The 357,326-nt window shown below is 67.1% G+C and carries 332 protein-coding genes and 15 pseudogenes (1 of these 347 only partly in view); 152 read left to right on the top strand and 195 right to left on the bottom strand.

Annotated features, from left to right (window positions below; all coding sequences use genetic code 11):
• Positions 1-74: 74 nt before the first annotated feature.
• Both AC3WLY_RS09580 and AC3WLY_RS09575 read right to left on the bottom strand, forming a co-directional pair.
• Positions 75-236: pseudogene (locus AC3WLY_RS09580) on the bottom strand (helix-turn-helix domain-containing protein); the annotation flags it as partial.
• A gap of 300 nt (positions 237-536) precedes the next feature.
• Positions 537-1,265: a TetR/AcrR family transcriptional regulator gene (locus tag AC3WLY_RS09575; RefSeq protein WP_492309040.1), complete on the bottom strand. Its 729-nt coding sequence runs from the start codon at positions 1,263-1,265 to the stop codon at positions 537-539.
• Between the two features lie 375 nt (positions 1,266-1,640).
• Here AC3WLY_RS09575 and AC3WLY_RS09570 point away from each other — a divergent pair, with 375 nt between their 5' ends.
• The 8 genes from AC3WLY_RS09570 to AC3WLY_RS09535 all read left to right on the top strand — a co-directional run bounded on the left by AC3WLY_RS09570 (position 1,641) and on the right by AC3WLY_RS09535 (position 12,887).
• Positions 1,641-2,807 carry an efflux RND transporter periplasmic adaptor subunit gene (locus tag AC3WLY_RS09570; RefSeq protein WP_492308966.1) on the top strand — a complete coding sequence of 389 codons (1,167 nt, stop codon included), beginning with the start codon at positions 1,641-1,643 and terminating at the stop codon, positions 2,805-2,807.
• A complete protein-coding gene (locus tag AC3WLY_RS09565) occupies positions 2,804-5,971 on the top strand; it encodes an efflux RND transporter permease subunit (RefSeq protein WP_492308967.1) in 3,168 nt (1,055 codons plus the stop codon). Before AC3WLY_RS09570 ends, AC3WLY_RS09565 begins: the two co-directional genes overlap by 4 nt.
• A complete protein-coding gene (locus AC3WLY_RS09560) occupies positions 5,971-7,437 on the top strand; it encodes an efflux transporter outer membrane subunit (protein WP_492308968.1) in 1,467 nt (488 codons plus the stop codon). Before AC3WLY_RS09565 ends, AC3WLY_RS09560 begins: the two co-directional genes overlap by 1 nt.
• Positions 7,438-7,565: 128 nt before the next feature.
• Positions 7,566-8,900 (top strand): paraquat-inducible protein A, encoded by a 1,335-nt coding sequence (locus AC3WLY_RS09555; protein WP_492308969.1) that lies wholly within the window; start codon positions 7,566-7,568, stop codon positions 8,898-8,900.
• 39 nt (positions 8,901-8,939) lie between these two features.
• Complete coding sequence (locus AC3WLY_RS09550) at positions 8,940-10,535, top strand: PqiB family protein (RefSeq protein WP_492308970.1); 1,596 nt, start codon at positions 8,940-8,942, stop codon at positions 10,533-10,535.
• Entirely contained in the window at positions 10,532-11,230 is a 699-nt protein-coding gene (locus tag AC3WLY_RS09545) for a PqiC family protein (RefSeq protein ID WP_492308971.1), read from the top strand. The genes AC3WLY_RS09550 and AC3WLY_RS09545 overlap by 4 nt, the downstream gene beginning before the upstream one ends.
• On the top strand, positions 11,152-11,958 hold the full coding sequence (locus AC3WLY_RS09540; RefSeq protein WP_492308972.1) for a TetR/AcrR family transcriptional regulator: 807 nt from the start codon (positions 11,152-11,154) through the stop codon (positions 11,956-11,958). Before AC3WLY_RS09545 ends, AC3WLY_RS09540 begins: the two co-directional genes overlap by 79 nt.
• Positions 11,886-12,887, top strand: coding sequence for an ATP-binding protein (locus AC3WLY_RS09535; protein ID WP_492308973.1), 1,002 nt, complete (start codon positions 11,886-11,888; stop codon positions 12,885-12,887). Before AC3WLY_RS09540 ends, AC3WLY_RS09535 begins: the two co-directional genes overlap by 73 nt.
• Before the next feature lie 53 nt (positions 12,888-12,940).
• On the opposite strand, the gene AC3WLY_RS09530 is transcribed toward AC3WLY_RS09535, so the two are convergent.
• Entirely contained in the window at positions 12,941-13,696 is a 756-nt protein-coding gene (locus AC3WLY_RS09530; RefSeq protein WP_310134186.1) for a TetR family transcriptional regulator, read from the bottom strand.
• A gap of 470 nt (positions 13,697-14,166) precedes the next feature.
• Here AC3WLY_RS09530 and AC3WLY_RS09525 point away from each other — a divergent pair, with 470 nt between their 5' ends.
• From AC3WLY_RS09525 to AC3WLY_RS09500, 6 genes are all read left to right on the top strand, one after another.
• Positions 14,167-15,237 (top strand): VOC family protein, encoded by a 1,071-nt coding sequence (locus AC3WLY_RS09525; RefSeq protein ID WP_310134183.1) that lies wholly within the window; start codon positions 14,167-14,169, stop codon positions 15,235-15,237.
• A gap of 36 nt (positions 15,238-15,273) precedes the next feature.
• Positions 15,274-16,230, top strand: a complete 957-nt coding sequence (locus AC3WLY_RS09520; protein WP_492308974.1) for a fumarylacetoacetate hydrolase family protein — start codon at positions 15,274-15,276, stop codon at positions 16,228-16,230.
• Entirely contained in the window at positions 16,227-18,221 is a 1,995-nt protein-coding gene (locus tag AC3WLY_RS09515; protein ID WP_492308975.1) for an acyl-CoA synthetase, read from the top strand. The genes AC3WLY_RS09520 and AC3WLY_RS09515 overlap by 4 nt, the downstream gene beginning before the upstream one ends.
• 115 nt (positions 18,222-18,336) lie before the next feature.
• Positions 18,337-19,074, top strand: a complete 738-nt coding sequence (locus tag AC3WLY_RS09510; RefSeq protein WP_492308976.1) for an OmpW/AlkL family protein — start codon at positions 18,337-18,339, stop codon at positions 19,072-19,074.
• Positions 19,075-19,129: 55 nt separating this feature from the next.
• Positions 19,130-22,108 carry a molybdopterin-dependent oxidoreductase gene (locus AC3WLY_RS09505; protein WP_492308977.1) on the top strand — a complete coding sequence of 993 codons (2,979 nt, stop codon included), beginning with the start codon at positions 19,130-19,132 and terminating at the stop codon, positions 22,106-22,108.
• Positions 22,109-22,118: 10 nt separating this feature from the next.
• Positions 22,119-22,988, top strand: coding sequence for a 4Fe-4S dicluster domain-containing protein (locus AC3WLY_RS09500; RefSeq protein WP_425131124.1), 870 nt, complete (start codon positions 22,119-22,121; stop codon positions 22,986-22,988).
• 351 nt (positions 22,989-23,339) lie between these two features.
• Here the strand turns inward: AC3WLY_RS09500 and AC3WLY_RS09495 are convergent, their stop codons facing one another.
• Positions 23,340-23,804, bottom strand: coding sequence for a GNAT family N-acetyltransferase (locus AC3WLY_RS09495; RefSeq protein WP_425131125.1), 465 nt, complete (start codon positions 23,802-23,804; stop codon positions 23,340-23,342).
• A 150-nt stretch (positions 23,805-23,954) separates the two neighbouring features.
• On the opposite strand from AC3WLY_RS09495, the gene AC3WLY_RS09490 reads away from it, so the two are divergent.
• The 4 genes from AC3WLY_RS09490 (at position 23,955) to AC3WLY_RS09475 (ending at position 27,891) form a co-directional block, all read left to right on the top strand.
• Positions 23,955-24,617 (top strand): GntR family transcriptional regulator, encoded by a 663-nt coding sequence (locus AC3WLY_RS09490; RefSeq protein ID WP_175962923.1) that lies wholly within the window; start codon positions 23,955-23,957, stop codon positions 24,615-24,617.
• Complete coding sequence (locus AC3WLY_RS09485) at positions 24,601-25,839, top strand: dicarboxylate/amino acid:cation symporter (RefSeq protein WP_492308978.1); 1,239 nt, start codon at positions 24,601-24,603, stop codon at positions 25,837-25,839. Before AC3WLY_RS09490 ends, AC3WLY_RS09485 begins: the two co-directional genes overlap by 17 nt.
• A gap of 170 nt (positions 25,840-26,009) precedes the next feature.
• The gene (locus AC3WLY_RS09480) at positions 26,010-26,414 is read left to right on the top strand and encodes a hypothetical protein (RefSeq protein WP_492308979.1); all 405 of its coding nucleotides are present in this window, start codon (positions 26,010-26,012) and stop codon (positions 26,412-26,414) included.
• Positions 26,415-26,967: 553 nt separating this feature from the next.
• The gene (locus tag AC3WLY_RS09475; RefSeq protein ID WP_175963827.1) at positions 26,968-27,891 is read left to right on the top strand and encodes a LysR family transcriptional regulator; all 924 of its coding nucleotides are present in this window, start codon (positions 26,968-26,970) and stop codon (positions 27,889-27,891) included.
• Between the two features lie 51 nt (positions 27,892-27,942).
• Here AC3WLY_RS09475 and AC3WLY_RS09470 read toward each other — a convergent pair whose 3' ends face one another.
• The 5 genes from AC3WLY_RS09470 to AC3WLY_RS09450 all read right to left on the bottom strand — a co-directional run bounded on the left by AC3WLY_RS09470 (position 27,943) and on the right by AC3WLY_RS09450 (position 34,254).
• Positions 27,943-29,205: an MFS transporter gene (locus AC3WLY_RS09470; protein WP_175963828.1), complete on the bottom strand. Its 1,263-nt coding sequence runs from the start codon at positions 29,203-29,205 to the stop codon at positions 27,943-27,945.
• A 274-nt stretch (positions 29,206-29,479) separates the two neighbouring features.
• Complete coding sequence (locus tag AC3WLY_RS09465) at positions 29,480-30,967, bottom strand: MFS transporter (RefSeq protein ID WP_175963829.1); 1,488 nt, start codon at positions 30,965-30,967, stop codon at positions 29,480-29,482.
• An 83-nt stretch (positions 30,968-31,050) separates the two neighbouring features.
• Positions 31,051-32,070 carry a cyclase family protein gene (locus AC3WLY_RS09460; protein WP_175963830.1) on the bottom strand — a complete coding sequence of 340 codons (1,020 nt, stop codon included), beginning with the start codon at positions 32,068-32,070 and terminating at the stop codon, positions 31,051-31,053.
• 66 nt (positions 32,071-32,136) lie between these two features.
• Positions 32,137-33,417 carry a CaiB/BaiF CoA transferase family protein gene (locus AC3WLY_RS09455; protein ID WP_175963831.1) on the bottom strand — a complete coding sequence of 427 codons (1,281 nt, stop codon included), beginning with the start codon at positions 33,415-33,417 and terminating at the stop codon, positions 32,137-32,139.
• A 72-nt stretch (positions 33,418-33,489) separates the two neighbouring features.
• Positions 33,490-34,254 (bottom strand): IclR family transcriptional regulator, encoded by a 765-nt coding sequence (locus AC3WLY_RS09450; RefSeq protein ID WP_034184341.1) that lies wholly within the window; start codon positions 34,252-34,254, stop codon positions 33,490-33,492.
• A 230-nt stretch (positions 34,255-34,484) separates the two neighbouring features.
• Here AC3WLY_RS09450 and AC3WLY_RS09445 point away from each other — a divergent pair, with 230 nt between their 5' ends.
• From AC3WLY_RS09445 to AC3WLY_RS09435, 3 genes are all read left to right on the top strand, one after another.
• Entirely contained in the window at positions 34,485-35,387 is a 903-nt protein-coding gene (locus AC3WLY_RS09445) for an HpcH/HpaI aldolase/citrate lyase family protein (RefSeq protein WP_425132423.1), read from the top strand.
• A gap of 190 nt (positions 35,388-35,577) precedes the next feature.
• Positions 35,578-36,660, top strand: a complete 1,083-nt coding sequence (locus tag AC3WLY_RS09440; protein ID WP_175963833.1) for a porin — start codon at positions 35,578-35,580, stop codon at positions 36,658-36,660.
• A gap of 45 nt (positions 36,661-36,705) precedes the next feature.
• A complete protein-coding gene (locus AC3WLY_RS09435) occupies positions 36,706-38,184 on the top strand; it encodes an MmgE/PrpD family protein (protein ID WP_492308980.1) in 1,479 nt (492 codons plus the stop codon).
• A gap of 21 nt (positions 38,185-38,205) precedes the next feature.
• Here AC3WLY_RS09435 and AC3WLY_RS09430 read toward each other — a convergent pair whose 3' ends face one another.
• The 10 genes from AC3WLY_RS09430 to AC3WLY_RS09385 form a co-directional block, all read right to left on the bottom strand.
• Positions 38,206-39,135: a LysR family transcriptional regulator gene (locus AC3WLY_RS09430; protein WP_492308981.1), complete on the bottom strand. Its 930-nt coding sequence runs from the start codon at positions 39,133-39,135 to the stop codon at positions 38,206-38,208.
• 291 nt (positions 39,136-39,426) lie between these two features.
• Positions 39,427-40,446 carry a cyclase family protein gene (locus AC3WLY_RS09425; protein ID WP_492308982.1) on the bottom strand — a complete coding sequence of 340 codons (1,020 nt, stop codon included), beginning with the start codon at positions 40,444-40,446 and terminating at the stop codon, positions 39,427-39,429.
• Positions 40,443-41,936, bottom strand: coding sequence for an MmgE/PrpD family protein (locus AC3WLY_RS09420; protein ID WP_492308983.1), 1,494 nt, complete (start codon positions 41,934-41,936; stop codon positions 40,443-40,445). The genes AC3WLY_RS09425 and AC3WLY_RS09420 overlap by 4 nt, the downstream gene beginning before the upstream one ends.
• The gene (locus AC3WLY_RS09415; protein ID WP_492308984.1) at positions 41,933-42,805 is read right to left on the bottom strand and encodes an HpcH/HpaI aldolase/citrate lyase family protein; all 873 of its coding nucleotides are present in this window, start codon (positions 42,803-42,805) and stop codon (positions 41,933-41,935) included. The genes AC3WLY_RS09420 and AC3WLY_RS09415 overlap by 4 nt, the downstream gene beginning before the upstream one ends.
• The gene (locus tag AC3WLY_RS09410) at positions 42,802-44,040 is read right to left on the bottom strand and encodes a CaiB/BaiF CoA transferase family protein (protein WP_492308985.1); all 1,239 of its coding nucleotides are present in this window, start codon (positions 44,038-44,040) and stop codon (positions 42,802-42,804) included. The genes AC3WLY_RS09415 and AC3WLY_RS09410 overlap by 4 nt, the downstream gene beginning before the upstream one ends.
• A gap of 102 nt (positions 44,041-44,142) precedes the next feature.
• Positions 44,143-45,306 carry a quinone oxidoreductase family protein gene (locus AC3WLY_RS09405; protein WP_072445218.1) on the bottom strand — a complete coding sequence of 388 codons (1,164 nt, stop codon included), beginning with the start codon at positions 45,304-45,306 and terminating at the stop codon, positions 44,143-44,145.
• Positions 45,307-45,363: 57 nt separating this feature from the next.
• Positions 45,364-45,951, bottom strand: coding sequence for a hydrolase (locus tag AC3WLY_RS09400; RefSeq protein ID WP_204420686.1), 588 nt, complete (start codon positions 45,949-45,951; stop codon positions 45,364-45,366).
• A 9-nt stretch (positions 45,952-45,960) separates the two neighbouring features.
• On the bottom strand, positions 45,961-47,445 hold the full coding sequence (locus AC3WLY_RS09395) for an MFS transporter (RefSeq protein WP_310134116.1): 1,485 nt from the start codon (positions 47,443-47,445) through the stop codon (positions 45,961-45,963).
• A 461-nt stretch (positions 47,446-47,906) separates the two neighbouring features.
• Entirely contained in the window at positions 47,907-48,950 is a 1,044-nt protein-coding gene (locus AC3WLY_RS09390; protein WP_492332662.1) for a lipase secretion chaperone, read from the bottom strand.
• Positions 48,951-48,953: 3 nt separating this feature from the next.
• Positions 48,954-50,045, bottom strand: coding sequence for a triacylglycerol lipase (locus AC3WLY_RS09385; protein ID WP_492308987.1), 1,092 nt, complete (start codon positions 50,043-50,045; stop codon positions 48,954-48,956).
• 506 nt (positions 50,046-50,551) lie between these two features.
• Here AC3WLY_RS09385 and AC3WLY_RS09380 point away from each other — a divergent pair.
• Positions 50,552-50,662 (top strand): annotated as a pseudogene (locus AC3WLY_RS09380) (integrase core domain-containing protein); the annotation flags it as partial.
• 10 nt (positions 50,663-50,672) lie between these two features.
• Here the strand turns inward: AC3WLY_RS09380 and hutC are convergent.
• The 11 genes and pseudogenes from hutC to AC3WLY_RS09325 form a co-directional block, all read right to left on the bottom strand.
• Complete coding sequence (hutC, locus tag AC3WLY_RS09375) at positions 50,673-51,428, bottom strand: histidine utilization transcriptional repressor HutC (RefSeq protein ID WP_072445201.1); 756 nt, start codon at positions 51,426-51,428, stop codon at positions 50,673-50,675.
• Positions 51,429-51,491: 63 nt separating this feature from the next.
• Positions 51,492-52,985: an HAL/PAL/TAL family ammonia-lyase gene (locus tag AC3WLY_RS09370; protein ID WP_034184352.1), complete on the bottom strand. Its 1,494-nt coding sequence runs from the start codon at positions 52,983-52,985 to the stop codon at positions 51,492-51,494.
• Positions 52,986-52,992: 7 nt separating this feature from the next.
• Entirely contained in the window at positions 52,993-53,784 is a 792-nt protein-coding gene (locus tag AC3WLY_RS09365; protein ID WP_310134103.1) for an ATP-binding cassette domain-containing protein, read from the bottom strand.
• A 27-nt stretch (positions 53,785-53,811) separates the two neighbouring features.
• Positions 53,812-54,558 (bottom strand): ABC transporter permease, encoded by a 747-nt coding sequence (locus tag AC3WLY_RS09360; RefSeq protein ID WP_175963845.1) that lies wholly within the window; start codon positions 54,556-54,558, stop codon positions 53,812-53,814.
• A 12-nt stretch (positions 54,559-54,570) separates the two neighbouring features.
• Positions 54,571-55,293 carry an ABC transporter permease gene (locus tag AC3WLY_RS09355; protein ID WP_175963846.1) on the bottom strand — a complete coding sequence of 241 codons (723 nt, stop codon included), beginning with the start codon at positions 55,291-55,293 and terminating at the stop codon, positions 54,571-54,573.
• A 97-nt stretch (positions 55,294-55,390) separates the two neighbouring features.
• The gene (locus AC3WLY_RS09350) at positions 55,391-56,251 is read right to left on the bottom strand and encodes a transporter substrate-binding domain-containing protein (RefSeq protein ID WP_175963904.1); all 861 of its coding nucleotides are present in this window, start codon (positions 56,249-56,251) and stop codon (positions 55,391-55,393) included.
• 418 nt (positions 56,252-56,669) lie between these two features.
• Positions 56,670-57,081: pseudogene (locus AC3WLY_RS09345) on the bottom strand (glyoxalase); the annotation flags it as partial.
• 78 nt (positions 57,082-57,159) lie between these two features.
• Positions 57,160-57,606 carry a DoxX family protein gene (locus tag AC3WLY_RS09340; protein ID WP_492308988.1) on the bottom strand — a complete coding sequence of 149 codons (447 nt, stop codon included), beginning with the start codon at positions 57,604-57,606 and terminating at the stop codon, positions 57,160-57,162.
• A 1-nt stretch (position 57,607) separates the two neighbouring features.
• Positions 57,608-59,497 (bottom strand): amidohydrolase, encoded by a 1,890-nt coding sequence (locus AC3WLY_RS09335; protein ID WP_492308989.1) that lies wholly within the window; start codon positions 59,495-59,497, stop codon positions 57,608-57,610.
• A 19-nt stretch (positions 59,498-59,516) separates the two neighbouring features.
• A complete protein-coding gene (locus tag AC3WLY_RS09330) occupies positions 59,517-59,684 on the bottom strand; it encodes a DUF1427 family protein (RefSeq protein ID WP_034184358.1) in 168 nt (55 codons plus the stop codon).
• A 170-nt stretch (positions 59,685-59,854) separates the two neighbouring features.
• A complete protein-coding gene (locus tag AC3WLY_RS09325) occupies positions 59,855-60,541 on the bottom strand; it encodes an isochorismatase family protein (protein ID WP_310134091.1) in 687 nt (228 codons plus the stop codon).
• Between the two features lie 310 nt (positions 60,542-60,851).
• Between AC3WLY_RS09325 and AC3WLY_RS09320 the strand changes: the two genes are divergently transcribed.
• Both AC3WLY_RS09320 and AC3WLY_RS09315 read left to right on the top strand, forming a co-directional pair.
• Positions 60,852-61,118 carry a XapX domain-containing protein gene (locus AC3WLY_RS09320; protein WP_111021481.1) on the top strand — a complete coding sequence of 89 codons (267 nt, stop codon included), beginning with the start codon at positions 60,852-60,854 and terminating at the stop codon, positions 61,116-61,118.
• A gap of 332 nt (positions 61,119-61,450) precedes the next feature.
• Positions 61,451-62,359: a LysR family transcriptional regulator gene (locus AC3WLY_RS09315; protein WP_175961650.1), complete on the top strand. Its 909-nt coding sequence runs from the start codon at positions 61,451-61,453 to the stop codon at positions 62,357-62,359.
• 64 nt (positions 62,360-62,423) lie between these two features.
• Here AC3WLY_RS09315 and AC3WLY_RS09310 read toward each other — a convergent pair whose 3' ends face one another.
• On the bottom strand, positions 62,424-63,887 hold the full coding sequence (locus tag AC3WLY_RS09310) for a mechanosensitive ion channel family protein (RefSeq protein ID WP_175961651.1): 1,464 nt from the start codon (positions 63,885-63,887) through the stop codon (positions 62,424-62,426).
• Between the two features lie 360 nt (positions 63,888-64,247).
• Positions 64,248-66,041 (bottom strand): ATP-binding protein, encoded by a 1,794-nt coding sequence (locus AC3WLY_RS09305; RefSeq protein WP_492308990.1) that lies wholly within the window; start codon positions 66,039-66,041, stop codon positions 64,248-64,250.
• A 485-nt stretch (positions 66,042-66,526) separates the two neighbouring features.
• Here AC3WLY_RS09305 and AC3WLY_RS09300 point away from each other — a divergent pair, with 485 nt between their 5' ends.
• On the top strand, positions 66,527-67,168 hold the full coding sequence (locus tag AC3WLY_RS09300) for an HD domain-containing protein (protein WP_492308991.1): 642 nt from the start codon (positions 66,527-66,529) through the stop codon (positions 67,166-67,168).
• A gap of 46 nt (positions 67,169-67,214) precedes the next feature.
• Here the strand turns inward: AC3WLY_RS09300 and AC3WLY_RS09295 are convergent, their stop codons facing one another.
• Positions 67,215-68,036, bottom strand: a complete 822-nt coding sequence (locus AC3WLY_RS09295) for an alpha/beta fold hydrolase (RefSeq protein WP_175961654.1) — start codon at positions 68,034-68,036, stop codon at positions 67,215-67,217.
• Positions 68,037-68,106: 70 nt separating this feature from the next.
• Positions 68,107-68,532 (bottom strand): DUF3331 domain-containing protein, encoded by a 426-nt coding sequence (locus AC3WLY_RS09290; RefSeq protein WP_175961655.1) that lies wholly within the window; start codon positions 68,530-68,532, stop codon positions 68,107-68,109.
• A gap of 555 nt (positions 68,533-69,087) precedes the next feature.
• Between AC3WLY_RS09290 and AC3WLY_RS09285 the strand changes: the two genes are divergently transcribed.
• The gene (locus AC3WLY_RS09285; protein WP_492308992.1) at positions 69,088-69,909 is read left to right on the top strand and encodes an alpha/beta fold hydrolase; all 822 of its coding nucleotides are present in this window, start codon (positions 69,088-69,090) and stop codon (positions 69,907-69,909) included.
• 145 nt (positions 69,910-70,054) lie between these two features.
• Here the strand turns inward: AC3WLY_RS09285 and AC3WLY_RS09280 are convergent, their stop codons facing one another.
• Positions 70,055-71,635, bottom strand: coding sequence for an MFS transporter (locus AC3WLY_RS09280; RefSeq protein WP_492308993.1), 1,581 nt, complete (start codon positions 71,633-71,635; stop codon positions 70,055-70,057).
• A 44-nt stretch (positions 71,636-71,679) separates the two neighbouring features.
• On the opposite strand from AC3WLY_RS09280, the gene AC3WLY_RS09275 reads away from it, so the two are divergent.
• The 3 genes from AC3WLY_RS09275 (at position 71,680) to AC3WLY_RS09265 (ending at position 75,289) form a co-directional block, all read left to right on the top strand.
• Positions 71,680-72,747, top strand: coding sequence for an HlyD family secretion protein (locus AC3WLY_RS09275; protein WP_425132138.1), 1,068 nt, complete (start codon positions 71,680-71,682; stop codon positions 72,745-72,747).
• A complete protein-coding gene (locus AC3WLY_RS09270) occupies positions 72,744-74,168 on the top strand; it encodes an efflux transporter outer membrane subunit (protein WP_425132137.1) in 1,425 nt (474 codons plus the stop codon). The genes AC3WLY_RS09275 and AC3WLY_RS09270 overlap by 4 nt, the downstream gene beginning before the upstream one ends.
• Positions 74,169-74,254: 86 nt before the next feature.
• A complete protein-coding gene (locus tag AC3WLY_RS09265) occupies positions 74,255-75,289 on the top strand; it encodes a LysR family transcriptional regulator (protein WP_425132136.1) in 1,035 nt (344 codons plus the stop codon).
• Positions 75,290-75,363: 74 nt separating this feature from the next.
• On the opposite strand, the gene AC3WLY_RS09260 is transcribed toward AC3WLY_RS09265, so the two are convergent.
• From AC3WLY_RS09260 to AC3WLY_RS09250, 3 genes are all read right to left on the bottom strand, one after another.
• On the bottom strand, positions 75,364-76,038 hold the full coding sequence (locus tag AC3WLY_RS09260) for a response regulator transcription factor (protein ID WP_175961661.1): 675 nt from the start codon (positions 76,036-76,038) through the stop codon (positions 75,364-75,366).
• Between the two features lie 106 nt (positions 76,039-76,144).
• A complete protein-coding gene (locus tag AC3WLY_RS09255; protein WP_244130771.1) occupies positions 76,145-76,588 on the bottom strand; it encodes a response regulator transcription factor in 444 nt (147 codons plus the stop codon).
• A 31-nt stretch (positions 76,589-76,619) separates the two neighbouring features.
• Positions 76,620-78,086: an ATP-binding protein gene (locus tag AC3WLY_RS09250; protein WP_492308994.1), complete on the bottom strand. Its 1,467-nt coding sequence runs from the start codon at positions 78,084-78,086 to the stop codon at positions 76,620-76,622.
• Between the two features lie 129 nt (positions 78,087-78,215).
• Here AC3WLY_RS09250 and AC3WLY_RS09245 point away from each other — a divergent pair, with 129 nt between their 5' ends.
• Positions 78,216-83,546 carry a trifunctional serine/threonine-protein kinase/ATP-binding protein/sensor histidine kinase gene (locus AC3WLY_RS09245; RefSeq protein WP_175961663.1) on the top strand — a complete coding sequence of 1,777 codons (5,331 nt, stop codon included), beginning with the start codon at positions 78,216-78,218 and terminating at the stop codon, positions 83,544-83,546.
• 54 nt (positions 83,547-83,600) lie between these two features.
• On the opposite strand, the gene AC3WLY_RS09240 is transcribed toward AC3WLY_RS09245, so the two are convergent.
• The gene (locus AC3WLY_RS09240) at positions 83,601-84,872 is read right to left on the bottom strand and encodes an NAD(P)/FAD-dependent oxidoreductase (protein ID WP_175961664.1); all 1,272 of its coding nucleotides are present in this window, start codon (positions 84,870-84,872) and stop codon (positions 83,601-83,603) included.
• Between the two features lie 217 nt (positions 84,873-85,089).
• Here AC3WLY_RS09240 and AC3WLY_RS09235 point away from each other — a divergent pair, with 217 nt between their 5' ends.
• The 13 genes from AC3WLY_RS09235 to AC3WLY_RS09175 all read left to right on the top strand — a co-directional run bounded on the left by AC3WLY_RS09235 (position 85,090) and on the right by AC3WLY_RS09175 (position 100,139).
• Positions 85,090-85,362, top strand: coding sequence for a ubiquitin carboxyl-terminal hydrolase 14 (locus AC3WLY_RS09235; protein ID WP_492308995.1), 273 nt, complete (start codon positions 85,090-85,092; stop codon positions 85,360-85,362).
• Positions 85,363-85,561: 199 nt separating this feature from the next.
• Positions 85,562-86,044 (top strand): VOC family protein, encoded by a 483-nt coding sequence (locus AC3WLY_RS09230; protein WP_492308996.1) that lies wholly within the window; start codon positions 85,562-85,564, stop codon positions 86,042-86,044.
• A gap of 1 nt (position 86,045) precedes the next feature.
• Positions 86,046-87,272, top strand: coding sequence for an FAD binding domain-containing protein (locus AC3WLY_RS09225; RefSeq protein ID WP_492308997.1), 1,227 nt, complete (start codon positions 86,046-86,048; stop codon positions 87,270-87,272).
• 75 nt (positions 87,273-87,347) lie between these two features.
• Positions 87,348-87,707 carry a DUF485 domain-containing protein gene (locus AC3WLY_RS09220; protein ID WP_175961667.1) on the top strand — a complete coding sequence of 120 codons (360 nt, stop codon included), beginning with the start codon at positions 87,348-87,350 and terminating at the stop codon, positions 87,705-87,707.
• A complete protein-coding gene (locus AC3WLY_RS09215) occupies positions 87,704-89,347 on the top strand; it encodes a cation acetate symporter (RefSeq protein ID WP_492308998.1) in 1,644 nt (547 codons plus the stop codon). Before AC3WLY_RS09220 ends, AC3WLY_RS09215 begins: the two co-directional genes overlap by 4 nt.
• A gap of 41 nt (positions 89,348-89,388) precedes the next feature.
• Complete coding sequence (locus tag AC3WLY_RS09210; protein WP_492308999.1) at positions 89,389-90,522, top strand: amidohydrolase family protein; 1,134 nt, start codon at positions 89,389-89,391, stop codon at positions 90,520-90,522.
• A gap of 169 nt (positions 90,523-90,691) precedes the next feature.
• Positions 90,692-91,816, top strand: a complete 1,125-nt coding sequence (locus AC3WLY_RS09205; RefSeq protein ID WP_310134039.1) for an FAD binding domain-containing protein — start codon at positions 90,692-90,694, stop codon at positions 91,814-91,816.
• Positions 91,817-92,215: 399 nt separating this feature from the next.
• Entirely contained in the window at positions 92,216-93,496 is a 1,281-nt protein-coding gene (locus AC3WLY_RS09200; RefSeq protein WP_425132129.1) for a c-type cytochrome, read from the top strand.
• Positions 93,493-93,993 carry a (2Fe-2S)-binding protein gene (locus tag AC3WLY_RS09195; RefSeq protein WP_105392436.1) on the top strand — a complete coding sequence of 167 codons (501 nt, stop codon included), beginning with the start codon at positions 93,493-93,495 and terminating at the stop codon, positions 93,991-93,993. Before AC3WLY_RS09200 ends, AC3WLY_RS09195 begins: the two co-directional genes overlap by 4 nt.
• On the top strand, positions 93,993-96,254 hold the full coding sequence (locus AC3WLY_RS09190; RefSeq protein ID WP_492309000.1) for a xanthine dehydrogenase family protein molybdopterin-binding subunit: 2,262 nt from the start codon (positions 93,993-93,995) through the stop codon (positions 96,252-96,254). Before AC3WLY_RS09195 ends, AC3WLY_RS09190 begins: the two co-directional genes overlap by 1 nt.
• 70 nt (positions 96,255-96,324) lie before the next feature.
• Positions 96,325-97,242 carry a LysR family transcriptional regulator gene (locus tag AC3WLY_RS09185; protein WP_072437947.1) on the top strand — a complete coding sequence of 306 codons (918 nt, stop codon included), beginning with the start codon at positions 96,325-96,327 and terminating at the stop codon, positions 97,240-97,242.
• A gap of 385 nt (positions 97,243-97,627) precedes the next feature.
• A complete protein-coding gene (locus tag AC3WLY_RS09180) occupies positions 97,628-98,845 on the top strand; it encodes an MFS transporter (RefSeq protein WP_492309001.1) in 1,218 nt (405 codons plus the stop codon).
• Positions 98,846-99,026: 181 nt separating this feature from the next.
• A complete protein-coding gene (locus tag AC3WLY_RS09175) occupies positions 99,027-100,139 on the top strand; it encodes an alkene reductase (protein WP_492309002.1) in 1,113 nt (370 codons plus the stop codon).
• A 78-nt stretch (positions 100,140-100,217) separates the two neighbouring features.
• Here the strand turns inward: AC3WLY_RS09175 and AC3WLY_RS09170 are convergent, their stop codons facing one another.
• From AC3WLY_RS09170 to AC3WLY_RS09160, 3 genes are all read right to left on the bottom strand, one after another.
• The gene (locus AC3WLY_RS09170; RefSeq protein ID WP_492309003.1) at positions 100,218-100,889 is read right to left on the bottom strand and encodes an HD domain-containing protein; all 672 of its coding nucleotides are present in this window, start codon (positions 100,887-100,889) and stop codon (positions 100,218-100,220) included.
• Between the two features lie 95 nt (positions 100,890-100,984).
• Entirely contained in the window at positions 100,985-102,874 is a 1,890-nt protein-coding gene (locus AC3WLY_RS09165) for an amidohydrolase (protein ID WP_492309004.1), read from the bottom strand.
• A gap of 164 nt (positions 102,875-103,038) precedes the next feature.
• Positions 103,039-105,930 (bottom strand): ATP-binding protein, encoded by a 2,892-nt coding sequence (locus tag AC3WLY_RS09160; RefSeq protein ID WP_492309005.1) that lies wholly within the window; start codon positions 105,928-105,930, stop codon positions 103,039-103,041.
• A 397-nt stretch (positions 105,931-106,327) separates the two neighbouring features.
• On the opposite strand from AC3WLY_RS09160, the gene AC3WLY_RS09155 reads away from it, so the two are divergent.
• Positions 106,328-107,236 carry a helix-turn-helix domain-containing protein gene (locus AC3WLY_RS09155; RefSeq protein WP_492309006.1) on the top strand — a complete coding sequence of 303 codons (909 nt, stop codon included), beginning with the start codon at positions 106,328-106,330 and terminating at the stop codon, positions 107,234-107,236.
• Positions 107,237-107,262: 26 nt separating this feature from the next.
• On the opposite strand, the gene AC3WLY_RS09150 is transcribed toward AC3WLY_RS09155, so the two are convergent.
• Positions 107,263-108,249, bottom strand: coding sequence for an MBL fold metallo-hydrolase (locus tag AC3WLY_RS09150; protein WP_310134013.1), 987 nt, complete (start codon positions 108,247-108,249; stop codon positions 107,263-107,265).
• 158 nt (positions 108,250-108,407) lie between these two features.
• Positions 108,408-109,058 carry a DsbA family oxidoreductase gene (locus AC3WLY_RS09145; RefSeq protein ID WP_492309007.1) on the bottom strand — a complete coding sequence of 217 codons (651 nt, stop codon included), beginning with the start codon at positions 109,056-109,058 and terminating at the stop codon, positions 108,408-108,410.
• A gap of 140 nt (positions 109,059-109,198) precedes the next feature.
• Here AC3WLY_RS09145 and AC3WLY_RS09140 point away from each other — a divergent pair, with 140 nt between their 5' ends.
• Positions 109,199-110,104 (top strand): LysR family transcriptional regulator, encoded by a 906-nt coding sequence (locus AC3WLY_RS09140; protein ID WP_425132122.1) that lies wholly within the window; start codon positions 109,199-109,201, stop codon positions 110,102-110,104.
• Between the two features lie 22 nt (positions 110,105-110,126).
• Here AC3WLY_RS09140 and AC3WLY_RS09135 read toward each other — a convergent pair whose 3' ends face one another.
• From AC3WLY_RS09135 to AC3WLY_RS09125, 3 genes are read right to left on the bottom strand one after another with little or no spacing between them, the layout of a single operon-like run.
• On the bottom strand, positions 110,127-111,584 hold the full coding sequence (locus tag AC3WLY_RS09135; RefSeq protein WP_492309008.1) for an alginate export family protein: 1,458 nt from the start codon (positions 111,582-111,584) through the stop codon (positions 110,127-110,129).
• Positions 111,585-111,598: 14 nt separating this feature from the next.
• Positions 111,599-112,540, bottom strand: a complete 942-nt coding sequence (locus tag AC3WLY_RS09130; RefSeq protein ID WP_492309009.1) for a glyoxalase — start codon at positions 112,538-112,540, stop codon at positions 111,599-111,601.
• Positions 112,541-112,588: 48 nt separating this feature from the next.
• Entirely contained in the window at positions 112,589-113,326 is a 738-nt protein-coding gene (locus AC3WLY_RS09125) for a YoaK family protein (RefSeq protein ID WP_175961682.1), read from the bottom strand.
• 366 nt (positions 113,327-113,692) lie between these two features.
• Between AC3WLY_RS09125 and AC3WLY_RS09120 the strand changes: the two genes are divergently transcribed.
• From AC3WLY_RS09120 to AC3WLY_RS09110, 3 genes are all read left to right on the top strand, one after another.
• Positions 113,693-114,412 (top strand): TetR/AcrR family transcriptional regulator, encoded by a 720-nt coding sequence (locus tag AC3WLY_RS09120; protein ID WP_175961683.1) that lies wholly within the window; start codon positions 113,693-113,695, stop codon positions 114,410-114,412.
• Positions 114,413-114,746: 334 nt separating this feature from the next.
• Complete coding sequence (locus tag AC3WLY_RS09115) at positions 114,747-115,622, top strand: alpha/beta fold hydrolase (protein ID WP_072437938.1); 876 nt, start codon at positions 114,747-114,749, stop codon at positions 115,620-115,622.
• Positions 115,623-115,659: 37 nt separating this feature from the next.
• Positions 115,660-116,802, top strand: a complete 1,143-nt coding sequence (locus AC3WLY_RS09110) for an FAD binding domain-containing protein (RefSeq protein ID WP_492309010.1) — start codon at positions 115,660-115,662, stop codon at positions 116,800-116,802.
• A 201-nt stretch (positions 116,803-117,003) separates the two neighbouring features.
• On the opposite strand, the gene AC3WLY_RS09105 is transcribed toward AC3WLY_RS09110, so the two are convergent.
• From AC3WLY_RS09105 to AC3WLY_RS09095, 3 genes are all read right to left on the bottom strand, one after another.
• On the bottom strand, positions 117,004-118,050 hold the full coding sequence (locus AC3WLY_RS09105) for an ABC transporter substrate-binding protein (RefSeq protein WP_492309011.1): 1,047 nt from the start codon (positions 118,048-118,050) through the stop codon (positions 117,004-117,006).
• 53 nt (positions 118,051-118,103) lie between these two features.
• A complete protein-coding gene (locus AC3WLY_RS09100; protein WP_072437935.1) occupies positions 118,104-118,448 on the bottom strand; it encodes a DUF3088 domain-containing protein in 345 nt (114 codons plus the stop codon).
• A gap of 105 nt (positions 118,449-118,553) precedes the next feature.
• Entirely contained in the window at positions 118,554-118,937 is a 384-nt protein-coding gene (locus AC3WLY_RS09095; protein ID WP_492309012.1) for a hypothetical protein, read from the bottom strand.
• Here AC3WLY_RS09095 and AC3WLY_RS09090 point away from each other — a divergent pair.
• The 4 genes from AC3WLY_RS09090 (at position 118,936) to AC3WLY_RS09075 (ending at position 123,338) form a co-directional block, all read left to right on the top strand.
• A complete protein-coding gene (locus AC3WLY_RS09090) occupies positions 118,936-120,120 on the top strand; it encodes a porin (RefSeq protein ID WP_492309013.1) in 1,185 nt (394 codons plus the stop codon). The genes AC3WLY_RS09095 and AC3WLY_RS09090 overlap by 2 nt on opposite strands.
• 132 nt (positions 120,121-120,252) lie before the next feature.
• Positions 120,253-121,518 carry a sulfite dehydrogenase gene (gene soxC, locus AC3WLY_RS09085; RefSeq protein WP_492309014.1) on the top strand — a complete coding sequence of 422 codons (1,266 nt, stop codon included), beginning with the start codon at positions 120,253-120,255 and terminating at the stop codon, positions 121,516-121,518.
• On the top strand, positions 121,511-122,035 hold the full coding sequence (locus AC3WLY_RS09080) for a c-type cytochrome (protein ID WP_492309015.1): 525 nt from the start codon (positions 121,511-121,513) through the stop codon (positions 122,033-122,035). The genes soxC and AC3WLY_RS09080 overlap by 8 nt, the downstream gene beginning before the upstream one ends.
• A gap of 115 nt (positions 122,036-122,150) precedes the next feature.
• Positions 122,151-123,338, top strand: coding sequence for an LLM class flavin-dependent oxidoreductase (locus tag AC3WLY_RS09075; RefSeq protein WP_492309016.1), 1,188 nt, complete (start codon positions 122,151-122,153; stop codon positions 123,336-123,338).
• 35 nt (positions 123,339-123,373) lie between these two features.
• Here AC3WLY_RS09075 and AC3WLY_RS09070 read toward each other — a convergent pair whose 3' ends face one another.
• The 5 genes from AC3WLY_RS09070 to AC3WLY_RS09050 all read right to left on the bottom strand — a co-directional run bounded on the left by AC3WLY_RS09070 (position 123,374) and on the right by AC3WLY_RS09050 (position 128,700).
• Positions 123,374-124,591, bottom strand: a complete 1,218-nt coding sequence (locus tag AC3WLY_RS09070; RefSeq protein ID WP_492309017.1) for an acyl-CoA dehydrogenase family protein — start codon at positions 124,589-124,591, stop codon at positions 123,374-123,376.
• Between the two features lie 172 nt (positions 124,592-124,763).
• Positions 124,764-125,651 (bottom strand): ABC transporter permease, encoded by an 888-nt coding sequence (locus AC3WLY_RS09065; RefSeq protein WP_175961694.1) that lies wholly within the window; start codon positions 125,649-125,651, stop codon positions 124,764-124,766.
• The gene (locus tag AC3WLY_RS09060; protein WP_492309018.1) at positions 125,648-126,625 is read right to left on the bottom strand and encodes an ABC transporter ATP-binding protein; all 978 of its coding nucleotides are present in this window, start codon (positions 126,623-126,625) and stop codon (positions 125,648-125,650) included. Before AC3WLY_RS09060 ends, AC3WLY_RS09065 begins: the two co-directional genes overlap by 4 nt.
• A 67-nt stretch (positions 126,626-126,692) precedes the next feature.
• Positions 126,693-127,724: an ABC transporter substrate-binding protein gene (locus AC3WLY_RS09055; RefSeq protein WP_492309019.1), complete on the bottom strand. Its 1,032-nt coding sequence runs from the start codon at positions 127,722-127,724 to the stop codon at positions 126,693-126,695.
• A 46-nt stretch (positions 127,725-127,770) separates the two neighbouring features.
• Entirely contained in the window at positions 127,771-128,700 is a 930-nt protein-coding gene (locus AC3WLY_RS09050) for a TauD/TfdA dioxygenase family protein (RefSeq protein WP_492309020.1), read from the bottom strand.
• A 593-nt stretch (positions 128,701-129,293) separates the two neighbouring features.
• Between AC3WLY_RS09050 and AC3WLY_RS09045 the strand changes: the two genes are divergently transcribed.
• Positions 129,294-129,578, top strand: coding sequence for a helix-turn-helix domain-containing protein (locus AC3WLY_RS09045; protein WP_175961698.1), 285 nt, complete (start codon positions 129,294-129,296; stop codon positions 129,576-129,578).
• The gene (locus tag AC3WLY_RS09040; protein WP_492309021.1) at positions 129,568-130,872 is read left to right on the top strand and encodes a HipA domain-containing protein; all 1,305 of its coding nucleotides are present in this window, start codon (positions 129,568-129,570) and stop codon (positions 130,870-130,872) included. The genes AC3WLY_RS09045 and AC3WLY_RS09040 overlap by 11 nt, the downstream gene beginning before the upstream one ends.
• A gap of 15 nt (positions 130,873-130,887) precedes the next feature.
• On the opposite strand, the pseudogene AC3WLY_RS09035 reads toward AC3WLY_RS09040, so the two are convergent.
• Positions 130,888-131,013, bottom strand: a pseudogene (locus AC3WLY_RS09035) (Tn3 family transposase); the annotation flags it as partial.
• Here AC3WLY_RS09035 and AC3WLY_RS09030 point away from each other — a divergent pair.
• Positions 130,970-131,230, top strand: a pseudogene (locus AC3WLY_RS09030) (integrase); the annotation flags it as partial. The pseudogenes AC3WLY_RS09035 and AC3WLY_RS09030 overlap by 44 nt on opposite strands.
• Before the next feature lie 183 nt (positions 131,231-131,413).
• On the top strand, positions 131,414-132,919 hold the full coding sequence (locus tag AC3WLY_RS09025; protein ID WP_492309022.1) for a tetratricopeptide repeat protein: 1,506 nt from the start codon (positions 131,414-131,416) through the stop codon (positions 132,917-132,919).
• Between the two features lie 299 nt (positions 132,920-133,218).
• Here the strand turns inward: AC3WLY_RS09025 and AC3WLY_RS09020 are convergent, their stop codons facing one another.
• From AC3WLY_RS09020 to hyfB, 9 genes are all read right to left on the bottom strand, one after another.
• The gene (locus AC3WLY_RS09020; protein ID WP_492309023.1) at positions 133,219-133,551 is read right to left on the bottom strand and encodes a hypothetical protein; all 333 of its coding nucleotides are present in this window, start codon (positions 133,549-133,551) and stop codon (positions 133,219-133,221) included.
• A gap of 687 nt (positions 133,552-134,238) precedes the next feature.
• On the bottom strand, positions 134,239-134,451 hold the full coding sequence (locus AC3WLY_RS09015; protein ID WP_006489184.1) for a twin transmembrane helix small protein: 213 nt from the start codon (positions 134,449-134,451) through the stop codon (positions 134,239-134,241).
• Positions 134,448-134,834 carry a hypothetical protein gene (locus tag AC3WLY_RS09010; protein ID WP_425132107.1) on the bottom strand — a complete coding sequence of 129 codons (387 nt, stop codon included), beginning with the start codon at positions 134,832-134,834 and terminating at the stop codon, positions 134,448-134,450. The genes AC3WLY_RS09015 and AC3WLY_RS09010 overlap by 4 nt, the downstream gene beginning before the upstream one ends.
• 144 nt (positions 134,835-134,978) lie before the next feature.
• Positions 134,979-135,494, bottom strand: a complete 516-nt coding sequence (locus AC3WLY_RS09005) for an NADH-quinone oxidoreductase subunit B family protein (protein ID WP_072437921.1) — start codon at positions 135,492-135,494, stop codon at positions 134,979-134,981.
• Positions 135,494-137,056, bottom strand: a complete 1,563-nt coding sequence (locus AC3WLY_RS09000; RefSeq protein ID WP_492309024.1) for a hydrogenase large subunit — start codon at positions 137,054-137,056, stop codon at positions 135,494-135,496. Before AC3WLY_RS09000 ends, AC3WLY_RS09005 begins: the two co-directional genes overlap by 1 nt.
• A gap of 3 nt (positions 137,057-137,059) precedes the next feature.
• The gene (locus AC3WLY_RS08995) at positions 137,060-138,523 is read right to left on the bottom strand and encodes a hydrogenase 4 subunit F (RefSeq protein WP_175961702.1); all 1,464 of its coding nucleotides are present in this window, start codon (positions 138,521-138,523) and stop codon (positions 137,060-137,062) included.
• Complete coding sequence (locus tag AC3WLY_RS08990) at positions 138,516-139,175, bottom strand: formate hydrogenlyase (RefSeq protein ID WP_492309025.1); 660 nt, start codon at positions 139,173-139,175, stop codon at positions 138,516-138,518. The genes AC3WLY_RS08995 and AC3WLY_RS08990 overlap by 8 nt, the downstream gene beginning before the upstream one ends.
• A complete protein-coding gene (locus AC3WLY_RS08985; RefSeq protein WP_034184415.1) occupies positions 139,176-140,126 on the bottom strand; it encodes a respiratory chain complex I subunit 1 family protein in 951 nt (316 codons plus the stop codon).
• Positions 140,120-142,123, bottom strand: a complete 2,004-nt coding sequence (hyfB, locus tag AC3WLY_RS08980) for a hydrogenase 4 subunit B (RefSeq protein WP_492309026.1) — start codon at positions 142,121-142,123, stop codon at positions 140,120-140,122. Before hyfB ends, AC3WLY_RS08985 begins: the two co-directional genes overlap by 7 nt.
• A gap of 241 nt (positions 142,124-142,364) precedes the next feature.
• Here hyfB and AC3WLY_RS08975 point away from each other — a divergent pair, with 241 nt between their 5' ends.
• Both AC3WLY_RS08975 and AC3WLY_RS08970 read left to right on the top strand, forming a co-directional pair.
• Positions 142,365-143,132 (top strand): YoaK family protein, encoded by a 768-nt coding sequence (locus tag AC3WLY_RS08975; protein WP_492309027.1) that lies wholly within the window; start codon positions 142,365-142,367, stop codon positions 143,130-143,132.
• A 157-nt stretch (positions 143,133-143,289) separates the two neighbouring features.
• Entirely contained in the window at positions 143,290-143,475 is a 186-nt protein-coding gene (locus tag AC3WLY_RS08970; protein ID WP_034184418.1) for a ribbon-helix-helix protein, CopG family, read from the top strand.
• Between the two features lie 7 nt (positions 143,476-143,482).
• Here the strand turns inward: AC3WLY_RS08970 and AC3WLY_RS08965 are convergent, their stop codons facing one another.
• Entirely contained in the window at positions 143,483-144,319 is an 837-nt protein-coding gene (locus AC3WLY_RS08965; protein ID WP_310133927.1) for a fused MFS/spermidine synthase, read from the bottom strand.
• A 97-nt stretch (positions 144,320-144,416) separates the two neighbouring features.
• Positions 144,417-144,761 (bottom strand): zinc ribbon domain-containing protein YjdM, encoded by a 345-nt coding sequence (locus AC3WLY_RS08960; RefSeq protein WP_034184663.1) that lies wholly within the window; start codon positions 144,759-144,761, stop codon positions 144,417-144,419.
• A 162-nt stretch (positions 144,762-144,923) separates the two neighbouring features.
• On the opposite strand from AC3WLY_RS08960, the gene AC3WLY_RS08955 reads away from it, so the two are divergent.
• From AC3WLY_RS08955 to AC3WLY_RS08940, 4 genes are all read left to right on the top strand, one after another.
• Positions 144,924-145,400, top strand: coding sequence for a hypothetical protein (locus AC3WLY_RS08955; RefSeq protein WP_175961707.1), 477 nt, complete (start codon positions 144,924-144,926; stop codon positions 145,398-145,400).
• Between the two features lie 5 nt (positions 145,401-145,405).
• Positions 145,406-145,669 (top strand): HPr family phosphocarrier protein, encoded by a 264-nt coding sequence (locus AC3WLY_RS08950; RefSeq protein ID WP_175961708.1) that lies wholly within the window; start codon positions 145,406-145,408, stop codon positions 145,667-145,669.
• 153 nt (positions 145,670-145,822) lie between these two features.
• Complete coding sequence (locus AC3WLY_RS08945) at positions 145,823-146,044, top strand: hypothetical protein (RefSeq protein ID WP_175961709.1); 222 nt, start codon at positions 145,823-145,825, stop codon at positions 146,042-146,044.
• Positions 146,045-146,134: 90 nt separating this feature from the next.
• A complete protein-coding gene (locus AC3WLY_RS08940; RefSeq protein ID WP_244137334.1) occupies positions 146,135-146,689 on the top strand; it encodes a GNAT family N-acetyltransferase in 555 nt (184 codons plus the stop codon).
• Between the two features lie 67 nt (positions 146,690-146,756).
• Here AC3WLY_RS08940 and AC3WLY_RS08935 read toward each other — a convergent pair whose 3' ends face one another.
• Together AC3WLY_RS08935 and AC3WLY_RS08930 are read right to left on the bottom strand one after the other, a co-directional pair.
• Positions 146,757-146,978, bottom strand: coding sequence for a hypothetical protein (locus tag AC3WLY_RS08935; RefSeq protein WP_175961711.1), 222 nt, complete (start codon positions 146,976-146,978; stop codon positions 146,757-146,759).
• Positions 146,979-147,060: 82 nt separating this feature from the next.
• Complete coding sequence (locus AC3WLY_RS08930; RefSeq protein ID WP_492309028.1) at positions 147,061-147,408, bottom strand: hypothetical protein; 348 nt, start codon at positions 147,406-147,408, stop codon at positions 147,061-147,063.
• A gap of 594 nt (positions 147,409-148,002) precedes the next feature.
• Here AC3WLY_RS08930 and AC3WLY_RS08925 point away from each other — a divergent pair.
• Positions 148,003-148,713: a response regulator gene (locus AC3WLY_RS08925; protein ID WP_492309041.1), complete on the top strand. Its 711-nt coding sequence runs from the start codon at positions 148,003-148,005 to the stop codon at positions 148,711-148,713.
• Between the two features lie 341 nt (positions 148,714-149,054).
• Here AC3WLY_RS08925 and AC3WLY_RS08920 read toward each other — a convergent pair whose 3' ends face one another.
• Together AC3WLY_RS08920 and AC3WLY_RS08915 are read right to left on the bottom strand one after the other, a co-directional pair.
• Entirely contained in the window at positions 149,055-149,549 is a 495-nt protein-coding gene (locus tag AC3WLY_RS08920) for a low affinity iron permease family protein (RefSeq protein ID WP_175961712.1), read from the bottom strand.
• A 230-nt stretch (positions 149,550-149,779) separates the two neighbouring features.
• Positions 149,780-151,240, bottom strand: a complete 1,461-nt coding sequence (locus AC3WLY_RS08915; protein ID WP_492309029.1) for an efflux transporter outer membrane subunit — start codon at positions 151,238-151,240, stop codon at positions 149,780-149,782.
• Positions 151,241-151,318: 78 nt separating this feature from the next.
• Between AC3WLY_RS08915 and AC3WLY_RS08910 the strand changes: the two genes are divergently transcribed.
• The 5 genes from AC3WLY_RS08910 to AC3WLY_RS08890 all read left to right on the top strand — a co-directional run bounded on the left by AC3WLY_RS08910 (position 151,319) and on the right by AC3WLY_RS08890 (position 157,287).
• Positions 151,319-151,936 carry a TetR family transcriptional regulator gene (locus AC3WLY_RS08910; protein WP_310133910.1) on the top strand — a complete coding sequence of 206 codons (618 nt, stop codon included), beginning with the start codon at positions 151,319-151,321 and terminating at the stop codon, positions 151,934-151,936.
• Between the two features lie 82 nt (positions 151,937-152,018).
• Positions 152,019-153,134: an efflux RND transporter periplasmic adaptor subunit gene (locus AC3WLY_RS08905; RefSeq protein WP_175961714.1), complete on the top strand. Its 1,116-nt coding sequence runs from the start codon at positions 152,019-152,021 to the stop codon at positions 153,132-153,134.
• Positions 153,131-156,271: an efflux RND transporter permease subunit gene (locus AC3WLY_RS08900; RefSeq protein ID WP_492309030.1), complete on the top strand. Its 3,141-nt coding sequence runs from the start codon at positions 153,131-153,133 to the stop codon at positions 156,269-156,271. Before AC3WLY_RS08905 ends, AC3WLY_RS08900 begins: the two co-directional genes overlap by 4 nt.
• A 34-nt stretch (positions 156,272-156,305) precedes the next feature.
• The gene (locus tag AC3WLY_RS08895; protein WP_492309042.1) at positions 156,306-157,112 is read left to right on the top strand and encodes an oxidoreductase; all 807 of its coding nucleotides are present in this window, start codon (positions 156,306-156,308) and stop codon (positions 157,110-157,112) included.
• A gap of 22 nt (positions 157,113-157,134) precedes the next feature.
• A complete protein-coding gene (locus tag AC3WLY_RS08890) occupies positions 157,135-157,287 on the top strand; it encodes a limonene-1,2-epoxide hydrolase family protein (RefSeq protein ID WP_256260630.1) in 153 nt (50 codons plus the stop codon).
• A 103-nt stretch (positions 157,288-157,390) separates the two neighbouring features.
• On the opposite strand, the gene AC3WLY_RS08885 is transcribed toward AC3WLY_RS08890, so the two are convergent.
• Together AC3WLY_RS08885 and AC3WLY_RS08880 are read right to left on the bottom strand one after the other, a co-directional pair.
• Positions 157,391-159,022, bottom strand: a complete 1,632-nt coding sequence (locus AC3WLY_RS08885) for a tannase/feruloyl esterase family alpha/beta hydrolase (protein ID WP_492309031.1) — start codon at positions 159,020-159,022, stop codon at positions 157,391-157,393.
• A gap of 406 nt (positions 159,023-159,428) precedes the next feature.
• Entirely contained in the window at positions 159,429-161,084 is a 1,656-nt protein-coding gene (locus tag AC3WLY_RS08880; protein ID WP_492309032.1) for an acyl-CoA synthetase, read from the bottom strand.
• Between the two features lie 242 nt (positions 161,085-161,326).
• On the opposite strand from AC3WLY_RS08880, the gene AC3WLY_RS08875 reads away from it, so the two are divergent.
• Positions 161,327-162,049, top strand: coding sequence for a nitroreductase (locus AC3WLY_RS08875; protein WP_425132093.1), 723 nt, complete (start codon positions 161,327-161,329; stop codon positions 162,047-162,049).
• A 61-nt stretch (positions 162,050-162,110) separates the two neighbouring features.
• Complete coding sequence (locus tag AC3WLY_RS08870; RefSeq protein WP_492309033.1) at positions 162,111-163,478, top strand: MFS transporter; 1,368 nt, start codon at positions 162,111-162,113, stop codon at positions 163,476-163,478.
• A gap of 192 nt (positions 163,479-163,670) precedes the next feature.
• On the opposite strand, the gene AC3WLY_RS08865 is transcribed toward AC3WLY_RS08870, so the two are convergent.
• Complete coding sequence (locus AC3WLY_RS08865) at positions 163,671-164,318, bottom strand: TetR/AcrR family transcriptional regulator (protein WP_175961721.1); 648 nt, start codon at positions 164,316-164,318, stop codon at positions 163,671-163,673.
• Between the two features lie 358 nt (positions 164,319-164,676).
• On the opposite strand from AC3WLY_RS08865, the gene AC3WLY_RS08860 reads away from it, so the two are divergent.
• Positions 164,677-165,477 carry a Crp/Fnr family transcriptional regulator gene (locus AC3WLY_RS08860; RefSeq protein ID WP_175961722.1) on the top strand — a complete coding sequence of 267 codons (801 nt, stop codon included), beginning with the start codon at positions 164,677-164,679 and terminating at the stop codon, positions 165,475-165,477.
• 64 nt (positions 165,478-165,541) lie between these two features.
• Here AC3WLY_RS08860 and AC3WLY_RS08855 read toward each other — a convergent pair whose 3' ends face one another.
• From AC3WLY_RS08855 to AC3WLY_RS08815, 9 genes are all read right to left on the bottom strand, one after another.
• Positions 165,542-165,940, bottom strand: coding sequence for a RidA family protein (locus tag AC3WLY_RS08855; RefSeq protein WP_425132096.1), 399 nt, complete (start codon positions 165,938-165,940; stop codon positions 165,542-165,544).
• A 72-nt stretch (positions 165,941-166,012) separates the two neighbouring features.
• Positions 166,013-166,789 (bottom strand): benzoate diol dehydrogenase BenD, encoded by a 777-nt coding sequence (gene benD, locus AC3WLY_RS08850; RefSeq protein WP_492309034.1) that lies wholly within the window; start codon positions 166,787-166,789, stop codon positions 166,013-166,015.
• Complete coding sequence (gene benC, locus AC3WLY_RS08845) at positions 166,786-167,808, bottom strand: benzoate 1,2-dioxygenase electron transfer component BenC (protein WP_492309035.1); 1,023 nt, start codon at positions 167,806-167,808, stop codon at positions 166,786-166,788. The genes benD and benC overlap by 4 nt, the downstream gene beginning before the upstream one ends.
• A gap of 39 nt (positions 167,809-167,847) precedes the next feature.
• Positions 167,848-168,336, bottom strand: coding sequence for a benzoate 1,2-dioxygenase small subunit (gene benB / locus AC3WLY_RS08840; protein WP_105391530.1), 489 nt, complete (start codon positions 168,334-168,336; stop codon positions 167,848-167,850).
• The gene (locus AC3WLY_RS08835) at positions 168,333-169,691 is read right to left on the bottom strand and encodes a Rieske 2Fe-2S domain-containing protein (protein WP_492309036.1); all 1,359 of its coding nucleotides are present in this window, start codon (positions 169,689-169,691) and stop codon (positions 168,333-168,335) included. The genes benB and AC3WLY_RS08835 overlap by 4 nt, the downstream gene beginning before the upstream one ends.
• Before the next feature lie 114 nt (positions 169,692-169,805).
• Positions 169,806-170,741, bottom strand: a complete 936-nt coding sequence (gene catA, locus AC3WLY_RS08830) for a catechol 1,2-dioxygenase (RefSeq protein WP_175961727.1) — start codon at positions 170,739-170,741, stop codon at positions 169,806-169,808.
• Positions 170,742-170,792: 51 nt separating this feature from the next.
• Positions 170,793-171,929 carry a muconate/chloromuconate family cycloisomerase gene (locus AC3WLY_RS08825; protein ID WP_492309037.1) on the bottom strand — a complete coding sequence of 379 codons (1,137 nt, stop codon included), beginning with the start codon at positions 171,927-171,929 and terminating at the stop codon, positions 170,793-170,795.
• A gap of 367 nt (positions 171,930-172,296) precedes the next feature.
• Positions 172,297-172,785, bottom strand: coding sequence for a hypothetical protein (locus AC3WLY_RS08820; protein WP_492309038.1), 489 nt, complete (start codon positions 172,783-172,785; stop codon positions 172,297-172,299).
• 120 nt (positions 172,786-172,905) lie between these two features.
• Positions 172,906-174,897: an alpha-galactosidase gene (locus tag AC3WLY_RS08815; protein WP_492309039.1), complete on the bottom strand. Its 1,992-nt coding sequence runs from the start codon at positions 174,895-174,897 to the stop codon at positions 172,906-172,908.
• A gap of 70 nt (positions 174,898-174,967) precedes the next feature.
• On the opposite strand from AC3WLY_RS08815, the gene AC3WLY_RS08810 reads away from it, so the two are divergent.
• Complete coding sequence (locus AC3WLY_RS08810; protein WP_208457421.1) at positions 174,968-175,126, top strand: hypothetical protein; 159 nt, start codon at positions 174,968-174,970, stop codon at positions 175,124-175,126.
• A gap of 284 nt (positions 175,127-175,410) precedes the next feature.
• Here AC3WLY_RS08810 and AC3WLY_RS08805 read toward each other — a convergent pair whose 3' ends face one another.
• Entirely contained in the window at positions 175,411-176,313 is a 903-nt protein-coding gene (locus AC3WLY_RS08805; protein WP_492310378.1) for a LysR family transcriptional regulator, read from the bottom strand.
• Positions 176,314-176,471: 158 nt separating this feature from the next.
• Between AC3WLY_RS08805 and AC3WLY_RS08800 the strand changes: the two genes are divergently transcribed.
• Positions 176,472-177,248, top strand: a complete 777-nt coding sequence (locus tag AC3WLY_RS08800; RefSeq protein ID WP_492310342.1) for an SDR family NAD(P)-dependent oxidoreductase — start codon at positions 176,472-176,474, stop codon at positions 177,246-177,248.
• A 140-nt stretch (positions 177,249-177,388) separates the two neighbouring features.
• On the opposite strand, the gene AC3WLY_RS08795 is transcribed toward AC3WLY_RS08800, so the two are convergent.
• Positions 177,389-178,600, bottom strand: a complete 1,212-nt coding sequence (locus AC3WLY_RS08795) for a sugar transporter (RefSeq protein ID WP_425132103.1) — start codon at positions 178,598-178,600, stop codon at positions 177,389-177,391.
• A 213-nt stretch (positions 178,601-178,813) separates the two neighbouring features.
• Between AC3WLY_RS08795 and AC3WLY_RS08790 the strand changes: the two genes are divergently transcribed.
• The gene (locus tag AC3WLY_RS08790; RefSeq protein WP_072437872.1) at positions 178,814-179,488 is read left to right on the top strand and encodes an HAD family hydrolase; all 675 of its coding nucleotides are present in this window, start codon (positions 178,814-178,816) and stop codon (positions 179,486-179,488) included.
• A gap of 193 nt (positions 179,489-179,681) precedes the next feature.
• Here AC3WLY_RS08790 and AC3WLY_RS08785 read toward each other — a convergent pair whose 3' ends face one another.
• Complete coding sequence (locus tag AC3WLY_RS08785; RefSeq protein ID WP_034184441.1) at positions 179,682-179,924, bottom strand: DUF6566 family protein; 243 nt, start codon at positions 179,922-179,924, stop codon at positions 179,682-179,684.
• Between the two features lie 268 nt (positions 179,925-180,192).
• Between AC3WLY_RS08785 and AC3WLY_RS08780 the strand changes: the two are divergent.
• From AC3WLY_RS08780 to treY, 12 genes and pseudogenes are all read left to right on the top strand, one after another.
• Positions 180,193-180,476: pseudogene (locus AC3WLY_RS08780) on the top strand (MgtC/SapB family protein); the annotation flags it as partial.
• Positions 180,473-180,808: a hypothetical protein gene (locus AC3WLY_RS08775; protein ID WP_492310343.1), complete on the top strand. Its 336-nt coding sequence runs from the start codon at positions 180,473-180,475 to the stop codon at positions 180,806-180,808. The pseudogene AC3WLY_RS08780 and the gene AC3WLY_RS08775, both read left to right, overlap by 4 nt.
• Positions 180,805-183,033, top strand: coding sequence for a VTT domain-containing protein (locus tag AC3WLY_RS08770; RefSeq protein WP_492310344.1), 2,229 nt, complete (start codon positions 180,805-180,807; stop codon positions 183,031-183,033). Before AC3WLY_RS08775 ends, AC3WLY_RS08770 begins: the two co-directional genes overlap by 4 nt.
• Positions 183,024-183,818: an endonuclease/exonuclease/phosphatase family protein gene (locus AC3WLY_RS08765; protein WP_492310345.1), complete on the top strand. Its 795-nt coding sequence runs from the start codon at positions 183,024-183,026 to the stop codon at positions 183,816-183,818. Before AC3WLY_RS08770 ends, AC3WLY_RS08765 begins: the two co-directional genes overlap by 10 nt.
• 28 nt (positions 183,819-183,846) lie before the next feature.
• Positions 183,847-184,335: a phage protein NinX family protein gene (locus tag AC3WLY_RS08760; RefSeq protein WP_175961738.1), complete on the top strand. Its 489-nt coding sequence runs from the start codon at positions 183,847-183,849 to the stop codon at positions 184,333-184,335.
• 151 nt (positions 184,336-184,486) lie between these two features.
• Positions 184,487-187,879 carry a maltotransferase domain-containing protein gene (locus AC3WLY_RS08755; RefSeq protein ID WP_492310346.1) on the top strand — a complete coding sequence of 1,131 codons (3,393 nt, stop codon included), beginning with the start codon at positions 184,487-184,489 and terminating at the stop codon, positions 187,877-187,879.
• Entirely contained in the window at positions 187,879-191,298 is a 3,420-nt protein-coding gene (gene treS / locus AC3WLY_RS08750; protein ID WP_492310379.1) for a maltose alpha-D-glucosyltransferase, read from the top strand. Before AC3WLY_RS08755 ends, treS begins: the two co-directional genes overlap by 1 nt.
• Positions 191,295-193,502: a 1,4-alpha-glucan branching protein GlgB gene (gene glgB, locus AC3WLY_RS08745; RefSeq protein WP_492332661.1), complete on the top strand. Its 2,208-nt coding sequence runs from the start codon at positions 191,295-191,297 to the stop codon at positions 193,500-193,502. Before treS ends, glgB begins: the two co-directional genes overlap by 4 nt.
• A gap of 34 nt (positions 193,503-193,536) precedes the next feature.
• Positions 193,537-195,651 (top strand): glycogen debranching protein GlgX, encoded by a 2,115-nt coding sequence (gene glgX / locus AC3WLY_RS08740; RefSeq protein WP_175961741.1) that lies wholly within the window; start codon positions 193,537-193,539, stop codon positions 195,649-195,651.
• Between the two features lie 8 nt (positions 195,652-195,659).
• Positions 195,660-197,525, top strand: a complete 1,866-nt coding sequence (treZ, locus tag AC3WLY_RS08735; RefSeq protein ID WP_175961742.1) for a malto-oligosyltrehalose trehalohydrolase — start codon at positions 195,660-195,662, stop codon at positions 197,523-197,525.
• Positions 197,522-199,750: a 4-alpha-glucanotransferase gene (gene malQ, locus AC3WLY_RS08730; RefSeq protein ID WP_492310349.1), complete on the top strand. Its 2,229-nt coding sequence runs from the start codon at positions 197,522-197,524 to the stop codon at positions 199,748-199,750. The genes treZ and malQ overlap by 4 nt, the downstream gene beginning before the upstream one ends.
• On the top strand, positions 199,747-202,521 hold the full coding sequence (gene treY, locus AC3WLY_RS08725) for a malto-oligosyltrehalose synthase (RefSeq protein ID WP_492310350.1): 2,775 nt from the start codon (positions 199,747-199,749) through the stop codon (positions 202,519-202,521). Before malQ ends, treY begins: the two co-directional genes overlap by 4 nt.
• A gap of 189 nt (positions 202,522-202,710) precedes the next feature.
• Here treY and AC3WLY_RS08720 read toward each other — a convergent pair whose 3' ends face one another.
• Positions 202,711-202,953, bottom strand: a complete 243-nt coding sequence (locus AC3WLY_RS08720) for a hypothetical protein (RefSeq protein ID WP_310133846.1) — start codon at positions 202,951-202,953, stop codon at positions 202,711-202,713.
• 120 nt (positions 202,954-203,073) lie between these two features.
• Here AC3WLY_RS08720 and AC3WLY_RS08715 point away from each other — a divergent pair.
• Positions 203,074-204,326 (top strand): annotated as a pseudogene (locus AC3WLY_RS08715) (phosphatidylserine decarboxylase family protein).
• A 29-nt stretch (positions 204,327-204,355) separates the two neighbouring features.
• Here the strand turns inward: AC3WLY_RS08715 and AC3WLY_RS08710 are convergent.
• From AC3WLY_RS08710 to AC3WLY_RS08695, 4 genes are all read right to left on the bottom strand, one after another.
• The gene (locus AC3WLY_RS08710; protein ID WP_175961747.1) at positions 204,356-204,583 is read right to left on the bottom strand and encodes a hypothetical protein; all 228 of its coding nucleotides are present in this window, start codon (positions 204,581-204,583) and stop codon (positions 204,356-204,358) included.
• Positions 204,584-204,863: 280 nt separating this feature from the next.
• A complete protein-coding gene (locus tag AC3WLY_RS08705; RefSeq protein WP_175961748.1) occupies positions 204,864-205,205 on the bottom strand; it encodes a DUF1488 family protein in 342 nt (113 codons plus the stop codon).
• Between the two features lie 4 nt (positions 205,206-205,209).
• Complete coding sequence (locus tag AC3WLY_RS08700) at positions 205,210-205,758, bottom strand: type 1 glutamine amidotransferase domain-containing protein (RefSeq protein WP_034184452.1); 549 nt, start codon at positions 205,756-205,758, stop codon at positions 205,210-205,212.
• Between the two features lie 174 nt (positions 205,759-205,932).
• Complete coding sequence (locus tag AC3WLY_RS08695) at positions 205,933-206,298, bottom strand: DUF3022 domain-containing protein (RefSeq protein ID WP_310133840.1); 366 nt, start codon at positions 206,296-206,298, stop codon at positions 205,933-205,935.
• A gap of 236 nt (positions 206,299-206,534) precedes the next feature.
• On the opposite strand from AC3WLY_RS08695, the gene AC3WLY_RS08690 reads away from it, so the two are divergent.
• Complete coding sequence (locus AC3WLY_RS08690) at positions 206,535-206,885, top strand: DUF3175 domain-containing protein (RefSeq protein ID WP_310134226.1); 351 nt, start codon at positions 206,535-206,537, stop codon at positions 206,883-206,885.
• Between the two features lie 107 nt (positions 206,886-206,992).
• On the opposite strand, the gene ligD is transcribed toward AC3WLY_RS08690, so the two are convergent.
• The 13 genes from ligD to AC3WLY_RS08625 all read right to left on the bottom strand — a co-directional run bounded on the left by ligD (position 206,993) and on the right by AC3WLY_RS08625 (position 216,041).
• Positions 206,993-209,851: a DNA ligase D gene (gene ligD, locus AC3WLY_RS08685; RefSeq protein ID WP_492310351.1), complete on the bottom strand. Its 2,859-nt coding sequence runs from the start codon at positions 209,849-209,851 to the stop codon at positions 206,993-206,995.
• Between the two features lie 24 nt (positions 209,852-209,875).
• The gene (gene ku / locus AC3WLY_RS08680) at positions 209,876-210,865 is read right to left on the bottom strand and encodes a non-homologous end joining protein Ku (protein WP_204420765.1); all 990 of its coding nucleotides are present in this window, start codon (positions 210,863-210,865) and stop codon (positions 209,876-209,878) included.
• Positions 210,866-210,918: 53 nt separating this feature from the next.
• A complete protein-coding gene (locus AC3WLY_RS08675) occupies positions 210,919-211,422 on the bottom strand; it encodes a DUF421 domain-containing protein (RefSeq protein WP_492310352.1) in 504 nt (167 codons plus the stop codon).
• Between the two features lie 10 nt (positions 211,423-211,432).
• Positions 211,433-211,693: a hypothetical protein gene (locus AC3WLY_RS08670; RefSeq protein WP_492310353.1), complete on the bottom strand. Its 261-nt coding sequence runs from the start codon at positions 211,691-211,693 to the stop codon at positions 211,433-211,435.
• Positions 211,694-211,783: 90 nt separating this feature from the next.
• The gene (locus AC3WLY_RS08665; protein ID WP_175961754.1) at positions 211,784-212,170 is read right to left on the bottom strand and encodes a DUF3022 domain-containing protein; all 387 of its coding nucleotides are present in this window, start codon (positions 212,168-212,170) and stop codon (positions 211,784-211,786) included.
• Positions 212,167-212,328, bottom strand: coding sequence for a DUF1328 domain-containing protein (locus AC3WLY_RS08660; RefSeq protein ID WP_152859985.1), 162 nt, complete (start codon positions 212,326-212,328; stop codon positions 212,167-212,169). Before AC3WLY_RS08660 ends, AC3WLY_RS08665 begins: the two co-directional genes overlap by 4 nt.
• Before the next feature lie 46 nt (positions 212,329-212,374).
• Positions 212,375-212,563: a DUF3008 family protein gene (locus AC3WLY_RS08655; RefSeq protein WP_072437851.1), complete on the bottom strand. Its 189-nt coding sequence runs from the start codon at positions 212,561-212,563 to the stop codon at positions 212,375-212,377.
• Positions 212,564-212,648: 85 nt separating this feature from the next.
• Complete coding sequence (locus AC3WLY_RS08650; protein ID WP_492310354.1) at positions 212,649-214,088, bottom strand: RNA polymerase factor sigma-54; 1,440 nt, start codon at positions 214,086-214,088, stop codon at positions 212,649-212,651.
• 435 nt (positions 214,089-214,523) lie between these two features.
• Positions 214,524-214,832 (bottom strand): hypothetical protein, encoded by a 309-nt coding sequence (locus tag AC3WLY_RS08645; RefSeq protein ID WP_175961757.1) that lies wholly within the window; start codon positions 214,830-214,832, stop codon positions 214,524-214,526.
• A gap of 25 nt (positions 214,833-214,857) precedes the next feature.
• Entirely contained in the window at positions 214,858-215,169 is a 312-nt protein-coding gene (locus tag AC3WLY_RS08640) for a hypothetical protein (RefSeq protein ID WP_072437848.1), read from the bottom strand.
• Positions 215,166-215,393, bottom strand: coding sequence for a hypothetical protein (locus tag AC3WLY_RS08635; RefSeq protein ID WP_492310355.1), 228 nt, complete (start codon positions 215,391-215,393; stop codon positions 215,166-215,168). The genes AC3WLY_RS08640 and AC3WLY_RS08635 overlap by 4 nt, the downstream gene beginning before the upstream one ends.
• Positions 215,394-215,568: 175 nt before the next feature.
• Positions 215,569-215,871 (bottom strand): hypothetical protein, encoded by a 303-nt coding sequence (locus AC3WLY_RS08630; RefSeq protein WP_034184667.1) that lies wholly within the window; start codon positions 215,869-215,871, stop codon positions 215,569-215,571.
• Positions 215,868-216,041, bottom strand: coding sequence for a hypothetical protein (locus AC3WLY_RS08625; protein WP_175961759.1), 174 nt, complete (start codon positions 216,039-216,041; stop codon positions 215,868-215,870). Before AC3WLY_RS08625 ends, AC3WLY_RS08630 begins: the two co-directional genes overlap by 4 nt.
• Between AC3WLY_RS08625 and AC3WLY_RS08620 the strand changes: the two genes are divergently transcribed.
• From AC3WLY_RS08620 to AC3WLY_RS08600, 5 genes are all read left to right on the top strand, one after another.
• Positions 216,040-216,294, top strand: a complete 255-nt coding sequence (locus AC3WLY_RS08620; protein ID WP_492310356.1) for a hypothetical protein — start codon at positions 216,040-216,042, stop codon at positions 216,292-216,294. The genes AC3WLY_RS08625 and AC3WLY_RS08620 overlap by 2 nt on opposite strands.
• A gap of 94 nt (positions 216,295-216,388) precedes the next feature.
• Complete coding sequence (locus tag AC3WLY_RS08615) at positions 216,389-216,820, top strand: CBS domain-containing protein (RefSeq protein ID WP_034184469.1); 432 nt, start codon at positions 216,389-216,391, stop codon at positions 216,818-216,820.
• A gap of 95 nt (positions 216,821-216,915) precedes the next feature.
• Positions 216,916-217,398 carry a PRC-barrel domain-containing protein gene (locus AC3WLY_RS08610; RefSeq protein ID WP_034184470.1) on the top strand — a complete coding sequence of 161 codons (483 nt, stop codon included), beginning with the start codon at positions 216,916-216,918 and terminating at the stop codon, positions 217,396-217,398.
• A 194-nt stretch (positions 217,399-217,592) separates the two neighbouring features.
• Positions 217,593-218,888 carry an MFS transporter gene (locus AC3WLY_RS08605; RefSeq protein WP_175961761.1) on the top strand — a complete coding sequence of 432 codons (1,296 nt, stop codon included), beginning with the start codon at positions 217,593-217,595 and terminating at the stop codon, positions 218,886-218,888.
• Positions 218,889-218,933: 45 nt separating this feature from the next.
• Positions 218,934-219,716, top strand: coding sequence for a substrate-binding domain-containing protein (locus AC3WLY_RS08600; RefSeq protein WP_492310357.1), 783 nt, complete (start codon positions 218,934-218,936; stop codon positions 219,714-219,716).
• 24 nt (positions 219,717-219,740) lie between these two features.
• On the opposite strand, the gene dctA is transcribed toward AC3WLY_RS08600, so the two are convergent.
• From dctA to AC3WLY_RS08585, 3 genes are all read right to left on the bottom strand, one after another.
• Positions 219,741-221,063, bottom strand: a complete 1,323-nt coding sequence (gene dctA / locus AC3WLY_RS08595; protein ID WP_492310358.1) for a C4-dicarboxylate transporter DctA — start codon at positions 221,061-221,063, stop codon at positions 219,741-219,743.
• Positions 221,064-221,106: 43 nt separating this feature from the next.
• Complete coding sequence (locus AC3WLY_RS08590) at positions 221,107-222,030, bottom strand: LysR family transcriptional regulator (protein ID WP_175961764.1); 924 nt, start codon at positions 222,028-222,030, stop codon at positions 221,107-221,109.
• A 114-nt stretch (positions 222,031-222,144) separates the two neighbouring features.
• Positions 222,145-222,312, bottom strand: a complete 168-nt coding sequence (locus tag AC3WLY_RS08585; protein WP_175961765.1) for a hypothetical protein — start codon at positions 222,310-222,312, stop codon at positions 222,145-222,147.
• Between the two features lie 165 nt (positions 222,313-222,477).
• On the opposite strand from AC3WLY_RS08585, the gene AC3WLY_RS08580 reads away from it, so the two are divergent.
• Complete coding sequence (locus AC3WLY_RS08580) at positions 222,478-223,185, top strand: UdgX family uracil-DNA binding protein (RefSeq protein ID WP_492310359.1); 708 nt, start codon at positions 222,478-222,480, stop codon at positions 223,183-223,185.
• Positions 223,130-223,339 (top strand): annotated as a pseudogene (locus tag AC3WLY_RS08575) (hypothetical protein); the annotation flags it as partial. The gene AC3WLY_RS08580 and the pseudogene AC3WLY_RS08575, both read left to right, overlap by 56 nt.
• 108 nt (positions 223,340-223,447) lie before the next feature.
• Here the strand turns inward: AC3WLY_RS08575 and AC3WLY_RS08570 are convergent.
• The 8 genes from AC3WLY_RS08570 to AC3WLY_RS08535 all read right to left on the bottom strand — a co-directional run bounded on the left by AC3WLY_RS08570 (position 223,448) and on the right by AC3WLY_RS08535 (position 231,367).
• A complete protein-coding gene (locus tag AC3WLY_RS08570) occupies positions 223,448-224,056 on the bottom strand; it encodes a DUF892 family protein (protein ID WP_492310360.1) in 609 nt (202 codons plus the stop codon).
• A 54-nt stretch (positions 224,057-224,110) separates the two neighbouring features.
• Positions 224,111-224,716 carry a DUF4142 domain-containing protein gene (locus tag AC3WLY_RS08565; RefSeq protein ID WP_175961767.1) on the bottom strand — a complete coding sequence of 202 codons (606 nt, stop codon included), beginning with the start codon at positions 224,714-224,716 and terminating at the stop codon, positions 224,111-224,113.
• A gap of 142 nt (positions 224,717-224,858) precedes the next feature.
• The gene (locus AC3WLY_RS08560) at positions 224,859-225,428 is read right to left on the bottom strand and encodes a hypothetical protein (protein ID WP_492310361.1); all 570 of its coding nucleotides are present in this window, start codon (positions 225,426-225,428) and stop codon (positions 224,859-224,861) included.
• A 52-nt stretch (positions 225,429-225,480) separates the two neighbouring features.
• Positions 225,481-225,780: a DUF2795 domain-containing protein gene (locus AC3WLY_RS08555; RefSeq protein WP_072437837.1), complete on the bottom strand. Its 300-nt coding sequence runs from the start codon at positions 225,778-225,780 to the stop codon at positions 225,481-225,483.
• Between the two features lie 33 nt (positions 225,781-225,813).
• Positions 225,814-226,839 carry an SDR family oxidoreductase gene (locus AC3WLY_RS08550; RefSeq protein ID WP_492310362.1) on the bottom strand — a complete coding sequence of 342 codons (1,026 nt, stop codon included), beginning with the start codon at positions 226,837-226,839 and terminating at the stop codon, positions 225,814-225,816.
• 27 nt (positions 226,840-226,866) lie between these two features.
• Positions 226,867-227,259, bottom strand: coding sequence for a BON domain-containing protein (locus AC3WLY_RS08545; protein WP_310133816.1), 393 nt, complete (start codon positions 227,257-227,259; stop codon positions 226,867-226,869).
• A 360-nt stretch (positions 227,260-227,619) separates the two neighbouring features.
• Complete coding sequence (locus AC3WLY_RS08540; RefSeq protein ID WP_175961769.1) at positions 227,620-229,923, bottom strand: hybrid sensor histidine kinase/response regulator; 2,304 nt, start codon at positions 229,921-229,923, stop codon at positions 227,620-227,622.
• 76 nt (positions 229,924-229,999) lie between these two features.
• Complete coding sequence (locus AC3WLY_RS08535; protein WP_175961770.1) at positions 230,000-231,367, bottom strand: sigma-54-dependent transcriptional regulator; 1,368 nt, start codon at positions 231,365-231,367, stop codon at positions 230,000-230,002.
• A 347-nt stretch (positions 231,368-231,714) separates the two neighbouring features.
• Between AC3WLY_RS08535 and AC3WLY_RS08530 the strand changes: the two genes are divergently transcribed.
• Positions 231,715-232,773, top strand: a complete 1,059-nt coding sequence (locus AC3WLY_RS08530) for a sigma 54-interacting transcriptional regulator (protein WP_310133811.1) — start codon at positions 231,715-231,717, stop codon at positions 232,771-232,773.
• 16 nt (positions 232,774-232,789) lie between these two features.
• Here the strand turns inward: AC3WLY_RS08530 and AC3WLY_RS08525 are convergent, their stop codons facing one another.
• The 3 genes from AC3WLY_RS08525 to AC3WLY_RS08515 all read right to left on the bottom strand — a co-directional run bounded on the left by AC3WLY_RS08525 (position 232,790) and on the right by AC3WLY_RS08515 (position 234,042).
• A complete protein-coding gene (locus AC3WLY_RS08525) occupies positions 232,790-233,113 on the bottom strand; it encodes a four-helix bundle copper-binding protein (protein WP_425133081.1) in 324 nt (107 codons plus the stop codon).
• A gap of 30 nt (positions 233,114-233,143) precedes the next feature.
• Positions 233,144-233,272: a hypothetical protein gene (locus tag AC3WLY_RS08520; RefSeq protein WP_175961773.1), complete on the bottom strand. Its 129-nt coding sequence runs from the start codon at positions 233,270-233,272 to the stop codon at positions 233,144-233,146.
• A 131-nt stretch (positions 233,273-233,403) separates the two neighbouring features.
• Complete coding sequence (locus AC3WLY_RS08515; RefSeq protein ID WP_175961774.1) at positions 233,404-234,042, bottom strand: MarC family protein; 639 nt, start codon at positions 234,040-234,042, stop codon at positions 233,404-233,406.
• 182 nt (positions 234,043-234,224) lie between these two features.
• Between AC3WLY_RS08515 and AC3WLY_RS08510 the strand changes: the two genes are divergently transcribed.
• The gene (locus AC3WLY_RS08510; protein ID WP_204420781.1) at positions 234,225-234,443 is read left to right on the top strand and encodes a DUF6566 family protein; all 219 of its coding nucleotides are present in this window, start codon (positions 234,225-234,227) and stop codon (positions 234,441-234,443) included.
• Positions 234,444-234,522: 79 nt separating this feature from the next.
• On the opposite strand, the gene AC3WLY_RS08505 is transcribed toward AC3WLY_RS08510, so the two are convergent.
• Positions 234,523-234,900: a DUF5594 family protein gene (locus AC3WLY_RS08505; protein ID WP_310133805.1), complete on the bottom strand. Its 378-nt coding sequence runs from the start codon at positions 234,898-234,900 to the stop codon at positions 234,523-234,525.
• Between the two features lie 37 nt (positions 234,901-234,937).
• On the bottom strand, positions 234,938-236,470 hold the full coding sequence (locus tag AC3WLY_RS08500) for an FAD-dependent oxidoreductase (RefSeq protein WP_492310363.1): 1,533 nt from the start codon (positions 236,468-236,470) through the stop codon (positions 234,938-234,940).
• A gap of 240 nt (positions 236,471-236,710) precedes the next feature.
• Here AC3WLY_RS08500 and AC3WLY_RS08495 point away from each other — a divergent pair, with 240 nt between their 5' ends.
• Positions 236,711-237,871, top strand: coding sequence for an NAD-dependent formate dehydrogenase (locus AC3WLY_RS08495; RefSeq protein ID WP_492310364.1), 1,161 nt, complete (start codon positions 236,711-236,713; stop codon positions 237,869-237,871).
• Positions 237,872-237,921: 50 nt separating this feature from the next.
• Here AC3WLY_RS08495 and AC3WLY_RS08490 read toward each other — a convergent pair whose 3' ends face one another.
• The 5 genes from AC3WLY_RS08490 to AC3WLY_RS08470 all read right to left on the bottom strand — a co-directional run bounded on the left by AC3WLY_RS08490 (position 237,922) and on the right by AC3WLY_RS08470 (position 241,207).
• Positions 237,922-239,346, bottom strand: a complete 1,425-nt coding sequence (locus AC3WLY_RS08490) for an aminotransferase-like domain-containing protein (protein ID WP_204420784.1) — start codon at positions 239,344-239,346, stop codon at positions 237,922-237,924.
• A 360-nt stretch (positions 239,347-239,706) separates the two neighbouring features.
• Entirely contained in the window at positions 239,707-239,955 is a 249-nt protein-coding gene (locus tag AC3WLY_RS08485; RefSeq protein WP_072437826.1) for a hypothetical protein, read from the bottom strand.
• 32 nt (positions 239,956-239,987) lie between these two features.
• Entirely contained in the window at positions 239,988-240,443 is a 456-nt protein-coding gene (locus AC3WLY_RS08480; RefSeq protein WP_492310365.1) for a DUF1269 domain-containing protein, read from the bottom strand.
• Between the two features lie 75 nt (positions 240,444-240,518).
• Positions 240,519-240,716, bottom strand: a complete 198-nt coding sequence (locus tag AC3WLY_RS08475; protein ID WP_492310366.1) for a hypothetical protein — start codon at positions 240,714-240,716, stop codon at positions 240,519-240,521.
• A gap of 41 nt (positions 240,717-240,757) precedes the next feature.
• Positions 240,758-241,207, bottom strand: a complete 450-nt coding sequence (locus tag AC3WLY_RS08470) for a phosphate-starvation-inducible protein PsiE (RefSeq protein ID WP_072437823.1) — start codon at positions 241,205-241,207, stop codon at positions 240,758-240,760.
• A gap of 391 nt (positions 241,208-241,598) precedes the next feature.
• Here AC3WLY_RS08470 and AC3WLY_RS08465 point away from each other — a divergent pair, with 391 nt between their 5' ends.
• The 5 genes from AC3WLY_RS08465 to AC3WLY_RS08445 all read left to right on the top strand — a co-directional run bounded on the left by AC3WLY_RS08465 (position 241,599) and on the right by AC3WLY_RS08445 (position 249,692).
• Positions 241,599-242,666 carry a Dyp-type peroxidase gene (locus AC3WLY_RS08465; RefSeq protein WP_492310367.1) on the top strand — a complete coding sequence of 356 codons (1,068 nt, stop codon included), beginning with the start codon at positions 241,599-241,601 and terminating at the stop codon, positions 242,664-242,666.
• Entirely contained in the window at positions 242,659-243,474 is an 816-nt protein-coding gene (locus AC3WLY_RS08460) for a family 1 encapsulin nanocompartment shell protein (protein ID WP_492310368.1), read from the top strand. The genes AC3WLY_RS08465 and AC3WLY_RS08460 overlap by 8 nt, the downstream gene beginning before the upstream one ends.
• Positions 243,475-243,567: 93 nt before the next feature.
• On the top strand, positions 243,568-243,837 hold the full coding sequence (locus AC3WLY_RS08455; protein WP_425133074.1) for a hypothetical protein: 270 nt from the start codon (positions 243,568-243,570) through the stop codon (positions 243,835-243,837).
• Positions 243,838-244,452: 615 nt separating this feature from the next.
• Positions 244,453-247,287, top strand: a complete 2,835-nt coding sequence (locus AC3WLY_RS08450; RefSeq protein WP_175961784.1) for an ATP-dependent Clp protease ATP-binding subunit — start codon at positions 244,453-244,455, stop codon at positions 247,285-247,287.
• A 125-nt stretch (positions 247,288-247,412) separates the two neighbouring features.
• Complete coding sequence (locus AC3WLY_RS08445; RefSeq protein WP_175961785.1) at positions 247,413-249,692, top strand: FdhF/YdeP family oxidoreductase; 2,280 nt, start codon at positions 247,413-247,415, stop codon at positions 249,690-249,692.
• Positions 249,693-249,824: 132 nt separating this feature from the next.
• Here the strand turns inward: AC3WLY_RS08445 and AC3WLY_RS08440 are convergent, their stop codons facing one another.
• Complete coding sequence (locus AC3WLY_RS08440) at positions 249,825-251,246, bottom strand: purine-cytosine permease family protein (RefSeq protein ID WP_492310369.1); 1,422 nt, start codon at positions 251,244-251,246, stop codon at positions 249,825-249,827.
• 389 nt (positions 251,247-251,635) lie between these two features.
• On the opposite strand from AC3WLY_RS08440, the gene AC3WLY_RS08435 reads away from it, so the two are divergent.
• Complete coding sequence (locus tag AC3WLY_RS08435) at positions 251,636-252,559, top strand: LysR substrate-binding domain-containing protein (protein WP_425131964.1); 924 nt, start codon at positions 251,636-251,638, stop codon at positions 252,557-252,559.
• Between the two features lie 54 nt (positions 252,560-252,613).
• Here the strand turns inward: AC3WLY_RS08435 and argE are convergent, their stop codons facing one another.
• The 8 genes from argE to AC3WLY_RS08395 form a co-directional block, all read right to left on the bottom strand.
• On the bottom strand, positions 252,614-253,777 hold the full coding sequence (argE, locus tag AC3WLY_RS08430) for an acetylornithine deacetylase (RefSeq protein ID WP_492310370.1): 1,164 nt from the start codon (positions 253,775-253,777) through the stop codon (positions 252,614-252,616).
• Entirely contained in the window at positions 253,770-254,447 is a 678-nt protein-coding gene (locus AC3WLY_RS08425) for a DUF1028 domain-containing protein (protein WP_175961789.1), read from the bottom strand. Before AC3WLY_RS08425 ends, argE begins: the two co-directional genes overlap by 8 nt.
• A complete protein-coding gene (locus tag AC3WLY_RS08420) occupies positions 254,444-254,893 on the bottom strand; it encodes a RidA family protein (protein WP_175961790.1) in 450 nt (149 codons plus the stop codon). The genes AC3WLY_RS08425 and AC3WLY_RS08420 overlap by 4 nt, the downstream gene beginning before the upstream one ends.
• Before the next feature lie 76 nt (positions 254,894-254,969).
• Positions 254,970-256,292 carry a flavin-containing monooxygenase gene (locus AC3WLY_RS08415; protein ID WP_492310371.1) on the bottom strand — a complete coding sequence of 441 codons (1,323 nt, stop codon included), beginning with the start codon at positions 256,290-256,292 and terminating at the stop codon, positions 254,970-254,972.
• A gap of 183 nt (positions 256,293-256,475) precedes the next feature.
• Complete coding sequence (locus tag AC3WLY_RS08410; protein ID WP_492310372.1) at positions 256,476-256,922, bottom strand: hypothetical protein; 447 nt, start codon at positions 256,920-256,922, stop codon at positions 256,476-256,478.
• Positions 256,923-257,081: 159 nt separating this feature from the next.
• Positions 257,082-257,705, bottom strand: a complete 624-nt coding sequence (locus AC3WLY_RS08405) for a hypothetical protein (protein WP_492310373.1) — start codon at positions 257,703-257,705, stop codon at positions 257,082-257,084.
• A gap of 29 nt (positions 257,706-257,734) precedes the next feature.
• Positions 257,735-258,028 carry a RebB family R body protein gene (locus AC3WLY_RS08400; protein WP_072437812.1) on the bottom strand — a complete coding sequence of 98 codons (294 nt, stop codon included), beginning with the start codon at positions 258,026-258,028 and terminating at the stop codon, positions 257,735-257,737.
• 113 nt (positions 258,029-258,141) lie between these two features.
• Entirely contained in the window at positions 258,142-258,699 is a 558-nt protein-coding gene (locus tag AC3WLY_RS08395; protein ID WP_492310374.1) for an RNA polymerase sigma factor, read from the bottom strand.
• 273 nt (positions 258,700-258,972) lie between these two features.
• On the opposite strand from AC3WLY_RS08395, the gene AC3WLY_RS08390 reads away from it, so the two are divergent.
• Complete coding sequence (locus tag AC3WLY_RS08390) at positions 258,973-259,782, top strand: Crp/Fnr family transcriptional regulator (protein WP_492310375.1); 810 nt, start codon at positions 258,973-258,975, stop codon at positions 259,780-259,782.
• An 81-nt stretch (positions 259,783-259,863) separates the two neighbouring features.
• On the opposite strand, the gene AC3WLY_RS08385 is transcribed toward AC3WLY_RS08390, so the two are convergent.
• From AC3WLY_RS08385 to AC3WLY_RS08370, 4 genes are all read right to left on the bottom strand, one after another.
• On the bottom strand, positions 259,864-260,187 hold the full coding sequence (locus AC3WLY_RS08385) for a RebB family R body protein (protein ID WP_072437809.1): 324 nt from the start codon (positions 260,185-260,187) through the stop codon (positions 259,864-259,866).
• A 196-nt stretch (positions 260,188-260,383) separates the two neighbouring features.
• The gene (locus AC3WLY_RS08380; protein ID WP_492310376.1) at positions 260,384-260,758 is read right to left on the bottom strand and encodes a RebB family R body protein; all 375 of its coding nucleotides are present in this window, start codon (positions 260,756-260,758) and stop codon (positions 260,384-260,386) included.
• Between the two features lie 185 nt (positions 260,759-260,943).
• Positions 260,944-261,276 (bottom strand): RebB family R body protein, encoded by a 333-nt coding sequence (locus AC3WLY_RS08375; protein WP_072437807.1) that lies wholly within the window; start codon positions 261,274-261,276, stop codon positions 260,944-260,946.
• 94 nt (positions 261,277-261,370) lie between these two features.
• Positions 261,371-262,021, bottom strand: a complete 651-nt coding sequence (locus AC3WLY_RS08370; RefSeq protein WP_492310377.1) for a hypothetical protein — start codon at positions 262,019-262,021, stop codon at positions 261,371-261,373.
• A gap of 233 nt (positions 262,022-262,254) precedes the next feature.
• On the opposite strand from AC3WLY_RS08370, the pseudogene AC3WLY_RS08365 reads away from it, so the two are divergent.
• From AC3WLY_RS08365 to trpS, 3 genes and pseudogenes are all read left to right on the top strand, one after another.
• Positions 262,255-262,665 (top strand): annotated as a pseudogene (locus AC3WLY_RS08365) (HipA N-terminal domain-containing protein); the annotation flags it as partial.
• A gap of 262 nt (positions 262,666-262,927) precedes the next feature.
• Positions 262,928-263,083: a hypothetical protein gene (locus tag AC3WLY_RS08360; RefSeq protein ID WP_425131959.1), complete on the top strand. Its 156-nt coding sequence runs from the start codon at positions 262,928-262,930 to the stop codon at positions 263,081-263,083.
• 209 nt (positions 263,084-263,292) lie between these two features.
• Positions 263,293-264,306 (top strand): tryptophan--tRNA ligase, encoded by a 1,014-nt coding sequence (trpS, locus tag AC3WLY_RS08355; RefSeq protein WP_425131958.1) that lies wholly within the window; start codon positions 263,293-263,295, stop codon positions 264,304-264,306.
• 223 nt (positions 264,307-264,529) lie between these two features.
• Here the strand turns inward: trpS and AC3WLY_RS08350 are convergent, their stop codons facing one another.
• The 4 genes from AC3WLY_RS08350 to AC3WLY_RS08335 form a co-directional block, all read right to left on the bottom strand.
• Entirely contained in the window at positions 264,530-264,916 is a 387-nt protein-coding gene (locus AC3WLY_RS08350; RefSeq protein WP_175961800.1) for a VOC family protein, read from the bottom strand.
• A 209-nt stretch (positions 264,917-265,125) separates the two neighbouring features.
• Complete coding sequence (locus tag AC3WLY_RS08345; RefSeq protein ID WP_492310541.1) at positions 265,126-266,046, bottom strand: bestrophin family protein; 921 nt, start codon at positions 266,044-266,046, stop codon at positions 265,126-265,128.
• Positions 266,047-266,209: 163 nt separating this feature from the next.
• The gene (gene cydB / locus AC3WLY_RS08340) at positions 266,210-267,217 is read right to left on the bottom strand and encodes a cytochrome d ubiquinol oxidase subunit II (protein WP_072437801.1); all 1,008 of its coding nucleotides are present in this window, start codon (positions 267,215-267,217) and stop codon (positions 266,210-266,212) included.
• Between the two features lie 2 nt (positions 267,218-267,219).
• Entirely contained in the window at positions 267,220-268,620 is a 1,401-nt protein-coding gene (locus tag AC3WLY_RS08335) for a cytochrome ubiquinol oxidase subunit I (RefSeq protein ID WP_425131957.1), read from the bottom strand.
• A 422-nt stretch (positions 268,621-269,042) separates the two neighbouring features.
• Here AC3WLY_RS08335 and fdhD point away from each other — a divergent pair, with 422 nt between their 5' ends.
• The 5 genes from fdhD to moaD all read left to right on the top strand — a co-directional run bounded on the left by fdhD (position 269,043) and on the right by moaD (position 273,406).
• Entirely contained in the window at positions 269,043-269,924 is an 882-nt protein-coding gene (fdhD, locus tag AC3WLY_RS08330; RefSeq protein WP_175961803.1) for a formate dehydrogenase accessory sulfurtransferase FdhD, read from the top strand.
• Complete coding sequence (locus AC3WLY_RS08325; protein ID WP_492310542.1) at positions 269,912-271,126, top strand: molybdopterin molybdotransferase MoeA; 1,215 nt, start codon at positions 269,912-269,914, stop codon at positions 271,124-271,126. The genes fdhD and AC3WLY_RS08325 overlap by 13 nt, the downstream gene beginning before the upstream one ends.
• Before the next feature lie 199 nt (positions 271,127-271,325).
• A complete protein-coding gene (moaA, locus tag AC3WLY_RS08320) occupies positions 271,326-272,450 on the top strand; it encodes a GTP 3',8-cyclase MoaA (RefSeq protein WP_175961805.1) in 1,125 nt (374 codons plus the stop codon).
• A gap of 46 nt (positions 272,451-272,496) precedes the next feature.
• Positions 272,497-273,081, top strand: coding sequence for a molybdenum cofactor biosynthesis protein MoaE (locus AC3WLY_RS08315; RefSeq protein WP_492310543.1), 585 nt, complete (start codon positions 272,497-272,499; stop codon positions 273,079-273,081).
• 67 nt (positions 273,082-273,148) lie between these two features.
• Positions 273,149-273,406 carry a molybdopterin converting factor subunit 1 gene (gene moaD / locus AC3WLY_RS08310; protein ID WP_131947243.1) on the top strand — a complete coding sequence of 86 codons (258 nt, stop codon included), beginning with the start codon at positions 273,149-273,151 and terminating at the stop codon, positions 273,404-273,406.
• A gap of 22 nt (positions 273,407-273,428) precedes the next feature.
• Here moaD and AC3WLY_RS08305 read toward each other — a convergent pair whose 3' ends face one another.
• The 4 genes from AC3WLY_RS08305 to AC3WLY_RS08290 all read right to left on the bottom strand — a co-directional run bounded on the left by AC3WLY_RS08305 (position 273,429) and on the right by AC3WLY_RS08290 (position 275,797).
• Entirely contained in the window at positions 273,429-273,557 is a 129-nt protein-coding gene (locus AC3WLY_RS08305) for a hypothetical protein (protein ID WP_492310544.1), read from the bottom strand.
• 97 nt (positions 273,558-273,654) lie between these two features.
• A complete protein-coding gene (locus tag AC3WLY_RS08300) occupies positions 273,655-274,254 on the bottom strand; it encodes an NADPH-dependent F420 reductase (RefSeq protein ID WP_175961807.1) in 600 nt (199 codons plus the stop codon).
• Positions 274,255-274,282: 28 nt separating this feature from the next.
• A complete protein-coding gene (locus AC3WLY_RS08295; RefSeq protein ID WP_204420804.1) occupies positions 274,283-275,050 on the bottom strand; it encodes an SDR family NAD(P)-dependent oxidoreductase in 768 nt (255 codons plus the stop codon).
• A gap of 12 nt (positions 275,051-275,062) precedes the next feature.
• Complete coding sequence (locus tag AC3WLY_RS08290; protein WP_425131953.1) at positions 275,063-275,797, bottom strand: SDR family NAD(P)-dependent oxidoreductase; 735 nt, start codon at positions 275,795-275,797, stop codon at positions 275,063-275,065.
• A gap of 105 nt (positions 275,798-275,902) precedes the next feature.
• Here AC3WLY_RS08290 and AC3WLY_RS08285 point away from each other — a divergent pair, with 105 nt between their 5' ends.
• Complete coding sequence (locus AC3WLY_RS08285; RefSeq protein WP_492310545.1) at positions 275,903-276,916, top strand: LysR family transcriptional regulator; 1,014 nt, start codon at positions 275,903-275,905, stop codon at positions 276,914-276,916.
• Positions 276,917-277,193: 277 nt separating this feature from the next.
• Here the strand turns inward: AC3WLY_RS08285 and AC3WLY_RS08280 are convergent, their stop codons facing one another.
• Entirely contained in the window at positions 277,194-277,421 is a 228-nt protein-coding gene (locus AC3WLY_RS08280; RefSeq protein WP_175961811.1) for a hypothetical protein, read from the bottom strand.
• Positions 277,418-277,816 (bottom strand): hypothetical protein, encoded by a 399-nt coding sequence (locus AC3WLY_RS08275; RefSeq protein WP_175961812.1) that lies wholly within the window; start codon positions 277,814-277,816, stop codon positions 277,418-277,420. Before AC3WLY_RS08275 ends, AC3WLY_RS08280 begins: the two co-directional genes overlap by 4 nt.
• 759 nt (positions 277,817-278,575) lie before the next feature.
• On the opposite strand from AC3WLY_RS08275, the gene AC3WLY_RS08270 reads away from it, so the two are divergent.
• Positions 278,576-279,598, top strand: coding sequence for an extracellular catalytic domain type 2 short-chain-length polyhydroxyalkanoate depolymerase (locus tag AC3WLY_RS08270; RefSeq protein WP_175961813.1), 1,023 nt, complete (start codon positions 278,576-278,578; stop codon positions 279,596-279,598).
• Positions 279,599-280,210: 612 nt separating this feature from the next.
• On the opposite strand, the gene AC3WLY_RS08265 is transcribed toward AC3WLY_RS08270, so the two are convergent.
• The 3 genes from AC3WLY_RS08265 to AC3WLY_RS08255 all read right to left on the bottom strand — a co-directional run bounded on the left by AC3WLY_RS08265 (position 280,211) and on the right by AC3WLY_RS08255 (position 282,096).
• Positions 280,211-280,684: a methyltransferase family protein gene (locus AC3WLY_RS08265; RefSeq protein ID WP_175961814.1), complete on the bottom strand. Its 474-nt coding sequence runs from the start codon at positions 280,682-280,684 to the stop codon at positions 280,211-280,213.
• Between the two features lie 83 nt (positions 280,685-280,767).
• The gene (locus tag AC3WLY_RS08260) at positions 280,768-281,145 is read right to left on the bottom strand and encodes an antibiotic biosynthesis monooxygenase family protein (RefSeq protein WP_175961815.1); all 378 of its coding nucleotides are present in this window, start codon (positions 281,143-281,145) and stop codon (positions 280,768-280,770) included.
• Positions 281,146-281,202: 57 nt separating this feature from the next.
• Positions 281,203-282,096 carry an NAD(P)/FAD-dependent oxidoreductase gene (locus AC3WLY_RS08255; protein WP_310133705.1) on the bottom strand — a complete coding sequence of 298 codons (894 nt, stop codon included), beginning with the start codon at positions 282,094-282,096 and terminating at the stop codon, positions 281,203-281,205.
• 282 nt (positions 282,097-282,378) lie between these two features.
• On the opposite strand from AC3WLY_RS08255, the gene AC3WLY_RS08250 reads away from it, so the two are divergent.
• Entirely contained in the window at positions 282,379-283,011 is a 633-nt protein-coding gene (locus AC3WLY_RS08250) for a TetR/AcrR family transcriptional regulator (protein ID WP_492310546.1), read from the top strand.
• A pseudogene (locus tag AC3WLY_RS08245) lies at positions 283,005-283,120 on the top strand (IS5/IS1182 family transposase); the annotation flags it as partial. The gene AC3WLY_RS08250 and the pseudogene AC3WLY_RS08245, both read left to right, overlap by 7 nt.
• 393 nt (positions 283,121-283,513) lie before the next feature.
• Here AC3WLY_RS08245 and AC3WLY_RS08240 read toward each other — a convergent pair.
• On the bottom strand, positions 283,514-284,938 hold the full coding sequence (locus tag AC3WLY_RS08240) for an aminotransferase-like domain-containing protein (protein ID WP_492310547.1): 1,425 nt from the start codon (positions 284,936-284,938) through the stop codon (positions 283,514-283,516).
• A gap of 435 nt (positions 284,939-285,373) precedes the next feature.
• Here AC3WLY_RS08240 and AC3WLY_RS08235 point away from each other — a divergent pair, with 435 nt between their 5' ends.
• Positions 285,374-285,682 carry a helix-turn-helix domain-containing protein gene (locus tag AC3WLY_RS08235; RefSeq protein ID WP_492310548.1) on the top strand — a complete coding sequence of 103 codons (309 nt, stop codon included), beginning with the start codon at positions 285,374-285,376 and terminating at the stop codon, positions 285,680-285,682.
• 30 nt (positions 285,683-285,712) lie between these two features.
• Complete coding sequence (locus AC3WLY_RS08230) at positions 285,713-286,084, top strand: hypothetical protein (RefSeq protein ID WP_492310549.1); 372 nt, start codon at positions 285,713-285,715, stop codon at positions 286,082-286,084.
• A gap of 10 nt (positions 286,085-286,094) precedes the next feature.
• On the opposite strand, the gene AC3WLY_RS08225 is transcribed toward AC3WLY_RS08230, so the two are convergent.
• Positions 286,095-287,507, bottom strand: a complete 1,413-nt coding sequence (locus AC3WLY_RS08225) for an aminotransferase-like domain-containing protein (RefSeq protein ID WP_492310550.1) — start codon at positions 287,505-287,507, stop codon at positions 286,095-286,097.
• A gap of 231 nt (positions 287,508-287,738) precedes the next feature.
• Between AC3WLY_RS08225 and AC3WLY_RS08220 the strand changes: the two genes are divergently transcribed.
• Positions 287,739-288,968, top strand: coding sequence for an NAD(P)/FAD-dependent oxidoreductase (locus AC3WLY_RS08220; protein ID WP_492310551.1), 1,230 nt, complete (start codon positions 287,739-287,741; stop codon positions 288,966-288,968).
• Between the two features lie 40 nt (positions 288,969-289,008).
• Positions 289,009-290,160, top strand: coding sequence for a branched-chain amino acid ABC transporter substrate-binding protein (locus tag AC3WLY_RS08215; protein ID WP_492310552.1), 1,152 nt, complete (start codon positions 289,009-289,011; stop codon positions 290,158-290,160).
• Positions 290,161-290,185: 25 nt separating this feature from the next.
• Here the strand turns inward: AC3WLY_RS08215 and AC3WLY_RS08210 are convergent, their stop codons facing one another.
• The 4 genes from AC3WLY_RS08210 to AC3WLY_RS08195 all read right to left on the bottom strand — a co-directional run bounded on the left by AC3WLY_RS08210 (position 290,186) and on the right by AC3WLY_RS08195 (position 293,768).
• A complete protein-coding gene (locus AC3WLY_RS08210; RefSeq protein ID WP_175961822.1) occupies positions 290,186-291,106 on the bottom strand; it encodes a hypothetical protein in 921 nt (306 codons plus the stop codon).
• Between the two features lie 94 nt (positions 291,107-291,200).
• A complete protein-coding gene (locus tag AC3WLY_RS08205) occupies positions 291,201-291,524 on the bottom strand; it encodes a TfoX/Sxy family protein (protein WP_425131943.1) in 324 nt (107 codons plus the stop codon).
• 164 nt (positions 291,525-291,688) lie between these two features.
• Positions 291,689-293,410, bottom strand: coding sequence for a site-specific integrase (locus AC3WLY_RS08200; RefSeq protein WP_492310553.1), 1,722 nt, complete (start codon positions 293,408-293,410; stop codon positions 291,689-291,691).
• Between the two features lie 148 nt (positions 293,411-293,558).
• Positions 293,559-293,768, bottom strand: coding sequence for a hypothetical protein (locus AC3WLY_RS08195; RefSeq protein ID WP_425131941.1), 210 nt, complete (start codon positions 293,766-293,768; stop codon positions 293,559-293,561).
• Between AC3WLY_RS08195 and AC3WLY_RS08190 the strand changes: the two genes are divergently transcribed.
• On the top strand, positions 293,767-294,960 hold the full coding sequence (locus AC3WLY_RS08190) for a tetratricopeptide repeat protein (protein ID WP_492310554.1): 1,194 nt from the start codon (positions 293,767-293,769) through the stop codon (positions 294,958-294,960). The two genes, AC3WLY_RS08195 and AC3WLY_RS08190, sit on opposite strands and share 2 nt — an antisense overlap.
• A gap of 133 nt (positions 294,961-295,093) precedes the next feature.
• Here the strand turns inward: AC3WLY_RS08190 and AC3WLY_RS08185 are convergent, their stop codons facing one another.
• Both AC3WLY_RS08185 and AC3WLY_RS08180 read right to left on the bottom strand, forming a co-directional pair.
• Positions 295,094-295,285: a DUF2964 family protein gene (locus AC3WLY_RS08185; protein WP_175961826.1), complete on the bottom strand. Its 192-nt coding sequence runs from the start codon at positions 295,283-295,285 to the stop codon at positions 295,094-295,096.
• 15 nt (positions 295,286-295,300) lie between these two features.
• Positions 295,301-295,777, bottom strand: a complete 477-nt coding sequence (locus AC3WLY_RS08180) for a universal stress protein (RefSeq protein WP_492310555.1) — start codon at positions 295,775-295,777, stop codon at positions 295,301-295,303.
• 425 nt (positions 295,778-296,202) lie between these two features.
• Here AC3WLY_RS08180 and AC3WLY_RS08175 point away from each other — a divergent pair, with 425 nt between their 5' ends.
• Together AC3WLY_RS08175 and AC3WLY_RS08170 are read left to right on the top strand one after the other, a co-directional pair.
• The gene (locus AC3WLY_RS08175) at positions 296,203-296,964 is read left to right on the top strand and encodes a 2-keto-4-pentenoate hydratase (RefSeq protein ID WP_175961828.1); all 762 of its coding nucleotides are present in this window, start codon (positions 296,203-296,205) and stop codon (positions 296,962-296,964) included.
• A gap of 99 nt (positions 296,965-297,063) precedes the next feature.
• On the top strand, positions 297,064-298,476 hold the full coding sequence (locus tag AC3WLY_RS08170; RefSeq protein ID WP_492310556.1) for a 3-deoxy-D-arabino-heptulosonate 7-phosphate synthase: 1,413 nt from the start codon (positions 297,064-297,066) through the stop codon (positions 298,474-298,476).
• Between the two features lie 42 nt (positions 298,477-298,518).
• On the opposite strand, the gene AC3WLY_RS08165 is transcribed toward AC3WLY_RS08170, so the two are convergent.
• From AC3WLY_RS08165 to AC3WLY_RS08155, 3 genes are all read right to left on the bottom strand, one after another.
• Entirely contained in the window at positions 298,519-299,571 is a 1,053-nt protein-coding gene (locus AC3WLY_RS08165) for a helix-turn-helix domain-containing protein (protein ID WP_310133665.1), read from the bottom strand.
• Between the two features lie 148 nt (positions 299,572-299,719).
• Positions 299,720-300,046: a hypothetical protein gene (locus AC3WLY_RS08160; protein WP_175961831.1), complete on the bottom strand. Its 327-nt coding sequence runs from the start codon at positions 300,044-300,046 to the stop codon at positions 299,720-299,722.
• A 32-nt stretch (positions 300,047-300,078) separates the two neighbouring features.
• Positions 300,079-301,584, bottom strand: coding sequence for a hypothetical protein (locus AC3WLY_RS08155; RefSeq protein WP_175961832.1), 1,506 nt, complete (start codon positions 301,582-301,584; stop codon positions 300,079-300,081).
• Between AC3WLY_RS08155 and AC3WLY_RS08150 the strand changes: the two genes are divergently transcribed.
• From AC3WLY_RS08150 to AC3WLY_RS08140, 3 genes are all read left to right on the top strand, one after another.
• Positions 301,559-301,834 carry a hypothetical protein gene (locus tag AC3WLY_RS08150; protein ID WP_175961833.1) on the top strand — a complete coding sequence of 92 codons (276 nt, stop codon included), beginning with the start codon at positions 301,559-301,561 and terminating at the stop codon, positions 301,832-301,834. The genes AC3WLY_RS08155 and AC3WLY_RS08150 overlap by 26 nt on opposite strands.
• 206 nt (positions 301,835-302,040) lie before the next feature.
• Entirely contained in the window at positions 302,041-304,212 is a 2,172-nt protein-coding gene (locus tag AC3WLY_RS08145) for a PA5441 family protein (protein ID WP_492310557.1), read from the top strand.
• A 7-nt stretch (positions 304,213-304,219) separates the two neighbouring features.
• Positions 304,220-304,927 carry a DUF3142 domain-containing protein gene (locus tag AC3WLY_RS08140; RefSeq protein WP_492310558.1) on the top strand — a complete coding sequence of 236 codons (708 nt, stop codon included), beginning with the start codon at positions 304,220-304,222 and terminating at the stop codon, positions 304,925-304,927.
• Between the two features lie 45 nt (positions 304,928-304,972).
• Here AC3WLY_RS08140 and AC3WLY_RS08135 read toward each other — a convergent pair whose 3' ends face one another.
• The 10 genes from AC3WLY_RS08135 to AC3WLY_RS08090 all read right to left on the bottom strand — a co-directional run bounded on the left by AC3WLY_RS08135 (position 304,973) and on the right by AC3WLY_RS08090 (position 313,412).
• Positions 304,973-305,866, bottom strand: coding sequence for an amidohydrolase family protein (locus tag AC3WLY_RS08135; protein WP_310133648.1), 894 nt, complete (start codon positions 305,864-305,866; stop codon positions 304,973-304,975).
• 15 nt (positions 305,867-305,881) lie between these two features.
• Entirely contained in the window at positions 305,882-306,196 is a 315-nt protein-coding gene (gene rhaM, locus AC3WLY_RS08130; protein ID WP_072437770.1) for an L-rhamnose mutarotase, read from the bottom strand.
• A gap of 11 nt (positions 306,197-306,207) precedes the next feature.
• Complete coding sequence (gene lra1 / locus AC3WLY_RS08125; protein WP_492310559.1) at positions 306,208-306,993, bottom strand: L-rhamnose 1-dehydrogenase Lra1; 786 nt, start codon at positions 306,991-306,993, stop codon at positions 306,208-306,210.
• A gap of 9 nt (positions 306,994-307,002) precedes the next feature.
• A complete protein-coding gene (gene rhmD, locus AC3WLY_RS08120) occupies positions 307,003-308,181 on the bottom strand; it encodes an L-rhamnonate dehydratase (protein WP_006756437.1) in 1,179 nt (392 codons plus the stop codon).
• Positions 308,182-308,222: 41 nt separating this feature from the next.
• The gene (locus AC3WLY_RS08115) at positions 308,223-309,158 is read right to left on the bottom strand and encodes a dihydrodipicolinate synthase family protein (RefSeq protein WP_425132201.1); all 936 of its coding nucleotides are present in this window, start codon (positions 309,156-309,158) and stop codon (positions 308,223-308,225) included.
• Positions 309,159-309,228: 70 nt separating this feature from the next.
• Positions 309,229-310,113: a glycosyltransferase family 2 protein gene (locus AC3WLY_RS08110; protein ID WP_105392800.1), complete on the bottom strand. Its 885-nt coding sequence runs from the start codon at positions 310,111-310,113 to the stop codon at positions 309,229-309,231.
• 122 nt (positions 310,114-310,235) lie between these two features.
• Complete coding sequence (locus tag AC3WLY_RS08105) at positions 310,236-310,940, bottom strand: GntR family transcriptional regulator (RefSeq protein WP_175961840.1); 705 nt, start codon at positions 310,938-310,940, stop codon at positions 310,236-310,238.
• A gap of 79 nt (positions 310,941-311,019) precedes the next feature.
• Positions 311,020-311,811 carry a maleate cis-trans isomerase family protein gene (locus AC3WLY_RS08100; protein WP_175961841.1) on the bottom strand — a complete coding sequence of 264 codons (792 nt, stop codon included), beginning with the start codon at positions 311,809-311,811 and terminating at the stop codon, positions 311,020-311,022.
• Positions 311,808-313,052: a D-amino acid dehydrogenase gene (locus AC3WLY_RS08095; RefSeq protein WP_492310560.1), complete on the bottom strand. Its 1,245-nt coding sequence runs from the start codon at positions 313,050-313,052 to the stop codon at positions 311,808-311,810. The genes AC3WLY_RS08100 and AC3WLY_RS08095 overlap by 4 nt, the downstream gene beginning before the upstream one ends.
• Positions 313,053-313,064: 12 nt before the next feature.
• The gene (locus tag AC3WLY_RS08090; RefSeq protein ID WP_492310561.1) at positions 313,065-313,412 is read right to left on the bottom strand and encodes a RidA family protein; all 348 of its coding nucleotides are present in this window, start codon (positions 313,410-313,412) and stop codon (positions 313,065-313,067) included.
• Positions 313,413-313,718: 306 nt separating this feature from the next.
• Between AC3WLY_RS08090 and AC3WLY_RS08085 the strand changes: the two genes are divergently transcribed.
• From AC3WLY_RS08085 to AC3WLY_RS08030, 12 genes are all read left to right on the top strand, one after another.
• On the top strand, positions 313,719-314,813 hold the full coding sequence (locus AC3WLY_RS08085; RefSeq protein ID WP_492310562.1) for an ABC transporter substrate-binding protein: 1,095 nt from the start codon (positions 313,719-313,721) through the stop codon (positions 314,811-314,813).
• A gap of 17 nt (positions 314,814-314,830) precedes the next feature.
• Positions 314,831-315,724, top strand: coding sequence for a branched-chain amino acid ABC transporter permease (locus tag AC3WLY_RS08080; protein ID WP_034184555.1), 894 nt, complete (start codon positions 314,831-314,833; stop codon positions 315,722-315,724).
• Positions 315,717-316,604 (top strand): ABC transporter permease subunit, encoded by an 888-nt coding sequence (locus tag AC3WLY_RS08075; protein ID WP_310133608.1) that lies wholly within the window; start codon positions 315,717-315,719, stop codon positions 316,602-316,604. The genes AC3WLY_RS08080 and AC3WLY_RS08075 overlap by 8 nt, the downstream gene beginning before the upstream one ends.
• Positions 316,601-317,383, top strand: a complete 783-nt coding sequence (locus tag AC3WLY_RS08070; protein WP_072437761.1) for an ABC transporter ATP-binding protein — start codon at positions 316,601-316,603, stop codon at positions 317,381-317,383. Before AC3WLY_RS08075 ends, AC3WLY_RS08070 begins: the two co-directional genes overlap by 4 nt.
• Positions 317,380-318,099 (top strand): ABC transporter ATP-binding protein, encoded by a 720-nt coding sequence (locus tag AC3WLY_RS08065; RefSeq protein ID WP_492310563.1) that lies wholly within the window; start codon positions 317,380-317,382, stop codon positions 318,097-318,099. The genes AC3WLY_RS08070 and AC3WLY_RS08065 overlap by 4 nt, the downstream gene beginning before the upstream one ends.
• A complete protein-coding gene (locus AC3WLY_RS08060; protein ID WP_492310564.1) occupies positions 318,096-319,475 on the top strand; it encodes an MFS transporter in 1,380 nt (459 codons plus the stop codon). The genes AC3WLY_RS08065 and AC3WLY_RS08060 overlap by 4 nt, the downstream gene beginning before the upstream one ends.
• A 41-nt stretch (positions 319,476-319,516) precedes the next feature.
• Positions 319,517-320,413: a glucose-1-phosphate thymidylyltransferase RfbA gene (gene rfbA / locus AC3WLY_RS08055; protein WP_072437758.1), complete on the top strand. Its 897-nt coding sequence runs from the start codon at positions 319,517-319,519 to the stop codon at positions 320,411-320,413.
• Positions 320,410-320,982, top strand: a complete 573-nt coding sequence (gene rfbC, locus AC3WLY_RS08050; RefSeq protein WP_310133591.1) for a dTDP-4-dehydrorhamnose 3,5-epimerase — start codon at positions 320,410-320,412, stop codon at positions 320,980-320,982. The genes rfbA and rfbC overlap by 4 nt, the downstream gene beginning before the upstream one ends.
• Entirely contained in the window at positions 320,979-321,863 is an 885-nt protein-coding gene (rfbD, locus tag AC3WLY_RS08045; protein WP_310133588.1) for a dTDP-4-dehydrorhamnose reductase, read from the top strand. The genes rfbC and rfbD overlap by 4 nt, the downstream gene beginning before the upstream one ends.
• Positions 321,860-322,864, top strand: a complete 1,005-nt coding sequence (gene rfbB, locus AC3WLY_RS08040) for a dTDP-glucose 4,6-dehydratase (protein ID WP_492310565.1) — start codon at positions 321,860-321,862, stop codon at positions 322,862-322,864. Before rfbD ends, rfbB begins: the two co-directional genes overlap by 4 nt.
• Positions 322,865-323,218: 354 nt before the next feature.
• Positions 323,219-323,872 (top strand): YitT family protein, encoded by a 654-nt coding sequence (locus tag AC3WLY_RS08035; protein ID WP_175961849.1) that lies wholly within the window; start codon positions 323,219-323,221, stop codon positions 323,870-323,872.
• Between the two features lie 585 nt (positions 323,873-324,457).
• Positions 324,458-324,730: a hypothetical protein gene (locus AC3WLY_RS08030; protein WP_175964103.1), complete on the top strand. Its 273-nt coding sequence runs from the start codon at positions 324,458-324,460 to the stop codon at positions 324,728-324,730.
• A 300-nt stretch (positions 324,731-325,030) separates the two neighbouring features.
• On the opposite strand, the gene AC3WLY_RS08025 is transcribed toward AC3WLY_RS08030, so the two are convergent.
• Together AC3WLY_RS08025 and AC3WLY_RS08020 are read right to left on the bottom strand one after the other, a co-directional pair.
• Entirely contained in the window at positions 325,031-325,867 is an 837-nt protein-coding gene (locus tag AC3WLY_RS08025; RefSeq protein ID WP_175964102.1) for an alpha/beta fold hydrolase, read from the bottom strand.
• A 160-nt stretch (positions 325,868-326,027) separates the two neighbouring features.
• Entirely contained in the window at positions 326,028-326,861 is an 834-nt protein-coding gene (locus AC3WLY_RS08020; protein WP_492309743.1) for an oxidoreductase, read from the bottom strand.
• A gap of 94 nt (positions 326,862-326,955) precedes the next feature.
• Between AC3WLY_RS08020 and AC3WLY_RS08015 the strand changes: the two genes are divergently transcribed.
• Complete coding sequence (locus AC3WLY_RS08015) at positions 326,956-327,933, top strand: AraC family transcriptional regulator (RefSeq protein WP_492309742.1); 978 nt, start codon at positions 326,956-326,958, stop codon at positions 327,931-327,933.
• 69 nt (positions 327,934-328,002) lie between these two features.
• Here the strand turns inward: AC3WLY_RS08015 and AC3WLY_RS08010 are convergent, their stop codons facing one another.
• From AC3WLY_RS08010 to AC3WLY_RS07990, 5 genes are all read right to left on the bottom strand, one after another.
• Positions 328,003-328,752: an amino acid ABC transporter ATP-binding protein gene (locus tag AC3WLY_RS08010; protein WP_492309741.1), complete on the bottom strand. Its 750-nt coding sequence runs from the start codon at positions 328,750-328,752 to the stop codon at positions 328,003-328,005.
• Positions 328,739-329,389 (bottom strand): amino acid ABC transporter permease, encoded by a 651-nt coding sequence (locus AC3WLY_RS08005; RefSeq protein ID WP_175964098.1) that lies wholly within the window; start codon positions 329,387-329,389, stop codon positions 328,739-328,741. Before AC3WLY_RS08005 ends, AC3WLY_RS08010 begins: the two co-directional genes overlap by 14 nt.
• Positions 329,386-330,072 carry an amino acid ABC transporter permease gene (locus AC3WLY_RS08000; protein WP_175964097.1) on the bottom strand — a complete coding sequence of 229 codons (687 nt, stop codon included), beginning with the start codon at positions 330,070-330,072 and terminating at the stop codon, positions 329,386-329,388. Before AC3WLY_RS08000 ends, AC3WLY_RS08005 begins: the two co-directional genes overlap by 4 nt.
• 65 nt (positions 330,073-330,137) lie before the next feature.
• Complete coding sequence (locus AC3WLY_RS07995) at positions 330,138-330,944, bottom strand: transporter substrate-binding domain-containing protein (RefSeq protein WP_175964096.1); 807 nt, start codon at positions 330,942-330,944, stop codon at positions 330,138-330,140.
• A 423-nt stretch (positions 330,945-331,367) separates the two neighbouring features.
• The gene (locus AC3WLY_RS07990) at positions 331,368-331,607 is read right to left on the bottom strand and encodes a hypothetical protein (RefSeq protein ID WP_492309740.1); all 240 of its coding nucleotides are present in this window, start codon (positions 331,605-331,607) and stop codon (positions 331,368-331,370) included.
• A gap of 273 nt (positions 331,608-331,880) precedes the next feature.
• Here AC3WLY_RS07990 and AC3WLY_RS07985 point away from each other — a divergent pair, with 273 nt between their 5' ends.
• Positions 331,881-332,960: an extracellular catalytic domain type 1 short-chain-length polyhydroxyalkanoate depolymerase gene (locus AC3WLY_RS07985; RefSeq protein WP_492309739.1), complete on the top strand. Its 1,080-nt coding sequence runs from the start codon at positions 331,881-331,883 to the stop codon at positions 332,958-332,960.
• Positions 332,961-333,119: 159 nt separating this feature from the next.
• Here AC3WLY_RS07985 and AC3WLY_RS07980 read toward each other — a convergent pair whose 3' ends face one another.
• The 3 genes from AC3WLY_RS07980 to AC3WLY_RS07970 all read right to left on the bottom strand — a co-directional run bounded on the left by AC3WLY_RS07980 (position 333,120) and on the right by AC3WLY_RS07970 (position 334,882).
• A complete protein-coding gene (locus tag AC3WLY_RS07980) occupies positions 333,120-333,683 on the bottom strand; it encodes an Hsp20/alpha crystallin family protein (RefSeq protein WP_310134220.1) in 564 nt (187 codons plus the stop codon).
• A gap of 335 nt (positions 333,684-334,018) precedes the next feature.
• On the bottom strand, positions 334,019-334,426 hold the full coding sequence (locus AC3WLY_RS07975) for an Hsp20/alpha crystallin family protein (RefSeq protein ID WP_425132215.1): 408 nt from the start codon (positions 334,424-334,426) through the stop codon (positions 334,019-334,021).
• Positions 334,427-334,441: 15 nt separating this feature from the next.
• Entirely contained in the window at positions 334,442-334,882 is a 441-nt protein-coding gene (locus AC3WLY_RS07970) for an Hsp20/alpha crystallin family protein (RefSeq protein ID WP_310133550.1), read from the bottom strand.
• 249 nt (positions 334,883-335,131) lie between these two features.
• Here AC3WLY_RS07970 and AC3WLY_RS07965 point away from each other — a divergent pair, with 249 nt between their 5' ends.
• A complete protein-coding gene (locus AC3WLY_RS07965) occupies positions 335,132-335,515 on the top strand; it encodes a hypothetical protein (RefSeq protein WP_310133546.1) in 384 nt (127 codons plus the stop codon).
• A gap of 273 nt (positions 335,516-335,788) precedes the next feature.
• Here AC3WLY_RS07965 and AC3WLY_RS07960 read toward each other — a convergent pair whose 3' ends face one another.
• The 8 genes and pseudogenes from AC3WLY_RS07960 to AC3WLY_RS07925 form a co-directional block, all read right to left on the bottom strand.
• Complete coding sequence (locus AC3WLY_RS07960; RefSeq protein ID WP_425132216.1) at positions 335,789-336,019, bottom strand: RES domain-containing protein; 231 nt, start codon at positions 336,017-336,019, stop codon at positions 335,789-335,791.
• Positions 336,016-336,234 (bottom strand): annotated as a pseudogene (locus AC3WLY_RS07955) (DUF2384 domain-containing protein); the annotation flags it as partial. The gene AC3WLY_RS07960 and the pseudogene AC3WLY_RS07955, both read right to left, overlap by 4 nt.
• Before the next feature lie 71 nt (positions 336,235-336,305).
• Positions 336,306-336,506 (bottom strand): annotated as a pseudogene (locus AC3WLY_RS07950) (DDE-type integrase/transposase/recombinase); the annotation flags it as partial.
• A 215-nt stretch (positions 336,507-336,721) separates the two neighbouring features.
• Positions 336,722-337,591, bottom strand: coding sequence for a S66 peptidase family protein (locus AC3WLY_RS07945; protein ID WP_310133542.1), 870 nt, complete (start codon positions 337,589-337,591; stop codon positions 336,722-336,724).
• 61 nt (positions 337,592-337,652) lie between these two features.
• Positions 337,653-339,014 carry a hypothetical protein gene (locus AC3WLY_RS07940; protein ID WP_492309751.1) on the bottom strand — a complete coding sequence of 454 codons (1,362 nt, stop codon included), beginning with the start codon at positions 339,012-339,014 and terminating at the stop codon, positions 337,653-337,655.
• 51 nt (positions 339,015-339,065) lie between these two features.
• A pseudogene (locus AC3WLY_RS07935) lies at positions 339,066-339,518 on the bottom strand (IS256 family transposase); the annotation flags it as partial.
• Positions 339,519-339,722: 204 nt separating this feature from the next.
• Positions 339,723-340,838 (bottom strand): PDDEXK nuclease domain-containing protein, encoded by a 1,116-nt coding sequence (locus AC3WLY_RS07930; RefSeq protein WP_492309749.1) that lies wholly within the window; start codon positions 340,836-340,838, stop codon positions 339,723-339,725.
• Between the two features lie 34 nt (positions 340,839-340,872).
• The gene (locus AC3WLY_RS07925) at positions 340,873-341,151 is read right to left on the bottom strand and encodes an HU family DNA-binding protein (RefSeq protein WP_425132217.1); all 279 of its coding nucleotides are present in this window, start codon (positions 341,149-341,151) and stop codon (positions 340,873-340,875) included.
• A gap of 890 nt (positions 341,152-342,041) precedes the next feature.
• Here AC3WLY_RS07925 and rbsK point away from each other — a divergent pair.
• Genes rbsK through AC3WLY_RS07910 form a run of 3 tightly spaced genes read left to right on the top strand, consistent with a single transcriptional unit; the run spans position 342,042 to position 345,438 of the window.
• Positions 342,042-342,968, top strand: coding sequence for a ribokinase (gene rbsK, locus AC3WLY_RS07920; RefSeq protein ID WP_175964070.1), 927 nt, complete (start codon positions 342,042-342,044; stop codon positions 342,966-342,968).
• Between the two features lie 41 nt (positions 342,969-343,009).
• A complete protein-coding gene (gene fucP / locus AC3WLY_RS07915; protein ID WP_175964069.1) occupies positions 343,010-344,383 on the top strand; it encodes an L-fucose:H+ symporter permease in 1,374 nt (457 codons plus the stop codon).
• 2 nt (positions 344,384-344,385) lie between these two features.
• The gene (locus tag AC3WLY_RS07910; RefSeq protein WP_492309737.1) at positions 344,386-345,438 is read left to right on the top strand and encodes an aldose 1-epimerase family protein; all 1,053 of its coding nucleotides are present in this window, start codon (positions 344,386-344,388) and stop codon (positions 345,436-345,438) included.
• Between the two features lie 22 nt (positions 345,439-345,460).
• Here AC3WLY_RS07910 and deoR read toward each other — a convergent pair whose 3' ends face one another.
• Positions 345,461-346,231 carry a DNA-binding transcriptional repressor DeoR gene (deoR, locus tag AC3WLY_RS07905; RefSeq protein WP_492309736.1) on the bottom strand — a complete coding sequence of 257 codons (771 nt, stop codon included), beginning with the start codon at positions 346,229-346,231 and terminating at the stop codon, positions 345,461-345,463.
• Positions 346,232-346,377: 146 nt separating this feature from the next.
• Here deoR and deoC point away from each other — a divergent pair, with 146 nt between their 5' ends.
• Positions 346,378-347,058, top strand: coding sequence for a deoxyribose-phosphate aldolase (gene deoC, locus AC3WLY_RS07900; RefSeq protein ID WP_492309735.1), 681 nt, complete (start codon positions 346,378-346,380; stop codon positions 347,056-347,058).
• Between the two features lie 246 nt (positions 347,059-347,304).
• On the opposite strand, the gene AC3WLY_RS07895 is transcribed toward deoC, so the two are convergent.
• The gene (locus AC3WLY_RS07895) at positions 347,305-348,543 is read right to left on the bottom strand and encodes an SfnB family sulfur acquisition oxidoreductase (RefSeq protein ID WP_492309734.1); all 1,239 of its coding nucleotides are present in this window, start codon (positions 348,541-348,543) and stop codon (positions 347,305-347,307) included.
• A 294-nt stretch (positions 348,544-348,837) separates the two neighbouring features.
• Here AC3WLY_RS07895 and AC3WLY_RS07890 point away from each other — a divergent pair, with 294 nt between their 5' ends.
• Entirely contained in the window at positions 348,838-350,097 is a 1,260-nt protein-coding gene (locus tag AC3WLY_RS07890; protein ID WP_492309733.1) for an acyl-CoA dehydrogenase family protein, read from the top strand.
• Entirely contained in the window at positions 350,094-351,494 is a 1,401-nt protein-coding gene (locus tag AC3WLY_RS07885; protein ID WP_492309732.1) for an LLM class flavin-dependent oxidoreductase, read from the top strand. The genes AC3WLY_RS07890 and AC3WLY_RS07885 overlap by 4 nt, the downstream gene beginning before the upstream one ends.
• 121 nt (positions 351,495-351,615) lie before the next feature.
• Here AC3WLY_RS07885 and AC3WLY_RS07880 read toward each other — a convergent pair.
• Positions 351,616-351,819, bottom strand: a pseudogene (locus tag AC3WLY_RS07880) (MFS transporter); the annotation flags it as partial.
• Here AC3WLY_RS07880 and AC3WLY_RS07875 point away from each other — a divergent pair.
• Positions 351,804-352,070: pseudogene (locus AC3WLY_RS07875) on the top strand (ABC transporter ATP-binding protein); the annotation flags it as partial. The pseudogenes AC3WLY_RS07880 and AC3WLY_RS07875 overlap by 16 nt on opposite strands.
• Before the next feature lie 50 nt (positions 352,071-352,120).
• Here the strand turns inward: AC3WLY_RS07875 and AC3WLY_RS07870 are convergent.
• Both AC3WLY_RS07870 and AC3WLY_RS07865 read right to left on the bottom strand, forming a co-directional pair.
• On the bottom strand, positions 352,121-352,651 hold the full coding sequence (locus AC3WLY_RS07870; protein WP_175964064.1) for an OsmC family protein: 531 nt from the start codon (positions 352,649-352,651) through the stop codon (positions 352,121-352,123).
• Positions 352,652-352,723: 72 nt separating this feature from the next.
• Entirely contained in the window at positions 352,724-353,800 is a 1,077-nt protein-coding gene (locus AC3WLY_RS07865; RefSeq protein ID WP_492309731.1) for a substrate-binding domain-containing protein, read from the bottom strand.
• A 252-nt stretch (positions 353,801-354,052) separates the two neighbouring features.
• On the opposite strand from AC3WLY_RS07865, the gene AC3WLY_RS07860 reads away from it, so the two are divergent.
• The 3 genes in view from AC3WLY_RS07860 to AC3WLY_RS07850 are tightly spaced (each overlapping or abutting the next) and all read left to right on the top strand, a layout consistent with a single transcriptional unit that may run on beyond the window.
• On the top strand, positions 354,053-355,063 hold the full coding sequence (locus AC3WLY_RS07860; RefSeq protein ID WP_492309730.1) for a sugar ABC transporter substrate-binding protein: 1,011 nt from the start codon (positions 354,053-354,055) through the stop codon (positions 355,061-355,063).
• On the top strand, positions 355,060-356,619 hold the full coding sequence (locus tag AC3WLY_RS07855) for a sugar ABC transporter ATP-binding protein (RefSeq protein ID WP_492309729.1): 1,560 nt from the start codon (positions 355,060-355,062) through the stop codon (positions 356,617-356,619). The genes AC3WLY_RS07860 and AC3WLY_RS07855 overlap by 4 nt, the downstream gene beginning before the upstream one ends.
• On the top strand, positions 356,616-357,326 hold the 5' portion of the coding sequence (locus AC3WLY_RS07850) for an ABC transporter permease (RefSeq protein WP_175964060.1). 327 nt of this gene lie beyond the right edge of the window; 711 of the gene's 1,038 nt are visible here — the first part of the coding sequence; its start codon is at positions 356,616-356,618; its stop codon lies beyond the right edge, outside the window. Before AC3WLY_RS07855 ends, AC3WLY_RS07850 begins: the two co-directional genes overlap by 4 nt.

The following is a 357,326-nucleotide window of genomic DNA, read 5'->3' as shown; positions in this document are numbered from 1 at the left end:
CTTTTCTTCTTCATTGGCATATCCATGACCTTTACACCTCATGATATGCCCCGCCCACGAAATCACGGATAGGTCCGCGAAATCAGCCCGACCGGGCCAGCAGCGCGATATCGGGCGACCAGCCGCTCAATCTGCCGTCGACTGATCCCAAGCCGCTCCGCGGCTCGCCAAGGCATCAGACGCTGCTCGATCACGGCTTCCACGACCTTCAGACGATCCAGCTCCCGCATGCTCATGGTGATTAGTCCAGGTTGGCCCACGATGCGCTCCGGCAGTTCGAACCGCTGCCAGCATGCGCCGAAACCCTCGAACTACGACATTTCAACTTTGCTCAGATGCGACATTACAACTTTGCTCTTAGACCATGGAATTCGATAACTCTCATTATGTCAAATACCGTGACTTCCATACTTGACAGACATCCCGCGACTGCGGATTAAGTTGAGTCTGCCTGTGCGCTCACTACCGGACATGAAAGTGGTATCGGCTTCGTTGCTAGATGGATCGGCCGGACCTGCGTCGGCGGCAACCGCCGGTCAATCGCTCTCCGCAGCGGCGAAGTCGCCGGGCGGCAACGGTCGGTTCGCCACGTCAAGTGCTTCGGCGCACGTCAGGCCGAGCGCCTGCAATACCACCGCCGCGGCCCGCTCGGGGAGCCGGCTGTCGTCCCCGGCCCGCTTCGCGGCGCCGCCCGCGGCCGCGTCGGCCGCGTAGGACTCGGCCGCGATCGCCGCGAGGATCGTGCCCGTCATCGCGAGCACACTCATGAACGGATCGCCGACCACGAAGCGGCGTGCCGCGATTCCGCGCTCGCTGTCGCGCCGCAAACGCTGGCCCAGCCCGTGGTCGAGCGCGCGCGCCGAAAAGCCCTCCCGCATCAGGAACCGGCCCCAGAGCCGCTCGCGGCGCGCGCGCATCAGCGTGTGACGCACGCAGACGGAAACGACCTCGGCCGGATCCGACAATCCGCTCGCCAGCCGCTCGAGCCCGTCCGCGAAATCGTCGAACACCCACTCCGTCAGCGCGGCGAAGATGCCGTCCTTCGATTCGAAGTGGTAGTAAAACGAGCCGAACCCCACATCCGCCGCCTCGGTGATCTCGCTGATCGCCACGTTGTCCCTGCCCTTTTCCGCCATCAGGCTGAACGCCGCCTGCAGCAGGCGCATACGCGTCACCTGCTTGCGCCGTGCGCCGCGCGGCTGACGCTGTTCCGCTTCGGCCACTGACGCGTTCGCGCTGCCGCGCCGGGCCGGTGTGTCGTCCATGAGCGCGCCTCGGTTGTCCGAAAGATTCTTCTGCATGGCGCAATTCTAGATTATTGGCTCATACTTGACAATGTTATCAGTTATGAGTCTAATCTCGAAAATCGCAGAACCGGTTCCGGTCCGGGCAATGCGTCCGACTCCCGCCGGCGAGCGTCGGCGACGTGCGGACGGCCGCGTCGGCGCACGTACGGCCATCGCAGGGCGCGAACGCGCCATGTCGGCAAGCGGAATGGTCTGCACCACGAACATCGGAGTACTGACTGATCGTGAGGCGCACCGTCGCGGAGACGCTCGCGCGCGCCTGCATGAACCGGGGCGACCCGCCGTGGTCGCCGAACCCTTTTTAGTTTGACCCTCACTTGTCTTGGAAACATCGTGAAATCACCCGGTCTTGACGCGCGGACATCAACGCGCCCGTTTCTGACACGCATCGCATCGCCGGTACGGCGAGCCCCGATCGCGTTCGCGTGCTGTGCGATTCTTCTCACGGCCTGCCACTCGCACGAGGCCGCTGCGCCCGAGCCGCAACCGGTGGTCGCGCTGGCCGTTCATGCGGCCGACGGCGCGATGCAACGCGTGCTGCCCGCGCAGGTTCAGGCGCGATATTCGACGCCGCTGTCGTTTCGGGTCGGCGGCAAGATCGTCGAGCGGCGCGTGCGGATCGGCGACACCGTCAAGGCCGGCCAGACCGTCGCGATGCTCGATCCGGCGGATCTGCACAACACGCTGCTGAACGCGCGCGCCCAGCTCGATGCCGCCGAGCATCGCGTTGCCTATGCGAAGCAGCAGCTGGATCGCGACCGCGCCCAGGCTCAGGCCAACCTGATCGCACCCGCGCAGCTCGAGACGACGCAGGACGCGTATGCATCGGCGGTCGCGCAACGCGATTCCTCACTCGCGCAAATGGCGCTCGCGAGCGATCAGCTGCGCTACGCGACGCTGGTCGCGGATCACGATGGCGTCATCACGTCGGAGGATGCCGATACCGGGCAGAACGTGCAGCCCGGCCAGGCGGTGTTTCATCTGGACTGGAGCGGCGACCTCGACATCGTCTGCGACGTCGCGGAGCGGGACCTGCGCGATCTCGCGGTCGGCCGCACCGCGCACGTCAGCCTGACGGCACTGCCCGGCAAGGTGCTCGACACACGTGTGCGCGAAGTCGCGGCGGCTGCCGATTCGCAGAGCCGCACCTGGCGCGTGAAGCTGACGCTGCTCGCGCCGGGGCCGGACGTGCGCTCCGGGATGACCGCCAGCATCACGTTCGACGGCGCCGCCGACACCGCCGCGGACCACGCGGTCACGCTCCCGGCCACCGCGCTCTTTCATCGCGGCGACGCGCCGGCCGTATGGGTCGTCCGCAAGGGCAGCGACACGCTGGAGCTGCGCCCGGTGTCGGTCGGGCACTACGGCGAACGCACGATCACCGTCACGTCGGGCCTCGCGGACGACGAGCGTGTCGTGATGCAAGGCGTTCATACGGTCAGCGCCGGCCAGCACGTGCGCGTCGTGCCGCCGCTGCATGCGGAGGACTTCGCGTCATGAATGCTCCAGAACACCGGCACTCGACAGACGGCGGGCGCGGCGCACAAACCGGTGCGTCGCACGACGATGACCGTTTCAATCTCTCCGCATGGGCGCTGAAGCATCAGCAACTGGTGATCTTCCTGATCGGCCTCGCGACGATCTTCGGCGTGATCGGCTATACGCGCCTCGCGCAATCGGAGGATCCGCCGTTCACGTTCCGCACCATGGTGATCCAGACTTACTGGCCGGGCGCCACGGCGCGCGAAGTGCAAGAACAGGTTACTGACCGGATCGGCCGTCAGCTCCAGGCCGCGCCTTACGTCGACAACATCAAGAGCTATTCACGCCCCGGCGAGTCGATGATCTTCTTCGCGATGAAGGATTCGGCGCCGGTCGACCAGGTGCCGGAGACCTGGTACCAGGTACGCAAGAAGGTCGGTGACATCCGCGCGACGCTGCCGAAGGGAATCGCCGGCCCGTTCTTCAACGACGAATTCGGTGACGTCTATACCAACATCTACGCGCTCGAAGGCGACGGCTACTCACCCGCGCAACTGCACGATTACGCGGACAAGCTACGCACCGTGCTGTTGCGCGTGCCGGGTGTCGCGAAGGTCGACTACTTCGGCGACCCCGTCCAGCACGTGTTCGTCGAGATCTCGAATGCGCAGCTGACGCGGCTCGCGATCACGCCGCAGCAGCTCGCGCAGGCGATCGATGCACAAAACGCGGTCGCGCCGGTCGGCACGATCACGACGGCGGACGATCGCGTATTCGTGCGCCCGAGCGGCGCGTTCAAGGACACGCAGGCGCTCGCCGACATGCTGATCACGGTGAACGGCCGGACGTTCCGGCTCGGCGACGTCGCGAAGGTCACGCGCGGCTACGACGATCCGCCGGCCACGCAGATGCGGACGAACGGTCACGCGGTGCTCGGCATCGGCGTCACGATGCAAAAAGGCGGTGACGTGATCGATCTCGGCAAGGCGCTCGACGCGAAGGCAGCCGAGCTGCAGGCCGGCTTGCCGGCCGGTCTGAAGCTGGCCGCGGTGTCCAGCATGCCGCATGCCGTGAAGCACTCGGTGGACGACTTCGTCGAAGCGGTCGGAGAAGCCGTCGCGATCGTGCTCGTCGTCAGCCTCGTGTCGCTCGGCCTGCGCACCGGCATGGTCGTCGTCATCACGATTCCGATCGTGCTCGCCGTGACGGCACTGTGCATGCACGCGTTCGGTATCGGTCTCGACAAGGTGTCGCTCGGCACGCTCGTACTCGCGCTCGGGCTGCTGGTGGACGATGCGATCATCGCGGTCGAGATGATGGCGGTGAAGCTCGAGCAGGGGTGGAGCCGGGCGAGCGCCGCCGCATTCGCGTACACGAGCACGGCGTTCCCGATGCTGACGGGCACGCTCGTCACCGTGTCGGGCTTCCTGCCGATCGCGCTCGCGAAATCAAGCACCGGCGAATACACGCGCTCGATCTTCGAGGTATCGGCGATCTCGCTGATCGTGTCGTGGTTCGCGGCCGTCGTGCTGGTGCCGCTGCTCGGCTACCACATGCTGCCCGAGCACGCGCATCGCGACGGTCACGCGCATGGCGACGAAGTGTACGACACGGGCTTCTACCGCCGGCTGTCCGGGTGGATCTCGGCCTGCATCGAGCGCCGCTGGGTCGTGCTCGGCGTCACCGCCGTGCTGTTCGCGATCGCGATGGTCGCATTCACGCGCGTGCCGCAGCAGTTCTTCCCGAATTCCGAGCGGCCCGAACTGCTCGTCGACATGCGCTTGCCGGAAGGCGCGTCGTTCGACGCGACGCTGCGCGAGGCGAAGCGGCTCGAAAAGGCGCTCGACGGTCGGCCTGAAATCGATCATGTCGTCGACTTCGTCGGCACCGGTGCGCCGCGCTTCTATCTGCCGCTCGATCAACAGCTTCAGCAGCCGAACTTCGCGCAATTCGTGATCACGGCCAAGGACGTCGAGACGCGCGACCGCCTGTCGCACTGGCTCGAGTCGACGCTCGCAAGCCGCTTCCCGACCGTGCGCACGCGCGTCGCACGGCTCGAAAACGGGCCGCCCGTCGGCTTCCCGATCAAGTTCCGCGTCAGCGGCGACGACATCGCGACCGTGCGCGGCATCGCCGAGAAAGTGGCGGACAAGGTCCGCGCCGACGCCCGCACGCGCAACGTGCAGTTCGACTGGGACGAACCGGCCGAGCGGTCGGTCTCGTTCGAGATCGACCAGCTCAAGGCACGCCAGCTCGGCGTGACGTCGGAAGACGTGTCGGGTTTTCTCGCGATGACGCTGTCCGGCTACACGGTTACGCAGTATCGCGAGCGCGACAAGCTGATCGACGTCGACCTGCGCGCGCCGAAGAGCGAACGCATCGACCCGTCGAAGCTCGCCGGCCTGGCGATCCCGACGCCGCACGGCCCGGTGCCGCTCGGCACGATCGGCCACGTGCGCGACACGCTCGAGTACGGCGTGATCTGGGAACGCGACCGCCAGCCGACCGTCACCGTGCAGGCCGACGTGCGCGGCGAAGCGCCGAGCATCGGCGTGACGCGCGACATCGACAGCGCGCTCGCGACGGTGCGCGCGACGCTGCCGGCCGGTTACCGGATCGAGATCGGCGGTGCGGCCGAGGAGAGCGTGAAGGGCCAGACGTCGATCAATGCGCAGATGCCGCTCATGATCATCGCGGTGCTGACGCTGCTGATGATCCAGCTCAAGCGCTTCTCACGCACCTTCATCGTCGTGCTGACGGCGCCGCTCGGCCTGATCGGCGTGGTCGCCGCGTTGCTGCTGTTCGGCAAGCCGTTCGGCTTCGTCGCATTGCTCGGCGTGATCGCGATGTTCGGGATCATCATGCGCAACTCCGTGATCCTGGTCGATCAGATCGACCAGGACATCGCGGCCGGGCAGCCGCGCTTCGCCGCGATCGTCGGCGCGACCGTGCGCCGCTTCCGGCCGATCATGCTGACCGCTGCCGCCGCCGTGTTCGCGCTGATCCCGCTGTTGCGTTCCGGCTTCTTCGGGCCGATGGCGACCGCGCTGATGGGCGGCATCACGATCGCGACGGTACTGACCATCTTCTTCCTGCCGGCCCTGTATGCGACGTGCTTCAAGGTGCGCCGCGACGAGAGCGAGCCGCGCGCAATGGACGTCGCGTCCTCGGAGACATGCTGATGAAATTCCCTCTTCTCACATCGGTGCTTGCCGTGAGCGCGGCGCTGGACTTGAGCGGCTGTGCAATGGCACCGAGCGGCACGCCGCCCGCGATGCCGTCGCCCGCGCACTACGGCGCAACGCCCCAGGCGCCGCGCACCGTCGAAGCGGCGGGCGTCGCGCAGCAATTCGACGTCGGCGCCGCACCCGTTCCGCAATGGTGGCGCCTGTATCGCTCCAGCGCGCTCGACGCACTGGTCGACGAAGGCCTGCGCGCGAACCCGACGCTCGCCGCGACTGAGAAAACGCTCGCCGCCGCGCAGCAGGAACTGCGCGCGCAGATCGGTGCATCGACCCTGCCGTCGCTCGATGCGAACGCGCAGGTTGCCCGCACCCGCACACCGGACATCTCCGGCGCCGGCACGCAAAACCTGCGCTACAACGTATTCGTCGGACAGCTGCAGGCGCATTACACCTTCGACCTGTTCGGCGCCACGCGGTATGCGAATGCGGCGAGCGCCGCGCGTGTCGACGTGCGCGGTTGCGAGCTCGAAGCGGCTCGGCGCGCGCTGGCGGCCAACATCGTTGGCACCGCGATCGGCGCAGCGGCGCTCGACCGCCAGATCATGCTGACCGAGCGCCTGATCGCAGTCGCCGAAGCGTCAGCGCTCGACGACCAGCAGCGCTACGCGCTCGGCGCGATGTCCCACGTGCAGGCGCTGGCGTCGACGCAAGGTGCCGCGTCGCTTGCCGCGTCGCTGCCGCCGCTGCGCCAGCAACGCGCGAGCGCCGTTCACGCGCTCGCGATCCTGCTCGGCCGCACGCCCGACGCGCCGCCGCCGATCCCGGCTTTCGCCGGGCTGTCGCTGCCGGAACACGTGCCCGTGGCCGTGCCGTCCGACCTGCTGAAGGCGCGCCCCGACATCCGCGCGGCCGAGGCCGCCGTGAAGGCCGCGGCGGCGGACGTCGGCGAGGCGACCGCGCAGTTGTTCCCGAGCCTGTCGCTCACCGCGACGATGGGGCGCGGCGGCTTCAGCTGGCCCGCGCTGCTGTCGGGCGCGGGCGGGCTGTGGGCGGTCGGCGCGGGGCTGTCGCAGCCGCTGTTCCACGGCGGCGCGCTGCTGGCTCACCGACGCGCGTCGCGCGATCTGTACGACGCGGCGGTGCTGCAGTACAAGGCGGCGGTGCTGTCTGCGTTCGGCGACGTCGCCGATTCGCTCGCGGCGCTGGACAACGATGCGCAAGCGCTGGCGGCGAACGAACTCGCGGCGCGCGCGGCGGGCGCGGCTTTCGACGAGACGGTGCAACGCCGCACGCTGGGCGCCGTGCCGATGTCCGCGCAACAGGCGAGCGAGCAGCGGTATCTGAGCGCGGAACTGGAGGCGGTCCGTGCCGCGAGCCGCCGGATGACGGACACGGCCGCGCTGCTGCAGGCCATGGGCGAACTGCCGCCCGACACCCACACGACGATCGCAGCTCGGCAATAGCCGGTGCGTGTCCAGATGCGCCCGGTCGCGCGCCTTCGGGCCGCCCCGGGCGAATTCCGAGTTCCGAAGCCCGATGCGCGGCGTGTCGCGCGCGCCGAGCTTCCGTTACGCCGCATGACGGATTCCCGATGAAACCCGACAACCTGATCGCCTGCCACGAATGCGATCTGCTGCTTCAGCGTCCGCCGCGCCTGCGCGCGCTGGTTCCACACTGCCCGCGATGCGGCGCTCGCGTGAGCGGCGCGGCGCACGGCCACGCGACGCTCGACCGGATGTGCGCAACGACGCTCGCCGCGCTACTGACGTATTGCGTCGCGCAGGCCTTTCCGATCGTCGCGCTCGACGCGGCCGGCATCGCGTCGCACGCGACGCTGGGCGACACCGTGCGTGCGCTATGGTCGAACGGTCAGCCGGTGGTGGCCACGCTCGTGTTCTGCACGACGATGCTGTTCCCGCTGCTGGAGCTGGCCGCATGGCTGTACCTGCTCGCGCCGTTGCGCGCCGGCCGCGTACCGCGGCACTTTGCTCCAGTCCTGCACGGCGTTCAGCGATTGCGGCCGTGGAGCATGGTGGAAGTGCTGATGCTCGGCGTGCTGGTCACGATCGTCAAGATGACGAGCCTCGCGCACGTGATCGCCGGGCCCGCGCTGTTCGCGTTCGCCGGCCTCGCCGTGATGCTCGGCTTCCTGTCGTCGATCGAGCCGGCCGGCCTGTGGGACGCGCGCGACGAACTCGTCGCGCTGCAGCCGGCCGGCGCAGATCACCCGAGGCCGTCCGGAGCCGGCATGACGCTACCCGCCGCGCTCCAGTCACGCGGCGGCAGCGAATCGCCGGGCATGACGGCCCGCGCCGCGGGATTGATCGCCTGTCACCATTGCGCGCGCGTGCAGCCCGCGCCCGCGCGCGGCCAGCGCTGCACGCGTTGCGGTTCGCCGCTGCACGCGCGGCGCCCGCGCAGCGTCGCTCGCACCGGCGCGCTGGTCGCTGCCGCCGCCCTGCTCTACATCCCGGCGAACCTGCTGCCCGTCATGCACGCGACGTCGCTCGGCCGGGCCGAGGACGACACGATCCTCGGCGGCGTCGCGTACTTCTGGACGTCGGGCGACTGGGCGCTCGCCGTCGTCGTGTTCGTCGCCAGCGTGCTAGTGCCGATGCTCAAGCTCGCGATCCTCGCGTTGCAGGCAATGGCCGCGCATCGCGGCGCGCAATGGCGCCCGCTCGAACGGGCGCGGCTCCACCGGTTGGTCGAGCGCGTGGGCCGCTGGTCGATGCTGGACGTGTTCGTCGTCGCGCTGACGATCGCGCTCGTGCATTTCGGCACGTTCGCCGACATCACACCCGGCCCCGGTGCGCTCGCGTTCGGCGCCGTGGTCGTGCTCACCATGTGCGCGTCGATGCAGTTCGATCCGCGGCTCATCTGGGACGGCGCGGCGCGCCCGGCCGCCGCCCGTCGTCCGTCCTGAATGGGTGCAAGCCCGCCGATTATTTCGAATTCCAAAACGATGCCTCCGTTCGATTTTCCTCAACCCGAGATCCGGCCGCGCAGCCGCTGGATTCCGTCCCTCGTCTGGATCGTGCCGCTCGTGTGCGCGCTGATCGGGCTGTCGCTCGTGATCCGGACCGTCGCCGCGACCGGCCCGACGATCTCGGTCACGTTCGCCAATGCCGAAGGCCTCGAAGCCGGCAAGACCAAGGTCCGCTACAAGGATGTCGATATCGGCTCCGTCCAGACCATTACGCTTACTCCCGACTTCAAGCGCGTAGTCGTCAGCATTCAACTGACGCGCGACGCCGCACGGTTCGCGAACCGCGGTACGCGCTTCTGGGTCGTGCGGCCGCGCGTCGGCGCCACCGGGATTTCCGGGCTCGGCACACTGCTCTCCGGCGCGTACATCGGCGCGGATCTCGGCCGCTCGCCGCAGGAGCAGACCGACTTCACCGGTCTCGAGACGCCGCCCGCCGTCACCGCGGACCAACAGGGCCACAGCTATCTGCTGCATGGCGACTCGCTCGGATCGATCGACATCGGTTCGCCGGTGTTCTACCGGCATCTGCAGGTCGGTCAGGTTGTCGGTTTCTCGCTCGACAAGGACGGTACCGGCGTCGACGTACAGGCGTTCGTTAAGGCCCCCTACGACAAGTACGTCGGCACCAACACGCGCTGGTGGCACGCAAGCGGCGTGGATCTGCGGCTCGACTCGAGCGGCCTGAAACTCAACACGCAGTCGCTCGCGACGGTGGTCGTCGGCGGTCTCGCGTTTCAGTCGCCGCCCGGGCAGCCGGAGGCGCCGCAGGCGGCCGACAACGCGTCGTTCCGGCTCGCGTCCGACGAAGCCGACGCGATGCGCGACCCCGACGGCACGCCGCTGATGGTCGTGATGCGCTTCGACCAGTCGCTGCGCGGGCTGTCGGTCGGCGCGCCGGTCGATCTTCGAGGCATCGCTCTCGGCCAGGTCACGAACATCGGCATCGAGTACGACGAGCACACGCGCAGTTTCAGCATGAAGGTCACGATGGCGCTGTATCCGGCACGACTGAGTCGGCACAGCGATACGGCGCTGCCCGCGCCCGATACGGCCGGCGGCCATGAACTGCTCGAACACCTGGTGCTCCAGGGTCTGCGCGGGCAGTTGCGCACCGGCAGCCTGCTGACTGGCCAGCTCTACGTGGCGCTCGACATGTTCCCGAAGGCACCGCGCGCGAGCGTGAACGTGCACCGCACACCGGTCGAGCTTCCGACCGTCCCGAACACGCTCGACGAACTGCAGGTGCAGATCGCCGATATCGCGCGCAAGCTCGACCAGGTTCCGTTCGACCGAATCGGCAACAGTCTGAACGGTGCACTGGAGCATGCGAACCAGTTGTTCGGCCACCTCGACGAGCAGGTCGTGCCGCAGGCGCGCGATACGCTGGCCGCCGCGCAGCGCACGTTCAACACCGCCGAGTCGACGTTGCGGCAGGATTCGCCGATGCAGTCGGACGTGCATGACGCGATGCAGTCGCTCACGCATACGCTCCAGTCGTTGAACGCGCTCACCGACTATCTGGAACGTCATCCCGAAGCCCTGCTGTTCGGCAAGAAGGGAGATCGGCAATGAACGCGCGCCCGTTTCGCCTCCTTCGCATGACGGCGCGCATCGCGACGTGCATCGCGCTGGCCGTGCTGAGCGCCTGCGCGTCGCCGCCCGTGCGCTTCCATACCCTGGCGGCGCCGGCCAGTGCTGGCGGCGACCCCACCACGCATCCCGCATGGCTGATCGACATCCAGGCCGTGCACGTCGTGGCGCCAGCGGACGGCAGCCGGTTCGTCGTGCAGCGTGGCCCCGAGCGGGCCGACATCCTGGAGCAGGAACGCTGGGCCGCGCCGCTCGGTGACGAAATACGCGACGGGCTGTCGACGCGCGTCGCGTCCGCGCTGGGCACGATCGACGTTCACCGTGTCGCTTACCCGGACGGCACGCCCGTCTACCGGGTCGCGGTGGACGTCCAGCGAATCGAATCGTGGCCGGCGTCGCACGTGCTGCTCGACGCGACCTGGAGTGTCAGCGCCGGGGCAGGACAACGGGCACTGACGTGCCGCAGCATCGTTCGGGCCGGTGCGTCGGCGGGCTACGACGCGCTCGTCGACGCGCATCGCCATGCGCTCGACACGCTCGCGCTCGGAATCGTTGGCGGCATTCGCGCGGCGGCGACGCACGCGCCGCCGCCCGCCGGATGCCGCGCGGGAACACCCGACCGACAGATCGCGCCATCCGCCGTCGAGCGCGGCGCGCGGGATCCGCTCGTCGATTGAATCGGACCGCGAAGACGCACCCGGTCGGGTCGGGCGGCCGGCCTCGCGCCGATCCCCTTGCACGATCGAGCGACATCGTCAGACGGAATCGTCCCGATGAAAAACGAATCGCCGCACCGCCGTTCCCGCATCGATCCGACGTTTCGCGCGGCGCGGTATCGCGCCGCTTCAATCATTTCCACCTGCATGGACTATCCAGGATGAAACCCGTCCGCCTCACGCGAGAGCAACGCAGGCTCGACACACGCGAACGACTCGTCGCTACCGCTCGCGCGCTGTTCATCGCGAAAGGCTTCGCCCATACGAGCGTCGAACATATCGCCGAGGGCGCCGGGTACACGCGCGGCGCGTTCTATGCGCACTTCGAACACAAACGCGAACTGTTGGTCGAGATCCTTCGCCGCGACCATGATCGAATGATCACGAAAGTTCGGCTGGCGGCGCCGAAGAGCGGCGGCTCCTGCACCGCAGCCGACTATGCGGACATTGCCGCCGGCTGGGAATGTTTCCCGCTGTGGGTCGAGGTCCATCTGTACGCGCTGCGCGATGCCGGGTTTCGGCACATCGTCGACTGCCTGCACACCGAACCGGCTGCGCTGCCGGACGCGGCAAGCGGTGCGGCAGGCGCCGCCGAACGGATGCCGTCCGCGGCCGGGTGGGCGGCCGCGCTCGGCGTTGCGCTGCTGAGCGTCGGCGCGCGGTATGCCCGGCGCGACGATCCGGCGTAGCAGGCAGCCCCGTTCGAACCGTCGCCCCGGCTACAATTTCAACCGTTCCCCGACGAGTATCCGCACAATATCTGCATCAGGTCGTGATGAACCCGTGCAGCAACGCGATCCATGCAATGCCGTCAGGCGGCACAGTGCACGTCGAACTCGACCTGGTCTGCATCGAGACGCCGCGCTCGCTGTCGCACGGCGCGGTGAGCGCAGGCCGTTTCGTGCGTCTCGCGGTTGCGGACGACGGCAACGGCATTCCGGCCGATATCCTCGAGAGAATCTTCAATCCGTTCTTCACGACGCGCGCCGCCGGCGAGGGAACCGGTCTCGGCCTGTCGCTCGTCGACGGCATCGTCCCCGAACACGGCGGGGCCGTCGACGTCCACTCCATACCCGGCGAAGGCGCGCGTTTCGACGTTTATCTGCCCGCCGCGGACGTGCGCCCGGCCCGGCAAGCCGAGACGATCCAGGTGCCTCGCGGTGGCGGGCAGGTAGTGCTGCTGATCGACGACGAGGACGCGCTCGTCCGGCTCGGGGAAGACGTGCTGGCCGATCTCGGCTTCGAACCGGTCGGATTTTCATCGAGCGAGGCCGCATGGGCTGCGTTGGACGCTGATCCGGCCCGCTTCGACGTCTTCGTGACCAACCGTACGATGCCGGATCTGACAGGCCTGCAGCTCGCGGCGCGCATCGCGCAGCGGCGCAACGACCTTCCGGTCATCCTGTGCAGCGGTTTCAGCACACCGGCGCTCGCCACGGTAGAACTGTCGGGCGTCGAGATGCCGGCCGATGCGACCGCGCGCGCCGTTCGCGATTCGCGCGCGCGTCGCTTTATCACGTTCAGAACCGATCTGGCACGATCAGCAGCCCGAAGCGATCCAACGCAACGCTCGCGCTCGTTCGGCGTGGCCGTTGGCGGTATTCCACCAGCGGACTGATATCGCGGGCGCGCCACGGGCGCGCTGGCCGGAAGCTGCGGCTCCCCGTTGCGTCACTGGGCCGCCTCGGCCGCCTCCACGACCGGCAGCGGCCGGCTAGCGATCTTCTCGGCTTCCGCGCGCTTGAGCCCCAGCGTATGCAGCAGCGTTGCCGCCGTGCGTTCCGGAAAATGCTCTCCGCTGAAGCCGAGTTCCTTCAGCACACCGGCCGCCGGCGCGCCCGGCGCGACGAAGTTGAGTTCGGCGGCAATGGCGGTCAGCACCGTACCGCCGACCGAAAGAAAGCCGATGAACGGATCGGCGACCACGAAGCGTTTCTCGGCAATGCCGCGCTCGATGTCCCGCAGCAGGCGCTGACCCAGGCCACGCGTCAGGACGCGCGCCGAAAAACCCTCGCGTATCAGGAAGTGTCCCCACACCGGCTCGCGCCGCGCGCGCATCAGCGTATGCCGCACCGACACGGAAATGATTTCCGCCGGATCGGACAAGCCGCTGGCCACGCGGTCGAGCGAATCCGCGAATTCATCGAATACCGATTCCACGAGGGTGGCGTAGATCGCCTCCTTCGATTCGAAGTGGTTGTAGAACGAGCCGAAGCCGACGTCGGCGGCCTCGGTAATTTCATTGATGGCGACGCCTTCCATGCCCTTCTCGGCCATCAGCCTGAGCGCGGCGTCCAGCAGGCGGGCACGGGTCTCCCGCTTGCGGCGCGCGCCGCGCGGCTCGCGCTCTTCGGCGACCGCGACCACGGGCTTGGGCGCGTCCGGAGCGGAGCGCTTTGGGGTCCGGCGATTCGGTGTGTTCGGCATGACGTTTCCGATTCTTGTTCGTGCCCAAGTATAGATTCAAATGTCTACATTGACAAAATCATCATCTATGATTTTAATGTCACCAAAGGCAGCGAAACAAGGCCTCGAGAACCGATCGACAGACGAATGGAGAAACGGTGGAGACACATCTGCACACGGACGCCAGCGCGTCCATTCACGACAACCCGCCCTCGTCGCCCGAGCGCGGATTGCGTTCGACGCTCGGCGTACCGATCCCGGGATCCGGGCCGGCCGGCGCCGTAGCGGACGATTTTCCGGGTAGTCGCCGCCCCCACGACGACGCGCGCCGCCTACATGCGCAATCGACGAGCGACGCCGCGACATTCATGGGCCGGCCAGTCATGTCATGCGACGGTGCGCTTGCATGCGTGCCGTCGCGCGGACAGCCCCTCGATGCGACGGCGCCTGCCTTCGCGATTGCCATTCGACCTGCCTGATCGTCATCCGCGATGAAACTGACTACTCCACAGCCGGCGCGACACCCCCACCCCACAACGAAGGCATCGGCGCTCGCGTATCTGATCTTCGATCGTCCGGACCTCGACGAGGCCGAGCACTTTCTCAACGACTTCGGTCTTCGCACCGTGCTGCGGGACGACACGCAATTGCTGCTGCGCGGAACGGGCGCCGCACACTTCTGTTATGTCGTTCGCCACGCGCCGAAGGCTCGCTTCGTCGGCTTTGGCTTGCGGGTCGACAGCCGGACCGATCTGGAGGCGCTCGCCGGCGTCCCCGGCGCGTCGAAGGTCGAGGCATCGGATTGGCCCGGCGGCGGCCACCGGGTGCGTCTCACCGATCCTTCCGGCTTTCGGGTCGACGCAATTGCGGGCCAGGCACCGGCCGACACACTGCCGCATCGCGCTCCGCTCCCGTTCAACTCGGTCGACACGCCCGTGCGAATCAACGACACGCAGCGGCCGCCGGCGAGCGCACCCGAGGTCATCCGGCTCGGGCACGTCGTGCTCGAACTCGCCGACTACCAGGAAACCTGCGCGTGGTACACGCAGCACTTCGGGTTCATCCCCAGCGATGTCCAGGTACTGCCGGACGGCTCCCCAGCGGTTGCATTCATGCGGCTCGATCTGGGCGACGAGCCGGCCGATCACCATACGCTCGCGCTCGCCCAAGGGTTCGTGCCGACTTATAGCCATAGCGCGTACGAACTGGTCGACGCCGACGCAGTCGGCATGGGCCAGCGCATGCTCCGCGACAACGGGTGGACCCATGCATGGGGCATCGGCCGACACATTCTCGGCAGCCAGATCTTCGACTACTGGCAGGACCCGTGGGGCGACAAGCACGAACACTATTGCGACGGCGACCTGTTCACGGCCGACGAACCGACGGGCGTGCACGCGGTCAGCCGCGAAGCGATGGCGCAGTGGGGCCCGACGATGCCGCGCAGCTTCACGAAGCCCCGGTTCACGCCGTCGAGCGTCGCGGCGCTGTTGCGCAACCTGCGCCGCAGCCCCGATCTGACGCTCAGCAAGTTGCTGACCCTGGCGAAGCTGTTCGCCTGACCCCGACCGCCTGTTCGACTCACGAGAGATCCATTCATGTCACTGCTCGTCCTGCACTTCCGGCACAACGGCCGCGCCCAATGGGGCGTCGTTGCCAATAGCGCCGTCACGCCGATTCCCGGCGACTTCGACACGACCGCGAGCTTTCTGGCGGCAAACCCGGTTGAACGGCTCGTCACGCTCGACGGACCGACGATTCCGGAGACGGACGTGGAATGGCTGCCCCCCGTCACGGCCAACCAGCAGTTCGTTTGCCAGGGCGCGAACTATCGCCAGCACATGATCGAATCCGGCATGGATCCGGACGCGAAGAAGTTCAACATGATCTTCACCAAGGCGACGAGTTGCATCGTCGCCGCCGACTCGCCGGTCGTGAAACCGCGGCACGTCCGGTTTCTCGACTACGAAATCGAGCTCGGCCTCGTTCTCAAACGCGACATCACGTCTCACTGCCAGATCACGGACGCGAATCTGCACGACTACGTCGCCGGCACCGTGATCGTCAACGACTATTCCGCGCGCGATGTCCAGATCCCGCAGATGCAGTTCTACAAGGGCAAGAGTTTCCGGACGTTCGGCCCGGTAGGCCCGTATCTGTGCCTGCTCGAGCGGCGTGACTTCCCGAAGCTGAAGGCGCTCGACCTGACGTTGACCGTCAACGGCGCGGTGCGCCAGCAGGACTCGACATCGAACCTCGTCTATGGTCCGGCAGAAACGTTGACCGAGTTGTCGGGCGTGCACGACCTTCGCGCCGGCGACCTGCTCGCGACCGGCACGCCGGCCGGCTGCGCACTCAGCATCCCGTCGCCGCTCAAGCAGCGGGCCGTCGCGCTGTTTCCCGAATCCGTCAAGTGGAAGATGTTCATGAAGGTGCAGGCGGGGCGCCCGCAGTACCTGAAGGCCGGAGACATCGTCGAAGCCCGGATCGCGAGCCGCGACGGAACGATCGATCTGGGCGTGCAACGTAACGAGATCGAGGACGAAGCAGCATGAACGGCATCGCGACCCAGGACGACGTGCTGGCGATCGAAGCGCAGGGCTTTCCGCCGGACCTCCCTGCCAGCACGTACGAGATGATTTGCGCCGGTGCGGCCATCGATCCGTCCGCGCCCGCGCTCTCCTTTTTTGCGACCGCCGATGCGCACCGCGACGCCGAGTGCTGGACCTATCGCGAGCTGGTGCGCGACATCACGCGTACGGCGAACATGTTCACACGCATCGGCGTGCGCTCGAGTTCGGTGATCGCCTATGTCCTGCCCAATCTTCCCGAAACGCATTTCGTGATCTGGGGCGGGCAGGCGGCCGGCATCGTCTGCGCGATCAATCCGCTGCTCGAAGGTGAAGCGATAGGCAATCTGCTCAAAGCGGCCGGTGCCTGCGTACTCGTGACGCTCGCGCCATTTCCCGGAACCGATCTCTGGCAGAAAGTCGCGGAGATCCTTCCCCAGGTCGAGCCGCTGCGGCATCTCGTGCTGGTCAATCCGGCCGATCGCGTGCGGGGCACGGCGCAATCAGCAGCCCGAACGCTCCAGCGTGACGCGTGCATGAAGCTGCACGGCGATGGTGGTTTGCGCGGCGCGGTACCCGCGCATATCCAGATTCACGACTTCGGTACGGCAATCGTGCGGGAATCGGGTGCGGCGCTCGACAACGTGCGTCGCTTTCAACCCGGCGATATGTCGTCGTTCTTCTGCACCGGCGGCACCACCGGGTTGCCGAAAATCGCGATGCGCAGCCAGGGCAACGAAGTAGCCAATGCATGGAGCGCCGGCCGGTTCTTCGGCGACAGCATCGGTCCCGGCAAGACGACTTTCTGCGGATTGCCGCTCTTTCACGTCAATGCCGCGATGGTGACCGGCCTGCTGCCTTTCTCGCGCGGCGCCCATGTCGTGCTCGGCACACCGCAGGGTTACCGGGGGGACGGCGTCGTCAAGCGTTTCTGGGAAATCGTCGAACATCATCGCATCAATTTCTTCAGTGGCGTCCCGACGCTTTATGCGTCGCTGCTCGACGTTCCCGTCAACGATCACGCCATCGATTCGCTCGAATACGGCCTGTGCGGGGCGGCACCGATGCCGGTCGGCGTGCTCAAAGCGTTCCAGGAAAAAACGGGCATCCGGATTCTCGAAGGCTACGGCCTGACCGAAGGAACGTGCGTGAGCAGCGTCAACCCGACGACCGGCGAGCGCCGGCTGGGATCGATCGGGCTGCGCATCCCCTTTCAGGCGATGAAAGCAGTCGTCGTGGACGATGCGGGACGGTATCTGCGCGATTGCGCGGCTAACGAAGAGGGGCTGCTCGTCATTTCCGGGCCGAACGTCTTCACCGGCTACACGCGTCCCGACCAGAACAACGCCCTGTGGCTCGATCTCGGCGACGGCAAGCGCTGGCTCAACACCGGCGACCTGGGCCGCTGCGACGTCGACGGTTACTTTTGGCTGACCGGCCGCAAGAAGGATTTGATCATCCGCGGCGGACACAATATCGACCCGGCGACGATCGAGGAACCGCTGCATCGACACCCGGCGGTCCAGATCGCCGCGGCAATCGGGCGTCCCGATGCATATGCCGGTGAGTTGCCGGTGGCGTATGTTCAGCTCAAGCCGGGTATGACCGCTACCGAGCACGATCTGGAAGTGTTCATGCAGCAGGAGATCGCTGAACGCGCTGCCCTGCCCAAGCACGTCCGAATCGTCGAAGCGATCCCGCTCACTGGCGTCGGCAAGATATTCAAACCGGAACTCAAGCGCCGCGAGACGAGCGACGCGCTGCGCGCGGCATTGGACCAGGGCGGAGCCCCTGGCGCATCAGTCGACGTCACGACCAACGATTCAAGCGGAATGTCGGTCCTGGTCGAGCTGAGCGATCCCGGGCTCGAGACTGCGGCGCGCTTCGTGCTGGGGCGATTTCCGTTTGCGTTTTCGATTTCGATCGCCGCGAGGCCGATACGATCGCCCGGACCGACAGCGACGGATCTGCAGTGACGGTGGAGAGCGACTAGCCGCGATAACACAAGCTCCGAAAGCGGCTCGTCATGATCAATAAGGTATCCAAATCAATTGTTATTCGTGAATCGGATCGAGACAGAGGAGACAAAAAATGAATTTCACGCGAACGATGCATTTTGCAGGCGTGGCGGTTTGTATCTGCATGGCTGCACTTGCCGGCAATGCAGACGCACAGACGGCCGGAAGCATCACCACATCGGTGGGATGGCTGCACATATCGCCACAGGGCGACGCAACACCGCTGACCGTGCAAAGTGTTGGCGGCGTGACGGTGAATCAGCAACTGGCCGGTACCGGGGCGCATGCCAGCTCGACGGATACGATGGGAATCACCACCGAGTACTACGTCACCGACAACGTTGGTGTCGCCATGCTGTTTGGACTGCCACTGAAAGTAGATCTGATCGGCGACGGGACGTTGCAGAAGTATGGCACCCTCGGCACGACAAGGCCGATGCCGCCCGCCATCGAACTTCGATATCACCTGTTTTCGGCCGCATCGAAATTCCGGCCATACGCAGGACTCGGCGTGAACTATACGTGGTTCACTCAGGTTCGGGCGACCAATCGCCAGTTTGTCTCCGATAGCTTTGGGCCGGGCGGCTCGGCGCGCGCGACACTCAGTTCATCGTGGAACCCTGTGTTCGAGCTGGGGGCGCGTTACGCGATTACAAAACACTGGTCCGTCGGCACCTCCGTCAACTACATGCCGGTGAAGACCCACCTCACGTTATACGGACAGACCGCGACCGGGACGCAGATCGTTTCCAGATCGACGCTCCGACTCAACCCCCTCAGCGTTTTCTTGAACGTCGCTTATACGTTCTAACGGATGTGCCCGGATGCCAGTGCCCCCGCATAGAAGCAACACTCTGGATCGAACGATGAAACGACAGGCTCTCAAGACCATTCTTTTTGCATTGCCCAAGGTTCTGGACCTGACGGCGCGCCGCTTCCCCGCCTATCGTGATCGCCTAAAGGAGCGCAATCTCGTCGCGTGGATCGGGCTCATGGATCAAAGCATCGGTCGCGCCATCGAGTTCAAGAATGGCCGTATTCGGTCGCGTGCCGGCAAGCATCCGCGGCCCGACGTGCGCATGGCCTTCAAGGATGTCGCCACTGCCCTGAAGTTCCTCTCTCCCAGCCCCGACCAGGGCGAAATCGTCCACGCCGCCAAGAACTTCAAGGTGGTCACCGAGGGCGAGGACGAACTGTTGGTCTGGCTCATGCAAACCCTGAGCATGATGCGCACCGTCGGCCTGCCGATGGGCACACCCATGCGCGACGGCACCCGACGCTACACCACCTGTACCAATGGCGGGCCCCTGTTCGTCTACGTCAAGGATGGCCGCATCGTCCGCGTGACCCCCATCGAGCTGGACGATACGGATGCGGCGAGTTGGGTGATCGAGGCACGGGGACGCCGCTTCAGCCCGCCACGGCGTGGATTGGTCGCGCCCCACGCGTTGACGCTCAAGTCGCTGGTCTACTCCGACAAGCGCATCCTCCACCCGATGAAACGGGTCGACTTCGACCCCGATGGCGAGCGCAATCCCCAGAACCGCGGCAAGTCCGGCTATGTGCGTATCAGCTGGGACGAGGCCCTGGACATCGTCGCCAAGGAGATCAATCGGCAGAAGCGCGTTCACGGCCCCGGTTCCATCACTTTCCCGATGTCGTCCCACCACCAGTGGGGCAACGTGGGCTACTACCTCAGCGCGCTGACGCGCTTCGCCAACCTGATCGGCTTTACCCGGGTCGCCGCGAATCCGGACAGTTGGGAAGGCTGGTACTGGGGCGCCATGCATCATTTCGGCAACTCGATGCGCGTCGGCGTGCCCTCCGGCTACGGCGGCCTCGAGGATGGTCTGAAGGAAGCCGAAATGATCGTCTTCTGGTCCTGCGACCCCGAAAGTACCAACGGGGCCTACGCAGGATTCGAGGGAACACCGCGCCGCCTGTGGGCCAAGGAACTCGGGATCGAGTTCGTTCACATCGACCCGCACTGCAATCCGACCGCACAGCTGCTGGGCGGCCGCTGGATCCCGATCCGGCCGCAAACCGATGCCGCCCTGGCGACCGCCATCATGTATGTATGGACCGTCGAGGACCTGTACGACAAGGATTACGTCGCGACGCGCACGACCGGTTTCGACGATTGGAAAGCCTACCTTCTGGGCGAAACCGACGGTACCCCCAAGACTCCCGAGTGGCAGGAGAGCGAGACCGGCGTGCCGGCCAAGGACGCCCGTGCGCTTGCGCGCCTATGGGGAAAGAAAAAAGTTCATCTCGCCGTCGGGATGACCGGCGCGGGATTCGGTGGCGCGGGCCGCGGGGCGACCGGAGCGCAATGGGCGCGCTGCATGATCATGATGATGTCCATGCAGGGCTGGGGCAAGCCGGGAGTGAATTTCGGCTGCCTCGAAATCGGCGTCCCGCACGATCTCCAGTTCTACTTCCCTGGCTACGCGGACGGCGGCATCTCGGGCGATCTGGCGTGGACCGCCAATGCGGTGGACAACTACCAGCGCATGCCGCACATCCTGACCATGAATCCCGTCAAGCAGATGGTGCCGCGACAGCAGATGCCCGATGCGATCCTCAACGGTCAAGCCACCGGTTATCTCTGGGACGGCATGTCCCAGGAAGCCCAGTTTGCGCCGTTCACCTACCCGATGCCCGGCTATTCGCCGATCCACATGATCTATCGCTACGGCGGATCCGCGTTCAGTACCGTGACGAATTCCGGACGGTGGACGCAGGCCTACCGGCACTCGAGCATCGAGTTCGTCGTCAATCAGTCGATCTGGATGGAAGGCGAAGCCCAGTTCGCCGACATCATCCTGCCCGCGTGCACTTCGCTGGAGCGTTGGGACATCGGAGAATGGGCGAATTCGGGCGGCTACGCCCACCATGGGTATGGCACGGTCAACCATCGCATGCTGACGCTGCAGCACAAGTGCATCGAGCCTTTGGGCGAGTCCCGCTCCGACTACGACATTTTCACCGCCATCCTGACCCGGTTGGGCCTGGGTGGCGTTTTCACCGAAGGCTGCGGCGATCTTGACTGGGTCAAGCGCGTCTTCGACTCGTCGGATCTGCCCGATCACATTTCGTGGCGCGAATTCTGCCGCAAGGGCTACTTCGTCGTGCCGCCCGAAAAGCCCGAGCTTCGCCATCCCGTGGACATGCGCTGGTATGCGGAAGACAGGAGGAAGGACCTGCCGGAACCTCATCCGCTGCCGTCGCAGTTCCCGGAAAAGTTCGGCAGGGGCCTGCAGACGCCGAGCGGCAAGCTGGAGTTCGTGCCCGAGTTGCTGAAGCGGCACACTGCGGACAATCCCGAGCGGCCACCGCTCAACCGATATATCCCCTCCTGGGAGGGCCTGCGCTCGGACCTGTCTCGGCGCTACCCGCTGCAATTGATCGCCACCCACAGCCGCTACAGCTTTCATACCCATTGCGACGGCAAGAATTCTGCGGTGAACAGCGTCGACGATCATCGTGCCCTGATCGCGGGGCACCGGTTCTGGCTGCTGAGGCTCAATCCGGCTGACGCCGCCATTCGACGCATTGCCCATCGCGATCTTGTCAAAGTTCACAACGACCGAGGCGCAGTGATCTGTGCGGCCGATGTCTCACCCCTGGTAAACGCTGGAGTGGTGAAATCCTACGAGGCGAGCGCCGAATTTCAGCTGATCGAAATCGACGGCGAGCAAGTCGAGATCGGCGGGTGCATGAACATGCTTACCCCTGACCGGCCGCAGACCGCCGGCACCAGCAGCATGAGCCCGAATTCCTGCCTGGTGCAGGTCGAGAAATGGCGCGGTGCCGAGGCGTTCATGCTCGGCCGCGCAGCGTGAGGAATTTCAAATGAGCAAGTGGAACCTGATTATCAAAGTCGGGCATTGCGAGAACTGCCAGAACTGCGTGATCGCCGCGCGGGACGAGCACGTCGGCAACGACTTCCCCGGTTACGCTGCGCCCGCCGCGGCCAACGCCGAGAGCCCCATTCGCATCCTGCGTCGCGTCCAGGGCGCCTCGCATATGGTCGAGACTACTTATCTGCCGGTCATGTGCAACCACTGCGACGACGCGCCCTGCATGCGTGTGGGCGGCAGCGCCATTCGCAAGCGTGCCGACGGCATCGTCATCATCGATCCGGACAAGGCGCGCGGCCGAAAGGACATCGTCAAGGCCTGCCCTTATAAGGCGATCGTCTGGAACGAGGAGTTGCAACTGCCCCAGATCTGGATCTTCGATGCTCATTTGCTTGACCAGGGTTGGTCCCGCCCGCGTTGTCAGCAGTCGTGCCCCACCGATGTCTTCGAGACGGTCAAGCTCGATGACACGGCGATGGCCGAGAAGGCCCGGCGCGAGGGACTCCAGGTATTGCGACCCAACCTGGGCACGAAGCCCCGCGTGTGGTACAGGGGCCTTGAGCGTTGGGAAACGTGCTTCGTCGGCGGAAGTGTCAGTGTCCAGGCGGGAGACGTGGTCGAGTGTGTTACGGATGCGGCCGTCGCCTTGTACGTCGGTAATCGGCAGGTAGCCGAAACCGTCTCGGACGGCTTCGGCGATTTCCGGTTCGACGGCCTGGCCAAGGGCAGCGGTTCCTACAGAGTCAAAATCCGACATGCCCTCGGCAACGCTTGGCGCGAGTGCGAATTGGGCGACAGCGCCTACCTGGGCGAGATCAGGCTCAGTCGGTCGACAGACGCCGTGGCGATCGAGTGCTCATGATCCGGGCAAGGCTGGACGCTGCGGTACTCGCACCCATCTCCGTGGCACAGCCTTCTCGCTTCATCAGACCTTCGCCGACCACAACCAGACGGCCCACATCATCATGGGCTCCGCAATCTCGGGAGCCTGCCTCCATCTGGTCACCACGAGGTATGGCGCCTCAACTTCGATGCACGCCGTCTCCTGTGGCCGCGACCGAACTTCATTGACCCGGGAGTATCAGGATCACACTACTGCATGTCGATTCCAGCATCCTTGGCGATCAATCAGTGCCGACTGCTCACGGCTTCGATCGTCGCATCGCCTGATATCGGCCCCCGATTGCGACCGAACGTCGGTAGCAGACGAAGATCAGCACTCGATCTGGCGCTGCATTAGATAGAACCTCATGTCGTCGCGATCGTGCATTGAAATCGGTATCGGATTGCGATTAAAGCCGAGCATTTCATAGAATTGATATGCTGATTCACGCGCCGTGCACCAGAGCAGAATTCCGCGCTGTTCGCGGACATAGCGAATGGATAGATTGACCAGCAGGCGTCCGAATCCCAGACCACGTACCGATGGATGGACGGCCATGCCGCGAAGGCGCCAGGCTTCAGAGTTCGAAACGCCGGATTGTCCTTCTTTACACACTGTCGCCACAGCAACAATATTGTCGTTGTCACGAACGGCAAAGTGCATTGTCGTCGGGGCAAGGTCTCCGTGTAGAGCGCTCCGCTCCTCGTCTCCTGCCATCAAGATGGCGGCCCTGAGGGGATAGGTTTCTTCCGCACGGACGCCGCAGATGGTAAAGCGCACATCTTGTGAAGTCATTTAATGATCAGCTCTCGTCGTGACGCAGATTTTCTTCCGGTTCTCTTTCTGCATACCCACTAGCAAAATTAGCAGTTGCGGGGCGTTACCGGTAAGGATAATTTCCTGGCAGCCATCTCTTTTCCAATCATACGCTAACTGCGATCACAGATGACGTCGAAAGTCTCGACAGATGCAGAGCTTGCCTACGACGAGATCCGATCGAGGATCTTTGACGGCCGCCTTGCGCCTGGGCAGAAAGTATCCCACCGAGGCCTCTCGGACGAACTTGGCTTCGGCCAAATGCCCGTGCGCAGCGCATTGCATTTGCTTGAGTCAGAAGGGTTGGTCGTCGTGATCGAAAAGAGTGGGACCTATGTCGCATCGCCGACTACGAGCGATCTCCGCGAAATTTTTGAAATGCGGCTGGCCCTAGAGAGTACAGCAGCGTTTCTTGCAGCTAGGTCGGGAGTAACGGTAGGCCTTCGCGAGGCGGCAGAGAAAATGCAGGAGTTGGTTGACCGAGACGTCGCGGACATCATGCTCGAGCAACGTGTCGGTTGGGTGTTTCATCAAGAGTTGTTTGCCGCCGCAAGGAACGCGCGAATCTCATCGGCGTATGGTCTATTGCGGGCCCAAACCTTAGCCCTAAACGAACTCCCGCGTGGCGACGCTGAAACCGTTCGGCGCGGCACGATCGAGCACCTGCATATCTTTCACGCAATCGAAGCGAACAACGGCGAGCTTGCGCGTCAGCATATGTGGAATCACATCATTGACGGTACTCCGGCACGGATAAAACTGCTAAAGGCGCAGCATGAACACGAAAAATAAGGGGTCTTTCCTCCCGATGCAAATGCTTGGCGGACTTGTCCTAGGCGCCGCTTGCGGCGTGTTTGCTCCCGGCTTTGCCGCGAAGCTAGGCTTTTTAAGCACGATGTTTGGCCACGCGATCAAGATGGTCGTCATGCCGTTGATCTTCCTGTCGGTCACGGTCGGTGTCTTTCGTGCGGGCAGACTTCGCGAGCGGCTTGGAAAGGTCGCACTGTCCAGTATCGGCTTCTTCGTTTCCATGACTGGCTTGGCTGCATCGCTCGGCCTGCTGCTCAACTTTGTATTTCGACCGGGTCTCGGTGCGAGCGTGATTCACTCTGGATCGATGCCCACGGCTCTCGTGTCCAGCATCGACTGGACGAAATTTCTCGTTGATTTGATCCCCGCAAACATCGTCGCTGCGCTCTCTGCAGGGAATTCTCTCCCAGTGCTCGTTTTCGGAGTAATTTTCGGCGCTGCATTGGCGGCTGCCCCGGAGCGTGCTGAGCCTGCGATTGCCGTTTTCGAGGCGCTGCTGTCGGGACTATTCAAGATGACCCAGTGGGTGATCGCATGGTCGCCGCTCGCGATCTTCGCCGCGATCGCGCAGCTGTTGTCAGCTAAGGGCTTTACCGGTGCGCACTCGCTTATCGAGCTTCTGGGCGTGGCATATCTCGGCATGGCGGTTCTGGCGGTTGTACTCACCACCGTCATTCGCCTCGCCGGCCAGTCGCCTCTCGCAGTTCTCAGGAAGGTGAAGGAACCACTGATCCTTGGTTTCACGACGCGTTCGTCTGAAATTACATACCCGTTGCACCTGAAGAAGTTGGTTGAATTGGGCGTTCCCTACGGCGTGGCGTCCACGATTTTGCCTCTGGCATATATTTTCAATCGCGACGGCGCGGTCCTCTACACGGCCCTTGCGGTCGGCTATCTGGCCGACGCATATCACCTTGTCTGGTCTTGGCCGCTGGCGATTTCGATTTTGATTTTGACGATCGTCACCATCGACGGAGCAGCCAATGTGCCCTCCGGGGCGATCGTAGCCATCACCATCGTTCTAACGTCGATAGGGTTACCGGCCGATGCGGTGCTGCTGCTTTTGGGCGTTGATGCCTTTTTCGACATGGGGAGAACCGCCCTCAACGTCTACGGGAGCACGGCGGCAACTGCTGTTGCGATGAGACTTTCCGGTTCGGACAGCATCTCCGCAGAAACCGTGACTCGTCAGGCAAGCGTGTAGGTGCTTCGGAAGCTACGGGTGCTGGGCGTTTCAATGTTGCGCCCGCCCGTTGCAAGGCGCTGGGGTACGTCCACTCAAGCATCCAGGCACGGCGAGGAGAACAGGATTGAATGAGCATGCGTATTTATTAAATTTCAGTTAGTAGAGCGACGTATTGTTGCAGGAGAAACATGATGGTTGGTTCAGAATCCGCAGATTTTTTTATGCTGCGCTTAGGCACGCCGCATCCGCCGTGGACATTAACTGATGACAGCAACATGATTGGCATTGGCGATTGCGATGGGGTGGTGAGTGCCATGTTCGAGTTGGATCGCAATCAGGTCGCACAGATTAGAGGATTGGGTCAATCGGTGGAGAAAATCAGGTGTACTTACGACCGCGCGGGCCGGGAGCTGCACTTTTATCTCCATGGCAGGCAGGTATCTCGAGGAGTGTGGGCCGGGGTCGCGTCGGCCGATCCTGACTATCTTCCGAATGACGCGATGATCGCAAAATGGGACGTACCGAAGCCCGACGATGCCTTCACGTTTCCGGGCGTAAGTGCACACCTCGCCGCATCCGCTAGCCTGGCCTAAACTGCGATCACAGATTGTTGCGGGGGCTCGAGCCGGAAAGGCCCCGATTTTCGGGATAGATCGTTTGAGATGCCCGTCTGTCTGCAGGCATACGCCGTTCAAGGCCTGTGGTTCTGGCACACTTCAACCTCGGATCGCCAGGACTATTTTGCTGGCCAGTTCACCGGCCAGCACTTTTTATTCATTGAGCCGATCGCATCGGTTCCCTTCCTGTTGCCGATGTCCGGTGCCGAATTGACATCGTTGCTTTGCAAACAGAAATGCTGCCGATTTGCGAAAGTCGTTAGGTAGTGACGTGGCGCCCCAGCTGTTCAGCGTCTCAATTGCCGCACACGACGCGCCAGATCGACCGCCTCCGGCATTTATGAATTTCCTATGCATCAAAAGTCCCAGCTTAAGTTGACAGGATTGGGTATAGTTTCGCATCCGCCCCACGTAACGAGATCGCAACATTCAAAATGAGCTCTATCGCTCGCCGCCGGTCGGAAAACAACGGACGAACCTGTTTTTTCGTCTTCCGGAATAACTAAATTCTTCCGATTATCGAGGGACTATGGATTTGCTGGCGGCCATGCGAATATTCGTGCGGGTTGTCGAGCGCGGCAATTTATCGAGGGCCGCGAAAGATCTCGGCCTGGGCCAACCTACCGTTAGCGACCGCGTCGATCGGCTCGAACGGTTTCTCGGCGTCAAATTGCTGCTCCGGAACACGCGTGCGGTGTCGTGCACCGATGAAGGCATTCTGTTCTATCAGCGAAGCAAGATCGTGCTCGACGCGGCCGACGAGGCGCGGGCCGTCGTCACGCTCGGCAACAAGATCGTGCGTGGGCGCATTCGCATTGCCGCGCCGCATGGGTTTGGCGAAGTCGTGCTGCCGGAAATCCTCGCGGTAATCCGCGAACATAATCCGCAGCTCTATATCGATCTCGTCCTGAATGACGAAATCACCGACCCCGTCACCGAGGGCGTCGATATTTCATTGCGGCTCGGCCAGATCGGCGATGGCAATTTCGTCGCGCGTCGGTTGGGTTACGTACGACGCGTACTGGTCGCGTCGCCGCTTTATATCGAAAAGCACGGGCTGCCAGAGGAACCGACCGACATCGTCGGGCACCCATTCATTCGCGTCACGGGGCTCTTCAACGACGGCCAGCTTCGCCTGATGAGCCCGTCGAAATCGGTGCGGCCGACGCCGATCAACGTCGTCATCAGCACCAGCCACTGGCGGCCGGTCTACGAGCTGCTGCTGAACGGCGCGGGTATCGGCGTGCTTCAGGAACACGTCTGCATCGACGCCCTGGAATCCGGCCGGCTCGTCAGGCTGCTGCCGGATTACACGGTACCGGGATTCGACCTGCATGCGCTGCTGCCGGTCACGCGGCCCGTCCCTTCGAAGACACAGGTCGTCGTGAAGATCATCGAGGAGTATCTGCCAAAGGCGATGGCGCGGGCTGCGAACGGCGCGCTCGACATGTAGCGCGCCGCGCCGGAACGATCGGCAGCGATGCGCGCGCCGGGAGAAGACACATCAGTCGTAGGCGCGCGAGCCGACGGACACGGTCGGCACGGACCACTTTCGGCCATACGCCAGCATCATCACGAAGCTGAGGACGAAACTCAGGCCGCCGACCATCAGCAGGCCGAGCTCGCCGAGCACGGGCAACAGGTTGGTGAGGAAGCCCGTCACGACCCAGGCGATCGCCATCACGGAGCCGGCGACGCCGAGCGCCCAGCCCTGGCGGTCCTCGGTCACCGCGTCCGAATACGCGGTGTACATGGTGGTGTATGCAACCATGTCGAAGCAGCCGACCACCATGCCGAGCACCCAGAGCGTGTTTTCGTGCGGAAACAGCGCCGACAGCACTTGCCCGACGCCCGCGATCAGCAGGCCCGTCTTCGCGATGTCGACCACGTTCCAGATTTTCAGCATCAGCCGCACGATCACCATCAGCCCGAACACGAAGGACATGCCGATCAGGCCGCTGAACAGGCCGAGCTGCGAGCTCGTGTACTGGAATTTCGTCTGCAGCACCAGCATGATCGTCTGCAGATACAGCCCGTAGCCGACCTGCATCAGGAAGAACACGATCGACAGGAACGCGATGCGGCGGTGCGTGCCGGCCTGGTAGATGATCCGCAGCGGCATCAGCAGGTCCACACGCGTGTTGCCGGTCGGCGCGACCGCGTTGCGATATGACCAGAACGTCCAGAGCCCGCAGACGACCGACAGCGCGGCGACCAGCAGGAACGGCGTGCCGTAGTTGAAGAACGGTGCGATCGTGCGGTCCGACGTGACGCCGCCGAGCACGGGGCCGACGATGACGCCCGCGCTGAACGCGATCGACATGATGCTCATGTTGTACGCCTTGGTTTCCGGCGTGCTCATGTCCGTGATCGCGGCCTGCGCGATCCCTTGGCAACCGGCCATCAGGCCGCTCAGGCCGCGTCCGATCAGCAACAGCGCGATACTCGGCAGCAGCGCGCCGAGCGCCATCAGCAAGTAGCTGAGAGCCAGCCCGAACACGCACAGCAGCATGATCTTCCGCCGGCCGTAGCCGTCGGACAGCTCACCCATCAGCGAGGAGCCGAAGAACATGCAGAACGGATAGACGCCGTACCCGAGCCCCAGGTAGAAATTGCGGAGTTGCGGACTCGTATCGGCGCCGATGATGCCGGATTGGGGATCGGAGAAGATCGCCGCCATGATCGGGTACACGAGCCCGAACCCCATCGCGTCGATCGCAATGGCGAGCAGGCATGGACCCAGTAGTTTGAGATTGAGTTTGGACATGTATGGCCTCGGTAGTAACGTGACGGCTACAGTAGTCGAAGGCCGGTTTTGCGAGTAGAGACGTATCTGCAATAGAAATTATCGTAGTTACCGATAACCAATGACTTCCTTTCGGAAATGCGGGGAAAGGCTGATGGTCGCGGGTTTGCGGCCCGATGAGTTTTTAAACCGGACAATCTTGTCGCGACGCGACGACGCTCGATCGACTGCGCGACGGCGCCTGCCGTCTTGAAGCCGTTCGAATCCGCGTCCTACCCCGTTGCTGCCGGCGCCATTACACCGCCCCATCCCCGGCTCCTTTATGCCGCCCATCGACACGCCGAGTCGGCAATGCGGCGAGCCCGCGCACCGCCGCCGCGTTCTCGGCGCCATCCTCGCTGCTGTCCGTGATCTCGTCCAGCGCCCGGTTGTTGGTGTACGGCCCGAACACTCCTATCGACACCATCACGATCAGCATGCTGCCGCCGATCAGCACGAACACCGCGGACACCCCGGCGCGTTCGAGCAGCAGCGCGACGATGAAGCTGCTCGCGATTCCCGTCAGGCGGCCGATCGAATGCACGAAACCGAGCGCGCGCCCGCGGATCTCGGTCGGAAACACTTCCGACTGATACGCGGTGCCGTTGCTCGCGAGCACCGTGTTGGAGAGCGTGACGAGCAGGCCGAACGCGATCACGAACGGCGCCTGCGCCGACATCGCGAACGCGGTGCCGAACAGCGCGACGCCAAACGCCGACGCGACGATCAGCCACTTGCGCTCGATCCGGTCGGCGAGCAGGCCGGCGACGAACGGCGACACCGGATACGCGAACGCGATCACGAACGCATACCAGAGGCTCTTCGTGACGGTCGCGCCCTGCGCGGCGAGCAGCGTCGGCAGCCACTGGCTGAAGCCGAAGAAGCCGATGCTCAGGAATGCGTTGAACACGATCAGCATCGTCGTGCGGCCGCGATGCCGCGCATCCCACATCGACGGCGCGCGCCGCGCGGCCGGTGTTGCGACGGCCGGCATCCGGACCGCGGGCAGCGGCCGGCCGGATTCCCGCTCGACCGCCTGCTCGAGCCGCTGCAGCACGGCTTCGGCCTCGGCCTCGCGGCCGGTGCGGGCGAGCCAGCGCGGCGACTCCGGCAGCCGCGACTGCAGCCACCAGACGACGGCCGCGCCGCTGCCGCCGAGCAGCACGACCCAGCGCCATCCGGACATGCCCAGCGGATCGTGCGGCACCCACAACCACGACACCAGCGCGAGCACGGGCATCGCGAGATAGCCGACCGCGAAGCACAGCGCGAACGCACGGCCGCGCACGGCCTTCGGCACCAGCTCGGTCAGGAACGCGCCGATCGTGATCAGCTCCGCGCCGATGCCGCAGCCCGCGATGAAGCGGCACACGAGAATGCCGAGCGCATGGGTCTGCACGCACATCGCAAGGCTCGCCGCCGTATAGAGCAGCAGCGCGCCGGTGAACAGCGCGCGCCGCCCGAAGCGGTCCGCGAGGCGCGACACGAACATCTCGCCGACGAACAGCCCGGCGAACGTCGCCGCGCCGAGCGCGCCCTGGTCCGACATGCCGAGCACGCCGTGCGAGCCCGCGTGAAAGATGCCGTCGCGGATCAGCCCCGGCGGCAGGTAGGTCATCTGGAACAGGTCGTAGACCTCGAAAAAACCGCCGACGCTCAGGAACAGCACGAGCATCCAGATGCTGGCCGTCGCGGGCAGGCGGTCGATGCGCGCGGCAATCGACGCCGCATGGGAATGGGACATGGCGACTCCTCGATGATTCGCCCGCGCGGCCTGCGCGAAGCGGCGGACAAGGCACCGGCGCGGCGTGCGCGCGGCGCCGGCGTTCATACGGTGGCGACCGGATTGACCGGCGACCCGACGAGCCCGCGCAGGTGCAGCGGCGGCGCGGTCAGCAGGAAGCGGCTGCGCCGGTGCGCGCGCAACCAGTCGGCGAGCGGCGTCAGGTGCCACAGCTCGCCGAGATGAATGCCGAGCTTGAACAGGCATAGCTCGTGCAGCGGCATCAGCGCGCCGGGCCGCTCGCGCGCCGACGCATGGCGCGGGCGCTCCTCGACCGCGTGGTTGTCCGCTGCGAGCGCGGCGAGCCCCGATGCGTCGATCCATTCGAGCAGGCGCGGATCGTTGCCGTCGAGCACGCAGCACACGTCCGGCGCGCCGGGCTCGCCGCGCGCGTCGGCGTCGAGCAGGCGATCGGCGAAGCCCGTATGCACGCACACGATGTCGCCGCGCTCGACGATCACGTCGTCCTCGCGCAGCACCGCCATCCATTCCGCGTAGCCGATCTTGCGCCGCTCGTCGCCGAAGTGGCGGCGCAGGTCGACCAGCACGCCGCGCCCCTGCACGCCGGTTTGCGCCATCACCTCGATGCCGAGCGCACGCGCGCCGCCGCGCGGCGCGCCCGCTTCGGGCACCTGGATGTGCTCGTCCATCCGGTAGCCGTTGTAGAACACGCGGGCTCGCTCGCCGTCGCCCGCCGGATCGAACAGCGAGCCGACGTGCGACAGCGCATCCCATTGCGTCGAGAACTGCGAGTGCATGCAGAACGAATCGTCGCAGACCACGTCGGTTGCGTTGGCAACCTGTTCGTCCGCCCGATAGCCGAAGTACGGCTGGTCGCCGAGCAGCGCCGGCATGATCGCCGGCGGCCGGCGCCGCGCGTTCAGCCCGCCGCCGCGCGGCACGTCGAGCGGCAGGCTCAGCGAAAACACGCGGCCTTCGCGCACCTCCGCGACGCCGCGCAGCACCGCGTCGGCCGTCAGCCAGTTCAAGCGCCCTTTCTGATCGTCCGGGCCGAAATCCCCCCAGTTCGAGCCGGGCGGCCGATGGGTCCAGCGTGGCTTCATGGTGTCTCCTCCATGCAATGTCCAGGGTGCGGCGGCCGTCCTTCGCGGTCGCGTCGCACGTCGCGCCTAGCGCGCGCGGATCACGCCCAGCCCGGCGAGCCGCTCGTATTCGCGTTCGCCGAGCAGCGGCAGCAGAATCTCGCGATTGTTCTCGCCGAGCGCGGGCGCCGGCCGGCGGAACGTGCCGGGCGTGGCCGACAGGCGCGGCGTGATGTTGTGCATCGGCAGGCTGCCGACGTCGTCGTCCGGCAGCTCGACGAGCGCCTCGCGCTCGATCACGTAGTGATCCTCAACGATCTGCGCGATGTCCTGGATCGGCCCGACCGTCACGCCGGCATCCTCGAAGAACGCGAGATTGGCGTCGAGATCGCGCGCGGCGATGAATTCGCCGACGATCGTATCGAGCGCCTCCGCGTGCTGCACGCGCTGCACGTTGGTCGCATAGCGCGGATCGTCGATCAGGTCCGCGCGGCCGATCGCGCGGAACAGCCGCTCGGCCATCGCCTGCGTCGAGCTCGACAGGCACAGCCACTTGCCGTCGCGGGTGCGATATGCGTTGCGCGGCGCGGTGTTCGACGAGCGGCTGCCGGTGCGCGCCTTGATCTCGCCGGTCATCACGTAGTTCGCGGCGGCCGGCCCGAGGATCGACAGCAGCGGCTCGAACAGCGACACGTCGATCACCTGCCCCGCCGCGCCGTGCGCGTCGCGCGCATGCAGCGCGACCAGCACGGCGATCGCGCCGGACAGCCCGGCCGTCATGTCGCCGAGGAACATCGGCGGCAGCACCGGCTCGCGATCGGCGAAGCCGTTGATCGCCGCGAACCCCGCATACCCTTCCGCGAGCGTGCCGAAGCCCGGCTTGTGGCGGTACGGCCCTGTCTGCCCCCAGCCGGAGATCCGCGCGATCACCAGCTCGGGACGGATCGCGAGCAGGTCGTCCGGGCCGAGCCCCATCTTCTCGGCAACGCCGGGCTTGAAGCTCTCGACGAACACGTCCGCGTCGCGCACCAGCCGGCGGACGATGTCGATCCCCTCGGGCGCGCGCAGGTCGACGCATACGCTGCGCTTGTTGCGCCCGTACACCTTCCAGTTCGTGCTGATCCCGCCCGCGCCGACCGCGCGCAGCGTATCGCCGCGCTCGCTCTCGACCTTCACGACGTCCGCGCCGAAATCGGCGAGCTGCACGCTCAGCATGTTGCCTGCCATCAGGCGCGACAGGTCGACGACGCGCACGCCCGCGAGCGGCCCCTGCGCGCCGGCGTCGAACGGTTTCGGATGGATCGGGCCGGTGGACGCGCGACGGCGCGCGCCGGCCGCGTGAGCGGCCTGCGGGTCGGGAACGAACATGCTTGTCTCCTGGTTGGTGTGTGCGTCGTTCGATGCGGACTTCGAAGTGCGCGCGCTCGGTCGCGCACGGCGCTACTCGAGCAGCACGCCAAGCTGGTCGGCCGCGCGGAACGCCGCGCCCGCGGCGGGCAGATCGCCGCCCAGCGCATGCGTCAGCTCGGCGGCGGCCGCCTGCACGCGCGGCAGGTAGTCGGCCAGCACCTTCTTGTTGAAGCGATAGCGCGGCACGCCGAGCGAGATCGCGCCGCTCAGCACGCGGCCGACGCCGAACGCCGGGCACGCGATCGCCGCGCTTTCCGGGTCGCGCTCGGCGATCGACACCGCGTAGCCTTGCTCGGCCGTCTTCTCGTAGTCGCCGCCGCGCGTGCCGCTGAACGCGAGCAGCACGCGCCCGGCCGCGCCGACGTCGAGCGGGAAGCGGTCGCCCTCGCGCAGATGCGTGCGCACCGAGCGCTGCGCCTGGATGCGGAACAGGCACACGCGCTGGTCGCCTTCGCGCACGTAGAACGCGGCCGTCTCGCCGGTTTCCGCCGACAGCTTCGACAGGATCGGCATCACGTACTCGCGCAGCTGGAACGACTCGCGATACATCATCCCGAGCTGGAACACGGCGGGCCCCAGCACGTAGCGCCCGTCCGGCAGGCGCTTGATGAAGCGGAACTGCTCGAGCGACTCGAACATCCGCAACAGCGTGCTCATGTTGAGCCCCGTCTCCTCGCTGACCTGCGCGAGCATCAGCCCGCCGGGCGCGTTGCCGAACGCCAGCAGCGCAGTCAGCGCGCGGTTGACCGCGGCCACGCCGCCCTCTGCCGGATTGCTTGTCTCCACCTTGTTCATGTCCACCTCGTGCGTGCCGGCAGAGTCGTGCCGCATCGCGGCTGCCGGCATCAAAAAATGAAAGTCACTTTCATTATACGCAGATCATCGATGACATCAACATGAATCCGCGCCGCTTCGGTCGCTCATCTTCTTGCAACCGCCTTTGAAACTAGGCGTTAACGATAATCTTGACGAATGCCCTCATCCATCACAAAAATGAAAGTGACTTTCATTTTGCGAGATCAACGATGAATTCGTCGCCTCAACCCGTCTGGCGTTCGCTGCTGTACGTCCCCGCCCACGTCCCCCGCTTCGTCGCATCGGCCGCCGCGAGCGACGCCGATGCACTGATCCTCGATCTCGAGGACAGCGTCCCGCCCGCGTGCAAGGAGGCCGCCCGCGACGGGCTGGCCGACGCCGTGCCGGCACTGCGCGCGCCGGGCCGCGACGTGCTGGTGCGCGCCAACGGTCCGCTCGACCTGCTGGTGCCCGACCTGCGCGCGGCCGTCCGGGCCGGCGTGGACGGCGTCGTGCTGCCGAAGGTGCGCGGCGGCTCGCACGTCGAGGCGATCGACGAACTGCTGGCCACGCTCGAGGAGGAAGCCGGCGTGCCGCCCGGCGGCACGCGGATCGTCGCGATCGTCGAGACGCCGCGCGCGTTCCAGTCGATGGACCGGATCGCGCGGGCATCGCCGCGCGTCGTCGCGATGATGCTGGGCGGCGGCGACTTCGCGCTGAACTGCGAAAGCGGCGCGGGCGCCGACGTGCTGCGCGTGCCGAAGCAGCTGCTGATCATCGCCGCGCGCGCCGCCGGCATCCTGCCGCTCGGCCTCATCGGCGGCCTCGACGAGCTGCGCGATCTCGACGCGTTCGAGCGCCTCGCGCGCGCGTCCGCGGAGCTCGGCTATGCGGGCGCGACCTGCATCCATCCACGGCAGGTCGGCGCGCTCAACCGCGCGTTCCGGCCCGACGACGACGCGGTGCGCGACGCGCACGCTGTGCTGGCCGCCTACGACGACGCGCGCGCGAACGGGCGCGGCGCGCTGCGCGTCGACGGCAGGATGGTCGACGCGCCCGGCGTCGCCCGCGCGAAGCGCGTGCTCGCACGTCACGCGGCCGTGCAGGCGCGTGCCGACGGCGCGCCCCGGTGATGCGCGCGCCGCCCTTCATCGCCGTTCATCCCTGCGCACGCGCGCGTCGCGCGGTGCACGCGTGCGTTCCACCGCGCCGCTGCCCGTTCGCCGCCCGGCCCGGATAGCGGCGCCCCGCCGCACCGCCGCACCGCTCGACCGGCGCGGCGCCGCATTCAAATAAATAACAAACCCTGGAAGGAGACAAGCCATGGGCAAGCGGATGTCCGCACTGTGCGGACTGGGCCTCGTATCGGCCGGCGCCTGCGCGCAGAGCACGATCACGCTGTATGGCGTGGCCGACATCTATACGGAATTCCTCACCCACCAGGCCGCGCCCGGCGACAAGTCGTCGGCATCGCTCGTGCGGATGGCGTCGGGCGGCAAGAGCGGCTCGCGCTGGGGCCTGAAGGGCGTCGAGGAACTCGGCGGCGGCTGGCAGGCCGCGTTCCGGCTCGAAAGCGGCATCAACCTGAACAACGGCACCGGCACCGGCGCGGGCGGCTTCGACCGCTCCGCGTGGGTCGGGCTGCAGCACGAACGCTGGGGCGCGCTGCGGCTCGGCCACCAGTACTCGACGCTGTTCGACGTCATGGAGCGCTATTCGCCGACGGGCGCGTACTCGACGCTGTACGAGCCAGCCGGCGCGATCGTCGGCGTCAACTTCCGCGAGAACAACGTCGCCAAGTACCTGGCGAAGATCGGCTCGCTGACGCTCGAAACGCACTATTCGTTCGGCGGCACGCCCGGCGCGTTCCAGTCGAACGCCGCCTACGGCGCCGGCTTCGACTATGCCGGCGGCGCCTTCTCGTTCGCCGCCGCGTTCGACAACGTCAACACGCCGCAGCCGGGCAGCTTCGCGCATTTCCGCCGCTACGCCGCCGCCGCGATCGTGTCCGTCGACCGCGCGCAGCTGCTGGCCGGCGTCACGCACGGCCAGAGCGGCGTCGCCGCGCCGTCGGTCGTGACGCACTACACGTTCTGGTGGGCCGGCGTGCGCTACATGATCACCCCTTACCTGCAGGCGATCGGCGCGTTCTATTACGAGGACATCCGCGCACTGAATCCGCCGAACGCGCAGACGCCCGCGCCGCACCCGGCCAACCCGCAGCAGATCACGCTGCAGCTGAACTACTTCCTGTCGAAAGCCGTCACGCTGTATCTGGCGGGAGGCTACGCGCGCCGCGCCGCGCTCGATTTCGACAATTACAACTACAACTTCCTCCACTACTCGCTGGCCGCCGACCGCGCCGGCAGCGCGGGCGCGGCACTCGGCCTGCGCAAGCTGTTCTGAGCTCGCCTCTCCCCCAGTTTCAGGAACCTTCGGAGTCATCGCACCATGAACCGCCGCCACTTCCTTGCCACGCTGACCGGCGCGGCGCTCGCGCTGCCGCTCGCCCATGCCCGCGCCGGCGCACTGCCGGCCGCCGGCGTCATCACCGGCCGCCCGGATCTCGCGCAACAGCTCGCCGACTACGCGGCCGGGCTGCAGTATCGCGACCTCGACGCCGCAACGATCGAGACGATCAAGGCGCACCTGATCGATGCGCTCGGCTGCGCGATCGCCGCGCACGACGAACGCCCGGTGCGGATCGCGCGCGACGCGGCGCTCGCATCGCCGGGCGGCGTATCGACGATCGTCGGCACGAACCAGCGCACGAGCCCTGATCTCGCCGCGTTCGCGACCGGCACCGCGCTGCGCTACTACGATTTCAACGACGCGTACGCCGGCAAGGAGACCGGCCATCCGAGCGACAACATGTCCGCGTGCCTCGCCGTCGCCGAAGCGCAGCATGCGAACGGCCGCGACCTGATCCTGTCGATCGCGATCGCGTACGAGATCGCGTGCCGGCTGATGGACGCCGCCGCGATCAGCCCGCGCGGCTGGGACCACACGTGCTACAGCCTGCCCGCCGTCGCGCTCGCCGCCGGCAAGCTGATGCGCATGCCCGCGCCGCAGCTGGTGCAGGCGGTGAACCTGTCGATCAACAGCCATCTCGCGCTGAACCAGACGCGCGTCCAGCAACTGTCGAACTGGAAGGCGCTCGCCGATGCGGACGCGGCGCGCAACGCGGTGTTCTCGACGCAGCTCGCGCGCGCCGGGTTGACCGGCCCGTCACCGATTTTCGAAGGCATGGCGGGGTTCTTTCCGCAGGTGTCCGGGCCGTTCGCCGTCGACACGCGCGAATTCGGCGGGCGCGGCGGCGCGTTCCGGATCGGCAAGTGCTTCGTGAAGTTCTATCCCGCGCAAGGGCTCACGCAAACCGCGATTCCGGCCGCGCTCGACGTCGCCGCGCAGGTCGGCGACCTGCGCCGCATCCGGCGCATCGAGATCCACACGACCGAAGTGGGCTACGTGACGGCCGGCCGCGACCGCGAAAAATGGGCGCCGTCGACCCACGAGACCGCCGATCACAGCCTGCCGTACATCGTCGCGCGTGCGATGCTCGACGGCGACATCACGACCGAGAGCTACCGGCACGACGCGCTGCGCGATCCGGCGCTGCGCGCGCTGATCGAGCGGATCACGGTGCACGAAGACCCGGCGCTGACCGCCCGCTATCCGGCGCAGGCGCCGAACCGGGTGACGGCCGTGCGCGAAGACGGCACGACCTGCGCGAAGCAGGTGGACGACCTGCCCGGCTCGCCGACGCGGCCGATGCGGCGCGACGACTACGACGCGAAGTTCACGAAGAACTGCCGGCGACACTGGAGCCCGACGCAGATCCGCACTGCGCTCGATTACCTGTGGCGGCTCGACGAGCAGCCCGACGTCGCCGCGCTGCCGCCGCTGCTCGTCGTCGGCCGACCCGCGTGAACGGCCCTGGGGCGGCTCACGCTAAGCCTCCGCCGCGATGCCGTGCCGCTCGAGCGCTTCCGCGACCTCGACGATGCGGCCGCGCAGCCACGCGTGCGCGTTGCTGCCGTCGTAGCGGCGGTGCCAGTACAGCGACCACGCGACGGGCTCCATCGCGAGCGGCAGCTCGCGGATCACGAGCCGCGCATCGTCGAGGCTCACCGCATGCCGCTCCGACATGATCACCGCGTACGGCAGCGCATCCAGCATGTTCGGCACGACGAGCCAGTGCGGCACGTTGAGCGCGATGCGCCGCGTGCAGTTCATGTTCGCGAGCAGGTTGTCGACCAGGCTGTGGTCGACCGGGTTGATCGTCACGTTGAGGAAGTCGAGCGCGAGGAACCGTTCGAGCGTCAGCGGCCTGCCCGCGTCCGGATGGCTGCGGCTCATCACGCAGACCATCCGGTCATGAAACACGGTTTGCGACGACAGCGTGCCCGAATGTTCGAGGCCCGCGCTGACCGCCAGGTCGAGCAGCCCCGATTCGAGCGCGTCGGCGGTCTTGGCGGCGCTCATGTGCACGACGTCCATGCCGATATTCGGGCTGGTCAGGCGCATGCAGCGCAGCAGGGCCGGCAGCAAAAGCAATTCGGTGAGATCCGACATGCGCACCGTAAAATGACGCTCGGACGTAAAAGGATTGAATTGATAATCCGATTCAAATAATTCCTCGATTTGTTGCATGATTTGTCGAATCGGCATGGCCAGCGCCTGTGCGCGCGGCGTCAATTCCATGCCGACCGCGGTGCGCGCCAGGATCTCGTCCTTGAACACGAACCGCAGCCGCGCCAGCGCGTTGCTGACGGCCGGCTGCGTGAGGCCGACCTTCTGGCCGGCCCGCGTGACCTGTTTCTCCGTCAGCAGCGCATCGAGTATGACCAGCAGGTTCAAATCGATCGAACGTAGATTCATGTTTGCGACCATCCACTAAACAGGTTAATCACCGCCTCCGATCGCGATTGCGAAATTCCGCAATCGGAGCAATCCCCTGATATTTAGTGCAACGCACAAGAATAGTCCAATCTTGACTTGTCGATATTTTTTAGATAACGGGCGATATTATTTATGGTTTTAAATTAAATTGCCCGTTTCGCGTCGATTCTTCTGAATACCTTGTCAATCGGCAATTGAATTCGCACTTTGCGCAAGCCGGTCGCGCTGCAAAAAAAGTGCGGGCGGCCGCCGCCACGGCCGCCCGCACGCTCAAACGGTCGCGACAGGATTCACCGGCGCGCCGACCAGCCCGCGGATATGCAGCGGCGGCGCGGTCAGCAGAAACCGGTTCCGGCGGTGCGCATGCAGCCAGTTCGCGAGCGGCGTCAGGTGCCACAGCTCGCCGAGGTGAATGCCGAGCTTGAACAGGCACAGCTCGTGCAACGGCATCAGTGCGCCCGGTTGCGCGAGCGGCTGCGCATGCTGCGGACGTTCCTCGATCGCATGGTTGTCGGCCACGAGCGCGGCCAGCCCCGATTCGTCGATCCATTGCAGCAGCCGCGCATCGCTGCTGTCCAGCACGCACGCGCTCGCGACCGTCGCCGGCGATCCGCCGTCGTCGTTCAGCAGCAGATCCGCGAAGCCGGTGTGAAGGCAGACGATGTCGCCGCGCTCGACCTGCACGCGGTCCGCGTCCATCACCTGCATCAGCTGCGCGAAGCCGACCTTCGTGCGCGCGTCGCCGAAATGACGCCGCAGGTCGATCAGCACGCCGCGCCCCTGCACGCCCGTCTGCGCCATCACCTCGATGCCGAGCGCGCGCGCGCCGCCCGTCGCGTCGCCTTCCTGCGGCACCCGCAGATGCTCGCCCATCCGGAAGCCGTTGTAGAACACGATTTCAGGCACGCCGTCGTCGTCCGCGTCGAACAGGCCGCCCACGTGCGACAGCGCATCCCATTGCGTCGAGAACTGCGAGTGCATGCAGAACGAATCGTCGCAGACCACATCGGTTGCGTTCGCAACCTGTTCGTCCGCGCGATAGCCGAAGTACGGCTTGCCGCCGAGCAGCGCCGGCATGATCGCCGGCGGCCGGCGCCGCGCGTTCAGCCCGCCGCCGCGCGGCACGTCGAGCGGCAGGCTCAGCGAGAACGACAGCCCTTCCCGAACCTCGGCTGCGCCCTGCCGCACCTTGTCCGGCGTCAGCCAGTTCAGCCGCCCCTTCTGGTCGTCGGGACCGAAATCGCCCCAGTTCGAGCCGGGCGGCCGCTTTTTCCAGCGCGGTGCATTCAAGATCGGTGTCCTCCTTCAGACCCTGACGTCAGCGCCGCAAGCGCGTCGAGCGGCGCATCGTCGGCGAGTGCCTGCACCGCGTCGCGCAGTGCGAGCGCGCGCGCCGTGCCGAGCGCCGAACTCGCCGCCAGCACGAATTTCGCGGTGAGCTCCTGTTCGGTCAGCGGCCGCGAATTCGTGCCCTTGCTCGACTCGATCCGCGCCTCGCGCATTTGCCCGTCGCGCAGCTCGACGCGCAGCACGGCCGGCAGGAAAGTCGGGAAGCGTGCGTCGCACCACGGATCGGCCACGCAGCGCACCTTTGCGGCCAGCGCGCGCCGTGCGGGGTCCTGCGCAAGCGCATCGCCGAAATCGTCGAACCAGACGCCGAGCCCGCCGCCGCCGAGCAGCGCCGCCGCGACCGTGTACGGCCCCGAGAACGCCGCCGCATAACCGTTCGGCGGATTCGCCTTCAGTTCCGCCGGCTCGCCGATCGTGCGCAGCGTCGACGTCGCGACCCGCAGCTCGGCCGACACCACGTCGTCCGCCGTCACGCCTTGCGCCTTCAGTTGCAGCGCCGCGTCGATGCCCGGATGCGTGAAGTGGTTGCACGGATACGGCTTGAAGATGATCCGGCTCGTCTCCCATTCGTCGCCCAGGTCGCGCAGCACCGCGTCGACGTCGGCGAGGTCGCCGCACCACGCGTGGAAGAAGCCGAAGCGGCCTTCGAGCGCGGTCGGCGGCGCGGTCACGCCCGCGCCTGCCAGTTCCGCCGCGCTCACGCCCGCGTGCGCCGCCCAGCCGCAGTGGATCCGCTTCACCGAGCCGCCGGTGCGGTTCGCTTCGAGCAGGCCCGCGCCCATGCTCGCGGCAATGCCGAGCGCCGCCGCGATCTGCGCGGCGTCGAGCCCGAACAGCATCGCCGCGGCCGCCGCCGCGCCGACCGTGCCGCAGATCGACGTCGCGTGCTGGCCGCGCTCGAAGAACACCGAATTGCCGAGCCGCTCGTTGTACGCGGCGACCCCGAGCCGGATGCATACCTCGGTGCCGACCGTGATCGCATCGAGCAGCGCCGCGCCCGACGCGCCGCTCGCCTGCGCGGCGGCGAGCGCGGCCGGAATCACGGACGCGCTCGGGTGCAGCACCGACAGCATGTGCGAATCGTCGAAGTCCATCGCATGCGCGAGCGTGCCGTTGACGAGCGCGGCGCTCGCGGCCGGCAGCCGGTCGGGCGCGCCGATCACGCTCGCCGGGCCGGTGCCGGCCCAGCGCCGCGCAACCTGCAGCACCGACTGCGCGACCGGTTCGTCGTGCGCGATCAGGCTGTTGCCGACCACGTCGAGCACCCGCGCGGCGGCCTCGACGCGCAGCCTGCGATCCAGCCCTTCGGCGCGCACCGCCGCCGCGAAGCGGCCCAGCGCGCCGACGATGCCGTCGGGCGGCGCGGGCCGGTTCGGTACGGTCGTATCGGCGGCCGCCGCCGGCGCGGAAAGCGTGTCGGGTGTGCTCATGCCAGTGCTCCACTGAGTCGAAGATTGTTCGCGAGCGCGAGCGTCACGCGCGCGTTGGCGATCAGCGGCGGCGCGACCACGCGGCCGTCCGGCAGCACGAACACCGACGACGCCGAGGCCTTGCCCGCCGCCGCATCGACCGCCTCGAGCACACGCTGGGCCGCGCGGATCTCGTCGTCCGACGGCGTGAACACCTCGTTGATCACCGAAAGCTGCGACGGATGAATCGCGAAGCGGCCGACGAACCCCATCGATTTCGCGCGCAGCGTCGATTCCTTCAAACCGTCGAGATCGGGCAGCGTGTGATAGACGGTCTGGATCGGCCCGTTCAGCCCCGCCGCGCGCGACGCGACCACGCAGCGCGCGCGGCACACCTCGAGCGTGAAGTTGTCGACGCCGATCTGCAGATCCGCGCGCAGGTCGCTCTCGCCGAGCCCGATCCGTTCGAGCCGCGGCGACGCGGTCGCGAGCTGGTAAGCCGTCTCGACGCCGTACGCCGACTCGATCAGGATCTGGATGCCCGCCTCGCAGCCGAGCGCGTCGAGCCAGCCCGCCACTTCCTGGATATGCTGCGGCAGGTCGCACTTCGGCAGGCGCAGCGCCTGCAGCGCGGGCTGCGCGATCGCGTCGACGTCGTCGCGGCACCACGGGCTGCCGATCGGGTTGATCCGCACGTACGTCGGCTTCGGCGGACCTTCCGCGAGAATCGCGGCAGCCGCCTCGCGTGCTTCGGCCTTGTGGCTGGCCGGCACGGCATCCTCGAGGTCGAGCACGACGGCGTCGGCTTCGCTTGCATACGCCTTCTCGACCACCTGCGCCTTGTGCGCGGGCACGTAGAGGTAACTGCGGTAAGTTGCGCTGGTTTTCATAGAATGCCCCGTTCGGTCAAATCGGCGATCTCGCGCCGCTCCAGTCCCAATGCGCCGAATACTTCATCGTTGTGCGTGCCGCGCGCAGGCCCGCCCCAGCGGATCGCGCCGGGCGTGTCGGACAGCCGGAACGGCACGTTGTGCGTGCGGAACGCGCCGAGCTCCGCGTCGGGCACCGACACGATCGAGCCGAGCGCCACGTACTGCGGATCGCGCAGCACGTCGGCGACGTCGTAGATCGGCGCGACCGCCGCCTGCGCGCGCTCGAATTCGGCGATCACGTCGTCGCGCGTGCGCTGCCCGATCCAGCCGCCGACCGCCGCATCCAGCTCGTCCGCATGCTTCGCGCGCTCGGCGCCGTTCGCGAACCACGGTTCGTCGATCAGGTCCGCGCGGCCGACGAGGCGCATCACGCGCTCGGCGATGCTGTGCGCCGACGTCGACAGCGCGACCCACTTGCCGTCCGACGTTCGGTAAACGCCGCGCGGCGAATTGTTCGGCGAACGGTTGCCGGTGCGCTCGGGCACCCGGCCCGTCTGGTCGTAGCTCGCGACCTGCGCGCCCATCGCCGCGAGCATCGTCTCGATGATCGCGAGATCGACGACCTGGCCGCGCCCGGTGCGCTCGCGCGCCTTCAGCGCGGTCATGATCGCGAATGCGGCGGTCAGCCCCGCGACCGTGTCGGCGAGCGGGAACGACGGCAGCAGCGGCGGCCCGTCCGCCTCGCCGGTGATCGACGCGAGCCCGCTCATCGCCTCGGCCAGCGTGCCGAAGCCCGGGCGGCTCGCATACGGGCCGAACTGGCCGAAGCCCGTCACCCGCACGAGCACGAGCCGCGGGTTGAGCGCGGACAGCACGTCGTAGCCGAGCCCCCAGCGTTCGAGCGTGCCGGGCCGGAAATTCTCGACGACCACGTCCGCCTGCGCCGCCAGCTCGCGGAAGATCCGCTGGCCGTCGGCCGTGCCGAGATTCAGCGTGACCGCCCGCTTGTTGCGCGCGAGCACCTTCCACCACAACGGCACGTCGTCGCGGCGCGCGCCGTACTTGCGCGCCGGATCGCCGTCCGGATGCTCGACCTTGATCACGTCGGCGCCGTAGTCCGCGAGCATCGTCGCCGCGAGCGGGCCCGCGAACAGCGTCGCGGCGTCGATCACGCGGATGCCGTCGAGCGGCGCCGGTCTGGAGGCGTCCGACGCCGTGCCGGCGTCGACATCCCCGATTTCCACAGTGGCCATGCCGTTCTCCAGTCAGATGGATTGCACGGCGCGCCGTGCGCCTACATCGTCTGCATGACTAATCGTCGTGCAGCGATGCGGGCGCGGCGCGCGACCTGCCGCTCAGACGGCATTGATCCGGTAGATCGGGAAATACGTCTGGATCTTCCCGTTCAGGTAGTCGGACGCGAGCTTCGGCACCTCGTCGAAATCGAAGATCTCGGTCGGCTCCTGGCCGATCCAGCCGCTCGTTTCCTGGAAGTCGCGGATCGTGATGCTGTCGTCGTAGCGCCACGCATGCGTGTGGATGTGCAGGCGGCGGTTGATGCATTCCGTCGCGCGCAGGTTCCACAGGCGCATCCCGGTCTTCCAGCCGACCGTCGTGACGATGCCGGTGCGGCCGACCACGCGCATCGTCGCGCGATACAGCGCACCGCCGAGGTTGTCGAGGAAGATCGCGACGCCGCGGCCGCCGCTCAGTTCCGCGATGGTCTCCGCGAACACGCGCTCCGACTCGCGATAGCTCGCCTGGTACTCGGGATCGGTCTTGTAGCGCTCGTCGTCATACGCGAGATTCGGGAACTTGCGGCGATCGACCGGCGTGATGCCGAGCTTCGCGAGCTCCTCGAGGCGCCGGTCGTTGCTCGCCGTCATCGCGACGCGAAAGCCTTCGCGCTTCGCGAGCTGCAGCTCGGCGAGCGTCGTGCCGCCGCCCCAGCCGAATACCAGGTAGTCGGCCGGATCGACGTCCGGCAGCTGCGAGCGCCAGCACGCCGACGCCACCTTCCAGTTGTCCCACGCGGTGAAGTAGCGGCCGTACGTCGCCCATTGCAGCAGCGAATGCCGGCTGTCGGTCGGCACCGCCACGAGGTTGTCGGCACGCATCTTGGTCCGCTGCGCCATCACGCCGATCGTGCCCGGCGCGTCGTACGCATAGACGAGCTCGGCGAACCCGTATTCGTCGCGCTTGCCGAACGGCATCACCATGCAGATCTCGCCTTCCTTCAGCGTCTTCACGCCGCTGCCGCGCTCGACGATGCGCACCAGCGCACCGTTGCCGAGCACGATCTTGTCCTCGCGGCGCTGCCGGCAGATGTCGACCGGATTGCGCGACAGCGCATGGTCGAGGTTCGCTTCCCACGATCCGTACAGCGGCTCGACCAGCACCTCGTCGGCTTCCAGATCGGAGAATTCGAAGGTTTCGCGACGCAGCTCGCCCGCCACGGGCGCCTGCTTCCTGCTCGGTTCCGGTCCTGCGTAGAGAACCCATGCATCGGTCTTGATCATCGTCATGCCTCGGTAAATGACTCTGTATGAATGTGCACGCCGAACACGCCGCCTCGTTCAGCGCGAATACGCCTGCTCCAGTGCCGCCTCCACGTCGGCCGTCGCCGCGACCTGCCCGAGCTTCGGGAAGATCTGCGTCAGCGCGAAGTGCTGCGCGTCGGCGGACGACGTGCTGACCGCGTCGCTGACGACGACGACGTTGTAGTTGTTCTCGTATGCCTGGCGCGCCGTCGATTCGACGCCGATGTTGGTCGCGATCCCGGTCAGCACGATGTCCGTGATGCCGCGCCGGCGCAGCTGCACGTCGAGGTCGGTGCCGGTGAACGCGCCCCACTGGTGCTTCGTCACGACGATGTCCGACGGCCCCACGCCGAGCGCCGGCGCGAACGCGCTCCATTCGGGATCGAGATTCGGCGGCGCCGACGGCGCATCCGTCCTGACCTTCAGCGCCACGCCGCCGTCCGGCTGATAGCTCGTGTGCACGTAGATGACGGGAAGCTGCAGCGCGCGGAACGCGGTCGCGAGCTCGACCGTCTTCGCCACGACCTGCGCACCGGTGTAGGGCACGACCGGCAGCGACACGATGCCGTTCTGCAGATCGATTGCGACCAGCGCGACCGTGCGATTGAGCGTCGGAATGGACATGTCAAAACCTCACTTCTGTTGGGAGATGGAAGAAGCGGCGGCATCCAGGTGCCGGCTCGATGCCGCGTTGAGCAGCAGCAGCACGCTGACGACCGCCAGGACGATGGCCAGCTCGCGCAGGCCGCGATCGCTCGCCGGATGGCCGAGCGCCAGCCCGACGAGCGCAAACGACAGGCTGCCGCCGACATACTGCGCGGTGCGGTACAGCCCCGAGGCCGTGCCGATCCGGTCGTGCGGCGCGCTCTGGTAGAGCGCCGCCTGGTTGCCGAGATTGTTGAAGCCGTTCGGCACGCCGAACACGATCGACAGCAGCACGATCGACCAGACCGGCATCGCGCTGGTGAGGAGGCTCATCACGACGCTGCCGATGCACAGCATCGCGGAGCCGACGATCAGCACCGGCCGCGAGCCGTGACGGTGCGCGACGCGGGTCGCGAGCATCGTCGCCACCGTGCCGACCCCGGCGATCGGCAGCATCACGAGGCCGGCGTCGGCGGCGGACAGGCGCTTGGCCTCCTGCAGCCATATCGGCAGCGCATAGAAGATCGCGTAGAACACCGCGTAGGTGCCGACGCAGCGCAGGTACGTGCTCGTGAGCGCGCGGTTGTCGCTCAGCATGCGGATGTCGATCAGCGGCGTCGCGGCCAGCCGCTCGCGCCGGACCAGCAACGGGCACAGCACCAGCGTCGCGACGAGCAGCAGCCAGTCGGGCTCGCGCGACACCGATTGCAGGAACAGCAGCAGGCTCGTGAGCGTCAGGACGAACAGCACGACGCCGGGCAGGTCCAGCTCCTTCAGCGTGCCCCGCAGCGTACGGCGTTGCCGCGCGCCGCGCGGGACGACGTCGGCCGGAATCCACAGCCACGCGAGCACGAAGGCCAGCAGCACGATCGGCACGTTGATCCAGAAGATCGCACGCCAGCCGGCGAACTGCACGAGCGCGCCGCCGAGCGGCGGCCCGAACGCGACGGCCACCTGCGCCGCGACCGAGATCGCGCCGAGGCCGCCCGTCGGCGTCGCACCGTTCGCATGCTGTTGCGACCACGTGCGGATCATCGCCATGCCGGCCGGATACGCGGCGGACGTGCCGATGCCGAGCGCGACGCGCGACGCGATCAGCCACCCGAGCGACGGCGCAAACGGCGCGAGCGCGGACGCGATCAATACGATCGCGAGGCCGATGCAGAAGATCCGCTTCGCGCCGAACCGGTCGGCGAGCCGCCCCATCGTCGGCTGGCCGACGGCCGTCGCGAGATAAAGGCCCGACACGAGCCACATCGTGTCGATGCGTTCATGCGCGGCGCCCTGCGGGTCGAACGCCTGCTGGATGCTGACGAGCGCGACCGCGATCATCGACGAGTTCAGCGCATTGAGCAGCGTGCCGAGCACGATCGGGCCCACCAGCCTGCCCGGCAGGCGCAGGCCCGTCGCGCGCCCATTGCCGCCGGGGGACGAGGGTGTTGCTTGCGCAGGTCGATCGTGATTCGTTTTCATGGCATCGTCGCGTGGTGAATTCGCATCGCCCGATCAAATTCGAACGTGCGTTCACCTTACCGTTACGATTGCCGTGAATGAAATGGATTGTTGCGATGCACACATTCGTCGCTTGAATGCAGATCGCGAACCGGATGCGCGAAAGCGGCCCCGGCTAGCCGGGAATCACATCGGCAAACAAACCGCGTCCCTTGCCGGACGGGCATATCCCGGGAGCGCGGCAGATCTTGCCGAGCGCGTACGAAATTATTTGCGCCGTGTGCTTCCATCGGCCAACGACTGTTTTATGCGGCGGTGCAATGGGGATTCAGAGCGAGGGCTCTAGAGCGGCATACCGGTTCTGCAACGAGGCTCGTCTCGACCGCGCTGAAGCGCCGACAAACCACGCGCTGTCGACCGTTATCGACAACGCGTTGCGGAAATCGCTCGATATACGACGATCCGCTCGATCGCACTCCGATCTATTGCGTGCGCGTCGACACGCTGCCGTGATCGAGCGACGCCGCACGCAGCGCCTCCCCCGGCTCCGTAAAGTAGCGCTGCCGCAACTGCGCGATCTGCGCATCGCGATCCTGTGTCGACAGGTTCTGCGCATCGATCTGCGCGCGCTGTGCCGCATATTCGTTGTACTTCGCACGCCACGCGTTGTCCGCCTGCTGCATCTTCACGACTCGCTCGGCAGCCTCCGGCCCGAGCGTTTGCGCGAGCTGCACGCGCATTTCATCGGGCGTCGCGTTTGATTTCTGCATGTGGTCGATCTGCGCGATCGCGTTGTCCTGCTCCTTCTGGCGTTCCAGCTCGGCGCGCCGATCGGGCGGCAGTTGCTGCTCGAGCGCGGCAAGACCCGCCGCCTTCTGTTCCTCGGTCAGCGACGGATCGCGGACGATCTTCAATCGTGCGAGATCGTCTCGCTGCAGCGTCTGCTCGGCGCCGACGAACGGCTCGCTCCAGTCGCCGAGCGTGCGGCTCGCGATCGCCGCACGCCGGTCGAGCGCGAGCTGCAGTGCCGCGAGGTCGAGCTTGTCGTCCACGGCGCCGCCGCCCGGCAGCTTCGCGAGTTCGGCGAAATACGCACGGTAGCGCTGCCAGACGTCGAGCGCCTCGCGTTGCGCAACCGTGCCGTCGAGCTGCGCGGCAACCGCGCGCGCGACGAGCGCATCGAGTTCCGCGGCGCGCAACTGGTTTTGCGCGGTCAGGAAATAATCGAAGAAGCCGCGCACGGCCACGACCTTTGCGAGATGGCCGTGCGCATCGAGCGGCAGGCGCGGCGCAGTCGAGCCGGCGAGTGCCGAGGGCAGCCCGCTTGCGCCGAAACCGGGCACGGTGCTCGCCGCCGTGCCGCCCGCCGATGCGGACGACACGGCCCCGGCAGGCGCGACGCCGGACATGCCGGCGTCGCGCGTCTTCCGGGCGTCGAGCCCATACCAGAGCGCGCCGGCCGCGACGACGCCCGCTGCCCCGTAAAGCGCGACGCGTCGCGCGATGCCGCTCTTGCTACCTGTCATCGCTTACACGCCTTGCGTTTTCAGCCGGTTCGCGTGCGTGCGGATCGCCGCAACCGGATCCTCCACATTCGCGCCAAGCACGCCGAGAATCTGGTTGATCGCATCGGTGTGATCCCAGTGATACGTGCCGAGCACCTGGCCGAACTGCGCGCTACATTGCGATACGACGCCGTCGTTCGGACCGGAGCCGCGATTGATCATCACCGTGCCGCTGCCGAGCAGCGCCAGCGTGGCCGGATCGAGCACGTTCGCCGGATCGGTGGCCCCGCTCACGCTCGTATCGACGGCACCCGTCACGCCGGCCACCGTCGTTGTCGGCTGGATCGCCGTGCCGCCCCACGAATAAAGCAGGTGCGTGTTGCCGTTGACCGTCTCGGTCGACGCGCCCGTCCGACACGAGCCCGGCGCACCGAGACCCGCGCTCGGAAATTTCTGGTTGTATTCGGCGGCCTTCGCTGTCGTCAGCACCGACAACGCCTGGATCGCATTCTGGTTCGTATTGAAGTTGCTGCTCGTCAACGTGCCGAGCGCATTCGCGAACGCGCCGAGCACGACCGACGACAGGCCGGTCGGATCCGCCTGCAACAGTTGCTGGACGAAGTCCGCGAATTGCGAACCCCAGTGCGGCGTGCTGATCGTCGTCACCGATGCGACCAGTTCCGGCGCAACAGACGCAACATAACGCGACGTCAGGCCGCCCTGGCTATGGCCGATCAGATTCACTTTCTGCGCGCCCGTCGCCGCGAGGACCTGCTTCACGTAGGCAAGCAATTGCTCGCCGCGCCCGTTCGGGCCATCGTCGCTCTGATAGCCGGACAGATTGGCAACGTATACCTTCGCGCCGTGCGCCTGCAGATCCGCCGGAATGTGATACCAGTACTCGACGACGCCGCCATACTTGTCGGTGCCGGTCAGCCCGTGCACGAGAATGATCGGGTACTTGGTCGCCGCATAATCGTCGACGGCGGTCGTCGCGGCGGAAGCGGCCTGCGCGCCGGCCAGCGACAGAATGGTTCCAACACTCGCGGCGGGAGCCGCGTTCATTGCGAATGCGACCACGGCCGCCGCTGTCTTCGCTCGTATCGATCTGCTCATCTTGTTCTCCATTTTTTACGTGCATGTCAGTTGCTTGAGGATGAGGACGCGAGAATCGCCGATGCAGCGACGCTTCCGGCACTGAAGCGTCGCCCGGGCGGGGGATGTCGGCCATACCGGCCTCGACGGCCTGGCGCGACACACACCGATGCCCGAAAACGAATAAAAACGAACACAAACGAACGTTTTCGCACCGGCAGGCGAAGTGAATCACGTTAAGCGAGACTGCGCCGACGGTTAGACAGGGCCCTCCAGTCAGTTGACAACGGGTGCATCAACCGCTAAATCCATCGCTCTTCCTCGATGTCTTGCGATCCCGGCTGTTGCGGCTGTGCGCCGACGCGCATCAAACGGATCAATCGCGCCCGGGTGACCTGCCCTGGAATTTTCGGAACCGGCGGCAGCGTTTCGGCGGCCTGGCGGCGGACGACGTCAAGCGGCTCAAGCTACTCAAGCTACTCGAGCAGAAGCACGCAGGGCTGAAGAAGATGCCGGCGGGGTGTGCCCTGAGGTGGGCCGCGCGCAACGGCATGGAGATGGCACTCGACGAGCCGGGCAAGCCCTGGCTGAACGGCGCCGACGTGGACGAAAGTTTCAACGGCGAGTTCCGGGATGAATCAACGCCCCCTACACCCGCCCCGCCAGATGAAACCGCGACGCCGGATGCCACAACCGCACCGACGTCGCGATGTGCTCGCCGACCCACGTGCGGCGGCTCAACAACAGACACGGCTCGCCGATTTCCATCACGAGATGCCGGCGCACCTGCGCATTGGGTTTCTCCGCGTAGATCCGGAACTCCGCACGCTGGATCGGCGCGAGCCGCACCATGTAGTGATTCGGCGTCTCGATCGTGAAGTCCTGTTCCAGATACGCGGGAAACAGCGCCGGATTGACGTAGCGATCCTCGAACTGGATCGGCTCGTCTTCCTCGTAATGCACGATGCGCGAATGGAACACGGGCCCCGAACGCAGCCCGAGCGCTTCGACCGCCTCCTGATCGTCGCTGCTTTCGATCAGCAATACGCGCGCGCTGTGCCGGTGGCCGCGCTCCGCGATCTCGTCCGCGATGTTGCGGATTTCCAGCACCGTCGATTCGTAATGCCGCCGTTCGACGAACGTGCCGGCGCCCTGGATCCGGGTCAGCACGCGCTCGGCGGTCAGCTCGCGCAGTGCGCGCGACACCGTCATCCGCGCGACGCCGAATTCCTTGACCAGTTCGGCCTCGGTCGGAATCGCGCCGCCGGGCTTCCAGTCGCCGTTCGCGATCCGCTCGACGACGTAGCGCTTGATCTGCTGGTAGGCCGGCAATGCGCGCGCCGGCACGCCGTCGCCCGGTGCGCCCGCCAGCCGGCCGGCAAGTTGTCGTTGCGTTTCGTTCATGCGCCCTCGATCGAATGAATGATGGATCGGCCGTCGCGTCGCTCGGCGGCCGGCCTCCGGCCGTTACATCACGGGCGGCGGCACGCTCGCGACGATGCCGGCGGCGATCGCGATGTCGTCCGCGAGCGGCCGGTCGTCCCGGTACACCGGCACGCGTTCGCGCACATGCCGCCACAGCGCGTCGGTGGGTGCGGCCCGCGATGCGCCGTCCGCCTGCAGATCGTAGGCCTGTGCGGCGGCCAGCAGCTCGATCGCCAGCACGCGCGTCGTGTTCTCGATGATGTCGAGCGCCTTCAGCGCCGCCGGCGTCGCATGGCACAGGTGATCTTCCTGCAGGCCCGACGTGATGCCGCCGTCGAGGCTCGCCGGCGCCGCGAGCCGCTGGTTCTGCGCGACGAGCGCGACCGCCGTGTACTGCGCGATCATGAAGCCCGAACAGGTGCCGCCCGGCGTTGCGAGAAACGCCGGCAGCCCGCTCACGAGCGGATTGACGAGCCGGTCGAGACGCCGTTCGGCGATTGCCGCGACCTGGGCCATCGCGGCCGCGAGGCTGTCCATCGCCAGCGCGATGCCCGCGCCGACCGCATGCGCCTGCGAATGGACGGTCGGCGCGTCGCGCGTGCCGGCCACGATCGGATTGTCGGTCACCGACGCCAGTTCGCGATCGACCACCTCCGCCGTCACGTCGAACACGTCGCGCGCCGCACCGTGCACGTGCGGAATCGTGCGCAGGCTGAGCGGATCCTGCGTATGCCGGCCGCTTGCCGCCGCGAGCATCCCGCTGTCGGCAAGCAGCGCACGCAACCGCGCGCCGACGTGCCCGATGCCGGGCGAAATCCGCAACGCAAGCGACGCCGGATCGAAGGCGGCGAGCTGCCCGCCAAGGTTCTCGAAGCTCGTCGCCGCCACCCAGTCGGCCCAGTCGAGCAGCCGCTCCGCGCGCGCGAGCGCGAGCGCGGCCAGCCCCGTCACGCACGGCGTGCCGTTGACGAGACTCAGCCCTTCCTTCGCGCCGAGCACGAGCGGCTCGCGGCCGATGCGGCGCAACGCCTCGTCGCCGCGAATCCGCTCGCCGCGGTGGCGCGCATGGCCATGGCCGATGCAGACCAACGCGACGTGCGCCATATGGGTCAGATAGCCGACCGAGCCGTGCGCCGGCACCTCCGGCAGGCAATCGTGTTCCAGCAACGCGACGAGCTGGTCGACGACGTCGGCGCGCACGCCCGAATGCCCGTGCGCGTAGTTGTTGATCGCCGCCGCGACGATCGCGCGCGTTTCCGCCGCGCCGAGCGGTGCGCCCACGCCGACCGCGTGGCTCATCAAGATGTTGCGCGACAGCGTGCTCTGCTGCGCCGGCGACACGATCACGTCGCACAGCGCGCCGACGCCCGTATTGACGCCATACGCGCGGATGCCGCGCGCGACGATTTCGTCGACGAGCTCGCGCGCCGCGACGACACGTACGCGCGCATCGTCGGCCAGCGCGAGCGGCTCGCCGGCTGCCACTGCCGCGACCTGTCGCCAGTCGAGCGGCTTTGCCGAACGGAATACGGTCATGGCAGCCTCAGTTCGTGGAACGGTCGTGATGGCTCGACACGAACTGCCGGAAGCGCTCGGAGCACTGGCCGCCGAACAGATCGCCGGGCGTGCCGTCCGAATCGACTTCGCCCTGATGCAGGAACATCACGCGGTTCGACACGTGCCGTGCAAAACCCATCTCGTGCGTGACGACCAGCATCGTGCGCCCTTCCTCCGCGAGCGAGCGCATCACGCGCAGCACCTCGCCGACCAGTTCCGGATCGAGCGCCGACGTCGGTTCGTCGAACAGCATCACCTTCGGATGCATCGCGAGCGCACGGGCGATCGCGACGCGCTGCTGCTGGCCGCCCGACAGGTGCGCCGGATAGTAGCCGCGCTTGTCCGCGAGGCCGACGCGCGCGAGCAGCGCCTCGGCTTCCTCGACCGCTTCCGCGCGGCTGCGCTTCTGCACGCGCAGCGGGCCTTCGACGAGGTTGTCGAGCACCGTCATGTGCGACCACAGGTTGAAGTTCTGGAACACCATGCCGAGCTGCGAACGGATCCGGTCGACCTGACGCCGGTCGCCCGGATGCAGCTTGCCGTCGCGCGTGCGCTTCATCTTCAGTTCCTCGCCGGCGAGCGCGACGGTGCCGTCGTCGGGCGTCTCGAGCAGGTTCAGGCAGCGCAGGAACGTGCTCTTGCCCGAGCCGCTCGCGCCGAGGATCGAGATCACGTCGCCCTCGTGCGCATCGAGCGAAATGCCCTTCAGCACATGGTGATCGCCGAACGACTTGTGGATGTTCCTGACCGACAGGGCAACGGGAGCAGCGGTGTTCATCGGATTCTCCGGGAAGGATGGATACGCTCAGGGCGCGACGCGCCGGGCATTGCGTGCCGCCGCGGCGGGCACGCCGGCCGGCTTCGGCGCGCGCAGGTGGGCCGACAACCGCCATTCGAGCGCGCCGAGCACGCGCACGACGATGAAGTTCAGGCCGAGGTAGATGAGGGCCGCGCACACGAACACCTCGGTCGTGCGGTAGGTCTGCTGGATGATCTGCTGCGCGACGCCCGTCACTTCCCACACCGTGACGAGGCTGGCCAGCGCGGTCGACTTGACGAGCAGCACGGCTTCGGTCGAATACGCGGGCAGGCACTGGCGCAACGCGATCGGGCCGATCACGCGCCGCAGCAGCGCGAAGCCCGACAGGCCGATCGAATAACCGGCCTCGATCTGCCCGACCGGCACGGCCATCAGCCCGCCGCGCACGATCTCGGCCGTATAGCCTGCCGTGCACAACGCCAGCGACAGCACCGCGCACGCATACGGTTCGCGCAGCAACGGCCACATGAAGCTCTCGCGAATCACGCCGAACTGGCCGAGCCCGTAGTACACGAGAAACATCTGGATCAGCAGCGGCGAACCGCGAAACACCAGGATGTACGCGCGCGCGAAGCGGTTCGGCAGCCAGTGCGGCGACACGCGCATCGTGACGATCACGAGCGACAGCAGGCCGCCGAGCACGAGCGACGCGAAGAACAGGCCGAGCGTGGTCGGCACGGCCGCGAGCAGCTGGCGCAGCGTGTCGATGAGGAAGTCGAAATCGATGGACATGCGTGCTCTCCGTCAGTTGCGCGCGAAATTGCGGCGGAACGAGCGGCCGACGATCGCTTCCGCCCGGTTGAACACGCGGTTCGACAGGCCCGTCATCACGAGGTAGAGCGCGCCGCCCGCGACGAAGAACACGAAGTACTGGTGCGTCGAGTTCGCGGCGATCTGGCTCGTGCGCAGCAGCTCGGCGAGCCCGGTGACCGAGATCAATGCGGAGTCCTTGAGGCTCAGTTGCCACACGTTGCCGATGCCGGGCAGCGCGAAGCGCAGCACCTGCGGAATCAGGATGCGGCGCAGCACCATGCCGCGCGACATGCCGATCGAGCGCGCCGCTTCGAGCTCGCCCTTCGACACGGCCAGCACGGCCGCGCGGTAGACCTCCGCCTGATACGCGCCCGAGATCATCCCGACCGCCAGCGCGCCGATCACGAACGGCGGCACGCCGATGAAGCCTTCCGCGCCGAACCACTGGCCGATGGTCGTGACGAGCGTCGAGCCGCCGAAATAGAACAGGTAGATGACGAGCAGTTCGGGCACGCCGCGAAACACCGTCGTGTAGAGATCGCCGAGCAGGCGGGCGCTGCGGTGGCGCGACAGTTTCGCGGCCGCGATCGCGGCGCCGATCGCGGCGCCGACCGCGAGTGCGGCGAGCGTCAGCGCGACCGTCATCAGTGCGGCGAGCAACAGCACGCCGCCCCAGCCTTCGGTTCCGAAGCCGAGCATTTCAAGAATCGCCATGCGTGTCTCCCGGCATGCGTTGAGTGAATCTGCAGGATGCGCGCCGCCGTGTCGTTGCGTCGTGACGTCAACTACGCGGCGGCGGCCGAACGCGCGCTTACGGCGTCACGTCGGTCTTGAACCACTTGTCGGCAAGCTTCTTCACGGTGCCGTCCGCGAGCGCCGCGCCGATCGCCGCATCGAACCTGGTCTTCAGGTCGGCATCCTGCTTGCGGAACGCGAGACCTTCGCCCGGCCCCCAGATCGGCCCGCCGAGCTTCGGGCCCGCGAGCACGATCGACGCGTTTTCCTTCTTCTCGGTGTTCGCCGCGTAGTACGTGACGTCGTCGAACGACGCATCGATGCGCCCGGCGACGAGGTCGAGATCGCGCTCGGGCGAGGTCTTGTACACGCGGATCGACGCGATGTCCTTGAAGCTGTCGTTGATGAATTTCGTATAGACGGTGCCCGACTGGATGCCGATCGTCTTGCCCTTCAACTGCTTGCGCAGCGCGTCGACGGTCGGCTTGTCGGCGTTCGCGTCGCCGGTCAGCTTGACGGCCGGCGCGCCGGGCGCGGCCTTCGGCAGGATCTTCGTGTCGGTGACGGCGAACGTCGCCGGCGTGGCCGCATAGGGGCGCGAGAACAGCAGGATCTTCTCGCGCTCCGGCGTGATCGAGATCGCATCCATCAGGACATCGAACTTGCCGGCCTGCAGGCCGGGAATCATCCCGTCCCAGTCCTGCGCGACCATGTTGCACTGGATCTTGATCCGGCCGCACACGTTGGCGAGCAGTTCCGGTTCGAAGCCGCCGAGCTTGCCGCCCGGCAACGTGAGGTTCCACGGTGCGTAGCCGCCTTCGAGCGCCACCGTCACGGTCTTCCATTCCTTTGCCTGAACCGGCGCGGCAAGCGTTGCCGCTGCAGCCGCGATGACGCCGATCGTCCTGATTGCCCACTTGATGCGCTTGCCGTTCACGAGATTTCTCCTTGCGTTGAAGTTCGTCATCCCCTCGGTCATTCAAGCCGCCTCAGGAATTTGTCTATACAAGCATGCAAGAAGAAAAACCGCGGGACAAGCGCTGATCAAAAAAAACCGCGTAAACGCGGGAAATCCCCTAAATACAGGGCTCCAGCGCGCGTCATTGCGGGGAATCCGGGCACGGATTTGGTGCAGCGAACGTGGACAAATCCCAAGGATGACTAGACAAATTTTGAATTCGATCGCCTGGGTGCCGACCATTCGACGCGCGGAGACAGGCAGGTCGGACTGACCGGCATAAGGTCTGATGATTGGATATCCCGGCGATGCCCGAACGAGTATTCCGGGCCGCGCTTCGACATCGCGCGCGCCCGGTATGGCCGCGCGTTCGCGTTCTCCGGAAGTCGACGCGAGCGCGACCGATCGGATCGGGGAACATGTCGACGCCCCCATCCGCGCCATGCTCGCGCGCCACCTTCATGGCCGTTTCGATGTCGGCCACGAGATAGCCCGTGCGCGCCGCTGCGGGCGGCCAGGGGATCGGTGTCTTGAAGCGAAACGAGGAAATCGTGCCGGACGGCGCAAGGACGAGCTGAGGCAGGGGCCGACCGGGTGTCGGCGTCACCTGGAAGACACCTGATTCGACTTGCTGCCGCCAGACCTCGCGACAAAGCTGTCGGTGAAACGGTTGAAATCGCCGGGGGCGACGGACACGAGCATCGCGTGTCGTATTGCGGACCTGCCGCGAGCGCACGTGCATGCGTAGCGGCAGGTCCGGGAGGCGTTGCGAACGAAGCGGGAGCGGCAACGAAGCCGTCCGCCAGCATCAGCGCAAGCAGTGCAGTTCAGTGCGAACGTTCTCCGCGGTTGAATTTCCTTCCTGTTTCAACCTGTCGGACAAACGATCAGGCGCGGCTGTCCCCTTCCCCGCTTCGAACATCGCCAAGCATGGTGACGAGGACGAGCGCGGCGATCAGCCCCAGGTGCTCGAAGAAGCTGTTGAGCGCCATGAAGCGCGCCACGCCCGTGCGGTTCCAGAAGTCGTTCGCCACCAGCATCGCGACGACGGTCAGCACGCCGAGTCCACCCGCGCCAATCCAGGTGAACCGGCGAAATACCACGCACAGCGAACCGCCGATCTCGACCACAACCGCCAGTGCAGCCCAGAACGCGGGCGGATGCAGGCCGAAATGCGCCTGCTCCGCGATCGCATCGTCGAAGTGCAGTGCCTTGTCGACGCCTCCGATCAGGAAGGCGGAAACCAGCGCAAGTCGCACCAGCGCGCCGACCCACGGCTGCGCCAGCAGGACGCGAATCCACCCTGGGCTGTACCGGCCGATTGTCGTCGACATGTCAGATCGCCCAGCAGGAACAACCGAACGCGCCCCAGAAGCCCTTCGCGTCCGACGTCGGCAACGCACTGCCCCACGCGCTCGCATGTGCATGCGCGTGCACGTTGCACGCGCTCGCGCAGCCGCACATCGCGGCGGCCGCCGCACGCTGCAGCGGTGCGCCGTTGCGCTGCGTCGCGCCCCAGCCGCCGTAGCCGCCGTACTCGCGCACCGGCGACCAGTCCGGCATCGCGGGCGGAATCGGCGCGTCGTGCGACGCGAACGGCCCCGCGCCCCATACGATCTTGCCGCCGACCACCGTCAGCAACGCGGTCGTGCCCGCGATATCGTCCTCCGCGCATGCGAAGAAATCGCGATCCGGGACCACCAGGTCGGCGAGCTGCCCGACCGCTACACGCCCTTTCTTCCCTTCCTCGTTCGAGAACCAGGTCACGTATTCGGTCCACATCCGCAGCGCGGTCTCGCGATCGAGCAGGTTGCGCTGCGGATACATGCGCAGCCCACCGACCGTCTTGCCCGTCACGAGCCACGCGAGCGACACCCACGGGTTGTACGACGCGACACGCGTTGCGTCGGTGCCGGCCGACACCTTGATGCCCTTCGACAGCATCTTCGCGACGGGCGGCGTCGCTTCGGCTGCCTGTGCGCCATAACGCTCGACGAAGTATTCGCCCTGGTACGCCATCCGGTGCTGCACCGCGATGCCGCCGCCCAGCGCCGCAATACGGTCCATCGATTTTTCGGTAATGGTTTCCGCGTGATCGAAGAACCAGTTCAGGCCGTCAAGCGGGATGTCCTTGTTGACCTTCTCGAACACGTCGAGCGCGCGGTCGATCGTTTCGTCGTAGGTCGCATGCATGCGCCACGGCCAGCGGTTCTGTGCGAGCACGCGCACGACGCCTTCGAGATCGTCCTCCATCTGCGCCGGCAGGTCCGGGCGCGCGACGCGGAAATCCTCGAAGTCGGCCGCCGAGAACACCAGCATCTCGCCGGCGCCGTTGTTGCGGAAATAGTCGGTGCCGTCGTGATACTTGACGCTCTTGGTCCAGTTCACGAAATCTTCCTTCTCCGCATTCGGCTTCTGCGTGAACAGGTTGTACGCGATCCGGATCGTCATCTCGCCCGCGTCGTGCAGCTTGCGGATCACTTCGTAATCGTCGGGATAATTCTGCGAACCGCCGCCCGCATCGATCACGCCCGTCACGCCGAGACGGTTCAGTTCGCGCATGAAGTGGCGCGTCGAGTTGTACTGGTATTCGAACGGCAGCTTCGGCCCCTTCGCGAGCGTCGCGTAGAGGATCGTCGCGTTCGGGTTCGCGAGCAGCAGCCCGGTCGGGTTGCCCGCGGCGTCGCGCAGGATCGTGCCGCCCGGCGGCTCGGGCGTGTCCTTCGTGTAGCCGACCACGCGCAGCGCGGCCGCGTTCAGCAGCGCACGGTCGTACAGGTGCAGGATGAACACCGGCGTATCGGGCGCAGCGGCGTTGAGCTCCTCGATCGTCGGCAGGCGCTTCTCGGCGAACTGGTGCTCGGTGAAGCCGCCGACCACGCGCACCCATTGCGGCGCGGGCGTGATCGCGACCTGCCGCCTGAGCATGTCCATCGCGACTGCGAGCGACGGCACACCGTCCCAGCGCAGTTCCATGTTGTAGTTCAAACCGCCGCGAATCACGTGGCAGTGGTTGTCGATCAGGCCCGGCAGCACGGCGCGGCCGCCGAGGTCGACGACCTTCGTCGCGCGCCCGGCGAGCCGCATGACGTCCGCTTCGTTGCCGACCGCAACGAAGCGGCCGGCGGCTATCGCCACCGCTGTCGCGGTGGGGTTGGCGCGGTCGAGGGTCGTGAACCTTCCGTTGTGAAGGATCAGATCCGGTTGGGACTCGGTTGCGGTCATATACGTCACCTCGTTTCGATCAGAAGCCAAAGAGCTGTTTGAGGGTGGGGATGGCCTGCACGCCGATCAACATGCCGAGCAACCCGACAAGCGCAATCAGCGGCGGCGCCGGAGAACGGACCTTGATTGCGCTGTAAATGACACCGATCAGCAAGCCCGCACCAAGGGAAACCAGATAAGGTTCCATACGATCAATTTCTCGGACAGGTTGGAATGCAGGTCGTAACGTCCTGGCAAACACGCTGCGGGCGGCATCCGTGAATCGACCACGTACGCCGCCCGCGATTTCATATTGCCGATGCCACGGGTTCGCGGGGAACACGCCGCATCAGCATCGACAGTCGCGACTGCCTTCGGTCACTTCGCCGGCACGGGCGGGATCGACTCGTGCGGCGTCGCGGTACGCTGCGCGGCCTTGTGGACCATCGTGTACGCGTAATCGACACCCATCCCGTACGCGCCCGAGTGCTCCTTCGCGATCGCCATCACGGCGTCGTAAGTCTCGCGGTGTGCCCAGTCGCGCTGCCACTCGAGCAGGACCTGCTGCCACGTCACGGGCACCACGCCGGCCTGGATCATCCGTTGCATCGCGAAGTCGTGCGCGTCCTTCGACGTGCCGCCCGATGCGTCGGCGACCATGTAGATCTCGTAGTCGCCTTCGAGCATCGCGCAGAGCGCGAACGTCGTATTGCAGACTTCGGTCCACAGACCGGAGACGACCACCTTCTTGCGGCCGTTCGCGGCCAGCGCGTCGCGCACCTTCTGGTCGTCCCACGAGTTCATCGACGTGCGTTCGAGCGTCTTCTGGTTCGGAAACACGTCGAGCAGCTCGGGATAGGTGTGACCCGAGAAGCTGTCGCTTTCAACCGTCGTGATCGTGGTCGGGATGTTGAATACCTTCGCAGCCTTCGCGAGCCCGACGACGTTGTTCTTCAGCACCTGACGATCGATCGACTGCACGCCGAACGCCATCTGCGGCTGCTGGTCGATGAAGATCAGCTGGCTGTTATGGGGGGTGAGTACTTCGAGTTTCGGATTGCTCATGGCTGTCATGTCCTTTGACGCGGAGAAAAAAGAGGGTCTGCCTCGCCGGCAAGCCGGGGGCGCCCAATGCGCTGTGCCGGCAGGTTTTCCTGCCAGCCGGTGTCATTCAACACGCGATTTCATGTTAACGCCACTTAATCAAATCGATTAATAAAATCCCTAAAAACAGGCCTTAAAAGATCTTAAAACCATCGAATTGAATGATCACATCAAAAAAGACCTGCTACGCTATTGAATAAATACAGGATCGTCCACGGATCAGTAGTTATCCGTATTTTTCACACGATTGTCATTCATTTATATCCGAATCATGAAGCCGTATATTTCATCGCTGCTTGCCGGGATTCTCGCCGGCGTCGTCTACTTCCTGATCGGCGTGCAATCGCCCGCTCCGCCCACGATCGCGCTGGCCGGCCTGCTGGGCATTCTTGCCGGCGAACAGATCCTGCCGATCGCACGGAGGATGCTTGCGGGGATTCATCTGAAAACCGCGTGGAGCGAGGCGAAGTGCAGCCAGCACATGTTCGGCTCCCTGCCCGGCGCCCAGGCATCCGATGCCGCCGCGAAGAAACGTTAATCGACGCCGTCGCGACCCACGTTGACTGACCGGATTCGGGGAGGCCGACCGGCGTGCCGGCCAATCTCCCGACGCCGACCACACGCAGGCAAGCCGGAACGCGAAGCAGCCGCGAAACCCGGGCCCATTCTGCACGGCCCCCCCGTGCGCTGACGCTGCGGAAATGGCGCACATCGCCAATACCGATCGGACGCTGAATTCGCGCGAGGCAATCCTGCCCGAAAAAGGATAGCGCCTCCGGCGCCGGCAACCGGATTAATTGTTCTGAATCGTATTGGTCTCCGCGGTGCTTGGCGATACCATGACAGCCCGACGCCCGCGTGGATTCCATCATGAAGCTGTCATTCGAAGCGCTCGAAGCGCTGGACGCGATCGATCGCACCGGCACGTTCGCCGAAGCCGCGGAGCTCCTGCACCGCGTACCGTCTGCGCTGACCTATCTCGTACAAAAACTCGAAAGCGACCTCGACGTCGCGCTGTTCGACCGCAGCGGGCGCCGTGCGAAGCTCACGCACGCGGGCCGCGTGGTCGTCGAAGAGGGCCGCCGGCTGCTGCATGCCGCCCAACAGCTCGAACTCAAGGCGCTGCGTGCACAGCAAGGCTGGGAAACCGAGGTTCGCATCTGTATCGACGAGATCCTGCCGTTCGACGCGTTGTGGCCGTACGTGCATACGTTCTACGGACTCGAGATGAACACGCGGCTGCGCCTGTCCACCGAAGTGCTCGGCGGTACCTGGGATGCGCTGATTTCGCGCCGCGCGGATCTCGTCGTCGGCGCGGTGGGCGAGCCGCCGGAGCTGCCGGACATCGTCGCGCGGCCGATCGGCACGCTCAGGCACGTGTTCGCCGTCGCCCCCACCCATCCGCTCGCGGCGTTGCCCGAACCGCTGTCGATGGCGTCGGTCGTCGAGTATCGCGGCGCCGTCATCAGCGATACCTCGCGCGAACTGCAGCCGCGCTCGGTCAACGTCGATGCCGGGCAGCCGTATCTTGCGGTCCCCACGCTCGCCGCAAAACTGGCCGCGCAGTGCGAAGGACTCGCGGTGGGCACGCTGCCGGATTGCGTCGCGGCACGCGCGATCGCGCAGGGCAAGCTCGTCGCGCGCCAGGTGACCGGCATGCGCGACACGACACATTGCTATATCGCGTGGCGCGGCGACGAGGCCGGACGCGCGCTGCACTGGTGGGTCGAGCAGCTCGACCGCCCCGATCTCGTCGACCGGTTCACCGCGCTCGCCTGATTCCGCCGCACGCCGGCCGCACCGCTCGATCGGCCTTTTCCCGCGATCTCCCGCCACCGCCGCGTCAGCCGAACGAATCGTGAAGGCGCTTCATCTCCTTCTCGAGCCATTCGATCAGGTTGAACGACGCATGCGCCTTCGCGGCCGGCGGGATCATCATCTTTTCCTCGGTCGCGATGTGTTCGTTAAGGGATTCGCACATCAGCCGTCCGAGTTCGGGTTTCCTCGCGAGCAGCGGCGACAGGTCGCGGCTGCTCAACTGATAGGCCGTCACGGCCGTCACCGCGTAGACGCTCGCATGAAGTTGCGTGCCGGCCAGCACGACGGACTGGCCGATCGCGTCGCCGGGCACCATCCGCCTGACTTCGATGTCGCCTGTCGCGCCCGGCACGAACACCGACGCGACACCGGACCCGACGATCGTCAGCAGGCGCGTATCGGAATTCGACGCGTAGATCACGTCCCCCTTGTGAAATACGCGCGACGCCAGCGCATTGGCCAGCACCGCCAGATCCTCGTCGCCGAGTTGCCTGAAGAGTTCGACCGCGCGCAGCAGCCGTTGACCGCTCGAAGCCGGCCGGTGCGCCTCGGCCGTCCCGCCGAGCGGGCGCAGCGCGATGTCCGCGGCGGCGAGATGCCGGTGGGCCAGATCGTAGAGCCGGTTACGCACCGCCACCTTTTTTTGCAGCGCGTCGACGTAACAGACGAGTTCGTATTCGACGGAATTGGTCTTGAAGGCCTTGACGACCGAGATCGGCGCGGGACTGGCCAGCACGTCCAGCGAACTGGCGGCAGCGCGGTCGAGCGCATCGACGACGACGGCCGGCCGCACCGCCGGATCGATCTCGATCGTCAGTGTCACGCCGTGCACGCTCGCGGGTTCGCTCAGGTTGACGATCGTCGCCTTCGCCGCCGTGCTGTTCGGCACGACGACCAGGTTGCCGAGGCTGTTGATCAGCTTGGTCGCGCGCCAGTTGCTTTCGACTATCCGCCCTTCCAGTTCGCCGATGGCCACCGTATCGCCCAGGCGAAACGGCTGGGTGGTATTCAGCACAAGGCCCGAGAACACGTCGTTCAGCGTGTTCTGGACGGCCAGGCCGAGGATCACGGCCACGGCGCCCGAGGTCGCGACCAGGCCGCTCAGCGGCAGGCCCAGTACGTAGCCCAGCGCGGCTACCGCGGCCGCACCGAACACGGCGCCCGCGGCGATGTCGTGAAACAGCCGTTGGTTGCGCCACGCGCGCGGCAGCAGCAGATGATCGAGCATCAGGCTGAACACCAGCGCGCACTGCAGCCACCAGGCGACGCCGATCGCCTGGATTGCGAGCCGGTCGAACCGGTCGGGCGACGGCGGCACCGCGAGCGGGCTCACGCCGGTGGCGAACAGCACATAGGTCAGCGCGGCGAACGACGCGCAGCGCCAGACCGCTTTCGTCGTCGAACGGCCAGGCCCGAGCAACCGCCATGCAACGAGGTCGGCAACGACGATCGGTGCGCCGTAGGCGACCGTGACGGACAGGTTCAGCATGCCGGAACGGGCCGCGGGCGCGCTGCGCGACTGGCGGGGAACCCGCGCGATCGCATGGCTCGCGCTACCCGATCCGGCGAGCGGCCGCCCGCGGCGAATCGTGACGTGAAAGGTCGGACTGGACAGGTTTCATGCGGTAGTCGTTCGATGACGCGCGAAGTCGCCGCGGCACGACATGTGCCGAGCGCCGCCCCACGCCGGCATTCGGTGGCGTCGGGATATCGACAAGCGGCGGTGCGAGCCGGTCTGCTGCCCGCCCGCCGATCGCCGACGGTCTCCATGCATGCAATGTAGACGCACCGGCCGGCCAAGTCCTGAGTTCAGGCTGAAACGTTCTGAATTCGGCAGCGGCGCGCGCCGTTACGGTTCGCGCGCCGGCAACCCGGCCTCGTCCGCGGCGACCCCGAGCGCGTGCAGTTCGGACCAGGCGTCGTGCACGCCCCGCGTCGGCCCCGACGTATGGGCGAGCGCGGCGGCATAGGCGGCCAGCAGGCGCACGCGCGCGTCCTCGCGCGCCGGCGTCTCGTCCATATTCCGCATTGCATCGAGCGCCGCGCGCGCCCGTTCGCGACATTCGTCCACCAGCGACAGGTCGAACAGGCACGGGACCGCGACAGCCGCCAGTGCGATGCCGACCTCCGCATCGCCGTTCGGCGAAAACGCCCAGTCGAGCGCCGCGCGCAGATTGCCGAGTTCGCGCCGGATCACGTCGAGCCGCGATTCGGCCCGCGGCCCGTCGTCGCCGCCGGGCGCAAGCCTGAACAACGTATGGAAGTAGTTCGCATGCGCGAGTGCCGCGGCCGCGCATTCGCCGTTGTTCGCGAGCTGCTGCAGCGCATACGCGCGCGTCGTGGTCAGCAGCCGGTAGCGCGGCGCGCCGTGCGCGCTCTCGAGGCTCAGGAGCGACTTCGAGACGAGGCCGGCGATCGTGTCGAGCAGGTCCGCATCGACCAGCCCCTTCGTGCCGACGATCTCCCGCACCGCGTCGATCGAGAAGCTGTCGCGGAACACGCCGAGCCACCGCAACAGCAGGCGCTCCGCGTCCCCGAGCAGGCGGTAGCTCCAGTCGTACATCGCCTGAAGCGTCTGATGACGCGGCAAGGCCGTACGAAAACCGCCGGTCAGCAACCTGAAGTGATCGTCGAGATGCGCGGCCAGCACATCGATGCCGAGCACGGCCGCTCGGGCCGCTGCCAGTTCGATGGCGAGCGGGAGACCGTCGAGACGCCGGCATACCGACGCCATCAGCGACACACTGCGTCCATGGAGCGGAAAGCGAGGGTCGGCGGCGCGCGCGCGCGCCGAGAACAGTTGCACCGCGCTTGCGCGCAGGATCTCGGCATCGTCGGCGCCTTCGCCGGGCACATCGAGCGGCGGAATCGGACACAGCCGCTCGCCCTGGATACGCAGCGCCTCGCGGCTGGTCGCGAGGACGCACAATCCGGCGTCGGACTCGGTCAGTGCAGTCGCGATCTGCGCGGCGGCATCGAGCAGATGTTCGCAATTGTCGAGCACCAGCAGCATCCGGCGGTTCGCCACGCTGGCCAGCACCGCTTCGAGCGTCAGCGATCCGGCCGGCTGCACGATGCCGAACGCACCCGCGAGCGCGGCGGGCACGAATTGCGGACACGCAACCGTGGCCAGCGACACGAACGCGGCACCCTCCGGAAAACTCGCCTCGGCCCGCATGGCCGCTTCGAGCGCGACCCGCGTCTTGCCGATGCCGCCCGCCCCGACCAGCGTCACGACGCGCGCGGTGTCGAGCGCCGCGAGGACGTCGGCGACGGTCTGCTCGCGGCCGACGAGCGCGGTCGGCGCGGCGGTCAGCCGCGACGCCGCGGGACGCACGGCCGCCGCGCTTTCGGCCTGGACGCCGACCAGCCGATAGCCGCGCCCCGGCACCGTGACGATCAGGTTCCGGTCGCCGGCCAGCGCCTTGCGCAACGCGGCGATATGCACCTGCAGGTTGTTTTCCTCCACGATCGTGTGCGGCCACACACGCTGCATGATTTCGTCTTTCGATACCAATGCGCCATTCGCCCGAATCAGGAGTTCGAGAATTTCGAATGCGCGGCTGCCGATGCGCAGCAGTTTGCCGTTCGAGCGAATTTCACGTCTGTCTAGAAAAACGTGAAGTGTTCCAATCCTGATCATGGAAATTCTTAATCGACTTCATTCATTGATGCCCTGTCAGAAATGACACCGGTTTGGTGCCATGCTACGGCATTTGTCTAATGAGGTGATTCAAATTATCAGAACGGAAGGAGCAAATTTTTTGAATCGACGAGAACCGTGATCGCCGCGACGCCTCCCGGCACGGCGCACCACGACATCCTGCATTTTCAATGTGCGAAACATTCGTTCATTCGTGAACTCGTTTCTCGGATAAAACGGCCGATTGGCCGGAATCGATTTCGTGATCTCGTTAATTGAAATCGCAGTTCGAATGACTTGCGAAAAAAACCAGGTAAAAGCGACGTGCAAAACGCGGCGAAATCGATTCCGGGCGTGAGAGCCGGTCGGATTTTCCGTTCAGAACGATTCAGGCGCCGCTCAGGACATTCAGCGGCGCGGCGCGCGACGATGGTTCGACGGCGCCAGCGTCGCGCGACCGCCGTCACGCCGCGAGGAACACGACCATGGGCAACCGTATCGCCGGCATCCCGATTCCCGACGGCCCGATCGCTCGGGAGGCCGCCGCGACCGTGCGCGCCGGCGAACCGGAACTCCTGTTCCGGCACGCGATGCGCGTGTTCGCATTTGCGTCGATCATCGGGCTGCGTCGCGGCATCGCATGCGACGCCGAGCTGCTGTACGTCGCCGCGCTGTTCCATGACTTCGGGCTGACGGAGCGCTACCGGGATTCGCGCCGGCGCTTCGAAATCGACGGCGCGAATGCCGCTCATGCATTCCTCTGCGGATACGGCGTCGCCGCCGGCGATGCGGAAGAGGTCTGGCGTGCGATCGCGCTGCACACGACCTTCGGCATTCACCCGCACATGACGCCGTTGACGGCGTTGCTCGGCGCAGGTATCGAGACGGATCTCTTTGCGCGTCATTTCGACGAAGTGAGCCGATCCGAACGCGACGAGATCGTGAACGCGTGGCCGCGCGGCCCGTGTTTCAAGGAGCTGTTCCTCGAGGTGCTCGCCGCGGGCACCGCGCATCGCCCTGCCGCTGCGTTCGGCAACGTCGGCGCCGACGTGCTCGAGCGTTGCGACCCGGACTATCGTCGGACGAATTTCTGCGGCCTGGTGCTCGGGTCGAAATGGACGGAGTGAGCCGTCCGGTCGGCCGGGCCCACTCCGCCGCGTCATCCCCGCCGGGTCATGCGCGGGCGAACGCCAGCAGTTCGTCGTTCAATCGTTGCGCGTGCGACAGATACAGCGCATGCGGCCCGCCCTCGTAGACGCTCAGCGTCGCGTGCGGCACGCGCTTCGCGGCGGCGGCGCCCGTGAGCGCGAGCGGCACCGTCTGGTCGTCGTCGCCGTGAATCACGAGCGTCGGCACGTCGAACTTGTCGAGATCCGCCCTGAAATCGGTTTCGGAAAACGCGCCGACGCAATCGAGCGTGCCCTTCAATCCGCCCTGCAGCGCCATGAACGACGTCCAGTCGAGCGCGGCGCGCGAGATCGTCGAAGCGGCCCGGTTCGAACCGGTGAACAGCGGCCAGAAGTTCTCGAAGAAGGCCGCGCGGTCGGCCACGATGCCCGCGCGAATACCGTCGAACACGGCCACGTCGACACCGTCCGGATGGTCGTCGCGCCGCGCGACCAGCGGCGTCACCGACCCGATCAGGACGGCCTTCGCGATGTGTCGCGTGCCGTGCCGGCCGATGTAGCGTGCCACTTCGCCGCCGCCCATCGAAAAGCCGACGAGCGTCACGTCGCGCAGCCCGAGCGTCTCGATCAGCGTCGCGAGATCGTCCGCCAGCGTGTCGTAGTCGTATCCGGTCCACGGCTGGCCGGATCGGCCGAAGCCGCGCCGGTCGTAGGCGATGCAGCGAAAGCCGTTCGATGCGAGATGATGCATCTGGACGTCCCACATGTCCGCATTCAACGGCCAGCCGTGAATGAATACGACCGGGCGCCCTGCGCCCCAGTCCTTGTAGTGGATCGAAACGCCGTCGCGTGTCGTGAACGTGCTCATGAAGATTCCTCAGCGGTGAAAAAGTAGCGGCCGCCGGCGATGGCCGACGGATGGGGCGCACCGTTCAGGGTCATGAACGGGACAGCCTGACGATGAACCGGTCCAGTTCGGACGCGAGGATCACCTCCCGGTAGTTCGCGGGGCGCTTCGCTCCGCGCCACTGCGGCTTGTAGATCGCATCGCCGGTATGAATCGTGATGCCGGTCAGCGCGCAGCGGCCGAGGGCGCGGGATTTTGCGCTGATCCAGCGCTGCTCGTCGTAGCGGCAGCGGGTCGGATCGCTCCACGATATCAACACCGACGAATCGGTCTGCCGCTCGGCGGCGACGATCGCGCAACGGCGGCGCACGCCGCCGCTCGACGCGGGCGGCGCATCGTCGCGATGGCGACGGCGTACGGGTTCCGGGTCGCGCAGATGCGGCGGCGCACAGCGGCTTGCGGCCGGCGACGGGTCGAGCAGCGTCATCACGTGTTCCCAGCGATTGAATTCGTCCATGGCGGCGTACCCAGGCAAGTGGCAAAGGGCGCGGATGTATCGCACCCGCCCGCATTGCGGTCGTCATCCGCCGGCACGAACTGGCAAGACCCGCGACGGGATGACCTGATGCTGACGATACCGAGCCGCCGCTGAAGAGTCTTGATTCCAGGCTTAATTTTTCTGGCCGGTGCGTTCGCGCGGCTTGCGCCGCGACCGGCTTCATGAAAATTCAGCGCGATTTCAGTACAGGCTGCATGACCCCGCGATAGGCTCCTGTCGGCGTTCGTTCGCTAACACTTGCGCGCCTGCCGGCCCGCGACCGCGAACCCACGCCGGCTGCCGGCGCGATTGCCGCATGCGGGCAGGTCCGCACCATCCATCCAACGCGGCATCGTTCCACCGCACGTTCAAGGAGTCCCAATGCGTCCAGCAGACATCGACGCCGTTCCCTCGGCGCGTCGCCGAGACATGCTGCTTGCCGGCGCGACCGCCGTTGCAGCCGCCGCGCTGCCGGCCGCTGCCGCCGCTGCCGCCCCCAAACACGCCGCTTCCGCCCATCAAGGAGCTCATGCGATGAACACGATCACCACCAAAGACGGTACGCAGATTTACTTCAAGGACTGGGGCAGCGGCCGCCCGGTCGTCTTCTCGCACGGCTGGCCGCTGTGCGCCGACGCGTGGGATCCGCAGATGCTGTTCCTCGTGCAGCACGGCTATCGCGTGATCGCGCACGACCGCCGCGGTCACGGCCGCTCGAGCCAGCCGTCGCACGGCAACGACATGGACACGTATGCCGACGATCTGGCGGCGCTGATGGATGCGCTCGACCTGCGCGAAGCCACGCTCGTCGGCCATTCCACCGGCGGCGGCGAAGTCGCGCACTACATCGGGCGCCACGGCACGAAGCGCGTGTCGAAGGCCGTGCTGATCGGCGCCGTGCCGCCGCAGATGGTGAAATCGGCGTCCAATCCCGGCGGCCTGCCGATGGACGTATTCGACGGGATCCGCAAGAACGTCGCCGAGAACCGCTCGCAGTTCTACAAGGATCTCGCCGTGCCGTTCTTCGGCTTCAACCGTCCGAACGCCAAGGTGTCGCAGGGCACGATCGACGCATTCTGGGCGCAGGGCATGATGGGCGGCGCCTATGGCCAGTATCTGTGCGTCAAGGAATTCTCCGAGGTCGACTACACCGAGGACCTGAAGAAGATCGACGTCCCGACGCTGATCCTGCACGGCGACGACGACCAGATCGTGCCGATCGACGATTCGGCCCGCCTGTCCGCGAAGATCGTGAAGCACGCGCAACTCAAGGTGATCCCCGGCGGCGCGCACGGGATGTGCGTCGTCAACGCCGACCGGATCAATGCCGAACTGCTCGCGTTCCTGAAGGCGTAAGCATCGCGGCACGGCGCGCCAGGCCTTCAGGCCGGCGCGCCCTTCAGTACGTTTCAGGATTTTTCAGGTCGCCGCCATTGCGTTGCGGCGGGCGCGATCGCCAGGATCGTCGATGCGGCATATCCGCCGATCCGGCGCCGCACGCTCACGGCGCACGCGCCGGCCTGAGCAGCAAGCCGATCAACACCCCCGCGACCGCGAAAGCCGTCGCGACACGGAAATTGTCGGCCAGCGCGAGCGTGGTCGCCTGGATGCGAACCGCCCGGTCGAGCAGCGCATAAGCCGCCTGGTCGCCGGTCGCGAAGGTCGCGCCGTGCGACACGAGCAACGCCGCGCCGGCCCGCAGGCGCTCCAGCGTTTGCGGATCCGACAGCGTGACATGCAGACCGACGAGATTCGAATGGGTAGCCTCCATGATGCGCTGGACCACCGCGATCGACGTCGTGCCGAGCTGCCCGCTCAGCAGGCGCGTCGTCTGCACGACGGCGCCGAACGTCAGTACATGCTCGGCCGTCGCGTGCTTGCCGAAAAAGAACACGACCGACGTGAGTGCCATCGTCTGCCCCAGCGCCTGCAGCAGCTGCGACGGGATGAAGTCGGGTTCGGCCCAGACGGGCGTGAGGCGCGCGCCGAGCGCGAACGCGACCGCCACCATCGCGAAGCCGACCACGATCAGCCGGCGCGGATCGACGCGTTGCAGCAGCCACGCCACGCACGGCGCGAACAGCAGTTGCGGCATCGCGATCCAGCGCAGCGTATCGCCGATCTGCAGCGGGCGAAGCCCGTAGGTGCTCGCGAGAAACGCCGACGGAATGAAGCTCGTGTTGAGCACGGTAAAGCGCACGAGGCCGACGAGCAGGATCAGCAACGCGACGTTGGGCAGCGCGAGGTAGCCGAGATCGAGCCCGGCCCGTCGCGACGTCAGTTCGTGGATCAGGAACGCGGCCACCATCACGATGCCGATGCACAGCAGCGCGACGATCAGCGGCGACTGGAACCAGAACAGCCGCTCGCCCTGATCGAGCGCGATGCACAGGCACGCGAACCCGCCGGCGCCGAGCAGCATGCCGCGCGTATCGATACCGGACGCGATGCGCTTGATCGGCTCGGTGGACAGCGACAGCATCAGGCAGACGATGAACGGCACGGTCAGCAATGCGTTCTGCCAGAACAGCCAGCGCCAGCTCAGGTGTTCGCTGTACCACCCTTCGAGCGTCGCCGACAGGTTGAGCGACATCTCGAGGTTCATCGCATACGCGGCGATGCCGAACGGAATCAGCCGCGGCGGCAGCGTGCGGACGACGAACCCGACGGTCAGCGGCACGAACACGCCGGACGCGAAACCGGCCAGGCTCTGGAACACGATGAACGCGCCGAAGTTCGTGCACAGCGGCAGCACGCTTTCGACGACCAGAAATACCGCGGCGCCCGCCAGCAGCACGCGACGCGTGCCGAACACGAAGGCCGCTGCGATCGCGAGCGGCCCGACGAACATCTGCGACGCGATGAACGCGGTGTTGATCCATGCGCCCTCGTCGAACCCGACGCCGAGCGCACCGCGTATGTCGGCGAGCCCGAGCGACGTGATGCGCGACGTCAAGGTCGCGATGATCGCGCCGAGCAGCACGGCCGCGATCGCGGCGATCGAACGAAACGTCGGTATGTCGGAGGCCGGCGCTGCGGCCGGCCCCGGTGTCGCGCCACCGGGGGCGAACGTGGTGTTCATCGTCGAGCGGCTCCCGCACAAAAAGCTCGCGCAAGCATAGCGCGATGCGACAAACCCTGTCTTTTCGATGGAGTATCCCGATCGTGACCACGAACCCGCCGGACACGCCGCCCACTTCCGCCGCGCGCTCGCGCAAATGGCCGGTCGTATCGATCGCCGGATGCGCGCTGTTGCTCGTCGCGCTGCTGGTCTATGAATTCGACGCGCATGATCGCGGCACCGACGACGCGTACGTGACGGGCCACCTGCACGTGATCTCGCCGCGCGTGGCCGGCACGGTCGAGCGCGTGCTGGTGAACGACAACCAGTTCGTGCACGCGGGCGACCCGCTCGTGCGGCTCGACCCGCGCGATTTCGACGTGCGCGTCGCGCTGCAGCGGGCCCGCGTCGCGCAGGCGCGCTCCGATGCGAGCCGCGCGAAGGCGCTGGTCGAGCAAGCGGAAGCGACGCTCGTGTCGGCGCATGCCGACGCCGAGAAGGCCGAGCTCGACTACGCACGGGCACGCGAACTGACCCGCGAAACCCCGCGCGGATTGTCGCAGCAGGAATTCGACGCCGCCAACGCGGCGCGCAAGTCCGCCCGCGCACGCATCGAGGCGGCCGACGCGCAGCGGCGCAGCGCGCAGGCCGCGCAGCAGGCCGCCGATGCTGTGTCGAACCAGAACGACGCCGAGTTGCGCGATGCGGAGCTCCAGCGCCAGTACACGACCGTCGTGGCGCCGTCGGACGGCTACGTCGGCAAGAAGACCGTCGAGACCGGCGAGCATGTCGCGCCCGGCCAGGCACTGCTCACGCTCGTCGAACCGCACCCGTGGGTGGTCGCGAACTTCCGCGAAACCCAGCTCCGGCACGTTCGCGCCGGCGACGTCGTGCAGTTGCGCTTCGACGCGCTGCCGGACCGGACCTTCAGCGGGCACGTCGACAGCCTGTCGCCCGCGACCGGCGGGCAATTTGCGCTGTTGCCGCCCGACAACGCGACCGGCAACTTCACGAAGGTCACGCAGCGGGTGCCGGTCAAGATCCTGCTGGACGGCCCGGCCTCGGCCGAACCGCGCATTCGGCCCGGCCTGTCGGCCGTCGTCTCGCTGCAACGCACCCGCGAGCAGCCATGACCCGCATCGCCGCCCTGCTCGCCGCCGGCCTGCTGAGCGCGTGCACGATCGCGCCGCAGCCGCTCGCCCCCGTCGCGGTCGGAACCGACCGGTTCCGCCATGCGGATGGGCCCGACGAACCCGCCCCGTCGCTCGTCGAATGGCCCGCATCGTTCGGCGCTCCGCCGCTCGTCGCGCTCGTCGATGCCGCGCTCGCCGGCAACCACGACATCCGCGCCGCCGCGGCGCGCGTCGACCAGGCGCAGGCGCTGCTCGGCGTGCGCGAAGCCGCACTGGCGCCGACCGTCGGCGTCGATCCGTCGTTCAGCCGCTCACGCGTATCCGGCACGGTCGACAACGCGTTGCCGAAACGCACGATGCACAACTGGTCGGTGCCGTTCAACGCCAGCTATGAAGTCGATCTGTGGGGGCGCCTGCGCGGCGATGCGGAGATCGGCCGGCAGAACGTGCTGCAGGCAGACGCGGATCGTGCGGCCGTTCGCCTGCGCGTCGCGACCGACGTCGCGAGCGATTACCTGACGCTCCATTTCGTCGAGCAGGATCTCGCGACGCTGGCCCGCGCGATCGAGCTGCGACGCACCGCACTCGACGTGATCGCCGCACGCGTGCGGGCCGGCGCGGCAAGCGATCTCGACGCGCTGCGCGCGGCGGCCGATCTCGATACGGCTCGCGCCGATCTCGCGGACAGCCGGCGGCTGCGCGAAAACCTCGTCGACGCGCTCGCCGTGCTGACCGGCGTCTCCCCGAGCGCATTCTCGATCGCGCCGACCGCCTCCGCCATGCGCGTGCCGGAGGTGCCGCCCGGCCTGCCGTCCGCGCTGCTCGCGCAACGGCCGGACGTCTATGCGGCGGCGCGCCGCGTCGACGCGGCATCGCTCGAAATCGGCGTCGCCCGCACCGCGTGGCTTCCGACCTTGACGCTGACCGCCCAGGGCGGGTTCGCCAGCCGCGACCTCGGCACGTTTCTCGACCGCAACAGTTCGCTGTGGGGCCTCGGCGCGAGCGTGGCCGAAACGGTGTTCGACGGCGGCAAGCGCGAAGCCGCGGTGGCCGCCGCGAAGGCAGGCGCGGAACTCGCCGACGCGAACTATCGCGCGACCGCGCTGGGCGCGCTGCGCGAGGTTCAGGACGCACTCAACGACATCGCCGCGCAGAAAGAGCGGATCGTTCGCTACGACAGCGCGGCGCGCGCCACCGAAGCGGCGGCGCGATTGTCGCTGAGCCGTTACGGGCACGGCTACGTCAGTTATCTCGAGGTCATCGATGCGGACCGGGACGCACTGAATGCGCGACGCCAGCTGATTCATAGCCGCCAGGCACTCGCGATCGCGACAGTCAATCTCGTGCGCGCGCTGGGCGGCGGGTGGACGCCGCCTGCGGCGAGACCGGCGGACGTCGCGAATCGCGCGGACCGGTTCTGAAAAAAACATCGACGCGCCCTCGGCCTCCGTTCAAACAGCCTCACGTATTTTCATATCGCTCTTAAGCTTACCTAACGTTTTTTGTGTTGCCCGGTACCGGTGTGCCGCATAGATTGGTCACATACGAATCCACCGAAGCGAGACCTGTCATGGATCGCCTGAAAACACTCGAGATACTCAAGACGGTTGCCGAACAAGGCAGCTTCACGAAAGCCGCCGAGGCCCACCGGCTCGGCGTCCCCTGTATCAGCCGCGCGATCCGGTGCCTCGAGACGTCGCTCGGCGTGCTGCTGTTTCACCGCACGACGCGCAAAGTGACGCTGACGCGCGTGGGTCAGGACGTGCTCGAGCAGGCGCTCGCGTTGCTGCAGCAGTACGAGCGCTTTTCCGTATGCTGTCACGCCAATGCAAGCGAGATGCAAGGCGACATCTCGATCGAGGTCTCGAACCTGTTCAGCGTAGATCGCCTGGTGCCCGTCCTGGCCGAGTTCAATCGGCAGCACCCGCTCGTGCGAATCCGCGTCGACTGGGTCGATCACCCGAGCGCGGCCCTGAGCGGCGCAACGGATCTGTCGATCGTCACCGAACGAACGTCGAGTCTGACGTGCGTCGAGCGGGGCCTCGGGCGCATCCCGATGGGCCTTTACGCAAGCCCGCGGTATCGGGCCGCAGGCGGCGCAGCGGACACGCCGCAGGCGCTCGAACGCATGGATGCGCACGGCAGCAAACCGGGTAGCGGCGGTTCGGCATGGCCGCTGCGGCACCGGCGTACCGGCGCGACCGCCGAGATACGGCTGGCCGGCGCGATCCGCTCGAACTGCCTCGATACGCTGATTCTCGCGACGACGCGCGGCACCGGCTTCGCCGTGCTTCCGGAGCATCTCGCGCGGCCGCTCGAGCGCGACGGCGAACTCGTTCGCCTGCTGCCCGACTGGCAGGTCGGCGACCTCGGCGCGTCGCTGCTCTATCACTCGCGCCGGAACCTGCCCGTGCGCATCAGAACGCTCGCCGAACATCTCGTCGCCGCGTTCGACGGCAGCCCCGACGCGCGGCCGGCAGCGCGGCGCGACGCGCACGTCGTCACGCACGCCGCGGATGCCGACAGCGAAGTGGCCGCATGAACGCCGTCGCCCGCGTCATCGGGCCCCGCCCGCCGAAGCCGGCGCCGTTACGTCTACCGCGCCGGCACGCTCGTTCAGTCGCGTGCGCCGGCCGGGCGCACGCCCAGCGCTTCGGCTTGCCGCACGAGATCCGGCAGCGTGCGAACCAGCATCTTCTTCATCACCTGGGCCCGATGCACCTTCACCGTGATTTCCTGCAGGCCGAGATTCGCCGCGATCTGCTTGTTCATCAGGCCCGCGACCACCTGGCTCATCACTTCGCGTTCGCGCGGCGTCAACGACGCATAGGCCTGGCGCACCGCGTCCAGCGCGCGCTCGCGCGCGAGGCGCTCGCCGTCGCGGGCCAGCGCATGGCCGACGGCATCGAGCATCGCTTCGTCGTCGAACGGCTTCGTCAGGAAGTCGAGCGCGCCGCCCTTCATCGCCTTGACCGTCGTGGCCACGTCGCCGTAACCGGTCATGAACAGGATCGGCACGTTCAGGCCCGCACGCACCGCTTCCTCCTGAACGGCCAGCCCGCTCTCGTCGACAAGACGCACGTCGAGGATCAGGCAGCTCGGCACGTCGGGCCGCTCGAACGCGAGAAACGCCCGCGACGACGCGAACGTCTCGACGCGAAACCCCGCCGAACGCAACAGTGCGCTCAACGCGCGCCGCAGCGTTTCGTCGTCGTCGACCACATAGACGATCGGCGCGGGATCGCCCGCGCCCCGGTTGCCGGTCGACGTCATGTCCAGCGTGCTCGTCATTGAATTCCCTGTGTATGCATCCGCTTCATTATCGAATGATAAACTAAGAAAAAGCCGAGCGGAACCGCCACGCCTCACGCGGCGCGGCCGGTCGACGCGCTGCCGCTCACGCGGGAGGCGCGCCGGATGCGACCTGATCGATCAGGTTGAGCATATCGTCCGATGGAAACGGCTTGCGCAGGAACGCGACCGCGCCTTGCGCGAGCGCGCGGCGCACCGACTCGTCGTCGCCGTGCGCCGACATCAAGATGACCGGAAGCGTCGCCTTGCGCTGAACCAGCAGGCGTTGAACGTCGAGACCGCTCATACCCTTCATCTTCAGATCGACCAGCACGCAAGCCGCGCCGTCCAGCGGGCCGGCCGCGAGGAATTCCTCGCCCGACGCGAATGGCAGTGCGGTATGACCAGCCGATTTCAGCAAGCTGGCAAGACTCTTACGGACCGACGCATCGTCATCGATGATGCAAACAATGGCCATGAAATGAGAACCTGAGAATTTTGTCAATCCAGAACATCGCGACGCGGCTTGCGCCGCATCGACAGGCGTCACCGCCGCGCGCGACGCCCGCACAACCCGTGTGTCATGCCCACGGTCCTGCCACCAGCAGCGGTTGCGCGGGCGCTGCCGGCGTCGGCGGCAGTGTATCCGCGCGTTCCTCGCCGACGAAGGACGCACACCGGGCATGGACGCGGCCGGCCTCGCCCGATTCCGCCAGCTTCTCGAGCGCATACGCGCGCACGACCTCCAGCAGCGAATAGCGCTTCGAGAGCCCGACCGAATGAACGACCAGCAGCGATTTCGATGCAAGACTGGCCAGGCAGTCGAGCACCCGGGCGGCGCCCAGTTCGTCGCAGGCTGCCACCGCGCACGCCGCATCGAGCCGGAACGCATCCGGAAACACCGCGATGCGGCACAGCACGGTGCGCTCCGCATCGTCGAGCAGCCGATAGCTCCATTCGATCGTGGCCCTGAGGGTCTGCTGGCGCGGATGGGCCGTACGCAGGCCGCCGGACAACGACAGGACGGACTTGTCGAGATCGGCTGCCAGCCCCTGGATCCCGAGCAACGCGACCCGGGCCGCGCCGAGCTCGAGCGCGAGCGGCAGGCCGCTCAGGCGGCGGCAGATGGTCGCGATCGCGTCCAGCGTCTTCGTGTCCGCCGGAATGTCGGTGCCCATCGCGCGAGCCCGCGCCAGAAACATGCGGACGGCACCGCACGCGACGATCTCGCCGTCGTTCGCGCCGGCCGGCGGCGCCGGCAGCGGGCCGACGCGATAAACGCGTTCGCCCGCGACCCGCAGGGGTTCGCGGCTAGTCACGACGAGTGTCGCGCCGGCATTCGCCTCCGCGATCGCTTCGCAGAGGTCCGCCAGATCGTCGACGTGCTGCTCGGCATTGTCGAGCACCAGCATGACGCGCTGCTCGCCGATCGCACGCACGACATCGGCAGGTTCGGCGCCGCGGCTGCCCGGCAGGTCGAGCGCGTCCAGCACCGCCGACGCCAGCGTCGCGTCGCCCTGCCAGCCGGCGAGATCGATCCGGACCATCTCGATGCCGCGCACCGCCGACCAGGCCGTGGCGACGTCCAGCGCGAGATGCGTCTTGCCGACGCCGCCGGGGCCGACCAGCGTGACGAGCGCCTCTCGCTCGAGCAGCGCGTGCAACTCGGCCGCTTCCTGCTCCCGGCCGATCAGCGGACATTTGCGCGGCACCGCGCCCGCACGAACGCCGCCTGCCGGCTCGAACCCGGCCGGCAGGCGCTCGGCGTGGTCCGGGTCGACCGGCGGAGCGAGCCGATAGCCGCGGCCCGATTCGGTCCGTATCCACCCGTGCTTGCCGCCGAACAGCTTGCGCAGCGTCGAGATGTGCACCTGGATGTTGTTCTCGACCACGATCGTGTTCGGCCACACGGCTTGCATGATCTCGTCCTTGGACACGAGCCTGCCGGCCGCCTTCACCAGCAGCTCGAGAATCTCGAATGCCCGGGCGCCGATATACCGGGGCTGCCCGTCGACGCAGACTTCGCGGCACTCAAGGGAAACCGTCACCCGCCCGAACGTGTACATGATCCGCACTCGCTTATGCTGCTCCGCACCTTGCGCCGCCTCGCGAGGCGACGCCCTCTGTTCCGGCCGCCCAGTCGCAGCGATGCGTGTCGGAAGGCCTGAACCCATGGTATGGCGCGACAGGCGCGCCGACCATTATCTATAGGTTTAGTCGGGTACCGGCCAGCCCGGTCGTCGGGAACGGCGTGTGCCGGGGGTGCTGCAAATTTCCTCAGGCTGGCGGACAATGCACGGCGCTGCCCAGACGCGCGCAACCCAGCCCGGCCGCCCCCGTTTTACGCGCCGGTTTCGCCCTGCTCCACCCAGCCTGCCCTCACCGTGAACCAACCCTTGAGAGACCCGGACGACACGAACCGAATGGATGCCGACTGGCTGGCGCGCGCCCGCATGTCGAATGCGGTCCGTTCGGGCGACGTGCTGTGGTTCGACCTCACCGACGCCTGGACGACGCGCGTATGGTCCGCGTGCCAGACCGGGTGGGAATCCGACCAGCGCTGCCGGCAATTCGAGCACGAATACGCATTGAACGAAGCGCTGGAACCGGCGTGGGCGATCATGCCGGTTGCGCTGATCCGCGCCGCGGACGGCCCGGTGCTCGTCTATCCTCGCCCGGACGTGCGTGCGTTCGACACGCTGGCGGACGGGCGGCTGCCGCTCGACGTCTTTCTCGACGCCGCGATCCAGGCCGCGCGCACGCTCGGGCAGCTTCATCGGCGCGGCTGGCTGCATGGCGATCTGCAACCGGCCAGTTTCGCCATCGCGCCGGACGGTACGGTCATGCTCCGCTCGTTCGCCCATGCGTGGAACCGTCAGACGGAACGCGCCGCGGCGAGTACGATGCGCACGGATTTCGCCGCCTACGCGGCGCCCGAAGTATCCGAAGGCTCATGCGTCGACGAGCGCTCCGACCTGTACGCGTTCGGCATCACGCTGTTCCGCCTGCTGACGGGCGCGATGCCTTACAAGGCCACGTCGACGTCCGAATGGGTCCACGCGCACGTCGCGATGCAGCCGTCGCCGGCCACGACCTTTCGCGACGACCTGCCTGCGATCCTGAACGACCTGATCCTGAAACTGATCGCCAAGGAGCCCGCCGATCGCTACCCGTCCTGCGAAGCGGTGCAGCACGATCTCGAACGTATCCGGCGCGACTGGCTGGCGGCAGGCCGCGTCGAGCCGTTCGCGCTCGGCGGCAGCGATCCGCTCGCCGGATTGCACGCGCCCGACCTGCTGGTCGGCCGTGAAGCCGAATCCCGCCGGCTCGAGGCGGTGCTGGCGGCCGTATCGCAAACCGGCAAGACGGCCATCGTGCTGATCGACGGGCCGGCCGGCGTCGGCAAGACCGCGCTGGCCGAGGACTTCATGCGCCATGCGCGGGCGGCGTCGCGCACGGCCTGGTGCACGTCGGCGAAGGTCGATCAGTTCCAGCCCGCGCGGCCCTACGCGCCCGTGCTGCAGGCCCTGCGCGCGCTGTTCGGCAGCGCGCTGGCCAGGCGCGACGACGAAATCGCGGCGATCTCCGCGCGGCTGCGCGACTGCGTGGGCCGTCAGGCCAACCTGCTGTCAGGCATCTTCCCGGAGATCGCGTGGTTGCTCGATGTCGAGCCCGTCGCGTTCGACCATACCGATGCGATTCCGGAATTTCACCTATGCCAGATCGTCGTGAATGCCTTCCGCGCATTCGCGGCGCCGGCCGAACCGCTCGTCATGGTGCTGGACGACATCCAGTGGGCCGACGACGCGACGCTCGCGTTTCTCGCGTCGATCGCTGTCGATCCGCCGGCCAATGTCTGCGTCGTTGCCGGTTATCGAAGCGGGCCGCAGCACGACCACCCGCCGGCATTCCGCCGCTTCCTGCAGCAGCTCGACCCCACCCGCCTGTCGGCCCTGACGCTGGCGCCGCTCGACGCACCCGACGTCACGCGCATGCTGGCCGGCCTGCTCGGGGAGGCGCCGGACCGGCTGTCCGGGCTCGGCGACATCGTTCACCGCAGGACGGGCGGCAATCCGTTCCACATCCAGCAGTTGCTGCGCACGCTGATCGACGAGCGGCTCCTCGGCTACGACCCGGCGCGACAAACGTGGCAATGGGATGCGGCCGACATCGACGCGCGCCGCCCGACCGAGAATGTCGTGAGCCTGCTCGCGATCCGGATGCAGCGGCTGCCGCATGAATCGAGAACGCTGCTGTCGCTGCTGGCCTGCATCGGCACCGATGCCGACGACGCGCTGTTCTGCGCCGCCGCCGGCAAGACGTGGGCCGAACTCCGCTTCTGGCTGGACCCCGCGCGCCAGGCGGGCCTCGTGTCGCTCTCCGGCAACCGCTGGCGCTTCGTTCACGACCGCATCCTCGAGGCCGTCTACGCGGTCATCGGGCGCGCGGAGCGCGCGCAGTGCCATGCCCGGATCGCCGCCGCGATGCTCGGGCGCGCGGACGCGCAGTCAACCGAATCCCTGCTGGAACTCGCCGCCCAGATCGAGCAGGCGAAAACCGCACCGCTCGACGGCGCGCTGGCACTCGCATTCGCGGATGCCCTGGTCGCGGCCGCCGCGGCCGCGGCGATCGTCGCCGCGCGCGATCGCGCGCTGTCGTTTCTCGCGACCGCGCAATCGCTGCTCGGTCCTCTCGCATGGTCGCAACACTACGGTCTCGCGAGCCGGATCGGCATCCTGCGCAGCGGCCTGCTGCTCGCGACCGGCGAAACCGCGCAGGCATCCGATGCGATCGACGAGCTCATGGCGCGGACGCGCACGCCGGCCGATCGCGCCGAGGCCCACCGGCTGAAGGCCGCGCAGCTCACGGTGGAGTCGCGCTACCGGCAGGCCGTCGACGTCGCGCTGGCCGGGCTCGCGCTGCTCGGCGTCGTACTGCCGGCCGAGCCGGTCGAGGCCGATCTCGCGGCGGCGTGCGACGCCGTGCGCGATGCGCTCGATGGCCGCGCCATCGGCGAACTCGTCGACCTGCCCGTGATGACGGACACGCGCGTCGAAGCCGCGATGGCGCTGCTGACCGCACTCGAAGCCGCGATGTTCTATCCGAGCGGCGGGCTGATGTTGCTGCATTTCGCGACGATGGTCCGGCTGACCCTGCGCCACGGCGTCACCGCCGCGTCGGTGCAGGGGCTCGCGTGGTACGGCGTCAGCATTGCCGGGCATCACGACGCGTATGAGGACGGCCTCGAATTCGCGAAGGTCGCGCTCGCGCTGGTCGATCGCCACGGCTTCGAGCGCTACCGCTCCGCGACGCTGATCGCGCTCGACCAGGTGAGCGTCTGGACCCGGCCGCTGTCGTACGCGCTCGAGCGCGCGCGCGATGCGAAAGCGGCGGGCAATGCGAGCGCCGAGCTGCGCTGGATGTGCTACAGCTGCAACCACATCGTCAGCGATCTGCTCGCGATGGGCGAAGCACTGCCGACGATCCGCGACGAGATCGATCCGCTGCTGCAGATCGCACGCGGTGCGCGTTACGACGACATCGTCGACCTCGTTTCCACCCAGTCGGAATTCGTCGACGCGCTGCAGCTCGGCTACCACCGGCCGGTCGGCACCTGGCGTGACCGCGCGTCGACGAAGACGCCGATGTCGGTCCTGCAGTTCTGGACCGACGTGCTCGCCGGCCAGGCGGCCTTCATTTTCGGCGACGCGGACGCGGCGCGCGCGTCGCTCGACGCGGCCGCATCGAGCGCGTGGTCGACACCCGCGCACATCATGCTGTCCGACTTCCACCTGTTCGGCGTGCTGGCCGGCATCGCGAGCGACCGCGGCGCCACGCCGCCCGAGCGGCTGCTCGAACGCCATGCGCCGCAACGCGCGCGCTTCGCCGCGTGGAGCGAGCGCAATCCGGGCACGTTCCGCAACAAGCTCGCGCTGATCGATGCCGAATTCGCACGCGTGCGCGGCGAACATATCGTCGCGATGCAGCAGTACGAGGTCTCGGCCAGCCTCGCGGCGGAACGCGGTTTCGTGCACGAACAGGCGCTCGCGCACGAACTGGCCGCGCATCACGCCACGTCGCTCGGGCTCGCCGGCCCCGCCCGCCATCAGTTGCGGCTCGCCCATGCGTGCTACCGGCGCTGGGGTGCGGCCGGCAAGACGCAGGCGCTGGAAGCGCAGCATCCGTTCCTCGTGATGGACCCGTCGCCGGGCGGCCCGGCCATGCCCGCGCGCGAAGATCTCGATTTCTCGCTCGCGATGCGCGCGGCCCATTCGCTGTCCGAGGAAATCGTGCTGGAGCGCCTGATCCAGACGCTGATGCGCAACATGATCGTGTATGCCGGCGCGCGTTATGGCCTGCTGCTGCTCGTCCGGCACGACCGGCTGACGATCGAGGCCGCCGCGCGGACCGTCGGCAGCGACGTGATCGTCGACATTGCCCGCAGCGAACCCACCGAGCAGGATGTCCCGCTGTCGATCCTGAACACCGTCGCCCGGACCCGCAAGCCGGTCGTGCTCGCGAACGCGCAGCGCGAAGGCGTTCCCGACCACGCCGACAGCCTGCGCGCGCACCCGACGCGCTCGCTGTTCTGCCTGCCGCTGTTGAAGCAGGGTGCGCTGATCGGCGTGCTGTATCTCGAGAATGCATTGTCCAACGGCGTGTTTTCGCCGCGGCGCATCGCGATGCTGGAAGTGCTCGCGCCGCAGGCCGCCAATGCGCTCGAATCCGCGCGGCTCTACGCGGAACTGATCGACGAAAACACGCGCCGGCTCGAGACCGAGGCCGCGCTGCGGCATGCACGGACCGAGCTCGCGCGCACCGCGCACATGACGGTGATGGGCGAACTGGCCGCGTCGATCGCGCACGAGATCAATCAGCCGCTGACGAGCATCGTGTCGAGCGTCGGCGCGTGCATGCGCTGGCTGCGCGGCGCGCAACCCGATCTCGGCGAAGCGCTCGCGAGCCTCGAGGACATTCGTGCATCCGGCGTGCGGGCGGCCGACATCGTCCGCGCGTTGCGATCGCTCGCACGCCAGGCACCGCCCGCGCTGGCGCCGCTCGCGATCGACGACCTGATTCGCGACATGCTGCACCTCACCGCAACCGAAATCGACGCGAAGCAGGTCGCGCTGTGCGTCGACCTGCATTGCAGCGACATCCGCGTGATGGCGGATCGCACGCAGATCCAGCAGGTGATCCTGAACCTGGTCACCAACGCGCTCGACGCGATGGACGGACTGGCCACGTCGCGCGAACTCGAGATCGCGTCGCATGTCGGCGACGATTACGCGGTCGTCTCCGTTGCCGACCGCGGCGCCGGCATCGATGCCGACATCGCGAACCGGATCTTCGATCCGTTCTTCACGACGAAATCGCACGGCATGGGGATGGGCCTGGCGATCTGCCGCTCGATCGTCGAAGCGCATGGCGGCACGCTCGAAGCCGCGCCGCGCGACGAGAGCGGCACCGTGCTGACGTTCCGGCTGCCGATTTCGACGGCACGCTGACGCATGGGCCGAGCGCGCGGCGGAACCGGCGCGCGGCTCGGGCTCGGCTCAGGCTCAGGTGCCGCTCGGCCGATGCGCGTCTTCGCCGAGGAACCGGTGCACGAACGTCACGGCCATCGCCCCTTCGCCGACCGCCGACGCCACCCGCTTGACCGAACCCGACCGCACGTCGCCCGCCGCGAACGAGCCGGGCACGCTCGTTTCCAGATAGTAGGGCCGGCGCTCGAGCGGCCACACGCGCTCGAATGCCGGGCAGTCGTACAGATCGCTGCCGGTCACCAGATAACCGCCCGGATTGCGGATGATGTTCGTATCCCGGGCCCATTCGGTGTTCGGCGCACCGCCGATGCAGACGAACAGGTGCGTGGCCGGCAGCACGTCGCGCGCGCCGTCTTCCGAACGCAGCACGATCGCTTCGAGCCGGCCGTCGCCGTGCAGCGCGTCGACGGTCGAGCCGTACCGCACCGTCACGTTCGGCGTGCGCTCGATCCGGTCGATCAGGTAGCGCGACAGCGTCGCCGCCAGCGACGCGCCCCTGACGATCATCGTGACTTCGCGCGCGTGCCGCGCGAAGTTCATCGCGGCCTGGCCCGCCGAATTGCCGCCGCCGACGATGAACACGTGCTTGCCTTCGCACATCGGCGCTTCGCTCGATCCCGCGCCGTAGAACAGGCCGGCGTTGAGAAACTTCCGTTCGTCGGGCAGGCCGAGACTGCGGTATTCGATCCCGGTCGCGCAGATGTTCGAGCGCGCGGTCAGGATCGAGCCGTCGGCCAGGTCGACGCGAATCTTGCCGTCGACGAACGTCGCGTGCACGCCCTCGCGCATCATCAGTAGCTCGACGCCGAACTTCACCGCCTGCCGGCGCGCGCGCTCGGCCAGCTCGGCGCCCGGAATGCCCTCCGGGAACCCCATGTAATTCTCGATCAGCGAACTCGTTCCCGCCTGCCCGCCGATCGCATCGCGTTCGATCACGACGGCGCGCAGCCCTTCCGACGCCGCGTAGACGGCCGCCGACAGGCCGGCGGGACCGGCGCCGTAAATCGATACGTCGTACTCGATGAAGCGAGGCCGTGCAACCCAGCCGAGCTTCGCGGCAATCTCCGGCAGCGTCGGCTGGTAGATGCGCGAACCGTCCGGGAAGATGACGACCGGCAGCCGGATATCGCGCAGCGGCGCGATGCCCAGCTCGCGCGCGCAATCGGTGTCGGACGTCAGTTCGCACCATTCGTACTCGATCACGCCGCGCTTCAGGAAGTCGCGGATTGCGTAGGCCTCCTTGCTGTTCGGCAAACCGATTACCTTGACATGCTGCGGCTGAGTCATGAGCGCCTCCCGGTGGCCGTCGTGTCGGATCTCGCCCGGACCTCGCGCCGGGCGCACTTGCGACTGTACGTCCCCCTGCCGCCCGGGTTGACATGCTTAATAAGAATTAAGGTCCGCGCGCGACACGGCCGTCCACAATGCACCGTATCCAACCCCGCTCGCAGCTTCGCGCCGGCCGCGCTGCGAGCGATCTCCGGCGCCGGCATCGGAGCGGAAGATGACCACGACCTGCACCCATCTCGGCGAAGCGCGCATCCTGACCACCGACAAGGACTACTGCGAGGAATGCGTGAAGTCCGGCAGCCAGTGGGTGCATTTGCGCCTGTGCCTGACATGCGGGCACGTCGGCTGTTGCGACTCGTCGCCGAATCGCCACGCCAGCCGGCATTTTCGCGAAACCGGCCACCCGCTCGCGCGTTCGATCGAACCCGGCGAGCGCTGGGTCTGGTGTTATGCGGACGACGTCATGGCCGGCGAGATCGCGTCGTAACGCGCCGCGCGGCGGGACCCGGCGCCCGCGCGCGCCCGTGTCCCACGACGGGCCGCCCGTCGCCCCCACCTGTCGACATCGATCCGGCACCTTTCCGGACCGCGGGTTAACACCGTTCGATCGCGCCTTTGTCATGCCGATCTTTTCGGCTATAGTTTATCGAACGATAACTTATCTATCGATAAACAAGGAGTCTCCCATGCCCGTATCCAGACTCGCGCACTACTCGATCCGCACACTCGATCTCGAGCAATCGTGCCGCTTCTACGAACGTGTGCTCGGCTTCAAGCGCGGCTACCGGCCGCCGTTCGACTTTCCCGGCGCGTGGCTCTACCAGGGCGGCGACGAAGCCGATTACGGCACGGTCCACATCATCGGCGTCGATCCGGCCAACCCCGACGGGCTCGCGGCCTATCTCGGCGACAAGGACCTGCCCACGACGGGCACCGGCACCGTCGACCACATCGCGTTCCTCGCAACCGGCGTCGAAGCGATGTGGAACACGCTGCGCGCGCAAGGCATCGCGTGGCGCGACCGCACGGTGCCGAGCCTCGGGCTGCACCAGGTCTTCATCGAGGATCCGTCCGGCGTGACGATCGAGCTCAACTACCCTGCCGCCGAGGTCGCCGGCCTGGCGCTTCCCGCCGCGGCCGGATCGGCCGGCGCCCCCCACGGAGACTGACATGAACGACAGCACTTCGACGAACCGCAAGGCCGCCATCATCGGCGGCTCGCTGGGCGGCCTGTTTGCCGCGAATCTCCTGCTGCGCAACGGCTGGGACGTGGACGTGTTCGAACGCGTGCCCGAGGCGCTTTCGGGCCGCGGCGCCGGCATCGTCACGCACCCGGAACTGTTCGACGTGATGCTCGCGGCGGGCGTGCGCATCGACGAATCGATCGGCGTGAAGGTCGAATCGCGCATCACGCTGGCCAGGGACGGCACCGTGGCGTCGGAACGCGGGCTGCCGCAGACGCTGACCGCGTGGAGCAAGATGTACCACGTGCTGCGCGCGGCACTGCCCGACCAGCATTACCACTCGGGCGCCGTCGTCGCCGATGTCGCGGACGGAGCGGATCGCGCATCGGTCACGCTGTCCGACGGCTCGGTCGTGCACGCCGATCTCGTGATCGCGGCCGACGGATTCCGCTCCGCGATCCGCGAGAAATTCCTGCCGGACGCACGGTTGCAGTACGCGGGCTACGTCGCCTGGCGCGGGCTGGTCGACGAAGCCGGCCTGTCGGACGCGACCCACGCGACGCTGTTCGGCAAATTCGCGTTCGGCCTGCCGCCGCACGAGCAGATCCTCGGCTATCCGGTCGCCGGCCAGGGCAACAGCACGAAGCCCGGCGAGCGCCGCTACAACTTCGTCTGGTATCGCGCGACCCGCGAAGACACCGACCTGCCGAACCTGCTGACCGACGAGACCGGCAAGCTGTGGGCGGGCGGCATTCCGCCGACGCTGATCCGCCGCGACGTCCTCGACGACATGGAAGACGCGGCGCACGCGCTGCTTGCGCCGCAGTTCGCCGAGGTCGTGGCGCATGCGACGCAACCGCTGTTCCAGCCGATCTACGACCTCGAAGTGCCGAACATGGCGTTCGGCCGGATCGCGCTGCTCGGCGACGCCGCGTTCGTCGCGCGGCCGCATTGCGGGATGGGCGTCACGAAAGCCGCCGGCGATGCGCTCGCGCTCGTCACCGCACTCGCCGCGCGCACCGACCCGCTCGACGCACTGTGCGAATACAGCGAAACGCGCACCGCGTTCGGCGCCGCGATCGTGCAGCACGCACGCCATCTCGGCGCCTACATGCAGGCGCAACTGAAAGACGACACCGAGCGCGCAATGGCCGAGCGCTATCGCACGCCGGAAGTCGTGATGCGGGAAACCGCCGTTCCGCCGCATTTCTGAGCGCGGACGGGCGCCGCGTGCGAGACCCGCGGCGCCCGCTGCCCGGCCCGGATACCCAAACCAGAAGGAGACACCGTGAACCACCCGATTCCGGCTGCCGCCGGCACCGCATCCGACCTGGACGCGCCGGCGCAGGCCACGCATCCGCTGCTGCGCGACGCCCGCTTTCGCGATCTCGTCAGGCGCAGAAGGCTGTTCGCCTGGTCGCTGACGCTCGTCATGCTCGCCCTCTATTTCGCGTTCATCCTCACGCTGGCGTTTTCGCCGACGCTGCTCGGACAGCCGATCGTGCAGGGCCGGCCTACCCCGTGGGGCATCCCGGTCGGTTTCGGCATGTTCGTCGTCACGTTCGCGCTGGTCGCGCTTTACGTGTATCGGGCCAATTCGGTGCACGACACGATCATCGCGTCGATTCGTCACGGAGGCGATCAATGAAACGCCTGCTCATCGCATCGATCGCCGCCGTCGCCGCCGTCGGCCCGGCACCGGCATTCGCGGCCGGCCCCGCGGCGCTGGCGCACGGGCACAATCCGGTCGCGATCGGCATGTTCCTGCTGTTCGTCGCGTCGACGCTTTTCATCACGCGCTGGGCTGCGCGCAAGAACCACAGCGTGGCCGACCACTACGCCGCGGGCGGCAAGATCACCGCGTTCCAGAACGGCTGGGCGATTGCCGGCGACTACATGTCGGCGGCGTCGCTGCTCGGCATCTCCGCGCTGGTGTTCACGAGCGGCTACGACGGCCTGATCTATTCGGTCGGCTTTCTCGCGAGCTGGCCGATCATCCTGTTCCTGATCGCCGAGCCGCTGCGCAACCTCGGCAGGTACACGCTCGCCGACGTCGTGTCCTATCGCCTCCGGCAACGGCCGATCCGTGCGTTCGCGGCGTCGAGCTCGATCGTCATCGTGCTGCTGTACCTTGTGTCGCAGATGGTCGGCGCGGGCAAGCTGGTCGAGCTGCTGTTCGGCCTGAACTACACGGTCGCGGTGCTGATCGTCGGCGTGCTGATGGTCGTCTACGTGTTCTTCGGCGGGATGCTGGCGACGACCTGGATCCAGATCATCAAGGCCGCGCTGCTGCTCGCCGGCGCGGCCTTCATGGCGATCATGGTGCTGGGCCGTTTCGGCTTCAGCCTCGATGCGCTGTTCGCGCAGGCGATTCTCGTGCATCCGAAACATGCGGCGATCATGCGCCCCGGCGGCCTGGTATCCGATCCGGTCTCGGCCGTGTCGCTCGGTCTCGCGCTGATCTTCGGTACGGCAGGCCTGCCGCACATCCTGATGCGCTTCTTCACGGTCGGCAACGTCAACGCGGCCCGCAAGAGCATCCTCTATGCGACCGGCATCGTCGGCGCCGGCTATGTGCTGATCGTCATCATCGGCTTCGGCACCATCGCGCTCGTCGCGTCGGACCCGCAGTACCGCGACGCATCCGGCGCCATCGCGGGCGGCGCGAACATGGTCGCGGTCCATCTCGCGCATGCGGTCGGCGGCGACGTGTTCCTCGGCTTCATCTGCGCGGTCGCATTCTCGACCATCCTGGCCGTGGTCGCCGGACTGACGCTCGCGGGTTCGTCGGCGATCTCGCACGACCTGTATGCGAACGTGCTGCGTCGCGGCCGCGCTTCGGATCAAGAGGAAATGCGCGTGGCGCGCGGGACGACCGTGGTGCTCGGCGTGCTCGCGATCCTGCTCGGCATCGCATTCGAAAAGCAGAACATCGCGTTCATCGTCAGCCTCACGTTCTCGATCGCGGCAAGCTCGAACTTTCCCGTGCTGCTGCTCTCGATCTACTGGCGCGGCCTGACGACGCGCGGCGCGGTACTGGGCGGCCTGACCGGGCTCGCCACCGCCGTGACGCTCACCGTGCTGAGCCCGACCGTCTGGGTGCAGGTGCTCGGTCATGCGCATGCAGTCTATCCGTACGAATATCCGGCGCTGTTCTCGATGGCGGCGGCATTCGCCGGCGTCGTCCTGTTCTCCGTCACCGACCGCTCGGCCCGTGCGCAACGGGAACGCGAGCAGTTCGACCCGCAGCTCGTCGCCTGCGAAATGGGCATGACGCCACGCGGCTGAGCCGCACGCCCCGAAAAAATCGATATCCCGTGGGAGACACCATGTTGAACTGCACCTGCTGCATGTCGCCGGCACGGCGCCGCCTGCTCGGCGCGTTGGCCTCGCTCGCCGGCACGGCCGTCGCCGGACGCTCCGCATCCGCAGCCGACACCGCGAGCGCACCGGCCGCCTCGACCGCCGTGCCGCGGCACCGGCCGCGCTCGATCGACATCCATGCGCACTACTACCCTGAAAGCTTTTGCGATCTGGTCGGCGGCGAAGGCAAGCGCTTTGGCGGCTCGTTCGCGTGCGACGAGGCGTCGTTCACGTTCCGGACGCCCGCCGGCGGCCTCGGGCCGCTGCCGATGAAGTTCATCGACGTCGACGCGCGGCTCAAGGACATGGATGCATCCGGCGTCGACGTCCAGGCGCTGTCGCTCAGCGTGCCGATGGCGTACTGGGGCGACCGGCCGTTCAACGCGAAGCTCGCGCGCGACTGGAATTCGGCTGCGTCGCGCGTCTACCGGCGGCACCCGACGCGGTTCGTCGTACTCGCGACGCTGCCGATGCTGAACGCGACCGATGCGATCGACGAACTCGAGCGCGCGGCGCAACTGCCGGGCGTGCGCGGCGTGTACATGGGCACCAACATCGACAACCGCGATCTCGACGATCCGCTGTTCGCGCCGGTATTCGCACGCATCGAGCAACTGGGCCTGCCCGTGTTCCTGCATCCGCAGCAAACCGTCGGCGGCGCGCGGCTCGGCGATTTCTACCTGAGCAACCTGCTCGGCAATCCGTTCGATACGGCGATCGCGGGCTCGCACCTGATCCTGGGCGGCGTGCTCGACCGCCACCCGAACCTGCACGTCACGTTGCCGCATGCGGGCGGCGCGCTGCCGATCCTCGTCGGGCGCCTGGACGCGGGCTGGACCGTGCGCCCCGAAACGCGCCGGCTCGCGCACAAGCCCAGCAGCTATCTGCGGCGCTTCAGCTACGACACGGTGTCCCATTCGGGGCCCGTACTGAAGTTCCTGATGGAGAACGTCGGGGTCGACCGGCTCGTACTCGGCAGCGACTACTGCTTCGACATGGGCTACGAGCAGCCGGTCCGCTTTCTCGACCGGCTCGACCTGACGGCGGAACAGCGTTCGATGATACTCGGCGGCAATGCGGGCAAGCTGCTCGGGATCTAGCGGGCAAGCAGGCATATGGAAACTTTCGACCCGCGCCTGCACCGTCGGCGCAGGCCGTTGCCGGACCTGGCATCATCCGGCGAACCGGTGCGGGCCGGCATGCAGCGCCACGCATCACGACGGACGGCCGGCGACGCACGCCGCCGGCCGAACACGGGAATCACGCACGATGAAGATAGTCATTGCAGGCGGATCGATCGCGGGTCTCGCGGCCGCGCTGACGCTCGATTGCATCGGACACGACGTCATGGTCTGCGAGCGCTCGCCGACGCCGCTGCGCGGCCAGGGCGGCGGCGTGGCCGTGTTGCGCCGGATGATGGCGTTTCTCGAACGGCATGGCCGGCATTGCCGCCAGACGATCAGCGTGCCGACGCATCGGCGGCGCTGGATCGATCGCGACGGCGTCGTCACGCGGGACGAACCCGAAATGCTGCCGTTTTCGTCGTGGGACGCCGTCTACCGCTCGCTGTGCGAGACGCTGCCGCGCGGGCGCATCCATTACGGCCGCACGGTCACCGGCTTCGACCAGGACGCGGCCGGCGTCGACGTATACCTCGCAGACGAACGCATCCGCGCGGATGTGCTGATTGCAGCCGACGGCTCCGGCTCGAACCTGCGCGCACACCTCTTCCCCGGCTATACGCCGTCGTTTGCCGGCTACCTCGCATGGCGCGGCATCGTCGACGAAGCCGAATTCGACGCCGCGTCGATCGCATCGCTGGTCGAGAACATGACGCTTCACAAGGCGCCGGGCGAGCTGTTCATGGCGTTCCTGATTCCCGCGCTCGACGGCTCGCTCGTGCCGGGCACGCGCCGGTTCAACTGGCTGTGGTATCGCAACGAAGCCGATCAGGATGCGCTGCGCCGTCACCTGACCGATCGGGCCGGCCACGTCCACCACGCGTCCGTGCATCCGGGGCAGCTTTCCGACGACACCGTCGCGACGCTGCGGCAACTCGCCGGCGAACGCTTGCCTGCTTCCCTGTCGCAACTGGTGCTCGCGACGCGCGCGCCATTCAACCAGGCGATTTTCGATGCGTTGAGTCCCGCTTTCGTCGACGGCCGCGTCGCGCTGATCGGCGACGCGGCCTGCACCGTGCGCCCCCATACGGCATCCGGCACGTCGAAGGCGGCGAGCGATGCCGTATCGCTCGCCGAAGCGCTGCCGGCGGACGCGACCGATGTCGTCGAGCGCCTGGCGTCATGGTCGGCCCGGCGGCGAGAGGAAGTGACCTCGTTGCTCGACAAGGGTCCGCAACTTGCCGCGTCGTTCGGCCTCGGCACGCCGCGCTGACGCATGTGCGCTGGCGCCGGAATGCAGCATGCGGGCGTTCAGAACGTTTCAGCGCAGCTTCAGGAAATGGCGTCGGCGCCCGCGTAGACTGCCCCCCATCCCCCACCGCGCAGGCAAACCGTCCGCGCGCGGTCCCCACCCATGGAGTAACGACATGATCTCCGCCGCGAATCGCTGCCGCCGGGCAGGCTTGTCATCGCCGAATCGATCGGCGATGCCGTGCCGCCGAACGTCCGTCGCGAGCACGCGCAAGCCGGGCCGCACCAGCCGGTCCGCCTGTCACGCCAACCGGATCGGCGGTGCCGCGCGCGATCGTCATACGGACACGCGCGTCCGACGCGCTGTCCATTGCCCCGCCAGTCGAATGACGCCGGGCGAACCGGTTCGCGTGGAGCGCGCATGAAGCACAAACGACTCTGGTTCGGTGCGGCAGGCATCGCGATCGCCGGCCTGGCGGTCGCGATCGGCATCATGGTTCGGCCGTCGATCGCGCCGATCGATCCGCCTGCCCGCGCATCGTTCGATCCGCAACTGATTCGGGCCGGCGCGCGCGTGGTCGCGCTCGGCGATTGCGTCGTCTGCCACACCGCGAAGGACGGCAAGCCGTTCGCGGGCGGGCTGCCGCTCGCGACGCCGTTCGGCACGATCTACGCGACCAACATCACGCCGGATGCCGACACCGGCATCGGCCGCTGGTCGCGTGACGCGTTCGCGCGCGCGCTGCGCAGCGGCATCGCCCGCGACGGCCACCCGCTCTACCCGGCGTTTCCATACATTCACTTCACGCGGATGTCCGACGACGACATCGCAGCCGCTTACGCGTACCTGATGACCCGCGAGCCGGTTCGAACGAAGACGCCGGCGAACGACCTGATCTTCCCGCTCAACTTCCGGCCGCTGGTCGCGTTCTGGAACGTGCTGTTCCTGCGCGAGGGCGCATACCGGCCGGACCCGTCGCAATCCGCGCAATGGAATCGCGGCAAGGCGCTCGTCGACGGCCTCGGCCACTGCGCGTCCTGCCATTCACCGCTGAATGCGATCGGCGGCGAACAGTCGGGCAAGGCGTTCGACGGCGGCATCGTCGACGGCTGGGAAGCACCGCCGCTCAATACGCTCGGCAACGCGGTGCGGCCGTGGACGCAGGCGCAACTCGTCACGTACCTGCGCACCGGCCGCGCGAGCGAGCACGGCGCGGCCGCCGGACCGATGCTGCCCGTCACGCGCGATCTCGCGACGGTGCCGGTCGAGGATGTCGAGGCCATCGCGGCCTACATCCTGTCGATCCAGAAACCGGCCGCCCCGCGGCCTGCGACGAGCGCCGCCGAACGCCATGCGACGACGCCTGCCGGCCAACGCGGCGCGGTGCTGTTCCAGGCATCGTGCGCGCAGTGCCACGGGCCTGCGTCGCCGATGCAGTCGATCGGCGAACGGCCGACGCTCGCGTTCAGCACGGCGGTCGCCGCCGACACGCCGCGCAACGCGATCCAGATGATGTTCAACGGGATCGGCTGGCATGGCGAGGACACGCTGAACTACATGCCGTCTTACCTCGACCAGTACGACGACGCGCAGATCGCGGACCTCGCCGCGTACCTTCGCGAAACGTACACCGATCGCCCCGCGTGGAGCGGCATCGACACCCTGGCCGCGAAACTCAGAAAGGAGGACAGCGCGCGATGATCACCCTCACCGTGAATGGCGTGCGGCACACGCTCGACATCGATCCGTCCACGCCGCTCCTTTACGCGCTGCGCAACGACCTGCACCTGCACGGCGCGAAGTTCGGCTGCGGCCTCGGACAATGCGGCGCGTGCACCGTGATCGTCGACGACAAGCCGATGTTCTCGTGCCTGATTCCGGTCGCCGCGGTCGGGGAGCGTCGCGTCAGGACCCTCGAGAGCCTCGGCACCGCCGAGCATCCGGGCAAGCTTCAGCAAGCGTTCATCGAACATCAGGCGGCGCAGTGCGGTTATTGCATCGCGGGCATGATCATGCGCGCGCAGGCACTGCTGGAACGCAAGCCGAAACCCACCGAACACGAGCTGCGCACGCACATGGAACCGAATCTGTGCCGTTGCGGCACGCACATGCGGATCCTGGCGGCCGTGCGCCAGGTCGCGGGCCTGCCGGACCCGGAACCGGCCGCCGCTCCCGTCACGATCAGCAAGGGACTCTGATGAACCCACCCGACGATATCGACGAAGGCCGCCGGCACTTCATGGTTTCCGGCGCGCTCTTCGTCGCGTTCAGCCTCGCACCGGCCGCGCGCGCCGCCGCCGAGGTCGTGATCGCGGACGAAGGTGCGGCCGTCCACGTGTCCGGGGCCACCGAAACGCTGGCCGGCAGCCTGAAGACCAATCCGCTGCTGGACGCGTGGATCAAGATCACGCCCGACGGCAAGGTCACCGTGTTCACGGGCAAGGTCGAGCTCGGCACCGGCGTGCGCACCGCGTTGCTGCAGGTGGCCGCCGAGGAGCTGAACATGAAGCCCTCGCTGATCACGTTCCTGACCGCCGACACCGGCGCGTCGCCGGACGAGGGCTTGACGGCCGGCAGCCACACGATGGCGGACAGCGGCTCCGCGCTGCTGAACGCCGCCGCGCAGGTGCGCGGGCTGCTGGTCGACGGCGCGGCGAAGCAGTTCGGCGTCGAGCCGCGCCTGCTCACCGTCGCCGACGCGGTCATCAAGGCGCCGGACGGCCGCACGATGCGCTACGGCGACGCGGTCCGCACCGTCGACCTGCATCGCCGCGCGACGCCGACGTCGCCGTTGAAGAGTCCGGCCACGTTCGCCGTGATCGGCACGTCGCTGCCGCGCGTCGACATTCCGAACAAGGTCACGGGCGGCGTCAGCTACGTGCAGGACATGACGCTGCCCGGCATGCTGCATGCGCGCGTCGTGATGCCGCCGGTGTACGACGCGAAGCTGCTGTCGTTCGACGAAGCCGCGATCCTGAAGATGCCGGGCGTCGTGCGGATCGTGCGCAACGGCAGCATGCTCGCGGTGGTCGCGCAGGGCGAATGGCAGGCGGTCGTCGCGCAGCGCGCGCTGGCCGCCGGCTGCCGCTGGTCGCCCGGCCGGGCGCTGCCCGATCGCAACACGGTTCACGAGGACCTGAAACGGATCTCGACGCAGCGCATCGAGATCGCCAATACGCATGCGCAAACCGCGCCGGCGACGAAAACGCTGTCCGCCACGTTCCTGAAGAACTACCTGCTGCACGGCTCGATCGGGCCGTCCTGCTCGGTCGCGCATCTCGAGAACGGCATGCTGACCGTGTGGACCCACTCGCAAGGCGTCTACCCGCTGCGCGACGCGCTCGCCGAGATGCTGTCGATGCCGAAGGCGAGCGTCCGCTGCATTCACACCGAGGGCTCCGGCTGCTACGGGCACAACGGCGCGGACGACGCGGCCGCACATGCGGCGCTGATCGCGGCCGCGATGCCCGGCAAGCCGATCCGCGTCCAGTGGATGCGCGAACAGGAACATACGTGGGACCACTTCACGCCGGCGATGGTCACCGAGCTCAGCGCGTCGCTCGACGCGAGCGGCCGCATCGTCGACTGGAACTACGCGCTGTGGAGCAGTTCGCACAACGAGCGGATCGTCAATGCCGGCCGGCTGCTGCCCGCGCGCATGCTCGAGCCGCCGTTCGTGCCCGCGCCGTCGACGCCGATGCTGCAGCCCGAGGGCGGCGGCGACCGCAACGCGATCCCGCTGTACGCGCTGCCGAACATGCACATCGTCAACAACTTCTCGCCGACGATGCCGCTGCAGACGTCGGCGATGCGCTCGCTCGGCGCGCATACGAACGTCTGGTCGATCGAAAGCTTCATGGACGAGCTCGCGCACGCGGCCGCCGTCGATCCCGTCGAATTCAGGCTGCGTCACATGCAGGATCACCGCGCGCGCCAGGTGATCAAGCTCGCCGCGACGAAATTCGGCTGGCCGCGGCCGCCGCGCGAACGCAACCGCGGCGTCGGCTTCGCATTCGGCAAATACAAGAACCTGATGGCCTACGTCGCGATCGCGGTCGAGGTGTCGGTCGTGCCTGAAACCGGCCAGGTGACGCTCGAACATGCGGAAGCGGCCGTCGACGCGGGCCAGATCGTGTCGCCGGACGGCATTCGCAACCAGATCGAGGGCGGTATCATCCAGTCCGCGAGCTGGACGCTGTACGAGGCGCTGAAATACGATACGCAGCGCGTGCGCAGCTTCGACTGGAGCAGCTATCCGATCCTGCGCTTCTCGGCGGCGCCGCAAAGCGTGCGGGTCAATCTGATCAATCGTCCCGGCGCCCCGTTCCTCGGCGCGGCCGAGGCGTCGATGGGACCGACCGCCGGCGCGCTCGCCAACGCGATCTTCGACGCGACCGGCCAGCGCCTGCGCGAAATGCCGTTTGCGGGCGACGCGCTCAGGAAACGCATCGACGCCTAGCGGCACGACACGACACATCGCGCCGGCATGAACCGGCGCGGACAACAAACAGGCTGGAGATTTCGGAACGATGGATACCTTGCTTTCAATGCGCGTGTTTACGCGCATCGTCGAGACAGGCAGCTTCACGCGCGCGTCCGACACCACCGGTCTCACGACGCCGCGCGTGTCCGCGCTGCTGAGCGCGCTCGAACAGCATCTCGGCTGCCGGCTGCTGAACCGCACCACGCGCAGGATCTCGCTCACCGAGGACGGGCAGGCGTACTACGAACGCTCGGTCGCGGTGCTGCGCGAGATCGACGACATGGAGGCATCGGTATCGCAAGCGCGCAACGTGCCGCGCGGCCGTCTGAAAGTGAACCTGCCGCCGGCCATGGCGAAGCAGATCATGGTGCCCGCGCTGCCCGAATTTCTCGCCGCCCATCCGGGCATCATGGTCGAGCTCGGCGTGACCGATCGCCAGATCGACCTCGTCGGCGAAGGCGTCGACTGCGTGGTGCGGATCGGCGCGCTCGACGATTCGGGGATGGTCGCGAAACGGATCGGCAGCCTGACGACCTGCACCTGCGCATCCCCCACGTATCTCGACCGATGCGGCGCGCCCGACACGGTGGACGATCTCGCCCAGCACGTCGCGATCAGCCACATCTCGGCCGATACGGGCCGCCCGCGCCCCTGGGACTACGTCGTCGACGGCGAAACGCGCATCGTGCAGATGTGCGGCACGGTCGCGGTCAACGACGCCGACACCTACATCGAGTGCGGCGTCGCGGGGATCGGCCTGATCAAGACCTCGTTGTACCTGGTCGAGCCGTATCTGAAATCGGGGCGCCTGCGCGAGGTGCTGACCGATTTCAACACGCCGCCCCGGCCGATCTCGATCCTGTATCCGCCCAATCGGCATACGCCCGTCAAGCTCAAGGTCTTCGTCGACTGGCTCGCGGGGCTGTTCGCGGAGATTCCGACGCTGCAGGGCAAGCGCTGTTGAAACCCGCAGTTGCAACTGATCGTCCGCGCCGCCGCGCGCACAGCATGAATCACATGATTTAAGACGGCGTTCAGGACTATTCCGTCCTGTCGATCCAGACTGGCCTCATCGGGCTTCGCGATTCGCGACATCCGCGCCGGAGGCCTCGCCGACGCCGGCATGCGCTTCGCGACCGATCCCGGCCCCGGCGCCCGCGCATGAACCCACGCACGATCCGCCCCCTTTGCGTGGCGCGCAATGCTCGATTGCGCCCCGGACGTATTCCCTTGTTATCGATCGATCAATAATCTTGACGGCAATGCGGCGGCTTCCGTTTCGCCGCGACGGCAATCGCAACGCCCGCCCGACGAACGGGCACCCGACATCTCTTTCCAAGGAGTCGACCATGTCAGCAGAATCCACCCCGCTCGCGCCCCACGGGCACGCGGCCAAGCTTACGCAGGGCCTCATCCTGCTGTTCGCGTTCAGTTGCGGCGCGATCGTCGCGAACCTGTACTACGCGCAACCGATCACCGAACTCATCGCGCCGAGCCTGCACATGTCCGGCGCAACCGCGAGCCTCATCGTATCGCTGACGCAGATCGGCTACGCGCTAGGCCTGTTCTTCATCGTGCCGCTCGGCGACCTGCTCGAGAACCGCAAGCTGATGATCGTCACGGCCGTCGTGTCGATCGCGAGCCTCGCGGCGGCCGCGGTCGTCCAGACGCCCGGGCTGTTCCTCGCGATTTCGCTGCTGGTCGGCTTCAGCTCGGTCGCCGTGCAGATCCTGGTGCCGCTCGCCGCGCACCTCGCGCCGGATCATTCGCGCGGCCGCGTGGTCGGCACGATCATGAGCGGGCTGCTGCTCGGCATCCTGCTCGCACGCCCGCTGTCGAGCGTGGTGGCCGACGCGTTCGGCTGGCGCTTCGTGTTCGCGGCCGCCGCCGTGCTGATGACGCTCGTGACGGCCGTGCTCGCGCTGACGATCCCGTCGCGCCAGCCCGATCACCGCGCGACCTACTTCGAGCTGATCGGCTCGCTGCTGCATCTGGTCCGCACGATGCCGGTGCTGCGTCATCGCGCGCTCTACCAGGGCCTGATGTTCGCGTCGTTCAGCCTGTTCTGGACCGCCGTGCCGGTCGAGCTGACGCGTCACTACGGGCTGTCGCAATCGGCCATCGGCCTGTTCGCGCTCGTCGGCGCGATCGGCGCGACGTCGGCACCGGTCGCGGGCCGCCTCGCGGATGCCGGCCATACCGTGCGGGCGACGCTGATCGCGCTGGTCGCCGGCGCCCTGTCGTACGCGGTCGCGCTGATCCACGGCGCCGGCCTGTATGGCCTGGTCGTCACAGGCATCGTGCTCGATTTCGCGGTGCAGATGAACATGGTGCTCGGCCAGCGCGAGATCTACGCGCTGCACGCGGCGAGCCGCAACCGCCTGAACGCGCTGTACATGACGAGCATCTTCGTCGGCGGCGCCATCGGCTCCGCGCTCGCGAGCCCGCTGTACGAACATGGCGGCTGGCCGCTCGTCGCCGCCGTCGCCGGCGTGTTCCCGATCGTCGCGCTCGCACACTACCTCGTGATCGGGCGTCCGCACGCGGAACGCCACGCACGGACCTGAACCGGCGCCGGCACCGGTTCACGCGCGAATCCCGCCCGGGCCGTTCGCGCGCCGGAACGCTGCCGGCACGTCACCCGCGTCACTCCCGAACTTTCCGCAGGGCCCGCCGTTGCGCCGGTTGCAACCGGATGCTATCGCACGACAAGCGGCGCCGCCCTGCTCCACGCACAAGGAATCCATCATGTCTTCCCTGCTCAGCCACTACGACCTGCGCGGCCTGCCGCTTCCCAACCGTGTCGTGATGGGGCCGATGACGCGTTCGCGCGCGCCGTCGCGCGGCCAGCCGACCGAGCTCATGGCCGAGTACTACGCGCAGCGCGCGTCCGCCGGCCTGATCGTGACCGAAGCGACCAACGTCAGCCCGGCCTCCGCGTCGTTCGAACTGACGCCGGGGCTCGTCACCGACGAACAGGCGGCCGGCTGGAAGCAGATCACGGACGCGGTCCACGCGAACGGCGGCCGGATCTTCGCGCAGCTGTGGCACGGCGGCCGGGTCAGCTCGCTGACGCTGCTCGGCGGCGATGCGCCGCTGTCGCCGTCCGGCGTCAACGACGATCTCGAGCAGCTGCAGGTGTGGGCGCAGTTGCAGAACGGCTATTACACGAAGATTCACGCGACGCCGTCGCGTGCGATGACGACGGACGAAGTCGCCGGGACGGTCGACGAATTCCGCCACGCGGCGATCCGCGCGATGGCGGCCGGCTTCGACGGCGTCGAGATCCACGCGGCCAACGGCTACCTGCCGCACCAGTTCCTGTCGTCGACGCTGAACCGCCGCGACGACCGTTACGGCGGCTCGGTCGCGAACCGCGCGCGCTTCCTCGAGGAAATCGTCGACGCGGTCGGCGGCGTGATGCCGCTCGACCGCGTGGGCGTGCGCATCTCGCCGTACGCGAAGTACAACAACGTGCGCGACGCGGATCCGGACGCGACGTACGCGTACGTCGGCCGCATGCTCGACGAAGCCGGCGTCGCCTATCTGCACGCGGCCGACACCAACGGCTGGAGCGGCGAGCCCGACCTGCCGCGCATCGTCGAGAACACGCGCAAGACCTTCGGCGGCACGCTGATCGTCAACGGCGGCATTGCGCCGGACGCCGCGAACGCGCTGATCGATGCCGGTGACGCCGATCTCGTCGCGTTTGCGCGCGCGTATATCGCGAACCCCGACCTCGTCGAGCGCATCGCGGCGAATGCGCCGCTCGCCGCGCCGAAGCCGGTCGGCTGGTATGGCGGCGACCGCACGGGATACGTCGACTATGCGCGTCACGACGCGGCCGGCCGGGCGGCCTGAGCCCCGCTCCGGCGGCGGCCCGATGCAGCCTCGCTCAGGCCGTCGCCGACCGTGGTCGAACCTGTCGGGCGGACCCGCTCACGCGTCGTTCCAGCGCGCGCCCAGCACGCGTCCGCAGAAATTCGGCCGGTGAAAATCCGGATCGGCGCGCTCGAGCACGTCGGCGCTCCACGTGCCGAACGTCGACGCCGGCCGGTGCGCGACCCCGCGGGCGATCGCATCGAGGAACGCATCGCCGAACCCGTCGCCGCGCGGGTACGCGGCGAGCAGCGCCCGCCGCGCGTCGACCGAATACGCATCGACGCCGGTTGCCATCAGGTCGGTCGATATGGCGGACGCCAGCACGCGCGCGAGCGGCGACACGCGCGCGGCCACACCGGGCGACGTATGCAGCGCGATCGCGTGCCACACGTCGTCGCGCATGCGCTGCGACGTCCGATGGCGCAGCAGGAACGCCTGCGCGGCATCGGCGCTGTCGATCTCGTAGCGCTCGGTCGAGCGGCAATACGCGGTGCTCAGTCCCATGTTCGCGTACATCGCGGCCACGTACAGCGTATCGGCATCGCAGGTCTCGCTTGCACGTCGCGCGGCAAGCGACGCGAGGACGAACACCCGGCGCGCGTGATCGGTAATCACCCGCGGCAGCGACGCGCATGCCGCTTCGGCGGCTTCGATCGCCATCGGCGTCCGGGGAATGCGGACGCCGGCGACTTCGTCATGGGCCGATGCGCACGTGTGCGCAGAATTCATCTCGTCTCCTTCTGCCCCGCGCCGGGGCGGGAAATTGTCCATTCATCGCGCGGCACGCGCCGGGGTCGCCGGCCTGCCCGCTGAGCGACGCCATCCTAAAAGACGACACCGGGTTGACCGAATGCTTCGCACTGCTTGACGGACTCTGTCGCGGCCGCATGCAGGCACTGCGCGAAACGACGCCCGTAGCCGCGCACGGAACCGGCATCCGGGCCAGCATCGGCCGGCGCGCGCGGCTGTGCCGGCGCGGCCGGACGACGCTGGCCGAATCCGCCGACACCGCCGAATTCGGCCACCGGCGACCACGCGGGGCGGACCGCCAGCGGCGGCGGCGCAAGCGGCGCGAACTCGTCGTCCGCATGCACGACCTTGCCGCCGACGACCGTCAGCACCGACGACAAGGATTTGATCTGCGCGTCGTCGATCGTGAAGTAGTCGTCCGTCAGCACCGCGAAATCCGCGTACTGGCCGGGCACCAGCGCGCCCTTGCGGTCGTCCTCGTTCGAGAACCATGCGCTGCCGACCGTATAGCGGCGCAGCGCTTCCATCCGGCTGAGCCGGTTGCGTTCGGGATAGAGCGCCGTGCCGCCGACGGTGCGCCCGGACACCATCCAGTACAGCGACACGAACGGGTTGTAGCTCGCGATGCGCGTCGCATCGGTGCCCGCGCCGACCGGCAGCCCGGCCGCCAGCATCGCGCGGATCGGCGGCGTGCGCGCGGCCGCTTCCGCGCCGTAGCGTGCAATGAAGTACTCGCCCTGGAACGCCATCCGGTGCTGGACCGTCACGCCGCCGCCGAGCGCGGCGATGCGCGCGATGTTCGCATCCGAAATCGTCTCGCAGTGATCGAAGAACCAGCGCAGCCCGTCGAACGGGATGTCGCGGTTCACGGCTTCGAGCACGTTCAGGAAACGGCCGATCGATTCGTCGTAGGTCGCGTGCAGCCGGAACGGCCAGCGGTGCCGCACCAGCAGCCGGACCACCGCGGCCAGTTCGGCCTCGAGCGCTGCGGGCAGTTCGGGGCGCGGTTCGAGAAAATTCCCGAAATCGGCTGCCGAATACACCAGCAGTTCGCCGGCGCCGTTCATCCGCAGGAACCCGTCGCCGTCGCCGGGCTGCGCCAGCGTCACCCATCGCGCGCAGTCGTCGAGCTCCTGTCCGGCTTGCTGCACGAACAGGCTGTACGCGATGCGCACCGTCAGCTCGCCGCGCTTCGCGAGCGTCATGATCGCGCCATAGTCGTCCGGATAGGCCTGGAAATCGCCGCCCGCGTCGATCGCGCTCGTCACGCCGAGGCGGTTCAGTTCGCGCAGGAAGTGCCGCATCGAATTCATCTGCTCGTCGTGGCCGAGCTTCGGGGCCTTCTCGAGCGCCGCATGCAGGATGCCCATGTCCGGGCGCGCGATCAGCATGCCGGTCGGCCTGCCGAGGCGATCGCGCTGGATCTCGCCGCCAGGCGGATCGGCCGTATCGCGGCCATAGCCGATCGCGCGCAGCGCGGCCGCGTTCAGCAGCGCGCTATCGCCCAGGTGCATGATGAAGACCGGCGTGTCGGGCGCGATCGCGTTGAGTTCGGCCGCCGTCGGCCCGCGCTTTTCCGCGAACTGGAATTCGGTCCAGCCGCCGACGACGCGCACCCACTGCGGCGCAGGCGTGCGCAGCACCTGGCGACGCAGCATGCAGAGCGCATCGGCGAGCGTCGGCACGCCGTCCCAGCGCAGTTCCAGGTTGAAGTTCAGGCCGCCGCGGATCACGTGCAGGTGCGAATCGTTCAGCCCCGGGATCACGGTGCGGCCGTTCAGGTCGATGCGCAGCGTGTCGGCGCGCGCATGGCGCATCACCTCGCGCCCGCTGCCGGTCGCGAGGATCCGGCCGTCCTTCACCGCGAGCGCGGTCACGAACGACTGCCGGTCGTCCTGCGTCGCGATCTTGCCGTTGCATACGATGAGGTCCGCCGTTTCGGCGGATTCCGTCGCCTTAAGCACCGTCCGGCCTCCTGTTTGCGCCGAAAGCCGGCATACGGCCGCACGCGGCATGCACCCGGATTGACGATACACGGACCATCCACTTCCCCTTGAACGTTGATCGATCGGACCGGCAGGCTGCGGCGCGATGGCGCGGCTGCGTCCTGCGCGGGCCGGGCGCGCCGTTACGCCACCTGCTGCATCGCATCCGCCGCCTCATGCCGCATCCGCGTACGGCCCGTCGACGGCGTCGTCTCCGGCCGGACGAAGTTCTGCACGCGCGCCAGCCGGCGCACGTCGAGCGCACGCGATTGCGGATCGAAATACCCTGACAGACCGGCCAGCAGCGACGAAGCCTGCCCGGTCCGCCCGCGCTCGATCAGGTGATCGGCGAGATCGAGCGTGCCGCGCAGCGCCCACATGGCTGCCCCTTGCCCGTTCGCGGTATGAATCCCCATCAGCAGATGACGGTGCCCGTCGGCTTCGCAGGAGATCGCGAGGTCCGCATCGGCGGTGCGTGCCTGCTCGAGCATCGCGAGCCCCCTGGCGCGCAGCAGCTCGGGCACGAACAGATGCTCGCCGTGCATGCGGCAGCGCGCGAGCGTCGCGTCGAGCTTCGTGCATGCCTCGGCCGCGCGGCCCGTGCGCGTCAGTCCTTCCGCGTACGCGACGATCAGCGGCGCGAGCGCGCGCTGAAAGCCGCTCGCTTCGATGCGCCGCAGCGCGGGCTCGAGCCGCGCGAGACCGGCACCGGGGTGCCCGGTCTGCATGTCGAAGTGCCCGGCAAGGCATTCCGCGTGGCTGAGCCAGATGTCGAACCCGTTCGCCTCTGCGGTCGATCGCAGCGTCCCGAGATAATCGGAAATCACGTCGTGATCGCCATAGCGCAATGCAATCGGCACGGCCGCGGCGCCGAGCACCACGCACAATGCCGGCGCCGAACCGCTGCGGCGCGCGCATTCGACCGCCTGCGCCGCCAGTCGCATCGCATATTCCGGGTCGCCCTGCATCCACACGAGCCGCGTCAGCATCGTCCGGCCGAGCGTCGCGACGTCGATCCCCAGCGCCGCCTCTGCACAGGACGGTTCGCCGACCTCGGCCAGTTCGGCCATCGCCGCCTCCAGCCGCTCGCGTGCCTGCGCATGCTCGCCGAAGTAATGCAGCGAGGTCGCGACCATCGCGTTCGCCAGCAGCCGCTGCGACCGGTCGCCCCGCCGCTCCGCGGCGCGCTCGAAGCGCGTCGCGTAGCGCAGCGATTCGTGGATGTCGGAGCGCGTCAGCATCGTGTTCCACAGCCCGACCAGCGCGCGCGCGTCGAACGCCTCGTCGCCGATCCGGCCCGCGAGACCGAGCGTCCGGTCCCACATCGCCGCGGCCGTGTGCGTATCGCCATCGGTATGCAGCAGCGCCGCCGCATAGGCCGCGCGCAAGCGCATTTCGCGCGCCGCATCGATGCCCTCGGCCGCCCCGGCCTCGATTGCGTCGAGCGCTCGCCTCGCCGGGATCGAACATTCGCGCATCCGCGCCGGCTCCCGCAACGCGAGCGCCAGCGCGTCCACTTCCAGCGCGTGCGGCTCGGCCGCCGCGGGTTCGCGCGGCGCCGGCTCGCCCGCGGCGAGACGCAGGCTCGCGAGGTCCGCGGCTTGTGCATGCGTCAGCATCCGCGCTTCCCCCTGCTCGCGTTCGTAGCGCGCATGACGCTCGGCGACGGCTTCGAATTCACCCTCGTTGTGCAGCTTCTCGAGCGCATACGCACGCGTCGATTCCGTCAACCGGTAGCGCGCCTGCGCGCCGTCGAACTCGACGGTCACCAGCGACTTCGCGACCAGTTCGCCGAGCACCGCGATCATCGCGGCGGCCGACATGCCGGGATCCATCGCCACCTCGCGGGCGGCATCGAACGTAAATGGGCCGATGAAGCACGCCATGCGACGAAACAGCGACCGGGCGGCCGCATCCAGCAGCACATAGCTCCAGTCGAACGTCGCCCGCAGCGTCTGGTGGCGCGGCAGCGCCGAGCGCAGCCCGCCCGTCAGCAGGTTCAGCCGGTCGTCGAGACGCGACGCGACGACCTCGAGCCCGAGCGTCGCGACGCGCGCGGCGGCCAGCTCGATCGCCAGCGGCAGCCCGTCGAGACGCCGGCAGATGTCGCCGATCAGCCTGACGCCGGCCGCGTCGACCTCGCAATCGGGCGTGGCGGCGCGAATCCGCGCCAGAAACAGCTCGACGGCCGAATGGCGCACGATCTCGTCGACCGACTCACTGCCGTCCGGCACCGCCAGCGGAGCCACGCGAAACACGGCTTCGACCGAGATATGAAGCGGCTCGCGACTCGTCACCAGCACGCGTAGCGGCCCGGCGCGCGACGTCAGCGTTTCGACGAGGTCGGCCACCAGGTCGACGACGTGCTCCGCGTTGTCGAGCACGAGCAGGCCGCGCGAAGCGGCGCATGCGTCGCCGATGCGGTCGGCGGCAGGCACGCCGTCCGTCTCGAGCCCCAGTTCCGCGGCAATCGCGAGCAGCACGTCGTCGCGCGTCGCGGCCCTGGCCAGCTCCACGAACAGGCCACGCTCGCCGGACCGGCTGCGCAGCTCGTGCGCGACGCGGTTGGCCAGGCTGGTCTTGCCGATGCCGCCCGCACCGACGAGCGTGACGACCGGCGCACGTCCGATCATGTCGACGATCTGCTCGATCTCGGCCTGACGTCCGACCAGCGGAACCGGATGAAAGGCAGCGGCAACCTCGGGCGGACATTCGGCCGCGCGCGGCGCCGCCGAGTGCGCGACCGGCGGCTGCGCGATCAGCAGGTAGCCGCGGCCCGGCACCGTCTTGATCAGGTCGCGATGCGCGCCCAGTGCCTTGCGCAACGTCGCGACATGGACCTGCAGCCGGTTTTCCTCGACGATCAGGCCCGGCCAGACGGCATCCATGATGTCGTCCTTCGACACGACGGAACCGTTCGCGCGATGCAGTACTTCAAGGATGTCGAGCGCGCGTGCGCCGATACGCAGCGACGCGCCGCGATCGCGAATGTCGCGCTGCTCGAAATCCACCGACAAATTCCCGATCTGGATCATGGCCGCCTCCAGGTTCCCCACGATGACCGCCATGTGAACGCGCGGTTCACCGGGGCGGGAGTCCGCATCCGGCCTGCGTTGCAGGCCGGGCGCAAAATCTCAAAATGTGGGCCGAGTGTAAACACGGGTTAAACAAAAATCTTGAAGAAAAATGCACTGGCACCGTGCATAAAGGCACGCCGCCGAACCCGCGGCGCGCGATTACGAATGGGGCAACGTCGATCGGAATCGCGCCTTCGCTTGCCGGCCGGGCCTGGCGCGGCATGGATCGGCCGCATCAAGCATTCCGTCAGCCAGCGGACATTTATTCAAGTTATCTTGGGCCTGTCGGGCGTGCTATACACTGCACGCAACCAGGATGCTCGCGCACCGCCCCCAATCGAAGGATCGTTCCACCATGCCAGCCCCTCTCGCCGCGCCACCGGCGCCCCCGCCGAAAGACACGCTCGGATGCATCTCGAGCCTGCTATCCAAGGATATTGAAAGGTCGGTCGGCGGCCTGACGCTCCACCGCAAATGCATGCGCGACGAGCAATTCGAGCGCATCGAGATGGCGGCCAGCGATCGCGGCTTCCTGATCGGCGTGTCGCTGAACGGCGGGCACCGGCGCACGATCTACGGCGGGGCCGGCAAATCCGAGCGGCGGTTTCAGCACAACTCGATCTACATTCGCGACTTTTCCCGGAATTTCCGCGCCGACCTGTACGGCAAGTTCGACTTCCTGCTCGTCGAGCTGTCGCGCAGCTACCTCGAGCGCCTCGGCCGCGAGCACGGCGGAACGGCAATCGGCGGCCTGACCTGCGCGCCCGACGTGCAGGACGCGGTGCTGGGCCATCTCGCGCACGCCGTCGCCAACAGCCTCGACGCGTCGGGCGCGCTGAACACGCTGTTCGTCGAGCAGATGGGGCTCGCGATCGGCACGCATCTCGCATGCCGCTACGGCAATGCGCACGCGCGCGACCTGCAGCGCAAGGGCCTGCTGTCGCCGGCCAAGGCGGCGCTCGCCAAGGAACTCCTGATGGAAAAGGCGAACCTCGGCGTGTCGATCGAGGAAGTGGCCAACGAATGCGATCTGTCGCGCGGCTATTTCATCCGCGCGTTCTCGCGCACGACGGGACGCACGCCGCATCAATGGCTGCTCGAACAGCGCGTGATCCGCGCCCGGCAACTGATCGAGACGACCGACATGACGCTCGCGGAAATCGCGGCCGCCTGCGGCTTCGCGGACCAGAGCCACCTGAACCGCGTGTTCGTGCGCATCGTCGGCCATCCGCCGGGCGCATGGCGGCGCGAACTGTCGCGCTGAAACGGCCGCCGCGCGCGCCATGCTCGTCATTGAAGCGGCGTCGCGTCGTAATTGACCGGCACCCAGTCGTACTGCTCCCCGTCCCTGCGCAGATGCCCGAGCCCGGGAAACGCGATGTGCGCGGCACCGACCAGATAACGCTTGTCCGCGACGCGCTTCAGCGTATCGCGCCGGGTGCGGCGCGCCGCGTCGGCATCGCTGTCGTACTGGACGGTCGCGTCCGGATCCTGCAACTGGATCGCCGCGACGTGCACGATGTCGCCCCACGCGAGCAGCCCGGCGTCGCCGCTCTCGATCAGATAGGCCGTATGGCCCGGCGTATGGCCGGGCATCGGCACCGCGCGAATGCCGGGGGCGAGCGTCGCTTCGCCGCGAAACGTCTTGAAGCGTCCGGCCGCGACGTACGGCGCGACCGACGCGGCCGCCGCATCGAAAAACGACGCCAGGAACGCCGGCGCCTGTGCCTTGTTGTCCGGATCGAGCCAGTAATTCGCTTCGATCTCGTTCACGCGAACGACCGCATTCGGAAAGGTCATCCTGCCGTTCGACACAATGCCGCCGACGTGATCCTTGTGCAGGTGCGTGAGCAACACTTCGTCGATCTGCTCCGGCGCATAGCCTGCCGCGCGCAGGTTCGCGAGCAGCTTGCCGCAGCAGTCGCCATACAGCACGCCGGCGCCCGTATCGACGAGAATCCGCTTCGTTCCCGTATCGACCAGGAACGCGTTGATCGACCCCTGGACGGGCGGCTCCAGAAACTCGCGATCGAGATCGCGCCGGATGTCGTCCTTCGACACATCGCGGAAGACCGTATCGACCGGAAACGGATGCGTGCCGTCGGACAGCGCGACGATCCGAAGGTTGCCGAGCTTCTGCCGATAGAAGCCGGGGGCCTGGTTGCCGCCGCCCGGCTCGCCGGCGAACGCGACCGATGCGACGATGCCGACGCACCACGCGATGAGCAGCATGCGGCCCGAGCGCGCCGCGCGCGTGCGCCAGTTCAAGTTCTTCATGTCCGTTCCCCGGTTGCGTATCGACGTTGCGCGCGCCGGCTTGCCGGTCCGGCCGGCGCAGATGCGCGCGACACCGAGCTTACCGGCCGGATTCGCAATAGTCCTGAGCGGGACATGAATCGTTCTGAAGGCCGGGCCTCGGCGGCGCCGGCCCGGATTCAGGCGGCCCGGTCACGCGCGTGCTGCGCGGCAATCAACGCATCGCGAAAGACGGCGGCCGGCTGCGCGCCGCTGACGACCGACAGCCCGATGCGCGTCGACGGCACCGACGCGACGCCTTCGCGCACCGCCTGCGCTTCGAGCGCGACCACCGCATCGAGCCCTTCGCCGGACGCCAGGAACGCACGCACCGCGTCGCCCGGCAAACCGGCGCCGGCCGCTATCTCGACCAGCACGTCCGCGTCGCCGATATCGCAGCCGTCGCGGAAATACGCGGCAAACAGCGCGTCGACGAGCGCGACCGCACTGCCGCGTTGTTGAGCGAACCAGACGAGCCGGTGGGCAAGCCGCGTGTTCGGCGTGCGTGCGATCCGCGCATGATCGAACACGAGGCCGGCCGCCCGGCCGGCTTCGGCCACATGCGCGTCGAGTGCCTGCGAGCGCGCCCAGCTGCCGAACTTCGCGCTCCGGTACGCCTTGCGGTCCATGCCGCCGGCCGGCATCGACGGGTTCAGTTCGAACGGCACGAACCGGACGCTCACGTTGCCGGCCAGGCCGGCTTCGTCAAGCGCCTCCGCGAACCGGCGCTCCGCGATCCAGCACCACGGGCAGATGAGGTCGTAGGTCACCGTTACTTCGAGGGGTTTCATCGCAGGCTCCTTCCTGTACATTGCAGTCCGGAAGATAGCGCGTGCGGGCCGACGATAGAATGCGAACGGCACGCAATGCATCGTTGCGGCGCGCACAAAGGCACAAAGGCACGAAGACACGAAGTCACAAAGGCGACGACATGGACAAATTCTCCGCGCTGCGCGCGTTCGTGGAAGTAGCGGAAGCCGGCGGCTTCTCGAGCGCGGGACGGCGCCTCGAGCTCGCGGCGTCGTCGGTGGTGCGCGCGGTGGATGCGCTCGAGGCGTCGCTCGGCACCGTGCTGCTGAACCGCACGACGCGACAGGTCACGCTGTCCGATGCCGGCTCCGTGTACTACGCACGCGCGAAGCGGCTGCTCGAGGAACTCGCGGAAGCCGACGCGCTGGTTTCCGATCGCGGCGACGAGCCGTCCGGACCGCTGCGCGTGTCGGTGCCGGTCGCGTACGGCGTGCGCCGCATCGCGCCGCACGTCGCGGCATTTCTCGCGCGCTATCCGAAGCTCGACCTCGACCTGCAGCTCACCGACGAACGCGTCGATCTCGTCGCCGGCCGGATCGACGTCGCGATCCGGCTCGGCGAAGCGGCGCCGTCCGCGGAAGTCGTCGCGCGGCAGCTCGGCACGTTCCAGCGCTATGTCGTCGCGAGCCACGACTACCTCGATGCGCACGGCACGCCGTCGGCGCCGGGCGAGCTGGTCGATCACGGGTGCCTGCGCTTTCACTTCGGCGGCGACCAGCAGGCGTGGACGTTTGCCGATGCGCACGGCACGACGAAAGTGCTGGTCGCCGGGCGCCTGAAGTCGAATCACAGCGAGGTGTTGCGCGATGCCGTGCTCGACGGCGCCGGCATCGCGCTGCTGCCCGACTGGCTGGTCGACGCCGACGTCCAGTCGGGCCGCCTGCGCAGGCTCTTCGAACAGTACGACGTCACGCCCGATGCGGCGCGCTCGGTCGTCACCGCACTCTACCTGCCGAATCAGCGCGGCTCGAAGCGCGTCACGGCGTTCATCGATTTTGTCGAGGCGCTGGCGCGCACGCAGCAGTGAGCCGGCGGCGCGCCGCGCCGCCTTACCAGCCGAACTTCGCTTCCATGCCGACATAGTCGGCATTGCGCGCACCGAGCGCGCGAATCGAGTTGGCGACCTGGAAGTGCACGGCCTCGACGGCCAGCGCCACGTTCGCGTTGACGAGCCAGTCCACGCGGGCCTGCGCATACATGCCCGTCCACGAACCGCCCTTGCCAGCCGTGCCGGGCACCGCCGACATCCCTTGCCCGTAGATCGCGTCGGCCGTCGTCTCGCGCCACTGGAAACCGACCGCGGTCAGCACCGTCACGTTGCTGGCCGGCTTGAACGTCAGCGAAGGCTTCACGTGAATCAGGTTGCTGTAGCCGGTGTAGCCGGCGAGCGTGAAGTAATAGCCGTTCGGAAACAGCGGGTTGAAGGTGCCCATGCGCCCGTCGCCGGGATGCTTGTCGCCCGACGCGCCGTCGACCTGGATGCCGATGCGCGGCGTGCCCGCCGTCTTCGTGAACGTGTAGCCGCCCAGCGCGCCGAACGCCCACGCACCGATCGTGTCCTGTCCGATGTGCCCCGTCTGGAGCATCGCCTCGACGTCCCAGTCGAGCCGGCCGGATTTGCCCGCGTAGCGCATGTCGAACACGTCGCGCCGCTCGGTGCCGGCTCCGGCGAGATAACGTGCGTTGTCGCGCGTATAGCGCGACCAGTAGGCCGACAGGTCGCCGGGGCCCGTGCCGCTGCGCTCGACGCGCACGCCGTCGAATCTCAGGTGCCGGTTCGACACGTCGTCGAACACCGCGTCGTTGCGATATTGCACCGGGCGCGTCACATAGCCGATCAGCCGCCATTTGCCGATTTCGTAGTTCGCCCACAGCGCGTCGAACGCCTGGCGCACGTTCGGCCCGTCGCGCACCGACACGAACCGCTGCAAGTCGAACGCCATCTCCTGCCGGCCGATGCGGGTCTTGAGCGTGCCGCCGCCCACCTGGTCGACATACGCGACGAACGCCTGCTCGATATCGAGCTGATCCTTGTCGACGGGGCCGACCGTATCCTTGCCGAACGGCCGCGCGTCGACGAACTGGACGAACGCCTGGAAATGCCCGGCATAACGCAGATCCGCGTGCACCGTCGCGCGCTGGATCACGTAATTGTCGTCATGCGCGGCGCCGAGCCCGAACAGCGGCGCGTTGTTCAGCTCGAAGCGCTCGCGCAGGTTCGCGCCGAGCGACAGGTAGGTCGACGGGTCGGCGCCCAGCGGGATGTACTTCAGCGCATCGAGCGGCTTGCGCGGCACGCACGGATCCGCGAGTACCGACCAGTCTTCCTGCCAGCGGTTGAACAGCAACGTGGGGCGCTTTGCGGTGCACGTCGCGCCGGCGGTCGAGGCCGGCGCCGCGGCATCGGCCGCCGCGGCTTCCTCGGCGCCGGCCGCCGTCCCGGCGTACGTCGCGACGCCGCCCGCCAGCACGGCGGCCGGCAGCACGCGCCGCCACGCCCGTTTCATCGGCCGGCGGTCCATCATTTCGACCGCGCGTGGATCTCGGCGACGTAGCCGCCCGGGAACTGCACGAGCGCCGCATCGCGCCCGTCCGACGTGAACGTCGGCACCAGCACGGTCACGCCCGCTGCCTGCGCCTGCTTCAGCGTCGCGGCCAGATCCAGCACTTCATAGCCGGTCATCTCGCGGCCGAACGGGTAAGGCAGATGGCCGTCCGTGGCCAGCACCGTCATCTTGCCGAAGCCCGACTCGATGCGGATACGGCGATACGTGTCGTTCGGCCGGCCGATCTCGATGCCCGGCGCCTTACGCACGTCGGACACGACCTTGCCGCGCGAGAACGCGACGAAGTCGTGCACCAGCTTGCTCGCGCTTTCCGGCGACACGTACACGCGGTTTTCCGGCACCGTCTGCAGCGCGTCGTAGTGCGGCGCCTGGGTGTGCCAGTAAAGCTGCATGTTCACGCCGCCCGGCCAGCGGACGATCGCGTCGCGGCCGATCGGGTCGGGGAACGTGTCGACGATCACGTCCGCGCCGTGCGCGCGCGCCGACTTCACCGCGACGTCCATGTCGGTGACGAGATAGCCGGTGCGCTCCTCGCAGAACGGATACGGGATCGGCGTCTTGAAGCCGAACACCGAGATCGTGCCGACCGGCGTCAGCACGAGCTGCGACATCGTCTGGCTCGGCGTCGGCGTGACCTGGAACACGCCCTGCTGCGACTTCTTGCCGCCGAACGTCGCGACGAAGCTGTCGGTGAAGCGGTCGAAATCCTCCGGCGCGACGCACACGTGCGTCGTGTCGTATTGCGGGCCGACCGCGACGGCCGGCACGCGCGCGGACGAGGACTGGAGCAGACGCGTCTCGTCGGCATGAGCCGGCGCGGTCGCCAGCAAAGCGCCGAGCACGGCCGTCGACGCGGCCGTCATCCGCAATACTTGTCGCAACTTCAGTGCAATCATCGAATTCTCCTTGAAAGTGGCACGCGCAGCCGTATGCTGCGCGCGCATTCAGCGTGACGTCGGCCCCGCGTCGGGCCGACCGGATTGATAGGCGAGGAAGCACAGCGCCGCGAGCGGCAGCGCCAGCGCCCAGAAGGCGGCGAACACATAAGCCGCCGCACCCGCGCCGGCCCCGAGCGCAAAGCCCGCGACCGGCGGCAGCGTGCGCCGCAGCCGCACCCGCGCGGCGTCCCGTTCGGCAGGAGCTGCGAGCGGCACGAGCCAGTCGAACGCATCGATCACCGCCTGCGTGACATTGCCCGTCATCACCGTGTTGGCGACGACCGAGCGGGCCGTCAGCCGGCCGTGCGCGTTCTGGACGCCCATCGCCGCGGCGCCGAGCAGGCCGCACAGGATCGTCCGCGGCGCGTCGGCGTCGGCGATCGGCGATGCCATCACGCCGGCCAGCATGAACCCGGCCAGCAGCACGGCCTGCAGCGCATACAGCGAACGTGCGCGCACGCCATGGCCCAGCACGCGCATCCGATGGTCGAGCACGCGCGCGCCGACGATGCCGGCGATGAAGGCCGGAAACGCGAGCCACTTGATCACGAGCCCTTGCCCGACGCCCGCCAGCCCCGAACCGATCAGGATGAAGTTGCCGGTGACGTGCGCGGTGAACAGGCCGAACAGCGCGACGAAGCCGAGCGTGTCGACATAACCTGCGATCGACGCGAGAAACACGTCCTCGCCGCGCACGTGATCGGGCGCGGCGGCGGCGCCCGCGGTTACTTGCTGCGAAGGCATGAGCCGGTTTCCTGGAATGTGTCGACTGCGCCGGCGCCCGCAATGCCGGCGCCCGACGAGATCAGATAAAGCATGTTCCGCTCCGGTTTCGCCGACTGGTCCGGCTTGCCGACTGGCATCCGGCCCATGCGGCGGTTCGGAAGCTAGAGTAGTGAAGGCCGGCCTAAATGTCTTGGCGGCGGCCTGAAATTTTCTGAATCCGCCGGCTCGAGCGCAGGACGGGGGCGCCGGTCCGGTTCGACGCAGGGAGATCCCGCAAGGAATTCAGCGCCGCAACAAAAGCCGCGCCGCAAACCGTATTCGCGGCCCCGATCGTGCTATTTTTCGATCGATAGTTTAGGCATGCGCGCCATCAGGAGCCGAGGAATGACCGAAAGAAAACGCAGCACGCCGGCCCGCGAGCCCGGGACCGACACCGACGGCAACGCCGTCACGCCGGGCCGCCGGCTCGCGCCGGAAGCGCGCGAGCGTCAGATCGTCGAGAAGGCGATCGAGCACTTCGCGACGCACGGTTTTTCCGGCAGCACGCGCGAGCTCGCGCGGCAGATCGGTGTCACCCAGCCGCTGCTGTACCGGTACTTTCCGAGCAAGGAAGCGCTGATCGATCGTGTCTACGACGAGATCTACACGTGGGATCCCGACTGGGAAAAGCTGATCTCCGATCGCGCGGTCCCGCTGCAGGAGCGGCTCGTCGCGTTCTACCGCGCGTACGCGCAAACCATCCTGCGGCGCGAATGGATCCGCACCTTCATCTTCGCGGGGCTCAGCCGCGAGGGGTTCAACACGCGCTACCTGTCGCGGCTGCGCGAACGCGTATTCCTGCCGGTGCTGCGCGAGCTGCGGTACGAATACGACATCGCCACGCCGGCGACGGAAGCCCAGCGCAATGCGGAAATCGAACTGGTCTGGAGCCTGCACGCGAGCATCTTCTATTTCGGCGTCCGCAAGTGGGTCTACGGCCTGCCGGTGCCCGACGATCTCGACACCGAAATCGAACGGCTGATCGACGCATTCCTGCACGGCACGCCCGCCGCGCTGAAGCAGCTCGCGTCGGGCGCGACCGGCCGGCGCCGCCGGCGCGCGTGACGCGGCGGCGGCCGGCGATCGCGCTCGGATCGCGTGCAATCGCAGCGCGACGCTCGACGACGGTCGAATTGGCATCCGGCATTTTTACGCGCTGGCGCCTTCGTGGGTCGTGCCGATCGTCGGACCGCCGTTTGCGGCGCGATTCACGCGAGGGTCAGCGGACACCGGCCATCCGGCCAGGACGTGATCGTGATGAAGCGGTCGATGCCGGCCGTGCGCGCCACCAGACGAATTCAGAACAATTTATCCGGCGCATCGCGCGCTTCGCCTATCCTCGACAGGCATTCGCGCCCACGCCTGCTGCGCGCGGGACGAACCGAACAGGGACCGCCACATGACCATCGCCACGCCTTCGATCACCCATCACACCGTCACCGCGAACGGCATCCGCCAGCACTACATCGATGCCGGTAGCGGGCCCGTCGTCGTCCTGCTGCACGGCTTCCCGGAAACCAGCTTCGCGTGGCGCTTCCAGATCCCCGCGCTGGCGCAGCGCTACCGCGTGATCGCGCCCGACCTGCGCGGCTACGGCGAAACCGACAAGCCGGCCGCCGGTTACGACAAACGCAACATGGCGCGCGACCTCGCCGAACTGCTCGACACGCTCGGCATCGGCCGCATCGCGCTCGTCGGGCACGACCGCGGCGCACGCGTCGCGACGCGTTTCTCGAAAGACTTCCCCGAGCGCGTCGAGCGGCTCGTCGTGATGGACAACGTGCCGACGCGCATCGTCGCGCAGAACATGACCGCGCAAACGGCGCGCGCGTACTGGTTCTTCCTGTTCCACCAGGTGCCGGATTTGCCCGAAGCGTTGATCGCCGGCAAAGAGGCCGAATGGCTGAGCTATTTCTTCTCCGACTGGTGCTACAACCCGCACGCGATCTCCGGCGACGCGTTCGACACGTACGTGCGTGCGTATCGGCGTCCGGGCGCCGTGCGCGGCGCACTGGCCGACTATCGCGCGAACGCGGAAGACGTGAAGCAGGATCTCGTCGATGCGGACGTCAGGATCGCATGCCCGACCATGGCCATCTGGGGCGAGGATTTCTATGCGGTCGGCAAGATGTTCGACATGAAATCCGTGTGGGAAAGCATGGCGACGAACCTGCGTGCCGAGCCGATCGCGCAGTGCGGACACCTGCCGCAGGAGGAGCAGCCGGAGCGCGTGAACGCGCTGCTGCTCGACTTCCTGAAGCACTGGGAAGGCTGAACCGCCGCGCGCGACGGATCATCGGGAGGAAGGAACCATGAGCGACGTTTCGGGCCCGCTGGCGGTCGTCATCGGCGGATCGGTGGGCGGGCTTTTCACGGCTACCGCGCTGCGCGCGGCCGGATGGCGCGTCAAGGTCTTCGAGCAATCGCCGAACGACCTCGACAGCCGCGGCGGCGGCATCGTGCTGCAAGCGCCGATCGAACGCGCATTCACGTTCGGCGGCGTGCCCGTGCCGCGCGATGCGGGCGTCGATTCGGTCGACCGGATCTATCTCGACGAGCACGACCGGATCGTGCAACGCCTGCACATGCCGCAAACGCAGACCGCGTGGAACGTGATCTACACGACCCTGAAGCGCGCGCTGCCGGCCGGCGTCGTGCACGCCGGCGTATCGTTCGAGCGGTTCGCGCAGGAAGGCGACCGCATGATCGCGCATTTCGCGGACGGCCGCGTCGAGCAGGCCGACCTGCTGGTCGGCGCCGACGGCGGCCGCTCGAACGTCCGCGCGCAACTGCTTCCCGAAACGCGGCCCGCGTACGCGGGTTATGTCGCGTGGCGCGGGCTCGTCGACGAGCATCTGCTTCCCGACACGGTGCTGCGGGTGCTGCGCGACCGCTTCACGTTTCAGCAAGGCGACGCGCATCTGTTCCTGACCTATCTGGTGCCCGGCCGCGACGGCGCGATCGAGCCGGGCAAGCGGCGCGTGAACTGGGTCTGGTACCGGCGGCTCGCAGCGGATCGCCTGCCGTCGCTGTTCCTCGCGCAGGACGGCACGCAGCGCGACGGATCGCTGCCGCCCGGCGCGATGCGGGACGACAACCGGCTCGAACTCGTTGATGCCGGCCGCCGGATGCTTGCGCCGACGCTCGCCGCGCTCGTCGATGCAACGCAAGCACCGTTCGCCCAGGCGATCCTGGATCTCGCGGTCGACCGCATGGCTTTCGGCCGCGCGGTGTTGCTCGGCGATGCAGCCTGCCTCGTCCGGCCGCATACGGCCGCCGGCGTCGCGAAAGCGGCGGAGAATGCGGTCGGTCTCGCCGACGCGCTGCGCGGTGTCGTACACGGCCCTGCGTTCGACGCCGCGCTGTCGCGCTGGGAGGCCCGTCAGCTTGCCGCCAATGCGTCGCTGTCCGAACTCGGCATCTCGCTCGGCACCCGGATCATGGGGCGCGCGTAACCGGCCATCGGATGCGCGGTGCATCGTTCGATCATGCGACGGTCTCCGACATACCGCCGTCGACCGGCAACGCAGTGACGAACCTTTTATGTTTCAGATGCTCGAACCGGGCGCCGATTTCATTCGAACGCGACGACGTTCTCCTGATCCGGTCGCGCCGGGTCGCCCGGCGAGGCCCACGTCGGGCTTGAAACCGTGAAGTCACACGGGCGTCTTACCGCTGCACCGCCTCAACCCGCCGCAACCCGCCGCAACCAACGAATTAAACGACGTATCCCAGAACGGCGCGACATTCGCCGGCCCGTCCAGCACGCCGATGCGAGCGAACACATCCGCGACCTGCTGATGCTGCGCCACCACGTCGGGCGTCACCGGCAGCAGCGCATAGTCGTCGCTGCGCTGCTCGAACATCGCGACGAGATCGGCAACCGGCACGCGCGTCTCGCGGTTCTGCACGAGCGCATAGTCGCGGAAATGCCCGTTCGCCCACGCATACGCGTGCCGGAACCGCAGCAGCAGATCGCCCGTCGCGGCACGACGGCGCGCATCGTCGAGCGTGCGCGGGTTCGCGTAGACCGGAAAATTGCCCGACAGATAACCCTTCCCCGTCTTCAGCACGCGCGCGCCGTAGCGATTGCGCGCGAGCTGGCCGTTGTAGCCGTAGATCGCCCACGCGTCGATGTCGCCGCGATCGTATGCGGACAGACCATCCGTCGGCGACAGGTTGATCGGCTGGATGTCGTCGAAGCTCAGGCCGGCCTCCGCCAGCTGGCGATACAGGAAATAGTGCGACGTCGTCGCGCGCACGTAGCCGACGCGCTTGCCCTTCAGTTCCGCGATGCTGCGGATCGGCGTGTCCTTGCGCGCGAGCGTGACCTGGTTGTTCAGGTCTTCGCGTGCGCGGGAGATGAACCGCACATTGGCCTTCTGGCGCGCGGCGAACACCGCCGGAATTTCGCTACCCGAACCGATATCGAGCGCATCCGCATTGAGCGCCTCGATGTGCAGCACGCCGTTGTTCAGCTCGCGCCATTCGATCCGGTACGGCGTGTCGCCGAGGCCGGCCGCCTGCAGCAGCGCGCGCCAGCCGCCCTTGTAGGTCGCGACGCGCAACGTCGTGCCGGCGAGATCGGCATTGACGGCCGGCGCGGCGAACACGGCCCTTGCGGAAAACGGGGCCCACGGGGCCGACACGACCGCGGCACCGGCGAGCAGCAGGCGGCGGCGCGCCGCCGAAATTGACGACATCGGATGCTCCTGTCAGTCGGATAGGAATCGGACAAGAAGTGAAAACCACCGCATCAATGAAGCACCGGAAACCCGTGGCGTTCGGCCAGCAGTTCGAGGATGCGCCGTGCGTCGGTGACGAAGCGCACGTCGCCGAGCGTCTGCGCATCGTCGGGCGCCGGCTGGTCGCGGCCGAGCACGAGCACCGGCAGGCCCTGGTGCGCGTCGTCGAGCGCGTCGATCACCGCGTGCCGCGGCCGCTCGAAACCGATGCGCTTCACGTCGATGCGGCCGGCGCGGTCGGGCGCGCTCGCCAGCAGCCCTTCGATCGACAGTCCATGCGGACAGACGAAGCGTCGGCCCGGATGCTTCGGATCGCTAAAGCCCGGTTCCAGCAAAAACAGCACATCGCGACTCATGTCAAACGGCTCCCGTGTTCGTTGTACGACCGGGACGAACGCGCGCGTCGGCGCCGTCGTGTTCCCGGAGCATGCCGGCCCGCGACCGGATGCCCGACTCTACCGTCACGCATCGCACTGCCCTACCAACGTTTTGCGAAATCGATATGCGGCCGTGCATAGCGCATCGGCCATTCGCCGCACAGGGCGGCGTTGCATAAAAGCATCGCGAGCCGAACCGCATGCATTGCGGACATCGAACGATTTCATCGATCGATATGACGACAGCCGCACGTTTGCAGCGCTCGACGTTCGCCGTCGGTGCGATGCGTTCGCCGCAGCATGTGCGCCGGACGCGATCGCGACGCACGTGTCGAGCGTGCGGCGACGCACATTGCAAATCCGCCGCGCAGCGATTTGCAAACCACGGATCGACCGTTCAGCGCGGCGCCCGTCGTCAATAGCATCGTGATCCTCGCAGACGTAGTCATAAAAACAGAGGATGGTCATGATCAAAAAATCGGTAGTCCTGGGTTTGGTTTCGATCGGTTCGGTCGGCGCGCATGCGCAGAGTTCCGTCACGTTGTACGGCGTCGTCGATGCCGGTATCGCCTATACGAACAACCAGGGCGGCGCGAGCAACATCCAGCAGACGAGCGGCAAGCTGAGCGGCAGCCGCTGGGGCCTGAAAGGCGCGGAGGATCTCGGCGGCGGCCTGCAGGCGGTCTTCACGCTCGAAAGCGGGTTCCGGCCGAGCGACGGCGGGCTCGGCCAGGGCGGCCGCCTGTTCGGCCGCTCCGCGTACGTGGGCCTCGCGAAGAAGGGGCTCGGCACGCTGACGTTCGGCCGCCAGTACGAGCCGATCACCGATCTCGTCGCGCAGTACTCGGGGTCCGGCTTCTGGTCGCCGGCCACGCACGTAGGCGACAACGACAACCTGAACCAGAGCTTCCGGCTGAACAACGCGGTGAAGTTCCGCAGCGACACGATCGCCGGCTTCACGGCCGACCTGCTCTATGCGTTCAGCAACCAGGCGAACGGCGGCGCGGGCACCGGTTTCTCGAACAACAACGCGTGGGGCGTGTCGGCGAACTACGTGAACGGCCCGCTGTCGGTCGGCGGCGGCTACGTGCGGCTCAATCATCCGAACGCGACGTCGAATACCAGCGGCGCGGTGGGCGGCGCGACCTCGACCACCGGCAACGACTACAGCGGCGCGTTCTTCTACGGGCTGAACGGCGGCGTGCTCAAGCAGCAGATCGGCGCCGTCGGCGCGAACTACGCGCTCGGCCGCGCGACGCTCGGCTTCGCATGGAGCCACACGCAGCTCGACTATGTCGACGGCTCGTCGCGCAAGTTCAACAACTACGACGTGAACGCGCGTGTCCAGATCACGCCGGCGGCCACGCTGATCGGCGTCTATACGTTCACCGACGGGCGCGCGAGCGGCTTGCCGGGCACCGGCGGCCAGACGCTGAAGCCGCGCTGGCACCAGTTCACGCTCGGGTTCGACTACGCGTTGTCGAAGCGCACCGATCTCTACCTGTCCGGCATCTACCAGCTCGCGGCCGGCGATCCGAGCACGGCAACGTCGGGCGGCTATCGCAAGGTCGCGGCGATCTCGAACATCGGCAGCGCGTCGTCGACGAACCGCCAGGTCGCGATCGTCAGCGGGCTGCGCGTGAAGTTCTGACGGCACGCGCATCGGGCGCGGCGCGATAAGCACGATAAGCAAAGCGGGAATCGTTGTTTGCCGCGTTGCGCCCGGTTGCCGAGAATGTCCGTTTCCCCGCGTGCGGCCGCCGCACGCGATACGCGTTCGACCATGACCGATTCCCGTGTTCCTTCCCGCCCGCCGCGCACCGGCCGGCGCGCGGCGCTGCGCCAGCTCGCCGGCGGATGGGCCGCCGCGCTGCTGCCTGCCGGCGGCGCGCTCGCAAGCCAGCCGCTCTCCCCGCTGGACGTGCCGCCGTGGACCCGTTCGCCGGGCGCGCCGCTGCTGTCGCCGCCGTACGGCGTGCCGGGCCCGCACGAACGCGACGTGATCCGCCGCAGCGCCCGCACGCCTGTGCTGCCCGGCTCCGGCTCGTCGATGACGCCGCTCGCCGACCTGTTCGGCGACCTCACGCCGAACGGCCTCGTGTACGAACGTCATCACGCCGGGGTGCCCGAGATCGATGCGCAGCGCCATCGCGTCGTCGTGCACGGCCTCGTGCGCGAGCCGCGCGTATTCACGCTCGACGACCTGCTGCGCTTCCCGTCCGAATCGCGGATCCACTTCCTCGAATGCTCGGGCAACACCGGCAGCGAATGGAACGGCCCGAGCGGGCTGCCCGTCCAGTTCACGCACGGGCTGCTGTCGTGCTGCGAATGGACGGGCGTCCGGCTGTCGACGCTGCTCGACGAAACCGGCATCGACCCGTCCGCGCGCTGGCTGCTCGCCGAAGGCGCCGACGGCGCGGCGATGACACGCAGCCTGCCGCTCGACCGGATCCTCGAGCGCGCGCTCGTCGTCTATGCGCAGAACGGCGAGCGGCTGCGCCCCGAGAACGGCTACCCGGTGCGGCTGATCGTGCCGGGCTTCGAAGGCAACACGAACATCAAGTGGCTGCGGCGGCTGAAGCTGGTTCGCGCACCGGAGATGACGCGCGAGGAAACGTCGAAATACACGAACCTGCTGCCCGGCGGCTGCGCGCGCCAGTTCGTGTTCGAGATGGACGCGAAGTCGGTGATCACGCGGCCGTCGGCCGGCCATCGGCTCGCTGCGCACGGCTATCACCCGATCGGCGGCTATGCGTGGTCGGGCCGCGGCCGGATTCGCGCGGTCGACGTATCGACCGACGGCGGCCGCACGTGGCGACCCGCGCGGCTCGCGGGCGACGTGCGCGATCGCGCATTGACGCGCTTCGAGGCGGACTGGGTCTGGAACGGCGAGCCGGCCGACCTGCAAAGCCGCGCGACCGACGACACGGGCTACGTGCAGCCGACCCGCGACGCACTCGTCGCCGCGCGCGGGCTCAATTCGCAGTATCACTACAACGGCATCCAGAACTGGCACGTCGGCACGGACGGCGAGGTGCGCAATGCGTAAGCCGCTCGCCTGCCTGCTCGCTGCGTCCGTGGTCGTGTCGAACGCATTCGGCGCAGGCTTCGGCCTCGGGCAGCCGGTCGACCGCGCGGCGCTCGCCGCGTGGGACATCGACGTCGCGCCCGACGGCAGCGGCCTGCCGCCCGGCTCGGGCACGGTTGCGCGCGGCGGCCATGTGTTCGCGGACAATTGCGCGATGTGCCACGGCGCCGGCGGCGAAGGCGGCGTCGGCGATCCGCTCGTCGGCGGCCTCGGCTCGCTCGCGGGTGCAAAACCGAAAAAGACCGTCGGCAGCTACTGGCCGTATGCGACCACGCTGTTCGACTACATCCGCCGCGCGATGCCGTACAACGCGCCGCAATCGCTGAGCGCGGACGACGTCTATGCGGTCACCGCATACGTGCTGCACCTGAACGGCATCGTGCCCGATGACGCGCGGCTCGATGCGCGCACGCTGCCGCGCGTGAAGATGCCGAACCGCGACGGCTTCGTGCCCGATCCGAGGCCGGGCCGGTTATGACGCGGCGCGATCCGCTCGCCGTGCAATCCGCAGTCGTTCCCGCGCGAACCGCCGCAGCGCGTGCGTATCGTCTTCGTCCGGCTTCAGCGCGCACACACCCCGCAAGGAACCCATCATGAGCGACATCTCCCTCGCCGCCCCCGCCGCATCGTCGCCGTTCGTCGACGTCCGCTCGCCGGCGGACTTCCCCGACAGCCCCGTGTCGCGCACGCTCGCGCAGCCGCTGATGCTCGGGCTGTTCCTGCCGATCCAGGCCGGCGGATGGAGCGCATCGACGCTGCCGCGCTCGACCGACTGGACCTTCGACTACAACGCCGACCTGGTCGCGCGCGCCGAAGCGCTCGGTTTCGATCTCGTGTTCGCGCTGTCGCAGTGGCTGCCGAAAGGCGGCTACGGCGGCGTGTTCGACGGCCAGGCACTCGACTCGTTCATGACGCTGGCCGCGCTGACCGCGCGCACCGAACGGATCATCCTCGTCGCGACGAGCCATGTGCTCTACGGGCCGTGGCATCCGCTGCATTTCGCGAAATTCACCGCGACGCTCGATCACATCTCGCGCGGGCGCTGGGGCATCAACGTCGTGACCGGCCATCGCGCGATCGAGCACGAGATGTTCGGCTGGAACCGGATCGAGCACGACCGGCGCTACGAGATGGCCGCCGAATTCCTCGACGCGGTCCAGCAGTTGTGGGCGCAACCGGACAATTTCAGCTACGCGCCCGCACTGTCGAGCTGGCGCCTGGGCGGCGCATTCGTGACGCCGAAGCCGCGCTACGGTCGCCCGCTGCTGATCAACGCGACCGGCTCCGACGCCGGCATCGATTTCGCGGCGCGCTATTCGGACATCGTGTTCGTCACGAGCCCGGCCGGCCCCGACGTCGCCCTCGCGCTCGACGCGCTGCCTGCGCATACCGCACGCGTGAAGGCAGCCGCCGCGGCACGCGGCCGGACGATCCGCACGCTGCTCAATCCGCTCGTGATCTGCCGCGAGACGGCGGCCGAAGCGCGCGCGTACCGCGACGCGATCGTCGCGCATGCGGACGAAGGCAGCTTCCACCGCTTCGACAGCGACGCACATGCGTGGCGCGGCGGCTTTGAACAGCGCTCGCAGGCAGCGGCACGCGCGATCGGCGGCAATATCTCGATCACGGGCTCGCCCGCGGAAGTTGCCGACACCATCGTGCGACTGCACCGCGCGGGCATCGACGGGATCCAGTTGAGCTTCTACGACTTCAAGCCCGATCTCGACTTCTTTGGCGAGCGCGTGCTGCCGCTGCTGCGCGACGCCGGGTTGCGGCGCTGAGGTCAGGCGGCGGAAACGTCGCGCGCGCGGCAGGATCAGAACACGCGCCCTTCGGTCAGGTGTGTCGTCACGCCGTTCAGTTCGTAGTCGCCGATCACGCGCGCCTTGTGCAGCAGCGGGTTGTGGCTGAAGATCGTGCGCAGGTTGCGCCAGTGCCGGTCGAGGTTGTGTTCGCGCGCCGTCGCCGACGCGCCGCCGACTTCGAACAACCGCTCGGCCGCATGCAACGCGAGCTTGCTGACGATCAACTGCGTGCGCGCGGTCGCGAGCGCGCTTTCGAGCACGAGCGCATGCGCATCGGCGTCGCCGGCCTCGATCGCGTCGGCGGAGCGGTCGAGCGCCCGCGCGTTTTCGCGCACGAGCCCATCGATCGCGTGACTGTGCGCGGACAGTTCGCCGACGATCTGCTGGATGAAATGATCGTCGCGCGCGGTCGGCGCCGGGCTGTGCAGCGCCGGGCGGCCGTGCGCGAGCACGTAGCGGCGCGCATCGGCGACCACGTTGCGCACGATGCCCGCACCCGTCGCGACGAGATGAAGCTGCCGCAGCGCGCCGCAATGGCGGCCGACGAGCGACGCACCGTCGCGCGCGGCCACTTCGTCCGCGAACACCTGCACGTCGTCGAGCAGCAGGCTGCCGCTCGCGGTCATGCGCTGCCCCATCCCGTCCCAGTCGTCGAGCACCTGCACGCCGTCGCGCGCGACCGGGATGATCACGGCAAGCGCGTCGCCCTGCTCGTTCTCCACGTTGATGCGCGCGAAATCGGCAAACGCGGTGCCCGTCGAATAATATTTGCGCCCCGTCACGCGATGGTGAGCACCGTCCCGGCGCAGTACGGTCGTGTTCTCGCCGGGCCGCGACGTGCCGCGCTCGGTCGACGCACCGCCGAAGATCGCGCCGGCCAGCGCGCGTTCGAGCTGCACGTCGTTGAACGGCGTGCGCGGCGACAGCCGCAGCGTCTCGGTCATGTCGTAGTGGATGCGCAGCGCGTGCGCGAGATTCGAATCGGCCGCGGCCAGCGTCGCGATCGTGTCGAACAGATCGACCAGCGTGCCGCCGAGGCCGCCGCGCGCCACAGGAATCCGCAGCACGCCCAGCGCCGAGCGCCGGAAGATCGCGAAGCCTTCGAACGGCAGTTCGCGACGCGCCTCGCGTTGCGCGGCATCCTGCCCGATCGCGTTCGCGAGATCGGGCAGCGCGGCAAGCGCGTCGCGCAACGCGTCGCGCGGGTCGACGGCATCACGGGCAGTCATTCGGCGGTTCCTTATGCGAGAAGATCGGGAGCGTCGCTGCGTCGCGTGGTCGAGGCATTCGCGACACGGCGCACGCGCGGCACCGCAAAGTATAGGGACGCACCCGACGCGCGCGAAAAACCGATTTCAGCTTTTGTTATGCGCGCGCCGGGAATGGCGGCGCACCATCGCGTCAGTGCTGGATGCCCCAGCGCCGCACGGTCGCGCGTTCGAGCGTGTCGAACACGAGGTTCTCGACGAGCAGGCCGATCACGATGACGGCCGCGAGACCCGCGAACACGCGGTCGGTATACAGCTCGTTGCGGTTCTGGAAGATGTACCAGCCGAGCCCGCCCTGCCCCGCGCTCGCGCCGAACACGAGCTCGGCCGCGATCAGCGTGCGCCACGCGAACGCCCAGCCGACGCGCAGGCCCGACAGGATCGACGGCAGCGCGGCCGGCACGAGGATCAGCGCGATCTGGCGCAGACCCGTGAGGCCGTAGTTGCGCCCGGCCATCCTCAGCGTGGCCGGCACGCCGGCAAAACCCGTGTACATGCTGAGCGCGAGCGGCCACAGCACCGCGTGCACGAGCACGAACAGCAGGCTGCCGGTGCCGAGTCCGAACCACAGCAGCGCGATCGGCAGCAACGCGATCGACGGCAGCGGATTGAACATCGACGTGAGCATCGTCAGCAGGTCGCGGCCGATGCGCGTCGATACCGCGAGCGACGTCAGCGCGAACGCGAAGAACACGCCCAGCGCGTAGCCGCGCAGCAGCACCGACATCGAGATGCCCGTCTTCACGAGCAGTTCGCCCGACTCGATGCCCTGCACGAACGCGGCCAGCGTCGCGCCGAAGGTCGGCACGAGCAGATCGTTCGCGACGATGCGCGCGACGATCTCCCATGCGGCGATCAGCACGAGCGCGATGACGCTGCGGCGAAACCAGCCCGCGCCGGCGATGCGGCGCAACAGCGGGGCCGGCGCCGCGCGTTCGGCGTCGGGCAGCGTGTCGAGCGTGCGTTCGTATTCGGCGCGCACGGGCGGCAGCGGCGGCAGGACCGGATCGATCGTGCTCATGATGCGGCTTCCTCGGTCGTCGGCGCGTTCGTTGCATCGGTATCGAACAGCAGGCGATGGATCCGCGCGACGTTGTCGCGGAAGTCGCCGGTGTCGACGCTGTCGAGCGAATGCTCGTGACTGTTGAGTTCCGCGCGCACGCGGCCCGGATGCGGCGACAGCAGCAGGATCCGGTTGCCGACGACGAGCGCTTCCTCGATCGAATGCGTGACGAACAGCAGCGTGAAGCGAAACTCGTCCCACAACCGCAGCAGTTCCTGCTGCATCTTGCGGCGCGTGAGCGCGTCGAGCGCGGCGAACGGTTCGTCCATCAGCAGCACGCGCGGCTGCATCGCCAGTGCGCGCGCGATCGCGACGCGCTGCTTCATGCCGCCCGACAGCGTGTGCGGATACGCTTCGGCGAATGCGCCCAGCCCGACCTTGTCGAGATAGTGCAGCGCGCGTTCGCGTGCTTCGACACGCGACAGCTTCGCGGCGGCGCGCAACGGAAACGCGACGTTCTCGACGACCGTCTTCCACGGCGGCAACTGGTCGAACTCCTGGAACACCACGATGCGGTCGGGCCCCGGCCCGCGCACGGGCTGGCCGTCGAGCGCGATCGAACCCGACACGGGCTCGATGAAGCCGGCAATCGCCTTCAGCAGCGTCGACTTCCCGCAACCCGACGGGCCGAGCAGCACGAAGCGGTCGCTGCCGTACACGTCGAAGCTCACCTGGTGCGTCGCGCGAACGATCCGCGCGCCGCTCAGGTATTCGAGATTCACGCGGTCGATGGCAAGCAGGCGTTCGCTGTGCGCGCCGGCCTGCGCGGGCCGGATCGCCGCGCGCGCGTCGGGCGCGGCCTGGGCGGCGGGTGACGCGCCGCCGCGCGCCGCATACGGCGGCAGCCAGGTTCGGGGAGAGGTGGCGTTCACGATCGAATCTCTTGCGGGTAAAGCGTCAACATACGGCCGGGCGTCGCGCGGACCAACCAACGATTACGCATATCGAAACCGTGCCGACGCATAAGCGTCGATCGCGGCGTCGAAGCGGCGGCACCGCTCAACTGCCGCCGGCGGTTGCCGGATCGTCGAAGAAGTAGTCGCGCCACGACTTCGGCTCGTTGCGGATCGCGCCGGTGCGATGCATGAACTGCGCGAGCGGCAGCGTGTTCTGCGGCGCGGTCTTGAACTGCACCTGCGGATTGCGCAGGATCTTCAACAGCAGCGCACGATCGATCTTCGATGCGTTCACGCGGATATAGGTATCGGCCGCGCGCTCGGGGTCGGCCGCGATCTGCCGCGCGGCGTCGGCCAGCGCGGCGACGAACGCGCGGTAGGTCTTCGGGTTGTCGTCGCGGAATTTCTCGGTGGCGTACAGCACGGTCGCGGAGCTCGGGCCGCCGAGCACGTCATAGGAGTTCAGCACGATATGCGCGTTCGGGTTGCCGGCAAGCTCCTGCTCCTGGAACGGAGGATTGCCGAAGTGACCGGTGATCACGCTGCTGTTCGCGAGGATCGCGGCCGTCGCGTCGGGGTGCGGAATCGCCTGCGTGAGCGCGTCGAGCTTGTCGAACTGCTTGTCGCCCCACTGCTTCGCGGCCGCGTACTGCAGCACGCGCGACTGCACCGACACGCCGACCGCCGGCACCGCGATGCGGTCCTTCGCGCCGAGGTCGGCGATCGTCTTCACGTTCGGGTTGCTGCTGACGAGGTAGTACGGGAAATTGCCGAGCGACGCGACACCCTTCACGTTCTGCCGGCCGCGCGTGCGGTCCCACACGGTCAGCAGCGGCCCGACGCCCGCGCCCGCGATATCGACCGCGCCGGACAGCAGCGCGTCGTTCACGGCCGCGCCGCCCGACAGCCGCACCCAGTCGACCTTGATGTCGATGCCGGCCTTGCGCCCTTCCTTTTCGATCAGTTGCTGGTCGCGCGCGACGTTCAGCATCAGGTAGACGACGCCGAACTGCTCGGCGATGCGGATGCGGCCCTCCGCGTGCGCGGCTTGCGGTGCGAGCGTGCCCGCAAACGCGAGCGCGGCGGTGAGCATGGCCGCCAGCGCGCGGCGCGCCGGCAAAAACGAAAACGACATCGGAACTCCGGTCAGGATGGGGCGGAAGGATGACGCGGCACGCGGCTCAGAAAGGCGCGTCGCCTTCGATCGTCGTGCGGTACAGCTTGCGGCGCAGATGGTCGGGCGTGCCGGCGGCGAGATGCATCAGCGAACGGTTGTCCCAGAACACGAGATCGTGCTCACGCCAGCGGTGCCGGTACAGGTGTTCGGCGCGCACGCTGTGCGCGAACAGTTCGTCGAGCAGCGCGCGGCTTTCGTCGTCGGGCAGGCCGACGATGCGCGTCGTGAAATGCTCGCTGACGAACAGCGCGTTGCGGCCCGTTTCCGGATGCGTGCGCACGACCGGATGGACGACCGCATCGACCTGCGCGATCTGCTCGGGCGACAGGTTCGGCCGCCACGGGCTGCGCGCCTGCAGTTCCGCATAGCGCGCGAGATACGTATGCTCGGCGCGCCGCCCTTCGATCGCGCGGCGCAGGTGGGCCGGCAGCGTGTCCCACGCGAGATGCATGTTCGCGAACAGCGTGTCGCCACCCTCCGCCGGCAATTCCTGCGCGTGCAGCAGCGAACCGAGGCTCGGCTTCTCCTTGTACGACAGGTCGGAATGCCAGAAATGGCCCGCGTCGCCGAGCCCGATCGGCTTGCCGTTCTCGACGATGTTCGACACGATCAGCACCTCCGGATGGCCGGCAAGCGCGAACTGGTGCAGCACATGGATCTGCAGCGGGCCGAAGCGGCGGCTGAATGCGATGTGCTCGTCCGGCGTGATGCGCTGGTCGCGAAACACCAGCACGTGATGGTCGAGATGCGCGCGATGGATGCGCGCGAAACCTTCGGCGTCCAGCGGCCGCGACAGGTCGAGGCCGACCACTTCGGCGCCGAGCGGCGCGTCGAACGGAACGATGTCGAAGCGTTGCGCCGCACCGCTTGGCCGCGATGCGGGCGGATGCCCGGCGGAAAGCGTTGCGGCGTCGCGGATGGCGGTAGTCGTCACGGCACAGCCCCTGATTCGGTCAAAACGCGAATCTACGAGTGCGTGCCGGACTGCGTCAACGAAGCGATTCGGATACGTTTATCTGCTGCGGTCATAAAGATCGCTGCTCGGGCGTACGGCGCGGCAACGGGCGGTTGCGCCGGCACGAAACCGTCCGATCGGGACCTTCAGTCATGTCGATCGGGTGACGGGTCACGGAATGGACCGATGTGCCGCGGTCATTCTAACGATGTCGACGCGCGCTGCCGACCGCTGCACGGCGGCGTCGACGCGCGCCGTACGATCGTCGGACAGGCGTGCACGCTCATGTCGGTCCGGGCGAGCACAACGTAGCGTCGGCGTCGATGCACGCCGTCCCGTGCCCGGGTTGCACGCGCGGCCGGCCGGCCCCGTCGTGCGCGCCGATCACGTATCCGCCCGGATACGGAAATGCCGCCGTCCGCGATTCCATGCCATCCGGTTCCCGATCGGGAACGAAACAATCATCCAGCCACCTGCGGAGCATTTTCGTTTCCGATCGGATACGAATCGATGCCCGAACCCGCAAATTGTGCAATACTGTTCCCGCTCAGATACGAAGCACGGAGAACGTCATGCCGGAGACTCGGTCCGTCAACACGATCGGCGCCCTCGCCAACCTTATTCGCGCCGTGCGGCTCCAGCAGGGGTTCACGCGCGACGAACTCGCGAACGCCACGGGACTTTCGCCGAAATTCATCAGCCAGGTGGAAGCCGGGAAGCCGACCGCGCAAATCGGCAAGGTGCTGCTGCTGCTCGGCGAACTAGGCGTAAGCCTGTTCGCGCAGTCGTCAATCGAGATTTCGGCGGAAAACGCGCTCAAGGCCGCTCGACGCCGCAGGAGCGCTCATGGCGGCTAGAACGTTGATCGCGTCCGCGAACGGGCTGCGCATGGGCAGGCTGACCGACGACAAAGGCATCTGGTCGTTCACGTACGACGCGCAGTGGCTCGCCTCGCCGCACGCGTACCCGCTGTCGCCCGCGTTCGCGCTGCGCGCCGGCACCTTCACCGACAGCTCGACCGATCGCCCGGTCCAGTGGTTCTTCGACAACCTGCTGCCCGAGGAAGGGATGCGCACGTCGCTCGCGCGCGAGGCGAAGGTCGATGCCGCCGACGCGTGGGGCCTGCTCGCCTACTTCGGGCGCGAATCGGCCGGTGCGCTCACACTGCTGGCCGAAGGCGAACAGGAGGCGGCCGGCAGCATGCAGCCGCTTGGGCTCGACGAGCTCGAGCGCCGCATCCAGGCGATGCCCGAGCACGCGCTGACGGCCACCGCGCCCAAGCGCATGTCGGCGGCCGGCGCGCAGCAGAAGCTGCTGCTGATCCTGCGCGGAGACGCGCCGAACTATGCTCTGTTCGAACCGGTCGGCAGCGAGCCGTCGATGCATCTGCTGAAGCCGGACATGCGCGCCGCCGGCTATCCGCATTCGGCGATCAACGAGTTCTTCTGCATGAAGCTCGCGAAGCGGATGGGCCTCGACGTTCCGGACGTGCATTTTCTTCGCGCGCCGTCCGCGTGCTACGTGATCGACCGCTTCGACCGCGACACCGCGTCGGAGCCGGCCAGACGCCTGCACACGATCGATGCGATGCAGTTGCTGAACTACGATCGCGGCTTCAAGTACCAGCGCGCGAACGCGGAGGAGCTCGGCCGCGCGATCGGGCAGACCAGCACGCGCGCCCTCGCGCGCCTGTCGGTGTTCCGCTGGACGATCTTCAACGTGGTGATCGGCAATGGCGACGCGCACCTGAAAAACCTGTCGTTCTTCGTCGACGCGCGCGGCTACCGGCTTGCGCCGTTCTACGACATCGTCAGCACGGTCGTCTATCACACGCCGACACACCGCCCCGACCATCGCGGCGATCACTGGCCGCACTGCGAACTGACGATGCCGCTCGGCACGGCGACGCGTTTCGCCGACATCGACACGAATGCGCTGCTCGCGTTCGGCCAGGCGCTCGGGCTCAGGGAGAAGGCGGCCGCCAGCGAACTGCGGCGCTTTCTCGAACCGCTCGATCGCAACGTTGCGCTGACACTCGATGAAGTGCGCGAGATCGCGCGCCCGGATGCTGGAGAGATGCGCCTGCTGAACTCGATTGTCTCGATGCCGATCGCGGAGATGGGGCGCGCGCTTCGTCAGGCCCGCGGATGAACGGCTGCGGGCCAGCAGCGCGAACTGGTTGTAGGCGTCGATGACTTTCACGATCGCCTTGTCGAGGCGTTCCTCGGTCACGTATTTCAGATTCAGCCACGCGACCTGCTTGCGGCTGAGGTTTTTCGTGCTGGTCGCCGATGCGATCCAGAACGGGCGGCCCCCGACGGCGGAGAAGTTGCGCCGCGCGAGCCCGCACTGGATGCGGCACACGCATGCACTGGTGCGGGGCGCAGAATTGATCATGGTACGTGACAACCTGCGCCATGCTTCGATCTCGACGGCGTCGACCTGCCTTCACAGCGACGCAGTGCAGCGAGCTCGGCAGTTCAATCAAGTGTTTGCCGCACGAAAATGAGCGGAGGGTCGTTTATATCGGCTTAAGGATAAGCGCAGGAATTTTCATAACTCAGAGGCTTATGATAGGGAATCGCGCTTATCTTGTTCGCCCCCGAAACGGCATCGTGCCCGGACGATGTATGCGACAATGCCCTACGAATGGAGCACCACCAATCATTTTTGATGCAATCGTCAGTAATTCATGCAACGACATCGCAAACCATCTGCAATAGACGATGCAACTGTCTCCTTGATTAGAAAATATTATGCTCAAGGCCAATTCGACGTCGCCATCCAGACGGCGCAGGCGCTCCTGGAACAGCATGGCGACCACGGGGAGTTGCTAAACATCGTTGGTGTGTGCCATTTGAAGCTGGGCAACGTCAGCACCGCCGAGGCTTGTTTGCACTGGGCAAGGCATGCAGCACCTCAAATGGCCGATGTTGACAATAATCTAGGTGTACTTTACCAGTCGCTCGGACGGTACGACGACGCGGAACGATCGTTTCGACTCGCCGTGTCGAAAGCACCCGGCCACGGCCAGGCGCTGCTGAATCTCGGCATGCTGCTTCGATCCGGACACCGGCTAAAAGAAGCGGAGCAGGCGATCCGCAGTGCCGTTGAGCATGCCCCTGGTAATTACGAGGCGTTGAACGCGTTGGGGCTGGTGTTGAAAGACCTAGGTTGCTACGACGAAGCCGATGCGACATATCGGCAGGCGATAGAGCTCCAACCTTGGCGTTCAGCGTCTAAACTCAATCTGGGCAATTTACTGCTGTATCGAAATAACTGGAGCGAAGGGCTGCCGCTCTTCGAAGCGCGCCACGAAACCGATTTCAAGGGAATGTTCTCAACCGCGCCTGCGGTGCCCTTTCCGCAGTGGATAGGGGAGCCGATCGATGGCGCTTCGCTGCTCATTTGGCCAGAACAAGGGCACGGTGATCAGATACAGTTGGTTCGCTATATCAAGAGACTCAAGTCACTCGGCGCGAAATGGATCACATTGGTGTGTTCCGCTGCCACCCAGCCACTTTTCTCGACTCTATCTGAAGTAGATGCAGTGGTTGCTCGCGATACGTTCAATCCGTCGACGTGCCCGCCTCACGATTTTTGGACCTATATCTGGAGTATTCCTGTTAATCTGAAGGAATCTCCTAATTCCATTCCGGCGACGCTACCTTATTTGCATGCTCCTCGTACCGAATTCAAATGGGATCAAATGATACCAGGCGGCCGTTTGCGAGTCGGTCTAGTATGGCAAGGAGCTCCAGGAAACCCGAATGATCGCGCTCGCTCATTGCCAGATCTGAAGACGCTAATCCCGTTGTGGCAGATCGAAGATGTTATTTTTGTCAGCCTTCAAAAGGAGGCAACCAGCGCGCAGATTCGAGACGGGATCGGAGATCGCTTTATCGTCAACCTGGGCAATAGTGTCGCCGATTTTGCCGACGTCGCCGCGATCATTTCCAGCTTGGATCTCGTTATTGGTGTGGATACCGCAGTGGTACATTTGAGCGCAGCGCTTGGCAAGCCTACCTGGATCTTGCTTTCGAACGTGGCTACCGACTGGCGCTGGACCTGCGCGGGTACGAAATCCGCGTGGTATCCGGACGTCGTCACATTATTCAGGCAGAAAGCGGAGGAAACGGATTGGGCCAATGCGGTCGCGCGCATTGTCCATGCGTTGTCTGCCGTGCGCAAAACATAATCCGGGATCCTCCTTGACGGCACGTTGCTCGCCATTTCATGAACAAACCGATCCGCAATGCAGATTGATTCAAGTCATGCATTTCTGATCAGTAATTTTTTATACTTATTTTATATGCATGAAATCTAGTTCATCACTTCGATATCAGATTGTTACGCGATCTTGTCGTTAACAATCGAATAACAGCCGCATTCAAATTGGTAATTTGGCATCCGCCTCATTACGCAGCTTGGTAAAACAATTTTTTATTAAATGAAGAGGCTGGCGCCACCTCTCCTGATATAAGTGTCATTTATATATTACGGACAAGAAATTACCGCCGTCGCACTCAAAAGAGGAATTCCTGTGTTGCCGTCAATATATGTTGACGCTTTGACGAAGCCGAGTCCCGACTGCTGACATGTAACGTTCACGCTGTTACCATTTAGAATGGTCATTGATACGTTTGTGCCTTGCCAGTAAAAGGTCGATACATTTGATGTGCCGTACTGGTTGCCTGTGGCGGAACACGTCCCGCCATTTGAGGCGGTGCATGACAGGGACATCGACGACCCTGCCGCATACACATGAAAAGCTGAAAGTGAGAAGCCAAGCAGCGCTGCTTTTAGAACGATCGAATGTGTGAATTTCATTTAAATTTTTCCTGTTTTAAATAATCAAGATTTCCTTCTCATGAAATTAATATCGCCATTTTTAATGGCGATTCCAATTCCGCATGTACACCAGCATGAGTTAGCGCGCTCGCATAGTATGCGGCATCGGTTTGACACATTTCCTGGCCCCTTCCTCGCAGCCGGGAGAACGTGGTTAATTTCAATGACATAGCACTGGGCTTGTAAACTGTCGGCGGATCCTTGTGGTTACCCACTATTTTCCCGCCCGAGCCAGTATCCGATCTGAATTTCGAGAAGACGATGCATGCCGCGCCAGATAGGGTAATCGCCCGAATCGGGCATGTATGGACCCAACGCCTTTTGCAAGCTTCTTGTTCGTGATATCGAAACGGTCTGCATGCATGTATCCGGCTTGCCTGATGGGCCATTGCCGAAGCATGCCCGCAGCCTCCCCGGAAATGCGCCAGACCATTCACGCGGCAAGTGCCGTACCGTCGTCGTGCACGGTCAACTTGCCGGTGCCTAGGTCACGCCGCCGATCGTCATCGTGGGCGTAGCCGAGAGAACTTCGTCATGTCGCCGGGCATCGAGCTGATACCGCATCGATAAATGCCATCGAGATAAGTATTCTTATCACGACATCTCTATTCCTGAATCAAACTTGCATTTGAGAAAACGCCCCGCATACAGCAGGGCGTGCCCCGCTCAACGCCCGATCGGCAATCCGGTCGGTTCGATCCAGCCGAGCTTGTACGCGATCAGCAGCGACAGAAACAGCGTGACCGACAGCCCGACGCGTGCCGCGAGCGACCACGCCATTCGCTTGGACTTGCCGCGATCGTGATTCATGAAATACAGCGCGAAAATCAGGCTCGCGATGATCATCGCGAATGCCACGGAGACCAGCAGGGTTTTCATGGGTGTTGCCTTTGAAGATCCGAATCGGCCTGAATCAGTTCGGCCAGTTTTTGTCGCTCGTCCGCGATGCCGCCGACGCCTGATGCCGGCCAGTCCAGCGCGACGCCGTTGCCCAGCGAATCGCGCACGAGTGCCTGGTAGCGCCGGTCGTTGATCCGGCCGTGGTCCATCGCTTCCGAGATCTCGTGCCGGAACGGCAGCGGGAAACTCGCATACGCACGCGACAGCGCCGCATATTGTCTCGCATCGATCTCTTTCGACGATGGTATGACGGTCCAGATCACCACGGCCACGATGGCCGTGAAAGGGATCGCCGTGTAGCGAAGAATGAATTTGACAGGTGTCATGAAGCAGGAGTCGAAGTCATGGCGAACGAGCCGGATATCCGGCTCGCCAGCCGATAAAAGCGGGATGAAAACAGGATTCTGCCGCGTTTCCGGCGCCCGTCGCGTCGCACGCCCTGTCGCGGCACGATGCTCGCAGGATCCCCGAACGAACGCGCTGAAAATCGCCACGGCCCCGCCTCGTCAAGCGCCGCGCGCCCGGCAGGCCGTCAGGATCCCGCGCAGCAAGTCGCGAGGCGGCGGCGGGCAGCCGGGAATCGTCACGTCGACCGGCAGGATCGACGCAACCGGGCCGCACACCGCATAGCTGTCGGCAAAGATGCCGCCCGTGCACGCGCACTCGCCGGCCGCGACGACGAGCTTCGGCGCCGGCGTCGCGTCGTATGCGGCGAGCACGGCCGCCCGCATGTTCAGCGTCACGGGCCCGGTCACGAGCAGCAGGTCCGCATGGCGGGGACTCGCGACGAACTTGATGCCGAGCCCCTCGATGTTGTAGTAGGCGTTGTTCAGCGCATGGATCTCCAGCTCGCAGCCGTTGCAGGATCCCGCGTCGATCTGCCGGATGCAGAGCGCGCGCCCGAGCAGATCGAGAATGTCCTGCCGGATGCGCCCCTCCTCGCGACGCCACGCGTCCTCCGCCGCCGGCACGGGCTCGTCGGGAAAATCGGTGCGCGCAAATTGCCGGATAAGCTGCCACATCAGAGGTCGTGCCCCGCGTAATTCAGGTTGAACGATTTGTTGATCAACGGAAAATCGGCAACGATATTGCCGATGATCGCATGTTCGAGCGCCGGCCAGTTCTGCCACGACGGATCGTGGCAATGGCACCGCGCGATCGCGTCGTCCGCTTCCGTCTCGAGCGCGACGAAGATATCGCCGCGCCATCCCTCGACCCAGCCGATCCCGCGGGCAGGCGCCGCGGCGGGCGCCACCTCGACAGCGACCGGTCCCGCCGGCAGATTCGCCAGCAGCACGCGCATCACGCGCACCGATTCGTCGATCTCGGCGAACCGCACGGCCACGCGTGCGGCAACATCGCCGCGCGGATCGCTCGCCGCGTTGACGGCGACCTCGTCGTACGGCGCGGACCGCATCGCCGCGCGCACGTCGAACGCGTGAGCGCTGGCGCGGGCGGCCAGGCCGCGCACGCCGAAGTGCGCGGCGACCTCGGCGGTCAATCTGCCGGTGCCCACGAACCGGTCCTGCAGCCCCGACTGGTCTTCGTAGATTGTCCGCATGACGCGCACGTCATGTTCGATGCGTTCGCACGCGTCCGACAGGCTCGCGACGCTGTCGTGCCCGACGTCGACCGCCACGCCGCCGGGCACGATCCGGTCCATCAGGTATCGATGCCCGAACGCGCGATCGTTCATCCGGACCCAGTCCTCCTTGAGCCGGGAAAACTGCGCGAGACCGAACCCGAACCCGGCGTCGTTGCCGAGCGCGCCGAGATCGCCCAGGTGATTCGCCACGCGTTCGCGTTCGAGCAGGAGCGCGCGCAGATACAGCGCGCGCGTCGGCACTGCGGTGCGGCACGCGTGCTCGAGCGCCATGCAATAGGCCCACGAGAACGCGACGGTCGAATCGCCGGCGATCCGGCCCGCGACGCGATGGCCGTTCGACGCGGCCGTCCGCTCGAACAGTCGCTCGACGCCGCGATGCGCGTAGCCGAGGCGTTCCTCGAGGCGCAGCACCTTCTCGCCGACGACCGAAAACCGGAAATGTCCCGGCTCGATGATGCCGGCGTGGATGGGCCCGACCGCGATCTCGTGCACGCCGTCGCCGGCCACCGGCACGAACCGGTAGTTCGCCTCGTTCGATTCGAACGCCTCGACACCGCTCGCCGATCGTTGCAGCGGGAAATAGTCGTCGGGCCAGTTGCCGTGATTGAGCCACGGCCGCGCGTCCTGCGCGCCGCGCGCGCTCAGGCCGGTCAGGTCGAAGATCGCCCGCTGCATCCGGGCGGCGGACGGAAACAGCGGCGCCAGATCGGGGAAATCCCCGCCGGCGTCGGGCTGCCGCCCGGTCGCGAGACGCACCCACAGGATGCCGTCGTCGCATTCGTACGCGGCGTTCACCGCAAAACCCGCGTCGCGCGCGTCGCCGCCCCACATCGCGACGAGCCGGCTCCGCTCCGATCGCGCGACGCGCGCCGTCTCGAGCCACCCCGCCGGGTCGACTTCCATCAGCGCCGCGCGCACCTGGCCCGCCCGGCATTCGAGCGGGACCGCGGCCTCCCTGGGTATCGATTCGAGTCGCATGCGTCACCCCGCCAGCATCGTCGCGGCCTGGCGATACCAGGTCGCCAGATAAGGCGGCACGTACAGGCCGAGCATCAGGCCGAGCGCCAGATGGACGAACACCGGCAACAGCGCCGGCCGGTGTCCGAGCGGTTTCGCCGTCGTCGTGCCGCCGAATACCATCCGCTGCACGCGCGCGAAGATCGCCGCGAAGGCGACGGCGAGCCCGAGCAGCAGCAACGGTGCCGTCCACGGCAGCGTGTTCATCGCGGTCGTCAGGATCAGGAACTCGCTCGCGAACACGCCGAACGGCGGCAGGCCGAGAATCGCGAGCGTGCCGAGCATCATCCCCCAGCCGACGGTCGGGCTGACCTGCAGCAGCCCGCGAATGCCGTCGATCGCCTGCGTGCCGGCCTTCTGCGCCGCATGGCCGACCGCGAAGAAGATCGCCGACTTGACGAGCGAGTGCACCGTCATGTGCAGCAATCCGGCGAAGGTCGCGACCGGGCCGCCGAGGCCGAAGGCGAACGTCACCAGCCCCATGTGCTCGATCGACGAATACGAGAACAGCCGCTTCACGTCCTTCTGCCGGAACAGCGAGAACGACGCGACCAGCACCGACACGAGCCCGAACCCGACCAGCAGCCGCCCCGGCAGTCCGTTGCCGAGCGCGCCGTCGGCCAGCACCTTGCAGCGCAGTACCGCATACAGCGCGACGTTCAGCAGCAAGCCGGACAGCACCGCCGAAATCGGCGTCGGACCTTCGGCATGCGCGTCCGGCAGCCAGCTGTGCATCGGCACGAGGCCGACCTTCGTGCCGTAGCCGACGAGCAGGAACACGAAGGCGATCGACACGATGGTCGGGTCGAGGTGCGCCTTGACCGCGACGAGGCTCGTCCACAGCAGCGCATCCCCGCCGGCCAGCTGCCGGCTTGCGGCGAGGTACAGCAGGATCGTGCCGAACAGCGCCTGCGCGATGCCGACGCCGCACAGAATGAAATACTTCCACGCGGCCTCGAGGCTCGCGGCCGTCCGGTAGACGCTGACGAGCAGCACGGTCGCCAGCGTCGCCGCCTCCATCGCGACCCACAGCACGCCGAGGTTGTCGGTCAGCAGCGCGAGCAGCATCGCGAACATGAAGAGCTGATACATCGCGTGATAGAGCCGCATCCGCGCGGCCGTCATCCGGCCGCGATCCTCCTCGACCTGCATGTACGGACGCGAGAACAACGACGTCGTCCAGCCGACGAACGCGGTCAGCGCGACCAGGTAGACGTTGAGCGGATCGACGAAGAACGCGCCGTCGAACACGCTCGACGGGCCGTTTTCGACGGTGTGCGCGGCGAGCGCGAGCGTCGCCGCGAACGTCGCGAAACTGAAGCCGGCGTTCAGGTTGCGCGCGACGCGGCTGGACCGCACGCACGCGAGCGTCGCGGCGGCCGCGAGCGGCAGGCCGAGCACGGCGAGCACGACATGGGCCTCATTCATCTTTGAGCGTCTCGAGGTGATGGATGTCCAGGCTGTCGAACTGCTCGCGGATCTGGAACATGAACACGCCCAGGATCAGGATGCCGACCAGCAAGTCGAGCCCGATGCCGAGCTCGACGATCATCGGCATCCCGTTGGTCGCGGCCGTCGCCGCGAAAAACAACCCGTTCTCCATCGACAGGAAGCCGATCACCTGCGGAATCGCCTTGGCGCGCGTGATCATCGCCATGAACGACAGCAGCACGCAGGCGAGCGCGATACCGAGCGCGCCGCGCGCGACCGAGGTCGCAAGCTGGCTGATCGGCGATGCGACGTTGAACGCGACGATCACGAGCACGATGCCGATCAGCTGCGTGGTCGGGATGTTGATGAGCGGTTCGACGTCGGCGCGCACGTCGAGCCGGCGCACGAGTCGATACAGGAGCCACGGGATCACACCGACCTTCAGCACGAGCGTCAGCCCGGCGGACACGAACAGGTGCGCGTCGCCCGTCAGCACGCCGAGAATCAGGTTGGCCGACACGAGCGCGACGCCCTGCAGCGTATAGAGATGGATCAGCGACAGCGTGCGTCGCTGGCTCAGCATCGCGAACGACAGGATCAGCAGCAGCGCCGCCAGGAAGTTGATCAGTTGCGTCGCGTAGCCGTGCATTCACGCCCCCAGCAGGATGTGCACGAGCATGCCGATCACCGCGAGCAGGAACGCGGTGGCGAGAAACTCGGGCACCCTGAACAGCCGCATCTTCGCATTGACGGTCTCGACCGCGGCGAGCGCCGCGCCGCCCGCCATCAGCTTGACGAACAGCACCGGCACCGCCAGCAGCAGCGCGAGCGGGTTACCGGCCTCGGCGATGCCCCACGGGACGAACAGCGCGAGACCGATGCACGAATAGGCGAACAGCTTCAGACTCGCCGCCCATTCCATCAGCGCGAGATGCCGTCCCGAGTATTCGAGCATCAGCGCCTCGTGGATCATCGTCAGTTCGAGATGGGTGGCCGGATTGTCGACGGGCAGCCGTGCGTTTTCGGCGAGCGACACCAGCGTGAACGCGATGCCGGCAAACGCCAGGCTCGGATAGAGCGTGAGCTCGCCGCGCCCGAGCGTGCCGACGATGCTCGTCAGCAGCGTCGACTGCGTGATCAGCGACGCGGACAGCAGGACCATCAGCAGCGCCGGCTCCGCGAGAAAGCCGATCAGCATCTCGCGCCGCGCGCCGAGCGTGCCGAATGCCGTGCCGATGTCCATCGCGGCGAGCGACAGCGCGACGCGCGCGAGCGCGAACAGGCCGACGAGCGCGATCGCGTCCGCGGCGGGCGACAGCGGCAGCTCCGTCGACAGCGTCGGCACGATCGCGCACGCGAGCGTCATCGCGGCCCAGACGACGTAGGGCGCGCCGCGGAACACCGCGCTCGCGCCGTGCGCGACGACCGATTCCTTGTTGAACAGCTTGTGGAGCATCCGGTACGGCTGCCAGACCGACGGCGCGCGCCGGTTCTGCAGCCACGCGCGGCACTGGTTGATCCAGCCGGACAGCAGCGGCGCGGCGGCGAGCGCCACCACGATCTCGAGGATCTGCGATACCACGCCGGAGACGGTCACCATCTTCTCACCAGCATCAGGAGCAGGATCAGCACCGCGAAGCTGTAGGTCAGGTAGACGGCGATCCTGCCCGTCTGCAGCCGGCCCGCCCATTCGGCCGCGCGCAGCGTGATCGCCGCGATGCGCTCGTAGAGCAGCCAGGTGCGATCGGCGACCGACACCCGGTACGCGGGCTGCGCGTCGAACGGCGACGGCAACTGCCGCTCGATGCGCAGCAGCGGCGCGAAGATCTCGCGGATCGGCTGCCCGAACCCCTCGGCCGTGTCCTGCATCCGCGTGGTCGGAAACGGGAAGCCGCAACCCCACGGCGCGGCGCGGCGCAGCCGGCCGTGGTAGAAGCGCCGCACCAGCAGCCACGCGAGCCCGCAGCACGCGACGAAAAACAGCATGAACACGGCCGGCATGTAGCTCGCGCGCGCGGTCGACACCGGCACGAACAGCAGCCAGCCGTGATTGTCCGCGCCGACGCCGGCGCCGACGAGCCCGCGCGTGACCGGATCCAGCAGCTTGACGAACTGCGCGGGCATCAGCCCGAGCAGCACGCTGAGCGCCGCGAACCAGCAGAACGCGAGCCGCTCCCACGCATTCGCGTCGCGGGCGCGGCTCAGTTTGGCTTCCCTCGGCTGCCCGAGAAACACGATGCCGAAGAACTTGACCATCGTGTAGCCGGCGAGCGCGGCCGACATCGCAACCAGCGCGGCCGCGATCGGCACCGTCATCGCCAGCACCGAATCCGGCAGGCCGGGCGTAAACAGGAACGCCTGCAGCAACAGCCACTCCGCGACGAAACCGCTCAGCGGCGGCAGGCCGGCGCTCGCCGCGACGCCCGCGAGCACGGCCCAGGCCGTCCACGGCATGAAACGGATCAACCCGCCGAGCTTGCCGAGATTGCGCTCGCCGGTGGCGTGCAGCACGGCGCCTGTCCCCAGGAACAGCAGGCTCTTGTATGCCGCATGCGCGACGACCTGATAGAGCATCGCGGTCAGCGCGAGCGCCGCCAGGGTCGTCATGCCGAACGCGCGAAACAGGACCGCGAGCCCGAGCGACACGAACATCAGGCCGATGTTGTCGATCGACGAATAGGCGAGCAGGCGCTTCATGTCGACCTGGATCGTGCTGAAGACCACGCCGAGCAGCGTGGTGCCGCCGCCGAGCACGAGCAGCAGCACGCCCCACCACGCGATCTGCACGTGCAGCAGGTCGAACACGGTGCGCAGCAGCCCGTAGAGCCCCACCTTCAGCACGAACCCGCTCAGGAGCGCCGACACGGGGGACGGTGCGGCCGGATGCGCATCGGGCAGCCATACATGCAGCGGAAATACGCCCGCCTTCGCGCCGAAGCCGACGAGCGCGAGCAGGAACGCGAGCGACGCCCAGGTTGCATCGAGCGACTGGGTGCGCATGTTCGCGAACGTGTAATCGCCGGTGCGCGCCTGCAGGATGCCGAAGCACAGCAGCAGCGCGAGCGCGCCGACATGCGAAATCAGGAAATACAGGTAGCCCGCACGGCGGATTTCGCCGATCCGGTGGTTGGTCATCACGAGAAAGGTCGCGGACAGCGTCAGCGTTTCCCACGCGACCATGAACGCGTACGCGTCGTCCGCGACGAGCACGAGCGCGATGCTCGCGACGCACACGTGATATTCGCAGCAGATGAGCCCGGGCGCGGCGCCCTCGCCCTTGCGGAAGTAGCCGGCGGAGAACGCGCCGATCCCGGCGCTGACGAGGCCGAGCACGAACAGGAAATAGCCGGACAGGCGGTCGAGCCGCAGATGGAACGGCAGGTCGGGCAGCCCGATCGGCAGCACCGCGACGGACGGCTCGGCAAACACGCCCGCGAGCCCCGCGGCCGCCAGCAGCAGCCCACCCAGCGCACCGAGCGGAAACAGCCCGTGCGCGACGACCCGCGTGCGATGCAACGCCCCGAGCCCCAGCGCGCCGATCGCGAGCCAGGCAGCCACGACCAGCAGCACGAAATGGATGACCGGCACGGGTGCCATCCGGATTGTCTCCAGTACGCTCGGGTTGAACGGGGGCATGGAACGGCGACGGCAGGCGCGCCGGCTCCACGTGCATTATTGCATCGAAAGCCAAATCTGGCTAACAGGATATGATAATGGCATTATCATACAAGCCACATGATTCGAGGAAGCCGGCGCCTTCGCGGGCCGCCCGTTCGGCCCGAAGGGCGCCGTCCGGCCATGTCCGCGCCCGCGATCCCGGCGATTGAGCGAAGCCCCTATGCCAGCGCAGTACTTTCGAAGCCTGACGGGTAAACACCGCAGCGCAACCGCGAACCGCCAGCTCGGCTTTTCGCTCGCGTTCGTCGCCGGCGCGACCAACGCGGGCGGCTTCCTTGCGGTCAGGCAATACACGTCGCACATGAGCGGCATCGTGTCGGCGATCGCCGACCAGGCGGCGCTCGGCGACATTCCGCTCGCGCTGGCCGGCATCAGTTCGCTGGCGTCGTTTCTCGTCGGCGCCGGCTGCTCGGCGGTGCTCGTCAACTGGGGGCGCCGCCGCGGCCTGCAGAGCCAGTACGTGCTGCCGCTGCTGGTCGAGGCCGTGCTGCTCCTGCTGTTCGGGCTGCTCGGCAGCCACCTCGCGCTGTGGGAAGCGTTCTTCGTGCCCGTGACCGTGATCCTGCTGTGCTTCATCATGGGGCTGCAAAACGCGATGATCACGAAGCTGTCGGGCGCGGAGATCCGCACGACGCACATGACCGGCATCGTGACCGACCTCGGCATCGAGCTGGGCAAGCTGTTTTACTGGAACCGTTCGGCCGTCGACGTGGACATGCATGCGGTTGTCGCCAACCGCGCGAAGCTGAGGATTCACGCCACGATGCTGGCGTCGTTCTTCGTCGGCGGCCTGGCCGGCGCGATCGGCTTCAAGTACGTCGGCTATGTGTCGACGGTACCGCTCACCGGCATGCTCGTCACGCTCGCGATCGTGCCCGTGGCCGACGACGTGCTGACCTGGTTCTGCCGGCTCGATCGCCGGCCCTGAGCCGGCGCGAAACCCGACCCGTGCGGGCGCATCCCGGCGGGCCGTCCGGATGGATGACCAGACCGCTCGACAACCGGCCGAACAACCCGTTTCGGCCGTGACGCCGAAAGCAGATGTATTATAATTTGATTAACATATCCGCCGACCTGTCCGCGCAATGGAAACCAAGACCGCCCGCCTGACCGTCCTGATCGATCCCGCCAAGAAGGAAGCATTCGAGATGCTCTGCGCGGCGCAGGATCTCACGCCGTCGCAAGTCGTACGTCAGTTGATCCGCGAGTATCTCGAGCATCACGGCGTGACCTACAAGACCAAGAGCCCGCTCGGCAAGCGCATGAAGTAACCGCGGGTCAAGCCCCGATTTCCCAGCGCCCGGGCGCTTGCTCGCGCCAGACCAGCCGCGCCGGATCGATGCCCGCGCCGCTCTTCAGCCGCCGGGCCGTGGCGGCCAGCTTCAGTTCGCCGGCAACGGCGAACTGAAGCGCGCGCTCGAGCAGGATGCGCAACGACGGCAAGCGATCGCTGCCCTTCCATGCGAACGCGACGAAATTGTTGTCGTCACCGCACGGGACCAGCGCATACGACGCACCGAACACGGCGCCCAGCCGCTCGAGGTACAGCGGCAGCGCCGGATCGTCGTCGGTGAAGTTGATCGCGAGCACGCCCGCGTCGTTCAACCGCTCGCGGCACGCCGCGAAGAAGGCGGCGCTCGCGCACCGGCCCGGCATGCCTTCGGCGACGAACGCGTCGTGCAGGATCACGTCCGCGCGCACGTCCGCCTCCGTCATGTAGTCCGCGCCATCGGCACACACCACCCTGAAGCGCGCATCGTCCGCAGGAATCCTGAACACGTCGCGCAGCGCGATCACCTCGGGATTGATCTCGACCGCATCGATCGCCGTATCGGGCAGATGCCGGTGGCAGTATTTCGCCAGCGAGCCGCCGCCGAGCCCGAGCATGCAGATGCGCGCGGGCGCGGGCTGCAGCAGCAGGAAGCCCATCATCACGCGCGTATAGCCGAGCGCGAGCGCGGCCGGATTCTTCAGCGACATGAAGCTCTGCGTGGCGAGATGATCGAAGTGCAGCGACACCGCATGGCGCGTCTCCAGCACGAACGGCCGGCCATCGCGCAACGGCGTCGACAGGAATCTGACGAACGCATCGTAGGAGGTTCGATCCTCTGCCATGCTTGCTATACCCGGGTAGTCAAACAGTCGAAGCCGCTCGAAGCGCGGGCGGCCGGCCGCGCGAACGAAGCGCCGCCGCGGCGGCGCACGCGCGCAATCACACCTTCTTCAGGAAACAGGCCTTCAGCATGAAGCCGCCGGCGTCCGTCTTGCAGTCGACTTCGTGATCGCCGCCGACGATCCGGATGCTCTTGACCTTGGTGCCCATCTTCAGCGTGATCGACGAGCCCTTCACGCGCAGGTCCTTGATCAGCACGACCGAATCGCCGTCCGACAGCACGTTGCCGTTCGCGTCCCTGACGACGTCGCCGGCCGCTTCATCGCCGGCTTCGGCACCGGCCGTCGCCGACCATTCGTGACCGCAGTCCGGGCACACGTAGAGCGTGCCGTCCGGGTAGGTGTTTTCCATCGCGCATTGCGGGCAGGCAGGGGCGGCGTTCATTGCAGCATCCATCGGGTAAGGTTCGAGTCGAAAAAACGGGCAAGCGCAGCATCTGCTGCACACGGCATTATAATACAATACACATGTTTTCCATCGCTGTACTATAATCCTCGCTTCCCGCCGTTCATCGGACTTGCTGGCGGTTTCGCTGAGGATGTCGACATGTTCGAGCTGGATGGTGCACTGCTGCGGCCCGATCGGCGCCCCGTGACGCTTCGGGAAATCACGGAAAACCGGCCGCTCGTCGTCGTGGGTGTCGGGCGCGGCGTCGAACGCGGCTTCCAGCTGATTCATCGCTTCCACGACGTCGGCGCACAGCTGGCGGCGGCCGAGATTCACCTGGCTTTCGTGTATCCGGCGGAATCGGCCCGGCACGTGACGGACCCGATCTCGGTCGCCTGCGTGCGGTTCCGGCGCCATCCGCACCTGCTGCTCGATGCCGACGACCATTGCTTCGCGCGCGGCGTGCCGCCTCGATCGCTGCGCGCCGTGTTCGTCAACCCGGAAATGGAACGACTCGCCGGCATCGACATCGACTTGCGCGACGCCGCGTGGGAAGCCGCGTTTCGCGCGTTTCTCGCGCACTGCGGGCTCGGCGCCGCGCACGGCCCCCGACGACTCAACCAGAGGCTTTCGTAAAAAACGTGGCAACCGTCGTCTACCTTCAAATCGGCGCCGCGTGGAACCGGACCCGCGCAGGCGCGGCCAGGGACGCGGTCGTCGCAGCGGCACGCCGCTTCGAAAGCGACATCGTGCTGATCGTGAACGGGTGCCGCGGCAACGCGAAAAACGGCGCCGCGATCGCGTCGCTGGAGTTGCGCGGCGGCACGTCCGCCCAGGTGCTGGCCGCCGGGCCCGATGAGGAAGCGGCGCTTCAGGCGCTGCTGCCGTTGCTGCAGGAGGGTTGACCCGCGTGCCGCCCTCCGCCCCGTCGCGCGTCGACCTGCTGCTGTCGATGCGCTCACGCCGCGAGACACGCGCCCGATGACGGAATACCTGCCGCCGCATTCCGCAGCCGCGCTGCCGCGATCCACACCGTATACCCATTCCCGGAGGAAGTCATGAGCGACCAAGACACGTCAAACGCCCCCAACCTGTCGGCGTCCGCCGTCTGGGCACTCGAACGCCTCGCCGACGTTCGCTACGGCCGGGATGCACCGGCGCTCGGCTGGTCGATCGCGCGGGAACTCGTCGGTGCGGGTTTCGCCTGCCATCCGCCGCACGGCCGCTCCGGCATTTCGATCACGTCCGCAGGACGGTCCTTCCTGAAAAGCCTGAAGTAGCAGCCGCGCGGGCGGATTCCGCGGTATCGTACCGGCACGTTCCGCGCGGCCGGTCCGCGTGCCTCCCCCTTCCTGCCCATGGAATGCCCGATGACGTCGAATGTCCCGCCGCCCGTCGCCTCCCCGCCCGTCCTCGACACGCCGCGCCTCGTCCTCGAAGGCCATCCGCTCGGCGACTTCGACGCGCTCGCCGCGATGTGGGCCGAGCCGGACGTCGTCGCGCACATCTTCAACGGCGAGCCGTCCGCGCCGCGCGACTCGTGGATGCGCATGCTCGCGTATCGCGGGCTGTGGCCGCTGCTCGGCTACGGCTACTGGGCGATTCGCGAGAAGGCGTCGGGCCGTTATGTCGGCGATCTCGGCTTCGCCGATTTCCACCGGCTCGTCGAGCCGTCGATTCGCGGGGTGCCGGAAGCCGGCTGGGCGCTGGCGACGTGGGCGCACGGCAACGGTTATGCGACCGAGGCGCTCGCGGCCGCGCTCGCGTGGCTCGATGCGCAGCAGCGGTTCGAACGCAGCGTGTGTTTGATCGCGCCGACCAACGTCGCGTCGATCCGCGTCGCGGAGAAAGCCGGTTATGGCGATCCGGTGCGCATCAGGTTCAACGACACCGATTCGTTGCTGTTTTCACGCGCGAGCCGGTAGGCACGATGGCGCACCCGCTATCGCGGGCGTGCCGCATCCGCTTGCGGTGCGTGTGGTTCAGCCGCACTCACTCCGCAACCGGTTCGTAGAAATTCGCAAAGAGCCTGTCGTCCATCGGCCAGCAGTTGCCGCGCTCGTCGAGCAATATCCAGTCGCCAGGCTTCACCGAACGCCAACCCTCCGGCGTGGCGACCGCCCACACGCCTTCACGGTTCTCCACTCGATCATGGTCGCCATCGGCGAACCACCGTGTTGCATCGACATAATTGATGCGTTTTCGAAATCGCATACCGCCACCGAAACGTTAACCCGTGACAGGCACTTCCAAAGATCTGTCCGCGTATTGAGCATGGGCGCCCGGGTAGTGACGCTCATGCGGGAAAAGAAGGGTTTCGGGATGCCATGGCATCCGCCCCGGGAGACAGCGGCTTCGCCGCCAACACCTGCGTCGCCGGCCCGGTTTCGTACAACGCAATCCAGCCCTCGGCGATGAGTGCCTCGAACGTTTCCCGGGCGACGGTGGAGATCCGGACATCGATCTCCTGCATTCTCCCGATCGCCGCGCGAACCTCGTCCGGTTGATCGGGCGCAAGCGCAATCACAAACCTTGAACGTGTTTCCGCGGCCCGGACGGCCTCGCTCCAGTCAGCCCGGGCGACCGCGACTTCGATCGCATTCGTGAGCACGTCGAGATTCTGGATGACTTGCAGCGATTCCATTTCGCACTCCTGTCAATACATCGTACGGTCCGGATGCTTGCCCCTCGAAGGCCCGTGCGACGTCAACACCGATCCACATGCGTTCAATGCCGGCTGTGGCGCGCCGAATGCGGGCAACCGCGTGTATCGGTCACCGCCTTCGTCGCTGCAAGACATGCACGTCCGTCAGTTGCGAGGATTGTAGGGAACCATGCGCCGCGGCGTACGTAATATTTTGTAATGATATGTCGAGCAACCTTTACGGGGCTTCGCGTTGGCCAGCGCAAGCGGCATTCGCGCAAGCGGTTTTCCGCAAACGTTTTTCACCCGAACGACGCCTCGCCAGGGCTCCCTGCCGGCTACGCGCCGGATATCGCTCTGAATCTTTTCACCCGAATATCGAGCCGTTCGCCGCCGACACGATTCCACACCGTCATCCGTTCGCTTTTCCGCAAGCCGGTGACGATTTCCGTGCAGACGTGCTCAACGAACGATGCAGATTTCATCACATTCCATCGGAATGTTGCGCAGTATCATGCACCTCGCTTCGGTTGCCACGCGTTCGGACTGGGCCTGACCGCTCGTCATTTTCCCGCATTGCCTCCTCGTTTACCGATGCCCATCCGAATCCTGCTCGTCGAAGACGACGTCCATTTGTCCGCGCTGATCGCAGACTATCTGCGCAAGCATCGGTACAAGGTGGACACGCTGTTCGACGGTACCGACGCCGTATCCACGATCGTCGCGAGTTGCCCCGACCTCGTGCTTCTCGACATCAACCTGCCGGGCAAGGACGGCTTCGAGATTTGCCGCGAGGCACGCACGCAATATGGCGGCATCGTCATCATGGTGACGGCACGCGACGAAAAGTTCGACGAGTTGCTCGGCCTGGAATTCGGCGCGGACGACTTTCTCCGCAAGCCGATCGAGCCACGCATTCTGCTCGCGCGGATCAACGCGCAGTTGCGACGGCTACGCATGCGGCCGGCCGACTGCGCGCCGGAATCGCCCCAGCGATTCGTGTTCGGCAAGTTCTCCATCGACCGGTCGGATCGCCAGGTTCATCTTCCTGACGGTAGCGCGCCTCGCCTTACCTCGGCCGAATTCGACCTGCTGTGGGCCCTTGCCAGCCGCGCCGGCGAGGTGGTCAGTCGGGAAGACCTGACGCGGCTGTTACGCCGCATCGAGTTCGACGGCCTCGATCGCACGATCGACTGTCACATCTCGAAGCTGCGCCGCAAACTGCGTGACGACGCGCTCGAACCGCAGCGAATCAAAACGATCCGCGGCAAGGGTTATCAGTTCAGCAAGCACGCTTGGGATTAGCGCCGAATCCGTGCCGGCGCGTTGCGTCGCGTGCCACATGTGCGCCGCACGAGCGCACGAGTCGATCAACTGCCCACCGGCTGTTGCGCGCGTGCCGCCCCTTGCGCGCCGCCGGCCTGCCATCCTCCGCCCGGCGCCTTGCACGACAGGCAGAGATCGGTCGTCTGCAGCGCGACTTCCCCCGCACGAACACGCCGACTGCAACCGACGCGCAACCGGCATTCACCGCGCGGATGCGTTGCGATCTGCGATGCCGCAACAGAAATGACAACCGGTTGAAAAAACGTCCGCAGTTCTCGTGCCGATCGTTCCGCAGCCGTACCGCGCCCCCATTCTCCCCGTCACGATTCGGGCGGATTGTCGGCCGGCTCGCCTTCCCGCTCGGCGGCCCGCTTCGCCATGTCGAGGTAGGTCTGCGCGAGCGCGCGCAATTCTTCCTCCGATGCGTCCTCGATCCCGATCAGCCGGTCGCTCGCCGCGTGCGTGACCGCGAGAAGCTCGTCGAGCTTCAGATGCAGCGCGACGCTGTCGCGGTTCTGGTTGCGTTGAAGCAGGAACACCATCAGGAACGTGATGATCGTCGTCCCGGTATTGATGACGAGCTGCCACGCATCCGAATAGTGGAAGAGCGGCCCGGTGAAGAGCCACAGCACCGTGACGGCGACCGCGCTGCCGAACGCGACCGGCGAACCGGCCCACACGGTCACGTGCGACGCGAAGCGTTCGAAGAGGCGCGTGACGGGATGGCGCGCCGGCCGGTACGCCGCTGCGACGCCAGCTCTGAGTTCGCCGCCCGCGTCCTGCCGGACGCGGGAAGGATCGTTCGATTCGCGCATGGCGCCTCCCGGATACGAATGTCGGATCGCGGCGCATGCCCGGGGTTCGGTCCCGTATGCAAGCGCTGCACACCCAGGAGCAGGTCGCATGCCCGGTCGCCTCGCCGCGCAGTGCCACGCACGGCACAGATGACATAGTGGGCGCTATCGCGGTAGCGCATGCGGCAAAGTCCTCATCCCGGCAAGGAACAAGAGCCGCGTTCCCGGCAACTCCCTGGCATATACGGCCGCTATCGAGCGGCGACCGCTTCGGATGCGCCAGGTTGCCAGCCGCCACCGAGTGCCTTGAACGCGGCAACCGCTGCTCGTGCCGATTCTGTTTGCGCCTGCACGCGCTCATCGGAGGCACGCAGCAAGCTTTCATCGGCCTGCAAGACCTCGATCAGACTGACGACGCCTTTCTGGTAGGCCGCAAACGATGCCGCCCGCGCCCTGCCGAGCGAGTTCACTCCGTCGGCCAGAACGGTAGCCTGCTCCTCGCGCTTGACGAGCGCCGAGAACGCGTTTTCGACGTCCTCGGTGGCGTGCAGCGCGGCGAGCCGGTAGGCGGCCAGCATTTCGGCCTCCTGTCCTTTTGCCTGCGCGATCTGCGCATTGATCCGGCCGAAGTCGAACAGACGCCAGCGCAAGCCGAGCACGCCGGCAGCCTGATTCGCGCCGCCGGAAAACAGGTTGCCCGCGCCCATTGTCGTTGCGCTGCCGATCAGCCCGCTCAGCGAGAACTTCGGGTAATACTCGGCAATGGCCACACCGATGCGCGCGTTCGACGCCGCGACGCGACGCTCGGCCACGAGCAGGTCGGGCCGGCGCCTGAGCAGCTCTCGCGGGGATCCCATCGTCGCGATCTGCGGCGCAACCGGGATATCACCGTCGTCCAGAAGTTCGGCCCGATGCGTGCCAGGCTGCGAACCGAGCATCACATCGAGCGCATTCATCGACGCGTCCAGCGCCGCTTCCAGCACCGGGACAGATGCGCGAACCTGGGCCAGCGCGCCTTCGGCCTGCCTGACCTGAAGCTCCGCCGCCAGACCTTTTCCATACAACAGATTGATGGTCGACAGCAGATCCTGCTGCGTCTGCACCTGGCGCCGCGCGACCTTCAGGCGGCCCTGCAACCCGCGAATGACGATGTAAATGTCCGCGGTCTGCGCCGCGACGGCCAGCCGCGTCGCCACCGCCCCCGCTTCCGAGGCCCGATAGTCGGCGAGCGCCGCTTCCCGGCCGCGGCGCAGGCCGCCGAACACGTCGAGTTCCCAGCTCGCGCTGAAATTGGCCTCATAGTCGTTGCCGTAACGGTCGAAACCGGGCGTCGAATTCAACACCCGTCCCAACGGAGTCTCGACAGACTGGTAGACGCGCGCGGCCTGGCCGCTGACATTGCCGGACGGCAACAGCGCGGCGTTCGCCGACCCTAGCGCCGCGCGGGCCTGCGCGACGCGAGCTGCGGCCTGCGCAAGATCGAGGTTCTGCGCGAGCGCGAGCGTGACGAACTGCGTCAATTGCGGATCGCCGAAACCCGTCCACCACGTCGCGAGTTCGGCTTCGGCGGCCGCGTGCCGCTGCTCCACGGCGACCTGGCCCTGGAACCGCTCCGGCATGGCCGGATCCGGCTGCACGTAGTCGGGCCCGACGGCGCAGCCGGCCGACAGAGCGGCGGCAAGAACCGCGGCAACGATGGGTTTGGGTAGCATGAGGGTCTTCGCAAGAATCCGGTAGTGACTATAATACCAAATAGTCACTCGTTGTCCATTCCTGTCAGCCCGCAGCCCATGAAAAAAGACGCCCCTCCCCCGATCCCCGCACGCGGTCCGGCCGACCACGACGTACGGGATCAGATCGTGGCCGCCGCCACCGAGCACTTCAGCCGGTACGGCTATGAAAAAACGACCGTGTCCGATCTCGCCAAGTCCATCGGCTTTTCGAAGGCGTATATCTACAAGTTCTTCGAGTCGAAGCAGGCGATCGGCGAAATGATCTGCGCGAACTGCCTGCACCAGATCGAAACCGACGTCCGGGCGGCCGTGGCCGACGCCGGCCTGCCGACCGAAAAGCTGCGGCGGATGTTCCGGGTCTTTACCGAAGCGAGCCTCCGGCTGTTTTTCCGCGATCGGAAGCTGTACGACATCGCCGCATCGGCCGCCACCGGGAACTGGCAGTCGGTGCAGGCGTACGAAGCGCGCGTGCAGACGCTGCTGCAGGACGTGCTGCAGGAAGGCCGCCAAAGCGGCGACTTCGAGCGCAAGACGCCGCTCGATGAAACCGCGATGGCGATCTACCTGGTCATGCGGCCGTATCTCAATCCGCTGCTGTTGCAGTACAACCTCGACACGACCGACGTCGCGCCCGCCCAACTGTCCAGCCTCGTGCTTCGCAGCCTGTCGCCGTGATGCGGCACCGTTTGTGACTATTGACTAATTTAGTCACAAGAACCACAATGAAAGTCCCGATCACTTCGCCAATGGGACTTTCATGCTTCGGCGTCGCCTCGCTCTGTCCGCACTCGCTTCCGCACTGCCCTTCGCGCTAGTCGCTTGCAGCGGAAAAGCGCCTTCCGATCCGCGCACGGAGGCGCCGCTCGTGCGTACCGCCATCGTGCAGGCAGCGGCGCCCGCGTCCCGCTCGTTTACCGGCACCGTCGCCGCCCGCGTGCAGAGCGACCTCGGGTTTCGCGTGTCCGGCAAGGTGCTCGAGCGGCTCGTGGACGCCGGGCAAACCGTCAGGCGCGGCCAGCCGCTGATGCGGATCGATCCCGTCGACCTGAAGCTCGCGGCGCGCGCACGCGACGAGGCCGTCGCGGCCGCGCGGGCCCGCGCGCGGCAGACTGCCGAGGACGAAGCCCGCTACCGCGACCTGCGCGGCACCGGCGCAATCTCGGCATCGGCGTATGACCAGGTCAAGGCGGCGGCCGATGCCGCGAAAGCGCAGCTGAGCGCCGCCGAAGCCGACGCCGACGTCGCGCGCAACGCGACGAGCTATGCGCAGCTCGTCGCGGACGGCGACGGCGTCGTCATGGAAACGCTGGCGGAGCCGGGCCAGGTCGTCAGCGCGGGCCAGCCGGTGGTACGCATCGCCCACGCCGGTAGCCGGGAAGCCGTGATCCAGTTGCCGGAAACCCTGCGCCCCGCCATCGGCTCGGCCGCGCAAGCCGAGCTGTTCGGCAAGCCGGGCGTGAGCGTTCCCGCGACGCTGCGCCAGCTCTCCGATACCGCGGATATCCGCACGCGCACCTTCGAAGCGCGCTATGTGCTGCAAGGCGCGCTGGCCGACGCCCCGTTGGGCACGACCGTCACGATCGAGATCCCCGACGCGCGTGCGACGCTGGCGGGCGGCCTGCAGGTGCCGATCGGCGCGCTGCTCGACGCCGGCAAAGGGCCCGGCGTGTGGGTGGTCGCAGGCGAGCCGGCCAGGGTGGCGTGGCGGCCGGTCGCGGTCGAGCGTCTGGACGACGACAGCGCCCGCGTGTCCGGCGCACTGAAGCAAGGGGACCGGGTCGTCGCGCTCGGCGCGCAGTTGCTGCACGAAGGCGCACAGGTCCGGATGTCCGGTCAGACCGTCGCGGCGGCCAACGAAGGAGCACGGCCGTGAGCGAAGGTCGATTCAATCTGTCGGCGCTCGCCGTGCGCGAGCGCGCGATCACGCTGTTCCTGATCTGCCTGATCTCGCTGGCCGGGCTCGTTTCGTTCTTCAAGCTCGGCCGCGCGGAAGACCCGGCGTTCACGGTCAAGGTGATGACGATCGTCACCGCATGGCCGGGCGCCACCGCGCAGGAAATGCACGACCAGGTTGCCGAAAAGATCGAGAAGCGCATGCAGGAGCTGCGCTGGTACGACCGGACCGAAACCTACACGCGGCCCGGCCTCGCGTTCACGACGCTGACCTTGCTCGACAGCACGCCCCCGTCGGAAGTACAGGAGCAGTTCTATCAGGCGCGGAAAAAGATCGGCGACGAGGCAAGCAACCTTCCGGCCGGCGTGATCGGGCCGCTGGTCAACGACGAATATGCGGACGTCACCTTTGTGCTGTTCGCGCTGAAGGCGAAGGGCGAACCGCAGCGCCTGCTGGTGCGCGATGCGGAAACGCTGCGCCAGCGGCTGCTGCATGTGCCGGGCGTGAAGAAGGTCAACATCGTCGGCGAGCAGGCCGAACGCATCTACGTGCAGTTGTCGCACGACCGGCTCGCGACGCTCGGCGTCAGCCCGCAGGACGTGTTCGCCGCGCTCAACGGCCAGAATGCGCTGACGCCCGCCGGCTCCGTCGAGACCCGCGGGCCGGAGATCTTCATTCGGCTGGACGGCGCGTTCGACAAGCTGCAGAAGATTCGCGACACGCCGATCGTCTCGCAGGGCCGCACGCTGAAACTGTCGGACATCGCCACCGTCGAGCGCGGTTATGAAGATCCGGCGACGTTCATGATCCGCAACAACGGCGAACCCGCGCTGCTGCTGGGCATCGTGATGCGCGACGGCTGGAACGGGCTCGACCTCGGCCACGCGCTGGACAGCGAAGTCGGCGCGATCAATGGCGCGCTGCCGCTCGGCATGAGCCTCACCAAGGTCACCGATCAGGCCGTGAACATCAGCTCGGCCGTCGACGAGTTCATGGTCAAGTTCTTCGCCGCGCTGCTGGTGGTCATGCTGGTGAGCTTCGTCAGCATGGGCTGGCGCGTGGGCCTCGTCGTCGCCGCGGCCGTGCCGCTGACGCTGGCCGTCGTGTTCGTCGTGATGGCCGCGACAGGCAAGAACTTCGATCGCATCACGCTCGGCTCGCTGATCCTCGCGCTGGGGCTGCTGGTGGACGACGCGATCATCGCGATCGAGATGATGGTCGTGAAGATGGAGGAAGGCTATGGCCGCATAGCCGCGTCAGCCTATGCGTGGAGCCATACGGCCGCGCCAATGCTGGCCGGCACGCTGGTGACCGCGGTCGGCTTCATGCCGAACGGCTTCGCACGCTCCACCGCCGGCGAATACACCAGCAACATGTTCTGGATCGTCGGCATCGCGCTGATCGCATCGTGGGTCGTTGCGGTGGTGTTCACGCCGTACCTCGGCGTGAAGATGCTGCCCGACTTCAAGAAGGTCGAAGGCGGTCACGACGCGATCTACGACACGCCCCGCTACAACCGCTTCCGCACGCTCCTGACGCGCGTCATCGCGCACAAATGGCTCATCGCCGGTTCGGTCGTCGGTCTTTTCGTGCTCGCCATTCTCGGCATGGCGATCGTGAAGAAACAGTTCTTCCCGATTTCCGACCGTCCCGAAGTGTTGATCGAGGTTCAGATGCCATACGGCACGTCGATCTCGCAGACCAACGTCGCCGCGTCGAAAGTCGAGGCGTGGCTCGCGAAGCAAAAGGAAGCGAGAATCGTCACCGCTTATGTCGGACAGGGTGCGCCACGATTCTATCTGGCGATGGGACCGGAGTTGCCCGATCCGTCATTCGCGAAGATCGTGGTCCGCACGGACAGTCAGGACGAGCGTGACGCATTGAAGCAGCGGCTGCGTCAGGCAATCGCAGGCGGTCTCGCTCCCGAAGCGCGCGTGCGCGTCACGCAGCTCGTGTTCGGGCCATATTCGCCGTTCCCCGTGGCTTATCGGGTCACCGGCCCCGATCCCGACAAATTGCGCGGTATTGCCGCTGAAGTTGAGCGGGTGATGGACGGTAGCCCGATGATGCGCACGGTCAATGCCGACTGGGGCACGCGTGCGCCGACGCTGCATTTCACGTTGCAGCAGGATCGCCTTCAGGCGGTGGGGTTGACGTCGAGCGCCGTCGCGCAACAACTGCAGTTCCTGCTCACCGGCGTGCCGGTCACCGCCGTGCGCGAGGACATTCGCACCGTGCAGGTCGTCGCGCGCTCGGCCGGCGATGCGCGGCTCGACCCGGCCCGCCTCGGCGACTTCACGCTCGCCGGCGCGAACGGGCAGCGCATTCCGCTGTCGCAGGTCGGCAAGGTCGACGTGCGGATGGAGGAGCCGATCATGCGCTGGCGCGATCGCGTGCCGACGATCACGATGCGCGGCGATATCGCCGAGGGTCTGCAACCACCGGATGTCTCGACAGCGATCACCAAGCAGCTTCAGCCGATCGTCGCGAAACTGCCGAGCGGTTATCGGATCGAGCAGGCCGGCTCCATCGAGGAATCGGGCAAGGCGACAACCGCGATGCTGCCGCTGTTCCCGATCATGCTCGCGGTCACGCTGATCATCATCATCTTCCAGGTGCGCTCGATCTCCGCGATGGTGATGGTGTTCCTGACGAGCCCGCTCGGCCTGATCGGCGTGGTGCCGACGCTGATCCTGTTCGGGCAGCCGTTCGGCATCAACGCGCTGGTCGGCTTGATCGCGCTGTCGGGGATACTGATGCGCAACACGCTGATCCTGATCGGGCAGATCCATCAGAACGAACAGGCGGGGCTCGATCCGTTCCATGCAGTGGTCGAAGCCACCGTGCAGCGCGCGCGCCCGGTGATCCTCACGGCCATGGCGGCAGTGCTCGCGTTCATCCCGCTGACCCATTCGGTGTTCTGGGGCACGCTCGCGTACACGCTGATCGGTGGCACGTTCGCCGGGACGGTCCTCACGCTGGTGTTCCTGCCGGCCATGTACGCGATCTGGTTCAGGATCCGGCCCGGCCATACCGCCGGTTCGCGCGATGGCCGGCATGCGCAGATGTTGCCTGTCGAGCCCGCGCTTCAGCGTGCGCTGGACGCGCGCGATTGACACCCATCCATTCACCGTATCGAAGGAAACAGCCATGTCGAATTCCACCGTCGTACTCGTGACCGGCGTGTCGTCGGGTATCGGGCGCGCCGCCGCAGAGAAGTTCGCCAAACGCGGGTGCCGCGTGTTCGGCACCGTGCGCAGCATCGCGAAAACGGCGCCCGTCGCCGGCGTCGAGCTGATCGAGATGGACGTTCGCGACGATGCGTCCGTTCAATCAGGTATTCGAACGATCGTCGATCGCGCCGGGCGTATCGACGTGCTCGTCAACAATGCGGGAACAAGCCTGATCGGCGCGGTTGAGGAAACCTCCGTGACGGAAGCAACGGCGTTGTTCGACACCAACGTGTTCAGCATCCTGCGTACGACCCAGGCCGTACTTCCGCACATGCGGGCACAACGGCGCGGACGGATCGTCAATGTCAGCTCGGTGCTCGGCTTTTTGCCGGCGCCATACATGGGACTCTATGCGGCGTCCAAGCACGCGGTGGAGGGGCTGACCGAAACGCTGGATCACGAGGTGCGCCAGTTCGGTATTCGCGCGACGCTGGTCGAACCGTCGTTTACGCGGACCAACCTGGACGTCAATGCGCCGCAAGCAAGCGCGCCGATCGCCGATTACGACCGCGAGCGAACGCTTGCATCGCGCGCGGTCATCGACAGCGTGAAAACCGCGCCCGAGCCCGACGGCGTGGCCGCCACCATTGTCGATGCGGCGCTCGGCGCATGGCGCATGCGGCGCACGCCGAACGGCGAGGCATCGCTGTTGCGCAAGTTGCGGCGCTTCATGCCGGCGGGCCCTGTCGATGCGAGCCTGAGAAAGAAATTCCGGCTCGCGTAATGCGGTTGGCAATGAAACGGCCTTGAACAAGAGCCGCCTGGTTGCTGCCAGCGGCGGCACGATCGTGCTGCCCGTCATGGGGACGCTCACGATCGAAGACGGCATGATCACCGTGTGGCGGGACTATTTCGATCCGACCGATTTCGATCGGCAGCTCGCGTTGATCGAGCGCTGAGTCGGGCATTCACGACATCGAGCGTCGAAATACATGATCGAAGGTCGAGCCTTTCGGCTCGACTCATGATTGACCGCGACCTATCGCCTCCGACGCGAAACGCTTACGGTGACGTACACGTATAGTTCTCCGCCAGCGTCGCCGCCTTTGCGTCATTGGAGGGTCCGGTGTAGCGCGGGTACTGCGGATACTGGCACAAGGGTCGGGTGAACGCCACGCTGCCATCCGTGTTCAACTTCGATGCAACAAGGTTCTCCGGCGCCTTGTCTTTCGTTACCCATTGATCCAGCACGGCCACCAGGTTGACGGAATCCGCACCCGGTCCGCCCGAGCAGTGATCAACCCCCGGCGCCTGGTAATACCGGGCGAACGAGCCAACCGTCGATGCACCGAGCGTAGCTTGCAGCTTCTGGTAATACGCCGTCGTTGCACGGTGACTCAATGCCATATCCGACGTGCCGTGCCAGAGAAGCAGCTTCCCGCCATGGCTGACGAACGGGCTCAGGTCCGCATTCGTCGCGCTATTGAGCGCAGCCATCGTGAACAATGCCGCCGTGTTCGAATTCCAGTCGTACGTCAGGGAATTCGCGTTGGGGTCATTGCTCAGATAGGACTTCACCGTCGCATCCTGAAGAAGGAACTGGGCCGAACCGCTACCGTTGCCCGTTGCGCCCGTGAGCCATTGCGGCCATCCGCCCGGATCGTCTTCATTTCCCGTCAGTGCCCAGCCTTGATAGGTGTACGCACCATTGGCAAAACTTGACGTACTCGTCCAGGTGTTCACCACGGCAAGCTGAGCGTCGGATAGACACGAATCGCCCGCGTCGCTCCCGCCGGGACAGCGAAGCACCGCGGGATCGAAGTTGCATGCGGACGGGTTGGACACCACTCCATCCGCGATTCCGTCCGCAGCATCGCATGTGTCTCGAACCGCTTTCGCCAGTAGCAAAATCTTCCCGGCGGTGAATGCCGCCCCGGGGGCCGCGATCGCCTTGGCGTTGCGATTGAATGCGCCCATGAAGCCCGGCCAATCGTATGCCGGCGCCCGGACAATCACACCGTCGAAGAGATCGGGGTTCCGCTGGATAGCCATCAGGCCCTCGCGTCCGCCGTTGGAGCAGCCTTCGTAATACGACCGATCCGGTGCCTTGCCATAGACCAGATGCAGCATGTCCTTGGCGGCCGCAGCAGTCGTCGGAACCGAGCCTGAGCCGAACATGGATGCCAAAAAAGGATCCGCAGCGAATGAGGCGTCCGCGACGGAAGTACCGATGTGCCCGCCATTGCTTTGAACGATTGCGTATCCTGCCTTCAGGATTTCCGGTCCGCTCCATACGAAATTCTGGATCGAACCGTCGTAACCGCCACCGCCCGCATACAGCAGTTTGCCGTTCCAGTTATCGGGTAACTGCACCTGCATGACGAGTTGAGGCGAGATCAGCGCCGAGACCTTGCAGTAGGCCGGACCGGCACTTGTCGCCGGCACCATCGATGCATCGGTTACCGATGCCCCCCCTGCGGACTTTCCCTTCAACGCGTCGCAGGCTTGTTGAGCTGACAGCGATATCCGGGGCGGTGGAGCGTCGTCGCTTCCACCACAACCCGATATTCCCATGGATGCAATGACGGCCAGGGTCATGGCCAACACCGGCTGTTTGGGCGTCTTTCTCACCTTTGTCTCCTCCTGATTGGAATCGCATAGCGCCATGGTCGAGAGCGCAAGGAAATGCTGCACGCGTTGCGCGTCCGCATTTGTCTTGCGAATGACATTCGACGGCTACGTAAACCGTTTTCGGGAAAACACCTATCAGAAAATGGGCCGATGTGTCGCACGTCATCTTGTTATGTGACGAGCTTCGCGCACCTTTCGAGAAAGTGATGCGGAGCCGCGAGCAGACGTTTCGCCAGCATTCCAGGCATCACGTAATTAAGTCATCCTGTTCGTCGGGTGGATCTCGCGACACGGTGCATTATCCCGGGCGCGTTTTCGGCACACCCGGATTGACATCTCGTCCTTCGGAAATTTGCGAGCCCGATTTTTGGGTTCTTCGCGGAAAACCGCAGAGGGTTCGATAGCGATTGCGCAATTTGACGCCTGACTCCACGGAGGTCAGCGGGAGGAACCGCTCGATCGCAAGACACTACACGCCCGATAAAGCCGTAATGGCTTCTCGACTTCCGACCAGTTCCCGAAGCCGGAATTTCTGGATCTTTCCCGTGCCGGTCTTGGGCAGTACCCCGTAGACGACTCGAACAGGGCATTTGTAGTGGGCAAGCCGTTCGCGGCAAAAGCCGATGATCTCGGCTTCGTCCGGGACCGAGGCGCCTGGCTTCAACTCGATGAAGGCGCAGGGCGATTCACCCCATTTGGCATCGGGCTGAGCGACTACAGCTGCGATGAGAACCGCCGGATGCCGATGCAGAACGTCTTCGACTTCAACCGAAGAGATGTTCTCTCCCCCCGAGATGATGACGTCTTTCGAGCGGTCGGTGATCTGGATATAGCCGTCCGGATGCACCACGGCGACGTCGCCCGTATGGAACCACCCTCCGCTGAACGCAGCCGCTGTCGCGGCCTCGTTCTTGAGGTAGCCCTTCATCACGATATTGCCCCGGATCAGCAGTTCGCCTTGCGTCTTGCCGTCCCAAGGCACGGGCGTACCGCTACCCTGATCCGCGACACGGAGTCCCTCCAGGCCCGCCGCCCGACTCCCCTGTCTCGCCATCAGACGTGCCTTGTCGTCCAACGGCAGATCGTTCCACGCGGGCTCGACGAAGCAACTCACGGGCGTACCCGACGCTTCGGTGATGCCGTAGACGTGCTCGACATCAAAGCCCATCTCCGACACGGCCTTCAGTACGGCAGCCGGTGGAGGCGAACCGGCCGTGCGCACACGAACGGTATGCGGCACCGGCAAGCGCTCTGCTTCGGAAGAACTGGCCAACGATGCGAGCACGATGGGCGCGGCGCAGAAATGATCGACGCGGTGCTGCCGAACGGCCTTGAAGATATTCGAGGCCGTCACCTTTCGCAGGCAAACATGCGTGCCCGCCACCGCCGTAACGGCCCACGCGAAGCACCAGCCGTTCGCGTGAAACAACGGAAGCGTCCAGAGATATACCGGGCGACGCGGCATCCCCCAATCCGTCAGTTGAAGCATGCTCATCAGGTACGCGCCGCGGTGGCTCGGGACAACGCCCTTGGGGTCCGAAGTCGTTCCCGACGTGTAGTTCAAGGCGATTGCATCCCACTCGTCCGATGGCCAGACGCCGGAAAAATCGGGATCGCCTTCCGCAAGGAACGCGTCGTACTCGAGCTCGCCTATCGGATCTCCAAACGCCGCGTCGATATCGGCAATATCAATGACCAGCGGCTTGTTCTCGAGCTGTTCAAGCGCGCTTGCCGCCAACGAAGAAAACTCTCTGTCCACCAACAAGATCTTGCATTCGCCATGACGCAGGATGAACCGGACGCCATCGGCGTCCAATCGGCAGTTGATCGCGTTGAGGACTGCCCCGGACAGCGGCACTCCGTGATGCGCTTCGACCATCGCCGGGGTGTTCGGAGCAAGGATGGATACCGTGTCCCCACGCTTGATCCCGCGCTTGACCAGCGCGCTGGCTAGACGACGACACCGCTCCCTTGTCTGTTTCCATGACTGCGTCAATTCTCCATGAACAATTGCAGTGTGATCGGGATACTGGTCCGCGCATCTGTCGAGAAAGTGAAGCGGTGTCAGCGGCACGTGATTGGCCGGCGTGCGATCCAGCCCTTTCCCATAGATGTTTTCGCTCATTTCCACGTCTCCTCATCGGTTTATGAATGCTCGTCCTTCGAGGCATCCCGTCTTTGATCTGCTACAGCAGTCTAGAGAAGGTTCGGCGGGCGAAATGTCACCCCCGAGACATTCCCGCGGAGCATGAAAATTTCATCGAAGCGAAACGCCGATTGTCTTGTGCAAGACATTGGTGCCGGAGGTAGATGGCTACTCTCGTCGTGTGGACATGCGGTCCGCATGACTGGATAGCGAGGTCGTAGATGGAACGAGTAGCAGCACCGCCGGATGAACTGTCAGCGATCCGGTCGGCCGTTGAATGGGCAATTACCACGCGACGCAGCGCACGAGCCTATCTCCCGACGCCAGTGCCCGAGGCGACCATCAAGGCAATTCTTGACGTGGCTCGCTACGCGGCAACCGGCGTGAACATTCAACCGTGGAAAGTCCACGTCGTCGCCGGCGCGGCTCGAGATCGCGTATGCAACGCGATCAAAAAAATCGACGCCGATCCGTCGCTGGCAGACATGCACGCCGATGAGTGGGACTACTACCCGAACGAATGGGTATCCCCCTACATCGACCGGCGTCGCGCGCTCGGATGGACGCTATACGGGCTGCTCGGCATCCAAAAAGAAGACAAATCGAGGATGCGCGAACAGCACGGCCGCAACTACCAATTCTTCGATGCGCCCGTCGGGCTGTTCTTCACCATCGACCGCGTGATGCAGCAGGGCAGTCTGCTCGACTACGGGATGTTCTTGCAGAACATCATGATCGTCGCGCGCACCCATGGCATCAGCACGTGCCCGCAGGCCGCCTTCATGAAGTATCACAAGATCATCGAGAAAGAGCTTGCTCTCGAGTCCGGCGAAATGTTCCTGATCGGAATGAGCATGGGCTATGCGGACGAAAGCCGCATTGAAAACGCACTCGTCTCCGAGCGAGCGCCCTCTTCCTCTTTCACCGTCTATCACACCACCTGAATCCGCCCACAGAGCGGTCGCTTGCAGCATCCACGAAATCCATAAGGAAATGGAGGAGACAATGAGTAACGACATCGATGTTCAGAAGATTGTTCAGGGCGCAAGGCTCTCCCGGTTTCACGGCGTAATTCTGTTCTGGTGTGTGCTGATCCTGGTGCTCGACGGCTACGACCTCGCCGTCGTCGGCGCAGCGCTGCCGTCGATCATGAAGGATATGGGCGTCAACGCCGCAAAGGCCGGCTTCATGGCGAGCTCGGCACTGTTCGGCATGATGTTTGGCGCCATTTACCTCGGAACACTGGCTGACAAGATCGGTCGTCCGATTTCGATCTGTGCATGCATCGGGTTATTCAGCGTCTTTACCGCTGCAGCCGGTCTCACACACGATCCCGTGTCCTTTGGCATCACCCGGTTTCTGGCCGGCCTGGGAATCGGCGGCGTCCTTCCGATCGTAACCGCGCAGATGGGCGAGTTCGCACCACGTGCCATCCGGGCGCGCCTCGTGACGATCGTGTTTGGCGGCTACTCGATCGGCGGGATTCTCGTCGCGCTGACCGGCAAGCAGATGATCGAATCCTATGGCTGGCAATCGGTCTTCTTCATCGCCGGGACACCGGTATTGCTTATCCCGTTCATCCTGATGACGATGCCCGATTCTCTCGCTTTCCTGGTCCGGAAAAATCGCACCGAGAAGATCGCAAGGATGATTCGGAAGATTGCACCGAATGTCCGGCTTCACCCCGGCGATCGGTTCGTCATACCGCAACAGGCAATGGGCAGCACGCCCGTGGCGGGCCTGTTCCGCGATGGCCGCGGATTCAGCACGGTCATGATCTGGATCGCGTTCTTCATGGGCCTCTTCATGGTGTACGCGCTGAGTTCCTGGCTGACGAAACTCATGGCAATGTCGGGCTACAGCCTGGGGTCGGCATTGACGTTCGTACTCGTCTTCAACGTCGGTGCCGTCATCGGCGCAGTCGGCGGAGGGTGGCTTGGCGACAAGTACAACATCAAGTATGTGCTGGTTGCGTTCTATGCTGCGGGCGCCGTCTCGCTGGCGTTGATGGGGTATGCCAGGTCCACCGAACTGCTGTTCCTGATCGTGTTCGTGGTGGGCGGCTCGACGCTCGGAACCCAACTCCTGGCCTACGCGTATGCCGGGGAGTTTTACCCTGCGGTGATCAGATCGACGGGCGTCGGGTTCGCGTCGGGCGTCGGTCGCCTTGGCGCGATTGCCGCGCCCGTGCTGATCGGCATGTTGGTCACAATGCGCCTGCCCCTCGAACAGAATTTTCTGGCAATCGCTTTTGCGGGCGTACTTGGCACCATCGCGGTCACGATGATCGACCATCGCCGCAGCGCGGCATCTCTGCGCGATGCGGACATGGCTCCGACGCGCCTCGATGCCACGTCGTCCGCCAGCAGCTAGACGGTTCATTTCCAGGCCGGGGCCCGGTCGATGCAGATCGGTAACGGCGCATCGATACCTGGTGATCAGGGTTCGCTTTCACGCGCTGAAGCTGCAAGATCGCCAGCGAAGAGGACGCTGCGCCGGCATTCGAAGCCGCAATCGCATTGGGCCCGGCGAACCGTGCCTGCCGCGTCCCCGCAGACGATGTCGCTACCGCGCGACCGTTACCGGCAGTACCTGCGAGCCGGAAACTCCACGCAAGCAAAACGTGATGATAGCCGTCACGTGGGCGCTCATCTGCTCTGCATCGGGCGCGGCGCTGCTGGTTAACGGGACGACCAGTCCCTCGAAAAGACACCCGACAATGCAGTCCGCCGAAGCCATCGCATCTTGTGCCGGGAACTCTCCATCCGCCATCCCCTGCTCGATGATGGTCTTGAATACCCTCGCCAACGCCCTGTGATAGGTCAGGCGCATTGCCTCGACATCGGGCTCGACAGGTTCGGCAACCAGCGAATAGGCCAGGCGCCGCCCTCGCAACGCGCGGCTGGCGAAAGTCCAGACTGCGGCTCCTAGCCGCTCTGCGGCTGTGCCGTCGCGCATGGCGATGCCCGCGACAACATCAACTTCACGCTGCGCCGTCGTCTTGACCACCTCGACCATCAGGTCCGTCTTCGATGCGAAATAGCGGTACAGCGTGCCGATCGCTATCCCGGCGGCTTCCGCGATCGCACACATTTGCGCGTCGCGAAACCCCACTTCGGCAACCAGATCGCGAGCAGCTTTCACGATCAACGGATGCTTGTCGGCCCCTCTGCGGCGAACGCGAACACGCGCCGGACTACCTAGAATTTCCATTTCATTTACCGTCACATCTGAAGCGCACGCTGGAATCCCGTCGTTCTTCCATGCACGACCATGATCACTGACGTCGAATCGTCTGACCGTTGAGCCCCTGTACGTCGCGAATGATACGCCTATGCGAAACATCGAGCATGGGTTTGCAATGTGCCGGTACAAACACCTATCGCCCGCTTCTTGACAGCCAGTATGCCGGAATCTACTCTTAAGCGAACTTGAATTCTATTTAACGGATCGATCGACACCTCCAGATTTTCCGGACGGCGCACGGACCTTCGCACCACGTGATCCGTGGCGCAAAGAGCCCTCACGCAACGGCACGCTACTGTTCCGAACGATGAATCAACTTTGTGGCATGCAAACCATCAAGGCAAAGCGGGAAGCTGCGCCTCCGGCCACGGAGATAACCCGGCCCTGCAACCCGGAAGATCTCGGCGTCCGAAAACATGACGAAGGTCCCGGTAAATCCGAAGGCCTTGCCGTCGACGACTTTCTCGCCCGCTGCTCCTGGTACGGCAATCTGACCGAGGGCCAAAGGGAGATAGTCAAGCGCGATTGCTTCGACAGGTCTTACAGTCCCGGTGCAATTGCTTGCCACCGGGGCGACGCCGTGGACCATTGGCTCGGTGTGATCGAAGGAATAGTCAAAGTCGATACCGCGTCGAAAAAAGGACGTGTCGTAACGTTCGCAGGTATCCCGGCAGGCTCGTGGTTCGGGGAAGGCAGCGTGTTGAAGGAAGAACCTCGCGCCTACTCCGTCACCGCGGTCCGGGACAGCCGGCTGGCCTTCATGCCTCGTTCGACATTTCTTTGGCTCCTGGAGAACAGCCACACGTTCAGCCGCTATGTGATCGACCAGCTCAACGCCCGATGCGGCTACTACATCGGTCTGGTTCAAAACTTGCGGATACACGAAGCGCCCGCCCGCGTGGCGTTTTGCCTGACCGAGCTGTTCAACCGGCAGTTGTATCCTGCTACGGCGATGACGCTGGGCTTCTCGCAGGAAGAGATCGGCAGGCTGTCGGGGCTCTCCCGCCAGAACGCCAATCGCGCGCTTCGCACGTTGGCCGATGCAGGCCTGATCCTCGCCGAATACGGGGCGGTGCACATCCTGGATCTTGAAGGCCTGAGGGAATTCGCGCATTCGGAGGATTGAACCCGTACGCAATCGACGCCAGCGGCATACGCCGGATTCCTGACAAGTTGAGCACCATCGGCGATCACCGTTGCAGCACCGCCACCGCCTTGATCTCGACGATATAACCGGGCGCGCCGCCGAGCATGTGCGCACCGACCGCCGTCCACGCCGGCTTCGGATGCGCATCGATGTAACGGTCGCGAACCTGCATGAACAGCGGCAGGTCGCGCATGTCGGTATGGAACGTCGTCAGGTCGACCACGTCGTTGAACGATGCGCCGGCGGCTTCCAGCACGAGCTTCAGGTTCTCGAACGCCTGCACGATCTGCGCTTCGCGGCCTTCGACCAGCTGCATCGCCGCGTCGCGGCCGATCTGGCCGGACACGTAAAGCGTATCGCCGACCTGCAGGCCCGGCGCGTAGCCGATTTTTTCGTACACCGCTTCCATTCCCGCCGGAACGATGGCTTTGCGATCACGCATGAATGTCTCCGTGGCCGGCGTCTTGGCGCCGGCCGGTTGATTGTCGATGAATAAAGGCAAGCGGCGCACCGCTCAGCCCGTATCGCCGCCCGCGACCGGCAGCACCGTGCCGGTGATGTAGCTCGCTTCGTCGGATGCCAGGAACAGGATCGGCGCGATCTGCTCGTCGAGGCTACCGTAGCGCTTGAAGAACGTCGAATCGGTCACCTGCCGCACGGCTTCGCTCATCCACGCCTGTTCCTGCTCGCTGTCGCCGGCCGCATTGCGCGGCACGCGGCGCGGCGGCGCGCTGGTGCCGCCCGGCGCGGTCGCGACGACGCGGATGTTGCGCTCCGCGTATTCCATCGCGAGTGCCGCCGTCAGCGCATTGACGCCGCCTTTCGCCGCCGCATACGGCACGCGGCGAATCCCGCGCGTCGCGTTCGACGAGATGTTGACGATCGTGCCGCCGCCGCGCGCAAGCAGGTGCGGCAGCGCCGCGTGGCACGTATAGAGCGTCGGCATCAGCGAGCGGCGGATTTCCGCGTCGATCTGCGCCGGCTCGAACTCGGCGAACGGCCGCATCCGAATCGCGCCGCCGACACCGTTGATCAGGATGTCGATGCCGCCGAACGTCTGCACCGCACACGCGATCGCCGCGTGCGCGCCTTCGTAGGTTTCGAGATCCGCGACGAATCCGGCCGTCTCGCCGCCCGTCGCTTCGGCCGCGACCTCGGCGACGAAATCCGCGCGATCGACGAACAGCACCTTGCCGCCTTCGGCCGCCGCGCGCAGCGCGACACCGCGGCCGATGCCCTGTGCCGCGCCGGTGACGACGACGACCTTGCCCGAGAATCGTTGCATGATCATGCCGCCTTTGCCGTGACGTTGGGGGTGAACTTCTCGTAGTGGAAGCTGTTCGGCTTCACGCCTTCGTCGTCGAAGTACGTGCGCACCGCGTCGACCATCGGCGGCGGCCCGCACAGATAGACGTCGACGTCGCCGTCGTTCAGCGCATCGGCCGGAATGTGCTGCGTGACCCAGCCCTTGCGCGGATGGCTCGACCCGGCGTCCGCGACGACGGTCGCGAAGCTGAAGTTCGGCAGTTTCGCCGCATACGCTTCGATCGCGTCGACCAGCACGAGATCGAGATCGCGCGTCACGCCGTAGATCAGGTGCACCTTCTGCTGCGAACCAGTACGCGCCAGCACCTCGAGCATCGACAGGAACGGCGCGAGGCCCGTGCCGCCCGCGAGGAACAGCAGTGGCCGCTGCACGTCGCGCAGGTAGAAGCTGCCGAGCGGCCCGTGCAGCTCCAGCCTGTCGCCCGGCCGCGCCGATTCGAGCCACGTGCTCATCACGCCGCCGGGAATCTTCTTGATCAGGAAGCTGACCTTCGCATCGGCCGGCGCCGACGAGAACGAATAGGAACGGTGCTGGCCGCTCGCGGGCACGTCGATGTTCACGTACTGGCCCGGCAGGAACACGGGCGCGGCCGCGCCGACGTCGAGTTCGAGCACGACGGCCGCATCGTTGTGCTGCTCGACCTTGGTCACCGTCGCGGCGAACCCGCTGTGGCCGGTCTTGCATGCGACCGACGACGTCGGCACCGCGATCACGCAATCGCCTTGCGGCACCATCTGGCAGGTCAGCACGAGGCCGCCGTCCTTTTCGTCTTCGGTGAGCGCGTCGTCGATGTAGTCGTCGCCGAGGTCGTAGCTGCCGCTTTCGGCGCGGCACTTGCAGGTGCCGCACACGCCGTCGGAACAGTCCATCGGCAGGTTGATCTTCGCGCGGAAGGCCGCGTCGAGGACTTTCTCGCCGGCCTTGCAGTCGATGAAGCGGGTCACCCCGTCCTCGAAATTCAGTGCAATCTTGTAGCTGGACATGGCATCACCTCCACTTCCCTTCATGACAAAACAACGGCGTCAGACGTGATAGACGTCGAGCACCTGCCGGATGTAGTCGTTCTTCAGCACGATCTTCTTGTACGAGATCAACCACGCGTCGCCCGCCTTGCGCAACGTGACGAACATCGTGCCGAAGAAGTGATCGGTCACGCGGTAACGATGGTTCAGCGTATGAAAGTTGTAGCGCACGTCGACCTCGTCGCCGCGTTCGGCCAGCACCTCGACGTTCGTCACGTTGTGGCTGGTACGCGGCTCGGGCGTCGACGCGCCGCTGCGCTCGGTCTTGATCCGGAACACGCGATCCTCGAGGCCGCCGCGATCCGGGTAGTACATCAGCGAGATCTGGCTCTGGTGGTCGTCGGTCGGCCGATCGTCGTCGTCCCACGCGGGCATCCAGTACGTGACGTCTTCCGCATAACAGGTCAGCCACTCGTCCCACTGGCGATCGTCGAGCAGGCGCGCTTCGCGATACAACGCTGCGCAGATAGTCCGGTAATCGAAGTTCATGCCGCCACCTCCCCGCGTTCCTTCTTCAGCGCATCGCGCATCACCTGCACCCAGTGTTCGTGCTGGCACACGAACAGCCCTTCGTCCTCGCTGCGCTCGCCGGAAATACGCGGGTTCAGCCCCATCTTCCTCGCGTTCTCGTCCGGGCCGTCGACCCACAGCGGCGCGCCGCGCGACAGGTCGTTCCACATCGCCGTGATGCCCGCATAACCGGCCTGGCATGCGCGGAACTCCTCGAGATCGTCGGCGGTACCCATGCCCGTCACGTTGAAGAAATCCTCGTACTGACGAATGCGGAGCGTGCGGTCGGCTTCGCTCTCGCCCTTCGGCGCGAAACAGAAGATCGTGACTTCGGTCTTGTCGACGCCGAGCGGCCGCACGACGCGGATCTGCGTGCTGAACTGGTCCATCAGGAACACGTTCGGATACACGCACAGGTTGCGCGTCTGGTTGACGATGAAATCGGCCTGCACGTCGCCGACGCGCGCCTTGATCTCTTCACGGTGCTGGTACACGGGCCGCACTTCCGGGTTCATCGTTTTCGTCCACAGCAGGATGTGGCCGTTGTCGAAGCCGTACACGCCCGCGACCGACTTGCTCCAGCTGTTCGCGTCGACGGCCTTGGTGCCGTCTTCCTTGCGGCGGCCCATGGTCGCCGCGTAGTTCCAGTGCACGGTGCTGACGTGGTAGCCGTCGCAACCGTTCTCCATCTGCATCTTCCAGTTGCCTTCGTAGATGTAGGACGAGTTGCCGCGCAGCACTTCGAGCCCGTTCGGCGCCTGGTCGACGATCTGGTCGATGATCACGCGCGTTTCGCCGAGGTAGTCCTCGAGCGGCAGCACGTCGGCGCTGAGGCTGCCGAACAGGAAGCCGCGATAGTTCGCGAAGCGCGCGACCTTCTTCAGGTCGTGCGACCCGTTCGTGTTGAACTGCACCGGATACTCGGTCGTCTTCTCGTCCTTCACCTTCAGCAGCTTGCCGGTGTTAGAGAACGTCCAGCCGTGGAACGGGCACGTGAAGCTGCCCTTGTTGCCGTGCTTGCGGCGGCACAGCATCGCACCCTTGTGTGCGCACGCATTGATCACCGCGTGCAGCTCGCCGGCCTTGTCGCGCGTGACGACCACCGGCTGGCGGCCGATCCACGTCGTGTAGTAGTCGTTGTTGTCCGGGATCTGGCTTTCGTGCGCCAGATACACCCAGTTGCTCTCGAAGATGTGCTTCATCTCGAGCTCGTACAGCTCGGCATTGGTGAAGATGTCGCGGCGGCAGCGGAATACGCCGGCCTCCTTGTCATCCTGCACGGCGGTGGCAAGCAGGTGATCCAGTTCGTTGGCTTGGTCGAGGGTGGCGGACATGTTGGCTCCTCCCATGCGCGTGCCGCGTCCTGCAACGCACGCTCGCATCGGTATCGGTTGAATCTCTGGGGGACCCGGCCGGCGGCGGCGCATGCGCGCCGCGCCGGCGGGCGGTCAGGCCGTCGCGGCTGCGCGCAGGCGGTGGACGATCTGGTTGTCCTTGCCCTGTACCAGCGGCGTCAGCACGAAGTTGAACTCGATGTCCTGGTACGCATCGGCCTTCATGCCAAGTGCCGCGCCGCCGGTCTTGTCGACCACCGGCGGGATCAGTTCCTCGCGCGTCGCATACGCGAAGTCGTCCCAGATCAGCGGATCGCCGGCGATGTTGAACTGCGTCGTCAGCTTGCGGTGGTCGTGGCTGTCGACGAAGAAGTGCACGTGCGCCGGGCGGTTGCCGTGGCGGCCGAGGCCGTTCAGCAACTGCTGGGTCGCGCCCTGCGGCGGGCAGCCGTAGCCGACCGGCATCAGCGTGCGGAATTCGTACTTGCCGTCCGCGCCCGTCCTCACCGCGCCGCGCAGGTTGAATTCGGTCTGCGCGCCGGTCGGGTCGAAGTGCGAGTAGAAGCCCTTCGAGTTCGCGTGCCAGCATTCGACCACCGCGCCCGCTACCGGCTTGCCGTCGAGGCCGGTCACCGTACCGTGGATCACGAGCGGGCCCGCGCCTTCGTCCGCGTCGAGGTCGATCTTCGATACGCCGTCGCGCACCGGCGCGCCCGCCACATACAGCGGCCCTTCGATCGTGCGCGGCGTGCCGCCGTCGAGGCCGACCGCCTTGTCCTCGGCATCCATCCGGATGTCGAGATACTTCTCGAGGCCGAGGCCGGCCGCGAGCAGCGCTGCTTCGCCATCCTGACCAAGCTTGTTCAGGTAGTTGACGCCGGCCCACACTTCGTCGGGTGTGATGTCGAGATCGTCGATCGCCTTGAACAGGTCGCCGAGCAGGCGCAGCACGATCTGCTGCGTGCGCGCGTTGCCGCCGTTGCCGCCGGCGTTCGACGCGGCCTTCAGCAGATCCTGCACTTCCCGGGTATCGAAAACTTTGACGCTCATGATGGTGTCTCCACGTGTATTTGGGGGAATGACGGCTTTGCGTGACTCGGGTTAGCGCGCGACTTTCGTCAGCCCGTCGCGGGTGAAACGCCTGACCTTGTCCTCGTCGAGTTCGATGCCGAGACCGGGGCCGTCCGGCACGGTCAGTTCGAAATCGCTGTAATCCAGCGGCTGCGTCAGGATCTCTTCGGTGATCAGCAGCGGCCCGAACAGTTCGGTGCCCCACTGCAGGTTCGCGAAACTCGCGAACAGGTGCGCGGAAGCGACCGTGCCGAACGCGCCTTCGAGCATCGTGCCGCCGTACAGCTCGATGCCGGCCGCGTCCGCGATCGCGGCCACGCGTTGTGCCGCGAACAGCCCGCCGCTCTGCTCGATCTTGATCGCGAACACGTCCGCGCCGTGATGCTTCGCGATGTCGAATGCGCTGTCGGGGCCCTGCAGGATTTCATCGGCCATCAGCGCGACCGGGAAGCGGCGCATCAGGCGCGCGAGCGCCGCGGCCGACGCGACCGGCTGCTCGACCAGCTCGCAGCCGGCATCGGCCAGCGCCGGAATCGCGCGCGCGGCCTGCGTTTCGCTCCACGCCATGTTCACGTCGACGCGCACCGACGCGCGCTCGCCGACGGCCCGCTTGATTTCGGCCACGTGCCGGATATCCGCGTCCGGAGACTTTGCGCCGATCTTCAGCTTGAACACGTTGTGGCGGCGCAGGTCGAGCATCCGTTCGGCTTCGGCGATGTCGATGGACGTGTCGCCCGAAGCGAGCGTCCATGCAACCGGCAGGCGGTCGCGCCGGCGCCCGCCGAGCAGTTCGCCGACCGGCACGCCGAGCCGCTTGCCGTGCGCGTCGAGCAGCGCGGTTTCGAGCGCGCTCTTCGCGAAGTGGTTGACCTTCGCGAGCTTGCCGACGAACGCCATCAGCGTCTGGATGCGCGTCGCGTCCTTGCCGACGATCGCCGGTGCAAGGTACGTGTCGATCGCGAGCTTCATCGCCTCGGGGCTTTCCGGGCCGTACGCCATGCCGGCGATCGTGGTGCCCTCGCCGATGCCCGTCGCGCCGTCGCTGCAGAACACCTTCACGAGCATCAGCGTCTGGCCGTGCATCGTCGCGACCGACAGCTTGTGCGGGCGGATCGTCGGCAGGTCGACGAGACGGGTTTCGATGCGTTCGATGGTGACGGTGGACATGGGGCGCGCTGCTTGTGGGGAGTTCATGGGACGGATTTATACGCGCCGGGCAAATTCACCGTCCAATACTTTTAGTCGCGGATTTTTATACCTGACAGGTATTGAAATCCGGGAATAATCGCGTTTTAGTGCGATGCACCATACCTGTTTTGGCTGGTTATTGGTGCGCAGAGCCTTGCTGGAGCGGGATGAGAACGGATGCGGGAAGCGGCCGGTCGAGCGTTGCGCCGAAGGCGCTTGCAGGCGGGTAACGACCGCGGAAATCAGCGGTCGTCACGGGAAGGTAAGGGTTTTCCTGATGGGAAAGCAGGCCGGGCGGCAGCGGCATGATCGGCCGCTGCTTCGTCCCGCCAGCGTGAATATCCGTTCAGCGGCCAGCCGCCGCGACCGACGCCTGCCATTGCGCGGCCACGCCGGCGTAATCCTTGACCTTGAAAGCCGAGCCGTCCTGGACATGGACCAAGCCAAGCGTCCGGTCGGCCAGCGGCTTGTCGTGCTCGTCCGTCGCGATCTTGACGATCGCATGCGCGCGAATATGCACGAGACCTTCCGGATAGTCGGACGACGGGTTCGCCAGCGTCACCGTCACGAACGGGCCGAGGTCATGCAGAAGTTGAGCGGCCGGCGGATGGTCGGCCATCAGCAAACTGCCGCCCTTGACGCGGTCGTCCACGCGAATGGCCATGCTGTCCGGCCGCCGCTGCGCGGCGCTCGGCAGCGACATCCAGAGCACATGATCCGGGTTCACATAAACGACATCGGGATCGCCCATGGCGTCGCGCGTTTCAATCCGGGGTATCGGCATGAGGGTCTCCAGTCGATCGTTGGGCACTTGGCACAGGTGCGTCGGCCCCATGATGATGCCGCAATATGTCGGCTTTCCACGTGCCTTGCGACGCGGGCCGGCGAACCTCGTCAGGTCCGCACCCGGAGATGGCGCGACCGCCCGTGACCGGTTGGCCTCGCCACGCGCACGTTATTGCCTCGTCGGTGCGCCGATTCCGTCGATGTCGGGTGCCCAGCCCGTCGGGTTGGAGAACTTCAGCGTGTTGGCGCTGCCCTGTTTGAACGCGCCCGTCACCGTCAGCGTCGATACGCTCCCCCACCCGCCGGTCGACGGGAACGCCACGGAGATCGGCGCTGCACCGTCGAAACTGAGCTGCGCGTTCCGCGGTGTCGAATCGCCGTTCACGTACGCGATCGCGACGCTGTACGTGCCGTCCGCCGCAACCGAGATGCCGTTGATCGTCAGCGTCCCGTTGCTGGTGCCGTCACCGTTCCCGATATAGCCGACGTCCTGTCTGCCGGAACAAGCGCCGCATGACGACACGCGGGCCGCACCGCCGAGCGTGTTGCCGGTGGCCTCTGCCTCATAGGCCAGCGGCGGCGGCGGCGGCACCTTCACCGGCCCGGCCACCACGGCGATCGACGTGATCGCGGGCGACGCAGTCGTGCCGTCGAGGCTCGACAAGGTCAACGTGTTCTGCCCGGACTGCAGGTTGACGAAGGCCGTCACCGTGCCGATCGCACTGCCCGTGGGCGGAAACGCGAGCGTCGTTCCGTTGCCGCCGTTCGCACCAAGCTGCGCCTTGACGGTTTCCGTTCCGGTGTTCTGGTAGGCGATCTGAATGTAGCCGCCTGCCGTTTGCGAGGTCACGTTATTGAACGTCACCGCACCCAACCCGATGACCTTCTTCCCGCTTGCGCAGGCAGGGCAGTCCGAATACGAGACGCCGCCCGTCAACGTGCCCGGCAGGTACGTCGTCGACGGAAGGTCCGTGCCGCCCAGCACCAGCATCACGGTGCCGCCGGCGGGCACGCTCGCGACCGTATAGGAACCGGTGGCCGTGCCGAGATTCTTGTGCGCCCAGATATCGCGGACGGTGGCCGAAGTACCCGCGGCGAAACCCAGTTGCTGCCACGTCACGGTCATGTCGCTTGCCGCCGTACCGTTGTTGAACAGCAGAACGGCGCGTTTCCCGGCACCGGCCAGCAGCTTCGCCCAGACCTGCCGCCCATTGGCATCCGCGACCTTCAATCCCTGCAGGCCCAGCATGTCCTGGTCGATTGCGATCAGTTCGGGATTGGTGAGCAAGCTCACCGTATCGCCCGAGAGTGTCTTCGACAGGTCGTTGCCGAGAATCATCGGCGCGCCGGCAACGGCCCACAGATTCACGTGTGCGAGGTCGTTCGCCGCCGTCATGCCCATGCCGGCCACCATCATGTCCGGATCGTTGTAGTAACCGGTATGCTGGCCTTCGGCATGATAGTTGCCGTTGAAGTTGCCCAGCACGGAGCCGAAGTTCGGGACACCGCTCCCCGGCCCGTAGATATCGCCCGTCGTCCGCCACGACGTTGCGATGCCGGCCGCCCAGTCCCACGGCCCGAGGCCGGCATCCGGATATCCGCTTTTGCCGAGCGTGCCCCAGTCGCACATGTTCAGCACCAGCAGTTTTCCGGTGGCGGCATAGGCTTTCTGAATCGCCTGCGATATCGCCGTATAGGCTTGCTGGGGATCGTATCCGGCCGCGCTGCCGCCACACCAGTCGACCTTGACGAAGTCGTAGCCCCATTGCGCGAACTGCAGGAAATCATGATCGTAGTGCGCGTAATCGCTGCCGACAAAATGCGTGCCGTTCGTGTTTCCGCAGCCCTGCGGACCCGAGTCGATATAGATGCCGGCCTTCAGCCCCTTGCCATGAATGTAATCGGCCATCACCTTCATCCCGCCCGGCCATTGGTTGGTGGGATTGCCGTTCATGTCGACGTTGATGATGAAGTTGCCGTTCGCATCGCGCTTTCTGGAGGTCCACCAGCCTTCGTCGATATTCACATACTGGTACTTGTTGCCCGTCGCGAGGTTCGCATTCAGTGCGGCCAGCCCGTCGGCCTGGGCCTTGATCGTATTGAAGCTGACGTTCTCCTCGAGGCTGTTCCACGACGACCAGCCCATCGGTGGCGGATTCACCGCGATCTGCTGCATTGCCGTCGGCGACGTACCCGTGGTTCCGCCGCCTCCGGTCGTTGGCGTCGTTCCGGTGGTCGACGTCGCCCCTGTCACCGACGTGCCCGTTGCCGGCGACGAACCGACATCGTCGCCGCCACATGCGGACAATCCTATCGCCGCAGCAACGAAGCACATCGTCAATATTCCTAAATTATTTCTGCCCTTCATCTCCGTCTCCCGGTTGTTGTGAATGGCGCACGCGGCTCGCTTCGCACGCGTACGCAGATTAATGACGTTTCTTTCCCTGTTTCAATCTTTGCAGCATGCGGTCAAATACTGGGAGATGACGGGTTTTCGAATCGGGAATGTTTTATCGTTAATAATTCAAATAATTGACAGAAACAACCCAATCTTTGGAGATGCGCGCGACGAAACGGAAATAATCCGGATGGCTATGCAGGTTTATGGCGAAACCGGAGGTTCACCCCGCTTCGCCACGACTTGATTTATCGCCGGGAAACACGGCGCCACCGCCTACCCTCGCCACGTTGCCTGCGCCAGCTTCGCCACGAGTTCGTCGTACACCACCCTGATACGACGGGGCATCGGGCCACGCCGCGGCCGATAGACGTGCAACTTCCACGGCTCGGGTTCGAGGCTCGACAGCAACCGCACCAGGCGCCCCTTCTTGATGGTCGGTCGGACGAGATACTCCGAGCACTGGCCGAATCCCAGCCCTGCGCACACGGCCTCGATCTCAGCCTCGGCGTCGTCGGTCAGATAGGCCGGCGACGCAGGCTTGAATTGCTGCTCCCCGCGAAAAATCCACGGCCACGCCCGACCGCTCGCGCGGTCGATCAGGCACGTCACCGGCATCGATTCGAGTGCCTTGAGGTTGTTCGGCTCACCGAGCCGTTTGATCAGCGACGGGGCGCCAACAACCCACATCGGCAACGGCCCGACCATTCGCGCGACAAAGCGGTTATCTCCGATCGCCCCGACCCGCACGCCGATATCGATCTGTTCGTCGACCACCGGCGAAGGCACATCCGACAGCCTCAGATCCGGCACGAGCCCCGGATACCGCTGCATGAGATCGGTCAGGATCGGCTGGACATAATGACGCCCCATGCCTGACGGTGCCGTGATCCTGACGACGCCGACCGGCTCGTCGACCTGAGCGTTCGCGGGCCCGAACAGCCCGTCGACGGCAGAAAGCGCCGCCTGCGCTTCAAGCGCAAACGACTGCCCGAAGGCGGTAATCCGGATACTGCGGGTCGTCCGATGGAACAGGGTTTCGCCCAGCATCTCCTCCAGTTCGCGTACCGCGCGCGTCACGACCTGCGGCGACACACCGAGCCGCGCGGCCGCCTCGCGGAACGTGGGCGCCGCGGCCGCCGCGGAAAAGATCTTCAGGATGTCGAGCCGGTTGAGCATGAGGAACCCTTTTGACGCTCGCGAAGAAGCGATTTTAATTCCCAAAACGGGAATTCTGAATGCGCCATTGTTCCATTTTTTTGCGACCGGCGAACGACCACAATGAACGTCAGACGTCGTTTCGACGTGAATGGTCAACCACTCTGGGGAATCTCATCATGAACGCAAGCACATATCCGGCTCAACTCGAGGACCGCATCGCACTGGTGACGGGTGCGAGTTCCGGCATTGGCCGCGCATCCGCGATCGAACTCGCGCGGCGCGGCGCGAAGGTCGTCGTTTCCGCACGGCGCAAGACCGAACTGGATCGACTGGTCGAGGAAATCACGGCCGCCGGCGGCGAAGCGAAGGCCTTCGCCGCGGACGTCGCGAATGAAGACGAGCTCCGCAAGCTCTTCGATTTCACGGTATCGACCTACGGACGCCTCGACATCGCGTTCAACAATGCCGGCACGGAAGGCGTGTTCGCACCGCTGCTCGAGCAGGATGCCGAACGGTTCGACATGGTGTTCGAACCGAACGTGCGCGGCGTGTTCAATTCGATGAAGTACGCGGCCGAAATCATGCTGCGCCAGGGCTCGGGCAGCATCATCAACAACGCGTCGATGGGCGGGCTCATCGGCTTCGAGAATGCGTCGGTCTATATCGCGAGCAAGCACGCGGTGATCGGGATGACGAAGACGGCTTCGATCGAGTGGTTCAAGCGAGGCGTCCGCGTCAACGCACTGTGCCCCGGGCTGATCGAAACGCCGTTCCATCATCGCGGCATCTGGCCGTCGGACGATGCACGGCAGGGCTTTGCCGCAGCGACACCGGCAGGACGGTGGGGGTCCGCCGAGGAAATGGCGACGATCGTCGCGTTCCTCGCATCGGACGATTCCAGCTATGTGTCGGGGCATGCGCTCGTGGCCGACGGCGGCTATTCGATTGCATGACACCTGAAGCGCGAACCTGAATTCCGTGGCGGCCCATCGTCGCGTAACCGGACCGACAGCGCGAAATGACTGCGCGCGGTCGGTTCGCGCATCCCGGTTCGCACGGGAAGCAAATGCATCGGGCCGCTGCCGCCTTCACTTCACTGCACGCCGGCGGTCGGTGTCGGCTCCGCCATCGCCCGCTTCGCGTGAAGACGCAACGCGAGCCACGCGATCCCGACCGCGAACGCGCCGACCACGCCGCCGAAGGTGCCGACCCACGGCAGCCCGAAGTCGCCCGCGATATGGTTGCCGAGCAGTGCGCCGGCACCGATGCCGACGTTGTACAGGCCCGAGAAGATCGACACGGCCAGGTCGGTCCCCTCCGGCGCCAGCTTCAGCACCCATGCCTGCATCGCGAGGCCGAAACAGACGATCGCCCCGCCCCAGACCAGCGTATGCACGGACAGCGTGACGATGTTCAGCGCGCACGGGAACAGGATCAGCAGGCATCCCGACAACGCAACGATCGACGCCAGCAGGAAATCGTCCGGCCGGTGCGGATAGACGCGATTGAAGCAGAGCGCGGCCGGCATGCCGGCGATGCCGAACAGGATCAGCACATACGTGATCCGGCTGCTGCTCGCGTGGTTCACGCTCTGGACGAAGGGCTCGATATACGTGTACGACGTGAAATGCGCGGACACGACGAGCACGGTGATCGCGTACAGTGCCACCAGCGCCGGCTTGCGCAGAAATACGCCGATGCTGCCGACGGATCCGGCGCCCTGGCTCGGGAGTTCCGGCAACGTCGCGCGCAGCAGCAGCAACGCGACGCCCGCCGCGCCCGCGATGATCAGGAACGTGACGCGCCAGCCGAACGCCTCGCCGATCACGCGCCCGAGCGGAATGCCGGCGACCATCGCGATCGACGTGCCCATCGCCAGCATGCCGAGCGCGCGGCTTTTCCGGTCGCTCGGCGCGAGCCGCACGGCGAGCGGGACGGAAATCGACCAGAACACCGCGTGCGCACACGCGATGCCCAGCCGGCCGACCATCAACACCGCGAAATTCCACGCGATACCGGTGACGATATGGCTGACGATGAACGCCACCAGCGCCCAGACCAGCAGCCTGCGGCGCTCGACATGGCGCGTGACCAGCGTCAGCGGCAGCGACACGACGGCGACGGCCCACGCATAGATCGTCAGCATCAGGCCGACGTCGGTCGGCTGCATGTGCAGGCTGTCGCCGATCGCGCTGAGCAGCGCGACGGGGACGAACTCGGTGGTATTGAAGATGAAGGCGGTGAGTGCCAGGGCCCATACGCCCCACCACGATTGACTGGAACTGACGGCGTCCGGTGTTGCCATACCTGGGATCGACGAGGGTTGGGGGCGCGTACGGCGCGGAAAAGTCCGGCCCGGCGCATCGCCGCGATTGTACCAGCGGCGCCTGACTCGTCGCGGCACGGCGCGGCACGTTGGGGCCACGGGACATCGCCATGACATGGCCGCTCGCCGATAATGTGTCGGCAGGATTTTCATCGACGATTCGCTCGAACCCTATCGAGCCAGGAGATTCACATGCGCATTGAAACGTCTTTTCTGTTCGATCTCGACGGCACGCTCGTCGACAGCGTCTATCAGCACGTGCTCGCGTGGAAGGAAGCGCTCGATGCCGAGGGCATCGAACTGTCGGTGTGGCGCATCCACCGCAAGATCGGGATGAGCGGCGGCCTGTTCCTGAACCAGCTGCTGCGCGAGACGGCGGGCGACATCGACGCCGAGCGCGTCGAACGGCTCGCCCGGCTGCATGCGGCCGCGTACCAGCGGCTGCGCGCGCAGGTTCGGCCGCTGCCGGGCGCGCGCGAGCTGCTGGCCGCGCTGTCGAGCGCGGGCATCCGCTGGGCGATCGCCACCAGCGGGCGGATGGAAACGGCCGCCATCAATCTCGAGGCGCTCGGCGTCGATCCGGCAAGGAACGTCGTCGTCACGCGCGACCAGGTGAAATATGCGAAACCGGACCCCGACCTGTTCCTGACCGCGGCCGCGCAACTGAACGTGCCGATCGAACACACGGTGGTCGTCGGCGACAGCATCTGGGACATGCTCGCCGCCAGCCGCTGCCGCGCGCTCGGCGTCGGGCTGCTGTCGGGCGGCTACGGCAGCGACGAACTGGAACGCGCGGGCGCGCTGCGCGTGTACGACGATCCGGCGGATCTGCTGTGGCATCTGGATGAAATTGCCGCGCGGCCGTAGCCCGTCCGCGTCGCCGGGGTCGCCTTCGCCGGATCGAAGCTCCCGCGCGCTTCACGCGGCCGGCACGGCGAACAGCATGCGGCCGGCCGGGTTCACGTTGATTTCGTAGCGGCTGCAGGCAAGGCCACGCGCGCGGCCGGGGTCGTACCGGCAGACGGCGCGGGTGCGCGGATCGTGCGTCGATGCGTCCCGGTCAATCGTCGTCGACGCGCTTGTCGATCAGATAACGGCCGCGCTCGACGCCCGCGCGCAATGCTTCGTTCTCGGTCAGCCATTCGGGGCCGGCGGCCGCCGGCTCGACCAGCTCGATGCGCTCGCCGCCGACATACACCTGCACCTCGTCGCGCCATGCGCCGCTATCGTTGCGCCGCGCCCATACGAGGATCTCGTGGCCGCGATACGGGTCTCGAACCTGTGCATCCTGTTGATGTTGCACGATGGCCTCCTGTGCTTATCTGCGATAACGATGCAAAAAATGCGCGCCGCCCGATCGCCGCGCGCGCCGGCCGCCCTGCTCGCACGCAGCGTGCCCGGCCGGCACGCGCCTTGCGCCCCCTTACGTCCCCTTGCGTCCCCATTGCGCGTCGAACCGCTACCGGTACGCGCCTGGGCGAAACGGAAGGAATGCACATCATGATCGGGCACCTCGAACGCGTCGGACGCCTGCTGCCGGCCGCGCTACCCGGCACTCGTGATGCTCGCGGCTCGAATGCCGCCTCATCGCGCAGCGTCAACCGCGCACGCCGCGCTCGTCGTCGAGCATGGCGATCTCACGCTCGGCACGCTGCACGATACACCCTGCGCGGGACGCGTGCGCGTGAAGCGGTTCATCGTCCAGCAGTCGGACGACGATCCGGACACCGACGACATCCCGGCCCCATTCTCGCGCACGAGCGGACCGGAATTTGCAACGCTCGGCAAGACGCTGCAAAACATCGCCGGCGTGCGGACCTGCCGCCCCGACACTTCGTCAAGGAGCTTCGTGTGACCCAGACCGACCTGCTCTCCTATCTCGTGACGAGCGAACTGGCCGCCCGCATGCGGTTCGGCGGATGGCTCACCATCAGCCAGCGCGTCGGTGCGCTGCGCGCGTGGCTCGCGTGCCATCACGCCGAATGCAGCTGGCACGACCGGATCAGGATCGCGAGCGCGGCCGCGACGATCGCGCAGGAGATCTACGAGATCGCGGTCGCGCACGGCCTTGAAAACGGCGAACGCGTGCGGCTCGACGCCCGTTCGCCGGAGCTGCGGGCGCTGCGCGCCCGCTGCGACGCGCTGCTGCAGCGCATCGACGGCGACCGGGACGTCGACGCACGATGATCGCGCCGGACCGCAGGAGCGTGCGGCTCGCCGCCATCGCAACGGCAGGCCCGGACGATGCAGCGGCCGCCGCGCTGCCGCCGGGCGACGCGTCGCGACACGGCCTGCTCGAACGCGGCCGCAACTGCGACGCGATTTGCCATGCGGACCGCTTCGCGACGCTCGTCGACGGCGATGCGTATTTCGCGACGCTGCGCGCGGCGTTGCTGCGGGCACGCCATACGGTATTCATCGTCGGCTGGGACGTCGACAGCCGGATGCGGCTTGCGCCGGGCGGCGCCGGCGATGGCGACGCCTTCCCCGACACGCTCGCTGCGTTCCTGCACGCGCTCGCCTCCGCGCGGCACAACCTGCGCATCTACGTGCTCGCGTGGGACTTCGCGATGATCTACGCGCTGGAGCGCGACTGGCCGCCCGTGTATCGCGCCGGCTGGCGCGCGCATCGCGGCATCCGCTTTCGGCTCGACGACACGCATCCGCGCGGCGCGTCGCATCATCAGAAACTCGTCGTGATCGACGACCGGCTCGCGTTCGTCGGCGGCCTCGACCTCACGCGCGCGCGCTGGGACACGCCCGCGCATGCGGCCGGCGACCCGCGCCGCCGCGACGAGCACGGGATGCCGTACGCGCCGTTCCACGACGTGCAGGCGATGTTCGACGGCGACGCGGCCGCCGCGATCGGCGAGCAGGCGCGCACGCGCTGGCTGCACGCGTGCGGGCGGCCGATCGCGATCCGCGCGCAGCGGCATCTCGACCGGCCGGACGACGATCCGTGGCCGCCCGATGCGCGCGTCGACGTGCGCGACGTGCGGCTCGGCATCGCGTATACGGCGCCGCGCCACGGCGGCCGCGAGCCGGTGCTGCAAGTGCGCGCGCTCGTCGGCGACGCGATCCGCGCCGCGCGCCGGCACCTGTACGTCGAGAACCAGTATTTCACCGCGGCGGTCGTGCGCGAGACGCTGTCCGCGCGCCTCGCCGACGCGCACGGGCCGGACGTGACGGTCGTCGCGCCGCGCGTGCAGAGCGGCTGGCTGCAGGAAGCGACGATGGGCGTGCTGCGCGCGCGGCTGCACGCGACGCTCGCGGCGGCCGACCGCTTCGGCCGCTACCGGCTGCTGTATCCGCATGTCGACGGGCTCGGCGACGCGTGCGTGAACGTGCACAGCAAGCTTGCGATCGTCGACGACGAATGCCTGGTCATCGGCAGCGCGAACCTGAACAATCGCTCGATGCTGCTCGACACCGAATGCTGCATCGCGCTCGTCGCGGCCGGCGACGCGCGCATCCGCGCCGCAGTCGCCGGCACGCGCGAGCGGCTGCTGGCCGAGCATCTCGGCATGACACCCGCCGCGGTTGCCGCCGCATTCGCCTGCGCCGACCGGCCGAACGCCGTGCTCGACCGGCTGCGCGCGAAGCATGGCCGCACGCTGCGCACGCTCGATCCGGCCGTCGCACCGCAACTCGACGCGCTCGTGCCGGTCAGCACGCGGCTCGATCCCGAGCAGCCGATCGAACCCGACCGATTCGTCCGCGAATTCGTGCCGCGCGAACAGCATCGCTCGCTGAGCACGCGCTTCTTCGTGCTCGGCGCGATCGTGCTCGCCATCACCGCGTTGGCGCTCGTGTGGCGCTTCTCGCCGCTGGGCGCGCGGCTGAATGTCGCTTCGCTGTCGCACGCGGCGGCCGGCATCGCGCAGTGGCCGGCCGCGCCCGCGCTGCTGCTCGCTGGCTATGTGGTCGCGGCGACGTTCGCGGTGCCGATCACGCTGCTGATCGCCGCGACCGGGCTCGTGTTCGGCGCGTGGCCCGGTTTCGCGTATGCGGGCCTCGGCTCGATGGCGGCCGCCGCCGCGACCTACGGGCTCGGCCGCTGGCTCGGGCGCGACGCGGTGCGCCGGCTGGCCGGCGCGCGCGCGAACCGGCTCAGCGAGCAGATCGGCCGGCGCGGCGTGGTCGCGATGGCCGTGCTGCGGCTGCTGCCGATCGCGCCGTTCGCGGTCGTGAACCTCGTCGCCGGCGCGTCGCACATCGGCCTGCGCGACTTCCTGGTCGGCACCGCGATCGGGATGCTGCCCGGCATCGCGCTGACGGTTACGTTCGCGCATCAGTTGACCGCCGCGCTCAGCCATCCGCGGCCGGGTGCGTTCGCGTGGCTCGCGGCGATCGGCGTCGCGCTGGTCGGCGTGTCGGTGCTGCTCGTCGGGGTGCTGCGACGATGGCGCTGAGCCGGCACGCGGCGCCGCCGCCCGAAATCGTCACCGCCGACGGGCCGCCGGCCGCGGCGCCGGGCGGGCGCGACCTGCGGATCGCGACGTACAACATCCGCGGCGGCTACGGCGTGTGGCCGGCGCGCGCGGCCGACCGGATCGCGGCCGTGATCGACGAACTCGACGCGGACGTGATCGCGCTGCAGGAAGTGCCGCTCGGCGGCACGCGTGCGCCGGACGTGCTCGCGCATCTGCGCGACGCGACCGGCATGCATGCGGCGGCCGGCCCGACGATCGACACGCCGGAGCGCCGCTACGGCAACGCGGTGCTGTCGCGCTGCCCGATCCGCGCGGCGCGCACGCTCGACCTGTCGTTCCATCAGCGCGAGCCGCGCGGCGCGCTGGATGCCGACATCGACTGCGGCGCGGGCACGATCCGCGTGGTCGCGACCCATCTCGGCCTGTCGGCGAGCGAGCGCAGCGCGCAGGTGCAACGGCTGCTCGCCGCGTTCGACACCGGCGCGATGCCGGTGATCCTGCTCGGCGACATCAACGAATGGTTCGTGCGCGGCCGCGCGCTGCAGGCGCTCGTCACGCGGTTCCGGCGCGCGCCCGCGCCGCGCACGTTCCCGACGCTGTATCCGGTGTTCTCGCTGGACCGGATCTGGATCCACCCGGGCGAACTGCTGATCGACGTGATCGTGCATCGCAGCATGCGCGCGCGGCACGCATCCGACCACTACCCGCTCGTCGCGCGGATGCGCGCGACGGCCGCCGCGACGGGAACGTCGATTGCGCGTTGAAACCTTTTCGGTCCAGCGGAGCTTGCCCATGCGAACCGACGCACTCGGCGGAAAGGATCTCGACTACTGGTGCGCACGTGCGTTGTGCGCAGATGACGAAGACACGCTGCGTTTCACGTCCGTCGCGCCGGCGGTCGTCGTGACGGCCGCCTGCGACGCATTGAGGCGCCTCGACGCGCCGTTCGCGCCGTCGGCGTCGTGGGCCGACGCGGGCGCCGTGCTCGATCGCGTCGACGACCTGCGGATCGCACACCACGGCGACAGCGTCGAATGCGACGCGACCTTCATCGACGGCCCGTCCGCCTGCGGCGCGCGTGGCGCCAACGCACGCGTGGCGCTGCTGCGCGCATTCGTGCGCGCGCGCTTCGGCGATGAGGTCGACGCGCCGCCGCCGTTCGCGCACCGGATCGAACACGGCGCCATGGCGCGCTACGACCCCGGCATGCCGCTTCCCGAAACGGACGACGATCGCGCCGCGGGCGACAGCACGGATATCCGCTCCATCCCGCGCATGTAAGTGCAAGCGGCAGTACAGCGGTCATGTAAAAACGACAGCCCGCCGGCGCCGGCATCCCGCCTGACCATTGCCGCGCCGGACTCCGCGCGGCAGGCACACGCGTTGCGGCAACCCGGCGTTATCGACCGCCGCCGCCCGCACGCTCCGCGCCATGGACTCCACGCCGACCTTCGCTCCGCATATCTATTTCTGCGACGCCCGCCTCGTCGGGCCGCTCGACGCGTGGGGGCAGACCTGCGCGCATATCGCGGGAATGGGCTTCGATCACGTGCTGGTCGGCGCGTTCTGGGCCGCGAGCGTCGCCGGCTTCCCGCGCCACGTGGCCGATTTCCATCGCCCGGCCCACACGTTCGCGACGCGCGCGAGCGCGCTCGAAACGTTCTCGCGGCTCGCGCAGCTCGCGCACGGCCACGGGCTGCGCATGCTGCTCGAAGTCGTGCCGGACCGCATCGCGCGCGAAAACCCGCTGCGCGCCGCGCATCCGGACTGGTACGTCGAGCGCACGCACGACGATGCGCTGATCGACCCGCGCGGCACCGCGCACGCGCTGGATGTCGTGCACGCGAACCTCGGCGACGATGCGGTGCGCGACGCGCTGTCCGCGTGGTGGTGCGCGCACCTCGCCGCCTTTGCGGACGCGGGCGCGGCCGGCTTCCTGGTCGACGCGCCGCATCATCTGCCGGCGGACTGGTGGCCCGGCTGGCGCGCGGCGCTGCGCCGCGCGCGCCCGGACGCCGCGGTGCTCGCCGGCGTGCCCGGCCATGCACGCGACGCGCTCGCGCAGCTCGAAGCGGCCGGGTTCGATGCGGTGTTCTCGTCGGTGCGCTGGTGGGATCTCCACGCACCGTGGTTCGTCGACGAACACCGGCTGCTGCGGCGCATCGGCTCGCCGATCGCGTTTCCCGATGCGTTCGACGGCCCGCGCCTCGCCGACGACTGGCCCGACGCACCGGACGACACCGTCGCACGCGCATATCGCCGCGCGCTGTGGACGGCCGCGGCCGTCGGCACCGGCTGGCTCGCGCCGATGGGCTTCGAGCGCGGCGTCACGCTGCCGCTGATGTCGCGCGACGCGGATGCCGATCGCTACCGCACCGCGTTCGAGCGCGCGCGCTTCGACCTGTCGGGTGCGATCGCCGATGCGAACGCGTGGCGTCGCGCGTCGCCCGTGGCGGCCGCACGCGGCGAGATCGCGCAGCTGAGCGCGCCCGGCGCAACCGCGACGGTGCTGCTGCGCGGCACAGGGCCGTCGCTCGAACACGACGAAGCGGCACTGCTGATCGCGTTGAATCCCGATCTCGACACGGCGACAACCGTCGATCCCGCCGCGATCCTGCCCGGCGTGCCGGGCAGCTTCACGCGCGTCGCGACGCGGGACGGCGCGCCAACCCACCCGCCTGCCGCGCTCGAAGCCTTCACGCTCGGGCCCGGCGCGCACGCGCTGCTGGATGCCCGGCGCGCCCCGCCCGTCACGACGCGCGCCGACGCCGCGCGCGAACGCACGGTGCTGTCGGCCGCGCTCGCGGCCGACCGGATCGCGATCGAGCGCGTCGAGCCGTCGGTCGACGGCGGCCGCTTCGCGGTCAAGCGTGTGATCGGCGAACCGCTCGTCGTGCATGCATCGATCTTCTCCGACGGGCACGCGCATCTCGCGGCCGCGCTCCAGTGGCGCGCGGATGGCGAAGACGACTGGCGTGAAGTGCCGTTCGAAGCCGAGCCGAACGACCGCTGGCACGCGCACATCATGCTCGACCGGGTCGGCCGCCACGCATTTCGCGTGATCGCGTGGCGCGACGACTGGGCGTCGCTCGCCGACGACGTCGCGAAGAAACACGCGGCCGGCCAGGACGTGACGCTCGAACTGCGCGAAGCCCAGCTGCTGCTCGCGACCGCGCTCAAGCTCGCCGATCCGGCCGATGCACGCGCGGTCCCGCACATGGAACGCCTCGTCGCCGAGTTCAGGGACGCGCCGGCCGACGGCCGGCTCGCGCTGCTCGGCGCGCCGCCGCTGGCCGACGCGTTCGCCGCACTGCGCTACCGGCCGTTCGTCACGCACGACGAGACCGTGTATCCGGTCGACGTCGAGCGGCGCGCGGCGCGCTTCTCGAGCTGGTACGAGATGTTCCCGCGCTCGGCGAGCGACGATCCGCATCGGCACGGCACGTTCGACGACGTGATCGCGCAATTGCCGCGCATTCACGACCTGGGTTTCGACGTGCTGTATTTCCCGCCGATCCACCCGATCGGCACCACCGCGCGCAAGGGCCGCAACAACAGCCTGAAAGCCGCCCCCGACGACGTCGGCAGCCCATACGCGATCGGCTCGCCCGACGGCGGCCACACGGCCGTGCATTCGCAGCTCGGCACGCTCGAATCGTTCCGCGCGCTGGTCGAAACCGCGCGCGTTCACGGGCTCGAGATCGCGCTGGATTTCGCGATCCAGTGCTCGCCCGACCACCCGTGGCTGGCCGCGCATCCGGGCTGGTTCGCGTGGCGGCCCGACGGCTCGCTGCGCTTCGCAGAAAACCCGCCGAAGCGCTACCAGGACATCGTGAACCCCGATTTCTACGCGCCGGATGCACTGCCCGGCCTGTGGCTCGCGCTGCGCGACGCGGTGCAGTTCTGGGTCGACGCGGGCGTGCGGATCTTCCGCGTCGACAATCCGCACACCAAGCCACTGCCGTTCTGGGCGTGGATGATCGACGACGTCCGCGGCCGGCATCCGGACGTCGTGTTCCTGTCCGAAGCGTTCACGCGGCCGGCGATGATGTACCGGCTCGCGAAGGTCGGCTTCTCGCAGTCGTACACGTACTTCACGTGGCGCGAGACGAAACGCGAGTTCATCGACTACCTGACCGAGCTGACGGCCGGGCCCGCGCGCGAATTCTTCCGGCCGAACTTCTTCGTCAACACGCCCGACATCAACCCGCGCCATCTGCAGAACGCGCCGCGCACGCAGTTCGTGATCCGCGCGGCGCTCGCGGCGACGCTGGCCGGTTCATGGGGCATGTACTCGGGTTTCGAGCTCGGCGAATCGGCGCCGCTGCCGGACAGCGAGGAATACGCGAACGCGGAGAAGTACGAGCTGCGCGCGCGCGACTGGAGCCGTGCCGCGCACATCGGCGCCGAAATCGCGCGGCTGAACCGCGCACGGCGCGATCACCCGGCGCTGCAGACGCATCTCGGCCTGACGTTCGCCGACGCGGACAACGACGCCGTGCTCGTGTTCGTCAAGGCGACGCCGGCGTTCGACAGCGTCGTCGTCGTCGCGATCAGCCTCGACCCGTGGCATCCGCAGGCCGCGAACTTCACGCTCGACGCAGCGCTGTGGCGCGGCTTCGGGCTCGCCGACGGCGAACCGCTCGACGCGCTCGAACTGGATGCCGCACACGCGCAGACGTGGCGCGGCCATCGCCAGTACGTGTCGCTCGATCCGCACGTGCGGCCGTATGCGATCTGGCGGCTCGCGCCGTCTCCGGGCGCCGCGCGGGCGGCCGCGCCCGGACCGGACGACGCCCGACGATCTTCGGGAGCCCACGGATGATGAAACGCGAAGATTCCCTCGACGACGTGCGCCGCGCGCAGTTCCCGTCGCTCGCGCCGGCCGGCACGCCGCGCCGGCGCCGCGCGCGCCGCCGCGCGCCCGCGCTCTGTGCGGACGATCCGCTGTGGTACAAGGACGCGATCATCTACCAGGTGCACGTGAAGTCGTTCTACGACTCGAACAACGACGGCATCGGCGATTTCCCCGGCCTGATCGCGAAGCTCGACTACATCGCCGAACTCGGCGTCGACACGATCTGGCTGCTGCCGTTCTACCCGTCGCCGCGCCGCGACGACGGCTACGACATCGCCGACTACCGCGACGTGCATCCCGACTACGGCACGCTCGCCGACGTGCGGCGCTTCATCCGCGAAGCGCATGCGCGCGGCATCCGCGTGATCACCGAACTGGTGATCAACCACACGTCGGACCAGCATCCGTGGTTCCAGCGCGCGCGGCGCGCGAAGCCGGGCTCGATGCATCGCGACTACTACGTGTGGTCCGACACCGACACGAAATACGCGGGCACGCGGATCATCTTCCTCGATACCGAAACATCGAACTGGACGCACGACCCGATCGCCGGCCAGTACTACTGGCACCGCTTCTATTCGCACCAGCCGGACCTGAACTTCGACAACCCGGCCGTCGTGCGCGAGGTGATCCAGGTGATGCGCTTCTGGCTCGATCTCGGCATCGACGGGCTGCGGCTCGACGCGGTGCCCTATCTCGTCGAGCGCGAAGGCACGAACAACGAGAACCTGCCGGAAACGCACGCGATCCTGAAACGGATCCGCGCGACGATCGACGCCGAGTACCCGAACCGGATGCTGCTCGCGGAAGCGAACCAGTGGCCGGAAGACGTGCAGGAATATTTCGGCGACGAGAACGAATGCCACATGGCGTTCCACTTCCCGCTGATGCCGCGCATCTACATGTCGATCGCGAGCGAGGACCGCTTCCCGATCGTCGACATTATGCGGCAGACGCCCGCGCTCGCGCCGAGCAACCAGTGGGCCGTGTTCCTGCGCAACCACGACGAGCTGACGCTCGAGATGGTGACCGATTCGGAGCGCGACCTGCTGTGGCAGACCTATGCGAGCGACCGGCGCGCGCGGCTGAACCTCGGCATCCGGCGCCGGCTCGCGCCGCTGATGGAGCGCGACCGGCGCCGCATCGAGCTGATCAACTCGCTGCTGCTGTCGATGCCCGGCACGCCCGTGATCTACTACGGCGACGAGATCGGGATGGGCGACAACATCCACCTCGGCGACCGCGACGGCGTGCGCACGCCGATGCAGTGGTCGTCGGACCGCAACGGCGGCTTCTCGCGCGCCGACCCCGAACTGCTGGTGCTGCCACCGGTGATGGGCTCGCTGTACGGCTATGACGCGATCAACGTCGAGGCGCAGACGCGCGACCCGCATTCGCTGCTGAACTGGACGCGCCGCATCCTGTCGACGCGCCGTGCGACACAGGCGTTCGGGCGCGGCACGATCCGTTTCCTGCGCCCGGAGAACCGCAAGGTGCTCGCGTACCTGCGCGAGCTGGACGGCAGCGATCCGGTGCTGTGCGTCGCGAACCTGTCGCGCGCGTCGCAGGCGGTCGAGCTCGACCTGTCGGAATTCGCGGGCCGCGTGCCGATCGAGATGACGTCGGATTCGCCGTTTCCGCCGATCGGCCAGCTCCCGTATCTCCTCACCTTTCCGCCGTACGGGTTCCTGTGGTTCGAGCTGTCCGGGCACGGCCGCGAGCCGTCGTGGCGGCAGCCGCATGCGGAGCCGCTACCCGAATACGTGACGCTCGTGATGCGGCGCGGCGACGCGCGGCCGGACGTCGGGCAGCTGCACGCGCTCGCGCACGATGCGCTCGCGTCGTGGCTCTCGCGGCGGCGCTGGTTCGCGTCGAAGGATCGCGCGATCGGCGATGCATGGTTGAACGTCGTCACGCCGGTGCCGGGCGAAGCGTTCCAGTATGCGGAGGCGTGGGTCAGCGCCAGCGACGGCGGCGTCGAGCGCTATATCGTGCCGCTCGCGACGGCCTGGGGCGGCGAGACGTCCCAGCCGCTGTTCGCGCAGCTCGCGCTCGCGCGCGTGCGGCGCGGCCATACGGTCGGCTACCTGACCGATGCGTTCGCGCTGCCGTCGTTCGCGCGCGGGATGCTGCGCAAGCTGCGCGACGGCGCAACGGTGCCGACCTCCGACGGCGGCCGGCTCGCGTTCCTGCCGGAGAGCGCGCTCGCCGCGCTCGATCCCGGCGACGACGCCGAAGTGCGCTGGCTCGCGGCCGAGCAAAGCAACAGCTCGCTCGTGATCGGCGACGCGATCGTGCTGAAGCTGGTGCGCAAGGTCGCGCACGGTGTGCATCCGGAAGCGGAAATGAGCCGGCACCTGACGCGCATCGGCTATGCAAACACCGCGACGCTCGCGGGCGAGGTCGTGCACGTCGATCCGGACGGCACGCCGCACACGGTCGCGATCCTGCAGCGCTACGTCGACAACCAGGGCGATGCGTGGACGCGTTCGTTCGACTTCGTGCGGCGCGCGGTCGACGAGCTCGCGCTGCCGGCCGCCGACGAAGACGAAGCGGCCGAGGAGGACGAGGAACCCGAGGCGCTGGTCGGCTATGCGGCGTTCGCGGGCATCGTCGGCACGCGGCTCGGCCAGTTGCACGTCGCGCTCGCGCAGCCGTCCGACGATCCCGCGTTCGCGCCGGAACGCGCGACACCCGATCACGTCGACGGCTGGTGCGCGGACGCGATCGCGTCGTTCGAACGCGCGCTCGACGTGCTGCGCACGCGGCTCGATGCGCTCGATGCGCTCGATCCCGCGATGCGCGCATCGGCCGATGCGCTGCTCGCGTCGCGCGACGCCGCCGTGCGCGCGCTCGGGGAACTCGTGCCGCGCACGCTCGACGCGCAATGCACGCGGATTCACGGCGATTTCCACCTCGGCCAGGTGCTCGACGTGCAGGGCGATGCGCTGCTGATCGACTTCGAAGGCGAACCGGCGCGCCCGCTCGAACGGCGCCGCGCGAAATCGCATCCGCTGCGCGACGTGGCCGGCTTCCTGCGCTCGCTGTCGTATGTGAGCGCGACCGCGCAATTCGCGGTCGAAAAAGCGCCGCCGCAGGCGGCCGGCCGCAAGCGCGCGCTGTTCGACCGCTTCGGGCAGGCCGCCGCCGACCGCTTCGTCGAATGCTATCGCGCGGCCGCCGCGCTCGCGCCCGTACGCTTCGTCGACCCGCGTTATGCCGATCGCCTGCTCGCGCTGTTCCTGATCGACAAGGCGTCGTACGAGCTGTGCTACGAAGCCGCGAACCGGCCCGACTGGCTGAGCGTGCCGGTCGGCGGGCTCGCGGCGCTCGTCGAGCGCCTGCTCGACGACGGCAGCGCGCCCGAACCCGGAGGAACGCGATGACCGACACGCTGTTCGAACAGGCCGACATCGACGCGCTGCTCGCCGGCCGCCATCCCGATCCGTTCGCGTGTCTCGGCCCGCACGGGCAGGCCGACCGGATCGTCGTGCGCGCGCTGCTGCCCGGCGCCGAGCGCGTGCGCGCGCTGTCGCCGGACGGCGACGAACTCGGCGCGCTCGCGTGCGTCGACCGCGCCGGCTGCTTCGCCGGCACGATCGCGCACGACGGCGGGGTTCCCCATTACCTGCTCGCGATCGACTGGCCGAACGCGCGGCAAGTGACCGACGACGCGTATGCGTTCGGCACGCTGCTCGACGACGACGCGCTCGCGCGCTTCGCGGCCGGCGATCCGGCCGCCGTGCTCGACTGCCTGGGCGCGACGCCCGTGCGCATCGACGACACCGATGGCGTGCGCTTCGCGGTATGGGCGCCGAACGCGCAGCGCGTGTCGGTGGTCGGCGATTTCAACGGTTGGGACGGCCGCCGCCATCCGATGCGGCTGCGGCGGCCGTCGGGCGTATGGGAGCTGTTCGTGCCGGGCATCGGCGCGGGCGAGCGCTACAAGTACGAGCTGCGCGCGGCCGACGGGCGCGTGCTGCCGCACAAGGCCGATCCGTGCGCGCGCGCGACGGAGGCGCCGCCGCGCACGGCGTCCGTCGTCGCCGATGGCGCGGCGCTCGACGCGTTCGCGTGGCACGACGACGGCTGGATGCACGCGCGGCCGCGCGCCGACCGCTACCGCGTGCCGTGGTCGATCTACGAGGTGCATCCGGAATCGTGGCAGCGCGTGCCCGAGGAGATGGACCGCAGCGCGACGTGGGACGAGCTTGCCGAGCGGCTGATTCCGTACGTGCACGGGATGGGCTTCACGCACGTCGAGTTCATGCCGATCGCCGAATACCCGTTCGGCGGCTCGTGGGGCTATCAGCCGCTCGCGCAGTTCGCGCCGTCCGCGCGCTTCGGGCCGGTCGACGGCTTCGCGCGGTTCGTCGACCGCGCGCATGCGGCCGGCATCGGCGTGATCGTCGACTGGGTGCCCGCGCATTTCCCCGACGATCCGCACGGTCTCGCGCAGTTCGACGGCACCGCGCTGTACGAGCATGCCGACCCGCGCGAAGGGCTGCATCCCGACTGGCACACGTGCGTGTTCAACGTCGGGCGCACCGAGGTCGGCGCGTTCCTCGTCGCGTCGGCGCTCGGGTGGGCGCGCCGCTATCACGTCGACGGCATCCGCGTCGACGCGGTCGCGTCGATGCTGTACCGCGACTATTCGCGCAACGAAGGCGAATGGGTGCCGAACGTGCACGGCGGGCGCGAGAACCTCGAATCGGTCGCGTTCCTGCGCATGCTGAACGACACGCTGCACGGTGCGGCCGCGCCGCCCGGCGTCGTCACCGTCGCGGAGGAATCGACCGCATGGCCCGGCGTCACGGCGCCGACCGTCAATGGCGGGCTCGGCTTCGACTTCAAGTGGAACATGGGATGGATGCACGACACGCTCGCGTATCTGCGCGAGGACCCGATCCACCGCCGCTATCACCACGACCGGATGACGTTCGGGCTGATCTATGCGTTTTCCGAGCGCTTCGTGCTGCCGCTGTCGCACGACGAGGTCGTGCACGGCAAGGGCTCGCTCGTCGCGAAGATGCCGGGCGACGCGTGGCAGCGGCTCGCGACGCTGCGCGCGTACTTCGGCTTCATGTGGGCGCATCCCGGCAAGAAGCTGCTGTTCATGGGCAGCGAGTTCGCGCAATGGGCCGAATTCGCGCACGACTCGACGCCGCACTGGGATCTGCTCGACGCGCCCGCGCATCGCGGCGTGCAGCGGCTCGTGCGCGACCTGAACCGCGCGTATGCGGCCGAACCCGCGCTGCATTCGCTCGACTGCTACGCAGCCGGCTTCGCCTGGCTGATCGGCGACGACCGCGACAACAGCGTGTTCGCGTTCGTGCGCCGCGACGATGCGGGGCACCTGGTGGTCGCGGTCTGCAACTTCACGCCGGTGCCGCGCACCGGCTACCGCGTCGGGCTGCCGGCGCCCGGCCAATGGCGCGAACGGATGAACACCGACGCCGCATCGTACGGCGGCACCAATGCCGGCAACGACGGCGCCGTGTGGGCCGAGGCCGTGCCCGCGCACGGCGAGGCGTGGTCGGCGACGCTGCGCCTGCCGCCGCTCGCGACGCTGTGGCTGAGCCCCGCCTGATTCCCCGCCCTTTCGACACGGAGAGTTCCGCCCCATGCCGAGTGCCCTGCCCGCTCGCCTCGAATCCGGCCGCCGCTATCCGCTCGGCGCGACCTGGGACGGCCTCGGGACCAACTTCGCGGTGTTCTCCGCGCACGCGCAGCGCATCCAGCTGTGCGTGTTCGATCCGACCGGCCGCAGGGAACTCGCGCGCCTCGACCTGCCCGAATGCACCGACGAGGTGTGGCACGGCTACCTGCCCAACGCGCATCCGGGCACCGTGTACGGGCTGCGCGCGGACGGCCCGTACCAGCCGCAGCACGGCCATCGCTTCAATTCGACCAAGCTGCTGCTCGATCCGTACGCGCGCAAGCTGGTCGGCCACTTCCGCTGGTCGGACGCGCTGTTCGGCTATCGCGTGCATTCGAGCCGCGCGGACCTGTCGATGGACCGGCGCGACTCGGCGCCCGCGATGCCGAAATGCGTGGTGGTCGACGAGGCGTTCGACTGGAGCAACGACCGGCGCCCGCGCGTGCCGTGGCGCAGCACGGTGATCTACGAGGCGCACGTGCGCGGCGTGTCGATGCGCCGCGCCGGGCTGCGCGCGCCCGAGCGCGGCACGTTCTCGGCGTTGGCGCATCCGGCGTTCATCGATCACCTGCTGTCGATCGGCGTCACGACGGTCGAGCTGCTGCCCGTCCACGCGTTCCTGCAGCAGCGCGAACTCGTGAAACGCGGGCTGCGCAACTACTGGGGCTACGACACGGCCGCGTTCTTCGCGCCGGAACCCGCGTATCTCGCGACGCGGCGGCTCGACGAGATGCGCATCGCGATCCGCCAGCTGCATGCGGCCGGCATCGAGGTCGTGCTCGACGTCGTCTACAACCATACTTGCGAAGGCAACGAGCTCGGCCCGACGCTGTCGTGGCGCGGCCTCGACAACGCGAGCTACTACCGGCTCGTGCCGGGCGACCATCGCTTTCATGTCGACGAGACGGGCTGCGGCAACACGCTGAACCTGTCGCACCCGCGCGTCGTGCAGATGGTGATGGATTCGCTGCGCTACTGGGCCACCGCGTTCAACGTCGACGGCTTCCGCTTCGATCTCGGCGTGACGCTCGGCCGCGAGGATCACGGCTTCGATCCCGGCGCGGGATTTTTCGACGCGCTGCGGCAGGACCCGGTGCTCGCGCAGCGCAAGCTGATCACCGAGCCGTGGGATCTCGGCCCCGGCGGCTACCAGCTCGGCCGCCACCCGCCGGGCTTCGCCGAATGGAACGACCGCTTTCGCGACACCGTGCGGCGCTTCTGGCGCGGCGACGCGGGCCAGCGGCCGGAACTCGCCGCGCGGCTCGCGGGATCGGCCGACCTGTTCAACCACCAGCGGCGCCATACGTGGGCATCGGTCAATTTCGTCACCGCGCACGACGGTTTCACGCTCGCCGATCTCGTGTCGTATGCGGACAAGCACAACGACGCGAACGGCGAGGACAACCGCGACGGCCGCGACGACAACTGCAGCGCGAACTGGGGCGCCGAAGGGCCGAGCGACGACGCGGCGATCCGCGACGTGCGCGCGCGCGTCGCGCGCTCGATGCTCGCGACGCTGTTCACCGCGCTCGGCACGCCGATGCTCGTCGCCGGCGACGAGTTCGGCCGCACCCAGCACGGCAACAACAACGCGTACTGCCAGGACAACGAACTGTCGTGGCTCGACTGGGACCTGGCGCGCAGCGACGAGGCCGTGAAGCTGATGCGCTTCGTGTCGCGGCTCGCCGCGCTGCGGCGCATGTACCCGCTGATGTCGGCGCCGCGCTATCCGTCGGGCGATCACGACGGCGCGCCGGGCATGGCCGAGATCGACTGGTTCGACGAACGCGGCAACGCGCTGACCGTGCCCGCGTGGCACGACCGCGAGCGCCGCGCACTGACGATGCGGCGCGTCGGCGCGGGCCGCACCGGGCGCACCGAGTCGCTGCTCGTGATGCTGAACGCGTCGTCCGAAACGATCACGTTTGCGCCGCCCGCGCCTGCGCTCGCCTACCGCGTGCTGGTCGACACGGCCAAGCCGGACGCCGGCCCGCGCGCGTGGCCGGCCGACGGCCTCGACGTCGCCGCGCATGCGGCCGCGGTCGCCGTCGCCGCCGTGCCGCCCGACCCGCCTTCGTGAGGACCGCCATGACGTCACGTTCCGCTCATCCGCCCGGCACGCATGCGTTCGCGTCGTCGTTCGGCGCGACCTGCATCGACGCGGGCCGTACGCGCTTCCGGCTGTGGGCGCCCGCGAGCCGCACCGCGGCCGTCGAGCTGCATGGCGGGCCATCCGTCGCGATGACGGCCGCCGGCGACGGCTGGTTCGACGCAGTCGCGCCGTGCGGCCCCGGCGCGCTGTATCGCTACGTGCTCGACGGCGATCTCGCCGTGCCCGATCCCGCGTCGCGCTTCCAGCCGCACGACGTGCACGGCCCGAGCCAGGTCGTCGATCCGGCCGCCTATCGCTGGCGCCACGACGCATGGCGCGGCCGCCCGTGGCACGAGACGGTGCTGTACGAACTGCACGTCGGCGCATGCGGCGGCTACGCGAGCGTCGAGCGGCGCCTGCCGGCCATCGCCGCGCTCGGCGTGACGGCGATCGAGCTGATGCCCGTCAATGCGTTCCCCGGCACGCGCAACTGGGGTTACGACGGCGTGCTGCCGTTCGCGCCCGATGCGTCGTACGGGCGGCCCGACGAACTGAAGGCGCTCGTCGACGCCGCGCACGGGCTCGGGCTGCAGATGTTCCTGGACGTCGTCTACAACCACTTCGGCCCCGACGGCAACCTGCTGCCGCGCTACGCGCCCGCGTTCTTCCGCGCGGACCGGCAAACGGCGTGGGGGCCCGCGATCGACTTCGCGCGTGCGCAGACGAGCGCGTTCTTCATCGACAACGCGCTCTACTGGCTCGACGAATACCGCTTCGACGGGCTGCGCATCGACGCCGCGCATGCGATCGACGACGATGCGTGGCTGCGCGAGCTCGCGCGCCGCGTGCGCGCGCATGCGGGCGACGCACGCCAGGTGCATCTGGTGCTCGAAAACGAACGCAACGCGGCGAGCCTGCTCGGGCCCGGCGGCTTCGACGCGCAGTGGAACGACGATTTCCACAACAGCGCGCACGTGCTGCTGACCGGCGAGCGCGACGGCTATTACCGCGCGTACGCCGACGCGCCGCTGCGCCATTTCGCGCGCACGCTCGGCGAAGGGTTCGCGTACCAGGGCGAGCCGTCGCCGCTGCACGGCGGCGCCGCGCGCGGCGAGCCGAGCGCGCACCTGCCGCCGACCGCGTTCGTCGCGTTCCTGCAGAACCACGACCAGATCGGCAACCGCGCGTTCGGCGAACGGTTGCGCACGCTCGCGAACGACGACGCGCTGCGCGCGGCCACCGCGCTGATGCTGCTCATGCCGCAGATTCCGCTGCTGTTCATGGGCGAGGAGGAAGGCAGCACGCAGCCGTTCCAGTTCTTCACCGACTATCGCGGCGCACTCGCCGACGCCGTGCGCGAAGGCCGGCGCCGCGAATTCGCGGCGTTTCCCGCGTTCGCCGATCCCGCGCATCGCGACGCGATTCCCGATCCGAACGACATCGCGACGTTCGTGCGCTCGTTGTCGAAACACCCGGCCGACGACGCATGGCCCGACGCCGATGCATGGCGGCACTTCTACCGCAGCGCGCTGACCGTGCGCGCGGCGCTCGTGACGCCGCACCTGGCCGGCGCGCGCGCGCTCGGCGTGGACCTGCTCGCGGGCCACGGCGAACCGCAGGCGCTCGCCGCACGCTGGCGGCTCGGCAACGGCAGCACGCTGACGATCGCGCTGAACCTCGGCTCGCACGACGCGGTGCTGCCCGCGCTGCCGCTCGGCAAGATCGTGTTCGAGACGCCGCCGCGCGCGCGCGACCGGCTGCGAGACCTGCGCCTGCCGCCACGTGCGTGCATCGCGTGGCGCGACGGCGCGGTCAACCACGATGCGCTGAGTCACCGCACGAACGGGCGAGGCCGATCATGACGACCGACGTATCGATCGCGGCACTCGCCCGTTCGGCCGGACTGGAAACCGACTGGACCGACGCGGGCGGCGTCGCGCGGCGGGTAGGCGACGATGCGCTCGCCGCGCTCGTCGACGCGCTCGGCTGGCCGTGCGGCACGGCGCTCCAGCGCGTCGACAGCGCGGCGGCGCTCGCCGATGCGAACGCGGCGCCGCCGCGCATCGTCACCGGCGATGCCGGCCTGCCGCTGACGCTCCCGCATACGATCGCACTGCCGGGCGCACACTTCCGGATCGCGCTCGAAACGGGCGGCTACGTCGACGGGCGCGTGGCCGGTGCGGGCGAGCACGGCACGCTGCCGCCGCTCGCGATGCCCGGCTATCACGCGCTCGACATCGGCGAGCAGCGCATCGGGCTCGCGATCGCGCCGCTGCGCGCGCGGCCGTTCGACGCGTTCGCGCGCGCGCCCGACGCAGGCCGCCGCTGGGGCGTCGCAGCCCAGCTCTACAGCCTGCGCCGTACCGGCGACGACGGCGCGGGCGACTACACCGCGCTCGCGCGCCTCGCCGCGCACGCGGCGCGGCACGGCGCGCAGGCGGTGGCGATCAGCCCGACGCACGCCGGTTATCCCGCGCTGCCCGCGCACGACAGCCCGTATTCGCCGTCGTCGCGGCGCTGGCACAACGTCGCGTATCTCGACTGCGACGCGGTGCCGGGCGCCGAGGCTGCGCTTCACGCGCGCGACGATGCAATCGATGCGCCGCTGATCGACTGGCCGCGCGTGCTGCCGCCGAAGCTGCGCCGCCTGCGCGCATGCTTCGATGCATGGCGTGCCAACGGCGCGCCGTCGCGCGACGCGTACCAGCGCTTTCGCGCGGCCGGCGGCGCGGCGCTCGACGCACATGCGCGCTTCGACGCGCTGCAGGCATTCTGCATCGAACACGGGATCGGCGCGGACTGGCGGCAATGGCCGGCGCCGTGGCGCACGCCGTCATCGGCCGAAGTCGATGCGTTCGCGCACGCGCATGCCGACACGATCGCATTCCACACGTTCCTGCAATGGTGCGCATCGCGCGCGCTCGGCGACGCGCAGCATGCGGCGCGCGGCGCGGGCATGGCGACCGGGCTGATCGCCGATCTCGCGGTCGGCTCCGACCGCGCGGGCAGCGACGCGTGGGCGCACGGCACGACGCTGCTGCGCGGCGTGTCGCTCGGCGCGCCGCCCGACCTGTTCAATGCGGCCGGCCAGGCGTGGGGCGTGACGACGTGGACGCCCGCCGCGCTGCGCGCCGACCGTTTCGTCCCGTTCATCGAGTTGCTGCGCGCGGCGTTCGCGCATGCGGGCGGCATCCGCATCGACCACGTGCTCGGCTTCGCGCGGATGTGGATCGTGCCGGACGGCGGCACGCCGCGAGACGGCGCCTACCTGCGCTATCCGGTCGACGATCTCGTGCGGCTCGTCGCGCTCGAGGCGGCACGCCATCGCGCGATCGCGATCGGCGAGGATCTCGGCACGGTGCCGGGCGGTTTGCGCGAACGGCTCGGTGCACAGGGGATCGCGGGGATGCGCGTGCTGTGGTTCGAGCGCGATGCGTGCGGCACATTCCGGCCGCCGTCCGCGTGGGATCGCGATGCGATCGCGACGACGTCGACGCACGACTTGCCGACCGTGGCCGGCTGGTGGCGCGGGGTCGATCTGGGGTGGCGGCGGGTGGCGGCCGACAGCGGGAAGCAGCAAAACGGCGAGCAAAACGGCGCGGCCGAAAGCACGCCGAGCGATGCGAGTGCGCAAGACTCGAACGAAATCGTGCAAGGCGCCGACGTCGGGCATGACGGCATGCCCCGCACGGAAGCAGACCGCGCCGCGCCCGCCACGCCCCCGCCCGCGTCCGATCCCGACCTGATCGCCGCCCAGGCGGAACGCGCAACCGAACGCGCGGCGCTGTGGCACGCATTGCAGCACGCGGGTTGCGCGCCCGCCAACAGCGCTGTCCCGCCGGCCGGCGCGCCGCCCGTGAGCGCAATACTCGCGTATGTCGCGCTCAGCCCGTCGCCGCTCGCGATCCTGCCGCTCGAGGATCTGCTCGGGCTGGATGAGCAGCCGAATCTGCCGGGGCCGCCATGCGGCCATCCGAACTGGCTGCGGCGCCTGCCTCGCACCGTCGACACGCTGTTCGACGCCGACGTGCGCAAGCGCATCGCGGCCGTCGCGCACGCGCGCCGTTCGCGGGAGCGCGACGCATGACGCCGCGCGCGACGCTGCGGCTGCAGCTGCATGCGGGTTTCACGTTCGACGATGCGGCCATGCACGCCGACTACTTCGCGCGCGTCGGCGTGAGCCACCTGTACCTGTCGCCGGTCACGACGGCCGAGCCTGGTTCGCTGCACGGCTACGACACCGTCGACTACGGCTCGGTCAGCGCCGAACTAGGCGGCGAAGCCGGCCTGGTCCGGCTCGTCGGCGCGCTGCGCGCGCGCGGCATCGGCGTGATCGTCGACATCGTGCCGAACCACATGGGCGTCGGCGGCTCGTCGAACGGCTGGTGGAACGACGTGCTCGAATGGGGGCCGGCGAGCCCGTACGCATGCTGCTTCGACATCGACTGGCATCCGCCCGACGCGGCGCTCGACGGCAAGGTGCTGCTGCCCTGCCTCGGCACGCCGTACGGCGACGCGCTCACGGCCGGCGACATCGCGCTCGGCGCCGATCCGTCGACCGGCCGCTTCTTCGTTGCGTGCCCGGGGCGGCAGCTGCCCGTGGCCGCCGCCACTTATGCGGACATCCTGCGCATCGCGAACCGCTCGGACCTGAACACGCTCGCCGAACGCTTCGGCGCCGCGCCGGCGCACGGCAGCGCCCGGCTGGCCGCCGCGCATGCGGCGTTGCGCGATTACGCGGCCGCGCACGGCCCGCATGCGTTCGACGCCGTGCTGCGCGGCGCCGATCCGCGCAGCGCACGCTCGCGCGCGTGGCTGCACCGGCTGCTCGAACGCCAGCACTACCGGCTCGCGTGGTGGCGCACGGCCGCGGACGAACTGAACTGGCGGCGCTTCTTCGACATCGCGACGCTCGCGGGCATCCGCATCGACGACGATGCGGTGTTCGACGCCGTCCATGCGCTGCCGTTGCGCCTCTACGCGGCCGGATATATCGACGGCGTGCGCGTCGATCACGTCGATGGGCTCGCCGATCCGCGCGCGTACTGCCGGCGGCTGCATGCGCGGCTCGCGGCGCTGCGCGACGAGCGGCCGTACGTCGTCGTCGAGAAAATCCTGGCGCCCGGCGAAGCGCTGCGCGACGACTGGGGCGTCGACGGCACGACCGGCTACGACTTCATGAACGACGTCGGCGCGCTGCTGCACGACCCGGCCGGCGCCGCGCCGCTGGCCGCCCACTGGGCCGCAGTGTCCGGTTCGTCGCGCACGTTCGCGCAGGAGGCGCTCGACGGCAAGCGGCGCGTGCTGATGCGCCAGCTCGCCGCCGAGCATGCGCGCGTCGCGCGGGCGCTGCACGGCATTGCGCGCGCGTCGCCCGCGACGCGCGACGTCAGTCTGGTCGCGATCCAGCGCGTGCTGGGCGAACTCGCGGTGCGGCTGCCCGTGTACCGGATGTATCCGGCACCGGAAGACGCGCCCGCCGACACCGACCGCCGGGTGCTCGCGCAGGCGTATGAACGGGCATGCGCGGCCGTCGATCCGGCCGACCGCTACGCGCTCGACCGGGTCGCCGCGTGGCTCGGGTTACCGGTCGTGCGCGTGCCGCGCGCAGGCGCCGCCGCGCTGCATGCGGTACGCGTCGCGTTCGCGCAGCTCACCGCGCCGCTGGCCGCGAAGGGTGTCGAGGATACGGCCTGCTATCGCTACGGCCGGCTGCTGTCGCGCAACGAGGTCGGCGCCGACGCAGGCGACTTCAGCCTGTCGCGCGGCGCGTTCCATGCGCGCAACCGGCGCCGCGCCCGAATCGTGCCGCATACGCTCGTCGCGACGGCCACGCACGACCACAAGCGCGGCGAGGACGCGCGCGCGCGGCTCGCGGTGCTCAGCGAGATGCCCGACGCCTGGCGCGCGGTATCGCTCGACTGGTCCGCGCTCAACCTGCCTCGGCGCGGCGGCGTGCATCGCGACCTGGCGTGGGCGCCGGGGCCGGCCGCCGAGGCGATGCTGTACCAGACGCTGGTCGGCTGCTGGCCGCCGTCGCTGATGCCCGACGACGACGCGGGGCTCGCGGCGCTCATCGAACGCGTGGTGCGCTGGCAGACGAAGGCGCTGCGCGAAGCGAAGCGGCATACGGACTGGCTCGCGCCCGAGACGGACTACGAGCGCGCTTGCGAAGCGTTCGTCCGCGCGATCCTGACGCCGCGCGGCGCAGGCGATTTCGCGCACCGGCTGCATGCGTTCGTGGCGCGGATCGCGCCGGCCGGCATCGTCAACAGCCTGACGCAGACGGCGCTGCGGATCGCGTCCCCCGGCGTGCCCGATCTCTATCAAGGTACCGAGCGATGGGATCACTCGCTCGTCGATCCGGACAACCGGCGCGACGTGCCGTTCGCGGCACTGGCGGCCGAGCGCGTCGACGCGCCGGTCGCGTCGTACCTGCCGACCTGGCCGGACGCGCGCGTGAAACGGGCGCTGATCGAACGGATGCTCGCGCTGCGCGCGCGGTGGCCGGCGACGTTCGCCGACGGTGCGTATGTGCCGCTGCGCGTGCGCGGCACGCTCGGGCGTCACGCGGTTGCGTTCGCGCGGTGCGGCGATGCGGCGACCGTGGTGATCGTTGCAACGCGGCTTGCGTGCCGGCTGCTCGGCGACAGGCCCGGGTTGCCGCGCGTGGAGCCCGCGTTATGGGGCGATACGGCGGTCGTGTTGCCGCAGGGCGTCAAAGAGCCCTGGGCGGACTGGCTGAATGCGCGGGACGGAGTCGACGCGCCGGATGGCTTGATCAGGCTCGATCGCTGTCTGGCTGCGCTGCCTGTTGCCGTACTCGTCGCGGCTCATCCAACGGATCGGAATCCCTGAATCGCCCGGTCATAATCGAAGTTATGCAAAACGGTCCGCGGATACCCGACGATCCAATCGGTGCCGCATGGCTGATCGCGAACCGTGATGTCACAGTATCCCTGGCCTTTCGCGACGGGGAATCGAGCGATGGCGCACTAGTCGATCGTTACCGGCCAGAGCGACAGGCGGGACAGTAAACGCCCGACATCACGACCACTCTTCCGGCGGCAGCGTCCCGCCGTCGTCCTCCCACAGCGGCGCGCCCGCGTTGTCGCCATGGCCCGCGGTCACGGTCCCTTTCGCATCGCGCTCCCTCGACCGTCGCGTCTCGCCGTGCTTCGCCGCACGAACCCGCGTGCGCGTCGGCGTCACGGTGCGCCGCCCGCCGCGCCGGCGCTCGTCGTCCGATGCCGTGCCTTTCGTCTGCCGCACATTCGAACCCGCATTCATCGTTTCTCTCCTGCGTCACTGAAAAACTGAAAAACCGGTGAAAAGGCCGCAATTTCGATGCCGCCTCCGGGCAAGCGTCTTGCTACGTGTTCGTACCGAATCCAGCCGCAGGAGCCGACGATGCCGACCGAACCCCACACGCCGCCCGCCGCGCGCCGCCGGCTCGGCGAATGGCTGACCTGCGAGGAAGCGCACATGGCCGCGTTCCGCGAAAAAATCGCGGCCGACGCGCGCGCGCATGCCGGCGAACGATTGCGCACGCCGGCCGTGCAGGCGCTCGCGCGGCTGTTCGACGACCGCGCCGTGCTGCGCATGGGCCTCGTCCGCGCGATCGACGAGGCGGTCGAATCCGGCCGCCGGCTCGGCTACACGTCGATCGGCGAACTGATGACCGTGATCGACCACCTGATGACCTACACGCCGCCGTTCAGCGAATCGAGCCTGATCGTGTGCCCGCTGAACGCGTTCCTCGACTGGCCGATGTGCATGCCGTCGGGCCACGCTGTGTTTCGGGACGCAACCGTCAACGCGCACCTGAAACGGGTACTGAACGTCTGGTGCGACTTCCTCGGCGGCCCGCATTCGCGCGAGCATCTCGATACGTCGGCGCCCGACGGCTGGTTCTGCGACGAAGCGCGCCAGCGCATCGGGCTGTCGCAATTCCGCTATCGCGACGATCAACCGCACCTCGGCTTCGATTCGTGGAACGACTTCTTCACGCGACGCTTTCGGGAAGGCGCGCGGCCCGTCGACGCGCCGGACGATCCGCACGTGATCGTCAGCGCGTGCGAGGCCGCGCCGTACCACACCGAAACGAACGTGAAGATGCGCGACACCTTCTGGATCAAGGCGCAGCCGTATTCGCTGCACGACATCTTCACGCGCGCCGGGCGACCGCTCGCCGAGCGCTTCGTCGGCGGCGATCTCTACCAGGCCTATCTCAGCGCGTACAACTACCATCGCTGGCATGCGCCGGTGCGCGGCACCGTCACACGCATGCATACCGGATCGACGGCACCTACTACTCGGTCGCCGAAGCCGAAGGCCCGGACCCGGCCGGGCTCAACGACTCGCAGGGCTACATGACGGCGGTCGCCGCGCGCGCGATCGTCGCGATCGAGAGCGACGACCCGGGCATCGGCACCGTGGCCGCGGTATTCGTCGGGATGGGCGACGTGTCGTCGTGCGTGATCGAGGTCGTGCCGGGCCAGCGCGTCGACAAGGGCGACGAGATCGGCCGCTTCCAGTTCGGCGGATCGACGTACTGCCTGCTGTTCGAGGCCGGCGTGATCGAGCGCTTCCTGTACGCGCCGCCGTTCGACGGCGACACGCCCGTCGTGCAAGTGAACGCGTCCGTCGCGATCGCGCGGTGAGCAGCGCGCCCGCGCGTCATCGTCACGCGTCACGCATCGGTGCCGTCGGGCTCGTACCCGTCGCGCCGCTGCATGCACCGCAGCACCGACAGGCCGTCGGCCGTCAACGCGGGCCGGCGCTCGCCCGACGCGGCGTCGCCCTGCATCACGATCAGGTTCTGTTCGACCAGCGCGGCGACGTCCTCGCGATCGATCTGGATCTGTTCCGGTGCGCGATACACCAGGAACAGCGCGGCAAATTCATGGGCGGTCAGCATGCTCGTTCCCCGTTGACGGCTTCACGCAATGCGACGACGGCGTCGCATCGGCATGCGGCGCGACACGCGCGCCGGCGATCGTCGATGCGCGCACGGACCATGCCAATGCGCGCGAAGCGGCGCTCGTCCGGGCCGTGGGGCGCGCGGCGCGATAGGGCACCGCGCGGCGTCCGGCCGCCCGTGCAAAGTTTTCAACGACGTGTAATGCCGGACGCGAGCGGGCCGAACCCGAGCGGCCGAACGCGAACGCGGGTCAAACGCGTCGGCCACGGCGCCTCGATCAGGAGCGCCGCGAACGGGACATGCCGGCCTTCACGCTGCCCGCCGCCGCACGGCCGTGCGCGCGGAAATAGCCGCTGTGCAGTACCACGCCGCCCTTGCCGTCCGCCAGCACATCCGCGCAGGCAGCCTCGATACGCGCGCGGCCGCGCTCGAACGCGTCGCGCAGGTCGGCTTCCAGCGCCGAGGGCGCGCCGAAATGATCCTCGAGCGCCTCGACCGTGATCGCGCAGTGCTCCGGCTGACCGTCGACGTCGACGGTGAAGCACAGTTGCAGCGCCGCGCCGTCGAATTCGGGCGGCGCAGCGGCCAGCGTCACGCGGCGGGGGGAATCGGCCGGCATCGGATTATGCGCTCCGCGACGCGAGACTTTCGACCAGCGCGCCGCTGAATGCCGGCAGGTCGGCGGGCTTGCGGCTCGTGATCAGGTTGCCGTCGCGCACGACTTCCTCGTCGACCCACTTGCCGCCCGCATGGCGGATGTCGTCCTGCAGGCTCGGCCAGCTCGTCATCGTGCGCCCTTCCACGAGCCCGGACGACACGAGCAGCCAGCCGCCGTGGCAGATCGCGGCAATCGGCTTGCCGGCGCCGACGGCCGCCGTCACGAACTCGCGCGCGGCCGGGATCATCCGGATCGCGTCGCCGTTGACGACACCGCCGGGCAGCACGACCGCGTCGTAGTCGCCCTCGCGCGCGTCGTCGAACGTGCGGTCGACCTTCACGCGCGCGCCCTTGTCGACGTGCCTGAACCCCTGGATTTCGCCGCGTTTCTGCGAAATCACGTCGACCTGCGCGCCTTCGGCCGCCAGCGCACGTTGCGGTTCGACAAGCTCGGCCTCCTCGAAGCCGTCGACCGCCAGGATCGCTACCTTGCAATGGTCCAGTCTGCCGCTCATGGAAACCTCCGTGGATGCCGCGGCACCCTTTATGCCGTCCCGGTCACGGAGCAATTGCCGTGCCGCATGCGGCCGGACGACGGCGACAGAAGAGACCGGCCAAAACCGGCCCATGCCGCGCCGCCGCGCCCGGGCTGAAAAGATTTCAACGGCGTGTAACCCGACCCTACACGATTACTGCAGGCGGATCGCCGCATCGAGCATCGCGTCGGTCAGTTCGACCGTCAGTGTCAGATCGTCGTCGTTGTCGGGGAGCCGGTCGAGCATGTCCCGCACGGCCTCGTGCAGCATCGCGTGCACGCGCATCCGGGCGCCGTCGTCGAGGCCCGCGTAGCGTTCCATCGTGTCGCAGTCGAGCACCAGCACGACCGAATGCCGCCCCGTATCGGGTGGCGCATCAGCCGCCATCGACCACGCCGCATGAAACGTGACCGTGCCTGTCTCGACGTCGAGACGGACCGTCGTATCGAAATCGCCGGCGTCGACCGTGTCGGCGTCCGTCGCATCGTCTTCCAGACTGATCCGGGAGTTCGATCGCATGGTGTCCTCCTGCGTGGCGGCCGCGCGCGCCTGCTTCAAACGGCGCCGGCCATTCGGTTCGAATGCGGATGTAATGCGGATGTCACGAGGCGTTCGTGCTGAACGAAGAGGGCGGAATGGCACGCCTGCCCGGACCTTGCAGCAAGGGCCATGCCTCCGGCGGCAGGTCGCCGCGCGGCACGCGAATTGCGACGCCGTTGCCCGTCCGTCCCTGCGACGCCATACGGAGCCCTGCAATGCCTTCAGCTTCCGCTTCCCGTGCGCCCGGCAAACGCCCGACGCGCCGCCCTGGCCGGGCCCGCAGCGCCGATCCGCAACACCGCTGGTCCGCCGAAGTCACGAAAAAAAGCGACGTGCTCGACATCGAGCCCGACGTCTTCAAGTCCGACGATCCGGGAGCGATCGCCGCTTCGCTGAAGCGCTCGGCCGAACAGAGCCGCCGCCGCAAGTCTTCGCCGTTCCAGTCGGCGATGTCGATGCTGAACTTCTACGTGAACCGCGCGGGCCGCAACCTGCCGAAAACGCGCCGCGCGACGCTCGAACGCGCGAAGCGGAAACTGCGCGAAGCCTTCGGCCGCAAGCCGTGACGGCGGCCGGCCACCGCCGCATCGCCCCGCCCCGATCGCGCGCATGCACGAAGCGCTGTGCTACCTGATCGTCGGCGCGGTGCCGATGGCCACGGGCATCGCGGCGCTCACGATGCGCCGAGCCGCGCGCGCATCTTCGCGGTGATTCGCTGGCGCGCATCCGCATAGCCTTCCCATGGATCGCGCTTCAGCCCGTCGAGACGCGCGTGCAGCGTGTCGATCGTCCACTGCGCGCCGCCCGTCGTCTCGGGCACCTCGTCCCAGCCGAGCGGCACCGACACGCCCATGCCCGGCCGCGCGCGCGCCGAATACGCGGCAATCGTGCTCGCGCCGCGGCCGTTGCGCAGATAGTCGACGAAGATCTTGCCGCGCCGGTGGCGCGGCCCCATCGTCGCGGTGAAGCGCTCGGGCAGCGCGCCCGCCACGTGCTGCGCAACCGCGCGCGAGAAGTCTTTCACGTCGTCCCATCCCGCGTACCGCGTGATCGGCACGACGACATGCAGCCCCTTGCCGCCGCTCGTCTTGCAGAACGACGCGAGCCCCAGCTCGTCGAGCAGCCCGCGCACGAGTTGCGCGGCGTCGATCATCGCGCGCCACGGCAGCGCCGGATCGGGATCGAGGTCGAACACGATGCGGTCCGGCCGCTCGATATTGGATGCGTGCGCATTCCACGTATGCAGCTCGACCGTGCCCATCTGCGCGGCACCGAGCAGCGCGTCAACGCTGTCGATCGACAGCAGCGGCCCGTGGCCGGGATCGAGCCCTTCGTGCTGCGTGACGAACGGAATCTCGAGGCGCTCCGCATGTTTCTGGAAGAACAGCTCGCCCGTGATGTCGCCCGGCGTGCGCACGAGCGACACGGGCCGGCCCTTCAGGTCGGGCAGCAGCCACGGCGCGACCCATTGCCAGTAATGCGCAAGGTCGATCTTGCGCGTGCCGTGCTGCGGATCGAGCACGCGATCGGGATGCGTGATGCGCACGCGGCCGACGTGGTCGGCGCCGGATTCGACGCGCGCGTCGCCGGACGACGCGTGCGATTTCGCGCGACGCTTGTGGCCGCTCGCGGTATCCGTGTGCCGTGCGCGTTCGTGTTTGTCGTGCGCTGCATCGCGTTCGTCCATCGCCGTCTCCGTTTCGGTGTGGCGCGGCATCTCGCGGACGATCCGCGCCGCCGGTTTGTCTTCCCGCAGCGCGACGAACGCCGCCTGCCGCACGATGCCGTCGCCCGTCCATTCCGCGAATTCGCATTCGGCGACGAGCGTCGGATCGATCCAGTGCACGCGCGTGCGCGACCGTTCGCGCGGCGGCGGGTCGAACGGCGTCGTATCGCGTTCGTGCCTGCGCAGCATCGCGGCGAGCCGGTCGAGCATGCGCGCATCGAACCCGGTGCCGACCCGGCCCACATAGCGCAATGGCGGCGCGCCGCGCCGCCGCTTGCCGCCCGATTCAGGCTCGTACACACCGAGCAGCAGCGCGCCGAAGCCGTGCCGGCTGCCTGACGGCTCCGTGTAGCCGCCGATCACGAACTCCTGCCGCCGCCGGCATTTGAGCTTGATCCACGCGGCGGAGCGGCCGGCGCGATAGCGTGAATCCGCGCGCTTGCCGATCAACCCTTCGAGGCCGGTGTCGCACGCGCTCGCGATCAGCGACGCGACGTCGCCGCCGAGATCCGGCGAATAGCGCAGCCGCGCGGCGTCGCTGCCCGCCAGCAGCGGTTCGAGCAACGCGCGGCGCGCAGCGAGCGGCGCATCGCGCAAATCCTTGCCATTCAGATAGGGCAGATCGAACACGAACAGCGTGATCGCGTCGGAACGGCCCGCGCCGAGCGCGTTCTGCAGCGCCTGGAAATCGGGCAGGCCGCTGTCGCCGAGCACGACCGCCTCGCCGTCGAACCACGCGTTTTCGATCTCGAGCGCCGCAAGCGCATCGCGCTGCGCACGCAGCTTCGCGGTCCAGTCGCGGCCCTCGCGCGTCATCAGCGCGACATGCCGCCGCGCACCGCGGCCCGACACGCGCGCGAGAATCCGGTAGCCGTCGAACTTCACTTCGTAGCGCCAGTCGCCTTGCGCGGGCGGAGCATCGACCAGCGTCGCGAGCTGCGGCGCGACGCGCTCGGGCAGCGGCGCGCGGACAGCGCCTTCGATGTGCGACAGGTCGGCGTCGGCTGGTGGCTTGCGATCCTTGCGGTCGCGCGGCGTGCCGCGTGTATGGGGCGCATCGTCGCGGCTGCGTCGCGACGTGCGTGCAGGCGGCGATGCATCGGCGGGCGCCGCGCGTGCGGCCCGCGCACTGCGGTCATGCACGCTGCCCGGCTGCTGCGCAACGACATCGAATTCGTCCGCATCGCGTGCGTCGTCGTCGCGCTCCTTGATCAGCAGCCATTGCGGCTGGCGCCCCTGCTGCCGCCCGCTGCGCACGAGCGCCCAGCCGCCGTGCAGCTTTTCGCCATCGAGCCGGAACGTCAGCTTGCCCGCGCGATAGCCGTCGCGCGCCTGCGCGACGCCGCCGTCGGGCGTCCACGTCCCTTCGTCCCACACGACGACCGTGCCTGCGCCGTAATGTCCGGCCGGAATCTCGCCCTCGAACGACGCATATTCGAGCGGATGGTCCTCGACCTGCACGGCCAGACGCTTCACCGACGGATCGACGCTCGGCCCCTTCGGCACGGCCCACGATTTGAGCGTGCCGTCGAGTTCGAGACGGAAGTCGTAATGGAGCCGCGTCGCGTGATGTTCCTGGATCACGAAACGCAACGGATGGCGCGCCCGGGCAGCCGTGCGCGCCTGCTTGGTCTGCTTCGTCTGCTTCGTCTGCTTCGTCTGCTTCGTCTGCTTCGTCTGCTTCGTCTGCTTCGTCTGCTTCGATTCGGCGCCCGGCTTCGCGCGACGCTTCCCGCGCGCGCCTTCCGGCTCCGGCGTCGCGTCGAAGCGGCGTTTTCGACGATAGGGATCGAGCTTGCCGGCCATCGCGTCACCTCGTGTCGCGCGGTGTCATGCGGCGTGCTTCCGGCGCGCGGCGGTTTTCTTTGCCGCATGCGCGCCCGTCGCGCCCTGCTTCGCGGCCGGCCGTTTCGCGGGTGCTTTCGCGGCGCTCCGCGCGGCAGCCTTCGCGGCCGGCTTGCGTCGCCCGCTCGCGGTGCGCGGCGCGGACGCGCCGGTGTCGTCGTCCTCGCGCGCAGCACGCGCGCCGCCGCCCTTCAGGCTGCGCTTCAGCAGCTCGGTCAGGTCGACGACGTTGGCCGCCGTGCGCGCCGTTTGCGCCGGCCGGTCCTCGATCTCCTCGACGCTGCCCGCGCGCACCTTGCGCTCGACCAGTTCGAGGATGTCGTCGCGGAACGTGTCGCGATACTCGTCGGGCGTCCACGTGCCCGACATGTCGTCGATCAGCTTCTTCGCCATCGCGAGCTCGCGCGCGCTGACGCCCGCGCGCTTCGCGTCGCCGGCCGGCACCGGCAGCTCGTCGAGCGGGCGCAGTTCCTCCTGCCAGCGCAGCGTATCGAGCGCGAGCAGCGGCCCGACCGGGATCAGCGCGCCGAGATGCTGGCGATCGTGCATCACGACGTGCGCGATGCCGATCTTGCCGCTGTCCTTCAGCGCGTCGCGCAGCAGCGCATAGACCTTCTCGCCCTTGCGGTCCGGCACCAGGTAGTACGGCGTGTCGAGATACAGGAACGACACGGCGTCCGCGTCGACGAACGTGACGATGTCGACGGTCTGCGTCGATTCGGGGTTCGCCGCGCGAATCTCGTCGTCGGTCAGCACGACATAACGCTCCTTCTCGTACTCGTAGCCGCGCACGATGTCCTCGCGCGCGACCTCCTTGCCGGTGCGCTTGTTGATCTGCCGATAGCCGACCGGGTCCATCGAACGCTTGTCGAGCAGCCGGAACGACGGCTTCACGGTGCGCGTCGCCGGGAACAGCTGCACGGGCACGTGAACGAGCCCGAAGCTGATCGCGCCTTTCCAGATCATGCGTGCCATGGGTGTCCTCCTTGCGGCGTCGTTGCGTCGGACGCCTTCGTCCGCGGCCGATGCTACGGCCGGCGGCTGCGGCTGCGCCGCACGATGCTCACGTGTCCGTTGCGCTCCAGGATCGCCGCGTCGACGTCGGACAGGTCGGTCGCGCCGGTCGCCTGCCGGACGCTTTCGCGCACGTCGGTCGGCGTAAGCAGCGCGGCACGCATCTGTGCGTCGTCGAAGCGGCCGTTGCGATACACCTCGCGCTCGGCGCCTACCAGCAACCGCTCGAGCCGGCGCGAGCGCACGCATGCCCAGCCGATCGCACGATGCAGCAGCGCGATCGCGAGCGACGCCGCGACGGTCGCTCCGAACGGAGACGCGCCGACCACCGCGCGGCTCAGGATCGCGCCGAGCAGAATGCCGACCACGTAGTCGAACGGCGAACGCTGCCCGAACGCGCGCCGCCCGGCGATGCGAATCAGCACCAGCGCGACCACGAACACGACGATCGCACGCAACGCCATCTGCCCGGGGCCGAGCATCCGGCCCTGTCCGAACAGCGCGACGACGACGTCCATGATGGCGGCGCTATGCGGGCAGATCGGCCGCCTGCTGCCAGCGCGCCCGGATCCGAGGGCGGCCGATGTCGTCCGGGAACGTGCGCATTACCGCGTCGGGATCGACCGCCTGCCCGATGCCCACGCGTTGCGCCGAATCCGGCGGATATGCGGCGCCCGGCAATAGGCGTTCGGCACCGACGGCCGCGTTCGGCTTCAGGTGCCTGAACGCCCTGCACACGTATCGCTGCGCGGCCTGCTGCGTCTTGCCGGCTGGTGGGGGATTCGTCATCGGGGCGTCCTCGTCGAATTCGATGGGCGGCCGCCACGCACGCAGCCGCTGCGGCGCGCGCGAGCGCGCCTGCGGCGGCCGGCCTCGGCGTCAGGGCGCGCGCAATGCCGCGTCGAGTTCGGTATCCGTAATATCGAGCGCCACGTTGCATTCGATCGCGTCGTCCTCGACGCGCGGCTTGCGTTCGTCCACCGCGCGTCGAGCGCCATCGCACAGATACGTGCGCACGCGCAGCCGGTCGTCCTCGTCGAGCCGCGCATAACGCTCGATCACGTGCGGATCGAACCGCAGGTCGACCGTGCAACGCCACTCGCGCGCGCTTTCGTCAGCCGGCACGCGCACCCACGACACCTGGATCGTCAACCGCCCGGATGCGTCGTCCGCATGCACGACGACGGTCGACTCCGACGGGAAGCCGTTCGCGAGCGCGTGCTCGAGTTCCGCGACGCGCTGCGAGCGGTCGGGCGCGCTGGTCATCGTCGCACGACGCCCAGCAGCAGCGTGACCAGAAAGATCACGACGAAGATGTAGAACAGGATCTTCGCGATCTCGGCCGCGCCGGCCGCGATGCCGCCGAAGCCGAGCACGGCCGCGACGAGCGCGATGATGAAGAAAATGACGGCGTATCGAAGCATGGAGCCCTCCTGGATGACAGCGGTCGCGAACACACGTCGTCGTCGATCACGCATCGTGCTTGTGCCTGGGTTTGCCGCGAACCGGCGTGGAAGCCATTCTCTCGAGTTCCTTCTCGCTCATCGACTTGGCCATCGACTTCGCCGGCGGCTTGAGGTCCTTCATCTTCGTGTCGCCGCGCTTGGCCGACAGCGCGGCCCCGGCAGCACGCTGCTGGGCCTGGGATTTTGCTGGCATGGTTGCGCTCCTCTCGTTGGCGCGCGCGATACGACGCAATGTCGGTGCAACAGACGGCACGCGCGCGGTTGGGTCGCCCGGGTCGTCATGCGGCGTCGCGGCGCCGCAGGTCGGCCGGCGGGATCTTCATCGCCTGGCGATACTTCGTCACCGTGCGGCGCGCAAGAAGAATGCCGCGCCCCGCGAGGTTCTGCGCGAGCGTGACGTCGGACAGCGGATCGGTTTGACGCTCGGCCGCGATCATGTCGCGGATCAGCACCTTGGCGGCCGATGCCGAGCACACGCCCTTGCCCGCCGCCTCGAGCTTGCGCGGGAAGAAGTGCTTGAATTCGAACGTGCCGTGCGGCGTGGCCATGTACTTGTTGCCCGTCGCGCGCGACACGGTCGATTCGTGCAGCTCGAGCTCATCCGCGATATCGCGCAGCACGAGCGGCTTCATCGCGATCTCGCCGTAGCGGAAGAAATCGCGCTGCCGCGCGACGATGCATTCGCCGACGCGCTGGATCGTCTCGAAGCGCTTCTGCACGTTGCGGATCAGCCAGCGCGCTTCCTGCAACTGCTGGCCGAGCGGCGAATCGCGCTCGCCGCTCGACTGCGCGAACAGCGTCGCATAACGCTCGTGCAGGCGCGCGCGCGGCAGCACGGCCGGGTTGATCGTCACGATCCATTCGTCGCGCACCTGGCGCACGATCACGTCGGGCACCACGTAGTCGCCGCGCGTGCTGCCATAGTGATTGCCGGGGCGCGGATCGAGGCCGCGCACGAGCGCGCACGCCGCGTGCAGCGTCTGCGGGTTGCAGCCGATGCGCCGCTGGATCTCGGCCGTCTCGCGGCGCGCGAGCCGTTCGAGATGCTCGCGCGCGATCGCCTTCGCTTCCGCGAGCGCCGGCGTGCCGGCCGGGATCGCGTCGAGCTGCAGCACCAGGCATTCGGACAGCGAGCGCGCGGCGATGCCCGGGCGGTCGAGCATCTGCACGAGCCGCAGCGCGACCGCGAGATCCTGTTGCGACAGCAGCAGCGCCGGATCGGCCGCGACCAGCAGGTCGGGCAGCTCCTGGCGCAGGTAGCCGTCGTCGTCGAGCGCATCGATCACGATGCGCGCGGCTTCGCGGTCGCGTTTGTTCAGCGGGTAGAGCCGCAGCATATCGTGCAGTTGCTGATGCAGCGACGGCTCGGCGGCCATCCATTCGCCGGGCGACAGGCCGTCGGCGTCGTCGCCCTGGCGGCCCGTACCGCGCGGCGCGGGCGCGGCCGTATACGACAACTCGCCGTCCGGCGGGCGCACGTCGTCGGGTTCGGGCGACGCTTCGGGCGCGGCGGCTTCGGCCGCCTGCTCGGGCGTTCCGGCGGCGGTTTCCTCTTCGCCGTCGCCCTGGCCGTCTTCGAGAAACGGATTCATGTCGAGCGCCTGCCGCAATTCCTGTTGAAACTCGAGCGAGGACAACTGCAGCAGCCGCAGCGACTGCTGAAGCCTCGGCGTAAGTGCGAGATGCTGTCGCATCTGCAGCGCAAGCGAGACGGACATCGAAAGCCTCCTGACGGTTCGGTTCGCGGTATTTCGTCGACAGGGTTTACGCAGCTTTCGTGCCAATCCGCCCACGCGCGCCGTGCCGGGGCTTTCGCGGGTTCGTGCCCCATCACGCAACCTGACGGGGCCGCTTTTTTACAAGCCGGCGGCAAGTTTGGGGCACGCATTTCGCGCGGCAAGAAGTGCGCTCGGTCGACCGCATCGTCACGCTTCGCATCGATGGGATCGACGGCCGAGCGATCGGGAAATACCGCCGTCAGCGCCGGCTGGTGGCGCAGCAGCCACGCGGCCATGTCGCGCTCCTGCTGCATGATCCGCTCGCAGCACGCTGCGGGTTTCATCTTCGCCGTCACGTTCCTTCACCGCATCACGAATGCGGCGTGTCGCGCGGCGCGATGCTCGGCGCGCATGCCGTGCGGCACACGCGACGCGTCAGTACTGCATCGGCGGCGGCGTGCCCGGCAGCCGCTGGTCGCCCTGCACGCCGTTCGGGCCCGGCGGCGGGACGTCGGCCGGATCGCCGCCGGTCGCGCCCTGCGGCATCGTGTTGCCCGGCGACGGGCGCGTCTCGTAGCGCGTATTGGCATCCGGCATCGTCGCGCTCGGCGGCGTCGCATGGCCGTCGGGCGGTGCGGGCGGCGCCGCGCGCGTGCCGTAGGTGGTGCCCTGCGTGCATGCGCCCAGCGCGCACGCGGCGGCGAACGCGCATGCAGCCACGCGTATCGTCTGGATCGTGTTCATCGGAATCCTCCGTCGGATCGACGGCTCAGAGCCGGTTGAAATGAAAATCCCCCGCATACGCGGTGGGTGCGCGGCGCGCCATCATCACGTCGAATTCGGCCGCGACGCGCGTGAGCGTGCCGCGTTGCCGCTCGATATCCGCCTGTTCGAGCGCGGCGAACGCGTCGGCATCGAAGGTCACGGTCAGCGACGCCGGATGGCCATCGACGCGAAAACCGATATGCAATGCGCCGGCCGGCTGCTCCTCGACATGGAACGGCATCGCGCGCGCCTCGAAATGGCGGCCGAGCGTCTCGGCGATGTCGCGCAGCATGCCGGGTCTGATACGGATGCTCATTGCATGCCCTCCATTCGCGTTCGCGGCGCCGCGCCCGCCGGCGGTGCGCGCACGGGCGGATCGCGCAAAGGCGGTTCGCGTTCCGGCGGCGCATGCCCGGGCGGATCGCCTTCGGGTTCGCGGTACGGTTCCACGTCGTCGGGATCGGGCGGCTCGGGGTCCGGCTCCACGTCGGGCACCGGCGGGTCGGGCCGGTGCAGCCACTGATCGCGGTCGTGATTCATCGGCATTCCATAGGGGCGCATCGTTGCGTTGTCTGACGGATGTGGCCAGGGTCCGCAATCCGCGTGCCGTCCGTTCGCGGCGCCCGCACGCCGGCGCTGCTGCGCATACGCGCGCGCTCGCGGCGCGCGCCGTGCATTCGCTACACCGTTCGCTGCAATTCTTGCAAGCGCGCCGCTACGCGTCGTACGCGGCCATCACGAGCCACAGCTCGCGGCCGTCGTCCCGCACACGCGCCGCCAGCGCATACGGGTCGGCCGGCTCGCATGCGCGCTGCAGCGCGAAGCGCGCCGGCTCGGTCGAGCCGAACGTCTCGTCGCCGAGCGGCCGCACGTCGGCCTTGCCCTCGAACATCCGGCGCTCGGGCCGGTAGATCAGCGGTTCGTGTTTCCACGTATCGAAATGGCTCTTCACCGAATCGAATCCGCCGCCGCATACGTTGATCTCGTAGCGTACGCCTGGTCGTCGTTTCGGAATCATCGTCGTGTCTCCGCTTGATGCGCGCACCGCAGGCACCGGGTGCGCCGCGCGTTGCTGCCATGGTCGTCTTCGTCTTCGCCGGCGACGTGGCAAATCGCGTGCCGCGTGCGATCCGGGAACGGCCGTTGCGGGAAATCGGCGTCATCGTCACCGATACGGAGCTTCGCCATGAAGGATTCGACCCGGTCCGGCCACGACGCGCCGGAGCGCAAGCAGCGACCCTCCCCATCGCAGCCGCTGAAGCCGGAGGACCGCACGCACACGCGCCATTCGGAACGCCATATCGACAAGCAGCTCGAGGACACGTTTCCGGCGAGCGACCCGCCCGCGACCGGCGGTATCACGCGCATCGAGCCCGACACGCCGCCCGGCACGCACGACGACGGGCCGTGGCAGGACAAGCGCGAACGCCACGACAGATGACGGCGACGAACGACAGGCCGCGTGCGCCGCACGGCATGCGGTTTGCTGAATGAGCCGAAGCATTGCCCACACCCCACCCGCAAGGAGGACTTTCATGCATCGCGTCAACGAAATCATGTCGCAGGACGTCGTGTGCATCGCGCCGACCGACTCGATCCGCCATGCCGCGCAACTGATGGAGCGCTACGACATCGGCGCGCTGCCCGTGTGCGACAACAACCGGCTGATCGGGATGGTGACGGACCGCGATCTCGCGGTGCGCGCGATCTCGGCCGGCAAGCCGCCGGAGACGCGGATTCACGAAGTCGCTTCGGGCCCGATCGAATGGTGCTTCGACGACGATTCGCTGGAAGAGATCCAGCACTACATGGCAGACGCGCAGTTGCGCCGCCTGCCCGTCGTCGATCACGACAAGCGGCTGGTCGGCATGCTGTCGCTCGCGGACATCGCGACGCGCTCGGCCGGCCCGACGCACGACGACGTCGCGAACACGCTCGAAGGCGTGTCGCAGCCGAGGCAGACGTGACGGGTCGAGCCTTTGCTTCGCCCCGTCCCGACCACCCGCGCGACCCGCGGCCCGCCCGGGCACGATCGCGCACCACGCAGCCTGGAGGAAACACCATGCAGACTTCCAATCAAGGTCAGACCCGCATCATCGGCAAGGGCGCCGCAACGGCGGCCGGACCCGGCCCCGACGTCATGGCGGCCAACACGCTGGAAGGCGACAAGGTCTATACGACCGACGGCGACGATGTCGGCAAGATCAAGGACATCATGCTCGACGTGCGTTCGGGCCGTATCGCGTACGCGGTGCTGTCGAGTGGCGGCCTGCTCGGCATCGGCGACAAGCTGCTCGCGATCCCGTGGAGCGCGCTGACGCTCGACACCGAGCGCAAGTGCTTCCTGCTGTCGGTGTCGTCGGAGCGGATCAAGAACGCTCCCGGCTTCGACAAGGACCACTGGCCGGCGATGGCCGATCCGCAATGGGCCGAGCCGCTGCACGAGTACTACGGCAGCGCGCCGTACTGGAGCCCCGGCGACGAGCTCGGGCTGACCGATCCGACCGAGGAACTGAACAATCCGCGCACACGCGACCCTCATTGAGCGTTCGCGACCGGCCGACACGCCCCGCGCATGCGGGGCTTTTTTTCGTCTGCCGGCCGCCCCTATTGATAACCATACGACATCAATCCATCCAAAAATCGCACTTATCGTTTCTCCGTCTCCGGGCGAACATTACCAAAACGACAATCGATCGCCTTCCGCGCATTGTCTGAATTTTTCTGGAGACACCCCCGATGCCCCCCTCGCCCAGCCTTCCGACCGGACGTTCGAAGGCCGCCGCGGTATTCCGCGTCACGGCCGGCAACTTCCTCGAGCAGTTCGACTTCTTCCTGTTCGGCTTCTATGCGACGCAGATCGCCGCCGTGTTCTTTCCCGCCGCGAGCGAGTTCGCTTCGCTGATGATGACGTTCGCCGTGTTCGGCGCCGGCTTCCTGATGCGGCCGCTGGGCGCGATCGTGCTCGGCGCGTACATCGACGACGTCGGCCGCCGCAAGGGCCTCATCGTCACGCTGGCCATCATGGCAAGCGGCACCATCCTGATCGCGTTCGTACCGGGCTACGCGACGATCGGCCTGCTCGCACCCGCGCTCGTGCTGATCGGGCGACTGCTGCAGGGCTTTTCGGCGGGTGCCGAACTGGGCGGCGTGTCGGTCTATCTTGCCGAGATGGCCACGCCCGGCCGCAAGGGCTTCTACACGAGCTGGCAGTCCGCCAGCCAGCAGGTCGCGATCGTCGTCGCGGCGGGCCTCGGCTTCGCGCTCAATCAATGGCTCAGCGCATCGGCCATCGCCGCATGGGGATGGCGCGTCCCGTTCTTCGTCGGCTGTACGATCGTGCCGTTCATTTTCATGCTGCGTCGCAATCTGGAGGAAACGCAGGAATTCAAGGCGCGCCGGCATCGTCCCGGCATGAAGGAAGTGTTCGGTACGCTGGTCCAGAACTGGGGCGTGGTTCTCGCAGGCATGATGCTGGTCGCGATGACGACCACGAGCTTCTACCTGATCACGGTCTACGCGCCGACCTTCGGCAAGACGGTTCTGCACCTGAGCACCGCGGACAGCCTGCTCGTGACGCTGTGCGTCGGCGTGTCGAATTTCGTCTGGCTTCCGATCGGCGGTGCGCTGTCGGACAGGATAGGCCGCCGGCCGCTGCTCGTCGGCATGACGGTGCTCGCGATCGCCACCGCCTATCCTGCGCTGTCGCTGCTCGCTCATGCGCCGTCGTTCGTCAACATGCTGCTCGTCCTTCTGTGGCTGTCGTTCATGTACGGGATCTATAACGGCGCGATGATCGTCGCGCTGACGGAAGTGATGCCGGTGGAGGTGCGCGTGGCAGGCTTCTCGCTCGCCTACAGCCTCGCGACGGCCGTATTCGGCGGCTTCACGCCCGCCATCTCGACGGCGCTGATTCACATGACCGGCGACAAGGCTGCGCCGGGCTACTGGATGAGCCTCGCCGCGGTGTGCGCGCTGCTTGCGACCTTCGCGCTCTATCGCCGCCGGACGCCGACGCTGACACCCGCGCACTGACGCCCCATGCCGAGCAACCTGCCCCGACTCCGCAAGACGACAATCATGAAAAACCTGCTCCTGAAACTGTGCGCGACCGCGCTCGTCGCCACCGCCGCAGTCACCGCAAACGTCCAGGCCGCCGAGCTGCACGTGATGAGCTCGGGCGGCTTCACCGCGGCCTATAAGCGCCTTGGCCCGCAGTTCGCGTCCCGCACGGGCAACACGCTCGACACCGCGCTCGGCCCGTCGATGGGCAAGTCACCCGAGGCGATTCCGAACCGGCTCGCGCGCGGCGAGCCTGCCGACGCGGTGATCATGGTCGGCTACGCGCTCGACGATCTGATCAGGCAAGGCAAGGTGATCCCCGGATCGCGCGTCGAGCTGGCCGATTCCCGCATCGGCATGGTCGTGCGCGACGGCGCGGCGAAACCCGACATCAGCTCGGCCGAAGGCCTGAAGCAGGCGCTGCTGCATGCAAAGTCGATCGCCTACTCGGATAGCGCGAGCGGCGTCTATATCGAGCGGGAGTTGTTCAGGAAGCTCGGCATCGACGACCAGATGAAAGCGAAGGCGAAGATGATCCCGCGGATTCCGGTCGCGTCCGTGGTCGCGAACGGCGACTACGAAATCGGCTTCCAGCAGGTGAGCGAACTGCTGCCCGTCCAGGGCGCGACCTTTGTCGGCAAGATTCCCGAATCGCTGCAGTCCGTCACACGCTTCGCCGCCGGCATCCCTGTCGGCGCGCAACATCCAACGGAAGCGAAGGCACTCCTCGACTATCTCGCGTCGCCCGCCGTGCAGCCGGAAGTGAAGTCGACCGGACTGGATTCCGTCTCCGCACCTTGAGCACGAACCACGGGAAGGCGTGCATCAGACGGCCTTCCCGTCGCGCCCGGCGTTGTCCGCAGCATCATCGGCGCAGTTCAGGTTCGCCGGCTCGGCCGCGCTCAGCATCCGCGCGAGCCGCTCACGATCGCACTCCCCTTCCCACGACGAAACGAAGATCACCGCGCACGCATTGCTGATCACGCTCGTCAGCGCGCGCGCCTCGGACATGAAGCGATCGATGCCGACCAGCAGCGCGACCCCGGCAACCGGCAGGTCGGGCATCACGGCGAGCGTCGCGACGAGCGCGACGAGCCCGCTGCCGGACACGCCGGCCGCCCCCTTCGACGTGAGCAGCATGACGGCGAGCATCGCCGCGATTTGCGGCGCGGAAAGCGGCACGTCGCACGCCTGCGCGATGAACAATGCCGCGAGCGTCAGGTAGATCGCGGTGCCGTCCAGGTTGAACGAGTAGCCGGCCGGCAGCACGAGCCCCACGACGCCCTTGTCGCACCCCAGCGACTCCAGCTTGACGATCAGCCGCGGCAACACCGGCTCCGTGGACGAGGTCGCGAGGACGATGAGCAATTCCTCGCGCAGGTAGCGCAACAGCCGCCACAACGCGAAGCCGTGCAGCCGCGCGAGCGGCGCAAGCACCAGCGCGACGAACAGCACGCAGGCCACGTAGAACGCCACCATCAGCCTCGCGAGCGAGCCGACCGAGCCGATGCCGAAGCGGCCCACCGTGAACGCCATCGCGCCGAATGCGCCGAGCGGAGCAAGCCGCATGACCATCGCGAGCACGCGAAAGACGATCTGCGCGACGCCGTCGATCAGCGCCAGCACGGGCCGACCGGCCTGCGGATACGCATTCAGCGAAAAACCGAACAGCAGCGACAGCAGCAGCACCGGCAGCACCTCGCCCGTGCGGAACGCGCCGAGCATCGTGTCGGGGATCACGCTCAACGCGAACTCGACGAGCCCGTGCGGTTGCGCGTGCGGTGCATATTGCGCCAGGATGCGCGGGTCGAGATGGCGCACGTCGACGTGCATGCCGGCGCCGGGCCGCAGCACGAACGCGGTGACGAGCCCGAATGCGAGTGCGGCGGCGGTCAGCAGATAGAACAGCACCAGCGCGCGCACGATCGTGCGCCCGATGGCCTTTCCGTTCGCCAGCGACGTGATGCCGGAGACGATCGTGCAAAACACGATCGGCGCGATCATCATCCGCACGAGGCCGACGAATGCATCGCTGAGCGGCTTGAGCAGCGCGCCCGCCGACGGCCAGAAGTGGCCGACGCTCACGCCGAGCGCCATCGCCAGCAGAACCTGCACATAGAGCGAACGGAGCGGTCTTGCCAGCCTCACGATGCGGTGTTCCCCGATGTCCTGTTTGTGTTCTTTATCTTCGTCACTTCGATGCATCGCTGCTTGCGGCGCCGGCGCGTTTCGCATCGACGATCGCCCGGTGAAACTCCTCCGCGGCCGGCGTCAGCGGGCGCCCGCGCCGTTTCACGATGCCCACCCGGCGCTTGACCACCGGTTCGACGAGGGGCACGCTCGTGAGCACGGGATGGTCGTGTCCGGGCATCGCCATCGACGGTACCGCGGCGACGCCGAGCCCGGCTTCGATCAACCCGAGCAGGGTCGTCACGTGGCGCGTCTCGCACACGCTCGGCGCCCGCGGCGCGACGGTCGTCAATGCCTGGTCGAGCAGCAGGCGGTTGCCGGAAGTCTTGTCCACCGACACATACTCGTACTCGTAAAGCTCGTTCCAGGTCACGCGCTTCTTGCGCGCGAGCGGATGGTCGCGCCGGCACGCGGCAACAAACCGTTCCTGCAGCAGCAGCTTGAACTCGATCTCCGGCTCCTGGCTGCCCATGAAACTCACGCCGAAATCGGCCTCGCCGCTGATGACCGCGCCCAGCACCTCGTTGGCGCTCGCATCCAGCAGCTTGACCCTGATGCGCGGAAAGCGGCGATGATAGCTCGCGATCACGTTCGGCAGGAAGTAGTAGGCCACCGACGGCACGCATGCAATCGTCACATGACCGAGGCGGCTCGACGAAACGTCGCGGATGCCGAGCAGCGCGACGTCGAGATCGTCCAGCAGTTGCTCGGCGCTCGGCGCGAACACGCGCCCGACGGTGGTCAGCGTGACGCTGCGGGTGGTGCGCTCGAACAACCGCACGCCGAGCGCTTCCTCGAGTTTGTCGATCCGGCGACTCAGCGCGGGCTGCGAAATGCTGATCGCGTCGGCGGCCTTTCGGAAGCTTCCCAGCTCCACCACCGCGCGAAACGCCTGCAAGTCGGTCAAATCGAAGTTGATTCCCACGGGCCACGTCTCCGAATTTCAGATGCCGGGTATTTTGCATGATTCGGGCAAGCTCACCCAGCCGGGAGATGCCCGGCTCCGACGCCTGCTACGCGCGGTGCCGCAGCGCATCGATCACGACGGAGAACGCGCGCGATGCCTGGCGGCGATCGCCGTCGCGCTCGTATGGTACGGCACGTCGGCGGCGGCCGGATCGTCGCCGGGGGATGCATCGCGTCTGTCCCCCGTCAGCGGATGCAGGCCGGCCGCAAACTGCGCGCCCATGTCGACCGCATGCGGCATGCCGGTTGCTCCATGTTCCGTATCGTCGATACGGGAGCCATCGATGCGCGGGATGTCGATTTTCCAGCCAGGCCACGCGAGCGCGTCGCGTGCCGCGTGCCGGCCGGCGCGCCGGTTCGCGCAGGCAGCCGCATGCGGCGCGCGAGCCCGCGCAAGAGGCGCCGCATGACGCGCCAGGCGGCCGCTCGTCCGGCCCCCGCCGCCCGCGGCGGCGACGCGCCGGCGACGCTCGACGCGTGCCGACGCTGCGCGCTGTGGGAACACGCGACGCAACCGGTGCCGGGCGCCGGGCCCGTCGACGCAACGATCATGCTGGTCGGCGAGCAGCCGGGCGATCAGGAGGACCGCAAGGGTTTGCCGTTCGTCGGCGCGGCCGGCCGCATGCTCGACCGCGCGCTCGGCGAGGCCGGAATCGAGCGCTCGCACGTCTACCTGACGAATGCGGTCAAGCACTTCAAATGGGAGCCGCGCGGCAAGCGGCGCCTGCACAAGACGCCCGCGCAACGCGAGGTCGCCGCATGCCGCTACTGGCTCGAACGCGAGCTCGACGCGGTGCGCCCGCGCGTGATCGTCGCGCTCGGCGGTTCCGCGCTGCGCGCGGTGCTGCAGGACAACGACGCGACGCTGGAGCGCACGCGCGCGCCGGTGCGGACCGCCGAAGGCCGGCTTGTCGTCGCAACCTGCCATCCGTCGTATGTGCTGCGTACGCGCGGCGCCGACTCTCGCGAACACGCATACCGGACGCTCGTCGATGCGTTGCGTACCGCGTCCCGCCTCGCGCGCGGCCACGGCGACAGCCATGGCCACGGCGACCAAAATGGCAACGACGGCAGCAACGGCGGCCGGCCGGGCGCATCGGGCGACGCCGGATGAGCGGCCCGCGCCGCGGCCTGCGGCCGCGAAGCCGTGGTACCGGCGGCTCGGCCCGGGCCTGCTCGCGGGCGCATCCGACGCCGCCCCGAGCAACGTCGCCGTCTACGCACAGGCGGGCAGCCAATTCGGCTTCAACATGCGGTGGATGGCCGTCGGCATGCTGACGTGATCCGGCTCGCGCGAATCGTTGCGCCCACAACGTGATGGCACGTGATGGCAGCCGGGCCGCCGGCAATCCGCCGCTGCCCGGCCGCCGCTCCCGTTACATCATCTTGCCGCGCGAGCGTTCGGCACGCGCCGCATCGGCCGCCGATTCGACCTTCTTCACCTCCTCCGGCGGCGGCAGCACGGCCTTGAAGCCCATCGACTCGATCCACATCTCGCGTGCCCAGCCGCGCGTATGGTACAGGTGGTGATCCTCGTCGGCCTCGATCTCGTCGTGCGCGCCCTTCAGCACCTTCGCGGCATCGCCCGACAACTGGTCGGCCGCATAGCCGATCAGCTCCCAGTTCAGGTGGTCCTTGGTCTCGGCGAGCACCACGCATTCGGCCGCGACGATCTGCGCGACGGCCGGATCGGCCTGCTTGCGCGCCTGCTCGATCACGTGGACGAGCGACTTCCCGGTGGCCGCCACCGCGCTGCGCCCGGGCGACTGCGCGTCGGGATCCATGCCGAGCGTATCGAACACCTTGCGCAGCACCTCCTGGTGATGGATCGTCTCGCGGTGGTACTTCTCCCATTCCTTGTGCAAATCCTCGTCGGTCGCGCACTGCAGCGCAGCCTCGTAGATCTTCGCGCCGCCAAGCTCGGTTTCATACGCCTGACAAAGCAGTTCGCGGATGCCTTCGTGCTTCTGTTGCCGGTGTGCCATGAATGTCTCCAGGATACGGGCCGCACATGCGGCCCGGGGTTGAACGGGCACGCGTCATTGCGCGCCCACCTTGCGCTCGAGCGCCTGCGCCAGGCTCAGGTGATGCCTGAGCGTCGGCAGCGCGGCGCTCGCGAACGCGCGCAGTTCGGCGTCCCCGCCCTCGCGCGCCTCGCGTTCGAACAGCGCGACGGCCTTGCGATGCGCATCGGGGCCGGCCGCCGCGACGTACGCGACGTCGAAATCGTGGCCGCTCTTGCCGCGCAGCGCCTCGACGTCCGGGTCCACGATCTGATCGGCCTGCGGCTTCATGCCCTTGCGCGCGGCAATCTCGTTCAGCCGCGCGTTCGCCTTGCCGTGATCGGCCACCATGCGCTGCGCGAACGCGCGCACGTCCGGCGACTGCGCCTGCTTCAGCGCAAGCTGGCTCGCCTGCACCTCGGCCTTGCCGGCGATCGCGGCCTTGTCGATGAATTCCGCGTCGCCGCCCTGCGGCGCCTTCGCGATCCGCGCATCGCCCGCGCCCGACGACGGGTCGATCATGCCGCCCGGCGCGCGCGAATTCGACGCGGGCGGCCCGCCCGGCATCTGCGCATGCGCGAGGCCCGGGACAGCGAGCGCGAGCGCGGCGAGCGCTGCGATCGTCCAGTTGAAGTGCTTCATCCGTCTTCTCCTTGCTTGGGGGCGGCCGGGATCGACAACCGCCAGCCGCCGCCGATCGAACCGCCGTTCGGGCGCGATATCCGGCCCGTCCCGCCCTCGCGTGCCCTCGCGCGACCGGACGCGGGCGGCGCGTTGCAGCCGATCAGTTCGTCCGGCTCCCCGACGCGGCGGCGTCCGGCCGGCGCACCGGATCGAAGTCGCGCCATTCGCCGTCCTGCCAGTCGCCTTCGACGCGCTCGATCGACATCGCGCCGGTCGCGCGCAGCACGTCCTCCGCCGTGTTCGCGGTATCGGGCGTCACGCGCGCGGCCAGGATCACGCCGGTGTCGCTGTGCGCGAGCGCGCCCTTGCCTTCGACGCGCTCGCCGCGCATCCGGCCGAGCGCGCCGCCCAGCGCGCCGAGATACGCGCCGGCCAGCGCGCCGGCGGCCGGCACGAACCACTCGCGCACGCCGAGTGCGTAAGCAGCCAGCCCCGCGACGACGCCGATCAGCAACCCGCGCATCGCGCCGATCATCGCGCCGCGGCCGCCCGGCTCCGCCGCCGAGTCGGCATATACGTCGCCGCCGATCGGAAAGCGCGCATGCTGGCCGCCCGGGTTCAGGAAGAAGATCGACACGTCGTCCGGGCCGAACGCGCGTTCGTACAGGTAGCGCGCCCCGCCTTCCGCTTCATCGAACGTCGTGAAGCGGCCTGCGACGATCATCGCCATGTTCGTGCTCCTCGTGACGGTGCGCCGCGTGGGCGGCGCGACACGGCGGCGCTTACATCAGCCGCCCGAGTTCCTTCGACACGGACGCCGGCGTGCCGTATTCGCGATCGGGAATGCGCGTGAGCAGGTCGATCACGCCGCGGTCCGCATGCGCGCGCTCCGCGCACTGGACGACGTCCGCCTTGCTCGCCGGATAGTCGAGCCCCTTCAGCGTCTTCCGGATGTCGACCGGGCCCGGCGCCTTGCCGTGCCCGGTCTGGTGGCCGCCCTTGTCGCGGTCCTGCACCGCGCGCTCGCCTTCGTGCGAACGCGAGCGGCTGAGTTCGTGGCCCGTGTGCAATCGGGATGTCATCGAAGCCTCCTTCGGAAAAATGCCGGGCTCGGCTCACGCGGAAGCGCGTCGCGAACGCGCGAGCGCGGCGACCACGAGCGCCGCGCCCAGCGCGACCGCACCCGCGACCTTCGGCCGCTGCACCACCGTGTTGTACGCGCAACCGCGCAGCACCGGCCCGTCCATGCCTTCGCGCTCGTGCAGCGCGTGACGCGACTCGTACAGCGCGTTGTCGTCGCGCGGCCGCGCGGGCCGCACCGTGCGCTGGCCGCGCGAGAACAGCGTGGCCGCGACGCGATCGAACAGGCGCGGCGCGTGGTACGCGCTCGCCGACGCGAATTTCGCGGCGCCGCCGACGAACAGCGTGCGGCGCGCGTGCGCGGCCGCGAACAGGATCGCGTCGGCGACGAGGGTGGGGTCATAGATCGGCGGCGGCAGCTTCGCTTCGACGTTCATGTAGTTCTTCGCGTGCATCACGAACATCGTATCGATCGCGGCCGGCTTGATCAGCGTGACGGATACGGGCAGGTGGTCCGCTTCCATCTCGAGCCGCAGCGAATCGGTGAAGCCCTTCACCGCGTGCTTCGACGCGACGTAGGCGCTTTGCAGCGGCACCGGCGCGTCGGACGCCTCGCTGCCCATGTTGATGATCGCGCCGCCGTGGAAATCGCTCTTGCGCCGGAAATGGTCGGCCGCGACGAGCGACCCGTGCACGACGCCCCAGTAGTTGGTATCGAACAGCCGCCGCTGATCCTCGAGCGGCACGGCGGCCGCCGTGCCGAAGATCGACACGCCCGCGTTGTTGATCCACGTATCGAAACCACCATATGTATCGACCGCGGCCGCGGCCGCGCGCTGCAGATCCTCGATGTTGCCGACGTCGCCGGCGACCGGCACCGCGAGGCCGCCGTGCTGGCGGATTTCGTCGCACAGCGTGTTCAGCGCCTCCTGGTTGCGTGCGAACAGCACGAGCTTCGCGCCGCGCCGTGCCGCCTTGCGCGCGGTGACGAGGCCGATGCCGCTCGTCGCGCCGGTAATCACGATCGTCTGCTCGCCGACCGGTTTGAGCATGCAGTTCATGACTGGACTCCTGTTACGGCGCCGACGTCACTTGGGCCGGATGGTCAGCTGATCGCGCACGCTCCGCACGCCGTCGAGCTGCTTCACGACGCCGACGGCCTGCGTACGCTGCTGCTCGTCGGGCACGCTGCCGGTGAGCGTCACGATGCCGCGCCGCGTCTTCACATGGATGTCGCCGGCCGTCAGGCCGCTCGTGCCGATGAGCTCGGCCTTCGCCTTGGTCGTGATCGTCGCGTCGCGGATCTTTGTGCCGGTCGTCGAATGCGACGACGACGCGGCGCTGTCGTCGCCGGCGGCGAGCACGTTCGGCGCGACCATTGCGCAGGCCGTGGCCGCGGCAATCGCGACGGCCATGCCGATGCGCTTTGCGGGATGACGACCCGATCGCGGTGACCGGGCTTGCAGCGGGAATATCCTCATCGTGACCTCCTTTCGTCGGGCCGGCATGGCCGGCGGGCACGTGTCACCCGCGCAAGGCGCGTGCCGCGGCGCCGGCGCCGCATGCACGCGCGTGGCGCCTTGGGGAGGTGCTTTCATCCAATGCGTTGTAATTTTTTCGGCGCGCATCCGCCGGGCATGACGATTGCCGGGCGATGGGTAACGGGCGGGTAACAGGCGGGTAACAGGCACGTAACGGGCGGGTAACGGGCGCGCGTCGACGCGCCCGCCCGCATCGGGCGGCATCATGAGGGAATCGCATCGATCGGCGAACGCGCACCGGCGCGGGAAAGGAGATACCCGGAACCCCCGGCGCGACGGCGCGCGACCGCATGCGCGGCGTCAGCCGGTGCGCTTCGTTACCTGCGCAATCTTGCGCGCCAGTTCGCGCACGTCGACGGGCTTGCACAGATAACCTTCGAACCCCGCTTCGAGCGCGCGGCGTTCGTCGGCGAGGCCCGCGTGCGCGGTCACGGCCAGCACGCGCAGGTCGGACAGCCCGCCGCCGTTCATCGCGCTGCGCCGCAACGCATCGAGCAGCCAGAAGCCGTCGCCGTCCGGCATCGCGAGATCGGACAGCACGACGGTCGGCCGCATGTCGGCGGCCACCGCGAGCGCTTCCCGGCCCGACGATGCGATCGCGACAGTCGCGCCGAACGTGGTCAGCGCGGCGGTCAGGCTCGCGCGCGTCGTTGCATCGTCGTCGACGATCAGGATGCGCTGCGCATCCAGCAAAGGCGGCTCGTGACGGCCATCCGCCTGCGCGATCCCCCAGGCCATCGCGCCCATCGGCTGCCAGCCGGCCGGCAGCGTCACCGTAAACGTCGCGCCGCGATTGCGGCCCGCGCTCTCGACGGCCACGCTGCCGCCGTGCAGTTCGACGATATGCCGCACGATCGACAGGCCGAGCCCGAGGCCGCGCCGCGACGACGCGGGCGAATCGTCCGCACGGCGGAACATGTCGAACACGAACGGCGCGAACTCCGCCGCGATACCCTGCCCCGTGTCGGACACGGTCAGCACCACGCGCGTATCGACACGCGCCAGCGCGACCGTCACGGCGCCACCGCTCGGCGTGAACTTGAGCGCGTTCGACACGAGATTCGACAGCATCTGCCGCAGCCGCTCGGCATCGCCCGACACGATGCAGGTGGCCGCCGTGCATTCGAACTCGAGCACGATACCGGCCGACGACGCGGCCGTCTGGAACGCGCCGACCGAGTCGGAGAACAGCCGCACGACATCCACCGGCATCGCGTCGAGCTGCAGCTTGCCGGTCGCGAGCGACGATGCGTCGAGGATGTCGCCGACCATCCGCGTGAGCGAGCGAGCGCTGCGGTCGATCGCGTCGATCGCCTGCTGCTGCAGCGCGTCGTCGCCCGAGTTGCGCAGCACCTCGACCCAGCCGTAGATCACGTTCAGCGGCGTGCGCAATTCGTGCGATACCGTCGCAAGCAGCTCGTCCTTCAAGCGGTTCGACGTATCGGCCTGGTCGCGCGCATGGCGCGCGCGCTGCAGCGAGCGCAGCGTGCGCAGGTCGCGCAGGCGCTGCGCGCCGGTTTCGCGCAATGTCAGCGACAGCGCGACGCACGCACGCGCGTCGCCGCTCACCGGGCCCGCCGCCGCCGTCGCACGAAAGCGCCGGCCATCGCGTCGCACGCACAGCAGGTCGATCGGCCCGACCGCTTCGCGCATATCGTCGAACAATTCGGCGAACGGCCTGCGTTTCAGCCAGCGCATCGCGACCAGCGATTCGAACGCGCGCCCGAGCGCATCGCCTTCGTCATAGCCGAACAGGCGCTGCGCGGCCGGGTTCCAGCTGACGATGCGGCCGTCGGCATCGACGCCGACGATCGCGTCCGGCGATGCGTCGACAACCGCGCGCTGCAGCCGCGACGCGTCGACGCGCGAACGATCCGCGCCGGCATCGCGCAACAGCAGCACCGCGCCGTCGATGTTGCCATCGACATCGGCGATCGGCGACGCGACCTCGACGATCGGCACCGGCTCGCGGCCGTCCGCATGCAGCCAGTGCTGGTCGGACACGACGCCCGCGCCGCCGAGCGCGCGATCGAGCGGCGTCGCCGGCACGCGGCGGCCGGCGCGGTCGAACACCCGCAGCACGTCGCGCGCGGCGCGCCCCGTCGCATCGGCCGGCGCGCAGCCGACGAGAGCGGCCGCGGCCGCGTTCATGTAGGTGAGCCGTCCGTTCGTATCGGTTGCGATCACACCATGCGGCAGCGCCTGCAGCACGGTTTCGAGCCGCCGATGCGTGGCCGCTTCGCGCCGGCGCGCGTCGTCGTTCGCGAATCGCGCGTGCCGCAGCATCGACGCAATCGCGCATACGAGCGCACCGACCAGCACGAACGTCGCGAGCCGGACGAGCCGCTCGGCCAGCGGCTCCGTGTAGGCAGCCGGATCGGACAGGAACAGCGTCCACACGAGCATGCCGCTGACCACGGTCGCGGCCATCCCGAACAGGAACGAGGTGGCCCATGCGGCGCATGCGAGCAGCGGGTAGTAGAGGACGAGCGACAGGTTCACGCCGCCGAAGCGGATCGCAAGCGCCTGCAGCACGGTCGCGATCGCGACCAGCATCACGGCCGTTGCGTAATTCCCGGCGCGCATGCGCGAGAAGTCGATCATCGGATACGCTCCTGCCGCGCGACGGCGATGCGCGACGCCACGCGGGAACGGGTGCACGAGCGCGGTCGCGGCGGCATCAGGAATCCGGCTTGTCCGCTTCGTCTTCCAGTTGCGCGAGCCGGTTGTAGATCGTCTTCAGGCTGACGTCGAGCACTTCGGCCGCCTGCGCCTTCACGCCGCCGCATTGCGCGATCGTGCCGAGGATCAGCCGCCGGTCGACTTCCTCGAGCGGCGTGCCGAACGGCACGGTCACGCGATCCTCGTGCGAATCGACCATGTTCGACAGCTCTTCCATGATCGGCGGCGGCAGCGTGTCGATCACGTCCGCATCGCTGAAAATGCTCGCGCGCTGCACGAAGTTGCGCAGTTCGCGCACGTTGCCGGGCCATTCGTGGGTCTTCAGCGCTTCGCGCGCGGCCGGCGCGAAGCGCAGATGCCGGCCGCTCTCTTCGTTGAAATGCTGCAGGAACGCGTCGGCGAGCATCGGGATGTCGTCGCCGCGCTCGCGCAGCGGCGGCAACGGAATCGGAAACACGTTGATCCGGTGAAACAGGTCGGGCCGCAGCTTGCCGTCCGCCATCGCGGCTTCCGGATCGCGGTTCGTCGCGGCGACGATGCGCACGTCGACGTCGATCTCGCGCGTCGAGCCGAGCCGCGTAAGCCGCCCCGTCTCCAGCACGCGCAGCAGCTTGACCTGCGATTCGACCGGCATCTCGGTGATCTCGTCGAGAAACAGCGTGCCGCCGTCCGCGCGTTCGAAGAAGCCCTTGTGCTGGCGCTCGGCGCCCGTGAAGCTGCCGCGGTCGTGGCCGAACATCTCGCTCTCGACCAGGTTCGCGGCGATCGCGCCGCAGTTCACCGCGAGAAACGGGCCGCGGCGGCGCAGGCTCAGGTCGTGCACCGTCTGCGCGGCCAGTTCCTTGCCGGTGCCCGATTCGCCCGTCAGCAGCACCGACGCCTCGGTGCGCGCGACGCGGCCGATCGCATCGTAGACGGCCTGCATCGCGGGCGAGCTGCCGAGCATGCGGCCGAAACGCCCGAGGCGCTTCAGCTCCGAGCGCAGCTCGGCAATCTCTTCGTGCAGCGCGGTCGTGCGCGGCACGCGCGCGAAGATGCTGTTCAGCCGCTGCATGTTCAGCGGCTTCACGAGATAGTCGGTCGCGCCGCGCCGCAGTGCGTCGATCGCGGTTTCGAGGCTCGCGTGGCCGGTGGTCAACACCATTTCGCAGTGCGAGCGTTTCGGCAATGCGTCGAACAGATCCATGCCGTTGCCGTCCGGCAGCACGAGATCGCACAACACGAGATCGGGGGTATGCGTCGTGACGAGCGTGCGCGCTTCTTCGAGCGTCGCGGCCGTATCGCATGCGAGCTGCTGCGTGCGTGCGAGCGTCGCGAGCATCGTGCGCGTATCGGCATCGTCTTCGACGATCAGGACATAGGGCATCGAGGCTCCTCGTGAGGCGGCCCGGCGCGGGCACCGGCCGGAACCGCGACGGATGTGCGGCGCAGCACGCGCGGCCGGCACACGGCGACACCTTCCGCACTGCATACCAATGAGCGGACAGGCCGTCCTGCAATGAAAAACGCTGCTTCGAAGTATAGAAGACCCCGGTCGCGCATTCGTCGCTCATCGAATAAATCTATCTGCCACGGTGGCTCGCATTGCCAGATTCAATGTCGCGCCGTTGGTATAAAAGGTAAGCTCCGTACAGGAAAACGACGCATGCCACGTCGTTTTTTCATCAGACCTCGACAATATTCGGTCAAATCTTCCTGATTCGATATCGCGCCATGGCGAAAACCGGCGATGACAGCGCGCGGCTCTTTGGTCGCTCGCGTACGATCCAGGCCCTTTTACTGAAGGTGTCGCGCGTCGCGACCACGCACGCCAGCGTGCTGATCGTCGGGGAAAGCGGCGCCGGCAAGGACATCGTCGCGCGTCTCCTGCACGACCTGAGCCCGCGGCGGCGCGGGCCGTTCGTCCCCGTCAACTGCGGCGCGATCGCGCCCGACATCGCGGAATCGCATCTGTTCGGTCACGAAAAAGGCAGCTTCACCGGCGCGGTCGCGCAGCATGTGGGCATGTTCGAAGCCGCGTGCGGCGGCACGCTGTTCCTCGACGAGATCGCGGAAATGCCGGGCGAGCTGCAGGTCAAGCTGCTGCGCACGCTCGAATCGAACACGATCGTGCGCGTCGGCGGCCACGAATCGATTCCGCTCGACGTGCGGATCGTCGCGGCCACGCATCACGATCCCGTCGAGGCCGTGCGCAGCGGGCGCCTGCGCGAAGACCTGTTCTACCGGATCGCGATGATCGCGCTGCACGTGCCCCCGCTCAGGCAGCGCGAGGACGACGTCGGCGATATCGCACTGCAGATCGTCGAGCGGCTGAATGCGCGGCACCGCACGAGAAAGCGCCTGTCGATGCAGGCGATGAAGGCGCTGCGAACGTATACGTGGCCCGGCAACGTGCGCGAACTGCGCAATGCGCTCGAGCGTGCGTTCATCCTCGCGGACGAGCAGATCGACCTGCAACTGCCGCGCCGCCAGCCGCCGCACGAGGAAGTGCGCCACAACGCGATGACGCTGCATATCGGCACGACCCTCGCGCACACGCAGCAGCGCTTCATTGCCGCGTCGCTGCGGCATTTCAACGGCGACAAGCCGCGCACCGCGAAGGCGCTCGGCATCAGCCTGAAGACGCTGTACAACCGTCTCGCGCTGCTGCCCGAGCACGAGCGCAGCGCGGTGAACGGCGCGGCGGCGCCGAACCCCGGTGACGCGGGCGCCGCCACCATCGCCACCACCAGCGCGAGCGCAGCCCCGCCGCCGGGCGCACCGAATCAGTGAGCGCGGCAGCGCATGCTCACGCCATCGCGCGGCACATCGCCGCGCACGTTTCGCACGCGAGCGCGCAGTTGCGGCAATGATCGTGCGCATGCAGCAGGCATTCGGTCGCGCACAGGTCGCATGCCTGCGCACACAGTGCGCACACGCTCGGCACGAGCACACTGCGGCGCGCCATCGCGCCCGACGCGAAGCGGCACAGCTGCGCGCATTCGATATCGAGCGCGATGCAGGCCGCCAGCGCGTGCCCGTCGGGTTCCGCGAGGCACGCGGCCAAACACGCATCGCACGCGTGCGCACACGCGTCGCACTCGGCCATGCAGTTGTCGTATCGATCGTCCATCGCATCGCTCCTCGTTCCGGTTCACATACGTCAGGGTTCGAGCTGCACCTTCATCCGGCCCGGTTCGCGCGCGACCGCATCGGCCATATCGGCGATATCCGGGTCGGGCACCGTATCGATGCGAATGTCGCCGCTGCCGAGAAACACGACTGCTTTCATACGTGCCCCTCCTTGTCGAAAGCGGGACGGAAAACCTGACCGTCGAGTCGATCGAGCAAGGCGCGCGCCCGGGCCACGGCGCTGGCGTCGAGTCAAACAGCGGCGCGTTTGCTTCGAGTCGGGTGTCGCCTTCAATGCATCGTCCCGAACGCGGCCTTCAGGCTCGCGACGATCATCTGCATCGCGATCGCCGCGAGAATCATCCCCATCAGGCGCTGCGTGACGGCCGTCACGCGCGGCGACAGGTAATGGCCGATCAGCGGCGCCGACAGCAACGCCACCGCCAGCAGCACGAGAAACGCGGCGAGCCCGAGCGCGAACGCGAGTTCCTGTCCGGTCGAGAACGCGCCGTGCCCGAGCACGATCATCGTCGCGATCGTGCCGGGACCGACCAGCAGCGGAATCGTCAGCGGATAGATCGCGACGCTGTCGGCCGCTGCCGGATCGCCGCCTTCGTCGTCGCCCGGCGAATGCTGGCGGCTCGGCGCGCCGTGCAGCATCGACAGCGCGATCAGCAGTACCAGCAGCCCGCCCGCGAGCCGGAAATCGTCGATCGTCAGGCCGAACACGTGGAGGATCGCTCCGCCCGCGACGGCCGACACGATGCAGCCGATCGTCACGCCGATCGTGGCCGTCAGCGCGACCTTGCGGCGCATGCCGTCCGCCGCGCCCTCCGTCAGCGACAGGAACACCGGGATGTTCGCGATCGGGTTCATGATCGCGAACAGCGCCGCGAACACCTTGATGGAAAAGGTCAGGTCGAAGGCCACCGGTTCGCTCCCGTATCGCTTGTCATATCGAAACCAGATTCCGGTGCGTTTCCGGTGCGCGGCGCGCGCCATGCTGCTACGATCGACGCACCGCGTTTGGCGGCGCGCGCGGCCGCATGCCCGCGATCGCGCGACGCAGCGCCGCTGGATCGTCGTTCACGACCGACGGAGGGCCCCGACCGATGCAAGCAACCGACACCTTCATGGATCACGAGATTCGCGTCGAAGCGACGCGCAACGCAAATGGCGCATGGGTCGCGCAGGTGCGGATCTTCCGCGACGGCGCGACGGTGGACCTGCCGGCACCCGAACTCGTCACGCCCGAATGGCTCACGTGCGACGAAGCGCTGCGCGGCGGCATCGACCAGGGGCGCGTGATGATCAGGACTCGCGACCGGTAACGGCGATCGGTTCATCGGCGGACATCGCGCCAGCAGCCAGTACGTCGGCCACCCATCCTGCGCGAACGGCACGACGCGATCACGCATCGAAATCCAGATCGCCGATCAGGATCTCGCGGTCGCGCTGGGTCCGCGTGCCGAAGTCGACCGGCAACTCCATCTGCCATCGTTCGATCGTGACCGGCAGTGCCGCGAGATAACGGTCGAAGCGGCTGCGGTCGGGCTCGGCCAGCAGATCGTCGATCGCATCGTCGCGCCACGCGAGCCGCGCGTTCAGCGGGTTAGGCAAGCCGACGGTCGACGTGAGGCCGATCACGTCGACGCAGGTCGGACTGCCCTGCCCGTCGTGCGGCACGACATCGACCTTCACTTCGCCGGGCCGGTACAGGCCGAGCACACGCGCCGCGATGCGCGGCGCGAACTCGGTTTCGAAACGTGCACGGACGTCGGGATTCATTTTTCCTCCTGGTTCGAATCGTATAGCCGGGCCGCTGTCACGCGGCTGCAATCTGCCGCTCCAATGCCGCTTCCGCCTTCAGGCTGTCGAGATCGCGGCCGATCGTCGCGACCGCGAGCCGCGTGTCGCCGCGCCAGTACGCGATCGAGCAGTCGTGCGCGCCGAGGTCGCCGTCGATCTCGACGCGATCCCATTGCTCGGCATGCCCGACATAGTTGACCGTCATGTCGTAATGCTGGCTCCAGAAAAACGGCACCGCGTCGAACGGCCGCTGCTGCCCGAGCATGTTGCGCGCCGCGACGCTGCCCTGCCGCTCGGCGACGACCCAGTGCTCGACGCGAATGCGCTCGCCCGTCAGCGGATCGGGCCAGCGTGCGATGTCGCCGGCCGCGTAGACGCCGGGCGCGCTCGTCTGCAGGAAGCGGTCGACCGTCACGCCGCGCTCGACCGCAAGCCCCGCGTCCTGCGCGAGCGCAACGTTCGGATGAACGCCGATGCCGACCACCACGACATCGGCCGGCAGCACGTCGCCGGTCGACAGCGTCACGCTGTCCGGTGCGATCCGCGCGGGCGTCGCGCCGAGATGGAACACGACGCCGTGCGATTCGTGCAGCGCCTTGATCGTGCCGCCGAGCGCTTCGCCGAGCACGCGCGCCATCGGTTGCGCATCGGGCTCGACGACATGCACGTCGAGCCCGCGCGTGCGCAACGCGGCGGCCGCTTCGAGCCCGATGAAGCTCGCGCCGACCACGACGCAGCGGCGCGCCGTTTTCAGCTTGCCGATCAGCGCGTCGCAATCGGCGCGCGAGCGCAGCACGCACACGTGCGGCAGATCGGCGCCGGGCACGGTCAGCCGGTTCGGTTCGGCGCCCGTTGCAAGCAGCAGCGCGCCGTATCCGACGCGGCTGCCGTCGGCCAGCTCGACCGCATGCTGCGCGGGATCGATCCGCGCGACCCGCGTGCCGCACCGCACGTCGATTCGATGGTCGGTATAGAACGACGGCGCGCGCAGCGGCAGCCAGTCGGCGTCGGCCGTGCCCGCGAGATAGTCCTTCGACAAATTCGGCCGGTCGTACGGCGGATCGCGGTCGGCGCTCAGCAGCGTGACGGGATGCGGATAACCTTCCTGCCGCAGCGTCACGGCGGCCGCGATCGCAGCGGCGCCGCCGCCGACGATCACCACCGATGCGGGCAACCCGGCCGCATTCAGCGCCGGCGGCGCGGCGGCCGGCCGCGCATCGAGCACGACGGCGCGACCGTCGCGGCGTTCGACGCGCCAGCACGGCAGCCCGTCGAGCGCCGGCGCGCGCAGCCGCGCGCCGGTGCGCAGGCAGAACGCCGCGTGGTGCCACGGGCAGCGGATCGTGTCGCCGACCAGCAGGCCGTCGGCCAGCGGCGCGCCGTAGTGCGTGCATTGGGCGCCCACGGCAAACAGTTCGTCGGCGCGGCGCACGAGCAGCACCGCAGCGTCGCCGACATGGCCCTCGATCATCGCGCCGTCGGCGATGTCGTCGAGCGCGATGCCCAGCGCGAGATCAGGGTGTGAAGACGAGGAATCGCTTCCGGACATGACATCGCTCCCGCAGAGTCAGGTAACGATCCCATTATCGGCGTCCTTCATGAAAAGAACAGGTACAGACGCCCCGCAGCGCACGCAAACACCGACTGTAGCTTGTACGCGATCCATGACCGGCGTAGAACGTCATCGACGTTGCGACGCAGCACGCGGCCGCCGCGTCATCGTACTTCCGCGCGGCCCGCGCAATTCGCGTGCCGCTCCGCCTTCATTCCGTCACCCGAGGTTCTGCCGATGGCCACCGTCCTGTGCGTGCTCTACCCCGATCCCGTCGACGGCTATCCGCCGCGCTACGTGCGCGACGCGATTCCGGTCATCGCGCAATACGCGGACGGACAAACCGCGCCGACGCCGGCCGGCCCCGTCGGCTTCCGGCCCGGCGAACTCGTCGGCTCGGTATCCGGCGCGCTCGGGTTGCGCGCTTATATGGAAACGCACGGTCACACGCTGATCGTGACGAGCTACAAGGACGGCCCCGACTCCGAATTCGAGCGCCGGCTGCCCGAGGCGGACGTGGTGATTTCGCAGCCGTTCTGGCCCGCGTACCTGACGGCCGAACGGATCGCCCGCGCGCCGAAGCTGAAGCTCGCACTGACGGCCGGCATCGGTTCGGATCACGTCGATCTCGACGCCGCGGCGCGCGCGCACGTCACCGTCGCCGAAGTCACGGGCTCGAACAGCATCAGCGTGGCCGAACACGTGGTGATGACGACGCTCGCGCTGGTGCGCAACTATCTGCCGTCGCATGCGATCGCTCAGCAAGGCGGCTGGAACATCGCCGATTGCGTGTCGCGCAGCTATGACGTCGAAGACATGCATTTCGGCACGGTCGGCGCGGGGCGCATCGGTCTCGCGGTGCTGCGCCGGCTGAAGCCGTTCGGCCTGCATCTGCACTACACGCAGCGGCACCGGCTCGACGCCGCGATCGAGCAGGAACTCGCGCTCACGTATCACGCCGATGCCGCGTCGCTCGCCGGCGCCGTCGATATCGTGAACCTGCAGATCCCGCTGTACCCGTCGACCGAGCACCTGTTCGACGCGGCGATGATCGCGCGGATGAAGCGCGGCGCGTACCTGATCAACACCGCGCGCGCGAAGCTGGTCGACCGCGACGCGGTCGTGCGCGCCGTTACGTCCGGCCATCTCGCGGGCTACGGCGGCGACGTGTGGTTTCCGCAGCCGGCGCCGCCCGACCATCCGTGGCGCGCGATGCCGTTCAACGGAATGACGCCGCACATCTCGGGCACGTCGCTGTCCGCGCAGGCGCGCTATGCGGCCGGCACGCTGGAGATCCTGCAATGCTGGTTCGACGGCAAGCCGATCCGCAACGAATACCTGATCGTCGACGGCGGCACGCTCGCGGGAACGGGCGCGCAATCGTACCGGCTGACCTGACGCAACACGACGCGCGGGTTGCGTGTCGTTGCACGCGCCCGCGGCCGCGGTCAGCCGATACAGGACGCGGCGAGCTTGCCGACGGCGACGACCGCCTGCTCGATCTCCGGCGACCACGGGCTGCTGTAGTTCAGCCGGATGAAGTTCCGGTAGCTGTCCGCGATCGAGAACATGTAGCCGGGGCCGATCGTGATCCCCTGCTCCAGCGCGAGTTGATACAGCCGCATCGCGTCGACCTGCGCCGGCAGTTCGACCCACAGCACATACCCGCCGGCCGGGCTCGAAATGCGCGTGCCCTCCGGGAAGAACCGCGACACCATCGCGCGCATCAGGTTCGCCTGCTGCGCGTATGCCTTGCGAATCCGCCTCAGGTGATGCTCGTAGCCGTCGCGTTCGAGAAACTCCGCGATCGCCAGTTGCGGCAACGAAGGCGTCGCAAGCGTGTTCAGGAATTTCAGCTTCTCGACCTGTTCGCGATAGCGGCCCGGCAATGCCCAGCCGATCCGGTACGCGGCCGTCAGGCTTTTCGAGAACGACGAGCAATGCAGCACGATGTCGTTGCGGTCGTACGACTTCAGCGTGCTCGGATGCATGTTGCCGAAGTACAGTTCGTTGTACACCCCGTTCTCGATGATCGGCAGGTCCGCTTTGGTTGCGAACTCAACCAGCTCGCGCTTGCGCTCGTCGGGCATCTGAAAGCCCAGCGGGTTCTGGAAGTTCGGCATCACCATGCATGCGGCGATCGGCTGCGACTTCGCAATCGCCGCCAGCGCGGCGATGTCGATCCCGTACTCCGGATGCGTCGCGACCTCGATCGCCTTCATCCCCATCCGTTCGATCGCGTGCAGCATCGCGTAGAACGTCGGCGACTCCACCGCGATCGTGTCGCCCGGCTTCGCCACCGCCTGCAGGCACAGGTTGATCGCCTCCGTCGCGCCGACCGTCACGATGATCTCGTTCGGGTCCACCGACATCCCGTTTTCCAGGTAACGGCGCGCAATCTGCCGAATCAGCCGCGGATGGCCGGGCGGCAGCCCGTCGGTCACGCCCCACAGCGACTTGTCGCGGCCGGCCGCGTATGCATAGCGGTTCAGCTTCTCGAACGGAAACAGGCTCGGGTCCGGATACGGCGAGCCGAGCGGCACCGCATCGTCGGTGCCGATCGAGCGCAGCGTCGACAGCACGAGCCGGCTCACGTCCACCGACGACGAGATCGCGATCGGCTTCGACGGCCGCAGCTCGCGCACCGGCGCATGGCTGTCGTCGCGGCGCAGGTTCACGAAATAGCCCGACTGCGGGCGGCTTTCCAGCAGCCCGCGGCTTTCGAGCAGCAGGTACGCATGCAGCACGGTCGTGATGCTGATCCGGTGCTGCTGGCTCGCCTGCCGCACCGACGGCACACGATCGCCGTGTCGATACACGCGTTGCCGGATGAGTCTCTCTATGTCGTTCGCAAATTTCTCGTAGAGCTTCATCCGCCTCGCCCCGCCAGCGGTGAACCGGCCCGGGACGCGTGCGCGTCCCGGCCGCGCCGATGCACGAAGCCGGATAGCCGTGCCCGGCCGCGGGCGTCCCGGTTCGAGCCTCGTCCGTTACCGAAATTGAAGGCGGATAGCAATGCGGATCCCATCAAGACAAGGATCGGCATCCTACTGCGTCATTTCGACGAATGTAAGTGACAGTTTGGCGATCAAACGCCAAATCCGGTTGGCGTGGTGAACAGATTCAAACGCGCCGGTGCGGCGCCGCGCTGCGCCGGCACAAGTCGTTTTGTATTTCCGATCGCCGTCAGCCGGCGACGACTCGATGCGCGTACGGCGTGGCGATGCGTGGACTCACGCGTCGTCGACGTTGTCCGCGTAGTGGTCGATCGCGACCTTGCACTCGTCGAACACCACCGTCAGCTGCGCGACGTCGTTCGACTCGACCCACTTGCGGATCTGCAGGAAGTAGCCGGTGCCGAGATCGGCGATGCGGGCCGGATCGTCGGTCGTCACGTCGACGGTCGCGATCGCGCGGTTGCCGGGCAGCGGCGACAGCGTCGCCGCGATGTCGAAGCGCCGGTACGATTGATCGATGCGCATGCGGTTCTCCCGAAACGGTTGGAAGGCGGCGCTCAGCCGAGCGCCTGGCGGAAGACCTTGCCGCCGAATCCCGTCACGACGTTGTCGACCGAGAACGGCGTGGCTTCCTTCGCCTCGAGAACGATCGCGACGCTGCCGGGCACGAGCCGCGCGGCCACCGTCTCGACGAACGTGCCGTCGAGCAGCGCGTTGCCGGCCGCGTCCGCGAGGATGCCGGCACCCGCGCCGGCCGCCATGTCGGTGACCACGCCGAGCGGCCCGGCGAGGATCCCGAGCAGGCCGCCCGCGATCGCGCCGATCACGCCGCCCTTGAACGGCCGCGATTCGGCGGCGAGCACCGCGAGCTTGCCGGCCGCGTCCTTTTCGACGACGACGCCGTTCTCGATGCGGAATCCTTCATTCTTCTCCGACAGCGCCTCGAAATCGTTCGCCGCCTGGCGGGCCGTGTCGACGCTGCCGAACACGGCGACGATCAGTTGCTTGGTCATGCGACACCTCTCTCGTGTAGATGGGCATATGCTGCCGGCGCACATCGCGCGGCGCGCCGGCAACCCGGTGTTCATTCAGATGCCTGTGGCTTCGACACGTGCGCGGGCTGCCTCGACATACGCATGCGCGGCCGCCTGCTGCATCGCGCCGACGAACGACGCACGTGCGCGCGCCGGATCGGCGTCACGCGCGTCGCGCGCCTGCCGGTACGCGTCCGACGACGCGTGCTGCAAATCGATCGCCTGCTTCGTTGCGACGGAATGCGTGCTCATCCGGCCCCTCCTGTAGAAACATGGTGCATATCGTTCGCGCGTCACCGGCCCACATGCGCGTCCTCCTCGACGTCGTCGACGTCGGCCGGAAAACGATGCTGGCCGAAGCTCAGGATCAGCACGCCCACCGCGAGCAGCACGATCCCGAACGTCGTCATCAGCATCCGCTCGGGGCCGTCGGTCGCGCCGCGCAGGATCAGGTCGCGCGCGAGCGACGTCATCGCAATGAACAGCGGAAACCGCACGGGCAGCCGGCCGAGCCGCAGGTAGCGCACGTTCATCGCGAGCACTTCCAGATAGAGGAACATCAGCAGCAGGTCGGTCAGCGACACCTCGCCCGCGAGCACGACCTTCCACGCTTCCTGCGTCATCGCGAACGCGGTTGCGAGACCGATCACGATCAGCCCGGCCAGTTCGGCCGCGTGAAGGAAATGGCCGAAGCGGCGACGGATGCGCTCGGACGGCGAACAGGAAACGGTGGACGTATTCAAGGTGACGGTCGGTATGAAGATCCGTGAGCGGTACCGGGCAGCGGGACCTAATCTACTGCACGCCGCACGCACGCTCAAGAGCACAGCGCCGCACATGCCAGGAGTACAGCTGCGCGGCCGCCGCGCAAATTCCGGCCCCGTTTGACGCATTCGAATGACAGATTGACGATACGTGTTCCAAAGACCCGCCGAAGCTGCTAGATTGCATGCTCGACGACGTTGCGCGGTGCGGGCAAGTCACGCGCCGGGCGGCCGGCCGCCGCCGCTGCGGCCCGTTGCGCGATGCCTGCGCAACGTCCTTCATCCGCATGTCACAAAGAGAACAGTCGCATGACACAGTCCAACCGTTCGCCTTCGCGCGCCGCGGCAGCCGCGGCCCGTCCGCCCCGACATGACTGACCGGCAGGCCGCGATGCAGACACCTCCCCCGCTCTCCCAGGCCGTTCACAGCCCGATCACGCGCAGCGCGATCTTCCTCGTGGCAACGATCAATCCCGGTGCCGATCACGCCGACACGATCCGTTCATGGTGCGGCGACATCGCCGCGCTCGTGCGCTCGGTCGGCAAGCGCGTGCCGGGCGGCAACCTGACCTGCGTGTGCGGCTTCGGCGCCGACGCGTGGGATACGCTGTTCGGCGAGCCGCGCCCCGCGTCGCTGCATCCGTTCCGCGAATTCGGCGCCGGGCAGCGCGTCGCGGTCGCGACGCCCGGCGACATCCTGCTGCACATCCGTGCCGACGCGATGGACCTGTGCTTCGAACTCGCGACGCAACTGCTCGGCGCGCTCGGCAGCGCCGTCACGGTCGTCGACGAGGTGCACGGCTTCCGCAATTTCGACCAGCGCGCGATGATCGGCTTCGTCGACGGCACCGAGAACCCCGAAGGCCGCGAGGCGGTCGACTTCACGGTGATCGGCGATGAAGATGCCGAATTCGCGGGCGGCAGCTACGTGATCGTGCAGAAGTACCTGCACGACATGGCCGGCTGGAACGCGCTCGCGGTCGAGACGCAGGAGCGCATCATCGGCCGCACCAAGCTGTCCGACATCGAGCTCGCGCCGGACGTGAAGCCGTCTTCGTCGCACAGCTCGCTGACCACGCTCGACGAGAACGGCCAGGAAGTGAAGATCCTGCGCGACAACATGCCGTTCGGGCGCCCGGGCGCCGGCGAATTCGGCACCTATTTCATCGGCTATGCGCGCTCGCCGGCGCCGATCGAGCAGATGCTCGAGAACATGTTCGTCGGCCGCCCGCCCGGCAACTACGACCGCCTGCTCGACTACAGCCGCGCGGTCACCGGCTCGCTGTTCTTCGTGCCGTCGGCCGACCTGCTCGAAGCGCTCGCCGATCGCGCGGCGCCGGCCGCCGACGCCGCGCAACCGGAATCCTCGTCGTCCGCGCCGCAGCGCGACGGCTCGCTGAAAATCGGCTCGCTGAAAGGAACCCAAGCCTATGAATAACCTGCACCGCGAACTCGCCCCGATCTCGTCGTCCGCCTGGGAACAAATCGAGGAGGAAGTGGCGCGCACCTTCAAGCGATCGGTGGCCGGCCGCCGCGTCGTCGACGTCGACGGCCCCGCGGGCCCCGAGCTGTCGGCCGTCGGCACCGGGCACCTGGTGGAGGTCGCCGCGCCGCGCGAGCAGGTGAACGCGCGGCTGCGCGAAGTCCGCACGATCGTCGAGCTGACGGTGCCGTTCGAACTGAGCCGCGATGCGATCGACAGCGTCGAGCGCGGCGCGCGCGACGCCGACTGGCAACCGGCGAAGGACGCCGCGCAGCGGCTCGCGTTCGCCGAGGACAACGCGATTTTCGACGGCTACCCGGCCGCCGGCATCGTCGGCATCCGCGAAGGCACGTCGAACCGCAAGCTCACGCTGCCGGCGGACGTCAGCGCATACCCGGACGCGATCAGCGACGCGCTCGAAGCGCTGCGGCTCGCGGGCGTCGACGGCCCGTACTCGGTGGTGCTCGGCTCGGACGCGTATACCGCGCTCAGCGAGGCGCGCGACCAGGGGTATCCGGTCCTCGGCCACATCAAGCGGATCGTCAGCGGCGAAATCATCTGGGCGCCGGCGCTCAGCGGCGGCTGCGTGCTGTCGATGCGCGGCGGCGATTACGAGTTGCACCTCGGGGAAGACGTATCGATCGGCTACACGAGCCATAGCGACAAGGCCGTCCGCCTGTACCTGCGCGAAACCTTCACGTTCCTGATGCTGACGAGCGAAGCATCGGTGGCCGTGGCGCCGCAGGGCAGCACCGCGGGCTGATCCAGGTTGCCTGCGCGCGATGCCCGCCCGGGCTTCGCGCGCGACCGGCCGCATGTTCGTCGCCGATCGAACCCATCTTGCATGGAGAATGTCATGAGCGATACGAATGATGCATTGCAGGCACTGCAAGCGTCGGTCGACAGCCTGAAGAAGACGGTCGACGCGAACGCGGGCAGCCAGGCCGGCGATACCGCCGTGTTGTTTACCGTCGTGTCGCTGATGCTGGCCGAGTTGCCGCCCGACACGCGCAACCTGATCGAGGATTCGTTCTCCGTCTGGGCCAATGGTCTGCCGAATGCGGCACTGTCGACGGACGTGAAGCAGATCGCCCGCCAGCGGCTCGCGATGAAACTGTCCGACTGATCGCGGTTCGCCACGGTTGGCGCCATGTCCGGCCCGTACCGTGCAACTGGACCTCTCGTTCGGCCGCCACGCGCGCATCGGCTGCGATGCGCGCGCGGCCGGCCATAACCGGTTCGCGCACGCTCGCGCTGCGGCACTTGCGCCGCGCCGGGCCACCCGCATCACCGTCCGTTTGCCGCCGACCGGCGCCCTGCGCGCCGATGTCGCACCGCGATCCGTTCGCGTTTCCCTCCCCCGTGCCTCCAGTCACCGCACGCTGCACATGCCGCGCGCGCCCGCGTCGCCGCGTGCGCGCCCGTCTGTACTCCTTGTCCCCCGTGCGTGCGCGCATGTGAGGGTGCAATTCGCAGTCGGTCCGGCGCGAAACTGTGTCTTGGATGCCTCCCGCCGAGGCGCTATTTTGAACGCAGTCGAAGCGATGCCGTGGGCTCCTCGCAGCATGCGCGCTCCCCGCCGCGACCGTGCGCCTCGCCGGCGCGCGCGGCGCGACAGCGTGGGCGCGGCCCGCGCGCCGCCGCGCCGCGCGTCGCGTGTTCGCGGTCGGCACGCGCCAGCGCTGCACCGCATCGTGACTTCACCGTTCGACCCACCTTCACAGACAGGAGCCAGACCACCATGCCCGCACTTTGCGATATCTGCCACGCCCGGCCGGCCGTTGCGCGCGCAACCGTGATGCAGGACGGCGAGCGCAAGACGATCTCGATCTGCGACTACCATTTCCGTCAGCTGATGCGGCATCAGAGCATGCTGAACCCGTTCGATTCGCTGCTGGGCGGCGGCTCGTCGTCGCTGTTCGGTGAGCTCGGCGACGAATCGCCGCTCGCCGCCGAGGTGCCGCGCGAATCGGTCGACCCGACCGACGCGTTCAGCGAACAGACGCTCGAACTGCTGCAGCGCGCGGCCGAGAAGGCGCACGAACTGCGCCGCAGCGAGCTCGACTCCGAACACCTGCTCTACGCGCTCGCGGACACCGACGTCTGCGCCGCGCTGCTGAAGGAACTGAAGCTGTCGCCGCAGGACATCAAGTCGTATATCGACGAGCATGCGCACACCGGCACGGCCGCCCCCGATGCGCCGCTCGACAAGCTGTCGATCTCGCCGCGCGTGAAGAAGGCCGTGCAATACGCGTTCCAGGCGTCGCGCGATCTTGGCCACTCGTATATCGGCCCCGAGCACCTGCTGATCGGGCTCGCATCGGTGCCGGACAGCATCGCCGGCACGCTGCTGAAGAAATACGGCGTGACGCCCGAGGCGCTGCGCCAGAAAGTCGTGAAGGTGGTCGGCAAGGGCGCCGAGGACGGCCGCGTCGACGCACCGACCGGCACGCCGAACCTCGACAAGTTCGGCCGCGACCTCACCGCGATCGCGCGCCAGGGCAAGCTCGACCCCGTGCTCGGCCGCGCGCAGGAAATCGAAAGCACGATCGAAGTGCTCGCGCGCCGCAAGAAGAACAACCCGGTGCTGATCGGCGAGCCGGGCGTCGGCAAGACCGCGATCGTCGAAGGGCTCGCGCAGCGGATCGTCAACGGCGACGTGCCCGAGGTGCTGCGCAACAAGCGGCTCGTCGAGGTCAACATCAATTCGATGGTCGCCGGCGCCAAGTATCGCGGCGAGTTCGAGGAGCGCGCGAAGCAGCTGATCGACGAAGTGACTGCAAAGCAGGACGAACTGATCCTGTTCATCGACGAACTGCATACGATCGTCGGCGCGGGCCAGGGCGGCGGCGAAGGCGGCCTCGACATCGCGAACGTGCTGAAGCCCGCACTCGCGCGCGGCGAGCTGAGCCTGATCGGCGCGACGACGCTCAACGAATACCAGAAGTACATCGAGAAGGACGCGGCGCTCGAACGGCGCTTCCAGCCGGTGTTCGTACCGGAGCCGAGCGTCGAGCAGACGATCGTGATCCTGCGCGGGTTGCGCGACAGCCTCGAGGCGCACCACCAGGTGACGTTCGCCGACGACGCGTTCGTCGCGGCCGCCGAGTTCGCCGACCGCTATATCACGTCGCGCTTCCTGCCCGACAAGGCGATCGACCTGATCGACCAGGCCGCCGCGCGCGTGCGGATCGGCGCGACGTCGCGCCCCGTCGACATCCAGGAAGGCGAAGCGCAGATCGCGCAACTGAAGCGCGAACAGGACTACGCGACGTCGCGCAAGCGCTTCGACGAAGCGAAGCAGTTCGAGGAGCAGATCAACGCGAAGCAGAAGACGCTCGATGAAAAAATGGAGGCGTGGCAGCGCAAGACGGGCTCCGAAACGCTCGAGGTGACGGTCGAGTCGGTTGCCGAGGTCGTGTCGCGCCTGACCGGCATTCCCGTGTCCGAACTCACGCAGGAAGAGCGCCAGAAGCTGCTGAAGATGGAGGAGCAGCTGCGCGAGCGCGTGGTCGGCCAGAGCGACGCGGTGGTGGCCGTCAGCGACGCCGTGCGGCTGTCGCGCGCGGGGCTCGGCCAGACGCACCGGCCGATCGCGACGTTCCTGTTCCTCGGGCCGACGGGCGTTGGCAAGACCGAGCTCGCGAAGGCGCTGGCCGAGACCGTGTTCGGCGACGAGCAGGCGATCATCCGCATCGACATGTCCGAGTACATGGAACGGCACGCGGTCGCGCGGCTGATCGGCGCGCCGCCCGGCTACGTCGGCTACGACGAAGGCGGCCAGCTCACCGAGCGCGTGCGGCGCCGCCCGTACAGCGTGATCCTGCTCGACGAGATCGAGAAGGCGCACCCGGACGTCTACAACGTGCTGCTGCAGGTGTTCGACGACGGCCGCCTGACCGACGGCAAGGGCCGCGTGGTCGACTTCAGCAACACGATCATCATCGCGACGAGCAACCTCGGCGCCGCGATCATCATGGACAACCTGACGCAGCCGGAAGCCGCGCGCAAGACCGACAAGGCGATCCGCGACGAGCTGATGCAGGTGCTGAAGGGCCATTTCCGCCCCGAGTTTCTGAACCGGATCGACGAGGTGATCGTCTTCCACGCGCTGTCGAAGGAGAACATCCGCGCGATCGTGCAGATCCAGCTCGACCGCGTGGTGCGCACGGCCGCCGCGCAGGACATCACGCTCGTGATGGGCGATGCGCTCGTCGAGCACCTGACCGAAGCCGGCTACCAGCCGGAGTTCGGCGCGCGCGAGCTGAAGCGCCAGATCCGCCAGACCATCGAGACCAAGCTCGCGAAGGAGATCCTCGCCGACCGGTTGAAGTCGGGCGACCGCGTCGAGGTCGACTACGACAAGGACAGCGGCGAAGTGAAGTTCGACAAGCTCGCCGCGCCTGAAGCGAAGGACACGAAGAAGGACGCCGACGGCAAGGCGAAACCAAACGGCAAGGCGGCCGCCAACGCATCCGGCGACGCGAGCGCCGGCGATGCGCCCGCCGACGCGCCGCCACCCACCGCAAAGCAGTCCGGCAAGAAGTCTTCCGGCGCGAAGAAGGACGCGCACTGAAACCCCGCCTGCCCTGCAGCCCGGGGCAAGCATGACCGGCTCCGTCCGACGGACGGAGCCGCACCACGCCGCGACACGGCGCAACCCGAGCCGCCCGCACCGGGCCCGGCTCATGGAGATTCACAATGACAAATCGACGCGAAGTGCCAGGCATCAGGAAGTACGACGGGCCCGCCGGCGGTTGGGGCGCGCTTCGCGCGACAGCCGAGGCCGTGCGCACGCAGATGGAAACCATCGAGGCGCCGATCGTGCTGATGCGGACCAACCAGCCCGACGGTTTCGACTGCCCCGGCTGCGCATGGCCCGACAAGGAGCACAAGTCGACGTTCCAGTTCTGCGAGAACGGCGCGAAGGCCGTCACGTGGGAAGCGACGACCAAGCGCGTGACGCCCGAGTTCTTCGCGGCGAACACCGTGTCGTCGCTGCTGCGCATGTCGGACTACGAACTGGAGAACATGGGCCGGCTCACGCATCCGCTCGCCTACGATCGCGCGACCGACACGTTCCGCGCGATCGAATGGGACGACGCGTTCGCGCGCATCGGCGAAGTGTTGCGCGCGCTGCCGCCCGAGCAGGTCGAGTTCTACACGTCGGGCCGCGCGTCGAACGAAGCCGCGTACCTGTACCAGCTGTTCGCGCGCGAGCTCGGCACCAACAATTTCCCCGACTGCTCGAACATGTGCCACGAGCCGACCAGCGTCGGCCTGCCGCAGTCGATCGGCATCGGCAAGGGCACCGTGTCGCTGGAGGATTTCGACCACTGCGAGCTGATCATCTCGATCGGCCACAATCCCGGCACGAACCACCCGCGGATGATGGGCACGCTGCACGAGTGCTCGCGGCGCAACGTGCCGATCATCGTGTTCAATCCGCTGCGCGAGCGCGCGCTCGAACGCTTCGCGGATCCGCAGGACATGATCGAGATGGCGTCGTTCGGCTCGACGCGCATCGCATCGACGTACTACCAGCTCGATGCGGGCGGCGACGCGGCCGCGCTGAAGGGCATCATGAAGGCGCTGCTGCAGCTCGAAGCCGAGCGCGGCGACGTGCTCGACCGCGACTTCATCGCGCAGCACACCAACGGCTTCGACGCGTTCTCGGCCGATCTGCAGGTCACGTCGTGGGACGACATCGAGCGCGCGAGCGGCCTCAGCCAGGCGCAGCTCGAACAGGTCGCACTTGCGTACGCGAAATCGAACGCGACGATCGTCACGTACGGGATGGGCGTCACGCAGCACAACAAGGGCACGGCAACCGTGCGCCTGATTGCCGACCTGCTGCTGATGCGCGGCAACATCGGCAAGCCCGGCGCCGGCATCTGCCCGCTGCGCGGCCATTCGAACGTGCAGGGCAACCGCACGGTCGGCATCACCGAGAAACCGTCGGCCGAGTTCCTGAAGAAGATCGAGGACGTGTGCGGCTTCACGCCGCCCGCGCATCACGGGCACGACGCCGTGCAGGCGATGCAGGCGATGGTCGACGGCAGCGCGAAGGCGCTGCTGTGCCTCGGCGGCAACTTCGCGGTCGCGCTGCCCGATCCCGAGCTGTCGTTCCCGGCGATGTCGAAGCTCGACCTGAGCGTGCACCTCGGCACGAAGCTGAACCGCACGCACCTGCTGGTCGGAAAGGAAACCTTCATCCTGCCCGTGCTCGGCCGCACCGAGCTCGACATGCAGGCGAGCGGCCGGCAATCGATCACCGTCGAGGATTCGATGTCGATGGTCCACGCGTCGGCCGGCAAGCTCAAGCCCGCATCCGACCAGTTGCGCTCGGAGCCCGCGATCGTCGCGGGCATCGCGCATGCGACGCTGCCGAACAGCAAGGTCGCGTGGCTCGACCTGATCGCCGACTACGACCGCATCCGCGACCTGATCGACCGCACGGTGTCCGGCTTCGAGGCATTCAACGAGCGCATCCGCACGCCGGGCGGCTTCCGGCTGCCGCTGCCGCCCACCGAGCGCGTATGGCCCACGGCGACCGGCAAGGCGATGTTCTCGGTCTACAAGGGCGTCGCGGAAGACGCGGAAGTGCTCGGCGGCGAGCACGTGCTGCGGCTGATCACGCTGCGCAGCCACGACCAGTACAACACGACGATCTACGGGCTCGACGACCGCTATCGCGGCGTGTTCGGGCGGCGCGACGTGCTGTTCATGAACCCGGCGGATCTCGCGAAGTACGGGCTCGAACACGGCGACCTCGTCGACATCGAGACGATCACCGCGTCGGGCCGCACGCTGCGTCTCGAGAAGATCACCGCGATCGAGTACGACATCGCGCCGGGTTCGGTCGGCGCGTACTACCCGGAAGCGAACGTGCTCGTGCCGCTCGACTACATCGACAAGGAAAGCGGCACGCCGTCGTACAAGTCGGTGCCGGTACGCGTCGCGCGCTCGGCGGCCGTCTGATGCACGGGCAGGCTTGCGGCGCGTCACCCGCCGCGGGCCTGCCTTCGTCATGTCGAAACGCTTCCACGGGCCACCGCATCTCGACCGATGCGGTGGCCCCCTCTTCCTGCTCCGCTTCGAAAGGCGCCCCGCTTACTGCGCTGCAGTCGGCGGCAGATGCGCACCGCCCTGCCGGCGCCGATACGCGCTGTCGCGCGACGCGAGCCAGTAGTACAGCGGCGACGTCAGCACCAGCCCCACGAGCCACGACAGGTCCGCGCCGCCGAGATGCGCGGGAATCGGCCCCGCATACATCGGCGTGTTCATGAACGGAATCTGCACGAGGATGCCGATCGCATACGCGAGCAGCGCCTGCGGATTGAAGCGGCCGTAGATCCCGCCGTCCGCCATGAAGATCGACTGGATGTCGTACTTGCCCTTGTGGATCACGTAGAAGTCGATCAGGTTGATCGCCGTCCACGGCACCAGCACGACCAGCAGCGCGAGCACGAGATCGACGAGGTTGCCGACGAAGTTCGTCGATGCGCCGATCGCCGCATAGCAGCACGCAACGAAGATCACCACCGACACCGCCGCGCGGGTTTTTGCGGTCGGAATCCACTTGTACGCGAACGTCTGCACCGACGTGATCACCGCGAGCACCGCGCCGTACAGGTTCAGCGCGTTGTGGCTGATCACGCTCAGCAGGAACAGCACGAGCATCAGCGGCCCGAGCGGGCCGGTCGCCTGCTTGACCGCATCCATCGTGTCCGCGCCGGCCGGCACCGCGAGCACCGCGACCGCGCCGAAGATGAACGCGAGCGTCGAGCCGATCGTGCAGCCGAGATAGGTCGCCCAGAACGTCGACGCGACGCCGACATCCTCCGGCAGATAACGCGAATAGTCCGATACGTACGGCGCGAACGCGATCTGCCACAACGCCGACAGCGACACCGTCGCGAGCCAGCCCGCGAAGTCGAAGCCGCCGCGCGTCAGGAAATCGTCGGTCGTCACGTGCGTGAGGATCATCCAGAAGCCGACCAGGATCCCGATGCCGAGCACCCACGTGCCGATGCGGTTCAGGATATGGATGAAGCGGTAGCCGACGATGCCGATCAGCCCCGAGCCCACCGCGCCGATCACGATGCCGACGGGCACCGGCACCGACGCCGCGATGCCGTGCACCGACTTGCCGGCGAGCACGATGTTCGACGCGAAGAAGCCGACGTACATCACGGCCGCGATCACCGTGACGAGCAGCGCGCCCCACGAACCGAACTGCGCGCGGCTCTGGATCATCTGCGGGATGCCCATTTGCGGCCCCTGCGCGGAATGCAGCGCCATCAGCACGCCGCCGACCGCCTGGCCGACGACGATCGCGACGATGCCCCACATCAGGTTCAGGTGAAAGAGCTGCACGCCGAGCGCGCCGGTCACGATCGGCAGCGGCGCGATATTGCCGCCGAACCAGAGCGTGAACAGGTCGCGCACCTTGCCGTGGCGCTCCGCGGGCGGCACGTAGCCGATCGTGTGTTTCTCTATCATCGGGGACGCGTTGCGGTCCACGTTCGTCATGGTGAAGTCTCCTGTCCTGCGCGGCGATGCGCGCTTGCCGTTCAAGCCGGCGCGCGATGGGGTGCGCACCTGCAATCGGGTCCGGATACGCGAGCGACGACGCGCCGCGTGCGCGCGCGGCAGTTGTCGGCCGAAGCGGACAATGCGCGGCTTGCGGGGACGGACGACATGTCCCGCCGGCACGTGTGCGGCCTCGTTGCGATCCGGATTGGAGACGATGGTGCGCCCCCGATGCCGCGACGGAGAAATACTAAAAATATTTCCGGGACATACGAAAAAGCTCTGTAGCGGAAATTTCGGCTTCGGGCTTCTTCAGGTAAGGTGCTACGCGAAACCACGGACAGAATTCGCCCTCGGCGGCACGCCGGGGCCGGGCATCAGAGGTGCATGTGGCTCACTACACTTTGCGGCAACTGAAATACTTCGTGACGACGGTCGAATCCGGCAGCGTCGCCGAGGCGTCGCGCCAGCTTTTCATCGCGCAGCCGTCGATCTCCAGCGCGATCAAGGGGCTCGAGGAAAGCTTCGGCGTGAAGCTGTTCATCCGCCATCACGCGCAGGGCGTATCGCTGACGCCGAGCGGCACGCGCTTCTACCGGAAAGCGCAGGAGCTGCTGCGCATCGCGCACGAATTCGAACAGAACGCGCTCGCCGACAACGACGTGATTACCGGGCAGATCGACATCGGCTGCTTCGAAACGGTCGCGCCGCTCTATCTTCCTCAGCTCATCGCAGGGTTCCGCGAGCGCTACCCGGGCGTCAACATCCGGCTGCGCGACGGCGACCAGCAGGAACTCGTGCAGGGCCTGACGTCCGGCACGTTCGATCTCGCGCTGATGTACGACCACGATCTCGACGGCACGATCGAAACCGAGCCGCTGATGCCGCCGCAGCAGCCATACGTGCTGCTGCCGGAGGACCACCGGTTCGCGGGCCAGCCGCACGTGTCGCTGCGCGACCTCTGCGTCGAGCCGATGATCCTGCTCGACGTGCAGCCGAGCCGCACGTATTTCGTCAGCCTGTTTCATGAGCTCGGGCTGACGCCGAACATCGTGTTCGGCTCGCCGTCGATCGAGATGGTGCGCGGGATGGTCGGCCAGGGGTTCGGCTTCTCGCTGCTCGTCACGCGCCCGTATTCGGAATACACCTACGACGGCCGGCGCGTCGTGACGATCGGCCTCAGCGAAACGGTGAGCCCGTCCGGGCTCGTGAGCGCACGCCTGAAACGCGGGCAGCTCACCAAGCAGGCGCAGTCGTTCGTCGATTTCTGTCGCGAGCGGCTCGCGCAGATCGTCGCGGAATCGGCGCGATAGCGAAGCAGAAAACGCCCGCGCCGCCGGACGCGCGCGGGCGTGTCGGCTATGGGTTCAGGCGGCCGAAGCAAGATGCGCGGCCAGACGGCCCAGCATCGCGTCGCATCCGTGCAGTTGTTCGAGCGTGACGAACTCGTCGGGCTTGTGCCCCTGGTCCATGCTGCCGGGCCCGCACACCACGGTCGGAATGCCCGCCTGCCCGAACAGCCCGCCCTCGGTGCCGAACGCGACCGTACCGAACGCATCGGACCCGCTCAGCATCGCGAGCAGGCGCGCGGCTTCGCTGTCGGGCGCGGTCGCGAGCCCCGGGTACGCGCCGAGCGGCTGCAGTTGAATATCGGTATCCGGCTGCACCGCGCGCATCCTCGGCAACAGTTCGGATTCCGCATAGTCCTGCAGCTTTCTCGGCACGTCGTGCGCATCGAAATCCGGCAGCGCACGCACCTCGAAATCGAACTCGCATTCGGCCGGCACGATGTTCAGCGCGCGGCCGCCCTTGATCAGCCCGGTCTGCACGGTCGAGAACGGCGGATCGAAGCGGCTGTCGTGCCGTTCGGGCCGCGCGAGCGCCGCGCCGATCTCGCTGAGCCGGCCGATCAGCTTCGCCGCATAGTCGATCGCGTTGACGCCCGACGGCGCGTACGCCGAGTGGCACGCCGCGCCCTTCACGTGGCAGCGCATCGCGAGCTTGCCCTTGTGACCGAGCACCGGCTTCAGTTCGGTCGGCTCGCCGATCAGGCACAGGCGCGGCCGGTGCTCGCGTGCGGCCAGTTCCGAGAGCATCGGCCGAACGCCGAGACAGCCGACTTCCTCGTCGTACGAGAACGCGAGATGCACGGGCACGCTCAGCGGCCTCGCGACGAACGCGGGCACCGCCGCGAGCACCGAAGCGATGAAGCCCTTCATGTCGGCCGTGCCGCGACCGTACAGGCGGCCGTCGCGCTCGGTCAGCCGGAACGGCTCGACCGTCCACGCCAGCCCGTCTGCCGGCACCACGTCGGTGTGGCCCGACAGCGCGATGCCGCCGCGATCGCGCGGCCCGATTGTCGCGTACAGGCTCGCCTTCGTGCGCTCCTCGTCGTAGAACAGTTCGCTCGATACGCCGAAGCCCGCGAGATAGTCGCGGATGAACTCGATCATCTCGAGGTTCGAATCGCGGCTGACCGTCGCGAACGCGATCAGCCGTTCGAGCAGCGCGCGGCTCGATGCGTCACTCATCGCCCGGCACTCCGTAGCTCGGCGCGGCGGTCGGGTTCAGCGCGCGGGTCTGGTAATCCTGCATCTGCGGGCGATACGCGCGCCACAGCGCGTCGAGCTGCCCGATCGGGTCGGCATCGGCCCAGTCGACGCGCAGGTCGACGATCGGCCAGGTCACGTCGCCGACCACCTTCAGCGCGGCCGAATGCACCGGCCCCGCCTCGCCGCCGGCTGCGATCGCCGCATGCATCGCGGCCAGCAGGCGATCGGCGAGCAGGCCGGGCGCCTGTTCGAATGCACGCACCATCGCATCGATCACGGCCGGCGCGGCCAGCAGGTTGCCGGCCGCCACGCATTGCTCGCCCTTCACCGCGTGATGCGTGCCGAGCGCTTCCTTGCCGGTGAAGCACGCCGTCTGCCCTTGCCCGTCGATCACCGTGACCTGCCGGTACTGGCTCCAGCCGTTCGCGCTGAGCGCGCGGTCGAGCGCCGCGGCGCTCGCGAGCTGTTCGTGCTCGATCAGGTCGAGAATCTGCGGGCCGAGCGCCGGCAGCGTGATGTTCTGCGTCGCGACCGCGCCCACGCCCGCACGCACCCACGGGCAGCGCGCACCCACCGCGATGCTCGACGAGCTGATCGCGATCCCGAGCTGCCCCGTCTCCGGGCAGCGCCCGACGATGGAGAAAGTCATGTCGCCTCCGGTGCGCGGTTCGGCTGCCAGTTGTCCGGGATCACCGCGATCACGTCGATTTCCATCAGCCACTGCGGCTGGCCGAGCGCGGACACGACGAGCCCCGTCGAGATCGGATACACGCCCTTCAGCCACTTGCCGACTTCCTGGTACACCGGCTCGCGGTAACGCGGGTCGATCAGGTAGGTCGTCGTCTTCACGATATGCGTGATGTCGCTGCCGGCTTCCTCCAGCAGCTGCTTGACGTTCCTCATCGCCTGCCCGGCCTGCGCGCGCGCGTCGCCGAGGCCGATCAGGTTGCCGTCGAAATCGGTGCCGACCTGGCCGCGCACGTACACGGTGTTGCCGGCCCGCACGGCCTGGCACAGGTCGTTGTCGAGCGTCTGGTTCGGATAGGTATCCTTCGTGTTGAACATGCGGATACGCGTATGGGTAGGTTGGCTCATCGAGGTCCTTCGATCGTCGGTGGAAACACCCGCCGCGCCGGCAGCGGACGCGGCGCGGCGGGTTCGTGTCGGTTCGTCAGTTCGTCGCTTCGGCGAGCGGGCGCGTGTCGGCCTGCGCCGCTTGCGCGGCCGCGCGATGTTGCGACGCGTCGTGGTAGTCGAGGTACTTGCGCTGCGTCACGATGTGATCGGCGATGTGCTTCGCGTCGTGCCATACGCCCCAGATGAAGCTGGAACCGCGCCGCGACAGCCACGGCAGCCCGAGGAAATAGATGCCGGGCTCCTTCGACACGCCGCGCTGGTGCTGCGGCTTGCCGTTCGCCGCGAACGCGTCGACGTTCAGCCAGCCGTAGTCGACCGCATAGCCGGTCGCCCAGACGATCGACGTGACGCCGGCGCCGGCGAGGTCGAGGGAAAGGATCGGATGCGCGACGCATTCGGGGTCCGGCAGGATGCGGCGCGCGTCCGGCTCTTCCGGCAGGTCGAGGCCGTTGCGCGCCGCATACGCGTCGGCCGCATCGAGCAGCGACAGGTAGTTCTCATCGCCGCGTGCGAGATTGATCGCGAGGTCGCGTTCGAATGTGACCACGCCGCCGTCGAACGACTTCGTCAGCCCGACCAGCGTCACGCCCTGGTTCGCAAGCTTGCGGAAATCGACCGTATGGCCGCCACGCGCGCCGCTCACCGCGATCGTCACGTGTTCGCGGCCGGGCGTCGCGACTTCCTTGTCCCATTCGCCGAGCACGCCGAGCCACCAGCAGAAGTCGCGGCCGCGATACGCGCGCGGCGGGCGATCGTGCGGGCCGACCGACAGGTAGACCTGCCTACCCGCGCGCTGCAGTTCGTCGGCGATCTGCACGCCCGACGAACCCGCACCGACCACCAGCACCGCGCCTTCCGGAAGCAGGCCCGGGTTGCGATAGTCGGCGGAATGGATCTGCACGAGACGTGCGTCGTCCGGCGCGATCGGCGGAATCACCGGGCGCTGGAACGGCCCCGTCGCGACGACCACGCGGTTCGCCTCTATCGCGCCGTCGGACGTCTCGACGACGAAGCCCGGCTTGCCCGCGTTGCGCACGACTTTCTTCACTTCGACGCCGGTGCGGATCGGCGCATTGAATTTCCGCGCATACGCTTCGAAGTAGTCCGCGACCTGGTCTTTCGTTGCGAACGCATCGGGATCGAGGCCGTCGAATTCGAGCCCCGGGAAGCGGTCGTGCCACGCGGGGCCGTTCGCGACCAGCGAATCCCAGCGCCCCGTGCGCCAGCGTTCGGCGATGCGGCTGCGCTCCAGCACGAGATGGGGCACGCCCAGCTTGCCCAGGTGCTCGCTCATGGCCACGCCGGCCTGACCGGCGCCGACGACGAGCGTATCGATTGAGGTTGTTTCGACTGCCACGGCTGTCTCCTTCTGAAGTGCGGCTCGATGCGACGTTCTTGCTGTCGCACGAGCTGGAATGGAGACATTCTGCTGACACACCGCCGGAGGCGAAATGATGATTTTTGTTGGTGTTGACGAGCAAAAAGCTGGGTGTGGCGCGGGCGGCGAGCGGCGCAGGACGACGCGCCCGTACTGCGCCGGCTACGCGTTGGTCCATGGACCGGTGCCCTTCTGATACTGGATCACGCCGCCGTTGATCCGCACTCGCAGGTTGCCGTCCGGCACCGGCACCCAGTTTTGCATGTCGAGGCTCAGCATCAGCGCGACGAAGAAATCCTGCAGCTGTTGCTGCTGGCTGGCCTGCCAGAGATCGATGCGCCCGAGGCAGGTACGCAGGTCGCCGCTCTGCTGCATGATCGTCTCGACCTGCCCGGCCACGTTCGCCGCCGGATCGTAAACCTTCGTGCCGTCGCCGCTGACGATCGACAGATGGATTGCGCGCACCGACGTCGGCTGGCCCGGCGTCTGCTCGACGAGCGCGATGCAGCTCGTCATCGCGCCGAAATCGATTTCCGCCGCATCTCCCCAGATGCGCTCGCCAACCGCCAGCGGCGCGGGACCTTGTACGTTGTGAATGTCGTAGGGCATGGGTTCCTCATTTGACTCGATGGGACTGCCGGTGGCGGGGCCGCGACGTGTCCGGGAAAACGGACGCGCGTCGGTCCCGCCGCTCACATCCCGCATCCGGCCTGATGGCCCGGCGGGTCGTGTCGGTTGATTCCTTGCCACTGCGCGCGCGGTCGCGCTCTACGTGCCCTTCTTGTCCAGCAGCGCCTGATACTTCTGCAGGCTCTCGTCGATCTTGTCGAGCGCGACACTCGCGGCCTCCCCTTCGATCGCCTCCGCGGCACCCGCAACGATCGCCGCGGTCGCGACGAACAGGTCCGTCAACAGCAGGCCCATCGCATCCATCGCCATCCCGGGCACGTTCTCGTCGATGGTCTTCTGCGCCAGATCCTTCATCAGCACGCTCTTGCCCGCGATCGCCAGCGACGTCGACGCCTCGAAGTAGTTGGCCGCCGCCTGCGCGACCATGCCGCCCGCCTGCGTGATCATCATGTTCGGGCCGACGGCGATCTGCGTCGTCGCGTAGGACGCGGCTTCCGCGTTGATCGCCTGCACGGTCTGCAGCGACGAGCCCCCGGCCGCACCCGCGATCTGGTTCGGCGCCTTCAGCGCATCGGTGAGCCTGCGCAGCCGGTTGACCGGCCACGTACGCGCGCCGGCCTTCGACGCCGCGGTGCTCGGCGCGACATCGGCCGGCGTCGTTGCTTCGGCTGCGGCGTCTGCGACATCGCGCGGCGTCTGCGGTGTCTGCGGTGCCTGCGGCGCGCCGTCGCCGCGCCCGCCCAAAATGCCTTTCATGTTCATGGTTCAGGTATCCCGAGAGTCAGCGCGTCCTAATGCGTGGAACCCGTCTGCGGCCCGGCCGTCGGGGCATGCGCCGCGCCGCCCGATGCCCCCTTCGGCGACGCTTCGACGGACAGGATCATGGCCACCGCCTTCGACACCACGGCGTTCGAAATCTGGTTCAGCGCCGCCTGCTGCTGCGTCATGTTCTGCGCCGAGATGCCGACGGCCTGGCTGAACATCTGGTAAAGCGTGCCCAGCGCCTGGGCCGGCGATCCCGCGACGACGCTGACATTGGTCTGCGTCAGCGCGTCGGTAACCTGCTCATTGACTTTGTCTGCCACGAGGCCTCCTCGGATCTCGGCTCCGGCATGCGATTGAAGGAACGGCGGGCCGGCAGGCCATCGACGCCGCGCATGCCGTTAGGAACGCTGCGTGCCCGCGTTCGTGAACGTGCTCAGGCGAGTTCCTCGCGCAACTTCTTGCGCAGCAGCTCGACGCGCTTTCTGGCAAGCGGCTCGTTGATCCCGAGCGTCGCCGCGATGTGCAGATAGGGGCGGTCCTCCTCGAACTTCAGCGTGAACAGCATCTGCTGCTGCTGCGGGAGCGTGGACAGCGCCTGCTCGAGACGCAGCAGCAACTGCCGGAGCAGCAGTTGCTGCTCCATCGACGGTGCGTGGCCAGCCAGCTCGACGGTGTGATCGTCGTCCCAGTCCGGGTCGAATTCGAGCCTGCCGCTTTCGCGGAGACGGCGGCGCGCGCCATCGAGGAACGCATGGTTCAGCGCCAGAAAGAGAAAGCCGGCCAGGTTCTGCACGCGCTCGGGCGAACGCTGCAGGTAAATGTGGACCTTGAGTGCGGTATCGGAGAGCAGTTCGTCGGCACGGTAGATATCGCCCTTGCACAACAGGCGCGCGCGGCGCCGCAATTTCCCCTGCATTTCCCGCCACGTGCGATCGAGCTGCTGCGCCGGTGACTCAGGCGTCGGGGCAGCGTGCTGGTTCGAGGTTGTCATCCCGTGCCTTCCTTTTTTATGGAAAACACAGAATCGATTCGATGCCGCGAACGGCGCTGTTACCCGCGTAACACCGTTATCAAGATAATCGGTTTTGGTAAATTTTCTTGATTATTATGAACGGAAATTTTAATCCCCCGGCATAGCCCCATCCGTCGTTTCAGGTGCGCCGCCGGGCGTGAATGACGGCATTGCGATGAAAAAAGAACGACTGCCGCGGCGACGCGTTCGCGCGCCGGCACGCGGCTATCCGCGTCGATCGACCAAGCGTCCTTGCCGCCGAAGTGCCGCCATATCCGGACTGCTTGCCGATTATCTGGCTATCTTCATTGTTCATTTTTCACGCAGTGCCAAAGGCAGCGTTTTTCGCTAGGTGGCCGCATCGTCAAACAACCTCGCACGGAAAACATGCCTGCCCTTGCTAACGTTCAAACGCTGCGCAATATACCGATACTCACCGATCTGCCGGAAAGCCTTCTGGCTCATATCGAGCGGCATGCCACGCCCTGGCCCGAACACGGCAATCGCCTGTTGTTCTTCAAGGGCGATCCGGGAGATTTCGTCGCCTTCGTGCACCGCGGCCGCGTCTACATGACGCTGCACGAACCCGGCGGACGCGAAATCATTCTCGGCCACTCGGTGCCGGGCGAACTCATCGGCGAGAGCACGCTGATTCGCGCACACCGGCGCAGCTTCACAGCGCAGTTGAGCCCCGACTGCCGCATTTCGCTGCTGCATCGCCAGTACTTCGCGCCGCTGCTGGCCAACGCGGATTTCATGGAGCGCATCCACGAGCAGCTGTGCCGGCACATCCATCAGCTGAGCGACTTCGTCGAGTCGGCGTGCCTGTACCGGCTCGAAGCAAGGCTCGCGCGCCATCTGCTGAACCGCATGCAAGGGAACGATCTCGAGGTGCCGCTGCCGGAGAACCAGAGCATCCTGGCAGCGATGCTCAACGTCAGCCGGCCGCGACTGAACAGCAGCCTGCAGAGGATGCAGCGCGACGGCCTGATCCGGCTTCGCGAGCACGGCGTGACGATCGAAAAACCGGAGCAGCTCCGGTACATCGCCAACGCCAATTGATGCCCCGGCAAGCACGTGCGTCGTGCCGCGCCGCGGCGCGGGGAGGTTGCGCGCGCCGGGTTGCACGGCGCGCGGTGAAGGTCAGCCGCGCCAATGGCTGATGGCGTTCATCAACTGCGCGATGGCTGCCAGCTGCGACGCAAAGTTGTCGTTCGCCGAGCGCGCTGCGGCGGCCGCCGCCACCGGCGAACCGGCATAGAGCTGCATGATGCCGACGGTCGTGGCGGCGAGGTTGGACGCCGCCTGGTTCGCCTGCATCTGCACCGCGTTGTGAAGCAGGATCGCGGACGCATGGCTGTTCGACTGCATGAGCGTGCCCAAGGCCACGGCCGGGGCTTCGCCCACCACCTTGACGTTGGCTTGCGTGACTGCATCGGTAATCGCGGCGGAAACCTGTTCCGTCATGTCGTTACTCCTGGTTTGCTCGCCGCTGCGGCGCAGTCGCGGCGAAAGCATGAGTGGATCGGTCGGCGACGCGCGACGCACGGCGCCGTCGATGCGCCGCGGGTGCTCGCCGTCGCGGGCGTCGACACGACGTCGGGCGCCGGGCGGAAGCCACTTGGAACGAGGCCGCCGCCCGGCGTCGACGCCGGGTTACGCGTCAGGCAAGCGCCTTGCCGAGCGCGAGCACGTCAGCCAGCACGGAAAGCACGCCGTTCGAGCCGATTTCCGTCGCGGCGGCGCCGGCGCTCGCCGGCCCGAGCGTGTAGAGCTGCATCGTGCCCACGTTCGTCGAGGTCGGCAGCTGAACCGCGGCCTGCGACTGCTGCTGCACGGCGTTCTCGAACAGCACACTGAGCGAATGGCTCTGGGCCTGGTACAGCGAGCCCGTCGCCATTGCGGGCGCTTCGCCCACCACCTTGACGTTGGTCTGCGTGACCGCGTCGGTGATCGCGGCATTGACCGTGCACGTCTTGCAGTCGCAGGGGTCCTTCGGGTCCTTGTTGTCGGCGTTCGCGTTTGCGTCATTTGGCATCGTATTTCTCCTGGTTTGCGAACGGGCGCCGCATCGAATCGGCTCGGCCCGTTCTGTCGGTTGCTCCGGAACACCGCGCGGCACCGCTGTTCAGGCGCCGGCGGCCGTGCTGCGGATCCGCGGCACGGCGGCGGCATCAGCGGCTCGTGCCGCTTGCGCCGCCGCTCGACCACGGCGTTGACCCCTTAGGGGGTCACCGCCTTGCCAATCGCGATCACGTCGGCCAGCAGGGAGATGATCCCGTTCGAGCCGATTTCCGTGGCGGCCGCACCCGCGCTTTCCGGCCCGATCGTGTAGAGCTGCATCGTCCCCACGTTCGTCGACGTCTGCGACTGGATCGCGGCCTGCGACTGCTGCTGCACCGCGTTCTCGAACAGGATGCTGAGCGAATGGCTCTGGGCCTGGTACAGCGAGCCCATCGCCATTGCCGGCGCCTCGGCGACCACCTTGACGTTGACCTGCGTGACGGCATCGGTAATCGCAGGATTGACCTGGCACACTTGACACTTATCACTCATTTTTTGCTCCTTGATTCACGTAGTTGAGAGATCGCACATCGGGGCCGGCCGGTTTCGCATTCAGCCGCTCGACTTCAGCCGCATGACCCGCGTGCTACTCCATGGACGCTGGGCCGGCGGTATCGTGAACGGCGGCGGTGGCGGCAGCACCCGGCGCGGTCGGTTCGGACCGTTCGGTCGGACCGGCGCCGACGCTTTGCAGCCGGCCGTCTATCGCGTCGAGCCGTACGGCGAGCCGGTCGGCGAGCGAATCGACGTATTGCCGGAAGCAGGCTTCGATTTCCTGCCGGATGAGGCCCGTCAGCTGTTCGCCGATCATCGCCAGCGCCTGGCGGGTGCTGTCCTGGATGTCCGCCGTGCCGGATGCCTGCGCGTCGCCCGGCGGCTCGTGCGCGTCGAGTACGCCGGACACTTTCTGCTGTTCCGACGCCAGCATGCCGAGGGTCGTCTCGTTCTGCGCGTCGATCGTCTGCAGGATGCCGCGCATCTTCTCGTACGCTTTCTGCTGGTTGAGCTGCAAAAAATGCTTGACCTGCTCGCGCGCCTCCTGCCGGGTTTTCAACCGCGGCAACGGCGGGTTCGCGGCGCTCGCCTGCGTGGCCGTGCCGGGAACCGGCGCCGGCTGGTTCCCGTGCCTGCCCGGCAGCCGCTCCAGCAGCGCCTGTTCTTCGCCCGGCTCGAGGGGCCGTCCCAAGCGCTTCTCTGCGAACTGCCTCAGCAGGGGGTCGAGTGCTTCGCTGCTCATGACTCACACCTCCTCGATGTCCGCCCGCGGCGCCGGTGCGTGCGGTTCGGGTTCGGATGGACGCGGCGCCGACGCGCCTTGGTCGACGTGCTGCAATGGATATCGCATGGTGTTCTCCGGGAAATGGATGCGCGACGGCCTTGCCGGAAATTTCGGCAGGACTGCTGCAGGGACGAACCGTGCGACGGGTCTGTGAAGTCGGTCGCCGGCTCGCGCCGGCTGCGTGCGTCGGGTACCGGATGTCGCCGACGTTCGGGCTGCGCGTGGAAGCGTGCATCGATACGTCGACCGATCGCCCGGTCCAGCGGTTCTTCGACCATCTGCTGCCCGAGGAAGGGAGGCGCATGTCGCTCGCGCGCGAGGCGAAAGGAGACGCAGGCTACGCCTGGAGCCTGCTCGCATACTTCGGACGCGAATCGGCCGGCGCGCTCACGCTGCTCGCCGAAGGCGAGCGGGAAGCGGCGGCAGCACGCAGCCACTTTCACTCGACGAGCTTGAACGCCGCATCCAGGCGATGCCCGAGTGCGCGCTGAAGACCGCGCCGAAGAGTGTGTCACTGGCCGACGCACGGCAGAAGCTGCTGTTGATGTTGCGCGACGACGCCGGGCTACGCGCTTTTCGAGCAGATGGGCAGCGAGCCGACGGCCGCGCCCATCCCCGACAATTCTTGACTGTGGCCGGACTGCCGAACTGGTAGGATGCCCGTCGCCTCGGCATGGACGGCAGCCACAGGACGTTCAACCGTCCCTTTTTAATGCCCCGCGATCGGTCAACCCCGCAGTCGCGCCCAGGCAACTCGGTGCGCCAACCGCGCCCCAGCCCCCGTTGAACCCCGCAACACCCCGGCGTCGCCCCGCTCGACCCGTTGCAGTAACCGTTGGAGTGGCGCATCGCGCGCCTGCAAGCATGAAGAAACCGAATCCGCCCATCCCCTCCCCGCGCAACAAAGACCGCACGCCGCTGGTGCGCGCGGGCGCGCTGCTGCTGATGGCCGGCCTGCTGTACCTGCTGTGGCCGTCCGCCGAAACCGCGTACCTCGCGATGGAATCGGTGTTGCGCTGACGCGCATGGCCGTCCCCGCGCTGCGTTATACTTTCGAGATGGAAACCAAACCTGCCCTGCCGAACCTGCGTTGCTGGTGGCGCGCCTGACCCAGGCGGCCCGTTTCCTTTTGCATGTCCCAAACGTGATGCCGCCAGCCATGGCGGCATTTGCGTTTCTGCGCCGACATCATGGCTGGCGGCTTCGACAACCCGGAGCCAACGACCACCATGACCCACCCGAACCGCCCGACCATCCTCACCGGCGACCGCACGACCGGCCCGCTGCATCTCGGCCACTACATCGGCTCGCTGCGCGCGCGCGTGCAGATGCAGCACGAAGCGCGGCAATTCCTGCTGCTCGCCGATACGCAGGCGCTGACCGACAACATGGGCCGCCGCCAGCGCGTCACCGAGAACGTGATCGAGGTCGCGCTCGACTATCTCGCCGTCGGCATCGATCCGGCGATCTCGACGATCGTCGTGCAGTCGCAGGTACCCGAACTCGCCGAGCTGTCGCAATACCTGCTCAACCTCGTCACGGTCGCGCGCCTCGAACGCAATCCGACCATCAAGGAAGAGATCCGCCTGCGCGGCTTCGAGCGCGACATCCCGGCCGGCTTCCTGACCTACCCGGTGAGCCAGGCCGCCGACATCACTGCGTTCAAGGCGACGCACGTACCCGTCGGCGACGATCAGTTGCCGATGATCGAGCAGACCAACGAACTCGTTCGCCGCTTCAACGCGACCGTCGAGCAGCCGGTGCTGGTCGAATGCGAGGCCGTGCTGTCGTCGGTCACGCGGCTGCCGGGCATCGACGGCAAGGCGAAGATGAGCAAGTCGCTCGGCAACGCGATCACGCTCGGCGCGACGCCGGACGAGATCGCGCAGGCGGTGAAGGACATGTATACAGACCCGAACCACCTGCGCGTGAGCGACCCCGGCCAGATCGAGGGCAACGTCGTGTTCACGTTCCTCGACGCGTTCGAGCCGGACGTGCAGAAGGTCGACGAGCTGAAGGCGCACTATCGGCGCGGCGGGCTCGGCGACAGCGTCGTCAAGCGCGTGCTGAACGAACGGCTGCAGGCACTGATCGAGCCGATCCGCACGCGCCGCCGCGAGTTCGAGGCCGACAAGGCCGAGGTAATGGCGATCCTGAAGCGCGGCACGTTGCACGCGCGGGAAGTCGCGGGTGCGACGCTCGCGGAGGTGAAGGGCGCGCTGGGGCTCACGTATTTCGATTGAGCGGCGCAGGCGGCAAACGCGGTGCGAGGACGATGCGCGGCGGAAAGCCGGAGCGGCTTGTCAGGCTCCGGACGGCGCAAGGCCGCCCCGCAGGCGGTCAGCCACCGATCGGCGCCGTCATGCCCGTTCGCACCCGCTATCGTTTCCCCGTCAGCCACGCCCGCCCGCGACACCATGAGGCCAGCGGAAACGATCGGCCGGCTGATCAGGCCCGCGCAACGCGTTACTTCATCTGCATCAGTTGAATGAGGTTCCCGCACGTATCGTCGATCACGGCGACGCGTACGGGCCCCGCGTCCATCGGCTCCAGCGTGAAGTGAACACCATGCGCCGTGAGCCGCGCGAACTCGCCATCGAGATCGTCGACCTGGAACGAAGCCGCCGGAATGCCGTCTTCATACAGCGCCTGTTTGTAAGGTCCGGCCGCACGATGGTTGCTCGGCTCGAGCAACAGCTCGGTGCCGTCCGGCTGGTCCTTCGACACGACGGTCAGCCAGCGGTAGTCGCCCACCGGGATGTTGTTCTTCAGCCTGAAGCCGAGCTTGTCGGTATAGAACGTCAACGCCTTGTCCTGATCGTCGACAAAAATACTCGTCACGTAGATTCGCATTTCAATCCCTCCTGAAGCGGCAATCGGCAATCGCCGTTCGTACGGTCACGCTGCATCGTCGATAACAGGCAACGCCCGTGCCGCTATTCTTCGTCGAAATCGATGACAAACGCATAACCGCCGTCGATCCGCTTGTGCAGGCAGCCGCCGAAGTCGTCGCCGATCACCGCGTAGGCCAGCCGGATAACCGACGCGTTGCGCGCGCCCGCTTACGTGATCTGGTACGTCGATGCCGGCTCGAATTCCTCCGGCATCGCGCGGTCGCCCAGTTCGAGCACCGACCGCTCGATCGTGCGCGTCATCGCATCGAGCGCGAGCGCATTCGGCGCGAGGCCGAACGGTTCGGCGACCTCGTTCGCGATCGCTTCGAGTGCGATCAGCGTGTACGAGATGAACACGCAGATCAACGGCGTGAAGAACTCCGTCGAATCGACGAGGCCGAACGGCAGCAGCACGCAGTACGCATACACGGTGCGATGCAACAGCACGCTGTACGAGAACGGGATCGGCGTCGACAGGATGCGCTCGCAACCACCCACCGACTTGCCCAGTTCGTCGAGCTGCGTCTCGAACATCCAGCACGTCGCGTCGCTGCCGGGCGCGCGGCCCAGCGCGCGGACAATGCCGCCGCGCAGCTCGTCGAGGATCGCGACCGGCTTGAAGCATTTGCGTGCGAGCGCGCCGGCACGCTCCGCGCCGAGGATGCGCTGCAGGTCTTCGGTCGGATCGGTATGGCGCAGCTGATGCTTCAGCGCATACGTGAACGCGATCAGCAGATCGGCGAGCCGGTTGCGCTCGGTATCGCCGACGCTGTCGGGCAGGTAGCGATTCAGTTGCGACGTCACGTTGCGCGCCGCGATCAGCAGGTTGCCCCACAGATGCCGCGCCTCCTTGAAGCGCTCGAAGCTCGCGTTGTTGCGAAACGCGAGGAAGATCGCGAGCGCGAGCCCGAACAGCGTGAACGGCGCGGTGTTGAGCGGAATCTTCTCGCCGAAGATGCGCCCGTTCGTGAAGACCGCCAGCGTGCTGACGATCGCCATGAACACCAGTTGCGGAATGATCGATTGCAGCACGGAGCCGTTCCAGACGAACAGCATCCTGAGCCAGTTTTGTCGTGGTCTGACGATCATGATTGTTTCTCGACTGACAAAGGAATACGCAACACGCAACGCCCGCACCCGATGCGCAACGGCCCGCGCGTGGCGGGCCGCTTTCGGGCAGGGGACGTGCCGGGGCCGCGCTGCGCGCGATGATACGCGCACGCCCGCCGCGCCCCGTCACATCGCGCGCCGCTCAGTGATAGCCGATGTCGCCCTCGCGCACCTTGCCGCGGAACACGCGGTACTGCATCGCGTTGTACACGAGGATGATCGGCAGCACGATCACCGTGCCGACGAGCGCGAACAGCTGGCTCGAATGGCTCGACGACGCGTCCCAGATCGTCAGCGACGGCGGCACGATGTTCGGCCAGATGCTGATCACGAGCCCCGTGTAGCCGAGGAACACGAGTGCGAGCGTCAGCAGGAACGGCGTGGCCTCGTGCTGGCGCTTCACCGTGTGGAAGATGCCCCACACGCACGCGACGACGAGGACCGGCACCGGCAGGAACCAGCCGAGGTTGCCGCTGCCGAACCAGCGGTGCGCGACGGCCGGCAGCCCGATCACGGTCCACAGGCTGACGACGGCCATCACGGCGAGCAACACGCCCGCGAGCGGCTTCATCAGCAGCCGCATCTTGCGCTGCAGTTCGCCGTCGACCTTCAGGATCAGCCAGCCGCAGCCGAGCGTCGCATACGTGACGAGCACGCCGATCCCGCAGAGCAGGCTGAACGGCGACAGCCAGTCGAACGGCCCGCCCGCGAACTGGTTGTTCTCGATCTTGATGCCCTGCAGCAGCGAACCGAGCACGATCCCCTGGCAGAACGCCGCGAGCGCGGAGCCGCCGATGAACGCGAGATCCCACATGTGTTGCGTGCGGGTCGCCTTCGCGCGCAGTTCGAACGCCGCGCCGCGGAAGATCAGCCCGACCAGCATCAGCACCAGCGGCAGGTAATTCGCGGGCAGCAGCGTCGAATACACGACCGGGAACGCGCCATAGAGCCCCGCGCCGCCGAGCACCAGGAACGTCTCGTTGCCGTCCCACACCGGCGCGACGGTGTCGAGCATCACTTGCCGCTCGGACTTCGCATCGAAGAACGGGAACAGCAGGCCGATGCCGAGATCGAAGCCGTCCAGCATCACGTAGATGAACACGCCGAGGCCGATGATCGCGGCCCAGACGACAGGAAGATCGATTTGCATGATTACTCCGCTTCGGTGACGTTCAGCGGCGTGGACAGCGCGCTCTTGCGCAGCCCCGGATGCCGGTGCAGCTCGATGTACCCGGCCTGGGCGGCCGGCCCGCGCTTCATCAGTTTCATCATGTAATAGATACCCGTTCCGAACACCAGGAAATACACGACCACGAAGATCAGCAGCGACACGCCGACCTGCTGCGCGCTGAGCGGCGCGACCGAATCGACGGTGCGCAGCACGCCGTACACGGTCCACGGCTGCCGCCCGACCTCGGTCGTGACCCAGCCGGCCAGCAGCGCGACGATGCCCGACGGCCCCATGCCCACCACGAACCACTGGAACCAGCGCGTTTCATACAGGCGCCCGCCCTTTCTCAGCAGCAGCCCGAGCAGCGCGGTCAGCAGCATCAGCATCCCGAGGCCCGCCATGATCCGGAACGTCCAGAACACGATCGGCGAATACGGGCGGTCCTGCGGCGGGAATTCCTTCAGCCCGCGGATTTCGCCATCCCAGCTGTGCGTAAGGATCAGGCTGCCGAGGTGCGGCACCTGGATCGCATAGCGCGTGGTTTCGGCCTGCATGTCGGGCAGCCCGACGAGGTTCAGCGCGGTGCCGCCCTTCTCGGTTTCCCACAGCCCCTCGATCGCCGCGATCTTCGCCGGCTGGTATTCGCGCGTGTTCAGCCCGTGCGCGTCGCCGACGACGATCTGGATCGGCGCGAGCAGCAGCAGCATCCACAGCGCCATCGAGAAGCTGCGCTTCACCGGCTCGTCGCGGCGCCCCTTCAGCAGGTGCCACGCGCCGCACGCGGCGACGATGAAGCCCGCGACGATGAACGCCGCGATCGTCATGTGCACGAGACGGTACGGGAACGACGGATTGAAGATGATCTTGAACCAGTCGACCGGCACGACGAGGCCGTTCTCGATTTTGTAGCCCTGCGGCGTCTGCATGAAGCTGTTCGACGCGAGAATCCAGAACGTCGAGATCAGCGTGCCGACCGCGACCATCAGCGTCGCGAAGAAGTGCGCGCGCGGGCTCACGCGCTGCCAGCCGAACAGCATCACGCCGAGGAAGCCGGCTTCGAGGAAGAACGCCGTCAGCACTTCATACGTGAGCAGCGGCCCCGTGATGTTGCCGGCGACGCGCGAGAAGCCGGCCCAGTTCGTGCCGAACTCGTATGCCATCACGACGCCGGACACCACCCCCATCCCGAAGCCGATCGCGAAGATCTTCGACCAGAACTGGAACATGGATTTGTAGGCGGCGTCGCCGGTGACGAGATAACGCCATTCCAGCACCGCCAGGAAGCTCGCCATGCCGATGCTGATCGCGGGAAACACGATGTGGAACGACACCGTGAACGCGAATTGCAATCGTGCGAGATGGAACGCATCGAAGATTTCCATGACCGTAATTTGCTCGTGATTGTGAAAACGTCCGCCCGAAGCAGGAAATCGCGCGACGGCTTCGCGACAACACATGCGAACACAAACGATCGCTCGCATGGCATCGAAGCGTGAACGACGATATCGCGTTTGCCACGATACTCGCAATCGCGCGAACGCGTCCTGAAACTGTGCTTTCCGTCCCGGCAAAGATGTGTGTCCGGAAAAGACACAACCGGCGCCGGGCGTCGCAAGCTGTACTGCTTTCCGCGTTGCGACGCTGTGCCTGCGGCGCGCTGTTCACCGCCCTTACCATGTGATGCAACGCCTGCCCGCGGCGACGGCGCGCCCCTCGGCGCCCGCCCGGCGGCATCGATTCCCGTCGCCCGGCGTACGCGCCGGGCCCGGCCGGCACGCCGGCCGATCCGCCTGGAGAAAAACGCATGGAGTCCTGCACCCGCCGCGACGATCCGACCGGCAGCACCGCGTGTCATGTGACGCGCCATCGTGCCGGCGAAACGCGCGACACCGTCGATCGCGTCGTCGACGAAACGCCGGTTGCACTCGTGTTCAACGGCATCTCGCACACGGTCATGATGGCGACGCCGATCGACCTCGACGCGTTCGGGCTCGGCTTCGCGCTGAGCGAAGGCATCGTCGAGCGCGCGTCCGACGTGTTCGACATCGAGAGCGAATGCCGGCCCGGCAGCGCCGAAGTGCGGCTCACCGTGTCGCAGCAGGCGTTCATGGCACTGAAGGCGCACCGCCGCGCGCTGGCCGGCCGCACGGGCTGCGGCGTATGCGGGATCGAAAGCATCGCGCAGCTCGATCTGCACCCGCCGCGCATCGATGCCGCCGGCGCGGCCGCCGGCATCGGCGCCGACGCGATCGCACGCGCCGCGCGCGCGTTGCCGGCCCACCAGACGCTGATGCGCGAGACGGGCGGCATCCACGCGGCCGCATGGTGCGACCGCGGCGGCGCCGTGCTCGACGTGTTCGAGGACGTCGGCCGCCACAACGCGCTCGACAAGCTGATCGGCCGGCTCGCGCGGCGCCGCGCCGACCTGCACGCGGGTTTCGTGTTCCTGTCGAGCCGCGCGAGCTACGAACTGGTGCGCAAGGCCGCGCGGGTCGGCATCCCGATGATCGCGACGATCTCGGCGCCGACGTCGCTGGCGATCGACGTCGCCCGCGAAGCCGGCGTGCGGCTGCTCGGCTTCTGCCGCAACGACGGCTTCGTCGAATACGTGTCGCCCGACGCCGCCCATCCCGACCAACCGGCGCTTTCGCAAGCGCATCCGGCTCTCTCGTCATGCAACAACTGATCCATTTCGACACCGCGCAGCAGCATTTCGCCGGCGCGTTCGCGCCGCTGGACGCGGTCGTTTCCGTGCCCGTCGCGGACGCGGCCGGCCACGTGCTGGCCGCGCCGCTAACCGCCGTGCTCGACCAGCCGCCGGCCGACCAGAGTGCGATGGACGGCTACGCCGTGCGTCACGCGGATCTCGCGCACGGCGAGCCGCTGCGCGTCGCGCAGCGCTGCTATGCGGGCGACACGCCCGCGCCGCTGGCCGCGCGCACGGCCGCACGCATCTTCACCGGCAGCCTGATTCCGCCCGGCGCCGACACCGTCGTGATGCAGGAGCATGCGCACGAACAGGACGGCTGGGTCGCATTCGACGCGCCGCAGCGCAGCGGCTCGCACATCCGCCGCCGGGGCGAGGAAGCGCGTGCCGGCGACCTGCTCGTGCCGGCCGGCGTACGGATGGGCGCGATGCACGTCGGCGTGGCCGCCGCGCAAGGTTTCGCGCGCATCGGCGTGCGCCCGGCGCTGCGCGTCGGCATCCTGACGACCGGCGACGAACTCGTCGCGTGCGGCCAGCCGCGTGCGCCGCAGCAAATCTACAACAGCAATGCGCCGATGCTCGCCGCGCTGGTATCGGGAACCGGTGCCGGCGTTGCGATGAGCCTGCATGCGGCCGATACGGCGCCCGCCATCGATCGCGCGCTGCGCGACCTGCACGCGTGTTGCGACCTGGTGATCTGCGTCGGCGGCGCGTCGGTCGGCGACAAGGACCTGCTGCGCCCCGCGCTGGCCGTGCTCGGCGCGTCGTTCGTCGTCGGCGGCGTGCGCATGAAACCCGGCAAGCCGGTCGCGCTCGCGCGGCTCGACGCGCGGCCCGTCGTGCTGCTGCCCGGCAATCCGGGCGCCGCGATGACGGCGTTCGCGCTGTTCGTCGCGCCGCTGATCCGCTGCCTGCAGGGGCGCGACGCGTGCGTGCCGATCGTGCCGTCGCTGCCGATCGACATCGACTTCGAGCCGGATGCGCAGCGCGAGCGCTTCGTGCGCGTGCGCCGCACCATCGGCGCCGACGGCTCGGCCGTGCTCGACACGCTGCGGCAGCAAGGCGCCGGCACGCTGCAATCGCTCGTGCAGGCGAGCGGGCTCGCGCGGCTGCCGGCCGGGAAGCGCATCGCGCGCGGCGACGCGGTACCGTATTACGAATTCGCGCATTGGCTCGCATGATCGCGACGCCTATTAGCCGCCCGATGCCGCGCATTCACGAAGCATCCCGCGCCGCGAACTGTATTCCTGCAATTCGGGCGCGATTGTGTCCCTGCCGCAAAAGTCCGGCGGACTATGCTCACGATGAGGCTCGCCACGACCTGTGCACCGATACGTCGGCACGCACGCGCTCGATCGGCGACGCCCCTCCGCTTACTTCATGCAGGCCGACGACCCGATCGTGAATGCCATCGTTTCCGCCGCGCCGGCCGCCGCCGCTTCCTCCGGCGGCGCATCGCCCGGCGCCTTTCCCCGCACGACCGACACGCTCGGCCGCCCGCTGCGCGACCTGCGCCTGTCCGTCATCGACCAGTGCAATTTCCGCTGCGGCTACTGCATGCCGCGCGAAAGCTTCGGCGCCGGCTACGCATTCATGCCGTCGTCCGAGCGGCTGTCGTTCGCGCAACTGGAAAAGATCGCACGCGCGTTCACGTCGCTCGGCGTCGAAAAAATCCGCATCACCGGCGGCGAGCCGCTGCTGCGCCGCAATCTCGAGGCGCTGATCGAACGGCTCGCGGCACTGACGACCGTCGACGGCAAGCCCGTCGAAATCGCGCTGACGACCAACGGTTCGCTGCTCGCCGCGAAAGCACGCGCGCTGCGCGACGCAGGGCTGTCGCGCGTGACCGTCAGCCTCGATGCGCTCGACGACGCGGTGTTCCGCCGGATGAGCGACGCCGACGTGCCCGTGTCGCGCGTGCTGGCCGGCATCGAAGCCGCGCATGCGGCCGGGCTCGCGCCGGTCAAGGTCAACGCGGTGATCGAACGCGGCGCGAACGACGACCAGATCCTGCCGCTCGTGCGTCACTTCCGGCATAGCGGCGTGGCCGTGCGCTTCATCGAATACATGGACGTCGGCGGCGCGAGCTTCTGGTCCGGCGACAAGGTCGTGCCGGCCGCGCGGATGCGCGAGCTGATCGACGAGCACTATCCGCTCGTGCTGGTCGGCGAACCGGGGCACGACGCGACCGCGATCCGTTGCGCGCACATCGACGGCGCCGGCGAGGTCGGCTTCATCGCGAGCGTGTCGCATCCGTTCTGCGGCACCTGCTCGCGCGCACGCGTGTCGGCCGACGGCAAGCTTTATACGTGTCTGTTCGCGACCCAGGGCACCGACCTGCGGCCGTGGCTCGACGACGCGGCGCCGGTCGACACGCTCGCCGCCGCCGTGCGCGATCGCTGGACGCGGCGCGACGACCGCTATTCCGAGCGCCGGGCCGCGCGGCCGGCTCGTGCGCCGGGCAAGACCTATCCGACCGTGCGCATGTCGCTCGTCGGCGGCTGACGGGCCGCCGCGCGATACAGGGCGCACCGCCTACAGGAGAACCGTGATGACGAGCTTCACCGAATCCCGCGCCGGGCTGCCGGACGATCCGTTACGCGCCGGCAGCCATTCCCATTCCGCCGACGCCACCGAACCGCACACCGAGCCGCACACCGAGTCGCCCCCGGCGATTGCCGCCGGCTTCGAAGTGCGCGTGCAGTATTCGGCGATCGACGCGGGTGCCGAGCTTGCACCGATCGTTCGCAATCCGAATGTCGGCGCGGTCGTGAATTTCCTCGGTGTCGTGCGTAACGAAGGCGACGTCGACGACGTCGTCGCGCTCGAGGTCGAGCACTACCCGACGATGACCGAACAGGCCCTGTGGAGCATCGTCGAGGAAGCCAGCGCGCGCTGGCGGCTCGAAGCGGTCAGGATCGTGCACCGCGTCGGGCGCATTCCGCTCGGCCAGGCAGTCGTGCTGGTCGTGGTGGCTGCCGCGCATCGCGGGTCCGCGTTCGATGCGTGCGAATTCCTGATGGACTTCCTGAAGACCCACGCACCGTTCTGGAAGAAGGAGATCCGGCACGACGGCGAATCCGGCTGGGTCGAGGCGAAGGCGCACGACGACCAGGCAATGCGGCGCTGGGGATGACCGCGCCCGCTTCGCGTTTTCCGATTCCGCCGATTCCGCCGACTCCGATTCCATTCAAGACATCGCGATGAAACTGACAATCAAATACTTTGCAAGCATTCGCGAGCAACTCGAAACCGACGAGGAAATCGTCGAGATCGATGCGCGCGAACTTACCGTCGATGCGCTGCGCAGCACGCTGGCCGCGCGCGACGCGCGCAGCGCCGAAGCGCTGCGGATGGACCGGCCCGTGCGGGCGGCCGTCAATCTCGAGATGGTGACGGGCGGCTTCGTCGTGCGGGAAGATAGCGAGGTGGCGTTTTTCCCGCCGGTGACGGGCGGGTGACATGATGATGGGCCGCAATTCGTCACGACGACGACGGACCCGTGCAGCACACGCCCGCGGGTTTCGAGAAGTACCGCCGGGCGGTCGGCGTCGCGGCGCTGCCGAAGGATTTCGGCGTGCCCGGCGTGTTCACCGGGATCGCGGCGTTCATGCTCCCGGAGGCCGTGATCACGGGGCCGCTGCATCGACGGGTTGAGTCCGCACCGGTAATCGGCCATTCGACTCGGCGAAATGGCCGGAAGCCGTTGTCATCGGTCGAACTTGATCAAGTCCTTGAAGATCAGCCGACCCCAGCTTTTCCCGCGCGCATGCACAAGCAGTCCACCTTCCGAAAGCCCGCCAAGTTCGATTGGCGCGAAACCGAGATTTTCCGCAAGCTCGCCAATCTTCGCTGCGGCGCCGTCATCGTCGCTCGCGAGAAACACGACTCTCCTGCCGCCGTGGACGGCCGGATCCTGATCAAGGACGGCCGCGACCAGATGGTTGAAGCCTTTCACCAGCCTTGCTCCGGTGAACACCTTCGCGACAAAAGCAGAGGACGGGAGACCGCTCAGTTCCTCAAGCGGGGCCTGCGTGTTCATCGCGTCGACGATGGTCTTCCCCGTCCAGTCGGGCAGTGCTTTTGCGACCTCCGGGTGCGACTCGAAACGAACTGCCAGAAAGATGATGTCCGCCTTGACGGCTTCAGTCAGGGTTTTGGGAATAATCGTGGGTCCGATCGCGGCTGCCTCGGCTGCAAAGCTTTTCGGGTCGCGCGTGGTTGCAACGGCCACTTCGATACCGTTGCGGGCGAACGCCCTGGCCAGCGCCTGGCCGATCTTGCCGAAGCCGATGATTGCGTAGCTCAAGAGTTTCTCCTTCGGTTTTTTGGTGCGGTCAGAGCTTGTAGCCGCCGCTCGCTTCGATCGTCTGGCCGGTCACCCAATGGCCATCATCGGAAGCCAGGAACGCCACGACGGCGGCGATTTCCGAAGGCTCGCCACAGCGTCCCAGCGCGATTTGGGCCTCGAGCGCCTTGACGAGTTCGGGGTTCTCCCGCAAGGCTGCGTTCGCATCCGTTCGCGTGTAGCCCGGCGCCACGGCGTTCGCGGTGATGCCACGCGGCCCCAGCTCGATTGCGAGCGTATGGGTCAGGGTGTTGATGGCCGCTTTCGCCATCGAGTAGACGGGCGCAGCCGTCACGGGCTTCGTTGCGGCAGCGGAAGAAATGTTGATGATGCGTCCACCATCGGCGAGACGATCGAGAGCGGCCTGAATGATGAAGAAGGGCGCGCGGGCGTAGACCGCCATCAGGGTGTCCCAACTCTCCGGCGTCGCGTCCTTGAAGCCAACCCAGCCGGAATTGCCGGCGTTGTTGACCAGAATGTCGAGGGCCTTGCTTCCGTTGCGCCGGGTGAACTCGTCGTCAAGTCTCTCGAACAAGGCCGGGACGGTCGCCGGGTCGACGAGATCCGCATGGATCGCGAACGCGGTGCCGCCCGCTTTCTCGATGGCCGCGACCGCCTCGTCTGCGCCGGATTTGCTGGCATTGTAGGTCAGCGCGACCAACGCGCCGTCCTTTGCAAGACGTTCGGCGATGGCGCGGCCAATGCCCCGCGATGCCCCGGTAACGAGAGCTGTTTTGCCCTTTAGAGATTGTGTCATTCGTTTATTTCCTCAGAGTTGTGCGAGGCCACCGTCAACGGCGACCTCGCTGGCGGTCATGAAGCTGCTGTCCGACGACGCAAGAAAGGCGGCCACCGCCCCGATCTCAGCCGGATCGGCCATACGCTGGAGCGGATTGAGCGAAGCGAAGACCTTCATGCCTTCCTCGCCTAGCGCTTCCTTCGCGAGTTCGGTCGCAGTCGGCCCAGGGGACAGCACGTTCACCCGGATACCGGTGCCCTTCAGGTCCTCTGCCCAGGTCCGTGCGAGGTTGCGCACGGCCGCCTTGCTCGCGCTGTAGGCGCTGAATGCCGGGGCGCCCGTGGTGCCGGCGCTCGATCCGGTCAGGATGATCGAACCGCCCTGGCCCATCAGAGGCAGCGCCTTCTGGACCGTGAAGATCGAACCCTTCACGTTGGTGTCGAAGATTTCGTCGATGTGCCCGGCGGTAATCTGGCCGAGTGGCAGCTGGCTTCCCGCCCCGGCATTGGCGAAGACGACGTCAAGGGTTCCGCGCTCGGCCTTCACCGCCGCGTAGAGCCGGTCGAGGTCGGCCAGGTCGGAGACCGAGCCATTCACTGCGCGGGCGTTGGGCCCGAGGTCGGCCACGGCGGCGTCGAGTGCTTCCTGCCGGCGGCCGAAGATGAAGACGAAGGCGCCCTCCTCTATGAAGCGCTTTGCCGCGGCGCGGCCGATGCCGGTAGCGCCACCGGTGATCACCGCGGTCTTTCCATTCAGTCTGTTCATGCCCTGCATCCTTCGAAACAAAAGCGACAAACCGATTCTGAGGCCCTTGATTCATAAAGCCAATTGACTGAATATCTATAAATACCATCTACTTTCTAGATAAATATGTTGGACAACGTCACCATCAATCAACTTCGGGCATTCGTCGCCGTGTGTGACCAGGGAAGCTTTTCCGGAGCGGCACGGCAGCTAAGGCGTGCCCAGTCCGCGATCAGTCATGCGATCAGCTCACTCGAGAGCGCCTTTGATGTGGTGCTGTTCGAGCGCAACACTCGCAAAGCGACGCTGACGGCCGCGGGCCGCAGCCTCCTGCCTGACGCGCGCGGGGTAATCTCACGCACCGAGGAAATGAAGATGCGTGCGGTTGCGATTGCCGAAGCCGGAGTCCCGCAGGTCTCGGTTGCCGTGGATACCTATTTCCCACGTGCGCACCTGATCGAATGCCTGCGCACCTTGCAGGCGGACTTTCCGACGGTTGCAATCAATCTGCGCATGACAACCATGCAGGGCGGCGAACGTTTGGTTCTCGAAGGCACGTGCGCATTGGCGGTGACGATCACGGACGTGCCGGAGCTGAGCCCCGGCACCATAGAAAGGCAGCATCTATGCGACTCGCAAATGGTGACCGTCTGTGCACCATCGCATCCGCTGGCCTCGATCGCGGGGCCAATCCCGCGGGAGGAATTTGGCCGGCACATCCAGCTTGTTGTAACGGACAATCAGCCCGATGCGGAAAAGACACAACAGGGGGTCGCCAGTGAACGCCAGTGGTGGGTAAATGACCTCGGCGCGAAGCACGATCTGCTCAGGGGTGGCTTGTGCTGGGGCCACATGCCGCGCCATATGGTCGATGAAGACCTCGCGAAGGGAACACTTGTCGAACTCCAACGGCGCGCATGGCACATGCGTCCTCTCACCTTCATGATCTCGCTGCGGCGCGGGTACTCGATTTCCGAATGCGAGGCACGACTCGTTGAGCGTCTAGGCGATCGCCAGAGCTGCCCGAAGGATGCTACCCAGAGCCCGGTCTTGCACAAAACTAAAAAAGCCAGAAAGCCCGCCAATCCTGAGGAGCAACCAGTACGGCCTGTCGCTCCTCGGCGGACGTCCGCAAAGTAGATGGCCGGAAGTCCGCTTTCTGGAATCTTCGATGGCAGCAATACTCAGAATCGAGCCGGTCGGATCCTTGAGAATCAACCGGCGGAAACGGGTGGCGGATTCGGCCGACTGCATCGGGCGGCGGTCGGCTCCGGATTCAACCCGTCGATTCCGCAGAGCTGTCGTTCAGACGGCTGGTTCGCTCTGGAACCTGCCAGATGGGGACGCTTGAATGTCGAAAGGCGCACCGCACAGCTTGACTGTAACGGGTACGCCTTCTCGAGTTGGTCGATAGCAATCACTCAGAACGCTGAGCCAGTTGTTTTTTTGCTTCGAGCTGTTGCCTTGATAGAAGGTCAGCTTTCTGCCCCAACTGCTTCTTCGATTCCAACTGCTGTCTCGATACCAAGTCGGCTTTTTGCGCCAATTGCTTCTTTGCTTCGAGCTGTTGCTTTGATTGGAGGTCAGCTTTCTGCGCCAATTGCTTCTTTGCTTCCAATTGCAACGCAACGATATTTTGGCTCATAATGGCTCCGATTGTTTAAACGTAGGGATCTTGGAAATAACAAACGCCTTCTGCTCGTGCGTAAGGTTTTCGAGTAGTGCCTGTGGTGTCAAGGCTTTGGGGTCAAACGCACAACCTTCGGTAAGGCTTGGGTTTTCTCCTTTTTGCAAGCGCCGGACCTGTTCATCGAATCCCGCCTGACAAAGGTTGGAAAGCGGACATGAAAGGCATGGTGTGCGGTCCCTCGTTGCCGGTAGGTACTTTTGTTCGCTAATGCAATACTCTTCGAACTCGGGCCCGGCATACAGACTGGATGCAGGATAGCTGAACGTATGTTGTTCTTTCAAAATTTCCTCCAGAGTGGGGCGTCGGCATCCATCTGCGATAGTCAAACCGATGTACCATTCCCGCAGCATAGATTTCCGTCCGGGAAAGTAATTTCGACTTGGATTACCTTTGCAACAATAGACATTTTTAGCAAGTTCGCACTAAGGAATACCCTAGCAAAATTCGTGAATTGTCCGTGCGTTATTGCACAAACGTAAAATTCACTCATTCGGTCGGATTTTGTTACTGCGATGTATAGCGAAAATTTAACGACTGATTGCGGTATGAAGACGGTCATCGCGATATCGCGAGTTCGACTGTCTGTTCAGGGTCGGGTTGAGCCAGTCGCGGTTTGTCGGAGCGGGCACCGACCGGGTTCAGCCAACAAGAGCCGGTCGAGTATGCATGCAAAACGGTACAAAACCGTCGATTGCGTTGCGCCGCAATCGAAGACGCCTGGATGCCCCGGGTGGTAGTAATACGACGACGTTGCAAATCTCACACACAAAAAAAGAATGCGGGGTTGACGGTTTTTTACGTCGATGATGCTTCATCATACGAATTCCGCACCCCACTCAAGTCCTCAAACGCGCCAGATCGGCACAGTGGCGGCATGACGGTGACGGAGCCGCGGAAATCGGCCATCGATGTGTCGCCTATATCGTGGTCGCCGCGGCGGCTGTTGTCGGTCCGATCGAGGTTGCAGCCCTTCGTGCAGGATGCGTGACCGCGTACGCAACGTACCGGGCCGAGCGCATTGCACAGCCGCGACGAACGGCAAGGTTTCTCGGCAAGTCGTCCTTTCGCTCGACGTCCGTTTCATTCGCTATGCCACAGGAGGTATCACGATGAAATTGCATCCTCGCCTCGCCATTACCGCTCTCGCGCTCGCTGCTGCCCTGACCCATGCCGCGCTGGCCGCTGATGCGCTGCCGTCGTACCACGGTGACCCGTCGCAGACGTCGGTGTCCGGCCTGTCGTCGGGCGCCTTCATGGCGGTCCAGTACCAGGTCGCGTACTCCGGTTCCGTAGTCGGGGCTGGCGTGGTCGCCGGCGGTCCGTACTACTGCGCGGCAGGGAGCTTGTTTAACGCCTCGATCTGCATGGGGCAGGTACCGTTCGTTCCGCCGAACTCGACGCTGATGGTAACCGCCGCCGCAGGCTTTGCTTCGCTGAATCAGATCGACCCGCTATCGAACCTTCAGAAGGCGCGGATCTACGTGTTCAGCGGAACGAAAGACACAGTTGTCTACCAGCAGGCAGTCGACTCGACAGTGTCGTTCTTCAAGGAGGCCGGCGTCCCTGCGTCGAACCTGAAGTACGTGAATAACGTGCCGGCTGGTCACGCATTCATTACACCGTCGTTCGGCAACGTGTGTGCTGACAATGCGCCTCCATACATCAGCCACTGCGAGGTCGACAAGCAGAGGTACGACCAGGCCGGCGCGTTGCTGCAGTACATCTACGGTCCATTAAAGCCGCCAGCGAAGAGCCTGACCGGGAGAATCGTGCCGTTCAGTCAGCGCGAATTCGCAGCATCTGCGACCGGCATGGCGGACACGGGATTCGTCTACGTGCCTAAGTCGTGCGATCAGGGAGCGGCGTGCAAGGTTCACGTCGCATTCCATGGATGCAAGCAGTCGGCAGCTGTGGTTGGCGACGATTTCTATGAGAAGACCAACTACAACTACTGGGCCGACACGAACAACATCCTCGTTCTGTATCCGCAGGTGAACGCGTCCACAATCCCGTTCAATCCGCAAGGTTGCTGGGACTGGTTCGGTTATACGGGTCCCGACTACGCGGTGAAATCGGGTTCCCAGCTTACTGCGGTTAACGCCATGGTCGGCCGACTGCTCTCCAAGCCGTAACGCGCGAGCACGTGTGAGCACGAATGTGCTCACACGGTGAGTTCAATGCCATACAGAAGAATCCGGACACGGCGAGATTTGCGATTCTCACGAATCCTTCCGCGCAGCGACGACAGCCCTCTGTACGACCGCATCGGAGCGGATTGACCGTCGCTTGTGGGTCGGGTTGAGCCAGTCGCGGTTTGTCGGAGCGGGCATCGACCGGGTTCGGCCAGTTCCGGTCAGTCGACCGGCGAAAGAGTCGGACATTCGAACGTCCGCTGCACGCAGCTAAGCGACGTTCCGTCCATGATTTTGTTCGTCGGCAGCGTCGCTGGCACGTCTCGACAATTCCGGGTATGCGGTCAGTACCAGAACCTCGAACCTCTTATCCATTGAGTTCCGTTACACCGCTCGCAATATGTAATTCGCGAACGGTCTCGCAGCTACGGAGATTCTTATGGCTTCGGTATCTCTGGTCTTGGACATGTGCACGTCCTCCCGCTCGGGCTGTACTGAGAGGTCAGTCGGCCGGTCGGTTGGTCGTGACACAGGCCCGCAACCTTCAGGATGGCCCGCGGCCATGCCGGGCATGCTGTTTTCGCGGCCCCGCAGGCGGCAGCGGCGGAATAGTCAGAGCCAGCGGCGAACCTCGGCCTTGTAGCGGCGGTAGTCATCGCCGAACTTCGCTTCGAGATAGCGCTCCTCGCGGGCGACCACCTGCGTTTGGATCACGATGAGCACCAACGGGAGCAAGGCGAAGGCGATCGGCCCGTCAAAGCCGATCGCAAGGCCGGCATAGATGAGCGCCATGCCGAGATACATGGGATTGCGCGTCCACCGATAGGGACCGGTTGTTGCGATGTGGGTCGTTGGCTGCGACGGCGGAACGCTGGTGCCCAGCCGCCGGAACAGTCCCGCCGCCGCAAGCATCATCGCCGCGCCGACAATGAACAGCAGCGCGCCCGTCGCGGCCAGCAATCGCCAGTCGATGCCGAAAGAGCGCAGGGTAATGAACCGCTCCGCCGCCAGCCCCAACAGCAGCGCTCCCAAATAGACGAAGGGCGGAGGGAAGCGGACACCCGCGCTATCCGGTTCAACGGCCATGTTCATCCTCCAATCTGCGCTCTCAAACCAGCATCGACCGCTGGGCGGAGATACCCGCCAGCGCGCCTTGTCATATTTCGGAGTCAGGCCGTGCAGAAGCCGGGGACGGCGACCTTCTGGAACAGGTGCGGGCTGGCTACGACGGATGACGGATAGGCCGAAAGCTTCCCAACGAACTCGGGATGGGCGAAGGCGACGCGGACCGTTTCGGTGGATTCCCACACCACATAGTTCAGGTAAGTCGGGCTATCGCCGAGCGCTCGATGCAGTTGCATCGAAATGAAGCCCGGTTGCTTCGTTATGATCTCGGCAGCCGCCTTGAAAGCGTCCAGGAAGCCCGCTTCGTCGGCGGGATCGACCGTGAAGAGGTTGATGAGCACGACAGGCGCGGCCGCGATACCGAGTTGGCGGTCAAACGGAAACTTCTCGTCTAGAGGTTTGAATGGTTTTACGGCGGCCATGGTGGCGCTCCTTTCTATTGTGAAATTGGAAACTGGGGTGATCGATGCTGCTTGCTCTCAAGCCAGCATCGACTGCTGAGCGGAGATGCCGGCCGTTGCGCCCTGCCATGATGCCGTGGTGACCGAGGGCATTCCGGTGTTGGCGAGGTCGCCGGCGGCGTAGATGCCGGGCATACTGGTTTCGCGGCGCTCGTCGACTTTGAGGGCGATGCCGGTTGGCGTATTGACCGTGGCGAGGCCGAGTAATTCATGCAGGCTTGCGGACGGCTTGGTGCGCGGATGCGCGAACAGAATGTCGACCGCGACATCGGGGGCGCTATCGAGTTTTACCGTGGCATTACGACCTCCGTGACGGGCGATTTCGGTGATCCGTCCATCAACGACAGGTATGCTGCGGTGCGCCAGATCGGCCCGGATATCGAGTGCAATGTCGTGACCATCCGCGAAGACCGTCAACGTGTCGGTCCAATCGTGGAACAGCCTGACCTGATTCATCGACTGCGGGCCAGACCAGACAAGGCCCCAATGCTGAGCGGCGACTTCGAAGCCATCGCAATAGGGGCAGGGCACGATGGATGTGCCCCAGCTTTCGGCAAAGCCGGGAACAGCAGGCATCTGGTCGACAACGCCATAGCTCAGGATCAAACGGCGCGCCCTTAGGCTTTCGTGATCGTCAGTGACGACGCAGAAATCGTCGATGGCGCCAGACACGCTCTCGGCCCGGGCATCGACCAGCCGGATCGTCGGATAGCGCACCAGCTGCTGCCGCGCCTCGACCAGGATGTCCAGCGGCGGTTTGTGATCGTGGCCGAGCAAGCCATGCGAGTGCCCGGCAAAGCGGTTGCGCGGCCGGCCGGTATCGAGAACGGTGACTTTGCGGCGGGCACGGCCGAGCTGCAGGGCGGCGGCGAGACCGGCAAAGCTGCCGCCGATGATGATGACGTCATTCATGGTGAGGGGCTCCGTGTTGTGAATGGCGGAAATTGGGTTGGGCCGGCACGGAATATCGCCCGACGATAGGCGCTCGAGACGGTCAGCGAGCAGGGCTTCGGCATTGGCGAGAAAGTTGCCCATGTTGTATTGACCGGCTCGACAACGCCGCTCGATATCGCCGGGCGGCCCGGGGAAACCTGATCTGGACAACCGGTTCAAACCTGCCCTTGATTTGCACATTACGATACTTAATGGTATCCTAATTCACGAATTTGAATACTGTCAAGTACTGGAATTGTCGTGACCGAAAACAGCCACGGCCGGCGCGGCCGGCCCGCCAACGAGGCGCTTCGACAAACGATTGTCGACGCCGCCTGCGAACTCTTTGTGGAATTGGGGTTTCAAGCGACGACCATGGACAAGGTCGCCCAGCGGGCAAAGATATCCAAGCTCAGCATCTATCGGCACTTCGAGAACAAGGAAGCGCTGTTCAGCGCGGCCATGGCGGCCCACTGCCATCAGTTTGCACCACAGGCCCTGTTTGAAGGCGTCGACGGTTCGGCCGAAGATCAGCTCATGGCGGCGGGATCATCCCTGCTTCGCACGCTGTTGAGCTCCGATGTCCGCAGTGTGGAAGCCATGGTTTTGGCCGACAAGACGAATCAAAAGTCGTTAAGCAAGCTCCATTACGAAGCCGGGCCCGCCTATGTCATCGCCCAGATCGAGGCCCTGTTGCGCCAGTTGCACGCGAAGGCGGTTCTGAACGTGCCCGATCCTCTCCGGTCCGCCCGCTTGTTTGCCGCGCTTTTCAAAGGATGCGATCTCCTGCTTATCGCACGCTTCGATGAGGCGAGAGCAGAGGACAGCAACGAAATCGAATCCTACTGCCGGTCGGCCGTCGCCATGTTCATCGCCGCGCACGGTGACATCTAAACGTGCGCTATCGCGGCTTGATGAAGAACCCGCAGAGTTGCACACGCTGTTCGCTCTGAGCAATCTGTGGATGACGCACGAACGACTGATGCGCGAGGCCACTGCATGAGCGCAAAAGCCGCCCGAGCGGGCAGGCAATCGGCGCCTTCCTTATGCCGAACGTCGCGCTACATTCGAGCCAGGTGCCGCGTCGCCTGCACCGCATCGGCTCTATGTTGATGGCTCAGTGCGGCAAAACGAGTTCTGAACAGCATCCCCAAGGATCACTCGAAGTAAGACTGACAACTGTGGTGGTCGAGGCACGATCGGCAAAGGCCGACATCCGCCCGCCCCGGCGCGAATGAATGGCGGTTTGACTTTGAGACCGGCCGTTGCTGTCGCGGGCAACCGACCGGCAGCAACGGGTCGGCAAGCGACATCCACGGGAATCCACGAAGAACCAAGAAAAAGCCGGCACCAGGCCGGCTTCGTCGTAGAAGCGCAAGACACCGCACACGCCCCTTCACCGCATGCACGCCGCGGCCAGCTTCCCGACCGCGATCACCGCCTGCTCGATCTCCGGCGACCACGGGCTGCTGTAGTTCAGCCGGATGAAGTTCCGGTAGCTGTCCGTGATCGAGAACATGTAGCCGGGGCCGATCGTGATCCCCTGCTCCAGCGCGAGCTGATACAGCCGCATCGCGTCGACCTGCGCCGGCAGTTCGACCCACAGCACATACCCGCCGGCCGGGCTCGAAATGCGCGTGCCCTCCGGAAAGAACCGCGACACCATCGCGCGCATCAGGTTCGCCTGCTGCGCATACGCCTTGCGAACCCGCCGCAGGTGATGCTCGTAACCGTCGCGCTCGAGAAACTCGGCGATCGCGAGTTGCGGCAACGACGGCGTCGCGAGCGTGTTCAGGAATTTCAGCTTCTCGACCTGATCGCGATAACGTCCCGGCAACGCCCAGCCGATCCGGTACGCGGCCGTCAGGCTCTTCGAGAACGACGAGCAATGCAGCACGATTCCGCTGCGGTCGTAGGACTTCAGCGAACTCGGATGCGTATCGCCGAAATACAGTTCGTTATACACACCGTTCTCGATGATCGGCATATCGGCCCTCGTTGCAAACTCGACCAGCTCGCGCTTGCGCTCGTCGGGCATCTGAAAGCCCAGCGGGTTCTGGAAGTTCGGCATCACCATGCATGCGGCGATCGGCTGCGACTTCGCGATCGCGGCCAGCGCGGCGATGTCGATCCCGTATTCCGGATGCGTCGCGACCTCGATCGCCTTCATCCCCATCCGCTCGATCGCGTGCAGCATCGCGTAGAACGTCGGCGATTCCACCGCGATCGTGTCGCCCGGCTTCGCCACCGCTTGCAGACACAGGTTGATCGCCTCCGTCGCGCCGACCGTCACGATGATCTCGTTCGGGTCCACCGACATCCCGTTTTCCAGGTAGCGGCGCGCAATCTGCCGGATCAGCCGCGGATGGCCGGGCGGCAGCCCGTCCGTCACGCCCCACAGCGACTTGTCGCGGCCGGCCGCATACGCGTAGCGGTTCAGCTTCTCGAACGGGAACAGGCTCGGGTCCGGATACGGCGAGCCGAGCGGCACCGCATCGTCGGTGCCGATCGAGCGCAGCGTCGACAGCACGAGCCGGCTCACGTCCACCGACGACGAGATCGCGATCGGCTTCGACGGCCGCAGCTCGCGCACCGGCGCATGGCTGTCGTCGCGGCGCAGGTTCACGAAATAGCCCGACTGCGGGCGGCTTTCCAGCAGCCCGCGGCTTTCGAGCAGCAGGTACGCATGCAGCACGGTCGTGATGCTGATCCGGTGCTGCTGGCTCGCCTGCCGCACCGACGGAATCCGGTCGCCGTGCCGGTACACGCCCTGACGGATCAGGCGCTCGATATCGTCCGCGAGTTTTTCATAGAGTTTCATCGCGCGCCTCCCGCCGGCATGCGCCACCGCGCCGCCATGCCTTGCGCGTCCGACACGCGCGTGTTCCGCCCGCCGACCGGGCCGTCGTGATTCCTGATCTTTCCCTCCGGTTTTGCCTTTTCCATCGCACTGGCTCTCTCTTGAAGATGCGCCGGCAGGGTTCCGGTACGACTGGATCTGCGGCACTGTGCACTTGATGATGGAATCTTAAAAGCAGAACAGTCGGCGACGAGTACACACATCGATCGCGCGAACAAGAGTACAGTTCGGCGCGAATCGCGCATGGCGGGAGAACTGTACGTCTTATGAAATTTCCGGGCGGCCTGAAGCCTTGCGCGGCGCCGCCGGCGCCAGCCCGAAGCGACGGCCGCATGGCCTTTCGCCCGACTATCGTAATTGGGGGGCAATACTGGTTTTCATTGGCGGAGTCAGACCATGCAGCACACGATCGAACTGGCATCCGACCGCAGCGGCGTGATCCGCGCGGCCCGGAAAATACAGAACTGGCGCCGGAACGACGCGGCCGGCCGCCTCGGCGTCAGTGAGTCGTTCATGGTCAAGGCCGAACGCGGCGCGGACACCGTCCAGTGGGGCAAGGTGTTCCAGGTCCTGCAGGGGCTCGGTGTGCGGATCGTCGTCTACCTCCGCGATGCGAGCGACGAACTGCTCGAACACGAATCGGCGAGATCGATCGCGTCGTGTTCTCGGAAGTGGCGCGCGCGGTCAACCGGCTCGTCAGCGTAGCCGCGTTCGCGCTCGACGACGACGCGACGCGTGCGGCAGCCGCCGCCCGCCGCGCTCTCGGTCGATCCGGTCCGCCAGCGCGAGATGGAAACGGATCGCCAGCAGCGCCTGAACCGGCTGTCGGATTTGCCGCTGGGCGTGATGGCGCGCCATCGCAAGCACGTGCTGTCGCTCGTGTTCGCCGACGCGATTGCGCGAGGAAGGATGACGATCGACGAACGCCATGCGCGCGTCGGCGCGTGGTCGGTGCATTGCGCGACCGGGCGCGTGATGCGCGACGGCGAGCCGGTCGAACCCGCGACCGAGCCGCCGCCGTCGCCGCTGCGCGCGGTGCCGTGGCTGCCTTACGACGAAGCGCTGCTGCAGCGGATCGTCGACGTCGTAGCGGGCTTGCTCGACTGAGCGCCCGCCGTCAGATCGAACCGAACAGCGCGCGCGGCCGGTCCTTCAGCGTGCCGGACAGAATCCGCAGCCCGTTGACGAGCTCGTCGCGCGTGGCCGGGCACGCGAGGTTGATGCGCACGCCGTGCTCGATTTCCGCGCGGTCGACCGCGAACGTCGACGACGGCATCACGATCACGCCGCGCGCCTTCGCGTTCGCGGCGAAGTCGTCGGCGCGCCACGGCGGCGGCAGTCGCAGCCACACGAACATGCACGCGGGGTCGGACTTCAACTGCCCGGCCGGCAGCAGTTCCCGCGCGAGATCGACGCGCGCGCGGATCTCCGCGAGTTGCGAGGCCATAATCCGCTCGGCGGTGCCGTCCTCGATCCATACCGTCGCGATCAGCATCGACGTGGGCGCGGGCATCCACGCGGTCGTGCGCACCGCTTCCGCGCACAGCGCGACGCTGTCGCGCGGGCAGCTCAGGTAGCCGAGGCGCAGACCGGGCGCAAGAATCTTCGACGTCGCGCCGATATGGAACGTCAGCTCGGGGCACAGCCCCGCGATCGCCGGCAGCCGGTCGCGCACGAGCGGGCCGTACACATCGTCCTCGATGATCGTCACGTGATGGCGCCGCGCGATGTCGACGAGCGCCATCCGGCGCGCGAGGCTCATCGTCGTCACGGTCGGGTTCTGCAGGTTCGGCACGACGAAGATCGCCTTGACCGGCATGCGCTGGCAGATCCGTTCGATCTCGTCGGGCAGCAGGCCGTCGTCGTCGGCCGGCGCGCTGACGATCTCGAACTGGAACACCGGCGCGAGCGCCTTGAGCCCGTAATACGTGAGGCGATCGGCAACGATCACGCCGTCGGTGCCGATCAGGCTGTTCAGCACCGCATACAGCCCGTGCTGCGCGCCGCTCGTGACGACCACCTGGTCGCGCGATGGCGCGAAGCCGGGCGCGGCAAGCCACTGCGCGCCGGCCGCGCGTGCCCAGTCGGGCCCCTGCGGCGGCTGGTATTCCTGCAGCGCGGCGAAACGCGGGTCGTTCGGCAGCGTGGCGAATGTCTGCGCGAGGCTCGCGAGAAACTCGCCGGTCGCCGGGCGGTTCACGGTCAGGTCGATCACGCCGTTGCCCGCCGCGAGCGCCGCACGGGCCGGCGCGATGCTCGGCATCGCGCCGCCGGTGACGAGCGAGCCGCGCCGCTTGCTGCCGATCACGAGGCCGCGCAGTTGCAGTTCCTTGTACGCGCGGGACACGGTCGACACGTTGATGCCGAGCTCGGTCGCGAGCTGGCGCTGCGGCGGCAGGCGGCTGCCCGGCGGATACGTGCCGTTGCGGATTTCCTCCTCGATCGAGCTCGATACCTCGACATAAGTCGGCCGCTTCGCCTGCACCGGCGCATCGCCGTCGCGCTCGCCGGAAAGTTTGTCTGATGCCATTTATCGCCTGTGACCACACAAAAAGCGTTTGTCTGCCATTTTGGCCTGCCCAGCGATTGTATATGACATCCCCTCCCCGTCAAACGCCAGCGGAAAAGTCTGTTGAATCAGCCAGTTGAAATCGGGTAAACACTAGCACCACACAATCTTATTTTGATTGCACACAAAAAATTGCTGTGTGATTCTTTATCTCAACTTTGTGTGAACCATGTGTGCCGGAGGGAATGCGTCATGGCGAACGTCGCCATCGTGGGTGCAGGTTTCATCGGGCTCGGCGCGGCAGCATGGCTGCAGCGCGACGGGCATCGCGTGACGCTGTTCGATCCGGCCGGCGTCGGCCACGGCGCGTCGTTCGGCAACGCCGCGACGTTCGCGCCGTACGGCTGCGTGCCGGTAAACGGCCCGTCCGTGTTCCGCGACATCCCGCACTTCCTGTTCGCCGCCGACAGCCCGCTGCGCATCCGCTGGCCGTACCTGCTGCGCGGCGCGCCGTGGCTCGCGCGGTTCCTGCTCGCATCGACGCCGGCACGTCACGCACGCAGCGCGAGCGCGCTGGCCGCACTGCTGTCGCGCGCCGCCGACGGCTATGCGCCGCTGCTCTCCACCGCGCGGCTCGCGGCGTTCGTGCGCCCGCGCGAATGCCTGTACCTGTATGCGCGGCAGGCGTCGTTCGATGCCGCGCAGCCGTCGCTCGCGCTGCGGCGCCGGCTCGGCGTGCCATTCGAGCTGCTCGACGCGAACGCGATCCGCCGGCTCGAGCCCGCGCTCGCACCGATCTTCTCGCGCGGCGTGCTGTTCGTCGGAAGCTGGTTTTTCTCCGATCCGCACGGGTTTCTCGGCGAGCTGTTCGCCCATCTCGCAACCGGCGGCGCGACGCTCGAACGCGAGCGCGTCGAGCGGATCGAGCCCGTCGGCGACGGCGTGAACGTGCAGGCGGGCGACTCGGTGCGCGCCTTCGATCACGTGGTCATTGCCGCAGGCGCACGCTCGCGTGAACTCGCGGCTGCGTGCGGCGACGCGGTGCCGCTCGATACCGAGCGCGGTTATCACGTGCAGTTCGCCGCGCATGAGCAGATCGTCACGCGGCCGGTCGGCTGGGCAGAGCGCGGTTTCTACATGACACCGCTCGACGAAGGGCTGCGCGCGGCCGGCACCGTCGAGCTCGGCGGCTTCGACGCCCCGATGAACCGCTCGCTCGTCGCACTGCTCACGCGCTCGGCACGCGAGGCGCTGCCGTCGCTCGGCGCGCCGACGCGCAGTTGGCTCGGTTTCCGGCCGACGCTGCCGGACGGTGTGCCCGTGATCGGCTGCGCGCGGCGCAGCGCGCGCGTGATCCACGCATTCGGCCATCAGCATCTCGGCGTGACGCTCGCCGGCATCACCGGGCAGATCGTCGCCGACCTCGTCGCCCAGCGCGCACCGCCGCTGGACCTCTCGCCATACCGGGCCGCGCGATTCTGACGCGCGCCGCGATTTCAACCACTGCAAGGAGGCATGCATCATGAATCGTCGTAACTGGCTGGTTTGGCTGGCCGTCTGCTCGATCGGCACGGTCGCCGCGTTCGCGCAGGCCGCGGACCCGGAAACCATCAAGATCGGCTTCGCCGGCCCGCTGACGGGGCCCGTCGCGCGCGTCGGCAAGGACCTGCAATACGGTGCGCAGCTCGCGCTCGACGAGGAAAACGCGAAGCATCCGACCATCGGCGGCAAGCCGGTGCGCTTCGTGCTCGACGTGCAGGACGATCAGGCCGATCCGCGCATCGCGATCCAGGTCGCGCAGAAGCTCGTCGACGACGGCGTGGCCGGCGTGATCGGCCACTACAACTCGGGCTGCAGCATTCCCGCGTCGGCCGTCTACCGACAGGCGAACGTCGCGATGATCACGCCCGGCTCGACCAATCCGCAACTGACGATGCAGGGTTTCAAGAACGTGTTCCGCACGATGGGGCACGACGGCATCGGCGGCGTGGTGGCCGGCCGCTTCGCGGTCGAGCAGTTGAAGGCGAAGCGGATCGGCATCATCGACGATCGCACCGCGTTCGGCCAGGGGCTTGCCGACGCGTTCGAGAAAGGCGTGAAGGACGCGCACGGCAGCGTCGTCGGCCGCGAATACACGAACGACAAGGCTGTCGATTTCCGCGGCATCCTGACGACGATGAAGAGCAACAACGTCGACCTGCTGTTCTTCGGCGGGCTCGACGAACAGGGCGCGATGCTCGTCAAGCAGATGCGCTCGCTCGGCATCCGCGCGCAACTGTTCGGCGCCGGCGCGCTGAAAAGCAACGCATTCCTGAAGATCGCCGGCAGTTCGGGCGAAGGCACGCAGGATCTCGAGCCGGGCCCCGCGCTCGACAAGCTGCCGTCCGCCGTCGCGTTCGCGCAGCGCTACAAGGCGCGCTTCAACCAGGACGTCGAGCTGTATGCGCCGTTCGCGTACGACGCGGCGCTCGCGATGATCGCGGCGATCCGCAAGGCCGATTCGGTCGATCGCGCCAGGATCGTCGCGAGCCTGCCGGGCGTGTCGGTCACCGGCGTGACCGGGAAGATCTCGTTCGACGAGCGCGGCGACCTGATCAAGCCGCCCTACACGCTGTTCCGCGTCGAACAGGGGCAGTGGCGCAGCATCCGCACGGTCGGCGGCGCGTCGAACTGAGCGGCAGGACAGCGGACGGCGCCGCCTACCGCGCCGCCTGCTGCCGCTGTATCTCCTGCGCTTTCATCTGCAGATACGCGCTCTTTTCCACTTCGTGCAGTTGCTGCGGATACTGCTCGGTCGCGTCGAACCAGCGCGCGAGGCGCTGGTCGAGCGGCTTGTCGAGCGTCGCGAGATAGGTGTCGATCGCGAGGTAGTAGCGCATCGTGTTGCGCTCCAGCAGCCCGCGCACGCCGCCGATGTATTGCGGCCGCGCGGCCGATGCGTCGCCGACGGCCGTGAACCCGACCTTGTCGCTGCCGACCGTCGCGAGGTAGGTCTTCATCGCCATCCGGCCGACCGTGCCGAAGCCGTACGAATACGTGAGATGCAGGAACGTGCGCGACGCGCCGACCGGCACGGCCTCCAGCGCGATCCGGTAATCCTTCGTGCCCATCGGGCCGCTGTCGGCGGTCAGGTCGACCTGGAAGTAGTCGGGCGTCGCGGCCGCCACGCGATAGCGGAACTGCAGGCGATAGGTATCCGACAGCTTCTGCTGGATCTTGCGGCCGACGTTGACGTCGAGCACCGGGCCGTTGCCGTCGCTCGATGCGCGACAGTACTTCGTGTTCAGGTGCAGGATCAGCACCGCGCACCAGTTCGCCGGGCCTTGCGCGGAATCGTTGAGCTGGCCGTTCACGACCGCGAACGGATAGTCGACCACCGCGTAGATGTCGCCCTTCAGCGACGACGACGCCTCCGACGATTCGAGGGTCAGCGGCCGGTGAAACGCGTTGTCCTTCAGTTGCGCGCCGAGGCTGTGGTAACGGTCGAGCAGCGCCGCCGCGCCGCCTACGCCGTCCGCGCCGAACGCCAGCGCGCTCCAGCCGACACAAAGGGCCGCGACGAGCGCGTGCCAGGCGCGACGCGCAAGCTGCGTGCCGCGCGGATGTTTGGATGTCTCCATTCTTGTGCTCCCGCCGGGCGCGCGCTGGTCGCACGCATGTGTCACAGAATACGCCTGCGCGACGTTACGCGACGTGGCGCTTCGCGCACCGCCGCTATCGGCTTCGCTTCACCGGCACCGGCAACTGCGCCGCGGTGATCCGGATCAGCGCCGACAGCCATTCGCGGTCGTCCCAGCGATCGCCGGCGATGACGAGGTGCGGCTTCGCCGCCGGATACGGCGGGCCTTCGTCGCAGGTGCCGAGAAACGCGCGGCCTTCGGGTGTCGGCTTGACGAACAGACGGTCGTCGCAGACGAGCGCGACCATCTTGCCATCGCAATAGATGCCGTATTCGCCGAACATCTTGCGGGCCGATACCGTGCCGGCCGCCGCCATCTGCTCGACGATGAAATCGACCGTGCCCTGGCTCGATGCCATCCGCTGCTCCTGGTGAAAAAGTGTATGACCGTCGCATCGGCCGGACTGTTCCGTTCGATCGGCAGATACGCTGCGGCGCGTCATTCATTCGCAGACGGGAAACGCGCCCAACCATCGACCGCTGTCGTCGCGTGCGCGTTCCCGGCCAGCAACTTCCGACTCGCCTACTTGTCTGCAGCAAACGCATTCGACATCTGCCGCGCCCGCTTCACATCGTCGCCATGCAGATAGATCGACGTCGTCGAAATCGACGCATGCCGCAAGTTGTCTCGCACGGTCGTCAACTCCGCGCCGCGCGCAAGCGCGTGCGTCGCATGCGTATGACGCATCCAGTGCGGGCTCGCCTGCCGCAGCTTCTGCGCAAGCGCCGGGTTATCGGCATCGACGACATCGGCCGTCTGCGCGAAAAAGCGCTGCATCACCTTCCACAGCCGCACGCTCGTGATCGCGGCCGCGCCGTCTTCCGCGAGGCTCGGGATCAGCGGCGTGTCGGGCCGCCAGCGCACCGGCGTGACCGGCAACCGGCGCGCGACCAGATGACGATCGAGCGCCGTGCGCGCCAGCGGCGGCAGCGCGACGCGCGCGGCCTTGCGCCCCTTGCCGATCACCTTCAGCCATGCGTCGCCGTGCGCATCCGTCTCGATGTCGCCGAGCGTCGCGCCGACCAGCTCGCTCGCGCGCAGTCCGGTCGCATAACCGAAATCGAGGATGAAGCGCAGCCGTTGCGCGGCGGCGAGCGTCCAGCCGGACGACGCGTCCTTGCGGAACTCGAGCCCGTCGGCGATCGTGCGGACCAGCAGCCACTCGCCTTCGGTGAACGCATGCGACGTGTCGAGTGCGTTCGGGCCGCGCGTGTCGCGCACCTTGACACCCGCGAACGGATTCGCGAGCAGGTAGCGCTGCTCGATCAGCCAGCGGAACAGCGCGCCGAGCACCGACAGCGTGTACGCCGCCGAGCGCGCGGACAGCCCGCCGGAGAACGGCCGCCAGTCGGGCGCGCCGCGCGGCCGCACGGGCCCGACCCAGCGCTCGTGCGGCGTCGGGCGCCGCACGAACGCGCGATACGCGACCGCATCCTCCGTCGTCAGCGACGACAGCGCGCGGCCGCGCTCGACGATCGCCCACAGGATCAGCCGCTCGGCCTCTTTCCGGTATGCGCGCCGCGTCGCAGCCGATTCGTGCAGAGACAGCCATGCGTGCACGGCCGCGTAATCGTTGTCCGCGTCGAGCGTGCTGGTCGCGCGCGGCGCGCGGAACGTGCCGGCCGAACCGTCGACTTCGTGCGGCAGCTTCAACTGCTCCCACGGCACGATGTTGCTGCGCGGTGTCGCGGCGATCAGCGCGCGCGCCCGTTCGGTCAGGTCCGGATGCGCGGCAAAAAACGCCTCGATGCGTCGTGCACTGGCCATGCCGAGGCCAGGAATCGCGCTCCACCACTGGCGCCGGCGCGGAATCCGCACGGTCAGATCCGCGAGCGTCGCAATCCCGTGCGCACGCAGCGCGGCGACCGCGCGCGCGGGCAGCCACAGGCCGACGTCGTCGCTGATCTGCGGGACCGGCGCGCGCGCATGACGCAGCAGGCCGATCGCTTCGGTCGCGGCCTTCGCCTCCCGCACACGCTCACCGTCGGGATGACCGAGCCGTTCCGCGAGATCGGGCCGGCCGGCCAGCCGTGCGACGCGCACGAGGCGGCGGCGAATGCCGCCGATCACGCCGCGCGCCGAGCGCCCTGCGCCGAGACGATCGGGCAGGTAGCGTTCGACGGCCTGGCGCACGGTCATGCCCGCGTACCACGCGCGCAGCGCGGCCAGTTCGTCGGCATCGGGAAAACCTGCGGGCGCAGGCGCGGCATCGGAGGAAGGCGGTGAGGTGAGGCGCGGTTTCATGGGCGCCAGTTTGACAGAAGCGCGCGCGGCCGGAAGCGTCGTGCGCGGCGCTCCCGGCACGACGATCATGATTTGATACAAATCACGATGTCGTTCATCCGGCCGCAACAACAAAAATAGGTGGGCGCAACTGCACCGCACGCGCCTGTTATGCTGCGCCCTGCATTCGCGCGTCACCCGTCCGCATCTTCCACGCTGCTGCGGTCGGGATCCGCATTGAATTGCGCTGGACGATCCGGCCATCCGCATCGGGATTCGCGGGCCACAGCCCGTTGTTTATCGAAGGTTGCGCCGGACGTTCAATGCATTTCCGGCCGTCGGTCAATAAAACCGCTACATATAAGAACCACAATTTCATGACATCACGCCTTCTTGCCGCGCTCGTTGCCGTGGCCTTGAGCTGCACCGCGCTGCCCGCCGCCCACGCGCGCACCTACATCGCGCCGACGGCGTCGTTCGGGACAGGCGCTCATGTTCACCGGTTCGTGCTGCGCGACCCCGTCACGCACCAGCCGCTGCCGAATGCGCGGTACCGGCTGTTCCTGCCCGGCCAGGTCATCGCGGGCCTGCCCGTCAAGCCGGACCAGCACGACAGCGTGATCTTCGGCACGACCGACGCTGCCGGGCGCACCGTCAGAATCCGGCTGCCGAAGGTTCATCCGCAGAAGCAGTGGGTGTTCAACGCGGTCGTCGGCGAAGGCGACATGGGCGAATCGTTCCGGCTGGTCGAGCCATTCGGCAATGAGCCGCTCGGCAAATTCCCGTATGTACTGGACGTGGAAAACGAATATCTGGCGTGCGGCTACTCGGATGCGAACGGCTACACCTACTACGCGCAATCGCGCACGCCGCGGAACGTCAGTCTGTACGCCGGGACGCTGGCCGGGTCCGCCGACGCCGACTGGTGCGCGGGCCCGGGCGCGGCCATCGCGAACGGCGCGAGCAATCCCGGCGCGCCGGACCTGTACACACAATACCTCGGCAGCCTGGTAGCCAACGGCAGCCGGATCAGCACCGAATTGCGGCAACAGATCGTCACCAAGCTGCTGTCGCTCGCGATCGCCGGGCACGACGCGAGCCGTGTCGCCGCCGTGCTCGATCTCGGCGAGATCCCCGACGATCGCCTGAACGACATCGGCTATCGGCTCGTCGACGCGGGTGTGGAAGTCGATCGCGGGCTCGCGATGATCGACGCGCATCTCGCGAAGTCACCGGACGATGCGTATGCGCTCGACAGCAAGGGCTGGGCGCTGTATCGCCTCGGTCGCAACGACGAGGCGCTCGCGTGGTTCGACCGGTCGATCGCGATCTTCGCGAAGAACGGCAACGACGACAGCGACACGCGCGAAGCCTATGCGACCGGCCTGACGCACAGGGGCGAAGTGCTGTGGAAGCTGGGACGCCAGGATGAGGCGCGCGCTGCGTTCGCGCAGGCGCGGAAGATTCAGCCGAAGAACGCGGAGCTGGAGGAAACGGCGAAGCGGCTGGAGATACAGATCGGGCAGGACGGCGCGAAGGCGCCGGGAACGGCAGGCGCGCAAGCGGAGTAACGGCGCCGGGCAGCGGCGCGAAGCGACGGGGCCGGTGCCGGTTCGGCCGCGGCTACCGCCGGCTTTTCGACAGACGGCCGCCGGACCTGTCGGGCCCGGTCGACCGGGAGACGCGGGCAGAGCATGCCCCGCGTCACTCCTCGCCTTTCACGCCCGGATTGAGCATCACGACGAAGCCGGCCACGCCGACGAGCAACGCGATCGCGCCGCCGCGCAGCGCCATCGCTTCATCGAACAGCAGCCCCGTCACGACGGCCATCATCCCCGCGAGCGACACGAACACGGCGATCGCCGCGACAACGATCCGGTACTGGCGGCGTATCATCTCGCACCCGCCGCATCAGGCCGCGGCGGCGGCCGATACGTCGGCGTCGTCGCCGCGAATCAGCAGCACCGGGCATTTCGAGCCGCGCACGAAGCGCTCGGCGACGCTGCCGAGCAGCACGCGCCGGATGCCGCGCCGCCCGTGCGTGCCGACCACCGCGAGATCGATCCCGCGTTCCTTCACGTAGCGCTGCAGGCGTTCCGCAACGTCCTCGCCGATGCTCTCGGTCTCGACGAGTTCGGCCTCGCCCTTCGCGCCGGCGGCCGCGACGATCTGTTCGGCGTCGCGCAGCACCTTGAACCCGTCTTCGCGGATTTCCTCGATGAGCGCATGCGGGTCCAAACGGCCCGCGTAAGTGAACAGCACCGACTTGTCGACCACATACACGACGCTGACGTGCGCGTCGCCCGCCAGTGCCATCCTCACTGCCTCGGCAAGCGCCTGTTTCGACGTAGCGCTGCCGTCGACGGCCACCATGATCTTCTCGTACATGCAAACCTCGCTGGGGTGAACTGCCGCGCACCGTATCGCGCGCGGCCATGTCGCCATCATCGGCGGCTGGCGGGTTCGGTTGTTGATGACGATCAAGCCAGGCCGGCATTCGATCCGCCAGCCGGCGACGCAGGCGCCCGCCACGCGCGCGGCGTTCGGCCGCCGCGCAGGAAGGAAACCCTCGTTTCCCGTCGTTCGATTCACTCGGGAAAGCGCTTTCCCTGTTGCGTCGCACAACGTGCCGGGCTTGCTGGCGCCGGGGCGAGCCGATCGTCCAGCGGAGATCCCGAGGGTGGCGTGCGGCGGCCGTGGGCCGCCAATGCGCGACCGGATCGAGCGGCCCTCGCGCCGAAAGCGCTATCATCGAATGTACGACTTTCGTCCGGCCCTTTTTTGCCGGCTCACTTTCAACTCGCTCAACCGACATGACAACGACTACCGAACGCGTGGACGGCGCCGCCCAGCATCTCGTCGCCGCCCGCCATGCCGGCTCGCCCGGCCCGCTGCTGCCCGATGCGCTGCGCCCCGAGGACGTCGACACCGCGCTGGCGATCCAGCAGCGCGTCGCCGACCTGCTCGGCGAACCCGTCGGCGGATGGAAATGCGCGCTGCCGCCGCCCGACCGCGTGATCCTCGCGCCGATCTTCGCGTCGACGATCCGCGAAGCCGATGCGCCGTATCGCGTCGTCGGCGGGCCGATCGTGCGGATCGAACCGGAAATCGCGTTCGTGCTCGATCGCGACCTGCCCGCGCGCGGCGAGCCGTACGACGAGAACGACGTGCGCGGCGCGATCCGCGAAGTGCGCATCGTGCTCGAGGTGCTCGGCTGCCGCTATGCGGAACCGGCGCGCGCGTCGAAGTTCGAGTTGCTGGCCGACGGGCAATTCAACCAAGGGTTGTGCGTCGGCCCGGTCGTGCACGACGGGCTGAACGTGCCGCTCGCGACGCTGGCGCTGTCGTTCGAAGGCGCACTGAACCGCACGATCGACGGCCGCCATCCCGACGGCGATCCGCTGAAGCCGCTCGTGTGGCTCGTCAATTTCCTCGCGTCGCGCGGCGATGCGGTGCGCGCCGGCCAGATCGTGACGACCGGTTCGTACGCGGGCGCGATCGATGTGCCGCTCGGCGATGCGCTGACGGTCCGCTTCGGCGAGCTCGGCAGTTTGTCGGTGACGTTGACGGCGTAATGTGTCACGCGCGCTGCCGCCCGACCTTGCGTGACGGCAGCCTCATCGCGCGTGGCCTCAACACCGATCACGCGAACCGCGTCCACCCCGATACCTGACATGTCGCTGACACCGCTTCCCGCCCTGCTCGACGAAGTCCTGCGTACCGTCGCTCGCCGTTACCGGCTGCCGCCGCTCGACAGCATGTCGTCGCCGACCGACGCCGCGAACCCGGCCGCCACCCTTGCACTCGTGATCGAGGAAGCGCGCCGGATCCGAAGCGACGGACACGCTCCCGGCGCGGAACTGCAGCAACGCTTCATCGATGCGCTCGCACGGATGATCCGCGACGCGATGGACAGGCAATCCGGCGATCCCGCCTTCCAGGCCGCGGTGCTGCGGCACGACGCGCCGAGCGTGCGCGAATACGCGTCGTTGCACGCGCACGCCGAGCAGGATCGGCGCGCGCTGCATTCGGCCGTCAACGCGATCGCGCACCCGGCCAAACTCGAGCGCAGCGCCCAGGCGTGGCAACGCGACGGGCTCGCGCGGCTGCATGCGGCCGCAACGTCCGCGTCGTGGGCCGATCTCCATGCCACGCTGCAGCATCTGCTCGCGCTGCCCGACATGGCGACCGATGCCGCGTTCGAGCAGGACATCGTCAAGCTGAAGGATGGTGCGGCACTCGAACGCCTGCTGCGTCTCGATGCGCTGGCGTCGGACGAGCACGTCCGGCGATACCGCGCACTGTGGGTACGCCAGGGTCCGCTCGAAGGCAGCACGATCGCGGTCGCGCAGGGCGCCGCGTCGCAGCGGCGCGGCGCGGCCGTCGAAGCGCTGGCCGCACAGGCGCTCGACGCGTTGGCCGGCAGGCTCGAAGCCGTGGACGAACGGCGCACCTACCGTGTGGTCACATCGATGCGCGTGCCGTCGTCGATCCCGGGCCGGCACGACCGCGCCAAAACCGAATGGGATGCGATCCTGCTCGAACGCCCGCGCGGCGACGAATCAGCGCCCGTGTGGAACGTCCGCTTCCTCGTCGAAGCGAAGGCGTCCGCGGATGCGGCGACGACCGATTTGCCGCGGCTGCTGCGCGGCCTGAACCTGCTCGCGCAGGCCGACCCCGACACGATCTATTCGTTCGAGACGCACCAGGGCACGGTGCGCATGCACGGCGCGTCGCTGCGCGCGTTGACGACCGACGACGCGGCGCTGCAACGGGAAGTGCTCTATTGCTGCGATGCGTCCGCGGACGCGGCGCCGCGCTTGCTGGGCGCCGCGAGCCGGATGCAGTTGCTGTCGGCGCAGGCGAGCCTCGAATACGCGAGCGCGCTCGCACGGCAGCCGGACGCCGATCCGCGCGGCCTCGGCGTCATCTGGCACGCGCTGCTGACGCTGCCGCAATGGCATGCCGTGCTGCATCAATACCCGTCGCTGCGGCAGGTCCGCGAACTGATGGTGGCGATCGACGACTTGCGGGCCGCGATCGACGATGTCGCCGACGACGGCGTCGCGAGCAGCGTGTACGCGTGATGCACGAGCCGGGCCGTCGCGCAACGACAACGCGCCGCCCGCTCAGTTGGTGAGCACGCCGAACGGCAGCGTCCACCCCGCCAGCCGGCCGCCGTCGGCCCATCGATCGTCAGCCGCGCCGCAAGGCAGCAGAACCGGCGCGGTCGCACACTCGAGCGTTTCCTTCGGCGTATGGCCGAACTCCGCCTTGAACAACCGGTGGAAATACTTCTCGTCGGGAAAGCCGTGCGCCCACGCGATTTCCGCGATGCGCTGATGCCTGCGCTGCGGATCGCCCAGCACGTGGTACGCGTGACGCAGCCGCCTGCGCGTGATCTGCCGCATCACGCCGCCCTCTTCCTTGAACAGTTGATAGAGCCGCGCTCGCGACACGCCGATGTCGCGGCAGATCCGGTCGGGCGTGAGGTCGGGCTCCAGCAGATGCGTGTCGATGTAGCGCCGGACCCGCTCGACCAGCGCGTTGTCGATCGGGCCGCGCGCGTCGTGCAGCGCCTGCGCGGTCGGCGACACCGCCGCGGCCAGCAGCAGCAACATCGACTGCACGATGCTCGGCACCTCGTGCATGCGCAGGCTCGGCAGGTTCCGGAACAGCGACAGCATCTGGTCGCCGAGCAGGCGGCCCACGCCGCTCGTCAGCGTCTGGCCGTGCAGCTGCGCCGCGTGGCCCGGCAGCAGGTATCTCGGCACGACCAGGCTGATCACGTCGCCGGCGTCGACCTTGCAATCGTTGATCTGTGCGACGTCATAGACGAACAGGTCGCCGGCGCGCTTGAACAGCTCCGGCCCGCCGATGCGGCTCGCGAGTCGTCCGCCGAGCAGCAGCGTGAACCGGATCGAATCCTGGCCGTCGAGCCGGATCCGCCGCGTGGTCCGGTGAACCGTATAGGTCGGCGCGCGCGACCGCCAGTGCCGGCCCGACAGGATCAACGAGCCGAGCGCCGCGCCGCTCGCTTCCGCGTCGAACGCGCCGTGGCCGCCGTCGTCATCGAGCCGGTAGTCGCATAGCATGTCCTTGACCCAGACGTGGAACCGGTCCGGCTCGGGGTAGTCGATCGTGCGAAACTTGAAAACAGGGACGAATGCCGCTTGATCCATGACAGTTTTTTTTATCGAGCCGACGGGAAAGGATGAATCGGTTCGTCGATTATCGGACCAAATTGCGCCGGCGCAAGGCCGGCGCGGCATATCGTCCACGAAAGCGGTCGACCGACGCCCTGCGGCGGGCGTCGTCGTCATCGCGCCATCAGCGCTGCGGATGGCATTCCCAGTTGTTGTACGTCGGCCGGTCGATCGGCGTGAGCCCCGGAATCATGAACACCGTACAGCCGAAACGCCGCCCCTTGCCGGTCGTCGCGTCGTAACTCACCTTCTGGCCGCCCAGCCCGTCCTTCTTCCCGTACTGCACGTTGGCGATCGTGATCTCGTCCGACGACGCCAGCCCGAGCGTCTTCGCGGTCGACGTCTGGACGTCGACCATGTTCATCTGCGTCGTGCCGCACGCGGACAACACGAGGCCGGCGACCGCGATGCCCAGCGCGGTCCGTACAGTGCAATGCAAGGTCTTCTTCATGACTTCTCCTTCGATTTCCCGACGCGAAACGGTTACGAGCCCGGGGTATAAAAGCTGGCCTGCAGCTGGCTGCCGACACTCGCGACATACGATTGCCAGACAAGCGCCATCGCCCCCGTCGCGTTGACGGCGAGCGCCGGCCACGACGCACTCTGTGCCGCCAGCGTCGACGCGCTCCACGCACCGTTCCGGTAGCTGGCCGCGATGACTGCCGACGCGCCCGGCATGCCCGTGTCCTGCCATGCGGCCGTCACGTTGCCGGCCGCGTCGATCACCAGCGGCGGGTACTGGGCTGCCGCCCCGTTCAGGTGTTCCGTCAGTCGCTGCAGCGGCCCCCAGTTTCCGCTGGCATCGGACACGCTCGCCTGCAGGACCGCGCCCCCTTCCGCCCACATCACGGCAGCCACGCCGTTTTCGTTGACGGTCAGCATCGGCGTCGCGATGAAGCCCGTCGGCTCCGCGATCGCGGGCGCCACTGACTGCGCGGGCTGCCACCCGGTTCCGGACACATAGCGCTGCGACATCGTGGTGGTGAGGATCTTCCCGCCGGTCACGTCGAGTTGCCCCCAGACCAGCGTGATGTTGCCCTTCACGTCCATGCCGGCCACCGGCGAGATGATCGTCGTGAACAGGCTCGTGTTCGACACGGCCTGATTGACGTTGGTCCAGCCGTTCGTCGCGTCGTACGTAGCGGTCCAAAGCGCCGAGTGCGTATGATTGGTCTGCCGCCACGCGAGCACGGCCCGGCCGGACGACAGCACCGACATCATCGGCCGCACGTTGTCGGTATCGCCGGTCACGGCGCCCGGCCCGGTCTGCACCGGCATCTGGATCAGCGCCGTCGGCGACCACTGGCCGGCCTGCGTATAGCGCGTCCACGCAATGCGTGTATCCAGCAGGCTGATCGACTGCGTCCATGCGACGAGCGCATTGCCCTGACTGTCGATCCCGGCCGTATAGGACGAACCCGCCATATCCGGCGCCAGTTCGAATGCCGCGCCCCATCCGGTATTCGGGCTGTACGGGCGCGCCCACAGTGCGTACGTGTTGGGGCCCGGCATCCATTCGGTCCAGAACGCGACCGCCTGCCCGCTCGCGTTACCGACCAGTTGCGGCTGAACCCCGCTCAACCCGTTCATCGAATGCGAACCGTCGCCCGTGTCGAGCCGCGTCGCACTTGCCCAGCCCGAGCCCGGGACATAGCGCGCGCCCCACATCTCGTTGCCGTTCGCGCCGGCCGGGCCATTGGTCATCCAGGTGGCAAGCGCGTTGCCGCTCGCGTCGATCGTCACGCTGGGCTCGCCCTCCGGCCCCTTGCCGTCCAGCGCAACGGCCGGCGACCAGCCGGCCTGCGGCTGCGCGGTCCCGCCGCCCGTCGGGCTGCCGTTCGAACCGCCGCCGGGCGCTGACGGACCGGAAGGTGAACCGGGATTGTTCGGCGTCGACAATGACGCGCCGCCGTTCGGGGCGACATCGTCGCCGCCGCATGCGCTCAGCGCGAGAGCGGCTGCCATGACCATCCATGTAATGGGTTTCATCGGAATCCTCTTGTTTTCATTTGCCGGCGTACTCTCGTCTGCCGTTCGCCGAAACGACGCGCGGCTTCGATCGGGCTATTTGATAAGCAATACTATTGAGCAGGCATGGAAAGCGGCATCTGTTCGCCTCCCCGTCATGATCGATTCCGTCGCGCGGATCGACGCGAACGCCGCTTTCGGCGGACCTCCCCGGCCGGACAGCAATGACGACACGTCGTCTATCGCCGGGCTGTCCGCAACTGCCGGCTGAATCTTAATTCAGGCGATCCGGATTCAAGGTGGCGTTACGTCTACACTGAGTGGACTTCCATTTCGTCGCGCCGGCAATCGCCACGACTTGCCGTCAGGCGCGTACCCGCCGGCGCTATCCGTCCCGCCCGTGAGGTACGATACGCGCCGGGGCACGACGCCCCCTGAGAGACCCGGCCATCGCGGCCCCACCCCAGCACAAGAAAAATGCGAAGAAACCCATTGCTACAACGAAACCTGTTCGCCGCGCTGGCGGCCAGCCTGCTCTGGATCCCCGGCGCTCATGCCAGCTCGGACGACACTTGCTACGCGCCGGCCACGCTCCGGCAGAATACGTACTCGTGCAGCAACGTGCCGATGCTGAGCCCTGCCAACGACACGCGCATCAACGCGATGCTGATGATGGTCGACAGCGCCAAGGTCGCACAGGTGTTCCCGGACCCGAAGACGATCCCGGCGAAAGACCGGATCAACCAGATCATCGTGCCGTTCCCGATGGACTTTTCCGGATGGATCTATATCGGCCAGAAGGAGCCCGACAAGACCCGCAGCGGGTCGGATGCGGATGCGCCGTCGAACCGGTATGCCGACGGCGAAGGCAGCATCTGCCGCAGCATGAACGCCGGCGCCGACGCGTTCAACGACGCGCTGAATGCCTCCGGCGGCGTCCCCGCCGACGAAGCCGCGCGCCTGCGCGCAGCGCGCGCCGACATCGCGCAGAAAACCTGTGCCGCGGGCGGCGCGAGCGCCGCCTGGACGAAGCCGCCGGTCAAATCGCCGCTTGGCCAGCAGTTCGCCGCGTACCTCGACGGCACGAACGCGTTCTACCGCGCCGACTTCCTCGCCGCGACCAAGGCCTTCGCGAACGCATCGCACAGCGCGAACCCGTGGCTGAAGGAAACCGGCCTCTATATGGCCGGGCGCGCGCAGTTGAACGCCGCGCAGGCCAATGTATTCGACAACGACAGCCCCACGCCGTCGCGCGCTCGCGTGACGAAGGTGTCGCTCGACGCCGCGAATACGGTGTTTCGCACCTACCTGAAGGTGTATCCGCAGGGGCGCTATGCGGTGTCCGCGTCGGGGCTGTTGCGGCGCGTCGCGTGGCTAGGCGGAAACGTCACGCAGCAGGCCGACCTCTACGGCCATGCGCTCGCGCGCTGGTCGCCCGCGACCTCGAACGTGCCGCTGATGCAACTGGCGAACGAACTCGACAGCAAGCTGCTGTTCGGGTCGGACCTCGACGCGGCCCAGATCCAGTCGCCGACCGTGCTCGCGACCGTCGACCTGCTGCGCATGCGTACGTCGGACAGCGGCGATTCGAGCCGCAACAAACCGCTGACGCTGGACGACCTGCAGGCGCAGAAGCCGCGCTTCGCGAACGCGCCCGCGCTCTACGAATACCTGCTCGCGACCTGGTATGTCCAGATCGGGCACAAGCCGGATGCCGCCCTCGAACTGCTGCCGCAGACGCCCGCCGTGCCGCTCGACTACTTCGGCCTGAGCCAGCAGGCGCTGCGCGCGTTCGCGCTGGAGGACAGCGGCCAGACCGACAAGGCCCGCCAGCTGTGGCGCGACCTGATCCCGCTCGCCAAATTCCGCTTCCAGCGCGAGGCGCTGGAACTCGCGCTCGCGATCAACCTGGAGCAGGCCGGGCTCGTCAACGACGTGTTCGCCGACGATTCGCCCGTGCAGAACGCCGCGCTCCGGGCGATCCTGCTGCAGAGCACGGCCGGTGCCGACCTGCTGCGCGCGCAGGCGCAGAACCAGGCGACCGGCGGCGCGCTGCGCGACACCGCGCTGTACACGCTGCTGTACAAGGAGCTCACGCGCTCGCACTATGCCGACTTCATCGCCGACGCCGCGCTGGTGTCCGGCACGCCCGCCGATCCGTTGAAGCCGTTCGTCGCGCCCGGCACCAGGAACGAAGACGGCTACACGTGCCCGTCCGCACGCGACATCGCCGCGACGCTTCAGCAAAACCCCGGCGATTCGAAAGGGCTGAACTGCCTCGCCGATTTCGTGCGCCGTCATCCGCCCGCGGCCGGCCTCGAAAACGATCCGGTGCCGCTATGGATGCGCAACGCGTCGTCGACATCCTCCACGCGCGTACCGCCGACGCTCGGCGCATCGCCGTCGCAGTTCGCGGGCAAGCCGTACGAGCGGATGTCGAGCTACGCGACGGTGATGGCCGATGCTCAGGCGAACGCGAACGACCGCGCTTACGCGTTCTACCGCGCGATCAAGTGCTATGCGCCGTCGGGCAGCAACGACTGCGGCGGCAAGGACGTGCCGAAGAACACGCGCAAGCGCTGGTTCGATACGCTGAAGGCCACCTATCCGGGCAGTCCGTGGGCGCAGAAGCTCCGCTACTACTGGTGAGCGCGGCGTGAAGCGCATTGCGTGCGTCGCGCTGCTGCTGGCCGGACGCATCGTGCTGGCCGGCACCGTCGATCCCGCACAGTACGACGCGTTCTGGCTGTGGGCCGGCGTGAAACCGCAAGCGGTCGTAAGCGGCGCGCGCGCCGTCTACGTGCTGCAAGGGCAGATCGAAGCATCGCCGCGGGACGAGTCGCAGGTGCGCGTCATCGCGCAGGGCGTCGCACTGCCGCCCGCGCCGAACGCGCGCGTCTGGCTCGTCTACCGTGCGCATACGCTGCGCTGGACACCGCGCGTCACGCAGATCATGCTGGCGCAGCTCACGCGCTGGCGCGCGTCGGGCCGCACGATCGCGGGCATCCAGATCGACTTCGATGCGCGTACGCGCCATCTGCAGGACTACCTGGAATTCCTGCGGACGTTGCGCGAGACCTTGCCCGCCGATTGCCGGTTGAGCATCACGGGGCTGCTCGACTGGAGCAGCCGCATCGATGCCGACCAGGTCAACCAGCTCAGGGGCATCGTCGACGAGGTGGTCGTGCAGACCTACCAGGGGCGCAGCACGATCCCCGACTATGCGGCCTACCTGCCGCGCGTCGCGCGGCTGCAACTGCCGTTCCGGATCGGCGTGATCCAGGGCGGCGAGTGGGACGCGCCGCCGTACCTCGCGACGAATCCGTGGTTCCGCGGCTACGTCGTGTTCCTGCGCAACAGCTAGCGGGCGGAAACGCGGCGACGTTGGTCCCGCCCGCGTGCCGGAGTATCAGATGCGATAAATCCGCTCTGCATTGCCGACACACAACGCGTGCCTCTCCGCATCGCTCGCCCCCGCGATGATCTCCGAATACGCTCGCCAGAGCGCCGGATACCCGGCATGCAGCCGGTCGATCGGAAAATTCGACGCGAACATGCATCGCGCGGCGCCGAATGCGTCGATCCCCTCGAGCACATATGGCCGGAAGCTCTCGGTCGTCCACCGGTGATCGAACATCGCAAGCCCGCTCAGCTTGAGCATGACGTTCTCGCGCCGGGCGAGCCCGTGCAGCCCGGTGCGCCACGCGCGGTAGCCGTGCACGCTGTCGCGGTCGACGAACATGCCCGCGTGATTGACGATGAAGACCGTGTCCGGATGCGCGTCGATCAGCGTCAGCGCGGCCCCGACCTGGGACGGATAGAGCTGCAGGTCGAACGACAGCCCGAGCCGTGCGAGCCACCCGAAATGGTCGCGCCAGCCCGGATCGTCGAGATAGTCGCGATCGACGTAGTTGTACCAGGGGTTCGCGTGGCGGTTCAGTACCTGGCGAATGCCGCGCACGTTCGCGCAGGCGGCGGCCGCCTCGAGCCTCGCAGGCGCGTCGGCACGCGACAGGTCGACGCCCGCGACAATGCCCTCGGGCATGCCGCCGCTCGCCGGCGTGTCGGCCAGCGCCTGCAGCCATTCGACCTCGCTCGGCGTGGTCCACGCGTCATGGATCGCTTCGACGTGCACGACTTTCAGGATGTCGATCCCGCCCGCGTCTGCGCGCAGGTCGGCCGGACCGTATGCGCGCGGCAGCGCCGCCACCGGCCCGGAAAACGCCGGTTGCGCGCGGTCGAGCCAGCCGTAGCTCAACGCATCGGCATCCCAGAAATGCACATGTGGATCGACGACCTGCATTGCGCCTCCCTGCGATCACGCCAGATGGAACATCGGTTCCAGATGTTTTTCGAGCGGCCGCCCGTCCCCGTCCGTCGCCATCAGGTCGGCCATGTACGCCCACCACCGGCGCATCACGTCGGCCTGCGCGAGTTCGGCCATCCGGTGCCCGGCCGGGCGTTTCAAGACGGCGAACAGGCAATCCGTCTCGTCGTCGAGAAAGATCCAGTAATCGGCCATGCCGGCCGCGCGCAGCGCGTCGGCCAGCTCCGGCCAGATCGCATCGTGGCGCCGCCGGTACTCGTCCTTCTGCCCGGGATGCAGCCGCATCCTGAACGCGATCGTTTCCATGTCCGCCCCCGTCATTGCAGGTTCACGTAGAGGCCGCCGTCGACGAGAAGTGCCGCGCCGTTGACGTAGCGCGCCAGGTCCGACGCAAGGAACACCACGCAGTCCGCGACGTCGTCGGGTTCGCCGAGGCGGCCGAGCGGAATGCGCCGCTCGAAGTACTCGGCCTTGCCGGGCGCCGCGAGATCCGCTTCGTTGATCTCGGTGCGGATCGTGCCCGGCAGCACGGAATTGCAGCGGATCCGGTGCGGGCCGAGCGCGACCGCGCACGACTGCATCAGCGCGTGCACGCCGGCCTTCGTCGGCGTGTAGTGCGTCTGCATGCCGCCGCCGACGAGCGCGCTGATCGAACTCGTCGCGACGATCGCGCCGCCGTCGCCCTGCGCGGCCATTCGGCGCGCGACCGCCTGGGTCACGTGGAACGCGCCGTGCAGGTTGACCTCCATCGTGCGTCGCAGCAGGTCGGCGGGCAGATCGAGGAACGCGTGGAACGGACAGATCCCCGCATTGCTCGCCAGCACGTCGATCCGGCCGAACGCGTCGACGGCCCGCGCGACCAGCTCGTCCGCGGTGTCCGGCCGCGCGATGTCGCCCGGCACGGCGAGCGCGCGCCGGCCAGTCGCGCCGATCTCGTCGACCAGCGCGTCGAGCGCGTGATCCGACTGCGCCGGCAGCAACGGGTTGGCCCAGTAATTGACGACGACGTCGGCGCCATGCCGCGCGCACGCGAGCGCGATCGCCCGGCCGATGCCGCGCGAGCCGCCGGTGACGACAACGACCTTGTTCTCGAGCAGTTTCATCGCGGCGGCTCAGTGCGTGTAGGGCCGTTCGGTGCGCACGGCCGGATTGAGCCGCACGCCGAAGCCGGGCGTATCCGGCACCTTCATCCGCCCGCCCGTCGGCACCGGTTCGTCGAGCAGCAGCGGATCGAACATCGGCACGACGCGATCCGCCTGCGGCGCCATCATCAGGAATTCCGCGAACGGGCTGTTGTGCCGCGTCGTCACGAAGTGATAGCTGTAGACCGACGAGCCGTGCGGCACCACCAGCACGCCGTGCGCGTCGGCGAGCGCCGAAATGCGGACGAGTTCGGTCAGGCCGCCGCACCAGCCGACATCAGGCTGGATGATGTCGCAGCAGCCCATCTCGAGCAGCATCCGGAAGCCCCAGCGGGTCGCCTCGTGCTCGCCCGTCGTCACGAGCAGATCGGGCGGCGCCGCGCGGCGCAACTGCGCGTAGCCCCAGTAGTCGTCGGGCGGCAGGCACTCCTCGATCCACTTGAGCCCGTAAGCGCGCGCCTCGTGCGCGAGCCGGGTGGCGTAGCGCACGTCGAGGCTCATCCAGCAGTCGAGCATCAGCCAGAAATCCGCGCCGACGCGATCGCGCATCGTCGCCAGCGCGTCGAGGTTGCGGCGCAGGCCCTCGTCGCCCTCCGCCGGGCCATGATGCAGCGGCAGCTTGCCGCCGATGAACCCCATTTCCTTCGCGAGATCCGGCCGCGCCCCCGTCGCATAGAACTGCAGTTCGTCGCGCACCTTGCCGCCGAGCAACTGGTGCACCGGCTCGCCGCGCACCTTGCCGAGCAGGTCCCACAACGCGAGATCGACGCCGGAGATCGCGTTCAGCACCACGCCCTTGCGCCCGTAATAGAGCGTCGCGTAGAACATCTGATCCCACATCTTCTCGATGTCGGTCACGCGCTGCCCTTCGATGAAGCGCGCCAGATGGCGCTCGACGACGAACGCGCCGATCTCGCCGCCCGTCGTCACCGCGAAACCGACCGTGCCGTCGCTCGCCTCGATCTCGATCACGAGCGTGCCGAGCACGTTGATGCCGAACGACTGCCGGCTCTGCCGGTATTCGGGGTAACGCGCCATCGGCGTCGCGATGTGATCGTCGATCCAGTGGTCCGCGCCCTGGTCGTGGTAGTCGGCGCCGCCGCCGCGTACCGTCAGCGCGCGGATGTGTCGTATCGTGGGCATGCTCATCGGGACGTTCCTCGATCGGAAAGAAGAAAAATGCGCGCGTGTCAGCGCGCCCAGCGCAGCACGAGCGCGTCGAGCCGCCGCGCGATCTCGACGAGGCCCGCGCGCGTCTCCGGGTGCAGCGGCATCAGCGGGCGCCGTGGCGCGTCCGACGCGATCACGCCGCCCTCCTTCATCAGCGCCTTGCAGGCGAGCAGCCCGGCCTGCCGGTTTTCATAGTTGATGAGCGGCAGCCACTTCTCGTAGCCGGCCACCGCCTCGTCGCGCCGGCCCGCGCGATAAGCGGCCAGAATCGGCTGCAGCCCGTCCGGGTAGCCGCCGCCGAGGATGCTGCCGGTTGCGCCCGCGTCGAGATCGGCGAGCAGCGTGATCGCCTCCTCGCCGTCCCACGGCCCCTCGATCGCGTCGCCGCCGAGCGCGATCAGCTCGCGCAGCTTCGCCGCCGACTGCGGCACCTCGATCTTGAAATAACGCAGGTTCGGAATCGTGCGCGCGAGCCGCGCGAGGAACGCCGCCGATACCTGCGTGCCGCTCATCGGCGCGTCCTGATACATGATCGGAATGTCGATCGCATCGGAGACCTCCGAGAAGAACGCGCCGATCGCCGCCTCGCCGCAGCGAATCGTCGCGCCGTGATACGGCGGCATGATCATCACCATCGCCGCGCCGGCCGCCTGTGCGGCCCGGCTGCGTGCCGCGCAGATCACCGGATTGAAATGGGTCGTCGTCACGATCACGGGCACCCGGCCCGCGACGCGCTCGAGGATCATCCCGGTGAGCCGTTCGCGCTCGTCGTCGGACAGCGAGAACTGCTCCGAGTAGTTCGCGAGGATGCACAGCCCGTCCGCGCCCGCGTCGATGATGAAGTCGACGCAACGCATCTGCCCTTCCAGATCCAGTTCGCCCGATTCGGTGAAAATGGTCGGCGCGACGGAAAACGCGCCCGTATAGCGGCGAGCTGCCTGCGTGTCGTGAATCATCTTGTCGGCCTCATTTCATTTAGGATTGCAAAAATGATGGAATACGATTCCGCACATCGTCACGAGTCGGTCAGACCCGGCCGTACCGGCCGCGCAGCCCGTCCGTCACGCCGCACAGAATCGCGTGCAGCTTGGTTCGCTTGTCGCGCGCATGCAGCAGGATGAACGCGACGTGCTTCAGCGTGATCAGGTTGATCAGCAGCATGGCCGGATAGCGGCGCCAGTAGTCGCGTGCGACCAGGATGCAGTTGCGGGCGGCGTAGTAATGGCGCAGCGCGCTCTGATCGAAGATCTCGACGCGCGGCCAGTGCTGCCGGGCCGACGGACTGCCGAGCTCGTGCGGCAGCGACACGTCCGCATTCACGCACACCGGCACGCCGTTCGCCTGCGCGCGCATGCAGTACTCGGCGTCGACATGATCGATGAAGAAATCCTCGCGAAACCGGCCGAGCGCGCGATACGCGTCGAGCGAGATCGCGGTGCCGGACGAGATGATCACCGAGCACGGCAGCAAGCCGCGCGCGCCGTCGCCGATCGGCGTGATCCGCGCAGACCAGCGGCGCACGGTGAAGAGCGGCAGGTTGCGCCGGAAGTTGCGGTTGAAGATGCGCGGCCCGACCAGGAAGCGCGTATCGCCGACCGTCGCGCACCCCGTGAGCATCCGCTCGAAGTAATCGGCGGGCACGGTCGAATCCTGGTCGAAGATGAAGAACACGTCGCAGCCGCGGCGAATGAGAAACTCCACACCGGCGTTGAACGCGCCGGCGATCCCGCCGCGATTGTGGTTCGCGACCACGTCGACGCCGTGCGCGGCGAGCCGCGCGTGCAGCTCGCGATCGACGACGGGCGAGTTGTCGACCGCGACGACGGCCGGACTGTGCGCGGGCAGGCCCAGCAGATGGTCGATCTGCGCCGCGGACGGCTTGTACAGCGTGACCAGCGTGCCATGTTTCATGACGGCACCTCGTAACGAAAGCGTGGCGATGCGCCGCACCGGCAGGCGGGCGGCCCGTCCTCCTTTGCCTTGCGTCTCGTCGGCGCGGTCTCGCCGGGCGCGCGTGCGCCGCGGACCGCCCGTTATTTCGCGTACAGCTTGACGACGCTCGCCGCCACGACGCGCGTGATTTCCTCCATCCGCCAGCGGATGTGCGTGTCGGTCAACGCGACGCATCGTTCGGTGTCCCGCGCGGCGAGCGCGTCGAGGATTTCCAGATGCTCGGTGAAGGCCGCGTCGCGCCGCTGGTCGACGTCGACCCATCGCACGTAGTGAATCCGCGCGTTGATTCCCTGCAGTACGCGCCCGATCTCCGCATTGCCCGACAGCGCGGCAAGCTCCAGGTGAAACAGTTCGTCCTTCACGACGAGCTCCGACGACGGCATCCGCGGCGCGCTCTTCATCACCTGCCGCCAGAAGCGGCGCAGTGTCTTGATGTCGTTGTCGGACGCCCGCTCGCACGCGAGCATCACCGCGGTCGACTCGATCGAACGCCTCAGCTCAAAGAGATCGAACACGTCTTTCCCTTCCAGTTGGCGGATGAAGAATCCGCGATTCGGCACGAAGACCAGCAGGTTCTCTGCGACGAGCCGGTTCAGCGCCTCCCGGATCGGCGTGCGGCTGACGTCAAACCGTTCCGCCAGTTCAAGCTCGTTGACCCGCTCGCCCGGCCGGATCGTATACAGCACGGCCATCTGCTTCAGCTGCTCGTAAATCTCGTTGACCGTGAGGCCCGCGCGCCTGGGCGCCAGCGCCTCGCGGCCGCCAAGCACGGAATTCGCTACCATCTCGCCTCCTCCTTCGTCTGTCGGCGACCGTCATTATCGGCCATGGACCGGCCTGCGGACGCCTCTCTTGCTGCTACCGTCATTGCATCAGCAGGCGTCCGAAGCCCGGCACCGGATCGTCGACGCCGGCGAGCCGCAGCGCATGCCACGCGAGCGCGTGATTGCTCGACAACACAGGCTTGCCGGCGCGCGCCTCGATCTCCGCGAGCGCGTCGACGAGCCGAAGGCTCGTGCACGACACGAACACTGCGTCCACCGCCGGATCGGCGGCCAGCGCGAGCACCGCGCGCTCGATGGATGCGCGGTCGATCCGCGCCACCTCGTTGTCGTCGCGGTGCTCGAACGAGCCCGCCCGCACGACGTCGACGCCGCGCGCGCGCAGGTAGGCCGCCATCGCTTCGTTGATCGAGCGCTCGTACGGCGTGAGGAGCGCGACGCCGCGCGCACCCAGCGCGCCGAGCGCAACCCGCGCCGCGGTGATCGGCGTCGTGCACGCGACGCCCGGCCGCGCCTCGCGGATTCGCTCGAACACGTGCTCCTCGCCGAGCACCATCGACGCGGACGTGCAGCCGAACGCAACCACGTCGAGGCGCTCGCCGGGGCGGATCAGCTCGACGGCCGCCGCGATCCCGCCGTCCATCCGCGCGAGCGTCTCCGCGGTGATGTCGGCGGAGTTCGCGATCCGGCTCTCGTAGAACGCGACGCCGTCGAGCGCGAGCACGCGCCGCCATTCGTATTCGATCGTATGGTCGGTCGCGAGCACGACGAGCCCGATCGCCGCGCGGCGCGCGATGCCCGCATCGAGCGAGAAGCCGAAGCGCGCGTACGAACCGGCGCCGTGCTGCACAGGGGTCGAAAGAAGTTCGCTCACTGGAGTGTCATCCCGGTAATGTCGATGTCGGGCTGCCGGCCGTGGATCAGGTCGGCGACGATCTTCGCGGTACCGCACGACATCGTCCAGCCCATGTGGCCGTGCCCGGTGTTGAGAAACAGGTTGCGATGCCGGGTCGCGCCGATGATCGGCGTGCCTTCCGGCGTCATCGGCCGCAATCCGGCCCAGTACGACGGTTTCGTATAGTCGGCGCCGTTCGGAAACAGCGCCTTCGCGGTCGCCAGCATGTGCGCGAAGTCAGCCGGCGTGTGGGTCGTGTCGTAGCCGCCGAATTCGGCCGTCGCGGTCAGGCGCAGCCGCTCGCCGAACCGCGCCCACGCGACGAGCTGGTTTTCCTCGACGCCGCCGAGCGTCGGCGGCTCGTGGCGCGCGTCGATCGGCAGCGTGACCGAATAGCCTTTCACCGGATAGATCGGCAACCGGTAGCCGAGCCGGCGCGCGACGAACGGCGAGTACGCGCCGAGCGCGAGCACGTAGCGGTCGCCGCTCACGCGGCCCTGCGACGTCTGCACGTAGTCCACCGCACCGGCGTTCGCGCGCATGCCGTCGATCGTCGCGCCGAAGCGGAACTCGACGCCGAGCGCGCGGCAGCGTTCGGCGAGCGCGCGGGTAAACAGATGCGCGTCGCCGCTCTCGTCGGACGGGCAGTAGATCGCGCCCGCGATCTCGCCCGCCGCGCCGGCGAGCGCGGGCTCGCGCTCGATCACCGCGCGCGGGTCGAGCGTCTCGAGCGGCAGGCCGTTGTCGGACAGGATCCGCATGTTCGCGATGCCGCGCTCGAACGACGCGGGATCCCGGTACAGGTACAGCAGCCCGCCGCTGATCCGGTCGTACGCGAGCCCCTCGTCGCGGGTCGCGGACTGGAGCTGCTGCTGCGCGTAGCGGCACAGCCGCACCTTGATCGACGTGTTCCGGCGCGACCGCTCCGCCGTGCAGTTCTGCAGGAACTGCCGGCACCACGCCCACATCCGCCAGTCCGGCGACCACTTGAGGCGCAGCGCCTGCCCGTCCGAGAACAGCGACTTGAGCAGGATCTTCGGCGCGCGCGGCGACGCCCACGTATAGGAATGCCCGGGCGCGATCAGCCCCGCGTTCGCGAAGCTCGTCTCGAGCGCGACGCCGTCGCGCCGGTCGACCACCACCACCTCGTCGCCCGCCTTCGCGAGAAAGTATGCGGTCGTCACACCGACGATGCCGCCTCCGAGCACGACCGTCCTCATCGCTCGCCTCCGCTAGAACGCGGCGATCGCCGCGATTTCAACCGTGTACTCGGGAAACGCGAGCGCCGACTCCACGCACGCACGCGCCGGCGCGTCGCCCTGCGGCACCCATGCGTCCCAGACCTGGTTCATGTCGGCAAAGCTCCGGTGATCGGCAAGCCAGATGTTCGCGGACACGATCCGGCGCTTGTCGAGCCCCGCGCCGTCGAGCAGCCGGTCGATCTTGTCGAGGATCTGGCGGGTCTGGCCGGCGACGTCGAGTGCGGTGTCGTCGGCAACCTGTCCGGCAATGAACGCGAAGCCGCCCGCAACCACGAGCTGGCTCATCCGTTCGCCTGCGCCATATCGCTTGATCTCCATCGCACCGCCTCCGTTTCCGTGTCGAGTGGGTTGAATTCTAAGCATCCATATTCAGAACTGTATACACTTTTTTCAAAAAGATTCGATGCCGCGCCAATCTGGCGCAGATGCCCGACGCTGGTGTTTACCGTCGCTGAGTTTGTGCATTTAACGCTTTAAAACAAGGCATTTTCTTACACACATCGGTGCATTTGACGGACTTCTCCACATCCGTTCAAAAAGTGTTTGCCAACGATTTTTGTTCTGTGATTCTGTCGACACTTCTGTATTTCAAACGCAATTCAACACGCATTCAGGAGAACAAAAATGAAGCTGGGTTGCTGGAGTCTCGGGATCTGCGTCGCGCTCGGCGCGTGGGCGACATTTCCTGCGCGCGCCGACGTCAGCGTCGGCGCCGTGTTGCCGCTGACAGGCGCAAGCGCGTCGATCGGCGAGGACCAGCGGCGCGGGATCGAGCTCGCGGTCGCGAAGATCAACGCGCAAGGCGGCGTGCTCGGGCAGAAGCTGCAGGTGCGGATCGAGGATTCGGGCGGCACGGCGAACACGGCGCTCGACGCCGCGCGCAAGCTGGCGACGGTCGAGCGCGTGCCGCTCGTGCTCGGCGAATTTTCTTCGTCGGTGACGATTCCGGTCGGGCAGTTCCTCGTGCGTCAGGGCGACGTGCACATCAACATCGGTTCGTCGAGCCAGCAGGTCCGCAAGATCGGCGCGGGCTCGTTCAGCGCAATCGGGCTCGACGACCTGTCCGCGCGCTTCGCCGCGCAGGATGTGTACGACCGCAAACTGCGGCGCGTCGCGCTGATCGCGCCGAACAACGGCTACGGCCAGGGCATCGCGGCCGAGTTCAGGAAGCGCTTCGAGGCGCTCGGCGGCACGATCGTGTCGACGGTGCTCTACACCGAGGGCCAGTCGACCTACCGGCGCGAGCTGGAGCAGGCATCGCGCGCGCAGCCCGACGGCTACGTGTACAGCGCGTACGGGCAGGAAGCCGCGACGCTGAACCGGCAGGCGTTCGAGATGCGCCTCAACCAGCGGCCGTGGTACGGGATCTACCTGACGATGTGCACGAGCGACACGCCCGCCCAGATCGCGCAGGGGCAGATCGGCCTGGAGGTCGCGGCGCTCGGCACAAGTGCCGACGCGTACGCGGCCGACTATCGAGCCGCCTACCACGAGGCGCCGCGCTCGGCGTTCGGCAGCTACGCGTACGACGCGACGATGCTGTCCGCCGCCGCGATCAATCGCGCCCAATCGGCCGATCCAGCGAAGGTGCGCGCCGCGCTCGCGGCCAGCCGGCCTTATACGGGCGTGACCGGCACGATCGCCTTCGACGCCGACGGCCAGCGCACGGTGCAGCCGTACGAGAAGGTCGTGTACCGGCAATCCGTCGTCGCGCGCTAGCCACCGGGAGCAACGCGATGCTGCAATTCCTGATCGATGTCCTGATGCGCACGTCCGACCTGCTGCTCGTGTCGGTCGGCCTGTCGACGCTGTATTCGCTGATTCGCTTCCCGAACATCGCGCACGTCCAGTACGCGATGATCGGTGCGTTCGCGACCCTCGGGTTCGAGCGCGCGGGCCTGCCGTTCGCGCTCGCGACCGCCGTATCGTGCGTGCTGGTCGGCCTTGCCGCGACACTGCTGAACCTGTTCGTGTTCACGCGGCTGCTGCGCTCGGGCAGCGCAGTCGCGATGATCGGTTCGCTCGCCGTGTCGCTGCTCGCCGTCGCGCTGATGCTCGGCACCGCCGGCTCGCGGCCGCTGCAGTATGCGCAGGCGGTGCGTCCGCCGCTGATGGTCGGCGGCGTCGCGATGTCGTCAGCGCAGGCGGGCTCGATCGCGTGCGGCGCCGTCGCGCTCGCCGTGTTCGCGCTGCTGCTGTACCGCACCCGCCTCGGCCGCGCGATGCGCGCGCTCGCGTCGAATCGCGCGCTCGCGCTCGCAACGGGCATCGACGCGCAGCGCGTGACCAACGTGATCACGTTCGCAAGCGGTGTGCTCGCGGCGCTCGGCGGCACGATGCTCGGCGCGACCGAAAGCGTGCACGTCAACCTCGGCTACGGGCTGCTGATCCCGGTGTTTTCCGCCGCCATCCTCGGCGGCCTCGGCAATCCGCTCGGCGCGGCGGCCGGCGCGCTCCTGATCGCGTTCGCCGAAACGACCGCGCTCGACGTCGACTTCGGCGGGCTGGTCGGCCGGCCGCTCGCGTTCTTTCCGGTCGAATACGTCGGCGCGGTGTCGTTCGCGATCCTGCTCGTCGTACTCGTGTTCCGGCCATACGGAATCTTCGACAGGGAGGTGCGCCGTGTCTAGTTTCATCGTCCATCTGCTGACCGTCGCGTGCCTGTACGCGACGATGGCGCTCGGCCTGAACCTGCAGGCCGGTTACGCGGGGCTCGTCAATTTCGGCTTCGTCGCGTTCGCGGGGCTCGGCGCCTACGCCGCCGGCATCGCGTCGCAGCTCGGCTGGCCGCTGCCGGCCGCGCTCGCGCTCGCGGCCGGCGCGGCGAGCGTGCTGGCCGTCGCGATCGCGCGGCTCGGCCGCCATCTGTCGGCCGACTACTGGGGCATCGCGACGCTCGCGATCGCCGAGATCCTGCGCACGTTCGCGTTGAACGAAGGCTGGCTGACGGGCGGCGCGCAAGGCATCGGCGGCATCTCGCCGCTCTTTCCCGGGCTGCGCGCGCCGTGGGCCGACCTCGCGTTCCTCGCCGTCGCGGCCGGCGGCCTCGCCGTCGCATACGCCGCATGCCGGCTGCTGACCACCGGCCGCTTCGGCCGCGCGCTGAAGGTGATGCGCGAAGAGCCCGCGCTCGCCGTCTGCTTCGGCTACGACCCGGTTGCGCTGAAGACCCGGGCGAGCGTCGCGGGGGCGCTGCCCGCGGCGTTCGCGGGCGCGCTCCTCACCTGGTACATCAGCTACGTCGGCCCGGACACGATGGTGGCATCCGAAACCTTCGCGCTGTGGACCATCGTCATGGTCGGCGGGCTCGGCAGCCACGCGGGCGTGCTGGCCGGCGCACTCATCGTGCAGGCGGTCTACGCGGTCGCGCCGTTTCTGAAGGACTGGCTCGGCGTCGGCAGCGACCTCGCGGGCGCGGTGCGCCTCGGCCTCGTCGGCCTGATGCTGCTCGCATGCGTGCTGTGGCGCCCGCGCGGCCTTGTGCCGGAACGACTGGAGGTTCATCCATGAGCGCCCTGCTCGACCTTGAAGGCGTCACGATACGCTACGGCGACAACACGGTGCTGTCCGGCCTCACGCTGTCCGTCGGCGACGGCGAGATCGTCGGGCTGCTCGGTCCGAACGGCTCGGGCAAGAGCACGGCGCTCAACGCGATCACGGGCTTCGCTCCCGTCGCGGCCGGCGCGATCCGCTTCGCCGGGCGCCGCATCGACACGCTTGCGCCGCACCGGATCGCGCGGCTCGGCATCCGCCGGACGTTCCAGTTGCCGTCGATGCCCGCGCGCATGTCGGTGCTGGAGCTGGCGATGGCCGCGTCGTCGGCCCGTCACGGCCCTGTCGCCGCGTTGCTGCGCAGTCGTGCGACGCGCGCGCTGGAAGCCGAAACCCGCGCACGCGCTACCGCGCTGCTCGAAGAGCTGAAGCTCGCGCACGTCGCTCAGCTCGGCGCCGCGGCAATTTCTGGCGGCCAGAAGAAACTGCTCGGCATCGCGTGCGCGATGATGACCGAGCCGAAGCTGCTGCTGCTCGACGAACCGACCGCGGGCGTTCACCCCAACCTGCGCGGCGAGCTGGTCGCCGAACTGCGCCGCATCTGCGGACAGGGCGTCACGCTCGTCGTGATCGAGCACGACATGCACTTCATCCGCGAGCTGTGCGACCGCTGCATCGTGCTCGATCGCGGCGCCGCGATCGCCGACTGCCGTCCCGCCGAACTCGAGAGCAACCGGCGCGTGCTCGATGCCTACCTGGGCCGCGCGCATGCGCGCCGTCCGCTGGGGGTGTCATGATCGACGTCCGCGATCTGATCGCCGGCTACACGCCCGACATCGACATCCTGCACGGGGTATCGCTATCCGTCGGGCCGGTCGACATCGTCACGATCCTCGGCCCGAACGGCTGCGGCAAGTCGACGCTCCTCAAGGCCATCGCCGGCTTCGTGCTGCCGCGCGCCGGCGCGGTCACGATGCACGGCCGCGACATCGCACGCGTGCCGGTATACCGCAAGATCCGCGAGTACGACATCGGCTTCGTTCCGCAGACCGACAACGTGTTCGGCGCGCTGACGGTTCGCGAGAACCTGATGCTCGGCGGGAACGCGATGTCCGCGTTCCCGCGCGAAGCGCGGATCGAGGAGCTGTGCGAGCAATACCCGGTGCTGCGGCGCCGCTACCGGTCGCCCGCGGGCGCACTGTCGGGCGGCGAGCGGCAGATCGTGTCGCTCGCACGCGCGCTGATGCCGCGCCCCGTGCTGCTGCTGCTCGACGAGCCGTCGGCCGGCCTGTCGCCGAAGATGGTCGACGAGGTGTTCGACGCGATCGTCAGGATGCGCGACACCGAGCACATCGCAGTGCTGATGGTCGAGCAGAACGCGCTCGAGGCGCTGCGCATCGCCGATCGCGGCGTGGTGCTGACGATGGGCCGCGTTGCGCTGACGGGCACGTCGGCCGAACTGCTCGACAGCGACGAGATGCGGCGTCTCTATCTCGGCGGGCGCGCGGCATGAGCACGAACGCCGCCCCCGCTGCCGGCGCGAGCGGCGCGACCGCCGCCCAGCCCGCGCGCGTGATGATCGCGCTCGCCTGCGGCTTCGTGATGGCGATGCTCGACGTGACCATCGTGAATGTCGCGCTGAAGGCGATGCAGGCGAGTCTCGACATGTCGCTGACGGCACTCGTCTGGGTGGTCGATGCCTATACGCTCAGCTTCGCCGCGCTGCTGCTGTTCGGCGGCGCGCTCGCGAACCGTTACGGGCCGCGTACGATCTATGTCGCCGGGCTCGCGCTGTTCGTCGCCGCGTCGGTGCTGTGCGCGGCCGCGCAGACGAGCGGCATGCTGGTCGCCGCGCGGCTGCTGCAGGGCGTCGGTGCCGCGCTCTTCATGCCGAGCTCGCTCAGCCTGCTCACGCTGGCGTTTCCGGCCGGGCCGCTGCGCACGCGGATGATCGGCATCTGGGGCGCACTGGTATCGGCGGCGATGGCGATCGGGCCGTGCGTCGGCGGCGTGCTCGTCGACGCGATCGGCTGGCGCGGAATCTTCTGGGTCAACCTGCCCGTCGGCCTAGCCGGACTGTGGCTCACGCGCCGCCATGTCGGGCATTCGCCGCGCCATCCCGGCCCGCTGAACACGTTCGGCCATCTGCTCGGCGTGCTCGCGCTCGCGGCGCTCAGCTATACGCTGATCGAGGGGCCGGGCGCCGGCTGGCGCTCGCCCGCCATCGTCGCCGGCGCGGCCGCGACGCTCGCTGCCGGCACCGCATTCGTGTGGCGCGAACGTCGCGCCCGCCACCGGATCCTGTCGCCCGCGCTGCTGCGCAACCCGCGCTTCGTCGCGGGTGGCCTGCTCGGGCTCGCGATCAATTTCGGCATCCTCGCGGAAATCTTCCTGTTGAGCCTTTACCTGCAGCAGACGCGCGGCGCGAGCGCGCTGCGCGCCGGCTTCGAACTGTTTCCGCTGATGGCGATGTTCGGCATCGGCAATCTCGCGTCCGCCCGCGTGAGCGCTCGGCTCGGCCCGCGCGGCACGCTGCTCGCGGGCCTCGCGCTCGCCACGCTCGGCAGCGCCGCGCTGATCGGCATCGAGGCGCTGCCCTACACGGCGCTCGCGATCGCGGTCGGCATCGCGAACTTCGGCGCGGGCCAGGCGATCCCCGCGATGAATCTCGTCGTCATGCAGTCGGCCGGCCCCGCGGATGCGAATCTCGCCGCCGCATCGCTGAACGCGAGCCGGCAGATCGGCTCGCTGGTCGGCGTCGCGATCGCGTCGGTCGTGCTGCACGCGATCGCCGACCCGGACCGCGCGACCGCCGCCGGTTTCGCGGTGATCGCGGCCGTCTACCTGGCCGGCTTCGCGATCGTGTTCCGGCGCATCGACCCGGGCTGACGCGCACGCGGGCCGCCCTTCTTCATCACAGCGAGGACATCATGCACACAGCGACTGGCCGTAAGGGACTGATTCTGGCGGGCGGATCCGGCACCCGGCTCCATCCGCTCACGCATTCGGTATCGAAGCAGCTGATGCCGGTGTACGACAAGCCGATGATCTACTACCCGCTCAGCACGATCATGCTGGCCGGCATCCGCGACGTCCTGATCATCTCGACGCCGCGCGATCTCGATGCGTTCCGGCAACTGCTCGGCGACGGCGAACAGTGGGGCATGAATTTCTCGTACGCGGTGCAGCCGAGCCCGGACGGGCTCGCGCAGGCGTTCGTGATCGGCGCGTCGTTCATCGGGCACGACGCGGCGACGCTCGTGCTCGGCGACAACATCTATCACGGTCCGGCGCTGTCGTCGCTGCTGCAGCGCGTCGCCGCGCGCACGACGGGCGCAACGGTGTTCGGCTATTACGTGCGCGACCCGGAGCGCTACGGCGTCGTATCGTTCGACGAGCACGGGCGGGCGATCGATCTCGAAGAGAAGCCTCGCGAACCGAAATCGCACTACGCGGTGACGGGTCTCTACTTCTACGACAACGACGTCGTCTCGCTCGCGAAGGAGGTGCGCCCGTCCGCGCGCGGCGAGCTGGAGATCACGGACCTGAACCGCGCCTATCTGGAGAACGGCAAGCTGAACGTCGAGATCCTCGGCCGTGGCTACGCGTGGCTCGACACCGGCACGCACGAGTCGCTGCTCGATGCGGCGAATTTCATCCAGGTGATGCAGGCGCGCCAAGGGCTGCAGATCGCGTGCCCCGAGGAGATCGCGTACCGGCTCGGCTGGATCGACTCGCAACGGCTCGAAGCGCTCGCGCATGCGCTGTCGAAAAGCGGGTATGGCCGTTACCTGCTCGACGTGCTGAACAAGGAGGTCGCCGCATGACGTCCGTCATCGAGACGACGCTGCCGGGTGTGCTGCTGATCGAACCGGCGAGCTTCGGCGACGCGCGCGGCTTCTTCGTCGAAAGCTATCGCGAGTCCTGGCTGCGCGATGCGGGCGTCGACGCGGGCTTCGTGCAGGACAACCACTCGCGCTCCCGGCGCGGCGTGCTGCGCGGCCTGCACTACCAGTTCCGGCATCCGCAGGGCAAGCTCGTGCGTGTGTCGCGCGGCGCCGTGTACGACGTCGCGGTCGACATCCGGCCCGGTTCGCCGCATCTCGGGCACTGGTTCGGCACCGTGCTCGACGACGTGTCGCATCGCCAGCTGTGGATTCCGCCGGGCTTCGCGCACGGCTTCTGCGTGCTGTCCGACGAGGCCGACTTCGCGTACAAGTGCACCGCATACTACGACCCGTCGTCGGACGCGGGCGTGCTGTGGGACGACCCCGACATCGGCATCGAATGGCCCGCGCTCGACGTGCCGTTCGAGCTGTCCGACAAGGATCGCCGACAACCGCGCCTGCGCGACCGTGCACCGGTGTCGCCCGACCTTCACGGAGCCCTGCGATGACGATCGTCGTGACCGGCGCGCTCGGCCAGGTCGGTCGTGAACTCCTGCTGCGCGCGGGTACGCGCCCGGCGATCGGGCTATCCCGCGCGCAGCTCGACATCGCCGATCCGCGAGCCGTCCGCGATGCGCTCGCCACGCACCGCGCGACGCTCGTGATCAATGCGGCCGCGTGGACGGCCGTCGATCGCGCGGAAACCGAACCCGACGCCGCATGGCGCGCCAATTGCGCCGGCCCGGCGACGCTCGCCGATGCGTGCGCCGCGGCCGGCATCCCGTTGCTGCACCTGTCGACCGACTACGTGTTCGACGGCCGCGCGCAAGGCGCGTACGACGAAGCGGCGGGCGTCGCGCCGCTCGGTGTCTACGGGCACACCAAATGGGCAGGCGAGGAAGCGGTCCGCCAGCGGCTGCCGGATGCGCACCTGATCCTCCGGATCGCGTGGGTGTTCGGCGCGCACGGCGGCAATTTCGTGCGCACGATGCTGCGGGTCGGCCGCGAGCGCGACGAACTCGCGGTCGTCGCCGACCAGTACGGCGGCCCGACGCACGCCGGCGCGGTCGCCGACGCGCTGCTTGCGATCGCGGATCGCCACCGCACGGGTGCCACGACGCGCTGGGGCACCTACCACCTGTGCGGCACGCCCGTCACGACCTGGCACGGCTTCGCCGAGACGATCTTCGGGCAGGCACGGCGCGCCGGCCTCATCGATCGCATCCCGCTCGTGCGCCCGATCCGAACGGCCGCCTATCCGCTGCCGGCGCCGCGGCCGGCGAACTCCGCACTCGACTGCACCCGCATTCGCGAGCATTTCGGCATCGAGGCGCCGTGCTGGATCCCGGCGCTCGCCGACGTGCTCGATACCTGGAAACGAACCTCATGAGCCATCGACCGAAACATGTCCTCGTCACGGGCGGCGCCGGGTTTATCGGCGCCAACTTTGTCCACTACCTGCTCGCGACGGATCCGCAGGTCCGGATCATCAATCTCGACCTGCTCACCTACGCCGGCAGCCTCGACCATCTCGCGGGCTCGGAAGACACCGGCCGCCACCGGTTCGTGCTCGGCGACATCTGCGACCGGCCGCTCGTCGAGAGCCTGCTGCGCGATCACGCGATCGACACGATCGTCCACTTTGCCGCCGAGAGCCACGTCGACCGCTCGATCACCGGCCCGGGCGAATTCGTCCGCGCGAACGTCGTCGGCACCTGGACCCTCCTCGACGCGGCGCGCACGGTCTGGATGACGGGGCGGGACGCCGACGCGCACGCGCAGCGCCGCTTCCATCACATCGGCACCGACGAGGTGTACGGATCGCTCGCGCCGGACGATCCACCGTTCTCCGAAACCACGCCGTACGCGCCGAATTCGCCGTATTCCGCCAGCAAAGCCGGCTCCGACCATCTCGTGCGCGCGTACTTCCACACGTACGGGCTGCCGGTCACGACGACCCACTGCTCGAACAACTACGGCCCGCGCCAGCACGCCGAGAAGTTCATCCCGACGGTGATCCGCAGCTGCGTCAACGACCTACCCATTCCGCTCTACGGCGACGGCGCAAACGTCCGCGACTGGTTATACGTCGACGATCACTGCCGGGCGATCGATGCCGTGATCCGGCACGGCACGGTCGGCGAGACGTACAACGTCGGAGGATGCAACGAGTGGCGCAACGCCGACATCGTCGACCTGATCTGCTCGCTGCTGGACGTGCGCCGGCCGCAGGGCGCGCCGCACGCGCGCCTCAAGCACTTCGTCGCCGATCGCCCCGGTCACGATCGCCGCTATGCGATCGACGCAGGCAAGCTCGAGCGCGAACTTCGATGGAAGCCGGCGGAAACGTTCGAGACGGGCATCCTGAAGACGCTCGACTGGTATCTGTAGGCATCCTGACGTCACTCGACATCCATCGCGTCCGTCATGCGGATCGGGGGCCGGCGCACGGTGTCGGGGGAGTCGGCGCCTCCAGGCATGCCTTTGTCGAGATGCACTCCGGCGTGTCGGCGTGCGCATAGGCGCGCGCGCCGAAGAAGACGATCCCGGCCAGCATACAGCACGGTAAGGTTGCCGATCCGTTCGGTTGGGTCCATGACGTCGCTTGAGCTATTTGCCCAAATAATTTTGCCTGGGTAAGCTGCCTGACGCGCGCCGCCAGGAGACATCGGCACGTACCCGGAACCCGCGGCGCGATCGACCTGGGAGGATTCGATCCGCCGTCCCGATGTGGCTGCAGACATCATGAAGCACGAATCAGGCGCCGTATCCGGCGCCATCCCGACACGCGACACGAGCGCAACGCCGCACTCCGTGCTCGAAGACATCTACGGGATGATAGTCGGCATGGCCTTTGTGGTGATCGGGCTCGTCCTGCTCAAGGCGGCCGGACTTGTCACCGGCGGGATCGCCGGCATTGCGCTGCTCGTCTCGTACCTCTGTCCATTATCGGTGGGGACGATCTTCACGCTGGTCAACCTGCCATTCTTCATCTTCGCGCACTTCGTGATGGGGCCACGTTTCGCCATCAAATCGACGATCGCGAGCTGCGGCATCACGTTCGCCCTCGCGGCGATGCCCCGGACCCTGAAAATTGCCTTCGTGAACCCGCTGTTCGCGGCATTGGTGGGCGGCACGCTGTGCGGCATGGGCATTCTTGCGCTCGCGCGGCACGGCGCGGGCGTCGGCGGCACCGGTGTCGTCACGTTGTGGCTGCAGCGCGTGCGAGGCATCAACGCCGGTATTACGCAAGTGTGTATCGACGCGATGATCCTGCTGACGTCCACGCTGGTCATTCAGGCCGATCGCGTCGGCTGGTCGGCGATCAGCGCCGTCGCCATGAGCGCGATGGTCGTCGCATGGCATCGCCCGGGCCGTTATACCGGTACCGCGCCCTGAGCGCCCGGTCGACATACCGGCACATCTCGTCCAGCCGCTATTGGCAGCCGTCATGCCGACGGACGCAAGGACAGCCATTGAACATATCAAACGCAAGTCTCCGGTGCAGTTGATGCGCTCGCCGCGTTTCGCGAGACGCGGCCCGCCTTCGCGGCGCAGATCGCGAGCGTGTGGATGGATGTCGATACCGTCGATCTTTTCATCGAATCAATACTCATCGCCGATTATTCAAATTCCAACACCAATCAATAAATAAAAACAGCCTCACCGAAAATTTACTAAAACAGAGTTAATGCGAAAAATTATCAAATCAAGAAGTCGATAAATTAATTCGATTGGAATCCAATGAATCCAATCAATAGCCTGTGTTCCGCGCCGCAACATCGTGATTCAAAATCGACGAGACAAAGGAGGTGCGGAATATTATTTTTAAAATCAATTCTCACGAGTTTTTTGCTTGACCAGGCCATCGCTGATTCTCGACATTCGAGAATCAGCGATCCGGAAAAACAGGCATGTAGTTCCCGGCATGGCCATACGGCACCAAACCGCGTTACTCCACTCATTACTACCCTAGGAAAAAACATGAACAAGATTGCGACCGTGCTTTTCTCAGCCCTGATGCTCGCCTCCTCGTACGCTTCCGCACAGGCACTTTGCAAGGCCGGCAAGATCGACAAGATCGAAACCGACACGACCGGCAACCTGCTGGTGACCATTGGCGATGGCGCCTATTCTTTCAGCGCCAAGGAAGTTTACCCCCTGATTTACTCGGCATATTCCGAAAACAGAAATCTGTTTATCTACGGTAATAATTGCGCGAATGGCTCACCGGCCACCCGTTTTGCCATTCGATAAACTTTAAATAATCCGGAAATTACCGACATTCGGCGCCAGGGGCTGGATTCCGTTTTCCAATCCAGCCCCATTGTTTATTGCAGTTCCAAAAATGATGAGGCATGACACACTCACGCCCGCAACGCGGCGCTTCCTTGACTGATAAGTTCGGCGGCAGGATGTGGCCGACGCCCGTCGGCTCAAGGACCTGGAATCGGAGAACGGACTCGGCGAGGACTATCGCAATGCAACACATGCAGGATGCGGCAGGCGATCCGGCAGCCGTTTCCGACGGCGCTGCCGGATCGCCTGCCGACACCGTTACGCCTGCACGAACGCCAGCAGGTCGGCGTTGAGCACGTCCGCATTGACCGTCAGCATGCCGTGCGAATAACCCGGATACGTTTTAAGCGTGCCGTTCTGCAGCAGCTTGATCGACTTCAGCGCGGCATCAGCGATCGGCACGATCTGGTCGTCTTCGCCATGCAGCACGAGCGTCGGGACGGTGATCGACTTCAGGTCCTCGGTCTGATCCGTTTCCGAAAACGCCTTGATGCCTTCGTAGTGCGCCTTCGCGCTGCCTTCCATCCCCTGCCGCCACCAGTTCCGGATCACGCCCTGATGCACCGTCGCGCCGGCCCGGTTGAAACCGTAGAACGGGCCGCTCGGCACGTCGAGGAAGAACTGCGCGCGATTGTCGGCGAGCGCTTTCCGGAAGCCGTCGAACACGTCGATCGGCAAGCCTTCGGGGTTCGATTCGGTTTTCAGCATCAACGGCGGCACCGCGCTGACCAGCACCGCCTTCGCGACGCGACCGGCCGGCTGGCCGTGCTTCGCAACGTAGCGGGCCACTTCGCCGCCGCCGGTCGAATGACCGATATGCACTGCATTGCGCAGGTCGAGCGCTTCGACGACCGCGAACGCGTCCGCTGCGTAGTGATCCATGTCATGACCGTCCGACACTTGCGCCGACCGGCCGTGGCCGCGCCGGTCGTGCGCAATCACGCGATAGCCCTTCTGAACGAAGAAGAGCATCTGCGCATCCCAGTCGTCGGAAGACAGCGGCCAGCCATGATGGAAGACGATGGGCTGTGCATCCTTCGGGCCCCAGTCCTTGTAGAAGATCTCGACGTTATCCTTCGTAGTGACGTATGGCATCGCGATTGACTCCTGTGAGGTGGATGAACTCGGCGTACCGGCCGGCAGCCATTATCTGCCTTTATTGTGAAACCGTGATGCCACGGTGCGCCGCGACTGCCGATCATCTACTGACGGGAAATAAACGCCTGGGATGCGAGCGATGCCGGTGCGCCGATCGTCAACCGTCCGTCGACACCGTCACGGCCTCCCACGCACGGATTTCTGCTTCCAGCGCCGACAATTTGGTCCGCACCAGCCGCAGCGCATCGCTGCCGAGCAACAGGTGCGCGGGCGGATGTTCAGCCGCGATGACTGCGAGCATCGCCCGCGCGGCCTTCGCGGGATCGCCCAACTGCTTGCCGCTCTTCTCCTCGCGCGCCTCGCGGATCGGATCGAAGATCGCGTCGTAGTCGGCGATCGAGCGCGGCGTGCGCACCATCGAGCGGCCGGCCCAGTCGGTGCGGAACGAACCGGGCGCCACGGCCGTCACCGCAATGCCGAAAGGCTCGAGCTCCTTGCCGACGGTTTCGGAAATGCCTTCCAGCGCGAATTTGCTGCCGCAGTAATAAGCGATTCCCGGCATCGTGATGTGGCCGCCCATCGACGTGATGTTCAGGATGCGGCCGCGCCGGCGCGCGCGCATGAACGGCACGACGGCCTTCATCATCGCGACCGCGCCGAATACGTTCACGTCGAACTGCCGGCGCATCTCGGCGAGCGGCGCTTCTTCCATGATGCCTTCGTGCCCGTAGCCGGCGTTGTTCACCAGCACGTCGACGGGCCCGACGTTCGCTTCGATTTCCGCGACGATACCGTCGATGCGGTCGAAGTCGGTCACGTCGAGCACACGCGCGAAAGCCGCGTGCACGGACAGCGCCTCGAATTCCTGCGCCGCCGGCGCGCTTCTCACGGTACCGACCACCGTGTAGCCGGCCGCGAGCGCCTCCTGTGCGAGCGCGCGGCCGAAGCCGCTGCTGACGCCGGTGATGAGCATGATGTTGCCGGATGCCATGTTCGCTTCTCCCGAATGTCGATTGAAGCATGCATGCTAGTCTGACGATCAACGTCGAATAAGCCCGATTCCGCTGATTTTCTTGCACAAAACTATGAGCGCCGAATCCTCCTCCGCCCGACATTCGTCACTGTCGTCATCACCGCGAAACCGCAAACGCCTGGTCGCGCTGCTGCGCACGCTGGCGCCCGACGAAGGCTACAACCTGACGGCGCTGCCGAGCGTGCGCATCCTGCGCTCGAACCGCGCGCTGTCGCGCACGCCGGTGCTGTACGACCCGGGAATCGTGATCGTGTGCCAGGGCCGCAAGCGCGGCTACTTCGGCGGCGAACGCTATCTGTACGACGAACACCACTACCTGGCGGTGTCCGTGCCCGTCCCGTTCAGCATGGAAACCGACGCGACGCCCGAACGCCCGCTTCTCGCGCTGTATCTGCACCTCGATTTCACGATGGCCGCCGAACTCGCGGCGCAGATCGACCGCGAAGGCGTGGCGGAACACGTGCAAGCGCCCAGAAGCATGATGTCGACGCCGATGGATGCAGCGATGCACGCGTCGGTGCTGCGCTTCGTCGAGGCGATGCAGCAGCCGCTCGAAGCCGCGGTGCTCGGCCCGGCGCTGCTTCGCGAGCTGTATTTCCGTGTGCTGACCGGCGCGCAGGGAAGCGCGATGCGCAGCGCACTCGCGATGCGCGGGCAGTTCGGCCGGATCGGCCGATCGCTGCGCGTGATCCATGCCGATTACGCGCAACCGCTCGACGTGTCGCAACTGGCCGACGAGGCCGGCATGAGCGTGCCGAGCTTTCACAGCCACTTCAAGGCGATCACGCAGGTGTCGCCGATGCAGTACCTGAAGTCGACACGCCTGCATCAGGCGCGGCTGCTGATGGTGCGCCAGGACCTGACGGCAGAGGCGGCCGGCTACGCGGTCGGTTATACGAGCCCGTCGCAGTTCGGCCGGGAATTCAAGCGTCTGTTCGGCCTGACGCCGGCCAAGGAAACGCAGCGCATGCGCGAGAGCTTCGCGATTCCGGAGGCGTTCGAGGATGCGGTGTTCGTGTCGTCCCATTGAGAGGCGCGTGGCCACCGCGGCCCGGAGCCGATCAAGCGCCATCACGAACATCCGCGGATCGGACCGGCGTCAGCTCACGAACGCTTCCGTCTTCTGAAGCCCTCCAAGGAACCGCTTCAACTCCACCGTCCCCGGTCGCGCGAAGATCTCCTCCGGCGTCCCGCTTTCCCAGACCCTGCCCTGATGCATGAACACCACCTTGTCGCTCACCGCGCGCGCGAAGTTCATCTCGTGCGTGACCATGATCAACGTCATGTCGTCGCGCGCGAGCTGCTCGACGACACCCAGCACCTCGCCGACAAGTTCCGGATCGAGCGCCGACGTGATTTCGTCGCACAGCAGCACGCTCGGCTTCATCGCGAGCGCGCGCGCAATCGCGACGCGCTGCTGCTGACCGCCCGACAGCTGTTCCGGAAACGCGTCGAATTTGTCGCCGAGGCCGACACGCTCGAGCATCAGCTCCGAGATCGCGCGCGCCTGCTGGCGATGCGACTTCTTCACGACCGACTGCGCGAGCATCACGTTTTGCCCGGCGCTCAGATGCGGAAACAGGTTGTATTGCTGGAACACCATTCCGACCTTGAGCCGCAGTGCACGCAAATCCGCGTGTCGCGCGTCGACGCGTTCGCCGTCGATCGCGATCGTGCCCGCGTCGATGCTCTCGAGCCCGTTGAGCGTGCGCAGCAGCGTGCTCTTGCCCGAGCCGCTGCGGCCGATGATCGACACGACTTGCCCGCGTTCGACGGAGAAATCGATGCCCTTGAGCACATGATGGGTACCGAAATTCTTTTCGAGACCACGGGTTTCAACGAGCGGCATTCCATCTCCTTTGCAACGTGCGCGCGTAACGGGTAAGCGGATAACAGAGTGCGAAATAGATGAGCGCGACGAGCCCGTACACGATGAACGGACGGAACGTCGCGTTCGAGATCGCGACGCCGACCTTGGTCAGCTCGGTGAAGCCGATGATCGACACCAGCGCCGTATCCTTCACGGCCTGCACGCCGAACCCGACCGTCGGCGCGATCGCGATGCGCGCGGCCTGCGGCAGGATCACATGACGCAACTGCTCGACGTAGCTCATCGCGAGGCTTGCCGATGCCTCCCACTGCCCTTTCGGCACCGCCTCGACGCAGCCGCGCCAGATTTCCGCGAGATACGCACTCGTGAAGAACGTGAGGCCGGCCGTGGCCGCAACCCACGGCGACACATCGAGACCGATGAGCGGCAGGCCGAAGAACACGACAAACAGCTGCATCAGCAACGGGGTTCCCTGGAACACCTCGATATACAGCTTCGCGCAACTGCGCAGCACGCGCGAGTTCGACACGCGCATCACGAGCAACCCTAGGCCGACGAGACCGCCGGACAGAAACGACACGATCGACAGCACGACCGTCCAGCGTGCGGCGAGCAGCAGGTTTGCCAGAATCTGCCCGAACGTGAAATCGATCATCGTGCACCTCGCACACGGCGGGAGAACAGGCGGCGCCCCATCGAGCCAAGCACGGCGCGCAGCAGCAGCGCCATCGCCAGATACGCGAGCGCGATCACGAAATACGTTTCGAACGCGCGGAAATTGCGCGACTGGATGTAGCTCGCCGCATAGGTGAGATCGGCCACCGAAATCTGCGACACGACGGCCGAGCCGAGCATCGTGATGACGATCTGGCTCGCGAGCGCTGGAAACACCTTCGCGAGCGCCTGCGGCAACACGACGTGGCGCAGCATCTGCGCGCGCGACATCGCAAGCGCGGCGGCCGCCTCGAGATGCCCCTTCGGCACGGCGGCGACGCCCGCGCGCACGATCTCGACCGAGTACGCGCCGAGATTCAGCGTCATCGCGAGAATCGCGGCCGTGTATTCGTCGATGTGCACGCCGAGCGCGGGCAATCCGAAGAAGATAAAGAATAGCTGGACGACGAACGGCGTATTGCGAATCGCCTCGACGTACGCGCCGACCAACGGGCGCAGCCGCACGGCCGCGCGCGCATCGGCGCTGTACGCGGCCGCGCCGAGCACGCCGATCGAAACGCCGAGCACGGTCGCGACGGCGGTCAGCGCGAACGTCGTCGCCGCGCCGCTCGCGAACATGCCGGCGTATTCGGCGAGCTCGCCGAATCGAAGCTGATAGCTCATGACAGATGGGAAGGATCGGGTTCAGACGACGATCGCCGCGCCGTCGCAGGCACGGCGGCGATCGCTCACAGGCCGGCAGGCAACGGCTGGCCGAGCCACTTCTTCGACATCGCGCTCAGCGTGCCGTCCTGTTTCGCATGTGCGATCGCGTCGTCGATCTTCGCGAGCAGGCGTGCTTCGTTCTTGTTCACGCCGACGAAGCACGGCGAATTCTTGATCACGAACTTGACCTCGGGCCGGCGCGGCGGATTCTTCGCGAGAATCGCTGCTGCGACGATGTTGCCGGCCGCGATCAACTGCACCTGCCCGGACAGGAACGCCTGGATCGTCGCGTTGTTGTCCTCGAAGCGCTTGATCGTCGCGTTCGGTGCGAGCTGCGACAGCGCGATCTCCTCGAGTGCGCCGCGCGTCGCGCCGACCGTCTTGCCATTCAGGTCGGCGGGCGTGCTCACTTTCACGTCGGCCGGCCCGAACACGCCCTGGTAATACGGCGCGTAGGCGGTCGAGAAGTCGACGACCTTCTCGCGCTCCGGCGTCTTGCCGAGCGACGAGATCACCATGTCGACCTTGTTGGTCGTCAGATACGGAATCCGGTTCGCGCTGTTCACGGGCACCAGCTTCAGCTTCACGCCGAGCGATTTCGCAAGCAGTTCGGCCATGTCGATATCGTAGCCCTGCGGCTGCATGTCCGTACCAACCGAGCCGAACGGCGGATAGTCCTCCGGCACCGCGACGCGCAGCGCGCCGCTTTTCGCAATGGTGTCGAGCGCGTCGGCGCGCGCGGGCGCGGCGGCAAACAGCGCCATCACGGGCGCGGCGATCAGCGCAGCCAGCCATGCGCGTCGGGGGAACGGTCGGGTGATCGAATTCACGGTGAGTCTTCCTTGTCTCGTCTGTCGTCGGGCAGCGCGCAACCGTTGCGCGGCCATGCCTACTTCAGCAAAAACCGGGCCACCCCCGCTGAACGCTTCAATTGTCGGCAATAGCCTCCACGCATGCCGAAATACGTTCCTCATTTCGGTGCATGACTCGACGCCGAACGCCGCGGTTGCCCGTTCGCGGCGCGCGCCCATGCACCAAACCATCCGACCAGTCTGACCAGACGAATCGGTCGGCGGTCGCGGAAGGACACGCCGGCGCCCATCGGTCGATCCGGAACGCGCGAAACCTCGAAATCGGAGAGTCAGACGAAAGTCCAGCGCGCTCGACATCCGGGGGCTTCGGCGGCCCCGGCTCGCCAGTCACCTTCGTTGTCCGGTAACGCGCGGCGGAATCGCGGCAGACCGTCGGTCCGATTACGCTTCAGGCAGGTTCCGTTTCGAATCGCCGCCGTTCGGTAGTCCTGCCAACCACCGAACGATCCGAGACACATTCCGCTTTTGCTCAGCGCAAGCATGCAGGGGCAACACATCGTTTTCGCCGATCGGCGACTCGAGCGCGGCGAACCGGCTCGCGACGAGTTCGGGCTGGAATGCGTGCCCGGCCCTGCCCGACACGCGCGCCAATGCAGCCGGCATGTCGATCTCGAGAAACACGAAGCGCAGATGCGGGATGCGCCAACGAGACGGGCGCCCACACAAGTTACGTTGAGAGATAGTCGCCACCCAAGGTCGCGGACCGCGCAGGCCGCGCCGTGCGTTTGGACCTGCCCCAACACAGCCGCCGATTCAACGCTCACCTGGATGGGTCTCGGCTTCGCCTGCCCGCCGCGCGCGGCTCTGCGTTAGTATGCGGGGTGTCGTTCGGGGTCGAACGCAAACCCGCCATCGACGCGTGACATCGACAGCGAAGCCTTACTGCAAGCGTCCATGCCCAGGAAAAAGACCAGCGTCTGGCTCAGCGGTCTCCGTCTGCTCTCCAGCCTGACGGTCTCGCGGCCGAAGAAGAGGAAAACCGTCGCGCGCAAGCCGTCGACGGTCAAGACCGCTCACCCGGTCGCCGCGAAGCGCGTCGGCAAACCGCGCACGGGTCGCCCTCCATCGATGCGGACGGCCGGTCGGTGGATACGCTCGTTTCACTCCGCGCCGCCATTGGCCGGTCGGCTCGTCAACCATCTCACGTACGCGTTGTATCTGCCGGCCACCGCGCCGTCGCCGACGGGGCTGCCCCTCGTCGTCATGCTGCATGGTTGCCGGCAGACTGTGGAGTCGTTCGCCGCCGGCACGCGCATTTGCAGGCTCGCCGATCGGGCCGGTTTTGCGGTGCTGCTTCCCGAGCAGGCGAAGACCACGCACCCTCACCGATGCTGGCATTGGCACGAGAACCTGACGCACTCCGAGGCGCCTGCCGTCGCATCGCTCGTCGCGGCGATCGTCCGGGAACACGGCTTCAACCATCAGCGCGTCTATCTCGCGGGCATCTCGGCGGGAGCCGGCCTCGCTGCGGTTCTAGGGATTCACTACCCCGCGCTCTTTGCCGCCGTCGGTCTACACTCGGGCCCGGTGTTCGGTGTCACCAGTTCCGCCATGGCCGCCATGCGCGTCATGCGTAATGGTAGTCGTGAAGATCCGCTGCGCCTGATCGAGGCGTCGGTCGACGTATCCAGCTATCCGGGCATGCCTGCCATCATCGTCCACGGTGAGCTCGATGTCGTCGTCGCGAAGCGCAACGCCGCACAGCTCGGCATCGAATTTGCACGGCTCAACCGGCTGGTCGATGCGCAAGGCGAGTTACGCGTCGGCGAACAGCGAACATACACTCGCGATGCGGTCGACTACGTGGACTTTCTGAAGACCGGCCGGCTCGTCGTGAGGATCTGCATCGTTCGAGGGCTCGGTCACGCATGGAGCGGTGGCGACCCTCGCGAAGCGTTTCATTCCGACAAGGGCCCTGACGCGACGGCGATGCTGTGGGATTTTTTTCGCCGGCAGCGGCGCGGCGCGGCATGACGCGTCCGGCGTATCGTGGGATAAGCAGCGCGATATGCGTCGAGAGTCTCCGGCTTCATGCATTTCCGTAACGACCCTTCTACCTCGGCTGGCGACCGTCATCCATGGATTCGTTGCGTTCGATATCCGCCCTCCATCGTGGCACTTTCCGTGCTTGCCCTAGCCGATATCGATCGTGCGACTCACAGTGTGCGCCGGCTCCGATTTCGGCACGGTCAACGTGAGGACACCGTTGTCAAACTTCGCCAAGGTGTGATCGGGGTCGGCATTTTCCGGCATCGGTATCGTGCGCATGAAGCTTCCATGGGCGCGCTCCAGCCGGTAGCAGCCGTTTTCCTCGCTGCGCACATCCTGCTTTTTCTCGCCGCGCAGCACGATCGCCCCATCCTCGACGCTCACCTTCAGATCTTCGCGCTCCATTCCGGGCAGTTCGGCGGTCACGCGCAGCACCTGCCCTTCGTCGACGACGTCGATGCGCGGCTGGAAGCGCGATGAACTGAAATCGCCAAACCATCGTTCGAGCGCGCCACGGCCTGCAAACGGGTCGTGAAAGAATTCCTCCACTGCACGCCACGGTTCGCGTGAGAACAGCCGCGGAATGTCAGGCCACGAGGCCCGCCACGGTTCGCTTGTCGGCGGGCTTTCCGGGCCTTCTGCATCCGGCTTGCGGGTAGCTCCGCGAAGGAACTTGAAGGGGTTCCACTTTTTCAAATCGGCATTCATGACGTCCTCCGATTCAGCTTCAAGCTGTTTTGACCATGGCGGCCAGCGCATCAGGTAGCGAGCGCGCTCCGAGCTTGCCCAGCGTTCGCTGAAGCGCGGCAGATGCCAGTCCGCCAACACCTCACCGCTCCTTTCGATCCGGACGATCGCGACCTAGCCGTCCGGTGCGGACATGCGTGCCACGATCTGTCGCAACGGAATTGGTGCGGATATGGATCACATGTCCTTTCCAGGATTCCTGCGTGACATCAGACACCGGGCTCCGTGCTCCTGATTCGCGGCGGCGGCAGCGCGATCGCTGCCGCCCATGCTCCTGACCTGCCCTAGCTGACGGATCAGCTGGTCTTGACTTCAATGCGCCGTGGGCGCGCTTCGTCGCGGCGTGGGATCGTCAGCTTCAGCACCCCGTCCTGGAGGCTCGCCTCGATCTTTGACGTATCGAAATCCGGTGACAGCGTGAACGTCCGGGCGAAGTGCGGTTCGCGGACCTCGGCATGCTGCAGCCGCAGATTTGCCGGCGTCGGCACGATCGCCTCGGCTTCGATCGAGAGGCTGCTGTCGTGAACCTTGACGTCCAGCTTGTCCTTCGTCACGCCGGGCAGGTCGGCCCACAGCGTGACGCCCTGGCTGTCCTCGTATATGTCGACGGCCGGGGTGAGCGTGATCCGGCGCTTGGGCTGTTCAGTGTCGCGACGTGCTGCGGTGGATTGGTCGCGTTCAGCCAGTTGGGTCGTGTCAGTCATGATCGGCTCCTCGGGTTACTGGACAGTGATGGCGCGCGGCTTGGACGACTCGCGCCTGCCGACACTGATCGACAGGCAGCCATTTTCGTAGCGCGCCTGGACCTTGTCCGGATCGGCGGTGTCGGGCAATTCGATGACGCGTCGGAAGATGCCTACAAAGCGCTCCTGCGCATAGGTGCGCGTCTCGCTTCCCGTGTCCGGTTGTGTCGATTTGCGTTCGCCGCTGATGGTCAGCAGGCCCTTGTCGATCGATACGTCGAGCGCGGCGGCATCGACGCCGGGCGCGAAGGCGACGATTTCGATCGACTCGTCGGTCGCGCCGATGTTGATCTGAGGAAACGCGCCGAGCCGGCCGGCGCGGATGCTGGACGGGAAGCCGCCGAAGAGTTGCGCCATCTGCTGCTGCAGGCGGTCGAACTCGCTGAAGAGGTCGGTTCCGAAGTAAAGATCGCTCACGATCGTATCCTCCTTGAGTGCAGCCGGGAGGCGAACGGGCCTACGCGCTCCAGTTCGCCTGCCAGACTGCTGGCAAACAAATCGAAACACGCAGCGCGCGGAATGAAGCGACTCGCGCGTCTGCCTGAGCGAAACTTAAGATAGGAACTCTACGGAAAATTTCAAGGGGCATCGGCAGATTTTCGCACTTGAAATTTCGGCACTGGAACCTATCATCGCAGCGGCTTGGAACGGCATACGGAGGACGCCATGGAATTCGACACGGACTGGCTTACGCTGGGCAGGCATCGTATCCGGCTGCGCTCGACGAAGGGGTTTCCGACCGAGACGATGCGCACTGTGACCGAGGTCGTCAGGCTCGCGATCGACAACAACATGAGCGCGCGGGCGCGACTCGTCGAGGTCGTCTGTCGACAGGAGAAGACCTACGATGTGCTGGTCGGCACGACGATGGTGGAGGACAAGGTTTGTGCACCGCAACTTGAAGCTGCGGTCGCGGTCGTGTTGGGCCTGTTACCTGACCAGATCACCATCACGGTCTCTCACGTCACGCAGAAGGAGGTCGATCTACACTTTGGTGTGTACGAGCGAATGTTGTCAGAGAAGCTGGGGGCGGCACCGCCGATCGAATGAGCGATCGGTCCGGCGCCTCGCCATGCGGCCGGTGCCGGCTCCCGCCTCGTGCCATGCGGACAAGGCGCGAACGTGGCGGCGCTGGTCGCGGAATGGGAGTACCGCCATGAAAATAGGGTCACGCCGATTGTTCGCCGCGGCCGCCCTGGCCGCGGGCGCCGTCCCTGCAACGGTGATTGCTATTGCGCCACTGCCGCGGGCATTGCCGATCCAGCAGGACATCCGGATCGCCGGCACGATCCAGCGGGGCAACGGGCAGTTCGCGCCGGGAGACTATACGTACGCGGCGTAAATCGCCGGGATAGTAACTTCCTTTCTGAACGACACTTGCTGATACTCGGCCACCGCGGTGGCCACTTCGAGCGCCAGGTACAGAGCCGGCGTGCCGATCCGGTTCGCCCGCCCGCCGGCCTTCGCGGCCCCGGCGCCACTGGCAGGCGCGACCGCCCACTTGGGCCGGTGCATCCGGTACGCGATGACGTCTTGCAGTGGCTTGAGGATCATCCGGCCGCGCCCGCTTCCGGCGAGACGACGTAGCGCAGCACGTCCTCGGCCCGGCCGGCGGAAACCAGCGTTTCGGCCGTCTGATAATCGAACACGGCCAGCGGCTCGTTGCGGTACCAGAACAACGCGCGGTGCACGTCACCGGACAGGTCGGTCGCGGCGCGAATCACGCGGATCGCCTCGCGCAGGAAGTGCTGAACCGACGCCGACTCCGGGGCCAGCGCCACGGTGTTCTGTCGCGATAAGGACGAAGGTCGACAGACGTCCCTGGGATCCCCAGGATTCCTTAGAAAGCCAACGAATAGAATTGCTCTGCAGCTGTCTGATTCTTGCGAGTCGACTTCATTTGCCCTTTTCGGATCATATGCATTACTTCGATGCCGCCGAGCACTATCCTCGCACATCGAAAATTCTTGAAGCCCATCATCGGGCGAGTTCGCCGTTTGATCGCTCGGCGGTCCTGCTCGACGATGTTGTCAAGATGCCGAAGGCTCAGCGGGTAAGCGACGTACCAGCGCACGCACAACAACACCACATCGAAAGGATAATGTAGGCGCTTGAACACTTTTGCCAGGCCGGTATTCAGCTTCGGGTTCATCTCTCGACTCCCTCGCTCTCGACTCCCTCGCTCTCGTCTCGTCACGCTACCAGACGGTCTTATTGCGACAGAACCTACGCGTTCCTGTCCTTCTAGATTCGACGCTACGCGACGAACCGGATCGCGCTGTTCTCGATGGCAGCCTGATTGCCGTATTGCCAAGTGATGTTGCGGTGTTCATGTCCGATCGGCAGACCCGAGTAGATCGGCAGGCCGAAGCCGCCCAGCACGTCGACAAGCATCTGCTCGAGCGTGAAATCCGCGCCGTCCGGGATCGGGCAGCGCGTGAATTGCCCGAGCACGAACGCGCGGGCCCCGTCGAACGCGCCGCTCAGACGCAGTTGCGTCAGGCTGCGGTCGAGCCGGTAGCCGAATTCCGTCACGTCCTCCAGCAGTACGATCGCGTCGCGTGAGCGAAGCGACCAGCGTGTACCCGCGACGCTCGCGAGCACCGTCACGTTGCCGCCGCACAGACGTCCCCGCACCGCACCAGGGGCGCCGGACAAATGCCGCAGGCTCAGCGGGGCGCGTTTGCCACCGGTCAGCACGGCGCGCATGTCGGCACGCGTCGCGTCGTCGACCTTGGTCGCCAGGCTGTGGAATGTCGGACCATGCAACAAGCGCACGCCGGGCCGGTCGGCGAGCGCGCAGAACAGCGACGTCGCGTCGGAAAAACCGATGATCGTCTTCGGCGTCGCGATCTCGTCGGGCAGGTGCTCGAGCAGGTGCGCGCAACCGAATCCTCCCCGCGCGAGCCAGACGATGTCGATCGACGGGTCCATCAGCATGCGCCGCAGATCGTCCGCGCGCTCCTTGGCGGTACCGGCGAAATAGCGGTACCGGCTGCCGAGATGCGCGCCCGTCGTGACCTTGAAGCCCCAGCTCTCGACCAGCGCGATGCCACGCTCGATGCCTTGCGGATCGGGCACACCCGCGGGCGCGACTACGCCCACTGTCTTGCGTCTTGATTCCATTGAACGGATACCGTAAGGATAAAGAACCCGCTGACTATACCCGACACCGCCCGCGCGCCGCTCACCCCCGCAAGGCGGCATCGAACGCGTGGGGAGGCCCGCCTCCGGCGTCCGCGAATCCGTTTCGCTGCCAGCGCCGCTTCAGAATTACCGTCGATGCGAAATCGCCGACCGAACGATGCGGGTTCCATTCGATCGGCGAGCCGAGCAGCACGTCGATCGGATGCACCTCGGCGCCGTCGTTGTTGCGCACCCTCCCCAGCGTCAACGCGTCGGTCGGTATCGCGGCGATCGAGTCGCCGTCGAATCCGCGCAACTGCGACAGCACGCGCTTCATCTGCGTGAGGTACTGAACCTGGTTGAAGCTGCCGAAGCACTGGAACTGGTTCACGAATGCGATCGATGCGAACACCGGGAACAGGCCCGGACACAGCACGCGGTCCCGCAGCGCCGCCGCGACCGACGCCGGCTCCCAGCCCAGGTCGAAGCCCCGTCCGGTCAGGCGGGCGCCGTCGACGCGCAGTTGCTCGCAGCGATCGCCGTCCGGCCCCGCGAAGCTGAACCAGGAAACCTGCGGCAGCGCCTGCCGCAGCCGCGTGTTCAACGCGGCATCGAAACACAGCCGCGCCATCGGGTGCGCGTCGTCGAGCAGCACCGTCTGCAGATAGTCGGATACCAGCTCGCATAGATCGACGAACACCATCGGACGGCCGAAGATTGCGCTCTCCAGCCGTGCGCACATCGTGGTCGCGAGCGCGGACATGTCGCCGGGTATCGCGGGCGGCACGATGCGCTGCAACGGTTCGCTCAGATACGGCAGCAGCTCGTGCGTGCGGTCCGGCACGCGGGCGCCGAATACGAGCCTGCGTACAAGGCGGGTCGGGACGAGCGAGACGCGCCGCTCGCGCGTCCCGTGACGGCGATCGCGATCCGCGCGCGCCAGCTCGCGCCACGCCGGGCAGCGCGCGTCGATCACGTCGCGCAAGCCGTAGCGGTCGCGGAAATTCAGGCACCCCGATTTCGCGTCATTGTTGAACGGCACGCCGCTGAATACGCCGATCACGCAGGGCGTATCGGGGCCGGTCGCAGCCAGCGTCGACAGCCAGTCGACGCCGAAGAAGCCGGGACCGTTGCTCAGCGTCAGGTGACCGCTCGTCTGCAACGTCCGGCCGTGCTCGAGGCCGGCGAGCGCGTGCGCGGCGTCCGCGTCCGACAGGCCGCTGCGGTCCAGCGCCCGCCGCAGCGCATGCCGGAACGGCGGATCCATCGGCGCAGCGGGCCGATAGCGCGCCAGCTCTCGCATGTAGTCGCCGACAGGCATGTCGAAGATCGCGAGCATGCGTTCGGCGAACACGTTCGGCCCGGCGTCGCGCAGCGCAGCACACGCAAGCTCGGCCGCGCCGGTCACGAACGTGCCGCGCACGACTCGGGCACGCGGTCGAACGCCGTCGCGTCGATCGCGATATACGGCGGCACCGCGCGTCTTGAGTTCGTTGAACACCTTGAGCCAGAACTTGGCCCCCTCGGTCTGCTCGATCCAGAGCCCCAGTACGTCGCGCTAGCCGTCGGCCTGGATGCCCAAGGCCAGATCGACGGCCTTGTTGCTGACCACGCCGTCGTCGCGGATCTTGACCCGCAGTGCGTCGAAGAACACCACCGGATACATCGCTTCGAGCGGACGGTTCTGCCAGCTCAGCGCCTCGGCCATCACCTCGTCGGTGACCGAGCTGATGAAGTCAGGCGAGACTTCAGTGCCATAGTGCTCGGCCAGAAAGGCCTGAATCTCGCGCACGCTCATGCCGCGGGCGTACATCGCAATGATGCGTTCGTCGAAGCCGGTGAAGCGGCGCTCGTGCTTGGGGATCAGGATCGGCTCGAAGCTGCCGTCACGGTCACGAGGCACGTCGACCCGGACCGGGCCACCTTCGCTATCTTTCCCTTTCCTCATTCTTGCCACCTCCGCAACTCACGGGGTGGGAGGCGTCCATTCCATTGCCTCGCCCACGAAATCACGGATAGGTCCGCATAGCTTGATTGCCAGTGCCGGAAACATCAAAATTTACCGGACGACCGCTTCATCGTATTCGCCCATCCACGCGTGTCCAAACACCTCCGAGCCTCGGACGGGAAGTCACGTCTTGCGGCCACGGCGCTCCAGCTCGATCCTAGTACGCTCCAATTCTCGAGCAAACGTGGCCTCGTCCGGCAGGACCATCTGATACTCCGCTGCGAGTATCTTGTTCGGTAGGTTGTCGAGCGCATAATGCGCCTCCGCCGCGCCTTTTTCAGCACACAGAATCAAGCCAACCGGGGGGTTCTCGCCGGGCTTCATCCAATGTTCACGCGCGTAGTTGAGGTAGAGATGCATCTGCCCCGCGTCCGCATAGCTGAAGCGCCCGACCTTCAAATCGATAATGAGCAGGCATCGCAAGCGCCGGTGAAAAAACACGAGGTCGACTCGAAACCAGGTGTCATCGATCCGTAGACGCCGCTGGCGACCTATGAACGCAAAGTCATCACCGAGCTCGAGTAGGAAGTCCGCCAAGTGCTGAATCAAGGCCGCTTCCAGATCCGACTCCGAATATTCGTCCTTTATGTCAAGAAATTCGAGGACAAACGGATCGCGGATCGCTTCTTCAGGCGATAGAAGATCGCCGGGTTGCGCTTCAGCCGCCTTTCCGAACAAGGACGCCTTGTTGCGTGACAGCACCAGCCGCTCATAGCGCTGACTGCTGATCTGGCGGTCAAGCTGTCGCACAGACCAGCCCTCACGCAGCGCTTCGGCCTCGTAAAAGTCGCGAGCAGCTTGCGCTTTCACCGCGAGGAGGCGAACGTAGGCGGACCAGGGCAACGGAAAAGCCTGAGCGATAGAATTCAGCTCAAACGCCACGCCTGTCGGCGCCTTCAGAACTGCCTTGGTTGATTTTGCAGACGCTGTCTGCAATATCCGGGCGGGCGTGGATTGTGCAGACGCTGTCTGCACAATCCGGTCCGCAGGCCACGTCAAGTAAAAGGCGCGCATCTGTGCGAGATTGCGCCATCCGAAGCCGCGACCGAATCGCTCTGACAGATCGGCGCCCAAACGGCGGATCACCTCCTCGCCATAAGCGGCCCGTCCCGCCCCGCCCTGCTCGAACTCAACGATTCGTCGCCCGATCTCCCAATATGTCGCCGTCATCAGGGCGTTCACCGTGCGAGCCGTCGCTTCGCGCGCCGACGCGACTACATCAGCAATTTCACGGTGCAGTCCCGCAAACCGGCCTGCCCGACATCGCGCTGCGTCACAGTGCGTTCACCACGTCCTTGAACGCCTTGCCGGCCGCGAACTTCACGGTATTCGCGGCCGGGATGGCAATCTCCGCGCCCGTCGTCGGATTACGTCCCGTGCGGGCGGCTCGCTGCCCCTGCGAAAACGCGCCGAAACCGATGAGCTGTACCGATTCGCCGCGACTCACCGCGTCCGTGATCGCGTCCAAGGCTGCCTGGACGGTTTTGCTCGCGTCGGTTTTGCTGACACCCGCGCCCGCTGCGACCGCTTCGATGAGCTCCTGCTTGTTCATGAACAGCCTCGGCAACAAAGTCAAAGCTGCACCCCACCTCATCCCGCTGCAAACACGCAAATCGCTGGCGATCAGTGCAGCAAGACCTTCCAACTCGCTGGCCTCCGTCCCCCCACTGCCTGCGGCGTGCAGCCCACCAACGAACTCCGACTTACGCCTGTCGCAGCCACGCTCGCCCAGAGCAATCGCGAACGTTTTCAGCCCGGCCGGCGCTCATACAACTATCGAGCTAGTGTGGGTGCCATCACTCGCGCTGACTATGTGGCCCGGCTTCCGGTATCGCGCAATTTGACTGTTTCCCCGCCGAATCTGCCCGGTCGACGTGCGCCGACTACGGGATCGGTTCGTGCCGCGTCTCCCGCCTCCCTCGTGCCCGCCACCGGCAGCCCGGCCCTAGACACATCTTTAGTTGAAGTTTAGCCACAACTTTAGTTGTGCAAGCGCCATAAGCCCGGGGCGCTCGCTCGATGTCCCGAACTGAAGGGGAACATAGCCCTTAATATGTTTCCCTTCAGTTCTCGCGATTGAGCGCCGCAACGTCGACGAGGCGTCACACGGTCCTTGCAGGTCTGTCGTCGTTCCGAACGGCGTCTATGTTGAACCACCCCGTGCGGTCGGCGTCCCGTGCATCCATGCCACGCCCTTCGCCTTCTGTCACCCGCGTAGAGAGCGCCGACGCCAGGTTATTCCACCTGCTCGCATTGAGTCGAGTTCCGCCCCACCTCAATTGGAAAGTGCACGTCGACAGCAACGCACGCCTCCATCCCAAATAGTGACCCGCATAACATCTGGAGATTGCACTTTCACATTAAATGTGATTTTATTATCACTCGTTGCAGGCCGCCGCCGACCGCGCATGCGGCGCACCCCATACCAAGGAAGAGACGCAGATGGAGACAATCGCCGTCATCGGCAGCAACATGGTCGACCTCGTGACCTATGTCGCGCGCATGCCCGCCCGGGGCGAAACGCTCGAAGCACCGAACTTCGAGCTCGGCTGCGGCGGCAAGGGCGCGAACCAGGCGGTCGCGGCCGCGCGCCTCGGCGCGCGCGTCGTGATGGTGACGAAAGTCGGCGACGACGTGTTCGCCGACAACACGATCCGCAACTTCGAGCGCGAGGGGATCGACACCACGCACGTGCGCAAGGTCGCCGGCGTGCCGAGCGGCGTCGCGCCGATCTTCGTCGAACCCGATTCGAGCAACAGCATCCTGATCGTCAAGGGCGCGAACCGCCACCTGAAGCCGGCCGACATCGACGCGGCCGCGCCGGCGCTCGCCGAATGCGCGCTGATCGTGCTGCAGCTCGAGATCGAACTCGACACCGTCTATCACGCGATCGCGTTCGGCGCGCGGCACGGCATCCCCGTTTTGCTGAACCCCGCGCCCGCGGTGGCCGATCTCGATTTCGAGCGGATTCGCTCCGTCGAATTCTTCGTGCCGAACGAAACCGAGCTCGCGATCGTGTCGGGCATGCCGGTCGATTCGCGCGACACCGCGGCGCGCGCCGCCGAAGCGCTGGTCGCGCGCGGCCTGAAGCACGTGCTTGTCACGCTCGGCGACAAGGGCTCGCTGCTCGTGTCGCGCGACGGCGTGCGGCACGTGCCGGGCGTGCCGGTCGACGCGCGCGATACGACGGGCGCCGGCGACGCATATATCGGCTGCTTCGCGCGCTGCTACGCCGCGTCGCACGACGCGATCGACGCGATGCGCCACGCATCCGCGTACGCCGCGCATTCGGTCACCGGCCTCGGCACGCAGAAGTCGTACGCCGACGCCGCGACGTTCGAACGCTTCCTCCGCGACGCCGGCCTCTGACCGGCGCCTTCATCGACGAGACAATTGGGAAGGAGACACCCGTGAGCCGAGCCAGAATCGAACACACCCCCGACGGCTATTACCTGACCCGCACACCGCTGTTCGCATTCACGCTGCTGTGCTGCCTGTTCGCGCTGTGGGGCACCGCCGCGAACCTGAACGACGTGCTGATCGCGCAGTTCAAGAAATCGTTCTTCCTGTCCGACTTCGAATCGGCGTTCGTGCAGTCCGCGTTCTATCTCGGCTACTTCTTCCTCGCGATCCCCGCCGCGACCGTCGTGAAGAAGTTCAGCTACAAGACGACGATCCTCGTCGGCCTGCTGCTCTACACGACCGGCTGCCTGCTGTTCTTCCCGGCTGCGTCGATGGCGAAGTACGGGATGTTCCTCGTCGCGCTGTTCGTGATCGCCGCGGGCCTGTCGTTCCTCGAGACGGCGTCGAACTCGTATTCGACGCTGATGGGCCCGCGCGACACCAGCACGCGGCGGCTGAACATCTCGCAAACGTTCTACCCGTTCGGCGCGATGGCCGGCGTGTACATGGGCAGCTTCCTGATCTTCAAGGAAGGCGATGCGTCGCATGCGCAGCTCGCGGCAATGTCGGCGGCCGACGCGCACGTGCACCAGCTCGCGATGATCCAGGCCACGCTCGAGCCGTACAAATGGCTGATCGTCGTGCTCGTCGCGGTATTCATCGTGTTTGCGCTCACGCCCTACCCGGCCTGCAAGGGCAACGGGCCGAGCGCGGCCACGCACAGGATCGACGCGCGCGGCACGCTCGCGCGCCTGTTCGGCAACCGGCGCTTCGTCGCGGGCATCGTCGCGCAGTTCCTGTACGTCGGCGCGCAGGTCGGCGTATGGAGCTTCACGATCCGGCTCGCGATGCAGATCGGCGGCCTGACCGAGCGCGGCGCATCGCGCTACCTGCTCGCGACGTTCTTCGCGTTCTTCGTCGGCAAGCTGGTCGCGACGCTCGTGATGAAGCGCGTCGGGCCGGCCAAGGTGCTGATCGTCTACGGCATCCTGTGCATCGCGCTGCTCGCGTACACGATCAGCGTGCATAACATCACGGCCGTCTACGCAGCAGTGTGCGTGAGCGCGTTCCTCGGCCCGTGCTGGCCGACGATCTACGGCCTCACGATCGACGGCCTCGGCAAGGACACCGAATACGGCGGCTCGATCCTCGTGATGAGCATCGTCGGCGGCGCGGTCGTGCCGCTGATCCAGGGGCTGATCTCCGACCATACCGGCGGCAACATGCAGCTCGCGTTCGCCGTGCCGCTCGCATGCTTCGTCGTGATCGTCTACTACGGCTTCTACTGCCTGCGCCACCTGCCGGCCGCGACGCCCGACGCGGCAGCCGACGGCAACGCACCCGCGCGCTACGCCGCGACGCGCACCACGTCGGGAGCGTAACCATGCGAGGCGAGATCGAACTGCGGCGCGACGACTTCCGCGACACGCCGCGCACGCTGTACCGCACCGACGGCATCACCGTCACCGCGTTCGCGTATCCGTCCGGCGTCGAGGCGCTGAAGCTCGAGAACCGCCGCGGCCATGTCGTCGTGCTGCCGTATCTCGGCCAGATGATCTGGGCCGCCGCGTTCGACGGCCGCGACCTGACGATGAAGCACATGTTCCGGCAGCCGAAGCGCGCGGCGTCGATCATCGATACCTACGGCTGCTTCATGTTCCACAGCGGGCTGCTGCGCAACGGCTGCCCGGGCCCGGACGACACGCACGCGCTGCACGGCGAGATGCCGTGCGCACCGATGGATCGTGCGAGCCTGATCGTCGGCACGGATGCGCACGGCGCAACAGCCGAAGTGACCGGCGAATACGAATACGCGCAGGGCTTCGGCAGCCACTACGTCGCGCGTCCGTCGGTACGGCTCGCGGAACACGACGCGCAGATGACGATCGCGATGGACGTGACGAATCTCGGCGGCGCACCGATGGACCTGATGTACATGGCACACCTGAACTATGCATACGTGCCGGGCGGCCGCTTCGTGCAGTCGCTGCCGCGCGGCGGGTCGCGATTGCGTGAAAGCGTGCCCGCGCACGTGAAGCCGACCGCCGCGTGGCGCGAATACACGGCCACGCTCGCACGCGAACCGGAACGGCTCGCGACGCTCGATGCGCCCGCACTGTACGACCCCGAGATCGTGTTTTTCATGAACGGTGCGGAAACGGATGCAGACGGCGTCGCGCATTTCCTGCTCGCGCATCCGGACGGCAGCGCATTCCACACCGCGTACCGCCCCGAACAGTTCCCGCATGCGACGCGCTGGATCCTGCACAACGCGGACCAGCAGGTCGCCGCGTTCGCGCTGCCGTCGACCTGCGAGCCGGAGGGGTATGAAGCCGAACGCCGCAAGGGCCATGTCGCGGCACTCGCGCCGGGCGCGACGCGCCGCTTCGACGTGGTGACCGGTTACCTGAGCGCGGCGGAAGCACGCGATGCGTGAAACGATGCGCGGCCGCGTTGCGTCAGGTCACGAGCGCGATCCCGTGTTCGCGGATCGCCGTTTCGTAGCGGCTGCCCAGTTGCCCGTCGGAGATCACATAGTTGAAGTCGGTCAGTTCGGCGAAATAGGCCGCGCGCACTTCGTCGAACTTCGTGTGGTCGACGAGCAGGAAGCGGTTCTGCGCGCGCGCCATCACCTTCTTCTTCACGTCGACTTCGTGGAAGTTGAAGCACGTGACGCCGCAGCGGTCGCTCACGCCGGCCGCGGAGATGAACGCCTTCGACACGCGCACCGTGTCGAGGATGCCGGTTTCGGCGACCGACTCGAACACCATGTTCTTGCGGTGATACGCGCCGCCGCACAGGATCACGCTGCAATGCGGCTTTTGCTGCAGCTTCGCGAACACGTTCAGCGAATTGCAGACGGCCGTGAATTCGAGGTCGTCCGGAATGAAGTCGACGATGAACGGCGTGGTCGAGCCGCAGTCGACGAAGATCGTGTCGCCGGTCGTCACGAACTGCGCGGCCAGCTTGCCGATGCGGCGCTTTTCCTCGGTCTGACGGTTGTTCTCGGCGCTGATCAGGTACTCGCCGATGTCGCTGCGCTGCGCGGCGAAATGGCGCGTCACGTAGCCGCCGATCAGACTCAGGCCGTGCGGGTTGTCCGCGAGATCGCGGCGGATCGTCATCTCGGACACGCCGAACAGCTCGGCGACTTCCCTCAGATGAATCGCGTTCTGCCCTTGCAGCACGTTCATCAGCGTCTTGATCCGTTCGCCCTTCTTCGTTTCCATGCCTGTATCCTGCGTGCCTGTCGCACTCGTCGCTCGTCGTGCCGGGCGCGCGGGCCCGGCCGGAATGTCGTATTTGTAACAAACCGATGTGAAAACATCAACTTTCCGTGTGCCTTTCCGGCGCACGATCCGTGGAGTCCTGAAACATGCCGCTTTCCAACGCCCAACTCGCCCAAACCATCGATCACACGCTGCTCGCGCCCGACGCGAACGACGCGCAGATCCGCGAACTCTGCCGCCAGGCGGCCGCGCATCGCTTTTACTCGGTCTGCGTGAATTCGGCGAACGTGCCGCTCGCCGCACGCGAGCTGGCCGATACCGGCGTGCTCGTCTGCGCGGTGGTCGGCTTTCCGCTCGGCGCGGCGCTGTCGGCCGCGAAGGCATTCGAGGCGTCGGCCGCGATCGCGGCGGGCGCCGGCGAGATCGACATGGTGATCAACCTCGGCGCGCTGAAGAGCGGCCGCGCCGACGACGTGAAGGCCGACATCGCGGCCGTGCAGCACGCATGCGGCGCGGTGCCGCTGAAGGTGATCCTCGAGGCGGGGCTGCTGAGCGACGACGAGAAGGTGCGCGTGTGCGAGATGTGCCGCGATCTCGGCGTCGCGTTCGTGAAGACGTCGACGGGGTTCGGCCATGGCGGCGCGACGCTCGCGGATGTCGCGCTGATGCGCCGCACGGTCGGGCCGGACCTCGGCGTGAAGGCATCGGGCGGCGTGCGCGACCGCGCGGCCGCGCTCGCGATGCTCGAAGCCGGCGCGACGCGGCTCGGCACGAGCTCGGGAGTGGCGATCGTCACCGATCAGGGCGGCAACGATTCGGCGTATTGATGCGCGAAGGGCGGGTGCACGAACCGGACTGTCAGCGGCGGTGTCGAACTCCATTCACCGCCAAGAGCCGTTCGTCCGTCACCACGGCAAGCCGTGAAGCGTGGATCCGCATTCAGCTTGCCTGCTTCGGGAGGCGAGCCAAAGCGCAGCTTCGATCCAAAAAAGCAACCGATCATCCGCAAATCACGGCCACCGTCGGCGACTTGCGAAACGTGCGTATCCGCTATCGGCCGGATCGCGAGCGGCTCAATTCCACGCATGGCGCGCCGGACGCACGCCGTTCAGGTAGTAGTTGCCGACGAGGTGATACTTCCACCGCACCGGATCGTGCAACGTATGCGTGCGCGCGTTACGCCAATGCCGGTCGAGATTGTGCTCGGCGAGCGTCGACTGCGTGCCGGCCAGCTCGAACAGCTTCTCACCCGCGAGCAGCGCGATCTCGGTCGTCAGCACCTTCGCTTCGCCGACCGCGACCGACGCGCGCGCGACATCGTCGCCAGTCACCGTGCCGCGCGCGCCGATCTCGTCGAGCGTGCGCGCCGCGCGTTCGAGCAGCGCTTCCGCCGCATGAAGCTGAATATGCAGACGGCCGATCTCGCGGAGGATCAGCGGATCGTCTGCCGCTCGTTCGACGCCGCTGTCGACCCACGGCCGCGTACGGGCGCGCACGAACGCCAGCGTATCGTCGATGGCCGCTTTCGCGATGCCGGCATCGATCGCCGCCTGGATGATCTGCGACAGCGGGCCATTGAGCGTCGGCTCGTCCGATACGCGCTGCGCGGGCAGCACATGCGACGCGGGCACGCGCACGCCGTCGAGCACCACCGTGCCGCTCGCGGTCGTGCGCTGCCCGAACCCCGACCAGTCGTCGATCACGGTCAGCCCCGGCGTCGGCTGCGGCACGTATGCAAGCCACGCGTGCTGCGCGTCGTCGAGACCGAGCACCGGCACGTAATGCGCGAACAGCGCGCCCGTCGAGTAGAACTTCGTGCCGTCGACGACATAGTCGTCGCCGTCGCGGCGCACGCGCGTCTTCAGATCGAGCACGTGCTTCGTGCCCTTCTCCGAGAAGCCGTTGCCGAACCGCTTGCCACTCAGCACTTCCGCGAAGAAATAGCGCTTCTGCGCGTCGGTGCCGACCAGTGCGATCACGTCGACCAGCCCGAAATGGTTCTGCGGCAACTGTCCGAGCGACGCATCGGCCGCCGCGACGATCTTGATCACCTCGGTGAGCGTCACATGCGATACGCCCGCGCCGCCGTATGCCTTCGGCACCGTGATCGCCCATAGCCCCGACTGCGAGAACCATTCGATCTCGTCGCGTGGCAACCGGCGCTCCCGATCGCGTTCGGCGGCGCCTTCCGCAAGCCGCTGCGCCAGCGCATGCGCGGCCGCGATCGCCTGCGCGTCGTCGGCGATCACGTGGGCCGCTTGCGGTTTCGCTTCGGCCGACCGCTGCTGAATCGTGGCGCTCGTATCTGACATCGGACCCTCCTGTCGAATCGCGAAAGCGTTCAATCTAGCAGTGCGCTGCAGGTCGGCAAACCGAGCGATTCTCGTAACGATATTCCTTCGGATCACAAACGACATCGAGATTCACGCACGCGACATCATGCTTCAGCGTCGCAATCGATGCCCGAACGGCGGAGCGTCCCCAGCCGGTCCGCGTAATGCTCGTCGACGATAACGATCTGCGAATCCGTTATTGGAACGCCCGCCCCGCGCTTCCTATACTGGCCTCCCGGCGCAAAAACGGCACCGCCCTTCGAGGAAATCCGCATGACTTCGTCGCACGCAGACACCGAGCTTTCCACCGGCACCGACTACGACGCACTCGCGAGCCGGTTCCGGCCGATATTCGACCGCATCGCCGCTGGCACCGCCGAACGCGAACGCCGCCGCGAACTGCCGCACGAAGCGATCGGCTGGCTGAAGGCGGCCGGCTTCGGCGCGATACGGCTGCCGGTACGCGACGGCGGTGCCGGCGCATCGCTGCCGCAGTTGTTCCGGCTCTTGATCGAGCTCGCCGCCGCCGATTCCAATCTGCCGCAGGCGTTGCGTGGACACTTCGCGTTCGTCGAGGACTGGCTGAACACGCCGCCCGGGCCGCAACGCACGACATGGTTCGACCGGTTCGCGAGCGGCCAGCTCGTCGGCAACGCGTGGTCGGAGGCCGGCGACGTGCCGCTCGGCCAGACCATCACGAAGGTGTCGGAGCAGAACGGCCGGCTCGTGCTGAACGGGCGAAAGTTCTACAGCACGGGCAGCCTGTTCGCCGACTGGATCGACGTGTTCGCGCAGCGCGCGCACGACGGCAGCGACGTGATCGTCGCCGTCGCGACCGCACAGCCCGGCGTGATCAGAGAAGACGACTGGGACGGCTTCGGCCAGACGACCACCGGCAGCGGCACGACGCACTTCGAGAATGCGACGGTCGACGCCGACAACGTGATCGACTTCGCACGCCGCTTCAAGTACCAGACCGCGTTCTACCAGCTCTTCCACGTCGCGACGCTGGCCGGCATCGGCCACGCGATCGTGCGCGACGCGGGCGCGCTCGTGCGCGCTCGCACCCGCGTGTACAGCCACGGCAACGCCGCACGCGCGGGCGACGATGCGCAGCTCCAGCAGGTGATCGGCGAGATCGCGTCATGGGCCTACGCGGCCGACGCGCTCGCGCTGCGCGCCGCGCAGCCGCTTCAGCTCGCCTACGAAACCCGCTTCGGTGGCGACGAACAGGCCGAGCACGACGCGAACGTCGCGGCCGAAATCGAATCCGCGCAGAGCCAGCTCGTCGTGTCCGAACTCGTACTGCGCGCCGCGACACGCCTGTTCGACGCGCTCGGTGCGTCCGCCACGCGCAGCACGACCGCGCTCGACCGCCACTGGCGCAATGCGCGCACGGTGTCGTCGCACAATCCGCTCGTCTACAAGGCCAGGATCGTCGGCGACTGGGTCATCAACGGCCGTACGCCGCCGTTCGTCTGGCGCGTCGGCAACGGCACGAGCCCGAGTACGGAAACGGGAGCCGTTCGATGAGCAAGACCATCCGCTTCAACGCGTTCGAGATGAACTGCGTCGGCCATCAGTCGCCGGGGCTGTGGGCGCATCCGCGCGACCGTTCGTGGCAGTACAAGGACCTCGATTACTGGACCGACCTCGCCCGCATCCTCGAACGCGGGATCTTCGACGCGATCTTCATCGCGGACGTGATCGGCTATTACGACGTCTACAAGGGCAGCAACTACCACGCGCTGCACCAGGCCGCGCAGATTCCGGTCAACGACCCGCTGCAGCTCGCGGCGCCGATCGCGATGGCGACCGAGCATCTCGGCATCGGCATCACCGCGTCGACCACGTTCGAGCACCCGTACACGTTCGCGCGCCGGCTGTCGACCGCCGACCATCACACCAAGGGCCGGCTCGCGTGGAACATCGTCACGTCCTATCTGGAAAGTGGCGCGAAGAACGTCGGCGATCACGGCTTGCGCACGCACGACGACCGTTATGCGGTCGCGGCCGAATACGTCGAGGTGCTGTACAAGCTGTTCGAGGGCAGCTGGGAAGACGGCGCGGTGGTGCGCGATCGCGACGGCCGCGTGTTCACGCATCCCGAGAAGGTGCACGAGATCGGCCACAAGGGCCGCTTCTTCGACGTGCCCGGCTATCACCTGTGCGAACCATCGCCGCAGCGCACGCCGGTGCTGTTCCAGGCCGGCGCGTCCGGCCCCGGCAAGGCGTTCGCCGCGCAGCACGCCGAATGCGTGTTCGTCGCCGCGCCGACCCGCGAGCAGCTCGCGCGCTACGTGGCCGATGTGCGCGCGCAGGCCGCCGCCGCGGGCCGCGATCCGCGCTGGGTGCTGATCTACAACCTCGTCACGGTGATCGTCGACGAAACCGACGAGAAGGCACAGGCCAAGTTCGACGAATACCGCCGCTACGTGTCGTACGACGGCTCGCTGGTGTTCATGTCCGGCTGGACCGGCATCGACTTCGGCCAGTATGCGCCGGCCGATCCGGTCAGGCGCGTCGAAACCAATGCGATCGTGTCGGCGGTCGAGCACCTGGCGGGCGGCGACACCGCGTGGACGATCGAGGCGCTGGCGGCATGGGGCGGCATCGGCGGACTCGGCCCGGTGTTCGTCGGGTCGGCGGCGACCGTGGCGGACATCCTGCAGGAATGGGTTGCCGCAACCGACGTGGATGGCTTCAATCTCGCGTATGCGGTCGCGCATGAAACCTTCGAAGACATCGTGCGCTTTCTCGTTCCGGAACTGCAACGGCGCGGCGTCTATCCGACGCAGTATGCGCCGGGCACGCTGCGCGAGAAACTGTTCGGCGGCTCGGCGCGGCTGCCGGACGAGCATCCGGCCGCGCAGTTTCGCGATATCGAGCAGGTCAAGCGCGATGCCGAGCGGGAGACCGTCAGCGCGTGACGGCAAGGTCGAAGCCGGCTTGCCCGCATTCGGCGGCGACCGGCTTCAGCGCAAACGGCTTCGTGCGGTCCGACGAAGCCGTTGGTATTTTCCGGGGCGGTGAACGCTCCCCCGCCAGCGCTTACGCGGCGCTTTCGTCGTCGATGTCGCGCGCCGTCGGCTCGTCACGCACGATCAACAGGAACACGATCGGCGTGACCGCACTGATCGCGACGACCCAGAACATGTCCGTACCGAGACGGGCCTGCAGGATCGGCAGCACGAACAGCGCAAGCGCCTGGCCGATGCCGCACAGCGAACGCCCGAAGCCGACACCGGATGGCCGCGATCGTCGTCACGCATGATCTCGACGAGGCACTGTATCTCGGCGATCGCGTGCTGATGCTCGCACCGAACCCGGGCCGCGTCGACGACGAGATCCACGTCGAGGTCGCACGGCCGCGCGATCGGCGCGATCCGTCGCTGGCCGCGCAACGCGCGCGGTTGCTGGACGCGTTCCAGCGCTTTCACGATCGTGCCGACGGCGCGAGACCCCAGCCGCACGGCCATCAGGCATCCGGAATCCGGGGGGCTTGAAACTCCCTGGCATGAGCCGGCCAGTCCTGCGAGCGTGCCGCCGCGGCGCGTCATGCACGGGTGTGCCGCAGTTCGCCGTCGATGGTCTGCGGCAACCTCAGCAGGTTGAAGATCGGGCAGACCGCTTCGACTGCCTGATGCAGCGCGCGAATCGCGTCGGGCGGCTCGGGCGACACGATGTCGAGCGTATAGCGGAGGTTGTGCGGGAACACGGGCACATGCTCGAAACCCGGCTGCTGCGCGAGCGGATGCTGGTCGCCGGTCACCTCCACCTCGATCGCATCGATCTTCAGGCCGCGCTCGGCGGCCTGGATCAGCGTGATGTGCGTGAGGCAACTGCCCAGCACGCCGAGCTGCAGCTCCGGCGACGCGGGCCCGAGGTTGTAGCCCGCGAAGTCGGGCGGACTGTCGCTGATCACCTGGAAGTCGCGAATGCGGATCTCCCGCACGCCGCTGCGGCCGAGCGCGCGCACGGTCGCCTTCAGCGGCGTCGCCTTGAAATCGGGATCGTTGCGTGCCGCATCCTGCTTCGCGCGCCAGGCGTCGCGTTTTTGGGCGAGATAGTCGTTCAGGGTCGTCATGGCCGGGTCGTCGGTGCGTCAGTCGGTTGTGCTTCGCGCAGGGCGGCGTCCGCCGCCCGCTGTCGGCGGCGCTCAGTCCGCCTTCGGAATCCATGCGGCAGTCGCCGCGTCGCTCGCGCGGAACGCCGAGAACTTCGCGCCGAGTTCGGCCACGGTCCGGATGTCGTTTTTCACGAGATCGTCGCGCGTGATCAGCGTCGGCTTGACGACGATGCGCGCTCCCGGATCCTGGCCGGCGACGAGCAGCGCGGCGGCCCGCACCGACACGGCGCCGACGACCGCCGGATTGGTCGCGGCCGTCGCGACCCACGCGCTGTTCGGCGCGCGGATGGCCTCGATGTCCGCGGTCGAGATATCCGCGCTGTAGATGCGGATCTTCGACGACAGCTTCGCTTCGTCCGCGGCGAGCTTCGCGCCGCGCGCGAACTCGTCGTAAGGCGCGAACACGACGCGAATGTCGGGATTCGCGCGATAGGCCGCTGCCGCCTGATTCGCGACCGATTGCGCGATCGGATTGTCGACGGTGCCCCAGCGCGCCTTTTCCTGCACCTTCGGGTGCGCGCGCTTGAAGTCGCGCCATGCGGCATCGCGCCGGTCGAGCGGCGCAAAGCCGGCGACATACACATAACCGGCCGCGAACGCGTCGCCGTTGTCCTTGACCGCCTGACCGAGCAGCAGGTTGGCCAGGTCGCGATCGCTCTGCTCGATTTGCGGCACCTTCGGATTGCCGAGATCGACGTCGAACGCGACGACCTTGATCCCCTTGTCCAGCGCGCGCTGGACGACGTCCTTCAACGCTTCGGGCAAGCCGTGGTTGACGATGATCGCGGACACGCCGATGCCGATCGCCTGCTGGATCTGCTCGCGCTGTTCGGCCGCGTCCTGCCGGCCCTCGTAGATGCGAAAATCGACGCCGAGCGCCTTCGCCTGCTTCTGCGCGCCAGCCTCGTAGGCCTGGAAGAAGTCGCCGGTCGACAGATAGTTGACGAGCGCGATCTTCACGCCGCCCTTGTCGAACGGTGCGGGCGCGCCCTTGAGCGGGCCGGCGTGCGCCGCGGATGCGAGCGCGGCCAATGCAGCTGCAAAAAACAGCGCGAGCGCGTCGACCTTCCGGTCGATACGCGGCTTGCGGCGAAGCGACGGTCGCATGGTCTGCCTGTCTCCGTTGGGACGATATCCGCACAATCTATCAGCGCGACACGCGCGCTCAAACCGAGCGATTCGGCAATGGATATTCCTTCGGACGTCAAATCGGTTGCGGTGGCATCGCTTCGATCCGGGAATAAGCAATCGAGCGCGCGCGTGATAACCGTCGCAGGAATCGATGGTTGGAGACCGCGCCCGGGGTTGACTACAGTCGCACGATTCAGCCCGTTCATTTCCTTCGGATCCTTCGACGCCATGACACGTCCCCATCGAATCCGCCGCTCGCTGGCCGGCGCACTGCTGGCGCTCGCGGCCACCGGCGCCCTCTCTCCGGTCCGCGCGCAAGGCAACGCGCCGGCCAGCGCCGCGGTGCCGTCGCTGAAAGGCAAGCGAATCGGCATCACCGCGATCGGCACCGATCACTACTGGGACCTGAAGGCCTACCAGGGCGCGATCGATGAAGTGAAACGCCTGGGCGGCACGCCGATCGCGCTCGATGCCGGCCGCAACGACAACCGGCAGATCGCGCAGATCCAGACGCTGATCGCGCAGAAGCCGGACGCCATCATCGAGCAGCTCGGCACGGCGACCGTGCTGGAGCCGTGGCTGCAGAAGATCCGGCAGGCCGGCATTCCGCTGTTCACGATCGACACGGCCTCGCCGTCGAGCCTGAACGTCACGACCTCGGACAACTTCTTCATCGGCGAGCAGCTCGCGCTGAAGCTCGTCAACGACATCCACGGCGAAGGCAACATCCTGGTGTTCAACGGCTTCTACGGCGTGCCGGTGTGCGCGATCCGCTACGACCAGTTGAAGGCCGTGCTGAAGTATTACCCGAAGGTGAAGATCATCCAGCCCGAGCTGCGCGACGTGATTCCGAACACGGTCCAGAGCGCGTACGCGCAGGTGAGCCAGCTGCTCGGCAAGTATCCGAAAGGACAGATCGCCGCGATCTGGGCCGCGTGGGACGTGCCGCAGGTCGGCGCGACGCAGGCCGTCGACGCCGCGCGCCGCAGCGAGATCAAGACCTACGCGGTGGACGGCAGCCCCGACGTCGTCGCGCTCGTGAAGGACCCGAAATCGAGCGCGGCCGCCGTGGTCGCGCAGCAGCCCGCGCTGATCGGCAAGACGGCGGTCGACAACGTCGCGCGCTACCTGGCCGGAGACCGCGCGCTGCCGCCCTATACGTACGTGCCGTCGCTGCTCGTCACGAAGGACAACGCCGGCACGGCGCAACGGACGCTCGGGCAGACGGGGCCGCAATGAGCGCCGGCGCGGGCCCGTCCGCGCTGGCGCTGCGCGGGATCGTCAAGCGCTTCGACGGCGTGCCGGCGTTGCGCGGCGCGTCGCTGGACGTCGCGCGCGGCACCGTGCACGGCCTGATCGGCCAGAACGGCGCGGGCAAGTCGACGCTGATCCGGATACTCGCCGGCATCGACACGGCCGACGGCGGCACGCTCGAGATCGACGGCGTCGCGCGGCCGCTCGCCGCCAACGGGTCGCGCGCGCCGTCGTCCGGCATCGAATTCATTCACCAGGAGCGCCTGCTGCCGGCCACCTTCACGGTCGCCGAAGCGCTGGCGCTCGGCCGCGAGCCCGCGTTCGGCGCGGGGGCGCCCGGGCTGCTCGACATGCGGCGCATGCGGCGCGCGGCGCACGATGCGCTGCAGCGGCATTTCGGCATCGCGCTGCCGCCGGACCGGCTGATCGCCGAGCTCAGCGTTGCCGAGCGGCAGATCGTGCAGATCACGCGCGCGCTGATGCGCGACCCGCGCATCCTCGTGCTCGACGAGCCGACCGCTGCGCTCGTGAGCCGCGAGGTCGACCGGCTTCTGCAGACCCTGGACCGTCTGCGGCAGCGCGGACTGACGATCCTCTACGTATCGCACTACCTGGACGAGATCGCGACGCTGTGCGATCGCGTGACTGTGCTGCGCGACGGCGTCGACGTCGCGCACGTCGACGCGCGCACCACGTCGACGGAAGCGCTCGTCGCGGCGATGCTCGGCACGGACGCCGCGCCGCGCCCGCGCGGACCGTCCCGCGTGCCCGGTCAGCCGGTGCTGCAGGTGACCGGGTTGTCCGTGCGCGGTCGTTTCGACGACGTGTCGTTCGACGTGCGGCGCGGCGAGATCGTCGGCATGACGGGGCTGCTCGGCTCCGGCGGCAAGCAGGTCGTACGCGGCCTGTTCGGCCTGGAGCGCGGCATGCAGGGCAAGATCGGCATCGACGGCCGCATGGCCCGGCTGCGCGGCCCGCGCGACGCGGTCCGGCACGGCATCGCGTTCGTGCCGGAAGACCGCCGCTCGCACGGCGTCGCGCCGGCGCTGTCGGTGCGCGAGAACGTCACGCTCGCGAGCCTCGGGCGGTTCAGCCGTGCCGGCTTGCTCGCGCGGCGCCGGGAGGACGACACGGTGCGGCGGCTGATCGCGGACCTGGGCATCCGGACGCCGGGCCCGGACGCGCCGGTGCGCCAGCTGTCCGGCGGCAACCAGCAGAAGGTCGCGCTCGCAAAATGGCTGAGCCGCGGCGCCGAGCGGACCTCGCCCGTGTACCTGCTCGACGAGCCGACGGTGGGCGTCGATATCGGCGCCAAGGCGGAAATCTACCGGCTGCTCGACCGGCTCGCGCGCGACGGGGCCGCGATCCTGCTGTTTTCCAGCGACCTGCTCGAACTGCTGGAGCTCGCCGACCGCGTGCTCGTGATGGCGCGCGGCCGGATCGTGCACGAGGTCGCGACGCGCGACACCACTCGCCAGGACCTGCTCGCGTGGGCGAGCGGCGCGCGCGGCCGCACGCCGCCACGGGAGGTCGCCGCATGAGCCGGCCGCTCGACAGCCAGCCGCAGGCATCCGGCGGCGCCGCTTTCGCGCGGCCGCCGGCTGTATCGGACGCGCAATTCTGGCTGCGCTGGGGCGCACTGCTGGCGTTCGCGGTGGTGTTCGCGGCATTCGCCGCCAGTTCGCCGCTCTTTCTCACGGTTGCGAATCTCGCGAACGTGCTGCAGCAATCCGTCGTGATCGGCTTGCTCGGCTTCGGCCTGACGGTCGTGCTGATCGGCGGCGGCCCGGACCCGATCCGCGGCGGCCTCGACCTGTCGGTCGCGGCGAACCTGGGCCTGTGCGCGGCCGTGCAGGCAGTCGCGCTGCGCGACGGCGCGACGGATGGCGCGGCGCTCGCGCTGATGCTCGCCACCGGCGCGGCCGTCGGCGCGCTGAACGCGTTCGCGGTGATCGTGCTGCGCATCTTCCCGCTGCTCGCCACGCTGACGACGATGAACCTGTGCGCCGGCTTCGAACTGGTGCTGACGCAAAACACCTCGGTCGCGGCGGCAAGCCCGCTGCTGGCGTTCCTGCTCGGCAACGGCCCGTTCGATATCCCGCATCTCGCGTACGCGCTGCCGGGCGCCGCACTGCTGTTTACCGTGCTGGTTCACCGGACCCGCTTCGGCCTGCGGCTCGCCGCGACCGGTGCACATCGCCACGCCGCGCGCGCCGCCGGGCTGCGCGTGAACGCCTATGTCGCGGCC

The sequence above is a fragment of the Burkholderia sp. FW306-1C-G01B genome, from assembly GCF_058781685.1.
Note: the sequence above shows the minus strand (reverse complement) of the source record. Positions and strands in the feature narration are given on the sequence as shown.

Coding starts and splice junctions, on each gene's coding strand:
- AC3WLY_RS08655 (WP_072437851.1), bottom strand. CDS start 212,563: ATGCCAGCAAAATCCCAGGCCCAGCAGCGTGCTGCCGGGGCCGCGCTG.
- AC3WLY_RS08215 (WP_492310552.1), top strand. CDS start 289,009: ATGAATCGTCGTAACTGGCTGGTTTGGCTGGCCGTCTGCTCGATCGGC.
- AC3WLY_RS09405 (WP_072445218.1), bottom strand. CDS start 45,306: ATGATCAAGACCGATGCATGGGTTCTCTACGCAGGACCGGAACCGAGC.
- AC3WLY_RS08505 (WP_310133805.1), bottom strand. CDS start 234,900: ATGAATCCCGACGTCCGTGCACGTTTCGAAACCGAGTTCGCGCCGCGC.
- AC3WLY_RS09135 (WP_492309008.1), bottom strand. CDS start 111,584: ATGAAACGGGCGTGGCGGCGCGTGCTGCCGGCCGCCGTGCTGGCGGGC.
- AC3WLY_RS08085 (WP_492310562.1), top strand. CDS start 313,719: ATGAAGCTGGGTTGCTGGAGTCTCGGGATCTGCGTCGCGCTCGGCGCG.
- AC3WLY_RS08375 (WP_072437807.1), bottom strand. CDS start 261,276: ATGAGTGATAAGTGTCAAGTGTGCCAGGTCAATCCTGCGATTACCGAT.
- AC3WLY_RS09435 (WP_492308980.1), top strand. CDS start 36,706: ATGAACCGCCGCCACTTCCTTGCCACGCTGACCGGCGCGGCGCTCGCG.
- AC3WLY_RS09065 (WP_175961694.1), bottom strand. CDS start 125,651: ATGAGCACGATCGATCCGGTCCTGCCGCCGCTGCCGCCCGTGCGCGCC.
- AC3WLY_RS08285 (WP_492310545.1), top strand. CDS start 275,903: ATGTTGGACAACGTCACCATCAATCAACTTCGGGCATTCGTCGCCGTG.
- AC3WLY_RS08795 (WP_425132103.1), bottom strand. CDS start 178,600: ATGGCAACACCGGACGCCGTCAGTTCCAGTCAATCGTGGTGGGGCGTA.
- AC3WLY_RS08940 (WP_244137334.1), top strand. CDS start 146,135: ATGACGTCGAATGTCCCGCCGCCCGTCGCCTCCCCGCCCGTCCTCGAC.
- AC3WLY_RS08010 (WP_492309741.1), bottom strand. CDS start 328,752: ATGCCGCTCGTTGAAACCCGTGGTCTCGAAAAGAATTTCGGTACCCAT.
- AC3WLY_RS08695 (WP_310133840.1), bottom strand. CDS start 206,298: ATGCGATCGAACTCCCGGATCAGTCTGGAAGACGATGCGACGGACGCC.
- rfbC (WP_310133591.1), top strand. CDS start 320,410: ATGACGTCCGTCATCGAGACGACGCTGCCGGGTGTGCTGCTGATCGAA.
- AC3WLY_RS08500 (WP_492310363.1), bottom strand. CDS start 236,470: ATGTCCGGAAGCGATTCCTCGTCTTCACACCCTGATCTCGCGCTGGGC.
- AC3WLY_RS08255 (WP_310133705.1), bottom strand. CDS start 282,096: ATGAATGACGTCATCATCATCGGCGGCAGCTTTGCCGGTCTCGCCGCC.
- AC3WLY_RS08425 (WP_175961789.1), bottom strand. CDS start 254,447: ATGACTTTCTCCATCGTCGGGCGCTGCCCGGAGACGGGGCAGCTCGGG.
- AC3WLY_RS09080 (WP_492309015.1), top strand. CDS start 121,511: ATGCGTAAGCCGCTCGCCTGCCTGCTCGCTGCGTCCGTGGTCGTGTCG.
- AC3WLY_RS08665 (WP_175961754.1), bottom strand. CDS start 212,170: ATGACCAGCGCGCCCGACCGCTCGCAGCGCGTCGCGGAACTCGAGCAC.
- AC3WLY_RS08660 (WP_152859985.1), bottom strand. CDS start 212,328: ATGCTTCGATACGCCGTCATTTTCTTCATCATCGCGCTCGTCGCGGCC.
- AC3WLY_RS08910 (WP_310133910.1), top strand. CDS start 151,319: ATGAAAAAAGACGCCCCTCCCCCGATCCCCGCACGCGGTCCGGCCGAC.
- AC3WLY_RS08690 (WP_310134226.1), top strand. CDS start 206,535: ATGCCTTCAGCTTCCGCTTCCCGTGCGCCCGGCAAACGCCCGACGCGC.
- AC3WLY_RS08965 (WP_310133927.1), bottom strand. CDS start 144,319: ATGGCAGAGGATCGAACCTCCTACGATGCGTTCGTCAGATTCCTGTCG.
- AC3WLY_RS09565 (WP_492308967.1), top strand. CDS start 2,804: ATGAATGCTCCAGAACACCGGCACTCGACAGACGGCGGGCGCGGCGCA.
- AC3WLY_RS08975 (WP_492309027.1), top strand. CDS start 142,365: ATGCCAGCGCAGTACTTTCGAAGCCTGACGGGTAAACACCGCAGCGCA.
- AC3WLY_RS08615 (WP_034184469.1), top strand. CDS start 216,389: ATGCATCGCGTCAACGAAATCATGTCGCAGGACGTCGTGTGCATCGCG.
- AC3WLY_RS09390 (WP_492332662.1), bottom strand. CDS start 48,950: ATGACAGGTAGCAAGAGCGGCATCGCGCGACGCGTCGCGCTTTACGGG.
- treZ (WP_175961742.1), top strand. CDS start 195,660: ATGACGTCACGTTCCGCTCATCCGCCCGGCACGCATGCGTTCGCGTCG.
- rbsK (WP_175964070.1), top strand. CDS start 342,042: ATGGAGACAATCGCCGTCATCGGCAGCAACATGGTCGACCTCGTGACC.
- AC3WLY_RS08955 (WP_175961707.1), top strand. CDS start 144,924: ATGTTCGAGCTGGATGGTGCACTGCTGCGGCCCGATCGGCGCCCCGTG.
- benD (WP_492309034.1), bottom strand. CDS start 166,789: ATGATCATGCAACGATTCTCGGGCAAGGTCGTCGTCGTCACCGGCGCG.
- AC3WLY_RS09100 (WP_072437935.1), bottom strand. CDS start 118,448: ATGAGTCGCGATGTGCTGTTTTTGCTGGAACCGGGCTTTAGCGATCCG.
- AC3WLY_RS09175 (WP_492309002.1), top strand. CDS start 99,027: ATGTCTTCCCTGCTCAGCCACTACGACCTGCGCGGCCTGCCGCTTCCC.
- AC3WLY_RS08165 (WP_310133665.1), bottom strand. CDS start 299,571: ATGGATCAAGCGGCATTCGTCCCTGTTTTCAAGTTTCGCACGATCGAC.
- AC3WLY_RS09400 (WP_204420686.1), bottom strand. CDS start 45,951: ATGTCCATTCCGACGCTCAATCGCACGGTCGCGCTGGTCGCAATCGAT.
- AC3WLY_RS07855 (WP_492309729.1), top strand. CDS start 355,060: ATGAGCGCCGGCGCGGGCCCGTCCGCGCTGGCGCTGCGCGGGATCGTC.
- AC3WLY_RS09420 (WP_492308983.1), bottom strand. CDS start 41,936: ATGAGCACACCCGACACGCTTTCCGCGCCGGCGGCGGCCGCCGATACG.
- AC3WLY_RS09270 (WP_425132137.1), top strand. CDS start 72,744: ATGACCCGCATCGCCGCCCTGCTCGCCGCCGGCCTGCTGAGCGCGTGC.
- AC3WLY_RS09310 (WP_175961651.1), bottom strand. CDS start 63,887: ATGCTGAACCTGTCCGTCACGGTCGCCTACGGCGCACCGATCGTCGTT.
- hutC (WP_072445201.1), bottom strand. CDS start 51,428: ATGAACGAAACGCAACGACAACTTGCCGGCCGGCTGGCGGGCGCACCG.
- AC3WLY_RS08765 (WP_492310345.1), top strand. CDS start 183,024: ATGGCGCTGAGCCGGCACGCGGCGCCGCCGCCCGAAATCGTCACCGCC.
- AC3WLY_RS09550 (WP_492308970.1), top strand. CDS start 8,940: ATGCCTCCGTTCGATTTTCCTCAACCCGAGATCCGGCCGCGCAGCCGC.
- AC3WLY_RS09205 (WP_310134039.1), top strand. CDS start 90,692: ATGAAGATAGTCATTGCAGGCGGATCGATCGCGGGTCTCGCGGCCGCG.
- deoC (WP_492309735.1), top strand. CDS start 346,378: ATGCCGCTTTCCAACGCCCAACTCGCCCAAACCATCGATCACACGCTG.
- AC3WLY_RS09055 (WP_492309019.1), bottom strand. CDS start 127,724: ATGTCGTTTTCGTTTTTGCCGGCGCGCCGCGCGCTGGCGGCCATGCTC.
- AC3WLY_RS09170 (WP_492309003.1), bottom strand. CDS start 100,889: ATGAATTCTGCGCACACGTGCGCATCGGCCCATGACGAAGTCGCCGGC.
- AC3WLY_RS08495 (WP_492310364.1), top strand. CDS start 236,711: ATGGCCACCGTCCTGTGCGTGCTCTACCCCGATCCCGTCGACGGCTAT.
- AC3WLY_RS08485 (WP_072437826.1), bottom strand. CDS start 239,955: ATGCGCATCGATCAATCGTACCGGCGCTTCGACATCGCGGCGACGCTG.
- AC3WLY_RS07865 (WP_492309731.1), bottom strand. CDS start 353,800: ATGCGACCGTCGCTTCGCCGCAAGCCGCGTATCGACCGGAAGGTCGAC.
- ku (WP_204420765.1), bottom strand. CDS start 210,865: ATGGCACGCATGATCTGGAAAGGCGCGATCAGCTTCGGGCTCGTTCAC.
- AC3WLY_RS09040 (WP_492309021.1), top strand. CDS start 129,568: ATGGCGGCTAGAACGTTGATCGCGTCCGCGAACGGGCTGCGCATGGGC.
- AC3WLY_RS09450 (WP_034184341.1), bottom strand. CDS start 34,254: ATGAACAAGGTGGAGACAAGCAATCCGGCAGAGGGCGGCGTGGCCGCG.
- AC3WLY_RS08290 (WP_425131953.1), bottom strand. CDS start 275,797: ATGAACAGACTGAATGGAAAGACCGCGGTGATCACCGGTGGCGCTACC.
- AC3WLY_RS08160 (WP_175961831.1), bottom strand. CDS start 300,046: ATGAAGAAGACCTTGCATTGCACTGTACGGACCGCGCTGGGCATCGCG.
- AC3WLY_RS09415 (WP_492308984.1), bottom strand. CDS start 42,805: ATGAAAACCAGCGCAACTTACCGCAGTTACCTCTACGTGCCCGCGCAC.
- AC3WLY_RS08335 (WP_425131957.1), bottom strand. CDS start 268,620: ATGGAAATCTTCGATGCGTTCCATCTCGCACGATTGCAATTCGCGTTC.
- AC3WLY_RS08145 (WP_492310557.1), top strand. CDS start 302,041: ATGCGAAGAAACCCATTGCTACAACGAAACCTGTTCGCCGCGCTGGCG.
- AC3WLY_RS09275 (WP_425132138.1), top strand. CDS start 71,680: ATGCGACAAACCCTGTCTTTTCGATGGAGTATCCCGATCGTGACCACG.
- AC3WLY_RS08790 (WP_072437872.1), top strand. CDS start 178,814: ATGCGCATTGAAACGTCTTTTCTGTTCGATCTCGACGGCACGCTCGTC.
- AC3WLY_RS08530 (WP_310133811.1), top strand. CDS start 231,715: ATGGCGAAAACCGGCGATGACAGCGCGCGGCTCTTTGGTCGCTCGCGT.
- AC3WLY_RS08440 (WP_492310369.1), bottom strand. CDS start 251,246: ATGACGAACGTGGACCGCAACGCGTCCCCGATGATAGAGAAACACACG.
- AC3WLY_RS08535 (WP_175961770.1), bottom strand. CDS start 231,367: ATGCCCTATGTCCTGATCGTCGAAGACGATGCCGATACGCGCACGATG.
- AC3WLY_RS09260 (WP_175961661.1), bottom strand. CDS start 76,038: ATGACGAGCACGCTGGACATGACGTCGACCGGCAACCGGGGCGCGGGC.
- AC3WLY_RS07975 (WP_425132215.1), bottom strand. CDS start 334,426: ATGACTGACACGACCCAACTGGCTGAACGCGACCAATCCACCGCAGCA.
- AC3WLY_RS09445 (WP_425132423.1), top strand. CDS start 34,485: ATGAATTCGTCGCCTCAACCCGTCTGGCGTTCGCTGCTGTACGTCCCC.
- AC3WLY_RS08620 (WP_492310356.1), top strand. CDS start 216,040: ATGAAGGATTCGACCCGGTCCGGCCACGACGCGCCGGAGCGCAAGCAG.
- AC3WLY_RS09015 (WP_006489184.1), bottom strand. CDS start 134,451: ATGAAAACCCTGCTGGTCTCCGTGGCATTCGCGATGATCATCGCGAGC.
- AC3WLY_RS09560 (WP_492308968.1), top strand. CDS start 5,971: ATGAAATTCCCTCTTCTCACATCGGTGCTTGCCGTGAGCGCGGCGCTG.
- AC3WLY_RS07910 (WP_492309737.1), top strand. CDS start 344,386: ATGCGAGGCGAGATCGAACTGCGGCGCGACGACTTCCGCGACACGCCG.
- AC3WLY_RS08005 (WP_175964098.1), bottom strand. CDS start 329,389: ATGATCGATTTCACGTTCGGGCAGATTCTGGCAAACCTGCTGCTCGCC.
- AC3WLY_RS08185 (WP_175961826.1), bottom strand. CDS start 295,285: ATGATACGCCGCCAGTACCGGATCGTTGTCGCGGCGATCGCCGTGTTC.
- AC3WLY_RS08110 (WP_105392800.1), bottom strand. CDS start 310,113: ATGAAACATGGCACGCTGGTCACGCTGTACAAGCCGTCCGCGGCGCAG.
- AC3WLY_RS09290 (WP_175961655.1), bottom strand. CDS start 68,532: ATGGACGAATTCAATCGCTGGGAACACGTGATGACGCTGCTCGACCCG.
- AC3WLY_RS09410 (WP_492308985.1), bottom strand. CDS start 44,040: ATGGCCACTGTGGAAATCGGGGATGTCGACGCCGGCACGGCGTCGGAC.
- AC3WLY_RS08490 (WP_204420784.1), bottom strand. CDS start 239,346: ATGAAGCTCTACGAGAAATTTGCGAACGACATAGAGAGACTCATCCGG.
- AC3WLY_RS08565 (WP_175961767.1), bottom strand. CDS start 224,716: ATGAAGCACTTCAACTGGACGATCGCAGCGCTCGCCGCGCTCGCGCTC.
- AC3WLY_RS09140 (WP_425132122.1), top strand. CDS start 109,199: ATGGACAAATTCTCCGCGCTGCGCGCGTTCGTGGAAGTAGCGGAAGCC.
- benC (WP_492309035.1), bottom strand. CDS start 167,808: ATGTCCAGCTACAAGATTGCACTGAATTTCGAGGACGGGGTGACCCGC.
- AC3WLY_RS07960 (WP_425132216.1), bottom strand. CDS start 336,019: ATGATCCTCAAGCCACTGCAAGACGTCATCGCGTACCGGATGCACCGG.
- AC3WLY_RS09475 (WP_175963827.1), top strand. CDS start 26,968: ATGGATTTGCTGGCGGCCATGCGAATATTCGTGCGGGTTGTCGAGCGC.
- rhaM (WP_072437770.1), bottom strand. CDS start 306,196: ATGGAAACGATCGCGTTCAGGATGCGGCTGCATCCCGGGCAGAAGGAC.
- AC3WLY_RS09005 (WP_072437921.1), bottom strand. CDS start 135,494: ATGTGGCAGCTTATCCGGCAATTTGCGCGCACCGATTTTCCCGACGAG.
- AC3WLY_RS08190 (WP_492310554.1), top strand. CDS start 293,767: ATGACATCACGCCTTCTTGCCGCGCTCGTTGCCGTGGCCTTGAGCTGC.
- AC3WLY_RS08635 (WP_492310355.1), bottom strand. CDS start 215,393: ATGAATCACGACCGCGATCAGTGGCTGCACCGGCCCGACCCGCCGGTG.
- AC3WLY_RS08270 (WP_175961813.1), top strand. CDS start 278,576: ATGAAATTGCATCCTCGCCTCGCCATTACCGCTCTCGCGCTCGCTGCT.
- AC3WLY_RS08115 (WP_425132201.1), bottom strand. CDS start 309,158: ATGATTCACGACACGCAGGCAGCTCGCCGCTATACGGGCGCGTTTTCC.
- AC3WLY_RS08805 (WP_492310378.1), bottom strand. CDS start 176,313: ATGCTCAACCGGCTCGACATCCTGAAGATCTTTTCCGCGGCGGCCGCG.
- ligD (WP_492310351.1), bottom strand. CDS start 209,851: ATGGCCGGCAAGCTCGATCCCTATCGTCGAAAACGCCGCTTCGACGCG.
- AC3WLY_RS08925 (WP_492309041.1), top strand. CDS start 148,003: ATGCCCATCCGAATCCTGCTCGTCGAAGACGACGTCCATTTGTCCGCG.
- AC3WLY_RS09320 (WP_111021481.1), top strand. CDS start 60,852: ATGAAGCCGTATATTTCATCGCTGCTTGCCGGGATTCTCGCCGGCGTC.
- AC3WLY_RS08200 (WP_492310553.1), bottom strand. CDS start 293,410: ATGAAACCGCGCCTCACCTCACCGCCTTCCTCCGATGCCGCGCCTGCG.
- AC3WLY_RS09090 (WP_492309013.1), top strand. CDS start 118,936: ATGATCAAAAAATCGGTAGTCCTGGGTTTGGTTTCGATCGGTTCGGTC.
- AC3WLY_RS08260 (WP_175961815.1), bottom strand. CDS start 281,145: ATGGCCGCCGTAAAACCATTCAAACCTCTAGACGAGAAGTTTCCGTTT.
- AC3WLY_RS08585 (WP_175961765.1), bottom strand. CDS start 222,312: ATGCCGCATGCGGTCGACATGGGCGCGCAGTTTGCGGCCGGCCTGCAT.
- AC3WLY_RS08905 (WP_175961714.1), top strand. CDS start 152,019: ATGCTTCGGCGTCGCCTCGCTCTGTCCGCACTCGCTTCCGCACTGCCC.
- AC3WLY_RS08930 (WP_492309028.1), bottom strand. CDS start 147,408: ATGGAATCGCTGCAAGTCATCCAGAATCTCGACGTGCTCACGAATGCG.
- AC3WLY_RS08675 (WP_492310352.1), bottom strand. CDS start 211,422: ATGGACGTCGTCGTCGCGCTGTTCGGACAGGGCCGGATGCTCGGCCCC.
- AC3WLY_RS08560 (WP_492310361.1), bottom strand. CDS start 225,428: ATGGCGATGATCGTCGCAGGCCGCTTCACGACGTTCGATGAAGCGGAA.
- hyfB (WP_492309026.1), bottom strand. CDS start 142,123: ATGGCACCCGTGCCGGTCATCCATTTCGTGCTGCTGGTCGTGGCTGCC.
- AC3WLY_RS09180 (WP_492309001.1), top strand. CDS start 97,628: ATGTCAGCAGAATCCACCCCGCTCGCGCCCCACGGGCACGCGGCCAAG.
- AC3WLY_RS08835 (WP_492309036.1), bottom strand. CDS start 169,691: ATGTCCGCCACCCTCGACCAAGCCAACGAACTGGATCACCTGCTTGCC.
- AC3WLY_RS08605 (WP_175961761.1), top strand. CDS start 217,593: ATGCCCCCCTCGCCCAGCCTTCCGACCGGACGTTCGAAGGCCGCCGCG.
- AC3WLY_RS08960 (WP_034184663.1), bottom strand. CDS start 144,761: ATGAACGCCGCCCCTGCCTGCCCGCAATGCGCGATGGAAAACACCTAC.
- AC3WLY_RS09530 (WP_310134186.1), bottom strand. CDS start 13,696: ATGCCGAACACACCGAATCGCCGGACCCCAAAGCGCTCCGCTCCGGAC.
- AC3WLY_RS09195 (WP_105392436.1), top strand. CDS start 93,493: ATGATCACCCTCACCGTGAATGGCGTGCGGCACACGCTCGACATCGAT.
- AC3WLY_RS08825 (WP_492309037.1), bottom strand. CDS start 171,929: ATGTCCACCGTCACCATCGAACGCATCGAAACCCGTCTCGTCGACCTG.
- AC3WLY_RS08570 (WP_492310360.1), bottom strand. CDS start 224,056: ATGGCACACCGGCAACAGAAGCACGAAGGCATCCGCGAACTGCTTTGT.
- AC3WLY_RS08155 (WP_175961832.1), bottom strand. CDS start 301,584: ATGAAACCCATTACATGGATGGTCATGGCAGCCGCTCTCGCGCTGAGC.
- AC3WLY_RS08880 (WP_492309032.1), bottom strand. CDS start 161,084: ATGAGCGAAAACATCTATGGGAAAGGGCTGGATCGCACGCCGGCCAAT.
- AC3WLY_RS08345 (WP_492310541.1), bottom strand. CDS start 266,046: ATGATCGTCAGACCACGACAAAACTGGCTCAGGATGCTGTTCGTCTGG.
- AC3WLY_RS09460 (WP_175963830.1), bottom strand. CDS start 32,070: ATGAAGCCACGCTGGACCCATCGGCCGCCCGGCTCGAACTGGGGGGAT.
- AC3WLY_RS09370 (WP_034184352.1), bottom strand. CDS start 52,985: ATGACCGTATTCCGTTCGGCAAAGCCGCTCGACTGGCGACAGGTCGCG.
- AC3WLY_RS08875 (WP_425132093.1), top strand. CDS start 161,327: ATGGAACGAGTAGCAGCACCGCCGGATGAACTGTCAGCGATCCGGTCG.
- AC3WLY_RS08855 (WP_425132096.1), bottom strand. CDS start 165,940: ATGCGTGATCGCAAAGCCATCGTTCCGGCGGGAATGGAAGCGGTGTAC.
- AC3WLY_RS08520 (WP_175961773.1), bottom strand. CDS start 233,272: ATGAAAGCAGTCGTGTTTCTCGGCAGCGGCGACATTCGCATCGATACG.
- AC3WLY_RS07985 (WP_492309739.1), top strand. CDS start 331,881: ATGCCCAGGAAAAAGACCAGCGTCTGGCTCAGCGGTCTCCGTCTGCTC.
- AC3WLY_RS07870 (WP_175964064.1), bottom strand. CDS start 352,651: ATGACGACCCTGAACGACTATCTCGCCCAAAAACGCGACGCCTGGCGC.
- AC3WLY_RS09395 (WP_310134116.1), bottom strand. CDS start 47,445: ATGAAAACGAATCACGATCGACCTGCGCAAGCAACACCCTCGTCCCCC.
- AC3WLY_RS08465 (WP_492310367.1), top strand. CDS start 241,599: ATGACTGACCGGCAGGCCGCGATGCAGACACCTCCCCCGCTCTCCCAG.
- AC3WLY_RS09130 (WP_492309009.1), bottom strand. CDS start 112,540: ATGATTGCACTGAAGTTGCGACAAGTATTGCGGATGACGGCCGCGTCG.
- AC3WLY_RS09315 (WP_175961650.1), top strand. CDS start 61,451: ATGAAGCTGTCATTCGAAGCGCTCGAAGCGCTGGACGCGATCGATCGC.
- AC3WLY_RS08540 (WP_175961769.1), bottom strand. CDS start 229,923: ATGATCGACTTCTCGCGCATGCGCGCCGGGAATTACGCAACGGCCGTG.
- AC3WLY_RS08265 (WP_175961814.1), bottom strand. CDS start 280,684: ATGGCCGTTGAACCGGATAGCGCGGGTGTCCGCTTCCCTCCGCCCTTC.
- AC3WLY_RS08895 (WP_492309042.1), top strand. CDS start 156,306: ATGTCGAATTCCACCGTCGTACTCGTGACCGGCGTGTCGTCGGGTATC.
- lra1 (WP_492310559.1), bottom strand. CDS start 306,993: ATGAAACTGCTCGAGAACAAGGTCGTTGTCGTCACCGGCGGCTCGCGC.
- AC3WLY_RS08760 (WP_175961738.1), top strand. CDS start 183,847: ATGCGAACCGACGCACTCGGCGGAAAGGATCTCGACTACTGGTGCGCA.
- catA (WP_175961727.1), bottom strand. CDS start 170,741: ATGAGCGTCAAAGTTTTCGATACCCGGGAAGTGCAGGATCTGCTGAAG.
- AC3WLY_RS09110 (WP_492309010.1), top strand. CDS start 115,660: ATGAGCGACGTTTCGGGCCCGCTGGCGGTCGTCATCGGCGGATCGGTG.
- AC3WLY_RS08360 (WP_425131959.1), top strand. CDS start 262,928: ATGAAGAAACCGAATCCGCCCATCCCCTCCCCGCGCAACAAAGACCGC.
- AC3WLY_RS08945 (WP_175961709.1), top strand. CDS start 145,823: ATGAGCGACCAAGACACGTCAAACGCCCCCAACCTGTCGGCGTCCGCC.
- benB (WP_105391530.1), bottom strand. CDS start 168,336: ATGAACTTCGATTACCGGACTATCTGCGCAGCGTTGTATCGCGAAGCG.
- AC3WLY_RS08410 (WP_492310372.1), bottom strand. CDS start 256,922: ATGCCCTACGACATTCACAACGTACAAGGTCCCGCGCCGCTGGCGGTT.
- AC3WLY_RS08090 (WP_492310561.1), bottom strand. CDS start 313,412: ATGGAGATCAAGCGATATGGCGCAGGCGAACGGATGAGCCAGCTCGTG.
- AC3WLY_RS08370 (WP_492310377.1), bottom strand. CDS start 262,021: ATGAGCAGCGAAGCACTCGACCCCCTGCTGAGGCAGTTCGCAGAGAAG.
- AC3WLY_RS08650 (WP_492310354.1), bottom strand. CDS start 214,088: ATGTCCGTCTCGCTTGCGCTGCAGATGCGACAGCATCTCGCACTTACG.
- AC3WLY_RS08070 (WP_072437761.1), top strand. CDS start 316,601: ATGAGCGCCCTGCTCGACCTTGAAGGCGTCACGATACGCTACGGCGAC.
- rfbB (WP_492310565.1), top strand. CDS start 321,860: ATGAGCCATCGACCGAAACATGTCCTCGTCACGGGCGGCGCCGGGTTT.
- AC3WLY_RS08350 (WP_175961800.1), bottom strand. CDS start 264,916: ATGCGAATCTACGTGACGAGTATTTTTGTCGACGATCAGGACAAGGCG.
- AC3WLY_RS08700 (WP_034184452.1), bottom strand. CDS start 205,758: ATGAGCGGCAGACTGGACCATTGCAAGGTAGCGATCCTGGCGGTCGAC.
- AC3WLY_RS09185 (WP_072437947.1), top strand. CDS start 96,325: ATGGATACCTTGCTTTCAATGCGCGTGTTTACGCGCATCGTCGAGACA.
- AC3WLY_RS08720 (WP_310133846.1), bottom strand. CDS start 202,953: ATGAATGCGGGTTCGAATGTGCGGCAGACGAAAGGCACGGCATCGGAC.
- AC3WLY_RS07945 (WP_310133542.1), bottom strand. CDS start 337,591: ATGGAATCAAGACGCAAGACAGTGGGCGTAGTCGCGCCCGCGGGTGTG.
- AC3WLY_RS09510 (WP_492308976.1), top strand. CDS start 18,337: ATGAATTTCACGCGAACGATGCATTTTGCAGGCGTGGCGGTTTGTATC.
- AC3WLY_RS08385 (WP_072437809.1), bottom strand. CDS start 260,187: ATGACGGAACAGGTTTCCGCCGCGATTACCGATGCAGTCACGCAAGCC.
- AC3WLY_RS09245 (WP_175961663.1), top strand. CDS start 78,216: ATGGCGCGACAGGCGCGCCGACCATTATCTATAGGTTTAGTCGGGTAC.
- AC3WLY_RS08460 (WP_492310368.1), top strand. CDS start 242,659: ATGAATAACCTGCACCGCGAACTCGCCCCGATCTCGTCGTCCGCCTGG.
- AC3WLY_RS08380 (WP_492310376.1), bottom strand. CDS start 260,758: ATGCCAAATGACGCAAACGCGAACGCCGACAACAAGGACCCGAAGGAC.
- AC3WLY_RS08205 (WP_425131943.1), bottom strand. CDS start 291,524: ATGGCATCGAGCCAGGGCACGGTCGATTTCATCGTCGAGCAGATGGCG.
- rfbA (WP_072437758.1), top strand. CDS start 319,517: ATGCACACAGCGACTGGCCGTAAGGGACTGATTCTGGCGGGCGGATCC.
- AC3WLY_RS08920 (WP_175961712.1), bottom strand. CDS start 149,549: ATGCGCGAATCGAACGATCCTTCCCGCGTCCGGCAGGACGCGGGCGGC.
- AC3WLY_RS08395 (WP_492310374.1), bottom strand. CDS start 258,699: ATGACAACCTCGAACCAGCACGCTGCCCCGACGCCTGAGTCACCGGCG.
- AC3WLY_RS09000 (WP_492309024.1), bottom strand. CDS start 137,056: ATGCGACTCGAATCGATACCCAGGGAGGCCGCGGTCCCGCTCGAATGC.
- AC3WLY_RS08705 (WP_175961748.1), bottom strand. CDS start 205,205: ATGCCGGCCGATTCCCCCCGCCGCGTGACGCTGGCCGCTGCGCCGCCC.
- cydB (WP_072437801.1), bottom strand. CDS start 267,217: ATGCAAATCGATCTTCCTGTCGTCTGGGCCGCGATCATCGGCCTCGGC.
- AC3WLY_RS08275 (WP_175961812.1), bottom strand. CDS start 277,816: ATGCTGCGGGAATGGTACATCGGTTTGACTATCGCAGATGGATGCCGA.
- AC3WLY_RS08080 (WP_034184555.1), top strand. CDS start 314,831: ATGCTGCAATTCCTGATCGATGTCCTGATGCGCACGTCCGACCTGCTG.
- AC3WLY_RS08060 (WP_492310564.1), top strand. CDS start 318,096: ATGAGCACGAACGCCGCCCCCGCTGCCGGCGCGAGCGGCGCGACCGCC.
- AC3WLY_RS08455 (WP_425133074.1), top strand. CDS start 243,568: ATGAGCGATACGAATGATGCATTGCAGGCACTGCAAGCGTCGGTCGAC.
- AC3WLY_RS09440 (WP_175963833.1), top strand. CDS start 35,578: ATGGGCAAGCGGATGTCCGCACTGTGCGGACTGGGCCTCGTATCGGCC.
- AC3WLY_RS08220 (WP_492310551.1), top strand. CDS start 287,739: ATGGCGAACGTCGCCATCGTGGGTGCAGGTTTCATCGGGCTCGGCGCG.
- AC3WLY_RS09355 (WP_175963846.1), bottom strand. CDS start 55,293: ATGGCGATTCTTGAAATGCTCGGCTTCGGAACCGAAGGCTGGGGCGGC.
- AC3WLY_RS09300 (WP_492308991.1), top strand. CDS start 66,527: ATGGGCAACCGTATCGCCGGCATCCCGATTCCCGACGGCCCGATCGCT.
- AC3WLY_RS08555 (WP_072437837.1), bottom strand. CDS start 225,780: ATGACATCCCGATTGCACACGGGCCACGAACTCAGCCGCTCGCGTTCG.
- AC3WLY_RS08000 (WP_175964097.1), bottom strand. CDS start 330,072: ATGAGCTATCAGCTTCGATTCGGCGAGCTCGCCGAATACGCCGGCATG.
- AC3WLY_RS07860 (WP_492309730.1), top strand. CDS start 354,053: ATGACACGTCCCCATCGAATCCGCCGCTCGCTGGCCGGCGCACTGCTG.
- AC3WLY_RS09215 (WP_492308998.1), top strand. CDS start 87,704: ATGAAACGCCTGCTCATCGCATCGATCGCCGCCGTCGCCGCCGTCGGC.
- glgX (WP_175961741.1), top strand. CDS start 193,537: ATGCCGAGTGCCCTGCCCGCTCGCCTCGAATCCGGCCGCCGCTATCCG.
- AC3WLY_RS09385 (WP_492308987.1), bottom strand. CDS start 50,045: ATGAGCAGATCGATACGAGCGAAGACAGCGGCGGCCGTGGTCGCATTC.
- AC3WLY_RS09025 (WP_492309022.1), top strand. CDS start 131,414: ATGCAACGACATCGCAAACCATCTGCAATAGACGATGCAACTGTCTCC.
- AC3WLY_RS08510 (WP_204420781.1), top strand. CDS start 234,225: ATGCAAGCAACCGACACCTTCATGGATCACGAGATTCGCGTCGAAGCG.
- AC3WLY_RS09430 (WP_492308981.1), bottom strand. CDS start 39,135: ATGAATCTACGTTCGATCGATTTGAACCTGCTGGTCATACTCGATGCG.
- AC3WLY_RS08150 (WP_175961833.1), top strand. CDS start 301,559: ATGACCATCCATGTAATGGGTTTCATCGGAATCCTCTTGTTTTCATTT.
- AC3WLY_RS08550 (WP_492310362.1), bottom strand. CDS start 226,839: ATGAACTGCATGCTCAAACCGGTCGGCGAGCAGACGATCGTGATTACC.
- AC3WLY_RS08280 (WP_175961811.1), bottom strand. CDS start 277,421: ATGAGCCAAAATATCGTTGCGTTGCAATTGGAAGCAAAGAAGCAATTG.
- AC3WLY_RS09495 (WP_425131125.1), bottom strand. CDS start 23,804: ATGACTTCACAAGATGTGCGCTTTACCATCTGCGGCGTCCGTGCGGAA.
- AC3WLY_RS09505 (WP_492308977.1), top strand. CDS start 19,130: ATGAAACGACAGGCTCTCAAGACCATTCTTTTTGCATTGCCCAAGGTT.
- AC3WLY_RS08610 (WP_034184470.1), top strand. CDS start 216,916: ATGCAGACTTCCAATCAAGGTCAGACCCGCATCATCGGCAAGGGCGCC.
- AC3WLY_RS08480 (WP_492310365.1), bottom strand. CDS start 240,443: ATGACCAAGCAACTGATCGTCGCCGTGTTCGGCAGCGTCGACACGGCC.
- AC3WLY_RS09515 (WP_492308975.1), top strand. CDS start 16,227: ATGAACGGCATCGCGACCCAGGACGACGTGCTGGCGATCGAAGCGCAG.
- AC3WLY_RS08545 (WP_310133816.1), bottom strand. CDS start 227,259: ATGAGGATATTCCCGCTGCAAGCCCGGTCACCGCGATCGGGTCGTCAT.
- AC3WLY_RS09525 (WP_310134183.1), top strand. CDS start 14,167: ATGAAACTGACTACTCCACAGCCGGCGCGACACCCCCACCCCACAACG.
- AC3WLY_RS08990 (WP_492309025.1), bottom strand. CDS start 139,175: ATGCACGGCTACGCGACGCAACTGATCAACTTCCTGGCGGCGCTGCTG.
- AC3WLY_RS08800 (WP_492310342.1), top strand. CDS start 176,472: ATGAACGCAAGCACATATCCGGCTCAACTCGAGGACCGCATCGCACTG.
- AC3WLY_RS09365 (WP_310134103.1), bottom strand. CDS start 53,784: ATGAACACCGCTGCTCCCGTTGCCCTGTCGGTCAGGAACATCCACAAG.
- AC3WLY_RS08625 (WP_175961759.1), bottom strand. CDS start 216,041: ATGGCGAAGCTCCGTATCGGTGACGATGACGCCGATTTCCCGCAACGG.
- AC3WLY_RS09160 (WP_492309005.1), bottom strand. CDS start 105,930: ATGATCCAGATCGGGAATTTGTCGGTGGATTTCGAGCAGCGCGACATT.
- trpS (WP_425131958.1), top strand. CDS start 263,293: ATGACCCACCCGAACCGCCCGACCATCCTCACCGGCGACCGCACGACC.
- AC3WLY_RS08970 (WP_034184418.1), top strand. CDS start 143,290: ATGGAAACCAAGACCGCCCGCCTGACCGTCCTGATCGATCCCGCCAAG.
- AC3WLY_RS09155 (WP_492309006.1), top strand. CDS start 106,328: ATGCCAGCCCCTCTCGCCGCGCCACCGGCGCCCCCGCCGAAAGACACG.
- AC3WLY_RS09095 (WP_492309012.1), bottom strand. CDS start 118,937: ATGACCATCCTCTGTTTTTATGACTACGTCTGCGAGGATCACGATGCT.
- AC3WLY_RS09325 (WP_310134091.1), bottom strand. CDS start 60,541: ATGAGCAATCCGAAACTCGAAGTACTCACCCCCCATAACAGCCAGCTG.
- AC3WLY_RS08105 (WP_175961840.1), bottom strand. CDS start 310,940: ATGGTAGCGAATTCCGTGCTTGGCGGCCGCGAGGCGCTGGCGCCCAGG.
- deoR (WP_492309736.1), bottom strand. CDS start 346,231: ATGGAAACGAAGAAGGGCGAACGGATCAAGACGCTGATGAACGTGCTG.
- AC3WLY_RS09200 (WP_425132129.1), top strand. CDS start 92,216: ATGAAGCACAAACGACTCTGGTTCGGTGCGGCAGGCATCGCGATCGCC.
- AC3WLY_RS09490 (WP_175962923.1), top strand. CDS start 23,955: ATGACGTCGAAAGTCTCGACAGATGCAGAGCTTGCCTACGACGAGATC.
- AC3WLY_RS08020 (WP_492309743.1), bottom strand. CDS start 326,861: ATGGCATCCGGCAACATCATGCTCATCACCGGCGTCAGCAGCGGCTTC.
- AC3WLY_RS09070 (WP_492309017.1), bottom strand. CDS start 124,591: ATGACTGCCCGTGATGCCGTCGACCCGCGCGACGCGTTGCGCGACGCG.
- AC3WLY_RS09115 (WP_072437938.1), top strand. CDS start 114,747: ATGACCATCGCCACGCCTTCGATCACCCATCACACCGTCACCGCGAAC.
- AC3WLY_RS08985 (WP_034184415.1), bottom strand. CDS start 140,126: ATGGTGACCGTCTCCGGCGTGGTATCGCAGATCCTCGAGATCGTGGTG.
- AC3WLY_RS09305 (WP_492308990.1), bottom strand. CDS start 66,041: ATGATCAGGATTGGAACACTTCACGTTTTTCTAGACAGACGTGAAATT.
- AC3WLY_RS08865 (WP_175961721.1), bottom strand. CDS start 164,318: ATGGAAATTCTAGGTAGTCCGGCGCGTGTTCGCGTTCGCCGCAGAGGG.
- AC3WLY_RS09540 (WP_492308972.1), top strand. CDS start 11,152: ATGCCGCGCGGGAACACCCGACCGACAGATCGCGCCATCCGCCGTCGA.
- AC3WLY_RS08030 (WP_175964103.1), top strand. CDS start 324,458: ATGAACAAGATTGCGACCGTGCTTTTCTCAGCCCTGATGCTCGCCTCC.
- AC3WLY_RS08135 (WP_310133648.1), bottom strand. CDS start 305,866: ATGCAGGTCGTCGATCCACATGTGCATTTCTGGGATGCCGATGCGTTG.
- AC3WLY_RS09285 (WP_492308992.1), top strand. CDS start 69,088: ATGAACACGATCACCACCAAAGACGGTACGCAGATTTACTTCAAGGAC.
- AC3WLY_RS08935 (WP_175961711.1), bottom strand. CDS start 146,978: ATGCGATTTCGAAAACGCATCAATTATGTCGATGCAACACGGTGGTTC.
- AC3WLY_RS09120 (WP_175961683.1), top strand. CDS start 113,693: ATGACCGAAAGAAAACGCAGCACGCCGGCCCGCGAGCCCGGGACCGAC.
- AC3WLY_RS09240 (WP_175961664.1), bottom strand. CDS start 84,872: ATGACTCAGCCGCAGCATGTCAAGGTAATCGGTTTGCCGAACAGCAAG.
- AC3WLY_RS09520 (WP_492308974.1), top strand. CDS start 15,274: ATGTCACTGCTCGTCCTGCACTTCCGGCACAACGGCCGCGCCCAATGG.
- AC3WLY_RS08640 (WP_072437848.1), bottom strand. CDS start 215,169: ATGAGCATCCGTATCAGACCCGGCATGCTGCGCGACATCGCCGAGACG.
- AC3WLY_RS08450 (WP_175961784.1), top strand. CDS start 244,453: ATGCCCGCACTTTGCGATATCTGCCACGCCCGGCCGGCCGTTGCGCGC.
- AC3WLY_RS07925 (WP_425132217.1), bottom strand. CDS start 341,151: ATGAACAAGCAGGAGCTCATCGAAGCGGTCGCAGCGGGCGCGGGTGTC.
- AC3WLY_RS09150 (WP_310134013.1), bottom strand. CDS start 108,249: ATGAAGAACTTGAACTGGCGCACGCGCGCGGCGCGCTCGGGCCGCATG.
- AC3WLY_RS08860 (WP_175961722.1), top strand. CDS start 164,677: ATGCAAACCATCAAGGCAAAGCGGGAAGCTGCGCCTCCGGCCACGGAG.
- AC3WLY_RS09335 (WP_492308989.1), bottom strand. CDS start 59,497: ATGACCGCAACCGAGTCCCAACCGGATCTGATCCTTCACAACGGAAGG.
- AC3WLY_RS09145 (WP_492309007.1), bottom strand. CDS start 109,058: ATGAAACCCCTCGAAGTAACGGTGACCTACGACCTCATCTGCCCGTGG.
- AC3WLY_RS09340 (WP_492308988.1), bottom strand. CDS start 57,606: ATGTCGACGACAATCGGCCGGTACAGCCCAGGGTGGATTCGCGTCCTG.
- AC3WLY_RS08475 (WP_492310366.1), bottom strand. CDS start 240,716: ATGAGCACGCATTCCGTCGCAACGAAGCAGGCGATCGATTTGCAGCAC.
- AC3WLY_RS09330 (WP_034184358.1), bottom strand. CDS start 59,684: ATGGAACCTTATCTGGTTTCCCTTGGTGCGGGCTTGCTGATCGGTGTC.
- AC3WLY_RS09105 (WP_492309011.1), bottom strand. CDS start 118,050: ATGTCGTCAATTTCGGCGGCGCGCCGCCGCCTGCTGCTCGCCGGTGCC.
- AC3WLY_RS09020 (WP_492309023.1), bottom strand. CDS start 133,551: ATGAAATTCACACATTCGATCGTTCTAAAAGCAGCGCTGCTTGGCTTC.
- AC3WLY_RS08065 (WP_492310563.1), top strand. CDS start 317,380: ATGATCGACGTCCGCGATCTGATCGCCGGCTACACGCCCGACATCGAC.
- AC3WLY_RS09230 (WP_492308996.1), top strand. CDS start 85,562: ATGCCCGTATCCAGACTCGCGCACTACTCGATCCGCACACTCGATCTC.
- AC3WLY_RS09555 (WP_492308969.1), top strand. CDS start 7,566: ATGAAACCCGACAACCTGATCGCCTGCCACGAATGCGATCTGCTGCTT.
- AC3WLY_RS08195 (WP_425131941.1), bottom strand. CDS start 293,768: ATGAAATTGTGGTTCTTATATGTAGCGGTTTTATTGACCGACGGCCGG.
- AC3WLY_RS08180 (WP_492310555.1), bottom strand. CDS start 295,777: ATGTACGAGAAGATCATGGTGGCCGTCGACGGCAGCGCTACGTCGAAA.
- AC3WLY_RS08225 (WP_492310550.1), bottom strand. CDS start 287,507: ATGGCATCAGACAAACTTTCCGGCGAGCGCGACGGCGATGCGCCGGTG.
- fdhD (WP_175961803.1), top strand. CDS start 269,043: ATGGAGTCCTGCACCCGCCGCGACGATCCGACCGGCAGCACCGCGTGT.
- AC3WLY_RS09480 (WP_492308979.1), top strand. CDS start 26,010: ATGATGGTTGGTTCAGAATCCGCAGATTTTTTTATGCTGCGCTTAGGC.
- AC3WLY_RS08240 (WP_492310547.1), bottom strand. CDS start 284,938: ATGAAACTCTATGAAAAACTCGCGGACGATATCGAGCGCCTGATCCGT.
- AC3WLY_RS08915 (WP_492309029.1), bottom strand. CDS start 151,240: ATGCTACCCAAACCCATCGTTGCCGCGGTTCTTGCCGCCGCTCTGTCG.
- AC3WLY_RS08580 (WP_492310359.1), top strand. CDS start 222,478: ATGACGCGCCAGGCGGCCGCTCGTCCGGCCCCCGCCGCCCGCGGCGGC.
- AC3WLY_RS07980 (WP_310134220.1), bottom strand. CDS start 333,683: ATGAATGCCGATTTGAAAAAGTGGAACCCCTTCAAGTTCCTTCGCGGA.
- AC3WLY_RS09225 (WP_492308997.1), top strand. CDS start 86,046: ATGAACGACAGCACTTCGACGAACCGCAAGGCCGCCATCATCGGCGGC.
- AC3WLY_RS09235 (WP_492308995.1), top strand. CDS start 85,090: ATGACCACGACCTGCACCCATCTCGGCGAAGCGCGCATCCTGACCACC.
- AC3WLY_RS08305 (WP_492310544.1), bottom strand. CDS start 273,557: ATGAACGCCGCGATCCCGGTGAACACGCCGGGCACGCCGAAATCCTTC.
- AC3WLY_RS07965 (WP_310133546.1), top strand. CDS start 335,132: ATGGAATTCGACACGGACTGGCTTACGCTGGGCAGGCATCGTATCCGG.
- AC3WLY_RS08600 (WP_492310357.1), top strand. CDS start 218,934: ATGAAAAACCTGCTCCTGAAACTGTGCGCGACCGCGCTCGTCGCCACC.
- AC3WLY_RS07890 (WP_492309733.1), top strand. CDS start 348,838: ATGACTTCGTCGCACGCAGACACCGAGCTTTCCACCGGCACCGACTAC.
- AC3WLY_RS08870 (WP_492309033.1), top strand. CDS start 162,111: ATGAGTAACGACATCGATGTTCAGAAGATTGTTCAGGGCGCAAGGCTC.
- AC3WLY_RS09280 (WP_492308993.1), bottom strand. CDS start 71,635: ATGAACACCACGTTCGCCCCCGGTGGCGCGACACCGGGGCCGGCCGCA.
- AC3WLY_RS08995 (WP_175961702.1), bottom strand. CDS start 138,523: ATGAATGAGGCCCATGTCGTGCTCGCCGTGCTCGGCCTGCCGCTCGCG.
- AC3WLY_RS09485 (WP_492308978.1), top strand. CDS start 24,601: ATGAACACGAAAAATAAGGGGTCTTTCCTCCCGATGCAAATGCTTGGC.
- AC3WLY_RS09500 (WP_425131124.1), top strand. CDS start 22,119: ATGAGCAAGTGGAACCTGATTATCAAAGTCGGGCATTGCGAGAACTGC.
- rfbD (WP_310133588.1), top strand. CDS start 320,979: ATGACGATCGTCGTGACCGGCGCGCTCGGCCAGGTCGGTCGTGAACTC.
- AC3WLY_RS09210 (WP_492308999.1), top strand. CDS start 89,389: ATGTTGAACTGCACCTGCTGCATGTCGCCGGCACGGCGCCGCCTGCTC.
- AC3WLY_RS08770 (WP_492310344.1), top strand. CDS start 180,805: ATGATCGCGCCGGACCGCAGGAGCGTGCGGCTCGCCGCCATCGCAACG.
- AC3WLY_RS07885 (WP_492309732.1), top strand. CDS start 350,094: ATGAGCAAGACCATCCGCTTCAACGCGTTCGAGATGAACTGCGTCGGC.
- argE (WP_492310370.1), bottom strand. CDS start 253,777: ATGAGTGACGCATCGAGCCGCGCGCTGCTCGAACGGCTGATCGCGTTC.
- AC3WLY_RS09455 (WP_175963831.1), bottom strand. CDS start 33,417: ATGTTCGTTCCCGACCCGCAGGCCGCTCACGCGGCCGGCGCGCGCCGT.
- AC3WLY_RS09295 (WP_175961654.1), bottom strand. CDS start 68,036: ATGAGCACGTTCACGACACGCGACGGCGTTTCGATCCACTACAAGGAC.
- glgB (WP_492332661.1), top strand. CDS start 191,295: ATGACCGACACGCTGTTCGAACAGGCCGACATCGACGCGCTGCTCGCC.
- AC3WLY_RS08525 (WP_425133081.1), bottom strand. CDS start 233,113: ATGGACGATCGATACGACAACTGCATGGCCGAGTGCGACGCGTGTGCG.
- AC3WLY_RS09125 (WP_175961682.1), bottom strand. CDS start 113,326: ATGCCTTCGCAGCAAGTAACCGCGGGCGCCGCCGCCGCGCCCGATCAC.
- AC3WLY_RS09075 (WP_492309016.1), top strand. CDS start 122,151: ATGAGCGACATCTCCCTCGCCGCCCCCGCCGCATCGTCGCCGTTCGTC.
- AC3WLY_RS08820 (WP_492309038.1), bottom strand. CDS start 172,785: ATGGGGCCGACGCACCTGTGCCAAGTGCCCAACGATCGACTGGAGACC.
- AC3WLY_RS09545 (WP_492308971.1), top strand. CDS start 10,532: ATGAACGCGCGCCCGTTTCGCCTCCTTCGCATGACGGCGCGCATCGCG.
- AC3WLY_RS08035 (WP_175961849.1), top strand. CDS start 323,219: ATGAAGCACGAATCAGGCGCCGTATCCGGCGCCATCCCGACACGCGAC.
- moaD (WP_131947243.1), top strand. CDS start 273,149: ATGAAACTGACAATCAAATACTTTGCAAGCATTCGCGAGCAACTCGAA.
- AC3WLY_RS09045 (WP_175961698.1), top strand. CDS start 129,294: ATGCCGGAGACTCGGTCCGTCAACACGATCGGCGCCCTCGCCAACCTT.
- treY (WP_492310350.1), top strand. CDS start 199,747: ATGACGCCGCGCGCGACGCTGCGGCTGCAGCTGCATGCGGGTTTCACG.
- moaA (WP_175961805.1), top strand. CDS start 271,326: ATGCAGGCCGACGACCCGATCGTGAATGCCATCGTTTCCGCCGCGCCG.
- AC3WLY_RS08420 (WP_175961790.1), bottom strand. CDS start 254,893: ATGAGCCAACCTACCCATACGCGTATCCGCATGTTCAACACGAAGGAT.
- malQ (WP_492310349.1), top strand. CDS start 197,522: ATGACGACCGACGTATCGATCGCGGCACTCGCCCGTTCGGCCGGACTG.
- AC3WLY_RS08315 (WP_492310543.1), top strand. CDS start 272,497: ATGACGAGCTTCACCGAATCCCGCGCCGGGCTGCCGGACGATCCGTTA.
- AC3WLY_RS09465 (WP_175963829.1), bottom strand. CDS start 30,967: ATGTCCCATTCCCATGCGGCGTCGATTGCCGCGCGCATCGACCGCCTG.
- AC3WLY_RS08670 (WP_492310353.1), bottom strand. CDS start 211,693: ATGACGAATCCCCCACCAGCCGGCAAGACGCAGCAGGCCGCGCAGCGA.
- AC3WLY_RS08015 (WP_492309742.1), top strand. CDS start 326,956: ATGAGCGCCGAATCCTCCTCCGCCCGACATTCGTCACTGTCGTCATCA.
- treS (WP_492310379.1), top strand. CDS start 187,879: ATGAAACGCGAAGATTCCCTCGACGACGTGCGCCGCGCGCAGTTCCCG.
- AC3WLY_RS08630 (WP_034184667.1), bottom strand. CDS start 215,871: ATGATTCCGAAACGACGACCAGGCGTACGCTACGAGATCAACGTATGC.
- rhmD (WP_006756437.1), bottom strand. CDS start 308,181: ATGAGCATGCCCACGATACGACACATCCGCGCGCTGACGGTACGCGGC.
- AC3WLY_RS07895 (WP_492309734.1), bottom strand. CDS start 348,543: ATGTCAGATACGAGCGCCACGATTCAGCAGCGGTCGGCCGAAGCGAAA.
- AC3WLY_RS08170 (WP_492310556.1), top strand. CDS start 297,064: ATGTCGCTGACACCGCTTCCCGCCCTGCTCGACGAAGTCCTGCGTACC.
- AC3WLY_RS09470 (WP_175963828.1), bottom strand. CDS start 29,205: ATGTCCAAACTCAATCTCAAACTACTGGGTCCATGCCTGCTCGCCATT.
- AC3WLY_RS08095 (WP_492310560.1), bottom strand. CDS start 313,052: ATGAGGACGGTCGTGCTCGGAGGCGGCATCGTCGGTGTGACGACCGCA.
- AC3WLY_RS08175 (WP_175961828.1), top strand. CDS start 296,203: ATGACAACGACTACCGAACGCGTGGACGGCGCCGCCCAGCATCTCGTC.
- AC3WLY_RS09360 (WP_175963845.1), bottom strand. CDS start 54,558: ATGTCCATCGATTTCGACTTCCTCATCGACACGCTGCGCCAGCTGCTC.
- AC3WLY_RS08405 (WP_492310373.1), bottom strand. CDS start 257,705: ATGAACATGAAAGGCATTTTGGGCGGGCGCGGCGACGGCGCGCCGCAG.
- AC3WLY_RS08235 (WP_492310548.1), top strand. CDS start 285,374: ATGCAGCACACGATCGAACTGGCATCCGACCGCAGCGGCGTGATCCGC.
- AC3WLY_RS08645 (WP_175961757.1), bottom strand. CDS start 214,832: ATGAACACGATCCAGACGATACGCGTGGCTGCATGCGCGTTCGCCGCC.
- AC3WLY_RS08755 (WP_492310346.1), top strand. CDS start 184,487: ATGGACTCCACGCCGACCTTCGCTCCGCATATCTATTTCTGCGACGCC.
- AC3WLY_RS08445 (WP_175961785.1), top strand. CDS start 247,413: ATGACAAATCGACGCGAAGTGCCAGGCATCAGGAAGTACGACGGGCCC.
- AC3WLY_RS09190 (WP_492309000.1), top strand. CDS start 93,993: ATGAACCCACCCGACGATATCGACGAAGGCCGCCGGCACTTCATGGTT.
- AC3WLY_RS08025 (WP_175964102.1), bottom strand. CDS start 325,867: ATGCCATACGTCACTACGAAGGATAACGTCGAGATCTTCTACAAGGAC.
- AC3WLY_RS09575 (WP_492309040.1), bottom strand. CDS start 1,265: ATGGACGACACACCGGCCCGGCGCGGCAGCGCGAACGCGTCAGTGGCC.
- AC3WLY_RS08295 (WP_204420804.1), bottom strand. CDS start 275,050: ATGACACAATCTCTAAAGGGCAAAACAGCTCTCGTTACCGGGGCATCG.
- AC3WLY_RS08710 (WP_175961747.1), bottom strand. CDS start 204,583: ATGCTGACCGCCCATGAATTTGCCGCGCTGTTCCTGGTGTATCGCGCA.
- soxC (WP_492309014.1), top strand. CDS start 120,253: ATGACCGATTCCCGTGTTCCTTCCCGCCCGCCGCGCACCGGCCGGCGC.
- AC3WLY_RS08325 (WP_492310542.1), top strand. CDS start 269,912: ATGCAACAACTGATCCATTTCGACACCGCGCAGCAGCATTTCGCCGGC.
- AC3WLY_RS08210 (WP_175961822.1), bottom strand. CDS start 291,106: ATGGAGACATCCAAACATCCGCGCGGCACGCAGCTTGCGCGTCGCGCC.